403 protein-coding genes, 2 tRNA genes, 5 riboswitches and 5 other annotated features (2 of these 415 only partly in view) are annotated in these 461,373 nt (G+C 29.8%); of the genes, 88 read left to right on the forward strand and 317 right to left on the reverse strand.

The window, feature by feature from the left end; translation table 11 throughout:
• The 7 genes from CLFE_RS18315 to CLFE_RS18345 form a co-directional block, all read right to left on the reverse strand.
• Positions 1–986: the 5' portion of a UxaA family hydrolase gene (locus CLFE_RS18315; RefSeq protein ID WP_077893814.1), read on the reverse strand. Its footprint begins 493 nt before the window's first position; 986 of the gene's 1,479 nt are visible here — the first part of the coding sequence; its start codon is at positions 984–986; its stop codon lies beyond the left edge, outside the window.
• 22 nt (positions 987–1,008) lie between these two features.
• The gene (locus tag CLFE_RS18320) at positions 1,009–2,457 is read right to left on the reverse strand and encodes a tagaturonate reductase (protein WP_077835571.1); all 1,449 of its coding nucleotides are present in this window, start codon (positions 2,455–2,457) and stop codon (positions 1,009–1,011) included.
• 148 nt (positions 2,458–2,605) lie between these two features.
• A complete protein-coding gene (locus tag CLFE_RS18325) occupies positions 2,606–3,946 on the reverse strand; it encodes a glycoside-pentoside-hexuronide (GPH):cation symporter (protein WP_077893815.1) in 1,341 nt (446 codons plus the stop codon).
• A gap of 44 nt (positions 3,947–3,990) precedes the next feature.
• The gene (locus CLFE_RS18330; RefSeq protein WP_077835573.1) at positions 3,991–4,995 is read right to left on the reverse strand and encodes a LacI family DNA-binding transcriptional regulator; all 1,005 of its coding nucleotides are present in this window, start codon (positions 4,993–4,995) and stop codon (positions 3,991–3,993) included.
• A gap of 184 nt (positions 4,996–5,179) precedes the next feature.
• On the reverse strand, positions 5,180–6,586 hold the full coding sequence (uxaC, locus tag CLFE_RS18335; RefSeq protein WP_077893816.1) for a glucuronate isomerase: 1,407 nt from the start codon (positions 6,584–6,586) through the stop codon (positions 5,180–5,182).
• Positions 6,587–6,972: 386 nt separating this feature from the next.
• Positions 6,973–7,055: transfer RNA gene (locus tag CLFE_RS18340), tRNA-Leu, on the reverse strand.
• A gap of 65 nt (positions 7,056–7,120) precedes the next feature.
• Positions 7,121–8,350, reverse strand: coding sequence for a VanW family protein (locus CLFE_RS18345; protein WP_077893817.1), 1,230 nt, complete (start codon positions 8,348–8,350; stop codon positions 7,121–7,123).
• 141 nt (positions 8,351–8,491) lie between these two features.
• Here CLFE_RS18345 and CLFE_RS18350 point away from each other — a divergent pair, with 141 nt between their 5' ends.
• Positions 8,492–9,523 (forward strand): M42 family metallopeptidase, encoded by a 1,032-nt coding sequence (locus CLFE_RS18350; protein ID WP_077893818.1) that lies wholly within the window; start codon positions 8,492–8,494, stop codon positions 9,521–9,523.
• Between the two features lie 43 nt (positions 9,524–9,566).
• On the opposite strand, the gene nth is transcribed toward CLFE_RS18350, so the two are convergent.
• The 6 genes from nth to CLFE_RS18380 all read right to left on the reverse strand — a co-directional run bounded on the left by nth (position 9,567) and on the right by CLFE_RS18380 (position 15,457).
• Entirely contained in the window at positions 9,567–10,202 is a 636-nt protein-coding gene (gene nth, locus CLFE_RS18355) for an endonuclease III (RefSeq protein ID WP_077893819.1), read from the reverse strand.
• Complete coding sequence (locus CLFE_RS18360) at positions 10,203–10,922, reverse strand: lysophospholipid acyltransferase family protein (protein ID WP_077893820.1); 720 nt, start codon at positions 10,920–10,922, stop codon at positions 10,203–10,205.
• Between the two features lie 190 nt (positions 10,923–11,112).
• Positions 11,113–11,673, reverse strand: a complete 561-nt coding sequence (gene epsC / locus CLFE_RS18365) for a serine O-acetyltransferase EpsC (protein WP_077893821.1) — start codon at positions 11,671–11,673, stop codon at positions 11,113–11,115.
• 324 nt (positions 11,674–11,997) lie between these two features.
• Positions 11,998–12,699 (reverse strand): spore cortex-lytic enzyme, encoded by a 702-nt coding sequence (sleB, locus tag CLFE_RS18370; protein WP_077893822.1) that lies wholly within the window; start codon positions 12,697–12,699, stop codon positions 11,998–12,000.
• A gap of 247 nt (positions 12,700–12,946) precedes the next feature.
• Entirely contained in the window at positions 12,947–14,173 is a 1,227-nt protein-coding gene (locus CLFE_RS18375) for an Nramp family divalent metal transporter (protein ID WP_077893823.1), read from the reverse strand.
• Positions 14,174–14,185: 12 nt separating this feature from the next.
• Positions 14,186–15,457, reverse strand: a complete 1,272-nt coding sequence (locus tag CLFE_RS18380) for a magnesium transporter (RefSeq protein WP_077835120.1) — start codon at positions 15,455–15,457, stop codon at positions 14,186–14,188.
• 287 nt (positions 15,458–15,744) lie between these two features.
• A riboswitch (M-box (ykoK) riboswitch) is annotated at positions 15,745–15,916 on the reverse strand.
• A 399-nt stretch (positions 15,917–16,315) separates the two neighbouring features.
• Here CLFE_RS18380 and CLFE_RS18385 point away from each other — a divergent pair.
• Both CLFE_RS18385 and CLFE_RS18390 read left to right on the forward strand, forming a co-directional pair.
• On the forward strand, positions 16,316–17,533 hold the full coding sequence (locus CLFE_RS18385; protein WP_077835121.1) for an ammonium transporter: 1,218 nt from the start codon (positions 16,316–16,318) through the stop codon (positions 17,531–17,533).
• Positions 17,534–17,660: 127 nt separating this feature from the next.
• A complete protein-coding gene (locus CLFE_RS18390) occupies positions 17,661–18,026 on the forward strand; it encodes a P-II family nitrogen regulator (RefSeq protein WP_077835122.1) in 366 nt (121 codons plus the stop codon).
• 63 nt (positions 18,027–18,089) lie between these two features.
• Here the strand turns inward: CLFE_RS18390 and CLFE_RS18395 are convergent, their stop codons facing one another.
• The 4 genes from CLFE_RS18395 to CLFE_RS18410 all read right to left on the reverse strand — a co-directional run bounded on the left by CLFE_RS18395 (position 18,090) and on the right by CLFE_RS18410 (position 21,077).
• On the reverse strand, positions 18,090–18,740 hold the full coding sequence (locus CLFE_RS18395) for a hypothetical protein (RefSeq protein ID WP_077835123.1): 651 nt from the start codon (positions 18,738–18,740) through the stop codon (positions 18,090–18,092).
• A 129-nt stretch (positions 18,741–18,869) separates the two neighbouring features.
• On the reverse strand, positions 18,870–19,757 hold the full coding sequence (locus CLFE_RS18400) for a YegS/Rv2252/BmrU family lipid kinase (protein ID WP_077893824.1): 888 nt from the start codon (positions 19,755–19,757) through the stop codon (positions 18,870–18,872).
• Between the two features lie 159 nt (positions 19,758–19,916).
• Positions 19,917–20,345, reverse strand: a complete 429-nt coding sequence (locus CLFE_RS18405) for a CBS domain-containing protein (protein ID WP_077835125.1) — start codon at positions 20,343–20,345, stop codon at positions 19,917–19,919.
• A 48-nt stretch (positions 20,346–20,393) separates the two neighbouring features.
• The gene (locus CLFE_RS18410; protein WP_077835126.1) at positions 20,394–21,077 is read right to left on the reverse strand and encodes a TVP38/TMEM64 family protein; all 684 of its coding nucleotides are present in this window, start codon (positions 21,075–21,077) and stop codon (positions 20,394–20,396) included.
• Between the two features lie 185 nt (positions 21,078–21,262).
• On the opposite strand from CLFE_RS18410, the gene pssA reads away from it, so the two are divergent.
• On the forward strand, positions 21,263–21,802 hold the full coding sequence (gene pssA, locus CLFE_RS18415; RefSeq protein ID WP_077835127.1) for a CDP-diacylglycerol--serine O-phosphatidyltransferase: 540 nt from the start codon (positions 21,263–21,265) through the stop codon (positions 21,800–21,802).
• A 44-nt stretch (positions 21,803–21,846) separates the two neighbouring features.
• On the opposite strand, the gene CLFE_RS18420 is transcribed toward pssA, so the two are convergent.
• From CLFE_RS18420 to CLFE_RS18435, 4 genes are read right to left on the reverse strand one after another with little or no spacing between them, the layout of a single operon-like run.
• Positions 21,847–22,206: a hypothetical protein gene (locus CLFE_RS18420; protein ID WP_176091495.1), complete on the reverse strand. Its 360-nt coding sequence runs from the start codon at positions 22,204–22,206 to the stop codon at positions 21,847–21,849.
• A gap of 60 nt (positions 22,207–22,266) precedes the next feature.
• Positions 22,267–23,139 (reverse strand): L-serine ammonia-lyase, iron-sulfur-dependent, subunit alpha, encoded by an 873-nt coding sequence (gene sdaAA / locus CLFE_RS18425; RefSeq protein ID WP_077835128.1) that lies wholly within the window; start codon positions 23,137–23,139, stop codon positions 22,267–22,269.
• A 1-nt stretch (position 23,140) separates the two neighbouring features.
• Positions 23,141–23,824 (reverse strand): L-serine ammonia-lyase, iron-sulfur-dependent subunit beta, encoded by a 684-nt coding sequence (sdaAB, locus tag CLFE_RS18430; protein WP_077835140.1) that lies wholly within the window; start codon positions 23,822–23,824, stop codon positions 23,141–23,143.
• Positions 23,825–23,856: 32 nt separating this feature from the next.
• On the reverse strand, positions 23,857–25,518 hold the full coding sequence (locus CLFE_RS18435) for a nucleoside kinase (RefSeq protein ID WP_077893825.1): 1,662 nt from the start codon (positions 25,516–25,518) through the stop codon (positions 23,857–23,859).
• Positions 25,519–25,685: 167 nt separating this feature from the next.
• On the opposite strand from CLFE_RS18435, the gene CLFE_RS18440 reads away from it, so the two are divergent.
• The 3 genes from CLFE_RS18440 to CLFE_RS18450 all read left to right on the forward strand — a co-directional run bounded on the left by CLFE_RS18440 (position 25,686) and on the right by CLFE_RS18450 (position 27,064).
• The gene (locus tag CLFE_RS18440) at positions 25,686–26,360 is read left to right on the forward strand and encodes a DUF421 domain-containing protein (protein WP_077893826.1); all 675 of its coding nucleotides are present in this window, start codon (positions 25,686–25,688) and stop codon (positions 26,358–26,360) included.
• 10 nt (positions 26,361–26,370) lie between these two features.
• Entirely contained in the window at positions 26,371–26,751 is a 381-nt protein-coding gene (locus CLFE_RS18445) for a DUF4363 family protein (RefSeq protein ID WP_077835131.1), read from the forward strand.
• A gap of 88 nt (positions 26,752–26,839) precedes the next feature.
• Positions 26,840–27,064 carry a (2Fe-2S)-binding protein gene (locus CLFE_RS18450; RefSeq protein WP_077835132.1) on the forward strand — a complete coding sequence of 75 codons (225 nt, stop codon included), beginning with the start codon at positions 26,840–26,842 and terminating at the stop codon, positions 27,062–27,064.
• Between the two features lie 109 nt (positions 27,065–27,173).
• On the opposite strand, the gene CLFE_RS18455 is transcribed toward CLFE_RS18450, so the two are convergent.
• The 17 genes from CLFE_RS18455 to CLFE_RS18535 form a co-directional block, all read right to left on the reverse strand.
• Complete coding sequence (locus CLFE_RS18455; protein WP_077893827.1) at positions 27,174–28,397, reverse strand: ABC transporter permease; 1,224 nt, start codon at positions 28,395–28,397, stop codon at positions 27,174–27,176.
• A gap of 4 nt (positions 28,398–28,401) precedes the next feature.
• Positions 28,402–29,538, reverse strand: a complete 1,137-nt coding sequence (locus CLFE_RS18460) for an efflux RND transporter periplasmic adaptor subunit (protein WP_077893828.1) — start codon at positions 29,536–29,538, stop codon at positions 28,402–28,404.
• Between the two features lie 11 nt (positions 29,539–29,549).
• A complete protein-coding gene (locus CLFE_RS18465) occupies positions 29,550–30,377 on the reverse strand; it encodes a carbohydrate ABC transporter permease (protein ID WP_077893829.1) in 828 nt (275 codons plus the stop codon).
• A 2-nt stretch (positions 30,378–30,379) separates the two neighbouring features.
• A complete protein-coding gene (locus CLFE_RS18470; protein WP_077893830.1) occupies positions 30,380–31,249 on the reverse strand; it encodes a carbohydrate ABC transporter permease in 870 nt (289 codons plus the stop codon).
• A 123-nt stretch (positions 31,250–31,372) separates the two neighbouring features.
• On the reverse strand, positions 31,373–32,731 hold the full coding sequence (locus CLFE_RS18475) for an ABC transporter substrate-binding protein (RefSeq protein WP_077893831.1): 1,359 nt from the start codon (positions 32,729–32,731) through the stop codon (positions 31,373–31,375).
• 186 nt (positions 32,732–32,917) lie between these two features.
• Complete coding sequence (locus CLFE_RS18480; protein ID WP_077893832.1) at positions 32,918–34,801, reverse strand: ABC transporter ATP-binding protein; 1,884 nt, start codon at positions 34,799–34,801, stop codon at positions 32,918–32,920.
• 204 nt (positions 34,802–35,005) lie between these two features.
• Positions 35,006–35,209 (reverse strand): CA_C0660 family putative sactipeptide bacteriocin, encoded by a 204-nt coding sequence (locus CLFE_RS18485; protein ID WP_077893833.1) that lies wholly within the window; start codon positions 35,207–35,209, stop codon positions 35,006–35,008.
• An 82-nt stretch (positions 35,210–35,291) separates the two neighbouring features.
• Complete coding sequence (locus CLFE_RS18490) at positions 35,292–36,611, reverse strand: insulinase family protein (RefSeq protein ID WP_077893834.1); 1,320 nt, start codon at positions 36,609–36,611, stop codon at positions 35,292–35,294.
• Positions 36,612–36,647: 36 nt separating this feature from the next.
• Complete coding sequence (locus CLFE_RS18495) at positions 36,648–38,204, reverse strand: radical SAM protein (RefSeq protein WP_077893835.1); 1,557 nt, start codon at positions 38,202–38,204, stop codon at positions 36,648–36,650.
• 600 nt (positions 38,205–38,804) lie between these two features.
• Positions 38,805–39,011: a CA_C0660 family putative sactipeptide bacteriocin gene (locus CLFE_RS18500; protein WP_077893836.1), complete on the reverse strand. Its 207-nt coding sequence runs from the start codon at positions 39,009–39,011 to the stop codon at positions 38,805–38,807.
• A 304-nt stretch (positions 39,012–39,315) separates the two neighbouring features.
• Positions 39,316–39,519, reverse strand: a complete 204-nt coding sequence (locus tag CLFE_RS18505) for a CA_C0660 family putative sactipeptide bacteriocin (RefSeq protein ID WP_077893837.1) — start codon at positions 39,517–39,519, stop codon at positions 39,316–39,318.
• 241 nt (positions 39,520–39,760) lie between these two features.
• Entirely contained in the window at positions 39,761–39,973 is a 213-nt protein-coding gene (locus tag CLFE_RS18510; RefSeq protein WP_077893838.1) for a CA_C0660 family putative sactipeptide bacteriocin, read from the reverse strand.
• 492 nt (positions 39,974–40,465) lie between these two features.
• Positions 40,466–40,669: a CA_C0660 family putative sactipeptide bacteriocin gene (locus tag CLFE_RS18515; RefSeq protein WP_077893839.1), complete on the reverse strand. Its 204-nt coding sequence runs from the start codon at positions 40,667–40,669 to the stop codon at positions 40,466–40,468.
• 250 nt (positions 40,670–40,919) lie between these two features.
• Positions 40,920–41,120: a CA_C0660 family putative sactipeptide bacteriocin gene (locus tag CLFE_RS18520; protein ID WP_077893840.1), complete on the reverse strand. Its 201-nt coding sequence runs from the start codon at positions 41,118–41,120 to the stop codon at positions 40,920–40,922.
• A 532-nt stretch (positions 41,121–41,652) separates the two neighbouring features.
• Entirely contained in the window at positions 41,653–43,239 is a 1,587-nt protein-coding gene (locus CLFE_RS18525; RefSeq protein ID WP_077893841.1) for a sensor histidine kinase, read from the reverse strand.
• On the reverse strand, positions 43,233–43,898 hold the full coding sequence (locus CLFE_RS18530) for a response regulator transcription factor (protein WP_077893842.1): 666 nt from the start codon (positions 43,896–43,898) through the stop codon (positions 43,233–43,235). The genes CLFE_RS18525 and CLFE_RS18530 overlap by 7 nt, the downstream gene beginning before the upstream one ends.
• 230 nt (positions 43,899–44,128) lie before the next feature.
• On the reverse strand, positions 44,129–45,166 hold the full coding sequence (locus tag CLFE_RS18535) for a nucleoid-associated protein (RefSeq protein WP_077893843.1): 1,038 nt from the start codon (positions 45,164–45,166) through the stop codon (positions 44,129–44,131).
• A gap of 160 nt (positions 45,167–45,326) precedes the next feature.
• On the opposite strand from CLFE_RS18535, the gene CLFE_RS18540 reads away from it, so the two are divergent.
• The 6 genes from CLFE_RS18540 (at position 45,327) to leuS (ending at position 50,814) form a co-directional block, all read left to right on the forward strand.
• Positions 45,327–45,869, forward strand: coding sequence for a class IV adenylate cyclase (locus tag CLFE_RS18540; RefSeq protein ID WP_077893844.1), 543 nt, complete (start codon positions 45,327–45,329; stop codon positions 45,867–45,869).
• The gene (locus tag CLFE_RS18545; RefSeq protein ID WP_077893845.1) at positions 45,869–46,720 is read left to right on the forward strand and encodes a DUF5685 family protein; all 852 of its coding nucleotides are present in this window, start codon (positions 45,869–45,871) and stop codon (positions 46,718–46,720) included. Before CLFE_RS18540 ends, CLFE_RS18545 begins: the two co-directional genes overlap by 1 nt.
• 31 nt (positions 46,721–46,751) lie before the next feature.
• On the forward strand, positions 46,752–47,348 hold the full coding sequence (locus tag CLFE_RS18550) for a J domain-containing protein (protein WP_077893846.1): 597 nt from the start codon (positions 46,752–46,754) through the stop codon (positions 47,346–47,348).
• A 14-nt stretch (positions 47,349–47,362) separates the two neighbouring features.
• Entirely contained in the window at positions 47,363–47,869 is a 507-nt protein-coding gene (locus tag CLFE_RS18555) for a hypothetical protein (RefSeq protein WP_077893847.1), read from the forward strand.
• A gap of 73 nt (positions 47,870–47,942) precedes the next feature.
• A tRNA-Gln gene (locus CLFE_RS18560) sits at positions 47,943–48,019 on the forward strand.
• An 89-nt stretch (positions 48,020–48,108) separates the two neighbouring features.
• Positions 48,109–48,307 (forward strand) — a binding site (T-box leader).
• 68 nt (positions 48,308–48,375) lie between these two features.
• Positions 48,376–50,814, forward strand: coding sequence for a leucine--tRNA ligase (gene leuS, locus CLFE_RS18565; protein WP_077893848.1), 2,439 nt, complete (start codon positions 48,376–48,378; stop codon positions 50,812–50,814).
• Between the two features lie 62 nt (positions 50,815–50,876).
• Here the strand turns inward: leuS and CLFE_RS18570 are convergent, their stop codons facing one another.
• Both CLFE_RS18570 and CLFE_RS18575 read right to left on the reverse strand, forming a co-directional pair.
• A complete protein-coding gene (locus CLFE_RS18570) occupies positions 50,877–51,989 on the reverse strand; it encodes a Ger(x)C family spore germination protein (RefSeq protein WP_077893849.1) in 1,113 nt (370 codons plus the stop codon).
• Positions 51,986–53,389 carry a spore germination protein gene (locus CLFE_RS18575; RefSeq protein ID WP_077893850.1) on the reverse strand — a complete coding sequence of 468 codons (1,404 nt, stop codon included), beginning with the start codon at positions 53,387–53,389 and terminating at the stop codon, positions 51,986–51,988. Before CLFE_RS18575 ends, CLFE_RS18570 begins: the two co-directional genes overlap by 4 nt.
• A gap of 98 nt (positions 53,390–53,487) precedes the next feature.
• Between CLFE_RS18575 and CLFE_RS18580 the strand changes: the two genes are divergently transcribed.
• Entirely contained in the window at positions 53,488–54,597 is a 1,110-nt protein-coding gene (locus CLFE_RS18580) for an endospore germination permease (protein WP_077893851.1), read from the forward strand.
• Between the two features lie 19 nt (positions 54,598–54,616).
• Here CLFE_RS18580 and yjbM read toward each other — a convergent pair whose 3' ends face one another.
• Positions 54,617–55,405, reverse strand: coding sequence for a GTP diphosphokinase (gene yjbM, locus CLFE_RS18585; protein ID WP_077832326.1), 789 nt, complete (start codon positions 55,403–55,405; stop codon positions 54,617–54,619).
• Positions 55,406–55,630: 225 nt separating this feature from the next.
• Here yjbM and CLFE_RS18590 point away from each other — a divergent pair, with 225 nt between their 5' ends.
• A complete protein-coding gene (locus CLFE_RS18590) occupies positions 55,631–56,521 on the forward strand; it encodes a DUF2225 domain-containing protein (protein ID WP_077832327.1) in 891 nt (296 codons plus the stop codon).
• Positions 56,522–56,596: 75 nt separating this feature from the next.
• On the opposite strand, the gene CLFE_RS18595 is transcribed toward CLFE_RS18590, so the two are convergent.
• The 5 genes from CLFE_RS18595 to CLFE_RS18615 form a co-directional block, all read right to left on the reverse strand.
• Positions 56,597–57,286, reverse strand: a complete 690-nt coding sequence (locus CLFE_RS18595) for a metallophosphoesterase (RefSeq protein WP_077850937.1) — start codon at positions 57,284–57,286, stop codon at positions 56,597–56,599.
• A 4-nt stretch (positions 57,287–57,290) separates the two neighbouring features.
• On the reverse strand, positions 57,291–57,563 hold the full coding sequence (locus CLFE_RS18600; protein ID WP_077832329.1) for an EscU/YscU/HrcU family type III secretion system export apparatus switch protein: 273 nt from the start codon (positions 57,561–57,563) through the stop codon (positions 57,291–57,293).
• Between the two features lie 39 nt (positions 57,564–57,602).
• Entirely contained in the window at positions 57,603–59,432 is a 1,830-nt protein-coding gene (locus CLFE_RS18605; RefSeq protein WP_077893852.1) for a hypothetical protein, read from the reverse strand.
• 200 nt (positions 59,433–59,632) lie between these two features.
• On the reverse strand, positions 59,633–60,853 hold the full coding sequence (gene tyrS, locus CLFE_RS18610; RefSeq protein ID WP_077893853.1) for a tyrosine--tRNA ligase: 1,221 nt from the start codon (positions 60,851–60,853) through the stop codon (positions 59,633–59,635).
• A gap of 29 nt (positions 60,854–60,882) precedes the next feature.
• Entirely contained in the window at positions 60,883–61,968 is a 1,086-nt protein-coding gene (locus tag CLFE_RS18615) for a sensor domain-containing diguanylate cyclase (RefSeq protein WP_077850934.1), read from the reverse strand.
• Between the two features lie 309 nt (positions 61,969–62,277).
• Here CLFE_RS18615 and CLFE_RS18620 point away from each other — a divergent pair, with 309 nt between their 5' ends.
• A complete protein-coding gene (locus CLFE_RS18620) occupies positions 62,278–62,442 on the forward strand; it encodes a zinc-ribbon domain-containing protein (protein ID WP_077832333.1) in 165 nt (54 codons plus the stop codon).
• Positions 62,443–62,529: 87 nt separating this feature from the next.
• Here CLFE_RS18620 and CLFE_RS18625 read toward each other — a convergent pair whose 3' ends face one another.
• On the reverse strand, positions 62,530–63,084 hold the full coding sequence (locus tag CLFE_RS18625; protein ID WP_077832334.1) for an ECF transporter S component: 555 nt from the start codon (positions 63,082–63,084) through the stop codon (positions 62,530–62,532).
• Positions 63,085–63,648: 564 nt separating this feature from the next.
• Here CLFE_RS18625 and CLFE_RS18630 point away from each other — a divergent pair.
• Entirely contained in the window at positions 63,649–64,620 is a 972-nt protein-coding gene (locus tag CLFE_RS18630) for a phosphatase PAP2 family protein (protein WP_077832335.1), read from the forward strand.
• 70 nt (positions 64,621–64,690) lie between these two features.
• The gene (locus CLFE_RS18635) at positions 64,691–65,338 is read left to right on the forward strand and encodes an HAD family hydrolase (protein ID WP_077893854.1); all 648 of its coding nucleotides are present in this window, start codon (positions 64,691–64,693) and stop codon (positions 65,336–65,338) included.
• A gap of 89 nt (positions 65,339–65,427) precedes the next feature.
• On the opposite strand, the gene CLFE_RS18640 is transcribed toward CLFE_RS18635, so the two are convergent.
• Positions 65,428–67,761 carry an EAL domain-containing protein gene (locus tag CLFE_RS18640; RefSeq protein WP_077893855.1) on the reverse strand — a complete coding sequence of 778 codons (2,334 nt, stop codon included), beginning with the start codon at positions 67,759–67,761 and terminating at the stop codon, positions 65,428–65,430.
• Positions 67,762–67,992: 231 nt separating this feature from the next.
• Positions 67,993–69,573, reverse strand: coding sequence for a peptide chain release factor 3 (locus CLFE_RS18645; RefSeq protein ID WP_077832338.1), 1,581 nt, complete (start codon positions 69,571–69,573; stop codon positions 67,993–67,995).
• Between the two features lie 233 nt (positions 69,574–69,806).
• Here CLFE_RS18645 and CLFE_RS18650 point away from each other — a divergent pair, with 233 nt between their 5' ends.
• On the forward strand, positions 69,807–70,613 hold the full coding sequence (locus tag CLFE_RS18650; RefSeq protein WP_077893856.1) for a Cof-type HAD-IIB family hydrolase: 807 nt from the start codon (positions 69,807–69,809) through the stop codon (positions 70,611–70,613).
• A 67-nt stretch (positions 70,614–70,680) separates the two neighbouring features.
• Here the strand turns inward: CLFE_RS18650 and CLFE_RS18655 are convergent, their stop codons facing one another.
• From CLFE_RS18655 to CLFE_RS18670, 4 genes are all read right to left on the reverse strand, one after another.
• Entirely contained in the window at positions 70,681–71,934 is a 1,254-nt protein-coding gene (locus CLFE_RS18655) for an Nramp family divalent metal transporter (protein WP_077893857.1), read from the reverse strand.
• 124 nt (positions 71,935–72,058) lie between these two features.
• Positions 72,059–72,493, reverse strand: coding sequence for a MarR family winged helix-turn-helix transcriptional regulator (locus tag CLFE_RS18660; protein WP_077893858.1), 435 nt, complete (start codon positions 72,491–72,493; stop codon positions 72,059–72,061).
• Between the two features lie 144 nt (positions 72,494–72,637).
• Complete coding sequence (gene trpS / locus CLFE_RS18665; RefSeq protein WP_077850925.1) at positions 72,638–73,645, reverse strand: tryptophan--tRNA ligase; 1,008 nt, start codon at positions 73,643–73,645, stop codon at positions 72,638–72,640.
• A gap of 63 nt (positions 73,646–73,708) precedes the next feature.
• Positions 73,709–73,941: a binding site (T-box leader), on the reverse strand.
• A gap of 183 nt (positions 73,942–74,124) precedes the next feature.
• A complete protein-coding gene (locus CLFE_RS18670) occupies positions 74,125–76,002 on the reverse strand; it encodes a S53 family peptidase (protein WP_077893859.1) in 1,878 nt (625 codons plus the stop codon).
• Positions 76,003–76,300: 298 nt separating this feature from the next.
• Here CLFE_RS18670 and CLFE_RS18675 point away from each other — a divergent pair, with 298 nt between their 5' ends.
• The gene (locus CLFE_RS18675; protein WP_077850923.1) at positions 76,301–76,504 is read left to right on the forward strand and encodes a hypothetical protein; all 204 of its coding nucleotides are present in this window, start codon (positions 76,301–76,303) and stop codon (positions 76,502–76,504) included.
• Positions 76,505–76,663: 159 nt separating this feature from the next.
• Here CLFE_RS18675 and ppk1 read toward each other — a convergent pair whose 3' ends face one another.
• Positions 76,664–78,676, reverse strand: coding sequence for a polyphosphate kinase 1 (gene ppk1 / locus CLFE_RS18680; RefSeq protein WP_242951644.1), 2,013 nt, complete (start codon positions 78,674–78,676; stop codon positions 76,664–76,666).
• 128 nt (positions 78,677–78,804) lie between these two features.
• Between ppk1 and ppx the strand changes: the two genes are divergently transcribed.
• The 4 genes from ppx (at position 78,805) to CLFE_RS18700 (ending at position 82,963) form a co-directional block, all read left to right on the forward strand.
• A complete protein-coding gene (ppx, locus tag CLFE_RS18685; protein WP_242951645.1) occupies positions 78,805–80,313 on the forward strand; it encodes an exopolyphosphatase in 1,509 nt (502 codons plus the stop codon).
• A 68-nt stretch (positions 80,314–80,381) separates the two neighbouring features.
• On the forward strand, positions 80,382–81,398 hold the full coding sequence (locus tag CLFE_RS18690) for an ABC transporter substrate-binding protein (RefSeq protein WP_077893862.1): 1,017 nt from the start codon (positions 80,382–80,384) through the stop codon (positions 81,396–81,398).
• Between the two features lie 19 nt (positions 81,399–81,417).
• Positions 81,418–82,179 carry an ABC transporter ATP-binding protein gene (locus CLFE_RS18695; RefSeq protein ID WP_077832348.1) on the forward strand — a complete coding sequence of 254 codons (762 nt, stop codon included), beginning with the start codon at positions 81,418–81,420 and terminating at the stop codon, positions 82,177–82,179.
• Positions 82,169–82,963, forward strand: coding sequence for an ABC transporter permease (locus CLFE_RS18700; RefSeq protein ID WP_077832349.1), 795 nt, complete (start codon positions 82,169–82,171; stop codon positions 82,961–82,963). Before CLFE_RS18695 ends, CLFE_RS18700 begins: the two co-directional genes overlap by 11 nt.
• Before the next feature lie 23 nt (positions 82,964–82,986).
• Here the strand turns inward: CLFE_RS18700 and CLFE_RS18705 are convergent, their stop codons facing one another.
• Complete coding sequence (locus CLFE_RS18705) at positions 82,987–83,667, reverse strand: HEAT repeat domain-containing protein (protein ID WP_077893863.1); 681 nt, start codon at positions 83,665–83,667, stop codon at positions 82,987–82,989.
• Between the two features lie 157 nt (positions 83,668–83,824).
• Positions 83,825–84,268 (reverse strand): hypothetical protein, encoded by a 444-nt coding sequence (locus CLFE_RS18710; RefSeq protein ID WP_077893864.1) that lies wholly within the window; start codon positions 84,266–84,268, stop codon positions 83,825–83,827.
• A 293-nt stretch (positions 84,269–84,561) separates the two neighbouring features.
• Between CLFE_RS18710 and CLFE_RS18715 the strand changes: the two genes are divergently transcribed.
• Genes CLFE_RS18715 through CLFE_RS18725 form a run of 3 tightly spaced genes read left to right on the forward strand, consistent with a single transcriptional unit; the run spans position 84,562 to position 86,174 of the window.
• On the forward strand, positions 84,562–84,915 hold the full coding sequence (locus tag CLFE_RS18715; protein WP_077832355.1) for a CidA/LrgA family protein: 354 nt from the start codon (positions 84,562–84,564) through the stop codon (positions 84,913–84,915).
• A complete protein-coding gene (locus CLFE_RS18720; protein WP_077850916.1) occupies positions 84,908–85,612 on the forward strand; it encodes an LrgB family protein in 705 nt (234 codons plus the stop codon). Before CLFE_RS18715 ends, CLFE_RS18720 begins: the two co-directional genes overlap by 8 nt.
• Positions 85,613–85,625: 13 nt before the next feature.
• The gene (locus CLFE_RS18725) at positions 85,626–86,174 is read left to right on the forward strand and encodes a hypothetical protein (protein WP_077893865.1); all 549 of its coding nucleotides are present in this window, start codon (positions 85,626–85,628) and stop codon (positions 86,172–86,174) included.
• Positions 86,175–86,230: 56 nt separating this feature from the next.
• Here the strand turns inward: CLFE_RS18725 and CLFE_RS18730 are convergent, their stop codons facing one another.
• The 4 genes from CLFE_RS18730 to CLFE_RS18745 form a co-directional block, all read right to left on the reverse strand.
• Entirely contained in the window at positions 86,231–87,382 is a 1,152-nt protein-coding gene (locus tag CLFE_RS18730) for a pyridoxal phosphate-dependent aminotransferase (RefSeq protein ID WP_077850915.1), read from the reverse strand.
• Between the two features lie 175 nt (positions 87,383–87,557).
• Positions 87,558–96,158: a GH36-type glycosyl hydrolase domain-containing protein gene (locus CLFE_RS18735; RefSeq protein WP_077893866.1), complete on the reverse strand. Its 8,601-nt coding sequence runs from the start codon at positions 96,156–96,158 to the stop codon at positions 87,558–87,560.
• A 344-nt stretch (positions 96,159–96,502) separates the two neighbouring features.
• Positions 96,503–97,792, reverse strand: coding sequence for a diaminopimelate decarboxylase (gene lysA / locus CLFE_RS18740; protein ID WP_077893867.1), 1,290 nt, complete (start codon positions 97,790–97,792; stop codon positions 96,503–96,505).
• Between the two features lie 90 nt (positions 97,793–97,882).
• Positions 97,883–98,063, reverse strand: a riboswitch (Lysine riboswitch).
• A 56-nt stretch (positions 98,064–98,119) separates the two neighbouring features.
• Entirely contained in the window at positions 98,120–99,421 is a 1,302-nt protein-coding gene (locus CLFE_RS18745) for a M18 family aminopeptidase (RefSeq protein ID WP_077893868.1), read from the reverse strand.
• A gap of 211 nt (positions 99,422–99,632) precedes the next feature.
• On the opposite strand from CLFE_RS18745, the gene CLFE_RS18750 reads away from it, so the two are divergent.
• Positions 99,633–100,817 carry a cation diffusion facilitator family transporter gene (locus tag CLFE_RS18750; RefSeq protein ID WP_207651390.1) on the forward strand — a complete coding sequence of 395 codons (1,185 nt, stop codon included), beginning with the start codon at positions 99,633–99,635 and terminating at the stop codon, positions 100,815–100,817.
• A gap of 55 nt (positions 100,818–100,872) precedes the next feature.
• Here CLFE_RS18750 and CLFE_RS24310 read toward each other — a convergent pair whose 3' ends face one another.
• From CLFE_RS24310 to ribD, 16 genes are all read right to left on the reverse strand, one after another.
• Entirely contained in the window at positions 100,873–101,751 is an 879-nt protein-coding gene (locus CLFE_RS24310) for a phosphatase PAP2 family protein (protein WP_077893870.1), read from the reverse strand.
• A gap of 30 nt (positions 101,752–101,781) precedes the next feature.
• Complete coding sequence (locus CLFE_RS18760) at positions 101,782–102,447, reverse strand: FMN-dependent NADH-azoreductase (protein ID WP_077832364.1); 666 nt, start codon at positions 102,445–102,447, stop codon at positions 101,782–101,784.
• An 80-nt stretch (positions 102,448–102,527) separates the two neighbouring features.
• Positions 102,528–104,693, reverse strand: a complete 2,166-nt coding sequence (locus CLFE_RS18765) for a HelD family protein (RefSeq protein WP_077893871.1) — start codon at positions 104,691–104,693, stop codon at positions 102,528–102,530.
• Positions 104,648–106,513: an ATP-dependent zinc metalloprotease FtsH gene (gene ftsH, locus CLFE_RS18770; RefSeq protein WP_077832366.1), complete on the reverse strand. Its 1,866-nt coding sequence runs from the start codon at positions 106,511–106,513 to the stop codon at positions 104,648–104,650. Before ftsH ends, CLFE_RS18765 begins: the two co-directional genes overlap by 46 nt.
• Before the next feature lie 73 nt (positions 106,514–106,586).
• The gene (locus tag CLFE_RS18775) at positions 106,587–108,164 is read right to left on the reverse strand and encodes a WG repeat-containing protein (RefSeq protein WP_077893872.1); all 1,578 of its coding nucleotides are present in this window, start codon (positions 108,162–108,164) and stop codon (positions 106,587–106,589) included.
• Between the two features lie 636 nt (positions 108,165–108,800).
• The gene (locus CLFE_RS18780; RefSeq protein ID WP_077893873.1) at positions 108,801–109,913 is read right to left on the reverse strand and encodes a DUF1648 domain-containing protein; all 1,113 of its coding nucleotides are present in this window, start codon (positions 109,911–109,913) and stop codon (positions 108,801–108,803) included.
• A 15-nt stretch (positions 109,914–109,928) separates the two neighbouring features.
• Positions 109,929–110,306, reverse strand: coding sequence for a GntR family transcriptional regulator (locus tag CLFE_RS18785; protein ID WP_077832369.1), 378 nt, complete (start codon positions 110,304–110,306; stop codon positions 109,929–109,931).
• A 94-nt stretch (positions 110,307–110,400) separates the two neighbouring features.
• Positions 110,401–111,504: a Ger(x)C family spore germination protein gene (locus CLFE_RS18790; RefSeq protein ID WP_077893874.1), complete on the reverse strand. Its 1,104-nt coding sequence runs from the start codon at positions 111,502–111,504 to the stop codon at positions 110,401–110,403.
• Positions 111,491–112,585, reverse strand: coding sequence for a GerAB/ArcD/ProY family transporter (locus CLFE_RS18795; RefSeq protein ID WP_077893875.1), 1,095 nt, complete (start codon positions 112,583–112,585; stop codon positions 111,491–111,493). The genes CLFE_RS18790 and CLFE_RS18795 overlap by 14 nt, the downstream gene beginning before the upstream one ends.
• Positions 112,578–114,053, reverse strand: coding sequence for a spore germination protein (locus tag CLFE_RS18800; protein WP_169850960.1), 1,476 nt, complete (start codon positions 114,051–114,053; stop codon positions 112,578–112,580). Before CLFE_RS18800 ends, CLFE_RS18795 begins: the two co-directional genes overlap by 8 nt.
• Positions 114,054–114,213: 160 nt before the next feature.
• The gene (gene pdxT, locus CLFE_RS18805; protein ID WP_077893877.1) at positions 114,214–114,774 is read right to left on the reverse strand and encodes a pyridoxal 5'-phosphate synthase glutaminase subunit PdxT; all 561 of its coding nucleotides are present in this window, start codon (positions 114,772–114,774) and stop codon (positions 114,214–114,216) included.
• On the reverse strand, positions 114,774–115,649 hold the full coding sequence (gene pdxS, locus CLFE_RS18810) for a pyridoxal 5'-phosphate synthase lyase subunit PdxS (RefSeq protein ID WP_139356185.1): 876 nt from the start codon (positions 115,647–115,649) through the stop codon (positions 114,774–114,776). Before pdxS ends, pdxT begins: the two co-directional genes overlap by 1 nt.
• An 83-nt stretch (positions 115,650–115,732) precedes the next feature.
• Positions 115,733–116,200, reverse strand: coding sequence for a 6,7-dimethyl-8-ribityllumazine synthase (ribH, locus tag CLFE_RS18815; RefSeq protein ID WP_077852399.1), 468 nt, complete (start codon positions 116,198–116,200; stop codon positions 115,733–115,735).
• A gap of 20 nt (positions 116,201–116,220) precedes the next feature.
• On the reverse strand, positions 116,221–117,420 hold the full coding sequence (locus CLFE_RS18820) for a bifunctional 3,4-dihydroxy-2-butanone-4-phosphate synthase/GTP cyclohydrolase II (RefSeq protein ID WP_077893879.1): 1,200 nt from the start codon (positions 117,418–117,420) through the stop codon (positions 116,221–116,223).
• Positions 117,421–117,430: 10 nt separating this feature from the next.
• Entirely contained in the window at positions 117,431–118,072 is a 642-nt protein-coding gene (locus CLFE_RS18825; RefSeq protein ID WP_077893880.1) for a riboflavin synthase, read from the reverse strand.
• A 6-nt stretch (positions 118,073–118,078) separates the two neighbouring features.
• Entirely contained in the window at positions 118,079–119,185 is a 1,107-nt protein-coding gene (gene ribD, locus CLFE_RS18830; RefSeq protein WP_077893881.1) for a bifunctional diaminohydroxyphosphoribosylaminopyrimidine deaminase/5-amino-6-(5-phosphoribosylamino)uracil reductase RibD, read from the reverse strand.
• Between the two features lie 96 nt (positions 119,186–119,281).
• A riboswitch (FMN riboswitch) is annotated at positions 119,282–119,396 on the reverse strand.
• A 146-nt stretch (positions 119,397–119,542) separates the two neighbouring features.
• Between ribD and CLFE_RS18835 the strand changes: the two genes are divergently transcribed.
• Complete coding sequence (locus CLFE_RS18835; protein ID WP_077893882.1) at positions 119,543–120,355, forward strand: biotin--[acetyl-CoA-carboxylase] ligase; 813 nt, start codon at positions 119,543–119,545, stop codon at positions 120,353–120,355.
• A gap of 12 nt (positions 120,356–120,367) precedes the next feature.
• Here CLFE_RS18835 and CLFE_RS18840 read toward each other — a convergent pair whose 3' ends face one another.
• The 9 genes from CLFE_RS18840 to CLFE_RS18880 all read right to left on the reverse strand — a co-directional run bounded on the left by CLFE_RS18840 (position 120,368) and on the right by CLFE_RS18880 (position 129,733).
• Positions 120,368–120,982 carry a DUF3793 family protein gene (locus CLFE_RS18840; protein WP_077893883.1) on the reverse strand — a complete coding sequence of 205 codons (615 nt, stop codon included), beginning with the start codon at positions 120,980–120,982 and terminating at the stop codon, positions 120,368–120,370.
• 15 nt (positions 120,983–120,997) lie between these two features.
• A complete protein-coding gene (locus tag CLFE_RS18845) occupies positions 120,998–121,426 on the reverse strand; it encodes a flavodoxin (RefSeq protein ID WP_077893884.1) in 429 nt (142 codons plus the stop codon).
• A 157-nt stretch (positions 121,427–121,583) separates the two neighbouring features.
• Positions 121,584–122,051: a chemotaxis protein CheX gene (locus CLFE_RS18850; protein WP_077832382.1), complete on the reverse strand. Its 468-nt coding sequence runs from the start codon at positions 122,049–122,051 to the stop codon at positions 121,584–121,586.
• Entirely contained in the window at positions 122,033–122,914 is an 882-nt protein-coding gene (locus tag CLFE_RS18855) for a response regulator (protein WP_077893885.1), read from the reverse strand. Before CLFE_RS18855 ends, CLFE_RS18850 begins: the two co-directional genes overlap by 19 nt.
• Positions 122,915–123,027: 113 nt before the next feature.
• The gene (cbiE, locus tag CLFE_RS18860; protein ID WP_077893886.1) at positions 123,028–123,630 is read right to left on the reverse strand and encodes a precorrin-6y C5,15-methyltransferase (decarboxylating) subunit CbiE; all 603 of its coding nucleotides are present in this window, start codon (positions 123,628–123,630) and stop codon (positions 123,028–123,030) included.
• Between the two features lie 257 nt (positions 123,631–123,887).
• The gene (gene cbiB, locus CLFE_RS18865) at positions 123,888–124,856 is read right to left on the reverse strand and encodes an adenosylcobinamide-phosphate synthase CbiB (RefSeq protein WP_077832385.1); all 969 of its coding nucleotides are present in this window, start codon (positions 124,854–124,856) and stop codon (positions 123,888–123,890) included.
• A gap of 395 nt (positions 124,857–125,251) precedes the next feature.
• Positions 125,252–126,625: a SpoVR family protein gene (locus tag CLFE_RS18870; RefSeq protein ID WP_169850961.1), complete on the reverse strand. Its 1,374-nt coding sequence runs from the start codon at positions 126,623–126,625 to the stop codon at positions 125,252–125,254.
• Positions 126,626–126,630: 5 nt separating this feature from the next.
• Positions 126,631–127,806 carry a sporulation protein YhbH gene (yhbH, locus tag CLFE_RS18875; protein ID WP_077893888.1) on the reverse strand — a complete coding sequence of 392 codons (1,176 nt, stop codon included), beginning with the start codon at positions 127,804–127,806 and terminating at the stop codon, positions 126,631–126,633.
• Positions 127,807–127,810: 4 nt separating this feature from the next.
• Positions 127,811–129,733 (reverse strand): PrkA family serine protein kinase, encoded by a 1,923-nt coding sequence (locus CLFE_RS18880; protein ID WP_077832388.1) that lies wholly within the window; start codon positions 129,731–129,733, stop codon positions 127,811–127,813.
• Positions 129,734–130,018: 285 nt separating this feature from the next.
• A riboswitch (SAM riboswitch) is annotated at positions 130,019–130,119 on the forward strand.
• 72 nt (positions 130,120–130,191) lie between these two features.
• Here CLFE_RS18880 and metH point away from each other — a divergent pair.
• Entirely contained in the window at positions 130,192–133,830 is a 3,639-nt protein-coding gene (gene metH / locus CLFE_RS18885) for a methionine synthase (RefSeq protein ID WP_077893889.1), read from the forward strand.
• A gap of 59 nt (positions 133,831–133,889) precedes the next feature.
• Here the strand turns inward: metH and CLFE_RS18890 are convergent, their stop codons facing one another.
• From CLFE_RS18890 to CLFE_RS18905, 4 genes are all read right to left on the reverse strand, one after another.
• Positions 133,890–134,387 (reverse strand): PTS sugar transporter subunit IIA, encoded by a 498-nt coding sequence (locus tag CLFE_RS18890; RefSeq protein WP_077893890.1) that lies wholly within the window; start codon positions 134,385–134,387, stop codon positions 133,890–133,892.
• An 84-nt stretch (positions 134,388–134,471) separates the two neighbouring features.
• Positions 134,472–135,809, reverse strand: a complete 1,338-nt coding sequence (locus CLFE_RS18895) for a 6-phospho-alpha-glucosidase (RefSeq protein ID WP_077893891.1) — start codon at positions 135,807–135,809, stop codon at positions 134,472–134,474.
• A gap of 1 nt (position 135,810) precedes the next feature.
• Complete coding sequence (locus CLFE_RS18900; protein ID WP_077893892.1) at positions 135,811–137,367, reverse strand: PTS transporter subunit EIIC; 1,557 nt, start codon at positions 137,365–137,367, stop codon at positions 135,811–135,813.
• 165 nt (positions 137,368–137,532) lie between these two features.
• Positions 137,533–138,246, reverse strand: a complete 714-nt coding sequence (locus CLFE_RS18905; RefSeq protein ID WP_077893893.1) for a MurR/RpiR family transcriptional regulator — start codon at positions 138,244–138,246, stop codon at positions 137,533–137,535.
• 446 nt (positions 138,247–138,692) lie between these two features.
• Here CLFE_RS18905 and CLFE_RS18910 point away from each other — a divergent pair, with 446 nt between their 5' ends.
• On the forward strand, positions 138,693–140,726 hold the full coding sequence (locus CLFE_RS18910; protein WP_077893894.1) for an RICIN domain-containing protein: 2,034 nt from the start codon (positions 138,693–138,695) through the stop codon (positions 140,724–140,726).
• Positions 140,727–140,797: 71 nt separating this feature from the next.
• Here the strand turns inward: CLFE_RS18910 and CLFE_RS18915 are convergent, their stop codons facing one another.
• The 20 genes from CLFE_RS18915 to CLFE_RS19010 all read right to left on the reverse strand — a co-directional run bounded on the left by CLFE_RS18915 (position 140,798) and on the right by CLFE_RS19010 (position 163,166).
• A complete protein-coding gene (locus CLFE_RS18915; protein ID WP_077893895.1) occupies positions 140,798–141,964 on the reverse strand; it encodes an MFS transporter in 1,167 nt (388 codons plus the stop codon).
• 142 nt (positions 141,965–142,106) lie between these two features.
• A complete protein-coding gene (locus CLFE_RS18920; RefSeq protein WP_169850962.1) occupies positions 142,107–142,247 on the reverse strand; it encodes a hypothetical protein in 141 nt (46 codons plus the stop codon).
• A gap of 154 nt (positions 142,248–142,401) precedes the next feature.
• Complete coding sequence (locus CLFE_RS18925; protein ID WP_077893896.1) at positions 142,402–142,764, reverse strand: zinc-ribbon domain-containing protein; 363 nt, start codon at positions 142,762–142,764, stop codon at positions 142,402–142,404.
• A 125-nt stretch (positions 142,765–142,889) separates the two neighbouring features.
• Positions 142,890–143,750, reverse strand: a complete 861-nt coding sequence (locus CLFE_RS18930) for a cytochrome b family protein (RefSeq protein ID WP_077893897.1) — start codon at positions 143,748–143,750, stop codon at positions 142,890–142,892.
• 688 nt (positions 143,751–144,438) lie between these two features.
• The gene (locus CLFE_RS18935; RefSeq protein WP_077893898.1) at positions 144,439–144,936 is read right to left on the reverse strand and encodes a hypothetical protein; all 498 of its coding nucleotides are present in this window, start codon (positions 144,934–144,936) and stop codon (positions 144,439–144,441) included.
• 19 nt (positions 144,937–144,955) lie between these two features.
• Positions 144,956–145,207 (reverse strand): hypothetical protein, encoded by a 252-nt coding sequence (locus CLFE_RS18940; RefSeq protein WP_077893899.1) that lies wholly within the window; start codon positions 145,205–145,207, stop codon positions 144,956–144,958.
• A gap of 159 nt (positions 145,208–145,366) precedes the next feature.
• Positions 145,367–145,864 carry a hypothetical protein gene (locus CLFE_RS18945; RefSeq protein WP_077893900.1) on the reverse strand — a complete coding sequence of 166 codons (498 nt, stop codon included), beginning with the start codon at positions 145,862–145,864 and terminating at the stop codon, positions 145,367–145,369.
• 25 nt (positions 145,865–145,889) lie between these two features.
• Positions 145,890–146,156: a hypothetical protein gene (locus tag CLFE_RS18950; protein ID WP_077893901.1), complete on the reverse strand. Its 267-nt coding sequence runs from the start codon at positions 146,154–146,156 to the stop codon at positions 145,890–145,892.
• Positions 146,157–146,321: 165 nt separating this feature from the next.
• Positions 146,322–146,741, reverse strand: a complete 420-nt coding sequence (locus CLFE_RS18955) for a hypothetical protein (protein ID WP_077893902.1) — start codon at positions 146,739–146,741, stop codon at positions 146,322–146,324.
• A gap of 187 nt (positions 146,742–146,928) precedes the next feature.
• Positions 146,929–147,414: a hypothetical protein gene (locus CLFE_RS18960; RefSeq protein WP_077893903.1), complete on the reverse strand. Its 486-nt coding sequence runs from the start codon at positions 147,412–147,414 to the stop codon at positions 146,929–146,931.
• A 55-nt stretch (positions 147,415–147,469) separates the two neighbouring features.
• The gene (locus CLFE_RS18965; RefSeq protein WP_077893904.1) at positions 147,470–147,715 is read right to left on the reverse strand and encodes a hypothetical protein; all 246 of its coding nucleotides are present in this window, start codon (positions 147,713–147,715) and stop codon (positions 147,470–147,472) included.
• Positions 147,716–147,928: 213 nt separating this feature from the next.
• The gene (locus CLFE_RS18970; protein ID WP_077893905.1) at positions 147,929–148,300 is read right to left on the reverse strand and encodes a hypothetical protein; all 372 of its coding nucleotides are present in this window, start codon (positions 148,298–148,300) and stop codon (positions 147,929–147,931) included.
• A 153-nt stretch (positions 148,301–148,453) separates the two neighbouring features.
• Positions 148,454–148,954: a hypothetical protein gene (locus tag CLFE_RS18975; protein WP_077893906.1), complete on the reverse strand. Its 501-nt coding sequence runs from the start codon at positions 148,952–148,954 to the stop codon at positions 148,454–148,456.
• 14 nt (positions 148,955–148,968) lie between these two features.
• Positions 148,969–155,892, reverse strand: a complete 6,924-nt coding sequence (locus CLFE_RS18980; protein WP_169850963.1) for a DNRLRE domain-containing protein — start codon at positions 155,890–155,892, stop codon at positions 148,969–148,971.
• Between the two features lie 782 nt (positions 155,893–156,674).
• Positions 156,675–157,958 (reverse strand): right-handed parallel beta-helix repeat-containing protein, encoded by a 1,284-nt coding sequence (locus tag CLFE_RS18985; RefSeq protein ID WP_242951646.1) that lies wholly within the window; start codon positions 157,956–157,958, stop codon positions 156,675–156,677.
• 259 nt (positions 157,959–158,217) lie between these two features.
• Positions 158,218–159,138, reverse strand: a complete 921-nt coding sequence (locus tag CLFE_RS18990) for a DUF4097 family beta strand repeat-containing protein (RefSeq protein ID WP_077893920.1) — start codon at positions 159,136–159,138, stop codon at positions 158,218–158,220.
• A gap of 11 nt (positions 159,139–159,149) precedes the next feature.
• A complete protein-coding gene (locus CLFE_RS18995; protein ID WP_077893908.1) occupies positions 159,150–159,728 on the reverse strand; it encodes a DUF1700 domain-containing protein in 579 nt (192 codons plus the stop codon).
• Complete coding sequence (locus tag CLFE_RS19000) at positions 159,721–160,044, reverse strand: PadR family transcriptional regulator (RefSeq protein ID WP_077835068.1); 324 nt, start codon at positions 160,042–160,044, stop codon at positions 159,721–159,723. The genes CLFE_RS18995 and CLFE_RS19000 overlap by 8 nt, the downstream gene beginning before the upstream one ends.
• Positions 160,045–160,192: 148 nt before the next feature.
• Complete coding sequence (locus CLFE_RS19005; protein WP_077893909.1) at positions 160,193–162,190, reverse strand: glucose PTS transporter subunit IIA; 1,998 nt, start codon at positions 162,188–162,190, stop codon at positions 160,193–160,195.
• Positions 162,191–162,341: 151 nt separating this feature from the next.
• Positions 162,342–163,166 carry a PRD domain-containing protein gene (locus CLFE_RS19010; protein ID WP_077835070.1) on the reverse strand — a complete coding sequence of 275 codons (825 nt, stop codon included), beginning with the start codon at positions 163,164–163,166 and terminating at the stop codon, positions 162,342–162,344.
• A 236-nt stretch (positions 163,167–163,402) separates the two neighbouring features.
• Between CLFE_RS19010 and asd the strand changes: the two genes are divergently transcribed.
• Positions 163,403–164,482 carry an aspartate-semialdehyde dehydrogenase gene (asd, locus tag CLFE_RS19015; protein ID WP_077893910.1) on the forward strand — a complete coding sequence of 360 codons (1,080 nt, stop codon included), beginning with the start codon at positions 163,403–163,405 and terminating at the stop codon, positions 164,480–164,482.
• Positions 164,483–164,515: 33 nt separating this feature from the next.
• On the opposite strand, the gene CLFE_RS19020 is transcribed toward asd, so the two are convergent.
• From CLFE_RS19020 to CLFE_RS19030, 3 genes are all read right to left on the reverse strand, one after another.
• On the reverse strand, positions 164,516–165,145 hold the full coding sequence (locus CLFE_RS19020; RefSeq protein WP_077893911.1) for a class I SAM-dependent methyltransferase: 630 nt from the start codon (positions 165,143–165,145) through the stop codon (positions 164,516–164,518).
• 108 nt (positions 165,146–165,253) lie between these two features.
• Positions 165,254–166,756, reverse strand: coding sequence for a sensor histidine kinase (locus CLFE_RS19025; protein WP_077893912.1), 1,503 nt, complete (start codon positions 166,754–166,756; stop codon positions 165,254–165,256).
• Entirely contained in the window at positions 166,740–167,447 is a 708-nt protein-coding gene (locus CLFE_RS19030; RefSeq protein WP_077850948.1) for a response regulator transcription factor, read from the reverse strand. The genes CLFE_RS19025 and CLFE_RS19030 overlap by 17 nt, the downstream gene beginning before the upstream one ends.
• Before the next feature lie 188 nt (positions 167,448–167,635).
• Between CLFE_RS19030 and CLFE_RS19035 the strand changes: the two genes are divergently transcribed.
• Positions 167,636–168,142 (forward strand): hypothetical protein, encoded by a 507-nt coding sequence (locus CLFE_RS19035; protein ID WP_077835075.1) that lies wholly within the window; start codon positions 167,636–167,638, stop codon positions 168,140–168,142.
• 318 nt (positions 168,143–168,460) lie between these two features.
• Here CLFE_RS19035 and CLFE_RS19040 read toward each other — a convergent pair whose 3' ends face one another.
• The 12 genes from CLFE_RS19040 to CLFE_RS19095 form a co-directional block, all read right to left on the reverse strand.
• Complete coding sequence (locus CLFE_RS19040) at positions 168,461–171,109, reverse strand: glycoside hydrolase family 9 protein (RefSeq protein WP_077893913.1); 2,649 nt, start codon at positions 171,107–171,109, stop codon at positions 168,461–168,463.
• 584 nt (positions 171,110–171,693) lie between these two features.
• Positions 171,694–171,777: riboswitch (cyclic di-GMP riboswitch) on the reverse strand.
• A 135-nt stretch (positions 171,778–171,912) separates the two neighbouring features.
• Positions 171,913–173,103, reverse strand: a complete 1,191-nt coding sequence (locus tag CLFE_RS19045; protein ID WP_077893914.1) for an MFS transporter — start codon at positions 173,101–173,103, stop codon at positions 171,913–171,915.
• Between the two features lie 68 nt (positions 173,104–173,171).
• Positions 173,172–173,615, reverse strand: coding sequence for a MarR family winged helix-turn-helix transcriptional regulator (locus tag CLFE_RS19050; RefSeq protein WP_077893915.1), 444 nt, complete (start codon positions 173,613–173,615; stop codon positions 173,172–173,174).
• Positions 173,616–173,689: 74 nt separating this feature from the next.
• On the reverse strand, positions 173,690–174,184 hold the full coding sequence (locus CLFE_RS19055) for a hypothetical protein (protein ID WP_077835086.1): 495 nt from the start codon (positions 174,182–174,184) through the stop codon (positions 173,690–173,692).
• A gap of 261 nt (positions 174,185–174,445) precedes the next feature.
• Positions 174,446–175,708, reverse strand: a complete 1,263-nt coding sequence (locus tag CLFE_RS19060; protein WP_077850953.1) for a M48 family metallopeptidase — start codon at positions 175,706–175,708, stop codon at positions 174,446–174,448.
• A gap of 190 nt (positions 175,709–175,898) precedes the next feature.
• On the reverse strand, positions 175,899–176,867 hold the full coding sequence (locus CLFE_RS19065; RefSeq protein WP_077893916.1) for a GH25 family lysozyme: 969 nt from the start codon (positions 176,865–176,867) through the stop codon (positions 175,899–175,901).
• 20 nt (positions 176,868–176,887) lie between these two features.
• A complete protein-coding gene (locus CLFE_RS19070; protein WP_077835082.1) occupies positions 176,888–177,148 on the reverse strand; it encodes a hemolysin XhlA family protein in 261 nt (86 codons plus the stop codon).
• Between the two features lie 15 nt (positions 177,149–177,163).
• The gene (locus tag CLFE_RS19075; RefSeq protein WP_077835083.1) at positions 177,164–177,382 is read right to left on the reverse strand and encodes a hypothetical protein; all 219 of its coding nucleotides are present in this window, start codon (positions 177,380–177,382) and stop codon (positions 177,164–177,166) included.
• Between the two features lie 39 nt (positions 177,383–177,421).
• Positions 177,422–178,612: an Ig-like domain-containing protein gene (locus tag CLFE_RS19080; RefSeq protein ID WP_077893917.1), complete on the reverse strand. Its 1,191-nt coding sequence runs from the start codon at positions 178,610–178,612 to the stop codon at positions 177,422–177,424.
• 331 nt (positions 178,613–178,943) lie between these two features.
• Positions 178,944–180,554: an IS1182 family transposase gene (locus CLFE_RS19085; RefSeq protein ID WP_250944600.1), complete on the reverse strand. Its 1,611-nt coding sequence runs from the start codon at positions 180,552–180,554 to the stop codon at positions 178,944–178,946.
• A 117-nt stretch (positions 180,555–180,671) separates the two neighbouring features.
• Positions 180,672–181,907 carry an Ig-like domain-containing protein gene (locus CLFE_RS19090; protein ID WP_077894583.1) on the reverse strand — a complete coding sequence of 412 codons (1,236 nt, stop codon included), beginning with the start codon at positions 181,905–181,907 and terminating at the stop codon, positions 180,672–180,674.
• A 95-nt stretch (positions 181,908–182,002) separates the two neighbouring features.
• On the reverse strand, positions 182,003–182,431 hold the full coding sequence (locus CLFE_RS19095; protein ID WP_077894582.1) for a DUF722 domain-containing protein: 429 nt from the start codon (positions 182,429–182,431) through the stop codon (positions 182,003–182,005).
• Positions 182,432–182,683: 252 nt separating this feature from the next.
• Here CLFE_RS19095 and CLFE_RS19100 point away from each other — a divergent pair, with 252 nt between their 5' ends.
• Positions 182,684–183,109, forward strand: a complete 426-nt coding sequence (locus tag CLFE_RS19100) for a helix-turn-helix domain-containing protein (protein ID WP_077834294.1) — start codon at positions 182,684–182,686, stop codon at positions 183,107–183,109.
• A gap of 30 nt (positions 183,110–183,139) precedes the next feature.
• A complete protein-coding gene (locus tag CLFE_RS19105; protein WP_077834293.1) occupies positions 183,140–183,574 on the forward strand; it encodes an ImmA/IrrE family metallo-endopeptidase in 435 nt (144 codons plus the stop codon).
• Here CLFE_RS19105 and CLFE_RS19110 read toward each other — a convergent pair.
• The 11 genes from CLFE_RS19110 to azlC form a co-directional block, all read right to left on the reverse strand.
• Positions 183,554–184,033 carry a VOC family protein gene (locus CLFE_RS19110; RefSeq protein WP_077894581.1) on the reverse strand — a complete coding sequence of 160 codons (480 nt, stop codon included), beginning with the start codon at positions 184,031–184,033 and terminating at the stop codon, positions 183,554–183,556. The genes CLFE_RS19105 and CLFE_RS19110 overlap by 21 nt on opposite strands.
• A gap of 2 nt (positions 184,034–184,035) precedes the next feature.
• Positions 184,036–184,482, reverse strand: coding sequence for a GNAT family N-acetyltransferase (locus tag CLFE_RS19115; protein ID WP_077894586.1), 447 nt, complete (start codon positions 184,480–184,482; stop codon positions 184,036–184,038).
• 115 nt (positions 184,483–184,597) lie between these two features.
• Positions 184,598–184,948: a DUF4064 domain-containing protein gene (locus CLFE_RS19120; protein WP_077894580.1), complete on the reverse strand. Its 351-nt coding sequence runs from the start codon at positions 184,946–184,948 to the stop codon at positions 184,598–184,600.
• Between the two features lie 85 nt (positions 184,949–185,033).
• Positions 185,034–186,773, reverse strand: coding sequence for a methyl-accepting chemotaxis protein (locus CLFE_RS19125; RefSeq protein WP_077834290.1), 1,740 nt, complete (start codon positions 186,771–186,773; stop codon positions 185,034–185,036).
• 182 nt (positions 186,774–186,955) lie between these two features.
• Complete coding sequence (locus CLFE_RS19130; protein WP_077852065.1) at positions 186,956–187,705, reverse strand: MerR family transcriptional regulator; 750 nt, start codon at positions 187,703–187,705, stop codon at positions 186,956–186,958.
• Between the two features lie 103 nt (positions 187,706–187,808).
• Positions 187,809–188,465 carry a class I SAM-dependent methyltransferase gene (locus CLFE_RS19135; RefSeq protein ID WP_077834288.1) on the reverse strand — a complete coding sequence of 219 codons (657 nt, stop codon included), beginning with the start codon at positions 188,463–188,465 and terminating at the stop codon, positions 187,809–187,811.
• A 125-nt stretch (positions 188,466–188,590) separates the two neighbouring features.
• On the reverse strand, positions 188,591–188,866 hold the full coding sequence (locus CLFE_RS19140; protein WP_077894579.1) for a CD3324 family protein: 276 nt from the start codon (positions 188,864–188,866) through the stop codon (positions 188,591–188,593).
• A 223-nt stretch (positions 188,867–189,089) separates the two neighbouring features.
• Complete coding sequence (locus CLFE_RS19145) at positions 189,090–190,607, reverse strand: glycosyl hydrolase (RefSeq protein ID WP_077894578.1); 1,518 nt, start codon at positions 190,605–190,607, stop codon at positions 189,090–189,092.
• A gap of 266 nt (positions 190,608–190,873) precedes the next feature.
• Entirely contained in the window at positions 190,874–191,977 is a 1,104-nt protein-coding gene (locus CLFE_RS19150) for an SGNH/GDSL hydrolase family protein (protein WP_077894577.1), read from the reverse strand.
• 204 nt (positions 191,978–192,181) lie between these two features.
• Positions 192,182–192,514, reverse strand: coding sequence for a branched-chain amino acid transporter permease (locus tag CLFE_RS19155; protein ID WP_077894576.1), 333 nt, complete (start codon positions 192,512–192,514; stop codon positions 192,182–192,184).
• A complete protein-coding gene (gene azlC, locus CLFE_RS19160; protein WP_077894575.1) occupies positions 192,505–193,221 on the reverse strand; it encodes an azaleucine resistance protein AzlC in 717 nt (238 codons plus the stop codon). The genes CLFE_RS19155 and azlC overlap by 10 nt, the downstream gene beginning before the upstream one ends.
• Before the next feature lie 146 nt (positions 193,222–193,367).
• Between azlC and CLFE_RS19165 the strand changes: the two genes are divergently transcribed.
• Positions 193,368–194,750 (forward strand): aminotransferase-like domain-containing protein, encoded by a 1,383-nt coding sequence (locus CLFE_RS19165; RefSeq protein WP_077894574.1) that lies wholly within the window; start codon positions 193,368–193,370, stop codon positions 194,748–194,750.
• Positions 194,751–194,833: 83 nt separating this feature from the next.
• On the opposite strand, the gene CLFE_RS19170 is transcribed toward CLFE_RS19165, so the two are convergent.
• From CLFE_RS19170 to CLFE_RS19195, 6 genes are read right to left on the reverse strand one after another with little or no spacing between them, the layout of a single operon-like run.
• Positions 194,834–195,760 carry a sensor histidine kinase gene (locus CLFE_RS19170; RefSeq protein ID WP_077894573.1) on the reverse strand — a complete coding sequence of 309 codons (927 nt, stop codon included), beginning with the start codon at positions 195,758–195,760 and terminating at the stop codon, positions 194,834–194,836.
• Between the two features lie 3 nt (positions 195,761–195,763).
• Positions 195,764–196,474 carry a response regulator transcription factor gene (locus CLFE_RS19175; RefSeq protein WP_077894572.1) on the reverse strand — a complete coding sequence of 237 codons (711 nt, stop codon included), beginning with the start codon at positions 196,472–196,474 and terminating at the stop codon, positions 195,764–195,766.
• 20 nt (positions 196,475–196,494) lie between these two features.
• Entirely contained in the window at positions 196,495–197,217 is a 723-nt protein-coding gene (locus CLFE_RS19180; protein WP_077894571.1) for an ABC transporter permease, read from the reverse strand.
• Positions 197,210–198,127: an ABC transporter ATP-binding protein gene (locus tag CLFE_RS19185; protein ID WP_077894570.1), complete on the reverse strand. Its 918-nt coding sequence runs from the start codon at positions 198,125–198,127 to the stop codon at positions 197,210–197,212. Before CLFE_RS19185 ends, CLFE_RS19180 begins: the two co-directional genes overlap by 8 nt.
• An 11-nt stretch (positions 198,128–198,138) precedes the next feature.
• Positions 198,139–198,831 (reverse strand): ABC transporter ATP-binding protein, encoded by a 693-nt coding sequence (locus CLFE_RS19190; protein WP_139356204.1) that lies wholly within the window; start codon positions 198,829–198,831, stop codon positions 198,139–198,141.
• A 13-nt stretch (positions 198,832–198,844) separates the two neighbouring features.
• Positions 198,845–201,310: an ABC transporter permease gene (locus CLFE_RS19195; protein ID WP_139356203.1), complete on the reverse strand. Its 2,466-nt coding sequence runs from the start codon at positions 201,308–201,310 to the stop codon at positions 198,845–198,847.
• A 468-nt stretch (positions 201,311–201,778) separates the two neighbouring features.
• On the opposite strand from CLFE_RS19195, the gene CLFE_RS19200 reads away from it, so the two are divergent.
• Positions 201,779–202,804, forward strand: a complete 1,026-nt coding sequence (locus CLFE_RS19200; RefSeq protein ID WP_077894567.1) for a branched-chain amino acid aminotransferase — start codon at positions 201,779–201,781, stop codon at positions 202,802–202,804.
• Between the two features lie 85 nt (positions 202,805–202,889).
• Here the strand turns inward: CLFE_RS19200 and CLFE_RS19205 are convergent, their stop codons facing one another.
• Entirely contained in the window at positions 202,890–204,161 is a 1,272-nt protein-coding gene (locus CLFE_RS19205; protein WP_077894566.1) for an alkyl/aryl-sulfatase, read from the reverse strand.
• Positions 204,162–204,458: 297 nt separating this feature from the next.
• On the opposite strand from CLFE_RS19205, the gene CLFE_RS19210 reads away from it, so the two are divergent.
• Positions 204,459–205,058: a cysteine hydrolase family protein gene (locus tag CLFE_RS19210; RefSeq protein WP_077894565.1), complete on the forward strand. Its 600-nt coding sequence runs from the start codon at positions 204,459–204,461 to the stop codon at positions 205,056–205,058.
• A 30-nt stretch (positions 205,059–205,088) separates the two neighbouring features.
• The gene (locus CLFE_RS19215; protein ID WP_077894564.1) at positions 205,089–205,376 is read left to right on the forward strand and encodes a putative quinol monooxygenase; all 288 of its coding nucleotides are present in this window, start codon (positions 205,089–205,091) and stop codon (positions 205,374–205,376) included.
• A 72-nt stretch (positions 205,377–205,448) separates the two neighbouring features.
• On the opposite strand, the gene CLFE_RS19220 is transcribed toward CLFE_RS19215, so the two are convergent.
• On the reverse strand, positions 205,449–206,033 hold the full coding sequence (locus CLFE_RS19220; protein WP_077894563.1) for a TetR/AcrR family transcriptional regulator: 585 nt from the start codon (positions 206,031–206,033) through the stop codon (positions 205,449–205,451).
• A gap of 193 nt (positions 206,034–206,226) precedes the next feature.
• On the opposite strand from CLFE_RS19220, the gene CLFE_RS19225 reads away from it, so the two are divergent.
• Both CLFE_RS19225 and CLFE_RS19230 read left to right on the forward strand, forming a co-directional pair.
• Positions 206,227–206,709, forward strand: a complete 483-nt coding sequence (locus CLFE_RS19225) for an oxidoreductase (protein ID WP_242951681.1) — start codon at positions 206,227–206,229, stop codon at positions 206,707–206,709.
• On the forward strand, positions 206,669–208,144 hold the full coding sequence (locus CLFE_RS19230; RefSeq protein ID WP_250944660.1) for an oxidoreductase: 1,476 nt from the start codon (positions 206,669–206,671) through the stop codon (positions 208,142–208,144). The genes CLFE_RS19225 and CLFE_RS19230 overlap by 41 nt, the downstream gene beginning before the upstream one ends.
• A gap of 110 nt (positions 208,145–208,254) precedes the next feature.
• On the opposite strand, the gene CLFE_RS19235 is transcribed toward CLFE_RS19230, so the two are convergent.
• From CLFE_RS19235 to acgA, 24 genes are all read right to left on the reverse strand, one after another.
• On the reverse strand, positions 208,255–208,491 hold the full coding sequence (locus CLFE_RS19235; RefSeq protein ID WP_139356202.1) for a carboxylesterase family protein: 237 nt from the start codon (positions 208,489–208,491) through the stop codon (positions 208,255–208,257).
• Positions 208,492–208,571: 80 nt separating this feature from the next.
• A complete protein-coding gene (locus CLFE_RS19240; RefSeq protein WP_139356201.1) occupies positions 208,572–209,525 on the reverse strand; it encodes an IS3 family transposase in 954 nt (317 codons plus the stop codon).
• Positions 209,498–209,752, reverse strand: a complete 255-nt coding sequence (locus CLFE_RS19245) for a transposase (RefSeq protein WP_242951679.1) — start codon at positions 209,750–209,752, stop codon at positions 209,498–209,500. The genes CLFE_RS19240 and CLFE_RS19245 overlap by 28 nt, the downstream gene beginning before the upstream one ends.
• A 146-nt stretch (positions 209,753–209,898) precedes the next feature.
• The gene (locus CLFE_RS19250) at positions 209,899–210,528 is read right to left on the reverse strand and encodes a flavodoxin family protein (protein ID WP_077894559.1); all 630 of its coding nucleotides are present in this window, start codon (positions 210,526–210,528) and stop codon (positions 209,899–209,901) included.
• Between the two features lie 12 nt (positions 210,529–210,540).
• The gene (locus CLFE_RS19255) at positions 210,541–210,975 is read right to left on the reverse strand and encodes a PPC domain-containing DNA-binding protein (RefSeq protein ID WP_077894558.1); all 435 of its coding nucleotides are present in this window, start codon (positions 210,973–210,975) and stop codon (positions 210,541–210,543) included.
• Between the two features lie 70 nt (positions 210,976–211,045).
• Complete coding sequence (locus CLFE_RS19260; protein ID WP_077894557.1) at positions 211,046–211,360, reverse strand: ArsR/SmtB family transcription factor; 315 nt, start codon at positions 211,358–211,360, stop codon at positions 211,046–211,048.
• Between the two features lie 99 nt (positions 211,361–211,459).
• Positions 211,460–212,341, reverse strand: coding sequence for a radical SAM protein (locus tag CLFE_RS19265; RefSeq protein WP_077894556.1), 882 nt, complete (start codon positions 212,339–212,341; stop codon positions 211,460–211,462).
• Between the two features lie 414 nt (positions 212,342–212,755).
• The gene (locus tag CLFE_RS19270; protein WP_077894555.1) at positions 212,756–213,382 is read right to left on the reverse strand and encodes a flavodoxin family protein; all 627 of its coding nucleotides are present in this window, start codon (positions 213,380–213,382) and stop codon (positions 212,756–212,758) included.
• Positions 213,383–213,761: 379 nt separating this feature from the next.
• Entirely contained in the window at positions 213,762–215,051 is a 1,290-nt protein-coding gene (locus tag CLFE_RS19275) for a transposase (RefSeq protein WP_077894554.1), read from the reverse strand.
• Positions 215,052–215,259: 208 nt separating this feature from the next.
• A complete protein-coding gene (locus CLFE_RS19280; protein WP_077894553.1) occupies positions 215,260–216,075 on the reverse strand; it encodes a protein-ADP-ribose hydrolase in 816 nt (271 codons plus the stop codon).
• Between the two features lie 31 nt (positions 216,076–216,106).
• Positions 216,107–217,033 carry a DUF1848 domain-containing protein gene (locus CLFE_RS19285; RefSeq protein ID WP_077894552.1) on the reverse strand — a complete coding sequence of 309 codons (927 nt, stop codon included), beginning with the start codon at positions 217,031–217,033 and terminating at the stop codon, positions 216,107–216,109.
• Between the two features lie 40 nt (positions 217,034–217,073).
• Positions 217,074–218,036: a zinc-binding alcohol dehydrogenase family protein gene (locus CLFE_RS19290; protein WP_077894551.1), complete on the reverse strand. Its 963-nt coding sequence runs from the start codon at positions 218,034–218,036 to the stop codon at positions 217,074–217,076.
• Between the two features lie 31 nt (positions 218,037–218,067).
• Positions 218,068–218,682, reverse strand: coding sequence for an ABC transporter permease (locus CLFE_RS19295; protein ID WP_077894550.1), 615 nt, complete (start codon positions 218,680–218,682; stop codon positions 218,068–218,070).
• Positions 218,679–219,449: an ABC transporter ATP-binding protein gene (locus tag CLFE_RS19300; RefSeq protein WP_077894549.1), complete on the reverse strand. Its 771-nt coding sequence runs from the start codon at positions 219,447–219,449 to the stop codon at positions 218,679–218,681. The genes CLFE_RS19295 and CLFE_RS19300 overlap by 4 nt, the downstream gene beginning before the upstream one ends.
• Positions 219,450–219,469: 20 nt before the next feature.
• Complete coding sequence (locus tag CLFE_RS19305; protein ID WP_077894548.1) at positions 219,470–220,381, reverse strand: glycine betaine ABC transporter substrate-binding protein; 912 nt, start codon at positions 220,379–220,381, stop codon at positions 219,470–219,472.
• A 9-nt stretch (positions 220,382–220,390) separates the two neighbouring features.
• Entirely contained in the window at positions 220,391–221,047 is a 657-nt protein-coding gene (locus tag CLFE_RS19310) for an ABC transporter permease (RefSeq protein ID WP_077894547.1), read from the reverse strand.
• 465 nt (positions 221,048–221,512) lie between these two features.
• Complete coding sequence (gene folP, locus CLFE_RS19315) at positions 221,513–222,325, reverse strand: dihydropteroate synthase (protein WP_139356207.1); 813 nt, start codon at positions 222,323–222,325, stop codon at positions 221,513–221,515.
• A gap of 74 nt (positions 222,326–222,399) precedes the next feature.
• A complete protein-coding gene (locus tag CLFE_RS19320; protein ID WP_077894546.1) occupies positions 222,400–223,368 on the reverse strand; it encodes a zinc-binding dehydrogenase in 969 nt (322 codons plus the stop codon).
• Positions 223,369–223,384: 16 nt separating this feature from the next.
• Complete coding sequence (locus CLFE_RS19325) at positions 223,385–224,254, reverse strand: SIR2 family NAD-dependent protein deacylase (RefSeq protein ID WP_077894545.1); 870 nt, start codon at positions 224,252–224,254, stop codon at positions 223,385–223,387.
• Positions 224,255–224,287: 33 nt separating this feature from the next.
• On the reverse strand, positions 224,288–224,497 hold the full coding sequence (locus CLFE_RS19330; protein ID WP_139356200.1) for a nitroreductase family protein: 210 nt from the start codon (positions 224,495–224,497) through the stop codon (positions 224,288–224,290).
• A gap of 51 nt (positions 224,498–224,548) precedes the next feature.
• Positions 224,549–224,764, reverse strand: a complete 216-nt coding sequence (locus tag CLFE_RS19335; protein ID WP_139356199.1) for a nitroreductase family protein — start codon at positions 224,762–224,764, stop codon at positions 224,549–224,551.
• Complete coding sequence (locus tag CLFE_RS19340) at positions 224,728–224,865, reverse strand: nitroreductase family protein (protein WP_139356198.1); 138 nt, start codon at positions 224,863–224,865, stop codon at positions 224,728–224,730. The genes CLFE_RS19335 and CLFE_RS19340 overlap by 37 nt, the downstream gene beginning before the upstream one ends.
• A 3-nt stretch (positions 224,866–224,868) precedes the next feature.
• The gene (gene acgM / locus CLFE_RS19345) at positions 224,869–225,894 is read right to left on the reverse strand and encodes a radical SAM/SPASM domain protein, ACGX system (protein WP_077894544.1); all 1,026 of its coding nucleotides are present in this window, start codon (positions 225,892–225,894) and stop codon (positions 224,869–224,871) included.
• A 127-nt stretch (positions 225,895–226,021) separates the two neighbouring features.
• Complete coding sequence (gene acgA / locus CLFE_RS19350) at positions 226,022–226,219, reverse strand: ACGX-repeat peptide (RefSeq protein WP_077894543.1); 198 nt, start codon at positions 226,217–226,219, stop codon at positions 226,022–226,024.
• A gap of 238 nt (positions 226,220–226,457) precedes the next feature.
• Here acgA and CLFE_RS19355 point away from each other — a divergent pair, with 238 nt between their 5' ends.
• Entirely contained in the window at positions 226,458–226,808 is a 351-nt protein-coding gene (locus CLFE_RS19355) for a winged helix-turn-helix transcriptional regulator (RefSeq protein WP_077894542.1), read from the forward strand.
• A gap of 900 nt (positions 226,809–227,708) precedes the next feature.
• On the opposite strand, the gene CLFE_RS19360 is transcribed toward CLFE_RS19355, so the two are convergent.
• Entirely contained in the window at positions 227,709–228,566 is an 858-nt protein-coding gene (locus tag CLFE_RS19360) for a YdcF family protein (protein ID WP_250944670.1), read from the reverse strand.
• A gap of 319 nt (positions 228,567–228,885) precedes the next feature.
• Between CLFE_RS19360 and CLFE_RS19365 the strand changes: the two genes are divergently transcribed.
• Positions 228,886–229,239: a hypothetical protein gene (locus tag CLFE_RS19365; protein ID WP_077894540.1), complete on the forward strand. Its 354-nt coding sequence runs from the start codon at positions 228,886–228,888 to the stop codon at positions 229,237–229,239.
• 102 nt (positions 229,240–229,341) lie between these two features.
• Here the strand turns inward: CLFE_RS19365 and CLFE_RS19370 are convergent, their stop codons facing one another.
• Together CLFE_RS19370 and CLFE_RS19375 are read right to left on the reverse strand one after the other, a co-directional pair.
• Positions 229,342–230,580 carry an NAD(P)-dependent oxidoreductase gene (locus tag CLFE_RS19370; RefSeq protein ID WP_077894539.1) on the reverse strand — a complete coding sequence of 413 codons (1,239 nt, stop codon included), beginning with the start codon at positions 230,578–230,580 and terminating at the stop codon, positions 229,342–229,344.
• 215 nt (positions 230,581–230,795) lie between these two features.
• Positions 230,796–231,428 (reverse strand): GNAT family N-acetyltransferase, encoded by a 633-nt coding sequence (locus CLFE_RS19375; RefSeq protein WP_242951678.1) that lies wholly within the window; start codon positions 231,426–231,428, stop codon positions 230,796–230,798.
• Positions 231,429–231,588: 160 nt separating this feature from the next.
• Here CLFE_RS19375 and CLFE_RS19380 point away from each other — a divergent pair, with 160 nt between their 5' ends.
• The 3 genes from CLFE_RS19380 (at position 231,589) to CLFE_RS19390 (ending at position 234,066) form a co-directional block, all read left to right on the forward strand.
• Positions 231,589–232,143 (forward strand): TetR/AcrR family transcriptional regulator, encoded by a 555-nt coding sequence (locus CLFE_RS19380; protein ID WP_077894538.1) that lies wholly within the window; start codon positions 231,589–231,591, stop codon positions 232,141–232,143.
• A gap of 104 nt (positions 232,144–232,247) precedes the next feature.
• A complete protein-coding gene (locus CLFE_RS19385; RefSeq protein ID WP_077894537.1) occupies positions 232,248–232,664 on the forward strand; it encodes a GntR family transcriptional regulator in 417 nt (138 codons plus the stop codon).
• 31 nt (positions 232,665–232,695) lie between these two features.
• Positions 232,696–234,066: a DUF5808 domain-containing protein gene (locus tag CLFE_RS19390; protein WP_077894536.1), complete on the forward strand. Its 1,371-nt coding sequence runs from the start codon at positions 232,696–232,698 to the stop codon at positions 234,064–234,066.
• A gap of 43 nt (positions 234,067–234,109) precedes the next feature.
• Here the strand turns inward: CLFE_RS19390 and CLFE_RS19395 are convergent, their stop codons facing one another.
• Positions 234,110–237,040, reverse strand: coding sequence for an insulinase family protein (locus CLFE_RS19395; RefSeq protein WP_077894535.1), 2,931 nt, complete (start codon positions 237,038–237,040; stop codon positions 234,110–234,112).
• A 119-nt stretch (positions 237,041–237,159) separates the two neighbouring features.
• Positions 237,160–238,743: a ribosomal protection-like ABC-F family protein gene (abc-f, locus tag CLFE_RS19400; RefSeq protein WP_077894534.1), complete on the reverse strand. Its 1,584-nt coding sequence runs from the start codon at positions 238,741–238,743 to the stop codon at positions 237,160–237,162.
• 413 nt (positions 238,744–239,156) lie between these two features.
• Here abc-f and CLFE_RS19405 point away from each other — a divergent pair, with 413 nt between their 5' ends.
• Entirely contained in the window at positions 239,157–239,558 is a 402-nt protein-coding gene (locus CLFE_RS19405; protein WP_077894533.1) for a CBS domain-containing protein, read from the forward strand.
• Between the two features lie 271 nt (positions 239,559–239,829).
• Here the strand turns inward: CLFE_RS19405 and CLFE_RS19410 are convergent, their stop codons facing one another.
• The 4 genes from CLFE_RS19410 to CLFE_RS19425 form a co-directional block, all read right to left on the reverse strand.
• Positions 239,830–241,314 (reverse strand): DUF4179 domain-containing protein, encoded by a 1,485-nt coding sequence (locus CLFE_RS19410; RefSeq protein WP_077894532.1) that lies wholly within the window; start codon positions 241,312–241,314, stop codon positions 239,830–239,832.
• Positions 241,274–241,828 (reverse strand): RNA polymerase sigma factor, encoded by a 555-nt coding sequence (locus tag CLFE_RS19415; protein ID WP_077894531.1) that lies wholly within the window; start codon positions 241,826–241,828, stop codon positions 241,274–241,276. Before CLFE_RS19415 ends, CLFE_RS19410 begins: the two co-directional genes overlap by 41 nt.
• 148 nt (positions 241,829–241,976) lie before the next feature.
• Positions 241,977–242,858 carry a delta-lactam-biosynthetic de-N-acetylase gene (pdaA, locus tag CLFE_RS19420; protein WP_077834266.1) on the reverse strand — a complete coding sequence of 294 codons (882 nt, stop codon included), beginning with the start codon at positions 242,856–242,858 and terminating at the stop codon, positions 241,977–241,979.
• 105 nt (positions 242,859–242,963) lie between these two features.
• Positions 242,964–244,556, reverse strand: coding sequence for a DEAD/DEAH box helicase (locus CLFE_RS19425; RefSeq protein ID WP_077894530.1), 1,593 nt, complete (start codon positions 244,554–244,556; stop codon positions 242,964–242,966).
• A 346-nt stretch (positions 244,557–244,902) separates the two neighbouring features.
• Between CLFE_RS19425 and CLFE_RS19430 the strand changes: the two genes are divergently transcribed.
• On the forward strand, positions 244,903–246,804 hold the full coding sequence (locus CLFE_RS19430) for an ABC-F family ATP-binding cassette domain-containing protein (protein WP_077894529.1): 1,902 nt from the start codon (positions 244,903–244,905) through the stop codon (positions 246,802–246,804).
• Positions 246,805–246,948: 144 nt separating this feature from the next.
• The gene (locus CLFE_RS19435) at positions 246,949–249,132 is read left to right on the forward strand and encodes an Ig-like domain-containing protein (RefSeq protein WP_077894528.1); all 2,184 of its coding nucleotides are present in this window, start codon (positions 246,949–246,951) and stop codon (positions 249,130–249,132) included.
• A gap of 64 nt (positions 249,133–249,196) precedes the next feature.
• On the opposite strand, the gene CLFE_RS19440 is transcribed toward CLFE_RS19435, so the two are convergent.
• The 10 genes from CLFE_RS19440 to CLFE_RS19485 form a co-directional block, all read right to left on the reverse strand.
• Complete coding sequence (locus CLFE_RS19440; RefSeq protein ID WP_077894527.1) at positions 249,197–249,808, reverse strand: sugar O-acetyltransferase; 612 nt, start codon at positions 249,806–249,808, stop codon at positions 249,197–249,199.
• Between the two features lie 271 nt (positions 249,809–250,079).
• Positions 250,080–250,796 carry an acetolactate decarboxylase gene (gene budA / locus CLFE_RS19445; RefSeq protein WP_077894526.1) on the reverse strand — a complete coding sequence of 239 codons (717 nt, stop codon included), beginning with the start codon at positions 250,794–250,796 and terminating at the stop codon, positions 250,080–250,082.
• A gap of 190 nt (positions 250,797–250,986) precedes the next feature.
• Complete coding sequence (locus CLFE_RS19450; protein WP_077835677.1) at positions 250,987–252,057, reverse strand: mannose-1-phosphate guanylyltransferase; 1,071 nt, start codon at positions 252,055–252,057, stop codon at positions 250,987–250,989.
• Positions 252,058–252,147: 90 nt separating this feature from the next.
• Positions 252,148–252,813, reverse strand: coding sequence for a CatA-like O-acetyltransferase (locus CLFE_RS19455; RefSeq protein ID WP_077894525.1), 666 nt, complete (start codon positions 252,811–252,813; stop codon positions 252,148–252,150).
• A 47-nt stretch (positions 252,814–252,860) separates the two neighbouring features.
• Positions 252,861–253,223 carry a DUF6483 family protein gene (locus CLFE_RS19460; protein WP_077851376.1) on the reverse strand — a complete coding sequence of 121 codons (363 nt, stop codon included), beginning with the start codon at positions 253,221–253,223 and terminating at the stop codon, positions 252,861–252,863.
• 148 nt (positions 253,224–253,371) lie between these two features.
• Positions 253,372–253,980 carry a DNA-3-methyladenine glycosylase gene (locus tag CLFE_RS19465; RefSeq protein ID WP_077894524.1) on the reverse strand — a complete coding sequence of 203 codons (609 nt, stop codon included), beginning with the start codon at positions 253,978–253,980 and terminating at the stop codon, positions 253,372–253,374.
• Between the two features lie 5 nt (positions 253,981–253,985).
• Positions 253,986–255,140 (reverse strand): MalY/PatB family protein, encoded by a 1,155-nt coding sequence (locus tag CLFE_RS19470; protein WP_077894523.1) that lies wholly within the window; start codon positions 255,138–255,140, stop codon positions 253,986–253,988.
• 316 nt (positions 255,141–255,456) lie between these two features.
• Complete coding sequence (gene thiI, locus CLFE_RS19475; protein WP_077835682.1) at positions 255,457–256,611, reverse strand: tRNA uracil 4-sulfurtransferase ThiI; 1,155 nt, start codon at positions 256,609–256,611, stop codon at positions 255,457–255,459.
• Positions 256,608–257,747, reverse strand: coding sequence for a cysteine desulfurase family protein (locus CLFE_RS19480; RefSeq protein WP_077894522.1), 1,140 nt, complete (start codon positions 257,745–257,747; stop codon positions 256,608–256,610). Before CLFE_RS19480 ends, thiI begins: the two co-directional genes overlap by 4 nt.
• Before the next feature lie 163 nt (positions 257,748–257,910).
• Positions 257,911–258,180 carry a hypothetical protein gene (locus tag CLFE_RS19485; protein WP_242950917.1) on the reverse strand — a complete coding sequence of 90 codons (270 nt, stop codon included), beginning with the start codon at positions 258,178–258,180 and terminating at the stop codon, positions 257,911–257,913.
• 167 nt (positions 258,181–258,347) lie between these two features.
• Between CLFE_RS19485 and CLFE_RS19490 the strand changes: the two genes are divergently transcribed.
• Positions 258,348–258,494, forward strand: coding sequence for a hypothetical protein (locus tag CLFE_RS19490; protein ID WP_169850990.1), 147 nt, complete (start codon positions 258,348–258,350; stop codon positions 258,492–258,494).
• A gap of 113 nt (positions 258,495–258,607) precedes the next feature.
• Positions 258,608–260,218, forward strand: a complete 1,611-nt coding sequence (locus CLFE_RS19495; RefSeq protein WP_250944646.1) for an IS1182 family transposase — start codon at positions 258,608–258,610, stop codon at positions 260,216–260,218.
• 160 nt (positions 260,219–260,378) lie between these two features.
• On the opposite strand, the gene gatB is transcribed toward CLFE_RS19495, so the two are convergent.
• The 13 genes from gatB to CLFE_RS19560 form a co-directional block, all read right to left on the reverse strand.
• Positions 260,379–261,815, reverse strand: coding sequence for an Asp-tRNA(Asn)/Glu-tRNA(Gln) amidotransferase subunit GatB (gene gatB / locus CLFE_RS19500; protein ID WP_077835685.1), 1,437 nt, complete (start codon positions 261,813–261,815; stop codon positions 260,379–260,381).
• A 3-nt stretch (positions 261,816–261,818) separates the two neighbouring features.
• Positions 261,819–263,255, reverse strand: coding sequence for an Asp-tRNA(Asn)/Glu-tRNA(Gln) amidotransferase subunit GatA (gene gatA / locus CLFE_RS19505; protein ID WP_077835686.1), 1,437 nt, complete (start codon positions 263,253–263,255; stop codon positions 261,819–261,821).
• Between the two features lie 13 nt (positions 263,256–263,268).
• A complete protein-coding gene (gatC, locus tag CLFE_RS19510; RefSeq protein ID WP_077835687.1) occupies positions 263,269–263,562 on the reverse strand; it encodes an Asp-tRNA(Asn)/Glu-tRNA(Gln) amidotransferase subunit GatC in 294 nt (97 codons plus the stop codon).
• Positions 263,563–263,765: 203 nt separating this feature from the next.
• A complete protein-coding gene (gene aspS, locus CLFE_RS19515; protein WP_077895347.1) occupies positions 263,766–265,058 on the reverse strand; it encodes an aspartate--tRNA(Asn) ligase in 1,293 nt (430 codons plus the stop codon).
• A 54-nt stretch (positions 265,059–265,112) separates the two neighbouring features.
• Positions 265,113–265,363 (reverse strand) — a binding site (T-box leader).
• A 66-nt stretch (positions 265,364–265,429) separates the two neighbouring features.
• A complete protein-coding gene (locus tag CLFE_RS19520) occupies positions 265,430–267,871 on the reverse strand; it encodes a sugar phosphate nucleotidyltransferase (protein ID WP_077895348.1) in 2,442 nt (813 codons plus the stop codon).
• A gap of 265 nt (positions 267,872–268,136) precedes the next feature.
• The gene (locus CLFE_RS19525; protein WP_077895349.1) at positions 268,137–268,970 is read right to left on the reverse strand and encodes an Mrp/NBP35 family ATP-binding protein; all 834 of its coding nucleotides are present in this window, start codon (positions 268,968–268,970) and stop codon (positions 268,137–268,139) included.
• Between the two features lie 56 nt (positions 268,971–269,026).
• Complete coding sequence (locus tag CLFE_RS19530; protein ID WP_077852373.1) at positions 269,027–269,878, reverse strand: YhfM domain-containing protein; 852 nt, start codon at positions 269,876–269,878, stop codon at positions 269,027–269,029.
• A gap of 11 nt (positions 269,879–269,889) precedes the next feature.
• Entirely contained in the window at positions 269,890–270,591 is a 702-nt protein-coding gene (locus CLFE_RS19535) for a hypothetical protein (protein WP_242951725.1), read from the reverse strand.
• Between the two features lie 42 nt (positions 270,592–270,633).
• The gene (locus CLFE_RS19540; protein ID WP_077895350.1) at positions 270,634–272,022 is read right to left on the reverse strand and encodes a hypothetical protein; all 1,389 of its coding nucleotides are present in this window, start codon (positions 272,020–272,022) and stop codon (positions 270,634–270,636) included.
• A gap of 65 nt (positions 272,023–272,087) precedes the next feature.
• Entirely contained in the window at positions 272,088–272,918 is an 831-nt protein-coding gene (rsmA, locus tag CLFE_RS19545) for a 16S rRNA (adenine(1518)-N(6)/adenine(1519)-N(6))-dimethyltransferase RsmA (RefSeq protein ID WP_077836107.1), read from the reverse strand.
• Positions 272,911–273,462 carry a ribonuclease M5 gene (rnmV, locus tag CLFE_RS19550; protein WP_077836106.1) on the reverse strand — a complete coding sequence of 184 codons (552 nt, stop codon included), beginning with the start codon at positions 273,460–273,462 and terminating at the stop codon, positions 272,911–272,913. The genes rsmA and rnmV overlap by 8 nt, the downstream gene beginning before the upstream one ends.
• A gap of 163 nt (positions 273,463–273,625) precedes the next feature.
• Positions 273,626–274,693: a resuscitation-promoting factor gene (locus tag CLFE_RS19555; protein WP_242950946.1), complete on the reverse strand. Its 1,068-nt coding sequence runs from the start codon at positions 274,691–274,693 to the stop codon at positions 273,626–273,628.
• Positions 274,694–275,001: 308 nt separating this feature from the next.
• The gene (locus CLFE_RS19560; protein ID WP_077895351.1) at positions 275,002–275,763 is read right to left on the reverse strand and encodes a TatD family hydrolase; all 762 of its coding nucleotides are present in this window, start codon (positions 275,761–275,763) and stop codon (positions 275,002–275,004) included.
• 491 nt (positions 275,764–276,254) lie between these two features.
• Between CLFE_RS19560 and CLFE_RS19565 the strand changes: the two genes are divergently transcribed.
• Entirely contained in the window at positions 276,255–276,452 is a 198-nt protein-coding gene (locus CLFE_RS19565; RefSeq protein ID WP_010966272.1) for a cold-shock protein, read from the forward strand.
• Positions 276,453–276,510: 58 nt separating this feature from the next.
• Here CLFE_RS19565 and metG read toward each other — a convergent pair whose 3' ends face one another.
• The gene (gene metG / locus CLFE_RS19570; RefSeq protein ID WP_077895352.1) at positions 276,511–278,445 is read right to left on the reverse strand and encodes a methionine--tRNA ligase; all 1,935 of its coding nucleotides are present in this window, start codon (positions 278,443–278,445) and stop codon (positions 276,511–276,513) included.
• A 64-nt stretch (positions 278,446–278,509) separates the two neighbouring features.
• Positions 278,510–278,756, reverse strand: a binding site (T-box leader).
• 62 nt (positions 278,757–278,818) lie between these two features.
• Positions 278,819–279,613 carry an SDR family NAD(P)-dependent oxidoreductase gene (locus tag CLFE_RS19575; protein WP_077895353.1) on the reverse strand — a complete coding sequence of 265 codons (795 nt, stop codon included), beginning with the start codon at positions 279,611–279,613 and terminating at the stop codon, positions 278,819–278,821.
• A gap of 160 nt (positions 279,614–279,773) precedes the next feature.
• Between CLFE_RS19575 and CLFE_RS19580 the strand changes: the two genes are divergently transcribed.
• Positions 279,774–280,772, forward strand: a complete 999-nt coding sequence (locus CLFE_RS19580) for a YceG family protein (protein ID WP_077850765.1) — start codon at positions 279,774–279,776, stop codon at positions 280,770–280,772.
• Between the two features lie 19 nt (positions 280,773–280,791).
• Positions 280,792–281,919 carry a toxic anion resistance protein gene (locus CLFE_RS19585; protein WP_077895354.1) on the forward strand — a complete coding sequence of 376 codons (1,128 nt, stop codon included), beginning with the start codon at positions 280,792–280,794 and terminating at the stop codon, positions 281,917–281,919.
• A 44-nt stretch (positions 281,920–281,963) separates the two neighbouring features.
• On the opposite strand, the gene CLFE_RS19590 is transcribed toward CLFE_RS19585, so the two are convergent.
• Together CLFE_RS19590 and CLFE_RS19595 are read right to left on the reverse strand one after the other, a co-directional pair.
• On the reverse strand, positions 281,964–282,425 hold the full coding sequence (locus CLFE_RS19590) for a PTS sugar transporter subunit IIA (RefSeq protein WP_077895355.1): 462 nt from the start codon (positions 282,423–282,425) through the stop codon (positions 281,964–281,966).
• 199 nt (positions 282,426–282,624) lie between these two features.
• The gene (locus CLFE_RS19595; protein ID WP_077895356.1) at positions 282,625–283,245 is read right to left on the reverse strand and encodes a uracil-DNA glycosylase; all 621 of its coding nucleotides are present in this window, start codon (positions 283,243–283,245) and stop codon (positions 282,625–282,627) included.
• A gap of 170 nt (positions 283,246–283,415) precedes the next feature.
• Between CLFE_RS19595 and CLFE_RS19600 the strand changes: the two genes are divergently transcribed.
• Complete coding sequence (locus CLFE_RS19600; RefSeq protein WP_077895357.1) at positions 283,416–284,501, forward strand: tetratricopeptide repeat protein; 1,086 nt, start codon at positions 283,416–283,418, stop codon at positions 284,499–284,501.
• Positions 284,502–284,599: 98 nt separating this feature from the next.
• On the opposite strand, the gene CLFE_RS19605 is transcribed toward CLFE_RS19600, so the two are convergent.
• Genes CLFE_RS19605 through CLFE_RS19615 form a run of 3 tightly spaced genes read right to left on the reverse strand, consistent with a single transcriptional unit; the run spans position 284,600 to position 285,627 of the window.
• Positions 284,600–284,851: a hypothetical protein gene (locus CLFE_RS19605; RefSeq protein ID WP_077895358.1), complete on the reverse strand. Its 252-nt coding sequence runs from the start codon at positions 284,849–284,851 to the stop codon at positions 284,600–284,602.
• Between the two features lie 11 nt (positions 284,852–284,862).
• Positions 284,863–285,246, reverse strand: coding sequence for an SHOCT-like domain-containing protein (locus CLFE_RS19610; protein ID WP_077895359.1), 384 nt, complete (start codon positions 285,244–285,246; stop codon positions 284,863–284,865).
• Between the two features lie 15 nt (positions 285,247–285,261).
• Positions 285,262–285,627, reverse strand: a complete 366-nt coding sequence (locus tag CLFE_RS19615) for a DUF2089 domain-containing protein (protein WP_077895360.1) — start codon at positions 285,625–285,627, stop codon at positions 285,262–285,264.
• A gap of 214 nt (positions 285,628–285,841) precedes the next feature.
• On the opposite strand from CLFE_RS19615, the gene CLFE_RS19620 reads away from it, so the two are divergent.
• The 5 genes from CLFE_RS19620 to CLFE_RS19640 all read left to right on the forward strand — a co-directional run bounded on the left by CLFE_RS19620 (position 285,842) and on the right by CLFE_RS19640 (position 290,086).
• Positions 285,842–286,384: a ferritin-like domain-containing protein gene (locus CLFE_RS19620; RefSeq protein ID WP_077835233.1), complete on the forward strand. Its 543-nt coding sequence runs from the start codon at positions 285,842–285,844 to the stop codon at positions 286,382–286,384.
• 145 nt (positions 286,385–286,529) lie between these two features.
• Positions 286,530–287,321 carry a thymidylate synthase gene (locus tag CLFE_RS19625; RefSeq protein ID WP_077895361.1) on the forward strand — a complete coding sequence of 264 codons (792 nt, stop codon included), beginning with the start codon at positions 286,530–286,532 and terminating at the stop codon, positions 287,319–287,321.
• On the forward strand, positions 287,321–287,782 hold the full coding sequence (locus tag CLFE_RS19630; protein WP_077895362.1) for a dihydrofolate reductase: 462 nt from the start codon (positions 287,321–287,323) through the stop codon (positions 287,780–287,782). Before CLFE_RS19625 ends, CLFE_RS19630 begins: the two co-directional genes overlap by 1 nt.
• 3 nt (positions 287,783–287,785) lie before the next feature.
• Positions 287,786–288,790, forward strand: a complete 1,005-nt coding sequence (gene add, locus CLFE_RS19635) for an adenosine deaminase (RefSeq protein WP_077895363.1) — start codon at positions 287,786–287,788, stop codon at positions 288,788–288,790.
• Positions 288,791–288,880: 90 nt separating this feature from the next.
• Complete coding sequence (locus CLFE_RS19640; RefSeq protein WP_169851002.1) at positions 288,881–290,086, forward strand: IS256 family transposase; 1,206 nt, start codon at positions 288,881–288,883, stop codon at positions 290,084–290,086.
• A gap of 265 nt (positions 290,087–290,351) precedes the next feature.
• Here the strand turns inward: CLFE_RS19640 and nscfB are convergent, their stop codons facing one another.
• Together nscfB and CLFE_RS19650 are read right to left on the reverse strand one after the other, a co-directional pair.
• The gene (gene nscfB / locus CLFE_RS19645; protein WP_077894015.1) at positions 290,352–291,713 is read right to left on the reverse strand and encodes a ScfB-related radical SAM/SPASM orphan maturase; all 1,362 of its coding nucleotides are present in this window, start codon (positions 291,711–291,713) and stop codon (positions 290,352–290,354) included.
• 173 nt (positions 291,714–291,886) lie between these two features.
• Positions 291,887–293,953 carry a methyl-accepting chemotaxis protein gene (locus CLFE_RS19650; RefSeq protein WP_077894014.1) on the reverse strand — a complete coding sequence of 689 codons (2,067 nt, stop codon included), beginning with the start codon at positions 293,951–293,953 and terminating at the stop codon, positions 291,887–291,889.
• A gap of 456 nt (positions 293,954–294,409) precedes the next feature.
• On the opposite strand from CLFE_RS19650, the gene gloA2 reads away from it, so the two are divergent.
• From gloA2 to CLFE_RS19665, 3 genes are all read left to right on the forward strand, one after another.
• Entirely contained in the window at positions 294,410–294,790 is a 381-nt protein-coding gene (gene gloA2, locus CLFE_RS19655) for an SMU1112c/YaeR family gloxylase I-like metalloprotein (RefSeq protein ID WP_077853064.1), read from the forward strand.
• Positions 294,791–294,898: 108 nt separating this feature from the next.
• Complete coding sequence (locus CLFE_RS19660) at positions 294,899–295,804, forward strand: LysR family transcriptional regulator (protein WP_077894013.1); 906 nt, start codon at positions 294,899–294,901, stop codon at positions 295,802–295,804.
• Between the two features lie 180 nt (positions 295,805–295,984).
• Positions 295,985–296,758, forward strand: coding sequence for an MBL fold metallo-hydrolase (locus CLFE_RS19665; RefSeq protein WP_077894012.1), 774 nt, complete (start codon positions 295,985–295,987; stop codon positions 296,756–296,758).
• An 82-nt stretch (positions 296,759–296,840) separates the two neighbouring features.
• Here CLFE_RS19665 and CLFE_RS19670 read toward each other — a convergent pair whose 3' ends face one another.
• Positions 296,841–297,791 carry a DMT family transporter gene (locus CLFE_RS19670; RefSeq protein ID WP_077894011.1) on the reverse strand — a complete coding sequence of 317 codons (951 nt, stop codon included), beginning with the start codon at positions 297,789–297,791 and terminating at the stop codon, positions 296,841–296,843.
• A gap of 174 nt (positions 297,792–297,965) precedes the next feature.
• On the opposite strand from CLFE_RS19670, the gene CLFE_RS19675 reads away from it, so the two are divergent.
• Positions 297,966–298,859: an AraC family transcriptional regulator gene (locus tag CLFE_RS19675; protein ID WP_077894010.1), complete on the forward strand. Its 894-nt coding sequence runs from the start codon at positions 297,966–297,968 to the stop codon at positions 298,857–298,859.
• Positions 298,860–298,870: 11 nt separating this feature from the next.
• Here CLFE_RS19675 and CLFE_RS19680 read toward each other — a convergent pair whose 3' ends face one another.
• From CLFE_RS19680 to CLFE_RS19715, 8 genes are all read right to left on the reverse strand, one after another.
• Positions 298,871–300,289, reverse strand: a complete 1,419-nt coding sequence (locus tag CLFE_RS19680) for a sensor histidine kinase (protein WP_077894009.1) — start codon at positions 300,287–300,289, stop codon at positions 298,871–298,873.
• Between the two features lies 1 nt (position 300,290).
• Positions 300,291–301,004 carry a response regulator transcription factor gene (locus tag CLFE_RS19685; RefSeq protein ID WP_077894008.1) on the reverse strand — a complete coding sequence of 238 codons (714 nt, stop codon included), beginning with the start codon at positions 301,002–301,004 and terminating at the stop codon, positions 300,291–300,293.
• 76 nt (positions 301,005–301,080) lie between these two features.
• Positions 301,081–301,797 carry an ABC transporter permease gene (locus CLFE_RS19690; RefSeq protein ID WP_169850968.1) on the reverse strand — a complete coding sequence of 239 codons (717 nt, stop codon included), beginning with the start codon at positions 301,795–301,797 and terminating at the stop codon, positions 301,081–301,083.
• A gap of 21 nt (positions 301,798–301,818) precedes the next feature.
• Positions 301,819–302,565, reverse strand: coding sequence for an ABC transporter permease (locus CLFE_RS19695; RefSeq protein WP_077894007.1), 747 nt, complete (start codon positions 302,563–302,565; stop codon positions 301,819–301,821).
• Positions 302,559–303,470: an ABC transporter ATP-binding protein gene (locus tag CLFE_RS19700; protein ID WP_077894006.1), complete on the reverse strand. Its 912-nt coding sequence runs from the start codon at positions 303,468–303,470 to the stop codon at positions 302,559–302,561. The genes CLFE_RS19695 and CLFE_RS19700 overlap by 7 nt, the downstream gene beginning before the upstream one ends.
• A 146-nt stretch (positions 303,471–303,616) precedes the next feature.
• Positions 303,617–306,643 carry a beta-galactosidase, LacZ type gene (gene lacZ, locus CLFE_RS19705; RefSeq protein ID WP_077894005.1) on the reverse strand — a complete coding sequence of 1,009 codons (3,027 nt, stop codon included), beginning with the start codon at positions 306,641–306,643 and terminating at the stop codon, positions 303,617–303,619.
• Between the two features lie 94 nt (positions 306,644–306,737).
• A complete protein-coding gene (locus CLFE_RS19710; RefSeq protein WP_077894004.1) occupies positions 306,738–306,929 on the reverse strand; it encodes a GNAT family N-acetyltransferase in 192 nt (63 codons plus the stop codon).
• Entirely contained in the window at positions 306,916–307,377 is a 462-nt protein-coding gene (locus CLFE_RS19715; RefSeq protein ID WP_077894003.1) for a hypothetical protein, read from the reverse strand. The genes CLFE_RS19710 and CLFE_RS19715 overlap by 14 nt, the downstream gene beginning before the upstream one ends.
• A gap of 166 nt (positions 307,378–307,543) precedes the next feature.
• On the opposite strand from CLFE_RS19715, the gene cooS reads away from it, so the two are divergent.
• Entirely contained in the window at positions 307,544–309,463 is a 1,920-nt protein-coding gene (cooS, locus tag CLFE_RS19720) for an anaerobic carbon-monoxide dehydrogenase catalytic subunit (RefSeq protein WP_077853322.1), read from the forward strand.
• Between the two features lie 101 nt (positions 309,464–309,564).
• Here the strand turns inward: cooS and CLFE_RS19725 are convergent, their stop codons facing one another.
• The 3 genes from CLFE_RS19725 to CLFE_RS19735 all read right to left on the reverse strand — a co-directional run bounded on the left by CLFE_RS19725 (position 309,565) and on the right by CLFE_RS19735 (position 312,112).
• On the reverse strand, positions 309,565–310,137 hold the full coding sequence (locus CLFE_RS19725) for a DapH/DapD/GlmU-related protein (protein ID WP_077894002.1): 573 nt from the start codon (positions 310,135–310,137) through the stop codon (positions 309,565–309,567).
• Between the two features lie 274 nt (positions 310,138–310,411).
• Entirely contained in the window at positions 310,412–311,536 is a 1,125-nt protein-coding gene (locus CLFE_RS19730) for a radical SAM protein (protein ID WP_077894001.1), read from the reverse strand.
• Positions 311,537–311,752: 216 nt separating this feature from the next.
• A complete protein-coding gene (locus CLFE_RS19735) occupies positions 311,753–312,112 on the reverse strand; it encodes an SIR2 family NAD-dependent protein deacylase (RefSeq protein ID WP_250944672.1) in 360 nt (119 codons plus the stop codon).
• A gap of 456 nt (positions 312,113–312,568) precedes the next feature.
• On the opposite strand from CLFE_RS19735, the gene CLFE_RS19740 reads away from it, so the two are divergent.
• On the forward strand, positions 312,569–312,988 hold the full coding sequence (locus CLFE_RS19740) for a hypothetical protein (RefSeq protein WP_077853147.1): 420 nt from the start codon (positions 312,569–312,571) through the stop codon (positions 312,986–312,988).
• Between the two features lie 110 nt (positions 312,989–313,098).
• Here CLFE_RS19740 and CLFE_RS19745 read toward each other — a convergent pair whose 3' ends face one another.
• The 6 genes from CLFE_RS19745 to CLFE_RS19770 all read right to left on the reverse strand — a co-directional run bounded on the left by CLFE_RS19745 (position 313,099) and on the right by CLFE_RS19770 (position 319,351).
• Positions 313,099–315,678 carry an ABC transporter permease gene (locus tag CLFE_RS19745; RefSeq protein WP_077894000.1) on the reverse strand — a complete coding sequence of 860 codons (2,580 nt, stop codon included), beginning with the start codon at positions 315,676–315,678 and terminating at the stop codon, positions 313,099–313,101.
• Positions 315,675–316,358, reverse strand: a complete 684-nt coding sequence (locus tag CLFE_RS19750; RefSeq protein ID WP_077834566.1) for an ABC transporter ATP-binding protein — start codon at positions 316,356–316,358, stop codon at positions 315,675–315,677. The genes CLFE_RS19745 and CLFE_RS19750 overlap by 4 nt, the downstream gene beginning before the upstream one ends.
• 81 nt (positions 316,359–316,439) lie before the next feature.
• A complete protein-coding gene (locus tag CLFE_RS19755) occupies positions 316,440–317,429 on the reverse strand; it encodes a sensor histidine kinase (RefSeq protein WP_077893999.1) in 990 nt (329 codons plus the stop codon).
• Positions 317,416–318,102, reverse strand: coding sequence for a response regulator transcription factor (locus tag CLFE_RS19760; RefSeq protein ID WP_077893998.1), 687 nt, complete (start codon positions 318,100–318,102; stop codon positions 317,416–317,418). Before CLFE_RS19760 ends, CLFE_RS19755 begins: the two co-directional genes overlap by 14 nt.
• Positions 318,099–318,293, reverse strand: a complete 195-nt coding sequence (locus tag CLFE_RS19765) for a helix-turn-helix domain-containing protein (RefSeq protein ID WP_077893997.1) — start codon at positions 318,291–318,293, stop codon at positions 318,099–318,101. Before CLFE_RS19765 ends, CLFE_RS19760 begins: the two co-directional genes overlap by 4 nt.
• 494 nt (positions 318,294–318,787) lie before the next feature.
• Positions 318,788–319,351 (reverse strand): TetR/AcrR family transcriptional regulator, encoded by a 564-nt coding sequence (locus tag CLFE_RS19770; RefSeq protein WP_077893996.1) that lies wholly within the window; start codon positions 319,349–319,351, stop codon positions 318,788–318,790.
• A gap of 119 nt (positions 319,352–319,470) precedes the next feature.
• On the opposite strand from CLFE_RS19770, the gene CLFE_RS19775 reads away from it, so the two are divergent.
• Both CLFE_RS19775 and CLFE_RS19780 read left to right on the forward strand, forming a co-directional pair.
• Complete coding sequence (locus CLFE_RS19775) at positions 319,471–320,718, forward strand: glycosyltransferase (protein ID WP_077893995.1); 1,248 nt, start codon at positions 319,471–319,473, stop codon at positions 320,716–320,718.
• Between the two features lie 297 nt (positions 320,719–321,015).
• Positions 321,016–321,471 carry a staygreen family protein gene (locus CLFE_RS19780; RefSeq protein ID WP_077893994.1) on the forward strand — a complete coding sequence of 152 codons (456 nt, stop codon included), beginning with the start codon at positions 321,016–321,018 and terminating at the stop codon, positions 321,469–321,471.
• 169 nt (positions 321,472–321,640) lie between these two features.
• Here the strand turns inward: CLFE_RS19780 and CLFE_RS19785 are convergent, their stop codons facing one another.
• Both CLFE_RS19785 and mscL read right to left on the reverse strand, forming a co-directional pair.
• Positions 321,641–322,111, reverse strand: a complete 471-nt coding sequence (locus CLFE_RS19785; protein WP_077893993.1) for a GNAT family N-acetyltransferase — start codon at positions 322,109–322,111, stop codon at positions 321,641–321,643.
• 250 nt (positions 322,112–322,361) lie between these two features.
• The gene (gene mscL / locus CLFE_RS19790) at positions 322,362–322,766 is read right to left on the reverse strand and encodes a large-conductance mechanosensitive channel protein MscL (protein WP_077834574.1); all 405 of its coding nucleotides are present in this window, start codon (positions 322,764–322,766) and stop codon (positions 322,362–322,364) included.
• A gap of 299 nt (positions 322,767–323,065) precedes the next feature.
• On the opposite strand from mscL, the gene CLFE_RS19795 reads away from it, so the two are divergent.
• Complete coding sequence (locus tag CLFE_RS19795) at positions 323,066–323,509, forward strand: hypothetical protein (RefSeq protein WP_077893992.1); 444 nt, start codon at positions 323,066–323,068, stop codon at positions 323,507–323,509.
• Positions 323,510–323,715: 206 nt separating this feature from the next.
• Here the strand turns inward: CLFE_RS19795 and CLFE_RS19800 are convergent, their stop codons facing one another.
• The 6 genes from CLFE_RS19800 to rlmD form a co-directional block, all read right to left on the reverse strand.
• Positions 323,716–326,664, reverse strand: coding sequence for a right-handed parallel beta-helix repeat-containing protein (locus CLFE_RS19800; RefSeq protein WP_077893991.1), 2,949 nt, complete (start codon positions 326,662–326,664; stop codon positions 323,716–323,718).
• Between the two features lie 542 nt (positions 326,665–327,206).
• The gene (locus CLFE_RS19805; RefSeq protein WP_077893990.1) at positions 327,207–328,436 is read right to left on the reverse strand and encodes a pectinesterase family protein; all 1,230 of its coding nucleotides are present in this window, start codon (positions 328,434–328,436) and stop codon (positions 327,207–327,209) included.
• 792 nt (positions 328,437–329,228) lie between these two features.
• Positions 329,229–329,558: an SAVED domain-containing protein gene (locus CLFE_RS19810; RefSeq protein ID WP_139356186.1), complete on the reverse strand. Its 330-nt coding sequence runs from the start codon at positions 329,556–329,558 to the stop codon at positions 329,229–329,231.
• Positions 329,559–330,133: 575 nt separating this feature from the next.
• The gene (locus CLFE_RS19815) at positions 330,134–332,305 is read right to left on the reverse strand and encodes an SGNH/GDSL hydrolase family protein (RefSeq protein WP_077893988.1); all 2,172 of its coding nucleotides are present in this window, start codon (positions 332,303–332,305) and stop codon (positions 330,134–330,136) included.
• Between the two features lie 916 nt (positions 332,306–333,221).
• Entirely contained in the window at positions 333,222–333,377 is a 156-nt protein-coding gene (locus CLFE_RS19820; protein ID WP_250944674.1) for a hypothetical protein, read from the reverse strand.
• Positions 333,378–333,869: 492 nt separating this feature from the next.
• Positions 333,870–335,252 carry a 23S rRNA (uracil(1939)-C(5))-methyltransferase RlmD gene (gene rlmD, locus CLFE_RS19825; RefSeq protein WP_077893987.1) on the reverse strand — a complete coding sequence of 461 codons (1,383 nt, stop codon included), beginning with the start codon at positions 335,250–335,252 and terminating at the stop codon, positions 333,870–333,872.
• Between the two features lie 138 nt (positions 335,253–335,390).
• Here rlmD and CLFE_RS19830 point away from each other — a divergent pair, with 138 nt between their 5' ends.
• Entirely contained in the window at positions 335,391–336,188 is a 798-nt protein-coding gene (locus CLFE_RS19830) for a Cof-type HAD-IIB family hydrolase (RefSeq protein WP_077836088.1), read from the forward strand.
• 53 nt (positions 336,189–336,241) lie between these two features.
• Here the strand turns inward: CLFE_RS19830 and CLFE_RS19835 are convergent, their stop codons facing one another.
• A complete protein-coding gene (locus tag CLFE_RS19835) occupies positions 336,242–336,607 on the reverse strand; it encodes a DUF1540 domain-containing protein (protein WP_077836089.1) in 366 nt (121 codons plus the stop codon).
• A gap of 112 nt (positions 336,608–336,719) precedes the next feature.
• Here CLFE_RS19835 and CLFE_RS19840 point away from each other — a divergent pair, with 112 nt between their 5' ends.
• Positions 336,720–337,535, forward strand: a complete 816-nt coding sequence (locus tag CLFE_RS19840; RefSeq protein WP_077893986.1) for a sugar nucleotide-binding protein — start codon at positions 336,720–336,722, stop codon at positions 337,533–337,535.
• 17 nt (positions 337,536–337,552) lie between these two features.
• On the opposite strand, the gene CLFE_RS19845 is transcribed toward CLFE_RS19840, so the two are convergent.
• The 19 genes from CLFE_RS19845 to CLFE_RS19935 form a co-directional block, all read right to left on the reverse strand.
• A complete protein-coding gene (locus tag CLFE_RS19845; protein WP_077893985.1) occupies positions 337,553–338,827 on the reverse strand; it encodes a dihydroorotase in 1,275 nt (424 codons plus the stop codon).
• 271 nt (positions 338,828–339,098) lie between these two features.
• Positions 339,099–340,520 (reverse strand): pyruvate kinase, encoded by a 1,422-nt coding sequence (gene pyk, locus CLFE_RS19850; RefSeq protein ID WP_077834341.1) that lies wholly within the window; start codon positions 340,518–340,520, stop codon positions 339,099–339,101.
• Between the two features lie 91 nt (positions 340,521–340,611).
• Positions 340,612–341,571: a 6-phosphofructokinase gene (gene pfkA, locus CLFE_RS19855; RefSeq protein WP_077834340.1), complete on the reverse strand. Its 960-nt coding sequence runs from the start codon at positions 341,569–341,571 to the stop codon at positions 340,612–340,614.
• A gap of 225 nt (positions 341,572–341,796) precedes the next feature.
• On the reverse strand, positions 341,797–345,288 hold the full coding sequence (locus tag CLFE_RS19860) for a DNA polymerase III subunit alpha (RefSeq protein WP_077893984.1): 3,492 nt from the start codon (positions 345,286–345,288) through the stop codon (positions 341,797–341,799).
• Between the two features lie 17 nt (positions 345,289–345,305).
• Entirely contained in the window at positions 345,306–345,590 is a 285-nt protein-coding gene (locus CLFE_RS19865) for a Dabb family protein (RefSeq protein WP_077893983.1), read from the reverse strand.
• Positions 345,591–345,602: 12 nt separating this feature from the next.
• A complete protein-coding gene (locus tag CLFE_RS19870) occupies positions 345,603–346,907 on the reverse strand; it encodes a DRTGG domain-containing protein (protein WP_077893982.1) in 1,305 nt (434 codons plus the stop codon).
• A 3-nt stretch (positions 346,908–346,910) separates the two neighbouring features.
• Positions 346,911–347,864, reverse strand: a complete 954-nt coding sequence (gene whiA / locus CLFE_RS19875; RefSeq protein WP_077852811.1) for a DNA-binding protein WhiA — start codon at positions 347,862–347,864, stop codon at positions 346,911–346,913.
• Between the two features lies 1 nt (position 347,865).
• A complete protein-coding gene (locus tag CLFE_RS19880) occupies positions 347,866–349,221 on the reverse strand; it encodes a gluconeogenesis factor YvcK family protein (protein ID WP_077893981.1) in 1,356 nt (451 codons plus the stop codon).
• Positions 349,218–350,102 carry an RNase adapter RapZ gene (gene rapZ / locus CLFE_RS19885; RefSeq protein WP_077834334.1) on the reverse strand — a complete coding sequence of 295 codons (885 nt, stop codon included), beginning with the start codon at positions 350,100–350,102 and terminating at the stop codon, positions 349,218–349,220. Before rapZ ends, CLFE_RS19880 begins: the two co-directional genes overlap by 4 nt.
• Before the next feature lie 173 nt (positions 350,103–350,275).
• Complete coding sequence (gene murB / locus CLFE_RS19890) at positions 350,276–351,193, reverse strand: UDP-N-acetylmuramate dehydrogenase (RefSeq protein WP_077893980.1); 918 nt, start codon at positions 351,191–351,193, stop codon at positions 350,276–350,278.
• Between the two features lie 53 nt (positions 351,194–351,246).
• Complete coding sequence (locus CLFE_RS19895) at positions 351,247–351,981, reverse strand: phosphatase (RefSeq protein WP_077834332.1); 735 nt, start codon at positions 351,979–351,981, stop codon at positions 351,247–351,249.
• A 4-nt stretch (positions 351,982–351,985) separates the two neighbouring features.
• On the reverse strand, positions 351,986–353,857 hold the full coding sequence (gene uvrC / locus CLFE_RS19900) for an excinuclease ABC subunit UvrC (protein WP_077893979.1): 1,872 nt from the start codon (positions 353,855–353,857) through the stop codon (positions 351,986–351,988).
• 12 nt (positions 353,858–353,869) lie between these two features.
• Positions 353,870–354,478, reverse strand: a complete 609-nt coding sequence (locus CLFE_RS19905; protein WP_077834330.1) for a metal-dependent hydrolase — start codon at positions 354,476–354,478, stop codon at positions 353,870–353,872.
• Positions 354,479–354,488: 10 nt separating this feature from the next.
• Entirely contained in the window at positions 354,489–355,937 is a 1,449-nt protein-coding gene (locus tag CLFE_RS19910) for a peptidoglycan D,D-transpeptidase FtsI family protein (protein WP_077852813.1), read from the reverse strand.
• 1 nt (position 355,938) lies between these two features.
• Positions 355,939–357,144, reverse strand: coding sequence for an FtsW/RodA/SpoVE family cell cycle protein (locus CLFE_RS19915; RefSeq protein WP_077834328.1), 1,206 nt, complete (start codon positions 357,142–357,144; stop codon positions 355,939–355,941).
• A gap of 11 nt (positions 357,145–357,155) precedes the next feature.
• Entirely contained in the window at positions 357,156–357,581 is a 426-nt protein-coding gene (locus tag CLFE_RS19920) for an FHA domain-containing protein (RefSeq protein WP_176124759.1), read from the reverse strand.
• Between the two features lie 120 nt (positions 357,582–357,701).
• A complete protein-coding gene (gene uvrA / locus CLFE_RS19925) occupies positions 357,702–360,521 on the reverse strand; it encodes an excinuclease ABC subunit UvrA (protein ID WP_077893978.1) in 2,820 nt (939 codons plus the stop codon).
• Positions 360,521–362,521, reverse strand: a complete 2,001-nt coding sequence (gene uvrB / locus CLFE_RS19930; protein ID WP_077834325.1) for an excinuclease ABC subunit UvrB — start codon at positions 362,519–362,521, stop codon at positions 360,521–360,523. Before uvrB ends, uvrA begins: the two co-directional genes overlap by 1 nt.
• Before the next feature lie 169 nt (positions 362,522–362,690).
• Positions 362,691–363,554 (reverse strand): alpha/beta hydrolase, encoded by an 864-nt coding sequence (locus tag CLFE_RS19935; RefSeq protein ID WP_077893977.1) that lies wholly within the window; start codon positions 363,552–363,554, stop codon positions 362,691–362,693.
• A 180-nt stretch (positions 363,555–363,734) separates the two neighbouring features.
• Here CLFE_RS19935 and CLFE_RS19940 point away from each other — a divergent pair, with 180 nt between their 5' ends.
• Positions 363,735–364,559 (forward strand): undecaprenyl-diphosphate phosphatase, encoded by an 825-nt coding sequence (locus CLFE_RS19940; protein ID WP_077893976.1) that lies wholly within the window; start codon positions 363,735–363,737, stop codon positions 364,557–364,559.
• Between the two features lie 107 nt (positions 364,560–364,666).
• Positions 364,667–364,987 (forward strand): LiaF transmembrane domain-containing protein, encoded by a 321-nt coding sequence (locus tag CLFE_RS19945; RefSeq protein WP_077893975.1) that lies wholly within the window; start codon positions 364,667–364,669, stop codon positions 364,985–364,987.
• A gap of 16 nt (positions 364,988–365,003) precedes the next feature.
• Here the strand turns inward: CLFE_RS19945 and CLFE_RS19950 are convergent, their stop codons facing one another.
• The 13 genes from CLFE_RS19950 to CLFE_RS20010 form a co-directional block, all read right to left on the reverse strand.
• Complete coding sequence (locus CLFE_RS19950; protein ID WP_250944676.1) at positions 365,004–366,227, reverse strand: S1C family serine protease; 1,224 nt, start codon at positions 366,225–366,227, stop codon at positions 365,004–365,006.
• Between the two features lie 197 nt (positions 366,228–366,424).
• The gene (locus CLFE_RS19955; RefSeq protein WP_077834320.1) at positions 366,425–367,627 is read right to left on the reverse strand and encodes a S41 family peptidase; all 1,203 of its coding nucleotides are present in this window, start codon (positions 367,625–367,627) and stop codon (positions 366,425–366,427) included.
• Between the two features lie 288 nt (positions 367,628–367,915).
• On the reverse strand, positions 367,916–368,821 hold the full coding sequence (gene ftsX, locus CLFE_RS19960) for a permease-like cell division protein FtsX (protein ID WP_077834319.1): 906 nt from the start codon (positions 368,819–368,821) through the stop codon (positions 367,916–367,918).
• On the reverse strand, positions 368,811–369,497 hold the full coding sequence (gene ftsE, locus CLFE_RS19965; protein ID WP_077834318.1) for a cell division ATP-binding protein FtsE: 687 nt from the start codon (positions 369,495–369,497) through the stop codon (positions 368,811–368,813). The genes ftsX and ftsE overlap by 11 nt, the downstream gene beginning before the upstream one ends.
• Before the next feature lie 123 nt (positions 369,498–369,620).
• Positions 369,621–370,460: a YitT family protein gene (locus CLFE_RS19970; protein WP_077893973.1), complete on the reverse strand. Its 840-nt coding sequence runs from the start codon at positions 370,458–370,460 to the stop codon at positions 369,621–369,623.
• 192 nt (positions 370,461–370,652) lie between these two features.
• Positions 370,653–371,279 carry a thiamine phosphate synthase gene (thiE, locus tag CLFE_RS19975; RefSeq protein ID WP_077893972.1) on the reverse strand — a complete coding sequence of 209 codons (627 nt, stop codon included), beginning with the start codon at positions 371,277–371,279 and terminating at the stop codon, positions 370,653–370,655.
• 74 nt (positions 371,280–371,353) lie between these two features.
• Complete coding sequence (locus CLFE_RS19980; protein ID WP_077834315.1) at positions 371,354–371,722, reverse strand: type II toxin-antitoxin system PemK/MazF family toxin; 369 nt, start codon at positions 371,720–371,722, stop codon at positions 371,354–371,356.
• Positions 371,682–372,002: a CopG family ribbon-helix-helix protein gene (locus CLFE_RS19985; protein WP_077834314.1), complete on the reverse strand. Its 321-nt coding sequence runs from the start codon at positions 372,000–372,002 to the stop codon at positions 371,682–371,684. Before CLFE_RS19985 ends, CLFE_RS19980 begins: the two co-directional genes overlap by 41 nt.
• Before the next feature lie 118 nt (positions 372,003–372,120).
• Positions 372,121–373,281 carry an alanine racemase gene (gene alr / locus CLFE_RS19990; protein ID WP_077893971.1) on the reverse strand — a complete coding sequence of 387 codons (1,161 nt, stop codon included), beginning with the start codon at positions 373,279–373,281 and terminating at the stop codon, positions 372,121–372,123.
• Between the two features lie 124 nt (positions 373,282–373,405).
• A complete protein-coding gene (locus CLFE_RS19995) occupies positions 373,406–374,041 on the reverse strand; it encodes a germination lipoprotein GerS-related protein (RefSeq protein ID WP_077834312.1) in 636 nt (211 codons plus the stop codon).
• 30 nt (positions 374,042–374,071) lie between these two features.
• A complete protein-coding gene (locus CLFE_RS20000; RefSeq protein WP_077893970.1) occupies positions 374,072–375,589 on the reverse strand; it encodes an NAD(P)H-hydrate dehydratase in 1,518 nt (505 codons plus the stop codon).
• Between the two features lies 1 nt (position 375,590).
• Positions 375,591–375,965, reverse strand: a complete 375-nt coding sequence (gene acpS / locus CLFE_RS20005) for a holo-ACP synthase (protein WP_077834310.1) — start codon at positions 375,963–375,965, stop codon at positions 375,591–375,593.
• A gap of 205 nt (positions 375,966–376,170) precedes the next feature.
• Positions 376,171–376,506, reverse strand: coding sequence for a DUF6514 family protein (locus tag CLFE_RS20010; protein WP_077834309.1), 336 nt, complete (start codon positions 376,504–376,506; stop codon positions 376,171–376,173).
• Between the two features lie 412 nt (positions 376,507–376,918).
• On the opposite strand from CLFE_RS20010, the gene CLFE_RS20015 reads away from it, so the two are divergent.
• Positions 376,919–377,167: a TM1266 family iron-only hydrogenase system putative regulator gene (locus CLFE_RS20015; protein ID WP_077852823.1), complete on the forward strand. Its 249-nt coding sequence runs from the start codon at positions 376,919–376,921 to the stop codon at positions 377,165–377,167.
• Between the two features lie 83 nt (positions 377,168–377,250).
• Here CLFE_RS20015 and CLFE_RS20020 read toward each other — a convergent pair whose 3' ends face one another.
• The 4 genes from CLFE_RS20020 to CLFE_RS20035 form a co-directional block, all read right to left on the reverse strand.
• Positions 377,251–377,865 carry a hypothetical protein gene (locus CLFE_RS20020; RefSeq protein ID WP_077852824.1) on the reverse strand — a complete coding sequence of 205 codons (615 nt, stop codon included), beginning with the start codon at positions 377,863–377,865 and terminating at the stop codon, positions 377,251–377,253.
• An 86-nt stretch (positions 377,866–377,951) separates the two neighbouring features.
• Positions 377,952–378,803, reverse strand: coding sequence for a YihY/virulence factor BrkB family protein (locus CLFE_RS20025; protein WP_077893969.1), 852 nt, complete (start codon positions 378,801–378,803; stop codon positions 377,952–377,954).
• Between the two features lie 161 nt (positions 378,804–378,964).
• Positions 378,965–380,311 (reverse strand): phosphoglucosamine mutase, encoded by a 1,347-nt coding sequence (gene glmM / locus CLFE_RS20030; RefSeq protein WP_077852826.1) that lies wholly within the window; start codon positions 380,309–380,311, stop codon positions 378,965–378,967.
• A gap of 74 nt (positions 380,312–380,385) precedes the next feature.
• Positions 380,386–381,312, reverse strand: coding sequence for a CPBP family intramembrane glutamic endopeptidase (locus tag CLFE_RS20035; protein ID WP_077893968.1), 927 nt, complete (start codon positions 381,310–381,312; stop codon positions 380,386–380,388).
• 177 nt (positions 381,313–381,489) lie between these two features.
• Here CLFE_RS20035 and CLFE_RS20040 point away from each other — a divergent pair, with 177 nt between their 5' ends.
• Entirely contained in the window at positions 381,490–382,122 is a 633-nt protein-coding gene (locus CLFE_RS20040; protein WP_077893967.1) for an MBL fold metallo-hydrolase, read from the forward strand.
• Between the two features lie 2 nt (positions 382,123–382,124).
• Here the strand turns inward: CLFE_RS20040 and nrdG are convergent, their stop codons facing one another.
• From nrdG to grpE, 11 genes are all read right to left on the reverse strand, one after another.
• A complete protein-coding gene (gene nrdG, locus CLFE_RS20045; RefSeq protein WP_077852829.1) occupies positions 382,125–382,586 on the reverse strand; it encodes an anaerobic ribonucleoside-triphosphate reductase activating protein in 462 nt (153 codons plus the stop codon).
• A gap of 69 nt (positions 382,587–382,655) precedes the next feature.
• Entirely contained in the window at positions 382,656–384,764 is a 2,109-nt protein-coding gene (locus tag CLFE_RS20050) for an anaerobic ribonucleoside triphosphate reductase (protein ID WP_077893966.1), read from the reverse strand.
• 301 nt (positions 384,765–385,065) lie between these two features.
• Positions 385,066–386,421 carry a PFL family protein gene (locus CLFE_RS20055; protein WP_077852831.1) on the reverse strand — a complete coding sequence of 452 codons (1,356 nt, stop codon included), beginning with the start codon at positions 386,419–386,421 and terminating at the stop codon, positions 385,066–385,068.
• Positions 386,422–386,437: 16 nt separating this feature from the next.
• Complete coding sequence (locus CLFE_RS20060) at positions 386,438–386,707, reverse strand: ACT domain-containing protein (protein ID WP_077834299.1); 270 nt, start codon at positions 386,705–386,707, stop codon at positions 386,438–386,440.
• 528 nt (positions 386,708–387,235) lie between these two features.
• Positions 387,236–388,540 (reverse strand): alkaline phosphatase family protein, encoded by a 1,305-nt coding sequence (locus CLFE_RS20065; protein ID WP_077893965.1) that lies wholly within the window; start codon positions 388,538–388,540, stop codon positions 387,236–387,238.
• Positions 388,541–388,701: 161 nt separating this feature from the next.
• Complete coding sequence (pepT, locus tag CLFE_RS20070) at positions 388,702–389,925, reverse strand: peptidase T (protein WP_077893964.1); 1,224 nt, start codon at positions 389,923–389,925, stop codon at positions 388,702–388,704.
• Between the two features lie 25 nt (positions 389,926–389,950).
• The gene (locus tag CLFE_RS20075) at positions 389,951–391,006 is read right to left on the reverse strand and encodes an HD-GYP domain-containing protein (RefSeq protein WP_077835039.1); all 1,056 of its coding nucleotides are present in this window, start codon (positions 391,004–391,006) and stop codon (positions 389,951–389,953) included.
• A 31-nt stretch (positions 391,007–391,037) separates the two neighbouring features.
• Entirely contained in the window at positions 391,038–393,965 is a 2,928-nt protein-coding gene (locus CLFE_RS20080; RefSeq protein ID WP_077893963.1) for a zinc ribbon domain-containing protein, read from the reverse strand.
• A gap of 99 nt (positions 393,966–394,064) precedes the next feature.
• Positions 394,065–396,158, reverse strand: coding sequence for an Hsp70 family protein (locus CLFE_RS20085; protein ID WP_077893962.1), 2,094 nt, complete (start codon positions 396,156–396,158; stop codon positions 394,065–394,067).
• A 14-nt stretch (positions 396,159–396,172) separates the two neighbouring features.
• The gene (locus tag CLFE_RS20090; RefSeq protein WP_077893961.1) at positions 396,173–397,828 is read right to left on the reverse strand and encodes an Hsp70 family protein; all 1,656 of its coding nucleotides are present in this window, start codon (positions 397,826–397,828) and stop codon (positions 396,173–396,175) included.
• Positions 397,821–398,399: a nucleotide exchange factor GrpE gene (grpE, locus tag CLFE_RS20095; RefSeq protein ID WP_077893960.1), complete on the reverse strand. Its 579-nt coding sequence runs from the start codon at positions 398,397–398,399 to the stop codon at positions 397,821–397,823. The genes CLFE_RS20090 and grpE overlap by 8 nt, the downstream gene beginning before the upstream one ends.
• A gap of 472 nt (positions 398,400–398,871) precedes the next feature.
• Here grpE and CLFE_RS20100 point away from each other — a divergent pair, with 472 nt between their 5' ends.
• On the forward strand, positions 398,872–399,441 hold the full coding sequence (locus CLFE_RS20100; RefSeq protein WP_169850967.1) for a DUF3862 domain-containing protein: 570 nt from the start codon (positions 398,872–398,874) through the stop codon (positions 399,439–399,441).
• On the opposite strand, the gene CLFE_RS20105 is transcribed toward CLFE_RS20100, so the two are convergent.
• The 5 genes from CLFE_RS20105 to CLFE_RS20125 all read right to left on the reverse strand — a co-directional run bounded on the left by CLFE_RS20105 (position 399,438) and on the right by CLFE_RS20125 (position 406,683).
• Positions 399,438–400,379, reverse strand: a complete 942-nt coding sequence (locus tag CLFE_RS20105; RefSeq protein WP_077893958.1) for a hypothetical protein — start codon at positions 400,377–400,379, stop codon at positions 399,438–399,440. The two genes, CLFE_RS20100 and CLFE_RS20105, sit on opposite strands and share 4 nt — an antisense overlap.
• Positions 400,380–400,611: 232 nt before the next feature.
• The gene (locus tag CLFE_RS20110; protein WP_077893957.1) at positions 400,612–401,079 is read right to left on the reverse strand and encodes a DUF6985 domain-containing protein; all 468 of its coding nucleotides are present in this window, start codon (positions 401,077–401,079) and stop codon (positions 400,612–400,614) included.
• A 108-nt stretch (positions 401,080–401,187) separates the two neighbouring features.
• Entirely contained in the window at positions 401,188–401,670 is a 483-nt protein-coding gene (locus CLFE_RS20115) for a hypothetical protein (RefSeq protein ID WP_242951649.1), read from the reverse strand.
• A 21-nt stretch (positions 401,671–401,691) separates the two neighbouring features.
• Positions 401,692–403,098, reverse strand: a complete 1,407-nt coding sequence (locus CLFE_RS20120; RefSeq protein WP_242951648.1) for a hypothetical protein — start codon at positions 403,096–403,098, stop codon at positions 401,692–401,694.
• A 171-nt stretch (positions 403,099–403,269) separates the two neighbouring features.
• The gene (locus tag CLFE_RS20125; RefSeq protein WP_077893955.1) at positions 403,270–406,683 is read right to left on the reverse strand and encodes a hypothetical protein; all 3,414 of its coding nucleotides are present in this window, start codon (positions 406,681–406,683) and stop codon (positions 403,270–403,272) included.
• 173 nt (positions 406,684–406,856) lie between these two features.
• On the opposite strand from CLFE_RS20125, the gene CLFE_RS20130 reads away from it, so the two are divergent.
• Positions 406,857–414,935 carry a DUF7507 domain-containing protein gene (locus CLFE_RS20130; protein ID WP_077893954.1) on the forward strand — a complete coding sequence of 2,693 codons (8,079 nt, stop codon included), beginning with the start codon at positions 406,857–406,859 and terminating at the stop codon, positions 414,933–414,935.
• Positions 414,936–415,010: 75 nt separating this feature from the next.
• Here CLFE_RS20130 and CLFE_RS20135 read toward each other — a convergent pair whose 3' ends face one another.
• From CLFE_RS20135 to CLFE_RS20185, 11 genes are all read right to left on the reverse strand, one after another.
• Complete coding sequence (locus CLFE_RS20135) at positions 415,011–415,694, reverse strand: HNH endonuclease (protein ID WP_077893953.1); 684 nt, start codon at positions 415,692–415,694, stop codon at positions 415,011–415,013.
• Entirely contained in the window at positions 415,678–416,937 is a 1,260-nt protein-coding gene (locus tag CLFE_RS20140) for an AAA family ATPase (RefSeq protein WP_077893952.1), read from the reverse strand. Before CLFE_RS20140 ends, CLFE_RS20135 begins: the two co-directional genes overlap by 17 nt.
• Positions 416,938–417,165: 228 nt before the next feature.
• Entirely contained in the window at positions 417,166–418,071 is a 906-nt protein-coding gene (locus CLFE_RS20145; RefSeq protein WP_169850966.1) for a hypothetical protein, read from the reverse strand.
• 52 nt (positions 418,072–418,123) lie between these two features.
• Positions 418,124–418,591, reverse strand: coding sequence for a hypothetical protein (locus CLFE_RS20150; RefSeq protein WP_077893950.1), 468 nt, complete (start codon positions 418,589–418,591; stop codon positions 418,124–418,126).
• 125 nt (positions 418,592–418,716) lie between these two features.
• Positions 418,717–419,394: an HAD family hydrolase gene (locus tag CLFE_RS20155; RefSeq protein WP_077893949.1), complete on the reverse strand. Its 678-nt coding sequence runs from the start codon at positions 419,392–419,394 to the stop codon at positions 418,717–418,719.
• A gap of 352 nt (positions 419,395–419,746) precedes the next feature.
• Complete coding sequence (locus tag CLFE_RS20160) at positions 419,747–421,468, reverse strand: methyl-accepting chemotaxis protein (protein ID WP_077893948.1); 1,722 nt, start codon at positions 421,466–421,468, stop codon at positions 419,747–419,749.
• A gap of 144 nt (positions 421,469–421,612) precedes the next feature.
• Positions 421,613–422,134 carry a spore maturation protein gene (locus CLFE_RS20165; RefSeq protein WP_077850808.1) on the reverse strand — a complete coding sequence of 174 codons (522 nt, stop codon included), beginning with the start codon at positions 422,132–422,134 and terminating at the stop codon, positions 421,613–421,615.
• A 12-nt stretch (positions 422,135–422,146) separates the two neighbouring features.
• Complete coding sequence (locus CLFE_RS20170) at positions 422,147–422,722, reverse strand: nucleoside recognition domain-containing protein (protein ID WP_077834579.1); 576 nt, start codon at positions 422,720–422,722, stop codon at positions 422,147–422,149.
• Between the two features lie 136 nt (positions 422,723–422,858).
• Complete coding sequence (locus CLFE_RS20175; RefSeq protein WP_077893947.1) at positions 422,859–423,563, reverse strand: HAD-IA family hydrolase; 705 nt, start codon at positions 423,561–423,563, stop codon at positions 422,859–422,861.
• Positions 423,564–423,574: 11 nt separating this feature from the next.
• On the reverse strand, positions 423,575–424,384 hold the full coding sequence (locus CLFE_RS20180; protein WP_077893946.1) for a lipid II flippase Amj family protein: 810 nt from the start codon (positions 424,382–424,384) through the stop codon (positions 423,575–423,577).
• Between the two features lie 11 nt (positions 424,385–424,395).
• Entirely contained in the window at positions 424,396–424,839 is a 444-nt protein-coding gene (locus tag CLFE_RS20185; protein ID WP_242951647.1) for a hypothetical protein, read from the reverse strand.
• Positions 424,840–425,002: 163 nt separating this feature from the next.
• On the opposite strand from CLFE_RS20185, the gene CLFE_RS20190 reads away from it, so the two are divergent.
• The gene (locus tag CLFE_RS20190; protein ID WP_077893945.1) at positions 425,003–425,791 is read left to right on the forward strand and encodes a helix-turn-helix domain-containing protein; all 789 of its coding nucleotides are present in this window, start codon (positions 425,003–425,005) and stop codon (positions 425,789–425,791) included.
• Positions 425,792–425,969: 178 nt separating this feature from the next.
• Here the strand turns inward: CLFE_RS20190 and cutA are convergent, their stop codons facing one another.
• On the reverse strand, positions 425,970–426,302 hold the full coding sequence (gene cutA / locus CLFE_RS20195) for a divalent cation tolerance protein CutA (RefSeq protein WP_077834583.1): 333 nt from the start codon (positions 426,300–426,302) through the stop codon (positions 425,970–425,972).
• A gap of 124 nt (positions 426,303–426,426) precedes the next feature.
• Here cutA and CLFE_RS20200 point away from each other — a divergent pair, with 124 nt between their 5' ends.
• Positions 426,427–427,461 carry a S1C family serine protease gene (locus CLFE_RS20200; protein WP_077893944.1) on the forward strand — a complete coding sequence of 345 codons (1,035 nt, stop codon included), beginning with the start codon at positions 426,427–426,429 and terminating at the stop codon, positions 427,459–427,461.
• 62 nt (positions 427,462–427,523) lie between these two features.
• Here CLFE_RS20200 and CLFE_RS20205 read toward each other — a convergent pair whose 3' ends face one another.
• Positions 427,524–428,855 (reverse strand): hemolysin family protein, encoded by a 1,332-nt coding sequence (locus CLFE_RS20205; RefSeq protein ID WP_077834585.1) that lies wholly within the window; start codon positions 428,853–428,855, stop codon positions 427,524–427,526.
• A 237-nt stretch (positions 428,856–429,092) separates the two neighbouring features.
• On the opposite strand from CLFE_RS20205, the gene CLFE_RS20210 reads away from it, so the two are divergent.
• Complete coding sequence (locus tag CLFE_RS20210; RefSeq protein ID WP_077850814.1) at positions 429,093–429,563, forward strand: MarR family winged helix-turn-helix transcriptional regulator; 471 nt, start codon at positions 429,093–429,095, stop codon at positions 429,561–429,563.
• Positions 429,532–430,980 carry an MDR family MFS transporter gene (locus CLFE_RS20215; RefSeq protein WP_077893943.1) on the forward strand — a complete coding sequence of 483 codons (1,449 nt, stop codon included), beginning with the start codon at positions 429,532–429,534 and terminating at the stop codon, positions 430,978–430,980. Before CLFE_RS20210 ends, CLFE_RS20215 begins: the two co-directional genes overlap by 32 nt.
• A gap of 51 nt (positions 430,981–431,031) precedes the next feature.
• On the opposite strand, the gene CLFE_RS20220 is transcribed toward CLFE_RS20215, so the two are convergent.
• The 5 genes from CLFE_RS20220 to xylB all read right to left on the reverse strand — a co-directional run bounded on the left by CLFE_RS20220 (position 431,032) and on the right by xylB (position 438,412).
• Positions 431,032–432,675, reverse strand: coding sequence for a glycoside hydrolase family 28 protein (locus tag CLFE_RS20220; protein WP_077850816.1), 1,644 nt, complete (start codon positions 432,673–432,675; stop codon positions 431,032–431,034).
• Between the two features lie 85 nt (positions 432,676–432,760).
• Complete coding sequence (locus CLFE_RS20225) at positions 432,761–433,870, reverse strand: pectinesterase family protein (RefSeq protein WP_077893942.1); 1,110 nt, start codon at positions 433,868–433,870, stop codon at positions 432,761–432,763.
• A gap of 32 nt (positions 433,871–433,902) precedes the next feature.
• Positions 433,903–435,459: a glycoside hydrolase family 43 protein gene (locus tag CLFE_RS20230; RefSeq protein ID WP_077893941.1), complete on the reverse strand. Its 1,557-nt coding sequence runs from the start codon at positions 435,457–435,459 to the stop codon at positions 433,903–433,905.
• A 20-nt stretch (positions 435,460–435,479) separates the two neighbouring features.
• Positions 435,480–436,859, reverse strand: coding sequence for a glycoside-pentoside-hexuronide (GPH):cation symporter (locus tag CLFE_RS20235; RefSeq protein WP_077893940.1), 1,380 nt, complete (start codon positions 436,857–436,859; stop codon positions 435,480–435,482).
• Positions 436,860–436,915: 56 nt separating this feature from the next.
• Positions 436,916–438,412 (reverse strand): xylulokinase, encoded by a 1,497-nt coding sequence (gene xylB / locus CLFE_RS20240; RefSeq protein WP_077893939.1) that lies wholly within the window; start codon positions 438,410–438,412, stop codon positions 436,916–436,918.
• Positions 438,413–438,740: 328 nt separating this feature from the next.
• On the opposite strand from xylB, the gene CLFE_RS20245 reads away from it, so the two are divergent.
• Entirely contained in the window at positions 438,741–440,624 is a 1,884-nt protein-coding gene (locus CLFE_RS20245; RefSeq protein ID WP_077893938.1) for a sigma-54 interaction domain-containing protein, read from the forward strand.
• Positions 440,625–440,756: 132 nt separating this feature from the next.
• Positions 440,757–441,980, forward strand: a complete 1,224-nt coding sequence (locus CLFE_RS20250) for an MFS transporter (RefSeq protein ID WP_077834595.1) — start codon at positions 440,757–440,759, stop codon at positions 441,978–441,980.
• A 57-nt stretch (positions 441,981–442,037) separates the two neighbouring features.
• Here CLFE_RS20250 and CLFE_RS20255 read toward each other — a convergent pair whose 3' ends face one another.
• Positions 442,038–442,586, reverse strand: a complete 549-nt coding sequence (locus tag CLFE_RS20255; protein ID WP_077893937.1) for a dTDP-4-dehydrorhamnose 3,5-epimerase family protein — start codon at positions 442,584–442,586, stop codon at positions 442,038–442,040.
• 133 nt (positions 442,587–442,719) lie between these two features.
• On the opposite strand from CLFE_RS20255, the gene CLFE_RS20260 reads away from it, so the two are divergent.
• Together CLFE_RS20260 and lon are read left to right on the forward strand one after the other, a co-directional pair.
• Positions 442,720–443,283 (forward strand): TetR/AcrR family transcriptional regulator, encoded by a 564-nt coding sequence (locus CLFE_RS20260; protein ID WP_077834597.1) that lies wholly within the window; start codon positions 442,720–442,722, stop codon positions 443,281–443,283.
• A gap of 33 nt (positions 443,284–443,316) precedes the next feature.
• A complete protein-coding gene (gene lon, locus CLFE_RS20265; RefSeq protein WP_077893936.1) occupies positions 443,317–445,677 on the forward strand; it encodes an endopeptidase La in 2,361 nt (786 codons plus the stop codon).
• A gap of 37 nt (positions 445,678–445,714) precedes the next feature.
• Here lon and CLFE_RS20270 read toward each other — a convergent pair whose 3' ends face one another.
• The gene (locus CLFE_RS20270) at positions 445,715–446,629 is read right to left on the reverse strand and encodes an ROK family protein (protein ID WP_077893935.1); all 915 of its coding nucleotides are present in this window, start codon (positions 446,627–446,629) and stop codon (positions 445,715–445,717) included.
• A gap of 162 nt (positions 446,630–446,791) precedes the next feature.
• On the opposite strand from CLFE_RS20270, the gene CLFE_RS20275 reads away from it, so the two are divergent.
• Positions 446,792–447,991 carry a helix-turn-helix domain-containing protein gene (locus CLFE_RS20275; RefSeq protein WP_077893934.1) on the forward strand — a complete coding sequence of 400 codons (1,200 nt, stop codon included), beginning with the start codon at positions 446,792–446,794 and terminating at the stop codon, positions 447,989–447,991.
• A gap of 33 nt (positions 447,992–448,024) precedes the next feature.
• On the opposite strand, the gene CLFE_RS20280 is transcribed toward CLFE_RS20275, so the two are convergent.
• The 3 genes from CLFE_RS20280 to CLFE_RS20290 all read right to left on the reverse strand — a co-directional run bounded on the left by CLFE_RS20280 (position 448,025) and on the right by CLFE_RS20290 (position 451,764).
• The gene (locus CLFE_RS20280) at positions 448,025–448,459 is read right to left on the reverse strand and encodes an SRPBCC family protein (RefSeq protein ID WP_077893933.1); all 435 of its coding nucleotides are present in this window, start codon (positions 448,457–448,459) and stop codon (positions 448,025–448,027) included.
• Positions 448,460–448,591: 132 nt separating this feature from the next.
• Positions 448,592–451,084, reverse strand: coding sequence for an ABC transporter permease (locus tag CLFE_RS20285; RefSeq protein WP_077893932.1), 2,493 nt, complete (start codon positions 451,082–451,084; stop codon positions 448,592–448,594).
• Positions 451,081–451,764: an ABC transporter ATP-binding protein gene (locus CLFE_RS20290; RefSeq protein ID WP_077893931.1), complete on the reverse strand. Its 684-nt coding sequence runs from the start codon at positions 451,762–451,764 to the stop codon at positions 451,081–451,083. The genes CLFE_RS20285 and CLFE_RS20290 overlap by 4 nt, the downstream gene beginning before the upstream one ends.
• Before the next feature lie 411 nt (positions 451,765–452,175).
• Between CLFE_RS20290 and CLFE_RS20295 the strand changes: the two genes are divergently transcribed.
• Positions 452,176–453,339: an MFS transporter gene (locus tag CLFE_RS20295; protein WP_077893930.1), complete on the forward strand. Its 1,164-nt coding sequence runs from the start codon at positions 452,176–452,178 to the stop codon at positions 453,337–453,339.
• Between the two features lie 32 nt (positions 453,340–453,371).
• Here CLFE_RS20295 and CLFE_RS20300 read toward each other — a convergent pair whose 3' ends face one another.
• The 6 genes from CLFE_RS20300 to CLFE_RS20325 form a co-directional block, all read right to left on the reverse strand.
• A complete protein-coding gene (locus tag CLFE_RS20300; protein WP_077893929.1) occupies positions 453,372–454,625 on the reverse strand; it encodes a sensor histidine kinase in 1,254 nt (417 codons plus the stop codon).
• Complete coding sequence (locus CLFE_RS20305; protein ID WP_077834607.1) at positions 454,609–455,310, reverse strand: response regulator transcription factor; 702 nt, start codon at positions 455,308–455,310, stop codon at positions 454,609–454,611. Before CLFE_RS20305 ends, CLFE_RS20300 begins: the two co-directional genes overlap by 17 nt.
• A gap of 125 nt (positions 455,311–455,435) precedes the next feature.
• On the reverse strand, positions 455,436–455,909 hold the full coding sequence (locus tag CLFE_RS20310; protein ID WP_077836050.1) for a DUF3189 family protein: 474 nt from the start codon (positions 455,907–455,909) through the stop codon (positions 455,436–455,438).
• Positions 455,910–455,989: 80 nt separating this feature from the next.
• Positions 455,990–457,756, reverse strand: coding sequence for a ferrous iron transport protein B (feoB, locus tag CLFE_RS20315; RefSeq protein WP_077893928.1), 1,767 nt, complete (start codon positions 457,754–457,756; stop codon positions 455,990–455,992).
• Entirely contained in the window at positions 457,756–457,983 is a 228-nt protein-coding gene (locus CLFE_RS20320) for a FeoA family protein (protein ID WP_077836052.1), read from the reverse strand. The genes feoB and CLFE_RS20320 overlap by 1 nt, the downstream gene beginning before the upstream one ends.
• A gap of 142 nt (positions 457,984–458,125) precedes the next feature.
• Positions 458,126–458,878, reverse strand: a complete 753-nt coding sequence (locus tag CLFE_RS20325) for a DUF2087 domain-containing protein (RefSeq protein WP_077851010.1) — start codon at positions 458,876–458,878, stop codon at positions 458,126–458,128.
• Positions 458,879–459,028: 150 nt separating this feature from the next.
• Positions 459,029–459,085, forward strand: a sequence feature (sodium ion sensor (DUF1646 type); this cis-regulatory element may regulate processes involved in with the transportation of sodium ions).
• A 56-nt stretch (positions 459,086–459,141) separates the two neighbouring features.
• On the opposite strand from CLFE_RS20325, the gene CLFE_RS20330 reads away from it, so the two are divergent.
• Positions 459,142–460,320, forward strand: coding sequence for a cation:proton antiporter (locus CLFE_RS20330; RefSeq protein ID WP_077893927.1), 1,179 nt, complete (start codon positions 459,142–459,144; stop codon positions 460,318–460,320).
• Positions 460,321–460,376: 56 nt separating this feature from the next.
• Here CLFE_RS20330 and CLFE_RS20335 read toward each other — a convergent pair whose 3' ends face one another.
• On the reverse strand, positions 460,377–461,373 hold the 3' portion of the coding sequence (locus CLFE_RS20335) for a methyl-accepting chemotaxis protein (RefSeq protein ID WP_077893926.1). Its footprint extends 719 nt past the window's final position; 997 of the gene's 1,716 nt are visible here — the last part of the coding sequence; its start codon lies beyond the right edge, outside the window; the stop codon is at positions 460,377–460,379.

Below are 461,373 nucleotides of genomic sequence, written 5' to 3' on the forward strand. Positions count from 1 at the left end.
AAATATTTCTTAAAATCATTTATTAAACTTACCGTTTTTGCAAATACTTCCTCATCTTTTGCCCTATTCATGAGAATTGTTTCTGCTCCAAACATTTCAGGAACCTCTGTAAGTATAGTTGTTCCACCTTGAGCTATTAAAAAGTCGGATAGTTTTCCTAAAAGGGGATTTGCGGTTATCCCTGAAAAACCATCTGATGCTCCACACTTAAGTCCTATTTTAAGTTCTGAAAGAGGTATATCTTCTCTTTTATCATTTTGAACTTTACTATACAATTCTTTTAAAAGTTCACATCCTGAAGCTACTTCGTCTTCTACCTCTTGAGAAACTAAAAATCTTACTCTCTCTTTGTTGTAGCTGTGAAGTGATTCCTTAAAACTGTCCATAGTATTATTTTCACAACCAAGTCCAAGAACTAAAACTCCTCCTGCATTAGGATGTTTTACTATGTTACCTAAAATTGTTCTTGTGTTTTTGTGGTCTTCACCAAGCTGTGAACATCCAAAATTATGTTTGTATACATATACTTCTTTAAAATTAGTTTCACTTTTAAATCTATCAGCTATTAAATCAGCTATACCATTTACACAACCAACAGTTGGAACTATCCATATTTCATTTCTTATTCCTACTGTGTTATCTTCTCTTCTATAACCTTTAAAAGTTAAATTTTCATTTTTAAATGGATTTTCAAAGTTTTGTTTATTATACTCATAATCCTTTATTCCCTCTAAGTTGGTTTTAATATTATGAGTATGCACCCACTGACCTTCATTTATATCTTCTAATGCATGACCAATAGGAAATCCATATTTACATATGTTAGAATCTTTTTTTATATCTTTAATTGCAACTTTATGACCCTTTTTAATTGCCTCTTTAACTGCAACTACTCTTCCATCTACTTCAAGCGAATCACCTTTATTTAAATCATTTAAAGCAACTGCAACATTATCATTTTCATTTATCTTTATAAAATTTTTCATGAAGATATACCTCCATTTATAATTACATTACAGACTTTACAGCCTCTTTCATTCCTAATTTATCTATTTTGATTAAGTTTTCAGTAACAGCATCTGTTAAACCTTCAACATTATTTAAGTTCATTTTCCAGTTCTTTTCATATCCTAATACTGTTTCTACTATATTTCTGTATGAAGCATCGCTGCCGTCAAATTTTGACCATAATTCTTTATATAATGCTAAAACATCTTCTCCATCAGCTAATTTTATGTCTTCTTCTCCTCTTTTACCTTTATAGAATTCTATAAGAGCTGCAAGTGAGAATACAAGTTTCTTTGGAAGCTGACCCTTTCTCTTTGTATATTCGAGAAGAGAAGGTAAATCTCTAGTTTCAAATTTTGGCATTGAATTTAAAGCTATACTCATTAGATAATGATTTACAAAAGGATTTAAGAATCTTTCAAGTACAGCACCTGCAAAATATTTAAGTTCATCTACTGGAAGATCTAATGTTGGTATTATTTCATCATATACTAAATCTTTTAAGTATTTGCCAATAACTTCATCTTCAACTGAATGTCCAACTGTATCTAAGCCATAAAGATAAGCTACTGGAACTAATGCTGTATGTGCTCCGTTTAATATTCTAACTTTTCTTGTTCTATAAGGTGTAACATCTTTAACTACTTGGATGTTTACTCCTGCTTTTTCAAAAGGAAGAACATCTTTTATCCATTCTGGTCCTTCGATTACCCATAAGTGGAATTGTTCTCCTACATCAACTAAGCTATCTTCATAACCTAATTCTGCATGAACTTCATCAATTGTATCTCTAGGATATCCTGGAACTATTCTGTCAACAAGAGTACAGCAGAAAGTATTAGCTTCATTTATCCAATCAGCAAACTCTTTTTCTAAATTCCAAACTTCAGCAAACTTAAGGATAGTTGCTTTTAATTTTTCTCCGTTTCTATCTATAAGTTCACAAGGTATAATTAGCATACCTTTTGATTTATCACCATTAAATGTTTTAAATCTTCTATATAAAAATGCAGTTAATTTTCCTGGGTAACTATTTTGACAAGTATCTCCTAATTTATCATTTTCATCAAAAGCTATTCCTGCTTCTGTTGTATTTGATATAACAATTTCCATTTCTGGATTTTCTGCTAGTTTAAGATATTCTTCATATTCACTGTATGGATTTAATCCTCTAGTTACACAGTCTATTACTGAATGTTCTTTTACAGCTTTTCCTTCTTTTAAACCTTGTAAGTATAATGTATATAAGCCATCTTGTTCATTAAGCATATTAACTAAACCTTGCTCAAGAGGTTGTACAATAACTACTCCTGCATTAAAATCTGCTAGTTTATTCATTTTATCAACTTGCCAATCAACAAATGCTCTTAAAAAGTTTCCTTCACCGAACTGTACTATTTTTTCAGGATACTTTTTAAATTCACTAAAATTACTTCTATTTAATTTCATACTTGTTCCTCCCAATTTTTATTATGTTCACGTGTTCAAAAATGATACTGGCATTTTTTCTTTTTTTATTTTTTTATAGTAAAATTGTATTCATTTATATTATACCACATTTTGAACACGTGAACATTTAAATTATAAAAAATTATTTTTAAGCTTTTCTAGCCTCTAATTCTTTTATCATTTCATTGTATTTCTTGTCTGAAAGATTATATAAGAAAGCAACTATTATTGCTGCTACTAAAAGCGCTACTGCTGGATATGCCATTAACAATGATTTTATTCCTAATAAAGTTTCTGCAGATTGTTTTTTATTAGCCACATATCCTACAAATCCAAGTCCCCAACCTGATAGAAGTCCTGCAATTGATTGTGCAAGCTTTCTTGAGAAGTTAAATACAGAATAAGTTATACCTTCTCTTCTAGTTCCAGTTCTCCATTCACCATAGTCTATACTATCTGAAACAAAAGCCCAAGTTATTCCATTAGGAATACTTATACCTATAAAGCCAATTGCTAATAGTATTGTGAAAGTATATATATTTCCTGGAAGAAGAAAGTTAATACTATCTGCAACAACACTTACTAAAAATCCTATTATAGCTGTTCTCTTTTTACCAAACTTGCTAACTAGTTTTGGCATAGCTATAACACCTAAAACAGCACATCCTATAGTAAAGAAATTTATGTATGGTAGTAAACTAACATTTCCAAGATTGTATTGACAGTAATAAACAATTAATGAACTTCTTATATTATAAGCTGATATAGAGAATATTGTCATTAATATTAAAGTTAATAAAGCTCTATTTGTAAATACAGTAACTACAATTGATTTTGGTGTAATCTTTTCTCTTTTAACGTTTTCAGCTGGAGTCACTACCTCTCTAGTATTTTTGTATGTCATATAGAAAGATATTATTCCGATTACCCCCATTACTCCTGCAACTACTGGAAAACCTATTCTTGGATTTCCAAACATTAAAACAAGTGGCATAAATATAACACTAGTTATAAGAAGTGCTCCTGAAGAACCAACTTGTCTAAATGCAGCTAAAGAAGTTCTTTCTTGAACATCTTGAGTTATAACTGATCCAAGCGAACCATATGGAACATTTGTAAATGAGTATCCAAGTCCCCAAATCATATATGTTATGTATGCAAATAATAATTTTGAAGTAGCTGTTTTACCTGGATTCGTAAAAGTTATTACCGTAAGTATTGCAAGTATTATACTGGAAACAAACATAATCGGTCTAAACTTACCGTGTTTACCAGGTTTTCTCGAATCTACTACAGTTCCTGCTATAGGATCCATAAATGCGTCAAATATCTTTGTAAAGAAAAATATACCACCTGCTGCACCTGGAGCTATCTTAACAACGTCTGTATAAAACTTCAACAGGTATGATTGTCCTAAATCGAACATGAACCCATTTCCAAAATCGCCAAGTCCATAGGATATTTTCTCCTTCAAGGTTAACTTTTTCATGATTTAATCCTCCAATTATTATTAGAAAGTTAATTTTAGCCAAATTACTTATTTAATTTTTTAACAGAGTCTCTTACAATAAGCTCTGTACCTATATAAATCTTCTTTTTATCAAATTTTGCTTCATCAATTATATCAAGCATCTTATTTGCACCTACTATACCAATCTCTTTTGATGGCTTTCTTATTGTAGTTATTGCTGGAGTAACATACTCGCAGAATATACTACCATCAAATCCAACCAAAGAAATATCATCTGGCACTCGTAACCCTTCAAGTCTAATCGCTTTTATCGCTCCCACTGCCATATCATCATTAGAACAAAATACTGCAGTTGGTCTATCTTTCAATTTCAAAAATTCTTTCATGGCAGAAAAACCACTTTCAACATCGTAATTTCCAACTTGAAAATACTCATTTTTAATTTCAATTTTATTATCAATTAAAGCATTAATAAATCCTAATTTTCTATATACCGATGATTTAAAACCAGTTTTACCTTCTATAATAGCAATTTTGCCATGTCCATTTTTTATCAAATATTCGGCAGCTTTATATGCGCCATCCTTTTCTGCAGCAATTATATTTATAACGTTTTCCTCTTCTATCTCCCTATTTAAAACAACTATAGGTATTTCCTTATTAATAACGTCATATATAAAAGAATTATCACTTTCACTTTGACTTACTAATATTATTCCATCAAATCTCTTTTTAGATATATAATTAAAATCATTACAATTATCTATTCCCTTAATAACCAAATTATAGCTTTCTTCTATAATACTATTTACACCTTCTACAATTTCGTGAAAGAAGTTTGGAGAAGTACCCTTACTTATACTAGAAAAGAAAAGCCCTATATTATAAGATTTATTTAATACCAAGCTTTTAGCATTAAAATTAGGAACGTAATTAAGTTTTTTGGCTATCTCTAATATTTTCTTTTTTGTTTCTTCGTTTATCACGGGACTATTATTTAGTGCCCTTGAAACGGTAGTATGAGAAACATTTGCTATTTTAGCAATATCCTTAATAGTAACACTCATTTTACACAACACACCTTTCAAGTATAAGAAATCAAAAACAAAACTTAAGTTATATATGCTAAATAATTTTTTAACATATATAACTCAACTTTTTAATTAATTTCCTCTATAAACATATTAGCATATTCATAATATAACACAATAGTCCCTAAATAAACTATTTTTTTATTACTTTAAAATAAATTTATTGTAAACCCATTCCAAAGTAATTATTAGCATTATTAAAGCATATATCTTTTGTTATTCTTCCGAGTAATTCCATATCGTTTGGTACTTCACCATTTTCGACCCATTTTCCTATTAAGTCGCAAAGTATTCTTCTGAAGTATTCATGTCTAGTATATGATAAGAAACTTCTTGAATCAGTAAGCATTCCAATGAAAGTACTGAAAGCTCCTAAGTTTGCAAGTGTTTCCATTTGTTCTACCATACCATCTCTATGATCATTAAACCACCATGCAGCTCCAAATTGAATTTTTCCAAATGCTTCTGTTCCTTGGAAACATCCAAGTAAAGTTCCTATAACAAAGTTATCGTTAGGATTTAAGCTGTATATTATTGTTTTTGGAAGTGATCCTTCTTTTTCTAATGAATCTAAGAATCTTGAAAGTGGACCAGCAACTTCATTATCATTAACTGAATCAAATCCTGTATCAGGTCCTAATTTATTGTACATACGACCATTGTTATCTCTTTTAGCATTCATATGAAGTTCCATTGCCCAGCCTAAGCTTGCATATTTCTTTCCTAAGAATTTCATAGTAAATGTTCTAAATTTAGTTTCATCTTCGAAGCTAACCTTTTCTCCTTTTAAAGCTTTCTTAAATATAACGTCAACTTCTTCTTTTGATGCTTCTATATAAGGCACATAATCTAACGCATGATCTGAAACTCTTCCACCAACTGAATGGAAAAATTCTATTCTACTATCAAGTGCTTCTAAAAATGCACTATAATCCTTTATATCCTTCTTTGAAACTTCTGCTAATTTGCTAACCCAGTCAGTATATCCATCTTTATTTATTCCAAGAGCCTTGTCTGGTCTAAATGCTGGAAGAACTTTTACATCAAAGCTTGTATCCTCTTTAAGTTTCAAATGATATTCTAATGAATCTATTGGATCATCAGTTGTACAAATTGCTTTAACATTTGAATTTTTAATAATTTTTCTAACAGTAAGTCCATCATTTAAGGCTTTATTTGCTTTTTCCCATATTACAGGTGCATTTTTTTCATTTATAACTTCATATACACCAAAGTATCTCTGCAATTCTAAATGTGACCAATGATAAAGAGGATTTCCTATAGCAGTTTCTATAGCTTTAACATATGCTAAAAATTTATCATAGTCTGATGAATCACCTGTTATGTATTTTTCATCTACTCCTGAACTTCTCATAAGTCTCCACTTATAGTGATCACCATAAAGCCATACTTCTGTTATGTTTTTAAACTTTTTATTTTCACATATTTCCTGAGGACTTATGTGACAGTGATAATCTATTATAGGCATATCTTTAGCAAAATTATTATACAAATCTTCTGCTACCTTCGTTGAGAGCATGAAATTTTCATCCATAAATTTTTTCATAAAAATTCTCCTTCCTAAACTAACGGATAATAAGAGAAACCTGTTAACGTTACCAAGTTTCTTTACTTTAATTATATACCTTTAATTTTAAATATCAAGACTTTTTTGTGAACGTGAACATTTTTTTTGAAATTTAATATTGCAATTTGAGTAATAATGTTTATTTTTAAGTTTAATTGTATTTTTATGTATACTTTTGTAATGTTTTATGCTGTTTTATCTACATTTTTTTCATAATTACAAACCATTCTACCCATCTTCAATTTAATAATTAATTATATTGAAAATACCTTACATTTACATTGTATACCTTTTCTTGTTAACGTATGCATAATATATAAAAAAACATTCATGAAGAAATAAATCTTTAATGAATGTTTTAAATTTGGTGCGGATAACAGGATTTGAACCTGCACGATTTCTCACTAATACCTGAAACTAGCGCGTCTGCCAATTCCGCCATATCCGCACATACAGTAAAACTATGCAGTTTTTTCTATATTATACTACTTTAGATACAAAATTTCAAATTTTCTATTGACTATAAACATCATTTGCTATCATGTCCTTAGATTTTAACACTCCATTTTGATATGCTTCCAAATACACTTTAACTTTAGGAACAGAGTCTGAATAGTTTTCACTTGTAACTTTATATTTTTCGCTTAAAAGACTGGCATCGGAATAAATATTAAAAGTCACACATCCTCCATCTGTACTACCTTCTATATATAAAGGAAAACTTAGTGTATTTTTAAATTTATAATCCAATGTTCCATAATCTACAGTCGCATCATATCCAAGGGATACATAATGAGAAGGTAAAGTATGATGATGTCTTTCCGTTGCCTTTACTCCAGCGGTTAAGACAGCATTATATAAGGTAGTAGATACTTGACATATTCCCCCACCAAGTCCCATATCTGATTTATTTCCTACTAAAACAGGTGCCGACTCATAACCTTTTATAGCCGTTCTTTCTCCCACAACACCATTAAAACTAAATACATCTCCTGGCATAAGAATCATACCGTTTATTGCCTTTGTTGCAAGAAATATATTGTGAGCACGCTCTTCACTAGATAATGATGCATATTCTGTGTTAAAAGAACTTATGAGTGTATTGATACTTTTTAATCTATCTCCAGTAGTTTTTGCTTTAACAGCATCCATATTTATCTTTATATTATTATTATCATTATTTTGTATTGTATCTTCAACATCCTTTTTGAGCTTGTCTTCATTTACCTTTTTACCATCTTCATCTGGTATTATTCTAAATCCTTCACCTGCTCTGATTACCGTTGCATTCTTAGGTTCCTTATTCAAGGAATTACTTACATTTTTCACCCACTCATTAAGAGCTTTCTTATCACAAGTCATTTCTACTTTAACTTCAATTTTTTTAGGATTTTTTATTAGTCTATATCTATCATATATGCTTAAATCTTTACCATAATTAAATGCTGCATCAACAGCCTTATCAATATCATATTTCACATTTACATCACTGTATTTAAGCTGCATTGTTTTATTTTCATCAGCTATTAAATTAATGCTTTTATTTTGTACTATCTTATCAAATTCTTTTTTTACAATGTTTTCTGCCTGTTTTTTACTTTTGCCTGATACATCTATGTTTTCAATACTAATACCATTATATATAGATTTCTCCCACCTTTGAACTTTTATGTATATACCAATTAGTACTATAAAAATTATAATTATTGCACCTGAAACTGCACTTACTAATATTTTTTTCATAACTTTCACCTCTGATACTTAATACTACTTTCACTTTCCTTACAATTATACTATAAAATGGTTCAATAGTATTCTCTTAATTTATAAATATTTGAAAATTTCATTGTCTTTGTGTAAAATAATCAATAAGGAGTTGATACAATGTATAATTCTCAAAAATTAAAAGATTTTCTAAAGAATTTATTAGAAATACATAGCCCTTCTGGGTATACAAGTAATATAGTAGAGTACATGAAAAAAGAATTTACCAATCTCAAAATAAGCTTCAAAACAACAAACAAGGGCAATATAATTGCTACCCTTCCTGGAAAAAATGCAGATTTTGAAAGAACGATTTCTTCTCATCTTGATACTTTAGGTGCAATGGTTAAAGAAATAAAATCAAGTGGAACTCTCGCTCTTACGCCTGTAGGTGGCTATATGCTTAACTCAATAGAAGGTGAAAACTGTTTAATTTTCACAATTGATAATAAAAAATATACAGGTACAATACAAACAATAAAACCTTCCGTTCACATTCATAGCGATAGTTACGATTTAAAAAGAACACAAGAAAATATGGAAGTAATATTAGATGAAAAAGTTTTTTCTAAAGAGGATGTTGAAGCTCTTGGAATTAATGTAGGTGATTTTATATGCTTTGATGCAAGGACTAAATTTACTGATAGTGGTTTTGTTAAAAGTAGGCATCTTGACGATAAAGCCAGTGCTGCAATAATGCTATATACCTTAAAATATCTTTCAGAAAACAACATAGCTTTACCTTATACCACTAATTTTTATTTTAGTACATACGAAGAAGTTGGACATGGTGCTTCAAATCTTCCAGAAAAAACAAAGGAACTTCTTTGCATTGATATGGGAGCACCTGGTACAGGTCAAAACTCTTCAGAATTCACAACCTGTATATGTGCAAAGGACTCTTCAGGGCCTTATGATTACGATTTTAGAAGAAAGTTAATCATGCTATGTAAGGATAAAAATATTCCATATAGAATAGATACCTATCCTCATTATGGTTCTGATGCTTCTGCTGCCTTAAGAGGTGGTTATGATATCAAAACCGCTCTTATAGGTACCGGAGTATACGCTTCACATGGATATGAAAGAACTCATATGGACGGTATTATTGCAACTTTAGATCTTCTTATAAATTACTGTATAAATGAATAGAAAATATGCGTCAAAACTATTTTATATGTTTTGACGCATATTTTTATTCTCTATGTTCTTTAAAATATTTGCAATTCTCTTTTAATCCGCAGCTTTCACACTCAGGTTTTCTTGCTCTACAAAGTTGCCTACCATGCCATATTAAAGCATGATGCATTGTTGACCAATCTTCTTTTTTAATATTTTTCATAAGCTGTTTCTCTGTATCATATACATTTTTACTATCAGCAATTCCAATTCTATTTGAAACTCTAAATACATGAGTATCTACAGCTATAGCTGGTATACCAAAAGCATTTGACATAACTACATTAGCAGTCTTTCTACCAACACCTGCAAGACTCGTTAATTCTTCCAAGCTTCTAGGAACTTCTCCCTTAAATTTATCTATAAGACCTCTTGAAGCTTCAAGTATATTTTTGCTCTTATTCTTGTATAACCCGCAGCTTTTAATTTTTTGCTGCAGCTCCTCTTCTGTAAGAGTTAACATTTTTAGCGGTGTATTGTACTCTTTAAATAATTCTTTTGTCACCACATTTACTCGTTTATCTGTGCATTGTGCACTTAGTATTGTAGAAATCAAAAGTTCATATGGTGTATTAAAGTTAAGAGCACACTTAGCTTCTGGATACATCTTATAAAGTATCTCTACTATTTTTTGTACATCTTTACTTTCTATTTAAAGCACCTTCTTTATATCAGAATATACTCCCCTATAACTTTCTGGTAAGAGCTCTGCAATTTTATACATAGCATTATCAAGAACTCTTTTCTCGTAATCCTTCTTACTTTCATCTCTGCTTCTCTTATCAAAATAAAATGGTTTGCCTATACTAATTCTAACCTTTGCATGTTGAAATTTTTCATTATGCATATTGCCTTTCTTATCAATAGGCAAAAGTTTTTCACTTCCACACACACCTACTGGTACTATAATCGCCTTACTTAACTTGGCTATAAATAGCGGTCCTCTTTTAGCCTCTATCATAGTTCCTGTTCTACTTCTAGTACCTTCTGGGAACATTAATACATTATGCTTATTCTTCAATATATCTATAACCTTATAAATACCGTCTTTATCGGCAGTATTAGGTTTTATTCCAGTTGTTTTAACACAATAAGTACCTAGATTAGTAGTAGCATCTCCCTTTAATTTAACTCCTGCTACAAAAGTAACATCATAATCCTTCAATGCTCTATTTAAAACTAGTGCATCGGAATTACTAAGATGATTACATATAAACATCATAGGTTTATCTACTCCATCTAAATTTTCTATCCCGTTTACACTAATATCAGCATACTTATTTAAATACATATTTGAAATTTTTCTTCCTAAAAAACCAATGCAACGATCCGGTAGTAATTCAATAATTCTAGCTACTACAGGAGAAACCATATAAAATTCCACCTTTCAAAACATTCACTTAAAATTTAATTTTATAAATTTACACATATCAAACCCTATTATAATTTAAATTTTATCAAAAGTCTAATGATAACTATTCTCTCTATATTATCTAATCGAAAACAAAATCGAAACAGCCTAAACCATTTCGATCTGATTACATTTTCAATATATGACTTTTCTATTTATTACAATACTCATCAAAGTCTATCACTTTTTGTTTTTTGTTACTGGGTATTACTATTTTAGCTGGAATCCCAACAGCTGTACTATTAACCGGAACATCTTTAAGAACAACAGCATTTGCTCCAATCTTGCATCCATCTCCAAGATTTATAGGTCCTAACACCTTAGCTCCTGCACCTATGAAAACATTATTTCCAACAGTTGGATGCCTTTTCCCTGTTTCTTTTCCTGTTCCACCAAGTGTAGAACCATGATACATAACAACGTTGTCTCCTATTTCCGCTGTTTCTCCTATGACAACCCCCATACCATGGTCAATAAAAAGTCCCTTTCCGATTTTAGCTCCAGGATGAATTTCTATTCCCGTAAAACCTCTGACAATTTGAGATAATAGTCTTGCCATAAAAAACATTCTATGATTATAAAACACATGTGCAATTCGATACCACATAAGTGCATGTATTGACGGATATAATAAAAAAACTTCAAGCCCGCTTCTTGCTGCAGGATCATTCTCTAAAACTCTATTTATATCATATCTTACTGATTTAAACATCTTCGCACCCCTCATGATTATATAATAAAAGACTTTGCCTCAATAGAGACAAAGTCATATTTCCATTCCACTCTAAATCAAAAGCACACATTATGCTCCGATACTATAACGGGTATTACCGCACCATCCTACTGAACTTTTCAAATGATGTACTCCAAAGCGCACTTCATGAAGTTTCCATTTAGGAATATTCCAGCAAACAACTATTCCCTCTCTTAAAATTTCCACTACATTACTTTACTTTATCAAAGCATTTCTGACCATTTTAGTAAGAATTAACTCTAATTTCATTATACCCTTTATTGGATTTTTGTCAACTTAATTTTATCTACAAAATCTATGTTTACCAATAATAATTATAAGTGGTCTAGACCATATCCAATTACTTGTTGCTGTTGCTGGATTAAAATAATAAATTGCACCACCAGAAGGATCCCACCCATTAAGTGCATCTCTTGCTGCTCTAATAGAATTCGGCTCCATATTGGCATGAATTTGGCCATCTACTATTGCTGTAAAAGCTCCTGGTTGATATATGACACCCGCAATTGTTGATGGAAATTTAGGATTTTTAGTTCTATTTATTACTGTTGCACCAACAGCAACCTGCCCTGCATAAGGCTCACCTCTTGCCTCACCATTTATGAGTCTAGCTAAAAGATTTAAATTTTGATTATAACTTGAAGTACTACCTGATGCTACAGTAGGTGTTGAAGTCATTCCTAATGCTGCCGCTGTAGCATTACCTACTATACCATCTACAAGAATACCATTTTTAGTTTGAAATTTTTTTACCGCTAAATATGTTTGATATCCATACACTCCATCTATACTCCCCGTATAATATCCCCAATTTTTAAGTTTGGTTTGAATTTGAGTTACTGCACTTCCGCTTGATCCGTACTTATATGTAGTAGCATTTACTGCATTATTATAAGGTAAGAACCACACATAAACAATAAAATATGACATTAATACAGCCAAACTAAGCACTATGCTTCTCTTATACTTTAAAATCCCCTTCACAATTCTCCCTCCAGTAAATAAAATATAATCTTAATATCAGAAAGCCAAAATAAAATCCAACTTATATAACTTATTTATTGGATTGGTTTTCTTTATAAATTATTTCAAACATATTTTGTTCAAAAAATAAAATTTTAATACATACATATAAATTTAAATATTAAGATACTAATTTTATACGGTAGAAAAATAAGCAAAAATATATGCATAAATCTACTTATAAATAGATTTATGCATATATTTTTGCTTACATAAAATTGCCTACAAAAGCCAATACCGTTAATATAATTATTAAACCAACAGTAAATTTAGCTATAAAATTTTGAAATTTATTATTTGTATGCCTTCCCATAATTTCTTTGTCATTTACAAGCTTTATCATAAATATTAATACTACAGGACATAAAACTCCAGCCATTTGTTGAGTAAATAATATGATACTTATTAGAGATAAATTAGGTAGTAAAACTATAATCACACTTGTTATTATCATAAAAAAGAATAATCCGAAAAACACAGGTGCTTCTTTAATCTTATTGTCTAGTCCACTTTCAAAACCAAACGCTTCACATACCGCATATGAAGTAGATAACGGTATAATACAACAAGCTAAAAAGGAAGCTCCAAACAAACCAATTCCAAATAGAATAAATGAATACTGACCTGCAAGAGGTTTAAGTGCTGATGCTGCATCTTGTGCACTGGATATAGACATATGTGCCTTAAATAATGTTTCTGAAGTACATATTGTTATAAAAAGAGCTGTCGCTATTCCCCATATTGTTCCTAAATATACATCAAGCTTTTCGTATCCATACTCCTTTAAAGATATTCCTTTATCAACTATTGAGGATTGAAGGTAAAATTGCATATATGGAGTTATTGTAGTTCCAACCATGCCTATAAGATCAAGCCAATAACCTTTGTTTAGACTTCCCCTTGGATTAAATATATGCGAAGTCACATTAGACCAATTTGGTTTTACCATAAATGCTGTAATAACATATCCGAAGAACGTAAGTGTCAATAACAAAAATACCTTTTCAGCTTTTGAGTAATTACCTTTTGTCATTATAACCCAAATCATTATTGCAAGTATAGGAACAGATATATATTTATTTATATTAAACAATTGCAAACTAGCAGCAATCCCCGCAAAATCAGCTATGCAAACTCCTAAATTTGCTATTAACAGAACCGTCATGGCAAAGAAAGCTAACTTAACACCATATCTCTCTCTTATTAAATCCGATAATCCCTTTCCTGTAACTACCGCCATTCTAGCATTCATTTCTTGAACAACAGCAAGTCCTATACCTATTGCAAGTAATCCCCACAGCATTGAATAACCGTATTTAGAGCCTATTACAGAATAAGTAGTTACCCCCCCTGCATCGTTACCCGCGTTTGCAGTTATAAGACCTGGGCCAACAATACTAAAAATCAACAATAATCTACTAAACTTCTTTTTCATACGCTCACCCTCTTAGCCCACTTTTTTAAATTTCTTTTTCCATGTTGGCAATAGTACCTCATCTATTAAATCATTTACTAGTATAATTCCACATATTTTATTCTCATTGTCAACTACTGGGAGCGATATAAGATTGTATTTTGATGATATTTCTATAGCTTCATCAAGTTTATCCGAATCTTTAACAAATGCAAGTTTTTTATTCATAACATCTTTAAGCTTTTTTTCTGGAGGCATAAAAAGTAAATCCTTAAGTGATATATAACCTTCCAATTTCCCTTCATCATCCGTTATATAAATAAAATATATCACTTCATCATCAGGATTCATTTCACGTACTATTTCTAAAGTTTCATTTAAGGTTATGTTTACATTAAATGAAATAAAATCTTTATTCATTATACTTCCTACAGTTTCTTCTGCATATCCCATGAGAGCTCTTACTTCTTCAGCATCTTCTTTTTCCATATTAAGTAGTATTTTTTCAGCTGTCTCTTCATCGACCTCATCTAAGATATCCGCAATTTCATCATTTGGCATACTATCTAATACTTCACTTTTTTTATCATCACTTAAATTTTCAAGTATATCCGCTTGAATATCTGGATCTATTTCTTCCAAAATATCTGCTGCCAAATTTTCATCAAGACTTTCAAATACTTTTTTTCTATACTTAAAATCCATGTCTTCAAGTATATCTGCTAGATCTGCCGGATGCATAGTTGACAGCTTCTGGTATGGAACTGTTAATTTTAAATTATCATTAACCATTTCTAAGGATTCAACATCATTCCACATTATATAATTTTCCATAGGTTTTCTTTGCGCTAATTTATAAAATCTATATATAAGCCCTTCAATTCCAAGTCTCCTACTTAATGCCATAAACCCTGTATCAACTGCTATAACTTTAAGTTCACCAACCATCTTTGCCATTCTCAAATCATTAACCCGTACGAGTTTTTTTCCGTTTATATCAACTATTTGCTTATCCAAAAGATTTTTAGACAACAAATAGGAATATTTCCTCATCATTGTGTCTTTAACTGCTTTAACTTTTATATAAATTCTTCTGCCTTCATCTTCTTTGTAAAAATCTATTGTCTTAAATTCGTAGTTTATATATTCTCCACTTTTTTTCACTTTATACCCAATTGCTCTAGGATAAGCTTCATCAGCAACAACATATATATCCCACAATCTACCTACATATTCACCATATTCATCATACACTTTCTTATAAAGTATTTCGCTTAAAAAAAAGTTATTTAATAATTTTTGCATACCAATCATTCCTTTCAAAATTTACTGAAGTATTCCACTTAATGTAAATCGTTTTTTTGTATTACAGTAATAGAAAGTTATGTTCTATCTCTTAGTTTTGAAGAGGAAGATTGGAATTTAATATGTCTATTCTAATAAGTTATATGAAAAACATTCCTCAAATTCCTCTTCTGTTATAAAATTAAAATCGTCCTCGCTCAAATGAGGGCCACTTTCCATAAAAACTCACTCCTTCTTACATTTTGGCATAAAAAAAAGCCATCAAAGGCTCGCTCAAAAATTCTAATAATAAAATTAGACAGTAGAGCTTTAGCACTATATAGCTTAGATCAGAATACAATCCAGCTACGTTAGATAAAACCTTGATTCGGTAATATCTGTTGACCCAAGTTGGCATCTCTCGATGTTTCTGGGCAGTAGCGTATATCTATATAGGAGCCTCACCTAACAAAAACTTTTCTTACTATTATAGTATTATTAAAAGTCAGAAATATATACTGATATTTTAGAATTACAACAAATAAATAACATACCTTTAACAAGGTAAAGTAAAAGAATACATCCTATTACAATATATTCGTTTAAATTCGTACTATACTTTTAATTATAGTATAAAATGTGAATTTTTCAACCTAAAAATAAAAAACTTCTTTAACTTAGTATATTCTTCTCATAATTTATCAAATTATCTTACGTTACTCAAAAATATGATTTTTCTAATTTATAGGCATTAAATTATTTTTTTAACATTTAAACATATATTTAATTAATAAACTTGCAATTTTGTCTCACATTTGATATCATTATAAAATATCGAACTACTTAATTAATCAGAAATGAAAAAAGGAGGCTATTCTTATGAATTTTGCAGATACTACTTTCGTCTTTTTATCAACAGTTTTAGTAATGTTAATGACCCCTGGTCTTGCCATGTTTTATGGGGGAATGGTTAAGACTAAAAACACATTGAGTACTATGATGCACAGTTATGCCTGTATGATTATAATATCTCTTCAATGGGTTTTAATAGGCTATTCAATTGCATTTGGTCCAGATATTTCAGGTCTTATAGGAAATTTACAGTACGCACTTTTACATCATGTGGGTTTTAAACCTTTCGCTCCATATTCTAGTACTATTCCCCACAGCTTATTTATGATGTTTCAATTAATGTTCGCAATTATAACTCCTGGTTTAATAACAGGTGCTTTTGCAGAAAGAATAAAATTTCCAGCATTTATACTTTTCATACTTTTATGGGCAACCTTAATATATGACCCACTTGCACATTGGGTATGGGGTGATGGCGGTTGGATAAAAAAACTAGGAGCTATAGATTTCGCTGGTGGAACTGTAGTACACATAAGTTCTGGTGTTTCCGGTCTTGTAGCCGCTATAATGATTGGAAAAAGAAAAAATATAAAAACATCTCCAAACAACCTTACTTTAACTTTTATAGGTGGTGCCCTTTTATGGTTTGGTTGGTTTGGCTTTAACGCAGGAAGCGCTCTAGGTATAAATGCTGTAGCCATGAATGCCTTTATAACAACTAATACAGCAGCTGCTGCCGCTGCCGCTGCATGGATTGCTTGTGAATGGTTTATTACAAAACGTCCAACTGTTTTAGGTGCTTTAACTGGTACTCTTGCTGGTCTTGTTTCTATAACTCCAGCATGCGGATTTGTAACTGTAGGTTCTTCTCTAATAATAGGTATCCTGGGTGGAATCATATGCTTCTTCTCAGTAAGCTTTCTTAAGAAGAAATTTAAATATGATGATGCATTAGATGCTTTCGGATGCCATGGCGTTGGTGGTACATGGGGAGCTATAGCAACCGGAATATTTGCTACCAAAGCAGTTAACTCAGGTGGAGCAAATGGACTTCTTTATGGAGATCCTTCACTTGTTTTAAAACAGCTTATAGCAACTGGTGCAACTTATGCTTATTCTATAATCGGAACAATCATAATTATTAAATTAGTAACATTAGTATTTAAAATACGTTCAAGTGAAGATGAAGAACTTCAAGGTCTTGATATTTCTATTCATGGTGAAAGAGCTTATCATATAGATTAGAAATTTTAATATACTACTTTGGTCGTAATTTTTCAATTTTATATTTATGTATTATGGAAATTTTACTTTTAAAGTAGTATATTTATATATAAGCTATTATATTTTATTTTAAAGGAGATGAACTTTTATGGATTACAAAATGAGTAAAATTGACATAGTTACAAGACCAGAAAAATTCGATGAGCTGAAAGATGAGCTTAATAAAATTGGTGTTACAGGTATGACTGTTACAAATGTGCTCGGATGCGGTCTTCAAAAAGGTACACTTGAGTACTATAGAGGAAATCCTGTTGAAATAACTTTAAATCCTAAAATAAAAATTGAAATAGTTGTATGCTCAGTTCCTGTTGAAAAGGTTATAGATGCAGCTAAAAGAGTTCTAAATACAGGAAAAATTGGAGACGGAAAAATTTTTGTATATGATGTTACTAAGGTAGTTAAGATACGTACTGGTGAAGAAAATTACGACGCACTTCAGGACGATAAAGAATAACCTATTAAATATAAAAATAGGGTGAAGATCTTCAAAATTCTTCACCCTATTTTAAATTTCAAATTAATTTTTAAATAGCTTCTCCATATAACCTAAACAAAGCAGTAATACAATCTCTCCAAGCAAGTATTCCGGTATAACTTTAGGCATAACTATAATAGCTATATTTTCTACTATTATAACTAAAATTGCAATCATCAAAAATGAGAACCCTGTCCTTCTTATATTGTTCTTTGTAAAAAATAACCCACATAGAATAAGCATAAAAATAAGAACTATAATTCTGACTGCTGATATTATAACGCTATAATTATTAAAATTAATTAAGTATCCAAAACTATAACTATAAAATGGAATCGCCACTTGTAATGCCTTAAAGCTCAAAACAATATATAAACTTAAAAATGCAATTGAACTAACTAATGCATATACAAAGTTAAATTTAGTACTTCTTGTAAAAACAAAAATCATAAGTAATATAAGAAGCGGAATACTTAATATATCAAGTAGTACAATGGGTCTCATAAAGTATATGTACATTATACTTTTTTTCAAACACATAGTAATTAAAACTGCATACCTTGCCATCAAAACTAATAATAAACCTCTAAGAATTCTTCTTATTTTTATAGGACATTTAGAACTATCTATAAACAAATTTATGCATAGTAAAACAGCTAGTAATAACATTAAAATATAGGCATAAAAGAACACTTTATCCCTCCAAATAAAACTGCTATTTAGGGATTCCTCGTAACTTTCTTCAACTGCATGTACCAAGTTTAAGTATTGAAATTTAGTTTACGTAGGAAAACCTATATCTATTATTACTCTTAATTTTGTCTAAATATTCTTTACACCAAAAATTTTAAGCCCACCTTGTATACAAGAAATTTCTACTGGGAAATCCGGGCCTCTTTCTCCATCTATATCTGTTACTATATCAGGATTACAATTCACAGTAAGCTTATCCGTTTTAAAATATATTATTCCATTTACATCTTCAAGATGCTCACCTTTAAACATCTTAATAAGTATATTTACTATATCCTTAACCATTCCACCCTCTATAATAATTACATCAAGCATACCATCATCTACAGTAGCTTTATATGCAAACTTAAAATTACCAGCTGTTTGTCCGTTGAATACCAACATAAGTATCATTTCTCCATCAAAGTTATTTTGCTCCGACTCCACTTTTAATGATATTCTTCTGAAATTAGGTAATTGTTCTATGCCTTTAACATAATACGCAAGTTTACCCATAGTATTTTTCATATTTACATCAGTCTTTTGAGATACATTTGTAAATAATCCTGCACTTGCTACATTTATAAAGTATTTATCGTTTATTTTTCCGAGATCAATCTTTCTTACCTGACTATTCAAAATTTGCTCACATGCCATTTCAATATCTGCAGGCATGCCTATAAATTTAGCAAAATCATTAGCTGTACCTACTGGTAGTATAGCTATAGGTATATCTAAATTACACTTTTTTATAATATTAACTACATTATCTACTGTTCCATCTCCACCTGCTATAAGAACATATTTATATGTATCATCTATATCTTCAAATGCACTTTCTATACTACAGTTCAATTCTATTCTATGCGGAACTATTGTATATCCATATTTTTGATGCACTTGTATAACCTTATCTATATTATTTATTATTAAATTCTCCCCAGAGAAAGGATTATAAATAAATTTTACTTTGTTCATTCTTTCGTGCCCCCTAAATCAATAAAAGTTACTAATAATATATTATATCATTAATTGGAATAAAGCTACAAGATTAAAACTAGCCTTGTAGCTTTATTTCACTCAAGTTATACGATTACAGGACTGCACATTAGCTTACTCAGAATATATTAAACTTATCTATAAATCGTGGCAACAAGGGCTTGAAATTCCACTAAGAGCTTTTCCCGCTGAACTATTCGTACCATTTTCAACCGCAAAATCACCAAGTGAAATGATACCAACAATTTTCCCATCGCGTACAACTGGAAGTCTTCTTATTTGCTTATCACTCATTATCTTTGTTGCTTCGCTAACATCCATGTCCGGAGTAACAACTACTGGTGTAGATGTCATTATACTTCTTACATTTTCCTTTGAAGCATCTTTTTTATCTGCAACTATTCTTAAAATTATATCCCTATCTGTTATAACTCCTATAACTTTATCATTACTGCATACTGGAATAGCACCTATATCATGATCTCTCATAAGTTCAGCTGCTTTTTGAATGTTATCCTCACCACATATACTTACAACATTTTTTGTCATTACTTCACTTATCTTCACTATAAACACCTCCCAGGTTATTATTGTACCCAGAAAGATTTTTTATATTTATTGTTTACTTATTTTTTTGTGTATAATATATGCTGTTGGTGCTGCCACTGCCACAAATAAAATTGGTAATAAAAATTTTGTTGAAAAATGCCCTTCAAAGCTCTTACCAATAACTGAATAAGCTATCATTTCTGGCATTACTCCCACCAAACTTCCTAAAATAAAATCCCTATATTTTATTTTTGTAAGTCCTGCAGCATAACTTAATGGATCATATGGAAAAATAAATGCAAGTCGCATTAAAAGCATTATAATAAAACCATGTTTATCTAAATTATCATCTAAATTCATAGCTTTGCCCTTTAAGAGCTTATTTACAAAAGGTCTTCCAAGTTTTCTAGAAAGAAAAAAAGCAAAACTTGCAGAAAAAAAACATCCTAGCATACTCAAAAAGAATGCTTTTAATGATCCAAAAATTCCTCCTGCTATAACCGAAAGTGCTGATACTGGTATTATGAGAAGAACAGGCTTTAAAGAATATATAATCACAAAAGCAAAACTTGCATAAGGTCCATAACTTAGTATGTATTTTTTAATTTCACGAGGTTTTAAGTGAAAAATCTTCATAGCAAAATTACCGCCATGCCTAAAATGTCGTTGTTTAACAATTACAAATACTACAAATACTACAATTACCGTCAAAAAAGTATAAATTAGTATCTTTTTTGTTTTATCTTTCATTTTATTCACTCCAAATCACCTACTACACATTAATTAATCATAACATAATAATTAGTAAAATAATATGTTTTTCAAAACAATTTTTGCATTAATAAAAAATTTTATTATCAAAAAATTAATTTCTATGCTATAATATATCTTGTTTATATATACTATTTTTATTAACAATTTAGGAGTGATTTTATATGGCTAAAAGTTCAGTTGCAAATATTTTTACTTTTGGTAACTTATCATGCGGTTTGTTATCCTTAATTATGACTTTAGCTGCATCTTCAACTAATAATGAATATTATAAATTAGCATGTTTATTTATACTTATAGCTGGAATTATAGATAGATACGATGGTAGAGTTGCCAGAGCTTTAAATGTATCAAGTGAACTCGGTAAGGAACTTGACTCACTTGCAGATCTTGTTTCTTTTGGTGTGGCTCCTTCAATACTCGCATATCATCTATGCAATTTTAGTTCTAATTTCAATATTTTAGGATATATTTTTGTATTGATATTCCCTATAGCTGGAGCTTATAGATTAGCACGTTATAACTTATCTACTTTTGATGGAGTATTTAGGGGAATTCCTATAACTTTAGCTGGTATGTTTATGGCTATTTATTCCCTTGTTTATATTTTATTAAATGCACAGCCAAATGCCGTGTTAACTATAGTTATAATGTTTGTGCTTTCTTATTTAATGATAAGTAACATAAAATTAAAAAAATTATAAACATAATAAAAAAGTGAGAATTTATGCTAATGTTCTCACCTTTTTCATGTTAATTTTGGTGGTGGCTTTGGAGGCAGTCTTTTATCACCACAAATATCATTAATGTCTTCTTCGATACATCTTTTCTTAATTCTACATTTAATAACATCTGCTTTTATCTCACAATATTCTATATAATCACACTGACACCTATCAATTGCACAAAGAAGCTCATCTATTATATCCCCTAACTTATTGACTCTATCTAATGCATGCTTTACATCACTTCTTCTTGCTGGTGTAATTTGGTTAAGCTCACAAGCGCCTCCTATTAAAAGCCTATACGAACTAACATATTGTGATAAAAACTCAGATAACTTACTTAAATCACAGCAATATTCTTCAATAGCTTTTCTATTCGTCAAATCAATATACCTACACAAGGACTATCATTAGATTATATTGTATATAAATCATATATATTACTATTTCATTATTTTATTTTTTAGTTCTTGCCCTTTTTTAGTAACCGCCAAGCCTCCAAGTGCAGTTTCTCTAAGTTCACATGGAAGTTGTTTTCCAACTCTATACATAGCAGTAATTGTATCATCAAAAGGAATTATACTTGCAACACCAGCTAATACCATATCAGCTGTTGTAATTGCATTTACTGCCCCTGAAGCATTCCGTTTTGAACATGGTACTTCAACTAATCCTGCAACAGGATCACAGACAAGTCCTAAAACATTTTTTATTACAATAGCTGCTGCATCTAATGCCATCTTAGGTGTTCCTCCCATCATCTCAACTACAGCTCCTGCTGCCATTGCTGCTGCCGAACCACATTCCGCTTGACATCCGCCTTCTGCTCCTGAAAGAGTTGCATTCTTAGCTATAAGCATTCCTATTCCTGACGCTGTAAATAAAGCTTTTGTAAGTTCATCATCACTCTTATTGAACTTTTCTCCTACCGTTAAAATAACTGCTGGTAATATTCCACAAGAACCTGCTGTTGGTGCTGCCACTATTTTTCCCATAGAAGCATTGACCTCAGAGGTTCCAATTGCTCTCGCCATTACCTTTACCATTATACTTCCTGTTATTGTATTTTCCTCCTTTGAATAACTGTTAAGTTTAAATCCATCTCCTCCTATTAATCCACTCATAGATTTAACCTTATTATTAGTACCATACTGAGCCGATGTTTTCATAACCTCTAGACTCTTCTTCATTCTCGAAAATACAAATTCGTAACTTTTTTCACTTTTTAAAATTTCTTCTTCTATTGTATATTCTGCTATACTTAATTTTCTTCTTTCACACTCTTCTACAAGTTTTTCTCCACTATCTACAAACATTTTATTCTCCTTCTACTGATGGATTTATAACTACTACACTGTCTATATTTTTTATTTTTTGCATTTTATCAATAATCTTTTTATCAATTATTGAATCTGTTTCTATAATCATCTTTGCCGAAAGTCCTCTACTATTTCTATACACTTTTAAAAAGGCTATGTTTATATTATTTTCATAAATCATAGTTGTAATCTTAGATATCATTCCCGGAACATCTTTATGAGAAACTATAAGTGTAGGATAATTTCCTGTGAACTCAACTGCATTATCATTTATTTCAATTATTTTTATATTTCCTCCACCTGTTGAAGAACCCATAATTTTAACCATTTCACCATTAGATTTTGTTATTAAAAATTTTACTGTATTCGGATGTACATCTCCCAAATCTGCCTTCTTAAACTCGAACTCAATACCCATATTTTCTGCAATTTCAAATGATGTTTTTATTCTAACATCCCAGGGTTCCATTCCTAATATTCCTGCTACTAGTGCCTTATCCGTTCCATGACCCCTATAAGTTTCTGAAAACGAGCCATGCAAAAGAAAAACAACCTTCCTTGGTTTATTATCTTCTGCTATTATACCTGCAATCTTTCCAAGTCTAACTGCACCTGCTGTATGTGAGCTTGAAGGACCTATCATAACTGGTCCTAATATATCAAACACACTAAATTCTTTCATCTTTTGCCACACCTCACTATATGATTTAAGTTTTAATAATCGTAAAAGCAACTTCCTCCTATAAATTCTTTTAAAATTGAATTTTGGGGCACTAATTTTTCATCTATATCCTTAAAAAAGTTAAGAAAATTTCTAAGCTTTCTAGCTTCATAATATACACTACTAGATTGATCAATTTTCATTAGCTCTCCCATTGCATACTTTCTAAGTATTCCAAGTTCATATACTAATGTTGAATTAAACATAACATCTGCTTCCTCTTGAAAAACAAAGATATTTTTTTCTTCCCCTCTCCTTATAGATGGCCACATCTTAAGAGTTTCTTCTCCTCCATATCCACGTGAAAGATAATCTCTTACCATTCTTCTTATCTTCCTTACATCTGTTGTTGCTATTCTGTTGTGATTATCAAGATTCAATTGAGTAAGCGCACTTACATATATCTTAAATTTATTTTTTTTATTTATATGCAGTGTTAATTCTTCATTTAATCCATGTATTCCTTCAACTATTATTACACCATTCTCAGGCAATTTCATCTTCTCATTATTCTCTTTTCTCATGCCTGTTTTAAAATCAAATTTAGGTGGTAGTATCTCTTTATACTCCATTAAATCTTTCAAATTTTTATTAAACAACTCTACATCCAGTGCTTCTATTGCTTCAAAATCATAATTTCCATTTTCATCTCTTGGTGTTCTATTTCTATCTACAAAATAATCATCTAAAGAAATAGCTACAGGAATAAGACCATTTACCCTTAACTGTACTCCAAGCCTTTTAGAAAATGTAGTTTTTCCTGAAGATGACGGACCTGCTATCAAAACTAATTTTACATCTTTTCTTTCACATATCATATCAGCTATATAAGCTATTTTTTTCTCATGAAGTGCTTCTGAAATAAGTACTATATCTTTAATTTCGTTTTGCATAACCTTGTCATTTAAAGATCCAACATCCCCTACTCCTAAAATATTTCCCCATTTTTCAGTTTCATAGAATATGTTGTATAATTTATTTTGGTCACAATAGTATGGAAGTCTTGTCAAATCTTTTTCTGAAGGCACCCTAAGTAAAAATCCTGATTTATAACTTTTCAAATCAAACAATTTAATTATTCCCGTAGAATATGCCATAGTTCCATAAAAATAGTCATATCTCCCATCTAACTCATAAAGCTTAAGATATTTTATTTTTACATACTTTAAGAGCCTTACTTTATCCTCCATACCATAGTCTTTAAAAATTTTCATTGCCTTTTCTTTTTCTATTGTTACTTTTTTTATAGGAATATCTCCTTCTATTATTTGAAACATTCTATTTTTTATTTTTTCTATATCATCTTCTGTTATTTTTTTATCTTTTATATATATCTCTCCAAATATACCTTTACTTATAGAATGCTCAATAGTTACTTTTGCATCTTTAAATAAATCAGCAACCGCCTTTACTAATATAAATTGCAGCGTTCTCTCATAGACTTTAATTCCAATAGGATTTTTTAAGTCTACTATATCAAAAGTTCCCGAATAACTAAATTTATGTGTTAATTCATATATGTTTCCATTTACACTTCCAAGCATTATAGGATATTCACTCTTTACATCATTTTGCTTTATAAAATCGTAAAAGCTCATACCCTTGTTCACCTCAAAACTCCTGCCATCCTTTAGATCTATTTTAATAACATTCATCCCCTCTGTCCTCCTATACCTTTAACATTTATACACATAAAATTATTTTACTCATAATATTATACTTTAAATCAACATAAATGTATCATTTGTAATTATATTTTTTGCCCTTTTGAGAAATTATATATTGTAATGGGTAAAATATAAAAAAAAGGATTGATTATATTATGTACATTATTATGCTCAGAACTATAATACTTTATTTCTTAGTTGTATTAATAATGCGTATTATGGGAAAAAGGCAAATAGGTCAGCTCCAACCTTTTGAACTCGTAATCACTATTATGATATCAGAACTAGCCTCACTTCCAATGCAGGACCCAAGAATTCCTTTAATACATGGAATTATTCCTATAGTAACTTTATTATTTTTAGAAATCGTCTTGTCTCTACTTCAGTTAAAAAGTGAAAAGGCAAGAACTGTACTTTGCGGTGAGCCAACACTTTTGATAAATAAGGGTAAAATTGATATTAGCGCTTTAAAAAGTCAAAGAGTAAATATAAATGATTTAATGGAAGAACTACGATTAAAAGATTATTTTAATGTAGAAGATATAGAATACGCCATTCTTGAAACTAGCGGCCAAATTTCATTAATACCTAAAACACATTTAACAAATGCCACTAAACAAGATTTAAGTTTAAAAGTAAAGCAAGAAAGCGTTCCTGTAACCATTATACTTGATGGAAAAGTTAATATAGCTAATATAAAATATCTCAACAAAGATGCCGAGTGGCTTATGAAAGAACTAAAGAAAAATAACATAAACTCACCAAAAGATGTTTTTTTAGGTCTTATAGATTCAAAGGGACAATTTTACTATCAAAAATATACTAAATAGGAGGCTTTTTATGAAAAATATAATTATAGCTTTATCAATATTTGCAGCTGTTGTTTTGATGAGTTTCTTTTCTATACAATACCTGAATAAAACTTGTAATAAACTTTTAAGTGTCAGTAATAAAATTCAAAACTCCTTAGAAAAAGGCTCTTATTCCAAAGCTGATTATTACGAAAAAGAATTCGAGAAAGAATGGTATAAAGAATCAAGTATATTATCAGCCTTTATTCATCATATGGAAACTGATGATATAAGTCTTGAGATAGAAAGATTATCTCAGTCCATAAAATATAAAGAAAAGAAAGATGCTATGGAATCAGCTCATTCATTAACTTTTTTAATAAAACACTTATCTTTGCTTGAAAAAATCAACATAGAAAATATTCTTTGATACTTTTTCTCTATTGACAATAGTTATTAATTAATATACAATATAACTACACTCAATTAACAACTCATTTTAAAGGTGTGATAATATTATGGAAAATAACGCAAATAAAGAAATAATGGATAAATTAACAAAGGTATGTTTATGTAAGGCAATACCACGTTCAACCATAAAAAACGCTATAAGAAAAGGAGCAAGAACCGTTGAAGCTGTTCAAAAAGCTACAGGAGCTGGCTCTGGAGGCTGCGCTGGCAGAAGATGTACTCCTAAAATAGAAGAGCTCTTAGCTTCTTATAGTAAGAATAAATGGCATTAGATATTATTTAGAAGATTCGTTTTTTTGATATAAACACCTCCTTGATTGTTTTTATATGATGATAGCGTAGTTCCAACCAGAACTACGCTATTATTTTATAAGGGGCACTTTAACTTTTAAATTTACTTCTTAGTTTCCTAAAAACTTTAAAGTTCAAAATTATATTTATAATGCATATCAGTTGTGCTAAAAGCATAATACCTTCTACATGACTAATAACAGTTAAATATCTATTATACACATTACTAAACCCATTCTCATTTGCATTATTTAGTTGGATATTATGAACTATTACTTTTCTATAAAAACTTATATCAAATATATTTTCAGAAGGTAAGTACTTTTTCTCAATAACTATATTGAATTTCACCAAACAAAAAACAAACACAATCAATACTAAACATATAATTATTCTACCCAAATAAATAGTAATTTCCTTTATATTATTAGTTATTACGTCTTTTAAATAATTACTTCTCATCTTATTTATAAAAAAAGCTTTAGCTTCTTTTATAAAGGTTATCATAATTTTAATCAAATACACTATTATAAAAATCCCAATTATAAAATACAATATCTTAACATTTTGAAATACATGCTCCTTTAAACTAGCATAATCTACTGAATTATATTGTGATAATCTATCACCAAGTATAATAGTTAATTTATCACTTATGTTCTTAGCATCATATTTTTTTGTTTGTTTTGTTGTAAGTACATTTATGAAAAGTTTGTTATTATTATCTGTGTTTTCATATGCTGTGTATGGAATATATACTTTTTCATATCCATCATCTGACATACTATATAATAATGAATTATTTTCTTTGTAAACTCCTACTATTCTATACTTATCATTACCGATTTTCAGGGTACTTCCTATTACCTTATTACTTTTAAAAAGGGAATTTGCAAGAACATCGCTTATTACAACAACCTTATCCTTATTATTAACTGATAAAAAATCCAGTTTCCCACCACTTATCATTTGAAAAGGATACAAACCAAAATATTTTTCATCAGTTAAAATCACTTTTGTTTTTACTTTTTTATCAATATCATCACCATACTTAGTCGGTGAAACACCATACTTATTTGTTACATTTTCCTTTACTTCACTGTAACATGTAAAATCTATATCACTATACTGTTTTTTTATCTTATTAAATTGCTCAAAAGTAATTCCTTCTTTACTATTAGTATTTTTATATTCTATTATATTTGAAACACTATTATTAACCTTGAAGTTAAGGTAATTACTCATTATTATTAAAGCAATTAAAATGCCACATCCTATAATTAATCTAACTTTTGTAAGCTTAATTATACTCACACTATCACCTCGATACTTCTGTTGTAACTAACTTTACTTCAGAATTGTCATCAATTGACTTAGAGGAGCTACTTACAATTCCATAATTACTCTTATCTAAATGACCATCATTAACTGATTTAATAGCACAATTAAGCGTATCAGAATCTATAACTTTCACTTGAATTTTTTCAACATACTCTTCATTTTCCAATGCTCCATTTTTTGCTTTAACAGCATAAATATAATCTACTCCATTTTCATCGTATAGACAGCTTTTAGGAATAACAATATCATATTTTTTTTCATTTTCCTGTGTACTTACAGTAACCTTATCATTTTCCTTTAGATCCTTATTATTATTTAAAGTAGCTAAAAATTCATATTCATCTTTAGTTGAATCATATTTTTTTTCAGAAATTGTTGCTGTTTCAGCATTAGAATTTTCCCCATCTTTTGATGTAACATTAACATTATCCCCAATTGAAAATTTTTCAGCATCTTTATCCGAAGCTATCCACTTCACTGAAAGAGTTGTATCACTACTTATTATTTCAAACAGATCATTGCTTGCTGATTGTACATTATCTCCTGCTTGCGAACTTGATGAACTGTCGCTCTGAGTATCCGAAGCACTTTCTCCGTTTTGGAAATTTATGCTCACTATCTTACCATCTACATCCGAAAGTATACTGCCATCATTCGTTAATCCTTTTCTTATCGCTTTATACTTTATATTTTCAGTATCTAATTTATATTGATCTTCTTTAATCTTGTCCTGATCCGGAGGTTGTACCTTCTTTAAGCTATTTATTTCGTCCTGAAGCTGCATTATTATTTCCTGCTCTTCTTTTTCTTTTAATGATATTTCATCATTATCTACTTTTGCTAATACATCTCCTTTCTTAACCTCTTGATTTAGTTTTACACAAACCTGTTTAACCTGCCAATTTGACATTGGATATATTTTATGAGTATTTTCATATTGTATTGTTCCTGTAGATTCTAAACTTTCACCTATACTTCCAGGCTTCATGTAAGATATAGTAACCTCAGGAAGAAGCATATTTTTTATTGTTTTTGAAAAATATGTGCAGACTACAATAATACCTACAAATACTATAATACTTATAGTAATAATTTTATTTTTTTTATTTTTCATATATCTCACCTCTACTTCATATCTAAATGCTGTATTCCTTTAAGAAGTTCATCTTCCCCCTTTAAAAACATAAGTATAGAAGGTATCATAAATATTACCCCACATGCAAAGGCTATACCCAACTCACCAGTATTTATTTGTGATAAAAATGTTGAAAGGGGCTGTTTTTTATCTTGAAGTAATATAAGAGGCTGCTCTATCATGTTCCAATTATCTATAAAACTAAGTATCATAAGTGATACTAAAGCTCCTTTGCATTGAGGCAGTACAATTTTGAATAATATTTGTATATCATTAGCACCATCAATTTTTGCTGCTTGACATTGTTCATCTGGAATTGATTTCATAAATTGTGTCATAAGAAATACTCCAAAGGTTGAAAATATTCCAGGTAATATTACTGAAGCATAAGAACCTACTAAATTCAATTTTTTCATAATTATATATATTGGTACTAAAGTTACTTGGTATGGCATTATCATAAGTATTATGAACATAAAAAATATTTGAGTTTTATACTTGAATTTTATTTTAGCAAAAGAATAGGCTCCAAAAATGGATACTACTATTTGTCCAATAACTGTTGGCACTGTTAATATTACTGAATTCCAAAACTTCAATAAAAAATCTGGCTGCTTAAGCAAACTATTATAATATTGAATCAATGTAAACCCATCAGGTATAATATGAAACTTAAAGTTTTGAAGTGCACTTGTCACCTCACTTTCTCCCATAAGAGAATTAGAAACCATGTATATCACAGGAAATATTGCTCCTATAGCAAAAATACTTAATACTACATATTCAAAAAAAATTAGTGTTTTGTTTTTTTTATTCATATCTACACCTCAAATTTCTTCTGAATTTTAAACAAATAATAAATTACAATTACAACAAATACAAAAACTATTACTGAAGCTGTTGAAAGCCTTTGATAATTTAAGTTAACAAAATTATTATTCATAAAGTGCTGAAGCATATATATACTTGAATCAGGATACTGTCCTGAAAGTAAGTACGCTTCTCTATAAATTCTAAGCGAATTTATTATTGATATTATGAAAGCAAAAAATATTGTAGGCATTAACAGTGGTAATGTTATTTTAAAAAAGCTTTGAATTTTACTACATCCATCTATTTCTGCAGCTTCATAGTATTCTTTGGGTATATTATTTAAACCTGCAAGGAATATTATCATATCATATCCACAATTTTTCCAAACGTATAAAAGAACTAATATAAAAAATGACCATCCAGTCTTAAGATAATCTGGTCCATTTATACCGATTTTTACAAGTATCTGATTAATTACCCCTGACTCAGCAAAAAACACCTGCCAAACAAGTATTATTGACGCTATAGGAATAACTAGTGGTAAAGTTAACGCAGTCCTAAAAAATGATGCTTTTTTAATTTTATTGTTGAGAATAATAGTAACTCCAAGAGAAACAACCAAAAGCAATGGTACACTAATTATATTGAATAAAATTGTATTTTTAACAGCTAATTTAAAAGAAGCGTTTTGAAATAATTCTATAAAATTTTCAAATCCAACAAACTCCAAAGCCCCAACACCTTGAGTAAAGCAATATAATATACTTATAAAAAATGGTATTACGAAAAACATTAAAAATCCCACTATGGAGGGTCCTGCAAAAATATATCCTTTTATATTTTCTTTTTGCTTCGCATTTAAGTTTTGTATTTTCATCCACTCCTCTCCAAGTAAATTCAATATTATATTATCAAATTTACCATTAAGATAACGTTAATATATAGAAATAGAGTAATGTATTACCTATTTTAAATAGCTAACATATTACTCTGTTCTTATCTATTCATTTATATATAATTTAACTTTATTTTCTAAGGTTTTTAATGCACTATCATAGGATGATTTATTCTCAAAATATGGCGTCATGCATTCTTTTATAAGCTTATCTACATTTGTATCTAAAATTCTTACTTCATCTATATTATTTGTTACCCTATCATAATATTTGTTAAAATCATCTGATAGTTTATTTAATATTACCTTGTTCTCCTTATCATTTTTACCAACTTCTTCGTTTAAATATTTATTTTTAATATCTATTTGTGATTTTTTATTTATAGGGGGTGCATAACCTCTATTATCACATTGTATTTTTTCTGATAAAGCTATTTTTATAAAGTCATAAGCAGCCTTTTTATTTAGTGTTGTTTTACTCATTCCTATTAAATCTTCTGCAATTGCAATTGTTTTATTACCTCCGTCATAAGTCGGAAAGCTATTTATAACCTGAGTTTGTCCTGTTAATCCTTTTATTGTGGACTCAGATTCAAAAAAATCTACACCACATGTATAACTCTGATCTGTTGAAAAAAGAGTAGATCGATTTTTTATTCCTTGTAATCCTTCCTCACCACTTTCACTAGTTGCTGGCTTAGGTGTTGAATTATATATCTTTTTATAATTTTCCATTATATCTTTGAATTCTTTTGTATCAAAATACATTTTTTTATTCTCATAATCTACACATTCAAAACCACTACTTGCAATAAAATCACCTATATTTACTGATTTTGCAAAAAGTGTTTTGCCATTGCTACTTTTAGCATTTGAAATATATCCACTCAATGACTGCATAAAATCATTTTGAGATATATTTTCAGTAATTTTAATATTATTTTTATCAAGTAACTCTTTTGTTGTTATATAAGATGGAACACAGTAATCAGTAGGTATAAATGTCAATTTTCCTTTATACATCCCAGCATTTAAAAGTTTTGAATTATAATCTCCTTTATTAAAATCTTTATCCTTTTCTATATATGGCTTTAAATCTTCAAGCATACCAGACTTTTGAAAAGCTCTTGCATTAGTCTCCTCAGGATTAAAATATATTATATCTGGTCCTCCTCCTGCTAAAGTGTCACTTAAAATTTTCTCGTTATATTTTTCATATCCACCACCATCGAGATTAAATTTTACTATATTTAATTTTATATTAGGATACTTTTGCTTAAATCCATTTACAATAGGCTCTATATCATAATTAAGCTTTCCATTATAAGCTAAAGCATAAATAGTTAATGTATTTGAATCTCTTGACTTTAAAACTTTTTTACTAAGTACTGGATACATCCCTATTGCAGCAATAATAACTATGACAACACCAATAATTCCTAATCGTTTTTTTGACATTTTCATTTAACCTTACCCCCTTATATACTCTAAACTATAGTTAATAATTGAACTGATTTCCTCCTAATATTAACAAATCTAATATTAATTTAACGTTAAGATTACACTATTTTCTAAGTGCTAATTTTTAACTTTATTATAAATTCATAATTCAAAACACCAATAATTAAAAGACATAGTATGTCTTTTAACCTATACTATGTCTTTTAATTTACCTTTACTCCCATCAATATTCTTATCTTCATCCACTAGATAAGCATCGGCTTGCATATTATATAATTCAGCATACAAACCATCATTTTTTATAAGACTATCATGATTTCCTTGTTCAATTATTTCTCCATCCTTTAAAACAATAATTTTATCTGACATTTTTACAGTAGAAAACCTATGGGATATTAAAATACTAGTTCCTTTTCCCATTAACTTTTTAAAATCCTTAAACAATTCATATTCTGACTTTGCATCAATTGACGCCGTAGGCTCGTCTAATATCAGTAGACATGCATTACTCATAAAAGCCCTACTTATAGCAAGCTTTTGCCACTGACCTAGTGACAAATCCACTCCATTACTCCACATTTTCTGAAGCTTTGTATCAAATTTATTACTTAATCCCTGTATAAATGTATATGCATTTGCTTTTTTAGCTGCTGTTTTAATAAGTTCAAAATTGTCTAAATTATCAATATTCCCAAATCCAATATTCTTTTTCACATCAAATGGATACTTCATAAAATCCTGAAATACAATTCCTATACCTTTGTATAGAGATTCTATATTAAATTCTTTGATATTTATATCATCTATATATATTTCTCCTTCTGTAGGATCATACAATCTAGTTAATAATTTTATAAGTGTTGTTTTTCCACAACCATTAAGTCCTACTATAGCACAATTTTCATTTGCCTCTATTTTAAAACTAACATTTTTCAAAGCATAATTTTTAGAATTAGGGTATTTAAAAGATACATTTCTAAATTCTATTGAATCCCGTATATCATTTTTAAACTCTTTCTTACCACTATTGTTCTTTAATATTAATGGTTTTAAGTCAAGCACATAAAATAAGTTTTCTATATAAAGATTATTTGAATAAAGTGACGCAAAATTCTCCAAAGTATTTTTTACTGAATCCTCTAAATTTGTCAGTGCAGATATATACATATTCATAGAACCAATACTTAACCTTTGAGTTAACGTTATAAAAATCACATAAACTTTATATCCATACGAGATAATTGTATTAAAAATATCTACTATACTCATAATTAAAAGCTGTTTCTTTTCAATTTTTTTATCTTGATTTAGATTCTCCTTATATATAGAAAGTATAATTTTTTCCAACCAATTTCCAATACGATTTAGTTTTATTTCTTTTACTGGTACATAATCCATCATAACCATCTGTAAATAACGTGCTAATCTTGTCTTTTCTATCCTCTTGCTATAAATATTATATTTTTGTTTGTAAATTTTTACATTTATAATAAACATCGGTATAGATGTCATGATACAAAGCAAAAGTATAATAGGGCTTAATTGAAATACAATTACAATAGCTCCAACTAGTGTAGTAAAATTCTTTACAATTTGAGTTAATGCATTTACAATTTGAATAGTAGTTCCTACTGCTTGGCTATTAGCTTTTTCTATTTTATTATAAAATTCATCATTTTCAAAATATGATAAATCCAGCTCATTTGCCTTTTTTATAAGAAGTTCTGAAATACTGTTATTTAAACATTTAGATTGAATAGTTGAAAAATATGTATTTATCCTACTTATGATGTATGAAAATGTAATAACTCCAAATTCTACTATTAGCCAAAACAGAACTTTACTTAATGAATCAATGGGATTTTTATTTTTTAATGCATTTACAACACTATCAATTAAATATTTTGAAATTACCATATTGATTGGAACAATTATACCATTTAATACAGTAATAATCAGTGTTGCAATAAAGCTCAGCTTTGAACTTTCCCAAAGTAATTTAATTGTTTTAATTATATTTTTTGAAGAACTAAAAAAACCACCTAATTTCTTATTAAGATTACTAAATTTCATAATAAATACCTATCCTCTCAAGATTTGAAATAATTACCTGCTAAGCATATAGTGGATACTCCTCCCTTCTACTGAATAGTTAAATAACAGTTTCTCATATAAATAAATTTCATATAAGAAACTGTTATTTTTATGTTTATTAAGTACTACAATTTATAATAGTCCATTACAAATTGCAACAACACGAAGTATTACTCCTGCAACCTAGTTATGTCTACGAATTCCATATTCATCTGCTTCATTTGAGTTAGCATCATGATACCACCAATCGCATTCACAACCATCATAACCTCCGTTATGTCCATCAGTCTTTGCATTAACTTGACCTGAAGAACATATACAATGACAACTATAAGCCTCTGTTTCTAATTCTGTTAAATCTCTTCCTACTGGATTTACTAATTTCATAAAAATCCCTCCAATTATTATATTTTAATAAACTTTGCTTCTTAATTTAGTAACTATATAAAAAATTAGAAAGCAAAAATTATTAGCTTAAAAGGGTACTAATTTTGTTCATATACTCTGAATTAAATCTTTCTTGTTCATTAATTACTAATATTAAATTTTTATTATTGAATTCTTGAGATATTATTTTATTAAATTCTTTAAAATTTATATTATCAACAATCAAATTGCAAGCCTCATATTCATTAGACAATGTCATTAATTCTTCATCGTATAAAAAGTTATTTATACATTCTTTTATAATTTCTACATTTTGATAATACCTGTACACCTTATAAAAACTATTTAAATTCTTATAAAAAATCCTTTTATATTTCACGAAATCATTTTCATTAATTCCTTTTGCTTGAATTTTATTAATAACATCAATAATAAATTCAAGCCTTTTTACAAACTCACTTTGTGATTTAAACTCCAACACATTAAGCTTCAGATTATGAAGAAAAACTTTAGAGTAAAATTCCACTATTCCAAAACTTTCATTGGTAAATAAATCCAAAATGTAATTTTTAATTATGCTGAATAAAAAATATTCAATTGTGTCTGATTTTAAACTATATTTATAATTTCTTTTTAAATAATAAAATTGTGCCTTAACCTCATTTTTATTCACATTATTATTTACAACTACCTTTTCTCCATATGGACAATAATTTGTGCTGTATTTTTCAATTTTTTCATTATCATCTTTAAATTCAGAAAAATACTCACTGATTTTATTTTCTATATCAAAATTCGCTATATCTCCACAAATACAAATAGCACTATTTTGTGGCTTGTACCATTTATCATGAAAGCTTTTTACCGATTGAAATTCCATTTTTTCTATACACTTTATTTTGCCTAATGGAAATTTATCCTTAATATTTTTATCACCAATTATTACCGGTAGTATATTATTTTGCAAACCAAAATTTGTACATTTCATTCTATAATCAATTTCTACTATTAAATCCTGTTTAACTTTCTTCATTAACGTTCTATCTATAAAACAATCGGATAAAATGTTTTTAAATACACTAAAACCTTCTTCTATATTATCAATAGTACAATCAAAATAATACACGGTTTGTTCAAAATTTGTATACCCTTGTAATATATTGTTGTCTTCGTAATATTTACCCACATTTTTCAAATAAGCCACATTACTATCTATACACAGATGCTCAGTAAAATGTGCTGTGCCATTGGGTAAACCTTGTTCCATTAAAGAGCCTGCTTTTACTATTAAAGCCAACTTTACTTTTCCCTTAGACTTTTGGTTATTGCAAATATAATACGTAAATTTATTTTTTAAAGTATTCTTTTTTATATTACTTTTACCTTCATATTCTTTATTCATAAGAACATCCTTCACTAGTAAAAAATTTAATATTACCTAAGAAACCTCTATTTCATTTAAATACTTAAGTTTTTCTGGATTTATTTCAGCACATTTATGATAAAAAATCAAACTTCTTAATGCTGTCTTACGTGACCTAATACAATATCTTTTCTTCTGTTCCATATCAAGCTTTCCATCTGTGTAACACTGTGAATAACATATATTACATAAACGAGCTGCCCAACATTTAGAACAATCTTTAATTGCCTCATTAGTAAATTCCTCTACTATCTCTTTTTTTATCTTCGCTTTATTCATACCAGTAAATACATTTCCTATAATAGGTGAACCATCTATTCTTTCACAAAGTAGAAAATTACCATCTACGGTTACATATAATTTTCTACTTCCCGGAACACAACAACCATTTACTGGATACCCAGATTCTGATTTAGCACTTATTCTTCTACCATGTATTCTTAGAATAGGATGTACAACAAACTCCTCATTAAACATATCTATTTTCCCATCACTTTTAAGCTCACTTTTATACCTACTTTCAGACCACTGAATTAGCTCCATTCCATAATTTTTTTCACGTCCCTTTGGTGGAATATCATCTACACTTCCTGCTGAAGGATAAGTCATTGCTATACGTAAATCCTTTGGAAGCCAATCTAAGCTATTTATAAAAGCTTCTATTTTGTTTACTTTTTCTATAGAATATGGTGGTGTAAATACCATGTTTATCGAAACTGATTTATTAGCCCTATCCCCAAAGGCTTCTATTAAATATTTTAATCCTCTAATAGCTCTTTTAAATGTTCCATTACCATTTACATCTTTTCGATAACTATCATGAATTTCTTCTGGTCCGTCTATACTGCATAATATAGTTAAATTTTCAATAGAGGCTAAATAAGTAGCTATTTCAGATGTCATCAATGTTAAATTACTTGTTAGAGAAAAGGTTAATTTCTTATCATTTATAACTTTTCTTGAATATTCAATAGAATGTTTTAATAATTTAAAATTCATCAAAGGCTCTCCGCCATAAAAAGTTATCCCAACTCCTTTTTCCTTTCCACTATGTAAATTAGCATAATCAATAGCCTTTTCAGCTATCTCAATAGGCATATCTTTATTTCCAAAATTCCTCTTATGTTCGTATGATTCATTATATATGCAATATCTACATCGTAAATTACATTTTTCAGTAAGTTCAAGAGTAATCTGCTCTAATTCATGATCAATTTTTTCATCTAATTCTTCGAAATGGCCCTTCGATACAAATTTCCATTTATTTCCTCCTTTTAGTATATCCTCTTCTTCTATGGCTTGTCTTACATTTTCTAATGCTTCATAAAATCCACCTTTATCCACATCGCTTTTAATTCTTGATATTTCATCAACCTTACCATCAATAATTTTTCCTAATATATTATACTCATACTCCCCACAGGATAATACTTTATTGGTACCTGTATCATAAACATAATATGCAGAATCTGTTTTAAAAAGTTTTGCTAATATATTAGGTTGACTAGTATTTTTTTTAAAGTAATCTATATACTTATCTATCTCTATAGTACACTGATCTGAAATTGACATATCCACGACCTCCGAATCAATTATATTTTACATATTTGTAAGTTGTTTCAAAATCAACAACCTTTTAACAAAATAATACTGCTATTTGATAATAATGTAAATAAGTAAAATTGTTTAAAATAATCCAATAATATCCTTAAGTATTGCTTATATACTATTTTCATGTTATTTCTTTATTTTACATATTTTACATTTTAGTTACATGACAGTATTATTTTTTGTTATACAAAAATAATAGATTGTATATAATAAGAGTGTAGATTTCTTATAAGTTGATAGTGAATATATACCTGATGTTGGAATATTTAATTATAGAAATGATATAGCAACATTAACAAATTACATTGAAAAATCCAAAATAAAAGAACCAAAAAATATCTTCATGAATTAAAATCCATTTCCCAATTATGGAACAAAAATAGTTAGATTTATTTTAGTGAGCCAAAATCTTATGGAAATTCAAATAATTAATGTAGTATTTAAAATACTTGGCAATTTTATAGCTCAAATAAAAAAAGAGCATCGCTCATGATTAAATTTTGATTAATTTTAATCATTTTGAGACACTCCCGTAACAATAAGAAGTATTACTTCTGTAAACTACTTATTTTTGCGAATTCCATATATTATGCCTGCTTCATTTAAGTTATTATCATACTCTCGCCAATCACATTCACACCCTTCATCAGGATCACTAAACCCTCTCATCTTTGCATCAACTACACCTGAAGAACATACACAATGGCAACTATAAGCCTCTGTTTCTAGTTCAGTTAAATCTCTTCCTACTGGATTTACTAATTTCATAAAAATCCCTCCCTTTATTATATTTTAATAAACTTTGCTTCTTTATATAAAAAATCAAAAAACAAAAGTTACTAACTTAAAAACATACTCATTTTATTAGTGTTTAATTTAAAATTAAATTAATTTTATTTTACATAAATACAAGCTGTAGTCCCAATGGAATACTTAGAATTGAATAGTTAAATAACAGTTTCTTATATAAATAAATTTCATATAAGAAACTGCTATTTTTAGATCTATTAAGTACTACAATTTATAATAGTTCATTACAAATTGCAACAATAAGAAGTATTACTCCTATAAGCTAGTTATTTTTGCGAATTCCATATGAGTTTGATTCATCTAAGTTAGCATTATGATTCCACCAATCACATTCACAAGTATCCTCCACTCCACTAGACACACTCATCTTTGAATCAACTGAACCTGAAGAACATATACAATGACAACTATAAGCCTCTGTTTCTAGTTCAGTTAAATCTCTTCCTACTGGATTTACTAATTTCATAAGAATCCCTCCATTTATTATATTTTAATAAACTTTGCTTCTTAATTTAGTAACTATATAGAAAATTAGAAAGCAAAAATTATTAGCTTAAAAACATACTAATTTTATTGGCATATTTAAACAACTCTTTCTTCTATAAATAAATTTCATATAAGAAACTGCTATTTTTAAATCTATTAAGTACTATAATTTATAATAGTTCATTACAAATTGCAACAATAAGAAGTATTACTCCTATAAACTAGTTATTTTTGCGAATTCCATATGAGTTCGATTGATCTAAGTCAGACTCACGTTCCCCCCACGAATAACATTGACAACCATCAGTATCCCATTCACCACGCTGCTCACTCATCTTTGCATTAACTGAACCTGAAGAACATATACAATGACAACTATAAACCTCTGTTTCTAGTTCAGTTAAATCTCTTCCTACTGGATTTACTAATTTCATAAAAATCCCTCCACTTATTATATTTTAATAAACTCTAATTCCTAATTTGGTAATTATATTAAGAATCAAAAGTTATTAGCTTAAAAAACACCTTCAGTTTAATTATATTTTACATATTTATAATTTACTTCAAAAAATAAATTTTACCAAATAAAAACTTATATTTCATACATTAACTTGTGCAGGAAGAAATGACGTAAATCTACTTTTATTTATAATTCAAGGTACAGATAGTAACTTTGCTGGAAATGTAGATTTCTTATCAGTTGATGCTGATTTATCAAACGATACTTATAGTTCAGATATTACTACCCTTAATGGTCCAAAATCTCATTCATACTTTACTTAGAGTTATCTAGAAAATTCATTTAAGGATGAAGCATCAAGTACAAGCTGTAGTGCTGATGGAACTCTTGAAATCCTGTAGTTAAATGCTTGAACTTATAACAGTCATTTACAAATCACAACAATAAGGGGTATTACTCCTGTAAACTAGTTATTTCTACCAACTTCATATGAGTTTACATCCTCTAAGTTAAGCTCATGATTCCAAGAATCACATTCACAAGTCTCATACACTTCATGACGCCCACTATACTGTGCATTAGCTTCACCTGAAGAACATATACAATGACAACTATAAGCCTCTGTTTCTAGTTCAGTTAAATCTCTTCCTACTGGATTTACTAATTTCATAAAAATCCCTCCACATTATTATATCTTAATAGACTTTGCTTCTTAATTTAGTAACTATATAGAAAATTAGAAAGTAAAAGTTATTAGTTTAAAAACATACTAATTTTATTGGCATAGTTAAATAACAGTTTCTTCCATGAATAATTTTCATATAAGAAACTGCTATTTTTAGGTTTATTAAGTACTACAATTTATAATAGTTAATTACAAATTGTAACAATAACAAGTATTACTCCTGTAAACTAGTTATTTAGCTGACCATATATTTTGCTGCAGCTGAGTTATGATCATGATACCAAAAGTCACATTCACAAGCACAAGAAGCAGCATAATCTCCATAATATCCACTCATACGTGCACAAGTTAAGCCTGAAGAACACACACAATGACAACTATAAGCCTCTGTTTCTAGTTCAGTTAAATCTCTTCCTACTGGATTTACTAATTTCATAAAAATCACTCCATATTATTATATTTTAATAAACTTTGCTTCTTAATTTAGTAACTATATAGAAAATTAGAAAGCAAAAATTATTAGCTTAAAAGCGTACCTCTAAATTAATTATATTTTACACACTTGTAATTTATTTTAATATAAACAACTTTTACCAAAATAATACCTCTATTTAACTAAAATGTAAAACAGTAGAATTATTTAAAAAAGTTAAAAATATTTTTTTAATGTTGTTTATGTACTGTTCTCATCTCAATTACTTTATTTATAATTTTTTACAAAATAAATATATAACGGTATTATTTTTTATAATACAAAAAAATAAGGAGTGTGCATAATAAATTACTGCTTAATTTCAACTCTATCAATATTACAGTAATGCTCGTGCAATAGACTTTTCAATTTCTACTTAATAACAACATTAACTTCTTATAAAAAATATAGAACCATACATCCTAACTTTAATTAGAATATACGGTCCTACATTTATAATTTTATTTCAATATGATCCAGTTTTTATCAAATGCTATTATACATTATGTTCTTTAACTTTTTGAATACTTTTATAGAACACAAGCGAAATTTCACAATATTCTCCCTTTTCACTTTTCACTAATACCTTGCCATTATGCAAATTCATTATGTGCTTAACATAGGCAAGACCTATTCCTGTGCTTATGCGTCTATTTGTACCATAGTATGGTTTGAAAATTTCTCCCATTCTTTGTTCATCTATTCCAACCCCATTATCATACACTTTAATAGCAATATCATTAGCATTTTCTAATACCTCTACTAATATTTTATTATTTACTTTCCTTTCATCAATAAACTTAATTGAATTATCTATAAGATTTGTAACACACCTTTCTATCCATAGTTCTTTTCCTTTAATTAAATTTACTCCATCATCTGGTAATCTTAATTCTATATTTTTAAAAATACTTGTATACTCATCAACCACTTTTGCACAAATCAAAGCCAAATCCACATTTTCATTATTACATAATTTAGGTGTGGACATTGCCAAAATATCATTTGTTGTATTAGTAAGTTTGTCAATATACGCTTCTATCTCTTTTGTATTCTCTCCTAACTCAAGCTTTGCCTTTAAAACAGATAAAGAATTTCTAAGTTCATGAGAAGCATATGAATTTAATCTTTGCAGGTCATTATATGATTTTTTCACCTTTTTCATAGCTGAATTATAAGCAGAAGTCAAATCATATATTTCATCCTTCACTTCAGGCATTTCTATAAACTCTATTTCTTTAGATTCACTTTGTTTTTTTACCTTATATGTAAATTCCATTAGTGGTTTTAGTGCAAATGCCACATACCTTTTACTTAATATGAAATTAACTATAATGACCATTGAAATTATTGAAACAATTATATAAATAAATCTTTTATATAGAACATGCATAACTACATCTTGAAATTGTTTTGAGTTCATTTCAAAAGAATTACCATTTGAAATTCTGCCATATATTCTATTATAAACATCATTACTAAGAACTTGAGATCTTATTACATTATCATCCATATCAGTTATTACACAAAGCCTTCCTGCATTATGTCTATTCAATAATTCCTTAAGGGAAATTTCATTCTTAGAATATATTTTTAAGTCTTTAGTACCATACTGCTTATTTAAATTATCCTTTGAATAATCATCAGGAAGGATATTTGAAGTAATAATGTTGTTATTTTCATCAAATATGGTTTCTAAATAATTTTGAGTATATTTATGCTGTCCTTTTCCTTTTTTCGTTTTGTATACATCTAACATACTTCCATCTTTCTGATATACAAAACCCTCTACTGAATTTTTATTACTATCATCCACTTGTATATTACATTTTTCAATACCACCATTATTTGAATTATCATATATGAAATTTTTTGTTGCATTACCTTCTTTATTCTTTTTCTTCATTGCACGACTTTTATCTGAAGCTGTCTTACTTTTTATATTTTGATTTATACTTTCCAGTATAGGTTCTCTATTTATGTATATTTTTAGAGCAACACAAAACAAAATCACAGAAACTATAATAAAAAATATTGTAAGTGCACTATATAGCAGGGCTATTCTACTCTTTATCTTTAGCATAGCCTATACCCCTTACCCTTCAAAGTCTCTATTAAAGTTTGCCCACCACTGCATTTAATTTTTCTTCTTAAATTTGCAATATGTACTCTTATTACATTAGAAAATTGATTATCATCATCTCCCCATACATGTTCAATAATTTCCTCTGCCGAAACAATATTTGGGTAATTATAGCAAAGTAATTCTAATATATCGTATTCCCTTGCAGTTAATGTTATTAATTTTTCACTTACCTTTACAGACTTTGCCTTAGTATCAATATTAAGATCTTTTATTTTAATTTCATTTGAGGGTTTATTATAGTTACGTCTAATTAATGCATGAAGTCTTGCTCTTAATTCTTTGAATTCAAAAGGCTTTCCTAAATAGTCATCTGCTCCACTATCAAGTCCTAACACCCTATCATCTGTATCAGTTCTAGCTGTAAGCATTAATATTGGAGTATCTATACCTTTTTTTCTAGCTCTTTTACAAACTGTAATACCATCTATTTTAGGTAAGTTTATATCTAAAATTACTGCATCATAATTATTTATTTCCAAATTGTACAATCCATCTTCTCCATCATGAGAAAGATCACAAGTGTAATAATATTTTTTTAATCCTTTTTCTAGTAATGAACATAATTCCTCATCATCTTCCACTAACAATAAATGCATATCAATACCCCCACGCTACAAGTAATTTATTCATAATAAGTATATTTATGCCTTTAATTATATCAATAAATTATTCAACCATCAAACTATCCCAATATCTTAATCTAATTTTATTAATTCACAATTAAATTTAAAATACTATAAAAAAATAGCAAAGCTAACTTTTTAATATTAAAGCTAGTTTTGCTACACTATCATTTTCACAAATTATTTGGTACTCATTATTTTACCTACTTCTCCATATAATTTCTCACTTGTTTTATAATCATATTAATGGTTCCATCACCATTTCTCTTAATTTCAAATCTAGATGAATCGTTATAAGTTTCTTCATTTATATATAAATCTATGTCCTTATCTATTTTCAGTCTTGTTCTTTTAATTTTATTTTCTACCCATTGTTTATCTAAATCTATTTTTTCTTCTATACCCTGCTTTTTTATAAACTCAACAAAATCCTCTTTGGCTTCTTTATTCTCTCCAAAAATCTCCTCAGAGACTTCATTTATATCTATAGAATCATCCTCTTTAAGCCTTTTCTTAATAGATGTTCTCATTATTTCAGCTGCATCCGCATTATCCTTTAAATTTTTTTGAGTCCATTTTTCCGCTGATTTTACAAAAGTCTTTGTTAAATCTCTTTCATTATTTATTACTTTGCACCCAAGATAGTTGTTTATAAAATAATTGGAACCATACTCTTCTTCGTCTTTTTTACCGCTCTTTTTATCTATTACCATTAAATCAAAACTGTTTTCTTCCTTAATAGGTTTAATAAATGCACATTTTTGTATCTTCTGACCACTAGAAGGGAGCCCAATAAATTGTGGAATAATATTTATTTCAACTTTATTATCAACAACATCAATATTATGTGTATAATTTTTCACATAATCCATTTTAAGAATTCCAAGCATAGGTCCATACTCTGTAAATAGATCTACGGTTAAAAGATCACAAGATGGAATATTGCCATTTGACTTCATTATTACAAATAATTGATTAGCAAATTCTTTGGACACACTTACAAGGTCGCTTGTTCCATTTAAATATTCTTGTGAAAGCTCTTTTGTTAGATTTCTTTCAGTATTGAAAACTGCGTACTTAAGTTCTTCATCCTTAAAACACTTTTGTATATGCTTAAGTATATATTCATAAGTTTCATCGTTAAGTTCAAGTTTAACTTCATTAAATACCACTGTATCTGAGCTATTATCTAAAACATGAATAATAGCCTCATTTATAGTAACATCATTTATATATTCCATTCTATTCACCACTTTAACAATCTTTTTTCTATTATAAAAAACCTTCAGTGATATATTATATCACACTAATTAATTGATTTCTTTAACTAGAAATACTATTTATATATGATATAATACATAATATACAATAAAAACCTACTATACTCGTGAGGTGAATGTTTTGAAGGAAGCTGAAACAAGAATTATAGATATAGATGTTACAAAGATAAGAACTATATTAGAAAATTTTCATGCAGAAAACGTAAAAAAAGAAAATCAAATAAATGATATATATGACTTTCCAAATGGAAAGCTTTTAGAAAATAAAGGCTATGCAAGAATAAGAACCGTTGAAAATATGCTGGATAAAAAAAATCATTACTATATGACTGTAAAAAAAATGCTTAGTCAAGAAAAATTCAAGGTAATGGAAGAACATGAAATTGAAATAAGCGATGCTGAAGAAGGCGAAAATATTTTTAAAGCTCTAGGTCTTATAAAAAAGCAATCTATAAAAAAATATAGAGAAAGTTATAAATATAAAAATTCACTTATAGAAATAGATATAAATGATAAAGCCTTCTGTCCTTTTCCTTATATAGAAATAGAGACAGCTTTCGAAAATGAATTAGAAGAAATAGTTAAACTTCTTGGATACTCTATGAAGGATACTACCTCTAAAACTATTTATGAAATACTCAACGAAAAGAGTAGTGGTATATAATGTTTGGATATGTCCTTCCTTTAAAGGGAGAACTGAAAATAAAGGATTATGAAAAATTCAAATCTTATTATTGCGGACTGTGCCTATCTATAAAAAAGAATTACGGCAATTTACCAAGATGTGTATTAAATTACGATATGACTTTTTTAGCCGTTCTACTTGATGCTTTAGAAGATAAAAAATGTGAATTTTCTCTTAATCGCTGTATAGCTCATCCAACTAAGAAAAAGTATTCCGTTGTAAATAATGATGCTTTAGATTATGCGGCTTTTTTTAATATATGCCTTGTTTATTTTAAACTTATAGATGATGTTAATGACGACAAGAAATTAGTAAGTAAATTAAAGTCAATTTTACTAAAAGGTTATTTCAAGAAATTTCCAAAAACTTTCAGTACTTATACAACTTACATAAAAAATAGCCTTGCAAAATTGAGCAAATTAGAAAAAAGCAGCACAGCTTTAACCTTAGATAAGATTTCTCATCCATTTGCTGATTTAACAGCATTTATAATATCATCTTATGCTTATAATAAACCCTATAAAGACATACTATACAATATAGGCTATAATCTTGGTAAATGGATATATATAATAGATGCGTTTGATGATCTTAAAGAAGACCTTGAAAAGCAAAAATTCAATGCAATTAATGCGGCAATGAATTTAAACAATAAACCTTATGAAGAACTGATAAAAGATATATCTCCAAAAATCTCTTTTGTGCTGACAATGTGTGGAAGTAATTGTCTTCATAATTTAAACCTACTCCCACTTAAAACAAATCAAGATATACTTTTTAATATACTTCAATATGGTTTACTTGATAAAATGAATAATCTCAATTTATAAAAGATTTTTTCATACATAAGGAGTGGTAATAATGGATAATCCATATAAAATACTTGGTGTAAACGAAAATGCTTCACAAGACGAAATAAAAAAAGCTTATAGAGAACTTGCTAAAAAATATCATCCAGATCAATACGGAAATAATCCTTTAAAAACTTTGGCAGAAGAAAAAATGCGTGAGATTAATGAAGCTTACGACTTTTTAATGAAAAATTCTCAAAATAACTCATATACAAACTCAAGTAGTGGATACAATAACTACAGTGATGGAAATGTAGATTATGCCTCTATAAGAAATGACTTAAATCGTGGCGATATTAATTCTGCTGAAGCAAAGCTTAACAGAACAAACTTAAGAGATGCTGAATGGTTTTTTCTTATGGGAAATGTGTGTCTTAGACGAGGTTATTATGACAATGCTTACAATTATATACAAAAAGCTTGTAATCTAAATCCTTCTAATCCAGAATATACGAATGCTCTTCAAAGTTTAAGAATGCAGGGTAATTCTTATAGAAATCCTTATAATAATCGTGGATATGGGGATAGAGATTCTCAGTTATGTAATTTATGTATAAGTTTATGGTGTGCTGATACCTTATGTGACTGCATGGGCGGAGGCTGCTAAAAGGAGCTGATAATTTGAAAAAAACTCAAAGTTTAACACGTGGAAGTATTTATACAGCTATTGGGGTAGTATTAATTTATTTATCAAGCATAATACCAGCAGGCAAAATTTCTTTTTTAGTGGCAGCATCTTTAGTAATTCCTCTTTCAATTGTCACTATTGGAATAAGAAATTCTATTATGGTTTATATAACTACTTCAATATTAAGTTTAGTACTTCTAGGCTTCAGACAAAATATAATCATATATATTATATTATTTGGTAACTTTGGTTTTATAAAATTATATATAGAAAAACTTAGAAGACTACCTCTTGAATTTTTACTTAAACTCATTTATTTTAATGCAGCTATATTTATAATATATGCACTTTACAAAACTCTATTTTTAAGTATACCTTATAAAAATTTGCCTATTTATGCGATTATTGTAGTTCTTGAATTGGTTTTTCTACTTTATGATTACATTATTTCTCTTTTTGTGTTCTACATAAACAGACATCTTACAAAATTTTTGAGATGACCATTGACATATTATAAAAATTTGCTATAATATTAATTGTTGCTATTATTTAGCATAATTATAAGTGACTTAATGCCCTATAGCCAAATTGGTAAGGCACCTGATTCTGGTTCAGGCACTGTGTAGGTTCGAGTCCTGCTAGGGCAGCCAAAAGCTTCAATTTTTATTGGAGCTTTTTATTGTATATTTACAATAAATTTGGGCTATTTTATAATTATTTAAAAGATTATATTTGAATATTAAAGGCTTTGAACAAGAGTAGTAGTATTTTTTTATTTTTAAGAGAGCTGTTGTATGGTGTGAAACAGTAATAAATAATATGAACTCGCTTGGGAGCTTATTTGCAGAAAAGCAAGTACGGCTTATGTCGTTAATTTTTTAAGTGAGGTATTTTCCTAACTTGAGTGGTACCGCGGAAGTAAGGCTTTCGTCTCAATATTGAGATGAAAGCTTTTTTTGTATATATTCTTAAAAGCTTTATTGAAAAAATTATAGGAGGCAATAATATGAGTACTTACAGTACAAAAATTGATGAGAAATGGCAAAAAAAATGGGAAGAAACAGATATTTATAAATTTGATGAAAATGATCTAAAGAAAAAATTATATGTATTAGAGATGTTCTCTTACCCTTCTGGTGCAAAGCTTCATGCAGGTCACTGGTTTAACTATGCTCCAGTAGACTCCTGGGCAAGATTCAAAAAAATGACTGGTTTTAATGTATTTCAACCAATGGGTTTTGACGCATTTGGTCTTCCTGCAGAAAACTACGCTATAAAAACAGGAATTCACCCTAAAGATTCTACACTAAAAAATATTGAAACCATGGAAAAACAATTAAAATCTATGGGTGCAATGTTTAATTGGGATCACGAAGTAATAACTTGCATGCCTGATTATTATAAATGGACTCAATGGCTATTCTTAGAACTTTACAAGAATGGTCTTGCTTATAGAAAAAAAGCTCCAGCAAACTGGTGCCCTAGCTGTAATACAGTTTTAGCTAATGAACAAGTTGTAGACGGTACTTGTGAAAGATGCGGAACTGAGGTTATAAAAAAAGATTTAACTCAATGGTTCTTTAAAATAACTAATTATGCTGAAGAACTTCTACAAAAACTAGATGAACTTGATTGGCCTGAAAAAACAAAAGCAATGCAAAAGCACTGGATAGGAAAATCAAAAGGTGCTGAAGTAACCTTTAAGGTAGCTGACATTGACTTGAAATTTGATGTATTTACTACAAGAGTTGACACACTTTCAGGTGTAACTTACGTAGTACTTGCACCTGAAAGTCCTCTAGCAGATGAACTTACAAAGCCAGAATTTAAAGAAGAAGTTGAAGCATATAAACTTCAAGCTCAAAAACAATCTGAAATCGAAAGACAATCAATTACTAGAGAAAAAACAGGTGTATTCACAGGCTCTTATGCTATAAATCCTATAAATAATAAAAAAGTTCCTATTTGGATAGCTGATTATGTAATATACACTTATGGTACTGGTGCTGTTATGGCAGTTCCTTCACATGATGATAGAGATTTTGCTTTTGCAACTAAATATAAGCTTCCAATAATAAGAGTTGTTGAGGGTGGAGATACACTTCCATTTACAGGCTATGGTCCTCTTGTTAACAGCGGCGAATTTGATGGTCTTAAAGCTGCGGCTGCTAAGGAAGCTATTGTAAATAAACTTTCTAAAGATGAGCTTGGAAGATGGAAGGTAAATTACAGACTTCGTGACTGGCTTGTTTCAAGACAAAGATATTGGGGTGCTCCAATACCAGTAGTATACTGTGACAAATGTGGAATAGTACCAGTGCCAGAAAAAGATCTTCCAGTAGAATTGCCTTATAATGTAGAATTTAAACCTACTGGTAAATCTCCTTTGGACTCTTCTGAGGATTTCATTAATACAACATGTCCTCATTGCGGAGGTCCTGCGAAAAGAGAATCTGATACTTTAGATACTTTTGTATGTTCTTCTTGGTACTATTTAAGATATGCAGATAACAAAAATAGTGATAAACCCTTTGATCCAGAAAAAATAAATGAAATGCTTCCTGTAGATAAATACGTAGGTGGTCCTGAACACGCATGTATGCATCTACTTTATGCAAGATTTATAACAAAAGCCTTAAGAGATATTGGATACCTTAAATTTGATGAACCCTTCTTATCCTTACGCCACCAAGGATTAATTCTAGGTCCTGATGGTCAAAAAATGAGTAAATCAAAAGGAAATACAATTTCTCCTGATGATATTATAGAAGAGCATGGTTCTGATGTATTTAGAATGTATTTAATGTTTGGCTTCGACTACGCTGAAGGCGGTGCTTGGAGTGATGATGGCGTAAAAGCAATGGCTAAATTCGTAGATAGACTTTCAAGAGCAATTGAAACTGCAAAAGAAGAAATCAACAATAAATCCAACTCAAAAACAGACATGGGAAAAGAAGAAAAAGAGCTAAATTACGTTAGAAATCATTCAATAAAAGCTGTAACAGAGGATATGGATAAATTCCAATTTAACACTTGTATAGCTAGACTTATGGAATTTACAAACTCTTTGTCAAAATATCTAACTGTAGCTAATAAAAATGTTGAACTTCTTCGTGCTACTACAATTGATATAATAAAATTAATAGCACCATTTGCACCTCACTTTGCTGAAGAAGAGTGGAGTTTACTTGATGGTAACTATTCAGTTTTCAATGAAACATGGCCAAAATTTGATAAAAAAGCTCTTGTAAAAGATGAAGTTGAAATAGCCGTTCAAGTAAATGGTAAGATTAAAGCCAAAATAAACGTATCTACAAGCTTAGTAGATGATGAAATTAAAGCTGCTGCATTAGATGATGATAAAGTTAAGGCAGCAACTGATGGTAAAACTATAGTAAAAGTTATAGTTATAAAAGGACGTCTTGTAAATATAGTTGTTAAATAATAATACAAAAGAAAGTAGGTATTAGTCTAAAGCTTAGGCTAATACCTACTTTTTAAATTTTACTATTTAAAATTTGAAGCTTTACCACTCTGCTGTATTTCAACATGTGGTTCTATTTCAATAACTGTATCTTTTATTATATCTGGTTTACTTACTTTATACTCATTTTCATACACATCTCTTACATTAAATATATCTTCATTTTTATCTTTATACTTATTAAAAACTCTATTACAGTTATTTATAATATTTTTTTCTGCATTTTCTTCTAGCGTCTTTTGTATACCTGTATTATAATTCATAAAACTTTGACTTTCTACAAGCCTTGTTTTTACATTTATAATTTTCCTTACATGAAATTTTCCGTTATAATATTTTCCTTTTGTTTTAGTTTTACTGTTAAGTATCCAGAGCGAAACAAAATCATTTTTAGTTTCCGGGTCTAACACTTCCATTGATCCAGATTTAACTTTGCCTATCATAAAATTATAAGATTCAGCTTCTGACTTATCGATTTTATCCACTAGCTTATCATTTTTAAAAATAGCACCACCATTTAATTCTACAGAATTTTTATTTTGAGTTGCTTCAAGGTCTATTGCGGTCATTACAACATCACGATTAGGATCAATTCTCCTATTCAAAAAATCGTTATATTGAAGTTCTATCGCTCTGGAAGAAGTCCCTGTATTAATTATAAGCTCAGACAATAAGAAACCCACATATTCATTTTCTTTAAACCCACCCTTCATCAGTTCATTAGCATTTCCTATGAAGGTAGCTACATAAGGCCTTAAATAAAATTGAATTCTTCTTCTAGCTAAATCTATAAAAGGTTTTATTCCCTTTCTTGCAGCTTTTTCTGTAAATATATAAGCCTTAACTTGAGTAAAATTTAGTTCATAGCTACAATGTAGATTTATATCATTTAAAGATTCAAAAGCTGTCTTTCCTGTTCCCTTAAAGGTTAATCTTTTTTCTCCTTGCTGACTTTTTCCCAAATTTTTAATAGGTTGAAAAACCTCTAGATAAGTAACTATGTTTTTATCATCATCCACATCAAAAACAACAGTTGTAACAAATAAAATTTTATCTATATCCCTATAGTTAAAACATCCCGTAAGAATAATAGTACACATTAGTATTGAGCATAAAACAGTTATTTTTTTTCTCATAACAAATCATCTTCCTGTAAAATATTATCGGTGGTATCCTCAAGTTCCCCTCTTAGTATTCTATCCCTTTGATTTAGTATTTTAGCAGTACCAATAGGAAATGTGTATAAATAGCCAACACTTCTAAGTGATGCAATATGTGCCAACAGAACAAATACTCCTGTAAAAAAGCCTGGAAGACCACAAAATGCAGAGAAAAGTGCTATTATTATTGACCACATGGAAACCGGCCCATATAAATTTGGTGTTAAAAATGATGATATTGAACTTAACGCTACTATTATTATTGTTATTTCTGAAGTTAATCCAGCCTCAACTGCTGACTGCCCAAGTATAAGAGCTCCAACTATACTCATTGCCTGACCTACTGGTTGTGGAAGCCTTACTCCAGCCTCCCTTAAAATCTGGAAAAAGAACATCATTATAAGAAGTTCTATTATCGTAGGAAATGGTATTCCAGATCTTGATATAGCTAATCTAAAAACAAAAGAAGATGGAATTAATGATACATGGTAAGTAATAATAGATATATATAATCCTGGAAGAAAGGTTGAGATAATAAAACCTAGCCATCTAAGAACTCTAGTTGCATTTACAACTATGCTATTTAAATAATAGTCATCTGGCATATGAAAATTCTCGTAAAAAAAGTACGGTGCAATTGCAACAAAAGGTGTTCCGTCAACTATAACTGCAACTTTCCCCCTAAATAGATGATTGACTACTATATCTGCCTTTTCACTGTATCCAATAGTATCAAAAGCAGTTTTTTTACTTTTGAGCTTTTCTTCAATATAGTTAGAATCCAAAATGTAATCTGTAGTCATATCTTTAATTTGACCTTTAACATTATTAACCAACTTTTCTGGTGCGGTTCCCTTTAAATATGCTACAACCACTACCGTTCTAGATTTCTCTCCTAAAAATACACTTTCAAATTTCAAATCTGCATTTTTAGCCTTTCTTCTTATAAGTGATATATTATCTACAAATGCTTCAGTAAACCCTTCTCTAGGTCCCTTTATTACTGCTTCTGTTATAGGTATTGATACAGACCTTCTTACATATCCTTTAGCCTCGCAAAATATAATTTCATCATAAAAATTTGTAATTATAACAACATCTCCAGATAATATGTGTAAAAGCATATCTTCTTTATCTTTAACGTCTCCTATTGAATTTGCAAGAAGCGCATCACTTTCTAGGTCAGACACTGTCTTTATAACATGTTTTCTTCTTATTATAGGTCCAATTATGTACTCACTTATAAATTTTGAATCACATAAATTGTCTATAAATATTATATTGATTTGACCATTATCAGAGTTTATTGTTCTATACTTTACATCAACATTATCTTTAAGTTTTTCTTTTACATAATTTAAATTTTCTTCATTCATGTTTACCACCCATGCCTATTGTTTTCTTTAAATGTGAATAATATTCATAAAATTAGAAAATAATATTATTACAATTTTACATAAAGGAAGTATTTATAATGAGATATTTAAGCAAAAACTATTTAATTTTTATAATACTTGGAACAGCTGTTGTTAGTTTAAAGGCTTACCCTACACTATTAATAGAATATGGAGAAAGAGATACTTGGATAGCATTAATATTTTCATCACTTTTATTATTAATTTTTTCTCTTATTATAATAAAAGCTTTTTCAAGTAAAGCAGATGCAAAACTAAAAACTATATATTTTAGAGCTTTCGGCAAATATCTTGGCTCGTTTTTATTATGGCTCTTTATTCTTACATTAATATTAACCTTAATAGAATGTACTGCCTCCGAAAGCAGCATGATGAGTGTTAATATACTCGATAGAACACCAGCATGGTACTTAATATTATTTCTTGTAATTCCTACGACCTATGCAATTCTGCACGGTGAAAACGCTATGCTTATTTTAACTATTATTGGGATATTCTTTATTTTTATTTCAGGTACAAATCTTTCAATCTTGTTATTTGCATACAGGAAGGTTGAGTATATAATGCCTATTATGAGAAATGGATTTTCCAAAAACTTTATTATATGCATATTTAAAGGACTCGCCATGTTATCCGGTTTTGGAATTCTTCTGCCTTTTATTTATAAGGTAAAATCTAGAGATAAGATTAAAACTCCAATTATAATAGGCTGGGCTCTTTTGTGTCAAATACAAGTTGTAGCAATGAGTGGACTTTTAATGACAATTACCGCTCCTCGTGCTGTTGATAAATACTATCCTCGTTTACTTCAAACTCAGTTAGTAAATTACTTTAACTTTATAGAAAGTGGTGAGCTCTACGTACTTTTTCAAGTAATTGGCGGATGGTTTGTAAAATATATTTTGACCTTTTATGCACTTTTAATAATTTTAAAACAGCTAAACATAAATCGAAAATATACTTTTTACATTGTATCGTTTTGTGTAACTATTTTAGCCTATATACTAAATACCAATGTACTAAACTTATTTTCATTTATTGATTATTACACCTATATTTCTTTTGCTAACTTTATAATAATTCCATTTATTGCTTCATTAATAGTAATAATAAAGGATTACAAAAAATCCAAGCAAGACAAACAAGAAGAAGTAGAAACTATTAATTAAACTAAGTTTCTACTTCTTCTTATTTATTGATATCTAACGTTTTTTCTGTGTTCCTTAGAAGATTATTAAGTTCAAATACTTCCCCTTTATTAATTAATTGATTAAGTTTATTTTTATATATAGCTGCTTCTGACAACTTTCCCATAGATGTTATTGTGAATATATTTTTTATAATGTTTGATACAATACTAGACTTAACCTCAAAAAGTTTTTGTGCATCCTTAATTTCATCTTTAATTTCAAGCATGTGTTCATCCAGTTGAAATGCTGCATCGGCTGCTATTTTAAGCTTCGCCTTAATTCCATCTGGTATATCATGCTTATACTTATAATTTAAGGAATGTTCTATTGTTGCCCAAAAATTCATTGCCAGAGTTCTAATTTGAACTTCAGCTATTATTTCTCTCTCTCCTTCTGCCATACTTACTGGATATTTTATAATAATGTGATAACTTCTATAACCACTTACCTTTACATTAGTTACATAGTCCTTTTCGTACATTATTTTCATATCTTTTCTTGCACGAATTATATTCACAACCTTAGTTACATCGTCAACAAATTGACACATTATACGTATTCCACAGATATCCTCCATTTCAAACATTATTCTCTCATCTGGTATATTGAACTTATTAGCCTTTTCAAGTATACTTGATATTTCCTTAACCCTTCCAGTAACAAATTCTATTGGAGAGTATTCATTTCTTTTTCTATATTCTTTTCTTATACTTTTAAATTTAACCTTCAGTTCGTCTACTGCTTGCTCATAAGGTATTAAAAAAGATTTCCATTCAATTGTAGCCATACTCTATCTTCCTTTGCCGTAATTTTATAATCATTACAAAAATTAAGCCAACATATTAAATATATGTTTATAATATAATTATAATTACTTAACTCAATTTTTTCAATTGTATAAAATGAATAATACTAAGATAACACTTTAACATTAAATGAAACGTATACTTTATATTCATTCTTTGCTATAATATATTTGGTATCTATTTATGATTATGGTCGGGGTGATTCTATGGATGGCAACATTTTTTCTGAACTAAAAGATTTAGGATTTGATGATGTTAATAATATAGATATATATGGTAAAAATAAAAAGGAAGAGAAAAAAATGAGTAATGAGGAAAAAGAACAAAATATCAATGATCTTTTATATGATAAGACATTAACTTGCCCTGTTTGTAGTACTCCGTTTAAAGCACGAACTGTTAAAACTTCTGCCATAAGAATTTTAAAAAAAGACACAGATTTTTTTATTTACTATAAAAATATTAATCCATACTTTTATGATGTTTGGTTATGCCCTGTTTGTGGTTATGCTGCCATGAAATCTGATTTTGAAAAGATTAAATCTTATCAAAAGGAATTAGTTGAAAAAAATATTTCACTAAAGTGGCACAGTAAAAAATATCCTGAAGTTTATGATTTAAATATAGCTATAGAACGATTTAAACTTTCACTTCTAAATTATGTAGCAATAGAAGCACACTCAAGTAAAAAAGCTATGAATTGTTTAAAACTTGCTTGGATGTATAGGATTTCGAAAAATGATGAGATGGAAAAATTATTTTTAAAAAATGCCTTAGAGGGCTTTGATGATGCTTATTACAATGAATCTTTTCCTATATATGGAATGAATAAATTTTCTATGATGTATTTAATAGGTGAAATTCATAGACGAATAGATGATGATGATAAAGCAATGTTATGGTTTAGCAATTTAATTACTAATCCAATGGCTCCACAAAAGTTAAAGGATATGGCTCGAAATCAAAAAGATTTAATTCGTGAAAAAGAAAAAAAACTCGCAGAAGCTGATACAGATACTTCAACTGAAATTAATGATAAAGGTCAAGTTGACACGCCCAAGAAAAAAGGTTTTTTTTCAAAATTATTTAATAATTAATAAAAAACTAAGGTTTAACCTTATCTTATACTTATCAAAGCATATACAAAGGTAAAACCCTAGTATTTTTTGTTTCTAAATTATCTTTATTGGATTAAATTTTATATAGTCACAGGATGTTAAAATATACTCAATATTGTTTTTAGAAATGCGTCCCTGTACATTTTTTAGTGCTGGTCCATGTATGTGACCATATACAACTTTTTCAACATTATATTCTTCAAGTACCTCTGTGAATTCAGATAAACTACTCTCATCTTTGAATGGCGGATAATGAAACATTACAATTATCTTTGAATATCCTTTTTTTACAGCGGCATCAATAGATAGTCTTAATCTTATAATTTCTCTTTTATATATCTTCTTATCATGTTCATCAAAATTATCAAAGCTTTTATCTATCCACCCTCTTGTTCCACAAATAGCATAATCTTCATACTGAAAAAAATTATTTTGTAGAAAGCTTATAGTGCTATACATATTATTTAACTTAGTTATGCTTTTCCACCAATAATCGTGATTTCCCTTACAAATTATCTTTTTCCCTGGAAGAGAATCAATCCAATTTAGATCTTCCTCACCATTTTCCATATCCATGGACCAAGATATATCTCCTGCAATAAGTACTGTGTCCTCTTCTTTAATTTTATCAATCCAATTTTTTTTTATCTTTTCATCATGATTTGACCAATCTTCACCAAATATATTCATAGGTTTATTTAAATTAAAAGCCAAATGTAAATCCGAAATAGCATATAAACCCACTAATTCACCTTCCTTTTTTTAATCCACTGTCTACTTCCATAACGTATGCAATTACTTCAGCTACTACATCATATATTTCATAGGGTATACTTGAACCTACGTCTACATTAAGTAATAAATCTGTAAGTTCTTTGTTATAAACTACAGGGACTTCGCTTTCTGACGCTTTTTTCACTATGTTATCTGCAATTTTACCAACACCTACTGCTGTTACAACTGGCGCAGTATATCCCAGTTCATATTTTAAAGCGGCAGCTTTTTTTCTTTCTTTAGCCAAAAAATCACCCCTAGCACTATACTTATTTATTTATACTATCTAAACTCTTGTATCTAACTTAAAATATCCTTTGTCATTAAAAAAGTCCCTACACTCAACAATATCAATTTTCTCCTCTTTTTTCTTTTGGACATTTATATTTATATTATAACCCATATTCTCTATTTTTTTAACCAAATTTGTTTTTGTCTTATCCAGAACTTTAACCCACGGTTCATCACATTTCATATTAATGCCCATACTATTATTTAAAACAGTTATATATGCATCTACTTTTCCCATATTTACTGTTTTTATTGAGGTTACTATTTTAACATTTTTACTATCTACTACTTTTCCTGATTTTCTATCATCCTTTATTATTAATTTACACTGATAATCATCATTATTATTTCTAACAGGAATGTCCATATAATAGTATTCATTACTTATAGAGTTAAAAACTTTAAAATCATTTATATTATTTTTAATTAATTCTGATACTTTTTCTTGTAAATTCATGTTTCCTGAGCTATCGGATAGTAATCTACTTATGGTTTCCTGCATATTATTTATCTTTAAATTTATTTCCTGTTTAATATTATCTGCTGTAGTTTTTACATTTTCTCCTTTTAACAGCTTATTATCCACTAAATTAGTCAATACCTTCTCTTCTTTATCACTAATTTGATTTGATACATTTTCTTCATTTATAACTGTCATAGTTTTACTATTTTCTACTAGAGAACTATTTAAACTCTTTGCTAAATTATTAGTTTTTGTTTTATCTCCATCTGTAATATTTTTAAATATATCTGATAGCTGAGTTTTATCCATACCAGTTTCCTTAGAAATCTTGTCAATCATCTTTGAAACAAGTTCTGTTTCACTTTCATTAGTTATATCTTGCCAATTTTCAGATACATAGTTTTTTATTATATTATCTATATTTACTTTTTTACCAGCTACTGTTACCTCTTTAAGCCCATTTTGATTCAATGTTTCTTTCATAGAATCTAATAATTTAAGATTTCCCTGCAATTTATTTATATTGCTATCCTGAGTTTCTTTGTTTAAGTTACCAACTGTCCCATCATTATGCTGCTGTATAGCTTCTTTAATATTTATATCCTTCATACCATCTATATTCTTTTCATTTGATATCTGAGGCTTAATATTTTCATTTAGGCTTTGTTCTATATTCTTAAGTTCATTATAAATAGATCCTTCACCTTTAAATAATTTTATATAGCTTTCTATATTTTTAGATGTTATATCTATATGGTTTTCCATAAGTGTAAACATATCTTCTGTCGTCATACCTTGCAATGTAGTAGATAAGTTTTTTAATGTGCTAATTATATTTTTACCTTCTTCACTATTAGGCTCTATATTTCTATTTTGAAGATATTTCATTATAAATTCATCACTTTTTTCAGTTTTGCCTGATAACCTATTATTAAAATCTATCAAGTTCTCCATATTTACTATATTATCTTTTGTTAATGGCATATTATATTTAATCATAAGCTTTAAAACTTTTTCATTAACATCTGCCTTATTAAGTCCAAGTTCTTTAACCAAATCCTCAAAAATATTCTTGTTACTAATAGTACTTTCAGAACTATTTTCATTCTGTACAAATTTTAATTTAATCTTACCATCTTCAACACCTGTGACAACGAATTTTGCAGTCTGTCCATCATTAATATCCTCTGGATTCTCAACTTTAGCATTAAAATTCCATCCATCTAACGTTCTTAAAGTAACCTCTCCACTTTTTCCAGAAATAATTCTTGCTGAAAATGAATCTCCCACGTTAAAAGAAATTTTTTTAGATATAGGTGAGCTTCCATTGGAGGCATTATCGACCTTAGATACACCAGCCATAATCTATCACTCCTAAAAATTTCGATATAGATATATTATCGTTTATATTTAGCCCATTCTGAATAATTTTGCCTCTAATTAAAATCATACTATTTCAAACAAAAAATGACAGAATAGAAGAAAAAAACATACAAGCAAAAAAACACATTATTTCACTTGTACTTTTTTCTTTTATCCTGTCACTACAGACTTTAATATATCTATTCAACTACTAGCTTATAGTATTTTTTCTTTCCTCTTCTTATCAAAGCAAAACCATCATTAAAATCTTCTTTGGTTATTTTATAGTTAAAATCCTCAACCTTATTATCATTAAGACTTATTCCGCCTTGCTGTACTAATCTTCTTCCCTCTCCCTTTGATGGAAGCACTTTGGTACTAACTAATATATCTAAGATTGATAAATCTAGCATATCTTCCGTTATGGAAATTGTTGGAACATTATCCATATTATTTCCACCGCCAAACAGTGCTTTAGAAGAATTCAATGCCTTTTCTGCTTCTTCTTGACCATGTACAAGTTTTGTAACCTCATATGCTAATATTTCTTTTGCTTTGTTTATCTCTTGATCTTTTAATGATGAAAGTCTTCTAACTTCATCCATTGGTAAGAAAGTAAGCATAGAGAGACATTTTTCAACATCTGCATCACTAACATTTCTCCAATATTGGAAGAAATCATATGGAGATGTTTTCTCTGCATCTAACCATAAGGCTCCCTTTTCTGTCTTTCCCATTTTTTTGCCTTCACTATTAGTTAAAAGAGTTGAAGTCATAGCATATGCTCTTTTATTTGATTTTCTTCTTACAAGTTCAACTCCAGCTATCATATTAGCCCACTGATCGTCTCCACCAAGTTCCATTACGCAACCATACTTTTCATTTAGTTTGTAAAAATCAAACCCCTGCATAAGCATATAGTTGAATTCAAGAAATGATAAGCCCTTTTCCATTCTTTGCTTAAAACATTCTGCTGTAAGCATTTTATTTACAGTAAAATGTACTCCAACCTCTCTTAGGAACTCTATGTAATTTTGTCCCATAAGCCAATCTGCATTATTTACTATAATAGCCTTATCATCACTAAAATCAATAAATCTTGACATCTGCTTTTTAAGACATTCTACATTATGGTTTATTTCTTCTTTAGTTAGCATTTTTCTCATATCTGTCTTTCCTGTAGGATCACCAACCATAGCTGTTCCTCCACCAATAAGAACAATTGGTCTGTGTCCCGCCCTCTGCATACGCGCCATGAGCATTAGCGCTATAAAGTGACCTACATGCAAACTATCTCCTGTTGGATCAAATCCTATATAAAAGGTCACCTTTTTCTCTTTGAGCAGCTTTCTTGTTTCTTCTTCATGTGTAAATTGTTTTGCGTATCCACGCTCAATTAATTCATCTAAAACATTCGTCATAAATGTTCCTCCTTAAACGTCTTATAATCTTATAATGATGAAACCACTTTGTTCCTTCCTGTATCTTTAGCCTCATAAAGCATAGCATCAGCAACACTCATAACCTTCTCCACAGATTCTCCATTTTGAGGATAATAACTTATACCAAAGCTTGCTGTAACAGACTTTTCTATTCCACCATGTTTCACCAAATTATTACTTAATTTAAATCTAATTTCATCCACAAGCTTAAATACTTCTTCAGTATTTTCAGCATTGTCAAGATAAATTACAATTTCTTCTCCACCATACCTTGCAACTTCATCATTATTGCTAATATTATTTTCCAATACTTTAGCTGTTTGAATTAAAACCTCATCTCCAAATTGATGACCATAAGAATCATTAAAATTTTTGAAATGGTCTATATCTATCATAACTATAGCAAAGCTTTTACGTAAATCTTTTGCTACTTTTTCCTCTATCATATCGAAAAAATGTTTCCTGTTATAAATCCCCAAAAGCGGATCCTTAATTGAAGACTCCTTAACTTTGTTATATAGGAAACTATTTTCAATTGCAATTGCTATTTGATTTGCTATTGAAGATATAAATTTTATATGACCATGGCTAAAAAAATCATATAGTGTATGTTCAACTATTATATAACCTCTGAAGTTATCTCTTAAAGTTATTGGAACTCCAATAATGGAATGCACCTCTAATTTGTTTTTAAATTCTTTAAATAGTGGTTTCTTTGAGTTAATTACAACTGGTCTATTATCACTAAAAGTTGAAAATGCCGGATTTACTATAACATTATAATTTTCCATAACATTTGAAGCCTTTACTATTAATTTTTCATTGTCCTCAACCAAATATATTGTAGAATACGTAACACCTAATATACCTATAATCATATCATTTATCATAGGTATCAAATTATCAGCACTAATGTTGGAATTTATATACTTACTGACTTCTATGATATTCGTTAAAATATCCAATTTTTTTTCTAATTCAGTATTTTTTCCATTCATGCGCTGAATTTGTGCTTCTGCAAAGTTTTGATATGTGCTAAATTCATTCTTTAATTTTTCATATTTTTCATATAACATCTTATAATTAGTCTCCATATATACCCACTTTTCCTATAAATTAAATCCTCATTTTCTAGTAATAACATTTCCCTCTTATTATATAATTTTATCGTAATTTTGGCTACAATAATTTATACTATGTATTTAAATTAATACGATTACATAATGATTTTAAGCCGAATTTTTTTGTTGTTTTTTTTACTATTTATGCTATAATTACTTATAGAGTGTATGCTCAATATTTTATAAAATTAGGTTTAATTATCAAGGTCTTTTTTCCTCCTCAAGCATAGGAGCTAAAACTACCCAAGATAAATTAGTCCTATGTTTAAGGAGGTTTTTATCGTGGCAGATAAGACTATTGTATGTAAAGATTGTGGAAAAGAATTCGTATTTACTGAAGGGGAACAAGCTTTTTATAAAGAAAAAGGATTTGAAAATGATCCTGTAAGATGCCCTGAATGTAGAAAGGCTAGAAAAAACAAAAGAAACAATTTCGGCAGAGCATAAAATAGAAATTTTAAGGAGAGGTTTTACCCTCTCTTTTTATTATATCCTAAATTTATTAAATCAAACTATAATATTTAATTTCTTTAATTATACGATATTAGCTTTTTTTAAAATTTTACTTATTGGCAATGCCACTATAAGTCCTACAACCACCTGTGCTATATCCGCTGGCACGTGTGTAGCTTGAGCAATAAAGCTTTGATTCCAAGGATACTTCATTAAATAATGATTTATAATTGCTCCTGCAAAATAATATGCTCCAACCATCCAAATTCCACTCAAAATACATCCAATAAAATTAACTATTATATTATTCCCTTTATAATTTTTTGTGTAACTAATTTTAGACGCTATAAATGCCATTCCTCCCTTTATTACAAAAGTAAATGGAGTCCACATAGGTGTTGGTGACAAAACATCATACAGGCTCATTCCTATGGCAGAAGATAAAACTGCATTACGATTTGATAATAAAATAGCAGCTATAAATACCATACTATCACCAAGATGTACTACTCCCTTGTACCCAATTCCAACAGGGATTGCTGTAAGCTTAGTTGCTACAAATACTATAGCAGCCATCAATGATATTTGAACTATATCTCTAACATTATATCTAATATTCATAGTGTTTTTTTCCATAATAATATCTCCTTATTACTAATTATACTAATATTAATTCAGAAGCTTCTTAAATAAAATTATATATCACAATTTTTTTAATGCAAATGTATCCATACACTATTAGAATAATTTTTTAATATATAAATAATAATATAACTATAGTGTTTTAATATTTTTACATTATATATACTTTAATTGGAGGACGATTTATATGAATTTTTTAAGATGGCTAATTGGATTGATTATTTTAATATTCCTGTCATTTTTGATATTTAACTCTGTATTATTAGGAATATACTTCCTTGTAATCTTATCCTCTTTAGTTTTTAGCTTGGATATTCTTCTAAGAAGAAAAAAGCTTTTCTAAAACTAATATTATTAGAAATTAAATCTACCTTATAATATACAAAAACCACTCAAAACTCATGTTTCTTTTTTTATTATGATACATTATTAATTTTGAGTGGTCTTTTTATAAAAATTTTAATTTTTTCCAATATCTTTTATCATATTGATGTTAATTTTTCTTTAATTTTTGTTATAAAATGTGCTATAATGAGACTTGTTAATGGAGGTACGAAAATGAAGGAATTAAACACAGAAACATTACAATACTATTTTAAAAAATCTCTTGATTTTATTAACAGTTTTTATCCGTTTATAATCGGAGTTATAATTTTCATGTACAATTTTCACATATTTGTAGGAAATTATTCACCAGGGTACAAATTAATAACCTTAATTTATCCAGTTATATTTTTAACTGCTTATAAGGATGTAAGAAAAGATGTTCGATGGATATCCTTTATACTCCTAGTTATTCCATTATTCTTGTTTGTATCTTATATCAACAAACATGGATATGCATTTTGGGGTAGTGTTTTGCAGTGGGAAGCTAAAATGAAAATAGTATTTAATTTAAATCCTATTTTTGATGGTATACCTTTTAATGATGCTTCTTTCGCAAGAATATATCAAAGTGATAACCTAACTTGGTTTATGCGTCTTGTATATAATAATGGCTTTACACTTTGTACTATGATATGTATTTTCCGTTCTGCAATTTGTAAAGATATAAAGAAAATGCTTAAATATATGTGCAGTGCTCACGTATTTCAAATATTTTTAATAAGCCCTTTTTATGTTATTTTTCATCTTCAAGAAGTATGGTTTGTTCACGGACAACCTGATATGCTTTTAAGGCATTATTCATATAAACAAGCTTATGGTTCAACATTAAATTGTTTTCCATCCATGCATACTTCTATAGCCTTTGCAGCTTTTTTACTATTACTTAGAGAAAAAAATAAAATTTTTAAAACATTTTGGGGATTCTTTTGCTTAAGTGTTATTTACTCTACTATGTACCTTAAAATACACTGGACAATTGATGTTTTAGGCGGCTTAATTTTGGCATTTTGTTCTGTGAAATTAACAGATTTTGTGTTTGCCAAGCTTCAACCTAAGCTTCAGCCACTTATAGATAAATACTATTATAGAAATTCTAGTAAAGATATATCTAATAGCAAATCTGTTTCCAATTTAATTCAATAATCGAACATAAAGGGCTATGTATCAATTTACGGTACAAGCCCTTAATTTATTATTCAAAGGAGATAATTTTATGATAAAAGCAGTTATTTTTGATATGGATGGAGTTATTATAGATAGTGAACCCCTTCACCTTGAATATTTACTAAAATTATTTAAAACTCTTAATGTTAGTATGAGTACTTATGAATACTCTAAATTTATTGGAACCACCTCAACATACATGTGGGGTATTATAAAAAAACGTTTTAACTTGGATTACTCAGTAGAAACTCTTATCGAAATCGATAGAAATGGTTTTTTTGATTTTCTGTCTTCAAAACACAACATAGAGCCTATTTATTATATACCTGAACTTCTAAATACCCTAAAGAAGAATAATTTTAAAATTGCATTAGCCTCTTCATCTCCAATTAAGGTTATAAGCTATATATTAGATACTCTAAAATTAAAAGAATATTTTAATGAAATAGTTACTGGCGACTATGTTAAAAAGAGCAAACCAAACCCAGATATATTTCTATATGCTGCTGATAAACTGGACGTTTTACCTGAAGAATGTATTGTCATAGAAGATTCTCACAATGGAGTATTAGCTGCCAAAAATGCTGAAATGAAATGTATCGGTTTTAGAAATACAAACTCAGGCAATCAGGATTTATCTAAAGCTGATATAATAATCAATTCTTTTGACGAAATAGATGTTTCCAATTTAAGCTAAAAATCTTTAAATACATATAAATAAAAAAATTCTAACACTATATATTTTAAATTATTAATGTTAGAATTTTATTATATTTATAATATTTTTTAACTAAATTCATTATTTTTTCCAGAAAGGAATTTTTCTTCAAACATGTATGCTGTAATAGGTCTACTAAATACATATCCTTGAACCTGATCACATCCAAGTTCTTTTATTATTTTGAGTTGTTCTTTTGTTTCTACTCCCTCAGCTATTGTTAAAATATTAAGTCCTTCAGATAACATTTCTATTGCTTTTACAATATAACGCTTATTCAAATCATCCGTAATATTATCAATTAATTCTTTTGCAATCTTTAAACGTTCAAATGAAAATTGCTGTATATAACTTAAAGAAGAATATCCTGTTCCAAAATCATCTATTGAAATTGATACTCCCATATTGTTTAACATAGAGAATATCTCTTCTAAAACTATTTCACCCTTCATTGCAATATTTTCTGTGATTTCTATATCAATCCAACTAGGTTGAAGTCCATATTTTGTTATTATTTTATTTATCTTACTAGCAAACTTTACACTACTAAGTTGATTAGGCGAAATATTAATAGACATTTTTAACTCCATTCCAAATTTTTTATTCCATATTCCAATTTGTCTTGCTGCAGTATTCATAACCCAATCACTTATTTGTTCAATACAACCAATTTCTTCTGCTATTCTGATAAACTTGTTTGGTGGAATGTTTCCTTTTACAGGAGAATTCCATCTAATAAGTGCCTCCATACCAATCAACTTATTTTGTTTTATATCTACTTGTGGTTGATAGTATAGTTCAAATTCTTTATTGTAATTTGCATTTTTTAGAAGTATCTCAATTTCATTTTTTTCAACAATTGCATTACTCATATACGAATTAAAAAACGAGTAAGTATTTTTCCCTTTAGACTTTGCATCATACATTGCTATATCTGCATTTTTCAAAAGAACATTTCTAGATAATGCATCGTCTGGAAATACTGAAATTCCTATACTAAGCGTCATATTAAATTCATAGCTATCTACATAAACACTTTTATTACAAGTACTACTAATATCCTTGGCAAGTTTTTCGATATCAGGTCTACTAATCTCTCCCTCTAGTGCAATTACAAATTCATCTCCACCTAACCTCGCTAAAATACCCTTTTTATGAATTCCCTCTTCTAATCTTTTAGATATTTCAATTAATATATAATCACCTATATCATGACCATATATATCGTTTATGGTCTTAAATCTATCTACATCAATATAAAATATAGTTATTTGCTGATTTGTTTTTTTATCATTTATAATATAATCTAAATATTCATTTAAATATCTTCTATTATAAATATTTGTAACAAAATCATGGTTGGATATATATTCTAATTGTTCATTTTTTTGCAAAAGTTCCTTTGTGCGTTCCTCAATTTTTTCCTCTAAGATTAAATTCATGTTTTTCTCATCGGTAAAGAGCTTTTCATTATTTATAGCTTTTTGTACATAATTACTTAATACTTCATAAACTACATAAATAAAGATCAGCATTACTATTTTTTCAAAATTGAAGTCACCAAATATTATACTTATTGGAATAGTGAATAATAAAACTAAACCCTTTTTGGTACTTCCAACATTTTTAACTTCAGAATAAAACTTATCTGCCCATTCGGAGGTATTGTATTTTAAAACATTTAATCCACCAAATGAAATAATCATTAAGGACATGGCATACATAAAATCTGTTATAGAATTTGGAACATATGAATTATAAAAATACTGATACACGTAAATCAAATCAACAATAGCATACATTGCTGATCCTAAAATAGTAATATATATGCCTTTAATTAATCTACCTCTACGTAAAGAAAACAAACCGACTACAATACAATTAATAATTAAAAAATCTGTAATAATGTATATAAACTCAGTTATATTATCTATATTTTCTATAAATATAGATAGGCTTCTGTGTAAAAACAAAAACCAAAATATAACAAAACAACTTATCGTTATTGCAAAAACATCAATAATAAGCTGAACTAAATTTATACCCTTAACAAACTTCTTCATATATATAACTGCTGCAACTAATATACCTATATTAGTCCCTAAATAAAGAAAATTAAATAAACTAATATTTTCCGGATTGATTCCAAGTAATAATTCACAAACTCCCCATGCTATATCTGATAATGCCCAAATTAACGATGCTAAAGATAAAATAAACCAAACGTTCCTTGATCTTTCTGATTTTTTATAAACATATATTAATATAAAAAATGAAATTAAAGTTCCTATCGGAGATAATATATCACCAAATAAATTAGATTGAAAAATTGCCGAAATAAAATATACTATAATATAAACTACTAATAAAATATGTACAAATATCCTATGTCCTTTTTCCATTATTTTCACCCTATCAACATTCAAAATTATTTTTTATTACTAATTTAACTTCAAATTTTACATTTAATATATCGACTTATTTTTCAAAAAAAATAGTGTGAAATCCTTATTTTTATAGAATATTTTAATTTCAGTAAATTTTATTTCCTCATTAGCATATTTTTTACAAAAAACAAAAGAAATTAAGGATAATTATAAATTATCCTTAATTTCTTTATTAAATTTATATGCTTATTTACTTATATCCGAAAGAACAAGACCTTCATTGTGCTGAATTGCCCAGCTTATAGACCATTCGCTTTGGAATAACAATAAACTTCTTTCATTTACATCCTTAACTATTTTAGTATCAGATGTAATTGTAAGATTTTCAGCATCTCCTTCTTCTATCCATCTTATATATTTAAATGGTAATATATCCATCTTTATCTCAACATTGTATTCATTTTGAAGTCTATATTGAAGCACTTCAAACTGAAGAACACCAACTACTCCAACTATAAGCTCTTCTATTCCTATATTTACCTCTTTAAATACTTGAATAGCACCTTCTTGAGCTATTTGAGTTATTCCTTTAATAAACTGCTTTCTTTTCATTGTATCAACAGTTCTAACTCTTGCAAAATGTTCTGGAGCAAAAACGGGAATTCCCTCAAATTTAAACTTATCTGAACTCTTACATAAGGTATCACCTATATTAAAAATACCTGGATCAAAAACTCCTATGATATCTCCAGCGTAAGCTTCCTCAATTATTTCTCTATCTTGAGCTAAAAATTGTTGTGGTTGAGTAAGCTTTACAGTATTTCCCTTTTGAACATGATTTACTTCCATACCTTTTTCAAATTTACCTGAACATATTCTCATAAAGGCAATTCTATCTCTATGGGCCTTATTCATATTCGCTTGAATTTTAAACACAAAAGCTGAAAATTCATTATCAAATACATTTATTTCACCCTTATCGGAATTTCTAGGTGTTGGTGCTGTAGTAAGTTTTAAAAATTCCTCAAGAAATGGTTCTACACCAAAGTTTGTAAGTGCACTTCCAAAAAATACTGGTGTTATTTCTCCCTGTCTAACTCTTTCTATATCGAATTCATCTCCAGCTATATCAAGAAGCTCAATATCTTCTGAAAGCTTTTCTTGAAGCGCTTCACCTAAAAGTCCTGCTAAAGCCTCATCATTTACATCACCTTCAACATCTTCTACTTCTGTTTGACCATGATTTCCACCATTAAAAACATGAACTGCTTTTTTTCTTCTATCATAAACACCTTTAAAATCTTTACCTGCACCTATTGGCCAGTTTATAGGATATGATTTTATTCCAAGTTCTGTTTCTATTTCTTGAAGAAGTTCAAAAGGATCTCTACTTTCTCTATCCATCTTGTTTACAAATGTAAATATAGGTATTCCTCTAAGACTACAAACATGAAATAATTTTTTAGTTTGAGCCTCTATACCTTTAGCTGCATCGATTACCATAACAGCACTATCTGCTGCCATAAGTGTTCTATATGTATCCTCACTAAAATCCTGGTGACCAGGGGTATCAAGTATATTAATACAGTAGCCTTCATAATTAAATTGCATAACTGAAGACGTAACAGATATTCCTCTTTGTTTTTCTATTTCCATCCAATCTGATACTGCATGTTTTGAAGCTTTTCTTGCTTTAACAGAACCTGCAAGTCTTATTGCTCCTCCATATAACAAAAGTTTTTCAGTAAGTGTAGTTTTTCCAGCATCTGGATGGGATATTATAGCGAACGTACGCCTTTTTTCTATTTCACTAACCAACTCTGACATCTTAAATCTCCTCTACATAGGCATATTAATAACAACTATAAATTATATCAGTTTATATAGTTTTTTTCAACATAATCAAATCCTCCTTACTGCACGGTTCTATTAAATATATCGATGAACTATTTACAACAAACTATAAATAGAAAATATGATATAATTGTTTTGATATACATATTAAAGTAAATCACAATAATATGCTATAATTAAACTGAATCTAATATTGGAGGTTTCTAATGTATAAATTAATTGCACTTGATATGGATGGTACTCTTTTAAATGATGATAAAACAATATCTGAAGAAAACAAAGAAGCTATAAAAATGGCTAAAAGCTTAGGATATAAAGTTGTTTTGTCTACCGGTAGACCTTTGAAGGGAATTGAGCGCTACCTTGAAGAATTAAATTTAGTTGATGAAGATGATTATGCTATAGCTTTTAACGGTGGCTTGGTGCAGAACACAAAAACAGGTCAAATTCTAGGTAAAAAACTACTTAAATTCGAAGATCTAGATAGATTATATAAATTAAGCGAAAAATTCAATGTAAATATACATATGTTAAGTATAGATGAATGTATAACTCCTAAAAAGAATCCTTATACAGATGTAGAAGTTAATTTAAATCAAATAAAATTGATAGAAAAAAATTTCAGTGAGTTACCTAGGGATACTGTTGTCGTAAAAATAATGATGATAGATTCTAAAGATAATTTAGATAATGTAGAAAAACTTTTACCTAAAGATATATATGATGATTATTGTGTTACTAGAAGTTCTGAAATTTTCCTTGAATTCTCTCCCAAGGACATACACAAAGGAATGGGACTAAAAATTTTATCTGATCACCTCGGATTAAAAAAAGAAGAACTCATTGCCGTTGGTGATGCTGGAAATGATATATCCATGATAGAACATGCAGGTCTTGGGGTTGCAATGGGAAACGCATTTCCTTCTGTAAAAGAATGTGCCGATTATATAACAGATAGCAATGAAAATTCCGGTGTTGCAAAGGTTATTCACAAGTTCATGATAAATCAATAAAAAATATTTTTAATAAAAGCTTTCTACCGTCAAAGTGTGAAAGCTTTTTATTTAAATCCAATATATATCACAAATAGCTAATAAGTAATGCTAAATTAAGAAATGTAACTATAACCCCTATTATTACTAGTGAAATTTTATCTAGCACAGAATTAACAAACTTGCCCATAACCTTTTTTGAGGATGTAAGATAAATTTGTGTAAATATGGTAATTGGCAATTCAATACTTAAAAGCATCTGAGAATATATTAGACCCTTAAATGGATTACTTATAAAAAATATAACTACAGCTGCTGAAATTAGCGTTATAATAACTCCTACTTTAGTATGACTATCCTTTATATCATAAGGCTCCTTGTATATTCCAGCAAAAATACTTCCTCCTGCCATTCCTGCCGTAACTGTTGATGCTATTCCAGCAAATAAAAGTGCTATGGCAAATATGCCTGCTGAAAAACCTCCTAAAAGTGGCCTTAAAAGTGATTGTGCTTCTGAAAGCTCATTGACCCTAATATTCATTTTAAAAAATGTTGCTGCCGATAATAGTATCATTGCACTATTTATTGCAAATCCAATAAGCATAGAAATAATAGTATCCAAGAATTCATACCTAAGCTGCCTTTTTATAACCTCTTCCTTTTCAAGATTCCACTGCCTACTTTGTATTATTTCAGAATGAAGAAATAAATTATGTGGCATTACAACAGCTCCAAGAACACTCATTATTATGGGCATGGAATTTTTAGGAAATGTAGGCTTTACAAAACTTACCACTGCTGTGTTCCAATCTATTTTTATAAGTAATAGTTCAAATAGAAATGATAGACCTATTATTGAAACAAATCCAATCATCAATTTTTCAAGCTTTTTATAGGAATTAGAAAAAAGCATCCATATAACTAATGCCAGCATAATGAGTGTTCCAAGTTTTATGGGCAATTTAAATATCATGTTTAAAGCAATTGCTCCACCAAGAAGCTCTGCCATTGCTGTAGAAATTGAGGCTATAATAGCGCTATATAATATTATATTAGTAAGCCAGGGTTTAAACCGCTTACTAACTGCTTCTGAAAGACAGTCTCCTGTAACAATACCTAAATGTGCTGCATTGTGTTGAAGTACTACAAGCATTATAGTTGATAGTGTAACTATCCATAAAAGTGAGTATCCATAATCTGCACCTGCTGATACATTTGAAGCCCAATTTCCTGGATCTATAAATCCAACTGTAACTAATAATCCTGGTCCTATATATTTAATAAAATCTATCGCCGTACGTTGTGCATTATGCTTTCCTCTAAATACATTGATTTTTATCAACAGATCACCTCCTAAATATATAATTTCCATAACTAAGAGTATTATTGCAAAAAAATATAAGAAGAAAGATTTATTTTATTACCTATAAGATCCCAAAATAAATCTTTCTTCTCACAATGTTTTATTAATTATTATCTTCCATAGATTTCAGTAAAATTCTAAAGTCATTTGATATATCTTCCTTGTTATCTTCTGGAACATCCCCTAAAATTTTCTTGAAGTATAAATTAAAATCATCACGAATGCTCTCATATATCTTTTGTCCGTTTTCTGTAAGTTTTAAAATTACATGTCTCTTATTTTCAGGGTGTATATGTCTTAAAAGAAACTTTTCATCTACAAGATTATTAACCAATTTATTTACAGAATTTTTGTCAAGATACAATATTTTAGAAAACTCATTAATAGTAATTTCTCCTATTTTCCCTATTTCAAAAATACCATGAACTTCCATTACAGAGATCTCAAGTTCTTCTGCTTTTATATATTCTATTACTCTCAACTTATCTATAATTTTTTGTAAAACATCAACAATACAAAATTTACTCTGAGATATCATTTCACCCACCCCAATTCAGTATACTACTTTATTTACATAACTAAATCAGTTGATTATAAGTACACTCATAATAATATCATCAATTATACTGAATTTCTATAGAAAATTAATAAATGTTACATTTGATTTTCTAATAGCTAAAAATTATTTTTCTGGCAAAATAAATCCAACTTTTCTCATCATTTTAGACACAGTTTTATTGGCTACATAAGATGCCTTTTGTGCTCCTTTTTTGCATATATCCTGAAGATATGACTTATCCTTTAAAAGTTCATTTACCTTATTTTGAATTGGCTCTAATTCTTGGATAAGTGCCTCAGCAACATCTTCTTTAAATTTAGCATAGCCCTGACCTTCATATTTTTTCTCTATATCTGCTGTACTCATACCAGTGCAGCAGCTCATTATATTCATAAGATTTTTTACTCCTGGCTGATCATCGGTATATTTTACAACTCCAATATTATCAGTTACTGCTCTAGCAACTTTTCTTTTTATAACCTCTGGTGGATCCATTATTAAAATAAAGCTATTTGGGTTATCAGAAGACTTTGACATCTTTTTAATAGGCTCTTGAAGACTCATTATCTTTGCACCACCGGTTGGTATATATCCTTCAGGGATCTTAAAGGTTTCACTATAAGTTGAATTAAATCTTTGAGCTAAATCGCGAGTAAGCTCAATATGTTGAGTTTGATCTTTTCCAACAGGAACTAAATCAGCTTGATAAATTAATATATCTGCTGCCATTAAAACTGGATAATTTAAAAGTCCTGCTCCAATACCAGTATCCTCATATTTTTTTGATTTATCCTTAAATTGTGTCATTCTTGAAAGTTCTCCAACGTATGATGTACAATTAAGAATCCACTGAGCTTGAACATGTGCAGGAACATGTGATTGTATAAAAATAGTGTTTTTCTCAGGATCTATCCCTGATGCAATATATGTTGCAATAAGCTGAAGTGTTCTTCTTCTTAAATCTTTTGGCTCCTGTTTTACTGTTATTGCATGTAAATCAACTATACAATAATAGCAATCATATTCATCTTGAAGCTTAACCCAGTTTTTAATTGCTCCAAAATAATTTCCTATAGTAAGTTCACCTGATGGTTGAATTCCACTAAATATTACTTTTTTATTTTCACCCATAATAAATTTCCTCCTATTAATTTAAATTCACAAAAAAATAAAACGCCCCAAAGAACTAAAGTTCTATAGGGCGTAGATATTTCACGCGGTACCACCTATTTTCAGGAGCATAACTCCCCTCAAAATAATGTATATCCTTTAACGCAGGCTACGTTTGAAACTAATAATATAAATTATATACTTTCACTCCAAATCTCAAAGATCCATTCAATTTAATCATAAATACTGTACTTCCACCAAACAACAGTTCTCTTTAATTCTGTTTTTAAATTTACTCTTCTTTTCATCGATTTTCATATGCTATTTAATATAAATGATAATCTTTATATTTATATTTGTCAATATATTTTATTTACTGGAACAAAAACACTAAAAACTGTCAAAAAGTAAAGTTTAACAACCTTATCCTTTTAACAGTTTTTAAACATACTTAATGCATTAATTCTAAAATATTACATTAAATTTTATGACTGCTTGTCCTATTTTCCAAAATTTGTAGTTAACTTTGCAACATCTGGTATACCTAAACCAGTTGCCTGATTATATATTGTTCCTTTTGTACCTGTATAGAAGATGTTGTCATTATCTACACCTGCACTACTAAGTGGAGTTATAGGTGAATTTTTGCTTTGTGCAAATTTATATATTTGTGGATTCCAGAAACCAACCTGTGTATTATTATTATCGTTTATTAAAGCACATAAACCTGCTAGTTGTGGAGCTACTATGCTTGTACCACCAATAGAAGTCATTTCACCATCATAATATATATTATAACCTGTATAAGGATCTGCATTCATTGAGATATCAGGCACATTTCTTCCAGTACCTTTACCTGTAACAACCTTTGGAGCACTATCTCTAGTTACATTTAAAAGAAGTACACCATTAGGATTTGAAGCTGTCCACTGCTCAACGCCTGTATAAGTATTTACACCAGAAACACCTTTTTGATAATCAGGGGTATCGAAGTCTTTACTAAAACCTCCACCACCGCCAACAAAGTATTTCTCTAATTTTCCATTAGCATATAATCCAGCAGCATCAAATGCAGGATATAAATAATCCCATCCCCATGCACGTTCATTGTCTACTTTTACTGGTACACCTTTTACAGTTCCCTGCCAAGCTAATGTAGTACCGCCTGCTGCTGTAATATATGGACTATCAGCTGGATTATCTACAGAAAGCTCATATGAAGCTGGTGTGTCTCTTTGTGAATCATAAGCTCCTGAGTCACCTGCTGCTGCAAACATCGAAATTCCTTGTGCGGCTGCTTGCATATATAATTGATTAAATGCTTCTGCATATTCACGAGTTTCTTGACCTTGTGATGCTGTATACTCAATAAGATCTTCACTTTCTCCCCAACTTGCAGATACTTGATGACATTTATTTTCATTAATTACTTTAGCAAATGCATCTACAAAACCAGGATCTGTATTTGGTCCAACGTATACATTCATTTTGGCATTTGGAGCCAATGCACCTGATTGCTCTACATCAAGTGTAGTTTCATCTGCACCATCAGTGCCAGAACCACCGTCAACATTAGTAACTTTTATACGATTTGGTTTAGCTTTTATTCCTTCCTTCTGCCAGAAAGAATATGCATCATTTGTATTAAATTCTGCTAATGTAACAATACCTATACTCTCATTTTTACCACTAGCACCATTATCATATAGAGGTTGTACATCATAATGTTTTATTAAATCTGAAGGATTAAGAGAAAGTGGACCATTTGCACTTGAAGGTTTTAAATCATTTGGAACCTTTTCAGTTTTTGTTGTATAACTTGAATAGTTACTTAAACCTAAGATACATAGTATATTTTCTGCAACCTTTTTAGGAAGTTTAGGCTGCTTTTTAGTTGCACGGAATGTCTTTCCTTTATACGATGCATGTTGTAATTCAACACCAAAAGCTTTATTTATTTGGTCTACTGTTCCTGTAGCAGTAACAATTAAATTATCTGGATATACTTCGCTCTTAATACCAAAAGCTTTTAAGTACTCAGTTAATGTGTTCATTTGCTTCAAATTGGGTGCAAACGATTTTTTGAATTCAGCTACACTTAAGTATCTTCTATAATTAGAACTTTTAGGTGTGACTGTACTGTTAATATAATTTTGAAGTTCAGGTTTGTTTTGAATTTTCATTACAATATCAATTGTAACCTTAGTATTTGGGTCTACATCCCCAAAAAATGAAGCCTTATCTGTAATTGTATCCGCTATTCCCTCTGAAACTCCAACATTACCTTGAGTTTCTGCATGAGTAATACTTGTAAAACTTCCCATGCTTAAAAGTATTGCTGCACTTATTGACAGCATTGTTTTTGTACACTTATTCATAAAACGTTCCCCCTTTTTTATTAATTTCATAAAAATAGTGTATATTTTTTATTATATACCATATTAATAAATGTTTACAATACCTACATTGATTATTTTTTTGTTATTTGTTTATCAAGTTCGTTAAATTTACATAAAACAAATTTCTAATACAGCTATTTACAATGTATTCACTATAAGTAAACTTTTACATAAATTTCGCAAAATCAATATTTTATTTATTAATATTTTAATGTATTAATATATTATTTCTAGACATACTATAAATGTTCCATAGTATTTGTGAGGAGGGATTAATTTGAATAATAGTAGTAAAACTTACGCTCCTCATATGAGGGATTACTTTGATCAGGATCCTAAAGAGGTAAAATCATATTCAGAATATGATTCTACTATGCTTCCTGATCCAGTAGTTGATCCAATAGTATGCAACAATATAGCTACTTGGGAGTTTGATTATACCTACAATGGGAATGATGACATTTTTAAAACTTCCAATTAATACCTCAGCTGATTAAAGTAGCTCCTAATCCTATACCAAAAACTAAATTTATGTCTCTTTAAAACATCAAATTCAAAGTAACCTTTATTTTCATATAGTTATTTTGAATAAAAATGGGATTGCCTAAAAGCAATCCCATTTTCCTTTTTTAATATATCATTACTTTTGAAAATATTTCTGAGAATCTATAATAATATTATTACTATTTATTTTCTCATAAGTTCCATTACTCTTTAACCTTCTTGCATTTACATTATCCATTAAATATATTTTAAGTTGATTCTTTATAATTAACTTTATTTTCTTATCCTCTATAGGGAATAATATCTCAATTCTCCTATCTAAATTTCTCGTCATCCAATCTGCACTTGAAAGATATACTTTCTCCTTATTCCCATTATAAAAATAAAATATCCTACTGTGTTCCAAAAATCTTCCAACTATACTTATAACATTTATGTTCTTGCTTATTTTACCATAATTAGGTCTTAAACAGCATATACCTCTTACTATTAAATCTATTTTCACACCACTCACTGAAGCTTCATAAAGCTTTTCTATTATTTCCTTATCCTCAAGTGAATTTATTTTAACTATAATTCTAGCATTTTTACCTTCTTTAGCACTTATAATTTCCTCATTGATTAAATCTATAAATTTCTTTTTCATATTAATGGGTGCTAAAAATAGTTTATTTAAATTGACTATTTTAGAACATCCTGAAAGCATATTAAAAATTGATAAAACATCCTTTGTAATAGAATCCTTTGATGTAAATAGCCCTAAATCCGTATAAAAATTAGCTGTAGTCTCATTATAATTTCCTGTTGCCATATGAACATATCTTTTAATTCTACTTCCTTCTCGTCTTACCACAATTAAAAGCTTCCCATGAATTTTCAAACCCACAAGACCATATATAACATGACACCCAGCATTTTCAAGCCTTTTTGCACAAATTATATTGTTTCGTTCATCAAATCTTGCCTTTAATTCCATAATAACCAGTACTTCTTTGCCATTTTCTGCTGCTTCTATTAATGCTTCTATAATTGGTGACTTCTCACTTACTCTGTAAAGCGTTTGTTTTATAGTACATACCTTAGGATCATTTGCTGCCTCCTTTAGGAAATCTACTATATATTGAAATCTCTGATATGGATGAGATAAAAGCACATCCTTTTCTTGTATAACCTTAAAAATATTTTTACCTTCAAATTCTTTAACCTTTTTAGGCTCAAATTTAGGATATCTTAAATAACCATATCCTTTGATATTTGTAATGATATTCAAAAATGTCAAATCTATAGGTCCAGAGATTTTATATATATACTGCTTATCTATCTTTAAATACTCCTTTAATTTCTTAAGAAGCCTTTTATCCATATTTTCCTCTACTTCTATCCTTATAATTTCTCCCCTTTTTCTTCTTTTTATAGAATGTTCAATAGTTTCAAGTAAATCTTCACCTACCTCTTTATCCAGCTTTAAGTCTGCGTTTCTAGTTATTCTATAAGCACTTATACTTAAAATTTTATACCCCTTAAATAATTCAGAAGAAAACATCTTTATAACATCTTCTAAAAGAATAAATTTATTTTTATTAGGAAATTTTACAAGCCTCGATACTGACAAAGGAAGCTGTAATGTGGCAAATACTAAAGCTTTATTTTCTTTCTCAACTAAGAACGCTAAATTAAGAGCCTTATTATTTAAAAATGGAAAATGTTTATTATTTTCAATTGCTATTGGAGTTATTAATGATATTATTTTCCTATTATAATAACTACTTATGTATGTTTTTTCTTTATTATTTAAAGCTTCCGGCTTCACAATTAAAATCTTTTCCTTTTCCAGTTTTTCAGTAAGCTTATTAAAACATTTATATTCTTTATAAATTATAAGTTCAACTCTTCTTCTTATTACTTTAAGCAATTTTATTGTTTTATTTACATTAGCATTAAATCTATTATTTCTACCATTTAGTCTATTAATTAAAGCTGATACCCTTGTCATGAAAAATTCATCTAAATTAGAACTAGTTATTGATAGAAAATAAATCCTTTCTATTAGTGGATTATTTTTATCCTTCGACTCGTCAAACACTCTTTTATTAAACTCTAGCCAGCTAAGTTCCCTACTTATAAAATTTTTACTTTCAAAAGTTTTCATAGCTACCATCCTCATCTGCCTTAAAGTCCTTTATCCTTTAGTATAACTAGAAAACTCTATAATAAACGTATAAAATTCTTCTATTAATACTATGCTATAGTTATAAAAACTACTTAATTATATACGAGGTGATAATATTGAAGCATATTGGAATAATTGATATAGGATCAAATTCCGTACGACTTTTGTTTATAGAACTTACAAGCAAAAATTCCTTTAAAATTCTAACTGAACTTAAAGAATATGTACGACTTGGTGCAGGCTTTGATTCTAACGGAAATATTACTACTGAAAAAATAGCTGAACTACTTGAAATTTTAAATTTATATAAGAATTTTTGTGATAAATTTGAAAATAGTGAACTTATTATAACTGCTACTGAAGCCTTTAGAAAAGCCAAAAATAGAAACTCCATAGCAAAAAAAATTAAAGATACCCTATCTCTAAATATAAGAATTCTATCTGGCAAAGAAGAAGCATATTACGATTATTTCTCTGCAATAAATACCTTGGATATTAAGGATGCTCTTGTAATGGATATTGGAGGAGCAAGTACAGAACTTATATGGATAAAAGACAGAACTTTAAAAGAATGCGTAAGTCTTCATTTTGGAGCCTTGACTTTAACTGAAAAATTCAAACTTAAGAACTCTATAGATTCAAAGCAAGAAGAACTTCTAAAAAAGTTTTTATTAGAAAGCTTTAAAGATATTCCATGGATTAAAGATATTTCTACTTCTACATTAATAGGAATAGGTGGAAGCATTCGAAATCTAGGCAAAATTTCCAGAAGAAATGAAAACTATCCCTTCGATTTAATACATAATTACATCATGTCTTCAAAGTCAGCTGAAGATATTTATAATGAGGTAAAGGACAAATCCACTGAGCAGCGAAAAAAAATAAAGGGATTATCTAAAAACAGAGCTGATATTTTCACTGGTGCTGCTTGTGCAGTTTCATCACTAGTAAAGTTAACCAAAATCAAAAAAATCATAATTTGTAGAAATGGTTTAAGAGAAGGGCTATTATTGTCAAATTTATTTAATGACGAGCCAATAGAAAATATTCTTGATTTTTCAATAAACAACATACTGCTTAATAATAATGCCAATATTAAACACAGCTTACATGTATATAAGCTTACAAAGCTTCTTTTTTCAGCCTTAAAAACTATACATAGAATAGATGCTTCCTTTGATAAAGTCATAAAAACAGCTGCTATGCTTCATGATGTAGGAATTAATATCTCTTTCTACTATAATCATAGACATTCTTCATATATAATTCTAAACTCTTACCTCTTTGGAATCTCTCACAAGGAACGTATCATAAGTGCTTGTATTGCCATTTATCAAAGAAGTGAAAACTTAGACTCAATTTTAGAAGAATATAACAGTATACTTGAAAAAGAAGACATCTACGCAATAAAAATTATTGGAGTACTTTTAAGAATTGCTGCAAATCTAGATAAAGATTTATCTGGCTCTATTTATGATTTAAACTGCCAAATAGATAATGATATTGTTATAATAAAAACTATTTCCGACAGTTCATCAACCTTTTTAATTAAAGAAGCTATGGTAAGTTCATCTCTCTTTAAAGCTGCCTTTAATAAATCACTTTATATAGTGTAAAATTTAATAACTTATCCTCTATAAAATTCATAATATAAAGTAAACATTGTAATATGTGAGGAGGATTCATGAGAAAAACTTGTTTTAAATTTTTACTATTGTTTACTTTAATATTATGTATCACTTCTGTAGGTTGTTCAAAATCTACTGACACCTCATTAATTAATGTAAAACTAAATGAAGTTACTCGTTCAATTTTCTATGCTCCCATGTATGTTGCTATAAAAAATGGTTACTTTAAGCAAAACGGAATAAACCTTGATCTTTCTACTGGTCAGGGTGCTGATAAAACTATGCAAGATGTTTTAAGTAAAAGTGCCGATATAGGTTTTTGTGGTCCTGAACAAGTTATATATATTTACAACAAACATAGAAAAGATTATCCTATAATTTTCGCTAAACTTACGCAAAAGGATGGTTCATTTCTTGTTGGCAGACATAAAGAAAAATCATTTACTTGGAAATCCCTAAAAGGCAAAACAATAATAGGGGGTAGACCTGGGGGTGTTCCTGAAATGGCTTTTGAATATGCTCTTAAAAATAATGGACTTAAACCAGGTAAGGATGTAAATATAATAACTAATATAAGTCTTTCCTCTGTAGGTGGAGCATTTAAAGGTGGTACTGGTGACTATGCTACGTTATTTGAACCTACTGGAAGTCTTCTTGAACAAAATAAGTCAGGATATATAAATGCATCCGTCGGTATTGCATCAGGTTCACTACCATATACTTGCTTCTTCACCACAAAATCTTACATGGATAAAAATCCAAAAGTATTACAAGGCTTTACTAATGCTATTTACAAAGGACAGCTTTGGATGAACAAACATTCAGACAAAGAAACTGCTTCTCTTATAAAATCATTTTTTCCTGGAAGCGACATTAATGTAATAGAAAATTCCATAAAAAATTATAAAAGTATTGGTGCTTATGCATCAGATCCAATCTTAAAAAAAGAAGAAATGGATAGACTTATGACAATAATTCAAGGTTATGATAAAACTATCATAAAGACTAGACCTCCATTTAATACCATAACAAATGAAACTTTTGCAAAAGAAGCTGTAAAAAAAGTAAAGTAAGGTTTATGGAGATGATAAAATGGATAAAGTTTATGTAAAAAATGTATCTGTAAATTATCATTCAGTAAAAACAGAAACAAACGCTCTAAAAAATATAAGTTTTAAAATAAATGATGGTGATTTTGTAAGCATTGTAGGGCCTTCTGGTTGTGGAAAATCAACTCTTTTAAACATAATAGCAGGACTTTTCCCTCCATCAAGTGGTGAAGTTTTTATAGATAGTTCTCTTGTTAAAGGGGTGTCTCCAAAAATAGGCTACATGTTTCAAAAGGATAATTTATTTCAGTGGCTTAATGTATGGGATAATATATCTTTGGGGCTTAAAATAAAAAAAGAGTTGAATGCAAAAACCACAGATAAAATAGAACAACTTCTTGAAAAGTACGATCTTAAAGACTTTAAAAATCATCATCCAAATGAATTATCTGGTGGAATGCGTCAGAGGGTTGCACTTATAAGGACACTGGTTTTAGATCCTGAAGTTCTTCTTCTAGACGAGCCTTTTTCTGCTTTAGATTATCAAACACGCTTAAATGTTGGAAGTGAAATATGTGAAATAATCAAAACAGAGGGAAAAACAGCAATAATGGTAACTCATGATATTGCAGAAGCTGTTTCAATTTCTAAAAGAATACTAGTACTTTCAAAACGACCTGCAGAATTAAAAAAAGATATTTCCATAAATCTTCCTGATATTTCTCCTGTAAAGAGACGTGAATGTACTGATTTTCCACTTTACTTCAATAGCGTTTGGAAGGAGATGGATATCAATGAAGGTTAGTATAGAACATGAAAAATATATAAAAAGTTTAAATAGACAAAGACATAAAATTACTTTAACTAGAATTCTCATATTAATATTTATTTTTGTTTTATGGGAAATTGCTGGTGACTTAAATATAGTAGATCCTTTTCTAATAAGTACTCCTTCTAGAATGCTTGAAAGTTTTATAAAAATATATGCAGAAGGAACTTTATTTACTCATATAGGTATAACCTGTTTTGAAACTGTAATTGGATTTTTATTAAGTACAATTATCGGAACTTTTATAGCAATACTTTTATGGTGGTCAGATTTTGCTTCAAAGGTTCTTGATCCTTATCTTGTTGTTCTTAATTCATTACCTAAGGTTGCACTAGCTCCAATAATAATATTTTGGGTAGGTAATGGAATAAAAGCAATAATCTTAATTGCAGTTTTAATTTCTATAGTTGTAACCATAATAAGCGTTTTAAATAGCTTCAAGGAAGTTGATGAAGAAAAAATCAAACTTATGAAAACCTTTGGAGCTAGTAAATTTCAAATACTAAAAAATCTAATAATACCTTCTTCAATTCCTACCCTTATGTCAGCTTTAAAAATAAATGTTGGTCTATCATGGGTTGGGGTTATAATGGGAGAATTCTTAGTTGCAAAACAAGGTCTTGGTTTTCTAATTGTATATGGTGGACAAATTTCCGAATTAGATATGGTTATGATGAGTATAATACTTTTATCTATCTTAGCTTATTTAATGTATATAGCTGTAGCTATTTTAGAAAAAAAATTAAAAAGAAAATTCTAAATAAAAAACACCAATGAAGATATTTATTTTGTCTTCATTGGTGTTCTCTTATGATTTTTAACTGCACGTTCTAAAGCTATAAATTCTTCTATTTCTGTTCTAACTGAAATATTATCCTCAACCTTAAGCCTATTTTTTAAGGTTTCTATTATTATTTCAAAGTTTTCTTTTGATGCAAGTTCACTTAATATATTTACAACTGCACATCTAATTCCATAGTATTCGTCATCTAAATCCTTCATTAATAATTTTAAATATTCCTCTTCACCTATAACATATAGTGCTCTATAAAAATTAATTTTAACCCATTTAACTTTTTCATTTTCAAGTGCTTTTATAAGGAATTCCTTTATATCATAGCCTATTTTCACTGCAATCTCTGATATTGCCATTGCTGCATATCCTCTTACCAAGTAGCTTTTGTCTTCTACTACTTTATGCTTTAAAAATTCCACAACCTCTTTTGAAGTACTACTACATATAGACTCACATGCATTAGTTCTAACTAACTCATCTTTGTCCTCTAATAGCATAAGTAATATCTCTTCACTAGCTTTAATATTTTGATATGCCAAAACTTCAGCCACTCTACACCTTATTTCACTGTCAGGATTTCTTGAAAAATATCTTAAAATCTCAAAATCATATTCATTAAATTCTTCTTTTTCTTCAATTTCATCCAATTTATTAAAGTACTTTTCCATATAAATACCTCGTCTATTAATTCAATATAACTTATAAATTATAGCATACTACTTTAGTAAATTTCATTAATTATTTATTATTAAGTGAAATTATATAATAAATAAAATTAAAAAAATAATTTTCTCACCCTATTATAAAATTATATTATTTAAATCATTACTTTTCTCTATCTTCATTTTTAGCCACATACATTACTTTTTTATATATGCTACTTAATACTAAAGGTATAATATACACCAAAAATATTGCCAATGTAAAGCTTGTGCCGAAATATACCAATAAAAATCCAAAATTATCGTATGCATCATTAATTACACCTTCAATTGGAATCATAAATATTAATAAAATAACCATGCTAAAAAAATATATAACTGCTGAACATATTGTATATATAAGACTCCCCCCAAAATTCAATTTTGCATACATAAAAAAATTATAAATCATACCATATATAAATACCACCACTAAAAAAAACATCTCACTATATAAAGATATTAATTCTAATGATGTATTTTTAATAAGCATACTAAGTATACATCCAAAAATGTACGTTAAAACAAATACTATTGGTAAATTATATTTTTTTAAAATTTCTTTCATAATTGAGCTCCTAAAACTTATAAATTCAAATTTATACTACACATTGTAATTTAGAGAAAATTATATCATATTTTATTTTTATTTTTCAATATAATTTAATTCACTTAAAAAACTCAAATTTAAATTTTTTATTATTTTTTCTAATCTATAATTGATAATTTATGACAAAAATCTTGTAATCGTTATTATTTTTTTATAACGATTACAAGTTCTTTTATATTATTGTTCTTATTGACAATATATGATATATTAATGACGTTGTATAAAAATTCACTAACAAAAGAGGCGATATTGTGAAATACTTAAAACAGTTAACGATTATTCTAGGGGCATATTTTCTCGGGGTAATAATCCAATTATTGTTTAATCTTCCTATACCAGGAACTGTTTTAGGCCTTATTTTATTATTTTTTGCTCTATACACAAAAATAATAAAAGTAGAAATGATTGAAGATATATGTGATGTTCTAATATCTCATATGTCATTTTTCTTTGTTCCTGCTGGAGTAGGTCTTATAACATCCTTCGGAATATTGAAAGGAAAATGGCTCAAATTAATGACAATAGTTATTATGTCTACAATATTAGTTTGGGTAGTAACAGCTTATGTAGTAAATTTTTTAAGGAAGGTGCTTACGCGTGAATAGTATAGTTACTTCTCCTGTATTTGGAGTCCTAATCTCTTTAGTTGCTTATTTAATTGGAGAATTTTTAAAGAAAAAAACAAAGCTTTCAATTTTCAATCCACTTTTAATATCTATTATTATATTGATATGTTTTCTAATGAAATTTAATATAAAATATACTGATTACAACAAAGGTGGACAACTAATTTCCTTTTTTCTATCACCAGCAACTGTAGCACTTGCGCTGCCATTTTATAAAAAGTTTTCATTATTTAAAAAGAATGCTCTTCCTATAATTATTGGAATTTTATGTGGAGCTATATCCGGAATTATTTATATAATTTTATTTTCGAAATTATTTAATTTCTCAGATGCCTTAACAGAATCTTTACTTCCAAAATCAATAACAACACCTATAGGTATGGAACTATCTAAACAACTTGGTGGTATTCCTTCAATTACAGTTGTTGCTATAATAATAACTGGAATTCTCGGAACTATAGTAGGTCCATTTTTATATAAAATATTAAAATTTAAGGATAAGGTAGCTATTGGTATTGCTATGGGTGCCTGTTCTCATGCTATAGGTACGGCAAAGGCTATGGAACTAGGTGAAACTGAGGGTGCTATGAGCAGTTTAACTATGGCCCTTTCTGGAATCATTACTGTATTTTTAGCTCCTCTTATATGGCATTTGTTTTTAATTCTTACTAAATAGAAGGAGAAAAATTATGAAAGATAAAACAAATCCAATTAATAAATTATTTACGTCTATTGATAATTTATTTGCTGCTGAAAAAGAACAAAATCTTAGAAGTAAACTCGGTAAAGAGATTAAAAATTTAATTTTTACAGATGATATCATTACAAAACTTTATGAAACTGACTTTTCAGACCTAGTTGATGAATCTGAAAAGGCAAATTCAATTTTTTCAAATATTTTTCCTGTATATATAAGAAGAGAAACTGCTTCTTTTAGATTATACAAACACAAAATAGAAATAAATTTATTTCCAAAAAACACTAGATATATTTACATATTTGATGCTGGAAGATTAACTTCAGACTCTCTTAATTGCTTTAGGCTTTATGATAATGACTACGTGGATATACTCATTATGATAATAACTTTAATACCACTTTTTAAAGAAAATATAAACATAGCACTAGACAACTTTGAGAAAAATATAAATACCTACAACGAAAATATTTTAAATTCTAATCGAAAAGAACTTTTAGCTGAAGATAATTTCAAATTTTTAATGAGTAAACTTAAATAGTAATGATATGGCAAAAGCTACAATACAGAATTGTATTGTAGCTTTTGCCATATCATTCACTTTTTTAACTTTTCTAATCTTTTTACTGCTTCAATTAAAGTCTCATCTTTTTTGGCAAAATGAAACCTTATGTAATTACTAACCTTTTCTTTAAAAAAGCTTGAACCAGGAACGGCTGCAACTCCAATTTCCTTGGCTAACCATTCACAGAACTTATAATCGTCTTTTTCTCCAAACTCAGCTATATCAACCAGAACATAATATGCCCCTTGTGGTTCAAAGTATTTTAATCCTATTTCTCTAATTCCCTCTATAAATATACTCTTTTTCCTAGTATATATTTCATTAAGCTTATCATAGTATTCGTCTCCAAATTCTAGTCCAGGAAGTACAGCTCTTTGAAGTGGTGCCGCCGCACCTACTGTCAGAAAATCATGGACCTTCTTACAATTATCTATAATTTCATCACTTGCTATTATATATCCAAGACGCCATCCTGTTATAGAATAAGTCTTTGAAAGTGAACTACAAGATATAGTTCTTTCTTTCATTCCAGGAAGTGATGCCATATAAACATGCTTATTAGGTTTATAAACTATATGCTCGTAAACTTCATCAGTAATAATATATGTATCATGCTCTTTTGCTAATTTAGCTATATATAAAAGTTCATCTTTTGTAAAAACTTTCCCTGTTGGATTAGACGGATTGCATAGTACTAATGCTTTAGGATTTTGCTCAAAAGCTTTTTTTAAGGTAGCTTTATCAAAATTAAATCTTGGTGGCACTAAGGGAACATATATAGGCTCAGCACCAACTAAAATTGCATCTGCTCCATAATTTTCATAAAACGGAGAAAATACAATAACTTTATCACCTTGATTACATACTGACATCATTGAAACCATCATAGCTTCTGTACTTCCGCAAGTAACAACAATATTTTTTTCAGGATCTATATCTATTCCCATAAATCTTTTTTGTTTTTCAGCAAGTTTTTTTCTGAATTCTATAGATCCCCATGTTATTTCATATTGATGAGGACCTTTACTTGAAACCTCCCTAAGACCTTCTATTATAGCTTTAGGAGGATCAAAATCCGGAAAGCCTTGAGAAAGATTTATAGCTCCATATTTATTAGCTATTCTTGTCATTTTTCGTATTATTGACTCTGTAAATCCATCCAACCTATTACTCAATTTTTGCATTTTACCCTCTCCTTGTATTCTTTTTATCAAAGAACTTTATCCATTTACATACAAATCATATAGGAATAATTATTTATTACAATTATAGTATATTACTAAAACCTTAATGTCAATACTTAGAAAAGCAAATGGCAGAGCTCTCTAATATAAAGCTCTGCCATAAAAACAAAATCTATTAATTTTTCTCTATTGTAACATCAACTCTGTGATTACCTTCCTCTAAAAATGGAACCACATTATCTTCCATTAATCTACCATCTAATAAAATTTCCTTTTTTTCTCCTCTTCTTATATTTATATTGTAGACACTATTTTTATATCTGTATTCCATATTATAAGAATACCACTTATTAGGAACACATGGTTCTATTGTAAAACCTCTACCTTCTTTTAACTTCAATCCAAGTATTCCTTCAAGACCAACCCTATACATCCAACCTGCAGTACCTGTATACCAAGTCCAGCCACCTCTTCCTTCATGAGGTTCCTTTGCATAAACATCCGCTGCCATAACATATGGCTCAACTTTGTAATTTTGACAATCATAAAAAGATCTCGAATGATTTATAGGATTTATCATATTGAATAGTTTCCAAGCTTTTTTGCCATCGCCTAACTTTGTCATAGCTAATATTACCCAAGTTGCTGCATGAGTATACTGTCCTCCATTTTCTCTAACTCCAGGTACATATCCCTTTATATATCCAGGATTCAATTTAGACTCATCAAATGGAGGAGTTAAAAGAAGTATCATTCCTTTATCCTCTTTTACAAGATACTTTTCAATTGACTGCATAGCTACCTTAGCTCTATCAATTTTACCTCCACCTGATATAAGTGCCCAGGATTGTGATAGAGAATCTATTTGACACTCATCGTTTTGTGCTGACCCTAGTGGCGTTCCATCATCAAAATAAGCCCTTCTATACCAGTTTCCATCCCATGCATTTTTGTCTATACTTTCTTTTATAAAATCACTTAACTCTAGATATCTTCCACTTCTATAATTGTCACCTTTTACTCTAGCTATATCTTTGAAATTTATAAGTATGGAATATAAAAACCATCCAAGCCATACACTTTCACCTTTTCCCTTATTTCCAACGGTATTCATTCCATCATTCCAATCACCGCTTCCCATAAGAGGTATATTGTGGATCCCAAACTTAAGTGCTTTATCTATAGCTTTTATACAATGCTCATATATAGTTCCCTTCTTATCTGAAAGCTTAGTCATACTATATCTTTCATCTTCACCTTCTCTTAGAGGATCATCTTCTATATATGGTGCAATCTCATCTAAAATACCCGTATCACCAGTATTCTTTATATAGTCTATAGTAACATAAGGAAGCCATAATAAATCGTCAGAAAATCTAGTTCTTATACCACTATCTACAACTGGATGCCACCAATGCTGTACATCACCTTCTATAAATTGTCTTGATGCACTAATTAAAATTTGTTTTCTAGTCATTTCCGGTCTTACAAAGGTTAACGGCATAGTATCTTGAAGTTGATCTCTAAAACCATAAGCTCCACCTGATTGGTAAAATGCTGTTCTTGACCATAATCTACAAGATATAAGTTGATACATAAGCCATCCATTCATGATTATGTTCATACTTTCATCTGGTGTATTTACAACCACAGTATTTAAAATAGACTTCCAATATTCTTTTGTATTTTTTAATTCTCTTTCAGCATTTTCAATAATTGAATACTTACTTGTTATTATATTAATTTGTGACCTTGACTTCTCTTCTCCAAGCATTATAACTATTTCTTTTTCCTCATTAGGCTTTAAGTTTATCGTTACATTTTCTGCTATACAAGGCTCTAACCCACTTCCTACTGTATTAGATAATCTAACCTTTTTCATAGCAGACGGGTTATGAAGATTATTTCCTCTTCCAATAAATTCTCTTCTACTTCCTGTAAAGCTTTCATTTTCTCCACCAGCTATTTTAAGAAAAGCATTTAAATCACCAAAACTTGTGCTATATGGGTTTTTCGAATAAATTATCTTGCCATTTAAATCTAGCTCTGTTGAAATGTACTGTTCAGTATGCTCTGGTACTACTCCCAAAACCATACGGGCATAATACGATGCTGAAAGCTTCCTTTCTACTTCAGTATTATTTTTAAGCTTTACTAATAAAAGCTTCACATTATCATACATAGGTACAAACATTGTCATATTCCCTATTATTCCCTCTTTATAATGACTAAATCTGCTATATCCAAAACCATGTTCTATTATATAGTCATCATTATCTCTAACTGGTTCAGGACTCAAGCTCCAATATTTTCCTGTAACTTCATCCCTTATATAAAGTGCCTCTCCTAAGGTATCTGATACAGGATCATTATTCCAAGGAGTTATTTTATTTTCTCTACTATTAGCACACCATGTATATGCAGAACCTCTTTCAGATATATGAAATCCAAACTTTTCATTAGAAATAACATTTATCCAAGGTGCTGGTGTATTCTTACTGTCATTCAGTATAATTACATACTCATTATTCATTTCATCAAAGCCACCATAATCATTAAAAAATCTAAGAGAATTTATTTTAAACTTATAATCTTTTACATTATAATCAATGTTTTGTGTTTCAATTTTCTCAATTTCTTTAGGTGCTTTCATTTGCTTTTTAAGCTGATGTATTAGAAGTCCTTTTGCAGAATCTATGACAAGCTTAGCGACTCCTATTAAAAAATTCATATCTTCTACTGGCATTGTTGCTCTATTAAATGCAAATATTTTTCCTATTCTATCTTTTTTAAGCCTTATCATAGCTTTACTTATGGTACCATTTATTAAATCTTGAAAATCTTGAGTATATGAATTTTCCATAAGATTAATTATTATAAGATCAACATTTAATCCCTTCATCTCAAAATATTCGTGTGCCCTTACCATTTGCCTTACAATACCAATATCTCCATCTTCTCTTACAATTAAAAGCATTATTGGAATATCTCCTGAAATACCATATCCCCAAAGCGCTGGTTGAGCCTTACTTATATTTTTTATATAGTCTGACCTCATATATAAGTTTTCATTTAAATATAATATTTGAGCTGCCATCATTTCATATAAATTTGCTTCTGAAGACATCATATTTAGATATTTCATCCACAATTGCACCTCAGTAGTTGCAATTGCAAATATTCTTCTAATACTATTTTGCATTGAATACTTTTTAGCAATTTCTAGTGCACTTTCTCTTGATGGCGAAATTGCTGTTATATAAGATATATTTATACTTTTCCCTGGTTCTAACTTAATTCTTCCTCTAAGACTCATAACAGGATCCAAAACATCTCCCACTGTATTTTTAAGTGGAGAATTTAAAGCTTCGGGATTATGAATATCTTTTCCTCTTCCTATAAAATTAGTTCTACTAGTTTCATATTGAATATTGCCTTCAAGTTTTCCATCGTAAGCCATAGAGTGAACAACATAACTCTTCTTTTCCTTTTCACTTCTTATTCTTCTTCTAGCAATTAAACATCCATATTGAGGTTCAAATTCTGTTCTTACAAATAAATTGCTAAATGTAGGATGAACCAAATCTGAATCAAATGGAGCTGCTATAACCTCCATGTAACTTGTTATTTCTAAAAGTTTGGTGATACTGCCTTTGTTTTTTATAGATACTCTTCTTATTTCTGCATTTTCTTCACTTGATACAACTACAGTAGTACTTGTAACTACATCTTCATCTTCTCTTGTAATATTAGCCTTATCAATAGAAAAAGTAGCTTTATACCTATCTCCCTCTTTTTGACATGGCTCATATCCTGCACTCCACCACTTATTAGCATTTAAGTCTTTTATATAGAAGAACATTCCATGCCCTTCCTCTACAGAATCCTTTCTCCATCTATATATATACTCTCTATCACACTTACTATAGCCACTTCCGCTGTTTGAAAGCATAACAGAATAAGTACCATTTGATAAAATTTGAACTTCAGGAAATTCTGTTTTGGCTGTAAAATATTCCCTCTTGATTATTCTTTGTTTTTCTTCTTTAAATTCTGGAATTTCAAATGCTCTTTCATCATTGTATATTACCCTCTTAGGCATTCTTTCTTGAAGAAGAAGTTCAGCTGACTTTACTCTTGGAATACTATGAAATCTTTTCTGAAGAATGTTATCATTTATGACATTATCGAGAGACATTAAACTCATTCCTTCATGATGAACCATGAAACATTTTACTACAAGCTTATTATTTTTACCTTTTAATCTCTCTTTAGTATAGTCAATTGCTTCATAAAATCCATATTTTCCTCCTGCACCTTCTTTTAATAATCTTCTCATATTTTCTACTGAAGCCCTAGTATCTACTTGAAGTGCCATAAGGGAAGAATATGGCGATATTACAAATTCATCCGAAAGTCCCCTTTTAAGTCCTATTCCTGGTACTCCAAAAGCTTTATACATATAGTTATCCTGTGAATCAACTTCAGAATAAGCAGATTCAGAAATCCCCCAGCATGGTATTTTTCTCCTTCTACAGTATTTCTTTTGACTTTCCACAACTGATTTATAGGTTTCACTCAAAAGTGTATTAGGATAACTTCTCATTATTATGATCGGCATTAAATATTCGAACATAGTTCCACTCCAAGACACAAGGCACCTTTCTTTTTCAACATTGGTTAGCGATCTTCCAAGCTTGAACCAATGATTTTGGTTTATTTCTCCTTTTGCTATTGCTATAAAACTGGCCTGCCTTGCTTCTGATGCTAGGAGATCATAATAACTTTTTCCTAAGCTATCACTTTCAATATCATATCCAATTGAAAACAATTCACGTTTTTTATCAAATAGCATTTTAAAATTAGTGTTTTCAGCCATAATATTAATTCTATTTTGAATGTGTTGCAATTTCTTAAGAATTTCGTTAATTTCTTTTTCAGCGCTATCTAATGAAGCTATTATTCTTTTATATTCTTCTTTTATTTCACTTTTAATATTGTTTTTCTTATGCCTTATTTCTAATTTTATTTCTTCTAGTTTTTTAGGTACATCCTTAAAAGATACCCTTAATGCTGTTTCATTTAAACTTCCATAAATATATCCATCACCCACATTAGTTCTATTAAAAATATCTATCCAAGGCATTAATTTATCAAATTCTACTCTGATTTTATTAACGCTATTCTTTAATTTCATGTTCCAATATACATTTTCTTTTTTTATTTTTCCCCCAATATAACTTTCCTTTTCCAGTATTCTTGAAAATAATCTATAAATACCATCTAAATTAGAATCTTCATTTACTAATTCATCTTTTATATCTTTATAATAATCCTCTATTTTAATAGAATTATTTTTAATTTCTTCACTTGCTAAATTCAAATTATCTACTAAACCTTTTTTAAAATTAAAATTGAACATAGGTGCTTCTTTAAGTTCATCAATAGCTTTGCTTATAAGCCATAAATATGATACTAAATTTCCACTATCTACAGTAGATATATACCTCGGACTTAATGGATTTTTAGTCTTTGTGTCATACCAATTGTAAAAATGTCCTTTATACATCTCCAAGGATTCCATACTAGTAAGTATTTTATCCATTCGTTCTGTAAATTCTACAACTCCAATAAACCCCAAATCATAAGCTACCAAATTTGATGTTAAGCCCATTCCCATATTTGTTGGTGATGTTCTAAATGCAATACCCTTATTTTCATACTCTTGATAATTATCCGGTGCAAGAAAATTACCTTCTTCATTTATAAAATCTTCAAAATAAGCATATGTTTTTCTAGCATTTATCCTTAAAAATTCAGCGTCTGATTTACTTAAGCTTGTGACTTCAATATTTTCCTTACTTACAAAATAAGCTATGAAGGGGCTTACAAACCATAAACTGCTTAAAGGCATCATTATAGCACCAATTGTTACATTTCTATAGAATGCCATAATTCCAACTACAACAGCTATAAAGCTGCCAAACCACATTAAATTCACATAATCCTTTAAAGATCTTTTAGATGACATTTCTGAATCAGCTGAGGTTTGCCATTGGAGTAAATTTTTCTTACTTATAAATACTCTATATAGACTTCTTATAATAGCATCTACCATTAAATAAGCTTTATATGGCAAAAAACTGAATATCAAAAACATCTGCTCTATAACCACTTTACTTCCAACTATTTTTCCAGATAAATTCATTCCTCGTATTGGTGATACAACCATTTCTGAAACATCAAAAAGCCATGGACATATCATGGATAAAAAAGCTACTGCAAGCCATTTATCAGGATTATATGGCAAAATAGTTATAGAAAGTATTATTAAAATCATTATAGCTGGCGCTATTAGACTTCTTCTCAAATTATCAAAGATCTTCCACTTAGAAATTGTATTTATTGGTGATTTTATAAATATCCATTTTAATAATTGCCAATCACCTCTAACCCATCTGTGAAGCCTTTTACTACTTGAACTATAATATGCAGGATATCCATCTATCAATTCAACATCAGTTACTAAAGCCGATCTTACATATGCTCCTTCTAGCAAATCATGACTTAATACTGTATTTTCTGGTATCTGATTTTTTAACATAGTCTGAAATACATCTATATCATATATACCTTTTCCTGCAAAAATTCCTTCACCAAATAGGTCTTGATATACATCTGAAACAGCTGTACTATAGGTATCAATACCTGCTTCTCCAGAAAACACCTTAGAATAAATAGTTTTATTTGCACTTATAGAATTTATATTAATCCTTGGCTGCATAACTCCATATCCTCTAACTACTCTGCCATTATTTATTACAGCCTTATTTAAAACATGTATCATAGCTCCAATAAGTTTTTTTCCTGTATCTCTTGGCATTTTTGTATCCTCATCAAGAGTTATTATATATTTAGCCTTATATAATTCATTTAAATTTCCACTTATAACATTATAACTTGTATTTTTATCTCCTCTTAAAAGTGAGTTAAACTCCATGAGTTTTCCCCTTTTTCTTTCCCAACCAATCCATTTACCTTGACCTTTATTAAATTTTCTAGCTCTATTGAAAAAAAAGAAAATCTCACTTTCCCTATTATGGTACTTTCGATTCAAAGCATTTACTGCATTAAGAGCTATCTCATTTATTTTATGATCGGCTTCTTCTACTTCACTTCTACTATCCTTGAGATCTCCCAAAAGAGCAAAATAAAGATTTTTCTCTTTATTCGCTAAATAAAATACCTCCATTCTATCAATTAACTCTTTAGCTTTTTTTTCACTATTTAAAATTGCAGGAATTACAACAACAGTTTTTGCATAATCAGGTATTCCTTTAGGCAATTCTAACTTACATACAAACTTAGGTGTAGTTAAATGATTTATACTCCAATTAAACACTGCATTAACTATCTCTGAACATGGAACTAAAATAGCAAAAAATCCAAGTGCATACGGCCATATTCTATAATCATTTGTTCCTCTAAAAATCAGATAAATCAAAAAGTATGATAATGCTATAGTTCCAAGTATATTAACTCCTATATAAAAACCAACACTATGATTGTTCAATAAATTCAAAATTCCATTTTTTTTGCTTTTCAAACCTATCTTATATTTTAATTGATTTACCCCATTGTCTATTATGTAATATCCTATGTGCTTTTTTATATCGTACTTTGAATTGTCTTCTTTTGCACATTTAACTGCTGCTTTAGCAATAAATGATTCCGGCATTTTAAATCTATTAGCCATTTTTTCTATATTATGTCTATAATAATCCTTAGAAGAAAAATCCATATTAGAATAAATATTAGCAGCATCTTCTCTTAGTATACTTTCTACTATACTTAATTTTTCAAAGCAGCTCTTCCAATTTAGTGCTTCAATTTCCCTTATAGCATTTACACAATTACCCATAAGAACTTGAAACTCTGCCTGCCTTTTATGTTCTAAAACCACCATCTCACTAGTTGTGGTTTCTTGCATTTGAAGCCTTGTATCTATATATTCATAAATTTCCCCATCATCAACACCATTATCTCTCAAACTTTTAACAAATCTTTCAATAAAATGAGATGTCATTATTTCTTGATTCATAAGCACTTTTTTTACTCTATCAACATTTAATTGTTGTGAGTCTATTATTTCAAATCCAAGTTTATCAGCTTTTCTCTTCTCCCTTTGTGCAAATACTATACTCTCAATAATTCTACTTATATTTTGAATAACTGCCATTCTAAACATAAGTGGAAGTGCCCAAAGTTCTGAACTTGTAAGCATAGAACTTTTTTGATATTGCTGCACACATGAAATTATACTATCTTCACTTATTTTTCCACTTAATTTGTTTATTATTTTTACTCCAAGGTAATATGCTCTTGGTAAATCTTTAAATGCCCCTTCTCGCATAACAGGCATTTTTTTACAACATATTTCAGGCATATTATGTTTTATATCTTTATACTCTTTCTCTATAAGATATAAGTTATCAAGCAGCCACTCTGCTGCCGGCACTATTTCTTTACTATTTCTTATTTCTCTATCAAAATATTCGTAGCCTCTTATAATCATACTAAAGCTTCTATCTAGCTTTTTTATTAAAACCTTACTACTCTTTTTTTTAGGTAATCTACTATAGTTTTTTATAGCACTTAAATACTCATCTTGATTTAAATTTTCACTATAGTCATAACTTTTCTTTTTATTTATATCCCTCAATATGTATATAACAAAAATAATTAGACACAAAAGAAAAATATATACATAAAGCATAATAATCAATCCTTTCAGCAAATATACTCGTTAACCTAACTTCGATTATTATTCCCACATATATATTTTTTTAAACAGAAAGTAACAAACAATTTTTTTACTCCATAAAACATAAGAATCCGCTAATCATATAATTAACGGATTCTTATGTTTTAATTAAGAAGTCTAAGCCCCCACAAAGACTTCTTACAAATCTCTTATATTTAAGCCCCCTGCTTATTTATAAGTAACTATTCTAAACTTAAGCTGTACTTTATAATCACAGCCTAAAGATTAATCAATTTTTTACCTTATATTTATTTTTTACTATTTTAATAATTTTATTCTTTATTATAAATTTCAAATTATAATTCTCTTGAAAGCATATCTTCATAACTTTCTCTCTTACATATAAGCTTTTCTTTCCCGTCTCCAACTAATACTACTGCTGGTTTCGGTATTTTATTATAATTATTAGCCATGGAATATCCATAGGCTCCAGTGGTTGCTACTACCAAAACATCGCCACTCTTTACTTCCGATATGCAAATATCATTTATGAGTATATCTCCTGATTCGCAGCACTTACCTGCTACTGCAACTTTTTCCTTTGAATCATTAAACTTATTTATAATTTCACATTCATATTCAGCATTATAAAGTGCAGATCGTATATTATCTGACATACCTCCATCTACAGATACATACTTTCTTATGCCTGGTATTTCTTTTATAGAACCTACTGTATAAAGCGTTGATCCTGCATTTCCTATTATTGATCTACCAGGTTCTATAATTAATTTAGGTGTTTTTATATTAAACTCTTTTACTAAATTGCCTGCTTCATTTAATATAGCTGTGCAAAATTGTTTTGCAGTTTTAGGTTTATCCTTTTCTGTATAATAAATACCAAACCCTCCACCTAAATCAAGTTCTTTTATTTCATAGCCTGTTTCTTCTTTTATTTGTTTTATAAATTTAAACATAACCTTAGTTTCTTCTAAATAAGGTTCTATATCAAAAATTTGAGATCCAATATGACAATGTAATCCAGCTAATTCTATATTATCGAATTTCAAAACCTCTTTTACCGCTTTAATTGCATCCCCATTTATCAATGTAAAACCAAATTTTGAATCAATTTGTCCTGTTTTTATATATTCATGGGTATGTGCTTCTATCCCTGGCGTTATTCTTAAAAACACCTTCTGAATTTTATGCATTTTTTTAGCAATTTTATTCAAATTTTCTATTTCATAAAAATTATCAGCTACGAATCTTCCAACATTTAATCTTACACCCATTTCCATTTCATCTAAGGTCTTATTATTTCCATGAAAAAGCACATTATCCATATCAAAACCAGCTTTATAGGCTGTATAAAGTTCTCCGCCAGAAACCACGTCTAAACTGAGTCCCTCTTCTTTAACAATCTGGCACATAGCAATTGGTAAAAATGCCTTTCCTGCATATGCTACCCTGTTTCCATTTTCATTCACTTTAAAATTTTCATAATATTCTTTGCATTTTTGTCGAACTAACTTTTCGTCAACTACATAAAGAGGAGTACCATATTCTTTTGCTAATTTTTCTAAACTTATTCCTCCTATATATAATTGATTTTTTTCCACTTGCATACTGCCAAATAGCTTCACCTAAAACACCTCTCTATTTTTTCTTTGCGCTACAAATGTATAAAAATAAACGGCAAAGGAACACCTTTGCCGTTATAATTGCAATGTTGTGTACCTTGTAGCGCTCCACTTACCTAATAACTAATAAAGTGACAGCCCTTCATATATTATATAAAAAGCCAGTAAATAAATCCGCCAATTTATTTACTTCGGCTAAAAGTCCCTTTCACTGTTATCAACATTTGCCAACTCCAAACAGTTACTCTTAACTTAAAGCACCTCTACAAAAGGTTATTAATATTTTTTTCTAATTGTAACATACAAAGAATAAATATACAATATAATTCTCTATAAATTATAAAATTCTTCAAAGGATTTCTCTACATATACATGATCTAGAGTGCCACACAATTCTCTTATTGAATGCATAGCTAATAAAGCTGTGCCTATATCAACTGTTCTTATTGCAGTATGTGTAGCTGTTATAGGTCCTATCGTACTTCCACCTCTTTCATCAGATCTGTTCACGAACTTTTGATACGGAACACCCGAAAGCTTACATATTTCCTCATATACAGCTATAGAATTACTATCAGAAGTATACTTTTGAGCTGCACTTATTTTTATAACTGGACCTTCATTTATATGAGGTCTTGTTATTGGATCTGCCTTTTCTCCCTTATTAGGATGAACTGCATGTGCTGAGTCTGATGATATCATAAAAGAATTATGAAGAGCTCTAAAGAAATCTTCTCTATCCCCTCCGAAGGATAAAACTATTCTTTCAAGAATATCTGATAAAAATTGTGAATCTGCTCCTTGCTTTGTAGAGCTTCCTATTTCCTCATTATCAAAACAAGCTAAAACATTTGTAGCTTCAGAATTTTTAGAGTTAACTAATGCAGTTACTCCTGCGTGAACCATTTCAAGATCATCTAATCTACTGCTTGATATAAATTCATTATTTATTCCCATAATGCAGCCCTTATCATATTCATATAAGAACAAGTCAAAATCTAATATATTAGAAATATCTTCTCCAAGTTCACTAGCAATAACCTTAATAAGATAATTTTCTTTTTCGAACTTATCATTAATAAGCCCTAATACAGGCAAAGTATCAATTTGAGGATTAATTTTAATTCCACTATTTACATCTCTATTCATATGTATAGCTAAATTAGGTATAACTAGTATAGGTCTTTTTATATTTATGAGCTTTGTATCTGGACATAACACGTTTTTCCCTCTTACCGTAACCCTACCTGCTATAGAAAGTGGTCTATCAAACCAAGTATTTAATATTGGTCCTCCATATACCTCTGTGTTAAGCTTTATATATGAATTTTCCGAAACCATTTCTGGAATAGGTTTTATTCTAAAAGTAGGCGAATCTGTATGTCCCCCTATTATTTTAAAACCCTTTTTTGCCACAAATCCACTCCCTACATTAAATGCCACCAATGCTGAATCATTTCTTTCAACAAAATATTTACCATTCTTAGTGAGTTCCCATTTATTTTCTTCCTTCACTTCAGTAAAACCATTTTCAAGTAGTATATTTTTAATATTTTCCACCGAATGGAATGGTGATGGACTATCATATATGAAATCTATTAACTTTTTTGCAAATTCAAGTTCATTTTGCATTATCTATTCCTCCAAAATATAAGATTAGTATTTTATTTTAACATATAGGAAAACTACTTTAATAAATATATAAATAGTTTAAATTTCCTAAGTTATAGTATACAGAATGTATTTATTTTTTTCCAGTATATAGCCATTATATGTTATAATAAATATAATTTTAATTATGATGCACTAGATATTAATGTTTATACACACGGAGAGTGATAGAATGTTTATTAAACTCATTATTTCAAAGTTTATAAAAGACTTTGAAAATATAAATGATAAAAAAGTCAGGGAAAATTACGGTATTTTAAGTAGCATTATGGGACTTATAGTAAACATAATACTATTTATTATAGAACTAACCATCGGAATCTTTATAAATAGTATTGCGGTTATTGCTGATGCCTTTCATAATTTAGCAGATGTTAGCGCTTCAATTATAACCCTTATAGGTTTTAAGTTATCAAATAAACCTGCTGATAAAGAACATCCTTTTGGGCATGGGAGAATAGAATATTTATCTGCACTTCTTGTATCTGCAATAGTACTAATTGTAGGTTTAGAATTCATAAAGACTTCATTTTCAAGAATTCTATCACCACAGGCTGTGCATTTTAATCTTGTTTCTTTTATAATAATTTTAATTGCAATACCTCTTAAATTATGGTTAAGCTTTTTTAATAAAAATATTGGTAAAAAAATTGATTCTTCTGCATTAAAAGCATCTGGTGCTGATGCCTTAAATGATGTATATATACTTTCAAGTGTTATTTTATCTCTTTTAGTATCTGCATTTTCTACCATCTCTATAGATGGCTATGTTGGTATTTTTGTAGGTGGATTAATTGTATGGTCAGGAATTTCTTTAATGAAAGATACTATAGATCCACTTTTAGGTCAGGCACCTGATCCTAAGCTTGTAAAATCAATAAAAAAAATGGCTCTTAAATGCGATGTTATACTGGGAGTGCATGACCTTATAATACACAATTATGGGCCTGGAAGAACAATGATTTCTTTCCATGCTGAAGTCCCTTATAATATCTCAATTATGACCATACACACTAAAATAGATGAAACTGAAAAAATGATTTCTGAAGAATTGGGCTTATTTGTGGTAATTCATATGGATCCCCTTTTAATAGGTTCTCCAGAAGTAACTGAAGCCAAAAAATATGTTTCAAAAATCCTTAAAGACTTTCCGTATGTCCAATCCTTTCATGACTTTAGAATTGTCGGGGATGGTGATGATAAAAAATTAATATTTGATATAGTCGTTCCCTTTGACGAGAAAGTTTCTGAACAAACTCTGGAAAATTTAGGCGATACTATAAAGAATAAAATAAATGAAAAGCATCCTAATTATGATTGTGTAATTACAGTTGATAGAGATTATTCTGCAACTTAGCTTTTTAAAAAAGTACAGCGTGAAAAAATAGAATTTCACGCTGTACTTTTTTATACTATAAACTTGAAGTCTTACATATTTTCGTAATTAGATATAAATTACCAGTAGTAAACCATAATAAAATACAAAAATACTTTATAAAATAAAACACTAACATTTTAGGTAAAATAGCATCAAATAACACTTTTAAAATAATCATTCCTAAAATCGTTATTAAAATCTTTATTATATTATTTATAGCATTAGTTTTAGGATTAAACTTTATATATTTTTCTTGAATATCATGTCCAATTATAAAACCTAACACTGCACCTAATTCCTGATATAATTTAGCATCATTAATACATATTGTGATTGCCATCATTGGAAAAATAATCACTAGAAATATGACTAAGTTTTTTTTGTACTTTTTCAATTTATTTGTCCTATTTAGAACTTCAACACAAAAGCTTCCAAATATAAATCCACCTATAACATCTATAGGTCTATGGACTCCAAGATAAATTCTTGATATACCAACAAGAATTATCATTATAGCTGCAATAACATATATGTAAGTTTTTTTTATATGTTTGACCAATAAAAGCCAAAAAACAGTGGCCCCCTGAGTATGTCCACTTGGAAAAGAATATCCATCTGCTGTCTGTAACCTAAGTGATCTTATGCCAAAGGTTCCTATGGGTCTTTTTATTTTAAAAACACTTTTAACATAATAATTTATTATACTGCTATATAAAATTGTTACTGCCATTATGTATCCAAGTTTTTTATCTATACATAAATATATTATTGCAATGAATGCTATTATAAAATATTCTTCTGCTGTCATAGTAACCGCTTCAGCTATTTTATCTAAAAAGGGATTAGAAAATTGTTGTAAAAATTTTATTATTTCTATGTTATATTGCCCTGTTAAAATATTATTAGCAAACAATTTTTAATCCCCCATCCCTTAACTATAAAATTACTGTTTTACCAAATCTCTTACATTCATTTTAGGAATCAAATTATCAATTTCATTAAAAGCTTTTTCTATTGCTTTATCTCTACCTACATCTTCTGTATTTACACCTTCAACAAGAAGTTTTTCAAACTTTCTTATTCCTATTTGTCTAAGTACATCATGAAGATAATTTATTCCATGATTTATTTTCCAGGAAATTATTTTTGGATAAACCCCACCTGATGATTGTATACAAAGAACACTTCTTTCCCTATCATTCAAAAGTCCTTTAACTTCATCTTCTGAAATTTTTATAGTCTTATCATTTTGTATTATGCAATCAATGTATGACTTAAGTTTTGAAGGAAAAAGCGAACTCCACATAGGATAAGCAATTACATATACATCCGCACTTATAAATTCATCGCAAAGTTGATTTATTCTATCAACAGCTTTTCGGTCATTTTCACTTAATAATGCATAATCATTTCCTGATACAATTTCTCCATTATCATTAAGGAATCTAGCATCCAATTCAGGAATGTACTCGCTGCATAAATCATGCTCTATAAGATCATATTCCGAATACTGTTCAAGAAATTTATTTATAAATTCTCTTCCTACAGTTTTGCTTACTGATGCATTTTCAGGCTTTGTATTAACAGAAATATATAATAATTTTTTCATTTAAAACACCTCCAAAAGTATTTTCTCTTTTAAAGTCAAAAATTATTCTGAAAGCATTTTAAATATATAGTAAAAAACTATTACATAGAAATATTAATATGGCATAACTTATGAAGCGCCCTTGTAGCCATTACATACAAAACTCTATCTAAATTTTTCTTTTCATGCCTACTTACAATAATTACACCATCAAACTCTAATCCTTTAGCAAAGTAAGAAGGCATAACTGTTTCTCCACCAATATATATCTGATCTTCCTTCTCTATTATATTTATATGTGTTTTTGTCTTAAGTAATTTTCCGAAATACTTGGTATCCTCCATGTTTTCACATATAATTCCTATGGTTTCAATACCTTCTTTTTTCATATCTTTTATAGAATTTACTACAGTATCTGTAAACTCATCTTCACTAGCTAGCGTTATTTTTTCAACCTTTTCCCCATCTCTAACTAATGGTATTATACTAGTATCATTAATAAAATAATTAGCATATTCCATTATCTCTTTTGTTGATCTATAACTTTTATTAAGCCTAAACATTTCAAAATCCATATTCTCAAATATATCATCCATTTTTTCCATGGCAATATTTTCTTCAAATCTTGGAATTAATCTCTGATTTGAATCTCCAACGACAGTCATTCCAAGGCAATTTGTGAGCTTTTTTATTACCATAAATTGAAGTTTACTATAATCCTGTGCTTCATCTATAACCACATGTTTTATCTCACGCTGAAGTTTTATACCTTCAAGCTTTATCCTAATATATATAAGTGGTGCTGTATCATCTATTGTATACAATTTATCGTGATTAAGCCTATTATATATTCTAAGTATATCTGCATCTTGAAGCCAAGTTAGAGCTTTTTTAGCATCCATAACCTTTTTTATAGCTTTGCGTATTCCTAACTTTTTCTGAAATAAAAGTTTATTTCCTTGTTCATTAAGCTCTTCCTGACTACTACTTTTAATCGCTTCATCGTAATCCTTTTGTATTTTTCTTACTTCCTCATCTCTTATATCCTTAAGCTTACTAAAAATTATTCTCTTTATTTTTTGTGTTCTTCTAAAAAGAGGCATAGCTTTGTAGTATTCAGTAAACAGTTCCTCTATTTCATCTATAGCAACGGCTTTTCTATCACCATACCATACGTCCTTTATATTATCTCTATACTCTTTTTCTAGTTCATAAATTAGATTATCTAGTTCTTTTATATATTCATCAGAGGTTTTATGTTTTACTTCCTTTATAAATTCACTATCTCCCACAAGAATTTTTTCCATATAATCTTGAGTACTCATAATATCATAAGTATCAAGTGGAAGTATATCGAGAGCAAAATCAATAAACGTTTGCTGTCTTACATTTTCCTCTCCAAGACTTGGAAGTACATTTTTTATGTATTCCATAAAAACAGGATTAGGTCCCAAAATCAAAATTTTATCTTGAAGTATATTTCTGTAATTATATAAAAGAAAAGCAACTCTATGAAGTGCAATTGTTGTCTTACCACTTCCCGCAACTCCATTTACCACAGAAATTTTATTTCTTTCCTGCCTTATAATATTATCCTGTTCTGCCTGTATAGTCATTATAATATCACGGAGCTTATCCCCCGTGTTTTTACTTAGAACCATTTGAAGTATTTCATCCTTAACATCAACTTCAGAATCAAAAAAACCATCAAGTTTACCTTTTTTTATTATATATTGTCTCTTCTTCTTTATATCTACCTCTATATTACCAGCAGGCGCTTTATATGTTGCCTTGCCAAGCTGAGAAGTATAAAAAATTGATGCTATTGGTGCTCTCCAATCTACAATTAATGGTTCATAACTCCCAATAGGTGTAACTCCAAATCTTCCTATATATATTTTTTCTTCACCAAAATTTTCTTCCTCAAAATCAATTTTTCCAAAATAAGGTGATGATAATAATATATTAAGCTCCTTAAGCCTTTTGTATATTATATTGAAGGTTTCTTCTTTTACATAGCGCTCATGATCAAAGTATTCTATTACCTTATCTTCATCATCTGCGTAATCTTCAAGATTTTTCTCTCTTTCGTCTAGTATATATTGTGAAATTTCCTTTTTCTTATTTACATACTGGACTATTTCCTTATTTATAATTTCAATAACACCTTTTAACTTTAAGTATTCACTTTCAAATTCTTCAGCTTTATTTTTTTCTTCAATTAGTCTGTTAATGTCTCCAGTGCTGTTTCGTTCATCTCTTTCCATGCTGAACTCTCCTTTACAATTTTCATAAATTCACTACCTGTCAATGTTTCTTTCTGAAGAAGAATTTCTGCAATATTATCAAGAAGTTCCCTATTATTATTTAAAATATCTTTTGCCTTATTATGTGCTTCTTTTATAATTCTTAATACTTCTTTATCTGCTTCGTACTCAACTTCATTACTACAATTTTTAACAGGTGTTCCATCTAAATACCTGTTTTGTTGAGACTGAAGTGCCATCATATCAAATTTATCAGTCATTCCATATACCGTAACCATATTTCTAGCCGTTTGGGTTGCTTTTTCAATATCATTTGAAGCTCCTGTTGAAATAGCCTTAAAAACAACTTCTTCTGCTGATCTTCCTCCTAATAATACGGATATTTCATCCATCATTTCGTCTTTAGTTACAAGATACTTTTCTTCTTCTGGAAGCTGCATAGTGTATCCCAGTGCACCCATAGTTGTAGGCACTATTGTTATTTTATGTACTGGATTAGTATGTTTTAAAAGCGCCGCAACTAATGCATGACCAACTTCATGATATGCAACTGTCCTCTTATCTTTATCTGATAATATTTTATCCTTTTTCTCTTTTCCTGCTATTATAACTTCAACAGCTTTTTCTAAATCCTCTTGTTCAACTTTATTTCTTCCAAATTTTACAGCTAAAAGTGCAGCCTCATTTACTATATTTGCAAGATCAGCTCCAACAGCACCTGAAGTCGCTTTAGCTATTTCTTCAAGGGATATATCTTCTGACATTTTAACATCTTTTACATGTACTTTAAGTATAGACTCTCTACCTTTTAGATCTGGTCTATCCACAATAACTCTTCTGTCAAATCTACCTGGTCTTAAGAGTGCTTTGTCTAAAACTTCTGGTCTATTAGTGGCAGCCAAAATAACAACTCCCTTTGACGAATCAAATCCATCCATTTCCGCCAAAAGTTGATTTAGGGTCTGTTCTCTTTCATCATTAGAACCTCCCATTGCATTTTCTCTACTTTTACCAATAGCATCTATTTCATCTATAAAAATTATGCATGGTGCCTTTTCTTGAGCTTGCTCGAATAAATCTCTAACCCTTGCTGCTCCCATTCCTACAAACATTTCAACAAAATCAGAACCTGACATCGAAAAAAATGGTACTTTAGCTTCACCTGCTACTGCTTTCGCCAATAGAGTTTTACCAGTTCCTGGTGGACCTACTAAAAGAGCTCCTTTAGGAAGTTTAGCACCTATTTCTGCATATTTATTAGGATTATGTAAAAAATCCACAATTTCAACAAGTGATTCTTTTGCTTCTTCCTGTCCAGCAACATCTTCAAAGGTTTTTCCAGTTTCACTTTCTGCATAAAGTTTAGCATTATTTTTACCAAAAGACATAACTCCATTTCCAAACTTTTTATCAAGCTTTCCAAATATAATTCTACCAAAAAACGCAAGAAGTAATATTGGAAGAATCCAATTTATAAAAAAGTTTTTTATTGGATCATTATTTTTTATTTCTGGCTTTATTTGTGCACCTGACTTTTTAAGTTCATTTTTCAAATCAGGATCTTCTATTCTACCTGTATAGAGAATTTTTTTATGAAATCCAGCATTCTCTTTTGGCAATATCATTATTTTTTCATCTGAAATATTAACTTCTGAAATCTTCTTAGCATTTAATAAATCAAGAAATTTATTATATGTTATTTCTTCTGTTCTTATTGAGGATGCTACATAATTAACTATGAGAACAAAAATTATTGCTCCAAGTGTATAAAAAATAGCGTATTTATACTTGTTATCTTTGAAATTTTTATTATCAAACATCCCATCTCCTCCTTATCGTTATATTATAATACCACAATTTATCCTTAAAGTTATGAATAATTTTTTAATATACTTATTTTGCAGTAAGCATTTTTTTGTAATTAACCACCTTACCAGTTTTTGATATATAAATATTTTTCTTTGACATAAAAAATCCCTGCAGTTTAACGCTTGCAATTCCATTATAAAAGTCTCCTGCTTCTGAATATTTAGCCTCTATTACAATTTTACCACTTAAATTAACATAACCCCACTTTTTTACTCCAAATTTTTTTATGCTAAAAGCAGCAAGTCCTTCATGAAAATCCTTTACCATTGTAAAATTTGGTTCTATTACCATATCCCCATTTAGGTTTATAAATCCCCAGTCATCATTTATATTTATTCTAGCCACTCCTTCATAAAAGCTTCCTATATAATCATACTTAGGCTCAATTAATATTTTTCTTTTAGAACTATCCATGTAGCCATATTTACCTTTATCACTTATATATCTCATTAAGTTTAATCCCATGCCAAAATCAATATCATTCGAACTTCCGTTATCTATAATTGGTGAAACTACAACTTCACTACTTTGAATCTCATATTGAAGCTTTATACTTTTATTGAAGGTAATAGTTTCTATACTATCTACTGAAATTCCATCCTCGTTAACTTCAAAATTTATGTATACATCATAAACACAACCACCCTTATAAAGTATACTTGCATCATCCTTTGAAGCTTTAATAGAAAATGAACACAAATCACTGACAAATATTGATGCCCATTTTTTCCATATTACATCTACAGAAAAATTCAACTTTTCAAAGTCATATTTAGATGGACTTAATCTTACTTTACCTGCACTTATTGTTGATATACTTTTTATATTATCTTCAAATTTACTTTTACTATAGAAATCAATATCATTAAGACAAACTGAAAATATCTCCATAGGTTTATCCTCAAACATTATGAATAAACTTCCCATATCTATACTTATCATTTTGTCTATTATCATAAGCTTTCCATACAAAATATACTCAACATTTCTTTCGCATATTTCTTTAATAGTTACATTATTAATTATAGCAAACAATCCATAGGATTTAGGTACATTAACTTCTCTTATTGTACTCCACTCACTATTTAATATAATTGAAGAAGTTTTTATATCATAATTGTTCTTATTAAATTTTATTCTGCCAACAGGTATATGCTTTATTGTAGTTATTCTAGCTTTAAACTCCTCATTACTTTCAAATGCTTGTCTGTATAAATTAACACAGTATATTTTATAATTCTCTCCATTAATGCTTATATTTAAACTTTCATTATCTATATATACCTTTTCTCCTACAGCTATAAACTTACAGCTAATATCGTATTTTTCATTAAAATCCACATCACCATTTAAATTTTTTCTACTTATCATACAAAAAAAATATTCACTTTTTAATTTTTCTACTGAGTTTATTCCATACCACTCAATTTTTATATAACAAAAACCATAGTCATCATCATAATTTTCTTCTTCAAGTGTTCCTTTTGCAATATTTACAGCCTTTATATCTCTTATGCGTTTTTCATATTCATCATACTTTTCAAAGGGATCTCTTTTAAGCTGCTCTTGAAGTTTATTAATTTCAAATTTTCCATCCATCATTCTCTCATCCTCCATCCTTATAAATAATCATGGTATACGTATAGTAAAATTACTTCAAAGTTAAGATATATATATACTATTACTTTTTTTTGAATTTTATACATTTAGTTATAAATACGCCATTACATTCATCTAATACTTATGCATATAAAAAATCCTACTGGGCATTATAATAACATCGAAGGATTTAAAGTTGTTGAGCGAAGAGTAATGAGGGTTCATTAATGGGCTCAAAATTATTCGACCAAAGATGTATATAGGATTTTTCTACTTAAATGTAGTAAGTTTTATATATGTCGGAGGAAGACTATTATAAGTTTCTACATTGCTTTATATAGACTAAACTATATAAGGTTATGTACTGATTTACAATAGTTGAGCGAAGATTTATTAATTTTTCTTTAAGGGTTATAATGATTGGAATATTGTTATAGTTTTTAAAGATATGTTAATGAATCGAATGAAAATTTGCATCTGTAACGAAGTGCTCAAGTAATAAAAAAAGGGGTATTTGGGTGCGAAGTTATGAATGTAGGTCATAATTAAGATGACTTTAAGTTCTAAGATTGAAAGCTGTCCTTTATAATGTAACTTAAACTTACATTTACAGGACAGCTTTTATTATATTAAATGAAATTATTTTTTTCCTATTAATAAACTCACTATAATAAATATAATTATTATCGCATAAAAGATTTGTCCAACTCTGCTTCCCACATTCACAGTCCACCCAATTCCAAATCTTTTTTGAACAAAAATCGATGGATCATTTGTATTGTAATATATAAGATTACCCATTTTCCAATACTTATCATCATCTCTCATATTGATTGCAATTTCTCTTTTTCCCTCATTAGCTTTAAGCTTGCTTCCACCCTGTCCAACTTTAAATCCTATAACTAATGATACTAAAGTTACAAGCATTGTAATAACTATAATTATAATATTTATAAGACTTATATTTTCTTTAATAAGTTGAATTGTTTGAAAATCATCAATTAAAAGCACAATCTGCATAACAAAATTTAATATTATAATATATATTCCCCATACATTTCTAAACTTTATATTATTCTCTATAGAGACATTTGTATTTATTTCGTTTTTACTCCAAAAGGTTATCTTGTAAATAAAGAATGTTATTAAGATAAGAATCAGTTGATTTATAGGTGTAGAAAAAATGGCAAAATATGTTTTTATGGAGTATCCAGTAATATTTCCACTTATATTCCAATGACTTGGATATCTATGAGGAATATTAGGGTACTGAATTATATTAACTACCAAACATATTATTACAAAAACTAATGATATAACAAACCACTTATTTCCTGCTATCATCTTTTCCTTTTTTTGTTTATTAAAGGATGTATCTATAATAATCTCTTGCTTTTTGGTTTTTAACCATCCCTCTTTTTTCTTTAATTTATAAACTTTTCTGTTGTGATAGTAGTAAATTAAAAAGTCAAAAAATATAAATGCAAATATAGCCACTAAATAGGCAATACTGTTATCCGTTATATACACATAATAAGAAATTAATATAGCCAAAGGTATTCCAAAAATTATGTTGAATAAAACGTAACTTTTCCCAATATATTTAAGCTTAGAATTTTCTATTTCTTCATAAGGAATTCTAATGCCTAAATATATATCTTTTTGTCCTGCTTTAAATGCTACTATTTGGGATATTGTAGAAATAATTAATATGCCAAATGTAAATATACCTAATACTATTCCGTTATTCATATTACTTACCCCCATCTAAATATCATACCCATCATAAATTTTACTACATATATCTAAAAATTCTTCCTTTTCTACTCCTCTACACTTACAATCTGCTATAACATATTCCAGTTCATCTAATAATTTTTCCGAAAATTCCTCAGTTTTTTGAGGCATATTTTCATTAATTACAGCACCAATTCTCCTATCTATATTAAGATATCCCTCTCCTTTTAGTATGTTATAAACTTTATTAACCGTATGCAAATTTATTCCTATATCTTCCGCCATTTGTCTAACTGAAGGAAGGCTTTCCCCTCTTTTTAACTCTCCTCTAGCCATTCCCTTAACCAGTTGATTTTTCAGTTGTTCGTATATAGGTGTTTCTGATTCAAAATCTATTTTTATGAGCACAAAATCACCTTCCCTATAATATAACTAAGTATTATATATATAATATAACAAATATAATTTTTTAATGCAATATATCTTTATTTAGAAACACCTTTTAATAATTTCCTCTTCCTTCATTGATAACTCTTATTTTTACATTTACTTTTATATCTGAATTACTTACTGCCTTGTTCCAATCAACTCCAGTATGTCTTCCATATTTTGCAGCAGCAACTCTCCCCAAATCTAAAACATCTACTTTATATTCTTTCATTACATCTTTTATAGTATCATTACAATCCTTCTCTACCTTTCTCCCTAACTCTAATTTAAACCTTTCCATTTGATTCACATCAGAATTAAGATTTTTGTACAATGTGTTATTGATAACTTTACCACTTAATGAAATATTTATTACAAAGCTATATTTACCATCCTTTTTATAACATTTAACTTTATTCTTGGTTTTTCCATACAAGCTAGTATATTTAGAACCTTCCTGAATAGTAACAATCCCCCATACGTTATTTTCTTTAAGCATATTTATAACCCTAGCTTTTGCCATATCTACATTACCAACCATTTTATCTTTATTAAATATAGCAAGCCCTGTGGTTTGTATTTCACCATCTTTTATTTCTATATATGGTAATAAAGTTGCCCTGCCTTCAGTACAAACTCTTACGGCAATATCCATAAAGCTGTACTGCGATGAAAAGAAATTAAACTGTTTTAAATTTTTTATCATTCCATCAATATAATCAGAAGTATTTATGTTATCTTTTGCTTTATGATTAATTATATCCTCAGCTTTTCCCCTACACACCGTACACAGTGCTCTATCATTTAACTGCGGATTATTCAAATTCAAATCAATAAAGGGATTTAATCCATTTTGCGCTGCCCCTTCACTAAATATAAATACTCTATTCAATCCTAGCATAAATTTTTTATCCGATTTAAGCTGTCTCGTATCTCTAGTACTAGGTAAATTAAAACCTTCTCCACTTAATACATAGCTGCTAACCTTTTCTCCTCCCTCAAAAGAATATATTGAAACTGGAATCTTATAAATGGTTCCTACCGCATTTTTTTTTATATCTGCTCCTATAGCTATGGGAATTTGCAAGTTTTCTACTAGCTCTCCTTTATCACTAAAAAACGCTAAAACAAGAATTAAAATTATTGTAATTAATATTATTTTATTATTCCTTTGCATGTTTTCCTACCTCTTTAAATTTAGTTATAATAGTTATAATGGAAACATATATCAATATAAATATTACAAAGTACTCCGTTAAAATTCCCGAATAATATCTCCTTTTAGTTGTATTACCATATAACATTGAAAGTAAAAAAACTATTGGATACAAGAAAATTGTTACAGTTTCTGCTGATATTTTTTTCGTTATTCTACTAATTCCAGAGGAAACAGCAAAATAATAAACTGAAATACATCTTATAATTACAATAGACCACAAGGATATAAATATAAATCTAAAGCTATTTATAATTGGAATATGTATACTGTCACTTAAGCCAATAGTGGGCCATAATAATTTAGGCGAGGCATCTATTCCATAATAATAAATATTCAAAAAACATACCCAAGTATATATAAACATAGTAAGACCAAGCGCAATAAGACTGCTCTCTAACAGTTTTTTACTGCCTTTAGCGAAAGGATATATTAATAAAGCCGCCTCTGCTCCCGTATAGAAAAAAGCCGTCTCCTTCGATGCTTTAAGTACATTCGCTAAGCCAGCTTGACCAATTGGCATAATATTTAATATATTTCCTTCCTTTAATGTTTCTATCGGTAGCACAATTAAAATAATTGTCAAATAGAATGTAACCTCACATAATCTTCCTAGTGGCTTTATGCCCTTATATGCAGCAAAAGCAGTTACTACTAACGTAAGTGCTATAACCTGATATCCCTTTAAAAAATCGGAGGCATATACAGTAAATACATTATTAAATCCTTCTATTTCTGAAGTCAAAACAAATAAAAAGAAACCTATAAAAATAAAATTTAAAATATTTCCTATTATGCCTCCAAAATATTTTTTACTAAGCACTAATATATTTTCTTTGGGAGATTTTTTGCACATATAACTGGCACACAAAATTAAAAATAGTGGATAAACTGCACCCACAATACACGCAATCCAACCATCTTGATTTGCCTTTTCTATAACCGCATTAGGTAGATACGTAAAACCAACCCCAATTAAGGATGCAAACATATAAAAAGTAATTTGACTTCCTGATAAATATACATCATTACTTTTATTCATTTTTTCCACCTCTAAAATCCTTTTGCCTTATTGGATTTTTATTTGGAATAATACTAGGTCTTTTATTCATTTTCCATATTGGTACCCTTAATAACACATCCTTAATATCATCTATATTAAAAGAAAAATAAGGTACCCCAAAATTTTCCATAGCACAAAGGTAAGCTAACATAAAAAACCACCCTACTATTATTCCAAGCATTCCAAGCCAATTTGCCAATATTAACATTGGATAATTAATTAATCTTATTGATACAGACATTTGATAATTAGATATTACAAACGCAGCTACTGTAGTTATTCCCGCAACTAAAAGAGTTGTTGAACTAACAATTTTTGCTTTAAGCGCAGCATCACCAATAATAATACCTCCAACTACACTGAGAGTTTGCCCTATTTTGTTTGGTAGTCTATATCCACCCTCTCTTAATAATTCTATTGTAAAATTCATAGCTAGTAACGACATAAATGGTGTTAGCGCTATACCCTTTCTAGATTGAATAAGAGACTGAACAAATTCAATAGGTATAAGCTCTGCATTAAATTTTATAAAGCTTATATAAATAGCTGGAAGACTAGTAACTGCAAACACTGCAATCATTCTTACAATTCTTATAAAGTTAGCTTGAAGCATTCTTCCATAGTAATCCTCTATTGTTTGAAAAAAATCAAAAAACGTACTTGGATATACAGTTACATAAGAAGTTCCTTGCAATATAAATGCTATTCTACCCTCTAAAAGATTTGCTTGTATAACATCCGGTCTTTCAGAGCCACAAACTGGAGGAAATAAGCTATATGTATGTTCTTCTATACACTGCTCTATTATTGAGTTCCCATATACTGAATCAATATCTATACTTTTTACCTTTTCTTTTATTTTTTTTAAATATTCTTTATCTACTATGTCATCTATGTATACCATAGCAAGATCTGTCTGACTTCTTGTTCCAAGTGTAAACTTTTCAGTCCTTAAATTTCTATCCTTTATTCTTCTTTTAAGCATAGTCAAATTTGTCTCTAAATTTTCTATAAAGCCCTCTCTAGGTCCTCTTAAGGATACATCACTAGGTGGTTCTGTTATTGATCTGTAAGGTCCACCTGTTGTATCTGCTATAATAAACTTATTTAAACCTTCAATAATAACTGCGGTTTTTCCCCTTTTAATATCTTCAATTACATTATTTAAATCTGTCTCTATATTAGTATTGCTAACTGAAATATATTTTTTACATAAATAATCTGCAAGCTCTCTATTGTAATCAAATTCTTCATCTACCTGAAACATTAATGGACTCATAATATTCATATCTATCATATCTTTGTTAACTAAACCATTTATATATATTACTACTGCATCTAATTGCTGTCTTTTTCCTATTATAATTTCTTTAACTATTAAATTGCTATCATCACCAATAGCACTCTTTATATCACTAATAGTAGTAGCTTTATTGTTTGTATTCACATTTTTTCTCCTTCCCAAAAAAGCTTTAATTAAAGTATTTCTTTTTTAGTATTACCAAACAAAAAAGTATATACTCAAGTAATTTTTAGAAATAATCTACATTAATAGAAAGCTACCATATAAACAAGATATCCTATTTACATGGTAGCTTTCTATTATATTATATTTTTATAAAATATTCGTGAAATTCCAAATTATCTGTAAGCTCTGGATGAAAAGCTGTTACAATAACGTTTCTACTTTTAGCTGCAACTATATTTCCTTTAAGAGTACATAAAGACTTCACATTCTCACCAATATGCGTTATATATGGTGCTCTTATAAATACAAGCGGTATTTCATTTAAAGAAACTTCTTCTATACAAGCTCTTGTATTAAAACTATCAATTTGACTTCCGTATGCATTTCTTCTTACTGTTATATCTATAGCTTTAATATAACTAATGTTACTACCTTCTATCTCCTTTGCTAAAAGTATCATACCAGCACAGGTTCCCCAAACTGGCATACCTGAGTATATTTCTTCCTTTAAATAATCTATCATATTGGAAAGCATTAAAAATCTTCCAATTGTTGTACTTTCTCCTCCTGGTATTATTAATCTATCTATTCTTTTTAAATCCTCTACACTCTTTACTTTTACGGACTCAACTCCAAGTCTTTCTATATGACTTATATGCTCCGTAACTCCTCCTTGAAAAGCTAGAACCCCAACTCTCATTACCAGCCTCTTTCTTGATATCTATCTTTTATGCTGTTTATTTCAAGTCCATACATCGGTTCTCCAAGATCAAATGAAACCTCTTCAAGTACCTTAGGATCATCATAATAGGCAGCTGCCATAACAATAGCCCTTGCTCTCTTTTCTGGATTTTCGGATTTAAATATACCAGAACCAACAAATACACCTTCTGCTCCAAGTTTAATCATAAGAGCAGCATCTGCAGGAGTAGCAATACCACCCGCTGCAAAATTAACTACTGGAAGCCTTCCATTATGCCATACATATTCTACAAGTTCATAAGGAGCATTAAGTTCTTTTGCAATTGTCATAATTTGTTCTTTAGCTGCATTTTTAACTTTTCTTATATCATCCATAACTGTTCTCATATGTCTTACAGCCTCAACAACATTTCCAGTGCCGGCTTCTCCCTTTGTCCTTATCATTGAAGCACCTTCACCAATTCTTCTTAAAGCTTCTCCAAGATTTCTTGCTCCACAAACAAAAGGAACATTAAAATCTTTTTTATCAATATGGTAGGAATCGTCTGCTGGAGTTAAAACTTCACTTTCATCTATGAAATCAATCCCCATCTCCTGAAGAATTTCAGCTTCAACAAAATGTCCTATTCTAACCTTTGCCATAACTGGTATTGTTACTGCATCCTTGATTTCCTTTATCATTTTAGGATCAGACATTCTAGCTACTCCGCCTTGTTTTCTTATATCTGCTGGAACTCTTTCAAGTGCCATTACTGCACAAGCTCCAGCTTTTTCAGCTATTATGGCCTGCTCCTTGTTTACTACATCCATTATTACCCCACCCTTTAACATTTGAGCGAGATTTTTATTCATTTCACTTCTATCCATACTCATAACTCCTTTTCCAAAATATACTTCCATCATATTACATATATATATTTTTGAAAAGTGTATGGATACAAAGTATAGCTTGTATTTTATTTTTCGATATTCTTAATTAAATTTGCCATTTCAATTGCTGTGACTGCTGCATCAAAACCTTTATTACCTGACTTTGTTCCAGCTCTTTCTACTGCTTGTTCAATACTATCTGTTGTAAGAACTCCAAATATTACAGGACATCCTGTTTTAAGTGAAGTTTGTGCTACTCCCTTTGAAACCTCTGAAGATACATAATCAAAATGTGGAGTGGCTCCCCTTATAACTGCACCTAAGCAAATTACAGCATCATATTTGCCACTTTCAGCTAATTTTTGTGATATCAAAGGTATTTCAAAGGCTCCAGGTGCATATGCAAGTTCAATATCTTCTTCCTTAGCACCATGTCTTTTCAGTGCATCCATTGCTCCTGATACTAATTTTGACACTATAAATTCGTTAAATCTTCCTGCTACTATTGCAAACTTTAAATTTTCACTTACTAATTTACCTTCATATATTTTCATTTTTACACTCTCCTTAAAATTTAAATTAAATGTCCCATTTTTTCTTTTTTAGTATTCAAATAAAATTCATTCTCTTTAATAGGTCTTGTACTTATAGGAACTCTTTTAGTAACATCAATTCCATACTTCTTTAACTCATTTATTTTTTCTGGGTTATTAGTCATTAATTTTACACTTTTTATACCCAAATCCTTTAATATTTCTGCTGCCTCCCAATATTCTCTTAAATCAGGATTAAATCCTAGCTTTATATTTGCCTCTACTGTATCAAGTCCTTTTTCTTGAAGTTCATAAGCTTTTAATTTATTTAATAATCCTATATCTCTTCCCTCTTGATCTAAATAAAGTACAACTCCTACTCCCTGCTTTTCTATTGCTTTAAGCGATTTTGCTAGTTGCTCGCCACAATCACATCTTAAAGACCCAAATACATCCCCTGTAAGACATTTAGAATGTACTCGAACAAGTACCTCCTTCTCTAAAGTTACATCTCCCTTTATTATGGCTATATTTTCTTTATTATCTGTTAAATTTTTATATCCAATTATCTTAAATTCTCCATATTTCGTAGGAAGCTTTGCCTCTGCCTCTCTTTTTATAAGCACTTCATTTTTTTTTCTATACTCAATTAACTTTTCAATAGTTATTATTTTTATATTATTCTTCTTTGAAAACTCCATAAGCTGTGGTAATCTTGCCATAGTACCATCTTCATTCATAATTTCACAGCACACACCAACCGGAGGATTAAAGCCTGCAAGTTTAACCAAATCAACTGTTGCTTCTGTATGCCCATTTCTGTCTAAAACACCATTCTTTTTAGCTCTTAAAGGAAAAGTATGTCCTGGCTTTACAAAGTCCTCCTCTGTAGATTTCTTTTCTGCTAGCTTTCTTATTGTTTCTGCTCTTTCATAAGCTGAAATTCCTGTTCTAGTACTTGCTGCATCTACTGACACTCCAAAATCTGTACCAAAGTACTCTGTATTTTTATCTACCATAGTATTTATATTAAGCCTCTCCATACTTTCTGAGTCCATCGGTGTACAAATTAGTCCTCTTGCATATTTAGCCATATAATTTATTGTTTCTCCTGTTATATTGGCACCAGCTGCAACCAAATCTCCTTCATTTTCTCTATCCTCATCATCTACAACTATTACCATTTTCCCTTGCTTTATATCTAGAATAGCCTCTTCTATACTACTAAATTTAAAACTCATAATATCACTCCTAATAAAATCCATTTTCTTTTAAAAATTCTTTTGTCATACAATTATTTGTAGAAATATTTTTTATATTTATAATATTTCGAATATACTTTCCAACAATATCACACTCAATATTTACCTTATCCCCTATACTTTTTTCAGTTAATATTGTCTTCTCCTGAGTATGTGGAATAAGATAAAATTTAAAATATTTTTCTGTGACTTCTCCTAAGGTTAGACTAACTCCGTCTATAGCTACTGATCCTTTATATATAAGCTCGCTTAAGATTTCTTTGTCTGCTTTTATTTTGTACTCAATGGCTATTTCATCTTTTTTTATATTATCTATAATACCTATACCATCCACATGCCCTGTTACTATATGACCACCAAATCTATCTCCTAATGCTAATGCTCTCTCGAGATTAACCTTGCCTCCAACTGCTAAATCTTTTAAATTAGTCACCTTATACGTTTCTTTCATAACATCAAATTCTGCCCTAGTACAATCTGTAATTGTAAGACATACTCCATTTACTGCTATGCTGTCACCAATTTTAACCTCTTCCATTATGTTTGATGCCTTTATAGCAAAACGTATTGAATTCCCATATTTTTTTATACTTTTTATTTCTCCTACTTCTTCTACAAGACCAGTAAACAAGCTGCATCACCTCCTATTCACATATCCAGTTATTAAAATGTCTTGTCCTATCTTTTCTGAATGAAAATCAAATATCTTTATAGCATCAACCAAATGATCAATTCCATCTCCACCAACTGTTCCCTTGCTTTTTTCCCCTCCTACAATTATTGGAGCAACAAAATAATTTACTTTATCTACAATTCTTTCCTTTAAACAAGAAAAATTCAATTTACTGCCACCCTCAAGTAAAATACTATCCACTCCCATGTCACCTAACTCATTCATTAAATAAGTTAAATCTACACGCCCATTTTTATCAGGAGTTTTTATAATTGTAACCCCCATATCTTTAAATTTAGATACCTTATCATCCTCTGCTAGTTCGGTAGTTGCAAGGATAATCTTTCTTTCAGAGAGTGTACCAAAAATTTTAAGCTTAAATGGTACTCTAAGCTTAGAATCAACGATTATCGCTGTAGGACTCCTTAATTTTTTATTATCAACTCTTGTTGTAAGAAGTGGATTATCTAAAATAGCTGTATCTACTCCAACCATTATCCCCATATACTTACTTCTCAAATAATGCACATATCTCCTTGAAGCTTCTCCACTTATCCACCTGTTTTCTCCCGACACTGTGCATATTTTACCATCCAACGTGCAAGCTGTCTTCATAACTACAAATGGTTTCTTAGTCTTTATATACTTTATAAAAACTTCATTTAGCTTCTCAGCTTCTTCTTTCATAATTCCAGTAACAACATCTATGCCATTATCCCTTAATATTTTTATACCTCTTGAACTAACTAAAGGATTAGGATCTTCCATTGCTATTATAACTTTTTTTATACCTGCTTTGACAACTGCAAGCGCACAAGGTGGCGTTTTTCCGTAATGAGAGCAGGGTTCTAAAGTAACATACAGTTCAGCACCCTTAGCTTCGTCTCCTGCCATTTTTAAAGCATTTACTTCAGCATGATTTCCACCAAACTTCTCATGGTACCCTTCTCCAATTATTTTATTGTCCTTAACTATAACTGCCCCAACCATAGGATTAGGATTTACATATCCACTACCTTTTTTTGCAATATCTAAAGCTCTTTTCATAAAAGCTTCATTCAATTTAAACATCTCCCTTATTTAATAGGATTTGCCGGCAAACAAAAAAATCCCTAAAGAAAGATAATTCTCCAGGGATTTACATCCAAAATCTGCGTACTTAAAATACGCTTCCTTCTTTCATCCAGACTTTAACTGTCGGCTTCGGAATTTAACCGAATCTGCCAAATGGCTCGCGGGCTTTACCGCCGATTGGGAATTTCACCCATCCCTGAAGGATGTTCCTTATTTAATTTTCTTTAGTATACTACTTACAAATTTTTATGTCAATACCCTACAAATATGCTATAATTCATAGAAAGAGGTATATATAATCTCTTTTACACTTAAATTCAACTATAATATATCCTAATTCTAGGAGGCAAATTCATGAATAATACAGAAAATTTTCTAGATATAAATAAAATAAATTCAAGCCTTACAACAAAATATATTGGAAGAAACATACTACTTTTAGATACTGTAGATTCAACTAATTTAGAGGCAAAACGAATTATAAAAAACTCTGACTATAATGGAACTCTTGTAATTGCAGAAGAGCAAACTTTTGGGAAATGCAGATTTTCTGATAGAGTATGGAATTCACCAAAATATAAGGGGTTATGGATGTCTCTTATATTAAAACCAACTATAGAAAAAAAGTTATTTCCTTTGATAACACAATTAGCTGCAGCTTCTATAACATATTCTTTTAACAAAAATAATATAAATAGCCTTATTAAATGGCCAAATGACATACTTTTAAATGGTAAAAAACTCATTGGAATATTAGCTGAATTATCAGAAGACCTGTATAATGAACCAAACATAATTTTAGGCATTGGAATAAACATAAATCAAGCTCCTGAAGATTTTTCACCTGAAATAACAAAAAAGGCAACTTCCTTAAAAATAGAATTAAATAAAGAACTTTCTCGCGAAGCTATTCTTTCAAGTATTTTAAATGACTTTGAAACTATGTATAATAATTTTTTAAATACACAAAATCCTGATGCTTTTCTTAGCATATGTAAAAAAAATTCAGCTCTTATAGGAAGGGAAATTGCCGTTACCAAAAAAGATTCTACACAATCAGCTAAGGTAATTGATATAAGTAATGCTGGAGAATTAGTTGTAGCCTTCAAAGATGGGAGTTATGAAAATTTAATTTCGGGCGAAGTAACTCTCAACAAGTTTTACTAGTTTCTAAATAAACTATTGAGTGAAAATATTTTTAACTTGACTTAATTCAATGTTTTCACTTAATAATTTAATTGCCTTTATTCTTGATTCATCATATTTTTTAAATGTATCTAAAGCTCTTTCTTTATTTTTATAAACCTTCCAATATCCACAATATAAACAGTTTTCACCATTACATTTTATAAATCCCTCAACATCTTCAACTGGAATACCTAAAAATATCCCCAGTTCATGTGGACAAAGAGTCTGTTTATATCTTTCTTTTAAAAACTCAAGAATTTCATCTAAATTCATTTTGTAATTATAACCAAATCTAGTTAAAAACTTCATGTTTGTTTTATGATAAAGAGTTTTATTCAATAACTCTTTATCATAAAACAAAAGTATTAAAGAATCTTTTTCCCTTTTAATTTCAAAGGTATCTAAATCTATATATTTTAAATATTCTTCCCCATAAGCTTTCCATAAATCATACATCCCTTTATACTCATTAGATATAGTAATTATAGAAGATGGTTTTTGCTTAAACATAACTGGTGCTATAGAATATGTTATCAAATTCACCATATACTTTTTTCCTGTAACTCCTTTAATAAAATCTATAAAGCTATATGAAAGTTCTACCATCTTTCTACTCCTCACTTAATTTTCTAAAAGTTTTTTTCCAAATTCTATGCACTGATCTTTTGACTCTCCTTCAGGTGCATCTTGAATTATTAATCCATCATTTAATACTTTAGCGCCATATCCCTCCATACGCTCTACCCAATCTCGCATAAACTTTCCATCTCCCCAACCGTATGAACCAAATAACGCTACTTTCTTTCCTTTTATCTCTTCAGAAATAGACTCTATAAACGGATCCATTTCTGCTTCTTCTATTACTTCATCTCCCATTGCAGGTGAGCCAAGCACAACTATATCTGAAGCTTTAACCTTATCTATACTTGCATCACTTACAGAAAGTAACTCTACCTCTCCTCCTGCTGATTTAATACCGTCTGATATTAATTGGGCCATAATTTCAGTATTCCCAGTTCCAGACCAAAAAATTATATTTACATTTAACATTTTTATTCCTCCTATACAAATGATATTGATTTTCAATCTCATTTGTATCTTATACCAATTTTCCTCTTTTGTCAATACGTATTTCTTTGCAACTACAAAACACCCTTATGATTGGGCATACGGCTAATCATAAGGGTGTTCATCTATATTTATATTTTTACTTTTGCATAACATTTAAGGAAACATTTATTTCAAAAGGCATATCATCTATATACATCTCAATGCATATAACTTTATTATAATTTGCACTAGCAGTAAACTCTCCGTACATTAAAGCTGGAGTTGATATATCTATATTTAACCCCTCTTCTGCGAAATTTGTAGCTGCATTGGCTGTTAACATGTTGGTAAGTTCTGAAACCGCACTTTGAGAAATTTCATCTAGTTCAGTAACAGGCATTCCCATCATCATTGTAGACGCAATTTTTTTAGCTGCGTCTACGCTCGTTGAATACATGACATTACCTTTAATATCTCCTACAATACCAATTATAATAATTACACCTGAGCTTTCAATTGAACTATCCTTAAGAGTAACCTTTCCCCTCCTTAGATTAGTCAACCCCAGCTGCGGCATCACAGTCATAAATGATTTTAAAAAAGGATTTATATATTTGACATCCATTCTACTGCCCCCTTATTGAACCCAATATTAACATTTATTTCTCCAGCGGCAAATGTAACTGTAAAAAAACTCATTGCATCAAGACTATTTCTCGATATATTGATAGATTCTCCATATATTGTAGTAGGTGGTGCTATTCTCACTCCAAACAACTTATTCTCTCTATTTATCATAGAACAAGCATTACCACCAACTATATTACCAAACTCAGCTACAACATTTAATATTTCTTGTGAATCTTTAGCTGGTCTCTTTAATATTTTTTCAACAAACTTTCCAGCGGTCTCATTAGTTAAAGTTATAATTAACCTTCCACAATATTTTCCAATAATACCCATGACTATAGAAATACCATTCTCTACATGCTCAATTTTACGTTCTTCTTTTTCAATATCAGTAAATTTAGGAATTTCTTTTATAAAATTGTTAAAGGAAAAAGTAAATGCCTGCTTAAAAATATCGCAATATCTTTCTTTAAGTTCCTGATATAAATCATCATTTGCAGATATTCTATTTATTGCCAATACTAATTCTTCCTCATCAATTGGCTTTTGTATATATGCACTTATATTAGTTTTTTTAGCTTGAGCTATAATCTCATCATCCATCATAGAACTTACAGCTATTACTCTTATGTTTGGATCTATTTCATGTACAACCCTGGTACACTCCAAACCATCGGTATCTGCTAAAACCATATCCATAGTTACTAAATCTGGTTTTAATTCTGTTATAACCTCTTTAACCTCTTTTAGATTTGATGCGCTACCAACAACGTTGAACCCATTTTTTTCAAGCATACCAGATAAAACAGAAATTGAAAATGGCGAATCATCTACAATCACTATCCTTATGTTATTCATTACAAATCCCCTCCAATTGCCATAAATTCTTTAATAATTATAATATCCCTTAACCATGACTTATATGCTAAATTAACCATATAAGTTATATATTAAAATACTATTATAGTACTTCAATGTCTTTCTATAACTACTACACATAATTTACCAAATTCCATATTTAATATTTCTTCCACATTTCCTGCTGTTATCTTTTCATCCTCATAAGATAAATTTTCTCCAACATATATATTTGCTTTTACTTTATTTTGCTTTAATAATTTGCAAATATACTTAGGTGAATTTTGTTTATCAGTAAGCCAAACTGTGACATTATTTTCTCTTATCTTTTCAATCAAATCTTCATTTCTACCATGTATACTTGAAACATAAGCTTCGCTCCATGATTTTTTAAGCTTAGCCATAAGATATTGAAATGAGCTTATTCCTGGTACTACCTCGATTTTATGTTCATAATTTTTTTGTATGTAATTTAATATGCTATAAAAGCAAGGATCACCGGAAGCTAAAATTGAAATATTAATATCTAAATTTAAGTTTATGAAGGAAATTATATCCTTCATTGAATTAACTGTGATTTTTTTAGCACAAATGTATTCTATACTCTCAATTGCCCTTTGAAAACCAATAATTACATCACTTTTATTTATGATTTCCTCTGCAAAAGGAAGTATATATTTCCTATTTCCTGGACCTATTCCAACTATATAAACCATATTTATTTTCTCCCTTTATGTCTTTATTTATAATACTATATTGTCACTCTTTTCTGGTACATTAATCCAATAAATATATATTTTTTTATAATAATCTCCAGGTATCATATATATCGGTTGAATTCTCACTGTCTATATGCCCTATTTATAATTTTTTTCAAGCTTTTTTGAGAATATAAAACTTTTCGAGGTAAATTGTTACATACCTGGCTAAAATTTAACCCTAATGCCATTATATATATTAATTTTAGCATTTATTATAAAATATTAGTATTAATTTTAAAAATATATAGAACTATATAATACAGAACATATAGAATTATAAACAAAATCTCTGAAGCATACATAAGTATTATGGTTCTTTTTATATGTTTTTTTTCAAGTTCATATTTCACATCACCTATAGTAGGTTTTTTCATTATTTCGCCAAAATACACATTATTGCCACCAAGCATTATACCATTAGCTGCCGCTGCCGCCGCTTCAGGATAAGCACAATTAGGACTTTTATGATTTTTTCTATCTCTAAACATTATTTTAAAGCTATAAAATATATTTCCCCCGATTATAGGTGAAATTAAACACATAAAGAAACCTGTTATTCTAGCGGGTATAAAATTAAACACATCATCTACTTTTGCAGGGAAAAAACCTATATATTTATACTTTTCATTAATGTACCCAAGCATAGAATCCATTGTATTTACGCCTTTATACATCATTGCTAGCGGTGCTCCTCCTAGAATTCCAAAAAAAAGTGGTGCAATTATACCATCAGAGGAATTTTCAGCTATTGTCTCTATGTCTGCCCTTATTACTTCTTTTTCTGAAAGCGTTTCTGTTTCCCTTCCTACTATGTATGAAAGCTTCAACCGTGCATCTTTTATATCTCTATTTTTAAGTGCTGTGTATACCTTACCGCCTTCTTTATGCAAACTTCTTGCTGCAAGTGTGGTCCATAAAATTAAAATATTTATAATGTGATGTAATATATAGTATTTTTTAGTAAGCTCAAGTATTGTAAATGGAATAAGAAAACTGAAGCTGCATACTATTATTACAATAAAACCACCCCAAATTCGTAGTTTCTTATTCTGTTTAAAAAGCTTTCTCCCTAGTTTATCTAGCATTTTTATCAATTTTCCTATATATATAACTGGATGAGGAAACCAATAAGGATCTCCAATAATCCAATCAATTACAACTGCTATTACTATATCTAACATTAATAAACTCCCAACTTTAGTTATTTATAATTTCTTTATACCTTTAATTTTAACTTATAATGTTCTATAATAGCAATAGTATTGTAATATAAATACTTTATTGTAAAATATAATGCACTTATTATTTTCTTATTATGAAAAAAGCTGTTACAAATAAATATTATATTTGTAACAGCCAATATTTGAGAGAGTTAAAGTTTGTACTGATAATAACTTTCATTATCATATTAATATGATATAATTATTTAGATGCTATGTCAATAGTATTTTTATATATAAGTTATACAAGTTAAGGACTTACATTATATATAATTTCTCCTCTTCTTGATTTTTATACATAAAAAATAGGAAAAAACAGACTAAAAGGCGTCTACTTTTTCCATAAAACTATACCCCTACTTTACTTCACAAATTTTTTTATTTTCATCACAGACTATTTTGTATTCTTTATCTGCAATAATTGTCTTTAAAGTAACTTTTCCTCTCCACAAATTAGCTACATACTTTAAAGTTTCTTCAGCATACTGCATGTTTAGTTCTCTTCCATCATAGATTTGTTCAAGTACTAAATTATTATCTTTCTTAATCAATTCTACAACTCTTATTATAGGTATTCCATTCATTCCGCATCCATTGCATATAGAATTTCTTATATTTTTCCACCCTTCTTCATCTGCCACGTTATCTATTATATACTCTCCCCTCTTTTTGGAAAACTCAAATAAATTCAGTTCTTCACACAATTCACGAGTGAGATATTTTCTTATAAAAGATTCATCTCTTTCAACCGCTCTAACCTCAAAAATTTTATCTCTCCCATATCTCTTTTCTATATCCTTTAATATTTTAAAACCGAGATAATATGGATTTAGAGATCCCATACTTGGAGCTAATACATCATTATGCCTCTTTAAAAACTCTAAGTGAAGTCCACTTTCAAGATTAAGCTCATTAAGTATTGTATAGTGCCAAAAACTTGCCCAACCCTCGTTCATTATTTTACTTTCAATTTGAGGTATAAAATATGCTGTTTCTCTTCTTACAATATCTATAACATTCTTTTTCCAATCCTCAAGTCCACCATACTTTTCTATAAAATATAAAATATCTTCCTCTGGTTCTAAGGGTATTTTACTAAGATCTGGTTCCTTAGGTTTTTCATAAGGTTCAATTATACTTTTGGGTCTGTAGCTAGAATTAAACTCCTCTATTATTTTGTTTCTTATTTCCTCACTTGAAAGCCTTTTTTCTCCTATTACCCTCTTTGTTTGATACCTAATTGCATGAGCAGCATCAAGAATGTTTTCAACTTTTTCATTTCCTATGGCAGGATTATCTATATACCTTCTTATTGTATCTGCATCATTCTTAAACATGTTTACAGTTTCATTTGCATCAGTACCCTCTTTGAAAAGTCTGTTATTCTTAAAAAAATCATTATGACCATAAACATGTGCCATTGTTAAAATTTGAAGTAAGAGAGTATTATCTTTCATCAAATATGCTATACAAGGATTAGAATTTATAACCATCTCATATGGAAGTCCAACAAGATCATATCCATATAAAGTTTTTTGCTTTTCATATGCCTTTCCATAGCTCCAATGAGGATACCTGGAAGGCATTCCTGTATATGCTTCTGCCTCAAGCATTTCATTGTAGCTTATAATTTCAAATTCCTGCTCGTAGTAATTAAGTCCCACTTCATTGACCTTTGCTTCAATTTTTTCATTCCAATTTTCAAGTTCTTTTAATGTATAATCCCCCATATCTATCACTCCTTTAATTCCTTTATGAGCATTTTTTTAAGCACTGGCCATAAGTCTTCTTTATTTCTTATGGTCGAAGATATGAAGTTTTTATCATCTACATGATTATCAAATTTATATTTCATCGTTCCTGAATAAGAATATGGTAAAATCTCAGCATAACCAATCATATTGGCTATAGTACAGAACTTCTGCATTGATTTTATTGCCCTATCATCATCTTCAGTAAAATTATCGCCATCACTTACATAAAAACCATAAATATTCCAGGCTGCTGGATTAAATCTTTCTTTAATAATATCCATTGCCATATTTAATCCACTTGAAATATAGGTACCTCCCGATTCTACCTTGTGAAAAAACTCTGTTTCCGTAACCTCACGTCCTACTGTAGAATGTGATACAAAAGCTATTTCAACATTAACATACTTCATTCTTATAAACCTTGATAATATAAAAAAGAAAGAACGGGCAAGATATTTTTTAGTACTATCCATAGAACCAGAACAATCCATTATGCAGAGAATAGCTGCATTACATTCTTTTTTAGGTTTCTCTTTTATTCTGTGGTATCTTAAATCTTCTTCATTAAAAGGCAATCTTTCTACTATACCTTCTTTTCCTGCTTCCTTTATAGCCCTTTTTCTAGCCTGCTCTCTCTTTATTTTCTCTATAACAGTTCTTTTCTTAGCGAGCCTTGGTCTAATACCATATTTTTGATATCCTGCTTTTTTCTTTGAACTATCATTAACTATCTCAGAATACTTTTTCTTGTCTAAATTAGGTAAATTAAGATCCTCAAGAAGATAGCTAAAAACTTCTTCAATTGTCACTTCTGTCTCATAAACATCTTCCCCTTCACTATTTCCTGCTCCCTTTCCTTTACCTTTAGACGAACTTCCCATCTGCTCTTTCCCTATAACAGTTCCTTTTTTTTCATTACCATTTCCACTTCCAACGTAAGAACTATTGTTGCCATAAACAAATTTGTATTCCTTAAGTCCCCTTATTGGTATTTTAATTTTTTTATTATGACTTTCCCCAATTATGCTCTCTTCTGAAACTATATCCGCAAGATTATCTTTAATTGCTTTTTCAACTAACTCCTTATGCCTTCTTCTGTCTCCTATAGTTCTATCGTGTTCTGTAGGATTGATACTGTAATCTCTAAAAATAGCCATACTATCAATCCTTCCACAAATTGTTAGCAGCGTATTTTAATATAACATCGCAGCAATGATCGCAATAGCCATTCTTCTTCATTTCCTCAACCATAGCATTATACTTTTCGTCCTGCTCTTTATCCCTTACTCTTGATTTTGTTATTATTCTTGACAAATCCTTAACTGAAGAGGTAAGCTTCTTTTCGATGGCTTCTTTTAAGGGCTCATATGCATCATAAGCTATTTTCCCGCCATTTCTTACTACATAAAACATATACGATGTAACATCAGTTCTAAAACCTTTAGATGAGCTTTCAGATATACCTATTTGCTCTTCTATGGATCTCATAAACTTCTCATCTGGATTAAGCTCTTCACCTGTTGAGTTATCCTTAATTCTCGTTTTATTTACAAAGGCCTCTGCATTATCTAAATAATTATTAAATAAAGTTTCTGCTTGCTCTCTATAGCTATGAATAAATGCTTTCGTTATCTCTTTTTCCAAAACTTTATTATATTCTTTTCTTATTACGTTTTGTACAAAGCCTAAATACTTTTTCTTTTCATCATCAGCTATGTCAAGATCCTTAACTGATCTTATAATGTTTTCCATTATGCTCAAAGGATTTATGCAGTCATATTGTGAGCTTGAAAGAGCGTTATCTATAGTTTTCACTATGAATCTTGTAGATATTCCATTCATGCCTTCTGCCATTCCTGCTTCTTCCCTAAGTTCACTTATATCAACCTTCTTAGTAGTTCCATTTTCTACAATATCTTCTCCATTGTATATCTTAAGTTTTGTTGCTAAATCAACCTTTGAAGATGGTTTAAGTCTTGAAAGTACTGCAAACATAGCTGCAACACTTAAAGTATGTGGTGCTATATGCGCTGTAAAATTACTCTTCTTAAGAATTTTTTCATATATTTTTTTCTCTTCATTTAATTCCAAGCAATAAGGTACTTCAATCTTTACAATTCTATCTAGTATAGCTTCATTTGTATGGTCTGATTTAAACTTAGTCCATTCTGCCTCGTTAGAATGTGCTATTATAAGTCCATCAAAATATATCATTGCTCCTTTACCTGGTGATGGTATTGATTTCTCTTGAGTTGCTGTTATTATTGTATGCAAATATTCTACATCGTTTTTAAATACTTCTATAAACTCTACGAGTCCTCTGTTACCAACATTAAAAGCTCCATTTAATGAGAAAATCCTTGGATCATCCTCTGGGTATAAATCCATTTTAGATATATCTATACTACCAGTTAAAATTGATGTATCCTGATTATTAGGATCAACAGGTGGTACTACTCCAATTCCCTTTCTTGACCTTATAGAAAAGCCATTACTAACTATAGGGAATTTCTCATACTCACCATTGTATTCATGCATAAGTCTATATCTACAAACAGGGCATAAATCTCCTTCAATTTCAACTCCAAGCAAATCTTGAAACTCTTCTCTTAAATGTTTAGGAATAAGATGCAGTGGTTCTTCTCTCATAGGGCAACCTTTTAATGAATAAACTGGTTTTGCTTCCTCAAGTGCTCTTTTTATTGATTCAACTAAAGAAGATTTTCCTGCTCCTACAGGTCCTACAAGATAAAGTACCTGTCTTGCTTCCTCACCTTTCATTGATGCTGCGTTCAAATAATTCATAAGCTTCATTATGACCTTATCTATACCAAAAAAGTCATTCTTAAAAAAGTTGTATCTTTTTATTACTTCATTTCCATAAATTTTCCTTATCCTATGGTTTTCCTCTGGTCTTAAAATTTCAGAGCCTTTATTTTTTATGAGATCATATATTCTTTTGTGAGCTAGTTTAACAACTTCTGGATTCTTCTTAACTATATCAAGATATTCTATAAATGTACCTTCAAATTTCGTTTTTCTTGTGCTAATTCTATCATTCTCTATAATTTCTTTAAAATCCATGAATGCACCTCCAATCATTTTATAACATCCCTTTTGAAAGTAATTAAATTCTATATAAAATTGATATATAAGTTGTGAAAGTTCTAATACATTCTGACTTTTAAACATCTTAGAGTCTAAGCTATTAAGCAGTGATATTTTAGAAGCCATAAAATAAGAACTTTATTACAACATATATATTGGGAATGAAATATCTATAATAAATATATGTATTTATTATTGTAAAATTACTGTATTGACATTTTTTAATTTAACTAATATAATAAAATCAAATTTAATAATAGAATCTTATCAAGAGTGGTGGAGGGACTGGCCCTTTGAAACCCGGCAACCAGTATATTTTATACGCGGTGCCAAATCCTGCAGCAAATGCTGATAGATGAGAATAATCACGAATGTAAGCCCGAGGTTATTTCCAAGGGCTTTTTATTTTATCCTAATTCTAAGGGGGCAAACTCATGAATTTTTCAATACAAAAATTACTAGATAGAAAAATTTTAGTTTTGGATGGAGCTATGGGAACCTGCATTCAAGCTTTAAATTTAAACGAAAATGACTTTAGTGGAAAGGTATCCTGCTCTTGTCATTCAAACCAAAAAGGTAACAATGATATTTTAAATTTAACAAATCCAGACATAATAGAAAACATCCATAAAAGATATCTTGAGGCAGGTGCAGATATAATAGAAACAAACACCTTTAACTCAAATGAAATATCTCAAAAGGATTATAATATGCAGGAGAAGGTATATGAACTAAACTTTAAAGGTGCTTCTCTTGCGAAAAAAGCTTGTCAGCACTATACAAATTTAAATCCTGAAAAGCCTAGATTTGTAGCTGGCTCAATAGGACCAACTAATAGAACTGCTTCTCTATCACCAGATGTTGAAAATCCAGGCTTTAGAAATGTGAGCTTCGATGATTTATTAAATGCTTATAAAAATCAAATAGAAGGCTTAGTCGATGGAGGTGTTGACCTTCTATTAGTTGAAACTGTATTTGACAGCTTAAATGCTAGAGCCGCAATAGTTGCAGCTAAAAAGGTATTTGAAGAGAAAAAAATAAATCTTCCTATTATAATTTCGGGAACTATTGCGGACAAAAGTGGAAGAATACTCTCCGGGCAAACTCTGGATGCCTTTGCTGAAAGTTTAAAGGATGAAAATGTAATTGCCATAGGTCTTAATTGTTCCTTTGGCGCCAAAGAACTTGTACCTTTTATAAAAATACTTTCAGAAACTCAAAATAGATACATATCCTTTCATCCAAATGCAGGTCTTCCAAATTCTCTTGGTGAGTATGAAGAACTACCAGAGGAAACTGCTTCTCTTGTAAAAAGTCTTGCACTTTCTTCTCACCTAAACATAGTTGGAGGTTGCTGTGGTACTACACCAGAACATATAAAAGCAATAAGTGAAGCCGTGCGCGGCATCCCTCCAAGAAAATTACCCAATTTAAAACCAGAAACAATTTACAGCGGACTTGAAAATGTAAAAATAAATGATAATAGTAACTTTATTAACATTGGAGAAAGAACGAATGTAGCAGGCTCAAGAAAATTTGCAAGACTCATACGTGAAAAAAATTATGAAGAAGCTCTAACTATTGCAAGACATCAAGTTGAAAATGGTGCCCAAATTATAGATATCAACTTTGATGATGCACTTTTAGATGCCCCTTCTGAAATGGAAACTTTTTTAAGACTTATTGCCAGTGAACCAGAAATTTCAAAGGTTCCAGTGATGATAGATTCCTCCAATTTTGAAGTACTTAAGGTTGGTTTAGAATCCATACAAGGAAAAGCTATAGTAAACTCCATAAGTCTTAAGGTTGGAGAAGAAAAATTCATTGAAGAAGCAAAATTCATAAAAAACTTTGGAGCTGGCGTAGTTGTAATGGCATTTGATGAAAAAGGTCAGGCGGATACCTATGAAAGAAAAATTGAAATCTGTAAAAGAGTTTATGAAATTCTCACAGAAAAAGTTAAATTTCCAGCTGAAAATATAATATTTGATCCAAATATATTAGCTATAGCAACAGGAATTGAAGAACACGACAATTATGCAGTTAACTATATAAAAGCAGTTAAATGGATAAAAGCAAATCTTCCCTATGCTAAAGTTAGTGGAGGCGTTAGTAATCTTTCCTTCTCCTTTAGGGGTAACGACATTATAAGAAAAGCTATGCATTCTGTTTTTCTTTATCATGCAATAGACGCGGGAATGGACATGGGGATTGTTAACCCTGCAATGATTGATCTATATGACGATATGGATAAAGAACTTCTAGAAAAAGTAGAGGCTGTTGTACTTAATAAATCTAAAGACGCTTCAGATGCACTTTTGGAGGTTGCAGAAAATTATAAAAATCAAACAACTTTAGTTAAAAGCGATGTAGACCAATGGAGAAATAAAGCTCCAAACGAAAGATTGAGTTACGCTATAGTTAAGGGAAATGTTGAATTTATAGAAGAAGACGTGGAATTAACAAGGAAGAATTATTCTAAAGCACTTGAGGTTATAGAGGGTCCTTTAATGGATGGAATGAAAAAAGTAGGAAAACTCTTTGGAGAGGGAAAAATGTTCCTTCCTCAGGTTGTAAAAAGCGCTAGAGTTATGAAAAAGGCTGTTGAATGTCTTCTTCCTTATATAAATGAAGAAAAGTCTCAAAGCGAAAGCAAAAGTGCCGGTAAGGTAATATTTGCAACCGTTAAAGGTGATGTACATGATATAGGAAAAAACATTGTATCTGTAGTACTTTCCTGTAATAACTTTAAAGTTATCGATTTAGGTGTTATGGTTCCTTGTGAAACAATACTAGAAACAGCTAAAAATGAAAAAGCAGACATAATAGCTTTAAGCGGTCTTATAACACCCTCATTAAATGAAATGGCGCATGTAGCAGAGGAAATGAAGAAACTTAATCTAAATATTCCACTTATGGTTGGTGGTGCTGCTACCTCAAAAACCCATACAGCTTTAAAATTAGAACCAAAATATCCTTTTGTAGTTTATAGCAGTGATGCTTCTGATGCCGTAACTGTAGCAAAAAACTTGATGAGCAAAAACAGACCCGGATATTTAAAAGATTTAAAAGAAGAATATGCCAAAATACGAGAAACTTTTTCTATAAATAAAGCAGAGCTTACTTCCATTGAAAATGCTAGAAAAAATAGATTTTCTATTAACTGGACTAAAGCTGAAATAGCCGTACCTAAATTCCTAGGCACAAAAAAATTAGATTCTGTTCCATTAAAAACTTTAAGAGAATATATAGATTGGACTTTCTTCTTCACTTCCTGGGATATGAAAATGACTTATCCCGAAATACTTAAAGACAAAAAATACAGTGATGAAGCTAACAAACTTTTTAAAGATGCCAATAAAATGCTAGATAGATTGGAAAAGGAGAATATTATAACCTGCAATGGTGTTTTTGGTATATTCCCTGCAAATTCCGTTAATGACGATATAGAAGTTTACTCTGATAGTAAAACCATAACCTTTAACACTCTTCGTCAGCAGCAAATACTAAAAAATAAAGATTATAAAGCTCTTTCTGACTACATTGCCCCAAAAGCTAGTGGTATTAAAGACTATATAGGCGGCTTTATTGTAACAGCTTCAATAGGTGCAGTAGAATATTCTAACAAACTAAAAAAACAAGGCGACGAATATGGTGCTACTATGGTTAAGCTACTATGTGATAGACTTGCAGAAGCATTTTCAGAACTACTTCATCTAAAGGTTAGAAAAGAACATTGGGGATACTCTCCTAATGAAAACTTATCCTTAAAAGAATTACTTAAAGGGGGTTATAGAGGCATAAAACCTGCTATTGGCTACCCTGCTATTCCAGATCATTCGGAAAAAATAAAATTATTTGATTTACTTTTATCTAATGATTCTATCGGTGTAAGCTTAACTGAAAGCTATATGATGACACCTCCCTCAAGTGTATGTGGATTGTATTTTGCAAACAAAGAGGCAAAGTACTTTAATATAAACAAAATAGGTAAAGATCAATTAGAAGACTACACTTTGAGAAGCAATAAAGATATAAAAGAAACAAGAAAATTACTGGATACACTTTTATAAAAGAGATTTTCAATATTAATTAAAAATAGGATGCCCAAAATCATTTGAGCACCCTATTTTCATTTTAAACTTGCCTTAAATAACTTTGTTTCCCCTGCTTTCACCTCTTTAATATTTTCCCACTCAAAATTAAAGATATCTTCTTCACTATTTGTGATTACCATTGGTATTACTGTACTGCTTGCATTTTTTTCAATAAACTTCAAGTCAATATTGACAATATTTTGTCCCCTTACAACTTTATCTCCTAATCCTATGAGAACCTCAATGCCCTGTCCATTAAGTGCTACCGTCTCTAATCCAATATGAATAAGTATTTCTTGCCCAAGAGTTGTTTTTAATGCTAAAGCATGTTTTGTTGGAGAAATTAAAATAATCTCTCCATCTGCTGGTGCAACAATTCTTCCATCTGTAGGTAATATTGCAATTCCTTCTCCCATGGATTTTTCACTAAAAACAGGATCAGGAACATCTTCAATTTTTAAAAGCTCACCTGATGCATAGGCAAATATAGCTTCAACCTTATTACTATTTCTTGAAAATAATTTTCCAAACATATATCTCTCTCCTTAAAATATTCTTGATTACAGCTCCTTACTACAATCAAGAATATTTATTTATTACTATAGGTTGTCTAAAATTTATTGAAGTTCATTCCAGTAGCCTTTATTAGCTTCAATTAAATCTTGTAATAATTCCTTAGCAACATCGGTATTTACAACTGTACGATTTAAAACAAGTGCTTGTAATGCCTTTTGGTAACTTCCTTCTAAACATGCATCTACCGCTAACTTTTCATATGCATACTGATTTTCCATAAGTCCTTTATAAAAAGTTGGTATACTTCCCACAGCTAAAGGCTCAACTCCATTGCTTCCAACTCGACATGGAACTTCTACCATCATACCTTGAGAAACATTATTAATAGCTCCCTTATTTTCTGTAATTGTCAAGAAAATTTCATTTGTATTATTTGCAATTGCTGTTGCTAAATCTACTATATACTCAGCATGACATCCCACATCACTAGTAAGCTCATACTCAGTGCCGTGAATTTTTCCTAAGGATATAATCTTATGCATCCTTTCATAAGTTTCTTTTTCGTTTCCATCCATTACTTCATTAGCTCTTGTATATTCTGGATTTTCCTTATCCTTCATCTTCCTAGGATATAAATAATATTGTAAATATGTGTTTGGTAAATATTCATCATAATCTTTTATCATTTGGCTCATAAATTCAAAGGTGGATTTCCAAGATTTTTCTTGAAAAAGAGGCTCTGTTTGAACATCTACTGGTGTTTTCAAAATTTCTCTTAATTTAGGCAAATAATCTTCCCCTGTTTTTTTATCTAAAATGTGCGTAAACCACCCAAAATGATTTAATCCAAAATATTTTGGTTCCAAGTCTCTTCTTTTTAAACCAAGCACAGCAGCATAAATATCCATAATTGCAATTGGCATATCGCAAATATTAATTATACGATAATCACTTGGAAATACTCTTTTAGTTGCCTCTGCAACAATTGCAGCAGGATTAGAATAATTTAAAATCCAGCACTTAGAAGAGTACTTTCTAATACTTTTTATCAAATCAATAACCGCAGGAACACTTCTAAGTCCATATGCAAATCCTCCAGCTCCACATGTCTCCTGACCAAGGCATCCATACTTCAATGAAATTTTTTCATCCTTTTCACGCATCTTTAATCTTCCTGCACGAATTTGCATAAGAGCAAAATCTATATCTTCAAATGCTTCTTTTTCATCTGTTGTCCATATTACTTCTTCCAATTCAGGATAGTATTCTTTAAACAATATTTTTGCATATTCCCCTACTATCTCTTGACGCTCACTCTCATTATCATATAAAACAATTTTTCTCAATGGGAATCTTTCTTTTTGGTTACATAACATTGCAAGCATATCTGGTGTGTAACGGCTTCCCCCACCAACAATACAAATTGAATACTTTTTCATTTTAAATTACCCCTTTCTTTTTATCTAATAATTTAATAAGATTTTCCTTTGAATTTTCTACTGTCATTCCTATGATGATTTGTACATTATTACCTTTAACAACAATGCCCTTTTGCTGAGCTTTTCCTATTATATCTTTATTTACTTTGCTAACATCCTTTACATCAATTCTTAAACGTGTAAAACAGTTATTAACCTCTACTATGTTTTCAGCTCCGCCTAATCCTTCAATAATTAATTCAGAGTCTTCATCTCTACTATCACTTTTAGAAACGTTATCATTTACTTGTTTATTTAAAGAATTGTTAACTGAATCTTCTCTACCAGGTGTCTTAATATTAAATTTCTTAATTAGGAAAACAAATACGAAATACCATACTGCAGTCATTATGATACCAACTGCGAAGAAAATATATATTTTGGAAATTTTTGGGCTTATTACAGAATTACAAACCACTGTATCTAAAAGACCATAAATCGAATACGTTCTTGAACCCAAAATCCACAATAACATTTCTGAAAAGCCAGTAATTACGCCATGTACTAACCATAGTAGTGGAGATATGAAAAGATATGCGAAATCAAGAGGTTCTGTAATTCCTGCTACAACTGCAACGAAAAGCGATGGTATAAGTAAGCCTTTTACAGCTTTCTTATTTTCAGGTTTTGCAGTCCTTATCATAGCAAGAACAATACCTATACTTCCAAAAATCTTTGCAAATCCAAAGGTTGCAAATCTTATAGATGGATCAATTGCTGTAAGCTTAGCACTATTACTCATTTCAGAATAAAAAATGTTAACAGCTCCTTGTATAGACTTTCCATCAACATTCAAGGTTCCACCGATTCCTGTAAAACAAAATGGCATCCATAATAAATGATGTAATCCTGTTGGAATTAAAAATCTGTTGCCAAATGAATATACAAATACACCTAAAGCACCTGCACCTTTCATAAATCCTGATAAGCCATTAATACCGTAATTGATAACTGGCCATACGTAACTGAGCACAATTGCCAATATCAAAGTAATAGGTATCATAACTATAAATACAAATCTTGATCCTCCATAAATTCTGAACATATCGCCAAATTGTATATCTGAAAATTTGTTAAACACATATCCAGTAATACATCCTAATATTATTCCTAAGAACACATTCATATCTATTACTTGAAATCCTAATACAGTATTTTGACCAGTTCCAAATAATCCCATAGCACCTGACTTAGCCAGCATATTTTGAGATGTAAGCCAAGCATTATTAGCAGCTAAGAATATAATGTAAACGATTAATCCAATGATAGCCGCATCCACTTTTTTCTTTTTAGCAAATGCTGTGGTAAGTCCAACGCAAAAGATAATAGAAAGATTATTAAGCATAGCATCCATCATCTTCTTTAGCAGCATACCTATAAAAACTATAAATGATGGCATAAAACTAAGCTGCATAATAACAGCTATTGCAAGACCAATTCCCATAACTGTTAAAAACATAACTGGTTGTACTGCAGCCTGTGAAAATTTTTGACTTAATGACAATAATTTTTCTTTCATGAGATAATGCCTCCTTCTTTTATTTGTTTATAATATACCCCAGTTTGTTTTGCCTATCAATACAGTTTTCATAGTTGTGAAAATGTTTACCTAAAGTAAAAAAGTTTACTGCAATATAAGCGCAAAACAGACCAGCAATTTCCATTACTGGTCTGTTATATGTCATTAATCTTTTTCTCTGTTCAAGTATTTCTTAGAATATTCAACCAACACTAATTCTAATAAGATTATTAAATTAGCAGTAAAAAAATTAGGTAAGTAATGCTCCACATCAGACTTGATACCTCCAACTTCAACCGTTACATATGAAAGTTTTGCAAGCGGAGACTCTTTGTTAGAAGTAAAGGCTATAACCTTAAAATTATTACTAATGGCTTCATTAACTTTTTCAATAATTTCAGCCCTATATCCTGAATAAGAAAAGAAAAAATAAAGTCCAGACTTACTATTTCTAAATGCTTCATAGTGATAACTACTAGCTGCATCAAATCCAAATATCAACAACTTTTGCAAGTAATATTCCTTTGCACTATCACAAAGACCTAATGAATCCAAATAAATTTTTTTATCTTTAAATTCTCTTAGTACCTCTACAAGCATATCAATATTCTCTTTTAAATGATCATTTACACCTATAATACCACTAGTGTTAGAAAAATCTAACTTTTGTGCATTATTAGCGGTTGAAAGAATAGTGTAGTACATTTCACTATATCCACTATACCCAAGCTTCTTAGATAGTTTAATAATTGCTGACTTTGAAACAAAACATTCCTTTGCTATTATATCTATACCAACTTTTTCATTTTTATTAATATAATTTTGTATTTTATTTAACATTACTTTCTCAAGTTCTGTTAATATAGCATTATTCCCCAACTATAAACACCTTCTGTTCATAAAATGCATTTTCTTTTTAGTATATCATTACATACATAATTAAATCTATATAATTAATTTTAAAAAACTGAATTCAGTTAGTTTTATTTGTAACAGAACAAATCATGATTGTAAATATATTTAATTACATTTTTTCACTTTTATACTAATCGATTAAATTTTATTAATTAAGGTGTTTTTTTAAATTATTCTTTTATATTATAGAGTATTGACAATTATTTTTCTTACCTTTAACATTATAAATATAGCGGTAGTCAACGTATTTTAAAAAATAGTAAAAAATTTCTTTTAAAATACAAAAGGATAGTCAGTAATAATATTAGCTTTATTCAAAATTATTGTTAAAAGCTTTTGTAAAGGAGGGAAACTTTATACTACATTCCAAAATAAAAGGAGGGAAAGATATTTTTATATATCGAATAATAATGAAAAATAGATTTAAGAAAATCACGTCCATTATTTTAGGGTTATCTTTAACTCTAGTAGGTCAATTTGGAGTAATTTCATTTAACACCCCTGTTACAGCTTCTGCTGCTGCACTAAACACTTCGAGGGTTTCAGTACACGATCCGTCAATAGTACAAGCTAACGGAAAATATTATCTCTTTGGCTCACATAGAGCAGATGCAGTTTCTTCTGATTTAACTTCTTGGAGTTACTTCCAAACAAACATAAATAATGACTATGCAAATATTTTTTCTGTAGGTGGCAAATGGGCCGCTCACGGTAGCAAATCCTATGATATAACGGGAAATCTATGGGCACCTGATGTTATATATAATAAGCAAATGAAGAAATGGTGCATGTATATGAGTGTTAACGGTAACAATTTTTATTCTTCTATAGCTCTTGCAACCTCTGATAGTATAACTGGACCATACAAATACGCTGGAACAATTGTATATTCGGGCTTTACCAACTCTTCCGAAGCTAGCCAAACTGATTATGCAAAGGTTACTGGTACAAACAATGTAGACAAAAGATACTTATCAAATAATTCTTGGAATTCAGCTTATGGTACTAACGCTATTGATCCTTGCATAAAATACGATAAATCAGGTAACCTGTGGCTTTCTTACGGTTCATGGTTTGGTGGACTTTTTATATTAAAGCTAGATAATTCTACAGGTTTAAGGGATTATTCATATAAATATTCAACTAAAACCAATGCTTCTGATCAATATCTTGGCACAAAAATATCTGGTGGCTATGGAACCTCAGGTGAAGGTTCATATATTGAATACGACAAAGCCTCAGACTACTATTACCTGTATGAATCTTACTGTGGCCTTGATGCTACTGATAATTTCAGCGGATATCAAATCCGTATGTTTAGATCAAAAAATATAACTGGACCTTATACGGATTCACGAGGAAATTCAGCAATATGCACCAGTGCTAATGATGATAAATCAACTAAAGGTATAAAACTGTTCGGTAACTACTATTTTTCTTCTCTTGCAGGTGTAAATAGCTCTGAATTAAGCTCAAAAGGCTATATGTCAGGGGGGCATAATTCTGCACTGATTGATAATAATTCTGGACAAAGATACCTCATTTATCATACAAGATTTAATAATGGTACTGAAAACCATCAAATTAGAGTGCATCAACAATTCTTAAATGAAGATGGCTGGCCTGTAACCGCAGTATATGAATATTTAGGAAGTCAAATTTCTAACTCTGGTTACTCTAATAGTGATATTGTTGGAACTTACGAATTTGTTAACCATGGATTAAACGCAACCACAGCAAAAACTGGTATGCTAAAAACCTCTAAGGTTTCATTAAATGCTAATGGTACTATTTCTGGGGATTATACTGGAACCTGGAGCGAAAAGTCTGGAAGCTACTACTGCACTATGGTAATTGGCAGTGTTACTTACAAAGGAGTATTCTTCAAGCAATACGATGAATCAGCTTCACATAAAAACACTATGACTTTTTCTTTAATAGGTTCAAACGATGAATCAATTTGGGGTTCAAAGGTTTCTGACTCAACAATAAATCCCTCTACTAAACTGGATGGTACTTACTATATTAAAAGCTCTTTAAGCGGAATGTATTTAGATGTGGCTAACGGAGAGACTACCGATGGAACTAATATTAGACAATGGACACCTTTAAATAATAATGCTCAAAAATTTAAGATAGTATCCAATAATGATGGCACTTACAATATATTAACAGGTGCTTCTAACTACAAAAGTTCCCTTGATGTTACAAATAACTCCTCTACTGATGGGACTAATATTGAAGAATGGAATTATTGGGGTGGAGACATGCAGAAATTCAAATTGCAAAATGTTTCTGGCAATAAGTATGCTATTTTAACTAAAGCCTCAAACTTCAAATCTTGTCTAGATGTTTATAACATGAGTAAAGATTCTGGCGCTAATGTTTGCCAGTGGAACTATTGGGGTGGAGATGGACAACTTTGGGAGCTAATTCCTAATTAAAATATTATATATAAATCAATAAACCTGGAATTAAAATTTCTATAAGAAAACTTTTAATCCCAGGTTTTTAACTACCTATTTTCTTTTACTATACCAATACCTACAAAAATAACAGGAACAAGCATAAACATAATGAACAAAAATGCATTTGTAATTCCATACCTGTCACTAAAAAAACCTATAGTAGGAAAAACAACAATCATACAAATACTATAGCAGATACTTTGAAAGGAAAGTATAGTTGCCCTATTTTTTGATGGTATAAGACCATTAATATAATTACTAAATATAGGATAGGTTATCCCACAACTAAAGGAACATACAAGAAAAAATAAAATTGTAAGTTTTCCTTTAAAGAAAAATAGTCCAAAGAGTGATATTACATACAATAACGGTATTAATATTATAACTCCTTTTACTTTCAATTTTTGTTCTAGTTTATAGGAAACCTTTGAAGCAAAGGCTTGAACCACATTATCCAAAAGGAGAATTACAGCTATTATAACCTTCATGTAATTCATGTCTCCAAAATACTTTTGACTATAATAATATATTGTTGCCGCTATAGTAGCCGTAATTTCAGAAAATAATATTAGATAAAATACTTCCTTCTTCTTAAAGAAAATATGACCGCACTCTTTTATATGCTTGAAAAAACTATTTCTAGTGATTTTCTGTTTTTCCTTTGGTTCCACATAAAATAACGAAACTATAAAGGATAAAGCTTGAACTAGTAAAGATAAAATATATGCATACACAAATCTAATATCCGATAAAATTCCACCAACAAATACCGCAAGTCCATTTCCTATTTCCATCATTACCGCTATTTTTCCTGCAGTTTTATTATACTCTTCCTCTTTATTAAGCTTTTTTAAAGTATCATAAATAAGAGCTTCTTCTGCTCCTGAATTCAAATTATGGCCTAAAGCTGAAAATACAAAAGCTAGAGAAAACATAAAAAATCCATTTCCAAATATCATAATAATGCCAGAAATCAAGGACATTATTCTTCCAACTACAACACTTGTCTTTCTTCCAAGAAAATCTGCAACTATACCTGTAGGTACTTCTCCTAAAACACTGGACACGTGAAATATAGCTTCAATCACACCTATTTCTGTTAAGCTCAACCCTTTATAGCTCAAATACAGCACCCATATAGCCGATGTCATATCAAAATTCATCATAAGATTATATATATAACTTACTTTTATATTTCTATTTATACTTTTCACAATAACTCCTCCATTGTATGTGTTTTTACTTTTCTCAATGGAGAGTTTATCCAAATTAATATATCACTAATAAAACAAAAAATCCTATGGAATATATACAAACCATAGAATTAAATATCATCTTCTAATTACATAAAAGGCACTATGGAAATATACATATATTAGCAAAATCATTAAAAATGGACAGACTTCTCCTGTTAAAACGTCTGATTCCATTTTTTGTAACTGCACAACAATAATTAGGACTCTTATCGATTTTAACTTTGCTAATTAAATATGCCATACTCCAACCCTCCTTATTACTTTATATGATAATTATACCATACCATTTTACCTTCAATCAACAAAAACACCGAATAATATAGTACTTATCCGATGTTTTAATTTACATTATGTAAAGATAGAATTATTAAATTACCTTATGTATAATAAATTATTTAATTTTCTTGCTTTTTTCTGTAATCTTCCATTTGCTTTAAATAATTTATTTGAGTTTCTGTTTTTCCTGAATATTTAATTTCTTCCACAGCAGCTTCACTATTACCATTACCCGACGAAGCCTGCAATGACTTCTTTATTTCTTCAAACTGTTCACTTGTTAGCTGTATGTAACTTCCACAGTTAGGACAAGTAATACAGTACATTTTTTTATAAGGTATTACAGGTATAAAAAATAAAGTAAACCAGGTTCTAATAATGCATAAATTCCAAACTTCTGTACTGTTACAATAACTACATGTACGTTGAAAAACTTCTCCTATCTTCCTTTTGGTTACTCTACCCCAGCCCCAAATTATCAAGCTATCACTCCTTAATATTTTATCGAATTTAATTATATCATCATGCTATATTTTTTACAATATTTATATAACCGAAAGCTTATTGCTAGGGTTTCCTTTGTTTTCATGGAGGATATTGGATTATTTTACTCCAAATTAAACACTAAACATATAAGCATTACTAATTCAAGAATCGAACACATTTGAGCACAAAGATAAGTTCTATAAAAATCATCAAACTTTCGTTTTTCAAGTAAATATATAGAAAATATCATTAATGAACCCATGATTCCCATAATCAAACCAAATATGCTTTCATTTTCAATAGAAAACCAAATACCATTTTCCATTCCATATTTTATAAAATAGTAAGCAAAAATAGGAATAGCAATTATATTTGTTGGTATGAATAGTTTCAATTTAATAAATGGTGAAATAAATGCTAAAAAGAATGCCGCGCCCATTATAGCAATGAACAATAAAATATCTTTAAAAGGAAACCCTACAACCTTTCCTTCTTTTTTATTATTACTTCCCACAACAATTTTTTCACAATAAATCGCTTTATGCGTGTGGGTTAGATATCCTATTTTGCAAAAATCATATTGACTTACACCACATGAAAAGAAAAATTCAATCTCTTCTCCTGTAGACAGATAAACATAGTATGTTGGGTCTTTGCTATAATGTTTTATTTCTGCTACTTCCCCAGTGACATAATTTAGTTTTCCAGTTATTAATTGAGGAATATCAAGAAAATTCGGTTTAAGAAAGTAAATTGTTATACTCATAACGATTATGAACCAAATAACCTTCCATGGACTAACCTTACTTATATCCCATCTTTTTCTTTTAGGCAAACTTTGCAAATAATAATATTTATATTTTCCTTTCGTTGCATTTTTTTTAATGCCTAAAAACCAATTAGAACTTAGTGCTATTATAACTCCTATTATTAACCAGAATATAATTCCAATTATAAAAAAACATGTTTGAAATATTCTCATTCTTTTACCACCTTAAAATTCTCAATATCTATTAGGGTTTATTCAATGTATATCTATCTTATTTGATTGAATAATGTTCGTACTATTATACAAGTCCGAACTAATCTTATCATATAATAGAAAACAAAATGAGTAAAAAGTCATATAATACACTTATCATATATAATATTATTTTGATTTTTTATTCAAACTTTAAGAAAATCACATAACATTATATTTAGATTGCAAACTAAAAACACATGAAAATTTATTTCTAAACTAATCCCTCCACCAACTTTAGCTATTGTAGGTGTTGAAAAAAGATAATCAATCGGTTTAGTTAACTTCGCTACTCCCTTTCATATACCTACTCCTGCACCTGAATCTGCTGCTGATCCTACTCCTGTTATTATTTTACCCCCCTATATGAATCTACAAATCTTCCCCATTCTGGATTGTAATATCTACTTTGCAAATAGTATAATCCTGTTTCACTCTTATATCTATATGAATTTATTGGAGTGCTGTATCCTTTAAGCTTCCATCTACAGCTATTAGCTTGCCGAAGCTGTCATAAGTATAACTTACCATCCGTGTATCTTATTTGTCAATTAATTCTATATTATTCTCTTTATACAAAAACAGATTTCCATAATAATTTTTCTCTATTATGAAAATCTGCTTTTATATCTTCTAAATTAATTTATTTTCAAAAAAAATATCCTATTTTAAATTCAAAGAAAATCGTAGCTGCCATTGTCGCAGCTACAAAATATATAACAGCAATAACCACTATTATTTTTTTACTTTTCTTCATCTTATTACTTTTATCTCTTATCATATACATAGCTCTTATAATTGCAACTATAACTAAAACCCATAGCAAGAGTTCCACCAATCTATCACTTACAGCATCATTATTATAATATTTATTACCTAAATATATTATACTTGTTACAAACGCACCAAGAAGAGTTACAACCAAACACGTTTTAATTTTTTTCACATCTCTATCTTCTCTTAATATTTGAACTATTAAGCCTAATATTATTATAAAGGTAATTACAAGACACACCCAAAACTTTCCATCATGTCCTGTTCGCTTTGCCATAAGATATGACATTATGCTTACACCTACTAATGTGCCTTTTCCAACGTTATCTATATCATAAAATTCAACTAACTTCCTAAATATCTTATTTCTCATTACATTAACCCCTTATTTATTAATCAAGACCTTTTTTCAATTTTTCCTCAGCATATCCTATTCCATAAGATACAACCATACTTGCCGCTATTCCAAGTATTCCTTCCGGAAAAAAAACAGTTGCAATTACCCCTGCCGCAATTCCCGCACCATCTATAAGTAACCTCTGATATTTATGCTTATAATTCAAGCCATCATCTACCATCCCAAGTACTGATGCTGCTGCGGAAAGCGGTCCACAGAACTTTGACATTTTTGCTGAAGCATACATAGCTCCTACTCTACCTCTTCATTATTATAAATCCAATTTACCATTTTAGCTTCTTATTTGTCAATTAACTCCATTAAATTTTCTCACTTTATAAAAAAACAGATTTCCATAATATTTTTCTCTATTATGAAAATCCGCTTTAATATCTTCTAAATCAATTTAGTTTCTAAAAACATATGTTATGTCTTTCCAACATAAAATTGTAACTGCTATTGCTAAAACTATAAAATATATAACAGCTATAACCACCATTATCTTTTTACTTTTCTTCATGTTTTTTTGCGTTTTCATCATAAATATAGCCCTTATAATTACAACTATAGCAGCAACCCATATTATAGTTACAAATACTATAGACCCCATAACCTTATCATTCCAATATTTATTCAGAAAATATAGACCACTATTTATAAGTGACATAACTAAAGTTGCTAACACATAGTTCATTATCTTTTTTTTATCTCTATCTTCTCTTAATATCTGAACTATTAAACCTAATATCATTACAAATTCAAGAACAACCGGTAGCCAATCTTTACCTACTGGTGTATGTTTTGCAATAAAATATGCTACTGCACTTAAAGTTAGCATTAGTCCTTTGTCTACTTTATCTATATCATAAAATTTAACTAACTCCCCAAATATTTTATTTTTCATCCCCTATCACCCTCTTATTCTTCTATTAAATCATTATCTCCACCAGCAAACTTTTTTTTGCCCACTCTTCACCTGCTCCTATAATAAAAGAAGCTAACATACATGCCCCTGCTCCAAGTATTCCTTCCGGTAAAAGAACCGTTGCAATTACACCTAACGCTATTCCCACACCATCTATAAGTAACCTCTGAGTTTTATGTTTATAATTCAAACCATCATCTACCATTCCCAGTACTGATGCTGCTGCAGAAAGCGGTCCGCAAAACTTTGACATTTTTACTGAAGCATACATAGCTCCTACTCTACCTCTTCATTATCATGAATCCAATTTACCATTTTAGCTTCTTATTTGTCAATTAACTCCATTAAATTTTCTCACTTTATAAAAAAACAGATTTCCATAATAATTTTTCTCTATTATGAAAATCTGCTTATCATATAGGTTGTAATAAAGTTCTTACATTGTGATTTCTAAAGTGTCACAATTATTTAAAAATATATTACCTAATAATTTATTATGCTTAATTTTATATATGGCATTAAAAACTCCAACTGCCATTAATATAATTGATAAAATTGCTAATACCGTTAAAATTATAGGTTTATATATTACTGAAATTTGAGGATAGTTATCCTGGATTATAACAAATATTATAATTATAGCAATTATTAATGCCAAGAGTGAATCCATAACTATTAATAGTATTCTTTCTTCCCTACTTATTTTATATTTAAAACTCAAAATAAATAAACCTATTATAAGTAACGCTAGTGTTAATACTGTTACTGGAAATGGTATATTTTCTATACCTATACTTTTAATAATTGCCGTAATTATTAACACTATTCCAATTGCTTTACTTCTGCTCATCTTCATAATTTTATTTCCTCAACCTTCTACACACTCAAAATTATAAATCCAACTTACCATTTTAGTTTCTTATTTGTCAATTAACTCCATTGAATTTTCTCACTTTATAAAAAAACAGATTTCCATAATAATTTTTCTCTATTATGAAAATCTGCTTAGGACTTTCTAAAATAACTTATTTTTTAAAAATCTATCATCCTTTGCTCTTAAATAAAATCATGACTACTATTAATATCACTATACAATATATCGAAAAAACTACAAAGAATATTTTTTGACCTTTCTTAAATCTATTGTTTTTGTTCCTCAAAACAATAATTGTGCATATAATAATCACTATCGCTAAAGCACATAAAAATAGTTCAACTAAATATCCAACTATGACAATATTATTGTAATATTTATTCATCAAATATGATATAGAAGTTACAAATATACCAATCAAAGTTCCAAATAAATATGTTTTTATCCTTCTGGCTTCTCTATCTTTTCTCATTATCTGAACTATTAAGCCTAATATCATTGCAAGTGTAATCACACCGCATACCCAAATTTTTGCATCCCTTGCTGTCCTTTTCGCTACTATATACGATATTATAGATATACTCACTAATGTACCTGTTGCCAAACTACCTGCATCATAAATTTCAACTAACTTTCTAAATATTTTATTCCTCATCCTCTATCACCCTCTTATTAATCCTAATCTTTCTCTTCTTTCCAGAGAGCATCTTTCAAAGCACTTCCCCCCAAGATATTCCAAAGGATGCAAGCATACCTACTCCTACTGCAAATAATCCTGGTGCTAAAAAAGCTCCTATAGCTACAGACACCCCTGCCCCTATCACAAGTCCAGCAATATCTACAAGTACCCTCTGCGTTCCATACTTATAATTCAAGCCATCATCTACCATCCCAAGTACTGATGATGCTGCAGAAAGCGGTCCACAAAACTTTGACATTTTTGCTGAAGCATACATAGCTCCTACTCTACCTCTTCATTATCATGAATCCAATTTACCATTTTAGCTTCTTATTTGTCAATTAACTCCATTAAATTTTCTCACTTTATAAAAAAACAGATTTTCATAATAATTTTTCTCTATTATGAAAATCTGCTTATCATATACGTTGTAATAAAGTTCTTACATTGTGATTTCTAAAGTGTCACAATTATTTAAAAATATATTACCTTATAATTTATTATGCTTAATTTTATATATGGCATTAAAAACTCCAACTGCCATTAATATAATTGATAAAATTGCTAATACCGTTAAAATTAAAGGTTTATATATTACTGAAATTTGAGGATAGTTATCCTGAATTATAACAAATATTATAAGTATAGTGATTATTAATGCCAACAATGACGTCATAATTATTAATAGTATTCTTTCTTCCCTACTTATTTTATATTTAAAAGTCAAAACAAATGCACCTATTATAAGTGCCGCTAATGCTACTACTGTTACTGGAAATGGTATATTTTCTATACCTATACTTTTAATAATTGCCGTAATTATTAACACTATTCCAATTGCCTTAGTTTTGCTCATCTTCATAATTTTATTGCCTCAAAATTATAAATTCAATTTACCATTTTTATTTCTTATTTGTCAATTAACTCCATCCACTTTTTCTCTTTATACAAAAACAGATTCCCATAATAATTTTTCTATATTATGAAAATCTGCTTTAATATCTTCTAAATCAATTTAGTTTCTAAAAACATATGTTATGTCTTTCCAACATAAAATTGTAACTGCTATTGCTAAAACTATAATATATATAACCGCTATAACCACCATTATCTTTTTACTTTTCTTCATGTTTTTTTGCGTTTTCATCATAAATATAGCCCTTATAATTACAACTATAGCAGCAACCCATATTATAGTTACAAATACTATAGACCCCATAACCTTATCATTCCAATATTTATTCAGAAAATATATACCACTACTTATAAGTGACATAACTAAAGTTGCTAATATATAGTTTATTATCTTTTTTTTATCTCTATCTTCTCTTAATATCTGAACTATTAAACCTAATATCATTACCAATGTAAGTACAAAACTTGCCCAAAACTTTCCATCTCTGTCTATCCGCTTTGCCATAAGATATGACATCATGAATATACCTACTAATGTACCTCTTCCCAATTTATCTATATCATAAAATTTAACTACCTTCTTAAATATTTTATTCATCATCCTCTATCACCTTCTTATTCTTTTATTAAATCATTATCTCCACCAGCATACTTTTTTTTCGCCCACTCTTCACCTGCTCCTATAACATAAGAAGCTCCCATACATAACACTGCTCCAAGTATTCCTTCCGGTAAAAGAACCGTTGCAATTACACCTAACGCAATTCCCGCACCATCTATAAGTAACCTCTGATATTTATGCTTATAATTCAAGCCATCATCTACCATACCCAGCACTGATGCTGCTGCAGAAAGCGGTCCACAAAACTTTGACATTTTTGCTGAAGCATACATAGCTCCTACTCTACCTCTTATTGCTTCTGGAAAGGTTTCTGGCGGAAAGAGAACATATTTTTTACTAATTCCCCACTTAGATAACCCTGCTGTTACACTATCTAAACCTGATTCAACTGGTGCTGCTTTTTTATCTCCTGTGTAGCTATTAACTTTATGAATAACCTTTCTCGTTCCACTACTGTTGGATGGCCTACTTACAGGTCTGCTAGCTGGTCTACTGGCTGGCCTACTAGGTGTTTCATAAGCACTAGCTTTGCTTACTCCTCCAATGCCTGCTGGCACTACAAATACCGTTTGATCTCCATCCATTATTATTCCTATATTTCCATCTACATCAGCTTTATTTACAGGATTATTCTCACAGTATGCAAACATATTACCTGACAACAATTCTCCCTGATTTGCAGTAATTGAATCTGCATTTATAAATCTTCCCCATTCTGGATTGTAATATCTGCTTTGCAAATAGTATAATCCTGTTTCACTATCATATCTGTAACTCTTATATCTATATGGATTTATTTGTCCTACTGTATCCTTTAAGCTTCCATCTATAGCTATTAGCTTGCCGAAGCTGTCATAAGTATAACTTACCACCTGTGTACCTGATTTGTCAATTAATCCTATTATAATTCCTGTTGCGTCTTTAATGTAATAGTAGTCACTGCCATTTAAATTCATACTTATAAGCTGATCAGAACTATCGTAGGTGTAGTATATTTGATTAGTTCCATCTGTTTCATAGGTTACCTTGTCACCATCTAAATGATATTTTGTTGTAACTCCATTTACAGTTTTTTCAGTTCTAGCTCCATCTTCGTTATATTTATAGCTTATATTTTGTCCATTACCTAACATAGCTGCCAGTTGTTTTCCCTGTTCCCAGGTGTAACTGTACCTTCCATCATTTAATGGATTTCCTACAGCATCATAGCTTATGTTTACTCCATTGTAATTTGTAAGCTTATCCTTCCAACTTGAATCTCCATAGCCATAATTTATGGTACTGCCTGCTGCTGGTAAATCTCCTGTAGTATATGGGTATTCTGTTTTACTAAGCAAGTTTCCACCTGCATCATAGTTATAAACCTCTGTTTTATTTAGTACCCCGTTATCCTCTCTTTTTAATTCTTCTAATTCATTATAGGTATACTTTATTGTTTTTCCAGCTTCAGTTACTGTTTCAATATTTCCATTGCCATCATAGGTATAGCTTGTTTTATTTCCATTATTGTCTACTGTTCCTATTTTTGAAGAATCCTTTGAATCCACATCTGGTTTTACTATATATATTCTTAAAGCTTCAAGCCTTAGTCCTTGACCTTCTGTTCCTGCTGTTTGTCCATCGCTTACTACATCTGTCCATCCTTTATTTTGTACCTGTGCTTGATAGTATATGTGATATCCGCTTTTTGCACCTTCAAGCTCTATTTTAACTGCTTCCATTCTAAGGTTTTGCCCCTCTGTTCCTGCTTCATCTCCATCATACACCCAAGGCTGCCAACCTATGTTTTGCACTTGTGCTTGATACTTTATTCTCATTCCACTAGTTGGATTGGTAAGCTTCACCTTAAGAGCTTCCATTCTAAGTCCTTTACCTTCTGTTCCTGCCGTTTGTCCATCATTTACCCAAGGATTTTGCCAACCTGTATTTTCAACGTGAGCATCGTAGGTTACACCTGTATTTGAGGTTTGTGCCCCTGGCAGGTATTCATAACTAATATTATATTTTGAGGTTCCCGTATTTATAGTGCTTGCTGTTCTTCTAGACAAAGTGTCATAGCTGTTATCAAATTCATTACTACCATATTTTGAGGCTGTTAATTTATTGTCTTTATCATAAGTATAATCAGTTTCATGATTTACACCATTGACCTTATCCTTTAATGAGGCTAAATTATTATTTTTATCGTAATTGTAATTTATTTCATTTCCATTAGAGTCTGAGCTTTTAACTAGCTTGTCTTCTAAATCATAAGTATAGCTGTTAACTACATCATTGACATTATCGTTTTCCTGTGCAAGATTTCCAGCTGCATCATACTTATAGGTATATCTTGGCTTTTCTACTGATATTCTTATAGCTTCTATTCTTAAGCCCTTTCCTACAGTTCCTGCGGTTTCACCATCCTGTACTGGATCCATCCAACCTATACCTTCTACATGTACTTGATATCTTACAATATAACCTTTTGGTGCGCCTTCAAGCTCTATTTTTACTGCTTCCATTCTAAGCCCTTGGTTTTCTGTTCCTGCTTCCTGTCCATCATACACCCAATCCTGCCAGCCTACATTTTGTACATGTGCCTGATATTTTATTTTCATTCCCGGCAGTGCATTATTTAATTTAACCTTCATAGCTTCTAATCTCAAAGATTGTCCTTCTGTTCCTGCTTCACTGTAATCACTTACGGGATTTTGCCAGCCTATATTTTGAACTTGACCTGAATAGCTTACTCCAACTGAATTATCTCCACCAACCAAATCTGCTGTTTTTCTATCTAGATTATCATAGTCAGTACTAACTGATTGTCCATTTCCATAATTAGATTTTAAAAGCACACTGGTTCTAGGTTCATAGATATTTTGAGTTAAATTTTGATTTCCAACTGATACAGAAGTATTATTTCCTAATGGATCATATGCAAAATTATAGCTAAACCCATTATGATTGATTTTACTTATAGCATCATTAGTATATTCATAGCTATTGCTTACATTTTGTCCATCTGCTGTAGTACTAGTACTTGTTAGTTTGTCCATACCATCATAGCTGTTATTAGTAGTGTTTCCTTTTGGGTCTGTAGTGCTGTTTAAAAGTCCCTTTGTTTCATCATAATTATAAGTAGTGGTATTACCTAAACTATCTGTGAGGGATTTTATATAATTTCCACTGTCTGTGTACGTTGCTTTAGATTGAAGATAATCTGTTCCATCCCCTACTTTTGCAGTTGTGGGATTACCACTTGCATCATAGCCAAAGTTGTAACTTGTATTTTCTCCTGTTGTTGCTCTTGTAACGTTATGTTTACTGTCATATTCATACTTAAAGGAGCCTCCTTTTGGAGCAACAGACTGCTCTAAATCATTGTTTCCATTATACTGAAACTGAAAAGTTGAATCCTTCTTTGCAATCTCTGCTGTAGATAGTACGTTCCCTTTTGAGTCGTATTGATAACTTTGATCAAAATCTTCTTTATAAAGCTGTGCACCATCAAAATATGCTGTATTTGCATTATTCTCATAAAGATAGTATATATCTATTCTAGAATACTTTTGTTTTGCTATAGCCTTACCGCTAATATACTGCCACTTATCATAATTCTTATTAAACTCAAGTGTTACCCATTGGGCAGAATTGCCATCAACAAATGCCAATTGAATTTGAAAAGTACCACTTGGAACTGAGTAACCCTTTCCCCAAGCTCCAAAGGAATATATATCTCCAGAATCTCCACTTACATTAACAGATTGACACAACCTTTTTGAAGCTCCATAAGCTCCACTTACCGAATACACAGTATTGTTTAAATTATCCGGATGATCTGAATCGTTAATTGTGGTTAAGCTATCTGTTCCACTTGTACCTGTGGTCCCCCACTTATTTGGTACACTAATTGTACCTGAAAGATCACCGTTTTCTATTAGATTATATCTGTTACTAACACTTCCTGTTTCAAGCTGAAGACTGTCAAAATACGCAGTACCACTCTCCTCTAATACCCCTACTCTTGTAAGTACATTAGTATCCGAAGCATCGTTTGGAAGAGTAAAGGTTACATTAAGTCTTTGCCAATCATTAGTACCACTAATAGCCTTTGAATCAATGCTTTGATATACGCCATTTTTATCCTTATAGTAAAAGCTTATAACTGCACCCTTACCATTGGTATTTGATACATTATAGGTTTTTACATAGGCTGAAAAAGTATAAGTTTCGCCTTTAGTCAAGTTATTCCACTGATCTGCATATTGTCTTTGTACGTTATCTGTTTTATCTATCTTTATACTTTGATTTCCAAGATAATGATTTTCTGTACTAAAGGAGCTTGTTCCGCTGCCGCCATCACTATTAAAGCCCCAACCGTCTGTAGCTTCCAATTCATGATTGGTAAGTAAATTTTCCACTGTTTTTTGCAGCTTTGATTCAGAGGTTAATTTACTTACATTCGTAGTATCACCATATTGATAATACTCCGCACTGCCATCAATATCTTTAACTGAAAGAGTTTTTCCTCTGTCATCAAACATATATTCATTATTTCTTCCCTTTTCATCTGTAAAGGTAGTATTATTATTTCCATAGCTAATATCCAGTTTATCTCCAGCTGTACCATCTGTATTTCCTTCTGCTATACTGCTAACCCTATAAGGTAAGGCTCCATAATAGCTGTAGTCTACCTTATACCCATCATAATCGGTAACATTTATAAGATTATGATTTCCATCATAGCTATAAGAAGATGTCTTTCCATCTGGATAAGTTATACCAGTTAAATTTCCAGCTCCGTCATAGCTATAGGAGGTTGTCCTTCCAGAAGTATCTACAATTGAAGCTAGGTTCCCATTAGCTCCATAACTTAACTTTACTACTCTACCTGATGGATCTACTACTTCAGTAAGCACTCTTTTATTATTAACATTATCAGAAACAAATACAGTTACATTTCCATTCGCATCAGTAATTTGTTCCAAATCATTATTTCTCGAATTAAATTTTATTGTGTTATTCTTTTTATCTGATATTGAACAAGAACCATCTGGATTTTTCTTTAAGGTTAAACCTAAATTTAGTTCATCTTGAAGCTCTGCTCCTCCTGAATCCAGAAAGTAATGCTTTGTACCATCTTCATCTGTATATTTATACCAAGGCTGACCCTCTATGGTTTGCTGCTCAATTTTTTGACTTACATTAAGCCTCCAACCATTTCCATAGTTAATGTTATCTCCCCTATCATTGCTATTAAAAATATGATTTATAGCAATAGGTAATCTACTTCCACTCATACTAATATCGTCATGCTTTAAAACCAAATTACCATTATAGTCATTTAAATATGAGGTTCCTGCTCTTCCTATAGCTTGAGTATGGTAAGTCCAATAATTTTCTATACCACTGTTATTAATATAGGTAAAACTAACCTGTGGTCTTGCTTTTGAATAATCATCATCAATGTTGTCTGACCAAAAAGAAGTATAATTGCTGCTATTATCCTCTTCTAGCATGAGTCCATAATTGTTTCCACTTGTATACCATTGTTTTGCAATGCTCGTTATATCCCAGTAAATCCAATCCTGCTGTGTTGAATTTATTACACTCAAAGCTTCTACATGAGAATCATAGCTTGGTTGAGTTCCCCAAGATAAGTTATCTGGATTAAAATCTTGATTTACCTTGTGTACATTTACCTGATTATTTGAGCCTTTACTCACCTGAGGATTATATTCCAAATTAAGTCCAGCTGAAACAATCATATCTCCAGAGGAAAGCTGTGGCAAATCAAATTTAATGTATGTTCTTGTTGTTCCAATTTGAGGTACGCTTCCAACTCTGAGATATTGATTTTGAGCTTTATTAGCTGTATCATTTGAAGCAACAAAAGTATCATGTATACTATTTTTATCAAGAGATGTTCTAACAGATGGGTCAATAGTTACTGGGTATGCTCTTTTTTTGCTCTTTAGCCATTTTGTATCTGGTGTTAGTTTTAATACACAAGTATCCTTGTCTTGAGTTAAACTAACCTTTATATTTGAGCTTGTTTTTCCTTTACTATCATACATTACAGGTGCATTTATTTTAAATATTTCCTTTGATTTATCTGTTGAATCATAAAATATGATTGAATTATCCTTTTGAAGCTTAGGTATCATATTTTTTATATTTAAATTAAACTTGTACTCACAATTATCTGTATACTTATTTAATATAATATTTTCTTTTATATCGCTTCCTTTTAAAACATACTGTAAATCAGTATCTTGAAAGGCATCCTTAAAATTTATACCTGAAATTATATTTTTTAAGGTTTTTATTTTTTCATTATTTACTAAAATAGCTTTATCTTTTTGCTGTTCAGGGGCTGATTCTCTTGCCAATTCTTTATTAGCTTTAATCTCCCTATCTACACTTTCATTAACCTCAGAGGCTATTTTATTAGAAGCTTCTGAAGCCACTTCTCCTTCAACCTCTTTAATATCCTCTAAATTCCAAGAGAATTCATATTTATCTTTTTTCACATCAACAAGCTTCTTTTTATCCGACTCCTTAGATATTTTGATTTTAAAACCATTTTGCTTATTTTCTAAAAAGCCACTATCATCAGAAGTTTTTAAAGTATTGTCTATATCCTTCCACTTATTATTTTCTTTATAGTGAACTGCTGTACCATATTCTGCTATTTCATAGCTTCCATCTTCCTTTTGATATCGTTTTGTATTTTCGGTTCTTTGTTCCTCCAATTCTTTTGTGATTTTACTTACATTCTTCTTTTGCTTTTTTTCAGTTTGGTTATTTTGATTACTTTGTCCTTTAATAAGACTACTTATATCCACTGTCTGTCCATAAATTGTAATATGAAACATAGCTGTTATCAAAAATACAATTAACCCAAAAGAAATGTTCCTTTTAATTTTTCTCATACCTTCACCTCTTGTTAACATTCTGTTAATTTTGTTGATACATGCTATTATACTACCTAATTAATGTAAAAATCTCAAATTTATTGTCAATAGTATTAATTTTTTACATGCTTTTTCAGACAGATTAACACACTTTGCAGCTTTAAATATATTTAAAAGGTATAAATTGTATTTTTATTCATAATAAGTCTGCTAAAATTAAACAAAATTTAATATATTCTTTTAAAATTGATTTTTTATCGAAAACGAATTTCATCAAAAAAAAATCAGACTACATAAAAAATCACAATTTTTCATGTAGTCTGATTTTAATTTTCTAATATTTTTGGGGAAAATTTAGAAAAGTATTATTTACAAGTATCCGATATACTTACCCTATAATCTCTCATCTCAATTATAATTTTGCTAAACTTAAATGCTTGCTATAAGCCTAAAGGCATTTTATAGCAACATATATAATGTACTTTCTACATTATATATAAATTCTATTTACAGAAAGCTAGGCACCCTATTCCTCTCTTTCTGCACCGAATTCAATCTATATAAAACCCATAACTCTACCCTTTTATAAACATATATACTTTACTTCTCTTGTCAGTAAATAAACCAAAAACCCCATTTATTCTATTTGCCCTTGCCTACTCATACACATTGTTGAAAGCATGTACATATTACAATCCCTGACTTCTCTTATTTATGTTATTAAAATAATTATTTCAATAACATTACCCTTATGTCCAATTAATTACCCTTTAAATATAATTCGCTAAAAAATCATTTAATTATCTAGCACCTATGTTAGCTCCTCCTACCCCTGCTCCAACAAATTTGCTTGCAGAGCTAAGCTTTAGAAAATCTCCAAGATCAATTGTTCCATCAGCATTTCTTCCTACATATGGAGTTATGCTTACAAAATCCTTATCTGTACAAAGTACTTGGGTTGTCACTTTCTTGTGATCTATACTCCAAAATACATTTGATTTTATAGTTGCATTAGCACTTATTTTATCGTTGGCAGACGATTTATACGATAAGCAGTTTGTTAAAATTGCAGTACCGTTATCAAAAGAAAAGTTACTTCCTTTGCTTGATCCATTGTTGTATCCTGTACAATTAGTTAAGCTTATTGAACCAGGATTGCTATTGAAAGTAAATCCATGTTTCTTATTGTTGAAGGAAACACAATTTTTAACCACGTGACTAACTGCTATTTTATCTCCTCCTAATTTAAATCCGTTACCATCACTATCAGCAGTTGATGTACCATTAGAAGTTGCCCCATTGTTATATGCTACACAATCCTCAATTGTTACTGGAGCTATAGCACCTGTTGCTTTTTTAGCATATAAATCCCAACCATCATCTATGTTATGATGAGATATACATCCTTTAAACACATTTCCAGGTCCTACAGTAAGTTTACATGCAAATCCATCCGCATCCTCTCCGTTGTCAGGATCAGCATTATCATGTGAGGTACAATTTAATATTAAATTATTTGATGGCCAATTATTACTTGGAACATTTTTAGCGTATCTTCCAACCTGAAAACCAGCATCTCTGTTATAGTCAGTTTCACAAAGCTCAAATAAATTATTATTACCAGCAACATATATACCATTGTCAGCTGCGCCCTTTACTTCTATTCCCTTTACATGCCAATAATTTCCGTTAACCTGAAGTCCTCTAGCATTGCTAACTTTGCTTGGATTACCATAAGTTTCAGATGAAAAATCCAAAACTACCTTACCATCTTCATATGGCTGTATATTTTTTAATTTATCAGCTTGTCCGTCATTACCTCTTTGAATTGTTATTTGATTGTTGTAAGTGTAAGTTCCTCCCATAACATATATAGTTCCACCTGGTGCCACTTTAGTTAAAGCCGCCTCAAATGTTGTAGGATTATTTAAAGTACCATCAGCATTTGCATTTCCCGTAGTTGAAACATATACATCACCATTCACTGCATCAGCCTTAACTAAGTTACTAGAAAAGCTGCCAATTGATATAGTTGATGCAACGACACATAATGCAATTAATTTTGATAGTCTTTTTTTAGACATTACAAGACCTCCCTCTATATTCATTAGCTGCAAGTTATAACACACCTAACACTTAGAAATTATATTAAATTTTTACTCACTTGTAAAATTATATTTTTACCCATAAAACGTTTATAATCCTCATAATTACATAATTAAATTGCTTTTCCTTTTTATATTAAAGAAAATCTATTACCTGTTAACGTTAACGTTGTTTAATATAAATAAAAATGGAGTTTTGACAAAAAAACTCCATTTTCATAGTGTATAAGTGCATAATTTAGTTGTTTATATCTATATTTCCTGCTGAATTTTTTAATTGAATAATATTATTACTTTCTCCAACACTTCCTTTTACTTCTTTTTCCGCTCCACTTCCAGTACTACTTAAAGGAAAATCACAATCTACGCCTCCTGCACTTGCATACGCATCTAGCTTAAACTTAGAATCCTTAGGAATTGTTAACTTTATATTTCCTGCCGAACTTCTAAAATCGACATTATTATTAAATTTACTATAACTTATAGTAGTATTTCCTGCTGAATTTCTTCCTTGAATATCACCACTAAAATCTTCTAATTTTATATTTCCTGCTGAAGCATCTATTGCAGAAGTTTTACATACAATACTTTTACCATCTATACCTCCGGCACTATTATTTAAAGTTAATTTTTCTGCTATATTTAAATTTTCTAAATCCATCTTACCTGCACTTAATTTAGCATACATACTATTTAAACTTAAATCCTTTATACTTGTATCTCCTGCTGAAGAATATACTTCCAGATTATTTTTATAAGCTTCTGGAATAGTAATATTTAACTTAACATCAGATTTATTTGTAAAATCAAATATGTGTATTGATGGTCCTTTCCTTTTAAAGTTTATATACAAAGTATCTCCGTCTTTATAGCAATCCAATTTAGGAATATTATTAGATGTGGCGCTTACGTTTCCTAAAGCCTGGGCAGTTACATTCACTTTACTACCCTTCGAAACATACACATCAGCCGCTGAAGAATCCACATATATTCTTGAAATACTATTAGTGCTTAATTCTTTACTCTCATTAACTTTATAATCCTTATCAGAAACTTTTAACAAATTACCATGCCCAAAAGATAATGCCATTGCGATTCCATAACTAATTAAACAAATTCCAACTAGGTATAAAACTATTTTCTTTATATTAATCTTCAACTTTATCACCCCTACCCTCTAATCACTTTTATATTCCATTTAATATATCTAGCCGTAAGCACTATTGCAATTTTAACTACATAAAACATTGCTATGCACATTAAAAGTCCTAAAGCTAAGGTTCCAATACCTCCAAAGAAAACTGCAATTCGTGACACTATATCAGGTGTTTGTATATAAGTTATAAACCATCCTCCAAACACACTGGCCAAAATGACCGCTAGACCTGCTACTGTTACTGCAAAAGCAGCTGCGCAAACTCCAATTACAGCTCCAATTATTCCTATATAAATCCCAAGGACAAATATAACATTAAAGAAAAGTAATGCAATGGCAACGAAAACCGCGCCTACAGCTGACCTTCCTTCACTGTTATAAAAATTAGCTTTTCCCATTCCATTTGCTTCTCTATATTGATTTGCTATATCCATTGGACTTCCCAGTTCTTTTGCTATTTCTTGTTCTGTTTTTCCATTTTCTATTCCTATCCTAAAGTGCTCCTCATAGTCATATAATATTTCCTGTTTCTCATCTTCATTAAATCCTTCAAGATATGACCTAAGCAAACTGAGAAATTCTCTTTTATTCATTTTCTTGTACCCCTTTCAATATACTCCTTACACCTTCAACAAATTCTACCCATTCTTCTACTAATTTTTCTTTTTCTTCTCTTCCTAGTTCAGTTAATTTATAATATTTTCTAGGAGGTCCTTCCGTAGATTCCTGCAAATACGTAGTAAAAAATCCTTCTTTACTAAGTCTTCTTAAGAGGGGATATATAGTTCCTTCTGAAATTTCTATACTCTTGGAAATCTCATCCACAAGCTCATATCCATAGCAGTCTTTTCTATCTAATAACGAAAGAACACATAATTCCAAAATTCCTTTTTTTAATTGAGTATTCATCTCATTACCCCTTATCTTAACGAAACTAAGAAAATCTTAATTTCTATATATATTGTTTCCATAACTACAGTATAACATTTAGTACTGTTTAATACAAGATACCTTTTTAAGAATAAGTGTCTCTAAATAGTTTAGAGACACTTTATAATTATTTTACGCTAACATCCGCAGCTTTTTGTGAATTCTTAACGTTTCCTATTTTAACATTTATACTTTCTACAACATCCATATTTGTTACAATTACTGGAGTTATAAGATTTTTATCTTTACTTTTTATAAACTCAGTATCTAAAGTTAAAATCAAATCTCCTTTTTTAACTTTATCTCCTTGCTTAACATGTGCTGTAAAGCCTTCTCCATTTAATGCAACGGTATCAATACCAACATGAACTAACAGTTCTAATCCGCCTTCTGTTGTTATTGCAAAAGCATGCTTAGTTGGGAATAAAACAGATACCTCTCCAGCTGCTGGAGCATATATTTCATTTCCTGAAGGTATTACTGCAAAACCATCTCCAAGCATTTTGTCAGCAAAGGTTATGTCTGGAACCTTTTCAATTCCAACAACTTCTCCATCTACTGGACTTAAAAGCTCATGTGAACCTTTAGATATTTTCTTATCTTCCTGAATTTCTTCTACCTCTTCTGAATCATCTGCAACATATCCACCATTTTCGATAATTGCTTTTATATCATCTTTTATTCTTTCAGCTTCAGTTCCAAAAACTACTTGAACGCTATCTTCTGCTGTCATTATTCCTGCTGCTCCAAGAGCCTTAAGTGTAGCTTTATCAACTTTAGAAGAATCTTTTAAGTTAAGTCTTAATCTTGTTATACAAGCATCAAGTACCTTTATATTATCCTTTCCACCTATAGCTTCAAGTACCTTAGCTGCCTTGGCACTTCCTTTTAAATTTATCTTTTTAATGCCATCTTCATTCTCATCTTCTCTACCTGGTGTCTTTATATTTAACGCTTTAATTGTAAAATAGAATACAACAAAGTATAATGCAAAGAATCCTATACCAACGAACCATATAAGCCATGGATGGCCTGAATATTTAAATCCTAAAACATAGTCTATAAATGATGCCGAAAAAGTATAACCAAGTCTTATGTGCAGATAGCTTGTTATAAGTCCTGATGCAAATGCAGCAACTACATGGAATATAAACAATACTGGTGCAACAAATATGAAAGAGAACTCAATTGGTTCTGTTATACCTGTCACAAATGCTACAAATGCCGCTGAAATCATCATTCCAGCCATTTCTTTTCTCTTTTCCTTCTTAGCAGCTGCAATCATAGCTAATGCAGCACCTGGAAGACCAAACATTAATATTGGATACTCTGATGCCATAAAGTTTCCGGCATTAGGATCTCCGTGGAAGTATCTAGCTGTATCTCCTACATAAGTAACTCCATTTGAAACAAAGTGACCAAATTGATATAGGAATAAAGGATAGTAAATATGGTGAAGACCTAATGGAATTAAAAGTCTTTTTCCTCCAGCATACATTGCAGGTCCAAGTGGTGATGTACTAGCAAAGGCCGCTAATGAATTTATTCCTGCTTGTATTGGAAGCCATATATTTACACCAATAGACGCGATTATAAGAGCAGTAATTGATGTAATTATAGGAACAAAACGCTTTCCTCCAAAGAAACCTAAAACTTGAGGCATCTTAATATCATGGAACTTGTTATATAAAATGGCCGCTGTAAGACCAATTATTATTCCTCCAAAAACACCCATACTAATAGTTGTTTTAGTTACTATGTTACTGTACTCTTGAGTTTTTTGAAAAGCTGCAAGAGACATATGATGTGATGAAGCTGCTGCCTGAGCTAATGATGCTGCTGCACTATCGCCCGCTGTCTTTTCAACCGCTTCTAATATAAATTCTCCAATTACAGCTGCAAGCGCCGCAACACCCTCTCCACCTGAGAAACCTATAGCAACTCCGACTGCAAAAATCATAGGCAAATTGTTAAAAATAGAATTTCCAGCTGCTTGAACATATGGCATATTAAGTAAGTCCGGTTGTCCAAGTCTCAATAAGAGTCCAGCTGCTGGTAAAACTGATACTGGAAGCATCAAAGATTTACCAATTTTTTGAAGCACGGCAAATATCTTATTACCCATTAAATTATTCCTCCTACTGTTTTATCTTTAGCATTTTTTTCAGTGTCAATAAATGTATACAAACAAAATAGACACGAGCTACATAAAAGAATACTGCTTACCCAAGCAAAACTCTTTTAAAAGCTCGTGCCTAATTTAATAGTAACACTGCTTAAAGTTCCCTTAATCTTTTAAGATGCATAGCTATATAGCCTATTTCATCTTCAGGAACTGACACAGAAAATAAATTTTCAAGTTTTATAGCGACTTTAATCGCTAAACCGTACTCATTATATAATTGTTCTTTTATACTGTCAAGTAAAAGATTTTTTATAGTCTTTTTTTGTTTTATTCTTTCAAGTACAAAGTTTATGTGTGTAACAGTCCTCTCATAAGAAAGAGAACTTTTATCTATATCCTTTTTTAATATTACAGAAATAAACTTCATAACCTCACCAATTTTTCTCATGTATTCAACAGTGTCATTAACATTTTTTCTTTCAATTGCAGCGTTAATATGCATAGATATAAATCCAATTTCGTCCCTTGGCAATTTTGTAGAGAAATTTTCATTGATCATAATTAGTGCCTTTTCCGCAAGCCTGTATTCTTTCGGATATAAAACCATAATTTCATTTAAAAAAGGATTTTCTATTTTTATTCCTTTTTTAATTCTAGTAAAAGCAAAATCTATATGATCTGGAAGTGATGTATGAATGGCTTCATTTAGTTTTTTCCCCAATTCATTTTCACATAGAAAAATTATCTCTTCACAAATCCCAACTATTTTGCTATCAACTTTATTTAATACTGTATCAAATTTGCTTTCACCAAGCGACTGCTTAATAAAGACATTCTCAATTTTGTTTTCAGGAACATGACTTCCTGTTTTAGCATTGAATCCTATTCCTTTTCCAACAATTATAAATTCATACTTGTCTTTAACAGCAATAACCACGTTATTATTTAGAGATTTTTTGACAACGTAACTTACCATAAAATACTACCTCTCCTAAAGCTTTCAATCTTTTTGAACATATGATAAAAAATTTATTGCCTTTATTTATATTATCACTAATATGCTTTAAATACAATTTACTTTTAACACTTAACGTTGTATAATAACATAAAACCTTACATAATTATTATATCGTTTACATTACATGTATATGATGAATAAACTAATGTATTGTATATGTTTTAATATACCCATAATTTAACGGAGGGATTATAATGAATAAAAAGTTAAAGGTTGGTTTACTTGGTGGCACAGGTCTTGTGGGGCAAAGATTTGCTACTTTATTAGAAAATCATCCGTATTTTGAAGTGACATGTGTTGCAGCAAGCCCTCGCTCTTCTGGTCAAAAATATTCTGATGCCGTACGCGACAGATGGAAGCTTAATATACCAATGCCAGATTATATAAAAGATTTTGTGGTAAAGGACATCTATGATATTGATGAAATTTCAAAGGAAGTTGACTTTGTTTTTTGTGCTGTAAATATGGATAAAAGTGAAATAAAAAAAATAGAGGAAGACTATGCAAAGCATGAAATTCCGGTAGTATCCAATAATTCAGCTCACAGATTCACAGACGATGTTCCAGTGGTAATTCCTGAAATAAATCCGGAGCACCTTGACATAATTCCAAAACAAAAAGAAAGATTAGGTACAAAAAAAGGCTTTATTGTGGCAAAACCAAATTGTTCAATACAAAGTTATGTTCCTGCAATAAGTGCACTTTCTGAATTCAAACCTACTAAAATATTGGTATGCACTTATCAGGCAATATCTGGAAGTGGAAAAACCTTTGAACAATTTCCTGAAATAGTGGACAATACTATACCTTATATTCCTGGAGAAGAACAAAAAAGCGAAGATGAACCTTTAAAGGTTTGGGGCCATATAGAAGCCAATAAAATAGTTTCAGCTAAAGCTCCTCTAATAACTTCTCAATGTATTAGAGTTGCAGTTTCAGATGGACATCTAGCAGCAACTTTTGTTTCTTTTGAAAAGAAGCCAACGCGCGGACAAATAATTGAAAAATTCAAAAATTATAAAGGTAAACCTCAGCTTCTTAATCTTCCAACTGCACCAGAGCAGTTTATAACTTATTTTGAGGACGATTTTAGACCACAGCCAAAACTAGATAGAGATATCGAAAAGGGTATGGGAATAAGCATAGGAAGACTTAGAGAAGATTCCCTATTTGACTATAAATTTGTTGGTCTTTCACATAATGCATTAAGAGGTGCAGCAGGCGGAGCTGTTTTAACTGCTGAACTTTTATATAAAGAAGGTTATTTATATTAAAATATAGCGAGAGACTTTAAAATCTCTCGCTAATTACTTTTCTCCCACATAGCATATCCAGTTGTTTTCTTCTTTTACCTCCATGTGTATATTCAAATATCCAGCATCTTTGAGAAAATCCTTTAATTCATCTTTTGAATATATTTTCATATCACTATTTTTAATAAACTCTTCATTTCTTTCCTTAAATTTAACATCATCATATATTTCGTTTATTATAATAAATTTTCCGCCTTTTTTCAGAACTCTTCTTACTTCTTTTATATTTTCTTTTAGATGAGGCCAAAAATATATAGTCTCCACAGCTGTTACAAAATCAAATTTATTATCCTCAAAGGGAAGTTTTTCAACACTTGCTTCTTTTATAAGTACTCTTCCTTCTTCAATTAATTTTTTATTGTAGTCACTTGCCCACCTTACACAATCAGAAGAATAATCTATTCCACATACCTTTCCTTTATTAGCTAGGCTTACTAATCTATTTACAGTTCTTCCACCTCCACAGCCAATATCTAACACAGTACTATCCTCTAATATATTTACTTTATCAAGTCCCCAGCCTGTAAGCTTATAATGACTTTCATTCATATCTTCAACAACTAATTTTCCCTGATCTCCCACAGGTTTTTTACATTGATTTAATCTTCTAGCTAATTCACTCATACAAAAGCCTCCATTCTATAATATGAATCTATTGATAATGATTATCATATATATTAAGTTTAATTTATTTTCCCCAAATTTTCAAGTATTCATTTATATAATTACAGATTAACTCTTTGGCAACTCAACCAAAAATCTCACATTTTCCTCTTCACTTTCAGCCCATATTCTGCCTTTATGCAGTTCAACTATACTTTTAGCTATTGCAAGACCTAAACCACTTCCACCGGAAGCTTCAGACCTTGATTTTTCTCTTCTATAAAATCTATTAAATATCCTTTCAAGCTCGTCTTTATTTATATGTTCACATTTATTTTCTACAGTTATTAAAACAGAAGTTTTTTTATCTTGAAGTTTTAATTTTATTGTACCTGGTTTTGTACTGTACCTTACAGCATTCATAAGTAAGTTTTCAAATACTCTAACCATCTTGTCACCATCTAAATTTACATAAACATTTTGAGTCATAATTTCCTTTTCAATAACTGTATTACTTTCCTTACATATAACATATAGCTCTTCTGTCAATTGTTCCAAAAGCTCATCTAAACATAGCTTTGTTTTATTTAATTCTATGACCCTATTACTTAGCTTAGTATATTCAAAAAGATCATTTATAAGTTTTTCTAATTTTTCGGATTTATTATATGAGATTCCTACAAAATCTTCTAACTGATCATAAGACTTATACTTTTTCTCCTTTAAAAGAAGTAAATATCCTTTTATTGACGTAAGGGGTGTTCTTAAATCATGCGATACATTTGTTATAAGCTCACTCTTAGTTTTCTCTGCTGCTCTTTCTTTTTCAATTTTCTCTTCTAGTTCACTTGCCATAGAATTAATATTATCTGCTAATTTTTTAAGTTCATCTTCACCTATTAAGTTTATTTTATATTTTAAATCTCCCTTAGAAATCTTATTAAGCCCTTCCAATATACTTTCTATGTATTCCATCTTCTTATTTGTTAAAAAATAAAATATAAAAATAAAAACAGCAATACCAAGTAAACCCGAAAAAAACAAACTATGCGTAGGTCTTATGTAAGCAGCTCTAGATTTAGGATTTCCTGTGATTATCAAGTATGTACTTTTATTATCAAATGTTATAGCATCAATTTCATTATCCTCATACTGAACTTCAAAACTTATTATCTTTTGAACAATGCCATTTTCACTATCCATTATAGTGGCATTATCACATTGCCTTTTAAAATCCTCAGCTTTCATTATCACTTCATGTATATCTAATTTACTTTCCTTCGAATTATTGGATTTATACATAACTTTTCCACTATCATCTGTTATATAAATTTTGATATTGTCTTCTACATTATTATTTATTATTTCATTTATATTATCATCTGAAGTTTTATTGTTAAGCTGATCTTTTAGGCTATTCATGCGATTAGATATATCCTGTATTCCTTTATTGTAATCCGTTTTAACTATCATATGGCTTTCTTTATAATATCCATTATACCAACTTCCAATTATAAAGGCAGCTACAAGACATATACTAAATGTCCCCACTAATTCAAGCCTTATGCTCTTTACAACTCTCCTTTTGCAAAAATGGTATAAATTGAAAAACACTTTAAAGATTCTTTTCAATTTTGTATCCAACTCCCCAAACAGTTTTTATATACTCAGGCTTTCTAGGATCCTTTTCTATCTTCTCTCTTATTTTTCTTATATGTACCATAACTGTATTATGACAATCATAAAACTCTTCCCGCCAAACACTTTCATATATTTTTTCTGTACTAAATACCATACCCTTATTTTCAGCAAGTAATACTAAAATATCGAACTCTCTTTTAGTCAAATTTACAAGTTTTTCTCCAATTTTAACCTCATGTGTATTAGGATTTATATTAAGTTCTCCTACATCAAGGTTCCCATCTTCTTTAGCTTCTTCATAGGAAGTGTTGAGCTTAGTATATCTTCTAATTTGAGATTTAACTCTAGCAATAAGTTCAAGAGGGTTAAAGGGTTTAGCTATATAGTCGTCAGCACCTGTTGTTAATCCCAATATTTTGTCCATATCTTCCCCCTTAGCTGAAAGCATTATAATAGGCATATTTTTGTTTTCTCTTATTTTCATGCAAGTCTCTATTCCATCCATTTTAGGCATCATTATATCTAATACAACCAACTGAACATCTTCACTGCTAAGTATCTCTAGTGCCTCTATTCCATTTTCAGCTTTTAAAACTTTAAAGCCCTCATTACTTAAATATATATCTATAAGATTTCTTATTTCCTTCTCATCGTCAACAACTAGAACAGTTTCCTTTTCCATAAACTCTCCCCCAAAATTTAATTTTAACCTCATATAATATTATACATAATAAATATTTTTTTACTACGCTTTAAATCTTTATAATACTAAACTTAAGAAAGTTTTAAGATTTTTATAGATTTAATTTTAAGGTTACCCTTATATAATAAAAACATAAACTTACGACAGGTTTTTTAAGGAGGATTATTATGAATCATTCAAAATCAAACGCAACTTTTTTCGCTATAGTTCCTGGTGCTGGTCACATGTATTTAGGGCTTATGCGCCAAGGTATAGAAATTATGTTTTTATTCTTTTTAACCTTTGCAGTGAGTAACTCATTTCACTTAAGCTTTTTCGGAATATTACTTCCTATAATATGGTTTTATAGTATATTTGATGCACGAAAAAAAGCTTCTAGCCTAACTGAACTTGAAGATACAGACTTACCAATATTTAAATCTACAGATTTTAGTAAGCTTTTAAAAAGCAATAACACTGGTAAATATATAGCTTATGTTTTCATTTTATTAGGCTTTTTATCTTTAATGGATAATATAGTGTTACCCCTATTAAGTAGATATGTTAATTATGAAATACTTCGTTTATCAAAGGAATTATTTATTTCATTAATTTTCATAGCTGTAGGCTTACTCATAATAATAAAAGGTAGAAAATTAAAGACAGGTGATAATAAATGCAACAAAGAAGAGTAGGAACTTTAACCTTTGGTATTTTACTAATAGCCTCGGGTATAGCTTATTTATGTATCAATATCTTAGGACTTCCAATTTATAATATGCTTTTAAAATTATGGCCACTTGTTTTTATTTTGTTAGGCTTTGAAACTTTATTTTTAAATCATCTTTCCATTAAAAAAAATACAACTTTAAGGTATGATTTTATAAGTTTCATCTTAATTTTTATAACCCTTTTCTTCTGCTTTTTAATTAACGCACAGAAGTATGTTCATTTTTATATGTAAAAAACTGCTTTGAAGCCCTAGAGCTTTAAAGCAGTTTTCTCATACATTATTATTTATTTTCTGCTGGGAATGAAGTTATCTTTCCTGCTAAGTACTGTCTTATAAGCATCATGTCTCTTCCATTGACAGCTCCATCACCATTTACATCTGCAGCTTTTGTATCTATAGTTACAGATTTACCTGCTAAATATTGAGTTAATAACATAGCGTCACGACCATTTACAACTCCATCATCATTTACATCACCATATTTAACTGTAGTTGCATTTGCTTTTGAAGCATTATCATCTAAGTAAGATGAAATCCATGCCATAGGTGCATTCCAGTTGATTGTGATTTCATTTGTTGACCATGATTCTATATTATCCATGTAGCATTTTTCTGGTGCTTTCTCACCTGGATGCCAGCCTGAACCCTTAACCCATGGATCTTGAAGCGCACTATTTGGTCCTCCTACGAAGCAACCTGCTGGTGCACTAGGGAAAGTTGGGTCAGCTTGATGTGCCCAGAAACGATGATGTGGATTTTCTGCTCTATTTGTACCATAGCCTGTAACATAACTCTTAACATTAGGGTTACGTCCAAGTAAGTAATCCATATCCTCTTCCATACCATTCATGTACTTAGAATCTTTACTAAAGTCATAAGCATATGCCATTACAATAGCTTCATTAGCTACAAATGAGTTTGAACCCCAAGGATATCCTTTAACAACTGGTCCTGTTACACCGTGATAAGTTGTATCAACCTGTGACTCAGCAAGTGATGTACCATATCCTTCTTTAGATTGATGATCAATAAATGTATCTGCAGCTTTTTCTATATTTGTCTTAGCTGTATCTACATCTGCTTTTGGTAATCCATTTGGAACAGTAGCAAGAGTTATTGTTCCTAAACCTTGTACATTACCCCAATCAAATGCTCCTGCATTTCCGTTAGATTCTGCTCCGTCTAACTCAGTAGGCATTTGTAAATAATATGGAGACTTTTGTATATAATCCAAGTACTCTTGTTTTCCTGTTGTTGCATAAAGTTCAGCGGCAGCCCAGTAGAATTCATCTGTTACATGATTGTCACTGTAAGCTCCTCCACCTATATCACCAGTATCTGCATAAATGTCAGGATGTGCAAGTGCTGCTTTCCATGCAGTTTCTGCTGCTGTCACACATTTAGTTGAGAAGGCTTGATCTTTATCCTTCCATAAACGTGAACTTTGTGCTGCTACTGCTGCTAAATTTAAAGTTGCTGCAGTACTTGGTGGTTTTAAGTAACGTGGCTTAGTATCTTGGTCTGGACGAACTCCAAGTCCTGTCCAAGTATCATCATGTCCCTTATGATGTACCATACCAGCATATGTGTTTCCTGCTGGAACTTGCATTTTAAGAAGCATTTCCATTTCAAAACGAGTTTCATCAAGTATATCAGGAAGTCCATTACCACTTTCCGGAATATTCATTGTTTTATCTGCAAATGGAGCTTTTGTAAGATCTCCTCCATTATATAATGCACGCTCATATTGATTCATCATAGTCCATACGGATATACCACCGTTTACAACGTATTTACCATGGTCTCCTGCATCATACCAACCACCTGTTACATCTAAGCTATAGTTTGCTTTACTAGCATACCAAGAATTAGGATCTATTCCCATTATATCACTTGGATGTCCTGCTGGACGAGCTAGTGAAGGATCTCCACAATAAGGCATTTGTATTGGAATACCGCTTCTACTGTGATAGAAATATTTTATAGAATCTTGTTTAAGATTTGAATATAAATCAGTTCCAATATCAAAAGGTACACTGGAAGCTGGGTTTTCATCAGTATCTCCATTAACTACTAATTTATATCCCTTACCTGTTTTATTATAAGATGTGAAATCAATAATATGAACCTTATCTCCTGAAGCTTCATCAGCTTCATCATTATTAAAGACTTTTGTTTGACCTGATGCAACAACTGCTCCTGTGCTGTCTTGAAGCTGCCAAGGTATTGGACTTGTTGAATCAGAAGTTACTGTCGCTATTTTTTCAAGATTAGGATAGTATCCAACCTGATTTACTCTTACAGCATTATAGATGTTTTCATCTGGTATTGCTGGTTGTGTATATTGTGGATCTGTTAAATGTATATTATCAAATGTATATTTTATTGGAAGTTTCGAATTGTCACCTGTGTTTGAAATATGAAAAGCAAACTCAGCAGCCTTATCAGTTGAAGTCATAGTAAAATCGCCAGTTACAGTCTTAGGTTGATTTGCTGTTAAATGTACATTTTCCCAATTTCCAAAATGCCAATATTGAGTGTATGGATCTTTTGACATAGCTATCTGTGGATAAATATCACAATCTTTATCTGCTGTAACTGTAAATTCTACATGATATTTATGTCCAGCTTCAAGATCTAAATCCCTATGTCTAAACTGTACATCCCAAATATTACTTCCTGGTTTTGTAACAGTTATATTATAAGTACCTCCTGAAATGTCAAAATCCGCATGTGCTGGTGCTGTTTCAACCTCAGTCCATGGCAATCCAATTCCATCTGTAAAGGTACTATTTCTTATAAGATCATGTGTACCTACATTACTATTTGGATCTGGAGCTGGTGGTTTAGCATAACAAATATTAGAGAATCCTACTCCTACTACAAGAGAAGCAGCAACTATCATAGACAGTAATTTTCTCCTTAACATTACTTTTTCCCCCTTTAATTTACAATCGCTTATAGTGATACTCTATACAAAACAATGAATTTTATATTTTTTATTACTATTATGTATAAAATATCCTACAAAATTATAATACATTATTTACCTTAGTGTGTCAATATATATGTAAATTATATTTCTTACTAATAATTTTACAAACTATATGAAATTAAATAGTTTTTTATCAAATACGTTGAATTAATATAATCACAGCATGTATTTATATGTTTCAAGAACTTAATTTCTAATAATTATATGTTATCGGTCTTTTTTACTAATTTCAGTGCAAAATAGTGTTAAAATTTAATTTTTACTTTTACAAAAAATAAATATAGGGAAATCAAACTAAGTTTTTGATTTCCCTATAAATCTCCACAATTCTCAATTCTGCCATTATAGTTGAAAAACGAATTAGTAACTAAATTTTCCTCTAAAATATATAATTCAAAATACTAATATTTTCAATTATATATTTTAGCGATTTTATTATGTATCTAAATTTATACTACGTATGCACCTCCTGACGCAAGCAAAAACCAACAATTAATAGAACTCATAACAGAACTAAATTAATTGTTGGCCGGTTACACTACTAACTCCAAATCCCTCAAGTGTCCAGGTTAGAGGAATTTATCATTGTTTCCAAAACATAAAAGTCATTGTTTACACTAATAGTTATATTTTACCACATACTTATATTCAAAGCAAACTACCTCCAGCTTGCTTTTACGTATTTAAAATCTTAAAACTGTAATTTTACCATTTTATGTTTCACTAATACCGTTTATCTATTCTTTAATAGATAATTTAGCATTATATATAATAAAGTGAAATATAATTGCGATTATTTGAAAAAGCATACCAATAAGACATACACCATTCCATCCAAACATTTGCCAAAATACAGCTGAAATAAAGGATCCAATTGAACCTCCAGTAAAATACGAAACCATAAATACAGTATTTATACGACTTCTCTCTTGGTCACTTATAGCTTGAATTCTTGCTTGGTTTGAAACTTGTCCAGTTTGGTTTCCTAGATCAAGTAAAATAACTCCAATTATAAGTCCATATATTTTATATCCCATTGTCCAAAAGCAAATATATGCTATTGTAGAAAAAATTATAGCAAACCCCAAAGCAAATCTTGGAGTTTTTTTATCTGCAACTTTTCCAACTATAGGAGCTGCTAATGCACCAATTATACCAACCACTCCAAAAAATCCTGCTTCTTTTGATCCCATATTATACACCTTAGATTCTAATAAAAATACAAGTGCGGTCCAAAAAATACTAAAGGATCCAAACATAAGAGCACCATTAATAGAAGCTTCTCTAAGTACTTTTTCCCTTTTTATTAATCCCCACATGGAGAATATTAGATTCTTGTAACTTATTTTAGATATAGGAGTGCTTTTAGGAAATACGACTGCAATTATTAATAAAAAAGCAATCATCATTGCTGAAGCTATTAAATACACATTCCTCCATCCTAAAGCATCTCCTATTATTCCACTAAAAACTCTAGATAACAGAATACCTATTAAGAGCCCACTCATAACATTTCCTATTACTTGCCCACGCTCTTTTGGTCTTGAAAGATGGGCTGCAAACGGAACAATAAGCTGTGGTATTATTGTTGTAAATCCTATAAAAAAGACTGCAATCAATAACACATAGTAATTTTCAGAAAAAAAGGCTACAAGAAGAAATATAGACACCAATAAAAGCATTTCTAATATAAGCTTTTTTCTTTCTCTTATATCTCCAAGAGGCACAAGTAGAAACATTCCAAAAGCATACCCTATTTGAGTTAATGTAACAACAAATCCAGCACTGGCTTCTGTTACATTAAAGGCTTTAGCTATTTGTCCTAAAAGAGGCTGACAATAATATAAATTAGCAACTGTAAACGTACAAGTTACCGCCATAATAAATATAATAAATTTATTAAGTTCAAAAGATTTTTTGCTAGTCATTCTCCAACATCTCCATCTTGATCATATACATACTATACACTTGATTAACAACTGCTTTAAGTATAAATTTATATTTCCTTATTAAATTCCAGCAAGAAATTATATATAACCTCCTCACTTCCTCCCCTCATATTTCCTAAAATATTCTTAATTCTAATTTCATATTGCTTATGGTAATTTTCATGGTTTAAATATGCACTTTCACCCTTATGTGTTAATTTTAATACAAGCTTAGAATTGTTAACCTCGTTCATCTCCTTTGTTATAAGACCTTTTTTCTGAAGCCTATTTATAGTTTGAGAAACTGCCCCCCTTGTAATTCCTAGTTTTCTAGCTATAGCCGAAATATGCAAATTTGTATTTTCCTTTATAAATTTAATCATATGAATTTCAGAATGATGTATATTTACATCTGTACCAAAATTTCTTTCCTTAGAATCTCTTTCATCAAATTTACATATAGTATCTAATAAAAGTTCACTTATTTGTTTTTCATAATTTAAATTCATCATATTAATATTGTATATCTGCTATACACTTATGTCAAAAAAAGTTTCTACTGCATATCCAGTAGAAACCACTTACATTATTTTCTTTCAGCTAAAGATGTCATCTCATTTACAATATCAATGTATTTTTGAGAAACCTGCGGACATTTAAGTATTATATTATCAACAATATAATCTATATTATCTTCTTCTACCTTTTTAAAATTCTTTTCACCTTCACAAGTCATGTTATCATCACTTAAATGATTATATATTTTATCTACAACTGAAGATTTCATTACCTTTTCATTTTCCATACACTTCTCTGAAAAATAAAGTTCTCCGTCTATAACTGCAAACTCAGCATAACAGTATTCTTTAAGCTCGCTTCCAAGCTTATTTTCATCATCATATTTAGTATGTTCTACATGTTTTAAGTCTAATATATTGTAACTCTCCCTTGACCTTGTAAGCACACATCTCAAATCTAAGTCCATAAGTCTTTTCGTTACATTTTCTGAAAATTGATCACCAAATTCTGTTATGAACATCTTTAACGATATAGTATTCTTTCTTCTATTATTTACTCTCAATGTGACCGCTCCTTCTTTTTTTATATATTCAGCCAAAAAAAACACCTTATAAAGGTGGTGTCATATATAGTTAAATTTATTGTATAAACCTCTCTGTATTATTTATTATAACATAAATAATCAAAATGAACAAATTTAAATATTGATTTTTTTTTCCATATATGATATATTAAAATTTTTCATTATTTTGTCCACAAATTTAACGTTTACAAAAGGAGCTTATAATTTTAATTTTTTATAATAAAACCATTTTGCAGGGTTTTATTTGATGTATTTACTATATTTTAAAGGCTTATTCTGATTCCATGGTTTATAACTATTAACAAAATCAATCCTCTCCTTTAAGGATGGATGTGTATATTTCCAAATTTCATACCATTTATCCGGCTCAGTTATAGATAAATTTTTAACTGAAAGTTTTTTAAACAAACTTACACCCGCAGCATTATCACGAGTAAGTTCTATAGCAAAAGTATCTGCACTATATTCCATTTTTCTACTTGCCGCATTATAAACCGGATCTGATATAGCTGTACAAATAAATATAATAAGCATAATGAGAGGAAGAGATTTAACATCAGAAATACTGTCTATTCTAAGTAAGCTACTGCGCTTTTCAATTATATACGGAGTTATTTTATGTATAATATAAAGCATTATAAATAATCCACCTATAGTCCCAAAGCAATTTATTGTATTATGATGTAAAACATAATGTCCCATTTCATGAGAAACAACAAACTCTAATTCTCTTTCAGATAAATTCTTTATAGCCGTATCCCATATAACAATTCTTTTTGTATTTAAAGCACCCGTCATATATGCATTTATTTGCTTTGTATCCGCACTCTTATTAACCTGATAAAGTTGACAATTATATACTCCTGCTCTATGTGCAAGATTTTGTATTTTATTTTCAAGTTTTTTATCCTTTATAGGCTCAAACTTATTATACATAGGGTCTATCACTATAGGTGAAATTATATAAGAAAATATAATAATAGGAATAAATATTACCCAAGTATAGAGCCACCATCTTTTAGGAGACTTTTTAGCAAGTTTGTATGGAATCCATAAAACAAGTGCTAGAAAAAAAGCTGTAGTTAATACATTAATAGACCAATTAAGTGCCCATTTTCCCAAGCTTTGATTAGATAATGCAAAAATATGATCATTTATAAAACCAGAATAAATATCAAGTGGCAAATAAAAAATGTGGTCCACTATAACAAATAGAAACAAGTAAATGCAAATACCCGGAAGACATACCTTTCTATTTTTATAAGAAAATTTTTCAAGACTTACATGTATTCTTGAAAAAATAATTAGTAAAGGTACTACTATGCCCATAATCGTATAAATTATTTCAAGCATAACATTGATTTTATAATATCTCATTCTAATCGCATCATTAGTTAACATTACATGATAATAATTAGCCATTGGCCCACTTTTAAGTCTTACAAAAAAAATTACTACTGAAATACATATTAAAAATATAATATTAGTTTTTTTCTTACTCATATTTCCTCCAATACTTAAATAAGTATAATACATTTTATTATATGTATTTAATAATTTATAAATACCTCTGGTTAATCATAGCTATTAAATATATATTACCATATAATTCTGTAAATCTTTGATAAATAAAAAAAGGCTATATAAAGAACATTTTTTGTGCCCTTTTACATAGCCTAACCCAATAACAATTTTAATCTAAGAATTTTGACCAAGTATCTGCCCCTACAACACCATCTGCCGTAAGCCCATTGTTCTCCTGCCAAGTCTCAACCTTTTCTTCTGTTCCATTACCAAAAACTCCATCTATATCTGCTCCAACTCTATATTGAATATATCTTGTGGCATATTCATAGTGAGGATATTCTACTCCATCCAGTGGTCTTGAAAAAATTTGCTGTGCAGCACCTTCAGTGTTGGATCCCCAAATTCCATCTACCTCAAGACCCATTATTGACTGAAAATCTTTTATTGCCTGTTCTGTTTCGTTTCCCTCTATTCCATCTACTTCAAGTCCTCTTTTCAATAAGGTATTTAACTCCTGCTGAATAGTTTTCACACTGTCATCCCCACCTTGACTTGGATCTATAACAACTGTACCACCAACAAGTATACCATCTGCAAACTCATCTAAATCTACATCTCCACTTATACCATCTACACTCCCACTTTCTGAATATTGAAACCCAACATATGATTCATCTATATCAGGCGTACTTACTCCATATTCAGCTATCCATAGAGGTAAATCCTTAACAGTACTATTTAAATTATCATTATAGAAGCTAACATAAGTATACATACAAACCTCTATGCCTTGGGCTATTAAATAGTCTGCAAAGCTCCTAACATTAGAACTTATTTCATCAGTGCTTTGTCCCATTGTTACTTCTACATCTATAGCACATTTACAATCTACTGATAGCCCTGAAATAGCGTCTAAAAAATGCTTTGCTTCACTAACAGGATCATTTGCTCTTAAAAAATGATAAAATCCAACTTTTAATCCCGCTTCTTTAGCTCCATTATAAAAAGTTTGATAAGTTGAATCTGTATAAGTTACCCCTTCTGTGGCTTTAATATATACAATCTCAACTCCACTTTCTTTTACTGCATTAAAGTCTACACTTCCCTGTCCTGAATAAATATCAATACCTTTCATTTTATCAATTCCTTTCTTTTTTAAACAATAGTTTTTATTAAATACCCCAAAATAAAAAGGGTAATGGTAACTAATATACCAAAACCCCATTTAAGTGTATCCACTAAATTTTTAAGCTGCTCACATAAATTTTCCACTCTTTCATCTACCGCTGCTGATCTCTGTTCTAATTTTTTTATTCTGTCACTGTGATCATTTAATCTTATATTTTGTAGATTAAGTTTTTCATCAATAACTTTGTGCCATTCCTTACATAATTTTGCATCATAATCTTCACTCATTTTACATCTCCTTTTCTATTTTATTTGCCTCAAAGCCCCTTTAACCCTCTTATATACTCTTTGCTCCATACATTCTCTTAAATCACTTGTAGGTTTTCTTTTTAAAATTTTTTTACTCAAACAGTATGGGCATGATAACTTTCTATCCTTTAACATGTTTTCAATATCTTCTGTAAGAAGTACAAACTCTTTTTTGCACACCTTGCATTTATAAGTTGTATAAATTTCATACATATTTTTTCCTTTCTAAAATTGGTTTAACTTTTAAAATATTTATTTTGTATAATCATCAACTGTAAAAGATGATATCTTTTCGAATACAACATAATCATGTCTTAAAACATCTATTGAAGATGTCTGAGTTATATCAAATTCATAAAAAGGTGCTTCACTTCCTGATGATCTAAGCTTATACCAGGATATAAAATCATTTACTAGCTTCATGTCTACATAATATTGCTTTACTTGTCCATTAGTCATCGATATATTAAGGCAAGCTCTGTCTGGAACAGATACATCGACAACATTTACTATACAGGTTGCACTTAAATTACTTCCATCCTTTGTTGTTACTATTATACTTGCTTTCCCCTCTCTTAAAGCTGTTATTTTTCCGTTTTCATCCACTGACACCACAGAAGGATCACTTGTTGTCCATACTACCGATTTATCTGTAGTATCGTCCGGAGCGACCGTTGCTATTAAATTATCTGTTTGTCCTACAGTTAATTGATCTAAGGTTTTGTTCAAAGATATACCTGTACTTATGCTATTGAATTCAACCACATCATTATATATTTCAATTGACTTTATATACCCTGTGTAGCTTTCTCCAATTATGGTATTGTCTGCAGTATAATATTCTCCACCACTAAAATCAAAAGAAGACACAGGCACTTTTAAACTATCACAATACACATTATTAGTTTTATTATCATAATAATTAAATATTGCAGTATGTTTTTTGCCATCACACACATTAGTTGCAAGTGGATGTAAATTTAACATATCTGTTTTGCTATCATTACAAAAATACAAATTATTTAAACATCCGTCATTAAAAGCATCAAATCTTATGGACCACGAGGTAAATATTTGCTCCTTGCCTCCCTGCTTAATAACAAATTCATATTCACTACTTTTTTGTGTACCAGAATCCTTTTTTAAAGTTATAATTATTGTTTTATTACCTTTAGGTATAATTTGATTTTTAAAAGCAATACTTGCACTTCCATTGAAATATGCACATTCTCCTAACTCATCATCCTTTGTTATACTTACTCCTGTCATAGTTCCATCATAGCCATGACCACTTAAATCTTTAACTGTAGTTTTGTCAGTTGATACTCCATTTGAATCAAATACATACTTAGCAAACAAATTGCCAGCATAATCCTTCTTGGGTACATAATTTTCCCCTTCATCCTTGAAATCAATTCCCAAACTTTGTAAATCCATTAACACTTTTAAATTCCTCCTTAATTTTAAGCATAGCAAAATAAGGCCTTAAACAGAAAAACTACTATTTTAAAGCCTTAGCACTATTATTTTTTATTACAGTATAAATACTATCACTCATAACCTTATAATGGTATTATCAAAAACTTATGAGTTTGTTATATAATTTTCGTTCTAACAAAAGGGAGTGTCGCAAAATGATTAAAATTAATCATGAGCGATGCTCTTTTTTTGTTTAAGCTATAAAATTGCCTAATATTTTAAATACTATATTAATTATTTGAATTTCCATGAGATTTTGACGCACTAAAATAAACCTAACTATATTATTCCATAATTAGGAAATAGTTTTTAATTCGTGAAGATACTTTTGAGTTCTTTCATTTTGGATTTTTAAATGTAATTTGTTAATGTTATATCCAAAACAAAGCAAAATAAATTCAGTTTTTACACTATTTTTTCCACGTGTTAAAAATCTTTTGAATTCATAGTCGCTTTTTAAAATTCCAAACGCACCTTCAACTTGAATAGATCTGTTCATTCTCAATTTAGTTCCCAATTCAGTTTTGATATTGTTGTATGAAATTTGACGCTTTTTAATAAAAGTCTTTGAAACCTGCATTTTTCGGTTATTCTTTGCTTTTGTGCACTTTGATTTCAAAGTGCAGTTATCGCAATTTTCACATTCATAAACAGTAACCTCAGACGTATACCCACTTGCAGATTTTTTATGAATAATATATGATGGGAATAATTTTCTATTATTATGACAAATATATGTATCTGTTTTAACATCATATTTCATATTTTCACGCTTACTGATGTCGTTTTTAAAACTTCTTTTTTTCCATTTCTCATAAGTTTGAGGTTTTATATATGGTATTTGATTATTAGACTCTAAAAACAAATAGTTTTCTTCACTTTCGTAACCAGAATCTGCAATCACATTAGTATATTTATGACCAATTTTTTCTTGCATATTAGTAATCATTGGTATTAATGTTGCTATATCATTTCTATCATCAAATACTCCAACACCAGTTACATATTCACTATCAACTGCTATTTGTACATTATAGGCAGGTTTTAATTGACCATTTCTCATATGATCATCTTTCATATGCATGAAAGTTGCATCAGTATCAGTTTTAGAATAGCTATTTCTTTTTGAAAATATTTTCTTACTTAAATTATATTTTTCTTGTCTTTCTTTATATTGTGATAGTTGTTCTATCCACTTTTGAATTGCAGTTTTTCTTTTACCGATTCCATGAACAAACTCTATATTTCTTTTTTCTTTTTCAAATAAAAGCCATTGAAGAATTTTGTTTATATCATCAATCAAAGTTTCTCTCTCAATAGTGAATTTCATTAATCTTTCAAGATTAATGGTTTTAACAAGAGCAATAATTTTATCAAACATCTTACCTTCATTTTTATAAATAGCTTTCTTCCAAACAAAAGTATATCGGTTGGCATTTGCCTCAATTTTAGTACCATCGATAAATACATTTTCAAATAATAATTCTTTTTCTTTAGCTAAATAGTTAACTTGTTGATAAAATAAATCTTCAATCACTTCATTTGAAAGATATTTTTTTCGAAATCTACTTATAGTAGCGTGATCAGGTGCTTTAAAGCCTTGAAGTAGCCATTTGAAATTTATATCTCTTTTGCATGCTTTTTCTATCTTTCTACTTGAATAAATATTTTGAGAATAAGCATAAGATATTATTTTGAACATGATTTTGGGTTCAACTGCTGATTTTCTTCCTACGGAAGAATACGCCTTGTACAATTTTTTATAATTTAATCCCTCCAACAAATAGCTTAGCAAACGAACCGAATCATCTTCTGGTATTAAGTTTTCTAAATTTAATGGTAATATAAGTTGCAAATTATCATTAAATTGATTATAATTTTTTGTGTATAATTTAGTTACGTTCATAATTTAATTATACAATCAATGTGAGTTCTTCGGAACTCACATTTTTTATATACAACAAAGGAGCTATTGCAAAACTATTTTTTAGTTTTGCAACAGCCCCTTTAAAATTTCTATATATCATTGTTTTGTATATTGTTGAATTTCATATGAAACTATCTTATCAAAAAACACAGTATGTATATCTGTAGTATATGGATCAGTAGGTTTAACCGTAAACACATAATATGCCTTTCCTATTCCATCAGCTCTATTGTAAACCCAATTTACAAAATCATTTAATTCATCCTTAGATAAATCATATTTTTCTAAACTTCCATCCACCATTTTTATAGTTAAAAGTTCCCTTATCTCTCCCTGTGAAGTTACATTTATGGTACATGTAGCTGTTTGTCCATCCACGGTTGTTGCTGTTATTGTTGCTGCGCCTACTCCTACTGCCTTTACTTTTCCATTGCTATCAACTGTTGCAATTGCTGCATTACTTGAACTCCAGTTTACTGACTTGTCTGTTACATTATCTGGAGATATAGTTGCAGTTAACAAATCTTCTGATCCTACAGGAATAGAATCTGTACTTTTATTTAAAGTTATACCTGTTTTTACACTATCATATTTGACTACAGTATTATATATTTCTATATCCTTTAATGCTCCTTGAAAATAATATTTATAATTATCATTATTTGATCTCCCTATCATTAGAGAATTTGTTGCATTTCCTGACATAGTATATTTTGATGTAAAAGTACTATCCGGATTCACTAAATCATCAATATACCATTTAATTCCATCTTTGTTTGTAGTTCCGTCCCAAGTTAACACTACAGTATGCCATTTATTATCACATACCTTCTTATTAGATTCCATACACATAGTATCTGCCCAACTACTTTGTCCATTCAAAAAGTCTGCTTGGATTTTTCCATCTGTAGTTACATATATAGTTATGCCTTTATTTCCAAAACTATCTTCTGCATTGTCTAAAACAGCAGAATTATAATAAGGATTACCTGACATTTTTAATTTGAATTTAATAGTTTTCTCTCCCACTGGTACTATAGAATTGCTAAAACTAATATAATCGCTTGAACCATTGAAGCTTCTATAATTTTCATTACTATCATTTCCACCTGTAGTTCCATTGTAAGTACCATTATAATTTGCATTATTATGCACACTATCTATACAATTTGTTCCTGTCGTCTCATCTAACTTATAATTTGCCACCAGATTACTTGAGTAATTATTTTCAGGCACATAATTTCCACTAGTACTATCTGCAAAAACACTAGTAAAACAACCTAAAATAGAAACCAAAAACACTGCAAAGAATACTTTAATTTTTCCATTCATTATTTTTACCTCCAATTATGTATTTTTTATCCACACGTTTGATTTTCGTATTATAACTTTTTATCTTTATACTCTTGTACTACTTTAATGTATATCTACATAAACACAAGTCCTTCTAACTTGTGTAATATTTTGCCTTTAAACTGTATACAATAAGTTTCATTCATACACAATCTTTCAGCTATTTGCTTAAATTGAAGTTTATAAAAGTATCTTAATTCTATAATTCTTTTTTCTGTATCTGAAAGTGTCTCTAGTGCATTATCAATTTTTTGTATTAGTATTTCATTAATTCTCTTCTTTTTTTGAAGAACGTTAATCTTTTTTTCTCTATTAAGCACTTCATTTTCTACAACGGAATTAAATTTATTTGTAGGTGATGATTTTTCTTTATAGCTAATAGCCACACAACCTTCATAATCTTCCTTTAGTGCCTCAATCTCAAGCTCCACGTTTTTTATTTCTGCCTTCATATTTTTATAATCCCATAGTAAACCTTCTATTTTTTTATACTTATCTCTCATCTTATTCCCCTCCATATGAATACTTATATGTCATACATATATTTTTTCTTATAAATTTATATTACTTTTAAGCGAAATATATCGTGTCTACATAGTATCTTATCAGCGAAATAAAAACAAGGACTGATTCTTCCTATTTTTTCAACATTATACTTATTTTAAGCGAAATATATTGACATAGCGAAGTATTTCTTTTATTATTAACTTATAGCGAAATATCCATGGTACAATATTACAGCGGAGGTTTTTTATATGTTTAACAAAGATAGAATAGACTTCTATATGACTAGAAAGGGTTGGACTAAATACAGACTTGCAAAGGAAGCAGAAATAGGTCAATCGACATTATCTGAAATATTAAGTGGCAAGAAGAAAAATCCAAGCATAAATACATTACAAAAAATAGCTTCTGCTTTAGATATAACTGTAGATAAACTTACAAACGAAAAGAACACTTCTGAAACTTTATCTGATCCTGATAGAGTTTTTGAAGATGATTTAAACGAATTTGGGGAATTTAAAACGCCAGAGGCTGCAATGCAATTCATAGTAAAGCAACCTGCTTTAGCTGCTTACGGTGGTTACGATATAAACAAGATGACCCCTCATGAAATACTACAATTTGCTAATGAACTTTTAAATCAACTAAAATTATTAGGTTATAAATATAAAAAATAATCTTTTATAGTGAGTGGGGATGATATTTTAATGGAATGGATTGATAATATAATCTTAGGATTAATAGATAAGTTCAATACTAGAGATGTATATGAGCTTTGCGACTGCTTAAATATAAAAATAGTAAAGCTTCCATTTGATAGCATACTTCTTAGAAAAAAAGATGCTCTTTATTATAGAGATTACAAAGACAACGAAATTATTTTTATAAATAACACACTTCCTTTGTCCTTAGAAAAATTCATCTTAGCTCATGAACTAGGACATGCTCTTTGTAATCCAAATTTACTTTGCGCTGCATTTACATTTTCAAATAAAGGCAAATTTGAAAAACAAGCTAATTACTTTGCCTTTAAACTAAGTAATATTAAATTTGATGAGGTAGCACTTATGGGAATGTCTTTAGAACAAATTGCTGCCTACATAGAAATTCCTTATAAAGTTTTAAGACAGTTTATCCTTTAGAACCTTTTCAACAAATTCAATAGGATGTTGTGTACGTTTTGCCGTTTCATAAACAGACATTCCTTCCTTTAAAAAACGTTTCACAACACTCTTAATACTTTCTCCTACCTCAATTACATGCATATCCGGATCATAAAATCTAATAACTCTTTGTCCCCATGGATGCTCAATTAAATCATGAATATACTTTACATTTTTATTTTTATTTAACTTTTCAACGAATGCCTCTATATCTTCCTCTTCAAAATATAATTCAAAGGAATTAGAATTAAATTTTATTTCTTCTTCATCTATTTTCAGCATGTTTGAAAAGTGAGCTTTTAATTGTATAGAAAAATCACCTTCATAAACTACATTTTCTCCAAAATCATATTTTACTTTTTGACCTAAAATATCCTCATAAAACCTTCTTGATACCTCAATATCTGTAACTACTATAAGTGGACAGTTAAATTTCATTATTATATTTCCTTTCTAAAACATATTGCCTCAGTATTGCCTACGTATTTACCGTAATTCGCTGTAGCGACATATCCCATAGCCTTATAAAAATTTACAGCTCTTAAATTCACTTTTCGAGTCTCAAGTACTAAAGCTGAATATCCTCTTTTATGTGCCTCATTTTCTAAGTATATTAAAATTTTTTTACCTATTCCTTTAGCTTTAATCTTTGCATATACCCTCTTAACTTCTGCAATTTCTTTATTTATAGGTCTAAATGCACCACATCCAACGGCATTTTCATTTTCATCATATGCCACTATAAATAAAGAACGTGGTACCAATACATCTAAACTATTAAAAGAAGACTTCCCACTACTTCCTGTTATATCTTTAAGGCACTTTGATAGCTCTTCTAAAAGTACTAAAGAAGCTTCTTCATTAGGGCTTTGTTCAATAATTTTCATCTTATCACCTTCACAATTTATATTTTTTATATTATATTCCACTTATTCTCACATTTCAATAAATAAAAAAATTACACATAATCTAAAAAAGATTATGTGTAATTTTTAAACAACTTTATGCTTTCTTATCACTCTGGCTTTTCTTTATTAATCCCATAAGTCCTGGTATTATTAAAAGAACTCCTGGTAAAATATAAAAATAAGATATGCATATAAATCCACAAATTGCTGCAATAGTCATAAATATTCCGCCTAGCTTTCCCTTTGTTCTAACAACTACAGCACCAACTATACCTAATATAGAAAATAATATAGCTAATATTCCTAGTCCTCCAACCGTAGTTGAACCAGTAGCCCCAACTGCTGCTCCTAATCCACCAAGACCAATTGCTGCTACACCTGAAATTATTCCAAATATTCCTCCAATAAGTCCTAAAACAAATTCCACAGTTCTCTTGTCTTGCACAAGCTTTCCTCCATACAAAAAATCTATCTCTAAATTATACTTATATATATTTTTTATATGCAAGCTTTTTTATATTTTGCTTAATTTACTGAACCTTATATTTGTCCAAAAAATGTTTAAGTTTATCTGAAGACTTTGAAAGATCATCTATTAACATACTTATTTCATCAACCGAAGACACTTGCTCTTCAGTTGAAGCAGCAACTTCCTCACTTGCAGCAGCATTTTGTTCTACCACAACATATATATTGTGAATTGCTTTTTCAAGTAAAAGTGAATTTTCATCAATAGTTTGAGTATTATTGGATACATCTATAACTTGATTAGCTACTTTAGCTGTTGAATCTTTTATTTGCCAAAAAACACCTTCTGTATTTTTTATAGCATCAATTTGTTCTTCCATAGTTTTTTCAAACTTCTCCATTTTAGAAACTGTCTCATTTACACCGCTTTGAATTGCTTTAATCAGTTCTTCAATTTGAGTTGTAAAACTACTAGAAGATTCTGCTAGCTTCCTTATTTCTTCAGCAACAACTGCAAATCCTTTGCCGGCTTCACCCGCTCTAGCTGCCTCTATTGATGCATTTAAAGCTAATAAATTTGTCTGAGAAGTTATTCCATTAATAATCTCGACAAACTCTGCTATTTTAGAGGATTGAGAAGAAAGATTTAAAATCGCTTCTGAAACTTCTTTTGTAGTATCCTTACTGTCCTTCATTTTTTCATTTTGAATTTTTATACTTGAAATACCTTCTGTAAGTACATTATCAGTTTCCATAGCTAACTTTTTCATATATTTAGTGGCTTCTGTAACCTTATTCAAATCTTTTGTAACTCGAGTAACCATATCATTACCTTCATTAGCTAATACCGATTGCTTTGTAGCACCTTCTGCAACCTGAGAAATAGTTTCTGCTATTTGATGTGAAGTCTTAACTGTTTCATCTGAATTTTGAAGAATATCATTTGATGATGAAGCTAATAAATAGCTCATATCTTTTGTCTCCAAAATTAAAGTTCTTATATTTTTTATAAACTGATTAAATCTAATAGTCAATTCCCCTAATTCATTACCAGAAAATGCCTTTCCCTCAACAGTAAGATCACCATCCTCAGCTTTTTCCATAAGATCCTTAAATTGTTTTATAAACATTTCAATACTTTTATAAGTTCTTAATGTGATAAGTGTAAGTAAAGCAACTATTAAAATACTTATAATAATAATAGAAACTAAGTATATGTCCAATCTTCTGTTTCTAGCTTCGGCCTCTAAATTCATATTTTTTATTTGAGTAGCAGATTTATTTCTAATTGCTTCAATCAAACTATCCATGTCATTAGTTGGAGCTTTATCTTTTCCCTTAACTAAAGCATCAATAATTTTGTAACCTTCTTTATTACTTGGATCATAATTTTTCATTGCATTTATATAATCCTCTTCAAGCTGATTAATTTCAGCTGAAACCTTATCAACTGAACTAGTATCTATACCTAAGGCATTCATAGATTTTTTCAAACTATCTAGTTCATTTATTACCTCTTCATTATAGTTCTTAAATTGATTAAAATAGGTATTATGTTGTGTTTCATCCATTCCTCTTAATAACAAGTCCTTCCATGCTTGTACTTGCTTTTTAAATGTAACCTGTGCCTTCCTAGAATTATCAACTAAAATTATATACTCATTAATAGTATCTACATTTTCCTTTGCTTGCTGCTGAGTTTTATTTAATGCATAAAAAGAAAAACCTCCTAACCCTATTGCAAATATAATCATAAAAGTGACTAGTAGAAATAAGTTTCCTTTAATTCCTCCACTTTTCATAAATTCACCTCTTCACCTATCTATATTTTTTTATTCGTAATTTTATCGACTTATTTTTTAAATTCTAAAGCATATATTCGATTATTTATGACAATATTATCATTTATATTTTTATTAGATTATACTTTTTTCAATTATCAAATATAAATCAGGTGAACTAATGAATTATTTTAAGTGTTTTTTTAACTTTTATTTTTGCAATAATATTCTATTGCTGTATAAACATAATCTACTAGATTATCTCCAAAGCTGTTAATATACTTTTTAAATCTCTCATCCTCCTTGTACATTAAAGCTAGATTTTGAAGGGTTTCATCAGTACATTTATAAAAATTTTCTGTTATATAATTTTGCCATTCAGCAATAAGCTTTTGAGTTTTTTCACTACTTGGAGGTGTATCTTTACATCTTCCAATCTTTTGAAATATTTCATTTGCTTTTTTATTCATATCAATTACTTCACTTTCACTTTTAGGCTTCCTTGACTTGAATTCTTTGTATTCTTTTGTATTACCAAAACGATTTAAAACCTCTTTTTGATATTCCTTTTGCTTTTGTATAATATCTTCCTCATCAAACTCAGAAAAACTTAGATTTGTATTATCTTCTAAATTTGAATCTATAAGCTTTATTAATTTATCAATTCTTTTTTTCTTCATTTTTAGCACCTCTTTATGTTTTATTAATGCTTCTTTTTTATCAAAATTTGGACTCTTTATAATATCTTTTATCTTCTTTAATTCAAATCCAATTTCCTTAAGAAACATTATCTGCTGCAGCATTTCAATATCTTGACTACTATAAAACCTATAACCCGCCTCAGATGTATATGATGGCTTTAGTAAATCTATTTCATCATAGTAATGAAGTGCTCTAATAGTAACACCTGTTAATTTTGCTACATCCTTGACAGTTTTAAATTTATCTTTCATCCAAAACCCCTCCTCATAACAAATAATAATCCATGACGTAACGTTAGAGTCAATAGTTTTTTGCAATAAAAAAAGGCAAGTAATTTATACTCACCCAATATTTTTACTTTCTCCCTACTAAAATAACCGTATTATCATACTTAAAAACTTCTTTTACAGTATTAAATCCTGCCTTATAGAGCATTCTAATTTGATTTTCAACTGTACATGGAGTGTCATAATGATAAAATCCTTCGGTTATTCCTAACCTTGAACGAATTCTTTTATTTTCATTAAAATGATAGTCCTCAAATTCTTGATTTGGAGCCATATAATCAGTTTCAATATAAAAGCCTTCATTTTTTAGACTTCTTAAAATTTTTTTATACAATTTTATTTTTTCTTCATGCGTAAAATGATGAAGTGTTTCTACAGATACAGCAACATCAAATATTTCCTCTCCAAAATCATACTTAAAATAATCATCTACAATTAATTTTATTCTATCTAATTTATCCTTGTGTTTTTCTTTTATTTTTTCTAACATTTCCTTTGATATATCAATTCCTGTGACTTTAACCTTATTATTAATTTTAAAAATTTCATCTACCTCTAAACCTGTTCCACATCCTAAATCTAAGAGATTTATCTCTCTAAACTGTGGGATTAATTTTGCAGTCTCTATATAATATCTATCTGCTCCCCCAACATTTTTCATCATATGCTCTTCATATTCATTAACACGTTTATTAAAAAAACTGCTCATTTCCTCTAAATTCATTTAACCATCCCCTTTTCTACAATCCAATTATATTATTTAGAAATTTTGTACACAACCTTTAAAATATTTCATAAATAAAAATGCACCATATATCCTAAAATAATATGGTACATTTTTAACCAATTCTATAAACATTTTTTCTTCATTTCTGAAATAATTCTCTGAAGTCTCTTCTCCGACAAATAGTATTTTTGTGCAAGCTGTTTTACAGTAATTCCATTTTTATATTCATTATAAATCTCTATATTTCTAAGCTTAATTTCATCTCTAGTTTTTGTATTTTGTCCCCAACTTTTTTTATTCTCTTCTTTTCTTGGAATATATAAATATTCACCATCTACATAATCTTGAATTAATTCTAAAATTTCTTTTGGTAATACCTCATTAGCCTTAATGTACACCTTCTCAACTCCTAAACTTAATCTTTCTTTTAGGATTTAAGAGAGGCTATACCCTCTTTGTGCTATAAGCCTCTCTTATGCACAAAGAATAGAATATCTACCCATGAAAATTGCCCCTTTCATATTATAAATAAAACATTTTCACTATAAATTATACAGCTTGTTTATATATAATTCAAAAATATGGAGGTGAAGAAACTTTCATTCTTCACCTCCATATTTCTTATTTTCCGCTTTTAACTAAGTTTTCTAACACTTGAGCAGAACCTGTACCATTTTTTACAACATATACTTGCAGTCCTTCCATTCTTAATGACTGTCCTATAGTTCCTGATACATCTCCATTTTTCTTCCAAGATGTCCAGCCTATATTTTGTACATGAGTTCTATAGTATACAGAATAATTAGAAGCATTATTTCCTGCTGCATCCTTTAGAGATATTTTTATAGCTTCCATTCTCAATGCTTGTCCTGTTGTACCTGCTAGCTCACCATTTGTTACTTCTTGCATCCAACCTATATTTTGTACATGTGCTTGATATGCAAGATGTAATCCTACATTATTAGTATAATTAAGTTTTACAGCTTCCACACGTAAAGACTGTCCGATTGTTCCTGTAGTATCTCCATCGCTTACATTACCTTGCCAGCCTATGTTCTGTACATGCGCTTGGTCTGAAAGGTTTCCGTTCTCCCATTCATTACCATTAAAAAGCGATGCACCATGAATATTATTACGAGGATCATATGCACCATCAAATATTATTGAATAACTTGATTTATTATATTGATTTTGAATTGCATTATTCCACTTCTGATAATTGAAGGGTCTTATTTCATTGTTTCCTAAATCAACATAATCTCCTCCAACCTTTGGACCAACTTCAGTAAATCCAAAAGGTTTTCCCAATCCTCCATAATTTTGACCATTATAATTTCCACCTGCAAGCTCTGCATATGTCTTTTTTAATATATTATCATTTTCTGGATCATCACTGTAACCATCTAGCCCAACAGTATCTACATAATTATCTCCTGGGTAGTAATCTAATGCATCTTTAACTCTAGGATCATTTTCTAAGCTTTCATTAGCAGAATAACAGAACTTAAGCCAAGTTAAGCCGCGGTAATTTACTAAATATTCACGTATATTCATCCAAAGTTTTTTAAACTGACTGCTGTCATGATTTCCCCACCAAAACCAGGCTGCATTCATTTCGTGAAATGGTCTATAGTAAATAACAGCATTTGGGTTATATCCATTTAATTTTTGTCTATAATTATAAAGCTCATCAGCTACTCTCGAAATCATTGTCTTATAATTTTGAAGCAGCAAAGAACTTGATGAATTTATATCTTGAATTCTTACATTAGAAAGTGTTTCAAAATCTTCACTAGATATACTTGAATGTGTATCCCCACCAGCTGGATTTGGCATTTCTGCTGATATAATAGTATCCTTACCAAGTGGAGCTAACTTTGCAGCACTATCACCACTTATGGATGTTTCATAGCCTGTATTGCTGAAAGTAGCAAGATCGAAAGAAATTATATTCACTTTCCCTGAATAGGCAGAATCATTTGTAATAGAAGGTTTATCGAGATTATTTCCCCAACCAAGAAATGCACCAGTAGTACATGTTGTTGGCATGGCATGAACTTTGTTAGTAACTAGTGGCGATAATATTAGTGTCGTCGCTAAAAGAGCTATTATTGTCTTTTTTGTTTTGTTCAATGTCATAATGTTACTCCTTTTTATTATTTATACAAACATTATAGTTTTTTTATAAAAATTTTATAACTTTCCACCGATATATTATATTACATTATAAGTTACCACATGTAAACTTCCATTATTTTTATTTTTTTCTATATGTAAACGTATGTATTTCATTTTTCGCATAATTATGTCAAATTTCTCACAAAACAAACGTTATTTTTTAATATTATTAAAATTAAAAAATACCACTCATTATTGCCCGAGTGGTATTTACAAATATATAGTTTTTACTTATTCCAGCCTAAATCTGCTTTAATTTGATTAGCTAATTGATTCGCCATAATTTCATGAGTTTTTACAGTAGGATGCCAGTCTTCTCCATATCCATTTGCTGGATCCTGCATAGGAAACTCAATAAAATGAACTTTTTTATCTCCCAATGCCTCTTCTGAATCTACTGTACTCTTAACATAGTCTCTTGCTTGTGTAAGATTATCCCCATTCAGCATAGGTCCTACCGCACAATAAATATCGGCCTTAGGATATTGCCCACGAATTTTAGAAATAAATTTTAAATATGCTGAAGTAAATACTGTTTTATCTGGAGCGCCTATACTAAAATCGTTTGTTCCAAGATTAATAACTACAACTTGAGGAATCCACTTGCTAGAATCCCAAAGAAGTGTTGTATTGTAAGGTAATATTCTATCATACAGATCAGGCATCAAATCTGTAGTATTGCCTCCATAGTTACGAACTAATCCTTTTCCTGACCAACAGACAGTTTCTGAATCTGCACCTATAAGTCTACCAGTTACAGCACCGTAAGCAAGGTAAGCATTTTCATTTTTTGTTGTAAAGGATTGATATTGGCTTGTCCCTTCATTGCCATAACCACAAGTAATTGAATCTCCAACAAACATTATTCGCTTATCAGAAGGTTTTGGCGCAGATAGTAATTTTCCTTCAGTAACATTAAAGCCTAAGAACTGCACTTCTCCTACTGAAGCCTCTGTTCTTTTTACTAATTCTATACTATGTTTTCCTTGTGTAAGTCCTGATGCTAAAACAATAGGTGATAAAGTTGTAGTTGATACATTAATAGGTGTTTGAACCTTTCCATCAACTATTACATTAAACCAATTATCACCTGCTGATTTTAAATTCACACTTATTCCAGTTCCTTTAAAGTTTGCTTTTATCGTTGTGTCACTCCAAGCGAACTTTGGACCAGCTGGGTCGCTTGTATCCACCCTACCAATAAAAAGAACCTTAGAAAGGCTTTGTGATGTTTTTGAATTAATAGTTTTAACAGCAGAAGCACTAACTGTAAATTTTACATTTAACAACATCATAAAAACAATTAATAGCAATGCAAATCTTTTTTTCATTAAATTCTCCCCCTTATCTCACTTTTATACACATATTATACTATATACTTTAAATGTGATAAATATGGATAATTACAGTATTATATAATGTTATACCTCATTTTTACCTTTTTCACCACTTCTTCTATTAACTGCTTATAATTTAGTACTCTTGTCTGCTATTATTAATGCTATGCTTTAAATATATATAATTTATTGAACTAATTAAAACACAAACTGAATTAAAATCATGTATAAAATAGTTCCTCCAGCAATTGAAATTAACATTTGTCTTTTCCACATATGAAGCAAACCAACAAATATAATCGAAATAAATTCTGGAATACCATGATTGCCTCCAAATAAACTTACGTCCTTTAAACAGTAAACAACCAACATTCCTAATGCTGCTGATGGAAGTACCCTTCCCAGATATTGAACATATTTAGGAGTCTGCTTGTCCGAGCTAAAAATAACAAAAGGTAAAAAACGAGTTATCACAGTACCTAATATAACCATACAAATTATAATAATTTTTTGTATTAACGTCATTGACAATTACATTCACCTGCCTTATCTAAAGTTTTTCTAAATAAAGTAAGAATTGCAATTATCATTACCATTGATGGAATAATGAAACTTTTTCCTCCAAATATACTAAGACAAATAAGAGAAAATCCTAATCCCATTAATGAACTTTCATGTTTATCTTCCTTCCTCCACTGCTCAAGAAAAATCACTACAAAAAGCGCAGTCATTACAAAATCAAGTCCCTTTGTATTGAATTTAACTAAAGCTCCAAAAATTCCACCAATAGTAGCTCCCAAAAACCAATACAGATGATTAAGCATTGTCACAAAAAACATAAACCAACCATTGTCCACATCATCTGGAATATTAGCTGCATAATTTATAGAAAATGATTCATCACACATACCAAAAATTAGATAAAATTTTTTAATTCCTATTCCCTTAAATTTATTAAGCATTGAAATTCCATAAAATAAGTGGCGTGCATTTATCATTAAAGTCATAAAAAGTGCACCTAGTGGATTAAATGATCCCATTAAAAGATTAACTGCCACAAATTCTACAGATCCAGCAAAAATAGTTAAACTCATAATCATAGGATATATAGGACTAAACCCTGATACATTCATATAAATTCCATAAGCAATTCCTAAAAACAAAAAACCTGCAAATATAGGAATTGTATGTGGAAATGCCGTAACAAAAGCTTTTTTAATATAATTATTTTTTTTCATACTTTATGCATACACCTCATTTTAATATTCTATATCTAAACTATTTTTTAAACTTTTCTTCTTACCATTAAATAAAATTTTATCATCGCAAATACATACAATCAATGTTATAATTGTATGTATTACAATTATTCTGGAGGTTACTTATGCCTATTAATTCTTTTGAAAATTACCCCATGTCTTGGAAACCAAATAAATGCAATTTAAAACGACCTTTTTATTTATCTATTGCTGAAGCTTTAGAAAATGATATACATAATGGTTTTCTAGCTCCAGGTACAAAACTTCCACCACAAAGAGAACTTGCTGATTTTTTAGATATTAACTTTACAACAATAACACGCTCCTACAAAATATGCGAGTTAAAGGGATTAATCTATGCTGTTACTGGAAAAGGAACTTTTGTTTCTCCTAATGCCACTAAATGTATAACTATTTCCACTAATAGTTTTTCTGGTAGTATAAACCTTGGCTTCGTTGCCTCCTTTGAATGCTGTAATTCTATGATATTAGATACTACTAAAAAAATTATGGAAAAACATTATTTAGAGAAGCTTCTCAATTATGATAATCCAACTGGAATACCTCATCAAAAAAAAGCTGCCTTGAATTGGATGGAAAATTTCGGAATACATACTGACACGGAACATTTAGCTATTGTTTCAGGCGCTCAAAATGCATTAGCAATTACTTTATTTTCACTATTTGAACCTGGAAATCGTATTGCAGTTGACCTGTATACCTATTCAAATTTCATTGAGCTGTCAAAAATATTTCATTTACAGCTAGTTCCTATTAAGAATGATGAAAACGGTATGTTACCAGAGGAATTAGAAACTCAATGTCGTAAAAACTCTATACACGGTATATTCTTAATGCCATCTTGTTCTAATCCTACAACTATAATAATTTCAAATAGTCGTAAACTTGAATTAGCTAAGGTTATAAAAAAATTCAACCTCATTGTAATAGAAGATGACATTCACGCTTTTTTAACCGCTGGAACTATTGAGGATTATAAACAACCTATTTTTGAATTACTTCCTGAACAAACCATATATATCTGCAGCACTTCAAAAGCCATTTGTTCTGGACTTAGAATAGCTTATATAGTTTTTGCAGAGCGATTTAAAAAAAGGATATTACAAGCTATTTTCAATATAAACGTTAAAACTTCATCATTGGATAGTGAAATCGTAACAGAACTTATTTTATCAGGTAAAGCAAATGAAATAGTGAATAAAAAAAAGAAATTAGCAGAAGCTGCTAACAATATATTTTCAAAATATTTTCCCAGTGTTCCTATTATTGGTCACCCTCTTAGCTTTTATAGATGGCTCCCAATTTCAAATAATATTAATCAAAAAATTGAAGAAAACCTTTTAAAAAAAGGAGTTAATGTGTTCCATTCAAATCGATTTCTTAGCGCTTCAACTGCGAATGATAAATATCTACGTATTGCACTTTCTTCAACAAGTTCATTAAATGAATTAGAAATTGGTTTAAAAATTTTAAGCACACAAATATAAAAATTTATTAATGTTTTTGAATTAATAGTTTTAAATACAAAATCACTAACTATAAATTTTAAACTTAGCAACAATATATTTCCTCATAAATTAATTTTGGGAAGCGAAAATGTAAAAGCTGTTTTCTTGAAAGAAATACTTTTTACACTTATGCTTCCCTTGTTTCCCTTAACCAGTTCTTTAACTATACTAAGACCAATACCATTTCCACTTAACTTTGAATTCCTTGACTCTTCAGCCGTATATAATCTATTAAATACTAATGGCAAATCTTTTTTATCAATACCTTTTCCGTTATTCCAAACCTCAGTGTAAATATAATCTTTGTCCTCATATATATGTATCCCCACTTTATTCCCATCCCTCCCATACTTTAAGCTATTAGAAAGCAAGTTATTAAGTATTCTTCCCACAGATACCCTATCTGCCAAAACATAAACTTCTTCTTTGGTACATTCTAAGACAGGAGTTATTCCTATAGTTTTAAAATCATTATAAAAAAACAGAACCTGTTCTTGTATTACATCACTAAGATTTATTTTCTGTATATTAAATTTTTCATCATTGGCTTCTAATCTAGATAAATAAAAAAAGTTTTCTAAGGTTGAATTTAAATAACAGGCCTTATTATGTATAATATCTAAATATTCGTTTATTTCCCCTAAACTCAAGTTTTTGCTTTGCTTTATAAGTTCAACATACCCAATAAGTGAGGTAAGTGGAGTTTTAAAGTCATGAGATATATTTGAAACCATTTTTGACATTATGTCGGCTTTTTCTAAATTATCATTTTTAGCTTCTTGAAGTTTATCAGTAATTAAATTTATATTACTAACTAAATTAGCTATAAATTTAAAATTATTATTTATCATAATCTTTCTGCTAAAGTTTCCTGCTATCACATCTTCCAAAATTTTTTTAATATAATTTATTTTCGTAACTGTAGATATTATTAAAAGAATAAGTATTAAAATTATCCCTACAGAAATAAAAAATAATATTTTATACATACTTTATTCCCCCAACTTATATCCTATTCCCCAAACAGTTTCTATATATTTAGGACAACTTGTATCATTTTCTATTTTATCTCTAAGTCTTTTTATGTGAACCATAATTGTATTGTCATTTCTTATTGGATCTTTTCCCCAAATACTGTCGTATATTTGAGATTTGGTAAATACCTTTTTAGGATTTAACAGAAATAATTTTAGTATTTCAAATTCTATAGGAGTTATTTTTATTGCTTTGCCTTCCTTAGTAATAGAGTAATCCTGAATATTTACAGTGAGTTCTTTATAATTAACAATATTATCACTAGACATTTCCTCTCCACTAAAATACAAATACCTTCTTATAAGTGCCTTTACCCTTGCTACAAATTCATTTAGTGAAAATGGTTTTACAATATAATCATCTGCTCCCATGCTAATAGCAGAAACTTTATCCATCTCTTTACTTTTAGCTGATATAACAAGTATCGGTACTGTGCTTTTTTGTCTAATCCTTCTTATTATTTCAAAACCATCTATAAAAGGAACCATCAAATCTAATACAATTAATTTAATTTTGTCCTTATCATGCAAAAAATTATCCATAGCACTTTCTCCATCGTATGCCTTTACTACACAGAACCCTTCGTTCAATAAAATCTTATCAATAAGTCTACTTATTTCTTTATCATCCTCAACAACTAAAATTTCAACTCTATTTTTACTATCCATACCTTCCCACCTCACATTTATTATATAATTTTATTTTCGTTCATTTTCCAATACTGAACTGCACCTAGAATAAATGTACCTATAAAAGTCATTAAGATATAAATGCTATTAGCTTTACTTCCAATATTATTAACATTTAAAACAGGTATGTACTGAAAAATAAATGGCCAGTTTCTATATTTGTTTAATGAAAACAATACAATAGAAAAAAAATAAATAAAAATTGATATTAAGATTGAATAAGAATATCTTTTCAATGCATTTCCTATAATAACCATAATGGGTACAACACAAAATTGAAATAATATTGAAAGCATATACGCTTTAAAATGAGTGAATAATATGTTTTTTATATGAAACATAGCCATTGTAACTGTCAATCCAAGAAATACTATAAAAAAATGTACGATGTAAATAACTATTAATATTACATAAGTTACTAAAACTTTACTTACATATATATTGATTCTATTTACTGGATAAGCGTATTCTATTTCTTTAGTTCCATATGAATATTCTTTTACAAATACATAATTAGATAGTAGTATAAAAATAAGAGTCTCTAAAATTAGAAACATAAAATCCTCCACTTCTATGGAAGATGATATCCAACTAGAATGTGGATAGAAAAATAAAGATAAAAAAAACCATATTGCCGGTAAAATTACAGCAGTTAGTATCAAGCATAATATTACTTTTGATTTTTTTACTTTTAATATTTCTATATAAATAAAATCAAACATACTTTTCTCCTTTAATAAGTCTAAAAAAATAATCTTCAATATTTTCAGTATGAATTTTTAGTTCGCTAATTCCAATTCCATTATCAACTAACTGCTTGTTTATATCTTCTACATTATCTAATTTTTCAAAGATGAGAATGCTATTATTCTTAAAAATTTTGTAATTACTTATGCAGCAATTCTTTTCTAAAATTACACAAGCTTTTTCTAAATTACTTACCCTAAGTTTTAAATATACTCTATTTTTTTGGTTTAAATCCTTATATAAAACTTCCTTTACTAAATTCCCTCTATGGATTATTCCTACTTTGCTAACCCAATTCTCAACCTCATGAAATTTGTTACTACAAACAAGCACCGTAACATTTTTTCTTTTATTAAGTGTTATAATAATTTGTTTTATTTCATTTATAGCTGCTGTGTCTAGTCCTTTTGTGAGTTCATCTAAAATCAAAAGTTCAGGTTCATTAAGAAGGGCCCGTGCAAGCCCTAATCTCTGTTTCATCTCTGTTGAAAATTTATCTACACTTTTACTTATTCCATTTAATTTCACTAAACTTAAAACTTCATCTATTTTCTTTTTATTTTGTACTCCCAGATATCTTCTATGGATTTCAAGATTTTCTTTTGCTGTAAGCATAGGATAAAAAATTTGCTTTTCTGGTAAAATGCCTATTCTGTTTTTATGAATGTATGAATTTATATTTATTGTCTCTCCAAAAAGTTCTATAGTTCCTTCGTCTGATTTTTCTTGTCCCATTATCATTTTTATAGTAGCTGTTTTACCTGCTCCATTCTCACCTAAAAAGCCGTAAATATCCCCTCTATTAATTGTTATGTTTACCTTATTTACTGCAATTTTATCCTTATACTTTTTTAATAGATTATTGGTTTTTAATATATTCTCCATACTCATCTTCCTTATGCCAGCATTTCTTTTAATTCAATTTCCCCATCTCGAAGTTTAAGTATATCTGTTCCAAATGCTGCTGACTCTTCTGAATGAGTAACTTGAACTATCGTTTTATTAAATTCTCTATTAATGTTTTTAAATAACTTCATTATTTCATTTCCAGTTTTTGAATCCAAATTACCTATAGGCTCATCCGCTAATATTATCTCTGGATTAAATATAAGCGCTCTTGATATAGCTACCCTTTGCTGCTGACCTCCAGAAAGCTCTGCTGGCTTATGTTTTCTTCTATGGCTCATTTCAGTAATCTCAAGTATTTTATTCAACTCATTTTTAAGGTTTCTTGGTTTTTTACCATCTATAAGCATTGGAAGCATTATATTATCCTCAACAGACAAATTAGGAACCAAATTATAAAATTGAAAAACAAAACCCATTTTTCTTCTTCTCATAATACATTTTTCTTTTTCTTTCATTTGGTATATATCTTTTCCACCTATTATTATATTTCCCTTTGATGGAACATCAAGTCCTCCAAGTATGTATAACAGCGTAGATTTTCCTCCACCAGAAGGCCCCATTATTGATAAAAATTCTCCCTTCCTTACATTAAAACTTACACCTTTCAATATGTCAACTGTTTCTCTTTTTAGTTTAAAAGACTTATAAATATTTTTAACTTCTATAGAAAATTCACTCATTTTTATACCTCTCCTATTCATATTTTAATTCTTCTACAATTGATACTTTTTTGTTTTTAATTACTGCTGGAGTACTAGCTAAAAGCATAGTTACTAAAATTCCAATACAAACATAATAAAATGCTTTAAAATCATACGTCATAGCTATTGAAATTTCTACAAGCTTAGTAAGTTTACCTAATACCCCCACTGAATAATAGGATATTATACCACCTCCAATTATTGAAAATACAGCTGTAAATATACCTTCAATAACTATAGTTAATGCATTTTTACCTTTTGTAGCTCCAACAGAACTTAATACAGCTAACTCTCTTTTTCTTTGAATAAAACTTACAGAAATATTATTTATAATTGCAAATATTCCCATTGCTACAGTCATTATTGAAAAAAACATAAGCGCTGTTATTAAAAGTTGAAAATCTTCCCTATAGGCTGCCACTGTCTCCTTAAGCGTCTTAACTTTTGCTGAGGTTCCCATTAGTTCATTTTCTAAGTTACTTTTTTCTTTATCTACGTTTCCTTTTACCACAAGTGAATAATCATCTGGTACCTCTACTTTAAAGTCATTTATCATATTATCCTTATTAATTAAAATCTGACTTTCAGTAACCTTTGCATCAAAAATACCTGTTATTTTATATTTAGCTTCTCTATTATCAATCTTTAATACAACACTATCCCCTATGGATTTTTTTAGACTCTTGGCTGATTTACTATCGATTGCCATATTTCTTTCTTTTTTGCTTAGATCATTATAAAATTTATCTTTATCATTAATTGTATAGTAATTATTAAAGGCTCTATAAGTATTAGGTTCAATACCTACAATAGGAAGTTTTATATTACTACCTTTTATTTCGCCATTACCCACACCATAGGTTTTTATTATACTTTTTATATTTTTATCTTTACTTAAAACAAGTTCTATTTTATGAGGATCATTTCCTTGATTTACGTCAATATCATAACTATAGTTACTTGCCGCTCCTATCAAGGCATTAATATAAGAATGTGAAAAAGATAATATAATAAGTATAGATACCATACTTATTATGATTAGCCTTATATTGTTTAAAAGTGCTTTCAAGGATCTAATATTGTTCAAGGCTAGTTTAATCCAAATACTTATATTTTTAGACATATACATAAGAGGATAACTTATTATTCTTATAAATGATGGCAAGATAATAATTGAACCCACCATAAATAAAATAAAGCTTACTGGTGAAAACTCTATGGCTAATTCACTATTACTAGAATTAATAATAATCGATATAGCCACCAAAACAGATCCAATTATAAATATCTTGTATTTACTACTAGGCATATTGGCTTTATTTAAGATAATATCTTTTATTTGAAGCTTTTTTATAATTAAAACAGGCAAAACTGCTGACACACAAGTTATAATAACTGCAAAAGCAACCCCTGCAATAAACCAGCTATTCTTTAAATCCACACTAGTCTGAACTCCATAGGCTTTATAATTATTTTGCAAATCTGCAAGTAAATATAAAAGCCCTTTACCTAAAAATATTGATATTATTCCACTTATTAATCCATAAATAATACTTTCACTTAAAAGTAATTTTATTATCCCGAAGCTAGTTTCCCCTTGGCTCAAAAATGTTCCTATAACTGGTAACCTCTCTAAAACTATAAGCTTAAAACAGCTATAAATTATAAAAGCACTCATAAAAACTACTATTACCAACATAAAATAAAAAAGTATTTGTACTGTCTCCATATCACTTTCTGCTTTTGCCTTGTCAAATATAAGGTTAGCTGTACAATTATAACCTTTATTATTAAAGTGTTTAATAAATTTGGAGCTATTTACATTGCTTTTAAGGCTTGCAAACATGTAGTTATATAACTTGTTTATATTTAGTATTTTCCATATACTTTTTTCATTGACTACAATTGCAAATTTATCTTTTTCATCTGTACTAAATACACCAACACTTTCTGCAATAGCATTTACCTTATAAACCTGACTCTTATCTTCTGATTTTATAGTTATTTCACTTCCAACTTTAAAACTATGAGCTTTTGCCATTCTCTCTGAAATTATGGCACCATTTCCATCTAGTGGATTAGCTCCTGTCTTCTTTAATATTTTCATATTAGGAAGTTTTTCATAATTCCCTTCTTCAACCCCTTCTACAGCTACCTCTACCCTTTTATTTAAATATCCATCTAAATTTAGAATCGGTACAAACTCTATAAAATCTTCTTTAGGTATTCTACTTTCATCAAAAAATGGTTCATATGTTGTATTTTTAGCAGTTACAGCTATGTTGTAGACTCCATTTTGTTTATTCACTTGCTTTTCGGTAACTCTATTTGCAGAATCCGCAACTCCAAGTGATGTAATCAAAAGAGCTGCTGCAATTGTTATAGTAATTATCAAAAGCAGACTTCTTCCCTTTTTCTTAAAAATTGATTTAAGCAAATATTTAAGAAATATGTTCACAATTATCACCCCATATATGTGGTTAAACCAGTGAAATTATTAACTTAAAAATGCCATCTTGAAACATCTATAAGTTAGACTTTTCACTGATTTACCTATATTTAATTTACAATTATTAATTATAGGTTTAACTTCTTACAATGTATTTGAAAATTTGTTACGATTTTCTTACGAGGTTTAATTATTTTTACTACTTTTAAGCTACTAATAACGATTTCTATATCTAAATGAGACTTTTAATTAAAAATTTATTAAATTTATAGTTGATTGCTTTGATTTTTGTTATAAAATTAAATAAGGGGGTGTTCAAATACAAATAGCAATCATGAAAAAGCTGTCATTATATTTATCAACGACTAAGCTTTAAAATCGCTACATAATATTTATCTTGCTATTTATATGCAATTCATTAATACTCAAAGGGAAGTATTATAATTAATAATCAATATATGGAAGGATGTAGATAACATGGAAAAGAAAAATATAGATTGGGCTAATCTTGGCTTTGGATATGTTAAAACAGATAAAAGATTCGTTGCCAACTATACAGATGGAAAATGGGATGATGGTGCATTAGTTTCTGAGGCTACTATTGCAATTAGTGAATGTGCTGGAGTTCTTCAATATTCTCAATCTTGCTTTGAAGGTATGAAGGCTTACACAACTGAAGATGGACACATTGTTACCTTCCGACCTGATTTAAATGCTGAGCGTATGGAAGATACATGTAGAAGACTTGAAATGCCAGTATTTCCAAAAGAAAATTTTGTAGATGCTGTAGTAAAAACTATAGAAGCAAATGCTGAATGGGTACCTCCATATGGAAGCGGCGCTACTCTTTACCTTCGTCCATTTATGTTCGCTTCAGGACCAGTTATAGGTGTTAAACCCGCAGATGAATATCAATTTAGAGTATTCGCTACACCAGTTGGTCCATATTTTAAAGGTGGCGTTAAACCTCTAACTTTATGCGTTAGTGACTTTGATCGTGCTGCACCACATGGTACTGGACACATAAAAGCTGGACTTAACTACGCAATGAGTCTTCATGCAATTGTTACTGCTCACAAAGAAGGCTACGATGAAAACATGTATTTAGATGCAGCTACTAGAACAAAAGTTGAAGAAACAGGTGGAGCTAACTTTTTATTCGTAACTAAAGATAATAAAGTTGTTACCCCAAAATCAGATACTATTCTTCCTTCAATTACACGTCGTTCTTTAATGGCAGTTGCAAAAGATTATCTTGGTTTAGAAGTAGAGGAAAGAACTGTTTATTTTGATGAAGTAAAAGATTTTGCAGAGTGCGGACTTTGTGGAACTGCTGCTGTTATATCTCCAGTAGGAAAAATTGTAGATCATGGAAAAGAAATTTGCTTTCCTAGCGGTATGACAGAGATGGGTCCTATTACAAAAAAATTACTTGATACATTAACAGGTATTCAAATGGGACGTATCAAAGCACCTGAAGGTTGGTTAAAGGTTATTAAATAACTCTAATTTAATTTTAAAAGAACAACATACATATAATAAAAGATGTTGTTCTTTTAACTACTAAATTATATGATAAAATTTTCCATTATTCCATCAATTCTTTAGCACACGCAATATAGTAATGCCTTCCATTTGCACTTGTTTCAAGTTTTGATAATTTAATTAACCCTTCAGCTTTTAGTTGTTTTGCAATTTTAATTTCTTTTTCTGCTCCTATTAACAAATCACAAAGTTCAATTGCCCATTGCTGATTTCCATTATGTAAAGAATTTTTTATTTCCTTTATTAGCTTTAATTCACTCCCTATTAACTTTAACATTTTCAAAGAATATTCCTTCGTTGGTAGTTTATTTAGTTTTGTTGGGTTTCCATCAAACCAACCTAAATATCCATTATAAATACTTCTAACAGACCAAGCAACAGTACCATAGTATTCTCCCAAATATGGCAATCCAGCCAAATTGTCGGGTAACATTATAGTACTTGCTAATTCATCCGCTGTTAATCCCTTATTCATACCTTTAAGAGTTTCTTCTAATACATATTCTATAGCATTTCTGAAATTTGTTAATACCTCTTTTACCATATCTCTTCCTATTAATGGTTTTGTGTGCCCTGGTAATACGTATTCAGCTGGATACGACAGTATTAAATCAAGTGTGTCAATCCAAGCACTTACATCTCTATATTGACTACCACGAAGTGCATATAAATTAGGCCAACAACTATAATAGTTATCACCACAGCAAAGCACTTTGCTATCAGGCAACCAAACAAATATTTGATCGTCAGTTTCTCCTATTGCTGAAACTAGTTCCATATTAATACCATCTATATTAATATTAACTTTTTCTTCTTTATATATAGTAGTTGATGGAAGAAACGTATATTTACCTTCATTTACAGTAAAACCTTCTCTAATTCCTATTCCTTGAGTAACTACTTCTTTATCTAACAGCTTATAACCAAATTGGTAGGATGCACGCTTGTTGAGTATATCCTTCAGCTCATTCGTACGACCAAGCACTGGTTTCTTTGGCTCAAATTCTATAATTTCATTAACAGTGTCACTGAAAACCGCGGCTCCTCCTCTGTGATCAGGATGCCCATGAGTATAAATAATAGTTTTAACAGACTTATCGGTAATATTAGTAATTAGTTGTTTTAATTTTTCAGCTCTTACATCTGTATCAAGAGTATCAACTAAAATTACTGAATTATTTGCTTCTATGATTATTGAATTGCTATGACCGTATCCAACAACATGATAAATACCCTCTGCAATCTTTATGATTTCTTTAGGATATGCTGCAATAGAAAATTTTTTTAATAGTTCCTCTCCATTTTGTTTTAACAACTTTAGCACCCCACTTTATATTCAATTTATCAAATAATAACGTATACCTTTAATTATATGATAGCTTAATATATTATCTTAATAAATAAGGCACTTTAATATTACCTAGTTACCTTTTTGTAATTTATAAAGACCAACTTTTTCATTGAGGAAACAATAATATAAAGTAACCTTTTTATTACTAAGTTATATAAAAGTGCCTTATTGACCTATTGATTATACATATCTTATACTACTTACGTAATTTATAAATAAGCTTCACTTTAAAAATTTTTAGAATTAAAGAGGTGATATAAAATGAAATTTAACACTAGCAAAACAGCTTTATTAATTATTGATTTACAAAATGATAATATATCAAAAGGTGGTAAATTTGAAAACTCAGGAGCTGTAGAACATGCAAAACAGCAAAATGTAGTTGACAACATAAAGAAAATTTATAATAAAGCAAAAGTCTTAGGTATACCTGTTTTTCATAATTATTTTGTTGTAGAAAAAGAGGCAAAAGGAATTGATAATAATGCCCGAATATTTAAATCAATAGCTGAAACAGGAAGCATAGTTAGAGGAACTTGGGGTGCAGCACCAGTTCATGGACTAGAACCAAAGGATGGAGACTTTGTCTTAGAAAAAGCTCGAATGAGTGCATTCAATGGTACTCAATTAGATACATTGTTAAGAGGCTTAGGTATAGAAACAATTATAATAACTGGTGTCTGGACAAATATGGCTGTAGAACATACTTGCAGAGATGGTGCAGATTACGGATACAATGTTATAATTGCAACTGACGGAACTTCAACAATTAACGAAGAATGGCAAAATGCCGCTCTAAATTATGCCATGAATAATATAGCAACAAAAATGACTTCAGAAGAAATAATTGAAAATATATAATGTTTTTATTATCAAATAGGAGGGTTTTAAATGTTAAAAATAGTTGCAAAATTTGTTATTAATGAAGATAAAGTAAATGAATTTAAGGAATATGCCGCCAAATTAGCTGCTGAAACTCGAAAAGAAGATGGATGTATTTCATATCAATTACTTCAAAATAATGACAACAGCGAAATGCTCATATTTATTGAAGAATGGAAAGATCAAGATGCTATTAATAAGCATAATAATTCGAAACATTTTGTAGAAATACTGCCAAAATTAACAGAAAACTCAAAAAAAGAGCCTGCTATAACTGTTAACACTGTTGTTATATAATTAACAGCATTTTCTTTCTAATTTAAAAATCGGCTTTTAGTTAAATTAAAAGCTGATTTTTAAATTAATAAATTAAGCTTCAAATAAAGCAATTATAGAATCTAAATTGGGTTTATTTATTAACCTATCTGGATTTTGAATTATATCCATAAGATATCCTAATAAGCAATGCCAATAAATATTACCAAATTCATTAGCATCACCTTTTTTAAATTCTCCTACTTTCATACCTTTCTCAAATATTGGACCAAAAAAAGAACTTCCAAAGTTAAGATTAACTGGATTTTCATATTCACTATCATTAATTTCCCCTCTTACAAATACTGTAATATATACTTGTAATGGTGGTATGTATCCATTCTCATCTGAAGTTGAAAGAAAACGTAATCCAAATTCTTTAATAGCTTCTTTAGCGCTTGAAATATTATTAATTTCTTCCAAACATTCATTAAGCATATCACTGTATGAGAATAAAATTTCTGCTTTGCTTTTAAAATAACGGTATAATAAACCTTTACTAATATCTGCAGCTTCTGCTATATCTGTAATTTTTGTATTCTTATATCCTTTTTCGAAAAATAAACTTAGTGCAACTGATAAGATTTGTGTTCTTCTTTTTAACTCTATTTCCTTTTGTTTTTTTTCAGACATTGACATTTTATATCACCCTAATTTGTTTATATATTATTTATAGTACACTATTTACTTTAAAAAATAAAGATTGACAGTTATAACTATCGCTATAGCGCACAATTGACTCATAAGTCAATATTAACTTATGAGTCAATTGTGCGCTATAATTTAATTGTTAAGTTTTTAACATCAATAATTATTATGGAGGTATACTTTTATGTTAGATTATCTTTTCAGCCCATACACAATCAGAGGTAAAAGCATAAAAAATCGTCTTGTTGTTCCTGCTATGGTAACAAATTATTGCGAATCAGATGGTACTGCAACTGAGAGATTTATTGCTTATCATGAAGCAAAGGCAAAAGGCGGTTTTGGTCTTATTATCACTGAAGATTATGCCATTGATCCTCTTGGCCGTGGCTTTCAACATGTAGCAGGTCTTTGGAATGATGAACAAATTAAAAGTCATAGTGAATTACCAAAAAGAGTACATAAATATGGTGCTACTATACTTGCACAAATATATCATGCTGGAAGACAAACAGATCGTGGTGCAATTAATTCAGCTCCATATTCAGCTAGCACAATCCCATCACCTTTTGGTACTGACATTCCTAAAGAATTAACAACTGAAGAAGTCAAAGAAATGATAAGTAAATATGGTGATACTGCATTACGTGCTAAAAAAATGTGGTTTTGATGGTGTAGAAATTCATGGTGGTCATGGTTACCTTATTACTCAATTTCTTTCACCCTTCTCAAACAAACGTGTAGATGAATATGGTGGAAGTTTCTTTAATCGCGCACGTTTTGCACTTGAAATCATTAACGATATTAGAAAAAAATGCGGCAATGACTTTATTGTTGGTATACGTATTTCTGCTGATGAAATGGTTGAAGGTGGACTTACAATCGAAGATAGTAAATCAATCGTTCCTTACTTTGAAGAAGCAGGCGTAGACCTTATCAACGTTTCTGTGGGAAACTATTTATCTATAGATTTAAACGTAGCCTCTTCTTATGTGAATCACGGATGGTTTGTTAATATGGCAAAAGAAATTAAAGATGTTTGCAATATTCCTGTAATTGCTGTTTCTAGAATTAACGACCCAATATTAGCAAATAATATTATTCGTTCTGGTAAAGCTGATTTTACCGCTATGGGACGTGCTTCCTTAGCTGATCCAGATATGTCAAACAAAGCAAAGGAAGGTAAATTTGATAAAATTCGCCGCTGTATTGGCTGTAATCATGGATGTTTAGGAAGTTTGTTTAAAGATCAGGATGTTAAATGTGTTTTAAATCCTACATTAGGTAAAGAATTAACTTCTGTAATTGAACCTACAAAAATCCCCAAAAATGTTGCTATAATTGGTGCTGGTCCCGCTGGACTAGAGGCTGCTATGAGTGCAAAAAAAGCTGGTCATAACGTAACTGTATACGAAAAAGGAAATCATGCAGGCGGACAATTTTATTTAGCTGCTATGCCACCATGTAAAGGTGAAATTACTGATTTCATTGTATGGCAAACTAACCAATGTAAAAAATTAAATATTCCAATTAAATATAATACTGAAGTCACTATTGAATTTATGAAAAAAGAGAAACCAGATGTAATTATTTTAGCTACAGGTGCTTCTCCATTCAAACCACCTATTAAAGGAATTGAAAATAGTAACGTTGTACTTGCTAATGATATTCTTGATGGTAAGGTATTTCCTGGTTCAAAATGTGTAGTAATTGGTGGTGGTCAAGTTGGAGCTGAAACAGCAAACTTTCTAGGTCAACAACTTAGAGATGTTTCTGTACTTGAAATGGGTCCTAAAATTGCTCCTGAAGAAGCTATAGGACCTAGATGGCAATTAATCCATGATTTAGAAACCCGTGAGGTGAAATTATATACAAGTATAAAAGTAACAGAAATTACCAAAAATTCTGTTAAAGCTGTAGGAAACACTGAAATAAAATTTCCTGCCGACACAGTTGTTATTGCTACTGGTTCTAGACCTGTAAATGAATTAAAAGATAAATTAGTTAATGCTGGCTTTGATGTTAAAGTAATTGGTGATGCAAACAAAGTTGGGCTTGTTATGGATGCAACATCTCAAGGCTTTGAGGCTGGTAGATTTATTTAACTAAAAAAATATATCTTATATAAGACTTATGAGGCTGTTGCATAATATTTATTATTGGAACAGCCTCATATATTCTATTTCTTTATTATAAACAACTATTCTCAAGTAATTTATATTCCAAGTACACTTTTATAATATCCCTCCCAAAAATGCATCTTTTCTTTGCTAAATGTTATAGTAGATATTGAATCCCCAAAATTTATGAAAGACATACTTCCATCATACGATTCCCATTTATTAAGATTATTACTATTTGGATTTCCAATTTTAGCAAAATTAATTAAGTAATCTGACATTTTATTCCATAATTCATAATCGTCTTGTTTCCAATATGACTTCCTATATATTGAAAAATGATTTAAAAAATAAGGCGGATTAAACCCTTCATTTTGGACAAAGCCTAATAAATTCTTTAATTTTCTTAGATTTAGACCCTCATCTTAATATTAGTTTGTTTTTCTCCAAAATAAAGATTATAAAACTCATTTGGTGACATAAATTTCAAACTTGAATGAAGACGCCTATTGTTATAAAATTCCATGAATTCGTTTACTGTTTCATATGCTTCTGCATAAGTTTGAAATTCATTGATTTTCAAACATTCATCTTCAAGAATTCTATGAAATGATTCTACATGTGCATTTTTATTGGGTGTTTTTACAGGTATTCTTTCATGCTCTACCTTGATTTCATCACAGCATTTACTAAACTTATAGCTTACAAATTGTGGACCATTATCTGTTCGTATTATAGGTTTTTCTGCTTCTTCTTCAAATAAATTTCTTTTTATTAAACACTGTCTTAATAAGGCTGCTGCATCTTTAGCTTCACAGTGTAAGCCTATATAATAGCCAACAATACATCTGTCAAAAATATCAATTAAGTTTAGCAGATAAAAAAATTTATCCTCACCATGAATATACCCATATTTTATATCCATTTCCCAGAGCTGATTTGAAGCGGATATAATTCTATTAATTGCAATAGTTCTTTTTATTTTAGGCTTAATTACCCTTTGATTTTTAAGTATATTAAGTTCTTTACAGAGTCTATAAATCTTCTTATGATTAATTATAAGATTATAGTATTTTCTTAAATGATAGGTTATTTTTCTATAACCATAATTAATGGCATCGCCATTAATTGATTCCATTATAAATTCTTTAATTTGTCCATCACATATTATTTTATTTTCTTTATTTATGCTATATCCCTTAGGTTTTCCACCTTTAGGTTTTATCTTTTCTTTTCCTTCTACACTTAAATTATAATAATATGTTGATTTACCAAGCTTAACTATTTTTAGTACAAAGGATACACTATAGCCTTGATTAATATATTTTTTAGCTATTTCTACTTTATCTTTAATTGAGGGTTTGATTTTTTTATTAAGTCTTTAAGAATTGCAATTTCCAAATCTTTTTCACCTAAAAGTTTTTTTAGATGATCATTCTCTTTTGTTACTTCTGTAATTTCGCCTTCAAGTTCTTTTTTTCCCTCAACTAAAGTTTTTCTACCTGGTTTTAGTTTTATTTCATTTTTATTCTTAGATTCTTTTATCCATGTAAATATTGTTGATTTTGATATTCCATGTTTCCTTGATACCAACGAAACATTTCCTACTTCCTGTACTTCTCTTAATATTTCTTCCTTTTTTGCAATTTTTTTAGTTTAAACCATAAGCTTATTGAAAAAAATCCTATTGAAAAACAATGATTTTTTTCAATAGGATTTTAATTACACAATTTAATATTTTATTTAATAAAATTAGTACGAACTATCTTTTCACTTATAGGATAATCTATTCCATTCTTTTTGCCAGATTCAATTAGCTTTAATAACCATGCCATATTTGTTCCTAGTGTTCTCATTATTTGCATACCCTCTTCATCTTTCCTTACATCTTCTGGAGTAAAACCATGCACCATATTCCAGTATGTAGATGGTACCATAATCATTCTTGAATGTCCTATATATTTATTCAATTGATCATAAGCAGCAGTGGTACCTGCTCTTCTTGCAGATACAATGCTTGCTGCTGGTTTGTATGCAAAGTTAGAACTAGCTGCAAAATTCACTCTATCTAGAAGAGAAATCATAGAGCCAGCTGCTGAAGCAAAGTAAACAGGTGATCCAAAAATAAAACCATCTGCCTCTTTTGCCTTTTGTATTATTTCATTTACGGGATCATCATTAAAAATGCATAAATGCTTATTAGATTCTTGACACTTTCCACATCCAATACAACCTCTAATTGGTTTATTACCAATATAATATATTTCAGTATCTATTTTTTCATTTTCTAATTGTTTAGCCACCTCACTTAAAGCAGTATACGTACATCCGCTTTTATGTGGGCTACCATTAATCAACAATACTTTCATTATTCCATCTCCTCAAAATTTCCACACACCAATACCTGTTTTTTTATCTATCATTCTTCCTATCAATCCTCTAGCAGGCATTATTGAAATTTCACCAGTATAGCTAATTACTGCCTTTGTTAAATGCCCAGCTAGCACAACTGGCTTTCCGGCTTCATCAAGATATGAAAAGACTGCATGGCTATGCAAAAACGGTTGACCATTATCATCTAAAGTAATATTTCCCATCAATGACACCATTTCAAGCATTCCTGATATTGTATGGTCTGCAAAATCATCAACATCTGGCAAATACGTAGAAACTGTAGCTATACCACAAGCTCCTATTCCTTGAAACTGTCCTGTCATGATATTTTCTTTTTTGCAAACTTCAATTATATTACTAATTACATCTTCATCTTTATCAATTCTGACATAAATATTTTCACCTATTTTTCTATAATCCATTTTTATCGCATCCAAACATTTTTTTATTTATAAATAATATATAGAATTTAATTTTAGATATAAATCACTTCTAGTACAAATCACTATTTATCCAAAATGTAATTTCTTTTAGCATTTTTTCATTACGACGAAAATACGTATATTGATCAATTTTACGTGATTCTACTAATCCAGCATCCTCTAAGATTGACATAAACTTTGAAGTTGTTGATTGAGAGAGTCCCGTACGTTTCTTAATGCTACGTACACATACACCGCCTTGAAAATCCTTCATTACTCCAGCATGCAATTGCTGCTCAAAATTGGCTGCTGGATCCTTAAGCCAAAGTAAAATATTAAGACGTGTATCATTGCTAAGCGCTTTAAAAATCTTTACTTGATCCATTATTTACCTCACTATTATATTTTTTATTATATTTTAACTCATATCACTAAACGTCGCAAACAAGTTATATAATAAAGCGTGAAATAAATATAATTTACTCTATAAACTTGTTATGCTTTCTCTAAAACTTCTAAGTCTACTTTCAGGTGTATTATCAATTACACGTTGTAGTTTTGCAATCATTTCATCCTTATCTCTGGGGATTTTTCCCACAATAGGTACTGCTATTGAAACATGTACAGCTTCAAATATAGTTGGTATTGCAAGCGTATTTATAAATTCCATCATTTCTTGAAGTTTTTCTACTTCTGTAGCTTCCTCAAACTCTCCTGTTTGTGCTTGTTTATATAATGGAGTACCTGGCATAAGAGTCAATGATGAGGCATAAATCATTGTTGGTTTTAATCCGTTTAGAATTCTTGCTGAATCATGTGCATGTTTCATACCATATCCATGACCACCTAAACCATTTAGAAAATTAGCTACATATTTAAATCCTGCAGCATCCATCTTAAAGCACTGTTCTGTAATAAGTTCTGATGTGTAACCTTTATGCATCCTATTTAAGATCACATCATCACCAGATTCTATTCCAAAATAAGGATTACTATATCCTGCTTCACTTAAAGCACGAAGTTCCGTAATACTTTTATTTATAATATTATTTATTCTTGCATACCCTCCGATAGATTCCACTGTTGGTAGATATTCGTGAATAAGTTCCGCAATAGTCATAAGCTTATCATAACTTAATACAAACGGATCAGCTCCTTGCAAAAATATTCTTTTAGCATTAAGATTCATGCTTCTAAGTTCTTTTAAATCCTCTTTAATTTCATCTATTGGTGATACTTTAAAGCTACTCTCTTTATAAAAAGAACAAAATGCACATTGATTATGAGTACTACATCCTGATGTTACTTGCAAATATGCCGATTGTGCTTCGTATGGCGGTCTATTAATTCCACTAGAAAAATGCATAAAATTTTACCTCCTAAAAACAAAAATGTCAGTTTACTAATTAATTACTTATAAACTGCTGCTATAAAACATTATAATTTTAAAATTGCACCAAATATTAACTTTAATATTTTATGCAACCTTTATTAATCGATATTTATAGATTTTATTAATCTATAAATATCGATTAATAAAATAATAACAAACCTTTACTATGTTGTCAACTAAAAATCTATAAATCTGAAATTAATTCCTCTATTAAAAAATTTAGAAGCTTAAATCCTACAAGATTTATAATAAGAGCTTTCTTTAATTGAATTATGAATATCTTCTACTGTTTCAAGTCTAACAACTATAATATCTTCAAATTTTCTATATATTCCTATCTGTTATTTTATTTATACTTTAAAGCTAATAAGATTATTAACTTATATTTTATCTAATAAACCCAGTATATACTCTTCTTTCTTCTACAGGATAATTTATGCCATTCTCTTTAGAACATTTTAATGCTTTTAATAGCCATGCCATATTTCTACCTAATGTCCTCATTAATTGCATACCCATTTTATCTTGAATTACTTCTTCTGGAGTACTGCCATGAACCATGTTCCAATATGTGGATGGTACCATAATCATTCTTGAGTATCCTATATATTTATTCAATTGATCATAAGCGGCAGTTGTACCTGATCTCCATGCAGATACAACATTAGCTGCTGGTTTATAAGCAAATACAGAACTTCCTGCATAATTTACTCTATCTAAAATAGCAGTAAATGCCCCATTTGCTGATGCAAAATAAACAGGTGATCCAAAAATAAAACCATCTGATTCTTTTGCTTTTTCGATAATTTCATTTACAGGATCATCATTAAAAATACACTTATTATTATTGAATGCACACTTATTACATCCAATACACCCTCTAATTGGCTTATTACCAATATAATATATTTCAGTTTCTACTTCCTCATTTTCTAATTCCTTGGCCACTTCACTTAACGCAGTATATGTACATCCCTTTTTATTAGGACTGCCATTGATTAGTAACACTTTCATAATTATAACTTCCTCCTTATATAATCTTTATTAAGTATATATTTACAGCCACATTCACAAAAGATCATAACCCAAATATACCAGTTACGCTTTCCGTATCATGCTCCATAAACAGCACCAAGATGTCCCCATCATGCTGTCATGGTATTATTTTTTTCATTACCAGCTGTAATAAACAACCATCCATAAGATATATTGTCCATAATTTTATAAGTACTCACATTTTTATTAGTTACTTAAATTTCCTAACATTTTCATTTAATTTCCAATAACTCAGTTCAAAACTATTGGAATAATATACAAAATGCAAAAATGGCAACACTAAAAAAATCTAAATTGAAATTTACAATTTTGGATTAAATTTTATATTAGCACAGCCTCATATATCAAAAGTTATTTGTATATATTTGGGAGCACAAAGTGCATCAACAATTAATTTTGTTAACTTTGTTATTGGCGGAATATTTATTGTTATTCCATTCGAAGATCTTGTAACAAAACCTCTTATGTTTCCAATAGTCTTTACTAAACCTCTTACACTTATATTTTCTAGCTTTGTTCCATATAAAACTGTAGATTTGAACCAACTTACAAGATTATGAGTTATAAATACTAACCATAAAAATCCGTAAATACCATAAAATTTTGAAGTTCTAAGATTTTTTATATGATATACGTTTTTAGCCATCTTAAAAAATGCTTCTATAGTTTGACGTTTATTATAAAAATGAAAAATTTCTACTACATTCATGTCATTAACACTTATATTTGTTACAAGAAAGGAATATTTTAAATTTCCCTTTTTAGATAATGTCTGAACTAAAATATATCTAACACCATTAGTTTTAGGAAGTTCATATACCAAAGCTGACTCGTCAGCTTGAATATACTCTGAATAGTCTATATTTTTTGCAATATTGCTTGCTGTTTTTGGTGAGTATCCCTTTGTAACAAATTTTAAATTTGGTATTGAAATTAGTTTTTCAATATTATCAGTTGAACCATATCCACTATCAGTTCTTAATATTAATTTACCATTATAAAGCTGTTCCTTATATTTTGATATTATCGCATTCAATAAATCATCATAATGATCTGTACAATGGGTATTCCCTGAATCTAAAAACATTGCTACTGTTTCAGAATGTTCACCAGTAAAAGCTACAGAAAGTTGATATCCTCTTTGATTCTTTTTCTTTGAAAAATAACCTTTTTCAGCTAATTCAAAAGATTTACCGTTAGCAATAAGCCCTGTTTGGTCACAGTCTACCACTACTTTCGTACACGAATTAATGGAATTGCTGTGATTCATAAAAAGATTATGATGAATATCCTGTAGTTGGTTTATACTTTCAGAATCAAAACGTCTGATTAACTCGTTAATTTGTGATTGATCTGGTGCTTTATCCATATTAAACATATTTAGAGCAAGTTTTTCTACCGCAAGCTTTTCATTAATATCCTTGGTTGTTTCACAACCAATTATAATAGACATCATAGTCGTAATAAGTTTTTGGGATACAGAGTATTTTACTTTCTTCATATTAAGTTTGAAATTTTCAAATGCCTTGAAAACTTCAAGTTTAGATCCAAATTGCAGTACTGAAATTAACCAAGTGGAAGTAGTTTCTTCTTTACAGTTATCTTGAGTGAAGTTAAAATTATTCATAGGATAATACCTGCCTTTCTTAATTTTTTCTGTGGTAAGAAAATTATAACTTAAGGCTTGGTATTATCTATTATTTATTTTTTGGAAACTATAATTTGGCAAATGTATAAGTTTAGTTTGTACGAAACTTAGGTAGTTAGTTATATTTTTATAACCTTAGATTTTCCTATTAGGAACTCTACAACTTTCTCTAATTTCTTTTTCAATATTAATAATCACTTGAAAGCTTCCTATAAATTTTATAATCTAAATCTTTAAATACATTAAATATAACTCTATCAATCTTTGATTCATTTTCTTCTAAAAATTGTATCACTGTTTTTATTGCAATTTCAGCCGCCTTTTCATTTGGAAAGTGAAATTCACCTGTAGATATACAACAAAATGCTATGGTCCTAACCCCATTTTGTACCGCACACCCTAAACAAGATTTATAACAAGAATGTAGAGCATCTTCAAGTTCTCTAGTCAATTTTGAACCCACAATAGGTCCTACAGTGTGTATAACATGTCTACATGGCAAATTATACCCTTTGGTAATCTTAGCTATTCCCGTTTTCTCTTCATGACCTTGTTTTTTCATTATACTATAGCATTCATCACGAAGTTGTATTCCTGCTGCTGAATGTATTGCATTATCAATACACCCATGACATGGTGTAAAACATCCAAGCATTTGGGAATTGGCAGCATTTACAATTGCATCCACTTGTAACCTTGTTATATCTCCCTGCCATATTGATATTTTATCTTTGAACGGTATCGATGCTTTAGGAAATTCCTCCTCTAAACTTTGTATATCTGTAATCCTAACAATACCCTTTTCCTTAACCTGCTCATTTAAATATTCATTCTGAATACGTAAAAATTTTTCACTAACTTCTCCTGGCATTCTAACATTCATAAGCGAACGTAATAATCTAGTACGTTCTATATAAGAATCAGGTATTTCCAAACCTATATATCTATCATCTTCTTTTATTAATTCCTTTATCAAAAAAAACACTTTTTCTTGTTGTTTCATCCATTATCACCTACTTTCAAAAATTCAATACTTAAAGTAGTGTTACTTGCCTGTCTATAAAGCTTGCCTGCTTTGCATCTTTTATTATATCGCCATCCATATTTCCACCAAGTAGAAATGGTGATTTAGAATTATGCATTTTCATATTATTAACCACTGTTCTATGATTATAGTTTGCATAACAATATACGCAACCATGTCCACATGTGTTATATGCTCCAATATCGTTTTGAAGCAAGCAATTACATCCACCTCTAGAAGATTTCCTTTTATGTATTTTTAGTTTACTTCCCATTGCACGTTCAATTATTGGCTGTGTCATACAACCACTACAATCAACTCCATACTTTGCTAAATCATCACCTTCAAAACATGTTCTAATCTGGATATTATATTTTTTGCCTATACGTACAAATTCTTTTCCAATTGTTTCACGTTCCTCTTTTGTAACTGGTTTAACACCTGTGAAATTACGCTTTGTCTTTTCGTATAAATCAACAAAACTAATAACACAGTCATGTGTATATCCTTCCAAATTTTTCGCCATTTTTTCAAAGTTCTCTATGTGACTTTCCAGTGTGTATTTTTTTGTAATAAAAATAGGATCATATCTCCAACCAATGGCATTTACTCCAACAATAGCTGAAAGCTTTTTAAAATTTTCCATTACTTTCTCCTTATCTGGCACATTAGGTTCAATTTCCTTACCATAAGGCGTAATAGTTACAAACCAAAACTGTTTAAATTCATCAAGTTCATGAATTCTAGATAACATTGGTTCTGGATTTTTTGTACAAAAAGATAAACAGTCAACTACATCGGGTGTCAATTTATATTTTGTAACTTGCTCCTTATAATATGGATTTCTTACCAAAACATATCCTGCTTTAATTCTATTAAAAAACCATTCACTAAAATATGCAGGAATATCAGTCCTACTACCTGTATTTATTATCATTCTTTATCATACCTCCACTTGATTTTCATTAAACTATGTACTAATTAACAACCACAATTTTTCCATTAGCAACATTACGCTCCATTAACACATGTGCTTTATTAATCTCATCTAAAGAAAAGACCTTTGCTATAGGAACTTCAATTTTATGTTTTTCAATATGTTTAAATAGACTAACGATTATATCTTCTTTAATATTCTGACTATCAAACTGTGTAAAATACGCACCTGAAGGTATATCAACCATAGGCTCAAAATTCTTTACTACCCATTCACCACCTAATATACCTATCATACATAAAACACCTTTTTCTGAAAGTAATTTTAAAGAATTTTTTAATGTTACTGTACCTACTAATTCTAGGATTTTATTTACTCCCTTAGGGAAAATAGAATATAGCTGTTGTACTATACTTGAATCATCTATTAATACAAAGTCTGCACCATATTTTTTTAAAAGTTCTACTTTATCTTTGTTTCTTGTCGTTGAAATAACAGTAGCGCCTATACTCTTAGCTAGCTGAAGTGCCGCTAAACCAACAGAACTAGTTCCACCTCGTATTAATAAACTTTCTCCTTGATTAATACTTAAAACATCAAAAAGTGATGCATATGCAGTATAATACATTTCAGGAATTGCCGCCATTTTCATCCACGGCATATCGTTATTCACAGGATACACCTGATTAGTTGGAATAAGTGCATACTCTGCATAACTTCCATCAAAATCTCTCCCTAAACCTCCCATCATGGAAACAACACGCTGCCCTTTTTTATAAGAACTATCTGATGGATTTTCAATCTCTCCTACACATTCTATTCCTATAATTCTTGGAAGTCTTACTGATGGAGAATCTCCTTGTCTTGTATATATCTCTGATCTATTTATTCCAAAGCCCTTAATTTTCACAAGTACCCAACCCGACTTCACTTTAGGTATAGGTACTTCTCTTACGCTTAATTCCTCCGCTTTACATGGTTTTTCTAATACAACCGCCTTCATTTTACAATTTCTCCTTTTAAATAAACACTTTTTAAACTTTATATATTTTTTCTATCCGGCTTAATATACCATTAACACTTATTGCCAATGCTGCTGCTAATATGCTTCCCCATAATATCTCTGGACCATCTAAAGTTCTAAGACCATCAAATAGAATACTACCAAGACCACCCGCATTTATTGATGCAGCTATGGTTGCAATACCAATAGTAGAAACCACTGCTAAACGTACTCCTGTAAAAAGTGCTTTCTTAGCTAATGGCAGTCTTATTTTAAATAATATTTGCATATTGCTCATACCCATACCAGTTGCTGCTTCAATAATTGATGGTTGAATTTCATTTAATGCTTCAATAAAATTACGTAGTAGTAAATACTGATTATAAAAAACTAAAACTATTATAGCTGTCTCTTGACCTAATCCTGTAAGAGGAATCAATATAGCAAAAAGCGCTAAACTAGGTATAGAATAAATAACAGAAAATACATATATGAATATTTTAGATAATACTTTAGAGTACATTGATAATACAGTTAATACTGCTGCTATAAAAATAGAGATTATTAGAGTTATAATTGTTATCTCCAAATGTTCTAACAGTGCTGTACTTAATTCATCTAAATGATTTATTGCATATTCTATCACCCTAATTCCTCCCAAAACTGTTCCTGCTTTCGAGATGATGTAATTAATGATGCTACAAAATCATCTGAAGGATTCCTTACAATATTTCTTGGTGTATCAAATTGGCATATAACACCTTTATTCATAATAATTACTCTTGCTCCCATTTTAAAAGCTTCATTTATATCATGTGTAACAAATAAAAATGTCTGTTTTAATGCTTTATGAATACGTAGAAGTTCATCCTGAAGATTCATTCTATTAATTGCATCAATAGCACCAAAAGGTTCATCTAAAAGCATAATTTTAGGATTAATTGCTAGTGCTCTAGCAAGCCCAACCCTCTGCTGTTGCCCTCCTGACAATTGTGCTGGATATCTTTTTTTAAATTCATTGTAATCTAATCCTACTAGCTGCAACAATTCCTCAACTCTAGCTTCAATTTTTTCTTTTTTCCATTTTAAAAGCTTTGGTACTGTAGCAATATTATCTGCTATTGTCATATGAGGAAAAAGTCCTACCTGTTGAATTACATACCCTATACTTCTTCTTAAATTAACAACATCTATCTCTTTTATATCTTTGCCGAATATACTTATTTTGCCATTAGTTGGCTCATATAATCGATTAATCATTTTTAGCAATGTAGTTTTTCCACAACCTGAGGATCCAAGTACAGTAATAAATTCTCCTTCTTCAATAGTAAAACTCACATTATTCACTGCACTATATCCTGCATTATTAAATTTTTTACATACATCATTGAACTCTATTGCTGTATTGGACATATTATCCTCCTGTATCTTAATTATTTAATTGATTTATTATAAAAATCTTTTGCTACTTTTTTATAATCTTCTTTTTCAACATCAACTTTTGCATTTAATGCTGTGACTGTTTTTGTATCTAATTTTGAACTTACTTTATTTATAATATTTGCAATATCTGGATGTGATTTTAATACATTGTCACGTATAACCGGTGCTAGGTTATATGGTGGCCATACATGTTTATCATCTTCTAATAAAGTAAACTCTTTTGTATTAACTAATTGTCCTTCAGTTGTATATGCTGGTGCAACATCGGCCTCATTTTTTTTCAAGATTTCATATTTTAGACCGTTGTCGTATACTTTTGATGATTTCCAATTAAACTTTCCATATACTCTTTCCAATGCTGGAATTCCATCTTCTCTTTGATCAACTTCTCCCTGTGATGCAAATCTAATTTCACTTGCATGCTTCTGTAAATCTGAAATTTTAGTAATACCTAGTTTTTTTGATAAATCTGTACGTATAACAAGGCCTGCTCCATCATTAGCTTTCGAATAGTCTAGCCATGTAACCTTATATTTTTTTTCATAAGCTTCTTTTACTGTCTTATAAACTTCATTTGGATCTGTGATTAAGTTCATCTTAAGAACTGCTAATAATCCTGTTCCTGTATATTCTGGATACATATCAATTTGGTTGTTAACAAGTGATGCGTGAATTACTGAACTTGCAATATTAGGTACTCTTTTTACTTTATACCCATCATTTTCTAACGCTAATGAATATATTTCTGACACAACTAAATTTTCAGTAAAGTCTTTTGAAGCAACACGAATAGTAGCATTTTTACTATTGTCCACATTATTTTTACTACCACATGCTGTCATAGATACAACTACTCCTATAACCAAAAAACCTGCTATAAATCTTTTAATTCTAATTTTCATTTTCATATCCTACTTTCTTATATATTTATATTTAAGTAACAATCTACCTATAATATCAAGTAGTACTCCTGCCACAATGGATAATACTGCAACTGAAATACCACCAATCAAAAGCAAATCCATTCTGTTTAAACCTAATCCTGTAAAAATAATATCTCCAAGTCCGCCTCCACCTATTTTAGACGCTAAAGTAGCGCTTGCTATTATCTCTATCGCTGCAGTTTTTATTCCTGTCAAAATCAAAGGCATCGCTAAAGGTATTTTAACTTTTACTAACATTTGCTTTTCTGTCATACCTATGGCATAAGCAGTTTCTAACATAAAACTAGGTAACTGTTCTAAACCTGCAGCTGTATTCATGAGAATTGATGGAATTGCTAATATTACTAATGCTGTTATTGATGGCTTAATTCCTACGCCCATAATAGGAATTAATAAAAATAGAATGGCTAAACTAGGAACAATTCTCAATGCTTGAAATATAGATACAATAACACCACCATATTTTTTATATTTTGAACAAGCATACCCACAAGGTACTCCAATTAATATAGCAACCATTAATGCTAATAAACTAATCTCAATGTGTCCCTTTACAGAAATTAAATAAGCATTCATATTTTTAGCAAAGTATTCTAAAATTTGTGTTTTAATATTAATATCCAAAATTCTCTCCTCTTTGTTTCACATCATATTATGATATTTTATACTTAATATGAATTTATATTACAAAAATCCTTATTTTCATCAAAGCATTCAATTCTACAAACTCAATTCATCTTACTTATATAATAATTAAATATATTTTTATAGTAAATACGGCACTTTAATATAACCTTGTTACCTTTTGTAACCATTAATATAATTCATAACCTTTATATAAATGAAATTGTGGTTAAAAAAAGAGACTTGCTTAAGGGTTTGAAGCAAATCTCTTTTAATTTACTTAATAATTCTAATTATGTTTAATATAAAGCTTTTAATATAAAGTTAGCCAAGCTACACAGCTTACTATTACTATAAAAAAAATGCATTGCCCCCATTAAAACCACTTTATTTATAGCATCAGTTGAAATCAGCATCATTCCAATACTTCCAAAAATGTGAATATACATCCTAGCAACTATTCCATCATATATATTTTCTCACAATAGCATCAGTCATAAGCACAGCTCTTTTATTTTCTTTTACATTATGAACTCTTACGAAATCGCATCCCTTCATAATTCCAACAACCGTAGTAGCTACAGTACCTTCAACACGTTCATCTTTTTCAAGGTTTAAAGCCGTTCCTATCATTCGTTTTTTTGACGTTGCTAATAAAACAGGGTACCCTAATGCTGTAAAATCCTCTAAATGATTCATAACTTCCAAATTTTGTTCATATGTTTTAGCAAATCCTATTCCTGGATCTACAATAATACTTTCAGGTTTAATTCCAGCTTTTAAAGCTATCTTAACACTTTCCATTAAATCTTCTAATATGTCCTTCATAACATCGCAATAACTAGTATTGTCCCTGTTATGCATTAATAAACATGTTGCATTATATTGTTTTGCTACTTGTGCCATTTTAGAATCTTTTTTAAACCCCCAAATATCATTAATTATATCTGCACCAGCCTTTAATGATGCTTCTATCACTTCGCTTTTGTATGAATCTACAGATATTGGAATATCTGTTTCTTTTCTTATTGCTTCTATTACTGGCACTACTCTACTAATTTCTTCTTCATCACTTATCTTTGTATAACCTGGTCTTGTAGATTCTCCACCAATATCAATTATATCTGCACCTTGTTCTATCATTTCTCGTGTATGAAGAATAGCTTTTTCTACAGTATTATACTTTCCACCATCAGAAAAAGAATCTGGAGTAACATTAAGTATGCCCATAATGTAAGTTCTTTTTCCAATTTCAAAGTCTTTTTTTCCAATTTTCATTATTTTATTCATAAACTTTTGATTACTAACTGCCCAATTTACCAATCCATTTACAGTTATAATCATTTTCCTCCTTATCCTATAGTAACTACTATTTTTCCGTTAGCATTATTGTTTTCCATAAGAATATGTGCCTGTGCAATTTCTTCTATTTTAAATTTATGCCCTATCACTGGTTTTATTTTATTATCATCAATAATTTTAAATATATTATTCATAACTTCTTGTGACGGATAATTACTATAAAATGATGTGAAATAAACACTATTTGGTATTGCTTTAATCACATCAAAGTCTTGAGTTGTAGTCCCTCCGAGCTGACCTGTTGAACATACAATTCCATGCCTTTTAAGCAACTTAGCTGTTTTTTCTATTGCAGTAGCCCCCACTAATTCTAAAATTTTTGTAATTCCTTTAGGGAATGCTTTGAGAACTTCTTTTGTTAAATTTTCATCATCTAACATTGAAAAATCTGCTCCTACTTCTTTTAAAAATTTGAGTCTTTCTTCTTTTCTCGTTGTTCCAATTACCGTACAACCGATTGCTTTTGCTAATTGTATAGCTGCAAGTCCTAATGCACTAGTAGCTCCATGAATTAAAAGAACATCATCTGCTTGAAGTTGTAAACAATCAAACAGTGAACCATATGCTGTGAAAAAAGTTTCAGGTATTGCTGCCATTTCAATCCAATCTAACTTTGTATTTGCTGAAAATACATGATGAATTGGTAACAGTGCATATTCTGCATAACTACCATCAAAACTACGTCCCATTCCCCCCATAAGTGCTACAACCTTTTCTCCTACTTTAAATTCACTATCAGATGCATCTACTATTTCACCTACACATTCTATTCCAGGAATTACTGGCAATTTTATATAAGGAGCATTTGCTTCATACTTACGAACTATCAATTCAGAATGATTTAATCCGAATGCCTTGACTTTAACCAATACCCAACCTGACTTTATTTCTGGTATTTTTACATTACTTATTTTCAAATCTTTAGGTTCACATACTCCATTTAAAACAACTGCTTTCATGTTAATCACTCCATCTCTACACAAAACTCTCATTGCAATCTTTTTTGTCCAGCAAATATTGTATAACCTGCATAATATCTTCATCAAAAGAAATAGATTTTTCTTCATTTTCTTTCATTACTAAAGGATAGTCTCGATTAAATCGAATCAATGTTGCATTTTTATTGCTATATGTCATTTTTTCAAACGGATATCTAATAATTCCAGGTGTATTAAATCCAACCCCAAATTCCAACAACACTATATTTTTATTACCTACTTTATTGAGAAACTCATCATAATTTTTATCTGCTTTATACCATGCTTCATCTTGTACAAAATAATCATTATGCCTAAGATTTACATCCATCTTACCACCACAAACTGGACATTTTGGTATAAGCTCAAATGGTATTTTACAGTTTTTCGTCTTTAATACCATTTCCTTAATCAGTTTCTCATTATAATAGAGCTTATCGTGGCATGCTCTTGCACATTGTAAGTATGAATAATCTCCTTGAACTTCAAATACTTTTTCTTTAGGAAATCCAGACTTTACGAACTGACTTTCCACATTGGTTGATATTACAAAATACTTTTTATCCTTTACAAGCCTTAATATTTCCTTATATAAATCTGTTACAGGCATCTGATAGCGATTCACATCAATATGCCTTGCCCAATGCGCCCACAGCTCTTCATCAGTTTTAAACGGATAAAAAGTTCCAGCATACATATCAGTAATACCGTATTTTTCAATAAAATCAGAGAAGTTTTCTTCAAAACGCTTTCCAGTATACGTTAATCCGGCAGCAGAAGATAATCCTGATCCACCACCAATTAATATATATTCACTATTTTTGATTACTTCCTTTGCCTGTTTAACCCTTTGTTTAAAATTTTCCATTTTAAATCTAGCCTCTCTTTATATTAAACACTATTAAAATTTATACTTATTATAAAAAACTGTTTTTTCAACCGGATATCTTTTGCTTTTTGAATTTGGCTTAAAATCTTCTGCCGGATATCCTACATATATCATACATACTGGCACTACCTCATCTGGAAGCTGGAGCAGTTGTTTTGCCTTATCTGTATCAAAATAACTAATCCATACAGTACCCAGGTCTAAGCTTGCTGCCTCAAGCATTATATGTGTTGCTACAATTGTTGCATCTGTTTCACCACTACTTTTACCACTTTAAGGATGTTTCCAACAAACTGTATTGTCATAACAAACAAGTAAAACTAAAGGTGCTCCATAATAGTAAGTATTTTTATGCTGTTCTCTATTTTCACATTCATTAGCAAGGTCTATATATTTTTTATCATAATTGAATGTAGAAAACTTACTTACCTTTTCTAGATTTTCTTCTTTATCTAATGTGGTTGGGCGTTTACTGCTGTGGGAGCCCACCTACCTGCTTCTAATATCTTTTTAAGTTTCTCATCTTCAACTTTTCTTCCACTATATTTCCTAACACTCATTCTTTTCTTTGAAATATCCATAAAATCCATTATCTATTCGACCTCTTTCCAACACTGCGGATCTGCAGAATACATACTATGTGTATACCCATACGTAACCGCTGGACATCCTCTACAAAATCTTAATAATTCACACTTTGCACATTTTTCAAACTTATCATACTGACGATACTCACCCATTTTATTGCCTATAAATACATCAAATAAACTATCTTTCAATGCATTTCCAACTTTACTTTCCATTCTTCTACATGCATATATATCTCCTGTTGGCAAAATAGTTATATGACAATTTCCACAATTGCATCCATCATAAATAACTTTATCCTCTAGCCCTTCTGGTATTTTGTATAATCCTTTTTCGTATAAGAATAGTGTCCATAAGTGATCCTTCAAATTAAATGTAGTACCTGAATTCTTGTATTTTTCAAACTTTGCCCAAAGTCTTTCCAATAAATCTCTATACTCTTTTGGTTCTAAATGAGTTTCTTTTTCAAAACTTGTAGGACAGTATCTTGCAAAAGCAAAAATATCCACGTGATTTTCAACTACTAAATCTACTATATCCTCTATTTCATCTTTATTTGTTCCTGAAACAGTAGTCATAACAGCACAATCAATACCTGCATTTCTAATACATTGTATTTTTTCAATTGTTGCATCAAAAGAGCCTGACTTACGAATTGAATCGTGAGTTTCTCTCATCCCATCAATTGAGAGCTGATATTTTCGACATCCATAGCTTCTTAATTTTTTACAAACTTCATCACTTAAATGAAAAGGATTTCCTAATATTCCAAATGTTATATCTCTTTCTTTTAGCAATGTTAATATATCCCAAAAATTTTTGTGTAAAATAGGGTCGCCTCCTGTAATATAAAAATACGGAAGTCTGTTGAGTTTATCACACATTTCTATACAATTATTTAAAACAACTTTTATATCATCTAGACTCATTTCCTTTAAACATTTGTTATTATCTTCTGAAAAAATATAACAATGCTCACATCTTTGATCACATTGATCTGTTATATGCCATTGAAAAGCAAAATAATTCATTCATACCATCCCTTCAATTTATACTTTAATCTATATAAAAATTTCAACTTAATTTTTCGTAACAGCTTTAAAAAGTGCCTTCGGCTCATATTATAAACCGAAGACCTTTAACTAACTTATAGGTAAATTATTTGTCACCAGCTCCACATGCTGAACCACATGCTGATGGCTTGTGCTCTGGTTCTTTATCTCCAGCTCCACATGAACTTCCACAAGAAGAACTTGCCATTGCAAACGCTGGTTTCATATAACTTTGAGCATTTGTCTTTGAAAAGAATTCACTAATTCCTTCTTTCCATGAATTTAAAAAATTTAAGTTTCCCATTGCTGTTACCTCCTAAGGTTATTATAAATTTATTTACAAGATAATTTTATAATTTAATATTTAAGATTAAAAGTACGCACTTTTTTATTATATAGTCACTTTTTTGTAACTACTGTTTTTATATACATTACTTCTTGTGTTTCTCTAACTTATTGACCACTTTTCAATTTTGAATTATAATTTGTGTATGTAATATTCATTTTGAAACTAATATGTTTTAATCTTAGGAGGTTCATTTATGTTAACCAAAAACGAATTACCTGCTTGTCCTGTAGCAACTATGGTAGAATTAATAGGAAACAAATGGAAGTTGCTAATTATAAGAAATTTATTGGCAAGTACATCACGTTTTGGTGAGTTGAGAAAAGATATTCCTGGAATTAGCCAAAAAGTTTTAACTGATAATTTAAGAGCTTTAGAATCCGATGGATTAGTTACGAGAACAGTTTATGCTGAAGTCCCACCTAAAGTAGAATATTCATTAAGTGAATTAGGCAATACTTTACGTCCCTTATTTAAAGAAATGGAAGCATGGGGAAATAGTTACAAAGACTATATATCAAATCAAAAGCTTCCTGATATAAATTAATAATTTCACTTCTAATATTCACATGAATTGTGCCTTTTGTAAATTTTATTTAATCTTGCACATATTTTTCTTAGACTTATCAAAAATCTAATTTTTAATATAAATTTCAAAGCACTTCCCAATATTAATATTTGAACCATTAACAGGTACTGATTATATTCTACTATCGAAATTAGCTATAACTAATTAACAGGTACTGTGTTGTATTTTTATAGACATAATACCTGAATTGTGTATCCTAATTATGAAATTAGATGTTCAATAAAAACATAAAAGCTTTAGACAAGATAAAATCTAAAGCTTTTAGCCATTTAAACTACTATATTATAATTTTACATTAGGATTCATATATCGTTTTTTATTTTTAGTCTTATTTCCATAATTAATAGTTTCCTTGAGACAACTTTGAATACATGCAAAGCACTGTTCACATTTATGCTACCATACTGGCTTACCATTAACAATTTTAATATTATCAACAGGACAACGTTTTGCGTACAAACCACAACCAATACAGATAATTCTCTCTTTCTTAATATATCTTCACATTGTTCTAAAGCCTTTCCCAGATGTCACCATAATTTGCTATAGTGTAAATATAACTATCCTTTGATACTTGCAACTTCTTTAAAACGTCACATATTATAATTAGCGTTCCCCAGTTATATACAGAAAAACCTTTCCTACGCTAGTTTATTCCGGCATTTAATATAATTATACAATTTAATTGATAATTAAAATTAGCATTGTCATTCCATTTTTCCACCAATCGAAATATAATATGGATGCTAGATTTTTATGCTTCTCCGACTTCTTATAATCTGTAAACAATATAATATTATACTTAAAGTTATATATTTTAGACATTTTTTAATTTCCTAACTTTCCCCAAAATCATATTCAAGTTAAAATCAATAAAAGTAATGCTGATCCCAAAATAAAAATAGAATACCACTTCATACTAAGCATTATTGCTATATACTCTCTAATAAAAGCACTTGGCCAATAGTACATTGCCGTTGTACATCCTAAGCCTTCTGCCTTTATATTAAGTTTTTTAGCATAAAGCCCAGTTCTAAATACGTGATAATTATTAGTAACAAATATACATCTATAATCCTTTTTTTGTGAATCCATTATTTTTTTTGAATACATTAGGTTTTCAAAAGTAGTTGTGGATTTATCCTCACAAATAATATTTTCTTCACTAATATTGTTTTCTAAAATATATCTCTTCATTGCCTCTGCTTCAGATATTTTCTCGTCAGATCCCTTTCCTCCAGAAACAATTATTTTTGCTTTTCCTTCAAGCCTATTAAATGCCTGAATTCCCTTATCAATTCTTCTTTTTAATAATGGAGTGACTTTTTCTCCTTTTGAAAGCCCTGCTCCATGAACTATAATATAATCAAATTTCTTTCCTTTGGGGAATATACAATAAAGCACTGAATAAATAACTAATGCAGCAAAGGTAAACCCTATATATAAAGCCATAATTGTACTAAAATAAATAGCAATTTTAATCCACTTATACTCAAAGTAATTACTTATAGCTAAATAAAATAAAATGCAGATGATCCAAATTCCGCCACCAAAAGCTAAAGCCAATAAATTAGGAAGTCTAAAACCTTCTCTTTTAATTGTAATAACTCCTGCAATCATAAATAAAACTGAAATAGTAAGAACACCAATGGGTACGATTACAAGCACAGATGCTACAACAAATAAATTTAGTCCAATATTCCCAGTACTAATCATAAGTGCTGTACTATAAAAATATAAATTTAGAATAGCACACAATAAATATACTGCGTTTCTAAACCTTCTTTTCTCACTTACAAAAGAAACAAAAAATAAAACAAAAAATACTACTGATACATAACAAAAAATCATTACATCCTATATGTAGGGTTTACAATACAAAACACTACATTTTTCCTTTCAATTTCTTCAATTATACAAACTACAAAACTAATCTATAATATTCACTTACCAGGCTGTAACATATATTAATATATATTCATATAATATTATATGTTGTTAATCAACAAATTATCATTAAGGGTGATATAATAAAATGCCTTATCTTATAAAATTTCAAAATTCAGGTACCCATAACCAAGATTGGTTATTAGCACCTCATCCTTCAATCTGGTGCCTTCCTAATAATAACCAAAATGGCAATGCAAGCTTCAATTTAAATCCAAATAATGCAACTACGTTTTATAGCTTTAATAGAACTGAATCTTGGATAATTAATATAAGAGTTACAGTTAATAATGCTAATTTAGGTGCACTTGCTTACTTTGCAGCTCTTAATTATACACCACCAAATTGGAACCTAGTAAATATAACTACTCCAAATTTATTTATTCTTCAACAAGATAACACTTTTATTTTACCTCTTTTAACAATAAGCTGTTTAGCTTAATTTTAAAAAAGTTTCATATAAGAAATGAAATACTCCCCTTAAATCATCCTGGGGAATATTTCAATACTTAACATTATAAAAATACAACCAATATTAAATCATCTAATTATTTTTACAGTATTCATCAATAGTTTCTGCAACTTTCTTAGCATCTCTTACTGCTTCAACTACTGTTTTTGCTCCTGTAACTACATCTCCACAGGCAAAAGTTCCTTTTTTAGTTGTAGTTCCATTCTCGTCTGTCACTATACATCCCCATCTATTAGTATCCAATTCTGTTGTATTTGATACTATATTTGTTTTTGGATTTTGGCTTACTGCTACTATTACTGAATCGCACTCAAAGAACTCTTCTTTTCCTTCTATTATTTTTGTTCTTATTTTTCCATTTTCATCTGTAATATTTTCAGTTGGTGCTAATTTAACTCCTTCTTCTGTTACTTCAATTGGGGCTCTAAATATTTTAAATTCTACTCCATCTTTTTTTGTTTCCTCTATTTCCTGCTTAGATGCTGGCATTTCATTAAAGCTTTTTCTGTATAATATCGTTACATCTGCTCCATTTCTCTTTGCTGTTCTTGCTGCATCCATTGCTACATTTCCTGCTCCTATTACAGCTACTTTTTCACCCAATCTGTATGTTTTTGGTGATTTTAAGTAATCTATTGCGAAATGTACATTTCCTAAAGTTTCTCCTTTTACATCTAAGGTCTTTGGATTCCATACTCCTGTCCCTATAAATACTGCTTTATATGAATCTTCAAGTAACTTATCTAATGTAATAACTGGTCCTATAAGTGTATTAGGTCTTATTTTTACTCCGACCTCTACTAATCTTTCCTCTAGTGTATCTACTAATTTCTTTGGAAGTCTATATTCTGGAATACCATATCTAAGTACTCCTCCTATTCTATCGTGAGCTTCAAATATAGTTACATTATATCCTCTGTTTGCTAATATGAAAGCAACTGTTATTCCTGCTGGTCCCCCTCCTATTACTGCAACTCTGTCCTTATTTTTTTCTATATTTTTAAAGCTTGTCTCGTTTAAATACTTTTCTGATATTTCATGTTCTATATCATGAAATCTTATTGGTTCTCCTTTTATTCCTCTTACACAATTTCCTTTACATTGGTCTTCGTGTGTGCAAACCATTGAACATACTACTGAAAGTGGGTTATTGTTAAATAAAATTTCTCCTGCTTTTACAATTTCTCCATCTTTATAAAGACTTATAATTTCTGGTATTGGGGTATCTATCGGGCAATTTTTTCTACAGTTAGGTTTTTTACATAATAAACATCTATTTGCCTCTTCTATTAATAATTTAGTGTTGTCCATTTTTTAATATCTCTCCTTCGTTATAGATATATACGATTCAATTGCCATTTTTTAATAACAATTTCTTTACTTTAATGATACCATTATTAAATTACACTGTGCAAGCGGCTAAATATGAATTTATTAGAAAAAGATATTTACTATTAACTAAATTAATATTTAAAAGCCCTTGTAAATTTATATACAAGGGCTCTCACTATGTAATATTTTCTTTTCTATAACTTCTTAAAATAACTCCAATTATTAATATTAATATTTTTAAAATGTATAACATCATCATTAAATTCTGCAAATCCATTTTGATTATAAAATTTACGATTTATCTCAGAATTGGTAATTAAAAAAATTTCTTTGCCTCCATGATCAATTACACATGGTATAACACAATCATTTATCATTTTACTCCCAAGTTTTTTACCTTGATATAACTTATCAACTGCTAAGGCTTCTAGATACCATATAGGCCTTCTTATACTTTTAAATGCTTTCTGTGAATCGTCCATAAAATTTAAGAAAGATAAAATATTTAATAAGCTAATTTCCTTAAGTAATTTAATACCTCCTGAAAATATATACTCAAATAATCCAATTTCTGATCTATCAGGATTTTTTAATACCGCAGATGAAACAATTTTCCCATCTAAAATACCAACTAAACAAATATGCTTTTTCATGTAAGCCTTTATATTAATAAAAAAAAGCATCTCTAAAAAGTGTAAATATTTGTCATCATTGTTAAAATTATTTCCTATAGTACATTTTAAGTAACAATATTCTTTAAAAGCTTGTGCATATAACTTACTCACTTTTTTTAAGTCTTCTTTTTTTACTTTACGATAAAAAATCATGCTATTTTCTCCTCATAATATCTTTTCTTAACACATGTTGACTAATTAATACGTGTACATTATACTTTGATACATATATAAATACAATCGGCAATTACCCTAACTTTGTCCATTAATGAACACTTAATAAACATTTGTATTGTTTGAGGAGGAATTATGAATGAAAGATAGGAGATTTATAAAAACAGAGCAGGCTATTCGTGAAACCTTCTTGAATCTTTTAAAAGAAAAATCTCTTAATAAAATAACTGTGTCCCAAATTTCAATATCAGCAAATTTAGGACGAGGTACTTTTTACTTACATTATAAAGATATTTACGATTTATATAATACTATTGAAAATGAAATATATACTGAACTTGGTGAATTATTTGAAAAATCCAATCCCTACGCTAATGAAACAAATCTTATGGACTTAATTAATAATATTATTGACTACATATCAGAGCATAGCAATATATTCGAAATTTTCATTCGTCTTGAATTTAAAGGAAATCTGCTCTTTAAACTAAAAAATTATTTCTTCGATAAGATTTTGCATGAAAGTATAGTACTTTCTAGACCTATAAATAACAATATTGATTATGATTTAGTTGAAGCTAATTTTATTGTTTCCGGAGTTGTTGGAGTTATAGAACATTGGTTAAACAATGGAATGATAATACCAAAGGAAGATATCTCTATTATGCTTCAGAAAATACTAACCAAATTTTAGTTTAACCTAATCTCTTTTTGCAAAAAAATTTTCAATTTAAGGTAGTTTTATTGACATTTAGTATTATTTGTATTAATGTAAGTAATACAAAAGGGGGGTTTTTTATGATTTTCAAATTAAATTTTGATAGTTCTACTCCTATTTACGTTCAACTTAGGAATCAAATTGTAATGGGTATAGGTTTGGGTGACTTAGAACCAGATGAAAATTTACCAACCGTACGACAACTAGCAGAAGATATTGGTGTAAATGCTATGACCGTCAATAAAGCATATACAATATTAAAAAATGAAGGCTTTATATCTATAGATAGGAGACATGGTGCAAAAGTTAAGGTATTAACTACTAATAATACTGATTTTCGTGAAAAGCTAGAAGAAGAACTAGCACTAGTTATTTCAGAAGCTGGGCTTAAAGGTGTAAGTAAAACTGATTTCATAAACATCTGTAACAAATTATTCAATGAAATGAACGGTATCAAAGGGCTGATAAATCCAACCTTAAATATTGATACTATATAAACTTTCGCTTTATTAAGGAGAGGATTTTATAATGGAAACTATCATTATATTAATTGTAGGTGTTATAGTACTACTATGTGAAATTATTTCATTTGCAGCATGTTCACATGAAAATGGAAATATAATTTTTGGTGTAACACTTCCAAATAACCAATTAAAAAATAAATATATACAAAATTCAAAAAATGAATACAAGACTTTATATCATAAATACTTTTTAATAAGCATTTTAATTTTTCTTCCTATTTTATTTTTATTGAAGCTTCCCCCTTACAATATTATATATCTTTTAACATGGGCATTTATAGTAACATTTTATTGGGCATTAAAACCATATATTATTATTCATAAAAAGATAAAATCACTAAAAAAAGAAAATAGTTGGTTCTCTGGTACTACTCATGAAGTTACAATAGATACTAAGGCCTCAAGCTTAAAGAACAAAAAAGTTATATCAATATATTGGCTTATTGGTTCATTTTTAATAACCTTACCTTGTTTCTATATAGTGAGAACAACTTTTATTCTAATCCCTATAGTTGATTTAACTACAAAAGTAATACTTATTTTTATATATCTTTATACTAAAAAGCTGAAAACCAAAATATATAGTGAAAATAGCACCGTAAACGTAGCTTTAAATTGTGAACGCCAAAGAATTTTAACTGCCTCCATAATTATATTCTCCTATGTAGATAGTTTAAATGTTCTAGTGCTAAGTGTAATAATTTCTAATGTACAATTATATAATACAATCTTATTAGTTTCATGTTCTACAATTCCACCTATTTTAATTCTTCTGCTGTTCATATATTACTACAATAAATTTAGAAAACTTAAATTAGATCTTCTAAGTAAAGATGATAAACCTGTTATTGTAGACGATGATGAATATTGGAAATACGGTTTAATCTATTATAACCCTAATGATAATTCTCTTTTAGTTGAAAAAAGGGCTGGAATAGGTATGACCTTTAACTTTGCCAAAAGATCAGCAAGAGCCTTTATGTATTTTATAGCTGCCTTTTTAGTTGGAATTATTATTTTTATTTTTACCATAGGCTTCATTCAAGATTCATATAGTCCTACACTTAATGTTTATAAAAATGAAATAAAAATAAATTGTTCTATGTACTCTACAAGCTTTAACAAATCAAATATTCTTAAAATATCATTAATACAAGATAGTCCTCATGGCTTTAAAACCAATGGAATAGGTACAGATACATATTCCAGAGGACACTATGATATAAATGATTATGGTACATCCATGGTTTATGTATTTAATAACAAGCCTCCTTATATAGTTTTCAAATTAAAGGATGGAAGTTATGTATTTTTCAATTATAAAAGCAAATCTGATACTTTAAGATTATATAATAAATTAAAAAATAAAATGTAGATGAATAAACAAAATCCATCTACATTTTTTCTTTATTTATTTTCTATTCAAACACATTTATAAGCTTTCCAAATATCTGTTTGTTTTCTGCTATTTTAGCATCATTTCCAAGTACACATATATAGTTTTTACTCATAACCTCTTTCAGCATCTTAGCATAAGCCTTAATGTCTTCTTTCTTTGTACTTAAAATTTCGTCTCTTTCCTTTTGTATATCCTCATAAGTTAATTTGTTGAAATAATATGAATCTGACTTTGTTCCAATTTGACTAGGTAAAAGTGGTCTATCTATAGTTGATATTGTTCCTAGTATACTCTTAGTCATTTCGTAATCATCAACTTCAAAATTTTCAATATACTTATACACATCATCATATATTTTAAGAGTCTCAGCTAAATTTGGATCTCTGTAAGATACAAAGAATACATTTCCATTTCTTAGTATATAAGAAGAACACCCATAAGCTCCTCCCATTACTCTAACATTATTCCACAAATAGCTTAAGCTTATTATGCTATTAAGAACCTTCATTTTTCCTGAATACTCATATCCAAGTCTTCTAAAATTAAAACCTTTAGCAGCATATTGAACTTTGCTTGAAGTAATTAATCCTTCATTAATAGATTGAGCAAATTTATTGTACTCTTCTGGTTTTTCAGGAACTTCAAGACTTTTAAGTTCAAGTTTTGAAAGTTCTCCCTTAAACTTATCATAAATCTCATTGTTACCTGTTACACTTATTATAACTTTATCCTTATTAAATAGCACGTCACATATATCTTTTAATTTTTTCTTTACTTCATTGAATTTCTCACTAAAATTTTCATCTAAATTACATATAAATTTGTAAAAACTAATTCCATTAAGTCTTTCACTATATTCTCCTGATGGTGAGAAATAAGATTTAAGTCTTAAGGATGATATGGAATTTCCACTTTGATTTATAATCATTTCAAATCTGGATCTCATTTCTTGAATTATTTCTCTCAACCTATTTTCATCGTCAAATAAACTATGATGCATTATTTCATTTATTAAACTAATTGCATCTGGAACTTTATCTATTATAACTTTAGTTTTACAAACAAATTTTGTAGTATAATCCTTGTCATCATCCTTTGCTGTAAACAAAGCATTTTCAAAGCTTATATCTCCTGTTTTAATATTTATTTCATTTGCCAATTCCTCATATTTATACTTTTGTGTATCTACTCTTCCCAGTATATTTTCAACAAGTCCAAGGTATGGTAAATCATCATACTTAATTACTCGAGAATCAAAGTAAAATTTTAAATATAGTATTTTGTTTGTAAAAACATCATGATAAAGTACTTTTATTTTATCTTCTTCTCTCTCTTCAAGCGGAAGTTTCTCTACTTCTTTATTAATATCTTCTAAAGAAAGCATTGGAATTTTTCTCAAATTTTCTTCTGTATCACCAGTAGTCTGTCTTTCCTTTAATTTTTTAGTATCTGAAATTATTTTGCTTAAATCCTCTTCCTTCATAGACTCTTTTAATTTAATTAATTCTTCATTTATTTTTTTACCCTTCTCTACTTCTACAGTTTTTGAAGGCTTAACAATTACTAAGCTACTATGATTTGAATTTATTAAATACTCTTCAATAAGTTTTTCAAAATAATTTTCTGTAAGAGCCTTTTTTATATTTTTAAGTGCTTCCTCAAATTTTAGATTATTAGTCGGCTGTGCATCATAAAGCCAACTATCCATAACTTTTATTCCATATCCAAGTCCTCTAGGATAGCTATGGTAATCAGCTTCTCTGAGTTCAAATTCCCTTGTATTTATTGCAGCTTCTATAAGCTTTTTATCTATTCCGTTTTTCACTAAATCTTCTAATGTATCAAATACTAACTTTTTAAATTCTTCCTTTTGACTTTCATTGGAATTTTTAGCTATCACACTAAAGTACGTTTGCTTTATACCATTATCATAAAGTCCAAAAACATCTTTTCCAAGACCTGCTTTTATTATTGCTTTTTTAAGAGGTGCTGCTTCACTTTCAAGAAGAATATATTCAAGAATATCAAATGCTAGATACTTCTCATTATCAGTTGGTGTACTTACCACAAAATTAAGACTTAAATATGTCTTATCCTTTTCATTTTCATCTTGAAGTATTGGATATTCATATACTGACTCAACTAATTTACCAATGGGTTTTTGTACCTCTATTTTAGAATCAACGTCTATTCTATCATAATTTTTCAAATAATTTTCATCAATGTATTGTAATTTTTCATCTAAATTCATATCTCCATACAAATATATATAGCTGTTACTAGGGCTATAATATTTTTTATGTGAATTTATGAAATCTTCATATGTTAAATCAGGTATAACATCTGGATCTCCACCCGACTCAAAACCATAAGTTGTATCTGGGAAAAGTGAATTTTGAATTCTTCTCATAAGTACACCCTCTGGTGAAGAAAATGCACCTTTCATTTCATTATACACAACACCCTTATAACTAATATTTTCATCCTTATTGTTTAACTCATAATGCCAACCTTCTTGCTGAAATATTTCTTCATATTTATATATATTAGGATGAAAAACTGCATCAAGATATACATCCATTAAATTTAAAAAATCCTTATCATTTTTGCTTGCAACCGGATACATTGTTTTGTCACTAAAAGTCATGGCATTCAAAAATGTATTTAATGATCCTTTTAAAAGTTCAACAAAAGGCTCCTTAACAGGATATTTGTCTGATCCGCATAGAACAGAATGTTCTAATATATGAAAAACTCCTGTACTATCCTTAGGTGGTGTTCTAAAACTAATTGAAAAAACCTTATTTGTATCTTCATTTTGTAAATATAGAAGCTTTGCTCCACTTTTTATATGTTCAAAAATAAATGCTTTTGAATTTATTTCATTAACATCTTCTTCTCTTAAAAACTTAAAACCATGATATACGCTATCTTTTTTAAAACAATTCACTCAATATCACTCCTTAATTTAAATGCAAGAAACTTATGGCAATATATACATATTATAAAGTAACTCACCTTCACATTACAAGAATATTTACTATAATTAATAAAATATCCAAAAAAACTCTATAATTTTTTTATTTTTTCTAAAATACTATTATATTCTTTGTCTAACTCTTCTACATTATCCTTTTTAGAAGGTGCTGATATTCTGCCAACTATTTCTGCTAATTTATTTTCTAAAATTATTTTTTTATCCCTATTACTTATATCTTCTTTTTTATCATTTTTCTTTTTTATATACTCACTATATACTCCATTAAATTGCTCTAATTTATTATTTTTTATTACTATTATAGAGTCAGCAATTTTTTCAACGAATTTTCTATCATGAGATACAAAAAGTATTGTACCAGTATAATCTTTAAGTACTTCTTCTAATGCATTCATTGAATATATATCCAAATAATTTGTGGGTTCATCTAATATGAGCATATTACTTTCACTTAGTATTATCTTTGCAAATGAAGCCTTTACCCTCTCTCCTCCACTTAGTTCTGAAACTTTTTTGTATACATCTTCCTTTTTAAATAATAATCTTGCTAGTGTAAGTCTTACAAAGTTCTCATCGTAGACAGAACTCTCCATTATATTATTTAATATAGTTTTATCTTTTGAAAGCAAATCAAGTTCTTGGCTAAAATAGCCTATACGAGCATTTTCTGATACAACTATATCCGTTTGAGAATTAATTATCATTTTAATAAGTGTTGTTTTTCCTGATCCATTACTTCCCAAAAGCGCAACCTTTGATCCATTCAATATATTGAAATCTGCATTTTCTAATATTATTTTTTTACCAAACCTCTTATTTATATTGTTTCCTTTTATAATTATTTTAGAATATATTTTTTTAGAATACACAAAATCTATTTTTGATCTTTCTAATTTAATAGGTTTTTCCTTTACATTTAAATGCTTAATTCTTGTCTCTATAGATTTCCTTCTTCTATCTAGACTTGCCTTTTCCTTTTGCCCTCCCATTTTATGCAGTCTAGCTTCTGAATTTCCCATTCTTTTAGGTGCTCTATTTATAGACTTTGTTTTATTCTCTATATTCTGTATACTTTCCTCAAGTCTTTTCTTTTCCTTTAAGTAACTTATATACTCAATTTCTTTTCTTTTCATTTCAAGACTTTTTTGCTTATAAAACTCAGTAAAATTCCCCTTATATTCAGTCACCTTTCCATTTTCAATTTCAATTATTTTATTGCATACTCTGTCTAAAAGCTTTCTATCATGAGATACTAAAATTATTGCTCCATTAAAATTAATAAGCTGCTTTTCTAATTTCACTACAGCATTTATATCAAGATTAGCTGTTGGTTCATCTGCTATTAACATATTTGCTTTCTTTTTAAAAGAATTTTCTATTTTTAATTTTGTTTTTTCCCCACCACTTAATTTCTCTTCATCATCTGAGTACTCTTCATTAAGCTGTGTTATATATGAATAGCTAGTGCTTACTTTTAATATACCCTCTTCAGGTTTAATTTTTTCTGAAATTATATTCAAAAAAGTACTTTTTCCAGCACCATTAACACCTACTACTCCTATCTTATCTCCACTATAAATCTTCAAATTTTCAATATTTAATATTAACTTATCCTTAAACCATTTTTTCAAATTTCTAATTTCTAAATATAACAAAAAATCCCTCCTAAATAATATAAGAGAGAACTATCCAAACTAATATTTACTTAATTATATTACAAAATAGCTAAGCCATTAAAACTATACAGCTATAGTGCATGGGTAATTATTAAATTTATAATCCTCTCTAGAATTTTAAACACAACAAAAAAACATATCTGAATATATCCTTTTGTTTGATAACTTCTAAAAAAGATTACTTTCGCACTATTTTAATACCTTACCCTTTCATTAATACTTACTTTTATTTTACATTTTTATTTTTTTGTTGTCAACTCAAGTTTCTTTTAACAATTTATCAATTATCTTTACTTTTTTTATCAAATCATCAATTTTGCTATGGACTTTTTTCTAAATGTGCTATATAATAAATATTGTAATAGTAATTAATAGAAAAGAGGTTAATAAATATGAATATAGCGTTTTTTATAACACCAAAAACACAAGTTGTGTACGCAAAATTAACTTCTACATTAAGACAGGCATTTGAAAGAATGAAATATTATAATTGTCATGAACTTATAATCCTAAATGACAAAGGGGAATATGTTGGATTCATTAGCAAAGAAGATATTATTAGAAAAATAAAAAATTCGCCTCAACTTCATTTTAAGGATTTTAATAAAGTTGGTATTTTAGATATAATTAAATACTTGATAAATAATCCCATAAATATAAATTATAATGTGGAGGATATTCCTTTATCTATGAATGATACAGATTTTCTTCCAGTTGCAGATGACAGCAACAAATTTATAGGAATAGTTAAAAAAACTGACATACTAAATTATGAAAAATCTTATGCTGTTTAACTCATTTAAAATGTATCTATAATGTTCATTTTGAACCTTAAAAATCATCTTACTACACCTAAGTTGATTTCATTAAATTGTATAACATTGCGAAAATACATTTACATTATATATACATTTTACTTGTTGAATAAATTTTTATAGTTCCTCTAAAAAAGGGAGTACATTTAAAAAAATATACTCCCTTTTTTATTATTTTTTTATAAGCTCACCTTGCTGTGCACCTACACCACATTTTACAAATGCTTAAGTTTACTAAACACAAATTTTTTTAATTACCATAATTATTTATAATCAATTCATCTACATTATAAATTAGTTTTTTATTAGCCCCTGTAATTACAAATCTCATTGGCCCATTATTTCTTTTATGATGTAAAGTTATTTGAGCTGAAATAACAGCATTTTGAAAGCTATTAGTCTCTTTTTCACTAGTTGCTACATGCTTTTCAATTTCATTAAGATTAGGAACTTTTTTAACTAGCGAATTATACACGGCATCCCTAGAAATCTGATCTACAAATTTAACTTTATCACTTTTACATTGACTTTCAGAATAATTATTGAAAATATTTTTATTCGTAGTTTCTTCACAAATATTAGTTAAAACCTCATTATATATCCTATTATTTTTGCTGTATTCTATATTATATTGTATAGAATCTTTATTTTCTTTAATATGTGTTATTTTAAAGCTTTCACCATTATAACTAATTTCTATTGGAAGTTTATTTTTATCTATTTTATAGCTTTTATTAGAATCATTAGTTTTGTATTCTACATTTAAAGCAATTAATTTTATACCTATCTGACTTGGTTTTTTATAATATAATGATTTAAAACTCCTTGTCCCAAAAAAACCACTATTTTCTCCTACTCCATTTCTGACCTCTGAAAAAGACTTATTAGAACTAATCATTCCTTCAAAAGGGCCATAACTTTCCCCCATAGAACCATCCACATAATTTCTACCTAATCTTATAGAAAACATAGGATTTACCATTGATATATCTTTATCTTTAGGAATAAATGTATAATCAAAATTGGTTGTAAACAAACCTATTCTAAGTGAATTAATCTTTAAAGTACCTACATCTAAAGAGTACTCCTTATTTACTGGTACTATTTTAGTTTCTTTTAAAGAAACCTTTGTTTTTAATACCCATTCCAGCTTTGTTGCCTTATCTTTTCCATAGACAAAATCTTTAACTTTATCCACCATACCTTTAGAAGTATTTGTACCTTCATTTTTAATTGATTCAATGTCTATGCTAACTGGATTATTTTTCACATATTCTACCTCACTGCTATCTAGACCAATAAAAAAAGATCTTTGTTTACTATTAGGATTTGAGTCAGAATACGTATAGGCAAATGCATTAAATTTTTTATTGTCTTTATCTCCGAAACTAATCTTATTTATTGAATACTTTGAATCTGATACTTCATAAATAACTTCTATACCTGTTGTATCTGCAACAATCTCCTTAATATTAAAGGATACACCTTTATATTTAAAGATTTTATTCACTTTTGTAACATCATTATTTTTACGTGCCAAATCTATTGACTGTTTATATAAGACATTATCATTATAATTTGAATAAGCAAATGTTGCTGCTGGCAAAATCACCAAAAAACTAATTATCACTGATACAACCTTATACATATGCCTTTTTTTATCTTTGTTCTTAACATGATTTATTAAACTCTTTTCAACGTTGTCCATTAAATTTTCTGGTATAATAGTATTCATTTTTTACCCCTCCACTCTTACCTCTTAAAAAATTCAAAGTTCTATATATTCTAGTTTTAGCAGTACTTAAAGGTATGTCCATTATATCTGCCACTTCTTGTATTGAGTAATCTTTTAAATATCTTAGAACTAATATCTCCCTTTCATCCTTTTTCAATTTATTTAAAAGTCCCTCAATAATAATCTTATCTTCAATAGCATTATAGGAAAATACATCTCTTATTTCATTTAATTCCTCTTCTGTGGATGCATTTATCCTTCTCTTTAAGCTTTTTCTACAAGTATTTATAAGAATTGAAGTATACCAACTAAAAAATTTATTATCATCCTTAAGTTGTTTAATTTTATCAAAGGCCTTTATAGCAGCTTCTGATATACAATCCTCAGCATCATAAGAGTTCTCAGTATATGTAAAAGAAATCTTATAAATAAATTCTTCTCTTTCCCTTAAAAGCTTCATGAAAGAGGAAATATCTCCCTTTTTACTTTTTTTAACTAAAATCTTTACGTCCATTTCTTACCTTCTTTCAAATGCTGCAGCACATTCATTTTACATATGTTAGATAAATAAGTAATATAAAAAGTTTCAAATATATAAGTTGTAATAAAATAAAGCTGCGCCAAAATTATTTCAGCACAGCTTTACTTAAAGTTTAAAAATGCTATTGCTTAAACTTAACTAATTCATCTAATGTTCCTATTTTATATCCTTCTTTTTCCCACTGAGTCAGAAGCTCATCTAAAACATCAGCATTAGTTTTTGAAACAGCATGTAAGAGTAACACTGTTCCATTATGAGTTCTAGATAATATTTTTTTCTTTGCTTCTGTTTTTGAAGGTTGATTTCCTGTTTCCCAATCTCCATAAGCAAAGCTCCAAAATATAGTCTTATAACCTAATTTCTTAGTATAATAAAGCGATAATTCACTATACTTACCCATTGGTGGTCTAAAATATTTGGGCATTTCTTTTCCTGTAACTTTTTTATACTCCTTCTCGACTCCATCTAACTCACTTTTGAATTTTTGTTCATCATATATACTTGGCATAGATTTATGGTTTACTGTGTGATTACATACATAATGGCCTTCTCTTTCCATTCTCTTTACTATTTCAGGACTTGATTCTATATATGGTTTAACTACAAAAAAAGCTGCCTTTGCGTTATGCTTTTTCAAAACATCTAGTATTTTAGGCGTATATCCTTTTTCGTATCCTTCATCAAAAGTAAGATATATTATTTTTTTAGAACTATCCCCAATATAGTAGCAGTTATACTTAGGGACATAATCCGAAGTTTCTTTTGGTGGTCCTTGTTCTTCACTCTTTCCCTTATTCATATAGTACCACTCATGAGGCTGCGTATTAAACCCTTTATAGTTTCTATTTAAAACAGTGTTTCTTACTTTATCTAAGAACTTTTCTTTTTGTGGAGTTTCAAAGCTAGTATTCTCTTGCATAACAGGTGCGGCTATAACTCTATTAGGTAATACCACCATACTTACTAATATTACAATTAAAATCAAAATAACTTTTTTCTTCAACTGTAACACTCCCTTTTCAATTTTATTATGTTCTATTTTTTAAAATATATATTAAGTAAAAAAAAACACCTTAGGATTTACTATCCTAAAATGTTTTTTTCATTTTTATTTAGATTTCTTTTTTGACTTAGCTACTTCTATACTTATTTTTCTTCCACTCAATTTCTTGCCACTACAATTTTTTATTATAACGTCCTTCAATCTATCTGGAACATCAACAAAAGTGAATTTATCAAGTATATCTATATCACCTATTTCGTTTCCTTCAACACCTGATGATTTATCTATAAATTCAAGAAGTTTTTTAACTGATAATTTATCTTTTCTTCCTGCACTAAAGAATAATCTAACACTTTCATCATTTTTAAGTTTATCATTATCATTACCTGAATAATCAAAACCCATTTCTTTATCGAAGATCATTTTAACTAAAGCTGCTGATACATCTACTAAATTAAATTCATCATCAAGCTTTTGCACAAACGGAATATACTTATTAAAGTCATTTTTTTCAATATTAGTTCTTATTTTGTCTGTTAAGCTATTATATTTAGTTTCAAATATATCATCTATTGTAGGTATTTCTTTTCTTCTTATCTTACTCTTTGTAAACTTTTCAATTTGCTTAATCATAACATATTCTCTTGGTGTTACTAATGAATATGCTATTCCCTCTGCATTTGCTCTTCCAGTTCTTCCTATTCTATGAACATATGACTCCATATCTTGAGGTATATCATAATTTATTACATGTGATACATTATGTACATCTATACCTCTTGCAGCTACATCTGTTGCCACTAAAAAGTCAATATTATTTTCCTTGAACTTTTTAAGAGTATTTATTCTTTGATTTTGGCTCATATCACCATGCATTCCCTCAACATTATAGCCTCTAAATTGCATTGATTCAACTAACTCATCTACGCCTCTTTTTGTCCTACAAAATATAATAGTAATTCCTGGTTCTTCAACATCTATTACCCTACATAATGCTTCAAACTTATCTTTATTTTTTACTTCAAAATAGAATTGTTGTATTCTTTCAACTGTTAAAGAATTTTTTATTATTGCTATATGCTTAACTTCCTTTTTCATATAATTAGAAGCTAATTTTTTTATTGGAGCTGGCATTGTAGCTGAGAATAGCATTGTTTGCCTATCACCACTTATATTCTTTATTATTCCCTCTATATCATCTATAAATCCCATATCAAGCATTTCATCTGCTTCATCAAGGACTAAAAACTTAACTTTATCCAATCTTACTGTTTTTCTTTTTATGTGATCCATTATTCTTCCAGGAGTTGCAACTATAACATCTACTCCTCTTTTAATAGCTCTCATTTGTCTTTCTATTGATTGACCACCATATATTGGTAATATTCTAACTCTTGCATACTTTGATAATCTTGTTAATTCATCAGTTATTTGAATAGCGAGTTCTCTTGTAGGTGTTAATATTATTGCTTGAACTCCTTCTCTTTCATTGATATCTTTTATTTTACTTATTATTGGTGCTCCAAATGCAACTGTTTTTCCCGTTCCTGTTTGAGCCTGACCTATCATATCATATCCATCTATAACAACCGGAATAGCTTCCGCCTGTATATTAGATGGTTCCTCAAATCCCATATCATCTATTGCCTTCAAAACGCTGCTGTTTAACTTTAAATCGGTAAATTTTTTATTTTCCATTAAATCTTTCCTTCCTCATATCATACACTTTTCGCTCTAAAAAAAAGCTGTTGACGCATCAACAGCCACTAAAATCAAACTATAGTTTTAGTATTGCCCAAATTAATAATTTCATGCATCAGTAAAATCCCAAAGTAAATTACCATTAACAATCTTATCATACCGTACGTTAATAAGCAACCTAAGTATACGTTTAATCTTAAACTTATTTTTAAGTCTTACTTAAGTGGTACAATATCCTTATAGCTATTTTTTATTAAGCCATGTTATAATTTATAAATAATATAACATCTACTACTATATGTAAAACAAATTCTTACATATTAAATAAGAAAGGATTTTAATTATGAACTTAATAACTTTAGAAAATATATCAAAGAGTTATGGCGAAAAAACTCTTTTAAATAAAATCTCTTTTAGTATAAACGAAGGCGAAAAAATAGGTCTTATTGGTATTAATGGTACTGGAAAATCAACTTTACTCAAGGTTTTATGCAACCTAGAGGATTATGACAGCGGAAATATAATAACTTCAAATAATTTATCTATGAGCTATCTTTCTCAAAACGAGGATTTTCATGATGATGCTACTATATTAGAGCAAATTTTCAAAGGAAATTCTAAGGAAATGAAGCTCCTTCGAGATTATGAAACTTCTCTTGAAAGCTCTTCAAATCACCCTGAAGATAAAAATATACAAGAACAACTTCTAAAACTAACCATGCAAATGGACGCCTTAAATTTATGGAATATGGAGAGTAGTGCAAAAACCATACTTACTAAATTAGGTATAAAAAATTTTAATGCAAAAATAAAAACTTTATCAGGTGGTCAAAAAAAACGTGTTGCTCTTGCCGAAACACTTATAACTCCTTCAAATTTACTAGTTTTAGATGAACCGACAAATCATTTAGATAATGAAACTATAGAATGGCTTGAACAATACTTAAGTTCTACTAAAAGTGCTGTTTTTATGATTACTCATGATAGATATTTCCTTGATAGAATTTCAAACAAAATATTTGAAATACACGCAGGTGACCTCTATGCCTATATAGGTAACTACAGTTTATACCTTGAAAAAAAATTAGAAAGGGAACAAATTGCATTATCCTCCAAGCAAAAAAAAGATAACCTACTTAGACGAGAACTTGCTTGGATTAGACGAGGCGCAAAAGCTAGGTCAACAAAACAAAAAGCAAGAATTCAAAGGTTTGACAAACTAAGCAATGAGAAAGATGAAATAATTGAAGATAAAATAGATATTTCAACAGCTGGATCAAGACTTGGAAAAAAGGTAATCGAAATAAAAGATATCAATAAATCCTTTAATGACAGTAAAATCATAGACAATTTCAGCTTTATTTTTTCAAAAGGTGATAGGCTTGGTATTGTAGGTGCTAATGGTATTGGAAAATCCACACTTTTAAATATGATATCAGGTAAAACTTCTCCTGATAGTGGAACAATTGATTTAGGAGCAACGGTTAAACTTGGTTATTTCTCTCAAGAAATTTCAAATATGGACGAAAAACTTAGAGTAATTGAATACATCAAAGAAGGTGCAGAATTTATAAGAGATTCAAATGATGAACTTATAAGTGCCTCAAAAATGCTAGAAAAATTTTTATTTTCCCCTGAAATGCAGTGGACACCTATAGCAAAATTGTCTGGTGGTGAAAGAAAGCGTCTATACCTGCTTAGAATACTAATGGAAGCGCCAAACGTTCTTATTTTAGATGAGCCTACCAACGATCTTGATATACAAACTTTAACTATACTAGAAGACTATCTCCAAGATTTTGAAGGTACAATAATAACGGTATCCCATGATAGATATTTTCTTGATAAACTTGCAAATAAACTATTAATCTTCAAGGGAAATGGAATTATAGATTATAATACTGGAAATTATTCAGATTATCTAGATAAAATAAAATCAGAAGAAGTAGAAGTAAGATCTATTAATTCTACAAAAAACAAACAAACAAAACCTGAAAAAGCTAAATCATCAAAGTTAAAATTTTCATTCAAAGAAAAAATGGAATATGAAAAAATAGACTCATTGATAGAAGAAACTGAAAACAAATTAAATTCAATTGAAGATAAAATTAATTCTGCTGGAAGCGATTATATGCTTTTAGAAGACCTTATGGTTGAAAAAAAGAATGTAGAAGAAAATCTTCAACATTTATACGATAGATGGGAATATTTAAATGAATTAGCTGAAAAAATTAAAAATAACTAATTAAAAGCAACTTTTTTCTAAATAAGTAAATTATTTTAGAAAGTTGCTTTTTTTATTTATATTTTAAATATTTTATTTTTTATTTTAATTTTTTCCACTTTTTTATTAAATTTGGTATAATAGAGATGGGAAAGGGGGAATTAAATGAGAGAAAATAAAAATAAATGTATCCTTATAATATTGTTTGTTATAGGAACTTTATTTTTATTAGGAAATAATAAAGTTTATGCAAAAAATAATGATGTAAATGGTAGCAGCCGGCACATAATGGCATTGGATACTCCGGCAAACGGTTCTACTATAAATGATAATCTTGTTATACAAGGCTGGGCTTTAAATTCATCTGGAATAAAGGAAGTCAAAGTATTTGTAGATGGTAATTACATTGTTAATGCGCAGCTTGGGATATTGAGGAATGATGTAGCTAGAGTATATCCTGGTTATCCTAATAATAAAAATTCAGGATTTTTGAGTATACTAAGTAAAAATGCTTTTACTGTAGGAACACATACTGTAAAGGTACAAGCTACTGGTAATGATGGTCTTGTTGAAGAAAAGACTTCCAACTTCAACTTAAACTATAGAGCACCTATAATGGCTCTTGATACCCCTGCAAATAATTCAACTTTAACTGACAATCTTGTTATTCAAGGTTGGGCTTTAAATTCTTCTGGAATTAGAGAAGTTAAAGTATTTGTAGATGGTAATTATATTGTTAATGCGCAGCTTTCTATATCGCGAAATGATGTAACAAACGCATATCCCGGCTATCCACACAACGTGAATGCAGGATTTTTAAGTATACTGAGTAAGAATGCTTTTACTCAAGGAAATCATACAGTGAAAGTACAAGCTATCGGTAATGATGGTGATGTTACTGAAAAAACCTCTAATTTTAACTTAAACTATAGAGCACCTATAATGGCTCTTGATACTCCTGCAAATAATTCAACTTTAACTGATAATCTTGTTATTCAAGGTTGGGCTTTAAATTCTTCTGGAATTAGAGAAGTTAAAGTATTTGTAGATGGTAATTATATTGTTAATGCGCAGCTTTCTATATCGCGAAATGATGTGACAAACGCATATCCTGGCTATCCACACAACGTGAATGCAGGATTTTTAAGTATACTGAGTAAGAATGCTTTTACTCAAGGAAATCATACAGTAAAAGTACAAGCTATCGGTAATGATGGTGATGTTACTGAAAAAACTTCTAATTTTAACTTAAACTATAGAGCACCTATAATGGCTCTTGATACTCCTGCAAATAATTCAACTTTAACTGATAATCTTGTCATTCAAGGTTGGGCTTTAAATTCTTCTGGAATTAGAGAAGTTAAAGTATTTGTAGATAGCAATTATATTGTTAATGCACAGCTTTCTATATCACGAAATGATGTGACAAATGCTTATCCTAGTTATCCTCACAACGTAAACGCTGGATTTTTAAGCATACTGAGTAAGAACGCTTTTGCTGTGGGAAATCATACAGTAAAAATACAAGCTATTGGTAATGATGGTAATGTTGTTGAGAAAATTTCTAATATACAAATAGCTGGTAATAATAGTGGAAACAATATACCTTACTCAAGATTATTACAGTACACCAATCCTATGATGCATGGGGATGACGTAAAAGAAGTTCAAGAAAAATTGAATCAATTAGGTTATAGTTCAGGTAACGCCGATGGATGGTTTGGCCAAAATACCAAAAATGCTATAATTAAATTTCAATCAGCACATGGACTTTCTCCTGATGGAATTGTAGGCACAAATACCTGGAGTAAATTATTTTCTTCAGATAGCTTTTATGTTACTGCTGACCAGCTTAGAAGAATTGGTTGGTCTAATGTTACAAATAACATGCTATCAGATTTAAATAATTGTCTAAAAAAATTCAATATAACTACAACTCAAAGATTGAGGCATTTTATAAGTCAATGTAGTTATGAATCTGGGTGTGGAATCTACACTAAGGAACTTGCAAGCGGAACACAATACGAAGGAAGACGTGATCTTGGGAACATATATCCAGGCGATGGTCCTAAATATAAAGGTGCTGGATATATTCAATTAACCGGAAGAGCAAATTATCAAGCTTTTGCAAATTATATTGGTGATCAAAATGTTATGACTGGTTGTGATTATGTTGCTCAAAATTATCCTTGGTTAAGTGCAGGTTTTTGGTGGTATTCAAACAGGATGAATGATCTTTGCGATTCAGGAGCTTCTGTTGAAGTCATTACTCATAAGGTAAATGGTGGATATAATGGTTTAAGTGATAGACAAATATACTATAATCGCTGTGCTCAAATATTTAATTAAAGAGTAAAAATATAACTGGAAGCCTAGCTTTCAGTTATATTTTTAATACATTTCTATTTATATATTACTTGTAATCATCAACATCAAATTTTCTATTTTTATAATAATATTTGCGATCTTCTTCTGTAATTTCACGAATAACTTTACATGGATTTCCTACAGCTATAACATTGTCTGGAATATCTTTTGTTACAACGCTTCCTGAACCAATCACAACATTGTTTCCTATTTTAACACCTGGATTTATTACAACACTTCCTCCTACCCATACATTATCTCCAATTATCACATCAATACCATACTCATATCCAGAATTTCTTGACTCAGGATGAATTGGATGTCCAGCTGTATAAATTGACACATTAGGTGCAAACATTACATTCTCGCCTATTATCACTTTTCCCACATCCAATATTGTACAATTATAATTAGCAAAAAAATTATTACCTACTTCAATATTCTTACCATAGTCACAATGAAATGGTTGTTCTATAGAAATCTCTTCACCAGTTTTTCCTAAAATATCTTTAATTGATTCCTTAATTTTATTCAATTCATCGGGACGAAGTAAATTATACTCATATATTTTCACTTTATTTTTTACTCTTTCTTCACTAAGCCCATCTAAATACGCTTTATATGGTAAATTAGCTAACATTCTTTCTTTTTGATTCATGACACAACACTCCCCTTACTTTCTTGAACTTACCTGACGTTGCAAATGAAAACGGTTTATACTAATTATACCACTTTATATTGTCGTTTATAGCAACAATCCTTTATATGCTTAATCATATCAAAGACAAGTTTTTCATTATCATAAAGCTTTGTATGACATCCAACCCCACATTATATATGATCATGGGCACTTCTAAAAAATCAAAAATAAAAGTCTAACATAAAAGAAATTAAATTTCATGTTAGACTTGATATTGATTTTATATTATTTATCTTTCTACTTCACTTATTTCGTCATTTCTATTTTTGACCTTCATGCTATAAAAATCTTCACTTTGAGGTAATTCCATTCTAAAACACAAACAATTTTGAACAAGGACCTTTGCCTTTTTTACAGAAACCTCACTGACATGCCCACCCAATTTCTTATCCTTGCTTAAAAAGTGAAAGTGATATCCCGGAACATTAAGCCCCTCTACATAAGACGGACATCTAAAACCAATTATATATCCCTCAATATTTTCATAATTAAAGATGGGTTGATCACGTACAACCTCTGTCATAGGCCTATAGGGTCTACATTGCTTCACAACTGTTCTAGTCTTTACATAATTAAACTCTCCTTGTATGTAAAAGGCATAAAATATATTCTTACTATCTATAAAGCCATCTAAACTTTTCTTTAACTCATCATAGGAATTACAACTGTCAATTTCATATTCATTATAATTTTCAAGTTTAGTTACTACTGCAAAAGGAACTGATTCTCCTTCTAAACATTTGCAAATACTTCCATCAGGTCTAGTCCTATAGAATTCACCATTTAAAAGCGTAAGCTCTCCATCCAAATCTTCAAATGTACCCAATCCAAAATCCCCTTTTGTTAAAAGCTTTTTTAGTGATGCACACCCATCATAAAGACCTGAAACAAGAGCATTTATTGTAGACATTTGATATATATGATTAGGCACTCTATCTTCTATCATTTTTCTTCACCTCAACCAAGTTATGATAGCCCCCACAATTAAAAACAATAACACTTAATCAGTATTTTTGCAATTTTTAATATTTAACCTTTAGAGATTTTTAATTTAACAAAACTAAGAAAAGTAGAAAATAATAGAATACCTATACACTTTCTACTTTCATACTAAATTAAGTTTTTCTCTGTGCAATTTAAAGATAGTCTTCCACATCTTTTTTGTTTTTTAATTCTTCCACCAAATGTTTTAATTCTTGATCTCGATTTTTATCCATTATCAAAACCACATTTCCAGCATCTACCACTATCAAATCCTTAACACCAAAGCATATTATTAAATTTTTATCTCCAAATACTGAACAATTCTCCGTATCTTCTAAAAATACATTTTCACTTATATTATTACCACCATCATAGCTTCTAAGAAATTTTGATAGAGATGAAAAGTTTCCTAAATCATCCCAATCAAAATTAGCTTTCACAACATATGCTTTACGAGTTTTTTGCATTATTCCAAAATCTACAGATATACCTTCTATCATTTTATATTTTTCATTTATAGTTTCTTCTTCCTTATTTGTACCTATATCCTCATATATCTCCATCATAGCTTTATACATTTTAGGTAAATACTTATTCATTTCCCTAAGATAGGTATCTGCTCTCCATACAAACATGCCACTATTAAAAAGATAATTTCCTTTACTTAAAAGATCTTTTGCTACTTCTATATTAGGCTTCTCAAGAAAACGTTCTACTTTATATATTGATTCATAATTAGTTATTTTATCACCCATTTGAATATATCCATACCCTGTTTCCGGTCTATTAGGCACTATGCCCATTGTTACAAGACATCTTTTTCTTTCTACCACTTCAATTCCTTGTCTTAGGGTATCTATAAATTCCTTCTCATTTTCAATATAATGATCTGAAGGAAGAACTATCATAGTCGCATCACTATCTTTTTTTAAAAGCTTAACTGCCGAAAGTCCTATGCATGTGGCAGTCTCCTTGTTTTCAGGCTCTGTAAATATATTACTGCGGCTTATTTCAGGAAGCTCTTCTTGTATTTTTTTTATATATCTTTCATTGGTCACAACATATATATTATCTTTATCAACTAAATTCTTAATTCTATCTACGGTATTTCTTAAAAAGCTTTTATTATGAATAAACTTGATAAATTGCTTAGGTCTTTCCTTCCTTGAAAGTGGATACAATCTTGTTCCCTTGCCTCCTGCAAGTACAAGTGCATATAACAAAAAAAACACCACATTTACTTATTGCTTATCATTTTATAATATGATACGCAATTGTATGTGGTGATTAACATTTTACAGCGTATTGCTACTTTAATAACCAATCCATTCTTCTGGACAATTCATTTCTCTTTGCAACTCTTCGAAAAACACCTTCAAATGGTATCCATCCACTGTCGCATGATTAACTGTTATAGATAATGGCATAGTAATTATTCCTTCTCTTTCGGTAAATTTACCAGCTTCAACAATTGGAGAATAATAGTGTTTTGCATTTTCAACATGCATTGAGAAACTATTAAAAGTAAACCATGGGATACATGAAATTATATAATTATTCATTGGTGGTGCTCCCTTCGAGGTTAAGATTCCATGATCATTTTTATATTTTTCAAAATCCAACATATACCTTTCATAAAAAACTTTAAAATTCTCATCATACTCTGTCCAAAGAAAGGTCATGGTTTTATCATCTTCATGAAATATTGGATAAAAGGGTGTTCTACAATCCCAATATCCCAATACTCCATTTTGAATCCCCATGAGAAATTCTTTCTGTTTTCCTATAATTTTAGTTATTAAATAAAGGTATGCAGGATAGAATTTTAATTTTTTACTTTTTAAGTTCCTCATAAGTATTGTTATATCCATTGTTACATTAGTGGCATAGGTCACAGGTGATGTGTGTTCTGTAAAATAAATATATGACTCTCTCCTCGGCCATTTTTCCATATCAACAATATTAAAATCTGTATTCATACTAATTAATCTCCTTTTATGCTTATGCTAATTTAGTTTTTAAAAATTCATTCATATAATTTTTTCACATCTTCTATGCCTTCCAATATCTCCCTCTTTGAAAAGTTACATTCTTCAAGCTCTTTATCTGTCCAACTACTCAACTCTCTATAAAATGCTAATGCCCTTTCCAAATTATCTGCCGATTTACATTCCTCAATTTCTCTAAATATCATATCTTCAGCTTCATTGATTTTCTTTTCTTTTACATATTTACTTATCATAATTGATAAAAGCTCTCCTTCAGAAATAGTTATATTATTTTTCTCTTTCGGTGCTAAAGAATCCATAACATTTTTTCCTGAAAGAATACTAACTGTAAGTTGCGTACATGACTTTATCAATCTTAAAATATAATCTTTTTCATCCATTTTAATACCTCATTATTACCAAATATAACTATATAATAAACTTTTAAGGATGCATTTTCAACATTTTACTTTATATGTAGCATGATTTTAAACTTACACAATAAAAAATTGCTAGGACTAAGTGCCCTAGCAATTTTTTAGTTTATACCTATTTTACAGATACATTATTATTACCTTTTATATAAAATCTCCATAAATAATCCTTGGCTTCTTCTGCGTAGTCTATTCCAACTCTTTTAGCCTCTACTATCTCAAAGTCTTCGTTTTCTGCGTCTTCAATATAAAGCTCATTTCCCAGCAAATCCATTAAGTTTTGTGCGCGCGCTATATCCATTGCACTGCAGAGCTTCGAAGGACCATTAGTTAGATTTTTAAGCTGATACTTTGAAAGCTCATTAAGTGGCTTTTTAAATCTTCTTTCGCTCATAACTTCTATTCCTTCTACTGGCTCTATAGCCCTTATTAAAACTCCTTCTGGTATTCCTTCCTGCATTGCGACCACATTCATACAGTAATATAGACCATATATAAAATATACATAGGCATGCCCTGCTTCACCGTATAGAGCTTCAAGTCTAGCTGTTTTCCTACCCCCATAGGCATGAGCTCCCTTATCTTTGATTCCCCTATAGGCTTCTACTTCAACTATTTTTCCAGAAGTTTTTATTCCATCTACTTCATGTACTAATACCTTTCCTAAAAGTTCTTTTGCCAGAACTATTGTATCTCTACTATAAAATTCACGAGAAAATTTCAAATATATCACCTACTTTTTAATGCATTACTAATTCTATCTAAAGCTTCTTTTAAGGTACTTCTACTGCATGCTATATTTACTCTCTCAAACCCATTTCCTTCTTCTCCAAATATATATCCCTCATCAAGCCAAACCTTAGCCTTATTAAGCATAAAACTCTTAAGCTGTTTAACTGACATATTTAACTTTCTAAAATCAAGCCATACAAGATATGTTCCCTCTGGTCTTATTAATTCTACTTCCGGAATATTTAAATTTATATATTCCTCCATAAATTTAAGATTACTCTTTAAATAATCCATAAGCTCCTCTAACCAAGCTTCACTTTCATTATAAGCAGCTATAGATGCCTCCATCCCAAAAACATTAGGCCATACTGCTGTACTTCTTTCCATTGCTTTTATAACTTTTTTTCTTATATCTTTATCTGGTATTATAAGACTCGATACCTGAAGTCCTGCAAGATTAAAAGTCTTACTTGGAGATATACACATTATTGAATTATTTTTAAATTCATCATCTACATCTAAAAATGGAGTATGCTTATTAGGCTTATATACAAGATCCGAATGAATTTCATCTGATATTACTACAACATTGTTTTCTCTACATAATTCTCCTACAGCTTTAAGCTCTTTTTCTGTCCATACTCTTCCTGTAGGATTATGAGGACTACATAAAATCATTACTTTAACTCTTTCATCTTTAAGCTTTTCTTTTAAATCATCAAAATCCATTTCATATTTCCCATTTTTAAGTTTAAGTGGGTTTTTTAAAATACTACATTCATTATTAGTAATTGCACTATAGAAGGGATAATATACTGGTGTTTGAACTATAACTTTATCATTAGGTTCTGTAAGCGCATTTATCATAACATTTATTCCAGGAACAATACCTCCAGAAAAAACTATCCATTCTTTTTTTATATCAAGTCCATGTCTTCTCTTAACCCAATTTATTATGGAATTATAATATTCATCACTTGTTTTTACATACCCATAAACAGCATGCTCTGCTCTTTTTCTTATAGCCTTTGAAATTTCTGGTGCAACCTCAAAATCCATATCTGCAACCCAAAGTGGCAAAACATCCTGTCTTTCATCCCATTTTGCACAAGCTGTATTTCTTCTTTCAACTAATTTATCAAAATTATACAAAGAAACCCCTCCAATTTAAAATAAGGATGATTCCCCCTTAAGAAAATCATCCGTTAATTCCATAAATTTTTACAGGTTTTGTTTTATATAAGTGTTCTTTTCACACTTATATAAAACTTCCTTTTCTTACCTTTTAAGATTAAAATATATTGATATTATATGTTGGAATTTATGGATTCTTTGCTATGTGACTTATAATTTTGATCAGGATGATCAAAGCCATTTAAGCATCAGGACGATGCATTTAAATGGGTAGGAAATTGTAAACGAACATAGCTTAGAAGCCGTTAATTCCATAAATTTTTATCAATATATTTTAATCATTAACTATTTCTATCACTTCCGTATTTTCAACCGCATCATTTATAAGCTTTTCTTTATCTAAAACACTTTCAGCTTTTCTTATTTGTTCTAAAATAGGTTTTGTTTTAGGATGCTTAGGAACAAATATAGTACAACAATCTTCATATGGAAGAATTGATGTTTCATAAGTTCCAATTTTCCTTGATATATCCATTATGTCAATCTTGTCCATTGATATCAAAGGTCTAAATACAGGTCTATCTGCACAATCATTACTTACAACTAAGCCTTGCATTGTTTGACTTGCTACTTGTCCTATACTTTCTCCTGTAGCTACAGAGTGCATACCCTTGTCATCAGCTATTCTACAAGCTATACTCATCATGAATCTTCTCATTATTATAGTAAGCTCATCTTCTCTACATTTTTCAATTATTTGCATTTGAATATCAGTGAAAGGCACTACATACAAAGTCATTCTTCCTATATACTTTGTAAGTATTTTAGCCAAATCTTTAACCTTATCCTTAGCTCTTTCACTTGTATATGGTGCACTATGGAAATATACTCCACTTACTTCAACTCCACGTCTTGCCATCATATATCCTGCGACAGGAGAATCTATTCCCCCTGAGAGCATTAAAAGAGTTTGTCCGTTTGTCTTGTATGGCATTCCGTTTACTCCCCTAATTCTCTTTCCATATACATAAGTTTTATTTCTTATTTCTATATTTACAAGACATCCTGGGTTATGAACATCTACAGTAACGTCTTTATTATTGTTAAGTACATACGCTCCAACTTCACGATTTACATCCATTGAGTTAATTGGAAATGTCTTATTAGCTCTATTAGTTTCAATCTTAAAAGTACTTTTTGCACTTTCATTAACTTCTAAAAGTGCTAAGCTTTTTATAACTTCAAAATCATTTTCAATTTCTGTAACGATACAAACTTCAGCTACTCCAAAAACATTTTTTACTCTCTCTACAGCTTCCTCTAAATCTTCTGTTTTTATAAACCATCTTCCAGAATCAAATACAAAATCAAATTCTATTCCCTTAAGAGCTGCTTTTATATTATTTTTAAGTATTTTTTCAAATTTATTTTTATTTAATCCTTTTAAAAATATTTCAGAGGCGTATTTTACCATCAATAGTTTATTCATATCTTTAATCTCCTTAAGAATTTAAGTATCATTTCTATATTATATACTGTATAATCTATTTCTTCAAAGGTATTTTCAGGGCAAAAACTGAACCTTATGGCACCATCAATTTCAGCATCATCAAGTCCAAGCGCCATTAGCACATGACTCTTTTGGTTTTTCTTTGATGAACATGCAGAACCTGTTGATACATATATCTCTTTTTCTTCTAGTGCATGTACAAAAACCTCTCCTCTAACCCCTTTAAAGGATACATTTAATACATGTGGAAGATAGTCTTTTCCAATTTTGCTGTTTATTTTAACACCATCTATTTGTTCCAACTTACCAATAAAGTACTCTTTTAACTCTTCTACCTTTTTATAGTTGTCGTTCATCTTTTTAGCTATATCATCAGCTGCATAAGCAAAAGCTGCAATGGCTGGTACATTTTCAGTCCCTGATCTAAAATTAAACTCTTGTCCTCCTCCACATATAAGTGGATCTGGCATAAGACCTTTTCTCACATAAGCAAATCCTATTCCCCTTGGTCCATATATTTTATGTGCACTTGCAGATAGCAAATCTATTCCCATTTCCTTAGGATTTATTTTTATTTTTCCATAGCTTTGAACTGCATCTACATGGAATTTTACCCTTGTACTTTTTTCTTTTATAATTGATGATATCTTCTTTAAATCTTGAATTACACCAACTTCATTGTTTACATGCATTATACTTACAAGAACGGTATTTTTGTTAATACTTTCCTTAAGCTCTTCAATTTTTACTTTTCCTTCACTGTCTACATCTAAATACGTTACTTCAACTCCAAATCTTTCAAGCTGCTTAAAGGTATTCAGTACACTCTCATGCTCTATTTTAGATGTTATTATATGATTTCCTGGCTTAGCAAAACCCTTTATTAAAAAATTGTTACTCTCACTTCCACCAGAGGTAAATATTATTTCATTTTGAGAAACTCCAAGCGTTTTTGCTAAAGTTTTTCTACTTTCTATTAATTTATCTTCAGCCCTCTTACCAAACAAATGAAGAGAGGACGGATTTCCATAATATTCATAAAAAAGTTTCTTCATTATATTTGCAACTTCCAAAAGAGGCTTTGTAGTTGCACTGTTATCAAAGTAAACCACCATAGTCACCACTTTCTCTAAAGTATAAAAATTCACACTACTTCCCAGGATAAATATTAAAACATATATATAAGAATGTCAACATTATGTATAAGTCAAGAGGCACTGAAAATCAATAAACTTTCAGTGCCCCTATATTTTTTTATTATATATATAATGAAAAGATTTAGTGTTTAACTTCTGTATAATCAACATCAATTATAGTTTCCTTTTCATTGCTAAAACCAGTATTTTGAGTTTTAAAACTATCATTTTTAATCTTATAATCTTTATCTTTATTTGTTTTGTCCACTTTTTTAGTAAACTTTAATATTAACCATATAGCTAGTCCAGCTACTATTATATAAGGAACTAATTTTATAAATAGTATTGCTGCTAAAATTATTATAGCCAAAACTGCTATAGTCTTAAATATATTTTTATTTAAAAAACTCATTCTAATCACTCTCTTTCTCAATCTTTATACATGTATTATAGCACAACTTTTTATAAGTAGTATATAATATCACTTAAGAAAGTATTAATAATCTATTAATTATATTTTTTTGGATTTTGGGAACAATTATAGTGTAGTAAATTTTAATTATATAGGAGGCCTTTAAAATGGCAAAAAGAGATGGCAAGAAACAAAGAAACAATAACAACAACAATGGAAACAATGCAAAAAATGATTTAAACAAAATGAATGTAGAAGCTTCAAGCGAAATATCTTCTGATAGCAAAGATAGAAAAAGTAACAGAAACAAATAGTATTAAGAAAAAAGGGGCTGTTGCAAAACTAAAAAATAGTTTTGCAATAGCTCCTTTGTTGTATATAAAAAATGTGAGTTCCGAAGAACTCACATTGATTGTATAATTAAATTATGAACGTAACTAAATTATACACAAAAAATTATAATCAATTTAATGATAATTTGCAACTTATATTACCATTAAATTTAGAAAACTTAATACCAGAAGATGATTCGGTTCGTTTGCTAAGCTATTTGTTGGAGGGATTAAATTATAAAAAATTGTACAAGGCGTATTCTTCCATAGGAAGAAAATCAGCAGTTGAACCCAAAATCATGTTCAAAATAATATCTTATGCTTATTCTCAAAATATTTATTCAAGTAGAAAGATAGAAAAAGCATGCAAAAGAGATATAAATTTCAAATGGCTACTTCAAGGCTTTAAAGCACCTGATCACGCTACTATAAGTAGATTTCGAAAAAAATATCTTTCAAATGAAGTGATTGAAGATTTATTTTATCAACAAGTTAACTATTTAGCTAAAGAAAAAGAATTATTATTTGAAAATGTATTTATCGATGGTACTAAAATTGAGGCAAATGCCAACCGATATACTTTTGTTTGGAAGAAAGCTATTTATAAAAATGAAGGTAAGATGTTTGATAAAATTATTGCTCTTGTTAAAACCATTAATCTTGAAAGATTAATGAAATTCACTATTGAGAGAGAAACTTTGATTGATGATATAAACAAAATTCTTCAATGGCTTTTATTTGAAAAAGAAAAAAGAAATATAGAGTTTGTTCATGGAATCGGTAAAAGAAAAACTGCAATTCAAAAGTGGATAGAACAACTATCACAATATAAAGAAAGACAAGAAAAATATAATTTAAGTAAGAAAATATTTTCAAAAAGAAATAGCTATTCTAAAACTGATACTGATGCAACTTTCATGCATATGAAAGATGATCATATGAGAAATGGTCAATTAAAACCTGCCTATAATGTACAAATAGCAGTTGATAGTGAATATGTAACTGGTGTTGGAGTATTTGATGATAGAAATGATATAGCAACATTAATACCAATGATTACTAATATGCAAGAAAAAATTGGTCATAAATATACTAATGTGATTGCAGATTCTGGTTACGAAAGTGAAGAAAACTATTTGTTTTTAGAGTCTAATAATCAAATACCATATATAAAACCTCAAACTTATGAGAAATGGAAAAAAAGAAGTTTTAAAAACGACATCAGTAAGCGTGAAAATATGAAATATGATGTTAAAACAGATACATATATTTGTCATAATAATAGAAAATTATTCCCATCATATATTATTCATAAAAAATCTGCAAGTGGGTATACGTCTGAGGTTACTGTTTATGAATGTGAAAATTGCGATAACTGCACTTTGAAATCAAAGTGCACAAAAGCAAAGAATAACCGAAAAATGCAGGTTTCAAAGACTTTTATTAAAAAGCGTCAAATTTCATACAACAATATCAAAACTGAATTGGGAACTAAATTGAGAATGAACAGATCTATTCAAGTTGAAGGTGCGTTTGGAATTTTAAAAAGCGACTATGAATTCAAAAGATTTTTAACACGTGGAAAAAATAGTGTAAAAACTGAATTTATTTTGCTTTGTTTTGGATATAACATTAACAAATTACATTTAAAAATCCAAAATGAAAGAACTCAAAAGTATCTTCACGAATTAAAAACTATTTCCTAATTATGGAATAATATAGTTAGGTTTATTTTAGTGCGTCAAAATCTCATGGAAATTCAAATAATTAATATAGTATTTAAAATATTAGGCAATTTTATAGCTTAAACAAAAAAAGAGCATCGCTCATGATTAATTTTAATCATTTTGCGACACTCCCTTTTTCTTATGCATTTAATAATTTTTCAAGTAATTCTTTTACCATTGGTGGGTTTGCTTTTCCCTTGCTTTGCTTCATTACTTGACCTACAAGGTATCCTATTGCCTGCTTTTTACCTGCTTTATAATCTAGTACTGATTTTTCATTGCTATTTATAACATCCTCAGCCATTTTCTGAAGAGCACCTTCATCGCTAATTTGTGAAAGTCCTTTTTCTTTAACAATAGCTTTAGGTTCTTTTGATGTTTTAAACATTTCTTCAAATACTTCTTTTGCCGCAGTGTTACTTATCTCTTTCTTCTTTATCATTTCTATAAGTTCATTCATATCTTTAACATTTACAGGTATAGCCTTAGAATCTGTTTCAGTTTCTCTCATTAATCTAAGCATATCTCCAAGTATCCAGTTTGAAGCTGTTTTACTTTCACATCCCGCTTCTGTTAGCTTTTCAAAATAATCAGCCAATGCCTTATCTTCAACCAAAATTTCTATTTCCTTATCAGTAAGCTTATACTGCTGTTTAAATCTTGCCTTTCTTTGTACAGGAAGTTCTGGCATTTCACCCTTTACCGCATCTAAAAGCTCATCCTTTACAACTATAGGAATTATATCTGGCTCTGGAAAATATCTATAATCATTTGCATCCTCTTTAGTTCTCATTGTAACTGTTTTACCTTTACCTGCATCCCATCTTCTAGTTTCTTGTTTTATTCTAAAGCCCTCATTGAAGTCATAAAGCTCCTTTTGACGTTTTTCTTCTTTTTCAAGAGCTTTTTGAAGTTCTCTAAAGGAGTTTATATTTTTTATCTCAACCTTAGTGTTGTACTCCTTGCTTCCAACCTCTCTTAAAGATATATTAGCATCACACCTCATAGAACCTTGATCCATACGACAGTCAGATATGTTAGCGTATTGAAGCATTGCTCTTAGTGTTTTCATAAACTCAACCGCTTCCTCTGGTGAACGCATATCAGGTTCTGAAACTATTTCTATCAGTGGTACACCTACACGGTTATAATCTATAAGTGAATGTGGTTCGTACTCCAAATGTACAAGTTTTCCAGCATCTTCTTCTATATGAATCCTATTTAATCTAATTTTTTTTATACCGTCTTTTGTTTGGATCTCGACATATCCTCCACCACAAATAGGAAGATCAAACTGTGATATTTGATAAGCTTTAGGTAAATCAGGATAAAAGTAATTTTTTCTATCCATTTTATTTAACTGATTTATTTTACAGTTAAGTGCTTCTCCTGCTTTTACTGCAAGATGTACAACCTCTTCATTTAAAACAGGAAGAGTTCCTGGAAGTCCCATACATATTGGACATGTGTGTTCGTTTGGCTTTGCACCAAATTCAGTTGAACAGCTGCAAAATATTTTAGTTTTTGTACTTAATTCAGCATGTATTTCAAGACCAATTACGGTTTCATAACTCATTTTTTATCTCTCCTTTTCAAGTGCTCTCGCTGCTTTAAATATTTTCTTTTCTCCAAAATGAGGTCCTAGAAGTTGAAGACCTATTGGAACTCCATCTTTACTAGCGCCGCAAGGTAATGATATTGCAGGTATTCCAGCAAGATTTATATTTACTGTGTATATATCCGCAAGATACATTTCTAAAGGATCTGATTTTTTCTCACCTATTTTAAATGGAAGTACTGGTGAAACTGGACTTAAAATTAAATCATATTTTTCAAATGCAGCTTTAAATTGATTTTTTATCTTCTTTTTAAGTTTTAACGCTCTTTTGTAGTAAGCATCATAATATCCTGAAGAAAGTGCATAAGTTCCAAGCATTATTCTTCTCTTTACCTCATCTCCAAAAGCTTCTGATCTTGTAGTTTCCATTAAATCATATACATCTTCAAAATCATCTGGTCTATATCCATATCTTATTCCATCAAATCTAGCTAAATTTGAACTAGCTTCTGCTGATGATATTATATAATAAGCCGAAAGCCCTTCTTCTGTAATAGGAAGAGTCATGCTCTCTACCTCCGCTCCAAGACTTTTAAGCTTTTCAATTGTATTTTCTACGCATTCTTTTATTTCAGGATCTAATCCTTCACCTAAAAATTCTTTTGGCATTCCTATCTTCATGCCCTTAATACCATCATCTATTCCTTCAAGATAGTCTTCCTTTTTTTGACCCTTAGCACTTGTATTGTCTAATTCATCTTCTCCACAAATTATATCTAAAAGGCTAGCACAATCCTTTACTGTTTTTCCTAATGGTCCTATTTGATCAAGTGAGGATGCAAAAGCTATAAGCCCAAATCTTGATACTAATCCATATGTTGGCTTAAGTCCTACCACTCCACAAAAAGCCGCTGGTTGTCTTATTGATCCCCCAGTATCAGAACCTAAGGATATTGGTGCCATTTTAGCTGCTACTACAGCTGCTGATCCACCTGAAGAACCTCCTGGAACTCTTGTTATATCTCTAGGATTTTTAGTAACCTTGAAAGCTGAATTTTCAGTAGAGGAACCCATAGCAAATTCGTCCATGTTTACTTTTCCTATTATTATTGCATCTTCTGCTTTTAATTTTTTTATTACTGTGGCATCATATGGTGGAACAAAATCATATAACATTTTTGATGCACATGTAGTTTTTATTCCATCTGTACATATGTTGTCTTTTATTGCAATTGGGATTCCTGCAAGTTTTCCAACCTTATCCCCAGCTTCAATTTTTTTATCCACATTTCTAGCTTCTTTAAGTGCATAATCTTCACATAAAGTTATGTATGCATTTATTTCTGGATCTTTTTCTCTTATATTTTCAAAATAAGCCTTTACAATATCTTCTGATTTAAGCTTTTTATCTAAAATAGCAGCTCTCAATTCTTCTACTGTCATATCAAGTATATCCATGGTTAAATCCTCCCTACTCTATTATCTTAGGTACCTCTATTGCACCATCTCTTAAGCTTTTAACATTTTGCATTAATTTCTTTTTATCTTCAAAAACTTTAGGAATATCTTTTCTAAATTCTGTATTAACATCATCAAATTCATTTATATTAATATCTGATAAATCAACTTTATCTATTGTTTCAAAATGTCCAAGTATTGCTTCAAATTCCCCCGCAAGCTTAGTTGCTTCTTCTTCTGTAAATTTAAGCTTTGAAAGTTTAGCAATATAATTAACAGTATCTATATCAACATGTTTATTACTCAAAATTATCACTCCTATACTTTACTCTAACTAAATCAGTGTATTAATTTAGCTTTTTTATTAATATTTTACTTCAAGTGCTAAAACATGGGCTCCGCCCAAACCTCTATATTAGTTTTTTATTTTATTTGCTTTCCTCTTGTTTTCAAGAGAGTGATTTCTCTCAGTTCAAGAGTCTAATGGGCTCCGCCCAAACCTCTATAGGATTATGGTGTTATTCTTTTCATGTCTCTTGGTAGTAGGGATGCTTCTCTTATATTATCGAGTCCTAAAATTTGCATTGTTAATCTTTCAAGTCCTATGGCAAAACCTCCATGTGGTGGCATTCCGTATCTGAAATTTTCTGTGTAGAATTCGAATTCTTCAGGTTTAAATCCTTTATTTTTTATTGCTTCAACTAACATATCATGGTCATGAATTCTTTGTCCTCCAGTTGTTATTTCAAGTCCCTTATATATTAAATCGAAACTCTTTGATGCTCCTTCGATTGTATCATCTGGCATTGTGTACATAGGTCTTTTAGATAATGGATATTTCGTGAGATATACAAAATCACTATCATATTTTTCCTTTACATATTCAGAAAATAATCTTTCTCCTTCAGCATTCAAATCTCCTTTAGGTGATCTTTTACCGTATTTTTCATAAACTATTTTTTGTGCTTCAGCTAAAGGAATTCTTGGTATACTTACTTTTTCCGGTAAAGTTATATTATACATTTTAAGTTCACGAGCACACGTTTCACGTAGATTTTCAAATAAATAGTTCATGAAACCTTCTTCAAGATCCATTATTTCATTTTCATCTTCTATAAAACCCATTTCTGCATCCAAACTTACATATTCATTTAAATGTCTATAAGTGTTGTGAAGTTCTGCTCTATAAGCGTGACCTACCTCAAAAACTTTTTCAAAGCCAACACCAACCATCATCTGCTTGTAAAATTGGGGACTTTGTGCTAAAAATGCTCTATGATCAAAGTAATTTACTGTAAATAATTCACTTCCTCCTTCTGTTCCTGAAGCTAATATTTTAGGTGTATGAATTTCAGTGAAATTATTCAATTTTAAAAATTTTCTAAAACATTCGCCTATTTCTTCTTGAATTTTAAATACTGCCATTACACTTGGTTTTTTTAAGCTTACATTTCTGTGATCCAATTGTGTTTCAAGCGCCGCATTTATTTTCTGACCATTTATATCAAAAGGTAATTTATCATAGTAGACTTTACCTAAAACTTCTATTTCTTTAACTTGAACTTCCATTCCATTAATTGCTTTATCATTTTTACTTAAAGTTCCTTTTACCTTTATACATGCTTCATTTCTGAGACCTACTAATTGCTCTTTCTCGGCTACAAGCTGAACAATACCCGTTTTATCTCTAAGCCTTACAAAGTTAACATGACCTAAATCATAAATTTTATGAACCCAACCTTTAAGTATTATTTCTTCTCCTTCGTTCATAAGGAACACATCTTTAACGTAAAATTTTTTCATAACATAGCCCTCCATTTTTTTATAACATAAAAAATCGCCCCTATACCAAACTGGTATAGGGGCGATTATATAACGCGGTGCCACCCTATTTAGCAAAAATGCTAACTTTATCAGTACGAATGTCATATATATGGCATCGATACCTATTCCCTTTAACGGTGGACGTCCGTTTAAGCCTACTTTCAAAAAGATTTTGGTTAACTACTCCAGAATGTTCTTCAACTTAACCTCGCTACCGGTTCACAGCTTAAAGCCCGGCTCTCTGGGAACTCAATTAAATTTACTCTTTCCTTCACTGTAATTTTATAAAATTAATATTAAATGATGATTACATTATAAAACTAACTAAAAATAAAATCAATAGTTTTTTATTATTTTTTCATAAACAATTCTATTTCACTTTCAAATTTATTTATTATTTTATTAGTTTTTTCTTCATTGTTAGATTCAGCATAAATTTTACATGTAGGTTTACCTGAATCAGGTATAACAAGTCCCCAGGAATCTTCATAGTTTACTTTTATTCCCTCAATAAGCTCTATAGATTTTGATATATTCTCTTCTATCAAACTCCTCATTACTTTTCCTTTATTATCCCAAGAACATGCTATTTCTTTTTCTCTAAAAATATAGCTGGGTATTTTTTCTACTAATTCAGATATTTTTATACTGCATCTAACCATAATGTTAATTATATTTACCACTATGTTCAAGGCATCCATACTAGAAATATATGAAAATAGAATTTCCCTTATATTTTTATCCCTTTCATTAATAATATATTCATTAAAAATGCATCTTTCTGAGAGCTTTGATTTAACATATTTGCACTTATATCCTTTGGCAATCTCCTCCAATGCAATTGAAGAATTTACAGGTCCAACTATAGTCTTAAATTTATATACACTTATAAGTATTCTTGCCTTTATACTTTCATACATTTGAGAAGTTAAAATACTGCCATTTTCATCTATTAAAATAGCTTCCTCGCAATTATATCCTATATGCACTCCAAAATCCATTTTTCTAGAAACAACTTCTTTTTTTAACTTATCTAAATTATCAAAGTCTTCGTAGATATAATATTTTATTTTAAGATCAGAAAATATATCCTGAACAATACCCTTTAATAATTTATTAGACAGTGATATTATAACTTTTATATCACTATTCTTTACCTCCTTTAAGCCCAAGTTTTTCTTAATATGAGCATCATAATAGTATCTAAAATCCTCAAGTTCTTTTACACCTTTAAAATTATTAGGCTTTGTCCTTCTAAAGTCCTCTCTTATAAAGCTGTTTATTATTTTTTTTTCCATTGATTTTGATATCATTATTCCATCTTTATCTATGAATATTATATTTACTTTTTCCTTATCATATTCGCTGGAGCAAATATACACAGCAGCATCAGCCTTAAAGCAGGCTGTAGAAAATCTAAACATAGGAATAATCATTTCCTTGGCTGAAAACACCTCTATCCCCATTGATAAAAGTCCTGAAATAAATGAATACTTAAGCATTATAGAAGAAGCATTGCTATCCGAACATACTATAACTTTTGAATTTTGTTTTAAATTAGCTGCAAAAGCAGATGCTAATTTACAAACAAATTCCGGAGTAAATTCCACATTTATTTCACCGCTTATACCATTCTTACCAAAAAATATCTTACGTCTATTTTCTCCCCACACAACATTGGTTTTTACTATGCTCTTACTTCCAATAACCTTGTCCGTCCATATTTTAACTCCAGCTTTTATAACACTTCTTTCTCCGATCATACTTCCAGCGCCTATAACACATTCTTCAAAAGTCCATACTCCTCTTCCTAATTGAACATTGTTTCCAATTACGCTACCCCTAACCTCTGAATTATTTCCAATATAACAATTTTCAAATATTATGCTTCTTTTTATATTAGCACCCTCTGATATTATATTGTTTCTACTTATAATGGCAAATGGCCCTACCTCTGCCCCAAAACGGATTTCCGAATTATCACCAATATAAACCGGTGGAATTATTTTAGCGCCAGGACTTATTGTTACATCTTTTCCTAACCACACGTCATTTCGAGCTTCTGCAGCTTTTATCTGAAATTCATAGGTTTTATTAAATATATCAAAATTACACTTTACAAACTGCTCTATATTACCTATATCCCTCCAATATCCGTCCTCTATATATCCATAAATTTTCTGACCACTTTTTAGAAGATTAGGAAATACATCTTCACTAAAATCAGCTTCCCTCTCTTTATTATAAAAAGAAAAAATTTTCGGCTCCATTACATATATACCTGTATTAGCTTTATCACTGAATATCTCTCCCCAACCAGGCTTTTCTATAAAATTACTTATTCTTCCCTCCTCATCTGTTATTGCAACTCCATATTCAAGGGGTATATCAACTTTTTTTAAAGCAATAGTGACCATCGCATTTTTACTTTTATGACTTTCTAAAAGCTTTGTTAAATCTATATTGGTCAATGCATCTCCACTTATAACGATAAAGGTTTCATCAAGGAACTCCTCCGCATTTCTTACACTTCCAGCTGTCCCCAAAGGACTTTCCTCTATAAAATAATTTATGCTAACACCAAATTTTTTTCCGTCCTCAAAATAGTTCATTATTTCATCAGAAAGATATTGCAGTGTAATTCCGATTTCTTTTATTCCATGTTTTTTCAAAAGCTCTATAATATATAATAGTACAGGCTTTTCACCAATTGGCATCATAGGTTTGGGTAAATTACAAGTAAGTGGCCTAAGTCGTTTACCCTGACCTCCTGCCATGACAATGGCTTTCATTATAACATCCCCTCATTTTCACACATCTTACTTTTTTGAATATATCATCTACTGATTCTAGTTTTATTTAAATTAACAATTACTAAAGTAAAGAAAAGTTATTAACGTTTACATTTCTTTATTCATATACTAAACTGTACCCTTTTGTTAAACTTCCATATATAATCATTATATTTACTATATGCTTGCAAATTTCCAATTATTTAATTAAAATAAAAATAAGGATCAACCATAAATGGCTAATCCTTATTTTTAAAATTCATCCTTATTTAATTACATCATTTAAAATTTCATCGTATTCATTACTGTTATATATATATTGTTCTGCTGTACCATTTTCTAAATTGTCAACCAGCTCTAAATCTATAGGCATTTCACATATTAGTGGAAGTCCAAGATACTCAGACTGTTCTTTAGCAGATTTTTTACTAAATACACGCATTCTATCTCCACATTTATTACAAACTATGTATGACATATTTTCAACAACACCAAGCATATTTACCTTCATCTTTTGAGCCATTGTAACTACTTTTTTTACTATCATTGATACCATATCTTGAGGTGTTGATACTATTATCATTCCACTTAAAGGTATATTTTGCATTACAGTAAGCGCCACATCTCCTGTACCTGGAGGCATATCTATAATAAGATAATCTAAATCTCCCCATTCAGTATCAGTATACATTTGATTTAAAACATTATTTACTACTGGTCCTCTCCATATAACTGGCTGATCTTCACTTTCAATCATTAAATTAAGGGAAATAACCTTTATTCCATGTTCAGTTTCAACTGGAACAAACTTAACATCTTCGCTTCCTTTTTTTTGTACAATGAGACTTCTCTTATCATTTATACCTAATATTCTTGGCATAGATGGTCCTGTTATATCACCATCAAGAACACCAACTTTATATCCTTTTTTTCTCAACTTTACAGCAAGAATACCTGTAACAGTAGATTTTCCAACTCCACCTTTTCCACTTATAACACCTATTATATTTTTTATATTACCATACTTACATTCTATACTTGAACAGCTTTCCTTACTGCTGCAACTGCTCTTACTAGCACAACTATCACACTTACTCATATTGTTCCTCCTAATTTGGCTATGCTTTTTAATTCTCCCAAAGAAAATATCTAAGCCTAAAAATCTTTAGGCTTAGTTTCTTGTACGGATATGTTCCAATAACCATTATTATATTTTCCGATCATGTAGTACTTTTTTTGTTCCAGTGTCTTTTTATTGTTAAATGTAGCTATACACTTATAAATTTTTTGATCATAACCTTCAGTATTGAGATTTAAAGTAACATCTTTATTACTATCATCCTCAGTACTTTCTATAACAGAAACCCCTGAAGGAAGTTCTTTCTTGAAATCCTCTAAATCAGTAGATGAGATAAATTTCTCTGCCTCAACATCATTGTCAATTTCTATACCTATATTACTGTCTTTGCTATAAGTAATATATTTACTAATGGCATTTAAAGCCATTTTATAATAGACCTGATTAAAGTTTACAAGTGTTCTTGTTCCGTCTATTTCCCAGAAGTTTTTAATTATATCACTATCTATTCTATTTGAAACTATATAACTCTTATTTCCACTATAAAAGTTTCCTCCACCATATTTCTTGTCAACTCCAGCTACATAATTAAATACAGCATAAACTTTTTTATCATTTTTATATAACTGAAAAGTATAATCCGGTCTTAAAGTTGTCTTTTTAGGTACTGGCTTTGCAGTAGAAAGCATATCATATATTTCATTAATTACATTATTATCTGTAACAACAAATCTGAAACCATTATCTCTTGTGCTTTGTATGACTATTTTACTTATTTTTCCTTGTTTTATGTATTCAAAGTCTTGATTTTTAAAACCTAATTTAACCTGTGCTTTATTTATACTATTACTTATACTTTCACAACCAGTAAATGAAACTAAACTAAAAATCATAATTAAAAAAAAGCTAAAAAGCCTTCTATGCTTCAACTGAATACCCCCTAATTGAAGTTAGTATTGTATACTCCTCTTCTATAACCTGGACATAAAAAAAGAAGAAGTATTTGACTTCTCCTATTATAATACTTAAACTGACTTTTATCAATGAAATTTACACTCTTTTCATATTTTAATGTCTCTACTATTGCCTTAAAAACTGGCTGCATACTACTCTTATACTTATCTTGTTCTACATAAAAGGCAAACCTTACAAAGTTTTTACCACTTTTTATAAAATACTCATTAGCAACATAGCCTTTTTCGTACTTATCTTTTATAATATATTGAACAAAATATCCCTGCCCTACACTCATTGTAACGCTTTGTAATTTATAATTCTCAACTACATTTTGCTTAATGCTAGCATTCTTACTGTTATTTAGAAATGTTTTTAAATCTTGTTTAATATTCCATACCTCTACAAAACCATTTATTCCTGATGCTTTATCTGTAAAATTATTATGATACAATATCTCTCCACCACTAAATTTTTCTGTCTCAGTTTCCCACTTTTCAGGGAGCATATAACTTAAGCCGAGCTCATTTACTTTATATTCTTTTAATTGTCCTAAATTACTTTGTATATATGCTGTAGATCTTATTTTATCATTAAAATTATTCCCTATTCCAAATAACACAAGCATGAGCCCAACTACTACTATTATAGCCCCTAGTTTCCTACCATCTACTACTATAAACTTCATATTATCACCTACGAATTTAAAATATCGCTTTTTATATATTTTTTATCTTTTAGGTACAGCTATAATTGAGTTTTTGAAATCATAAAACATAAGCCAATATCCCAGTGAATCCTCTTCTTCTTCTCCATTTACAAGTGGAATCCATGAAACAAAGCCTGTTTTACCATCAAAAGGTTGCTCTCTTCTTCTACGTGTTCCTGGAACAGCATATACAATATACTTCATATCTCCTTTATGGTCATATTTGTATCCCATTAAATAGTGTCCATATTTTTGGATGTATGGATAATACATAAGCATTGGATAGTATATAACTGTATATCTATTGTAGCTTTGATAATCGAACATATTTTGCTGATATTCTGAGGAAATTTTATACCATCTACAATTTTTAACATCTGAAAAAGCTTCTCCTAAATCCTCAAGCCCATCAGTAAGTCCTCTAAAGAATTCCCCTACTTTACCACTAGGAAAATCTTCAAATTCCTCTTTATCGCCTTCATTTTCGCTTATTTGTTCTTCTAAGTTTTCTTCATTCTTTTCTTCTATATTTTTCTCATGAATATCATTTTCATTTCTTTGTTCCTCTATATTTTTTTCATTACTTTTATTTTCATTTTTTTGTTCTGTTATATTTTTTTCATTGCTTTCATTTTCATTTCTTTGATCTTCTATATTTTTTTCATTGCTTTCATTTTCATTTCTTTGATCTTCTATATTTTTTTCATCAACTTTTGTTTCTTCCTTCGAAACCTCTTCTTCGATATTTACAGCTTCTTTAACCTCAGGCTTCTCATCCGCATTTTTTTTAATATCTACTTTTTGTTCTTTATCTTTAGGTTTCTCTTCATTTTCATTTTTTTCTTTTTCTATTTTTTCTTCATATTTATCAAATATATTCCTCTTCAAATCTTGAGGATTATTAATTGATTTTCTTTCATTAGAATTAGTATTCTTTTCTTTATTCTCTTCCTTTTTATTTTTAGAACTTTCATTGTTCATTTGCACTAAAGGATATGTCTTCCAGGAATCAGATACATCTGAAGCATTAAAACCGCTCATTACCACAATAATATTATCTTCTATAAATTGAGAAATAGATGCACCTATTACTTTATCTATAGATATTTTACTACCAGCAACATCACTCTCTTCAAATTCTTTGCTTATTTCAGCCCTTCCATACTCATCTATGTTAATTTTACCTAGATTGATTATTTTTTTTGTGTCCTTTTTATTACACACCAAAAGCATGTTATATGGTTTAGATACCTTTTTTAAATTTTGAACATAAAAGGATATCTTACACTTACCATTTTTTATTTCAATTTTAGCATAACCTGTAGGAAGCTTATCAGAAGATAATCCATATCCCTTTTCATTTTCTTGAAGAATTATGAAACTTCTGCTATAATTCTTTTTCTGGCTCAAGTCAGTGTCCTCCCATAAAATTTATTTAATATAATATATGAGAGTTTTATTTAAAAAATGAATAATTACTTCAACATTTCATCTGCTAGTTTTGCAAATTCCTCTATTGAAAGCGTTTCTCCACGTCGTTTAGGATCAATTTCAGCCGCTTCAAATACTTTTTCTAATTTTTCTTTGGAAAGCTTAAAAGTTTTCATAGCATTCCATAATGTTTTTCTTCTCATATTAAAGGAACTTCTTATTACACTAAAAAACATTTTTTCGTCCTTAACCTTAACTCTAGGCTCATCAAGTTTATCTAATCTTATAACAAGAGAATCAACCTTTGGCTCAGGAATAAAACATGTTGGCTTAACTACTCTTATCACTTTAACATCACAATAATATTTAACAAGAAGCGTAAGAGCCCCATAATCCTTTTTACCAGGTTCTGCTGCAATTCTGTCTCCAACTTCTTTTTGAATCATTATTGTAAGAGATTTAAAATTATATCCTTTATTTAAAAGATTAGATATTATAGGTGTAGTTACATAGTATGGAAGATTTGCAACCAATTTAACGGATTTTTCATCACCTATTAATTCATTAAAATTAACCTTTAAAGCATCATTATGTATTAATGAAAAGTTATCATATTCCTTCATTTCATTGTTTATTATCGGTATTAAACTTTCATCAAGTTCTATAGCACAAACTCTTTTAGCAGCTTCTAAAAGCCTTCTTGTAAGAGTTCCTACTCCTGGTCCTATTTCAATAATAAAATCTTCTTTATCTATTTCTGCACCTTCAACTATATCCTCTAATACAGTATCATCAATTAAAAAGTTTTGACCTAACCTTTTAGAAAATTTAAAATTATATTTTTTTACTATTTGTTTTGTATTAAATTCATTCATTATCATATCTCCTATTAACAATATTAACAGCATTTATAAGTTCTTCTTTAGATATACCAAAATTATTTAACCTAGATAAAAATTGTGCTCCATTGGAATAACCTATTCCTAATTCATTACCAACTAAATCTCTTCTCTTTTTAGAATCTGGATCTCCTACTAGTTTAAAAAATATCATATCCTCAACTGTAAACTCATTAGTCTTTTTTTGAATTTCACATTTAGCATGCTTAAGTGCTCTTATTATTGATTCTGGTGATGCATTTTCTACTCCTATATCACCATCTTTTGTACCTTCACTTTGAGATATACGCGCATGCTTTATCCCTTTTACTCTTTTACTTATTATGCTCCTAATTTTCTCTCCCGCAAAATCAGGATCCGTAAAAACAATAACACCTTTACGTTTTTGTGCTTCTTTTATTTTACTTATAACTTTAGAATTTATACCAAAACCACCAACTGCAATTATTTCAGCTTCTACAGCTCTTTTAACTGCTGTTATATCATCTCTTCCTTCTACAACAATAACTTCTTTAATCATATATGTACAAGAATGCCTTAGAAAATATCTCTAAGTTCTTCTCTTTCTCCTTTCTAATTTAAAACCAATTATTATTTGAATTCTCAATAATTTATTCATACTTTAATTATTATACTATATTAATATATTTAGGCATACAAAAAAAATTAGGAGCCTAAGCTCCCTACTTAACTATATATACTGTAACGTTTTTTGCTCCCCAGTCATAGCACTCCTTTTCACTTGAAAAGAACAAGTCCAATCTATTGCCTTTTATAGCACCACCTGTGTCTTCTGCTATGCCATAACCATATCCAGGGACATACAATTTCGTGCCAAGCGGAATAACTGTCGGATCTACTGCAATAGAGCTATAACCATCAGAATTTCTTTTAACTCTCGTACCTGATGCCGTTATGCCAAAACCGAAATCATCAGTATATGCAGTAGCAAGCGCTGAAATGGACTTTTTATAAAGCACGCGTCCACCTCTATCTGGCTTTAAAACTCCTAGTGTTCCAACCTTAAATATCTGCTTTGTTGGTTCTTTTTTTACAATCTCTCTTACTACTTCTCTTGATACAGCTTTTCCATCCTCATAAACTACTTTTGTGAAAACTTCTTTTTGACCAGCTTGACCTTGCTGGATAACCTGTTTTTCATCATTTCCCATATTATCATCTGAGACAACCTCAGTAGGAAAATCCACCTGCTGATCTTCCTTAACAATTTGAGAATTAACCCTGGTTATTGAAATTTTCATATTACTTTTAATTTCTGAATTTCTTAGAACATTTAATTTGTCTATTTTACTAATTGCAATCTTCTCCGCTTTAAGCATTTTACTTACTGTTTTTTCCGAGGATTTAATCCTTCTTACTCTTCCATCTACTGCAACTTCAATGTTTACTGCTCGTTTTATATATATTTTGTCTCCATTTCTTAAGCTTGTGTCCAATGCTGGTTGAATCTTATCTTTTGGTCCTACCAGTATACTATTTTTACTCAAAATATTTTTTTCATTACTCCTATGGGTAACAATTTTTGATGTTCTTCCATCCACATTAACTGTGATTTCTTTCTTCATAGAACTAATTCCCATAACAGCTGCTATTGCTATTACTAACATAAGCAACATCAATTTGGCTAATACCTTAGGACCAGTTGAAAAGTAAGTTTTAACATCTGATTTGAAGTTGCTTTTGTTTAATTTAAACTTAAACTCAAACTTACTTTTCAGCATTTCTAACATAATAATACCTCCCCCCACAAGGCAAAAGTCTTTAACATTATAACAACAATTTTGGAATAATGTCAAATTTTAAGCCCATACAAACAAAAATCAGTAGTATGCTCTTTGAGCATATATTAAAAATAAGAATAATAGCGTTTAATTTCACTGATTTTTCATTTATGAGATTGATATTATATTATTAATATATGAAAAGTTATACTCTTTAGAAGTATAACTTTTTCATTCGCTTATAAGAATAAAAAACACCACTAGTATCATGTGGTATTTACTTTATTAATCAATTATGTATTTATTGTACACCAAAACTATATATTAAGCAAGTTTCTTACATTGCGAGCAGTCTGTTCTTTTACATTTATTGGCAAATCACTCTTTATCTCTGCTATTTTCTCTACTATATATTCAATATAATCTGACCTGTTTCTTTTTCCTCTATTTGGGGTTGGGGACATATATGGACAATCAGTTTCTACAAGCATTTTATCAAGTGGAACTTCCTTAACTACTTCTAAAACCTTCTTTGCATTTTTAAAAGTAACTACTCCTGTAAATCCAAGATAATATCCAAGTTTTAAGCACTCTCTAGCAAACTCTACACTTCCAGAAAAGCAGTGAATTTCTCCTTTAACTTCCGGAAACTTTTTAATTATTTCTAAAGTATCCTTGTGAGCATCCCTATCGTGAATTATTACTGGAAGCTTAAGCTTTTTAGCTAATTCCATCTGCTTTATAAACACTTCTTTTTGAACTTCTCTAGGCGGATTTTCCTCATAATAATAGTCAAGTCCTATTTCACCTATAGCTTTAACTTTGGACTTTTTTGCAAGTTCTTCTATTTCTTTTAAAGTATCTTCATTAAATTTATCAGCATATTCAGGATGTATTCCAACTGCAGCATAAAAGAAATCATATTTTTCTGCTAAATCACAAGACTTTAAACTTCCTTCCATAGAAGAACCACAATTTAGTACTCCTATTACTCCATTATTTTTAATTTCATTTATGACCTCATCTCTATCTTTATCAAATTCCTCATCATCATAATGTGCATGCGCATCAAATATCATTTAAAAATCTCCTTTCACAAAAATTATGAATATTAAATAACTATGTTCTAATAAAGTTCTTACATTGTAGCTTCTAAAATATCACTACTTAACAGGTTCGATTCTAGGATATTCTAAAAGTCAGAATATATTAAAAATTTCACAACTTATATACATAACTTTATAATATTTTGAAATACTATAAACTGTACAAATTATAATACTTTACTATTATATCACCAAGTATATTTATATTTAATAGATAACTAGTTATTATATATGTGAATATTTAATTCTATACTAAACATCATCATTTTTAGATAATTATGGGTGAAATTTGGTATTTATCTATAATAATACATTCTTCCTTTGTTTTTCTCTGTAATTCGTTATGTAATTATATTTCATAATAATTTACACAAAAACGCTGAATAATGCTAGCATTTAGTGATATACTATTAGGTGGATGAAGTAAAGTATTCATCTTATATTCAATTTACGGAGGTTTTTTTATGTTAGGAACAGTTAAATGGTTTAATTCTCAGAAAGGATATGGTTTCATAACTACCCAAGAAGGTAACGATGTATTCGTTCACTACTCAGGTATCAAAGATAATGGCTTTAAGACTTTAGAAGAAGGTCAAGAAGTTGAATTTGATTTAACTGAAGGTCAAAAGGGCGAGCAAGCAGTTAATGTTGTAAAACATTAAGCCTTTCACATAAATTAAATTATAAAAAAATAATCCTCATATGAGGATTATTTTTTATTTATCTAACAGTACTTCCAGTAGGAATATCTTCAGGTATATCTAATGTATATAATTTACTATCATCATCAGTAGAAACCGCAAGTATCATCCCTTCAGAAAGCTGCCCCATCAATTTTGCTGGTTTTAAATTTGCTACAAAAACAACTTTCTTTCCTATAAGATCTTCTGGTTTATAGAATTGAGAAATTCCAGACAATACCTGTCTTTCTTCTCCTCCTAATTCCACCTTAAGTTTTAAAAGTTTTTTAGATTTTTTTACTGGCTCACATTCTAAAACTTTAACAACTCTTAAATCTAATTTGTCAACATCATCAATGCTTATTTCTGGTTTCAAGGGCTGCATTTTTACGTTTTCCTTAAGTTGTTCTTCTTTTAATTTATTAAGCTCTTCTATTTTCTTTTCAACATCGATCCTAGGGAATATTACTTCTCCCTTTTGAACCTTTGTTCCTGCTCTAGTTCCATCAAAAGCAGAGAGGCTTTCCCATGTATCTAATTCTACATTAAGTTGTTTCTTTATTTTTTCTCCTGTTTCAGGTAAGAAAGGAGTTACAGCTGTAGCTACAAATCTTAGACTTTCAACTAGATTATATAGAACAGTTCCAAGTCTTTCTTTCTTATTTTCATCTTTAGCAAGAATCCATGGAGTTGTTTCATCTATATATTTATTTGCTCTTTTAATTACATTCCATATGTGATCAAGTGCTTCTGGTATTTTTAAATCTTTTATGTCTGCATCTAATACTTCTGGAAGCTTTATAGCTAAATCTATAAGTTCATTATCAATTTCTTCTTTATCCTTTGGAGCTTGAATTACACCATCAAAATACTTTTCAATCATTGCAACAGTTCTTGAAACTAGATTTCCGAGATCATTTGCAAGATCGGAATTTATTTTCTTTATAAATATTTCATTATTAAACAAACCATCAGAACCAAATGGTATTTCATGAAGAAGGTAATATCTAACAGGATCTGTTCCAAATTCATTTATTAAAACTACTGGATCTACAACGTTTCCCTTTGATTTTGACATCTTACCTCCATCAACTAAGAGCCATCCATGACCAAAAACTTGTTTTGGAAGTGGTAAACCTAAAGCCATTAACATAATTGGCCAATATATTGTATGAAATCTAATTATATCTTTTCCTACAAGATGTAAATCAGCTGGCCAAAATTTATTGTAAAGTTCATCATTATCGCTTCCATATCCCAAAGCTGTTATATAGTTTGAGAGTGCATCTATCCAAACATATATTACATGTTTTTCATCAAAAGTTATTGGAATTCCCCAATCAAAGGAAGATCTTGATATACATAAATCTTGAAGCCCTGGTTTTAAAAAGTTATTTAGCATTTCATTTTTTCTAGATTCAGGTTGAATAAAATCAGGATGTTCTTCTATATACTTTATAAGTCTATCAGCGTATTTTGACATTTTAAAGAAATATGCTTCCTCTTTTGTCTTTTCAACTGGTCTTCCACAATCAGGACATTTTCCATCAACAAGTTGAGTTTCTGTCCAAAAAGATTCGCAAGGTGTACAATACCATCCTTCATAAGCTGATTTGTATATATCACCATTATCATAGAATTTTTTTACTATCTCTTGAACAGCCTTAACATGCTCTTCGTCTGTAGTTCTTATAAATTTATCATAACTTATGTTCATCATCTTCCATAAGTCTTTTATTCCTGCAACAATTTCATCAACATAAGCTTTTGGAGTAATTCCTTTCTCCTCTGCTTTTCTTTGAATCTTTTGACCATGTTCATCTGTTCCTGTAAGCATAAAAGCATCATAACCTTGAAGCCTTTTAAATCTCACAAGCGCATCTGCTGCAACTGTTGTATATGTATTTCCTATATGAAGCTTAGCAGATGGGTAATAAATAGGTGTTGTAATATAAAACTTCTTCTTTTCTGGCATTTAATACACTCCTCTTTTAATTTGTATAAAAATAAAAGCCTCTAAATAAAGGATTAATCCCTTATTTAGAGGCGTGATTTCGCTTTACCACTCTAATTCACTTTCATCTCACAATGAAAATCTCACTAAGTGACTCTAACTTATAGTTATTTATCACCTTGCACTGTAACGTCTGCTCTACGTAATACCCTACTATAATTCAAGTATTAAGCTCAGGGTCCATGTTCATAAATCTAAGTAATGCTGAATCTCACCAAAATCAGCTCTCTTTAAAAACCTTAATTTACTACTCTTCCCATCAATGCTTTTGCTTATTATGTTAGTATATAACTTAAGAGTTGTCAAGCAAAAATTAAGTTATATTATTAGTATTCTATCCTATGTGGCTATTTTTAGTCATAAAGCCTTCATGTAACTTCTTTTGACTTTTTCCTATTATACTTCCAACTAACTTTCTTGGCATTATTTTAGAAAAAAATATTCCTACTCTATTAAAATATCCCGGAACAATTACTGCCTTCCCCTTCATAAACTTATTATAAGCAATATAGGCTACCTTCTCGGCTGTCATAGCCCCTTTAAGATCAAGTTTATGTGCTCCTTTAGAAAACTCAGTAATAGTAGCTCCTGGGCAAAGCACCGACACTTTGACATTAAAGTCTCTTAATTCTTCTCTTATAGCCTCACTAAATGACAAAACATATGCCTTTGTAGCATAATAAACTGCAATGAATGGTCCAGGCATATAAGAACCTGTAGATGCTACATTTAAAATCCCGCCATTTTTCCTGTGTGCCATTTCACTAGAAAACAGTCTAGTTAAAATAGTAAGATTTTTTATATTTAATTCGAGCATGTTTATTATTTTATCTATATTTGATTCAAAAAAGAATCCAGTATCCCCCACTCCTGCGTTATTTATCAATATATCAACAATAATGCCTTTTTCTTTAATTTTACAAAAAAGCTCTTTACCGGAGTTTATACATGAAAGATCCTTTTCTATTACTGTAACTTTAGAAGAAGAAAATTTTTCAATATCCTTGGATAATTCATCAAGTTTTTTCTTACTTCTAGCCGTAATTACAACATCATATCCATTTTTAGCGAATATCTTTGTAAGTTCACGTCCTATTCCCGTAGATGCTCCTGTTATAAGTACTGTCATAGGATAATCTCCTTATAATAAATTTATTATTTCCGCATTATATATATTATACCACTAAGATATAACACAAAATATATATCGAATTAGCCTATAAGTTATTTTTTTTGATATAATAATTAATAATACAAATTTTATCTATAACTTGGGAGGGGAGCTTACGGTGTCAGATTTAAATAACGAAAAAAATGAGTCTACATCATCAAGAACTGAAACTGATGCTTTTAGAGCAACTAAAGAATTTAAAGAAAAATTTCATGATAAAGATTCCTTTTTTTACGAACCTTGGCAATTTGCTGATTATGAAGTTTGTGCAGATACGCTAAAAACCACATATGATGAAATAAATATATGGAGTAAGGAAGAAGCCATAATACGCCCAGGTTGGAAAGTAGATGGAAATAAGGTTCATGTTCCAAATATTTTTTCAAAGATAAGTGGAGTTTATGATGATATTTTAAAATATCGTGACGAAGTTAATTCACTAGTAACAGAGGAAAATGTACTATTTTTCAAAAAGTTTCCTATGTTTCATGTTTTTCCACATAAAAATATATCAAAAATTTACTCATCCCTTTTAAATGGTGATGGAAAAATAGATAGACAGCGTTTATTAGGTTCAGAATATTGGAAATATGGTAATTTAAAATCAGGTATTCAAGAAAATATAGCTGAAAGAATTATCGAATTTTGTGAACTCCCTGAATTTTGGAAATTAAAATGTTTTTCTATAAATATAAAATTTTCCTTATTGGATAAATTTAACAATCTTATAACATATAAAAATGATAAAACCGCTAAAGAAAAATTGATGATGAAAATGTCATTGCTAAATATTATGCTTAATCTTGATAAACGACTTCTTAATTTACTTCAAAGTTTTGACTATCCTTTAACTGTTCCTAAAATAGTTCTCTATAATAGTGGGAAAAGTGGTGAATTTTCCTTTTGTGATGCTGCACAATTAATGTTTATGAACTCTATGGGAGTAGATATTATAATATTTAATCCAGCAGGTACAAATGATATTGAAAATTTTATAAATGAATCTTATTTTGATTTACATAGACTTCAGTTTATAAAAGAAAACCTTAAATACAAGAAAAATAACTTTTTTGTACGCCTTATAAGAAAAATAAAAATGCATTTTAAAAAATCTTAATAAAAGGAGATGGATTTTCATGAGATTTAATTTTGATGGTGAAAATAAATCAGTAATAAATACTTCTAACGAAATTAACTCTATTCCTGAAAATACAGATAAAGAAATTGAAGACAAAATCAAAAGAATAAATGAGGAATTAAAAAACTCGCCTGAAGTTATTGAAATTTCTAAAAGTCTTAATGTTTCAGATATGAATTCAATAATGAATTTTGGCAGTGCTCCTGCAGAAGAAATTTCCCAGTTTTCAGATAAAATTCTAAAAACTATGAAATTAGAAAGTGTAGAAAACTCAAGTGCACTTTTAAAAGAGCTCACTACCGTTATGAATAAATTTGATAAAGAGGAATTAGAGGAAAAACCTCAAGGCTTTTTATCTAAAATATTTAACTCTGGAAAAAAAACAATTCAAGGAATTTTAAGTAAATATCAAACCTTTGGAAGTGAAATTGATAGAATTTATTCCAGTATAAGTTCTTATAAATCAGAAATCCAAAAAACAAATAAAATGCTCGAAGAAATGTTTGCAGAGAACTTTAATTACTATGTAGAATTAGAAAAATATTCTGCTGCTTGCGAATTGACAATAACGGAAATAGAATCTGAAGATCTTCCCTATTGGAGAAATAAGTCACAAAATGGTTCCAATGAAGATTTACTTAAGCTTCAAGAAGTTGAATACTCCCTTGAAATGTTAAAACAAAGACGTTATGATCTTGAAATGGCAAAAATGGTATCACTTCAAACTGCACCACAAATTAGAACAATACAAAAGGGTAACTATAAACTAATTGGTAAAATTCATTCTGCCTTTATTATAACTATTCCTATATTTAAAAATGGATTAATTCAAGCTGTAACACTTAAAAGACAAAAGTTAGTGGCAAAATCCATGGAAGCTTTAGACAATGCTACAAACGAACTTCTTATAAAAAATGCAAACAACATAAAAAACCAAAGCGTTGATATAGCTAAAATAACAGGCTCCCCATCAATAAAAATAGAAACTCTTGAAGAAACCTGGAAAATAATAATGGATGGAATAAATGAAACAGAAAAAATAGAGGAAGAAAATAAAAGACTACGTGAAGAAGGTCTTACTAAACTAGGACAGTTAAAGATTGAATATATGAAAAAAATAAAATAATCCTGTGCATGTTAATCCTTGTTAACATGCACAGAATTATATTCTTAAATTACTATCTTAAATATAGTATCTTCTTTAGAAACATCTCCATCAATACTTTTTTCTATGCCCTTAACCATACTCATATTTGAAACTACAACACATGCTACAAGTTCTTCCTTTTCTAAAATTTTTTCATCGATTTTCAGTATATCATCACCAATTTTTACACTATCTCCTTCTTTTACTACTGGATGAAAGTGTTTAATATTATCCTGAAAATTTTCTGTATTTATATGCAGTAATATGTCTACACCCTCAATAGTTTCTATACCTATACCATGCTTATTTTGTAGTATAAGTTTAACTGTACCATTAACAGGTGATACAATTTCACCTGTTTTAATCTTTACAGCTACACCATCTCCTACAAGCTTTTTTGCAAATACCTCATCACTAACCTCTGAAATATCAATTACCTTTCCATCCATCGGTGACTTCACTACAATATTATTCTCACAACTCAATTTTACTCCTCCTTAAAATACCATAGAAAAAAATTCAAATTACAAAATTATGCTTTTACTTAAATATCCTCCTTACCTTTACTTATTAAAATTGGACAAAATATTTTGCACCTAGTATATTATCGACCATCATATTCTTTTTTGCTGTAATTTATATACTTTTTCCCTATAACATAACAATTTATTTTATAAGAAAGCATTATCTAAGCTCCTCATGCCTAGCTTTCACTCGTTTTAAATCCTTCCAAAATAATGCTTTCTTATTTTCATCTCTAAATAAAGCTGCAGGATGAAAGGTTGCCATCATATAAATTCCTTTTACTTTAAGCCATTTTCCTCTATCTCTAGTAATTCTCATATTGTGATCTTTCCACGCCTTATTTTCTTCTTCTACAAAATTTTCAGATAAAATTTTTTTTAAGGCTGGCTCCATTATAAATTTCATTGCAGTAGCCCCTAAACATACAAGTATTTTGGGTTTTATAAGTGCAAATTGATTTCTAAGATATGGCATACAAAACTCTGCCTCATCCTCATAAGGTGTTCTATTTTTTTCAGGTCTACATTTACATACATTTGCTATATAATAATCTCTTTCTCTTGATATGTTAAGCGCTGTTAATCCCTTAGTTAGAAGACTACCTGCCCTACCTACAAATGGTCTACCAAGCCTATCCTCATCTGCTCCTGGTGCTTCTCCTACAAACATCAATTTTGCTTCAGGATTTCCTTCACCAAAAACCATATTAATTCTATTTTCACCAAGTCTACATTTATGGCAATCTATACATTCACTATATAATTCTTTCCATTGAAGCATTTTTTATCACCTCAATTTTAGTATACCATATAAAAAATCCAAACAAAAAATATACTTTATTTTTACATATATAAACATTTCTCGGAAAATAACCTAAAAAAATTATATATCTCAACCAATTGTATAAATGGTATAATTGATTTATAAGGTTTACATTGGGGGTATTTTTTATGAGAAAGAATTTTATAAAAAGCATATTACTTATGCTAATTGCAATTTTTGTTTTATCTGGATGCTCTAGAAGTAAAGGATATTTAGACAAAGGAAACACTGCATTAAAAAATAAGCAGTATACTAAAGCTATTAATTTTTACTCTTCTGCTATAAATTCTGATAAAACTAATAAAGAAGCTATGGTACAAAAAGCATATGTCTTTATTGCGCTTAGTAGATATGATGAAGCTATTGCTGCTTCTGAAACTGCAATAAAAGTTGATAAAAATTTCGGAAAAGCTTACGCCTATATTGGTCTTGCACTATCAAAGGAAAATAATTATATTGAGGCATTAAAATATTTAGATAAGAGTATAGAATTAAAATTCAAAACTGCCGAAACCTTAAATGAAAGAGGTTTTGATTTAATACAAATAGGTAGAAGTGATCTTGCAGTTGAGCCTTTAACAGAAGCTATTAAAATGAATTCAAAATACTATGAAGCCTATTTAAATAAAGCATCAGCTTTAATTAATACGAAAAATTTCACAGATGCTAATACTTCTCTAGATGAGGCTCTGAAACTCAGTACAAATAAAATTGATTTTTATAATAAAAAAGGGTTACTTTATAAAAAAGCTTCCTTGTATGATGATTCTATAGCAGCATTTGATAAGGCTATTTCCTTGGATCCTAAAAATTCCGTATTATACTACAATAAGGGTATTACTTTAAGTAATAAGGGTTCTTATGAAGAAGCTATTACTGTATTTGATAAAGCTATTTCCTTGGATTCAAAATTTTCAAATGCATATGATGCAAAGGGTCTTGCTCTTCGATCACTAAACAGAGATAATGATGCCTTAAAAGAATTTGATAATTCCATAAAGCATGACAATTATAATGCGTCTGCTTATAACGATAAAGCCTGCACACTTTCAGATATGGGGAAATTAGATGAAGCTTTAAAAAATATTAATAACGCAATTAAACTTAATCCTCTTTCAAAAGATTTCTATACAAATAAAGCCTATATTCTAAAGAAAATGGGAAAAACAAAGGAATCTAACGATGCTCTTAAAAAAGCACAACAATTAACTTAATTCATCTATATTTGAAAAACTTATAAAATAAAAAAGCTAACCTTATTGTACTGCTTATAAATACAATAAAGTTAGCTTCTTTGTGCTATAAATCTCATTTATAAAGTTATTGAAACCTCGTTTCCATTTTTGTCCTTAACCTCTACAATTCTCAATCCTTTATACTCTTTTATTAAATCAATGCATTTATATAGTTCTTTAAAATCAATCATTTCAACATACTTTCTATTTTCTTTTGATATCTTTTCAATAATAAATGGCTTACTTAAAAAATTCATAGAAAATCTTATTAGAAAATTTGGCACAGGAATTATAAATCTTATGTTATTATTTTTAACATATACTCTCAAAAGATCACTTCCTACTCTATTACAACCTCAACTATATCACCATTAGCACTTTTTACATCAATTATTTTACCGACAAGTCCTTCATCAATTGCTTCTGAGATTACATTTAAATCTATATTCTCCATTCCTGGAGTTGAATCTTTTATAGGCAATTTTCCTAAAGTATTAAGAAGTGTTTTTATAAGTTTTATAGGCAATTTTATATCAACATTATCGCCGGATGCTGAATTAACCTTTATCTTAAGCATTTTATCCATTATATTGTCATTTTCTAATACCTTAATACTGTTATTGTTTTGTTCTTTACCAATAGCTTCAATTAATTCCTGAGCTTTATCCGCATTTATTTTTCCTTCTTCAACCATTTTTAATATTCTTGATACTTCTTCATTCATTTTAATTCCTCCATTTTAATTCAACATTTTAATTGCTTCATCGGGAGTTATCTCTCCCTTTTCTAGCATGTCTATAATTTTCTTTTTATCAACGTTTGCAGAATTTTCAGACTCAACACTATAGCCAAGTGACTTTATGACTTCATCAAGCTTTGTTCTAACTGTTGGATAAGATATATTTAATTCCTTTTCAACCTCCTTTATACTGCCTCTACATTTAAGAAAAATTTCTATAAACATAAGCTGTTCATTGGTTAAATATTCAAATTTTGACATTTTAAAATTATTTTCTATAGTTGTTTCACATCTACTGCATTTCAACTTAGTAATAAAAAGTTTTTGTCCGCATACAGGACACCTACTAATAACCTTATACGACAAATTTATCACCTCATTCATATAACTATTATGTATCTTGTAATTCATAATACTCTTTAATTTTATTAATGTCAATATTAATTTTATTCATTTATATATCATTATAATTTAATTTTATTAACTTCAATATTGATTTATTCTCTTTTACTATATTTTTGTAACACTTTACATAAAATTTTAATATAATATTTATGTATATATTTCATGGAGGTTCACAATGCAATATTATAATTGTCCGTTTAATTATATAAACGACTACAATGACTACGATAACTATGGCTATGATGACTTATACAGAACAGAATCCATGCCGAGTCAAATTACTAATATATATTCTTATCCTCAAAACTTACAAGCAGCGCTTGGATTGATACAAGATTCAGTTGCCGGTGAACGGGAAGATGAGCTATTTTATAATTATTTGCTAAATACTGCACCAAGTTCAGAAGCTAAACGTATAATTTCTGGAATACGTGATGATGAAAAAAAGCATAATGTCTTACTTAGAAGCATGTATACCCAACTTACGGGGAAAACACTACCTGCTTCACAAAATGAACAATTTAAAAAACCTTCCTCCTATTTAGATGGCATAAAAAACTCTATCATTGGAGAAACAGATGCAGTTAAACGCTATAGACGTATACTTTTTGCACTTCAAAATAGAACTAATATAAATATGCTTACAGAAATAATTTCTGATGAACTTAGGCATGCATCACTCTATAATATGTTATTTAGTATGGGTAAAACACGATAACTTAAAGGGGCTGATTAATAAATATCAGTCCCTTTGCTATTCTTAAAAACTTCATTTGATGTTCATATAAATGTATAATAAAATATTATTAAGTGCTAAATCAATTAACTTTTGCACCTATACCATTCATTTTGGAGGAATAATAATGAGCAAGGCTGATGAAAAATATTTAGATATAGTAGAAAATATTTTAAATAATGGTTATTACGATAATAATAGAACTGGAATTGAAACATATAAACTGCCTCACCAGATTATGCAATTTGATTTATCAAAAGAATTTCCAATACTCACAACAAAATTTGTCGCTTTTAAAACTGCTGTAAAAGAACTTTTATGGATATATAAAGATCAATCGAACGATGTAAGAAAACTTCAAGCTCAGAATGTCAAGATATGGGATGAATGGATGCTTGAAGATGGCACCATTGGGAAAGCTTATGGATATCAAGTAGCAAAATTCAAACAAATTGACAACTTAATTAACACTCTAAAAACTGATCCTCAAAGTAGACGTATGATAATATCCTTATGGAACATAGCTGATTTAAAAGATATGTCTCTTACTCCCTGCTGTTATGAAACCTTATGGGATGTAGAAAATGATAGATTAAATTGCATGCTAGTACAACGAAGTGGTGATATACCCTTAGGTGTTCCTTTTAATATGTGCCAATATGCTGTTTTAGTGCATCTTATAGCAAAAGTTACAGGCTTTAAACCAGGACTATTCACTCATGTAATAAATAACGCTCATATATACAAAAATCAAATTGAAGGAATGAAACTTCAGTTAAAAAGAAGAAAACAAGCTTACGAAGCACCAACGCTTTGGATAAATCCTGAAATTAAAAACTTTTATGATTTTACACCTAATGACATTAAATTAATAGACTACAAACATCATGAAAAAATAAAAATGGAGGTAGCTGTGTAATGCTTAGTATTATAGCTGCATTAAATGATAATTATGTAATAGGAAATGATAATAAGCTTTTATGGCATATATCTGAGGATTTAAAAAGATTCAAAAAAATAACTAATGGTAAAACAATAATAATGGGTAGAAAAACTTTTAACTCTCTACCTGGCATACTTCCTGGCAGAAAACACATTGTATTAACAAAAAACACTGGATATATTAATAAAAATGTATCTGTTGTTAATGATCTGAGTGAAATAATTAAACTTAAGGATACAGAAGAAGAAAACTTTGTAATTGGTGGAGGCGAAATATATAAAGCTCTTATACCATACTCAAGTATTCTATATTTAACCCGTGTTCATTCTAATCAAAATGGAGATACTTATTTCCCTAAATTTAACTATGAAGATTATTCTGTAATAGAAAATGAAAAACATGAAACATATGATTTTATTACACTGAAAAGGAGATAAAATATGAATATTCGTAATCAAATTATAAATTTACCTAAAGTTGAGCTTCACTGTCACCTTGATGGCAGTTTAAGACCAGAAACTGTTTTTGACTTATGTTTAAAAGAGAATATAGAAATTCCATATAAAAATATTGATGATATAAAGAAAGTACTAGAAATTTCTGATACCTGTAATTCACTAAAAGAGTACTTAGAAAAATTTTCCTTGCCGGTTAATGTGATGCAAAAAAAAGAGAACATATATAGAGTTACTTTAGAACTTCTTGAGGATGCAAAAAAAGATGGCATTGAACATATAGAAATAAGATTTGCACCTTTTCAACATATGAATAAGGGTTTGAGTGAAAATGATGTAGTTGAAGCTGCTTTAGAGGCATTAAAAGATGGTAATGAAAAATTCAATATACATTCTGGCTTAATTTTATGCTCACTTAGGCATGAACCTGTGGAAAGTTCCATAAATCTAGTAAAGCTGGGTTTAGAATACCAAAATCAAGGTGTTTGTGCAGTTGATTTAGCTGGAAATGAGAGTGATTTTCCTCCAGAAATCCATAAAAAAGCTTTTGATTTAGCCTATAATAAAAACCTTAAAATAACAATTCACGCCGGTGAAACAGGAATAGCTGAAAATATATTAAAATCTATACGTCTTCTTCATGCAAATAGAATTGGTCATGGAATTTTTGCATATAAGGATAAGAAAACTTTAGAATATCTTATAGAAAATGAGATTCCACTTGAAATGTGTCCTAAAAGTAATTTAGACACAAAAGCTATAAGCGATTACTCTAAACATCCATTTAAAGATTACTTTAATGCTGGAGTTAAAGTAACTTTAAATAGTGATAATAGAACTGTTTCAAATGTATCACTTGTAGATGAATATTTAAATTTAATAAATATATTAGGTTTTAATATGGACGAAATAAAAGTTGTAATAAAAAATGGAATAGAAGCAGCCTTTATATCAAATGAATTAAAAGAGCATGTGAAGAAAAGTCTGTAAATAAAAATAATAAGGCTTTCTATGGTAAAATAAAATCATAGGAGGCCTTTTATTATGGCAAGAAAAAAAGATATTTATAAGGTAAAACCAATGAATGAAGGAAAAAGAAATATTATATCAGCTCTTATAGACGAGTATGATATTCAGTCAGCTGAGGATATTCAGGAAGCTTTAAAAGATCTATTAGGTGGAACTATTCAATCTATGCTTGAAGGTGAAATGGACGAGCATTTAGGCTATGAACCATATGAACGAGCCGAAACTACAAACTCAAGAAATGGGAAAAAACAAAAAAGAATTCGAAGCAAATATGGTGAGATGAATATAGATGTACCACAGGATAGAGAAAGTTCTTTTGAACCTAAAATAGTACAAAAACACCAGAAAGATATTTCTGGTATAGAAGAAAAAATTATTTCTATGTATGCTAAAGGATTAAGTACCAGACAAATTTCAGAACAAATTGAAGATATATATGGGTTTGAAGTTAGTGAAGGAATGGTTTCAAATATAACCAATAAACTTCTTCCTGAAATAGAAGCATGGCAACATAGACCTTTATCTACAGTATATCCAATTGTTTTCATTGATGCAGTTCATTTTTCCGTAAGGGAAAATAACGTTATACGTAAGCTTGCAGCTTACATTATTCTTGGTATAAATAATGAAGGCAGAAAAGAAGTACTTTCTATAAATATTGGAGAAAATGAAAGCAGTAAATATTGGCTTAGTGCTCTCAATGAATTAAAAAATAGAGGTGTTCAAGATATCCTTATCCTTTGTGCAGATGGTCTTACAGGGATAAAGGAATCTATATCAGTAGCTTTTCCAAATACTGAATATCAACGTTGTATAGTTCATCAAGTAAGAAATACATTAAAGTATGTTTCTGATAAAGATAAAAAAGAATTTGCAAAAGATTTAAAAACTATATATCATGCACCTTCTGAGGAAATTGCATATAAGCAATTAGAAGAAATCACTGGAAAATGGGAAAAACATTATCCTAACTCAATGAAAAGCTGGAAATCAAATTGGGATGCTATTAGCCCTATTTTTAAGTTCTCTGCTGATGTAAGAAAAGTTATTTATACTACAAATGCAATCGAAAGTCTCAACAGCACATATCGTAGATTAAATAGACAAAGAACTGTATTTCCAAGCGATACATCACTTTTAAAAGCTTTATACCTTGCTACTTTTGAAGCTACAAAAAAATGGCGTTTGCCACTAAGAAATTGGGGTAAAGTGTACGGTGAATTATCCATTATGTATGAAGGACGACTTACTGAATAAAAAGCTTAATATGCCAAAAACGCCTGTTTTTAAAGGCGTTCTTGACATACATATTTTTAGAATGTATATTTAAAACAAGATAGAAAGTCACTTTTGACAATCTTGTCTTTTAAAACTTACCATAGAAAGTTATTTTACAGAAAGAATTTTACACTCTCAATTAAAAGCTAATCTCTTAAATAAATTGATTTAAAATTATAAGAATGTAGATAGATTTGATTCCCAAATTTATCTACATTCTTATTTAACTATTTATAAATGCCTACTATTTTTCTATAGCTTTTAATGCTATTGCACATTCAATTCTCTTTTTCTGCATTTTACATCCAATTTCATAAGGAATACTCATATCTCCATTAAAATTGAAGTTATTTGCCTGACATCCTCCACTGCAATAAAACCTTGCCCAACATTCTCTGCATTTTGGTTTATTGTAAATATGAGCCTTTTTAAACTTCTTAGATAATGCTTCATCAAAGGTATCATCATAAATGTTTCCTAATTTAAATTCTTCTCTTCCCACAAATTGGTGACACGGATATACCTCTCCTTGTGGTGTTATTGCTACATACTCAAATCCAGCTCCACAACCAGAGATTCTCTTATAAACACATGGTCCACCTTGTATATCTATGTTAAAATGATAAAAATTAAATTCATCCTTTGCTTCTATTTTTCTTTTTGCCATTTCTTCATATAGTTTATCATAATTAGAGAATATTGTATCAAGATCTTCCTCTCTAATTGCAAGTGGTTGTCCATCTTCTAATACAACTGGTTCTAAAGATAATTCTTTAAAGCCTTCATTAACTAGCGCCATTACATCTTGATAAAAATCAGTATTCTCTCTTGTAAATGTTCCTCTTACATAATAAGTTTTTCCTTCAGTTCTTCTTTTAATCATTTCTTTTATTTTAGGAACTATATCATCGTATGAACCAGTTTTATCTGGTTTTATTCTTGCCTTGTCATGAATTTCTTTTCTACCATCTAAGGATAAAATTATATTTCCCATCTCTTTATCCATATAATCCATCATTTCTGGAGTCAATAATGTAGCATTAGTAGTCATGGTAAATCTAATGTTTTTGCCCCATTTTTCTTCATTATCTCTTGCGTACTTTATTATTTCTTTATTGGTTTCCATTATTAAAGTTGGCTCTCCACCAAACAAATCAATTTCTATGTTCTTCCTAGGGCCACTTCTTTTTATAACATAGTCGATTGCCTTTTTAGCAGTTTCAACACTCATGGCACCTGCATGTCCATTATATTCTCCTTCATCTGCGAAACAATATTTACATCTCAAATTGCACGCATGTATTACATTTAAGCAAATAGCTTTTATATAATCTCTGTCATCCATGGAACTATTAGCTATTTCTTCATATTGATCTTCTGAATAGAGAACTTCCTCTTTTATTAATTGTTGCAATTCATCATATACTTCTACAATTTCTTTTTCGTCATACTTTTCTTTAAATTCAGCTATTATTTCTCCTTTACTCTTTAGCTTATCACTATCCAACACATCATAAACTATTTCATCTACTATATGAACTGCTCCTGTATTTACATCTAAAACAAAATAATTGTTTCCTTGCTTAAATTTATGTATTAAAGTCATTTTTTATCTTCCTCTCAAAATATAATAGAAAACTAAATTATATGCTTATAAAGCATATTAGTCAAACAAGTACAATAAAGTACATAACTATTTCATAATTAATTTTTAGCATCTAAAAAAGGGACATGAGTTTTTACTCATTATCCCTTTTTTAGATTTAAAGTTTTTTAAGTCTAAATTTTAAACTTGCTTATTACTACACTTAATTCTTCTGCGATTGAAGCTAGGCTTTCTCCTGATTTAGCAATTTCCTGAATTGTAGCAACCTGTTCTTCAATAGATGCAGCTGTCTCTTCCGTTCCAGCGGCATTTTCTTCAGAAATAGCAGATAAATTTTGCATTAACTCAATAATTTTATTTTTATTATTACCCATTAATCTTCCAGATTGATTAAGCTTATTAATTATAGTTTTTATAGAATCTATTTCTTCTGCTATACCTGAAAATTTTCCTTCAGTTGCTTCAACACTACCAGCTTGTTCCTTAACAATTTCCTTTGTTTCCTGCATTAAATTAACTGCACTTTCTGATTTTGTCTTTAATTCGCTTATTATAGTTTTAATATCATTTGTAAAACTGTTAGACTGCTCTGCAAGTTTTCTTATTTCATCCGCAACAACTGCGAAACCTTTACCTGCCTCTCCTGCTCTTGCCGCCTCTATTGCAGCGTTTAATGCTAGAAGATTAGTCTGATCCGCAATACTTTCAATCATAGTACTTGCAATTTCTATTTTTTCTGCACTTTCGCTGTTACTCATTATAATATTATAAATATTATTTGAAGCATCATTATTTTTCTTTGTTTTATCAATAAGATCTCTCAAAATTAAGAAACCCTCTTCTTTTTGCTTTTCAATCTGAACCGCTGCAATATTTAGTTCCTCTATATTATTTAAATCCTGTTCTAATAGATTACCTAAATCTTCTACATTATTTGTTGCTATTTGTGTATCTTTAGCTTGTTCACTAGCTCCCCTAGCAATTTCATCAATAGTTTTAGCAACTTCTTCTGAAGCAGTAGCTGTTTCGTTAGAGGTAGCAGTTAATTCCTCTGCTGATGCAGCAACTCTTTCAGTTGCATCTGAGGTCTTGCTAATAAATTCTGCAACATTATCTCTCATAACTCTAAAAGCCCTTACCATATTTCCCGTTTCATCTTTTTTATTGTAATATTTCGATTCTTCTGAATTTTCATCTATTGAAAAATCCAGATTAGCGAAATCCTGTACTTTCTTTGTAACAGCTAAAATAGGCTTTGTTATACTACCTGATACAAAATTAAATAAAATAGATGTTAATAATAATATGGTTATTGCTGAAATAATTACTATATTTATTATTTTTGTTGCTCCACTCATTAACTCCTTTTGTGTAATAAATGATGCTAATATCCAATCAGTACCCTCAACTTTATATGGATTAACAACATACTTTTCACCGTCTATAGTAACATTAAATGATTTTAAATCTTTAGCTAATAGCTGATCTAAACCAGTAATACCAACATCTTTAATTTCTTTAAAATTATTTTTAGGATTTTTTCCGTCTGCCATTATAAAACCTTTATTATGCACAATTATTGAGAATCCTGTTTTACCAACCTTGGTTTTATTCAACATATTACTAATATCAGATTGTTGTACATCAATGCCTATTGCACCTATAACTTTTCCATTTTGATCATTAAATGAAATTGCATTACTTGTAAGCATACTTGACTTATAAATATATGGTGCTGTTCTAATAACACTTCCCTTTTTATTCATAGCTGCAATAAACCAAGGTCTTTTTGAAGGATCATATCCTGCTGGTGCACTTTCCTTAGGCCATTGTACATATTCTCCATTTGGCATTCCCATATATACATAACTTGTACCTTCGTGACTTTTTCCGTACTGCTCCAAAACTTCATAAATTTCTTTTTCAATTCCTCCTTTAGCAGAGGCATCCATTTGAGTATCTTGAGTCGTATTTTTATAGGTTTCTATGCTACTATCAGCTTTCATTATTACAGGATTTGTAGCTAACATATTGATATTCTTATCTAATTGATCATAAAAAATATTAATTGCCTGAGAAACCGTCTTCAATTGTTGATTGGAGTTGTCCATGTAATCATTATAAGCTTTACTATTTACTTGATAAATTACAATACCGCTAATACTTACTAGTGTTAACAAAAGAACTAACATTGAAGATATTAAGATCTTCCCCTTTATTCCAATAACTCTCTTATTCATAGTATAAGCTCCCTTTTTTAGTAAAATTTTATATGGTATTATTTTTTCTTGTATCTATTAATTAGTTCAAGTTTTATTTATATACTTGAGCCGTTTTATCTATATTTTTCCACAACTTAAAGCCTATTTTTTCAAAAGCTACTTTGGAATATAATTAAGTAAAAGCAAAGTTATACATAGTTATTGCATTTTTATACATCACACCCTCACTAACTGAATATGCTGAATTAAATCACATTTTTAAAATTGAATTATCATATTTAATTCAACTATACTTAATATCTATATCGTTATTCATTACATTAATCTTTATTTTAATTTAATAATATCTTTTTTAAAAAATAAGTTTTTTAGACTATATAAAATATTTTATTGCTCCATATTTAAGTGAGTATGATATAATAAACTACGATTTTTACAAAACAGTTAAACTATATACAAGATAGGAGAATTATTATGAAATTAAATTCAATTCATCATATTGCTATTATCGCTTCCAATTATGAGGCCTCTAAAAATTTTTATGTAAACATATTAGGTTTTGAAATTATTCGTGAAAACTATAGATCAGATAAAGATTCTTATAAACTAGATTTAAAAATAGGAAATAGTGAAATAGAACTTTTTTCTATGCCTAAAGCTCCTAAAAGACTTTCATACCCTGAAGCATGTGGTTTAAGACATCTTGCTTTTCACGTTGAAAACATAGAAGATATTGTGAATGAATTAAATAAAAATGGAATTACTACTGAACCAATTAGATTAGACGAATATACTGGAAAAAAATTCACCTTTTTTAGTGATCCAGATGGCTTACCCTTAGAATTGCACGAATAAATTATATATTTTAATCTCAAATTTATAAAAAATGTGGTAATAAGAAATGTTACTATATTTCAGTTTTTATTCTTTGTACAACCTCATTTATAAAAAAGGAGAACTGTCATGAATAAAAGAGAATTAAATTACTTTTTAAAAGTGTACGAAAATAAAAGCATAAAAAGAGCAGCAGAAGCTTTATTTATTTCTTCTCAAGGCTTAAGTAAAACTATTAAAAATCTTGAAGCTGAACTCTCTGTTCAATTATTTAAACGTACATCTCACGGTGTTGAACCTACAATACACGCACATAACTTAAATCGAAGAGCTAAAATTATTATTGAGGAATTTGAAAATATAAAAAATGATATGCTTTTAGATAAAAAAGTTAACACAACTGTACTCCGTGTATTATCCACTTTTAATATGCTTAAATACTTAACACTTGATTTTATACAAGATTTTTATACCCAGTTTCCTAACATTCGTTTAGATATTGTAGAATATCCTGAAGAACCTATTGAAATTATGCTCAAGGATGAACAAGTTGAAATAGCATTTTTATCAAGCCCTATTGATACTAACAATTTTGAGGCAAAGTTTTGCACAACCCATAAAAATTGTCTTATTATTAACAAAAATAATCCATTATCCAAAAAAAATCATATTACCTTTGAGGATTTAAGAAATATACCCATAGCTGTCAATGGTAGAGAATTTAAGACCTATAAAACTAGTGTTAATTTGTGGCTTAAAAATGGAGTTACTCCTAATGTACTCTTAGAAACTTCAGAGGAAACTTTAATCCATGAAGTAGCAAAACGAAACCTAGGAATTGGAATATCTCTTGATTTTTTGGCACATGCTGATAAAAATGACCACATAGTGATACGTCCTGTACCAGATAAATCCTGTGCAAAAGATGTCTATATAGTAAAAAAATCAGGAAAAAAATTAAGCACAGAAGCCAAATGTTTTGAAAAATTCACATTAGAATGGTTGAAAAATAATCCCAGTCTTATTTTTAAATAGTCTATATAAAATGCTTAATTAGTGCTTTAATAGCCTTGAATTTTTTTAGTGAACTATCCTATTGAATCAACCATTTGGTTTACTGGCATCAACTATTATTTGTTTGAATTTCAAATATTAGTATTTTATAATTTACTCATGTGAAATTACTTAATTAACATAGAAAGAAGGAATTTATACATGAATATTAAACAAATTAGAAATGCAACAATAATAGTTAACTATGCAAATAAGAAATTTTTAATAGATCCTCTTTTAGCTGATAAAGGTGCTTTTCCAGCTTTTGGACTTGAACTTGGCTTCCCTGCTTCAGCAAGATCAGAGCGTAACCCTATAGTTGATTTACCTGTATCAATGGATGAAATTTTAAATGTAGATGCTGTAATTGCAACTCATTTACACTTAGATCATTTTGATGAAGCTGCTAAAAAAATTCTGCCAAAAGACATAAAAATGTTTGTACAAAATGAAGAAGATTTTAAAGAATTACAAAATGTTGGATTTAAAAACATAGAAATTTTAACTGAAAATACAACTTTTGAAGGTATTAAATTAATTAAAACAAAGGGACAACATGGAAGAGGAAAAATTTTAGAGCTTAGTGGAAATGTGTGTGGGGTTATTTTTAAACATTCAACTGAAAAAGCTTTATATGTAGCCGGAGATACTGTTTGGTATGATGGTGTTAAAAATGTACTTGAAACTTATACTCCTGAAGTTATCGCTGTAAATTCTGGTGCTAATCAATTTATAGGTTACGAGCCTCTAATAATGGGAAAAGAGGATGTTTATGAAGTATGTAAGGCTTCTCCTGATGCAAAAGTTATTGCTACTCACATGGAAGGCGTAAATCACTGGACATTATCAAGAAAAGAATTAAAGGAATTTGTTAAGGAAAAAGGAATTTCTTCTAATGTATTAATTCCTGATGACGGAGAAGATTATACATTCTAAAATATATACAAAAATAAAGAGGGAGGTAATTAGGATTTATAAAATTCCAATTACTTCTCTTTTTAAGCTTATCTCAAAGATTCTATTGGAACAATTGCTTCTTATCATGTACTATTTCCTCTGAAGCTACAATTGTTTTCTTACTTTTTGCATAAGCTAAAATTGTAATTGTAAATATAATACATACTGTTCCTATCCACTGCATTAATTCAAGCTTTTCGTGCAGCCATAATACAGATAATAAAGCTGCCGATAACGGTTCAGCTGATGATAGTATACTTGACTCCGTTGGTTTTATATACTTTAAACTTTCCAGAAAACAAGTAAAGGCAATTAGTGTTCCAAATATTACCACAAATGCTATAGCTAATATTGAAGTAATAGATAAGCTGCCCGTGCAATCCCATGGTCTATGAATAAAACTAAAAGTTATACCACCTATTAACATTCCCCAACCAACTACTAGAACAGAACCCCATTTTTTAATAAGTGATTGAGGTTGTACGGTATAAAATGCTGCTGCAAATGCTGAGGCAATCCCCCAAAATAATGCCAGTTTAGAAATCGATATACTGTGGATATTCCCCTTTGTAATTATAAAAAATGTTCCTAGCATTGCCAAGAAGATAGCAATGATTTCTTGTAAACTTGGAATTTTTTTAGAACGAATGGCTAAATAACAAGTTATTATTATTGGTGATGAATATTGGAGTATTGTTGCTGTAGCCGCATTTCCATTTTTTATGGCAGCAAAATATGTGTATTGAACACCTAGCATACCTAAAATACTAAAAAATATAAGACTCACATTATCCCGCTTATTCTTCCATATGCTCCATATGCTTTGTTTTCCCATAACAACAACAACTAATAACAAAATCACTCCTGATACTAATAAACGAATTACAACAAGCCACTCTGGACTAAATCCTTTTTTCTGAAATAAATACTGAGCAACAGTACCTGATATTCCCCATAACATAGCTCCTAGTATTACAAGTACTATTCCCTTTATCCTAGAATTAAATTTCATTATGCTTCACTCCTATTATCTAATTATCCCAATAAATTTATTAGTACTATACTCTAGCTAATTGCAACTATATTGATTTATTTAAATAAATATGTAATAATTTTATTACTATTATAAGCTATAAACAATTAATATATTATCAATAATTAAAACTATATTAGCGAGATGATAAATATGCAAGCAAAAAAAATAGAGGTAAATAGTAATTTACAGGAAACAGTTAAACACGGTTCTCTTGATTTTCCAATGGCAATTTATACAGATAAATTTAATCTATTTGAGGATGGATATATCAGATGGCATTGGCATAAGGAAATACAATTTTCATATTCACTTTATGATAGAATTGTTGTTTTTATTGGTGATGAAAAAATAATCTTATCTGAGGGTGAAGGAATCATGATAAATTCCAATGTACTTCATCAAATTAAGCCTTATAATAATAGTAATTGTATGATGTTTTCTATTGATTTTGATTCTACTCTGATTTGCGAGAGTAATTCCCTTATTGAAAAAAAGTATTTAACCCCAGTTATTGAAAATAGTAATTTAAAATATATAGTTTTAAAACCTAATATACCTTGGCAAAAAATAATATTAAACTATCTAGAAAAAACCTTCACACTATCCAATGAGAAGGTCTATGGTTATGAATTAGAAATGAAAAATTACTTAAGCATTATTTGGTTAAATTTAATTAGAGAAGTGAAAGAAGAACTTAAAAATGATATGCATCAAGTATCAAATGATGATGAACGTGTAAAATTAGCCATGCATTATATTGAAAAGCATTATAACGATGATATTAGTCTTTATAATATTTCTATAGCAGCAAATATTAGCAAGAGTGAATGTTGTAGAAGTTTTAAAAGAATTTTGAATATAACACCTTTTGAGTATTTAATGGAATATAGAGTTTCAAAAGCATCAGAACTACTTTTAAAAAGTAATAAAGCTATTTCTACCATAGCTCTTGATGTAGGCTTTAATGGAATAAGTTACTTTGGAAAAGTATTTAAAAAATATAGAAACTGCACTCCTTCTGAGTATAGAAATAAATACAAATAGTTAGAAATACGCTAACTACTACTTGTATTAAAGCTCATAACTATACTAGTTCCTTCTGAAAGTCTGCTAAAAGCCTCTATTCCTCCATTATGCATATTTATAATTTCCTTTCCAATAGCCATTCCAAGTCCTGAGCCTTTATGGCTTTCTCCAGTATTAGTGGCTCTATAATATCTATTAAATAAACTCTTCAATTCTTCTTCTCTTATTCCATTACCATTATCTCTAATTTCTATTATCACTTCAGACTTTACGCCTTCTTTTATATCTATAGTTATCTCTGTATCTTTGGGATTATGCACTATAGAATTCATTATAAAATTATTAAAAACTCTTTTTATATATTTTTTATCACAATTTAAATATATATCTTCCGAAGTATAATGAATATTTATGTTTCTATCGCCATAAAGAGGATTATTTAAAATATCTATTATTATTTCCCGTACTACCTCTACTATGTTCTCCCTCTTCTTCTTAAGCGGAACCACCTTATTTTTGAATTTATATATAAGTGAAAGATCCTCTATTAAAGCCTGAATATATTCTGTTTTATCCTTAACAATCTGCCCATATCTTTTTACATCTTTGTCCTGTAATTTATAATCTTCGCTTGTTAAAAACTGAGAATATCCATTGATAGATGACAGCGGTGTTTTTAAATCATGGGCTATATTTGCTATCCACTGTTCTTTCATTTTTTCTGTACTTTTTCTTTCCTCTTCATTCTCTTTTATTGTGCTGGCTAAGTTTTTCAAGTTTTCATTAACTTCTTCATAAATTCCAAACTTATTTATATTCTTAACTTTGTATTTCCCTTTAGAAATTATTTTAATATTATCTATAATATCAGCAACAGGAGAGGCAAGCCTTCTACTAAATAAATATCCTGCCAATATAATTAAAATAAAATTCAAAAATATAAGTGACATGTAAAATTTCATAGATTCAGCAGTAAATGAAAAAGTATATCTCCATATTTTTTGTGTTGGGAAGCCTAAAATCAAACTATATTTTTTTCCAGCTTTAATAAAGGTGTCAGCATGTATTGTTGATGCTTTTGGCATATCATAAGCATTATTTGCATATCTCATAGCATCTCCCGTAAGGTACTCTTTGGGAATCTCCTTTGGTTTGTTGATATTATTAATTTCCTTATTAGAATCATCTAAAATTTGAAGCCATATACCGTTATCCTTTAATACCTTTATATCTGATTTTGTTAACTGAAATCCTTTTTTAGAATTGATTATTTTGTTTTTGTATTTATCAGAAATTTCACTAGTATTAAAGTTAAAATTATAAAAGTTTTTTGAAAAAGCGAAACCTTTATAAAGGCCTAACAAATTTACCCCCATAAATACAAACTGTATAAAAAATATAATTATTACGTTCCAAAATAAAAACTGCAGTGTTAACTTTGTTTTCATATTACTTTGTCACCAGCTTATAGCCTAGTCCTTTCATAGTTTTTATATATTGTGGACTACTAGGATTATCTTCAACCTTCTCTCTTAAATGTCTAACATGTACCATTATAGTATTATCATATCCGTCATAGTCAAAGTCCCAAATATTGCTGCACAAGCTATTTTTACTAAAAATCTTATTAGGGTTTTTTGCTAAAAATAATAGTAGTTGATACTCTTTTGCTGTCAGTCTAATTACTTCATGATTTTTTAAAACTTCACCATTCTCTTCATTTATTGTAATGCTTCCAAATTCAATTTTTTCCTTTTTCGCTTCTACTGGTGAATAATTATTTCTTCTTAGCTGTGCCTTTATTCTTAAAATTACTTCCTTTATATTAAATGGCTTTGTTACATAGTCATCTCCGCCAGCCTCTAATCCATCGAGCTTATCTTCATCCTCTCCCTTAGCAGTTAAAAATATAATAGGGCAAAAGGAGAAGTTTCTTATCTTTTCACATACCATATATCCATCAATATCCGGCAAGTTTACATCTAATAATATTAAATCCGGATTATTTTCTTTTGCACTTAATATACCATCAATACCTGTAGGTGCTTTATAAATATTCTTGAAACCTGCTCTATCTAAAGCCTCTTCTAATAAATTCAAAAGCTGCTCTTCATCATCCACAAGTACTATTTTTTTATTTAATAATTCCTGTTCACTTATCATACTATCCTCCTAATTATTTCTTTATATTATAACTTTAACATATAAAAAATAACAAGCTGTTTAAACTTGTTTATTTTTATATTACATCCTTTTTATTAAAATTAATTATATCTAAAGAAAATATAAGAGCAAATATTAATATGCTTATAAATAGTATGGGTAAAGCCTGTATTATATTAAATCCCCCCTGAGACAAACTTAAGGAATAAGTCCAAGGTGCATATTTCCAATAACTTGATTGAACTATTATAAGAGAGGACAAAATAATTATAATACCCGCTCCAAGTGGTATTATTACAGAATTAAATTTATTTGATAGCAAAAATAGCAACGCTGTAAATGGCTGCATAGCTATAAAAACATAAATCATCTTAACAATCACCTCTATGGGAATCGTCCCTTTAGCCCCTAAAAAATACGCTCCTAGAATATATTCAATTAAATAAGCTATTAACGCTACTATAATTACTGAAAGCACTAAAAAATACTTTGTCAAATATACTTTACTTCTTTTAACTGGCATAGCTAAAAGCTGTTTCCATCCATTATTAGAGTTCTCCATTCGACCTATTGTCATTGTTACATATATTATTAATATCGGTAGAAGCATACCCACAAAGGTTATTGGTGCAATAGTATCCATAACCTGCCATGGATTAACCTTAGCTACTTTTGTTTTCATAAATCCATAGGATCTTGCACCTATTATAATTGATAATAATGGTGATAAAACTGCAAGCTGATAAACAGACATCCTTTTAATTTTTAGTAATTCTACTTTAAATAATTCCATAATATCTTGTCTCCCCATTATTTAGTAATATTGCTTTCTATTAAAATAATTTATCACAAAAACTAAACCTACAATAATAATCACCATCTCTATTATAATAATAGTATTTAGATTCACCGGCATAAGTCCATCAGAATATGATGCAAAAGAATATGGATTATACTTACTTATGATACTTTTATTAAAATACAGATTTGAAGAAACAATGCTAATTATTGCAGCTATTCCTATTGAAATTAGTGTGTTTTTATTCTTTAAAGTTATAAATAAATGAATAACCATTACAGCAGCAGCTGCCATAAATTGAATTCCAAACATTCTAGCAAAATACTCAACATTAACTGGCTCTGGAAATCCATTAACCTTACCTACTAAAATCAATCCTATAACATTTACGCTTAACATAACCACCATAAATAATAAACTTGTTATAAATTTTGATATAATAATATTTCTTCTTTTAACAGGATAAATTAACGATAGTGTCCAAGCGTTATTTTTATATTCATTATCAAATATAGATGAAATTATCATAGCTCCAAATATGGGAAGATACTGCTTAAAATATACTATGTTTTGTTCATGCAGCAGCATCTGCCAAGAAGTAAGTCCCTCTTTTATAGCCAATGGACGTAAATAACTTATATATCTTATTCTTAAGTCAGCAAACAGCAGAAATGATATAAATGTAGGTATAGCTACAACCATTAAAATCAGTTTTGTTCTCCTTTGCTTAAAAATATCATTTATTATTAATTCCTTTAGCATACCCTTTCCTCCACTGTTAATGATAAAAACATATCCTCTAAAGATTTTCCTTCGTCACATAAATAATTTACATCATAACCTGATAAAACAAGTTCTTTGCATAATTTTGCTGCTGTTAGACTTTCACCTTTAACCCATAGTTTTTCATTTTCTTCTTTTATTTTATAACCTCTTTTAATAAGTAAATCTATTGCCTCTTCTTTATTAGAAACTTGTACAAGAATTTTAGAGGTATTACCCTGTCTAAGCTCTTCTATAGTTCCTTGATATAAAAGTTCACCTTTTTTAATTATTCCAACCTCATCTGCCATTAGCTCTATCTCACTTAAAATATGACTAGAAACTATAACCGTACTGCCCTTTTCCTTTGGAAGTGCTTTTATTAAATCTCTAATTTCATGAATTCCTGATGGATCTAGACCATTAGTCGGCTCATCTAAAATTATCAGTTCAGGATCACCCATTAGTGCTTGAGCTATTCCTAATCTTTGCTTCATACCTAGTGAAAATTCTTTAACCTTTTTATTTCTTACCTCTGACAGCTTCACAAAATCCAATACTCTAGTAATTTCTGATTTCTGGAACTTTAAAATTTTTCTTGTTATTTCTAAATTTTCATAAGCAGTTAAGTGTGCATAGTAAGAAGGACTTTCAACTAATGCTCCAACATTTTTCAAAATTTCTTCTCTTTCAGTTTCAATATTTTCACCTAAAACTTTAATAGAACCTGAGGTTGGCTTTACAAGTCCTAACAGCATTCTTATGGTTGTAGACTTTCCTGCTCCATTTGGTCCTAAAAATCCATAAATAGTTCCCTTTTTTATTTTCAAATCTATACCTTTTACTGCTTTAAAACCTTTAAAATCTTTTACAAGTTCCTTAGTTTCAACTATATAATTATTCATATTCCTTTTCCTCTCAATCACTTTATGTTTTCATTATAGAAGGAGGAACTTAAGTTATCATTTAGGCTACCTTAATTCTAGCTTAATTTTAATAAAACAAAACTGCCAGTTTAGCATACTTTCCATGCTAAACTGGCAGCCTCAAATTATATATTCATTATTTTAAAACTATATTCCAAATCCTTTTCTGAATCAATTAAGAATTCTTCTAAAACTGGTGCTCCCCAGCTGTCGTCTCCTCCAACTCCCATTTGCTTTCCTATTATATTTACATTAGTAAAATTAACTCTCGGCAAATCTTCTCTATGAAGAGCATTTTCAAGCTCCATGTTATTATAAGGGAGTACGCTAAACTCAAAAGGCTTTTTATCATAGACAAATTTAAGTCCTTCACCCTTTTCATTTTTAATAGTTATCCACCTAGTGCCTGTTCTATTTCCACATTCTTGTGGCACTAAATATCTTGATAGATTATCCATTGGTGTACTTTCATATACTCCAAGCTTTGCACCTTCACATCTATCAATATAATTTTCTTCAGGTCCCATACCATACCAACTAAAATGATTAAATTCAGCTAACAATCTAAAATTCATACCTAGAACTGGAAGCTCTGGTAAACCCTTAACTCCATTGTATTTTACATTTACATTTATAATTCCGTCCTCCGAAACTTCATAATCTACATTAACCTTAGCCATTGGAACTGTTGGCAATTCATAAACATAATGTAATACAATTTTATTTTCACACTCTTCCATTGAAAAATCTGCACACTTTTGTCCCATGGTAGCTGCAAACCATTGACTGCATCTAAAGTCATGCTTGTTTCCTCTATCATTGTCTGTAGTTGCTCTCCAATAAAAAGTTTTTGGTGTTCTTGTTATGAATTCCTTATTGCTATATCTTAAAGAAACAATTCCACCTTCTTGTTTAGAGAATATAACTTTGAAATCTTCTCCGTGAACACCTATGTTTACATCTCCATGAACGACCTTTATATTCCTTTTGTTATTTTTTAATATTCTACTACAAGGGTTATTTAAAACAGTTTGACCAAAAGCAACTTCGTGTCCTTTATTTGCCCAAGGTGTATCCTCTGATAACAATAATGAAACCGTAACTGTAACTTCGCTTAAATCTTTAAAATCTTCAATTGGAAGTTTAATATATTTTTCTTCTTCTGGCTCTACAGCTACCTTTAACTTGCCTTCTTGTAATAACTTATTTTCATTTTTAATTACATAATATAAATCATATTTATTTATATTAACAAAAAGATTTTTATTTTTTATAGTTACTCCGCTTCTATCTGGAGTTAATTTCACGTTTTGATACAAATATTTAACTTCTTGAACCTTAGGAGATTTAGTTCTATCTGCATATAGTATTCCATTACCTGAAAAATTATAGTCTGTAGGTCTATCTGTAAAGTCTCCCCCATAAGCTAAAACCTCTTCTCCATTTGGAAGTGTTCTTGCTAAGGCTTGATCGCTATAATCCCAAATAAATCCACCTTGATACATTAAATATTTATCTTCAAGTTCTGTATATTTCATCATCCCACCAGTAGAATTTCCCATGGAATGCATATATTCACAGCTGATATATGGCTTCTTTGGATCATTATCTAAGTATTCCTCTATTTCCTTTGCCTTGGCATACATTCTACTTTCCATATCGCTGGTAGCCTCATATTCTCTGTTCCAAAATACTCCTTCATAATGAACTAAACGTGAAGAATCCCTTTTTCTAAAATACTCTGACATATTGTATATATCTTCACCTGCATAAGATTCATTACCACAGGACCATATAAGAATTGATGGATGATTTTTGTCACGTTCAAGCATTGAAGAAGCACGATCCAAAATAACCTTTTGCCACTCTTTAAGACTTCCTGGAATATTCCAAGACGGCTCACATTTCCCCATCTTTTGCCATGATCCATGACTTTCTAAATTAGTTTCATCTATTAAATAAATACCATATTCATCACAAAGTTTGTACCATAAGCTTTGATTTGGATAATGTGAAGTTCTAACAGCATTGATATTATGTTGTTTTAAAAATTTAATATCAAAGAGCATATCTGCTTTGGTAATTGAGCGACCACGTCTACAATTAAACTCATGTCTATTTACTCCTCTAAAGACAATTCTCTTTCCATTAAGCAACATTACTTTATCTTTCATTTCAAAATGTCTAAAGCCTATTTTTTGAGTTGTTACTTCAACTAAAGTTCCATCTTTTTTCTTTACCAAAATATAAAAATCATATAAATTAGGAACCTCAGCACTCCATAACTTAACATTTTGTACATCTAAAGTTAACGTTAATTCGTTTGAGCTTAATTCTTTTTTAGTAGTAGCTATTTTATTTCCCTTTTTATCTTCTAAATATGCTTCTATAACGTTTTCATTGCCTCCAAGTATTTTAATTTCTGCATTTAATTTTGCACTTCTGTAATCCTCAGATAAATCTGTCTTTACAAATATATCATTTATATGAGTTTCTGGAATTGCATATAAATACACCTCTCTAAATATACCTGAAAATCTCCAAAAATCCTGATCTTCTATCCAACTTGCGCTACTTCTTTTATAAACTTCAACTGCAAGCTTATTTTGTCCATCTTTTAAATAATCTGTAATATCAAATTCTGATGGAGTAAAGGTATCTTCACTATATCCTACAAATTCACCATTTACCCATACATAAAATGCGGTTTCAACACCTTGGAAGGAAATAAAAGTCTTTTTATTCTTTAATTCCTCTTTAACCTCAAAATATTTTACATAACTGCCTACAGGGTTATAAGTTTTTGAAATATGAGGTGGTCTTAATTCATCATGCCCCTCCCAAGGATACATTGTATTAATATATTGACGTTTATCATAACCTTGAAGTTGAATATGTCCTGGCACTTCAATATAATCAAAACCACTTATATCAAAATCGTTTTCATAAAAGTTCTCTATTCTTAAAGATGGGTTTTCACTATAGGAGAATCTCCATTTACCATTTAAACTTTGCTTAAGTGGCATATTATCTTCTAGTTTAGTTTCTTCCATACTTTCATAAAAGTAGTGATCTGAATGTGCATCTATTCTATTTACTCTAAATACTTCTGGATTTTCAAGCCAATCTAATGACGGTTTTATATTATTCATTTTGCTCCTCCATTTCATTACCAAAATTTATTAGTTAATATATCTTTAAAATTTATGAAAACTTCCTCTATTTAGCATATACATAAATATAAAATTAATCAATATCCATATATTCCATTCTTATAAATTCACCTTGTCCAAGTGGCGTATCCTTTTTATAAGTTTCCTTTAACTTAAATCCTGCTTTTTTGTAACATTTAACTGCTCTCTCATTGAAGGCTCTTACTTCCAAAACAATTAATTTATTGGGGTATACTTTTTTACACTGATTTTTAACTATTTTCATTGTTATTATATACTGTAACTCTAATCTTAATATCTGGTATATCTTCTTCTAACACTTCTATAAAGCCAATTGGTGTCTTATCAAATTTAATTAACTTTTTATTACCTTCTTCACTTTCAAGTACCATACCATATAATAAATTTTTTTCAATAACATTAAGCATTTGCTCTTTTTTACTTAATATTATATCAGACTTTATTTTTGATAATTCATTTAATATTAAATTTAAATTTTTTATTCTATCTTCCATTTCCATTTTCACAGGTCGTAATGCTTTTTCAATATCTTGCAATTTACCTTTTAAACTACTAATTTCATCAATAGTCTCTTTATTCTCTGTTCTACCTTTCTTAACCTCTTCAATCTCTATCTTTGCTTTGTTTATTAATCCTATGATGTCGCTCTGCCCAATGCTTACTAATTCTACACTTTTATTTTTATCTTTCAATAAAGCACCTCAAAATAATTGAATATATAATATCTATCTAAAAAATAGTACTATTTATAGTTAATCAACAAGCATTTATATAATTTATCGTGCATTAAATCTTTGCATAATAAAAGATTTATAAGGAAAAACTTATCATGTATAAAAACATGAGGAGTGATAAAGAATGTCTGAAAAAATACTAGAAAAGTTCAAGGGTAGAGTGAGCTATCACGATTCCGTTGAAGAAATGCTCAAAAGAATTCGTGAAGATGGCATGTCTAACGCATTTGACAGATATGTTTCTCAAGAGAAAATTCGCTGTAAATTCTGTCTGGAGGGTTTAAGCTGCCAACTTTGCTCTAACGGTCCTTGCAGAATTAGTGAAAAAACAGGTCAAGAAAAAGGAGTATGTGGAATTGGTCCTGATGCTATGGCAATGAGGAACTTTCTTCTTAAAAATATAATGGGTGCAGGTACATACAGTCATCATGCTTACGAAGCTTTTCGAACTTTAAAAGCTACTGCTGAAGGAAAAACACCATTTAAAATTACTGATGTAGATAAACTTAAATATATGTGCGAGAAGGTTAAAATAGACACAAATCAGGAAATAAATGACATGGCAATAGAGCTAGCAGTTCTACTTGAAGATCAACAGCATATTGGAAATAGCGAACAAAACCTTATGGTTGAAGCTTTTGCGCCAAAAAAGAGAAAAGAACTTTGGAAAAAGCTTGACATTTCTCCTGCTGGAACAATTCATGAGGAACAAAATTGTGTAGCTAGCTGTTTAACTAACGTAGATGGAAGTCATGTATCATTGGCTATGAAAGCTCTTAGACTAGGAATTGCTACAATATATAATACACAAATAGGTCTAGAAATGGTTCAAGATATTCTATTTGGAACACCAAAGCCTCACGAAGCAAATATGGATTTGGGAATTATGGATCCAGATTATATTAATATCGTATTTAATGGTCATCAACCTTGGCCTGGCGCTGCAACAATATTAAAGGCTAGAACAAAAGAAGTTCAAGATATGGCTAAAAAAGCTGGCGCTAAAGGACTTAGAATTGTAGGTTCAATAGAAACTGGTCAGGAATTATTACAAAGATTTGAAATGGACGATGTATTTGTAGGTCATATGGGAAATTGGCTTTCTATAGAACCACTATTAGCTACTGGTACTGTTGATGTCTTTGCCATGGAAGAAAACTGTTCTCCACCAGCTATAGATATGTACGCTGAAAAATATCAAATAACTCTAGTTGCTGTAAGCACTATTATTGATTTGCCTGGATGTAAATACAAAATCCCATATGATCCTGCTGAAGTAGATAAGATGGCAGATAAATTAATTGAACTTGGCATAGAGAACTTTAAACAAAGAAAAGCAAAAAATATAGTTGCAAAGGTTCCCGCAAAAACGCAAAAGGCTATTACAGGCTTTTCCACAGAAGCTGTATTAGGTGCACTTGGCAACAAGCTTGATCCATTAGTAGATGTACTATCAGCTGGAAAAATCAAAGGTGTTGTAGCCTTAGCCAACTGTTCAACTTTAAGAAATGGTCCACAGGATACAATGACTATAGGTCTCACTAAAGAACTAATAAAGAGAGACATTCTCGTTGTTGCTGGTGGCTGCGGAAATCATGCACTAGAAGTTGCAGGACTTTGTACACTTGAAGCCGCCAATGAAATGGCAGGTGAAGGCTTGAAGGAAGTTTGCAACCTACTAAAGATTCCACCAGTTTTAAGCTTTGGAACTTGTACCGACACCGGAAGAATATCAATGCTTGTAACTGCTCTTGCTGACCATTTAAATGTAGATGTATCAGATCTTCCAATTGCAGTAACCGCACCAGAGTGGATGGAACAAAAGGCAACAATAGACGGAATTTTTGCTTTAGCTTATGGTGCTTATACTCATTTATCACCTACACCTTTCATGACTGGTGCTCCTCAATTAGTAGAACTATTGACAAAAAAGGCAGAAGATTTAGTCGGTGGTAAGATTGCCCTTGGTGATGATCCTGAAGAAGTAGCTAAAAATATCGAAGCACATATTATTAATAAAAGAAAAGGCTTAGGCTTAAGCTAGTATTAATAACCACATTTTTCATTAAATCAAAAGCGATTGCAGAAGTGTCAATACTTACTGATACTTCTGCAATCGCTACCCTTATTTATAAGCTCTTATGATTACTTTTCCTCTATATTCTTGATTACTTTAGCCGGAACTCCTGCAACAATAACATTTTCCGGAACATCTTTTGTAACTACAGACCCAGCCGCAACAATTGATCCATTTCCAATGCAAACTCCAGGTACCACTGTGGCATTAGAGCCTATCCAAACATTTTTGCCAATCTTTATAGGCGCAGGAACCATACTTCCCCTATTATTGGGATTAAAATCATGATTCAAAGTTGCAAGCACTACATTATGCCCAACTAATACGTTATCATCTATGTAAATCCCACCTTGATCCTGAAATTTACATCCAGCATTTATAAACACATTTTTTCCAACTGTGATATTTTTTCCGCAGTCTGTATAAAAAGGCGGAAATAATCCAAAACTATTGTCTACAGGCCTACCTATAATTTTACAAAATATATTTCTTACCTCTTCTGGTGTATGGTACGTATTATTCAGTTCTACTGTTAATTTAAGCGCTTCTTGAGATAAAAAATGCATAAACCTATGAACTTCTGAATCATTCTTTATTTCTTTTCCAGTATTTAAGATTTTCAAACATTCTTTTAAATTCATTTATTCATACCTCTACTTTGATTGTATTTAATTAAACTTATATTTAAATCATACACCTTAAAGTTAACTTTAAATCAATAGTTCATAGATATAAAATCTATAGTAAATAAAATTTTTAAAATCAAAGTTATACCTTATAAATAGTAATAAAAATTCCCTCAAAACATAGTCTGAGGGAAAATACAAACATACTATATAGTTTTATAAAAACAAAAATCCTTCATGATACTCAACTTCCGTAACACCTTAACAAATCAAAAACTATAATAATTCCTTAAAAAAGCATCTTACCTGGTTTATATCCATCAGGTAATTCTTCTTCAGTCAAAAATTCAAAATTATCATCACGTAGTATTGGTAAAAATGCTTCATATGGAATTCTAGAAAACTCACAGCCATAATCACTAGCACCAAACCATTTTCCCTCTTTGTCACTTAAATTTAAGTTTCTCGCAAATTTTGTATGATTTGAACAATCATGAACTGCTAAATCCCAATTCTCTTCATCTGCTATTTTCATAAATTTCAAAGTTAATTCTCTGCTCCAAATAGGAGATATATAACCTTGTCTAGCAATATACATATTTTCTCCAGCATAATTACCTATGTTGTTCTCGTTTAAATGTAATTCTGCACAATTGATAAAATCAAGATTTGTAGCTAATATTGCTTTCTTTTTTTCGAAAAATCCTTTAAAAAGCTCTGGAGTCATTGGAGTTTCAATACCTACATTTTTAATATATTTTTTTGCTATTTTAATATTTTCAATAACTCTATCTGAACAATTAGAAGCACCTAAGTTGAAACGTATTTCATCAAGACCAGCTTCACCTAATGCTTTTAAAGTTTCTTCCGTAGCTAAAGTTCCATTAGTATATAGATGTTGATGAATACCTGCTTCACTGAATTTTTTCATAACAGAATAATATTTTTCTATCTCCATAAATGGCTCTAAATAAACGTAGGAAATACCTGTAGGCTTGTTATGTATAGAAAGAAGTAAATCTATATCCTTCTCGTAGAATTTTGTACCTCCAATTTCCCACATACCTTCACCAATTGGTGCAATATCATCTAGTTCTCCATAATTATAACAGAACTTACAGTTAAGATTACATTTATTTGTTTTTCTAATTGCACTCAGCCCAGTTCCTAAAAGGCATGAACGACATCCTTTTGCAAATTTTTCTTCGTTTCCCACAAAAAATGTTCTATTCTCTACAGTCTTTAATCCCTTAATTTCTGACATTAGCTTTTCATTTCTATGATCAATTGCTGCCTCAATTTGAGCAAAGGTAGCGTAGATGATTTCTTGTTGTTTTATCATAACTTGTTCATCTTCTGGTAGTATTGCAAAAAATTCAAACCATTTTAATGCATCTTTCTTTGAAATTTTCATTATTTATTATCCTCCACCTAATTAAGCTTCTTTAAATAATACTTTTTTTAAGCTTATATTGTTTTGAGCTACTTATGGCTAACTATTAGCTCACTAGAGAACAGTATATCACATATAACCAAAATTTTTAAATATTCTTTTGTTCCCATAACTATCCTCCAATTTAACATTCTATTTTTCCACATGAGTAATTTAAAATATCACCCAGTGCTTTTCCTATATCCTCTGATATACTGACTGATTTTTTTCAATTTCTGTAGGCACTTCTGAATCATTCATATTAATTCTTATTAAATTAGTAAAAGGATAATTATAAGTTATATTTTCAAATAGATATCTTATAATTCCAGGTGTATTATGTCCTATTCCTAGCTCTAACAGTACAAGCTTTTTATCTTTTGCTTTTCTAACAAATTCTTCATACTTAGCTACATTAAAAAAATGTGATTTTTGTACAAAAGTATCATCTACACGAAGGTTAGCAACTAAAAACTCACCACATTTAGGGCATCTTGGGATGTCTTCTTCCTTAATTTTCAAAGAGTTTCCCATATTATTAATCATTCTATCTATCATTGCTTTATTATTATAAACATCTTCAGTACAAGGTTTTGAACATGGAATATATACTTTATCAAACTAACTTCATCTAGTTATTTCTTTTTTGGCTGAACTTCCTTAACTTCATATCCAAGTTCATTTAATATTCCTAAATTCCTAGCCAAACCCTGCAAATAGATCTAATATGTTAAGTCTATATTAAAAGCCCGTATATTTTTCTTCATAGTTTTTCATTTTTAGTCTACATTTAAATTTTGTATGATCCCTAGTTTAGTGATATAATTACATATTGTCATTATATTAACCATTAGTATTTACAAATAGAAAAACTCCAGCATTAACCTATCATTAAAAGATCAACCAATCAACGATAGGAATACAGCAGTATGCTAGAGCTTAATAAAAATTTATCTTTTAGTATACCGTGTTAATTTAATGACCAAATAAAAAATGTAAAGTGAGAATCATAAAATGAGAAATGAAAATTTAGAAAGATCTATAATTAAACTTTCTAACGATATTGCTGCTATTAATATCGCTAAAAAATACTTATCCAATGTAGATGAAATAAATCAAGTAAGAGACAGCCTAAATAACAAAAAACAATTATTATCCAACAAATTGTATGCTGAAGATCATAAATGTTACGCACAATGTTGTGAAGTTATAAATGACAAATTATCTATAGAACTTGGGAAAGAAGAACAAGCGGTCCTGCTTGAAACAATAAGGGACATATTCGGAAGACAATATTCAAATGTAAATAAAAAAAGTGGCGGTCTTAATGCTTGGTTAAAAGAACTTAACCTCGAATATAATTGGATTGCTGATGAAGAAACTGGGTGGGACAAATTAATTATAACTGGATTCGGATTATACAAACAAAACTAGATTTAATTTTAATTAAGTAGACTGTTTAAAAACTCAAACAGTCTACTTAATTGTAAATATATAAAGTATAAATCCAAATCACACAAATATTTTTTTGATATGACTTTGAATCAAGTCATATCATCACGAAGTCCGTCAATAATATTTTCTTTTTTTATTTTGCTAATAGCATACAGCATTGTAATGAATACTATAAGGAACACGCTGAACACACTAATTGCCATACTTTGCCACGGAAACATAAAACTTATATCCGCTCCACCCTTAGTCATACCTTTATGAATTAACCAAGAAAGGATTCCTGCTATTGGAAGCCCAAAGATTAGTGCCTTCATGCCATAAAAAGCACACTCGAAATTCATCATCCTTTTGAAGTCACGATCAGACATTCCCACAGAACGCAGCATAGCAAGCTCACGTTTGCGCAACTTGATATTGGTAGAAATTGTGTTAAACACATTTGCAGTGGCAATCAGTGAAATCATAATAATAAAAACATATGTGAACACATCAACAACAAATACAGTATTACGATTTTGTTCAAGTATTTTACCCAAATTATAAATGGTATAGGCAGATGTAATTCTTTCACCCTTAATCATCCCTTCCATTTCAGCCACCGATTTTGATGGTGTCTTTGACTTAAAGGTCAATCCCATATTGGCATGGACACCAGGAGCTTCAAACTTTTCTTTTAGGCTATAAGGGGCAACCACCACAAAAACGTATGGCCTCACATCATAAGGGTTCTTTGGCAGCTGATCAATAGGATATGAATCCACAAACGTAATATTTACATTTTGGCTCTGTTCCATCTTAGGCCTATCATTTATTTGAGGAGCAATTGTAAAATTCATAGAGCGACTTGAAAATATATCCATCAATTTGATATTCTTGTCTTTAGTTTTATTTGCCTTTTTTGCTTTAGCAACAGCAATCATTTTTGCGTTGTTCCCTGTATATTCCTTTACAGGTAAGCCCAAGCTTTTAATAAAATTCAGATATTCGTTATCTTTAATAAATTGGATGTCCATTGGCATATTAACTGTTTGGTTAGGCAAATTGTAACTTGAGTATTTTCGATAGTTATCTGAAAAATTGTTTGAATTAAATACACATGAATAAGTCATAATGGCTTGGTATGAACTTCCATAAACTCCATTTGCAGTTTTCAGTTTGTCGTAAAGCCTAAACATTTTGGTTTTATCCATATCCTGTGTGAAAAAACAGATATCATAGTCACTATTCACTACTGACTGTTCTGTAAATCTTTTCAAATCATTTCCAAAAGCACTTGCAGATACAAATAGCACTACGCTTAAAGAAAGAGATAACACAATGCTGCGATAACGTCTCTTGTTTCTTTTAAAATTCTTTAACGCAAGAGTTCCCTCCAGGCCATAAATACGCTGTGAGAGTTTTGACGTTTTCACAACTTTAGATTCAATTTTAACCTCATTAGTCTGGCGGATACTCTCCATAACAGGAGTACTTGCAGCCTTTCGAGCCGGTATATATGCAGAAATAAGAATTGTAACTATACTAACTACCGCCGCAACGACAATAGCTGGGAAAGATACTGTCAAGGTTAAAGGTACGCCGCTGTACATAATGTTTCCAAATTTCTCGGCTACAACAGAAATAACAAGCCTTATACTGCCTATACCAACAATAACACCAATAGGTATACCTACTGCACCAATGCAAAGTCCTTCAAATAACACCGAATTTCGCAGTTGCTTTGCTGTGGCTCCTACGGACGAAAGAATGCCGAACTGTCTTGTTCGTTCGTTTAAGGATATATTGAAAGAATTATAAATGAGAAAAACCGAACTTATCATTATTAATACAACTAAAATTCCACCAACAGAATACAAAAATGCATTGAACTGATTATCACTGGAAATACCCATAAAACGTAATACATTATCGTTAAACTCATAGCTATGAGTTCCTGCTACGCTTCTTGCATAAGTATAAACTGAGTACGGCTTTTTAAGCGTAACAAATGTGCTAAAACTATCTACTTTGTCCGCTGAATCTGCTTTTGTTATCAACGTATATCCCGGTGCAGAAACTTCCTCAAAACTTGGTCTTTCACAGATACCAACAACTCTGTAGGTTTTCTGTACTTTAGGTGCAAGAGTTTCTTTTTCCTTGCCACCAGAAATATAGGCATCATGTTGATTAAGATTTTTATTTGCCTCCATGCGGTTTCCCACAGCAAGTGAAAGCGTATCACCCACTGCTAATTTAACGCCACCGTTTGAATCCACATGTGCTGGTACAAGAATCTCACTATTATTTTGTGGTAATCTGCCTGAAACCAAATTTATAGACAAGTTATCAAAGGCTTTCTTATTAAACCCTGTTATAAAAAGATATGGCTTATTAGGATTTTTTCCACCCTTAAGTTTTGCATAACCGATATTTTCAAATGTTACGGTGTTTTTAGCTTCTTTGTCAAGAGCTCGTTCCTTTACGAAGGAAGAATCAACATTCAAAAATCCAACGTGCCAACCTCCATATTTCTGTATTGAACCTTTTATCATGTAGTTTTGCAAAGAAACGGCAAAGGTAGCCACTGCCGTGATCATAGCGGCAGATAATACAACTCCTATAATAGTTACAATGGTTCGCGTACGGCTTTTTTTCATACTTTGCAGGGTGACTTTGTTAAAAATATTCATGGTCTCACCCTCTCGTCTCTCACTACTTTGCCGTCGGATATGCCTATAATACGGTCTGCTTGCAATGCAATATTTTCATCATGAGTGACCACAATAAGGGTCTGCTGATATTTTTTATGACTTAATTTCAGTAGTTTTATAATTTCATGTCCATTTCGACTGTCCAAGCTACCTGTTGGTTCGTCGGCAAGCATTACTGCTGGTGCATTCATCAAAGCACGTCCTATGGAAACACGCTGTTGCTGACCTCCCGAAAGCTGATTGGGTAAATGGTTTTTTCGATCTTTTAACCCAAGCAAATCCAACAAGTCATTTAGCCTCTCTTCATTAACCTTACGTTTATCCATAAGTATAGGCAAGGTGATGTTTTCCACCACATTCAAAGTGGGAATAAGGTTGTGAAACTGGTAAATTAGTCCAACCTGTCGTCTGCGAAAAATAGCGAGTTTCTCATTACTTTGACCATATACATCCTGCCCTTCCAAATACACCTTACCACTCGTTGGCACGTCCACACCGGCCATTATGTGAAGTAATGTGGATTTACCTGAGCCAGAGGAACCGATAATTGCAGTAAATTCTCCTTTTTCTATTGTAAGAGAAACATGGTCAAGAGCAGTAACCTTATTTTCACCTCTACCGTAAACCTTGCATAAATCTTCTATTTTTAAAAACTCCATTATGTGAGCCTCCTTTTCATGTTTTACCCATATAATAGAACATTGAACTTACATCCCTGTGACTTTCAGGTGAGAGATTCGTCACTTTGGAAAACTAATAGAAAACATAGCGCCACCCTGCGGATGATTTTTTGCAATAACTGTTCCTCCCTGGCGTGTTATAATCATTTTGCAAAGCGCCAATCCAATACCGTATCCCGAAGCGTTTGAGTTCTTCCCACGATAAAACCTATCGAACAGGAAGGGCAACTCTTCTTTTTTGAATCCTGTTCCGCTATCGTGAATGTGAATTTTGGTAAACAACGGGTTATCCCTACAGACAATCTCAATCTTACCCTTCTCACCTACACTTTCTATACAATTTTTCAGGATATTTTGAATTGCTTCTGAAAGCCAACCAGAATCTCCTTTAATAATCATCCCTTTTGGTGCCTCTATTTTAAGATCAATATTGTGTAGTTCCATTTGGATTAGTAATGAACGAGATGCGGTGCATATCAAGTTGTTTACATCTATCTGCTCGCTTTTGAACACCACAATACCTGCGTCTAAGCGAGATAACTTCAACAAAGAGGTAAGAAGCCAATCCATCTTTATAAATAATTCCTCCGTTTCACGCATCAATGCTTTCCTGTCATTTTCATCAGGGTTATTCTCTAACAATGACAGAATAAGATTAGCCGATGTTAGCGGAGTTCGCAGTTGGTGGGCTATGTCTGCTAAGGAATCAGCAAGATGTTCTTTTTCTTTTTTAAGTGCATCGTTTTGCTCTCGAATACGCAGCGTCATTTTTGTTATCTCACTTTGCAGAATTGAAAGTTCACCTTCATCCAATTCTGCAATATATAAATGGTCAGCGTTATGAAGCACAAGATCGATTTGATCTGAAATCTGTGCAATACTTTTATATCTAGCTTTTGTAAACACAAAAAACACTGTTCCAAAGGCAGTGGCAGAAGCAATGGCAAGTATTCCAGCTAATATACTGATTACAAATCCAAGTGTAATAGTCACCAGCGCTATTAACGAAAATAAAATAGCAAACTTCCGAATTTCTCTATTCCGAAACATATCCATCCCCCAGCCTATATCCTGTTCCACGAACGGTTAGAATTATTTCTGGATTTGCAGGTTCTTTTTCTATCTTCTCTCTCAAGCGTTTAATATAAACGGTTAATGTATTGTCATTAACAAATTCGCCCGCAGCATCCCACAATTCATCAAGCAGTCTGCCCCTTGTAATAATAGTTTTGGGGTTATTAATAAACAACAGCAACAATCGATATTCTAGTGCTGAAAGAAAAACCTCAATGCCGTTTTTTTTCACTATACCGCTTGTTATATCTACATGAAGCCCGCATATTTCAAAAGTGGATGAGGAATTTCCTCTTTTTCGCAGTGCTGTTCTGATTCTTGCGATTAGTTCACGAGGACGGAAAGGCTTTGTGATATAGTCATCTGCACCTATGTTCAGCCCAGTAACAACACTAGACTCATCACCAGAAGCCGTCAGAAAGATAACAGGAACCTCTTGCTTTTGTTTAATTTCTGTGCAAACTGTAAATCCATTTCCATCAGGCAAAGAAATATCTACAAGTGATAAGTCAAATTTATTTTCCTCAATACCTGCAAGAGCATCTTCCCTCGTAGACGCATGAATGACTATAAAGCCCTCCGAACGCAACAAAAGTGTAAGGTTCTTAGCAATTGTTTTATCATCCTCAACCAAAAATATCCGTTTCATTCCCTTTCACCATCCCTTACCTTACTACTCTTATATCGTCCATCAGCCGGTTTTTTAGCATTATTAGGAACAAGCCATGTATTTCCCATTTTTTTAGCTCCATTAATTCGACCAGCAGAGCAATAATAAACAACCATTCTGTCTGTGATTGCCCAATTTTTCGCTGCTTCTTTCGTAGTTATGTAATCCACACAAAACACCTCCATAATTTCATTATATTTCTTATTACGGAAATATACAAACTGCGGTATGAAAATATAGAATATAGCTTTAATTTATATGCAAGTACTTACATATAATTAATTAAATAGCTTGTACGTAACTAAAAAATAAAAATTATAAATAATATTATAGGAGAGGTAATCTAATATGAAAAAGAAGAAAAAAACTCTATTAGATATTATTGAATTTTTATCGAATATAATTTCAATAATAGTTACCTTAGCATTAATTATCTTAATATTAATCATTTTAATATTAATTTATATTAATTTTCATAAATAGTTTTTTAGGGGCAGACTTATCTGCTCTTTTTATTTCTTTACTTAATTAATATAGTCAATTCCATTTATTATTTAAAAATTAAGCCACATATGAATATCAGCCTTTACCCATATTTTCACCTTATATTCAATTTTGAATCTTTATAAAACTATTATTTTTAACACTAGAAGAACCATATAAATTATTTTGATAACTTTGACATAACACCATTTTCCATAAGTTCATGAATCAAAGTAATCAAATCCTCTGCTGGCAATACTTTATCCTGTCTAAACCAATAACTCATAATACCAATCATTGCTGAAAGCACATACTCCAAAATAAAATCAAATTCAATGGGATTTAAATCATGTTTTTCAGAGAACGCTTTTTTTAGTATAGGTTTTGTTGAATTTTTAAGTTTACTTACAAAGGCTGGATCACCATTATCACCAAGCAAAACAGAATAATATTTACTATTCTTTTCATATAACTTCATAAACATATCTATTGGCATACCAATATCATCTTCAGCTATAGTAATTGGAGGTAATTCATCCAATGAAGGTATTAAGGATTTTTCTATTTTATCAATGACATCATAGACATCTGTAAAATATTCATAAAAAGTTCCCCTGTTATAACCTGCTTTTTGAGTAATTTCCCTTATAGTTATTTTCTCTATTCTTTTTTCACAGTACAGATCCCAAAAGGCATCAATTAGGTTTTGCTTAGTCTGTGCAGTTACCTTTGGCTTTTTATTCATTTTTTCATCTCCTAAAATCCGACACATACTATTATATTGTCGGTTGATGATTAGTATTAACATGCGTATACTGTAATCATACAACAAGTTGTCGGAGTTAACAAGAGGAGGGTTTAAATATGATTACAATTCTTTGTTCTGGTTCACGTGGTGATTTTCAACCATATATTGCACTTGCACAGCAGCTTAAAAAACTAGGGAAGAATGTTCGTATAACAGCAAGTAAAAGCTTCGAAAAATTTATTAAAAGCTATGGAATTGATGTTTACCCTATATCTGCAGATATTGAAACTCTAAAGGTTGACCCTAAGCTATTAACGGATGCTGGCTCATCTGATAATCCTTTAAAGATGCTTTTAACCTTTAATAAAATGAAAGAATACGGAATTTATATGGTGAATGACTTCTACTCTGCCTGTGAGGGAAGCGAACTAATTATATATCATCCTGGCTGTACCATTGGATATTTTGCAACACAAAAATTTGGTATTCCTTCTGTTTTAGCTTCTCCTTTCCCAATGCACAAAACAAAAGAATATTTATCTATGGTAATGTACGGAAAATCCCCTTCCAATGCACTGACGAAAAAATTAAGTTATACTATGATTCAAGGTATGCTTTGGATGGCTTCTAAAAGTTCTGTTAAAGGTTATTGGAAAAAGAATTTTGGTGACAAACCTAACAATTTTTGCTCTCCCTTTGAAAGACATACAGATAAAAAACACCCTGCCATTGTATCTTGCAGCAACTTTGTTTTTAAAAGACCAGAGGATTGGAACGAAAACATTCATCAATATGGTTATTGGTTTGTTGAAGAACCTTACGAGTATACTCCGGATGATGAGCTTGAAGCTTTCTTAAATGCAGGTGATAAACCCATTTATATAGGCTTTGGAAGTATGACTTCTATAGGAAAACATGAGGGACTGGCAGAAATAGCTGTTGAAGCTATAGTCAAAAGTGGTAAACGAGGTATTATTTGCGGCATGGGAAAACCAAAAAATCTGCCTAAAAACATCATAGCAATTAATAATATTCCTCATTCATGGTTATTCGAAAGGGTTTCTGCTGTATGCCATCATGGAGGGGCTGGCACAACAGCGGCTGGCTTTAAAGCAGGAATTCCAAGTATAATTGTACCTTTTTCTAATGATCAATTCGCATGGGCACACAGAAGTTATGATTTAGGTGTAGGTTCAAAGCCTATATATAAAAAAGATTTATCTTCTGATAAACTTGCTGATGCAATGAAATTTGCTTTAACTAATGAAATCGCAGCTAACGCTAAAAAATTAGGCGAAAAAATAAAAACTGAAAATGGAGCTACAAAATGTGCAAAAATCATTGTAAGTTGCCTTGAGAAGTAATAATATCAAGTGTTGAGCTTATAGTGAATTTTTGAACAAGAGTACACACTGTTAAAACCAATAATAGCTATAGGAAAATCACTATCTTCAAATACTTGCCTTATATATACCCTATATAATAGATTGTTGTGTCTATTATATAGGGCTTTAATTATTTTATAACCTCAACAATATTTATAATATTCTCTTCACACCTCCCCCCATAATAAACTTCTACTTTTAAAAAGATACGCAGGTACACTATTCTTTTTTTATCATATAATACTTAATTGAAAAGTAACATAAAGGAGAAAAAAAATGAATAAGTTTAACCCTGATAAGCTTTCAGTTGAATTTAGAAAAGGTGTTACTAAAACAGAACCTATTATTCCTAGACGATATACTCTTACTCATTCTGATGTAACTGCTGAACTTTTTTTAACCATTGGATTAAGCTATGCTTATGATAAGATTGATAATTATATGAGAGATGAAGTAGTAGGAAAGTGGATAAATAAAGAAGGTTCTTATATTTATTGTGTGCATTTATATGTAGATGATCCAAATAGCTATAATTTTCCTACCATGAGAAATTTAATTTTTAGGCGAGAACTACCTCTTGCCTTAGAAGCAATTAGCTATGGTGATAGAGAGTTTTTTAAAGCACATCCTCAATTAAATAATGTTCCGATAATAGTTTTCTTTATGTCTGTATATCCTGAATTTAATAAAGTTGAAAACTGGGGCACCTTTGAGAATTATAAATATATTTGATAAATTATAATCTTTTTAATAAAAAAGCCACTAAAATTTCAATTTTAGTGGTTATATTATTAATTTATCTAATTAAACAGACACCATTGTACTCAAAATAATATTAGCAGTCAAGCATATAAAGGGATTGTATACCGGTTAATTATTGTAACTTGAGATTTCCTATTAGCTATAGATTTTTTAAGTACCATACATCACAAGCGTAATGTTCAGTTTTAATTAGTGGCTTATCTAGATTTATAAATCCATTCTTTTTATAAAACCTATTAGCCGCAACCATATTTTCAAAAGTTTCAAGATAGCATTTTTCATAATATTTGCTAGCAAACTCCAAAGCTATATGGAGTAATTTTTTTGCAATTCCACTGCCTCTTACTTCTTTTAAAGAATACATCTTTTGCAGTTCACATACATTTTCCATCCCAACTAAAGGTCCAATACCACAACCTGCTACTATTTTATTATCTTCTTCCACAACCCAATATTTATATTTTTCATCTTGATAAACCTCATAAAAACATCCTAAATTAGGATCAGTCCAAGCACAGCCTGGCTTATTAGCACCAAACTCTATTAAACACGATCTAATAAGTGCTTCAACTTTGGCGTTATCTTTTTTTTGTACTTCTCTTATTAACATCTTTATCCTCCTATAAATACAAAATCACTTGTTAAATTTATAAGTTTATATTTTATTATAACATTTAGAGAAAAAAATATCTGTTTCATTTATCTTCATCCTCCATTCTTTAATTTCACTCATAATTCCTCCATAATTTTATTATATTTATCTTAAAAAATATATAAATGAAGGTATAATGTACAAAATATTCGATAGTTGAATTGCTTTACAAAACTTTGCTTTCATGCGACACCCCTTGCTTATATAATTAAGCCCTCTTATTTTTTAATAAGTCTCTAATTTCTTGAAGCAATAAAACCTCTTCTGGTGGCTTAACCTCCTCTTTAACAGCTTCAACCTTCTTTTCTCGTTTAAGTTTATTTATTAACTTTACAAACATGAAAATAGAAAATGAAATAATTAAAAAATCAATAATATTTTGAATAAAGTTTCCATAATTGAGGGTAACTGCTGGAACCTTACCATGTGCTTCTTTAATTACAACCTTTAAATATGTAAAATTAATCCCACCTGTTAAAGCCCCTAATATTGGCATAATAATATCACTCACCATAGATGTAACTATTTTTCCAAAGGCACCACCTATAACAACACCGACAGCTAAATCTACTACATTTCCCTTTACTGCAAACTCTTTGAACTCCTTAAACATAGTTTTCTCCTTTTTTAATGAATTTAAATACTTCTAATCCTATATCTTTTCCTTTTCTAGTCTATTATATTTAGAGTAAACATAAAAATTTTAGTATCTATATATTAAAATATCCTAGTAAGACAATAGTAAGCTTTACTAAGATTAACTTTATTTCTTATTCCCTAAAATTTGACTACTAATATCTATTAGTGTATTATTTTAGTAACTAAGTAATATAAATCTATTATAAAAAGAGACATTGTTTTTTTATACAAAAATCTTTGTGCTTTTATATGTATACTGGGAGGATAATAAGAATGAAAAAAATAGTTACAATTAGTCTTTGTGTGATTCTACTCATAGCAACATTTACAGGATGCAGCTCTAAATCGGCAAGCACTTCCAATGGGGGTAAAACATCTGAAAAGAAAATACCTAACTTACAGGGTGAATGGAAACAACAAAATAACAAATCTAATGACTCTTATCAATCAGCAACAATAAGTGGTAATACAATTACAATTTACTGGATAACTGATAACGGAAAAACAAAGTCAATTTATTGGGTTGGTTCTTTTGCGGCTCCAACAACTACTAAGGAACCTTATTCATGGACTTCTAAAAATGACCATAGTAAAACTGATGGTTCTTTGCTTGCTTCAAGCGATGATACTAAGACTATAAAATATCAAAATGGAGTATTAAGCTATGAAGCTTCTGCTATGGGTACGACTACAACAGTTGAACTCAAAAAGCAATAATTGATACTTTATACATAGTAAAAACACTTCCTTTAAAATTAGAATTTTTCTATATTTTATTAAAGGAAGTGTTTTTATTCTATTTAATAATTTTTTTACGCTTACTATTAAAATACTTTTTGTCCGCCCCCAACTCTATTTTAGTTATTATTACCATTTAACAAATTTCCTTAAAATATAATATACTATGCTTAATATTTATAGTTCTATTTTGATAACCTAAAAAATTTAATATAAATTCCAGCCACAGAAGAAAAAACTATTAAGTTTACAATTATAATTTTAATTAAACCTATTTGCTGAATATAATTAATAATATTAAATTTTGTGTTATTTTCGCCATATTTATTATTTTTCACTTTGCCTTTTGTTGTTTTGTTTGTTTCTCCTGTTTTAACGTTTGGATTTTCAGCTATTTCTTTGCTTTCTGAAAAATCATCTACTATTGTGTTGCTATTTTGAGATGATGTTATTATTGGTGTTTCAGCTACTGTCACTAAAGGCTTTAGAATTGCTTGTGGTTGTGATGATATTACTGATGTTATTAGATTACTTGGGGCTAAAATTATTAATGGTGCTGGAACTAATGTTTCTACCACTATTAAATTGCTCCACTCTCCTCCTTTGACTCTCACTCTATAGTTATGACTTGTTCCACTAAGTAGCTCCGTGTTGTCATAGCTTGTACTCGTCCCATTATCTACTACTTTTCCATCTACTTCTACTTCATATTCCAATTCTTCCTCTTCTGCATCCCAGCTTAGTTTCACATCATTTTCTCCCGGAAAAGCTACTATATTGTCTGGTGCTAGTGGAATTATTACTGGTGGTGGAACTAATGTCTCTGCTGTTATTACATTACTCCACTCTCCTCCTTTGACTCTTACTCTATAGTTATGACTTGTTCCACTAAGTAGTCCTGTGTTGTCATAACTTGTACTTGTTCCATTATCTATTACGTTTCCATCCACTTCTACTTCATATCCTAATGCTTCCGCCTCTGCATCCCAGCTTAGTTTCACATCATTTTCTCCCAGAAGCGCTACTATATTGCTTGGAGCTAAAATTATTAATGGTGGTGGTGGAGTTAATGTCTCTGCTGTTATTACATTACTCCACTCTCCCCCTTTGGCTCTTACTCTATAATTATGGCTTGTTCCGCTAAGTAGCCCTGTGTTGTCATAACTTGTACTTGTTCCATTATCTACTACGTTTCCATCCACTTCTACTTCATATCCTAATGCTTCCGCCCCTGCATCCCAGCTTAGTTTCACATCATTTTCTCCTGGAAGCGCTACTATATTGCTTGGAGCTAAAATTATTACTGGTGGTGGTGGAGCTAATGTCTCTGCTGTTATTACATTACTCCACTCTCCTCCTTTGACTCTTACTCTATAATTATGAGTCGTTCCACTAAGTAGTCCTGTGTTGTCATAACTTGTACTTGTTCCATTATCTACTACGTTTCCATCCACTTCTACTTCATATCCCAATGCTTCCTCTTCTGCATCCCAGCTTAGTTTTACATCATTTTCTCCCGGAAGCACTACTATATTGCTTGGGGCTGGAACTAATGTCTCTACTACTATTAAATTGCTCCACTCTCCTCCTTTTGACCTTACTCTATAATTACGGTTTATTCCACTAAGCAAGCCTGTATCGTCATAACTTGTACTTGTTCCATTATCTATAATATTGCCACAAACTTCAATTTCGTAACCTAATGAATTTGGTACTGTATCCCAACTTACAGTTATTGAATTTTCTGTTGCTACGGTTTTTATATTTGGAGGAACTTCTAAATACTCTAATTGAATTATGCTTGTATTTATGATAGTACTCTCAGGGCCAACTTCATTAGCAACTATACCATTTAAAAATTTTCTTAACACAGAGTTATTAGTTATACTATTGTTAATATTATTATTTCCTGATTGTACTTTGATACCGTATAAGCTAGTAGTAATTTCATTGTCTATTTTGTTTGAATCTAAAATACAATTTGACACCATGTAATCAATGAAAATACCAGAGTTAAGACTTTCATTCCAACCCCACATGTTGCCATTTACAACAGATAAACCACTGTCGTTTATATCATTCTCTTTTACATTAAGATTATCAGCATATAATAAATATATCCCATCTAAATCAACTTTATTTATAGTATTATTACTTATATTGGAATCCCTTAAATTACTTATTTCTATTCCAAAATACCTCGAGGTAGTTATGCTATTATTAGTAATATTAATATTTGAAGCTCTATATGTAGATGGAGTAATTCCAGCATCATTTCTAACTAGACAAATTCCTGATCCCAAGGTGTTCTGGATTGTATTATTAGAGATTGTATTATCATAAGCTGGCACAGCACATCTAATTCCATTAGTTTCTGAATTTTCGATTATATTATAGCTTACCTCAGAATTTCTACTTAAATAAAATGCTATTCTACTTCCATTTAAATTGTTGTTTTTAACTAACCCATTTTTTTGCTTTGTAAATACGACTCCATCCTTTTCATTACTACTTAATTGAGAATAAATTATATTTCCCTCAATTACATTTCCATCTGATAGGTTACTAGTCTCAACATCGGTAACATCATCAATTCCACCCGCATTACCCCAAAATGCAACTGCCGGATTTGTACTAGAACCTTTAATTATACAATTTTCAAGCTTAACATTATTTGAATTTTTAGAAGCAACAGCTATTACTCCCTGACTGCTATCAATATTTAAACTCCAAATCTCAACGTTATCTGCAGTTATATTTATACAGCTATTATTAATGTTATTTTGTATGATTTTCGTATTTTCTTTTGATTGTCCCTGTATAATTATATTGGGTTGATTCAAATTTAAACTTCCATTTACCTCATAATTTCCATCTAAAATATAAAATTTAGCTTTTCCCCCAGATATATATTCGTTTACAACCTGATCTAAGGATTTTGAAGCTGTATCCGTCGTATCAATTACAGTCCAACTATCATCAATAGTATAATCATTTAATTCTTTAAGCATCAGTTTATTAGAACTAATAATATCACTAGCATATGCTATAGTTTTGCTGCTATATAGTGGATTATTCATACATACCACAATTAACAATATATAAATATACTGGTTTATCCTTTTTTTATTCAATTACAATTCCCCCAGTAATCCTAACTATCTCACTCTATAAATAAAATTTTATATTTCTACCTAAATACAAAAAAACTTACTACATAAACTAACTTAAAATATCATAGTTATTCATACTCTATTTAAAACTTTCATATATTCAAATGCAAAAAATGCCTAAATTCATAAATAAAGATACGTCATATATCGTATATATATTATTTTTTTTAATACCTTACACCTTTTATTGTTATAAAAAGTCAATGTTAATTGTGGTAAAGTTAACCTCTGAATTAAAAAATCCCTGGCACCGTAGTACAAGGGATAATAAAACACATTTAATATTCACTTAAAAGTTTTTGGTATGAACCTGCGTTGAATAGTGCTTAAATAAACCTCAGCATTATTTATGGTCTTCATCTCCATCTTTGTCAGTTTAACCTATAATAACTTTTTCTGCTATACTTTTAAAAGCATATATGTTAAATCACTCCAATGTATCATTTTGCAACACTCCATTGCCGATTCAGCTTTCTAACTTACCCTTTATTTAATAAAAATTGTTATTTAATCGTATAATATTTTGGAGTCCAATCTCCAAAATATTTAGTAGCACCTATTTTAGCAGCATTAGAACTGCTTAATACAAATCTTTTTCTTAAGGACGTACTTATACCTACTTCAGCATTATTATAGGTTGTCTTATATTCTGCAAAATGTGCATTTTCAGCTGCATTGGTGCTCATAGAAGCCCAACCATCAGGGTTTATTATTGTGCTATTTTGAAGTTTAGTATTTAAGAAGGTAACTCTTGCGCCTGTACCCCAAGGCCTCCCAAAGTAACCAGCTGTCTGCTTATTACTACTATTAGCCGTTATTGTACAATTTCTAAATAGGTATCCATAGGTTGCTGTATCTCTTGCTGCTGTTATATATCCCCCTACAGCCTGATCACTATAACCACAGAAATTTAATGTATTATTATCAAATACTGCATTTCCATCACCAAAAATATAATCAGTATTTCCTTCCATGGTACAGTTTTTAAAATAACTATTATTAGAACCATTAGAACCAGTATACAGTGTATCCTGACTTCCAATAAATTTGCATTTATAAAATTCCGCATTATCCGCCTCAATAATCATAGCTGCCGCTCTCTCAGTTTCCACTTTTGAGGTAACATTTGTAGATAAAGTTCTCTGTGTAAGAGTTTTAGATATGCTTTGAGGAAAATTTCTCGAAGGAGTAACACCATCTTCTACCTCTTCTTTAGTAACATATTTATTAAAAGAATTTTCAAATACTATGTTCTCTGCTTTAAATTCTTTTGCATTACTTGTAAGATAAACTGAACCTCCCCATTTACCACTACTGACATTGTTTTTTGTATTTTTAGCAGTGGCACTGCTTTGGTTATAGAAACCATCTGATCCAACACTATAATAATCATACCCAAAGCCATAGTACCAAGTAATTTTAACCTGTTTACTTGGATTAGAATTAAGAAGGGTAATGTATGGTGTAACTATTTTAAGCTGTGCTCTATATACTCCTGGAGCAATATGAATTGTGACTCTCTGCGATTCACTTTTGGGGTTAATCTTAGTTGCAGCATCAACAGCCGCTTTAACTGTGCTATAGTTTTTTTGCTTTGAACTGTCGCCGACATATAAGTCAGTTGTTGTAGCAGCTGATGCAATTTTACCAATAGTTGTACTTCCTAAACCTGCCGTTAAAGCCATCGTTAATACTAACAATTTACCAATAGTTTTCTTTGAAATTTTAATCATTTTTTTCCACCTTTCACTACGTTAATTTAATCTCTTGCAAAACGCTAAAACCATAGGTTTTATACATATTTGCAAATATATTTTTCGAATGATTTTCTCGACCAAAAGTCGAAATTTATATACCAAAAATAAAACCTAATTTTAGAGAGAAACTATTCTTGCTAAAAAATTTAAATTATCCATAACTGCTATATTAAAATCTTAATTAATATTCTCAATTACTGATACTTCTTTATTCATAATAATTTTAAATTTAAGTTCTGAATTACATAACTTTTGTGCTTTAAAAAACATCTTCAGCAACCAGTGAACTTAGAATAATTGGCGAGAAAGGAAAAGCTAATAGAACAAAATGGTAGTATCCAAAATCAAAAAAGCTTGAGTCAATAAGAAAACGTTTTACACCATATTTTGTGATGATCCACACTGCCTAGACTTATAGAGGAATGTGTCAAATTTCAATGGATAATGGTTAAAATCAAAATTATTTATATGCGAAATTACTCAACAAATCGTTTTATTAATTTTTTACTTATTGAAGCAGATGAAACATTTACTTTTAATCCAGAAAATTATTAAATGTTATTTTCATTAATTTTGCAATTGAATAACTAATCGCTCTTGTAATTGTTTACATAAGAACATAACTAGTCTGTGTTTCTACTCATTTGCTTTAACATTTTCCTCCTTACCGAAAAAAAGTATATTTGGGTATATTACAATATTATCATAATATACAGCAAAACGGAATAGATTGTATTAATTTATAAATAACCTTTTGATAGTGAAATATTACTGTATCCTTATTCTGAGTTTTACTGAATTTAGTTCCCAATGCAAAAATAATGCTCCTGATGCAGCAACACAAATCTTAATCTGTGTTATGTTGGGATTCTTATGAATTTCAGTTATATCAGATAAAATTTTATTTGTATAATCATTTATTTCATGCGATGAATCGACCACATCATAATTTATTGTCTGAAGGATCTCATATTTTAAAATATAATCATTATCCTGAAGAACATTCTGTAAGTCAGCTTTTTTAATTGGCTGTGTTAACTGTATCACTAAAAGTATTTTTCCACTCTTCGTTGTATAGTTTTTTGTTTTATTTACTATAAATTTTAACTACCTTGGCTCATTTTTTAGCAAATGAAAATTATCATCAGAATCATATCATCTTTTATGAAAAAACAATTTTTTATTTTTATCAACCAATTCATAACCCAGCATAAATGTAACAGGTTAGCATTCTTTTTCCCTAACCACAACATCATAAAAATTAAAATAATTATATCCATTATAAGGATAGTAATCTAATTTTAGTATTAAACTTAAATTCTAAAACTATAACTGGAAATAAAATTTCCAGTTATATAAGACTGCTATAATATTAAATTTACACAAAAATATTTATATTCTCGAAATCTCTAAATAATTAATGTGTAATTACACTAAATCAAACATTACTGACTATTTTCATGTGTAAATTTATGGTTAAATATGAAATTTTTTAATGGAGATTTTAATCAATGTTTAAACAGTAGTGATTATAATAAAAATTTATGTGAACTCAATAAAATAATCTGTTGACTAAAAATATTTTAAGCAGCCCTCTTAAATCTATCGGTTTGTAAATTTGAGCTTTACTATATTTATCCAGAATTTAATAGGTTTTTATAACATATTTTTATCTATCTAGCATGATTTATATGAGATAAATCATCTAAATCATTAACATCATTACTCATCACCCACATAAAATATAATGTTTTAGCAGCTTTTTCTCTTGTAACCTGAACTGCTGGTTCAAATAAATTTCCATCTTGCATTTTTCCTCTTGCAATTCCATTTTCAGAACGAATTAATCCTAAATTATATGCATCTTTTATCTTATCAACATATTGTGCTGATATAGAACTTGTATCCTTAAGTTGCTCATACGATATAATTGGATAATACATAACTTCTTTAGCTCCAGAGTCTAAGTTGGGATCATAATTTGGATCACCTGGCACTACCGTTTTCCCATTATAATCTGTCATATACTTAGGTTTCTCTGAAAATTTAGAATGATATGCATCATCTAATATAGCTCCCATTGCTTCCCTAGTCAAAATACTAGAACTATTATATTTTGATAATACATTTTTATTTAATTTCATAGTTTTATTGATTGCTGCTACATATTGTTTAACTGTTATCGTATTTTGGGGATTAAAGTTCCCATTGGCATCCTTACTTAATACACGAAGCTGTATAAGTTTTTCTATTTGATTTCTGTAGTATGCCCCTTCCCCTTTAACTGTGTCCTTAGCTATTTCAGGGAATACCTTATCCCAATTTCCTGATTTAATAGCATCTTTTACATTAGCTTTCATATATGAAACAACTCTAGTCGCATCATTATTTCCTTCCTTTGCCCGTTTTGAAAATTCTGTAGCAACTATTCGTGCAAATTGCTTAGCAAGTGCTTCCTTGTAGTGTGTTCCGTCAACTTTATTTGCAGGATGTCCATTAGCATAACTTCCTTCATTTGTCTTACCTGGAGTTTCTCCAGCTTCTATAGACATAAAAACTGCTGTTGTACCTTCTACTCCAAGTTCATTATAGTACTTAACACTTTCTGAGTTTAAATCAAGTACATTTACTCCCATATCTGCTCCTACTTTTTTCATAATATCAGGAAATTTTCTTTTTACAAATGAATTTACATAGGTATATCCTGGTTTTGCATCACTTTTAATTCTTGACATAGGTGTTACAAACACTGGAATCATACCTCTTGATTTTATAGCAGGTACAAATACATTTCTCAGGTACGCTTCATACTGTTCTTCTGTTGCACCTCTTCCCCATCTTACATTTTCATCTGTAACTTCATCATTATGACCTGATTGAACTAAAACATAATCTCCTTCTTTTCCAGTTAATAAAATATCGTTTAAACGACCTTCAAAATACATATTTTTTAAAGAGCGTCCTCCAGCAGAATAGTTAATTACGTTTACCTTTTTCAAATCAAACATATTGTTTAGTAATTCTCCCCAAGAACTCATTGGCGCTTGATCAAAATCATATGATGTTACTGTAGAATCACCTAACTCAAAGATGGTTGGAATACTCCTATCAGTATTTTTCTTTGGTGCTATTGGTTCTAAAGCAATTTCTTGAATACCAACTGGCACATTTACATTATTAGGTTCAACTTCAATATCCATATAGTTCTGACCATTAACATAGTTATACGTCCATTCATTTCCTTTAGCAGAAACAATATTTTTTATTGGAACTAACCCTGCCATATCCCAAGAGCCACCTTTTAACAATCTGCTTGTGTTCATTCCTGAAATTGCAACTGTTGTATCTTTAGTATCAGAAGTTGTCTTAACGTGCACTTTGTAAGCACCTGCTGGGGCTTTAATACGAAAATCCATCCCATAGTTATTATAGTTATTCTTTGGATCACTTGCATCTACTTGAAAGCTTGGTTCTGTAATTTGAAATCCATTTGATGTTGAAACAATCTGTGAAGTATGCACATCTCTTGCTGGAAATGCATTTGTTTTGTTAACGAAACCGTATCCAGTGGAATCATTATATATTGTTACTCCTGGTACTGATGTATATCCATTCTTACTTTTATTAGTAAAATTAAACTTATAAGAAGAATCACTTATCTTATTCTTTTTATCTACTTTAGATGTATTCCGCTTTTCTACAGTTACTGTTGTCTGTAGTTTGGTCTTAGTTATAGATGAACTTTGATTTGTTGCTTCTACTTTTTGTGAACATATAAAACTCCCGCCTGTTTGAACTGCTAATGTAATAGCTAAAATTAAAGCTAATTTCTTATTTATTAACATATTTTTATTATCCCCCTTACAATATTGATATAAGCATGTTTAATTAATTTTCATTAATACTAAATCACCCCCACTTGCTAGTTTTTTAATAAGGTTAATCATCCTTATTAACCCTTATATATCAAGGCCTTTATGACCTAGATTTTTTATATCACTTAAATTTTCCAATATCTTTTATACTCCTTTGGATAAGACTGACTATAAATGCATAAACTAATTGATTACATTAACGGAGGTATTAACAAATAACACAAAGAAAAGGGTTTTTTACATAGTTAATTTATTTACATCACAACTAATAATTAATTTTGTTGGCTATTTTTTGATTGTATTGATCTGACATTGATTCCTTAATTTCTTGAATTTAAATATGGAGATATAGGTTACTCACGTCATACTCTAACAAGAACATTTATTATAATAAATTGTGAACATTTAAGTTTTAAATAAAATCCCATCTTTTATTTATTTGGCTGCGCTTATATAATAAAATATTTTCATGTGATTTTTATCCCTTAAATTTTTCCATAAAACTCATTTTAATTAACGATAATACTCATTGTTAACGTTAACATTTAATCTTTTAAATATATGTTTACGATATAAAATGTTAAGTTATTCGTTTACATAAATCATTTTATCCCAATATGGGCGTTTTGTAAACATTTTCTTTAAGATACATTTCTAACTTATCTATACTAAAATTATGTAAGGCTAGGGAAATCAATGTATTTTAAGCTGTTTATATATATGCTATGTATACCACTATTTAATGTACTCAGAATATATAAATTTAATGAAGGTTAAAATGAACGTTGAAAAGCACATCCTTGACAAAATTTATAATTCAAAAATGAAGTTACTTAGAACCGAAAAAAAGAAATATTACTTTTATGCAATATCTCCTTTTTCTAATTCAATATTTGATTTTATACTTATCTTCTATAGTTCTCTGTAAATTAAACAAATACACTTGAAGTTTTAATTTTTTCTTATTAATTTCACTAAAATAGACTTCTTTATCAATATTAATTATCTCATGTTTTATAGTAGCAGGGTTTTCCAAACTCACTCATATATACTAAAGGTGATAATAGCTCTTTATATCACTTGCACTGAAAAACATCAAATTTTTGCAAATTATCATCAAGATAAACAACTTTTTTTATATTTTTGCTAAATAAGAGAAGTTTTCTTCATAGAAATTATTCCATTCTTTGCTGTCTTAATAGGGTTATGAAACAGTTAACCTAATAAAAATATATGACAACTCAAAATGGAATAGTTATATAAATAAAATATCGCCTTAATTGTATAACCTCTGCTGATGCTTTACAACATAAAATGGCTATTTTAGACACATATTTAGACTAATAAATCTAACAATAAAAAAGGTACTACTTTTCAAAATAGTACCTTCTCAATCACTATTATTTTGTGTTCCCACACTTCATGTCAATACCTACAGAAACATTAATATATTTTTAAAACCGTTTATTACGGATTTTATCTCCTTCACTCGTAAACACAAAATGCTTGAAGAAATGCCTAAAATTAAGGATTTCTACATAACTTTTCTTTGTAGCAACACAACCGTCTCCACATGCCCAGTCTCCGGGAACATATCCACCGGCTGAACTTCTTTAACCTCATATCCAAGTTCATTTAATATTCCTAAATCCCTTGATAAAGTTGCTGGATCACAAGAAACATAAACTATAGTTCTAGGCTCTCCACCAGCTATAGATTCAAGTAATGCCTTCTCACAGCCTTTTCTTGGCGGATCTACCACTACTATTTCTGGCTTTATGCCCTTCTCTATAAGCTTTGGTATTTCCTCTTCCGCTTTTCCAACTATAAATTCTGCGTTACCCACACCATTTTGCTGTGCGTTTATCTTAGCATTTTCTATTGCTTCCGGCACCATTTCTACTCCATAAACCTTATTTGCCTTTTGTGATAAAAATAATGAAATCGTACCTGTTCCGCAGTAGGCATCAAATACTACTTCATTACCTGTAAGTCCTGCAAATCTTAAAACAGTTTCATAAAGCTTTTCAGTTTGAACTGGATTTACTTGAAAAAATGATTTAGATGAAACATTGAACTTAAACTCTCCTATGTAATCCTCTATAATATTTTCACCCCAAAGAGTTATTTCCCTTTGTCCTAATACCACATTAGTTTTCTTATTATTAATATTTTGAATTATCCCCTTTATACCCTTAATTTCAGTAGTTATTCTGTGGATAAGTTCTTTCTTTTGTGGAAGCTTTTCAGTATTTGTTACTAAAACTAACATTATTTGTCCTGTTTTAAAGGCTTTTCTTATCATTATGTGCCTCAAAACACCTTTACCCAAAGCTTCATTATATGCTTCTATGTTAAAATCTTTAATCCACTTCTTTACTACAAGCATTATTTCATTTGCAGTATCATCCTGTATAAAACATTTGTCAACTTCTATTATGTCATGACTTCTTTCTCTATAAAAACCAATTTTCACTTCTCCATTAACCTCTCCCACAGGAAGTTGAACCTTGTTCCTGTAATAGTTTGGAGTTTCCATACCAATTGTCTCATTTATTTTTACAGTGCTTAAATCCACTTTTGCTATTCTTCTAAGACATTCTGTTACTTTGTTTTTCTTAAATTCAAGTTGCTTTTCATATTTTAGATGTTGAAGTTGACATCCACCACATTTATTATAAATCGAACACACTGGCTCAGCCCTATCTTCTGATTTTTCAATTACATCTATTAACTTTCCTATTGCAAAGTTTTTATTAACCTTTATTATTTTTGCCTTTACTTTTTCCCCTTTAACTGCACCTTTTACAAATACAGTAAAATTATCAACCTTACCAATACCCTCTCCCATATTTCCAAAATCATCTATGTAAATTTCATAATCATTATTTTTTTTAACTGGTACAACTTTATCCATAAACTCACCTTTCAAACTTTCATTTCATTGATTTTTTTGCGTTCTATATATTATAACATATCCATAAACTTCATACATTAATCTTAGTACAAGTATGCTATAATAATAATGATATTTATAAATACTGGGGGTAAACATATGATTAAATTAATAGCTACAGATATGGATGGAACATTGCTTAAAAGTAATGGTGAATTTCCTAATGAATTCCCCTTCATATTAAACAGCTTACTAAATAAAAACATTATGTTTAGCGTAGCAAGTGGAAGACAATACTTTACGTTAAGAGATAACATGGACGCTTTTAAGGATAAAATAACTTTTATAGCCGAAAATGGCGCCTTCATAGTAAAAAACGGAGAAGAACTATTTGCTAAAACTTTAGATAGAAATATAGTAGCTAAAGTAATAGATGATGTACACAAAATTCCTGACTGTAAGTTGGTTTTGTGCGGAAAAAGAAGTGCCTATACTTTAGATAACTCCTCTGAATTTGTAGGAGAAGTTGAAAAATACTACCATAAAAATACTGTAGTTGACAGCTTAGATGATATTGATGATGAATTTTTTAAAATAGCTGTTTGTGACTATAAAGGTTCTGAGAACCACTCAAATCTTATTTTAACTCCAAAGTGGGGAGAAACACTTCAATGTACTGTATCTGGTGAAGTATGGCTTGATCTTGGACGAAAAGATGTAAATAAAGGCACTGCCATAAAATTTCTTCAAGATAAATTTAACATAAAAGAAAATGAAACAATGGCATTTGGTGACTATTACAATGATGTATCAATGCTTGAAAGTGTATATCATAGTTATGTCATGGAAAATGCTCCTGATGAAATGAAAAAGCATGGAAGATTTTTAGCTAAAAGTAATGATGAATCTGGTGTAATACACGTAATTAAAGATAAAATTTTAAAATTGGATGCTTAAATAAAAACAGAACTAGTAATTTTATATATAAAAAATACTAGTTCTGTTTTTTGCTAAATTTTTGATGCAAAAGTTTCACATTCAGTACCTTCACTTGTAGCAGCTCCTGGACCGTATATTTGAACATTTCTTGCTGCACATATTTTACTATGATTGTAAGAACAATTTATTGCCTCACATTGTATTTCAGGACTCATCTCTATTGAATTTTTACTAAATACTTGACGTATTTCCCCTGGAATATTCATATTTACTAGATTTGAAAGTGCATTTTTAATTCCTTTTTCTGCAAAAGTCTCACATTCAGTATCAACAGATGCCCTAGCTTTTATACCATGTACATTAATAGTTTTAGCTGTACATAAGCCGTTTATATTGTTAACACACGTACCAGCACTACACATTAATTTTGTTGACATATTATATCACCTTCCATTGTCAAATATTATAATACCTATTCTATTTTTTACCCTTTCAAGGATTTTTATTCACTATCATATGCTTTATAATTAACTTAAGGGATGTGATTTTATGTTAAAAGTTTTAATATTAGGTGGAAGTGGACTTGTAGGGTCTTCTATAATAAAGGAATTAACAAAATATAATAACTTTAAAGTTTACGCAACTTACTTTAAAAATAAAATATACTCAAATCTAGTATCTAGCTTTAATTTAGATATTAAAAATTTAGAAGGTATAAATAATTTATTAAATAAAGTACAGCCTGATATTGTAATTTCATGCTTGAGGGGAGATTTTAAAGCGCAATTAATTTTACACACAAAGACTGCTGAATTTCTAAAAAAACATAATGGTAAATTTTATTTTTTCTCTACTACCAACGTATTTGATGGCAATTTAAATACTCCTCATTATGAAAATGATATTCCAAATTCTCAAACTGAATATGGGAAATATAAAATAGAATGTGAAAAAATGCTCATAAATTTACTAGGCAGTAAATCATGTATATTAAGAATTCCAGCGGTATGGGCAAAAAATTCAAAAAGAATGGATAAGCTCATATCTACATTGAAAGACAATAAAGAAATTATTCTATATCCAAAACTATTCATTAATACAAATACAGATGTAATAATAGCAAAACAGCTTTGTCATATAATTCGTAATGACTTAAAAGGAATTTTTCACCTAACCTCAAGCGCTAGCGTAAACTACAAAGATTTTTATATTAAATTAATAGAACAATTAGGTTTTAAAAATGCTAGAATTTTAGAAAGTTTTGAGGAGAAAGGTTATTTTTCAATATTATCAACACGCAGTAATGAATTTCCTTCTGATTTGATTATAACTAATGATTATGTAATAAGTTATTTAACTAAATAAAGAAGCCAAAGGGCTTCCTATTTATCTTCATATACTATTTTACCATTACATATAGTTGTCTTTATTCTTCCTGAAAGTTTTTTTCCTATGAAAGGAGAATTTGATGCCTTAGACTGAAATTCTTCTTCTTTTACCGTATACTTTTCATCAGGATCAAATATTACAATATCAGCTCTATGTCTTTCTTTTATATATCCCCTGTCTAAATTGTAAAATCTAGCTGGATTTATTGTTAATTTTGATATTACTTCTTTATAAGTCAAATCTCCTGTTTTAACAAGATTAGTTACTGCAAGGGAAAGTGCTGTTTCAAGTCCTATCATTCCACTTGGAGCTTTTTTAAATTCTTTTTCTTTTTCACTTTTTGTATGTGGTGCATGATCTGTTGCTATTACTGAAATTGTATTTTCCTTAAGTGCTTTTATTATTGCTATTCTATCTTCTTCAGTTCTGAGTGGTGGATTAACTTTTGCATTAGTTCCACATGTTAATATTTCTTCTTCTGTTATACTGAAATGCTGTGGTGTGGCTTCTGCAATTATGTTTGCTCCCATTTCCTTAGCCCATTTTACAATGCCAACTGATACTTTCGAACTTATATGCTGTATATCAATTTTTGCTTTGCTAGATACTGCTAGTGCTGAATCTCTAGCAGTTAAAACTGTTTCTGCTTCTTCCATTGCGCCTTTCATATTAAGCTTTTCTGCTATTTTTCCACTGTTTATTCCGCTTTCATATATAAGTTTAGGATCTTCCTCATGAAAGCTTAATGGCACATCTAATTCTTTAGCCATATCCATTGCTTTAAGTACAAGACTAGCATCTTCTATAGGTTTTCCATCATCTGAAAATCCAACTGCTCCTGCCTCCTTTAAAGCTTTCATGTCTACTAATTCTTTTCCTTGCATTCCCTTTGTTATTGTGCCTACTTGAAGTACTTCTATTTTTGCTTCTTTTGCTTTATTAACTATGTATTTTAAAGTTTCCACATTATCCACAACTGGATTAGTATTTGCCATACATATTACTGTTGTATATCCGCCCCTAGCTGCTGCATTTGCACCTGTTATTATATCCTCTTTTTCAGTAAAACCAGGATCTCTAAAATGACTATGAATATCAATGAATCCAGGACAAACTATGCAATCTTCAGCATCAATTATCTCTAAATCATCTTCTATTTCTAGACTTTCTGATATTCTAACTACGTTGCCTTCATCAATTAAAATATCAAACTTCCCCTCTCTTTTAGTAAAAGGATCAATTACATATCCATTTCTTATAATTTTCATGTTAAACCTCTTCCATTATATTAATTTTTTAGAACATACCTATTTAATTATACAAAAAAGCACCCGAAGGTGCAAAAAGAGAATAGTTGCCATTTTATTAATATTTCTTATATTTTACCATCTTATTATTATAACCACAATAACAATTTATACACACTTTTTCAAATAAAAAAAGAGATTGCAAGCCCCTACGTCAAACAATCCCTTCTTTATAAATGGGTTTAGTTAATTTATAATATAAAGTTACTTATATTATCGAAAAAATTTGTTACTACTCAACAACATGAACTTTAAGCATGTTTGTAGTACCTGATACGTTTGTTGGTACTCCTGCAGCTACAACTACAAGATCTCCCTTTTTAACATAATCAGCTTCTTTTGCTTTTTCTACTGAAGTAGCTATAAGCTCATCTGTTGAACCAAATTTATCAGATATTATTGGATGTACTCCCCAGCTCATAGCAAGCTTTCTTGCTACTTTTTCAGATGGAGTAACAGCTATTACAGGTGCTTGTGGTCTATATTTTGAAACTGTTCTTGCTGTATTTCCTGTTTGAGTTGCAGTTATTATTGCTGCTGCATTTAAATCTGTTGCTGCTGTGCAAGTTCCAAAGCTTATTACATCTGCAGTATTTTTCTTTTCGTTTGCTTTTCTATCAGCTAAGAATTTATCATAATCAATTTCTTTTTCTGCTTCTTGAGCAATTTTTGCCATTGTAGTTACAGCTTCTATTGGGTATGTTCCATTAGCGCTTTCACCACTTAACATTATTGCATCTGTTCCATCAAATATAGCATTTGCTATGTCTGAAGCTTCTGCTCTTGTAGGTCTTGGGTTTCTCATCATTGAGTCAAGCATTTGTGTTGCTGTTATAACAGGTTTTCCTGCTGCATTACATTTTTTGATTATCATTTTTTGGATTAATGGAACTCTTTGTATAGGAATTTCAACTCCCATATCTCCTCTAGCTACCATTATTCCATCAGAAACTTCTATAATAGCATCTATGTTATCAACGCCTTCTTGGTTTTCAATCTTAGAGAATATTTGAATATGGTCGCCACCATTTTCATCCAATACTTTTCTTATTGCAATTACATCTTCTGGTTTTCTTATGAATGATGCACTTACCATATCTATTTCTTCTTGGCATCCAAATATTAAATCGCCCTTATCTTTGTCTGTCATTGCTGGAAGTTGTATTGAAACGTTTGGTACATTTACTCCTTTATGGCTTCCAACTAATCCAGTGTTAGCTACAGTACAAACAACGTTTGTTCCTTCTATAGCTTCTACTGTAAGTCCAACTAAACCGTCATCTATTAATATTGTGTTTCCTTTTTTTACATCTTTATATAAATCTTTATATGATATTGAACATTTTGTAGCATCTCCAACTATCTCTTCTCCACAGTGTATAGTGAATTTTGAACCTTTTTGAAGCTCAAGCTTTGAAGGATTGAAGTCTCCAGTTCTGATTTCTGGTCCTTTAGTATCAAGGCATATAGCTACTGGTTTGTTAAGTTTTTCTCTAACTTTCTTAACTAATGCTATTCTTCCACCGTGTTCTGCATGATCACCATGTGAAAAGTTATGTCTTGATGCATTCATTCCAGCCTTAACAAAAGCTGTTACAATCTCCTCTGTCTCACTTGCTGGTCCAACTGTAAAAATCATTTTAGTTTTTTGCATTCTATATTCTCTCCTCATCTTTTATATAAATTGTGATTTGAAATAAAAAAATCATTTATATATGTTAATTAATCATTTGACTAATAACTATCTATTTTGAAAGCATATTTGCTATATCATACAATTTTTTATTGAAACTTCTTGGTACTGCTAAAGCCTCATCAATATCTTGATCCATTATTTCTCCTTGCTTAATTCCTATTACTCTAGAGGTCTTTCCTTCCATTAAAACTTCAACTGCCTTTACTCCCATTCTAGAAGCAAGCATTCTGTCAAAGGCTGATGGACTTCCTCCTCTTTGAATATGACCAAGTATTGTTGACCTAGTTTCAAGTCCTGTAACTTCTTCAACTTTTTTTGCAAGTTCAGCTGCTCCTCCAACACCTTCTGCAAGGATTATAAGATTATGCATTTTTCCTCTTAACTTTCCTTCTAGTATGTTTTTACACAGCTCATTAAAATCATACCCTATTTCAGGTATTATTACACTTTCTGCTCCTCCTGCTATTCCAGAAAATAGAGCAATATCACCACAATCTCTTCCCATAACTTCTATTATGCTTACTCTTTCATGTGAAGTAGATGTATCTCTCAACTTATTGATTGCATCTAATACAGTGTTAAGTGTTGTATCAAAGCCTATTGTATAATCTGTATATGGAAGATCATTATCAATTGTACCTGGAAGTCCAACTGTCTTTACTCCTAACTTAGAAAGCTTTTGAGCTCCCATAAAGGAACCATTTCCACCTATTACAACAAGACCATCAATACCAAAAACCTTTAAAACCTCTGCTGCCTTTTTTCTAACTTCTTCTTTTAAAAATTCAGGACAGCGAGCTGTTCTAAGCATAGTTCCACCTCTTTGGATTATATCTGATACACTATGTCTATCCATATCAAATATTTCACCATTTATAAGTCCACTATATCCTCTTTGAATGCCTTTAACTTTAATACCCTTTTCAATGGCAGTCCTTACGACTGCTCTTATGGCAGCATTCATTCCTGGTGCATCTCCACCACTTGTCAAAACAGCTATTGTTTTCATATTATACCTCCCATGACCATAGGGACTGAATTTGTCCCGGGTTGTTTATAGAAACAATTACTCATAGATATTTTCAAACAACAACTTCTGAATTTCTTCGTATATAATTTTAATCGAAAAAGTAAAAATATTCAATGGTTTTATAAAAAATATGCATATTTCCATTTTATAAGTAATCTCATAGTAATATTTTGTATATATTATGTGCAAAATATACCTTTCTAATTATAACACTTTTACATTACTTTCGCCAAATTTATCTGTTAAAAATTTAATTAAATCAACTTCCTTTTGAACCCAAAGAGCTCTATCTATAAGAAACTTTTTTCTTTCTTTCCTTGTGCACATATATATTGGGGTATCTCCAGTATATAAAGCAAGCATTTTTTTTATTTCTTTTATTGAATTTTTAACAGCAGCATCATCTTCAACAAGTATATATATTTTTTCTGTACTTTTAACAATTGGCATTATTTCTTCACATATTACTTTAGGCTGCTCATCTTCTCTTTTGTTTATTCTACCTTTTATTATCACCATTTCGTCTTCCTTTATGTAGGTAGAATTTTTTTCTAGTATTTTAGGAAATATAACAACCTCTATTGAAGCATACATGTCTTCTACTCTTATGAATGCCATCATTGTATTACTTTTAGTAATTTTTTTAGTTACAGAACTTATTATTCCACCGATTATAACTCTTGTTCCATCTTCAATTCCTGAAGTTTCATCTACCTTTATCTCATCATCTTCTAAGGATTGTTCTGCCACTATATCTGATATTTTTATGCTGGTCATATTTTTCAAAGTTTCCTCATAATCTTCAAGGGGATGACCTGAAAGATATAATCCTGTCATTTCCTTCTCCATTGCAAGTAAATACTTTTTATCAAATTCTTTTATATCTGGATACTGAATTTCAACTTCTTCGTACTCATCTTGTGCAAAGTCCGTAAATAAATTCATCTGACCTTTTATATTTTTCTTTCTCTGCCCTGAAATTCCATCCATTATTTTTTCAAACACAGCAAGAAGTTGTGACCTATAAATTTCAAGTGTATCGAACCCTCCTGCTTTTATTATACTCTCAACTGCTCTTTTGTTTACCTCTGAGGTATCAATTTTATTACAAAAATCCGTAAAGGAATTAAAACTACCCTTTTTCTGTCTTGATCTTACTATGCTCTCTATTACATTAACTCCTACATTTTTAATAGCAGCAAGACCAAACCTTATGGTATCCCCCTTTACTGTAAATCTTGAATAACTTTCATTTATGTCTGGAGGTAAAACCTGTATTTTTAATTCCTCTGCACACCTTATATAAAAAGCTACTTTTTCATTGTTACCCATAACACTGTTAAGCATAGCTGCTAAATATTCTGCTGGATAATAATGAATTAAATACGCTGTTTCATAGGCAACCACTGCATAGGCAGCCGCATGTGATTTGTTGAAAGCATAACTTGCAAAATCCATCATGGAATCAAATATCTCATTAGCTATTTTTTCAGAAATTCCATTTTTTATACATCCTGGTACTTCTACTTTACCATTTTCATCAACAACTCCATGTATAAAGTTATGTCTTTCTTCTTCCATAACATGATGCTTTTTCTTAGACATAGCACGTCTTACAAGGTCACTTCTTCCCATTGAGTACCCTGCTAAGTCCCTTACTATCTGCATTACCTGTTCTTGATATATTATACATCCATAAGTTACATCTAAAATATGTTTAAGCTCTGGAGTAACATATTTTATTTCTTCAGGATTATTTTTGTTTCTTATATATCTTGGTATTTCATTCATAGGACCTGGTCTATAAAGACTTATTCCCGCTATTATATCCTCTAAACTATCTGGCTTAAGTTCTTTCATAAAACTAGTCATACCTGCAGATTCAAGCTGAAATACTCCTACAGTTTTACCTTCACCGATCATCTTATATACGCCAGCATCATCAAAATCTATGCTATCGATGTCTATATCTATATTTCTATTTTGTTTAACCATTTTTATTGTGTCATTGATAACTGTAAGAGTTCTTAAACCTAAGAAGTCCATCTTTAAAAGTCCAAGTTCTTCAAGTATGCCCATAGTAAATTGAGCTACTATAGATTCCTCATTTTTCAAAAGCGGAACATAATTTACAAGTGGCTGGGAAGCTATTACAACTCCAGCAGCATGAGTTGAGGTATGCCTTGGAAGCCCTTCTAGCTTTCTTGATATATCTATTAAATCCTTTATTCTCTCATCATCATCATATACAGCTTTAAGCTCTGGGTTCATCTCTAGAGCCTTATCAATAGTTATATTTAGAACATTAGGAATCATTTTAGCTATTCTATCAACCTCACCATAAGAATAATTCATAGCTCTTCCAACGTCTCTTATACAAAGTCTTGCTGCCATTGTTCCAAAGGTTACAATTTGAGAAACAGAATCTTTACCATACTTTTCAACCACATAATCTATTACCTTTTGGCGATTTTCATAGCAAAAATCACTATCAATATCAGGCATAGAAACTCTGTCTGGGTTTAAAAATCTTTCAAAAATAAGACTATACTTAATTGGGTCGATCTTGGTTATTCCAAGAGTATATGCAACAATTGATCCCGCAGCAGACCCTCTACCTGGTCCAGTTGGCACTCCATTTTCTCTTGCAAACTTAATAAAATCCCAAACTATTAAAAAGTAATCTACATATCCCATTTCTTTTATTATGCCAAGCTCATATTCTAGTCTTTCTATAATGGTATCTGTAATATCCTTATATCTTTCTCTTAAGCCTTCATAACATAAGTCCTTTAGGTACTCATAGTGATCTATTCCTTCTTTAAGAGGAAAATTTGGAAGCTTTGATTCATGAAATTTATATTCAAAATTACATTGATCAGCTATTTTAGAAGTATTGAGTAATGCATCTTTTACATAAGAAAACTGTTCGTACATTTCCTCTTGACTTTTAAGATAAAATTGCTCAGGAGCATACCTCATTCTATTTTCTTCATCAACAGTCTTACCTGTTTGTATACATAAAAGTACATCATGTGCTATAGAATCTTCTTTATTTATGTAATGAACATCATTAGTAGCTATCAGTGGTATATCAAGCTCTTTTGACATTTCTACTAAAGCATCATTAACCTTCATATCATTCTTAAGTGCATGATATTGAAGTTCTAAGTAAAAGCCTTCTTTGAAAGTTTCCTTATAAAAAAGTGCTGCCTTTTTTGCACGTTCAAGATTATCTTTTAATATATAAGATTGAACCTCTCCTCCAAAACACGCACTTGAAGCTATCAGTCCTTCACTATGACTCATTAAATAATCATGATCTACTCTTGGTTTGTAATAAAAACCGTCAATAGATGCCTTAGATACTATCTCCATTAAATTTTTGTAGCCAACTTCATTCTTAACAAGCAAAACCAAATGATAGGTTTCATTTTCAGCATCAGGATGCTTTATATGCATAGACTTACCTGCCACATAAATTTCACACCCTATTATAGGTTTTATGCCTACTTCTTTTGCGGCCTTATAAAACTCCACACATCCATACATTGCACCATGGTCCGTTATTGCAATACTTTTCATGCCGAGCTCTTTTGCACGCTTAACTAGTTTTTTAACCTTACCGGAACCATCAAGGAGACTGTATTCGGTATGGACATGAAGATGAACAAAATCTTTAAATTCAGCCTCCATTAATACTCATCCCTTCTTTAGTCTTCAAAATCTACCGAAGCAGAACTTTGTATAAACTCTTTTGTTTTTTTCATAACTACATCTACATGATATGGATGTACCTGATAAGTCTCCATATCCTTCAAAGAGTCAAATTTAATTATAAGTGCTATATCATATGCTCTTTGAGAATGAACTACATCTACTCCAACCTTAACTTTTCTTGCAAAATCTATATTTCCTTCAATAGATTGAAAAATCTTTTTTACTTCATTAACATTTTTTCTATCGTTCAGCTTAAAAAACACAATATGTGTAAACATACAAATTCCTCCCTATACCTTTAATAATTTTACAGAAAGTATTGATTTTGCTATACTTTCTCCATTATCGCTTACCATATCAACCTCTAGTTTACCAAAATATCTCCCAATACTTAAAACTCTAGTATGTATATTTATAATGTTATCCATTTGAACGGGTTTTAAAAAATAAGTAGAGATACTATCTATTGAAATATTAGTATTATTTTGCTGTTTAAGTGTCATAACTCCGGCTGTGGAAAGAAGCATATTTAAAGAATTCCAAGATACGGTTCCTATTGGTTCAAGCATCTCTGTCACTATCTTACCTGAAAACTCCATACCATCTTCTACATATGAATAATCGAAATTTTTTAATATAAGATCTTCTAATTTTTCTCCTATTTGTGGTTGTCTTAATATGTACTGCAGAGCCTTTATAACTTCCACACTGGTAACAGTACCCAATAATTTATCATTATTATCCACTACAGGGCACATAGATATCTTTTCCCAACCCATAACATGCGCAATATATGCAACAGTAGTCTTATAATTTACAGTCAAAGGCTTTCTGTTTATATACTTCTCTATAGCCTCACTGCCTTTAACCTCTACAACATCTTTTACAGAAATTATTCCTATAAGCTTTTTATTCTTGTCTACTACTGAATATACACTCATATTAAATTCTTTACTATAGGATCTCAGTTTTTCAACACTATCAGAACTTCTAAGATATTTAGGTGCTTCTTCCATTATATCTTCCACAAGAATTATATCTTTTTTAATAAGATTTTCAGATATAGCTTTATTTATTATACTTGCTATAGTAAAAGTATCGTAATTAGATGATATTACTGGAAGACATCTTTCGTTAGCCAATCTTTTTATCTCATTACTACAATCAAAGCCGCCTGTTATAAGAACTGCCATGTTATTAAGTATTGCAAGCTTTTGAACATCTTCTCTATTTCCAACAATCATAAGACTTCCCGGATCTATGTACTTACCTATTACATCCGTTGTCATAGCTCCAATAACAAATTTTTTAAGAACCTTATCTATTCCGTTTGCCCCACCTATTACAGAACCCTCTATTATGCTTACAATTTCTCTATAAGTAAGAGCCTCTATATTTTTTTTCTCAACCTTTTTTATTCTTACCGTTCCTACTCTTGGTATCGTAGTTACTAAACCTAAATTATCACATTCCTTAATAGCTCTATAGGCTGTTCCTTCACTAACACTTAAATTACTTGCTATCCCTCTTACAGATATTTTAGTACCAGCTTTTAAAGACATAATATGATTTATTATCTCTTCGTGCTTAGACATTTACTATCTCCCCTCTTTTTTTAGTTCTTCTGCTATTTTTTCTATTTTTCTTAATCTATGGTTTACTCCTGATTTTCCAACAGGAGGCTCTAGCATTTTGCCTAGTTCTTTTAATGATTCATCAGGATAGTTAACTCTAAGTGTTGCTATTTCTCTAAGATTCTCAGGTAATCTTGAAAGTCCAATTTGTTTTTCTATAAGCTTTATGCTTTCTATTTGCCTTACAGAAGCATTTACCGTTTTACTAAGATTAGCAGTTTCACAGTTAACAAGTCTATTTATATTGTTTCTCATTTCTTTTAGTATTCTTATATTCTCTAGTTCAAGTAAACTTGTGTGTGCTCCAATAATATTAAGTAAATCTACTACCTGCTCTCCTTCTTTTATATAAACCACGTAACTATTCTTTCTTTGTATAACCTTTGAATTAAGGCCATAACTATTTATTAGTTCTTTAAGGTTACTAGCATAATCTTCATTATGAGTTACAAATTCAAGATGGTACATTTTTTCAGGATTACTTACACTTCCGCCTCCTAAAAAAGCACCTCTTATATACATCCTTTTGCTTTCATCATCTTTGACTATTTCCTTCGGTATATCATAATTCAAGGTTATAATACCATCTTCATTTTTCATAACTCCAACATTCTTTAATAATTCTCTTACACCCATTTCTTCCGTTATTGAAATAACATATACATTATTTTTTTTAAGAGAATTACTCTTTTTCACCATTATTTCAGTATGTATATCAAAACTTTTTTTTAATAATTTAAAGACAAGCCTTGCTATTGCAGGGTTTTCTGTAATAATCTTAAAACTTATCTTTCTATTTCCTTCCAGCGCTAAGGTTCCACTAGCTTTCATTATCGCTGATAAAACTGCTATAGTTTCACTTTTACTATAATCATCGTATCTGCAAACCTCGCTTTTAACTTTAGATGAAAATGACATCTTAATTACCCCTGTTTTCTTTTTCTAATTTTCTATTTTCTTTAAGTCTTTGTGATAAATAGAAGTATTCTATTATCTTCTTTCTATCATAGAATAATTTCTTATCCATTATGGTTTCCACTAAAATTTTTGCAATTTCATCTGAGTCATGTCTAACAAATCCATCTTTTATTTTAATAAAGTTTCCCTCTACTATTCCAACACCAATTTTATCTAGTTCATCTTTATCTATTTTTACAAGCTCAGAAGTTTTTTCAAAATACTTTTTCTTTAATTCCTCACTAACAGTACCGTTGTTTACAAGTGTATAGTCCACCACTCTGCCTCCGACATGTTTTGTTATAGCATTTATATGATCTGCTACCGAAAAATTATCTGTTTCTCCTGGCTGAGTCATGATATTGGAAACATAAAGCTTTAATGCTTTTGTCTTTAATAGAGCGTTGCCTATATCCCTTACCAAAAGATTAGGTATAACACTAGTGAATAAACTACCAGGTCCTAGTACTATAGCATCTGCCTCTTTGATTGCCTGAACTGTTTCATGAAGTGCTCTTGCATTTTCAGGATCTATAAATATTTTTTCTATTGGACTTTCATACATAATAGCCTGTTCTGGTATATTGGATTCTCCCTCTACAACAACACCATTTTTAAGCTTTGCTTTTAAAATCACATTATCTAATGTTACAGGAAGTACTTTACCTGTAACTGCAAGAACTGAACTCATCTTATGAACTGCTTCCTCAAAGTTAGTTGATATTCCATCCATTGCAGCAAGAAATAAGTTTCCAAAACTTTGATTCTTAAGTCTTCCATCTTTAAACCTATACTGAAGTAAATCTTCCATTAACGGCTCAGTATCTGATAATGCCAAAATACAGTTTCTTATATCTCCGGGAGGTAGTATTCCTAGATCTTCTCTAAGTGCTCCTGAACCACCTCCATCATCCGCTACTGTAACCACTGCTGTTATATTGGAGGTATAGTATTTAAGACCTCTTAAAAGAGTTGATAAACCTGTTCCTCCTCCAATTGCAACTATTTTAGGACCTTTAACAAGAAGTCTTTTTTCATATATAAGATTTCCAAGCTTCCTTGAATCCAAGGATACATTTAAATACCCCTTATTTATCAAGGATATAACTGATTTCATACCTTGTGTTAGAGAAATATAAAGGATAAATGCCCCAACCATTATTAAAAATATATAAAAGGCTTTATAGTATAAATTGTAGTAACTTCCCTTAGTAATCAATTCTGCTAGGGCAAAGGAAATAAATAATACTCCCATTCCTCCTAGCATAATCCACCTTTTAAGCTTAATACCAGGCTTTATCCAATCAATAAACTTCATAGTTTTTTACCACCTTTATTAATATCCTCATCGATATCTCTATGATCTATATTCACTGTTTCACCATCATTTTTAAGTCTTTCATAGATTTCATTTGCAATGGTAACAGAACGATGTCTTCCACCTGTACATCCTATAGAAACTATGAGTTGTCTTTTACCTTCCTTCAAATAGTTAGGAATTAAAAATTTCAATAATTCTTCTATTCTATTAACGAATTCTTTAGTTTGATCAAAAGACATAACATAATCTCTAACTGGCTCTTCTATTCCAGAAAAGCGTTTTAGTTCTGGTATATAGAATGGATTTGGTAAAAATCTAACATCAAATACTAAATCTGAATCTACTGGAATTCCATATTTAAAGCCAAAGGATACCACAGTTACAATAAGTTTGCTTTCGATTTGACCTTCTTCTTGATAAATTGAGTTTATTTTTTCTCTCAATTCCCTTGTCGCTAATTTGGAAGTATCTATAACATTACTTGCCATACCATATATAGCTTTAAGTTTTCTACGTTCAAGCTGTATTCCATTTAATATTCTTCCATTTGGTGCTAGTGGATGCTTTCTTCTTGATTCTTTAAATCTTTTTATTAAAACCTCATTATCTGCGTCTAAAAATAAAATTTCATATTTATATCCTGATTCCTTAAGGTATTTTAAACTTTCAGAAAGATTATCAAAAAATTCTCCTCCTCTTATATCAATAACAAGCGCTATCTTGTTAATTTTGCTTTCAGTTTCATAACATATCTGTGCAAACTTAGGTATTAACGCTGGAGGTAAATTATCAATGCAAAAATATCCAAGATCCTCAAGGCTTCTTATTGCCTGTGTTTTCCCTGCACCTGACAAGCCTGTAACAATAACAAATCTCATAAAACTCGGCCTCCTTATTTGTCTATTTATAGAATTTTTCTATATATCTTTATTAATTAATTATAGCATAAAAGTGACTGTAGGTGTTTATTCTAATCACAGTCACTTTCAAATAATTAATGTGATTTCTCACTATATTTTTTACATATATAATTCAATAATACTACTATATTTTATTTATCTTCTCCTATAATTCTAACTTCTGTATCTAGTTCAACATTAAATTTTGTTTTTACTGTACGCTGTACAAAACTTATTAGTTCTAATATATCTTTTGCTGTTGCATTATTTTTATTTATAATAAATCCAGAATGTTTATCAGATACTTGTGCTCCTCCTATACCTTTACCCTTAAGTCCACTGTCTTCTATAAGTTTAGCTGCAAAATGTCCAACAGGTCTTTTAAAAGTACTTCCAGCAGAAGGGTACTCCAAAGGTTGTTTTTCAATTCTTCTCCTCATTAAATCATCAATTCTACTACCTATCTTTTCTTTATCTCCACTATCTAAGTTAAAAGAAACCTCTAAAGCTATATATTTATGCTTTAATATAGCACTTGTTCTATATCCAAATTCAAGCTCATTCTTGCTAATTCTTCTCATTTTACCTTTGTTATCTATAACAAGAACGCTTTCAACTACATTCGAAATTTCTCCATTGTATGCCCCAGCATTCATTGCAACTGCTCCTCCAACGCTACCTGGTATGCCACATGCAAATTCAAGTCCTGTAAGCGATTTATCTCTAGCCTTCCTGCTTAGGTATCCAAGTGGTACTCCACAGCCTGCAATAATTTTATTATTACCAATTTGTAATTTATTTAATTTTAATAATTTTATAGCTACTCCTCTTATGCCTCCATCTTTAACAAGAAGATTAGAGCCATTTCCAAGTATATAATAGTTAACATCATATTTTTCACAAAGTTCTATTGTTTTACTTATTTCTTCATATTTTTCTGGCATCACTAAAACATCTACAGGTCCACCAACCTTGAAAGAAGTGTGATTTTTCATTGGAACATCAATCTGAAGATTATCCTTTTTTATAATACCTTTTAATGCTGCTATAAAATCTTGAAAGTAATCCATAGTACATCTCCTCAAATTATTAATATAAAGTTAGTATAATTTAAAATATAGGCTTATTCAAGATTAAAATTCTCAAGTTTACCTTTACCTTTTAAATATTCAACTATTTTTTTCTCATTTGTATTCATAATAAGTTCTTCTGGCATTTTTGCACTATCCACTAGCTCTTTTACTTTATCAAAGTTTCCTATAGTAAAACTTATATGAGAATCCGTCCCAAGAATTACTCTTACTCCTTTTTCTTTGCAAGCTTGTGCTATTTTTATGCAGTTATCATAGCTTCCTTCTCTAGAGCCACTTAACGAACCATTATTTATTTCTATAAGTATATTTTTTTCTTTAGCTTTATCAACTATAGCGTCTATGTCTATAGGGTAAACTGGATTACCTAGATGTCCTAAAATATCTATATTAGGATTATCCATAGCATTTAATACTGCTGTTGTATTATATTCTTTATCACCTGGTTCAATACAAACATCATGTAAGCTTGCAATAATGTAATCAAGTTTATTCTGTATAATTTCAGGAATATCTAGCTCCCCATTAATATTTAAAATATTAGCCTCACAGCCTTTTAATACTGTAACACCATAAACTTCTCTTGGTATCTTATCCATGTTTCCAAAATACCATATATGGGGTGCTCCCGGCATTTTAGGTCCATGTTCTGAAGTTCCCATTATTTTTATTCCTACTTCAGATGCTTGTTTTATATTTTCAAGTAAAGTGGTATATGCATGCCCACTTACTATAGTATGCGTATGTAAATCAATAAGGTATTTCAATTTTTCACTCTCCCTTTCTTCCCCTAAAATAACTAACAATACTTTCTGCAGCTTTTTTGTCTATAGAAGGTGTCTTGATGAGTTCTTCATATGTTGCCTTTTTAATATTGTCTATACTTCCAAAGGTCTTTAATAATGCCTTTCTTCTTTTATCCCCTACATAAGGGATATCGTCAAGTACAGAATGAAGAACTCTCTTATCTCTAAGACTTCGATGATATGTAATTGCAAATCTATGTACCTCATCCTGAACTCTAGTAACAAAATTAATTATTTTTCTATTGGATTTTATGTTTATTTCATTGTTGTTATATATAATACCTCTAGTATTATGCCTATCGTCCTTAACCATACCACATACAGGAATATCTATATTAAACTCTTTAAGTACCTCAAGCGCTATATTTACTTGACCTTTTCCTCCATCCATAAGTATAAGATCAGGAAAGACACAAAACTTACCCGCACTAAGTGGGAGGTTTTTATCAACTATAGAATTAACCTCCTCTAACCCATGTTTAAATCTTCGTGTCAAAATTTCTCGCATACTGTCATAATCATTGGCACCTTTTACTGTTTTAATTTTAAAACGTCTATAGTCACTATTCTTAGGTTTTCCGTCTTCAAACACAATCATAGAACCAACGGAATCCACTCCTTGAATATTTGAAATATCGTAAGCCTCTATTCTATGTGGAACCTCTTCAAGTCCAATAACCTCTGTCATTTCTATAAGTATGTTTTCATTTAACCTTTTATCACTCAAAAGCTTTATTTTAAATTTTTCTAGGGTGATTTTAGAATTTCTTCTAACCATCTCAATTATATCTTTCTTTTCTCCCTTTTGCGGAATTTTAACTTCAACCTTTGAACCTCTTTTCATTGTAAGCCAATTCTCTAAAAGTTTCAAATCCTCTACAGCAGAAACATATATACTCTTAGGAACATATGCCGTTCCACTATAAAATTCTTTTATAAATTCCCCTATTATGTCACCCTCTGTTTCTCCTTGAGTATTTTCAAACATAAAATGTTCTCTTCCAACAATTTTTCCTGATCTTAAAAAGAATACTTGAACACATGTATCCTTTTCATCGCTATACGCACTTATATAATCCTCGTTTTCAAAATTTCCTATTATTATTTTTTGTTTTTCTGTTACCTTTTGCGCAGCTAGCATCTTATCTCTGATTTCCGCTGCTTTTTCAAATTCTAGTTCTATAGAAGCCTTTTCCATCTCATCTTTTAATTCTCTTATTATATTATTATCTCTTCCTGTTATAAGTCCAATAGCTTTTTTTATTATTTTACCATACTCTTCTTTACTTATATAGCCTGCACATGGAGCTTTACATCTTTTTATATGGTAATTAAGGCAAGGTCTTACTTTTTCTCCATCTTCTTTTATATACTTTTTGCAGGTTCTTATAGGAAAAATTTTTCTCATTAGCTCTACTGTTTCATGTACTGCTGAAACATCTGGATAAGGTCCAAAATATTTAGCACCATCCTTAACCATATTTCTAGTAACAATAATTCTAGGAAAATCTTCATTCGTAGTTACCTTTATGAATGGATAATGCTTATCATCCTTTAACAAAATATTATAACGGGGTTTATACTTTTTTATTAGATTACATTCTAAAATCAGAGCTTCAATTTCAGAATCTGTAACTATATATTCAAATTCAGAAATATTCTTAACCATTGCTTTTACTTTTTCAGAATGATTTTTAGAACTTCTAAAATATTGCCTAACCCTATTTTTTAGTATTTTTGCTTTTCCAACATATATTACTTCTCCAAGAGAATTTTTCATTATGTAAACTCCAGGTTTATCCGGAAGAGTTTTTAACTGATACTCAAAATCAAACATAGCCATGCCTCCTTAGGTTCCAAAGATAGCTGGAAGTCTATATATTATGTATAGTAAACTTAGTATTGTCAAAAGCGTTTCAATTAATTTACCCTTTGTTGAACCAACACTAAAAGTACATGAAAATTTATAATTTTTTTTCTTAAAAGGATATAAAAGCGGTATACCTCTTGAGGTACTCATATCGCATAAGAGATGTAGTGTATAACCGGCCATAAAATAGTATATGATAACATGCATGTTATATTTATTTGCAACATATCCAACCAAAACAGTACAAACTATCATTCCTGCTAAACTATGCATAAGACCGTTTCTATGTGAGGAAAGAGCAATCAAAAAAAGAAGAGCGCCGAGAATATAAAGCATAAATATATGTAATCTACGGTAGTTTAAAAATATGATAAGAGCTCCAAAAGAACTGTAAACGAGAGTCTTTATAAATTTGCTTCTTATAGGCAATATGTATTTATTTAATATACTTTTAGGATGATCAATGTCAGGAAGTAATGAGGCTGTAATAATAAGCCCCATACCTACTGCATTAAATCCTCCTGGCAACTTTGTAGCTAACGCTACTCCCACTGCCGCACCAATTCCAGCATGAGTTTTTCCTGTCATTTACTCACCTTTATTTAGGAAGAGCCGTTTGGATTACTTTAGATGCAATTGTTGCCGCTGCTTTTCCTCCCTGGCCTCCATCCTCTACTATTACTGCTATTGCAACTTGAGGATTATCATAAGGAGCAAAACCTATGAACCATGAATGTGGTGGTGCATCTTTTCCATTTTCCTTATGATCAGCTGTACCTGTTTTTCCTGAAACCTGCACTCCATCAATAGCGGCATTTATACCTGTACCATCTTCTACAACTGTTTTCATTAAATCCTTCATTGTAGCGGCATTATCCTTAGACATTACAGTTCCTATGCTTTCCGGATCAAAAGTTTTTATTTTATCACCATTTGGAGATATTATCTCATTTACAACATGAGGCTTCATCATTACTCCATTATTAGCAACCGTACTAGCTACAAGCGCCATTTGCATTGGTGTAGCTAATACGCTTGCTTGACCTATAGCACTCTGAGCCATATTACCTTTTTCATAGCTTTTCAATGTTGGAAATTTACTTTTATCAATTACAATTCCATCACAAGGAATGTCTTTGTTAAAATAAAAGGCTTCTGCTGTTTGCCTCAACTTATCATTTCCAAGTTGAAGTCCAATTTTACCAAAAACTACGTTACTTGATAAAACATATGCTCTTTTAAATCCTATTTCTCCAAAGGACTCTCCTTCAAAATCTCTTAAAGACTCTCTTGAGTTAAATGTAAGTACACCCGGATCATCAAAAGTCATACTTTGAATTCCTGGTATATTCTGAAGAGCACTTGTAGCAGTTATTGTTTTAAATGTAGATCCTGGTGGATATAAACCAGATACTGCTCTATTTAAAAGAGGTCTATTAGGATCACTATTAAGTGTAGACCAATTTGCTTTAAGTGCATCAGCATTTGGGTCATAGGATGGCTTAGAAACGGATGCCAATATTTCACCAGTCTTTGGATTAAGTACTACAACTGCGCCTTTGTTATCTCCTAAAAGATTGTAAGCTGTTTGCTGTACATTATAATCAAGGGTTGTAACAAGATCCTCACCCCGTTTATCTTCCTCAGAAACCTTACCCTTATTCTTTATAAGCTTTGTAAGATACTGTCCTATCGTTTCGTCCTCAGCTCCCATTAGATACTGGTCATATTTATTTTCAAGTCCTGTTATTCCGTATTGTGGATTAACATATCCAAGTATATGAGAAAATACTTCTCCTCCTGTGTATTCTCTTTTTTGCGTCAACGTATTTACTCTTTCACTTTTTGTTAATGGTTTTTTATTTCTATCATATATAGTTCCTCTTAGAACTTCATTTCTTTTTGCCCACAATCTTTTATTATCTGTATTATTAACTATTTTAGGTGAAACTATTAATTCAAAATAAGTTATATAAGATATAGTAACAAAAAATATAACAAGAAAAATAAAAAGTACTTTTTTTATACTACTAGAAATATTATTCACGTTATCTTCCACCCTCCGATATCTTTTGCAAAATACCAAGCGCAACAAATATCATTATCATTGAACTTCCTCCTGCACTTATAAGTGGGAGCGTAATTCCTGTAAGCGGAATCATTCCTGTAACTCCTCCAACTATTATTATTACCTCTGAACCTATCATAGCACTATATCCAACAGCAAGGAGTCTAGAGAAATTATCCTCTGCTCTAACTGCCGCTCTCATACATCTGTAGAAAAGTAAAAAGTACAAAATCATTATGGCGTATCCCATAAGTGCTCCCATTTCTTCGCATACAGCTGAGAATATAAAATCCGATTCAGAAACTGGTACAAATTGAGGATATCCAAGTCCAAGTCCTGTTCCAAACAATCCTCCCCAGGCTATAGCATACATGGATTGCACTAATTGATAGCTTTTATTACTTTTATATATCCACGGATGTTGCCATATTTCAACTCTAAGTCTAACATGTGCAAAAAGCTTATAGCTTATAACTGCTCCTATTGCAAATAAAATAAAGCATACAACTATATATTTCTTCTTACCTGTTGCTATATAAAGCATAGTAATTGATATTACAAAGAATAATAGTGCCGAACCTAAATCGTTTTGAAGCACCATAAAACCTAACGAAACCATTACTACAAAAGCTGGCTCTATAAGCTGTTTAAAATTTTTATATTTCTTTAGTGCTGCTGCAAGATATGCTACAAAAAATATCTTACCAAATTCCGATGGTTGAAATCCTAACGAACCTATGTATACCCAGTTTCTAGAACCATTTTTTTCTGTTCCCTTAAAAGTAGCCATAGCCATAAATATAAGACATATTACCATGTATACATATTTATACTTATCATACTTTTTAAGTTCTGGTAAAAGCACAACAATTAATATAAAAACAGCAATACCTGCAATAAACCATACTATTTGCTTAACTGCATAAGTTGGATTTAGTCTATACAATATTACAATACCTATGGAGGAAAGAATACATGCAAATATCAGTAAATACTTATCTCCATCAGGGAAAAACTTTCTTAGTATAAAATGCGAATATCCCATCAAAAAACATATTACACCAAACATCACTAATGAGCCTACATCAAATGGATCTTTAAGCAATGATATATTAAGAAAACATATTAAACAGAAGAAATAAGTATATCTTAAAAGTTTTTTTTCGTCCTTCAAACTACTATTCATTAAATTCTCACCTATCCTATTACCTTAAAAACACTGCTTCCGATTTTTATCTCATCACCGGCTTTTATATATGCTTTACTTTTTATTTTTTGCCCATTAAGCACTGTACCGTTAGTACTATTTAGGTCTTCAAGAATATACTGATTATTTCTAAGATAAACCCTAGCATGATGACCGGAAACATAGCCTTCATTAAGCATAATGGAATTATCATCTTTTCTTCCTATTGTTATTTCACGACTCACCGGAACAACCGAACCATTTCTTATTGATTCATTCATTCCTGAATCCACTACTTCAAGTCCAAAGGTCTTTCTTTTCCTACTACTTGTAGGTCTTTTATCTCCATTTTTCATATCCTTATACATTATTTTAAAAGCAGTGAATATTATTAAATATACAATAGCTATTATTACAAACTTTAAAATTGTACTCATATTACTTAGGCTTGCACCAATCACTGCTAAAGAATTAATGTTGTATACAGAAAACAATATTTAACACCTTCTTACGTTATAATTTCAAGCATAATACGTGCATTTTAATATACTTTTTCATTATAACATTTTTTTTAGATATTGTCCTGTATATGACAAAGTATTTTCCGCCACCTTCTCAGGAGTTCCTGTACAAACTATAGTACCTCCTTTTTCTCCTCCTTCAGGTCCTAAATCCACAATGTAATCCGAACATTTTATAACATCTAAATTATGTTCTATAACTACAACTGTGTTTCCCATGTCTGTAAGCCTTTGAAGTATACTTATAAGTCTTTTAACATCAGCTGTGTGAAGGCCCGTTGTAGGTTCATCAAGTATATATAGAGTTTTTCCTGTACTTCTTTTAGACAATTCATAAGCCAACTTTATTCTTTGAGCTTCTCCACCGGAAAGCTGAGTAGAAGGCTGACCTAATCTTACATATCCAAGTCCTACATCCATTAAGGTTTGAAGCTTATTTTTTATTCTAGGAAGATTTTCAAAGAACTTTAACGCTTCTCCTACTGTCATATTTAACAAATCATCTATATTCTTTTCCTTATATTTTATTTCCAATGTTTCTCTGTTATATCTTTTTCCTTTACATACATCACAAGGTACATATACATCTGATAGGAACTGCATTTCAATTCTTACTATTCCATCACCCTTGCAAGCCTCGCATCTTCCACCTTTTACATTAAAGCTAAATCTACCTGGTTTATATCCTCTTACCTTTGCTTCCTTTGTAGATGCGTATAATTCCCTTATTATATCAAATACTCCTGTATAGGTTGCAGGATTTGATCTAGGAGTCCTTCCTATAGGACTTTGGTCTATATCAATTATTTTATCTATATTTTCTATACCAGCTATACTTTTATATTTACCTGGATTTATCTTTGAACGATTTATCTTTTTATTTAAGGCTTTATATAGTATTTCATTTACAAGCGTACTTTTTCCAGATCCAGATACTCCTGTAACACATGTAAACAAACCTACTGGAAATTTCACATTTACATTTTTAAGATTATTTTCTTTAGCTCCAATAACCTCTATAAACTTATCTCCTGATTTTCTTCTTTCATTTGGAACCTCTATTTTTTTTGCTCCTGTTAAATATTGTCCAGTTATAGATTCCTTACAATTTTCTATATCCTCTAGAGTTCCAGCTGCAATTATTTCTCCCCCATGTTCACCTGCACCCGGTCCTATGTCTACAATATAATCTGCTGCTTTGATCGTATCTTCATCGTGCTCAACTACAATTAAAGTATTTCCTATATCTTTTAAGTTTTTCATAGTTGCAATAAGCCTATCATTATCTCTTTGATGCAAACCTATGCTAGGTTCATCTAATATATATAGTACTCCAACTAAACTTGAACCTATTTGTGTAGCAAGCCTTATTCTCTGAGATTCACCACCAGATAGTGTTCTAGCTTCTCTAGTAAGGTTTAAATAATCCAATCCTACATTTATCAAAAATTGAAGTCTACTTTTTATTTCTTTAACTATTTGTGCACTTATAAGCTTATGTTTTTCTGAGAGTTCTAGTGAATCTATAAAGGTAACCTCTTCTCTTATTGGCATAGAACAAAATTCAAATATGTTTTTATCTCCAACTGTAATAGCAAGAACTTCTTTTTTTAATCTTGCACCTTTACATTTTGGGCATGGATTATTACTCATATAGTTTTCTATTTCCGTTTTTATGTAATCAGAATTACTTTCCATATATCTTCTCTTCATCTGGTTTATAACACCTTCATAATGATGATTAAATACCATTTCCTGCGAATCCTTCACATAGTTAACCTTAAGCACATCTGGTGCTCCATATAATAATATATTTAAAGTATCCTTTTCAAATTCTTCAATTGGTTTGTTTATATCTAATTTATATTTCTTAGATAAAGCTTTAAGTACTCCAAATGTCCAAGATTCTTCCTTCAATCTTCCTTCACCCCAAGGAGCTATAGCACCTTCCATTATACTTTTTGATTTGTCTGGAATAACTAAATCCTCATCAATTTCAAGTAATGTACCTATTCCATCACAAACATCACATTTCCCAAAGGGTGCATTAAATGAAAACATACTAGGTGTAATTTCTCCTATACTTATACCGCAATCTGGACATGCAAAATTTTCACTAAATAGCATATCCTCCTTATCTACTACATTAATTACAACTAATCCTTCTGCCAGTTTAAGGGCTGTTTCAATGGATTCTGAAAGCCTGCTTTCAATCCCTTCTTTTATAACTATTCTATCTACTATTGCCTCAATATGATGTTTTTTATTTTTATCAATTTTTATTTCATCTTCATCTATTTCATAAGTTTCTCCATCTATTCTAATTCTAACATACCCACTCTTTTTTATGTTTGCTATTAGCTTTGTATGCTCTCCTTTTCTTCCTCTAACAACTGGTGCAAGAATTTGAACCTTGGTTCTTTCTTCAAGCTGCATAACCTTATCAACCATCTGATCCACAGTTTGCTGAGTAATCTCTTTTCCGCAATTAGGACAATGTGGAACTCCTATTTTAGCATATAAAAGTCTTAAATAATCGTATATTTCAGTTACTGTTCCAACTGTAGATCTTGGATTCCTTCCAGTAGTTTTCTGATCTATGGAAATCGCCGGTGACAAGCCTTCTATGTATTCTACGTTTGGTTTATCCATTTGCCCCAAGAACTGCCTTGCATAAGAAGATAGTGACTCCATATATCTTCTTTGTCCTTCTGCATAAAGTGTATCAAAAGCAAGTGATGATTTACCAGAACCTGAAAGCCCTGTAAAAACAACAAATTCATTTCTTGGTATTGTTAAATCAACGTTTTTTAAATTATGAACCTTGGCCCCTTTAATTACTATTTTCTCTTTCATTATTTCATTACCTCTTTGTTTTCATTTAATTTTTTCTTAAGCTCATTTACTTTATCTCTAAAGTATGCTGCTTTCTCGAATTGAAGTTCTTTTGCTGCTTCTTTCATTTCCTTCTCAAATTCTTTTATTAACTTATCTAAATTTTTACTATCAGCCTTTACAGCTTCATCCATAGTTTTATATTCTGCTTTTCCTTCTGCTACCTCACTTATACCTATAACATCTCTAACTGCTTTCTTTATCGTAGTAGGTGTTATACCATTCTTTTCATTGTAATCCATCTGAATTTTTCTTCTTCTTTTCGTTTCACTTATTGCCTTGCCCATAGCATCCGTTATTTTGTCACCATACATTACTACTCTACTTGCAGCATTTCTTGCAGCTCTTCCTATAGTCTGAATAAGTGATCTTTCTGATCTTAAAAAACCTTCTTTATCAGCATCAAGTATAGAAACTAATGCAACCTCTGGTATATCTAGACCTTCTCTTAAAAGATTTATTCCTACTAAAACATCAAATTCTCCTGTTCTTATATCTTTTATTATTTTCATTCTCTCTAAAGTATCTATATCTGAATGCATATAAGTAGTTTTTATGCCTAAATCTTTAAGATAATCTGTTAAATCCTCTGCCATTTTTTTCGTAAGTGTTGTGACTAAAATCCTGTATCCCTTTTCTATTGTCTTCTTTATTTCAGCATACAAATCATCTATTTGACCTTTTGTAGGTCTCACTTCTATTTCTGGATCAAGTAGTCCTGTCGGTCTTATAACCTGCTCTGCTATATTCTCTGAATGTTCCAGTTCATAATCAGCTGGGGTAGCACTTACAAAAACTACCTGATTTATTTTTTTCTCAAACTCATCAAACTTTAGAGGTCTATTGTCATAAGCACTTGGTAATCTAAAACCGTAATCAACTAAAGAATTTTTCCTTGATCTATCTCCTCCATACATGGCTTTTACTTGTGGAAGCGTAACATGGCTTTCATCTATAAACATAAGAAAATCATCTGGGAAATAATCTATCAATGTCTTAGGAGGCTCTCCCTTTTGCCTTCCGTCCATAATTCTAGAGTAATTTTCTATTCCTGTACAATAACCAACTTCTCTCATCATTTCAATATCAAAATTTGTTCTCTGCTTTAATCTCTGAGCTTCAAGAAGTTTGTCATCAGAATTTAATTCTTTAAGCCTTTCTTCTAATTCAACTTCTATCTGACCTATCGCAGCCTCCATCTTATCACTTGAGGTTGCAAAGTGAGATGCTGGAAAAATAACCGCATGCTTCAATGATGATATTGTATTTCCTGTAAGAACATCGAATTCTTTTATTTTATCTATTTCATCTCCAAAAAACTCTACTCTTATTGCCTTATTCGTAGAACCCGCTGGAAAAATGTCTATGGTATCACCTTTTACTTTAAAGGTACCTCTTACAAAATTTATTTCATTTCTTTCATATTGCATTTCAACTAGCTTCTTTAACACTTCATCCCTGTCCTTATTCATTCCTGTTCTTAAAGATATGGATAACTTTTTATACTCTTCTGGGTTACCTAAGCCGTATATACATGAAACTGAAGCAACAACAATAACGTCCCTTCTTTCAAAAAGAGCAGAAGTAGCTGAATGCCTAAGTTTATCTATTTCATCATTTATAGACGCATCCTTCTCTATATATGTATCTGTCTGTGCTACGTATGCCTCTGGTTGATAATAATCATAATAAGATACAAAATACTCAACTGCACTATCAGGGAAAAAATCTCTAAATTCACCGCATAACTGAGCTGCCAAAGTCTTATTGTGTGCAATAACCAATGTAGGTTTTTGAACTTTTTCTATTATATTTGCCATTGTAAAAGTTTTTCCTGAACCAGTAACTCCTAAAAGAGTTTGCCATTTATCAGCATTATTTATTCCTTTAACTATGCTATTTATAGCCTGTGGCTGATCTCCTGTAGGCTTAAAATCCGAATTTATTTTAAATGTACCCATTGCACCATCTCCATCAAACATTTGTTCGTATCATAATATATAATTTTAATATTAGTTATATCTATTGTCAATTAGAAATATAAATATACACTGTTAACTTAATACATAAATTTATAAAATAAAAAATCACCATAATATTTGTTTATGGTAATCTTTATTAAAATTTTTCCTAATTATTATTCTTAATTACTTTGTTATATAAGAATTTTGTTATTATGTTTTCTATTTTAGAGGTACTATCAGGCTTAAGATTATAAAAATGATTTTCTCCTTCTATAGCATTAAGTTCACAATATATATCACTTGAATTTAATTGTCCTTGAAGTTCTTCACTAGCTGAAAAAGGATTTATAGTATCATCCGTGCCATGAATAATTGTACATGGTGGAGTATTCCTTAGAGCATCTCCCCAAACCAATCTATTTCCTGACATGTCAACAACTCCTGAAACACCACTTCTATCCCAGCCATCCACATAAGTACCGTAAATTAAATTAGTAACCACCTCAGCTCCTGCGGAATAACCCGCAACAATTATATTATTTTTATCCATACCATATTTAAAATAATTAGATTTTACCCATCCTATTGCTGATGCTACATCTGTCATAGCATTTTTCATACTTAAGTTCCATTCCTTATCAACATTTGGATCTAATCTGTAATTGATATTAACTGTCACATATCCTTTTTTAGCGAATTCTTTTGAATATATAGTCTGAAAACTATCTTGATCATCTTTACTTCCTTCGGCTAAATACCCTCCATGAACCCAAATTATTACAGGCCTATTCTTTTCAACATCACCACTAGGCATGTACACATCTAATAATAGTTTCTCTAGCTGTCCTGAATAATTTACTGCATCACTATATTCAATATCTTTATATAATTGAATGTTACGAAATACACTATCAACATATCTTACATCCTCGGCCTTCATTTTAGAATTTGGTAACGCATATACAATATCAAAAGCAATAAATAAGCATATAACAAAACTGATAATAAGGCATAAATTTTTCTTCCTCATACTTTCATCCCCCTTTAATTTTATCAAAGCTCTTATAATTATTTTTACATAAATTACATTTTATTTCAATATGGTGTTTTAATACAATGTTTTTTTATACAAAATGTAATAAACTATTTATTTAAAAATAAAATTAAACAAGGCATTTACAATAAAAAAACTATAAGCTAGGAGGATTCTATGGAACATATAGAAATATTAAAAGCGATTTTTCTTGGAGTTGTTGAGGGCATTACAGAATGGTTACCTATAAGCAGTACAGGTCATATGATACTTGTCAATGAGTTTATAAAATTAAATGTAACTGAAGCCTTCAAACAAGTGTTTTTAGTTGTAATTCAATTAGGTGCTATTTTATCAGTTATAGTTCTTTACTTTAAAAAACTTATTCCCTTTTCTTTTGATAATGGTTTTTCTCTTAGAAGCGATGTTTTATCTATGTGGTTTAAAATAATTCTTTCTTGTATCCCCGCTTCCGTTATTGGTATACCCTTTGATGATAAAATAGACAAACTTTTTTATAATTATCAAACTGTATCTATTATGTTAATTACCTTTGGTATACTATTTATTATGATTGAAAACAGCAATAAGGGTAAATATCCCAGAATAAATTCTATTTCTGAAATTACATATACCACAGCTATTCTTATCGGAATTTTTCAGCTTATAGCTGCCGTATTTCCCGGGACATCTCGCTCTGGTGCTACTATTGTAGGGGCTCTCTTAATTGGAGTATCAAGAACTGTAGCTGCCGAATATACTTTTTTTCTTGCAATTCCCGTTATGTTTGGAGCAAGTTTGTTAAAGCTATTTAAATTTGGCTTAAATTTTACTGGGGCAGAATTATATATACTATTTATTGGAATGTTATCTGCTTTTATAGTTTCAATACTAGCTATAAAGTTTCTTATTGTATATATTAAAAAGCATGATTTCAAAGCCTTTGGTTGGTATAGAATTATATTAGGCTGTGCTGTATTAATATATTTTCTTATATTTTAAAATAAATATATGACTAATGTCACATATAACATATTACTGAACTCACTTAAAAAGTTTATCTCCTCGTTGTATAATTACATCATGAAATACGTTAAGGAGTGATTTAAATGAAAACAAAATTATTTGTAGGAGTTATATTTATATTATTAGGAGCATCAATATTTTGTACACAATTAGGAATTATGAATTTAAAAGATGTATACTCATTTTTATGGCCTTTGATACTTATTGCTGCAGGTGTTCAGCGTTTATATAAAAACAATACCTTTAGAACATCCAGTGCTATAGTAATATTGTTGGGAGTTTTATTTGAACTAGATGCATTCCATCTTCTACCTTACAATGCAGCTGCACTTATTGCACCTTGTATACTTATAATTATTGGTATTTCAAAAATATTTTCTGCAAACAAAGTAATGCATAATTAAAAAAGATGATAAAGACTTACTTTTTTAAGTCTTTATCATCTTTTTCTGTTTCATCTTCTTTTTTATCAACATTATCTAAAATATCATCGAAAGATTTATGTTCAAATTTCACGACCTTATCTTCCTTTGGCATTCCTTTAGGTACAAAAATTGCTCCAAGTCTTTTATTTCTATCAAATTTACTGTACTTTATCTCACTTAATTTGCCTTGTACATCTTTTATTTTAAGCCATATATGTTTACTCATATTCTGAATTGATTTTGAAACATCTTCCTCTGAAAATATTTTCATATCATTTATTTCTAAAAGTAAATCTCCACTCTTTATGCCCATTTCATAAGCTTGAGAATTTGGAGCAACCTCTAAAACCATGACACCATCTTCACTATTTATAAATTTAGGTTTACCTTTCACTTCAGAATAAGATTCAAATCTTAGCATAGTCTCGTGCATTACGGGTGCTAATATAGCCAAAACTAGTTGTTCCACTAAATTATATTTTAATATTTGAGCCAAAGCTAGTAGTATAATTCCATAAAGTGCTATACCTATTCCCGATGTAAGTGCCTTACTCTTTTTACTTTTTGTAAAAGTAACGCTTTTATATCCTATAATTCCATAGAACATAGCAAAAGAAATCACTGCACTTGGTCCAATTATTGTAAGCGCTGTTTTAATTAAAGGCCAATAACTTGGAGTAGCTACATTAACACTCCCATTTAAATCGGCATTATTAATTAAAAATAATAGCGTTATCGGTAATGCCCAATATCTTTTAAAAGCAAAACCTCCTATTATTTTGTCTTCTCTCTTAGTAAATACTGGGATAGCACCTGATTTTCCATCAAACATTACAAGTAAACCCTCTATAATGTGCAGCACCCCAACAAGAGACATAAGCATTACAACATCTATTTCAAGAAATTTCATTGAAGTCATATCTGCTATTTTGTTCACTGAAATAAATTGAATTACTACACTTATAACTCCAAGTACTGCTCCAGAATAGGAAAAACATATAAATCTTCCACCAAGAAACATTAGAATTACAGAAATTAAAAATAGCAAAACTATTGCGCTGTTATCCTTAAAAGCAACTCCAAGATATGCGAGAATAACACTCCCTAAAGCTCCAGCAATTATACTAAGTGTTATCTGTGACAATGTAAGTTCAAAAGGCGATTCTATATTCTGCCCTATTATCATCTTCTGCATAAAAGAAATCTTTCTATTTTTCATATAAAACAATGTCATTATAATAATTATTGTAGCCAAATATGACGGCGTAACTATCATCTGCGCCAGAGCTCGTAGTGTCTGAACCGCAATATTCATGTAAACGAAATTCCCCTCTCCATTTCAATAATTTATGTCTATTATAGGGAATCCAAAATCAAATATTCATTTTTGATCTGGACTCCCTATAATCATAAAATTTATTTTATTTTTGTTTGTATTTGTTCTAAAGCTTTTTGGAATTGTGGATCTACATTTCTATCATAAGGTTTATCCTTTAGGGTATCAGGATATTTAACTTCTATATCAGGCTTTATACCTTTATGCTGTATGTTTTCACCATTTGGAGTATAGTATTTTGATATAGTTATTTTAAGTTGAGTATTGTCATTTAAATCGAATGGAGCCTGAACAACGCCTTTACCAAATGTCTTTACACCGATTAGTGTGCCCAATTTATAATCTCTTATAGCACCCGAAAAAATTTCTGATGCACTTGCTGTATTTCCATCTACTAATACAACAAGTGGTAAACCTATATAATTTCCACCCTTTGACTTATATTCTTCCTTAGAATTATATTTATCAATAGTTGAAACTATAACTTTATCTTTCTCAACAAAATTTGAAGTTACCTGAATACAAGAATTAAGCAGTCCACCTGGATTTGATCTTAAATCAAGAATAAGTCCCTTCATTCCTTGACTTTTTAATTCATCAATTTTTTTATTAAAATTATTTCCAGTATTTTCATCAAACATACTTATTTGAATGTATGCTATTTTATTATTTAACATTTCTCCAGTTACAGTATCAATTGCAACCTTTGCTCTTTTGGCCGTTATATCAAAATTTCCTTTAGTTGATCTGTATAAAGTAAGTGTAACATCTGTACCTTCTTTACCTTTTATCATAGAAACTGTTTTATTAAGATCTGTTGTTACTACATCATTACCATTTACCTTTAAAATTACATCTCCTGATTTCATTCCTGCTTTTTCAGCTGGAGAGTTATCAAATACAGTAGATACTATAACTTTATTGTCTTTCGCCTGTACTTCCATTCCAAGACCTACATACTGTTCTCCCTGCAATTCTGAATTAAAAGATTTAGTTTCACTCTTATCCATATAAACAGTATACGGATCTTTTAAAGATGCTGTCATTCCCTTTAACGCACCGTCTAAAAGCACATCATCACTAATTTTTCCATCATAATATTTATAAAGCTGATCCCTTACAGAAAATATTTTAGAAAATTTATTGTATGTATCTTTATCTACAACAACCTTATTGTTTCCTTGAAACACCAAAAATCTTCCGCCTAAAAATAATGATGCTGCATTAGTAACAACTAAAATAGCCACCACAATGGCAATCCACTTTTTTTTCTTGTTATCCAAAGTTTTCACCGTCCCACAAATTTTTTTGAACTATCTCGAGAAATTCCATCGATACTATTTAATCTATATAATTATAGTGTCTTCATATATAACAAATATTATTTATTATAACACTATTAAATACTCTTTGGCAAAATCTTTATATATATTCACTATAAACCAAAGAAAATATACAAAAACCACTTCACACTAAAATATACCTTAGAAATTTATACATTTCCAAGTAATATTAAAGTTTGAAGTGGTCTTAAACTAGTTCTTAAAAACTAAACTTATCACAAACTCAATTTATACATCAAGGAACTTTCTTATAACTACAATACTTCCTAATGCCCCAATAAACATTCCTGCCAATACAAATTCCCATGACATAACTGTTAATACATATGACGGATCTATTATGTTCATTGTTAAAAAACTACTTCTTATTCTATTAAAGAACACTCTATATAAGTTATATACAACTACTATTGTCACAATAGCTCCAGCTAAGCCTATAAGCATTCCCTCTATTACAAATGGAAGCCTTATAAACCAATCAGTAGCACCTATATATTTCATTATTCCTATTTCTCTACGCCTTGAATATACTGTAAGCTTTATAGTATTTCCAATTAGGAATAATGATACTCCCGCTAGTATTATAAATATAACTATTCCAACCCATTGGACTGTATTAGTTATAGTTGATATTTTATTAATTAATTCTCTTCCATCCTGTACTTTTTCAATTCCGTCTATTGAAGAACCATTTTTATTTTTAAGGGCTTTAACCACACCTGAAGCATAATCTGAATCTGTAACACTTACAACGTATGAGTTTGGCATAGGATTTCTAGTATCCATACCCTCAACCAAAGTTTTATTATCATTTCCTAATTGATTTTTAAACTTAGATAAAGCATCACTTTTGCTCTCATATTTTATAGATTTTATTCCTGGTACATCTGTTAACTTGTTTAAAGCATTTTTCTGCTGATCTATTGTTATGTCATCTTTAAAGTAAACTTGTACTTGAACTTTGGATCTTACATCGCTTATTCCTGTTCTTACGTTAAGAAGCACCAATAAACATACTCCTAATATAAAAAGAGTTGCTGCTACAGTTGCTGCTGCTGCAGTACTTATAGTTTTATTTCTTTTTAAACTTTTAAGAGCATCAATAAAAAATAACTTTAATGTACTAACTCTCATAATCGTATCTTCCCCTTCGTTCATCTCTAGCAACTGTACCATCTTCAATAGCTATAACTCTCTTTTTCATATCATTTACTATTTCTTTAGCATGTGTTGCCATTATTACTGTTGTTCCTGCTTTATTTATATCACTCATTATACTAACGATTTCATTTGCTGTTTCTGGATCGAGATTTCCTGTAGGCTCGTCTGCAATTAACACCGCCGGATTATTTACTATAGCTCTGGCAAGAGCAACTCTTTGCTGTTCTCCTCCAGAAAGTTGATTTGGAAAGTCATTTGCTTTACTTGAAAGCCCCACAAGTGCTAAAACCATAGGTACTCTCTTTCTTATTTCCTTATGACCCGCTTGTACTATTCTCATTGCAAATGCTACATTTTCATAAACACTTAAAGTAGGTATAAGCCTAAAATCTTGAAATACCATACCTATTTTTCTTCTATAATAAGGTATTTGTTTTCTTTTCAAACTACAGATATCCACATCATTTACTACTATAGTTCCTGATGTTGGTTCTATTTCCTTCATAAGCAATTTTATAAAAGTTGATTTACCTGCACCACTTGGACCAACGACAAATACGAACTCTCCCCTATCGATTGAGATATCTATATCAGAAAGAGCTTTTACATCATTTCCGTAAGTTTTATTAACATTCTTAAATTCTATCATATATCTCTCCCACTTATCTTTTTTTTCTACAAAACTATTATCATAAATCAACAAAACTATTATTATTATAACACACTCTGCTAAATATACAAAATGCCATTTATTAATATACTATTAAGTTTTCTAAATTTCTTTAAAGCCTTCCCCAAGAACTTCCTTTGCATCACTTATTGTTATAAATGCATTTGGATCAGTTTCCTTTATAAAAATTCTAAGCTTTATAAATTCTTTTCTATTAAGTACTGTATACAATATATAAGTATCTTTTCCTGTGTAACCACCTTTACCATCTACAATAGTACATCCTCTTTCTAATTCCTTTATTATAAAATCACTTATAACCTTGTTTTTATCGCTTATAATCATTACCTTTTTACATATATTCAAGCCTTCTATAACACTATCTATAACAAAACCACTTATTATAACTGAAAGTAGTGAATACATACCAATATCTGCTCCTAATGCAAATCCAGCAAAAAGCGTTATTACAAAATCCACTAAGAGAAGTGATTTTCCTATATCCATATGTAAAAATTTATTCATCATCTTAGCAAGTATGTCAGTTCCACCTGTAGATGCATTTTGGTTAAAGCAAATTCCCATACCAACGCCTGATATAAGTGTTCCAAATAAAGTAGCTAATAATAAGTTTTTAGTTATGGGCTCGCACACTATATATTTATCCATAATCCATAAAGAAATAGAGAGTCCAAAACTAGAATATAAAGTTTTAATTCCAAAGTTCCCATCTATAAATATCATTGCAACTGCAAATAAAATAGCGTTCAATACAAAAGTAATTAATCCTACAGAAAGTGACCCAAAAAACTTATTTATAACTATTGCAAAACCAGTCACCCCTCCTCCTGCTATATTATTGGGTTCAAAAAAGAATCTAACTGAAGCAGCTACTATTAAGAAACCTAATGTTATATAAAAATATTCTTTAAACTTTTTCATATATTATCCCCCTAATCGGTAGTTACGTAAATTTATTTATCAGATTGTATATGGTTAATAACTGTTGTTTTTATATATCTATAATATTTTCCTATAGTTTGTGCATTTTTTCATATTTTAATTTAAAATTTATTATTTATTATATATAACGCACTAAAGCTCTTACATTGTAGATTATAAAATATTAAAGTTTTATTTCAAATTTACTATCTTAAACATAAGCTCGGACTTTTTCTTTATATCTTTTGCTCCAAGTATAGCCGATACAACACTTATTCCGTCTACTCCTGCCAGAATAACTTCTCTTGCATTTTCTTCATCTATTCCACCTATACCAACCATAGGTATTTTAACGCTCTTCTTTATTTGTTGGAGTTTTTCAAGACTAACAGCTTTAGCATCACTTTTAGTAGAGGTATTAAAAATAGCTCCAACTCCTAAGTAAGTTGCTCCATTTTTTTCTGCCTCTACTGCTTCCTCTATACTGTGAGCCGAAACTCCTATTATCTTATCTTTTCCTAACAATTCACGTGCTTTTATGAGCGGCATATCACTTTGTCCTATATGTACACCATCTGCATTTACCGCAAGTGCTATATCGATTCTATCATTTATTATCAGTGGTACATCAAAAGTATCTGTGATACTTTTCACTTTAAGAGCTGACTTATAAAAGTCGAGAGTATCCATTTCTTTCTCTCTTAATTGAACTAATGTAACGCCCCCTTCTATTGCTTCTTCTACTGCTTTGTAGAGATCTTTGTCCTTTAATACTTTTCTGTCTGTAACAAGGTATAACCTATAATCCACCTTTTTCATGTTAACTCCTCCTAACCTCACAAAAATAAGCACCATTCCATGAGAATAGTGCTTATTAATTTTATAATCTCGTGCTATACACTTTCAAACATACTTTGAAGACCTATACTAATCAAAAGTGCTTCATCCACTTTTTTCATATCCATATCCGTCATATGACCTATTTTCTCTTTAAGTCTTCTTTTATCTAAAGTTCTTATCTGTTCAAGCAAAACAACAGAATCTTTGTTTAAACCATAATCTTCTGAAGAAATTTCCACATGCGTTGGAAGCTTTGCTTTATTTATCTGCGATGTTATTGCCGCAACAATCACCGTAGGACTGTACTTGTTACCCATGTCATTTTGAATAATTATGACAGGTCGTATTCCTCCTTGTTCAGAGCCAACTACTGGACTCAAATCAGCATAGAATATATCTCCTCGTTTCACCACTATTGTCATCAAGCAAATCACTCTCCGATAGCATAACTTCATATTGATTCAAATCTTCTAAATCAGAGGAAAAACCACATTCACAAATTTCCATATTTATTTCAGCCATTTCACTATATCCACTTTTTATTAATTCTATTTGTTGAAGTTTTTTTCTCTCCTCTATATATAATATTATAGCTTCCCTAATAAATTCACTTCTTTTTTTACAATCTTCCTTAAGTGCCTTATCAAACTCGTCATACAGTTTTTCTGAGAGGCTAACCACTAATCTCTTTGAACTTGACATACAAAAATTAATACCTCCTATCAACTATAACGAATATATGTATATACTGATTATAATTCATCAAGTGTCAATATGTCAAAGGATTTGATAAAACTTAAGTTTTTTCTATAATTCTTATCTACACATAGTTTCTTATTTTTACAACTTCTCCGTTCTCTATATAAACTCGTGGTACACGCTTACCAATCATGCAAATAACTTCGTAATTTATTGTTCCTATAATTTCAGCAATATCATCAGCTGTAAACTTTTTTCCATCTCTTTCGCCCATGATTATAACTTCATCTCCAACTTTAACTCCTGAAATATCAGTAATATCAATCATACATTGATCCATACATATCCTTCCAACAACTGGAGCATACTTACCATTTATTATTACCTTGGCCTTGCCTGAAAGCATTCTTGTATAACCATCTGCATACCCAACAGGAAGTGTAGCTATAACACACTCTCTTTCACATTTAAACTTTCTACCATAACTAACGTACTGTCCAGGCATCATTTTTTTTATATGAACCACATTGGTCTTAAGTGTCATAATTGGTTTTAAATGAAGGTTACTTTTGTCAACTTCATTTGATGGATAATATCCATATAGTATAATCCCAGGCCTTGTTGCTTCAAAATGAGTTTCTGGCAATTCCATTATTGCCGCGCTGTTCCCTATATGTCTCACATTTATTTCTATATCTTTTTTCTTTAATTCATCATAAAACCATTCAAACTTTTTAAGTTGAGCGTATGTGTAATCTTTGTTCTCCTCATCTGATGTAGAAAAATGCGAAAACATTCCTTCTATTTTTATGTTTGGAAGCTTACTGATTTTACAAACTTCTTCTACATTTTCTTCACTAGGTATAAATCCTATCCTGCCCATTCCTGTATCTAAGGCTATATGAATTCTAATGGTTACATTATTTTTCTTAGCCATTCTAGATAATTCCTTGGCATACTCATATGAAAAAACAGTTTGCTCTATATGATATTTTTCAATGCTGTCCACTAAACTTAGTGGTGTGTATCCCAAAATCATTATTGGACATTCAATTCCTGACTTTCTAAGCTCAACAGCTTCACTTGCAACAGCAACCGCAAAACGATTTGCCCCATTTTTCAAAAGAATAGGTGCTACATCAACTGCTCCATGTCCATAAGCATCAGCTTTAACCACAGCTATTATTTCATCACTTTTTGAACACTTTCTAATTTGCTGCATGTTATATGCAATATTATCTAAATCTATTTCAGCCCATACAGGTCTTATATGTCTAAACATTTGTACACCATCCTTATTAACTATCGTAAATTTTATAACATATTAAACTTAAAAATTAAAACCTACACTTCTACAAATGATACAGAAAAACCATTTTAATATCAAGAACCACTCATAAATATAATTACATACTAACTGGCTCAAATAATTTATCTTCCAGATTAACATTAGGCTGAAAATCTCTATATTCTATATTTAGCCTTTCTTCATTGTTTACATCATATACTTTAAGCTGTGTTGGAAATTTATTCTTCAAATCTACATAGAGCACACCATAGCTCATATTATTATTCTGAGATGGTATAGTTATTTTAATTAAAGCGTATTGAATTCCACCTATACTCTTTATAGAATATTTTATATTTTCATTGGTATAAAGCATACCAATATATTCACATATGAAGCTTAAATTGTACACATCATCAAATTTTAATGGAAGTGTATATGTTTTATTATTTTCTACATCTTGAACATAAACCATATTCTCTTTGTATATCATAATCCTTTTTTTGTCATTTAATTCCATTCTATATCCTGATTTAAGTCTATACATTTGTTTTCCATTATACTCAATGTGCTGCTTTTCATTTTTAACTTCCATGCTTATACTGCAACTATAGCTTTTTAAGTCTTTTAAGTATTCAACTACATCTTTTTCATGTTCCCTGTTTATAAAGTAGTAAATCATAACACTCCCTAAAACTAACATTACAAAAACAACAACACCTATAGGTATGAATACTTTTTTACTTTTCTTCATGCAATTCCCCTTAAAATTTCTATTACTTAATTAATATTCATAATTAGTTTTTTTTATAACTAATTTTTTTATTGCATATGGAATTTCATGAAGCACATCAGAAGCCGTTACATTTTCCATTTTATGAGATAGATTATCTCCACAATATCCATGAATGAAGCTTCCGATTACTGCTGCTATAATAGGAGCATATCCTTGACCAACTAATGAAACTATTATTCCTGTTAAACAATCTCCCATTCCCCCTGATGCCATATAACTGCTACCTGTTGAATTTATGAAGACACTTTTTCCGTCTGTTATTATAGTATTATATCCTTTGAGTACTAATATAATGTTATGGTCAAATGCAAATTTTTTTGCAACATCTATTCTATTTTCTTCAATTTTTTCAACTGAAATACCTGAAATTCTAGACATTTCACCTGGATGAGGTGTAAGTATTATTTTATTTTTTTTCAACTTCAATATCCCTATTTTATCTTTAAGTACATTTATAGCATCTGCATCAAGTACTACAGGACAAGATGCTTTTGATATAATCTCCTTAACTATTTCAAAAGTTTCTTTACTGTTTCCCATTCCTGGACCTACTCCTATAGCATTACATGAGCTAATAAGCTTTTGTACCCTTTCTTTTTCCTCAAAGTTTACAGTCATGGCTTCTACAAGCTTACTACTTAATACCTCTTGAAGTTCATTTGCTGTACACAATGTAGTTAATCCAGACCCGCACCTTACAGCGGCCTCTGTTGCTATATATGCCGCTCCTGAATACCCTTTAGATCCTGCAAATATGCATACTTTACCAAAGTCACCTTTATGAGCATACTTATCTCTTTTAAGAATACTATTAGTTATCATATTTTCATCTACTATGTACATATACTCATGAAATTTCTCTATGACAAATTCAGGAACACCTATATTTTCTATTATAACTTCACCTGTGTAAACCTCATTTTTATAATTGAAAAAACCTTTTTTTTGCATTACAAATGAAATAGTTTTATTTGCCTTAATTGCATTTCCCATTACAAAGCCGTTGTCACTATTAAGTCCTGTTGGTACATCAACTGACATAATATAATTTGCATTTTCATTAATAATTGAAATTACTACACTGTATATTCCTTTAACTTCTCTGTTAAGTCCCGTACCAAATATACAATCTAAAATTAAATCTGCATTTTTTATTTTTTCCTCAAACTTTGTTATATATTCATCATCTGTAATATTTTGAACCTTTATCCCCATATTTATGAGAATATCATAGTTAAATTTACAGTCCTTACTCATTTTTTCCATATTACCTATACAAAATACCTCTATATTTTTTTCCATAGCTTTAAAGTGCCTTGCACATGCCATTCCATCTCCGCCATTATTACCAACTCCACATACTATAACTATATTTTTGTATTTTTCTTCAACATTTTTGACTACTTTTAATGCAGCATTCTCCATAAGAATAGTTCCTGGTATTCCTAAATTGATTGTACAAAATTGATCTATATAGTTCATAACTTTTGAATTACCTATTCTCATTTCAAATCACCTCCATAACAGCATAAGCTATAGCCTTATCTCTATCATGAGAAATACTTAATTCAATTTGATAATCTCCAATATCTTCAGCTATAGCTTTTGCTCTTCCATTTAAGATAACTATTGGTTTTCCTAATTTATCCTTATGAATTTCTATATCTTTAAAACCAAATCCTCTAAATCCAGTTCCTAGAGCCTTTGATACCGCTTCTTTTGCTGAAAATCTTCCTGCTATGTATTGTGCCATTATTTTTTTGTCCGTTATATATTCTTTTTCTTTATCGCTAAATAGTTTTTCAATAAAATTGTTATTTCTATCTATAGCTCGCTTTATTCTTTCTATTTCAATAATATCAACACCTACACCCTTGATCATAAATGCACCTCTTATTCTAAAATAACTCATAAAATAATTATACTATAAACGCTAAACTTCTGCAGTACTGCAATATATGAGTAATTTTAAATAGAAAGCTTATAATTTATGACATAAAAATAGTGAAAGAACAGGGATATATTATATTAATAAAAACCCCTGATTTTTCACCTAATCATATGACTATATTAAGTTATCTTGTCCACTATCTAATAATATCAAAATCACTTACACATTCATCAACTTGTAACCCCAAAACCTCTATGAAATGTATTGGTGAAACTATATTATTGTATAAAATCTCCATGAGTTTATGTACTTTATCTTTGTTGTTACTAATATTTTTTATATTATCTCTCTCAATATTAATAACCTTATTATCCTCAACATCTTTTCTCTCAACCTCTATACCGTAAGATTGTATCTTTATATTTTCACATTCATGATATACTATGAATTCACCTCTTATAAGCCTGTACTCGTATTCATAAACTTTATCTGGCATCTCAACTTTTTTCTTCAAAATTTCAACTACTTCCATAACAAAACCTCCAATCAACCTTCTGAATACATGTTATCATAATTTTCAGAAATATTGTGTCATTATATGAAATGCTCAAGAAAAAATCATTATTTAAATTCCGACACATAATTAAAATAAATAATCCATTATTGCTATTTTCTTCTTTTTTTTAATTTATCATAATTCGGAAATCTCCATGTGGAATTTTATTCCTGCTAAACTTCAATAAACATTGTATTTTCATGTCGTAATATGCAACATAATAACTATAGTTAAATTCCAGCTTACATTTCTAACATATTTATCTCATTTATTTACAATAGTGTGCTTTATTGTTTAAAGATATTTTAAAGTTATTCATACTTTTATACTTTTTAATGATATAATTATAACTACAAAAGTTAATATTTTCATGAGGATGTGTTTTATTATGGATAAAAGAATTGCTGTTGTAGGTATAATTTTAGATGATATAAATATGGCTCAGGAAGTAAATAAGATACTTCATATTCACAGCTCAATAATTGTTGGTAGAATGGGCCTTCCCTATAGAGAAAGAGGCATATCTGTTATATCTCTTATTGTTGATGGCTCTATGGATGATTTAAGTGCTCTTACTGGTCAGCTTGGTAAAATACCTGGAGTAAGTGTGAAATCAGCCGTTTCTAAAAAAACTTAATAAAAAAACATACACATATAACGCCAAAATACCTTTACATTATATATGTATGAGTTGTAATTTTTATGTTAACTTTTTACTAATTAATTTGCATCACTTAAAAATTTTTGCTGGCAATTTTTCATATAATTACGGTTTTCAATATCAAAGGAATTATTTAATTTAAATATATTCTGTATATTGCTGCTGGTAACTATAAATTTTCTTTCCTTTTCTCTTTTACTGTCTAGCCATTTTTTCTCATCTGCATTGAGAACACTCTCATCATTTAAAAAATACCACGAATTATTTTTATTAATAAGTGTTATTATTTCTATATCGGGTCTTGGTTTATTTATTCCTTTAAAATATACATTAAAGGCTGATACCATAACCTTCAACCTACTTTTAGAATTAACATTATAAAGGTCTATAAGACTCATTTTTGTTATTCCAAAATCATTAAGCTTCTTTTTTATATATGATATATTTGAACTTTGTGGATTACTATAAAATTTACTTAAGTATTTTTCATCTTTGCTCACTTCATCATTATAGTATATACTGATAAATTTTTTTTCTTCTGGTTTAATAGAATTTTCTTTATCCATTTTATTATTATTACTTTGATTTTTATCTTTACTTCCACACCCAAACAACATAAAAACTCCAAAAACTACAACCCCAATTAATACTATTTTAAACCAAAAGTTTTTCACCACTTTACCTCTATTCTAAAATTATTATTATTTTCTGCAATTCTAAATTTTACACTAATTTGATTGTCATGTAAATACATATATTTTTATAACTTTGCTAATTTGTTAAGATTTTTCAATTTAAAATAAATCGCATTTATTTCTCCTCCGCAAATCGTTATAAATGATATCATGAAAAGCCAGGTCATCAAAACTATAACCGTACCTATACTTCCATATATTTTAGAGTAATTACCAAAGTTATTAACATAAAATGTAAAACCTATAGATGATATTATCCAACCTACAGTACTTGTTATTGCACCTGGCATTACCATTTTCCATTTATGTTTTTTTGAAGGGGTATATCTATACAATGCTGCAAAAGCAAAGATCATTCCAAATGCTAAAATTACATATTTTGCAAAATCCCAAATTTTAAGACCAAAAAATTCAGAAATACCGAATCTTTTAATTATTATTGCCTCATTTATATCTCCAAATACAATTAAAAGCATAACAAAAAATATAGTTATTATAAGACCAAAAGTAAATAATATTGATATAAGTTGTACTTTCCAAAAGCTTCTTCTTTCATTATATTTATAAGAATTATTTATTCCTCTTATTACTGCATTGAATCCAGAAATACAAGACCAAATACTTGTTATTAAACTAAAGGAAAGAAGTCCACCATTTTTGGTATCTACAACTTCTCTTACAGTATTTTTTATAAGTCCATAAACTTGGTATGGTACAACTTTTCTCATAGCTTCTAGTACATCGCTGCTTTTAATACTACTAAAACCAACAAGAGTCATAAGAAATATTAGGAATGGAAAAAAGGCAAATATTAGACTATACGCAAGTTGAGATGATAATGCAAATATACCATCATCAATAAGCTTTTTTATAAAAATAGAACTGCATTTCTTTATTTTCAACCATTTTTTAACCATAGTTTAATTCCCCTCTAGTATAAATTTCACAAAAATATAAAGTAACTATATTCCATATATATTATCCACATTTATTATTTTTTTATTAACTTTTGGGTTCATAATAAAAAAAGATTATGTAGAACTTTAATATAGTTTTACATAATCTTTTTCTCTAATTTCTAATTTGCTTTTTTTTCGATTAATTCAGCCAAACCATGAGCTAAAGTATTAAGCCTTGCTTGATCTTCTCCCTCAAGCATAACTCTAACTAGCGGCTCTGTACCAGAAGGTCTTATTAATACTCTACCATTACCATGTAATTCTTCTTCGATCTTTTTAATCTCTTCAGATATCTGTTGATCCGTAATATATATATCCTTCTTATCGTTTGGTACTTTTGCATTTGCAAGAACTTGTGGAAGTTTATGCATTATACCTGCAAGCTCTGATAATGTTTTTCCACTTTCTTTTACTATTGAAGATAACTTAAGTGCTGTTACGAGTCCATCTCCTGTTGTATTATAATCTAAAAATATTATATGTCCTGACTGTTCTCCACCAAGCTTGTATCCTTCTTTTTTCATTTCTTCGAGAACGTATCTATCTCCAACTTTAGTTTTTACTGTTTTAATATTTTCTTTATCTAAGCCAAGAAATAATCCCATATTGCTCATAACAGTAACAACTACCACATCTTTATGTAACTCATTTTTTTCTTTTAAATATTTACCACAAATGGCCATTATAAAATCACCATCTATTAAGTTTCCTTTTTCATCTACAGCAAGACATCTGTCAGCATCGCCATCAAATGCTAGACCTAAATCGCAGTTCTTTTTAACAACATAATCCATCAATTCTTCTGGATGTGTAGAACCACAGTTACAATTTATATTTATTCCATCTGGATCATTATTTATAACTGCTACCTGTGCTCCAAGTTCCCTAAAGGTTTTTAATGCTGTCTTATATGCTGCTCCATTTGCGCAATCAAGAGCTATTTTCATTCCTTTTAAATCAACATTTATTGTACTCTTTGCAAATTCAATATAATCTTCCTCAGCTGATTCTTCTACTACTTTTCTTCCAACATCTTCTCCTGTAGGAAGTGGTACTCCTTTGAAATCATTTTCTATAACTCTTTGAATTTCATCTTCAAGTTCATCTGAAAGTTTATAACCTTTTCCATCGAAAAACTTTATACCATTATATTCCACTGGATTATGTGATGCCGATATTACTACTCCAGCATCTGCATTATATTTTCTAGTTAAATATGCAACTGCAGGGGTAGGTACTATACCAACACAGACAGCTTCAGCTCCAACAGAAAGTATACCTGAAACAAGTGCTGCCTCAAGCATATCACCTGAAATTCTAGTATCCATACCAACCAAAATTTTAGGCTTGTGAGTTTCGTTTGTCAAAACATAAGCTCCAGCTCTTCCAAGTTTGTATGCAAGATCTGCTGTAAGTTCCTTATTAGCTATTCCTCTTACTCCATCAGTTCCAAACATTCTACCCATAGTTATATTATCCTACCTTTCTAAGCCACTATTATAAAAATATTATATTCTACCTTTTTATATTATTCTACTCTTTATAATATCTTATATAGATTAGCATATATATAAGTTAAAAACAATATTACCGAAAACAAAATAGGCATACTTGCATTAACTTTATCTCTTAAAGTATAACCTTCTTTACTAGCTATACTGCTCTCCTGAATCTCAACCTTATCTCTATTTATATCCATTAGTTCTCTTACTAACATGATAACAATACCAACTGCTATTGCTGCTAAAATTGCTCCAAAAACTAAATTTGTAATCTTTCCACTTAAGGTTAAATTTCTAATTGAAGCTGAGGCATTTGTATTTTTCCTCATAGAGAACCATGAGCTTACCGCTGTAAAAGTATTAAAAATAAAATGTGAGGTCATAGATGCAAATATAGAATCACATGAATATACAAGATAGGAGAGAATTGTACCAAGTGCAAAAGTATATAGAAATTGCGGTGGATTAAGATGAAGAAGAGCAAATAAAAATCCATTTATTACTGCTGCCTTTTTAATAGACACTTCTCTATATCCAGATAAAATAGAACCTCTAACTAGCAGTTCCTCACAAAAAGCTGGTACTATTCCAAGCACAAAAACCATTTCTATAAGTGGTGTACCTTTCATATTTCTTATTACAGTTTCAACATTATTACGAAAAAATAGTCCTGTTAAATTAGCTAAGAAGCTTGCAATAGGTATAAAAAATAACGTTATCAATATAATAAGAACAATGCTTTTCAAATTTATTGGATTAATTCTTAAAACTTTTTTAAAAGACTGTTTAGTTACCAAAATATAAATTATATTAGGAATTATTAAAAGAATTATTTGAACAATAACCATTGCAACAGGGAAATTAAGCTTATATTTCGAATTCACTATTTCTATTATTGTACCAACTATTACTTGAAGGATTATTAAAGAAAGAAAAAACAAATTGACTTTTATAATTTTTTTCAACTCATTGCCTCCTTTTTCTAAGTTTTTTATTCGTACTGAAAATCTCTCAATATGTAAAATAGATACAAATACCTATATAATTATACCATTATTGTATTTTTTTTAAACAGCATAATCTATATATATTGAAAAATTTGTACATTCATACTATAATACTCAAGAAAGTTGGTGATTAAATTGAAATTTACTTGGTACGGTCAAGCATGTTTTCTTATCGAGTCAAAAAATAATAAAAAGATATTATTAGATCCTTTTGATAACTCTATAGGTTATTCTACTTTTAAAGGAGAAGCTGATATCGTTACTATAAGTCATCATCATTTTGATCATGATTACACTGATGATATTACTAACTCTCCAAAAATACTAGATAAACCTGGTGAATATAGGATTGATGATATCACAATAAAAGGAATACCTTCCTTTCATGATAATGTTAAAGGTGCTGCTAGAGGCAAAAATACTATATTTTTATTTAATATTGATGGACTTAAGATATGCCATCTTGGAGATCTTGGATACATCTTATCAGACTCTGAAATAAAAGAACTTGGAACTATAGACGTGTTAATGATTCCTGTAGGAGGAAACTTTACAATCGATGGGAAAGAGGCTGCTCTTTTATGTAAAAAAATAAACAGCAGCATAGTTTTACCTATGCACTACAAAACCTCCTTCACTGTTATGCCTATTGAAGGAGCAGAAAAATTTATAATGAATATGAAAAATGCTGAAAAATTAAGCAGCAATGTATTAACCGTAAATGAAAAAAATAACCAAAAAAATCAGGTTAAAATCTTTTCAATATAAATTTATTTTAACCTAATAATTCTTTGATTGCTTGAACCTGCGTACTTAGGTGAATTATCCATTAATTCTTCTTTAAATTCTCCGTCTACTAAAACATCTATGTATTTAAGCAGTTCAAGCTTATTTTTATCCTTTTCTTCTAAAAGCTCTTCATAAGTATACCCTGTATAACACCATATATTAAGGCCTTCAGCCTTTATATCTTTTGCAAGTTTACTCAAAGCTTCTGCCTGTTCCATGGGATCTCCACCTGAAAATGTAACTCCTTTTATTATGGGCATATTACTTTTTATTCTATTTAAAATTTCTTCTACTGTAGCTTCTTCTCCATATTTAAAATCTTGCATAGCTACATTTTGACACCCTTTGCATCTTCTTTTGCAGCCTGATAAAAATAATACGGATCTCATTCCTTCACCATTTACCATGGAATTGTCTAAAAATCCAGCAACTGTGAGTTTCATAAAATTCTCCTTTACAAAAATAATCTTCTTCATCTTACCCTTTTCAGTAAGATGAAGAAGTTTTTTATTTTATTTATAACAGTGTATTCCGGTTCCTTGTGATACTCTATCAGCTCTTTCTGCTGCTTTTCCAGCACCAAATCTTTCATCTAAACTTAAATATCCTGTAACTCTTGATATACCTTGAATATCGTGACTACTGCACTTTGGACATTTCATATCAGAGGCATCCAAATATTCTCCACAATCTCTGCAGTATCTTATGTGGAAGTTTATACCGATATAATTTATATTAGTGCTTTCATAAGCATATTTAACTATATTCATTATAGTTTCTTCATCACCATAATCATCAAGTTCTATATATGATATATGTCCACCGTTACATAACTTATGATAAGGTGCTTCTATATTTATTTTTTCCTTTATTGATATATCAAAACCAACTGGTATGTGATAACTATTAGTATAATAATCTTTATCTGTAACACCTGGTATTTCTCCGAAAATAGCTTTATCCTTAACTATGAACTTTCCAGATAAACCTTCAGCCGGTGTAGCATAACAACTCCAATTAAGTTTTATATGCTTCTTTAAGTCATCAAGATAATCTCTTATATATGAAATTATCTTAAATCCAAGCTCCTTTGATTCCTCTGTTTCTCCATGATGATGTCCTGTAAGTGCTACAAGTGTTTCTGCAAGTCCTATAAAACCGACACCCCAAGTACCTTGCTTAAGAACTGGTTCTATTGAATCATCTGGCTTTAAATTCTCAGAACCTTTCATAAGATTTTGACCTACAACAAATGGTAAATCCTTAACCTTTAATTTTTTCAGTACATTATATCTATGAAGTAAACTTTCCTTTGCAATCTCTAATCTTGAATGTAGAAGCTCAAAGAATTTATCTACATCACCTTTAGCAAGTATACCTATTCTAGGTAAATTAACAGTTGTAGGTGCTATATTTCCTCTTCCCTTTACTCCTGGTTCTCCATTTATGTTGGACATTATATAGGTTCTACATCCCATAGTTGCAGGAATATATCCCTTATCATAATATTCTTTATTAAAATCAGCATCTATATTCATAAATGTTGGATTCATTCTTTTAGCTGCAACTCTACAAGCTAATTTGAATAAATAATAATATGGATCATTTTCATTTCTATTTACGCCTTCCTTAACTCTAAAAATTATGTTAGGGAAAATCGGCTGTTCACCATTTCCAAGTCCTTTTTCATATTCCTTTAAGAATATTTCACACACAAGTGCAGCATCTTTAGACTTAGGTATTCCTATATTTATAGATGAGAATGGAACCTGTGAACCGGCTCTGCTGTGCATTGTATTTAAATTGTATACTATACCCTGCATTGATTGTCCGACTATTTTCACTAACTTCTTTTCTACATTTTCATCTAATTTATCTGAAGTAACACCTATTTCCTCATACTCATGTCTTATCTGTTGTCTTGTTGGTTCAATAAATTCAGCCATATCATTATCAAAATCAGGATGTGCTTGGCCTCCAAACATATCATTTTGTGTAGATTGTAACAATATGCATGAAAGTTCTGCTGCTGATTCTATTCTTTTTGGTGGTCTTATATATCCATAACCTGTATTAAACCCACTCTGCAAAACTTCCTTTGTTGGAATGTGAAGACAGTTTATACTCAAGTTATAACTATCTAAATCATGTAAATATATGTCACCATTCTCGTGTGCTCTAGATATTTTTTTAGGCATAGCAGAAAGATTGTGCCACTTATTGGATTCACTAGCTATTCTCAAAAGCTTTGAACTATAGTTATTTCCAACATTAGCATTATCCCTATCTGTTTCTATTCCAATCTTTTCTATGACCTTCATTAAATCAGATTTTATTTCTCTTACTTTTGTTCTTTCTTTTCTATATGTACAATATGCCATACCGATTTCTCGGTTTCCATTTTCTAAAAGTACTTCTTCCACTACATTTTGTACTTCTTCAACCGAAATTTCTTTTATCTTTACGTTTTCAACTCTTTCTATAACCTTTTGTGTTAATTCAAGTATATCACTTTGTTTAATATCATAGCCAATTTCATCAGCTGCTCCCTTTATGGCATTAAATATTTTATTAGAATCGAATACTACTTGCCTACCATCTCTTTTTACTACATTTAGCATATAAACGTCCTCCAATACACTATATCTTGTACTTTGATATTATACATTAGGATTTTTTTTATATCAAAATCTAAAATATACGTATTACATTATAATCTAGTTTTTAGTCTCCATGGACTTTATTTCTTATCTTTTTCTCAGCCATACTGTGTTTGATATTTTTAACATCATGATTGGTACTTTGATTTCACTCTCATAACTGGGTGTAAACCTAAATTGCAAGAATATTTATTCTTTTAATAACTTTTTATGAAAAAAAAGCGTTATGAAGAAATAAAATATTCTCATAACGCTTAATATATTAGTTTTTAAAACTGTGTATTGGTGATGGTATTCTTCCACCTCTATTAATAAAATCCGCCGAAGAAAATTTACTTACAGGCATTACAGGAGCTGTTCCAAAAAGTCCTCCGAACTCAACACTATCACCTACACCCATTCCTATTGCAGGAATTATACGTACTGCTGTTGTCTTATTATTTACAACACCTATTGCAGCTTCATCCGCAATTATTCCTGAAATTGTTTCAGCTGGTGTATCTCCTGGTACTGCAATCATATCAAGTCCTACTGAACATACACAAGTCATTGCTTCTAGTTTTTCTAGGTTAAGTGCTCCACTTCTAACTGCAGCTATCATTCCTTCATCTTCACTTACAGGTATAAAAGCACCACTAAGTCCTCCAACATGTGAAGCAGCCATTATTCCGCCTTTTTTAACAGCATCATTTAACATTGCTAGTGCTGCTGTTGTTCCTGGTGCACCACATGCTTCTACACCTATTTCTTCTATTATTCTTGCTACACTATCTCCAACTGCTGGAGTTGGCGCAAGAGATAGATCTATTATTCCAAATGGAACCTCAAGTTTTCTAGATGCTTCTCTAGCTACAAGTTGACCTGCTCTCGTAATTCTAAAAGCAGTCTTTTTTATAGTTTCAGCAACCACATCAAAAGTCTCTCCCTTAACTTTTTCAAGTGACGCTTTAACAACTCCAGGTCCACTTATTCCAACGTTAATTACACATTCAGCTTCTCCAACACCATGAAATGCTCCTGCCATAAAAGGATTATCCTCAATTGCATTTGCAAATACCACAAGCTTCATACAATCCATTCCATTAGTTGAGGCACTTAAATTGGCAACATCCTTTATTATATGTCCCATTTGCTTAACAGCATTCATATTTATTCCAGTTTTGCTACTTCCAACATTTACAGAAGAACAAACAATATCTGTATTATGTAATGCTTCTGGAATAGACGCTAGTAAAATCTTATCACCTTTAGTGCATCCTTTGTGTACAAGTGCTGAAAATCCACCTATGAGGTTGACTCCAACTGCTTTAGCTGCCCTATCTAATGTTTTAGCATATTCAACATAATCTTTGTCATCAGAAGATTCTGCAATTATTGAAATTGGAGTTACTGAAATTCTTTTATTGATTATAGGAATACCATAATCTCTTTCTATTTCCTCTCCCACTTTAACTAAATTTTCTGCATATTTAGTTATTTTGTCATAAATTCTTTTTCTAGATTCTTCTCCATTAAAGCTGCAGCAATCCCTTAAAGATATTCCCATAGTTATTGTACGTATATCAAGGTTTTGCTCTTCAATCATTTTTATTGTACTCATGATTTCATTAGTATTCATTGACTTTTAATCTCCTTTACACTCTGTTCATTGAGTTGAATATGCCTTCATCCTGTATTTTTATTGATACCCCAAGTTTTTTACCTTTTTCATCAAGTTCTGTCTTTACCTTATCAAAGGAAACAGAAGCACTGGATAAATCTGTAAGCATTATCATTGTAAAGTATTCTTGCATTATAGTTTGACTTATATCAAGAATATTAATCTTCATTTCTGCAAGAATGGAACTCACCCCAGAGATTATACCAACCTTGTCTTTTCCAATAACCGTAATAATAGCTTTCATAAAAAATAGCCCTCCTTGTATTAATATACATTAGAATATATATAATGCTAGAATTCTTCTGCCTTCTGCCTCACAAAAGATTCTGTGGTCGAGCCTCTTGTGCAGGAATATTTTATGAGGCACAACGCTAGGATTCTATTGCATTATCGTATTATATAATGCTAGAATTCTTCTGCCTTCTACCTCACAAAAGATTCTGTGGTCGAGCCTCTTATGCAGGAATATTTTATGAGGCACAACGCTAGGATTCTATTGCATTATCGTATTATATAATGCTAGAATTCTTCTGCCTTCTACCTCACAAAAGATTCTGTGGTCGAGCCTCTTATGCAGGAATATTTTATGAGGCACAACGCTAGGATTCTATTGCATTATATACAATTATAATACAAAATTCTTGTTGTGAATATAGAAAAAACATTAAACACATGGAATTTAAGGTGTCCTTAATATATACGCATGCTAAAATGTCAATTAAATATTTTTTTATTACATATATATTATTATTCTCCAATATTTTCTTATATACTACAGCAAAATATCTTTTAGCACATTTCCATCTACATTTTTCATTTCTAATCCAAGTATTGCTGCCATGGTAGGGCCCTCATCTACAAGCCTAGCTGTATCTAACTTAACGCCTTTTTTTATGCCACATCCGAAGGCAGAAAAAAACGTTCTATACCCTTCTTTTAACGGATCATATCCATGAGTTGCTGCAAAGTATCCTTCTTCACTTGCTCTATCACGTGATTTTTCTATTTTGACAATAACATCCTTTTCTCTCCAATCATTATCAAAATAATATCCATCTTCAGCTTCAAGCATGAAATCAAAATCTCCTCTGATATTTTTTTTAGCGGCCTCTTTTTTTGTATATATTTCTTGTATTCCGTATTTTCCACTATCCTTCATATCTTTTAAAAGATTAAAAACCTCTTCTTTATTTTTATCATCTACTACCTTTATTTGATTAGAGCCATCACAATAATTGGCGTATGCCTTCCAATTTACTATTTTTCCTTTCTTATCTATATGTATAAAACCTTTTTTTACAAAAGCAGTATTTATGCAAATTTTGTAATCAACATCAGAAAAGCCGTGATCTCCTAAAACTATAAAAGCAGTTTCTTCATATATACCTGCCCTTTTAACAGCCTCAAATATTTCTCCGAGTCTTCTATCTTCCCTTCTTAAACCTTCATATACATCATCAGCTGCAAAACCAAACTTATGTCTAGCATGATCTATTTCATTTAAATGTAATAATGTTAGATTTGGTTTCTTTTTCTCTAACATATAGCATACTGACTTACATAAAAAATCGTCTAAATTAGGTTGCTCTGCTCTATTTAGTGTCTTTCCAAACTTTAATATTAATTTAAGTAAAAATAGTGGTGTCCCATTTGTAAGCGATGCTATAACTTGATTACTATAAGGCTTTACACTCCAAACTTCTGGGCAATTATAATGTATTTTAGCTCCTCCCATAACTGGCCAAAATACATTTCCAACCTTCATACCATGCTCAAGAGCAATATCAACTAAGGTAGGTACTTTAATATATTTTTTCTGCCAGTACCATTCTTGCATCTTTACTCCTATTTGCATTTTTTCATTATTAAATATTCCATGTTTTTCTGGATATGTTCCAGTTATTATAGAGGTATGCGATGGATATGTTACTGATGGATACACTCCTACAACCTCTCTTACATATGAACCTTCATTAATAATATGTGCAAAATTAGGAAGCTTTTTTATAAAATCAAAATCCTTTGCATTTAGAGCATCGATTGATATAACCACTAGATGCTTCGCTTTTCCGTTCATAGTTTGTTTTTCCCTCCAAATTAGTATTTGTTTTTATTATCATATTATCATTATGTACTTGGACTTTTTCGTTAAAGTATAGTTAAATTTAATAAAAATGTTTAAGGTCTCTAAGTTAAAAAACCTAGAAACCTTATTATAGATTCTTTTTTCATATTATATTACTTTTCTTTGTAAAGCTCAACTATATTAATTATTACCTCTACAGCTTTTTCCATAGCAAATGTAGGTATGTATTCAAATTTACCGTGAAAATTAACCCCACCAGTAAATAAATTAGGAGTTGGGAGACCCATGAAAGATAACCTTGCTCCATCTGTACCGCCTCTTATAGGTCTTACAAGTGGTTTAATTTGAGCTTTTTCCATAGCCTTATATGCTATATCTACCACATACTTAGCTTCATCAATTTTTTCTTTCATATTATAGTATTGATCTTTAATATCTATATCAATTACATTTATTCCGTATTTCTCATTTATAAACTTAACAGCATTAAGCATTAATTTTTTCTTATTTTCAAATTCAATTTTTGAAAAATCTCTTATTATATATTGAAGTTTAGTTTCTTCTACACTTCCTTCAAAAGCAACTATATGATAAAAGCCTTCATATCCTTCAGTATGTTCTGGAACCTGATTTTTTGGTAAAAGACTCATGAATTCCTCTGCTACAGAAATTGAGTTTATCATTTTATCTTTTGCTGAACCTGGATGAACATTTCTCCCGTGAATAACTAATTTAGCACCTGCTGCATTAAAGTTTTCACATTCAAGTTCACCGAACTCTCCGCCATCTACTGTATAAGCTACATCAGCCCCAAACTTCTTAACATCAAAGTAGTCAGCTCCTCGTCCTATTTCCTCATCTGGAGTGAATCCAATACAAATTTTGCCATGCTTTATTTCTGGATGCTTTACTATATAGCTTATGGCTGTCATTATTTCCGCAATACCAGCCTTATCATCTGCACCTAAAAGAGTAGTTCCGTCTGTTGTTATAAGTGTCTTCCCAGTATAGGATAACATCTCCGGAAAATCCTTTGGTGAAAGAACTATATTCTTTTCTTTACTTAAAACTATATCTTCTCCATCATAATTTTCTACAAATTGAGGATTAACATTTTCTCCGCTCATATCTGGACTAGTATCCATATGTGCTATAAAACCTACTGCTTTAACTTTTTCTTCTGTATTTGCTGGTAGATAACCCATCACATATCCCTTATCATCAATATCAGCTGAAATTCCCATACCCTTTAATTCTTGCACAAGCCTTTCTCCAAGCTTAAGTTGTTTTCTTGTGCTTGGAACAGTATTTGAATTTTCATCAGATTGAGTATCAAACTTTACATATTTTAAAAATCTCTCTATTACTTCCTCCATAAAAAACACTCTCTTTCTATAATTACTAAATGACTTCATCTATAATTATATCATTATGTTGTAATAAATCTATTTCATATGGAGTAATTTCTTCTTCTTTAGTTTTTCCATATATAACTCTTATAATTGGTCTATCTGGAAAACCCTTATTTTGCTTCACAACATATCCTTCAATTCCATTAGAAAGCCTTACACATGAACCAAGCGGATAAATAAAAAATGTATTTTTGAAATCAACAACCAGTTTAGGATCAAACATAGTTCCTGCACTTGCAAGTATCAGTTCATATGCTTCATTAGGCTTAAATCTATTTCTATAGGATCTATTTGCACTTACAGCAGTAAACACATCACATATACTTATTAATTTTCCAAACAGCGATATTTCATCACCCTTTATACCTTCAGGATATCCATTTCCATCATAGCGTTCATGATGCTGATAGACTCCAGCTACTACTTTTTCGCTTAATATTCCTATATTTTTTAATATATCACGTCCAAAACCAGGATGCTTTTTCATTTCTTCATATTCGTTATCACTTAATTTTGATTTTTTATTTATTATAGCATTTGAAATTTTAGTTTTTCCAATATCATGAAGCATTGCTGAAATACTTAACTCTTTTACTTCTGCTGTAGTGAGCCCCATAGACATACCTAAAAAAGCTGCCATTATTCCTGTATCTAAACAATGTACATAGGTATAATCATCATAAAGCTTAACCTCGTAAAGGTTAGTATTTATAGTTCCTTTTTCAACTACATAATCCACAAGTTCATCCACAGTTTCCATTGCTTCCTTAGTATTTTCGTACTCACCTGTGAGTATATTATTAAATATTAAAGGCATTTTGTTAAGTGTTTTTGCTTTGAGCTTTTGCATCTTTCTATCTACTTTAATATCACTTAGTTTTTCATCCTCCACATGAACTAAGAAAACATTATTCTTCTTTAAAAAACTTATGGTTCCCTTACTAACCTTTGTACCTGTAGCAATTAAAAGCCTACCTTCTTCATCATATATATCTTTTGCAATTGTTTCATTAGTTTCAAGATCTTTAAGAAAAACTATTTTCATCAGTAGACACATCCTTATTAAAATTTAATATCTAAATTCTTACAAACTTGTATCTGTCACTAGCAATTGTAAAAAAAGGTCTTAAAAAAGTATCAACATTTTCAATATCTATAAAAACTTTATCCTCGTTACCTTCATAAACTATTCTTCCATCCTCACTTCCTAAAGGCTCCCTCTCTTCATTAACTACTAAAACATAATTCGGTATTCCATTTTTATCAGGATTTTTTATTACAAAATTAATTCCTTTATTTAATCCAAATATCCCTTTTGATCTTTTTATTTCATAGTGAAGTTCTTCAATACCTAAATTACCTAATTTGCATTTTCTGCCGTAAGAATATTTCTTTGAATGCGATGTTTCCTTCATTACAAAAACAGTAAAAAAATACTCTTTATATTCTGGATTCTCTATTACAAACGCAGAATTCTCATTATATTCCATTATTGAAATTTCTTTATAAAATGCATCTTTATCATTTATAGAGTGACAATAATCATTAAATTTTAAACCTACTAGAACTTTTTCTACTGCTTTAGGCCATCTCCATTGCAGATAAAGCTTTTTATCAAATATATATCCTGTAACTTTTTCCACTTCATTTAAGATAGATATATGCTGCTGTTTTCCTATACATGCTGAATTTCCTTCTGTTACTACTGGAAGAACGAAAATAGTTCCTTCCTCAACATTTTTTATTTCACATTCACTGCTATTTTTTATAAGCGCTCTATTATCAAAATTGTTAAGTTTATTTTTTGATATAATTTGTCCTTCTTCAAATTTAAAAGGATTATTTGAGTAAAATATATGCACTCTTCCTTTATAACTTTTTCTTTTCCAAACAACCTTTATATTATTATCTTCCAAAAATGATAATTTTATATCACTTATTGTTTCTGGGGGGGTTATAGTTTTTCCAAAACAAGTTATTCCCTTAGTTGATATTTCTTTGCCTTTATCGTCTCTATATTTGGTAATTATCAAATATCCATAATTTTTTCCACTAACAAGTCCTGTATCCTCCACACCAAATAATGATACATTATCTAACCTAACACCATCACCTTTATCACTTGGTGCAACCCCTTCTTTTCTCCATACTTCTATAGCTTTTGCCTTAACTGGGGTACTCCAGGACAATATTATTTCTGTACTACTATTTTCTACTTCAATGTTATCTACTTCAGCCACAGGAATAATAGGACCAATGTAAGAAAATACTTTTGAATTAATGCTTGATCTGTAGGAAAATACTGCATAGTAATAACTTTGGCCAGCCTCTACACTGAAATCTGTAATTTCCTTTTCTGAAGTCTCTCCTATGAGCTTGCCATCATCAATAGAACCAGGTTCACTTCTTAATTTTCTTATAATCCTATATTTTACTTTCTCTATTTCAGTACTATCCCACTTTAAAACCACACTATTATTTAATATTTCGTATCTTAAATTATATGGTGGCTTAGGTGGATATTTAGAAAGATATTTTAATGCATAAGCACAATCACTACAAACATTAAGTGCCTCACTGCAAAACTCCGTTATCTCTTTCTCATTATTTATATCCTTAATTCTTCCTATAAAATTTTCAGCTTCAGCTATTTTTATGCTTGCTATTTTTTCATAAGTATCTATAAATTCTGACATATTTATTTTTTTCAAGGCTATTATTTCCTTCATTGCACTGTAATATGCTCTTTGTTCCATAAACTCAATAATCTTGTTTTGCCTATCAGTAATTATATTTGTTTGAATTTCAATTTTTTTAAGCATACTATCTATACTATTGTTATCTTGCCATAATTCTTTAGCCTTTTTAAGTAAAAAATATGCTTCCTCTGTATTGTTACATTGAAGTTTGTTTTCTGCTTCTCTTAAGAGTGCTGCCGCTGTTGTCATATCCTCTACATGAAATCCACAGCTAGTACATACTTTATTATTAGCACTTATTACTCTATGGCACTTTGGACATGTTACTTTCAAAGGGAAACCACATTTATAACAAAATCTCGAAATTTTATGGTTTAAACATCCACATACATTACATCTCTCCATAGTTTCTACTGATACCTGCCTTGGAATTTCAATTGATGTTTTCCTTTTAAAACAGAAGTTTTTAATATACTCCTTTGCTTCCTCTAATTCCATTCCACGCTCTACAAGTAACTTTACTATATAATCAAATTCTTCATAAGCTATGTAACCTTTTGTTATGGTAACTTCTATTAGCTCTGATAAATCTTTTGAACTTACTTTCTTAATTGCCTCATCATATTTTTTTCTATTTTCCTCATCCTTAAATATATCATCACACATACCTTGAAGTATGGAACTAGCTGTTACAAACGCATTTTTTGAAGAAGCTTTTTTTATCTCTTCATATTTTCTTTTTGAAGCTAGTTTTATAATACTTAAACTAGACAATTTTGGTACTCCTAGAAAATCATATAAAGATTTTTTATCCACTATTTCAAGATTTAATTTTATTTTATTAATTCTAGTAATATCAAAAGTATCTTCACTATTTCTTTCTTTTTTATTTTTTTCGTACAATTTTATTGGGACTTTAATTCTACTATTTATTTCATTTTCATTAAACTCTTTAAATTTTTTCTTTAATTCCTTTTTTTCAATATCAAAAATATATCCCTTTGTACATAAAAGTTTTATAGTTTCATCTAAAAGTTCGTATTTTAGCTTTTCCTTTTGCCTTTTTTCTTTAATTGCCTGTTTCCACTCTTCATTCCTAGCGTATTCACTTTTTAGCATTACATTTTCTATTTCTTTTATCATACCTAAATAAAGCTTTGCTTTTACTGCCTTAGTAGGATGGTTTCTAAGCTTTGACCACTCACTTCTTTTTTTATTTATGGCATTCTTTATAACTTCTTCATCCTGCTGTTTTGGCTCTATTGATAATCCTAAAAGAGTATAGAAATTTTCTCTTTTTCGCATTTGCTTCACCTCATAATTACTGTGAAAATTATTATTTATTTGCATAATATTTTAGCAGCGAAGCTAATATGGTATGCACTCGCTGCTAAAATCTAGTTTTTATTGGAGTTTTATAGAATTGCTTTTTTGAAACATTTTTATTCCACTCTCTGATTTTAAAATAACCTTCGCTATCCTTGAAAAGGACTGTTTCAAATTAGATACTTCAGTAAAAATAGAATTTTCTTCACAGGTTGCTATTTTATCTAAAAAGTCCTTTCTGGCATTTCCAAATCCAATTGCTGCAATTTCTATTCCATCTTCCTTACATTTGTTAACCTCTGCCATTATATCTTTTTTTCCGTACCATTGCCCGTCAGTTAACACTACAATAAAACAATCTCCATAGGCATCTTTCAAAATATCATAGGCTTCGCTAAAGGGCTCAGACATAGTTGAAGTTCCAACATCTGCTTTTCTTAACCCTTCCACTGCACTTATTATGTCGTCCCTTTTTTCTGTTAATGGCATTAAAGTTTGAACTCTATCTGCAAATATTATTAATCCAACTGAAGAATTCTCCTCATCTAGGGCTTCTATAAAAGTTTTTGAAGCTTCCATGGCTTTTTCAAGTGGTTTTCCGCGCATACTTCCAGATAAATCCATAGCTATAACTATATTTTTATGAACTACTTCTTCTGTTTTGCCAAAACCTTCTTCAAAGCTAAAATTTTCTGGTATTTTTTCTATCTTTAATGGAAGCTTTTTACCTGTTTCCCTTTGAGTTGCAAAAACATCTACCACTCCATTTTTATTATAGGAATATTCAATATCTATAACCGCAGGCTTTCTTCCTACATAACTTATATCATGAAAAACATACTTACCTAAAACAGTGCAGTTCTCTATTTCTTCACTTTCTCCTTGAAGCATATAAACCTCAAGAACATTATCTCTATTCTTTCCTGTTCTAATTTCATAGGGTCTTTTTTCGATGCATGGAATTTTCTTATTCTTTTCTATTATTATACTGTTTATATACCCTTTGCCCAAAGAATCCAATGCCACCATTCCAAGACTATGGCTCATTACATCCTCTGTTTTTTTATATCCTCCAAGTGTGAAAAGGCTTTTTTCTTCCTTATTTATGGTAACTTTTGGACCCGTTTCCATTGTTGCCTTTATTGCTGCCCCTATTGAAACTACTTCATCAACGTTTATTCCAACAATAGGTTCCTTTTTACTAACCTCACGTATAAAATCTAGAACCATAGGCATTCTAGTGGAGCCTCCTACTGGAAGTACACCATCTATATTATCCCAAGTAAGCCCTGCACTTTTCAAAACATCCTCACTTAAACTCTTTGTTCTCTGAAGTAAATCCCCTGTAAGTCCCACAAATATACCCTTTGTTATGGTGAACTTTTCACTTAAATCACAATAATATATGCTTATTTCTGTGCTTTCCCTTTTAGACAAATGTTTTTTTACATTTTCGCATTTTACGAGTATATCATTATAATACTCAATATCATCCATTGGATTTACTCCGAACTTTTCAAAGAATTTTTCTCCAATATACATAGCAATTCTATCGTCCCAGTCTTTTCCACCAAGCTCATGGTCACCATCTGTACTCAAAACCTTTATAATATCATCTTCTATATGAACCAAAGTAACATCAAAGGTTCCTCCTCCAAGATCATACACAAGTATATTTTTATTTTGTCCTTCTTTTTTCATTCCATAAGCCATTGCTGCAGCTGTAGGTTCATTTAATATACTTAAAACATTAAAGCCTGCTCTTGTCCCAGCATTTATAGTAGATTGCCTTTGCAAATTATTAAAATAAGCTGGAACTGTTATAACTGCATCTTTAACCTCGGCTTTAAGAATATTTTCTACATCTTTCTTAAGCTTTTTTAATACTATAACAGACAAATCTTCTGCATTATAATACTTGCCATTGAATTCCAACACAAAATTTTCGTCACCCATATTTCTTTTAAAAAAACAGGCTATGTTGTTATCTCCCATTGCCTGCATTTCTTTTGCATCATCACCTACAATGATTTCGTCATTACCAAAATATATAACTGAAGGCGTTAACGTATTTCCTTCTTTGTTATTTAAAACCTTAGGAGTTCCATTTTCATCAATGATAGATACTACAGAAAATGTAGTTCCTAAATCTATACCTAAACTGTATTTCATATATTTATCAATCCTTACGACACTTCAATATTTTTGTTTCTTTCTTTAGCTTCCTCAAGATCTTTGCCTTTAATTACAGAACTTGTTTCTATAGATGTGCTAATTTCTCTTTTTTCAACTGCTTCAACTGCTTTAATTTGAAGTCTTCCCTCTTCGTTTAATTTAAAAGTTATATCTACTGGAGAATTCTTAGGCAAATTTTCCGGAAGCGTAAGCTCAGCCTCTCCTATTTCATTTCCATAAGTTATATCTACTATTTTATCTGTAAGCTCATCTTCAACTATTTTTATCATGACGTTTTCTTGATTTTCTTCCCTAGTTCCAAATCTTTCTGTAAATTCATATGGAACCTCGGAGTTTTTAACTATTAAATTATATATAACTTCCTTTTCTTCATTATTATATGTTACAACTCCAAAGCTTTTACTTACTACATTAACCACCTTAACATTTGAAGCTTTAACTGCTGAAAGCGTATAACCTGTATCATCTGCAACTTTTTTTGCCGCCGTTTCAATAATCTTTTCGTCAATGCTTTTTTCATCAATACTTTTCTTTATATCCTCAATATCTTTTCCTGTATCCTCTGATATTCTTCTTACAAGTTCATCATTTACAGATAGCTTCCAACCATACAAGGCTGCTCCCTTTGAGACTGCTTCATCCGGATCAAATATTTTAGGTTCTATACTGTATTTACTTTTTATTATTTCTTCAACTTGAGGCATACGTGAAGAACCACCAACAAGAAGTATTTCATCAAAAGCAGTATAATTTTTCTTCGCTGCCTCTTTAAGCATATCATCTGTAAGACTTATAGTTCTTTGAAGAAGGTCATAAGTTAATTCATTAAATTTTTCTCGTGTTATTTCTATTTTTGCCCTTTCTCCTTCGTAATTAATGGATATAGGTGCCTTTTCTCTTTGTGATAAAGTTTTCTTAACTCTCTCTGCTAAAAGCTGAAGCTCTTGGCAAGTCTCAGGATCTTCCAATATATCTTTATCGTTACCTGTTATCTCTTTATACTGCTCTGCCATATATGCAATCAGCGCATCATCCCAATCTTTTCCACCAAGATTATGGTCTCCACCTGTACATATAACCTTTATAGAATCCTTTTTAACATCAATCATTGTTATGTCAAAGGTTCCTCCTCCAAGATCATACACCAAAACAACCTTGTCCTTATCATAATCAACACCATAGGCAACTGCAGCTGCTGTAGGTTCATTTATTATTGCTTTTACATTTAGGCCAGCTATTTCTCCCGCAAGCTTTGTAGCTTCTCTCTCATTTATTCCAAAATAAGCTGGACATGTTATTACAACATCACTTATCTTTTGTCCCAAATTATTTTCCGCATCACTTATAAGTTTTCTTAATATGAAGCTGGAAATTTCCTCTGCATGATAGCTTTTTCCTCCATGCTCAAAATAAAAGTTTTCATCACCCATAGATCTCTTGACAAAAGATACTACCTCTTCCGGATACATTTTTGAATTTTCTTTTGCTACATCTCCAACTATAACGTTATCTCCGTCAAAAAATACCACCGATGGAGTTATCCTTTCATTCTCAGCATTAGGAACAACTACAGGTCTTCCATATTCATCTACATAAGATATACATGAATAGGTAGTACCTAAATCTATTCCAAAAATCTCATTCATGTTCTTCCTCCTTGTTAACTAAACAACTATTATAAACATATACTTCTACAAGTTCATGTCGTATTACTTTACCCTCTAGAAGGTAACCCTTTTTTATACTTCTAGCAACAGTTCTATCCTTGTCCTTGTCTTCAGTTTCAACTGTTTTAACTATTTTCTGTCTTTTAGGATCAAATTCAGGAAAATCAAAAGTAAAGTCCTCTACTCCCTGCCTATAAAGCATATCCTCTAAATCCTCTGATAAACCACTTACTACTTTAAGTACTTTTTCTTTAGTAAACTCAGCTGCATCTTTTTCTTTTAAAGCTTCACAAGTCTTATTATTATTATCGATGGTATAAATTATATCTGTAAGAAGTGGTTTTATCATTTTCCCGATTATGTCATTTTTGTAATCTTGAAGCTGTTCATGAAGACTATCTATTATATCGTCTTTATGTTTGTCATATTTTACCTTACTCTCAAATTCTTCTTTTAAATTCTCAATCTGTGCTGTAAACTGTTCTGCTTTTTCATCAATCTTTTTTATTAAATCTTTTACTACTGAATTTTCTAAAGTTTCGTTTTCCACGATACATACCCCATTTACGCATTATATGGAAATGAATAAAGCTTATACCTTTTATATAATTTTTATTTACATTTTCCATTTAGATTTGAATTTTCAAAATTATATTTTTATTATAACTTTTATTTTAACTTTTGTTAATATATATAGCATTATATATAACTTGTAAAATGTACCTTATGAATATCCTTTCCCCTTATAATGTTTTTCGATACAAAACATACTTTTTTTTACACCACCTCGAGAATTATAGTGTTTCCTTCACACTAAGCATAGCTAAATAACCTATTGACATCCATATGTATCATTGTTAATCTAACCCTATATAGTAAATATTAACTTTATATCTGCACACATATTTTAAGAGGAGTTTAATGGAGATAAATTATAAAATTTCAAAAGAAAAACTGATAAGTGATTACTCTACTGATTTTAAATACCAATAAAATATTTATTGTGAAAGAGGATGGCCATTATGAAAAGGAAAATAATTATCATTTTATTTCTTATATGCATTATTTTATGTGGATTTTTATATTTTATATTTAAACCTCATCATCCTATAACATATACTCATAAAAAACATAAAATAACACATGTTAAGGCTAAAACTCAAAAGTATACTTTAGATCAATTTATGAAAATAAAAGAAGGCATGAATTACAATGAAGTAAAAGCTATTCTAGGGAATAATGACGGAAAAGATCTCGGAGCACATTTTCCTTCACAATCTTATGAATGGTCAAATGACACACAAAATAGTATTTGGGTGGACTTCTATAATGATAAAATACTAAGAAAATATCACAGTTTTATAGACACTTCCATGAACGCAAAAGTAACACAAGATGATTTTAACAAAATCTCCATTGGTATGTCCTATGATGAGGTAGTAAAAATTTTAGGACCTGGTAGGCTTTATACAGAACACTATGGTAAGAATCATGGACAAGCATATGCATGGATTAATAGTGATGGCAGTACTATTAGCATACAATTTCAAAACGGAAGAATTACAGGAAAGGGTAATAAAGATTTAAATTAACTACAGGACTTACAATTATTTATATCTTCATTAAGTTTATAAAAATCATTTATTATTTTAAATTTATTTTCTTTTATGCTAAATACTTTATCTGTATTATCAAACTTAACCTTATCACCTATGAACTCTATACTGTATGGTATAATATCCATCTTATCTTCTCTAAATAAACTAGGTTTTAAACTAGGCTCTAAAGCTGTTATATAGCCGTCTTCTTTATCATATATCTCTATCCTATCTGTAGAACTAACTAAAGATTTAATTTCTCCATTTTCATAAAAGCAAAGAGAATTTACATCTCCACTAAGTCCAATTGCAGTTATATCATATGCCCTAATAACTCCAATAGGTGTATTGACCGATATTTTATTTATCGGTTCTAAGGATTTTATTTCTCCACTCTCATAAAAAGCTATACCCATCCTAACTTTTACCTTGCCTATAGGCGAAGCTACTGATATTTGATCTCTTGTCCAAAATGTAAGACTTTTTAATTTCTTTGAATCATAAAAGCTGATAGCTACAAGCTTACTTGCAATATTCCCGATTTTAAGCGTCAGGTTTAACTCCTCTGCTAAATTATATTCCTTTTGTTCAGGCCAAAAAGCAGTTATTTTACCATTTACGGGAAAAAGTTTTTTTATATTACCACTTTCATAAAAGGTTAATAGTTCTGCCTTTATATCACCAATAGATGTTTTTATTATTGAGCTTGTATTTAAAGAAATGCTTTTTAATTTTCCGCTTCTATAAAAGGATAATGACCTTGTATTTTTAGTTCTTACACCGTCCTCTTGAAACTTTGGAACTAAAATTCCTAAATCAGTTACAAGTTCACAATATTCTGTTAATTTACATTCACTTATTTGTCCACTTTCATAATATTCTGCATTGCTTATTCCTTTTAATTTACCATAACTTACATTAGTTTCATTCATACTTACTCACCCTCATATAATTTTATCTTTCAGAATATTATATCATATTATCATGATAAAGTGTATTTTTTTATTAAATTAATAGTTTTTAAGTTACAATATTAATCTTTTATCAAATATTGTAACTTAAATTTATTTAATATACTTATCAAAGCAAAAAAGATGTTTCCTCCACCATATCAAATGAAACATCTCTATACCTAATCTCACTTTTAAAATTTCCCCTTTTTATTTATAAAACATCGCTTTGAATCCCTATCTTTGTAACTTTTTCATTTATAATTCGTACTCCCATACCCAGATCAAAATCCCATGTACATTCAAATAATATATCTATTTCTCTATTTTCATCATCATCTAAATATGGTATACACAATGTTATAGGTTTAATTAACTTTTTTATATCCAAATAATTTGTAACATCAGGTGCTTTTTTCAATATATTAACATCATTTCTTTCTCTTATATATTTATATATGGATTTATAATAATTATAAATTTCCTCTTCTATTTGTTTAGCTATATTATTTTCATATTTTTTATAAAATATAAAAGATTCCTTCTGAATTTGTTTTATTTCCTCATCTTCTTCTCCATCAACATTTAAATTTAATTCATACTCAGTTTCATATAATCTAATTTGGGTTTTTCCTTCCCAAAGATAGTCATAATTTAATTGTCCAAATAATTCATCTTTCATTATTTTATTCACTTTTCAATAATAATATTTATTTCACCTACACCTCATATAACCTATTTAGTATTAATTTATTATTAACATTAATTGTTACGTCTTATGAATAAACAACTATAGATTATCTATATTAATATGTTCTTTTTCAACAAACCTTTCATACCATCTATCTAATGGGAAATGTGCAACATTAACTATATCTAACGTATTTATTTTAAGAATAAACATACCCCCTTCTTCAAATATCCTAATCAATGGTTCGTATACACTTAGATATTTAATAGCCTCTAAATTTTTATCAGCATACCTAGCCAATTGTATATAGTATTGCATCACATTTTTCATATATAAATTTTCGCCCAAAAATTCTATAACTTCAGAAGTACAATAATCAGAAATAACTATTTCTTCCTCAGTATCACCAAGTAATTTGGCTATATTAGTAACTAGTGGCTTCATTGGTTTTATTGATTCATCTTTAAAGAAGTTAGCTAACCTTCTTAAAAATTCATATCCTAAATTACTTTCTTTTTCTGATACATTTGTACCTACTATATCCCATTTTATATTGTTAATCCTAGCAATTGCTTCTTTCATATACATTTTATCACCTCAAAATTAATAATTAATATCTTTATCCATATTTTTAATAAAATCTGATGCTGAATCATATCCTGGAAATGGATTTGTTGGATTGGGAGATGTTAAATTTGCTTTATCGTGTGCATTTTTTAAAGGATTAGTAGTAAATTGCTCTGTTCCTGAATTCCATGTAGATGGATCTCTTAAAAGCATCCCTTTATCCATAGATTTTTTTTCTGTTATCTCATGATTTTTCAGTTCCTTAAACCAATTTTTTTGTAATTGTGTAAGTTCTCCATTTTGTGCTTTTTGCCAAGCATAAGCAATATCCGGATCTGCTTGAAAATATAATCTTTTAGGAGAATTACCTCTTATAGATAAATCATGAGTATCTAAAAACAAATGTTTTTTCATTTCTATAATATCTTGTTCTGGTAACCCTGTATTTTTTGAAACTGTTTTAACATCACTAAACCCTAATTTTCTAATTTCAATATACTTTCTTTCAATCAACGCTTGAAAACCGTCCTCTGGAACTATAATATATTTTCTCATGTTCTCAGTATATTTTTCAGTTTGACCTACTACCTTAGACTTAGCATCACTACTAACCTTCTCTTTACCACCACTTTCCCCATCATACACTATTTTATAAAGATCATCTAATTTTCGTTTTGCTGACTCTAAAGCTGTCTTTATTATTCCTTCTTCTTTTTTTAAATTTTGGGCTGTTTCTTCTATTTGTTCAAATCCCTTTGCACCTGCAAATGCCAACGCTACGCTTGCTACTGTTAATTTTGATAGAGCCTCTTTTGCTCCAGTTATGCCTACTTTAAGTAGCTTGTATCCTTTTGAACCTAACTTAAATAGCGTTTGAAACCCCTCAATTGCTGCTCCTGCTTCCCCCATAGTTAGGGCATTTAGCACATTTTCTACATCCATACCAGTAAGCTCTATTGAGGCCCCATCAAAGTCTCCCACCTTTAGCTTACTTTTTACTATATCACTTTCAATTTTACTTTTAATAGCTTGTTCAAATACCCACCTTAATATATCTTTCTCCAACTTAGCATTTGGCAATAAATTTGCTTTTCCTGTATTTTCTTTTGAAGGCTCCTCCCCTCTGTAAATTCTTTTAATATGAAGTGCTTTTAACTCAAAGCTGTTTTTATCTGCATTTATAAATTCCGTTTTTGCAGTGTTTAGGTTTATTGACATCCTCACCATTATATCTAAAATACTTTTTGAAGAACTTATAAGTTTAGTTACATCACCTTGAACTGCCTTAATTATATCTGAACTTAATCCATTATTTAATCTTCTCTGCTCTCTTTTTATATCATTTTTAACTGCTTCTGTTTTGTCTATTCCTTTTCTTAATTCCTTTATAAATGAGTCCATTTTTGAAATTACTACTAATATTTCATCTGCTATTTGTATCACCACTTTATGTCATAAATTTTATCTTTAGTAAAATATGTTCCTTACTTATCTTTTTATTTTATTGTTTTCTTTATTGTATGTCAATAATAGCCTTTTTTATTGATTACTTTTTAATATTTAAAAGTAAAAAAGATGTTTCATCAATTATCTCAATGAAACATCTCTATTTTTCTAAACAGGATCTATATTCACCACTGTTTTTTCATTATAGGGTGCTGTTTTAGATTTTGCCGTTATAACAAAATTATATTTGCAACCTAAGGTTGAAGACTTGGGTACAAGGGCCTTTATCTGTATTATTCTCACTACATTTGGAGGCATATTATTTAAATAACTAGAAGTATAGTTAAAAGGTTTATTAGCCGTAACTGATGCTATTTTAACATTATCTATATAAATATCATAAGGAATACCTACTTCCTTAAAAGCTAGGCTATAATCATCATAACCTCCTCCTATATTCTTTAAATAGTTAAAGATTGTAACCACATTACCTGGTGCTGTAACTCTATAAGAAGTATTGTCATCAATTTTATCACTATCATCTGGAAGCATTGATACCTTTGCTGGAAGATTGGAAGTGCATGTGTTACTTTGCTCGCCACTGTAAACCTCTTTCATTGTAATATCATTATAATAACTAATCGCTTTTGCTATGGTATTAATTATAGTCCCTGACCTTAACGCTCCCTGACATACCACTGTAAAATTTAAAGTTCTATTTATATTAGGTTGAAGTCTATCTATATTAATCACTATATTTTTATTAACGTTATCATAGCTTGCATTAAAACCATAAGCTGAATTTATAGAACTAAAAATATAATTGCTATCTATTGGTATTTGAATTATTCCATTAACCAAGTCAATAATACTATTGTTCACAAATTTAAGTTTAAAATCCAAAGTTGATCCAGCCATTATATCGTTAGTAATATTATAGCCACTCCCTACTTCTCTACAATTTGCACTTAAATTCATAACAATATTAGGATAATTTATTGTAATCCCTAAAGTCTTGCTAACAGAAATCCAAGTTGTACTATCGCTTTTTTGTTTAAAATAAGCTTGAACTGTATTGTTTTGAATACTTAAAATAGCACCTATAATTTTTGAACCCTTTATAATTTTACAGCTTATAGTATAGGTAATAATTTTATCTTCATTTCTAGCATCAATATAGCCTTCACTCTTAAAAGTCACTAAATTATTGGTTACTGTTGGACTCACTACCGTTCCATTCCTAGTTGCCTCTCCATTATAAGCTTGGTAGCCATTTAAAAGAGTATCTTTAACATACAAATCAAAAACCACAGTACCAATTGGAACCGTTACTGTAATTGTATAATTAATTGATGAACCTACTTTAAAGACATCTGTATTACTAGCTTTAGTAACAGAAATATTTTGAGAAGATATTGTTGTATAAGTTGATTTTACTCCATTTGTATACTGATAATTATCAAGAGACGTATCATAAAGTTGTGAATAAGGATTGGTATTAGTTGCAGTGGTTTTAATGGATATTCCTGGTGGTAACAAATCATTTATAATTACATTATAAGTTAAGGTTATATATGCTCCTGGAGCAAGTTTAGTAATAGGAATTTGTATTTTAGAGCTATCATAGTTTGGTGCAGAAAAGGTTCCTGTTCCTGATATAGATATACTTTGGACATCTACTGTAAACCAGCTAGAAAATTCATCTGAAAGCACAAAACTAAAAGCATCCGTTTCTGTACCTAGTGTATTTGTATTAGAAATTCTGACAATATAAGAGTAAACCTCATTACTTCTAATTGCTGTTTTATTTGGACCTGTAACTGTTTTTGTGAGTTGAATATTAGGAGTTCCTATTTTCACAGCTACTTGAGTCCTATTGCTATAGGAAACGCCTACTGTATTAGTGCCCTTCATTTTCAATAAATTAATATTTTCTCCTATACTACCTAAATATTTTATAGGTCCTTTGAAGTTTATAATTGATTTTTGTAGACCTGAAATATGACCATAATTAAATTCCACTCCATGAGGATCAATATCATAATTGCTGTTTGGATTATAACCTGATATACTGTAATTTATATTATTTATAGGCTCTACTGATAAAGGAAAAAAATCATCCATATATACAGCTTTTTGTACTGCTTTTAAATTACTGGCATCGTAGGTAAGTTTATATTCTGCAAAGTCGTAAGGTGCTAGTGTACTTATAGTTTTAATAGTTCCATCTCTATAATATCCATTCAAAAAATCTTTATAAATATTAGGAAACTTAATATAAAAAGTTATATTAGATGAATCTATAACCACTTCTAAACTTTCTACCTTCGTACCTGATATTGTTGTATCTGCTTTAAAATTATCATACACCACTATAGGCAAACCATTTCCCGAAGTATCCAAATTATATTTGTAATTTTTATTTATTTTAGCACTTATATTTACAGTTTTTAATGAATTCATGGCTGCTAATGGAAACTTATATATAAGTTCAATCCCTTTAAGTGTAGAATTTTCTGTAGCGGAATATGGTGAAGCTGTACTAGATACATATGATGTTCCATCAGGCATAATATAACCTACAACTATATCTTTAACATTATAATATCCTCCTACCTCATAAGTATAGCTTAAAGTTGCACTATCATCCACATCTACTGACTGGCTATTTATGCTATCAGTAATTATCAAATCCATAGCTGAAAAAGAACAGCTGCTATCCACAGAATCATCTCTTGACATTATATTACAACTCATATTCATTTTTGTACCATGGACTATAAAATCCCCTATGTTATCATCATATCTGTTCCATACTGAATACTTAAAATTTACAGTGGTACTGGAACCTTTAGACAATGTAACACTACCATAATATAAACTAGTAAAAATCTTTCCACCTATATTTATGCTTGAAACTGTAGGATATAAAAAGTTCTGTTTGTCCGTTCCAGAAGTTGTAATTGAGCCTATATATCTAATACCATTTTGCAATAATATTGTTATATTTACATTAGAAGTTCCCACACTATTGTTATAGAATTTACAAGTTGATGTATAAACCTTAGTGTAATCAGTAGAAATTCTACTAGTACCAGCCCCCTTTAAAACCTTTCCTGAGGTTGTAATTGTACTATAAAATCTAACAGCCTTAAAAGTCATATTAACTTCTGCATTTTCCTTTTCATTCCCTACATCATAATTTCCTCTTGGCATAGTATCCATTTCACAGCTTACTTTTATTCCATTAAAACTATAGCCAAATGGAATCGTAGTTCCACTTTTAAAAATAGTTGAACCTTTTACTGTAATATCCACTGAATATGCATCTTCTGTAGGAACTAAGTCTTTTAAATTTATCCATGAAATTTTAGAAGTCCCATCACTATTATATATTTTTGAGGTTTCATAAATTGAAGCTGAAGAGTAAGTCATTCCATCCGGAAGTATTAAATATATATTTAAATTGTAAAGTTTTTTGTTTGTACTTACATTTTTTATTTTCAAGGTAAAAGTTGCTGTACCTCCCAAAAGAATCGCTACATCAGAGGCTTTATCTATTGTAAGCATTAAATTTGCCATGAAATTTTCCTCCTAAAAATATACTTTTCTAAATTTAATATATTCTTAGGTGTAAAATAGTTTCTCACAATAAAACCTTCACCTAACACATTTTTTTTTCATAGTATATACTGCGTTTAGTATATAAAAAACTAAATTAACTTATAAAATTGTTTACAATGGAGGAGATAATAATGGCATTAATAGGGAGATTTTCTACTATTGATAAAGCTATAATCACAACCACTGGTAACTCTTTAGTTATATGCGGAGATACCACTGCCCCAACAATAAATACGTCTTATATGATAACACCTGATGGTGGTGTTACAAGAGATTACAGCTTAAGTGGCAGTAGTGCAAAAATCAATATATTAAGTGGAAGCACTATTTTATATGCAGAGTTAACTTGGTTTTCTACTGTAAAGAGCTCAGCTAATGGTGCTATTGATGTTAGAAGTATTCAAGATAATCCTATAACTCTTGTAACTCCAACTGGAAGTGTTTCTGTAAATCCTGATTTTTCTAGCAGCTACACTAATCCAACTTCTGACACTGATAGACTTAGATCCGCTGATATAACCTCTATAGTTAAAACTTCTCTTGGTGGCACATACACTGTAAAAAATATTCCAACAAGTATTCCACCTACTGGATTAAGTGAAGTTAAAGCCGGTTGGACTCTTACTTTAATATATAGACATGATTCTTTTAAACCAAAGAGAATAGTTTATGCCTTAGGAATTGAAGCTGCAACTCAAGCTATTCCAATTCAAGCTTCCTTTACAGGCTTTACAACAGAAGCCAATGAAGAAACTTTAAAGGGTGATTTAATTATAGTAACAGCAAACGGTAATCCTTTAGATGGCAATGATATACTAAAAATAGGTCCTTCCTTTGCAAAGCTAACAACTATTGGAAATCCTATAGGAACACCTAATCCTAATCCAGGTACTGCCCCTAATAATCCATGGAATTCCTTTAGCTCTGGTCAAATAAATATTGCAGATACTTTAAATAGTAATAAAGGTCTTATAGATATTAGTGGTACTAAAGGTACTTCAAATCATGATGCCTTCGTTCCAACTCAAGTACTCGGTGCAAGAAATAAGTGGGATATAACCTGCGTTGATATCTCAAATACTTTAGTTGCTAATCAAACACAATTAGCTGGTCAATACACCTTAAGTAATTCTACCAGTGCTTTAGAGCTTATAGGAATTGCATCACAAATAGATTCTTCTGCACCTAATATAGTAGCCACTTTAAATGCTTATGATGTAGATGGAGATAATGAATATAGTATAAACGTAAATGAACGTGCAGTCTATATTGTAAAAATAACTAATAGTGGCAAAACAACTGCTCAAAATGTAACTTTATCTACTAATTTAGACTCATCCCTTCAATTTGTTCCTAATTCAATAACTATAAATGGAGTAACTCAAACCGGTGCAAACATTACAACTGGTATAAACATTGGTAATATCGAACCTTCTGGCGTAACCAATGTAGCCTTTACAATCAAAGCTGTATCACTTACTCAAAATGGGTCTACTGCAAATACTACTGTTAACTACAATTACGCCTTTACCTCTGGTGCTAGTTCTCCAACTTATATTAATTACGCAAATACAAATTCTCTAAGCTTAATAATTCAAGATGGAAGCCTTAATGTAGTAAAATCAGTTTCTTCACCTACTGCGAAGCTTGGTGACACTTTAGTTTATACTAATACCATTACTAATACAGGTTCTGAAAAGGCTTTTAATATATTATTTCAGGATAAAATAAATAAATATTGTTCATTTATCCCTAATTCAGTTAAAATTGATGGTGTTTCCTATTCAGATTATAACCCAAATACTGGCTTTTCTATTAGTGATTTAGCCTCAAAAGCACAAACTATAATAACCTTTTCTGTAAAAGTAAATAGCTTGTCTCCAAATACAGTTATAGACAACGGCTCTCTTGTAAGCTTTTCCTATATTTTTAATCAGTATGCCGTTCCTGTAACTAAAACAATACTAAGTAATTCTACAAGTATTCAAACTCAATTCTATAACGTTGTAGCAAAAAGAACCGCTGATAACTACTATCCTAATGTTGGTGATACTGTAACCTATACCTTATCCTTAGTTAACATTGGTAATATTTCAGCTACAAATTTTCAAGTTATAGAACCTCCTGTTAATGGTACCTCTTTTGTAGATGGCAGCGTTTATGTCAACAAAGTACGAAAACTTGGTGCTAATCCGTTTACAGGTTTTTCTATAGATGATATAAGCGCTCAAGACACAACTACAGTGACTTATCAAGTAATTATAAATGAAATACAACCAAATCAAATAATCGAAAATATAGCTAAAATTCCTTTTAACTATCAAATTTCATCTTCAACACCTGTAATATCTTCAGAGAAGGATTCTAACAAAGTAACTACAAGAACTAATTTTGTAACTATGGCTATAAGCGAAACTGTAGATAAACCTTATGCAACTCTTAATGATATACTTTATTACTCAGTTAATATAACAAACACAGGTAATATAGATGCCATAAATACGACATTTTTATCTTCTATACAAAGTGAAAGTACTTTTATTCCAAATACCGTAGCAATAAATGGTTTAATACAAACTGGTTTTAATCCTAATTTAGGCTTTAGTTTAGGTACTATTTCACCTGGAAACACTATCAATGTAACTTTTCAGACTAAAGTAGATTCTGTTCCAAATCCTAATATTATTTATAACAGTTCAAATTTAGTTTACAGCTATAAACCAGATCCAAATGGTAATCCACTTACTAACACCATTACTAGCAACCAAGTTCAAACAGTTATCAACACAGCAAGTTTCACTTTTACAAAAACTGTGGATAAAAAGTATGCTGTATTAGGAGACTTTTTGGTTTATAAATGTACTCTTTTAAATACTGGAACTGTGGATTTAAATAACGTTAAATTTAACGATGAAATATCAGCTTATTTAAGTTTTTTAACTGGTTCTGTTTATGTAGATGGTATTAACTATTTAGATTACAATCCTAATACTAGCTTTAACATTGGAACCGTAAAACCAAACCAAAGTGTAGAAATACTTTTCGGTACTCAAGTTAAAACTGCCCCACCTTTTGGATATGTTGTTAACATGGGTGATATTTCTTATAACTATAAGGTAAATCCTGATTCACCTACTATTTCCGAAAGTAAAAAGTCCAATGCAGTACAAACCAAAATTATTGATGGAAGGCTATCTTTAACAAAGGTTGCTAGTCTTTCTTATGCTGCTGTTGGTGATACCATAACTTATTCCTTAGAAATTTCTAACACTGGAAATGTTCCTGTTAACAATGTATTCTTCTTTGATTCACTTCAAAGTGAAGCTGCTTTTGTATCTGGTTCAGTAACAGTTAATGGTATTAACAAATCAGACTATAATCCAGTTACTGGCTTTAGCTTAGGTTCTTTAAATGTAGGTCAGGTAATTGATATAAACTTTAACGTAACTGTAAGTAAACTGCCATCCCCTAACACAATTATAAATTCTGGTTCTGCAAGTTACTCGTATACTATTGATCCTGCTAATCAACCTGTTAGCAAAACTTCAAATAGTAATTCTGTAACAACAGTTATAAACAAAGGCTCTGCAACTTTAACAAAAACTGTGGATAAAAAATATGCTACTGTAGATGATACTTTAACTTATACTATTACTGCAAATAACACTGGAACGGTACCTCTAACTAAAATACTTTTTAAAGATTTAATTGGATCTAGTGCTTCATTTGTTACTGGTTCTGTGGTTATTGATAATGTAAATTATCCTAGCTATGATCCTAATACTGGCTTTAATATACCTGATATAATTAGTGCTGGAACTTCAGTAATAAGCTTTAAAGTAATTGTAACTACTATACCAAATCCTAACCAGTTAAATAATACCGCTAGCATGACTTACACTTATAAAATAAATCCTTCTGGCTATGAGTATTCTGATTCTTCTACTAGTAATACCGTAACAACCTATTTAAATCAAGTAGTTATTACAAACACTAAATCTGTAGATAAATTATATGCAGAGGTTTCAAATACCTTAACCTATACTTCTGTTATAAAAAACACAGGAAACGTGGATGCCACAAACACTAATTTTATTGATTCTTTAGCTTCTGAATTAAGCTTTACTAGTGGTTCTGTAACTATAAACGGTACTCCTTTCACTAATTATGATCCAACTACTGGCTTTACTTTAGGAACTATTACTCCTAATAGTACTATAACAGTAGTATTCAAAGTTACTGTAGATTCTTTGCCTTATCAAGGTCATGTTCATAACTCCTCTACCATTTACTATAACTATAAAATCGATCCAACAAGCCCTGACATTTTAGCTTATTCTAACAGTAATACTGTAGATACAACTATAACCTCTGGAACCTTAACAGTTAATAAAACTGCTAATAGAGAATATGCAAGACTTACAGATACCATAACCTACAATTTTGTAGTAACAAATACAGGAAATACTACTTTAAGTAATCTATTATTCCAGGATGCCATTCAAGTAGAATCCAGCTTTAATGCAGGAAGTGTATATGTAAATGGTACGAATAAAAGTAATTACAATCCTAACACTGGTTTCTCATTAGATAATCTACCAGTGGGCTCTTTTGCTACAATTAGCTTTACAGTAACAGTAAATTCCCTTCCTGGTGACGGCAAGTTATACAATACCGGTAATGTAAATTACTCTTACTTTGTAGATCCCAGTAAGGCTGCATTAACAAAGAATATAACCTCAAATAAAACAACTGTAAATATCAACAACGCTATTGTTTCTAGTAATAAAACTGTGGATAAAAGTATCGCAAAAATAGGAGACACCTTAAATTACTCTGTAACTATTACTAATGCTGGTAATGTTCCTGCTAAATTCGTTCAATTTACAGATCCAATAGATACAAATACAACCTTCAATGAAGGAACAGTTTCAATTAATGGTCAAAGTAAACCAACCTTTAACCCTAATGATGGTTTTTCTTTAGACGATATAGGTGCAAACTCTAGCACTACTGTAAACTTTTCTGTAACAATAGCAAAACGTCCAAGTGATAATCTAGTTAAAAACTACGCAACTATTGAATACAGCTATAGAGTAAATCCAGCTGATCCTTATATTAATGTTAGTATAAACACTAACCGCACAACAACTTATGTTGCTTATGGTGAATTAACTCTTACTAAAGCTGTAAATAAATCTTACGCATCTGTTTTAGACACCTTAACTTATACGATTAATATAACAAACTCTGGTTCTGTAAATGCAACAAACCTTATATTTAAGGATCCTAATCCAACTAGTGCTGCATTTGTACCAGGAACTATTGTTGTAGATGGTGTAAAACAAAGCAATTTTGATCCTAATACTGGCTTTAGTTTAAGTGATTTAATACCAAATGGAACACACACTGTCTCCTTTGATGTACTTGTAAATTCACTTCCAGCATCAGGCAAAGTAGATAATATCGCAAATACTTCTTTTAGCTATAAACTTACAGTAACAGATCCTACAGCAACTTCTACAGCTTATTCCAATACTGTTACAACCTATATAAATCTAGGTAAATTAACTCTTACTAAAGCTGTAGATAAAGCTTATGCTACAATTAACGATACTTTACTTTACACTATAGTAGTTAAAAATGAAGGTAATGTAACCTGCTCCAATATTTCACTTCAGGATATAATTCAAAGTGATGCTGCTTTTGTAGCTGGTTCTGTAACTATAAATGATACTGCTAAACCAAATTTAAATCCTAATACCGGTTTTAATTTGGGTGATATAGCAAAAGGTGCTTCAACAACCGTAACCTTTAATGTTACTGTAAAATCACTTCCAACTAACTATTATATAAGAAATAATGCATCTACAAATTACAGTTATCTAGTTGATCCAACTAAAACTGCACTTTCTTCATCATCTACAAGTAATACTGTTACAACTCAAATAAATGTTGGAATGCTTTCTGTAACTAAACAAACTAGTAAAACCTACGCTACACTTGATGATATAATAACCTATACTACAACTATAATTAATACGGGTAATACCAATACAGAATATATAAACTTTAGAGATGTAATACCAAGCGGTTTAACCTTTGTTACGGATTCTGTTCAAATAAACGGAATTATTAAACCTGGACTTAATCCTTATCAAAGTTTCACTTTGGGAACTATACTTCCTGGTGATACTGTAATAGTTAAGTTTAATACCAAAATAACCTCTCTACCTTCTCCTAATATTGTAAAAAATATAGCTAATATAGTTTTCTCTTATAAAATTGACCCAACTAAGGACTATATAGTTACAGAAAAAGATAGTAACTCTGTTACAACTCAAATAAATGTTGGAAATTTAACCCTTACTAAAACCGTAGACAAAGCTTATGCACAAATAAATGACACTCTGGTCTATACAATAAAAGTTGCTAATACTGGTAATGTGGATGTCCAAAATGTATTGTTCACAGATCCATTACCTAGTGCTGCTTCATTTGTAACTGGCTCTGTAACTATAGATGGTACTACTCAACCTGACTATGATCCTACTTCTGGTTTCAATTTAGGAACTATAGCAACCTTAAGCTCAATTACAATAAGCTTTAAGGTAACTGTAAACTCGCTTCCAGAAGAATACACTATAATCAATTTAGCAACCTCAACCTACTCATATAAGATAGATCCTAACGATGGACTCTACACTAAATCCACTAATTCTAACTCCGTTTCAACTATAATCGTATATGCAAATTTAAGTTCCTTAGCTGTAGTTAATCTAGCTTACGCTACTATAGGCGATACTTTAAGCTACACTATAAACTTAAAAAATACCGGAAACACAACTGTAAGTTCTTTATACTTCTTAAACAATTTATCACAAGGGGCAACCTTTACTCCTGGAACTGTGGCTATTGATGGTGTTATTAATACAAATTTAAATCCAATAACAGGCTTCAGTCTTCCAGATATAATATCAGGACACACTACAGTTATAACCTTTAATACCAAAGCAACAACTCTTACAACACCACCTATAGTAACTGATTACGCAACCTTTAATGGTGTATACAAAGTAGATCCTAACGGCATCGATTATCAAGTAAGCACAACTTCAAATACTGTTTCAACTCAAATAAATGTTGGAAATCTTACTAATATAAAAGCTGTAGACACTATGTACGCTAAAGTTTATGATACTTTAACCTATACAAACACAATAACAAATGTAGGAAATATAACTGCTTTAAATACTTGGTTCTTTGATAATCTTCAAGCAGAAGCTCAATTTATTGCTGGAACTGTAAGTATTAATAATGTAGTTTATCCTGCTTTAAATCCTGTTAATGGTTTTACTCTTGGAGACTTGACTGTAGGTACTGTTGTGACGGTTTCCTTTGAGGTTAAAATAACAGCTCTCCCTGTTACCGCACAAATAGTTAATAACTCTAATACAACCTTTAACTATAAGATAGATCCTTCTGGTAATTCCACAACAAAAACAATTTCATCAAATAATGTTATTACAAATGTGGTTAAAGGTGAAATTACTTCTACAAAAACTGTTGACAAATCTATTGCTACCATAGGTGATATTTTAACCTACACTATCAATTTAACTAATACTGGAAATGTTATCGCAAGTAATCTTTTATTTCAAGATACACCTTCAAATGGTGCTTCCTTTAATACTGGAAGCGTAATTGTAAATGGAACGCAAGAACCAACCTTTGATCCTACTAAAGGTTTCACGCTTAGTAGTTTAGGTATTGGTAATGTAACTACAATACAATTTACAGCTACAGTTAACGCTGTACCTGATAGTAATAAGATTACAAACCAAGCCATAACAACCTTTAAGTTTCTAGTTGATCCAAAAGGAAGTCCTGTTAATGGTTCATCCTATTCCAATACTACAACCACAAACGTAGCTCTAGGAAACTTAACTGTAACAAAAGCTGTTGACAAAAACTTTGCAACAATTGGTGATACTTTAACCTATACAATCGTAATTAAAAATACAGGAAACATTGACACAAGTAATGTTGAGTTCTTGGATTATACGCCTAAAAATACAACCTTTATTATAAATTCTGTAACTGTAAATGGAGTAAGTAAACCTGGTCTTAATCCATCTGTTGGTTTCGATCTAGGTACTATGAATCCTGGGCAAATAATAACTGTAATATACAAAGTTACAGTTGATTAGAAATTAAAAAGTGCGAGTTGATTTTTTTCAGCTCGCATTACATAAGTATATTGCTATTGGATATTTACTAACCCCTTATAATAAACTTAATTTAATACTGTCTTCTTGTAAAAATTCGCTTAAATTATCCCTATTGTCTCTTACTATCCATCTTTTAAATGCTGAAAAAGGTGAGTTCGATTTTAAATATTTTTTTATTAATTCTTTGGCATCCTTCTTATCTTCACCATCTGATTCTTTATAGTTATTTATAGCATCAATAAATCGTCCTATTTCATCTCTCAATTCTTTTTTTATTGCGAAACATTCTAATTTTTTCATTTCGGTTGTCCCATTATAAACATTTCTCAATAATTCCACGGTTTCATCTATTTCAGTGGTATGTTTTAAAGCGGTTACTTCTATTCTTTCTTCCCAAGAAAAATTACCGATTTTCCTAAAAGCAATTAATTCATCTACCTCAACTTTTGTACAATCTAATATATTTTCATAATTATCTGATTTAATATTGTTACAATGTGCACATGCTAAAAATAGGTTTTGCCAATCAAACTTCAAATCTTTATTTACATTTTTGTGAGGTCTTAGATGCTCTATATTATATGAAGTAATATTTTTATTCTCGCATATATAACATTTGTTATTAAATACTATTTTTAAAGCATCTAAAACTTCCTTTTTATTATAGCTTCCATTTAGTTTGTTTTTTTCTTCTTCTAAGACTTTGGGTGCTTCTATTGTCCTATCTATTCTGATCATTTAACTTCTTCCTTTTCTCTTCTATTTCGTTAAATTCAGATTTTAGTTCTTTTGCTAAATCATTTGATGCGTTTTTTAATTCTATTCTTAATTCCGCTCTATGTGCACGTTCTTCTTCATTTAAATCATTTCTAAAAGCAAGCTTTTTGTATTCAGCTATTTTATCTTTTAATTCTTGTGAATAACTATCAACTTCAAAGTATCCTTCCACTATACCATCATAGGAGTAATTTGATAGATTTTCCAACCTAATTTTCTTTTCTAAATCATATATTACTGCATTATCTACAGAGTTTAATACAAATGGAGAATGAGTTGTAACTATAAATTGTATATTAGAGAAAAACTCAGTTAAGAACGGAAGTATCTTCTTTTGAAGTTCTATATGAAGATGTGTTTCCAACTCATCAATCATTACAATTCCTTCAGTATCAAATACATAATTTCTCTTTTCACTTGCTCTATTTTTATCCATTCTTAATATTAAATCTGATACTATATTTAAAATTGATGAATATCCATCTGATAATTCATTTAACCCGTAAGGTTCTCTTCCCTCTTGAAGTATCTTAAAATTATAATTTCTATAATCAAATTTCAACTTAATACTGTTATCTCCTAATATGACCTTTAATGCATTTTCTAGTCTGTTAAACCATGCCTCTATATTAGCGACAACTTCTAAATCATTTTCATTTCTTGCAAAAGACTGTTGAGTTTTTAAATCCACAAGATATTTCACAAAAATATTACTTGGATTTTCATTTAAAGAATAGGTTTCTTTTAATTTTAATTTTTCAACTCCATTAGGTATTTCAACGGTTGTTTTCCTGTTAGCACCATAGTACGCTAAAATAAATTTCCCTTGATCATAAAATGTACAGTATTCATTTTCATCGCCAAAAAAACTTAAATCCACTTGACTATTTCCAATATTATTTAATAAATAATAACATTGTTTTAATTCATTTTGTATTTTAAGCTTTTTATCTTCACTGATCTCACCTTTTAATTTAAATGATAAGTTTTTAATTTGGTTTTGATATATTCTTAGAGTTTTAACAGAACCCCCTTGTATACATATCATCCAACTTTTAATAGCAGCTAATGTGCTTGTTTTTCCAACTCCATTTTTACCTGTTAATAACAGATGCTTACGTTCACTTTGACTCAACTCTATATCAATATTTTCTAAATGTCTTAATTTATCTATCCTGATTTTAGTAATGTAATGATTTTTCAAATTAACACCACCTTAATAATTTTAATTTAACTATTATCAATTGTTGCTTTATATACTGCCAATTACATAAAATAAATTATATCATAAATTAGTCTACTATTCTTATTTACATTAAAATAGGGAAATATCATTTATGTCCCTTATCTCCTTGATCTTAAACATATTCTAACAATAACGAATTTATAAACTAAAAAAAGCATATAACCTTCATTTTAAGCTTACATGCCTTCAATTTCCAATCTTTATAATTAAGCAGTTGGAAATAACTATATTAAGTTTGTCTAAAACAAAGTAATCAATATTCTCATTTAACATTTCAATATTAATTTCTCTAAAATAATTCACACCTTTAGGAACTTCCATTATTGTTGAAAACCCCTTTACACAGCTATAACAAATTAATTTACATTTATGAATGTACTTTATTTTATATTCTACAACTCCTAAAAATAGCACCTTCTCTGCCTTTAGATTAAGACATTCATCTAAAACTTTTTTATTCTTTGTATTTATAACTTTTGCATCTACAGCTTTAATATTGGTTTCAACTTTCACAATACTATCTATTGATCCTTTACATCTAGGTATATTAATTTTATTTTTCACTATAAATTCTTTAAATAAATTACGTTTTAATATAGTATCAACAACATTACTGTAAATTGAGATTCTTATTGGTTTTTCTTCTATATTATATATACACTCAAAAGTAACCTCTGCCATATTTTTAATTATATCTAGTTTACACTTTTCATTTATTACTACTTTATATGAAATCTCAACCTTTTCATCTTCTTCAATTTCCCCTATAAATATTAAGCCCTCAACATTAGTACAGCGATAAAGTTCATGATTAATATGCAAAGAATTATAAATAAAGTTTATACCTTCAGGTAAAAAATCTCTTAACAATAACTTCTCTATTTTTCCGCCACTAACATTATGAATTTCTATCTTATAAGATAAAATATCATAAAATAAACTACAGCTTTTGTTAACCCACATCTTTATTATAAGCGGTTTTTCTACTATAGTAGTTACAACTTTATTTGAGAATGTAGTTTTAGTTATTACAGAAGTATCTTTTGATAACCTATATTTAAAATCCACTTGAACAATATTAACTATTCTCAAATAACTCATCACCTCTATTATAAGCTATCAAAGTATTTTATTGATTTTCCGCTTATTTTTCTTCTAATATATATTCATCTATATACTGTAATAAAATAACTGAACTTATTAAAATATCATGTTTAGTAATGGGTCTTACTATAACTTCTTCTATTAAATATCTTAAATTTACTTCTTTATCTTCACAAATTTCTCTTGGTACCACAATAAATTCACTAAAAGGTATTTTTATATTTTTCATAGCTTTATCTTCATATTTACATTTTCCATGTAACAATAAATTCACATTTAAAATTCCTAATATTACAAGCTTTTTACCTGTTAAATGTTGTCCTTCAATAGATATACCTATTGGTGTATTAATAAGCTTTGCAGATACAATGTCGATTCTTGAAGTATAATTAATTTCCTCCTTTAAATTTATATTACTATTAGGAAAATGTACTGTTTTATAGATATTGAATTGTTTAAAATAATTTATATTATCTATGTCTATAATTTCAGCGGCATTTAACTTCATATCTTTTCACCCTATCTTTAATCTTTATACTATATTTTATGTTGAAACTAAATTTTGTGATGAATACTTTAAAAGCACTTAATAAAAAATCGACTGACTTTGATACTTATCAGTCGATTTTATCATTATAAATTTATTACTAAATCCTCTAATTTATTAATCACTTTCACCTTATTTTCCACTAATACTTCTTGTGTTCTATTTAACCAAATACCCTTGAATCCTGCATTTTCACAAGATATTATATCCGTATTAAAATTATCACCTATATAATAACATTGTTGTGGTTTTTCATTAACTTTTTCACAAGCACTAATAAATATTTTTATATCAGGCTTTGAAATTCCCAGTTCTCCTGATGTAATAATATTTGAAAAATACTTTTTAATTTTCATTCTTTCTAACTTTAATAATTGTTGATTAAAATCACCATTACTTATAATGCCGAGTTTATAACTTCTTGATAACTCTTTTAAACATGGTATTACATCATCAAATGGTCTCCAATTATTTTCATAATTACTCAAATAAATTTTAAACTTTTCTTCTGCTTCTTCATCTGTAAGCTTTATGTTTGAATAGGAAAATATACCTTTTATTCTGTTAATACGCTGCTCCTTAAATGTAATTTTACCTTTTAAATAAATATTGAAGTATTCATCTGATATTTCGCACCAAATTTTATAGAATTCTTCTCTTCCAATTTTAAAATTTTCTTTATAAATCTCATAGAATTCTTTAACACCTAATAATTCAGCCTGCTTATGATCTAATAGTGTTCCATCTATATCGAAAAATATCATTTTACACCTCTTAACATTTTTGAGAAAGTAATTTTTCTGGGTTATAATAATAACTTTTGTTTTCTTTTTGAGAAAGTTCTTTTCTTAGTTAAAGAAGGATAATGGACTTCGTCCAAACCTCATGTATGTTTAGAATCATAATGGGCTTTCGTCCAAACCCCTTATATTAGATTTTGTCTTTTCTTACTTTCTATTATTTTTTGAGAAAGTGATTTTTCTGGGTTATAGAAGGATAATGGGCTTTCGCCCAAACCCCTTATATTAGATTTTGTCTTTTCTTACTTTCTATTATTTTTTTGAGAAAGTGATTTTTCTGGGTTATAGAAGGATAATGGGCTTTCGCCCAAACCCCTTATGGGTTTACTTTGAATCTTTGTACTACGTTGTTTAGCTTTAGGGCAAGTTCTGCTTGGGTTTGTGATGTTATTGCTACTTGTTCTATTGCTTTTGAGGTTTCGTTTATGCTTTCTCTTATAAATTGTGATTTTTCGGAGGATTTTTTGCTGGTTTCTGACATTCCTTTAACTGCTCCATTTACCTGATTTATTGTTACCCTAAGATTCTCTGACATAAGTGCTACCTGTTCAGACATAGAGCTTACAAACTGAGAGTCAGAGTAATAATCTTTTCCCATATCCTTAAAGCTTGTTAATTCTTCTCGTATATCCTTATCAATAAACTGAAGTATTTCTTTACTATCAATTTGCATACTTTTAAATGCCTCTTGAACCTTTGAAATGGTGTTATATATTTCTTCAACTGCCTTTGATGATTCCTCCGATAATTTTCTTATTTCATCTGCTACAACCGAAAAGCCTTTCCCCATTTCTCCTGCTCTCGCCGATTCTATAGCTGCATTAAGTGCTAACAAATTTGTTTGCTCTGATATATTTCCAATGGTATCTGCCATTACTCTTATATTTTCAACTACTTTTCCCTTTTCAATTGATTCTAGTATTTTTTTCTCTTTCTTTTCATATACATCTTGTATTCTTTTTATTGATATGTCACTTTGATCTTGAGCCCTCTCAGCTCTTTTTTTAGCTTCTGTTGAATTAGAATTTCCGTCTCCAGCTTTACTTGATAATTTACTTACACTCATATCTACTGCTTGTACAGATGAACTTATTTCTTCTGACGTCATACTATTGCTTTGTATTTCATTTACAATACTCTCAACTTCATCATTCATCGCTTGAATTTTTGAGGATATTTCCTGGGTTGTAGCGGATAGTTCTTCACTTGAAACTCCCATTTCATCTGCATTCTTATATATTACCTTTACTAGTTCCTGCATGGCTTCTACCGCTTTATTTAAAGATTCACCTAACATTCCTATTTCATCCTTGCTATCTACTTTAAAAGTTTTGGTAAGATCTCCATTACCAAAACTTTCTACAAATTTACTAATTCTTTTAAGTCTTTTAGAAATAAATATTGCAAGCATGGATCCCATGGCTATTGCTACAACAGCATCTAAAACTATTATCCCTATAAAAATATAAAATGAGCTGTAATATGTTGACTTATTCTGATTATTAGCTTTATCTGTTTGATTTGTTTTTACTGATATATTTTTATTGATATCATTACTTAGCTTATCCCTGAGTTGTGATAACTGACCAAATTCATTTTTAGCTTCATCCGTACTACTTAAATTCATGTAATCTAACACTCTTGAATATGTATTTCTGTACTCTAGCAAGTCCTCATTTACAGCATTAAATATTTGTTTTTCATCGTTTGATAATAAATTTTGATTATAATAATTCATATCCGCATCAATTTTTGTAGACTTTTCTGAAATTTCTCTTTCTAAATTATTAGTTTCATCACTGGAATTATTATCATATGTAATCTTTAATATGTCATATCTAATATCAGCAACATTTTGCTTTATATCATCTAATTTCTTTATAGCTGCAAAACTATAATCATGCATTTGCAGACCATTTTTGTACATCTGATTTGCATTTTTTATACCTATACCTCCAACCACAAGTATAAATATTATCATAACAAAATATGTAGACATTAACTTAGGTGCCATTTTGAGATTTTTAAACCACTTCAATAAAACTACCTCCTACTATATTCTTTGATTATTAGTAATAGTAAGCCCCTTATATGTAATAAATATGCATTTATAATTATAACATACAATTTTATAATATTAAATCCATCATTCTCCCAATAGCACCATTTTTATTGAGATATTTCAAATTCCTAAAAATCTAACTACTAATATTGCTACAATAATTGACGTCATATCTGCCATAACTGCTGCCCATAATGTGTGTCTTATCTTTTTTATCTTTATGGCTCCGTAATAAACTGTTATAGTATAAAATATTGTTTCTGTAGATCCCATTATTATTGATGCAATTATTCCTATATATGTATCCGCTCCATATTTTTTTAGTAGTTCTGCGAAAACTCCAATTGCTCCACTTCCAGATAAAGGTTTTACTATTATAAGTGGAACTAGTTCTGATGGAAATCCTATGATTTTAAATATTGGTTTTAATATATTTATTAAATACTGCATTGCACCTGATTCTCTAAATATAGTAACTGATAGAAGCATTGCAAGAATATAAGGAAATATATTAACACATATTCTAATTCCATCTTTAGCTCCTTCTACAAAACACTCATATACTTTTACCCTTTTTATCATACCGTATAAAACTATTGAAAATATTATAATTGGTATTAATGCTCTTGAAATATAATTCAACTTGCATTCCTCCTAAAAGTGTTTTTCAAGAATTTTGCAATAAATTATTCCCATAATAGCCGTAATTACTGATGTTATTATAGTAGGAATAACTATAACTGCTGGATTTGACGAATTTGACGCAGCCCTAATTGATATTATTGTTGTAGGTAAAAGTTGTATACATGCAGCATTTATAACAAGAAATTTTGCCATATCATTAGTTGCAGTATTCTTGTCCTTATTTACTTTTTGCATTTCTTCCATAGTTTTTATTCCAAAAGGAGTTGCAGCGTTTCCAAGTCCAAGCATATTTGAAGTTATGTTCATAACCATTGGTCCCATTACATTATTGTTTTTATTTACATCTCTAAATATTATTTTTAATATAGGTCTTAATATTATGGAAAGCTTGTCCGTAAGACCACTTTTCTCTGCAATTTTCATTACCCCACACCAAAGACACATAATTCCTAAAAGTGATATCATTAACTTAACGGAACTTTCAGTACATTGCACTATTGAGGTTGAAAGAGTTTCTCCTTTTCCTGAAAAAATTCCTACAATAGTTCCTACAAATATAAATATAAACCATATATAATTTATCAATTTTAACCTCCACTTTTTAATTACTGTATAATAGTATATGATTTATATATAATGTAATAGAATACCAAAAAATGTTTTTATAAAAACACAAAAGCCATAATTAGATTGACTAGCTAATTATGGCTTTTTACTTCTTTTAAATAATCTTATTCAATTGTTTTAAATTTCTTATAACCTTAAATTTTCTATTAAATATTTTATTATAAAAGTATGATCTTTTATCTCTGCTTAACGCAACACTTTTTATACCAAGCTCTTCTGCTCCTTTACAATTTTTAATATTATCATCGATAAATACAGCTTCCTCTGGCAAAACCCCAAGTTCAGACAGTGCTGTTTTATACATTATTTCATTTGGTTTTGTTGTACCTTTTGTTGATGATATTACAAAAGACGAAAAATATCTTCCAAACCCTGCTTTTTTAAAAACACCCTTTAGTGAAGGCCATGCATCTGAAACCACGGCCAATTTATATTTTTCACTTAACTTTGGTATTTCTGAATTAACATCACCATAGAAATCATATTTTCTATAGTTATAAACTAAATCTTTTGCAATAGCCTCAACGTCTCTATCGTTTAATTTAAGACACAAAAGTTCTTCTGAAAATACTCTATAATACTGAACAAAATACTCATATTCCTCTTTCTCTGTAACAATTAAATTTTGATTTTTCATAGCCTCATTTGCTTTTTTAAATGCTTCTTTTCTTTTTAATATTGGTATGGCCTCAAACCTTTCCCAATCTACATAATAAAAAAACTTAGGAGGAATAAACCAATTTCCTGTAACAGGCTTATTTAATACTTTTCCAGAATCCATTAAAATAGCTTTAATCATTTTTCACCCACCTAAATTCTTGATATAAAATCTACACCTTTTGCTGCATATACAATAATAAAGCTCGCTGGAATTAAGAGAATTATCGCTGCAAATGTACCTGCAACCTTACTTAAAGCCATTGCAGTAACACAATTTTTAAAATCTTCTTCTCTACACTTTTTTTCTATCACTTCCTCTGTCATAATAGACATGGCAGGATCAATAAAAATAGTCATAAGTATCTGCGCAATGCCATTTACAACTGAAGATAAAGTAACGCAGGTAGCTCTTAGATTAGGTACCATTTTAAAAGCATATATAGGCGCTAAAGCTCCAACCGTCAGAACGGCAACGGATATAAAATTATAAAGTACTATCTTTCGCGGCAACCTCCTATAATCAATTTTTTTAACACTCTCTTTAGAAGGTAGAACAGCACACTGTTTCATAGATCTAATACCCCTTCTAGTGATGCTATGTACTATAAGTTTAGGAATAGATTTCTCTACTGAAAAAAATAATACTCCCTTTGAAAACATTCTTTGAAAAGTTGGTATTAAAATTACCCCTAAAACCGAAGCTATACCTGATACCAAAATTATAATATTAAAAACATTAAGTAAATTACTAGAATATAGATTTTTTTCAGCATAGTTAGTTAAAAGTGGCTCTTGAAAAGTAACTGCTGTTCTTGATATCAATGTTAATATATTAAATACAGTAAATGAAATAGCTATTTTCCCTGTTCTAACTCCTACTAATCTAGTTGAATATGCAAGTGTTCCTATAAGTGTTATTATAAAATTAAATATCAAGATCAATAAAATCTGTATACTCAAAGCATCACTTCCTAACCTATTTCGCTGCTTAATTTATTTATCGCTGGACTTCTTACCCCTATACCTTTGTTCTTAAAAAGCCACCACGTAAAATAGTCTATATTTGTATATTCTTTTTTTAATTCATTATTTTCTAAACAATTATAAGTCTCCATTTTTAAGTCCGTTTTACCTATATCCTCTAGCCTCACATATCTTCCCTTTATTTTTTTATTAAACTTAAGCTTATTGTGTATCATTTTCAGTAAATTAACTTCACTTTCTGTAAAATCATCCTTTATAATAGTCATAAATTCTATATACTTATTTCCTTTCGAATCTCTATTTTTATATACATAAACTCCGCAGATTTTATCTTCAAAATATATTTTAAGTTGAAATTCGTATTCATAAAGTTTTGATTTAACATAATATATTTTCTTCATAATACCAAAACAAGGGTAATTAAATTTCACCTCGCTTTACACCTCCAGCTAAAACTTATTTATAAATATAGTTCACGCATAACATAAACTCAATAGTTATATAAAATCTAAACATAATCTTGCACAATATGGTATATTATATATAACGTTAGAATATAATCTTGAATAAAAATCAAGTTTAAGGAGGCTATATATGAAAAACGGCAACCTTGAAATAAAAATATTAAAAAATAAAATATACGATGAAACTTCTATTGTATTTATTCATAATTTAAAAAAATTAATACAGCTTGAAGGTACTCAAAAAAAGCTTGCTTCAAAAATAGGAGTATCTGAGGATCTGTTATCAAAATATAAATCTGGTGACACTTTTCCTTCTATAGAAACAATTTTGTATATTTGCAAACTATATCACATAACTGTAGATGAATTTCTGACTACTCCTTTAAACTCTTCATATTTTGAAGAACCAATAGAGAATAGTAATGCTCTACATGAAATTTTCAAGCTTAATTATTTTTGTTATTTTTTCGTTACAAATTCAGGAAAAAAGGCTGGAATTCATGAAGCTAAATTAAGTATAAATAAAAATAATTGTACTTTTGAGATATGTATTAAAGATAAAGTTATAAAAGAATTTAAAGGAAAATATAAAATATCAGATAATCTTATATTCTTTAATCTTTATAGTAAAGAAAATGGCTATGCTTATATAACAATGATTAAACCAAGTTTAAATAAAAGCAAATACATAGGTGGACTTGCCATGTTATCTCTTCCTTCTGACGCTAACAGCAAACCCTGCTGTCAAAAGATAATAATTAGCAGTTTTCAAATTGATAGAGCGCTTAATTATGATATTCTAAATGATTTTTTGAATTTTAATTGTGAAAAAAGTAATTTTGGAAATATAAAAATCTCAAGATATGAGGATGAGAATGTATATAATTTCATAACCAATTTAAGTGAACAAACAGTTTAAAAAATAAAACTACCCAAAACCATAGTTTAAACTAGCCATGGTTTTGGGATTAATACACTTTAATATTAAATAATCTTATAGAAGTTGATTTTATTTGACTTTCCTATCTTTTATTAAACTATTTTATTCTATCAACCTTCCATATATAAATACTAACCGCACATACATTTATATATTTTTACTCAAATAATTCATTTAAAATAGGTATAACATTTATTACTGGCTCTTCATAAGGGTGCACTTTTCTTATAATTTTTAGAGCATTTTCTACATATTCACGTTTGCATCTCATTTCTATTTTACATTCCTCACCTTTACATAGTTCTCCTATATTACCTTCATGAGGCTCTGCTCCTTTAAGCGGTCTCCAATATCCTTTTACTTCATTTATAGACATGCAGTGATCATAATTACCTATTTTGCCCACATTTGCTTCGCTAAGTTTGTCACCTAACTGTTCAACAAACTCCTTTGGAATAAAAATTTCAATTTTGAATTGATTTATTTGCATTTCAATCAGCTCCTATAAATATCTTTTTAAATCATTTTATAACATTAATTTTTGTATGTAAATATTTAAGAATAATATATGCATTTTTGTGTCAAAATATTAGAAAAACAATGGTGGCGATATTATGAAAACTCATAAAATATTATCCATAATTTTAATAAACACTATTTTGATTTCTTCATTTACTAGCTGCAAATTTAATAGTAAAAAAAGCATAACTCCTAATACCGCAAATGCTTCTGCCAGCGTAGAATCTCCTATTACAAAGGCTTCTAAAAAAGTTCTTCCCTCAGTAGTTGGCGTTACTACAACCTATATTGATAGAGACTACACAAAAAAAGAAGGTGTAGGCTCAGGAATGATAATCGACAGCGATGGGTATATTTTAACAAATAATCATGTTGCTGGCGCAGGTAGTAAGGACATAAAAATATCACTTTATGATGGAAGCTCCGTTCCTGCAAAAACACTATGGGCAAATGAAAGCTTAGATTTATCCATATTAAAAATTGATAAAAAAAATCTTACGCCTGTAGCTTTCGGAGATTCTTCAAATGTTGAGATAGGAGAAACCGCAATCGCTATAGGTAATCCTCTAGGATTAAACTTTCAAAGGACTGTAACTTCTGGAATAGTAAGTGCTGTTAATAGAACCGTTGAAGCAGGTGAAGGTACTTTCATGGAAGATTTGCTTCAAACAGATGCCTCCATCAATCCTGGTAATAGTGGTGGTCCTCTAATAAATTCAGACGGAAAAGTTATAGGAGTAAACTCAGCCAAAATAACTAGTGCCGAAGGAATAGGTTTTGCCATACCTATCAATATAGTTAAGCCTGTTCTTAAAAGTTTAACCACCACAGGTCAATTTAAAACACCAATAATAGGAATTATAGGTCTTGATAAATCAATGAACGGCTATCTTAATTTAAATATTCAAAAAGGAATTTATGTATATGACGTTTCACCTAATAGTGGTGCATCAGCTGCTGGAATACACAAGGGAGATATTATTTTATCTCTTAATGGAAAAGATATAAACTCAATGAATGAACTTAGAGAAGCGGTTTATACAATTGGTGCTAACAATAAAGTAAGTTTAAAACTTCATACTAAGTCAGGCGAAAAAACTGTCAGTGTTGTGATCCAAAGTTCAACTTAAAATATATAAAACAAAAACACTAAAAAAGTATGCTGTATAATTTAAGCATACTTTCTATTTAACTAATCTAAAGAACTTTTTTGTAAATGAACTTTAACAGTTTCTATTCTTTTTTCCTTAACTTCTTCTATAGTAAAAATCATATCTTTATACTCAACACTTTGTCTTTCATCATCTTCTGGAATATGTCCAATAAGTTTGATAATAAGTCCTCCAAGTGTATCATAATCATCTGTTTCCTCATCCAAATCTAAATCCAATTGCTCATTTAATTCCCTTATAGGCATAATTCCTTTAATTATGAAGATATCCTCATCAATTTTTCGAATATAATTCTCATCCTCATCATATTCATCATTAATGTTTCCCATTATTTCTTCAATTAAATCCTCTATTGTAACTATACCAGAAAATCCACCATATTCATCAATTAATACTGCCATATGCTTTCTGGATACTTGAAGCTCCTTAAATAATTCATTTATATTTTTTCTTTCAGGAACAAAATACGCTGTTTGTAATATGTTTTTTATATTAACATTGTCAAAGCCAACTTTACGTGCTTCCACTATGAAATCCTTCATATACAAAATACCTATTATATTATCACTGTCACCTTCAAATACTGGTATACGTGAATATTTAACTTCTAAAAGTTCGTCAATATACTCTTTTAAAGGCTTATCTATATTAATTAAATACACCTCTGTTCTCGGTGTCATTACCTCTTCTGCTGCTTTATCATCAAACTCAAAAATACTATTAATCATTTCTTTTTCAGCTTCATTAATTACACCATATTCTTGTCCTGCTTCAACTATTGATTTAATTTCTTCTATAGATACTTTCTCCTCCAATTTAACCATATTCATACCTGTTAATTTTAATAAAATATTGGTAGAAGCGGAAAGTAACTTAACAAATGGTACTGTAATTTTAGATACATATAATATGGGTCTTGCTGAAAACATTGCAATTTTTTGTGATTTTTGAAGTGCTATCCTTTTTGGAAATAACTCACCAAAAACAAGTGTAAAATAAGATAACACAAGTGTAACCAATACAAATGCTATTTGACTTCCATATGGAATATTCATTTTTTGTAAGTAACTACCAAACCTGTCTGAAAGGCCTGTAGCCGCTGATGCACTTGAAAAAAAGCTTGCCAATGTTATTCCAACCTGAACTGTTGATAAGAACTTAGTTGGTTCTTTAATTAACCTCTGTAAGATTTGAGCCTTTTTGTTTCCTTCCTCTGCTAAGACCTTTAGCTTAGTCTTATTAAGGGATACTATAGACATCTCTGCTGAAGAAAAAAAGGCATTTACTAATGTAAGTATCGCTATCAAAATGAATTGAAAAATTATGTTAGCTGGGTCGGGATCTGATTCCATTTAATTGTTTCCTCCTAAAAATAAATTAGCTTAATTTTATCACATTTATATATATATATCAAATTATAACACTATATCACCTTTTAATTCTACCCCTTATTATCCCATTACATAATTTATATATTATTTATGTATTACATTACATTTACTTGACTTTTTTTCTTAAATTGGTTAATATAGGTATGAATATAATATGTATATCAATTATATGTGTACATGTGTTTTAGGAGGTAAATTATGAAATCTTTGGACAAATCCCTTGGTATGTATATAAACTACATCAACAGAAAAATGCTTAGACTCTTATCTTCAAAATTAAAAAGTTATAATATAACGACAGAACAATGGTCTGTATTAATAAATCTAGTTGAAAAAGATGGTATCAATCAAAAACATTTAGCTGCAACAGTTGATAAGGATCAAGCAACTCTAGTTAGAATATTAGATATCCTTGAGAAAAAGAATTTAGCCACACGAAAAAAGTGCAGCGAAGACAGGCGTTCATTTTTAATATATTCCACTGAGGAAGGGAGGGCATTAGAAGCAAAGGTATATCCTATTATTGAAGATTTATTTAAAAATATTATAAATGGTATTTCCAAAGATCAATTGATTTTATTTTTAAACACTTTAAGTACACTTGAAAAAAATATTTCTATTGAGGAGGAAAAAATACATGGAAGAAACTCTAGAGGACCTGAATCTTAATAAAAAAAATTATAATGTGCTACCTATAAGCATTGCTCTAATACTTGCAGGTTTTTGCTGTATGTTAAGTGAAACTTTATTAAATATGGCACTTAAAAATTTGATGGCTCAATTTTCTGTATCTGCAACTACTGTTCAATGGCTTAGTACAGGTTATATGCTTATTATGGGAATTTTAATTCCTGTTTCTGCCCTACTTATTCAAACTTTTACAACTAGACAATTATTTTTAACTTCTGTAATCATATTTTTAGCAGGTACTATTGTAAGCAGCTTAGCTCTAAACTTTCCAATACTACTTATTGGAAGATTAATTCAAGCTGTTGGTACTGGAATTTTAATACCTAACATAGTAAATACTTTATTAATTATTAATCCAATTGAGAAACGTGGAAAAGCTCTTGGTATCTTCAATCTTGTAATGTTTTGTGCTCCTGCCATTGGCCCTACTATCTCTGGTTTAATTATTCAAAACCTTAATTGGAGATGGTTATTCTTTGCAACAATGCCTTTTTCAATTATAGCCCTAATTTTAGGTTTAAAATATATTGAAAATGTAACCTCCCTTTCAAAACCATCTATAGATTTTCTATCTATTGTACTTTCTACAATAGGCTTTGGTGGCTTCATATATGGTGTTAGCAATATAGGAACTACAACTGCAGTTTTAATAGCAGCACCTATAATTATCGGGTGCATATCACTAGCTGCCTTTGTGCTTCGTCAATTGCATATGAAAGAACCTATGCTAGACATGCATCCATTTAAAAAGTCTATGTTTAGCCTTGGCTGTATACTACTTATGGTTATGCATATGATTAATTTTGCGACAATGCTGATACTTCCTATGTTTCTTGAAGGAGCTTTAGGCTTAGCAGCATTTACTGCCGGTCTTCTTATGTTACCTGGTGGCTTCCTTAACGGCCTTATTTCACCATTTGCAGGACATTTATATGATAAATTTGGTCCTAAAGCATTGATTTTACCTGGATATATAATATCGGCTATTTCATTCTTATTACTTTCATATTTAGTATCTACTGGCATTAGTATTCCTGTTCTTGTTGTTTTACATTGCTTATCCTTAATTGCTGTAGGCCTTATAAATACGCCTGTGCAAACTAATAGTTTAAATCAGCTATCACCAAAACAATATCCTCATGGAACTGCCATATTAAATACTCTTCAACAAATAGCAGGTGCCTTTGGAACCTCTTTATTTGTAGCTATTATGACTTCTTATCAAAAGAATTATCTATCAGGTGTTAGTAGCCCATCAAGTTCAAAAAATCAAGCTTTAAGTTTAGTATTTGGTGTGCACAATACTTTCTTAATTGAAACTGTAGTTCTTATTGTTGCCGTAATCTTATCCTTATTCATATCAAATAAAAATAGCATAAAAAATACAGCTATATAATTTCTAAAAAAAAGCTGGCTCCTAATAATCAGGGAACCAACTTTTCATTAACTACTTAATTTCTTCAATATTTACACTATTTGTTTTTGTTATACCCTTATCAAAATTACAGTTATTAAATATTACATCTTTACAAGAATCAAGCCTTGCTGAGTAGAAATTACAATCGTTAAATTTAAGATTGCTTAAATAAGATATGTCTTGTCCAAAATTCGAGCCATTCAGATCCAATATATATTGAGAATTTCCTTTTGGTGCATTCACATTTGTAAATTCAAATTGTGAAATATCAGGCAGTGGAACTCCAGGTGTTGCGGCTTTTTGCTTATCATAGTTAGTAATTACAGAAATTTTATTACAAATAGAATCTCTTACTTTTAAATTATGAATATATCCACCCCTTGATGGACTTACCTTAACACGAACACCACTATTAACAGCCTTTGTTTTTAAATCAATTGGCATAAGTGTGCAATCTTCTCCAAAAACATCACTAATTCCACCAGACATTTCACTTCCCAAAGTAATTCCTCCATGTCCTGCTGTAAATGTACAATCTCTATAATAAATATCAGTAGATGGAATTCCTATTTTTCTTCCTTCTTCATCTTTGCCTGATTTAATAGCTGAACAGTCATCTCCTGTAGAAAATGTATCCTTCAAAAGATATACGTTAGATGAAGAGTTTGGATCGAAGCCATCTCCATTATGAACTGTTGTATTTATATCAAGTTCATAAGAGGTAATATCTTTACTGTAAACAGGAACTATTGTCCACATCATTCCATTTCTGATATGAATTCCGTCCATATATACATTGTCACAATTTTTAAGACTTATGAGACTTCCGCCACCATAATGTGTAGCTGTATTCTTTGCGCCAAAAGCATCATAGGCTGATCTAAGAGTTAATCCATTGCTATCATCACCAATAGTTCCCTCTCCCATTATTTTTATATTATGTGTAGTTGGCTTTTGGTTGTGGTCCATTGTCCCTGCATTTATTAGGCTTGAAAATGCAGGATTACCTTTTGTTGGACTATTAGGATCATAAATATCTTCAATATCATGTCTTGCTGAAGTCCATGGATAATCCTTTAGGTCTGTACTTGGAACAAGCTGTGCCCCTTTGTCCACATAAAAAGTCATATTATCATGTAAATACAGTGCTCCACTTAAATATTTTCCTTGTGGTAAGAGTACAGTTTCCCCATCTTTGCAAGCATCTATTGCCTTTTGAATGGCTACCGTATCCTTTGCTGTGCCATTACCAACTGCACCATAATCTTTAACATTTATTACTTGTTTTGTTGCATCAGTTTTAATTGTAACTTCATTGCTTATTTGAGATTCTACAAGTTTGGCATCATGTGCTTTTACATAATAACTATAACTTGTATTTTGCTTTAAATTTTGCACCTTAAAATATGTTTTATTTGTATCTCCAATTTTTTTACCGCTATCATCATAAATTGTATACCCTGTTACATTCGAATAATTTTGAGGTTTTTCCCAAACAAGTACAACTGACGTATCTGTAACTGCTGCTGGTGCTTCCCTCAAATTTGTAGGATTCGCTATTACCATATCCTTAATCTTTACATTTCTAGCTTTAGCAGAAAACTGTCCAAATGCAATTGGCTGTATACATATTAAAGTTCCGATTATAAATAATTTAAGTTTATTACTTTTCATAATAACCTACCCCCTATTTTTATCTTTTTGCTTTAATCACATGTATTGATTGATATTAATAATATCCTTCCTTATTGATTAAAAACTAATTATTTACAGGCTTCCATCCATCTGTCCCCTTTAACAAATTATATGCATTGTAGTCCACTGCTTCTTTATCACTAAGTTGTCTTGATGCGTTTCTATGACTTGTATTTAATAATTTACCATTTCCATCTATATTTTTGTATTCTAATAATTGACATGAAGGATCTATAGCATCACTCTTCATGTTAGTCCATGCCTTAGGTAAAAGTGGTGATGTAACTACTGAATTTTTAATACAGACTTCTAAACTTGGATACCACGTTCTTCCGAATAATACACCTGTAACTTTTGAATATCTTCTTGAATCTCCACCAACCTTTGTAATCGCTTGAACTACTTGTTTATTAATATTTGAGGTAAACTTACATTTATCAAGCAATACTTTGCAGCCTTTATCACCAAATGCAGTATATGCTGCTCCATCTTTTATTTCATTGAGTGTACAATTTTCAAATACTGCTATACTTCTGAGTCCCCAAACAGAATCCACAGCACCTTCAATATAACAATTTTTAAAGTATGATCTATTATAATTTAAATTAAGAACATCCTGACCACTATAGAACTTACAATTTTGAAAGGCTGCACGATCTCCCTGCACTTGCACACATGCTGCTTGTGTATCAATTCCATTGTCCTTTAAATAACTATTTTCAAAAGTCATATTATTTGCTTTAAAATCTTTTCCTTCAACAATAAGTGCTGCACAATTACCCGAACCATATGTGCCTTTATTTGGATCTTGGGGATTAACAGTTTTATTACTAGCATTAAAGGTTAATTTTGTTATTCCCTTTGAATCTCCATTAAAAGTTACATATGGTACCTTTAAATCAATTTTTTCTTTGTAAGTGCCTGCTTTTATGTTAATTACTGCTCTTGTGCTTTCACTAGTAGGCTTATGAATATTTAGATAATTAATTGCGCTCGTAATATTTTTAAACGTAGAAACCCCATTTGGTTTATTATTGTTTATATCAACTGTTAAATTTGTTGCTGCCTTAACTGTTTTACCCATTTGGCTAATACCTATACAATTGATAACTAAACCTATGCATCCACATAAAGTTAATGTTTTTATAATTCTACTATTAAATTTAGCTCCCATGTTACATCCTCCTTAAAATATAAATAAAAAATTCATTTCGGCTTATAACTAAAGTAATCAAAATCTGCAAAGCATCTATTTTTCTTTTCTAAATCATTTACTGTTAGTCCAACAAAATTCCCTGTAAAGCCTCCAGATAAAAATCCTATATCTTCACTTGTAATGTAAGTCTCTTTTCCTTCACTCTCTACACTAAATTTGGCTTCAATACCGTCTACATTTATTTTTAATTTCACATTTTTGGAACTAACTGAAACCTGTACTTGTTCTATGCTAAACTCATCTTTTACTGCTTTCATTACTCCTGCTGAAATTCCTTTTCCCTCATCATAGGAAATGTATAGATAAACATAATTCATTATATCTAGGTACAATATTATTCCTGCCATATTTAAATAATTAGCTGGTTTAAAATTAATAGAAGTCTCTGCTTTAAATTTAAAATCTCTTTGTCTTATTCCTATTATGTGTTGATCAAAGGTGCTTTGAGGCGATTCCCCTCCATATATACGTACATAGCTTTCCTTAGAGTTTACCTTTATCCAATCTTCACTTTTAAATAATCTAAGAGTACTCCATTCATCTTTAATATCCTCATTACTAAAATCATCAAAGAACTCATTACTTTTTTCATTAATAGTCCCTTCAAAAGACTTAGGTACTGGCACCTCCACATATGGTGAATGACCACCTTTACTTAATCTTAGCCATCCATCTTCTGTAAAATTAACCTTTTGAAGTGCAGTTTCCCTACCTAAAATGGGGTATTTACCTAAAACTGGCCTAGTACATAAGTGTGCCATATACCACTCCTCATTTTCAGTTTCAACCAAACTTGCATGTCCTGCACAATGTAAAACTAAATCAGAATTATCTCTTGAAGTTAACATAGGGTTTTTAGGATCAACTTCATATGGACCTGTTACATTTTTAGAACGTGCAATTGTTACCATATGCCCTTCCTCAGTCCCTCCCTCTGCTGTTAATAAGTAATAGTATTCTCCATGCTTATAAATTTGAGGTGCCTCAGTTTTTTTGTACTCTGTTCCATTAAAAATTTTATATGTGTCACCGATAAGTTCTTTTTTTTCATCATCAAACTCCTGTAGAACTATTCCGCAGGATCTATTTCTTTCATTTATGCGATAATCCCATATTTCATTTACTAGCCACTTTCTTCCATCATCATCATGAAATAATGCTGGATCAAAGCCTGAACTATTTAAATAAACTGGATCACTCCAAGGTCCTTTTATATCCTTCGCTGTTATTAAATAGTTGTTTACATCTTTAAATGGTACCTTTGTACTTTTAACATCTGTATAAACAAGGTAAAACGTACCCTTAGAGTAAGTTAAATGTGGAGCCCAAATACTACAGCCCTTTGGATTTCCCTTTAAATTAGTTAACCTTTCATTTGTCAAAACCGAAGTTAAATATCTCCAATTAACTAAATCATAGGACTCATATACTCTTATTCCTGGCAACCATTCAAAGGTTGAAACAACTATATAATATTTCCCTTCTGCTTTTACTATACAAGGATCTGGGTTAAAGCCTTCAAGAATTGGATTATGAATAAATTGCATAAAATTCACCTCTTATAAAATTAAATTCCTTCCTTTTGTAATTCTAAAGCATTTCTTTTTTGTAATTCTGCTGAAATTTTAGAATATGTGTCTTTATCTAGATTATAGAATCTCATACAGAAAATAGCTACTGCATATAGACAAATAGGTATTATAGCAGTTGTAATTAAAATACCGTGAAGAGCTGATGGAGTCTGTGATTTATGTGCAACATATCCACTAGCAGCTAGAACAATGCCTGGAATCATACCTCCTAGTGCATTACCACATTTAAAGAAGAAACCTATAACTGCATAAATCATACCTCCTAAACGCTTATTTGTTTTCCATTCACCATACTCAACAGTTTCAGGAATAAGTGCCCACATATACGCACTAATCATTCCATTTCCAACAGATGCTATTCCTCTTGAAATAAATATAGGGACAATCCAAGTTTTTGGTAAAATAAAAAGTCCTACCATCCCCACAATATCTGTAATTATTGAAATTGTCATAAGCTGTTTCTTACTCAATTTTCTACTTAACCAAGGTATAAAAGGAATTATAATCAGTGCAGGAAAGGTACCTATTGCTGAATACCATTTAACTAAATTAGCTTTTCCAACATAATAAGTTACATAATAAACTCCAGTTGCACTAACAATAGATTTTACTCCATAAATAACAAGAAAAAATATAGCTAAAACCACTAAAGGTCTGTTTACTCTAAATTGTTCAAAAATATCACTAAATTTTATCTTTTGATGTGAAGAAGGAACTTTAACTCTTTCTTTTGTTGACTTAAAACATATAAGTAATAAAATTCCTCCAGTACTTCCAATAATAAGCATAGTTAATTGCCAACTTTTTGAGAGGCTCATTGATTTCGAAAAGGTATCTGCAAGTAATGGTACACAAAAGGCAACAATAACTTGACCAATATTAGCTAAAAATGTTCTAAAGGTTGTTATACTTACGGATTCATGTTGATCCTGTGTCATTGCAGAAGTTAAAGCACCATAAGGAACATTTACCAAAGTATAACAAACTGATAAAGCAATATAAGTAGCATATGCATAAAGTAATTTTGCACCACCATGAAGTGAAGGAGTAGTAAAACATAATATTGCTAAAATTGCAAAGGGAATTGCTCCATAAAGTAGAAATGGTCTGAACTTACCATACTTTGTATTAGTTTTATCAATAATAATTCCTACAATAGGATCTGAAACAGCATCAATAATACGAACTATAAAAAACATAAATGCAGCTGCACTTGAAGCTATTCCAAAAACATCTGTATAAAAAAACAATAAATAACTTGAAATACTAGCATAAACAAGATTACAAGCAAAATCTCCAAAACCATATCCTATCTTTTCTCTTACAGAAATACTATTAGCTGCGTTCTTTTTCATAAAATCACCCCACTATTTACTTTGATGTTAACGTTAACACTCACCTTTAAAAAAAATTATAAATTATCTATTTCTTTAAATTTATCTTTTAAACAAGCATAAAGGGATGAATACACTTTATAATGTTTATTGTATTTGATTACATTTTGCTCTATAGGCTCTGTTTGATCTGTAGTTCTTATAAGTGTTTTGCAGGCTTCATCTACGGATTTAAAAAGTCCAACTCCAACAGCTGCTAGTATGCCTGCTCCGTATGCTGGTCCTTCCTTTGAATTTATAATACTTACTCTAAGATTAAATACGTCAGCAATTATTTGTCTCCAAAGTGCACTTTTTGAACCTCCACCACTAATCCTTATTTCCTTCATATCAACCTTTAAACTTTTTAAAATTTCTAAAGAGTCTCTAAGTGCAAATGCTACCCCCTCTAAAATGGCACGGGTCATGTCTCCCTTTTTATGTGTCATATTAAGCCCAATAAAACTTCCTTTTGCATATGGATCATTATATGGTGTCCTTTCTCCCATAAGGTAAGGAAGAAAAAATACTCCTCTGCTACCTGCAGGTGATTTTTCTGCCTCCAAAAGGAGTTTTTCAAAACTATCTTGTGTTCCATCTTCATTTATATTATCTACCCACCACTTTAAACTTGATGCTGCTGCTAATATAACTCCCATTTGATGCCATTTACCATTAGCATGACAAAACGAATGAAGTCTGTTATCTTTATCTACATAAAACTTCTCACTAGATGCAAATACAACTCCAGAAGTTCCAAGTGCTACCGATAAAACACCAGAATTAACTGTTCCAGTTCCTACAGCACCTGCTGCTTGATCTCCTGCTCCAGCTATAACTTTGGTTTTTATTGATAATCCAGTTTCCCTTGATGCTTCTTCTGAAACATTTCCTATTACCTCATAAGATTCATATACCTTAGGCAATACCTCTTCTTTAATATTAAGCAGCTTCATTATATCCTCTGACCATTTTCTATTTTCTACGTCAAACATTAATGTTCCTGATGCATCTGATACGTCTGAAGCAAATTTTCCTGTAAGCTTATAGCTTATATAATCCTTTGGAAGCATTATATGTGCTATTTTTTTATAAATCTCTGGTTTATTTTCTTTAACCCATAAAACCTTAGGCAGTGTAAAGCCTGTTAAAGCCATATTACCTGTGTATTTAGATAATTTATCCTGTCCAAATTCTTTATTTAAATAATCACATTGTTTGCCTGTTCTCTGGTCACACCAAAGTATTGCTGGAATTAAAACCTTTCCATTTTCATCTAAAGCAACTAAACCATGCATTTGTCCACTAAAACTTATCCCTGCAATATCTAGTAGATTTATACCTTTCTCATTTATAAGCTTATTAATTCCAATTTTCGTACCCTTCCACCAATCATCAGGGTTTTGTTCTGCAAAGCCAGGCTTTGGATAACTTATGCCATACTCCTCAGATACACTTGTTGTAATCTCTCCTTCTTCATTCATAACAACAAGCTTTACAGAAGAAGTTCCCAAATCAATTCCTAAGAAATTCATAATTAATTCTCCTTTCAATAAACCGTTTACATATATATAATAACTTAATACAATTAAAATACCTTTAGTAAATAACTTTGTTCTTAGTTATATTTTATATTTTTTTATTTATTTTCCTCCTAGTATTTTAAATATATCACGTTACTTACACTTTTTCAAGTAGCTTTATAAAGATACTTGAAAAATAAAAAGTACCACTTATATGCAAAATGAAAACATTTACTTAGAAGTGTGTAGTTTGTTTATTGTTTAAAGCTACTCCACCTTATGCTAAAATTATTAAAGATAATTAATTATATATATTTTAAATTTAATGGAAGGTGTTTTTATGTCTCTAAAAATTGCTCTTATAAGTACAAACGAAAATTTATTAAAATTATTTCCTAAGCTAGCCAAAGAAAAAGGTTTTATACCAATTACAAAAACAGCCTCTCTTACCCATGCCAGTAAAATAGCTTTCAAATTGCAGGATAAAGTTGATGCCATCATAAGTAGAGGTGCAACTAGCGATTACATAAAAGAAACTGTAAATATACCTTCTGTATCAATTAAGGTTACTCGCTTTGATACCTTACGTGCCATTTTTACCGCAAAAAAACTTGGTAATAAAATAGCACTAATAACTTATAAGCGGAGTATTTTAAACAAAGCTGAAATTGAAAATATGTTAGATGTACAGATTGAAGAATTTATGTTTTCTTCTGAACAAGAAATCAGTTCATTAATTTCAAAAGTTAAAAATAAAAATATAAAAATTGTTGTTAGTGGCAAAAGTGTTACTGATGAAGCAATATCCAGAGGACTTTATGGTGAAACTATAAATTCTGGAGAAGAAGCTTTAAGACAAGCTATTGAAGAAGCTTTAAATTTAATAGAGGTTCGAAACATAGAGCTTAGACGTGCTGCTCGTTTTAAAGCAATACTTGATGCTATAGGTGAAGGAATTATAGTAACTGATCAATTTAAAAAAATAACTACTTATAATAATTCAATAAATAAAATTTTCATTAAAGCAAAGGGGAAACTGCTTGGAAAGCCAATTGAATCTGTTATACCAAATTATAAAATAGATAATATATTAAAAACTGGAGAACCCGAAACAAAAATAATAAAAAATTTACATGGACTTATTATTGCTGCCAATCAATTTCCTGTTAAAGTAGAAGATAAGCTTATAGGTGTTGTGAATACCTTTGAGGATGTAACTAAAATACAGACTTTGGAAAAAATTATAAGAAAAAAAATACATGAAAAAGGCTTTGTAGCTAAATACAATTTTAGTGATATTTTAACTGAAAATAAGAACATGCTGGAACTAAAAAAGCTTGCAGTCTTATATTCAAAAACAGACTCCTCAGTACTTATACAGGGAGAATCCGGTACTGGAAAAGAACTATTTGCACAAAGTATACATAACAGTAGCCCTAGAAAAAATGGTCCTTTTGTTGCAATTAACTGTGCTGCTCTTCCTGAACATCTTCTTGAAAGTGAACTATTTGGTTACGAAGGTGGCTCCTTTACTGGTGCGAAAAAAGAAGGGAAACCAGGACTTTTTGAATTGGCTCACACCGGAACCATCTTCCTTGACGAAATAGGTGAGCTTTCAAAACCACTTCAAGCTCAGCTTTTAAGAGTTCTTGAAGAAAAAGAAATTATGCACATAGGTGGAGATAAAATCATTCCTGTAGATATAAGAATAATAAGCTCTACAAACAGAAATTTACTTAATTCCATAGAAAATGGTACCTTTAGAGAGGATCTATATTACAGACTTAATGTATTTAACCTGACTCTTCCACCTTTAAGGTCACGAGGACATGATGTGGAAATACTAGCAGCACATTTTTTGGAGAACACCCCTAAGTTCTCCTTAAATCGTACTACTATATTAAAAAGAATATCTCCTACTTTAATGTCCTATAATTGGCCTGGAAACACGCGTGAACTTAGTAATGTAATGGAAAGAATAGCTCTCTTTATTGACAATGATCAAGAAATAAACTGGTCTCAGGTTTTAAATAGTGTAATACATGGAAATCAAAACAACAATACGTTAACTTTAAAGGTTCCTTGTAATCTAACACTAAAAGAAATAACAGCTTTCACTGAAAAAAACATTATAAATAATTTACTAGAAAAATATAATAACGATCACAATAAAGTAGCTGAAATATTAAATATAGCTAGGACCACTCTATGGAGAAAAAAATAATTTTCATTTTTGAAAAGGTATGTTTTATTTTTGAAACAGGCCTTTTATTTTTTATATAAAAATCACCATTTTAAAGTTGGCATGATTCTTGCTTAAAATAATAGTAACATATCTTAACAGGGAGGCTTTAAAATGCTTTTAGTAAACAAACAGACATTTTCTTCACTAACACATAGAGATTTTAAATGTTTTATAGTCGGACAATCTATATCTTTAATGGGAACTTGGCTTCAAAGAACAGCTCAAGTTTGGCTTTTATATACCCTAACAAAATCCCCTTTGCTTTTAGGCGCACTTAGTATATTCCAATTCGGTCCTACCCTACTTTTTTCAGTTTTTTGCGGGGCCATTGTAGATAGATTTCCAAAAAAGAAATTACTTTACTTAACGCAAAGTGTTGGAATGCTGCAAGCCTTAGTATTATTTCTACTAGTGTATACAAATCACATAACTGCACTTTTAATATTTTTTCTTGCAACAATTGAAGGTTTCACAACAACGCTTGATATGCCTACAAGACAATCCTATTTCATTGAATTAGTTGGAAAAAAAGATCTTCCAAACGCTGTATCCTTAAATTCTTCTATTTTTAATATAGCTAAAATTATAGGTCCCTCAATTGCAGGTATAATCATGACAACCTTTAGTATGAGCTTTTGCTTTTTTATTAATTTTTTAAGTTATGCTGCTGTTCTAACAGGCTTATTTCTTATAAAGCAAAAAAGTCTAGCAGCAAATACCTCTAACGGCAATCTTTTAAAGGAAATAAAAGAAGGACTTAAATATGTTTATTCTAACAAAATACTTCTAAAAGCATTTATTTTTATGGCTATAGTATGTACTTTTGCTATGAATGTTGATGTAATTGTTCCTGTATTCTCAAAAACAGTTTTAAACAAAGGTTCACATGGTTACACTTTTCTTTTATCTGCTATGGGAATTGGTTCTCTATTTGGCACGATGAAAATGGCTAGCTTAAGAAGAAACAATTTGAATTTTAAACTCCTAAAAATTGTTGGTCTTTCAAGTGGACTTCTTCAAGTAATAGCTGCTTTTTCAGGAAATTTATATTTTACCGCAATTTTAGTACTAGGTTCTGGCTTTTCAAATCTTTGTTTTTTGAATGGAAGTAATTCTATACTACAATTAAATACTTCAGATAAATATCGCGGACGTGTAATGAGCATATATACCTTATTCAACGCGGGCACAACCCCTATAGGAAATTTAGTAGTAGGCTCTTTTATGAATAATTTTGGTGGGAGATATGGTTTTCTTTCTGCTGGACTTATAACTGCTATTCTAGCCGCTGTTTTTTCTATGATTTATAGAAATAATTCTGCAAACACAATTTAGATTTCACCCCCATCCAAAAATAAACCACTTTTTCTATAATTGTGGTTTATTTTTATCTTATAAGTTACAATTACTATTAGCTAAAGTAGGTGCATTTTTATCGTTTTCTGAAAGTATAGGATTTAAAATATTGAATTTGATATTAAGCTCAGTATCCTTATATGTAATAGCTTTTGATAAATCAGAATCAAAATATTTATCAATTTTCATAACAAGGTGTGTATCATCCTCAAGCGCTAAAAAAGCATGTCCAAAACCTGCTGGTATATATATTTGTTTTTTATTTTCAGGATTTAATTCCGCGCAAACCCATTTTTTATATGTAATTGAATCACTTCTTAAATCCACAGCAAAATCAATACCTTTTCCTTTTGTACAATATAATAATTTTGATTGAGCTTTTGGATTATTTTGAAAATGAATTCCATATAATGTGCTTTTCTTCATGATGTGATAAGAAATTTCTTCAACAAACTCTGTAAAAATTCCAATGCTTTGTAATTCTTTTTTAGAAAAATTCCTAAAAGAAACCGCTCTATTATCTTTTTTCGACTCATATTCTAATATCAAAACTTCATTTAAATCTAAATGCTCTATCTTTATCATTTTACGATCCTCATTTCTCATATTACATTTATTTACAACTATATCACAATTTAAAATACATGTACATCCTTTAAATTTCCATTGACAATAAGTGAATGTTCATTTATTATATATTTTACTAGGAGGTGATGATGTGAGAAAAAAAGATGACAAAAAGCAGGAAAATATTAAAAATGCAGTAGTAAAACTTATACTAGATGAAGGTTTTCACGGCACCTCCATATCTAAAATAGCAAAAGCAGCCGAGGTTTCCCCTGCTACCGTGTATATATATTATGAAAATAAGGATGTAATGCTTCGTGAAATTTATTTCGAATACTCCAAAGAAATTTTAAATCATCTACTTAGGGGGATTTCCAAAAACATAACAGGAAAAGAACTTATAGAAAGTTTAATAAGAAATTATTATCTTTATATAAAGCAAAATAAAGAAATATTTTTATTTGTAGAACAGTTCTCTAGCTGTCCCTCACTATCTAATACTTGTGAAAAACTAAAGGAATTAGATTATATATATACTCTATTAGATAAAATGAAGAATTCTAGCATCCTTAAAAATTATCATAACGATACAATTCTAAGTGTTATTTTTTCACCTGTTAAAGATATAGCTACGAATCACTGTTTAAGCCCAAATGAAAGACAAGCTTTACTTATGGAAATAATACAAATTCTTCAGGATGCTTTAGTTATATAATGCTCTTAATATATTTTTGAAAGGATAATTAATATGGAAAGTAAAAATAAAGCAGTTATACTCCCTATCTTGGATGTAAATTTACTACCTGATATGGATTATACAATTAAACTTAATAATATAGATAATGAAATGTTAAATTATTTAAATGATGAAAATACAGTTAACATAGCACTTCCTCTAAATAAAAAAGTAAAATTAAACGAAATTTCAGAAGAGGATTTTTATGAAATCGGAGTAACTTTTGATATAAATGAAGTAGAAAGACTATCTGATGGCTACAAAATTAAAATTAAAGCTGTAGATAGAGTTGAAGTACTTTCTAAAACTTTTAACAATACTACTATATTGGCAGATTACAATATAGCTCCAGATATAGTTGATTTAACTGATGCTGATATTAACAAGGCGTTACTTGACATGAAAGAAATAATTCATGATTTGAGCAGAAACTTTACAGAAGCAGATATATATATAAAGAAAATAGACAAGTTTTCAAATTTGAATAAATTAATTGGATATCTAACACAATTTATGCCTCTTTCAATAGATGAAAAGTATGAACTTATAAAACTTCAATCCATTAAGGATAGAAGTCTTAGATTTTTAGATTATTTAATTAAGAGAAGAGAATCTATAAAATTTCAACTTGAAATATCACAGAAATTATCAGAGAAATCAGGTAAAAATTATAGAGAAACTGTTCTTAGAGAACAATTAAAAACTATAAATGATGAATTAAAATCAGATTCTAAAAACAAAAATGACTATAGAAGTTTAATAGAAAAATCAGACATGCCTGCCGAAGTGAAAGAAGCTGCTCTTTATGAGGTAGATAAATTTGAAACACAAAATCCAAGCAGTTCAGATTATAATATAATAAGAAATTATCTTGAACTACTTATAAAATTACCTTGGAAGACAAAAGAAACTGAAGATATAGATTTAAAAAATGCGAAAGAAATTTTAGATGCTAGACATTATGGCTTAGATAAAGTAAAGAAAAGAATAATACAACATTTAGCTGTTATGAAATTAAAAAAGGACAAAAAAGGATCTATTTTACTCCTAGTTGGTCCTCCTGGAACAGGTAAAACAAGTCTTGGTAAAAGTATAGCTGAAGTTTTAAAAAGGAAATATGTACGCTTAAGTTTAGGTGGAGTAAAAGATGAATCTGAAATACGTGGTCATAGAAGAACTTACGTTGGAGCTCTTCCTGGAAGAATAATTGATGGAATAAAAAAAGCTGGAGAAAAAAATCCAGTTATGGTCTTAGATGAAGTTGATAAGCTTTCTTCAAGCTACAATGGTGATCCTGCAAGTGCTCTTCTTGAGGTTTTAGATCCTGAGCAGAACAATACCTTTACAGATCACTATCTTGATTTACCTTATGATTTATCAGATGTATTTTTCATCGCTACAGCTAATTCTTTAGACACAATACCTAGACCTCTACTTGATAGAATGGAGGTAATACAAATATCAAGCTACACTGCCACTGAAAAGTTCCATATAGCTAAAGATCACCTCCTACCTGAAGTTATTAGTGAACATGGTCTTACAGCTGATCAACTAAAAATTAATGATTCTATGCTAGAAAAAATAATAAGTGATTACACCTTAGAAGCCGGTGTAAGAGGGCTAAAAAAGCAACTATCAAAGCTAGCTAGAACAGCATCCGAAAAAATAGTTATAGATGAGCTTACATCTTTCGATGTATCTTTAGAAGATATTAAAAAAGCTTTAGGTAGACACGTTTCAAGCCACGACAAAGCTCAAGATTACAATCCACCTGGTGTTGTAACAGGATTAGCTTGGACGCAAGTTGGTGGAGAAATCTTGTTTATAGAAGCTGCTGCAATGCCTGGAAGCGGCCAAATAATATTAACAGGTCAATTAGGTGATGTAATGAAAGAATCTGCTAGAATTGCTCTAAGCCTAGTAAAATCTCGCTTACCTTTAACTGGATTCGACTTTAAAGAAAAGGATATACACATTCACGTACCTTCAGGTTCAGTTCCAAAAGATGGCCCATCTGCTGGTATAACAATGTTTACAGCTTTATCCTCACTTGTTACAGGAAAAAGCATAGATTCAAAGCTTGCAATGACTGGTGAAATAAGTTTAAGAGGTGCTGTACTTCCAATTGGCGGTCTTAAGGAAAAATTAATAGCAGCTGAAAGAGCTGGAATTAAAAAGATATTAATTCCTAATGATAATATAGAAGATTTAAACGAAGTGCCGGATGAAGTAAAAGAAAACCTCAAAATTATTCCTGTTAAAACTATAGAAGATGTTTTAAGAGAAGGCTCTGATATCTCAGTTCCAAAGGCAGAATACCTTTTTAATACTGACACACTTTTAAGCGAAAGTTTTAGCCTAAATTCTCGTTAAAATATTAGTAGAACTAGAAAACTCTAGTTCTACTTTTTTATTTATCATTAATATTATACTTAAGCATATAATTATAAAGTGCTCCAATTAAATTTGAATCATTATAAAACTTACAAGCAATAATATCTGGTTTAAACAAAACCATAGGTGCCATATTTTCCGCATACTTTTCAATATTCTTTCTTATATATTCAATTAAAACCTTCTGCTGACTTATCCCTCCACCTATTGCTATTTTCTCAGGATCATAAATATATTGTAGATTGTATAATTGCACAGCCATCTTATAACAATAGTCATCTAATACCTTAATAGCCTCTTCATCGCCTTCATTAACATATTTAAACACTGTAAATCCGTCAATTTCTTTTTTAAATTTTTTAACCTCAGCTAGTTTCTTACATAACGAAGGTGTTCCTCCTGTTACAGCCCATGCTGCTGCAAAATTATTCTTTGGATCTGGCATTTCATCATTTGTCAAAATAAAACTAAACTCACCTGCTATAAAATGCTTTCCCTTATGTAATTTCTTATCCTTTATAATTCCTCCACCAATTCCAGTACCTATAATAACCACAATTCCATCTTCATATTCCTTTAGATTTCCCTTCCAAGCTTCAGCTAAAGCCGCACACTTTCCATCATTCTCTATTGCTATAGGCATAGGACATCTTTTTTTAAGTATTTCTGCTATTTGTTTATCATTATTATATTCTAACGAACCTCCTGAATATAAATAGCCTCTTTCACTATCTATACGTCCAGGCATACTCATGGCTATTCCTTTAACTCTACTTTTATATTTATCAAAAATAGTACCTATAGTTTCAATAAAATTTTCTATATTGTCTCTAGGTGTTTTTGTTTTTTCTTTTTCAATTATTTCTGCTTTTTCATTCATAATAGCATATTTTATATCAGTTCCGCCAACATCTAATACCAAAAATTCCATATATAACACTCCTCGTCTTTAATATAACGTTTACAATATTTGCAATTGTACAACTTCATTTAAAACTTCATTTTGATATTATCATATTTTGTGCTATTATTTTTGTATAATTTCTTGTTTTATATAACAAAATCCGTTTTAAAATTATTATGGAGGTTCTTTATGTTTCTTGAAGCTAATGATATTGACTTTATATGTAAAACCATGTTTGATGTTTTAAAAATACCTGTATACTTTATATCTAACAATAAAGCTATATCTTCTGCATACTATCACAAGGATAACTTAAATCCATTTATTAAAGATCAAGATAATTTATTTGAAAATTTATTTAGCGAAGACACCTTATCAAACTACCCTATAATAAAATCCACCAAATATAAAGAAAATTACTTTGCGGTAAATCTCAAACTCAACAATTCCTTTATAGGAAAATTTATAGTTGGTCCTTCTTTGTATTTAAAAATGAACGATAAAGCTATAAATATAGTAATTTCAGAAAATAATCTACCCATAAGTTCTAAGCTTAAATTAGTAGATTTCTACAATAATTTAACTATAATGAACTACCCTCATCTTGTTAATACTAGCATATTGTTTTATTACTGTATTTATAGAAAAAAGCTTAAAAGTTCAACTGTAATAAAAAAAAATAGTAATATTATAATTAAAAACATTACTAATAATTTATCATCAAGAAAACATCATAGCTTTACTTATGAAAGAAATATTTTTAAAAATATAGAAGAAGGTAACGTAAAAAAACTTCTTGAGTATATAGATATACCTCCAGAAGGTGACTATGGTTTACTTGCAGATAATTATTTAAGAAATGAGAAGAATTTAGTTATTTGTAGTATTACTTTGGCTACAAGATCTGCTATAGCTGGAGGTCTATCTTCTGAACTTGCCTATTCCTTAAGTGATAGTTACATACAAAGAGTAGAACAACTAAATGATATAAATACCTTATTGAATTTGAAAAATAGCATGTTTATTGATTTTTCCAAAAAAGTATATACAATAAAACAACTTAAGTATCCAAAGCCAATAGTTTTTTGTAAATACTATATTTCAAATCATATATACGATAATATTTCTCTTAAACTTCTTTCTACTAAAGCTAACTTAAGCCCAAAATACTTATCTGAATTATTTAGTAAAAATGTAGGTATGACTTTAACCGATTATATTCATCAAGAAAAAATTAAAGAAGCAAAATTCTTACTTACCTCAACAAATTATAATATATTGGATATTTCTAATCTTCTAAACTTTCATGATCAAAGCCATTTTACTAGGATATTCAAAAAATTCACTGGCATAACACCTAAACATTATCGTGATACAAAAAACAGCTAATGCACTTAACCCTATCCATTAGCTGTTTTGATTTTAAGATATATTATTTTTCTCAACATACTTTTTAAAATTATTTAAAATTGCTTGCCATCCACTTCTTTGGTGTTCAATTGGATTAGATTTTTCCACATCAAAACTCTCTAGTATTTCAGTTTCATCTCCTTTAGGATTAAATTTAATTTCAACCTTCCTCCCATCACCAAGAGTATATTCAATGCTTTCATGCAATTTCACTTCATCATAAATTCCACCAAAATCGAATCCCATACTTCCATTCTTGGCTTCCATTCTTGAAATAAATTTTCCTCCCACTTTTAAATCATTTTGACAAATCGTTGTATGCCAATCATCTGAAGCAGTATTCCACTTTTTTATGTGATCTGGTTTTGTCCAATACTCCCATGTTTTTTTTACTGGTGCATTAACAACAGTTTCTATTGTTATTTTTTCACTATTATTTTTATCCATTTTATCCCTCTTATTATCATCCATAATATACTGTGTTTTATATCTTATATATTCCCTTTTATTTTTCTTTTACTCAAACTTTAATATAAAACTAATCTATAAGAAAAATGACAAGTCAAATTTTTCAACTTGTCATTCTTCTCCTCGCATATTTTCTATTATATTCATTTTTTCTATTCTCTTTAAAGGAAAAATCATAGAAACAAATATTATTATAATAACGCTAATTACAGATATAATAACTTCTTTAGCATACATATACCATATAACAGTTTCTGTCTTAAGTATTGATTTATAAATTATATAATATAATCCACTACTGAAAATCATGCCATATATAGTTCCATATATTCCGTAAAGTATTCCTTCTTTTAATAACATTTTTTTCAAATCACTTATACTCATTCCAACTGCTATAAGACATGCAAACTCCTTTAACCTTAAAATCAAATTTGTATTTACAGTATTCACTATATTTAAAATACCAATTAAAGATATAACACCTATAAATCCATAAATTAATATAAACACCTCTATTTTAGACTCTTCATATTCTTTTTGAATCTCCTCTGAATCTTGTAGTGTGTATTTATAATTAACTCCAAGCTTACTTTTTATTTTTTGTTTAACCTTTTTTTTGTCTGCATTTTTAAAAAGTTCAACCTCAAAATCACTAAAATTATTGTGTCCAACTATATTTTTATATCCTTCCAACGAAGATATAAAAAGCATACTTGAACCTCCATAAGCTTGAAAAATACTTTTACTTATTACTGCTCCCACTTTAACCTTTTTTAATTTCTGGAAATCAATTTTAGGGTAATCTTCAGGTTTTTTATAGATATTATTATTATCAATGTAAATCTCATCACCAATTTGTAAGTTTGTTTCATTAACTTCCCCTGTTGTTCTACTGTTTACTTTTTCAAATACTAAAACTTCTTCACCTTTATTAAGCTTATCAATATCTATTTTTCCTTTAATAACATAGTCTTTAATCTCATCAAGTTCATTTGAATCATAGCCAGAAAAATATATGTTATATGTATCCCAAAAATATCCCTGCTTATAGTGTATAGTCCTACTTGTTTTTTTAAAATTTTCTGATAGTCTATTTAAAGGACAAAATATTAGAATACTACTTTCTTCTAAAGGATATATTTCTTTTACTCCTTTAATATTTTTCATATCGTATATATCTTCTTTTTTAAATGTAATATCCGTTGTACTTATATGCATATCTTTTTTATATCCTACTTTACCTATGTTTCTAAATATAAGCATTACAAAACTGTAAAATGAAATAAAAATTGTTATACTAACTGCAATAGACAATACAACTAACCTAAATCTGCCTTTATTTCTTTTAATATTCCTAAAAATTAAAATAGTTTCAAATTTTATACCTTTTATAAATTTAAAATGTTTTCTTTTATGTTTTAATAGCTTTATTTTTTTAAAGCCTTTTATTGCCTCAATAGGATTAATCCTACCACTTTTAATAACAGGAACTATTGATGAAAAAAGAATACATAAAACACCAAAACCTGCGCCTGATATAATAACACTAAGAGATATATGTATATTAATATCACGGAACATATTAAACTTATTTAAATTCACTATAAAAACAAGAATTTTTATGGCAGCTATACCACATAAAATACCAATAGGAATACCAACTATTATCATTATACATGATTCTATAAATATAATACTTTTTATTTGATATCGTGAAGTTCCTACTGCTCTTAGTACTCCAAATTCTTTTATTCTCTCAAATATAGATATATTAAAGGCACTATATATAACAAGCGCCGACGCTATTAATATAACAACTCCAAGCAAGCATATAACAAATAGATTTGAATAGTCTGAATAATTTTCCATGTACTTTCCTTTGTTCGCCATACCAGTATAATTATAGCTTACATTATTACATTTAATTTGTTTCTGTATAATTCTAAAGCTTTTCTTATAATCAGCTTCATTTTTTAAGCTTACAAATACCCTATAATTTTTATTGCCAGCAAGAAATTCTTCCGAAAAGTCTTTAGACAAATATATAATATTCTCATCATTATCTAAGAAACCAGAGATAACAAATTCTTTTTCCTGACTCTTTTTCATTCCACTTCCTGCTATACACAATTTTATTTTACTATTAACTCTGTAACCTTTATTCATTAAAATTTTAGGTACTAACACCTGATTTTCTTGCTTAGGGAAAATACCTTCCTTTAATTTTACACTTGTCATTTTTACAGTTTCATTATCAAAATAAACCGCAGTATATGCCCTTACTGAACTATCTCCTAAAGCATACTTATCTGCTTCCTCCTTACTTATAAAACCATTGCCTAAATCTAATGCAGTTCCAACCTTATCCACACTATAATTATTCTTAAGATACTCTACACTATCTGAATTAACTCCTTCATATATAACATCATAACTCCCATTCAAACTTGATTGGTATGAGCTCTGATAATTTTGTATGCTATAAAGCATTACTCCAATGGATGTAAAAAGTGCTACCGAAAGAATTACTCCAAGTATTGTTACAATGGTTCTTCTTTTTTGACGTTTAATATATCTTAAAGCAAGAAGTTTAGATATATTCATCCACGTATCACCTCGTCACTTTCAATAGTACCATCCTCCATTTTTATTATTCTATCTGCAGAGGAAGCTATATTCATATCATGAGTTATCATCACAAGTGTTTGATTATACTTTTCAACCGAAAATCTCAAGAGTTCAACGACAGCTCTACTATTCTTTGTATCAAGATTTCCTGTAGGTTCATCAGCAAGAATTATAGCTGGCTTATATGCAAGAGCTCTGCCTACTGCCACTCTCTGCTGTTGTCCACCTGAAAGTTCTTCTGGAAAACTATTTTTTTTATTTTTTAAGTCTAATACTTCAATAAGTTCATCAATGTATTTTTCATCAGGATCTATATTATCTAGAGAAAGTGATAATTTTATATTTTCTTCTACTGTTAATACTGGAATTAGATTATAGTATTGAAAAACTATTCCTATCTTTCTTCTTCTAAATACCGAAAGTTTTTTTTCTTTAAATGAGTAAATGTCACTTCCATCTATAATAACCTTACCATTTGTGGGTTTATCCAATCCTCCTATCATATGTAGAAGAGTACTTTTTCCTGATCCACTAGGTCCTACTATAGCTGTAAATTCACCTTTATTTATACTTAAATTTATATCTTTTAAAGCCTCAACTCTTGAATCTCCCTTTCCATAAATCTTAGAAAGACCTTCTATAAATGCTATCTCCATAAATATTCTCCTTCAAATTAAGATTATAAAACCTATAACTTAAATTTTAATAGTTCAATCTTACTTTTGTATGTAATTTATTCTTACTTTTTATTAATTTTTATCATTTATTCTTTGTTTAAGCATACTTATATGATAAAATAAAAAAGCCATATAGTTAAACGTGAGCAACTATAAAATTGTACATATTTAAAGATCTATAAACCCTATAATATTTAACATGTATGACTTAGTTTCCCCTAGTTTAACTGTAGTAAATACCTATCCTTTTGTAAACTACTTAATCTGGCTTGAACCCCTAGATTATTAAATGTACTACAAATGGTTAGAATAAAAAACCGAGAGGAGGATATGTGTAAAATACCCACAATGATAAAGTAATTTCACTTTACTATTTTACACATTGAAAACATGAACAAAAACTTTAGAAACATGCTTATTGCCTTTATTGGCGCGTTCTTTTTATCACTATTTTCAAACACTTTGTCCCCCTTTATAACTACCATAAAAAATACTTATGGTGTTTCAAGTACTATGATTGCAGTGCTTCCCCCTACAGTTTACTTAGCTTCTTTTGCTATGAGCATAATCGGTGCTAAATTAATGGCAAAGCTTGATTTAAAAAAAGGCCTTTATTTTGGTTTTTCTTTTATAATAATAGCTAGTACCATAATTATATTTGCGAAATCCTTTTATGTATTACTTATAGGATACTTTTTCTCTGGATTTGCAGTTGGAATGGGGTCTCTTATAGCTACTACCATAATATCCTTATTACCAAAACAATATCAAAAATTTGGTCTTTATAATGCCTTTTTTGGTCTTGGAGGAATTTTAATTTTACCAATTAGTAAGTTCTTTTTAAAGAATGGTATAAGCTTTCACTATGTATATATAATACATATTGTAACAATAATTGTGTTTTTCCTTATAGCTACAGGCTTAAAAGATGTATCGATACACAATCAAAATTCTTCAGAAAACTCTCATGTATCACTTTCAGTACTAAAAAATCCTTTAGTTTTAACTATGTGTTTGGCTATATTCTTTTATGTTGGTGCTGAAATTTCAACCACAAATTGGACTGGTACTTTTTTAGAGAAATATTATAGTATAAGTAAGGCAAACGTACCAAATATTTTGCTAGCCTTTTGGATTTTATTTACTCTTGGAAGAGCTTTTGGAGATAAAATAATTGATAAAATCGGTGCCCTTAGATTTTTATGTATTTCACCAATAATATCTATACTAGGAATATTTATAATATTATCTAAATCTAATAGCTATTTTGCACTAGTAGGTGTAGGAATTATAGGTATTACTATATCTGTTATATATCCTGCAATTCAAGGCTATATTATACAACATGTTCCGTCTAAGGATATTCCATCAGCTTCAGCTGTTATAAATATATTTAATAACTGTGGCGCTACATTCTTAACTTATATTATAGGTTTTGCAGCTGGAATAAAGATTACTTCTGTGTTTATAATACAAATTATATTTTATTTATATATAATTCTTGCTTCTGCAAAATATCTTAAAAAAACAAAAACTAACAAAAAAGCAGCATAAAATAATGCACCTTTGGAGCCTTAAATGGCTCCTTATTTTTGTTCATCGTATAAAAAAACTATACTAAATTTTGTTCCCTGTCCAATAATACTTTTAACAGTTATAAATCCACCTTGGTTTTCTATTATACTTTTTGCCATAGATAGACCTATTCCCGTACTGTTTTTATTGTATACTCCCTTTCCTTTATAAAATCGTTCAAATATATGAGGTAAATCCTCTTTTGATATACCTCCTCCGTTATCTTCAATCGTTACTTTAACCATTATGGGTGATTTATATATTTCAATTTTTATTTGTCCATACTCTTCTGTGTGTTCTATACAATTTTTTATTATATTACTGAAAGCTTCTATAAGCCACTTTTTATCATGCTTAAAATAAGACTTATCAGTACTATTAACTGATACCTCTTGATTTTTAAGAACATACATTGGTTTTAAAAGCCTTATACTTTCATCTATTGTCTCTTCTATAGATTTATTTTCATTTTTAAAATCTATAGCTCCTGCATCTAATCTTGCCATTTTTAAAAGATTAATTATAAGCCATTCCATCTTATCTAACTGTTTTTCACTTTCATATAAAAACTCATTTACTGTTTTTTCATCTTTAACACTTTGATTTAAGAGCAATTCATTAAAAATTTTAAGAGATGAAAGAGGTGTTTTTAATTGATGTGATATATCCTGCATCATATTTTTAAGAAAAATTTTTTCTCCCTTTAGCGTATTCAAAGTATTTTCTATTATTGAACTCATTCTATTAAATGAGGCGCTTAACTTTCCTAGTTCACCTTCTGTATAATCATTTAATCTCAGAGAATAATTCCCATTCATTATTTTTTCTGCACCCTTGTAGACTTCATTTATCTTAAAAAATACCTTTCTAAATTGGGTTATAATAAGAGCAACACTAAATATGAAATAAAATGCAAAAATTATTAAAGTTATATATATTAGCTTACTATGGAATACATTCAATGTCTCATTTAAGTTGTATTTACTATCATCAAATCCATATTGTTTTGATAATTCTATTCCTTTTTTTACGTTAACTGTGCTTGTATTCTCTCTAGTAAATGCGCTTATTATATCATTCTTAATTTCCGGATGAGCTTCTATTAGTGTCTCCATTATTGCTCCATCATTCTTTATAAGTTCACTATTTGCATTAACAGATACTTTATTTACAAAAATATATAATGCAAGCATAAATATTAATCCAAATATAAAATTAAGCTGTAGTACCTTCATAATTTCTGGGTTTTTAAGAGCGTCCTTCACTTAAATCTCCCCCTTTATTCCATCTGTAGCCTATACCTCTTACTGTTATTATATAAGGATTTTCTGAATTATCCTTAAGCTTTTCTCTAAGACGCTTTATATAAACAGAAAGTGTATTATCATCTACAAATTCTTCCGAAACATCCCACAGCTTTTGAAGTATTAAATTTCTTTTGAGAGTTTGTCCTGAATTTTCTATAAAAAGCATTAGGAGTTTTAGTTCCATATGGGTAAGTATTATCTCATCATCATTTTTATATGCCTTGAGTGTTTTTTTATCAATAGAAACATCCCTAGATTTTAATTCTAGTACCTCTCCGTTACTTGTACATCTTCTTAAGACAGCTTTAATTCGAGATATAAGTTCTTTTATTTTAAATGGCTTTGTTATGTAATCATCTGCTCCCAAATCAAATCCCATTACTACATTTACTTCCTCATCACAGGCAGTTAAAAATATTATTGGGATATCTGAGTTTTTTCTTATCTCACTACATAAATCATATCCACTTCCATCTGGTAGCATTAAATCCATAAGTACAAGTGAAAATTTCTCCTTGTTAAAAACTTCTTTAGCATCTTTTATACAATTTGCAGCAGTAACTTCAAATTTTTCACTCAAAAGAGTGTATCTAATTCCCATTGAAAGTGCTTCATCATCCTCAACAAGAAGTATTTTTGCCATAATTACTCCTCCTCTTATCTAACTATGTATACTACTAATAATACTAATATAATTTGTTATCAGTATCAAGCAATGATAAATAAATTATATTTAGAAGTCTTTCGCCATTTTAAGGCGAAAGACTTCTAACTTATCTTTAATACCTTTCTAAGGTTATTCTTCACACCTTTAACTATATTTGCTATCTCCATATAAGCTTTAAGACTTCCATATGTAACAATAGGTCTTCCTATACTAACCATATGTAATCTTCTAGATGTAAATCCCCCTATTTTCATAAGTGTGTTAACCGTTGGTTTTGTATCAACTATCATAAGATCTTCATTATTTCCATTTAGAATTGAATACATATCTTCAATAGCTGGTATAACAAGATTAGCCGCATATTGTCTACCAATAGTATACACTTTATCTTTAAATTCATCTTCTCCTATATAAACAAGATGCCCCATATCTCCTTTATCAATTTTATCAAAGGTTTTTAACTTCAATAGTTCTTCTTTTTTAGGGACTTTATCCATTGGTAACTTATTTATGTGTATATTAGCAGCTACTGCAGTAGAATGTGTTCCTCCAACATCATGGTAAATAACTATCATTATTTTTCACCCACCAAAAAAACTATAATATAGGCTTTTTAAAACCTTATATTATAGTTCTCTTTATATTAAGAATATATTCATCTTATTAGTAAAATTCCTATATTATAAATCACAAAACATACTATCCAAGCTGTACAAATTTGAAAAACAATAGAAAATAAAGTCATCTTCATTCCATACTCTTTCTTCATTGTTCCAAGTGCCGAAATACATGGTGGATACAAAAGTACAAAAACTAAGAATACATATGCCGTAAGCGGTGAAAATAAAGTTGGTAAAACTTTTACCAGGTTAGCTCCATAAATTACTCCCATTGTACTTAACACAACTTCCTTTGCTGCAAGTCCACTTAAAAGAGCTACTGAATTCTGCCAAGTTCCAATACCAAGTGGGGTAAAAAATGGGACCAAAACTCTTCCTATATATGACAAAAAACTGTATTTAATATCTACCATACCGCCAAATCCAAAATGAGATAATGCCCATATTATAACAGATATGGAGAATATTATAGTTCCTGCTTTCTTTAAAAATCCTTTTCCCTTATCCCAAGTATGTAAAAATAAGTTTCTAGGTGCTGGAAATTTATATTCTGGAAGCTCTATTACAAGAGGTTCCTCTCCTTTTTTAAACAGAGTATTTTTCAAACTTTTGCCTATTATAAATGCAATTATAATTCCTAATAAATATAGCGAACCTATTACTAACCCTTTATTTTTAGGGAAAAATGCTGCTGTCATAAGTGCATATATCGGTAATCTAGCATTACATGACATAAACGGAATTAAGAGTGCTGTTAACTTCCTGTCTTTCTCACTTTCAAGTGTTCTAGCAGACATTATAGCAGGAACATTACACCCAAACCCCATTACTAGTGGAATAAATGCTTTCCCTGAAAGTCCCATTTTTCTCATTAACTTGTCCATTAAAAATGCTGCTCTTGCCATATATCCACTGTCTTCTAGTATAGAAATGCAAAAAAATAGAGTTAGTATTATCGGTAAAAATACAACTACTGAAATAACTCCACCAAAAATACCATCTATTAAAAAAGAATTAAACCATGGACTTGTAAAGCTTAGTATCTTGTGTAAATATGGGATTATATTATCATCTACTAAACTACTACAAAAATCTTGCAGCGGTGCTCCAACCCACGAAAATGTTATTTTAAATATTATAAATATTATAAATGCAAAAGCTGGATATGCCATAAATCTATTAAGGAGCACTTTATCCAGCATTTCTGTAATTGAGTTTTTAACTTCGTAAATTTGCTTTACAGATTTTTTCAAAATACCTTCTATATAATCATAAGTTTCTTTTTCTGTGGAAAAATTATATTCATTATCATCCTTAAACTTGGAAAAGTCTTCGTTTTCTAATATAGCCTTAACCTCATCTATATTCTTGTTCTTTGATGCCACTATGGGTATAACCTTAACCTTTAGTTCACTTGATAATTTATCGAAATCAAATTTCAGACCTTTTTTTTCTGCAACATCTATCATATTTAAAAGCAGTATAATTGGTTTTTTAAACTCCTTGAGCTGCATTGTAAGATAAAGATTTCTGTCAAGATTTGCAGCATCTACTATGTTTATTATTATATCAACATTACCATTCTCTAGAAAATTCTTTGATACTTTTTCCTCGTTTGAATAAGTATCCATTGCATATATTCCAGGTAAGTCCACAATCTTAATATCTTTATTTAAGTATCCCTCTTTTTTTTCAACCGTAACACCTGCCCAGTTTCCGACATATTGGTTTGAACCTGTAAGTACATTAAACAAAGAAGTCTTACCAACATTAGGATTACCAATAAGTGCAGCTGTAACCATTACTTATCCTCCTTAAGAAAAATATTTTTAGCGTCCTTTTTTCTAATAGCTATATTGAATCCTCTTACATTTACAAGTATAGGATCACCTAATGGCGCTACCATTTTAACCTCTACTTCAGTACCTTCTATAAAACCTAAAGCACTTAACCTCTTCGAAAGTTTTTCGTCTCCGACTATACTTTTTATACTTCTTTTACTATTAGCTTTTAAATCACATAAACTCATATATAAAATACCTCCGCAATAGTTTTGTGCTTCTAATAATCTCTACTTATATGATATTATAAATGATAGTGATTGTCAATATCATTTTTAGTCACTTACTTTACTGCTACTTTATATCATGAGTTTTATAGGAAATAAATTTTTAATCTTTAACCCAATAACTACTGCAGTCATTTTTCCTATCCATAAAACCATACTCTATTAATGCTCTCCTTATTGTAGCATAATCATCATATATTCTCTTAATTATCAAATTAACTTGCTTTTCAGTATACTGTTCTCCGCGTTTAAAATTAATTAATATATGTTTTAGTACAACTACCTTCTTCTTTTCTTTTGCTGGAAAATCTTTAAGATGATTATTTTTATCAAAACAATTTTTAATTATATTTTTTTCCTCTTTTTCTGTTATTAAAAATCTATCATCTGTCATTGTTACGCTTTTGTGAACGCCTATAAGCTCATCTTCATTACTTTTGTTTTCATTTATTATTTCCATTATGGCCATAAACACTTTAGCTTGTTTTTCTTTTTCCTTAAGCTTAAATCTATAATTTCTAACAGTCGAATTACTTGTCATCATTTTTTCAGCTATTTCCTTGTCTGAAAGTCCACTTTTATAAAGCATTAAAAATTGTTTTTGCATATCAGTTATGCCTGTATACACTTTACTCATATTTATTAAATAATCAAACACCGATTTGTGACTATTTTTAATATGAACTTGCATGTATTTTTTAGCATCATAAAAATTTTCTTCTTCTTTATATATTACTCCACTTTCATAAACTTTACCACATATAAGACATATATATTCTTCCTTTTTATCATCATACATGTATCCCCTTTTTATATCTTCAACACTTGAACTAAAAAACAATTCAGAAATATCCATTCTATCCCTCTTTTCATATTATGCAAACATTATACGATATTGTTTGCTCATTTGTCAACTAAACAATATATTGTTTGTATTTCGTTAATTAACCTTGCTACGATATATATAATGTGCTATTATAATAATCAAATGATTATATTGATTTTCGGTTGAACAAATATTAATTTGTTTTCAAGAGCATTTGAATTTCTGGGGTGGGAAATTCCTTAAGGGGATTTCCTGCCCTTTTTGCGTGCATAATATTATAGGAGGTGTAAGCTTTGAAAATTTTACTAGACATTGCTTTAATTTTAGTTTTTACAAAGATAGGTGCTTTAATTAGTACACATTTTAAAATGCCTGGAGTTCTTGGTGAACTCTTAGCTGGTGTGCTCCTTGGCCCTTTTGTTTTAAATCTTATTCACGAAAGTTCAGACATAAAACTTTTATCTGATTTAGGTGTCATATTCCTAATGTTTTTAGCAGGAGTCGAAACAAATTTTGAAGAATTAAAAAAAGCTGGTAAAAGTTCACTTTTAATTGCATTTGGCGGAGTTATCATACCCTTAATACTTGGAACATTTTCGGCTTATATGTTTTTTGACAATTTTTACGAGAACTTATTTATAGGGGTAATTTTAACTGCAACTAGTGTCAGCATCTCTGTTCAAACACTAACAGAACTAGGAAAATTAAATACACGTTCTGGAATAAATATATTAGGATCAGCTGTAATTGATGATATTTTAGGTCTTATTTTAATCGCAACTGTACTTGCAACCTCAGGAGGTGCTAAAAGTGGAAGTTCTTCACTAATAATCACCTTTATTCACATAGGTATATTTTGTATAGTGTCAATTTTAGCGCTTTATTTCTTGCCAAAACATATTGATAAATTAATAAATAAATTTAAACCTCAAGCAGGACTTACCCTTTTCTCTATAGCAGCTGCACTTCTTTGTGCTTTTGCAGCCGAAGAACTTGGAATCGCCTCAATAACTGGTGCTTACATATGTGGATTAATCCTATCTACTACAAGCCATAAGGAATATCTAGAAAAAAGAATAAAAATTATATCGAGTTCTTTTTTATCTCCTATTTTCTTTGCTTCAGTTGGAATATCTGCCAGTGTCAATGGCTTGAATTTTGAAGTGATTTTAATAACCTTAGTTATGTTTTCAATTGCTGTAATTGGTAAGATTGTTGGTTGTGGTTTGCCTGCTATCGCACTTAAATTCAAAAAAAGCGAGGCACTTCAAATTGGAGTTGGTATGGTTTCAAGAGGAGAAGTTGCTATAATAACTGCAAATATGGGGCTTCAGGCAAAAATTATATCTGAAGAAGTATTTTTACCTACTTTAATTGTAGTTATACTAACAACTATAATAACACCTTTACTTCTTAAAATAGTATTTTCACACAAGATAGAAAAACATATTGATAAAAACATCACAGTATGATGTTCTTATAAAAAAAAGTTATCCTAGACTATATATAGGATAGCTTTTTTAATATATTACAATTTAAATTCTTCTATTGATTCTACCATAACATTGGCACTTTGAGATAACTTTTCGGCGGCATTTGCCACTTCAACAGATGATGCCGCCATTTGCTCTGTTGATGCATTTATCTCTTCAGATGAAGCTGAATTTTCTTCAGCTACCGAGGAAGCTCCCTCAGTCTTTTCTATAATAAATCCTTTATCTTTAGTAACGCTTTCCATAGATTTACTAACTTCGCTTATTTGAGGTATTATACTTCCAATTTCATTAATTATTTCCTTAAACGAAGATATTGAATTGTCTATTATACTAACTTGAGAATTCAAATTTTTATTTACATCTTGTGTTGTAGTTAACACAATTTTTGTTTCTTTTCTTATATCTTCAACCAATGTTGATATTTCAGTAGAAGAGTTTTTACTTTGTTCTGCTAATTCTCTTATCTCATCCGCAACTACAGCAAAGCCTTTACCAGCTTCCCCAGCTCTTGAAGCCTCAATGGCGGCATTTAATGCTAACAAATTAGTTTGGTCTGCTATGCCATTAATTAATGATGTTATAGTATTTATTTGATCTACACTTAATACAAGATTATTAATTTTAGGTACAACATCTTCAAAAGATTTATTGATATTTTGAACTGATGAAATCAATTCTTGTAATTGCTCATTACTTAAACTTGCCTTATAACTAATTTGCTTGGCTGTAGAATTAACACCATCTACTGTTTCTACTACTCCATCAATTTTACTTCCAAATCTATTAAGTACATTTGTCATATCAACAAGTTCACCTGCTTGACTTACAGATCCGCTAGCTACTTCACTAATTGCATTAGTTACCTCCTGTGTAGTTGCTGACATTTCTTCTGATACAGCTGAAAGTGAAACCGATTGATTGTTTATTTCTTTTGCATTATCTTTTATTTTTACCATTATTTTTGAAATTGATTCAATTGTTTTATGTAATGCCTTATTTAAAATTGCAAATTCACTATTCCCTTCAGTG

It is taken from the genome of Clostridium felsineum DSM 794 (assembly GCF_002006355.2).
GTDB lineage: Bacteria > Bacillota > Clostridia > Clostridiales > Clostridiaceae > Clostridium_S > Clostridium_S felsineum.

What these genes read in the sequence shown, in the direction of transcription:
- CLFE_RS18320 (WP_077835571.1), bottom strand. Translation starts at nt 2,457, where the DNA reads ATGAAATTAAATAGAAGTAATTTTAGTGAATTTAAAAAGTATCCTGAA.
- CLFE_RS18325 (WP_077893815.1), bottom strand. Translation starts at nt 3,946, where the DNA reads ATGAAAAAGTTAACCTTGAAGGAGAAAATATCCTATGGACTTGGCGAT.
- CLFE_RS18330 (WP_077835573.1), bottom strand. Translation starts at nt 4,995, where the DNA reads ATGAGTGTTACTATTAAGGATATTGCTAAAATAGCAAATGTTTCTCAT.
- uxaC (WP_077893816.1), bottom strand. Translation starts at nt 6,586, where the DNA reads ATGAAAAAATTTATGGATGAAAATTTCATGCTCTCAACGAAGGTAGCA.
- CLFE_RS18345 (WP_077893817.1), bottom strand. Translation starts at nt 8,350, where the DNA reads ATGAAAAAAATATTAGTAAGTGCAGTTTCAGGTGCAATAATTATAATT.
- CLFE_RS18350 (WP_077893818.1), top strand. Translation starts at nt 8,492, where the DNA reads ATGTATAATTCTCAAAAATTAAAAGATTTTCTAAAGAATTTATTAGAA.
- CLFE_RS18360 (WP_077893820.1), bottom strand. Translation starts at nt 10,922, where the DNA reads ATGGTTTCTCCTGTAGTAGCTAGAATTATTGAATTACTACCGGATCGT.
- epsC (WP_077893821.1), bottom strand. Translation starts at nt 11,673, where the DNA reads ATGTTTAAATCAGTAAGATATGATATAAATAGAGTTTTAGAGAATGAT.
- CLFE_RS18375 (WP_077893823.1), bottom strand. Translation starts at nt 14,173, where the DNA reads ATGAAAAAGAAGTTTAGTAGATTATTGTTGATTTTTAGTATTGTTGGC.
- CLFE_RS18380 (WP_077835120.1), bottom strand. Translation starts at nt 15,457, where the DNA reads ATGCAAAAATTATTAAATAACTTTTTTTTAAGCGAAATACTTTATAAG.
- CLFE_RS18385 (WP_077835121.1), top strand. Translation starts at nt 16,316, where the DNA reads ATGAATTTTGCAGATACTACTTTCGTCTTTTTATCAACAGTTTTAGTA.
- CLFE_RS18390 (WP_077835122.1), top strand. Translation starts at nt 17,661, where the DNA reads ATGGATTACAAAATGAGTAAAATTGACATAGTTACAAGACCAGAAAAA.
- CLFE_RS18400 (WP_077893824.1), bottom strand. Translation starts at nt 19,757, where the DNA reads ATGAACAAAGTAAAATTTATTTATAATCCTTTCTCTGGGGAGAATTTA.
- CLFE_RS18410 (WP_077835126.1), bottom strand. Translation starts at nt 21,077, where the DNA reads ATGAAAGATAAAACAAAAAAGATACTAATTTATACTTTTTTGACGGTA.
- pssA (WP_077835127.1), top strand. Translation starts at nt 21,263, where the DNA reads ATGGCTAAAAGTTCAGTTGCAAATATTTTTACTTTTGGTAACTTATCA.
- sdaAA (WP_077835128.1), bottom strand. Translation starts at nt 23,139, where the DNA reads ATGTTTGTAGATAGTGGAGAAAAACTTGTAGAAGAGTGTGAAAGAAGA.
- sdaAB (WP_077835140.1), bottom strand. Translation starts at nt 23,824, where the DNA reads ATGAAAGAATTTAGTGTGTTTGATATATTAGGACCAGTTATGATAGGT.
- CLFE_RS18435 (WP_077893825.1), bottom strand. Translation starts at nt 25,518, where the DNA reads ATGAATGTTATTAAAATAGATCTAAAGGATGGCAGGAGTTTTGAGGTG.
- CLFE_RS18440 (WP_077893826.1), top strand. Translation starts at nt 25,686, where the DNA reads ATGTACATTATTATGCTCAGAACTATAATACTTTATTTCTTAGTTGTA.
- CLFE_RS18445 (WP_077835131.1), top strand. Translation starts at nt 26,371, where the DNA reads ATGAAAAATATAATTATAGCTTTATCAATATTTGCAGCTGTTGTTTTG.
- CLFE_RS18450 (WP_077835132.1), top strand. Translation starts at nt 26,840, where the DNA reads ATGGAAAATAACGCAAATAAAGAAATAATGGATAAATTAACAAAGGTA.
- CLFE_RS18460 (WP_077893828.1), bottom strand. Translation starts at nt 29,538, where the DNA reads ATGAAAAATAAAAAAAATAAAATTATTACTATAAGTATTATAGTATTT.
- CLFE_RS18465 (WP_077893829.1), bottom strand. Translation starts at nt 30,377, where the DNA reads ATGAATAAAAAAAACAAAACACTAATTTTTTTTGAATATGTAGTATTA.
- CLFE_RS18470 (WP_077893830.1), bottom strand. Translation starts at nt 31,249, where the DNA reads ATGAAAATACAAAACTTAAATGCGAAGCAAAAAGAAAATATAAAAGGA.
- CLFE_RS18475 (WP_077893831.1), bottom strand. Translation starts at nt 32,731, where the DNA reads ATGAAAATGTCAAAAAAACGATTAGGAATTATTGGTGTTGTCATAGTT.
- CLFE_RS18480 (WP_077893832.1), bottom strand. Translation starts at nt 34,801, where the DNA reads ATGAAATTTAGTAATCTTAATAAGAAATTAGGTGGTTTTTTTAGTTCT.
- CLFE_RS18485 (WP_077893833.1), bottom strand. Translation starts at nt 35,209, where the DNA reads ATGAAATTAGTAAATCCAGTAGGAAGAGATTTAACAGAATTAGAAACA.
- CLFE_RS18490 (WP_077893834.1), bottom strand. Translation starts at nt 36,611, where the DNA reads ATGAATAAAGAATATGAAGGTAAAAGTAATATAAAAAAGAATACTTTA.
- CLFE_RS18495 (WP_077893835.1), bottom strand. Translation starts at nt 38,204, where the DNA reads ATGTCAATTTCAGATCAGTGTACTATAGAGATAGATAAGTATATAGAT.
- CLFE_RS18500 (WP_077893836.1), bottom strand. Translation starts at nt 39,011, where the DNA reads ATGAAATTAGTAAATCCAGTAGGAAGAGATTTAACTGAACTAGAAACA.
- CLFE_RS18505 (WP_077893837.1), bottom strand. Translation starts at nt 39,519, where the DNA reads ATGAAATTAGTAAATCCAGTAGGAAGAGATTTAACTGAACTAGAAACA.
- CLFE_RS18510 (WP_077893838.1), bottom strand. Translation starts at nt 39,973, where the DNA reads ATGAAATTAGTAAATCCAGTAGGAAGAGATTTAACTGAACTAGAAACA.
- CLFE_RS18515 (WP_077893839.1), bottom strand. Translation starts at nt 40,669, where the DNA reads ATGAAATTAGTAAATCCAGTAGGAAGAGATTTAACTGAACTAGAAACA.
- CLFE_RS18520 (WP_077893840.1), bottom strand. Translation starts at nt 41,120, where the DNA reads ATGAAATTAGTAAATCCAGTAGGAAGAGATTTAACTGAACTAGAAACA.
- CLFE_RS18525 (WP_077893841.1), bottom strand. Translation starts at nt 43,239, where the DNA reads ATGCTAAAGATAAAGAGTAGAATAGCCCTGCTATATAGTGCACTTACA.
- CLFE_RS18530 (WP_077893842.1), bottom strand. Translation starts at nt 43,898, where the DNA reads ATGCATTTATTGTTAGTGGAAGATGATGAGGAATTATGTTCATTACTA.
- CLFE_RS18535 (WP_077893843.1), bottom strand. Translation starts at nt 45,166, where the DNA reads ATGGAATATATAAATGATGTTACTATAAATGAGGCTATTATTCATGTT.
- CLFE_RS18545 (WP_077893845.1), top strand. Translation starts at nt 45,869, where the DNA reads ATGTTTGGATATGTCCTTCCTTTAAAGGGAGAACTGAAAATAAAGGAT.
- CLFE_RS18550 (WP_077893846.1), top strand. Translation starts at nt 46,752, where the DNA reads ATGGATAATCCATATAAAATACTTGGTGTAAACGAAAATGCTTCACAA.
- leuS (WP_077893848.1), top strand. Translation starts at nt 48,376, where the DNA reads ATGAGTACTTACAGTACAAAAATTGATGAGAAATGGCAAAAAAAATGG.
- CLFE_RS18570 (WP_077893849.1), bottom strand. Translation starts at nt 51,989, where the DNA reads ATGAGAAAAAAAATAACTGTTTTATGCTCAATACTAATGTGTACTATT.
- CLFE_RS18575 (WP_077893850.1), bottom strand. Translation starts at nt 53,389, where the DNA reads ATGAATGAAGAAAATTTAAATTATGTAAAAGAAAAACTTAAAGATAAT.
- CLFE_RS18580 (WP_077893851.1), top strand. Translation starts at nt 53,488, where the DNA reads ATGAGATATTTAAGCAAAAACTATTTAATTTTTATAATACTTGGAACA.
- yjbM (WP_077832326.1), bottom strand. Translation starts at nt 55,405, where the DNA reads ATGGCTACAATTGAATGGAAATCTTTTTTAATACCTTATGAGCAAGCA.
- CLFE_RS18590 (WP_077832327.1), top strand. Translation starts at nt 55,631, where the DNA reads ATGGATGGCAACATTTTTTCTGAACTAAAAGATTTAGGATTTGATGAT.
- CLFE_RS18605 (WP_077893852.1), bottom strand. Translation starts at nt 59,432, where the DNA reads ATGGCTGGTGTATCTAAGGTCGATAATGCCTCCAATGGAAGCTCACCT.
- tyrS (WP_077893853.1), bottom strand. Translation starts at nt 60,853, where the DNA reads ATGACGAATGTTTTAGATGAATTAATTGAGCGTGGATACGCAAAACAA.
- CLFE_RS18615 (WP_077850934.1), bottom strand. Translation starts at nt 61,968, where the DNA reads ATGGAGACTAATTATAAGATGTTATATGAAAAATATGAAAAATTAAAG.
- CLFE_RS18625 (WP_077832334.1), bottom strand. Translation starts at nt 63,084, where the DNA reads ATGGAAAAAAACACTATGAATATTAGATATAATGTTAGAGATATAGTT.
- CLFE_RS18630 (WP_077832335.1), top strand. Translation starts at nt 63,649, where the DNA reads ATGAAGGAATTAAACACAGAAACATTACAATACTATTTTAAAAAATCT.
- CLFE_RS18635 (WP_077893854.1), top strand. Translation starts at nt 64,691, where the DNA reads ATGATAAAAGCAGTTATTTTTGATATGGATGGAGTTATTATAGATAGT.
- CLFE_RS18640 (WP_077893855.1), bottom strand. Translation starts at nt 67,761, where the DNA reads ATGGAAAAAGGACATAGGATATTTGTACATATTTTATTAGTAGTTTAT.
- CLFE_RS18645 (WP_077832338.1), bottom strand. Translation starts at nt 69,573, where the DNA reads ATGTCAGAGTTGGTTAGTGAAATAGAAAAAAGGCGTACGTTCGCTATA.
- CLFE_RS18650 (WP_077893856.1), top strand. Translation starts at nt 69,807, where the DNA reads ATGTATAAATTAATTGCACTTGATATGGATGGTACTCTTTTAAATGAT.
- CLFE_RS18660 (WP_077893858.1), bottom strand. Translation starts at nt 72,493, where the DNA reads ATGATATCTCAGAGTAAATTTTGTATTGTTGATGTTTTACAAAAAATT.
- trpS (WP_077850925.1), bottom strand. Translation starts at nt 73,645, where the DNA reads ATGGGTGAAAATAAAAAAGTAATATTTAGTGGAATTCAACCATCAGGT.
- CLFE_RS18670 (WP_077893859.1), bottom strand. Translation starts at nt 76,002, where the DNA reads ATGAATAAGTGTACAAAAACAATGCTGTCAATAAGTGCAGCAATACTT.
- ppk1 (WP_242951644.1), bottom strand. Translation starts at nt 78,676, where the DNA reads ATGAAAACTTTTGAAAGTAAAAATTTTATAAGTAGGGAACTTAGCTGG.
- CLFE_RS18690 (WP_077893862.1), top strand. Translation starts at nt 80,382, where the DNA reads ATGAGAAAAACTTGTTTTAAATTTTTACTATTGTTTACTTTAATATTA.
- CLFE_RS18695 (WP_077832348.1), top strand. Translation starts at nt 81,418, where the DNA reads ATGGATAAAGTTTATGTAAAAAATGTATCTGTAAATTATCATTCAGTA.
- CLFE_RS18700 (WP_077832349.1), top strand. Translation starts at nt 82,169, where the DNA reads ATGAAGGTTAGTATAGAACATGAAAAATATATAAAAAGTTTAAATAGA.
- CLFE_RS18705 (WP_077893863.1), bottom strand. Translation starts at nt 83,667, where the DNA reads ATGGAAAAGTACTTTAATAAATTGGATGAAATTGAAGAAAAAGAAGAA.
- CLFE_RS18710 (WP_077893864.1), bottom strand. Translation starts at nt 84,268, where the DNA reads ATGAAAGAAATTTTAAAAAAATATAATTTACCAATAGTATTTGTTTTA.
- CLFE_RS18725 (WP_077893865.1), top strand. Translation starts at nt 85,626, where the DNA reads ATGAAAGATAAAACAAATCCAATTAATAAATTATTTACGTCTATTGAT.
- CLFE_RS18730 (WP_077850915.1), bottom strand. Translation starts at nt 87,382, where the DNA reads ATGCAAAAATTGAGTAATAGGTTGGATGGATTTACAGAGTCAATAATA.
- CLFE_RS18735 (WP_077893866.1), bottom strand. Translation starts at nt 96,158, where the DNA reads ATGCTTTATGTATATATTTTTCTTTTGTGTCTAATTATTTTTGTTATA.
- CLFE_RS18745 (WP_077893868.1), bottom strand. Translation starts at nt 99,421, where the DNA reads ATGCAAAATGAACTTGAATTTGCAAAAAAGTTAATAGATTTCATATAT.
- CLFE_RS18750 (WP_207651390.1), top strand. Translation starts at nt 99,633, where the DNA reads ATGTTTATTAAACTCATTATTTCAAAGTTTATAAAAGACTTTGAAAAT.
- CLFE_RS18760 (WP_077832364.1), bottom strand. Translation starts at nt 102,447, where the DNA reads ATGAAAAAATTATTATATATTTCTGTTAATACAAAGCCTGAAAATGCA.
- CLFE_RS18765 (WP_077893871.1), bottom strand. Translation starts at nt 104,693, where the DNA reads ATGGAAAGAGATGAACGAAACAGCACTGGAGACATTAACAGACTAATT.
- ftsH (WP_077832366.1), bottom strand. Translation starts at nt 106,513, where the DNA reads ATGTTTGATAATAAAAATTTCAAAGATAACAAGTATAAATACGCTATT.
- CLFE_RS18775 (WP_077893872.1), bottom strand. Translation starts at nt 108,164, where the DNA reads ATGATGGATGGAAAATTTGAAATTAATAAACTTCAAGAGCAGCTTAAA.
- CLFE_RS18780 (WP_077893873.1), bottom strand. Translation starts at nt 109,913, where the DNA reads ATGAATAACGGAATAGTATTAGGTATATTTACATTTGGCATATTAATT.
- CLFE_RS18790 (WP_077893874.1), bottom strand. Translation starts at nt 111,504, where the DNA reads ATGCAAAGGAATAATAAAATAATATTAATTACAATAATTTTAATTCTT.
- CLFE_RS18795 (WP_077893875.1), bottom strand. Translation starts at nt 112,585, where the DNA reads ATGAATAAAAGTAATGATGTATATTTATCAGGAAGTCAAATTACTTTT.
- pdxT (WP_077893877.1), bottom strand. Translation starts at nt 114,774, where the DNA reads ATGAGAGTTGGGGTTCTAGCTTTTCAAGGAGGAGTTACGGAGCATATA.
- pdxS (WP_139356185.1), bottom strand. Translation starts at nt 115,649, where the DNA reads ATGAGTATGGATAGAAGTGAAATGAATAAAAATCTCGCTCAAATGTTA.
- ribH (WP_077852399.1), bottom strand. Translation starts at nt 116,200, where the DNA reads ATGAAAATATATGAAGGTAAATTAGTAAGTGAAAATTTAAAGTTTGCA.
- CLFE_RS18820 (WP_077893879.1), bottom strand. Translation starts at nt 117,420, where the DNA reads ATGAGTTTTAAATTTAGTAGTATAGAAGAGGCTATTCTAGATATAAAG.
- ribD (WP_077893881.1), bottom strand. Translation starts at nt 119,185, where the DNA reads ATGTTTAAATTGAATGAAGCTTTTATGAAAAGAGCTTTAGATATTGCA.
- CLFE_RS18835 (WP_077893882.1), top strand. Translation starts at nt 119,543, where the DNA reads ATGAATAATACAGAAAATTTTCTAGATATAAATAAAATAAATTCAAGC.
- CLFE_RS18840 (WP_077893883.1), bottom strand. Translation starts at nt 120,982, where the DNA reads ATGGTAGAACTTTCATATAGCTTTATAGATTTTATTAAAGGAGTTACA.
- CLFE_RS18845 (WP_077893884.1), bottom strand. Translation starts at nt 121,426, where the DNA reads ATGTTAAATGTAAATATAATTTTTTGGTCTGGAACTGGGAATACTGAA.
- CLFE_RS18850 (WP_077832382.1), bottom strand. Translation starts at nt 122,051, where the DNA reads ATGGATGTCAAATATATAAATCCTTTTTTAAAATCATTTATGACTGTG.
- CLFE_RS18855 (WP_077893885.1), bottom strand. Translation starts at nt 122,914, where the DNA reads ATGAATAACATAAGGATAGTGATTGTAGATGATTCGCCATTTTCAATT.
- cbiE (WP_077893886.1), bottom strand. Translation starts at nt 123,630, where the DNA reads ATGGTTTATATAGTTGGAATAGGTCCAGGAAATAGGAAATATATACTT.
- cbiB (WP_077832385.1), bottom strand. Translation starts at nt 124,856, where the DNA reads ATGTTAGATATAGTAATAGCAGTTGTAATTGATTGGATTATTGGAGAT.
- CLFE_RS18870 (WP_169850961.1), bottom strand. Translation starts at nt 126,625, where the DNA reads ATGGGGGATTATACATTAAAAGAACTTGAAAATTGGAATGAAAAAATT.
- yhbH (WP_077893888.1), bottom strand. Translation starts at nt 127,806, where the DNA reads ATGGCTATTTTTAGAGATTACAGTATCAATCCTACAGAACACGATAGA.
- CLFE_RS18880 (WP_077832388.1), bottom strand. Translation starts at nt 129,733, where the DNA reads ATGGATTTTAAAGAAATTATAGAGAATGATAGAATTAGCACAAGAAAA.
- metH (WP_077893889.1), top strand. Translation starts at nt 130,192, where the DNA reads ATGAATTTTTCAATACAAAAATTACTAGATAGAAAAATTTTAGTTTTG.
- CLFE_RS18890 (WP_077893890.1), bottom strand. Translation starts at nt 134,387, where the DNA reads ATGTTTGGAAAATTATTTTCAAGAAATAGTAATAAGGTTGAAGCTATA.
- CLFE_RS18895 (WP_077893891.1), bottom strand. Translation starts at nt 135,809, where the DNA reads ATGAAAAAGTATTCAATTTGTATTGTTGGTGGGGGAAGCCGTTACACA.
- CLFE_RS18900 (WP_077893892.1), bottom strand. Translation starts at nt 137,367, where the DNA reads ATGAAAGAAAAATTATTGTCATTAAGTCAAAAATTTTCACAGGCTGCA.
- CLFE_RS18910 (WP_077893894.1), top strand. Translation starts at nt 138,693, where the DNA reads ATGAAAAATAGATTTAAGAAAATCACGTCCATTATTTTAGGGTTATCT.
- CLFE_RS18920 (WP_169850962.1), bottom strand. Translation starts at nt 142,247, where the DNA reads ATGGCATATTTAATTAGCAAAGTTAAAATCGATAAGAGTCCTAATTAT.
- CLFE_RS18930 (WP_077893897.1), bottom strand. Translation starts at nt 143,750, where the DNA reads ATGAGAATATTTCAAACATGTTTTTTTATAATTGGAATTATATTCTGG.
- CLFE_RS18935 (WP_077893898.1), bottom strand. Translation starts at nt 144,936, where the DNA reads ATGAGAAATAAGATATTTAGGAAGTTAGTTGAATTTTATGATATAGAT.
- CLFE_RS18940 (WP_077893899.1), bottom strand. Translation starts at nt 145,207, where the DNA reads ATGTATGCTTCAGCAAAAATGTCAAAGTTCTGTGGACCGCTTTCCGCA.
- CLFE_RS18945 (WP_077893900.1), bottom strand. Translation starts at nt 145,864, where the DNA reads ATGAAAAATAAAATATTTGGGGAGTTAGTTAAATTTTATGATATAGAT.
- CLFE_RS18950 (WP_077893901.1), bottom strand. Translation starts at nt 146,156, where the DNA reads ATGTATGCTTCAGTAAAAATGTCAAAGTTTTGCGGACCGCTTTCTGCA.
- CLFE_RS18955 (WP_077893902.1), bottom strand. Translation starts at nt 146,741, where the DNA reads ATGAAGATGAGCAGAAGTAAAGCAATTGGAATAGTGTTAATAATTACG.
- CLFE_RS18960 (WP_077893903.1), bottom strand. Translation starts at nt 147,414, where the DNA reads ATGAGGAATAAAATATTTAGAAAGTTAGTTGAAATTTATGATGCAGGT.
- CLFE_RS18965 (WP_077893904.1), bottom strand. Translation starts at nt 147,715, where the DNA reads ATGTATGCTTCAGCAAAAATGTCAAAGTTTTGTGGACCGCTTTCTGCA.
- CLFE_RS18970 (WP_077893905.1), bottom strand. Translation starts at nt 148,300, where the DNA reads ATGAAGATGAGCAAAACTAAGGCAATTGGAATAGTGTTAATAATTACG.
- CLFE_RS18975 (WP_077893906.1), bottom strand. Translation starts at nt 148,954, where the DNA reads ATGATGAATAAAATATTTAAGAAGGTAGTTAAATTTTATGATATAGAT.
- CLFE_RS18980 (WP_169850963.1), bottom strand. Translation starts at nt 155,892, where the DNA reads ATGAGAAAAATTAAAAGGAACATTTCTTTTGGGTTAATTGTATTTTTG.
- CLFE_RS18985 (WP_242951646.1), bottom strand. Translation starts at nt 157,958, where the DNA reads ATGTCTAAAAAAAGACTATCAAAATTAATTGCATTATGTGTCGTTGCA.
- CLFE_RS18995 (WP_077893908.1), bottom strand. Translation starts at nt 159,728, where the DNA reads ATGAATAAAAGAGAATTTCTCAGTTTGCTTAGGTCATATCTTGAAGGA.
- CLFE_RS19000 (WP_077835068.1), bottom strand. Translation starts at nt 160,044, where the DNA reads ATGAATACTCAATTAAAAAAAGGAATTTTGGAATTATGTGTTCTTTCG.
- CLFE_RS19005 (WP_077893909.1), bottom strand. Translation starts at nt 162,190, where the DNA reads ATGGGTAATAAGATATTTGCCGTGCTTCAAAAAATTGGTAAATCTTTG.
- CLFE_RS19010 (WP_077835070.1), bottom strand. Translation starts at nt 163,166, where the DNA reads ATGGTAAGTTACGTTGTCAAAAAATCTCTAAATAATAACGTGGTTATT.
- asd (WP_077893910.1), top strand. Translation starts at nt 163,403, where the DNA reads ATGAATAAAAAGTTAAAGGTTGGTTTACTTGGTGGCACAGGTCTTGTG.
- CLFE_RS19020 (WP_077893911.1), bottom strand. Translation starts at nt 165,145, where the DNA reads ATGAGTGAATTAGCTAGAAGATTAAATCAATGTAAAAAACCTGTGGGA.
- CLFE_RS19030 (WP_077850948.1), bottom strand. Translation starts at nt 167,447, where the DNA reads ATGGAAAAGGAAACTGTTCTAGTTGTTGACGATGAGAAGGAAATAAGA.
- CLFE_RS19035 (WP_077835075.1), top strand. Translation starts at nt 167,636, where the DNA reads ATGAATCATTCAAAATCAAACGCAACTTTTTTCGCTATAGTTCCTGGT.
- CLFE_RS19040 (WP_077893913.1), bottom strand. Translation starts at nt 171,109, where the DNA reads ATGTTAAGGAGAAAATTACTGTCTATGATAGTTGCTGCTTCTCTTGTA.
- CLFE_RS19045 (WP_077893914.1), bottom strand. Translation starts at nt 173,103, where the DNA reads ATGACTAGCAAAAAATCTTTTGAACTTAATAAATTTATTATATTTATT.
- CLFE_RS19050 (WP_077893915.1), bottom strand. Translation starts at nt 173,615, where the DNA reads ATGATGAATTTAAATTATGAAAAACAAATAAGTGAACTTTTATTAGAT.
- CLFE_RS19060 (WP_077850953.1), bottom strand. Translation starts at nt 175,708, where the DNA reads ATGAGTAAGAAAAAAACTAATATTATATTTTTAATATGTATTTCAGTA.
- CLFE_RS19065 (WP_077893916.1), bottom strand. Translation starts at nt 176,867, where the DNA reads ATGAAAGGTATTGATATTTATTCAGGACAGGGAAGTGTAGACTTTAAT.
- CLFE_RS19070 (WP_077835082.1), bottom strand. Translation starts at nt 177,148, where the DNA reads ATGAGTGAAGATTATGATGCAAAATTATGTAAGGAATGGCACAAAGTT.
- CLFE_RS19075 (WP_077835083.1), bottom strand. Translation starts at nt 177,382, where the DNA reads ATGTATGAAATTTATACAACTTATAAATGCAAGGTGTGCAAAAAAGAG.
- CLFE_RS19085 (WP_250944600.1), bottom strand. Translation starts at nt 180,554, where the DNA reads ATGAACGTAACTAAATTATACACAAAAAATTATAATCAATTTAATGAT.
- CLFE_RS19090 (WP_077894583.1), bottom strand. Translation starts at nt 181,907, where the DNA reads ATGAATGGAAAAATTAAAGTATTCTTTGCAGTGTTTTTGGTTTCTATT.
- CLFE_RS19095 (WP_077894582.1), bottom strand. Translation starts at nt 182,431, where the DNA reads ATGAGAGATAAGTATAAAAAAATAGAAGGTTTACTATGGGATTATAAA.
- CLFE_RS19100 (WP_077834294.1), top strand. Translation starts at nt 182,684, where the DNA reads ATGTTTAACAAAGATAGAATAGACTTCTATATGACTAGAAAGGGTTGG.
- CLFE_RS19105 (WP_077834293.1), top strand. Translation starts at nt 183,140, where the DNA reads ATGGAATGGATTGATAATATAATCTTAGGATTAATAGATAAGTTCAAT.
- CLFE_RS19110 (WP_077894581.1), bottom strand. Translation starts at nt 184,033, where the DNA reads ATGAAATTTAACTGTCCACTTATAGTAGTTACAGATATTGAGGTATCA.
- CLFE_RS19115 (WP_077894586.1), bottom strand. Translation starts at nt 184,482, where the DNA reads ATGAAAATTATTGAACAAAGCCCTAATGAAGAAGCTTCTTTAGTACTT.
- CLFE_RS19125 (WP_077834290.1), bottom strand. Translation starts at nt 186,773, where the DNA reads ATGAAAAGTGGAGGAATTAAAGGAAACTTATTTCTACTAGTCACTTTT.
- CLFE_RS19130 (WP_077852065.1), bottom strand. Translation starts at nt 187,705, where the DNA reads ATGAAAGATAAATTTAAAACTGTCAAGGATGTAGCAAAATTAACAGGT.
- CLFE_RS19135 (WP_077834288.1), bottom strand. Translation starts at nt 188,465, where the DNA reads ATGAATTTAGAGGAAATGAGCAGTTTTTTTAATAAACGTGTTAATGAA.
- CLFE_RS19145 (WP_077894578.1), bottom strand. Translation starts at nt 190,607, where the DNA reads ATGACATTGAACAAAACAAAAAAGACAATAATAGCTCTTTTAGCGACG.
- CLFE_RS19150 (WP_077894577.1), bottom strand. Translation starts at nt 191,977, where the DNA reads ATGAAAAAAAGATTTGCATTGCTATTAATTGTTTTTATGATGTTGTTA.
- azlC (WP_077894575.1), bottom strand. Translation starts at nt 193,221, where the DNA reads ATGAAAAAAAATAATTATATTAAAAAAGCTTTTGTTACGGCATTTCCA.
- CLFE_RS19165 (WP_077894574.1), top strand. Translation starts at nt 193,368, where the DNA reads ATGCCTATTAATTCTTTTGAAAATTACCCCATGTCTTGGAAACCAAAT.
- CLFE_RS19170 (WP_077894573.1), bottom strand. Translation starts at nt 195,760, where the DNA reads ATGTATAAAATATTATTTTTTATTTCTGTAGGGATAATTTTAATACTT.
- CLFE_RS19175 (WP_077894572.1), bottom strand. Translation starts at nt 196,474, where the DNA reads ATGGATAGTAAAAATAGAGTTGAAATTTTAGTTGTTGAGGATGATAAA.
- CLFE_RS19180 (WP_077894571.1), bottom strand. Translation starts at nt 197,217, where the DNA reads ATGTTTGATTTTATTTATATAGAAATATTAAAAGTAAAAAAATCAAAA.
- CLFE_RS19185 (WP_077894570.1), bottom strand. Translation starts at nt 198,127, where the DNA reads ATGGAGAATATATTAAAAACCAATAATCTATTAAAAAAGTATAAGGAT.
- CLFE_RS19190 (WP_139356204.1), bottom strand. Translation starts at nt 198,831, where the DNA reads ATGAGTGAATTTTCTATAGAAGTTAAAAATATTTATAAGTCTTTTAAA.
- CLFE_RS19200 (WP_077894567.1), top strand. Translation starts at nt 201,779, where the DNA reads ATGGAAAAGAAAAATATAGATTGGGCTAATCTTGGCTTTGGATATGTT.
- CLFE_RS19210 (WP_077894565.1), top strand. Translation starts at nt 204,459, where the DNA reads ATGAAATTTAACACTAGCAAAACAGCTTTATTAATTATTGATTTACAA.
- CLFE_RS19215 (WP_077894564.1), top strand. Translation starts at nt 205,089, where the DNA reads ATGTTAAAAATAGTTGCAAAATTTGTTATTAATGAAGATAAAGTAAAT.
- CLFE_RS19220 (WP_077894563.1), bottom strand. Translation starts at nt 206,033, where the DNA reads ATGTCAATGTCTGAAAAAAAACAAAAGGAAATAGAGTTAAAAAGAAGA.
- CLFE_RS19225 (WP_242951681.1), top strand. Translation starts at nt 206,227, where the DNA reads ATGTTAGATTATCTTTTCAGCCCATACACAATCAGAGGTAAAAGCATA.
- CLFE_RS19230 (WP_250944660.1), top strand. Translation starts at nt 206,669, where the DNA reads ATGGTGATACTGCATTACGTGCTAAAAAAATGTGGTTTTGATGGTGTA.
- CLFE_RS19250 (WP_077894559.1), bottom strand. Translation starts at nt 210,528, where the DNA reads ATGAAAGTATTGTTGATTAATGGTAGCCCACATAAAAGCGGATGTACG.
- CLFE_RS19255 (WP_077894558.1), bottom strand. Translation starts at nt 210,975, where the DNA reads ATGGATTATAGAAAAATAGGTGAAAATATTTATGTCAGAATTGATAAA.
- CLFE_RS19260 (WP_077894557.1), bottom strand. Translation starts at nt 211,360, where the DNA reads ATGGATCAAGTAAAGATTTTTAAAGCGCTTAGCAATGATACACGTCTT.
- CLFE_RS19265 (WP_077894556.1), bottom strand. Translation starts at nt 212,341, where the DNA reads ATGCATTTTTCTAGTGGAATTAATAGACCGCCATACGAAGCACAATCG.
- CLFE_RS19270 (WP_077894555.1), bottom strand. Translation starts at nt 213,382, where the DNA reads ATGAAAGTGTTACTAATCAATGGCAGTCCTAATAAAAAGGGATGTACA.
- CLFE_RS19275 (WP_077894554.1), bottom strand. Translation starts at nt 215,051, where the DNA reads ATGAATAATTTTAACTTCACTCAAGATAACTGTAAAGAAGAAACTACT.
- CLFE_RS19280 (WP_077894553.1), bottom strand. Translation starts at nt 216,075, where the DNA reads ATGAAACAACAAGAAAAAGTGTTTTTTTTGATAAAGGAATTAATAAAA.
- CLFE_RS19285 (WP_077894552.1), bottom strand. Translation starts at nt 217,033, where the DNA reads ATGATAATAAATACAGGTAGTAGGACTGATATTCCTGCATATTTTAGT.
- CLFE_RS19290 (WP_077894551.1), bottom strand. Translation starts at nt 218,036, where the DNA reads ATGAAGGCGGTTGTATTAGAAAAACCATGTAAAGCGGAGGAATTAAGC.
- CLFE_RS19300 (WP_077894549.1), bottom strand. Translation starts at nt 219,449, where the DNA reads ATGTCCAATACAGCAATAGAGTTCAATGATGTATGTAAAAAATTTAAT.
- CLFE_RS19305 (WP_077894548.1), bottom strand. Translation starts at nt 220,381, where the DNA reads ATGAAAATTAGAATTAAAAGATTTATAGCAGGTTTTTTGGTTATAGGA.
- folP (WP_139356207.1), bottom strand. Translation starts at nt 222,325, where the DNA reads ATGAAAATTGGAAAAAAAGACTTTGAAATTGGAAAAAGAACTTACATT.
- CLFE_RS19320 (WP_077894546.1), bottom strand. Translation starts at nt 223,368, where the DNA reads ATGAAAGCAGTTGTTTTAAATGGAGTATGTGAACCTAAAGATTTGAAA.
- CLFE_RS19325 (WP_077894545.1), bottom strand. Translation starts at nt 224,254, where the DNA reads ATGGAAAATTTTAAACAAAGGGTTAAACAGGCAAAGGAAGTAATCAAA.
- CLFE_RS19330 (WP_139356200.1), bottom strand. Translation starts at nt 224,497, where the DNA reads ATGCTTGAGGCAGCAAGCTTAGACCTGGGTACTGTATGGATTAGTTAT.
- CLFE_RS19340 (WP_139356198.1), bottom strand. Translation starts at nt 224,865, where the DNA reads ATGGATTTTATGGATATTTCAAAGAAAAGAATGAGTGTTAGGAAATAT.
- acgM (WP_077894544.1), bottom strand. Translation starts at nt 225,894, where the DNA reads ATGAATTATTTTGCTTTTCAATGGCATATAACAGATCAATGTGATCAA.
- acgA (WP_077894543.1), bottom strand. Translation starts at nt 226,219, where the DNA reads ATGGGAAACTTAAATTTTTTAAATTCATGGAAAGAAGGAATTAGTGAA.
- CLFE_RS19355 (WP_077894542.1), top strand. Translation starts at nt 226,458, where the DNA reads ATGTTAACCAAAAACGAATTACCTGCTTGTCCTGTAGCAACTATGGTA.
- CLFE_RS19360 (WP_250944670.1), bottom strand. Translation starts at nt 228,566, where the DNA reads ATGATTAGTACTGGGAATATTGGACTAAATTTATTTGTTGTAGCATCT.
- CLFE_RS19365 (WP_077894540.1), top strand. Translation starts at nt 228,886, where the DNA reads ATGCCTTATCTTATAAAATTTCAAAATTCAGGTACCCATAACCAAGAT.
- CLFE_RS19370 (WP_077894539.1), bottom strand. Translation starts at nt 230,580, where the DNA reads ATGGACAACACTAAATTATTAATAGAAGAGGCAAATAGATGTTTATTA.
- CLFE_RS19375 (WP_242951678.1), bottom strand. Translation starts at nt 231,428, where the DNA reads ATGATTTTTTATCGTAAAGTAAAAAAAGAAGACTTAAAAAAAGTGAGT.
- CLFE_RS19380 (WP_077894538.1), top strand. Translation starts at nt 231,589, where the DNA reads ATGAAAGATAGGAGATTTATAAAAACAGAGCAGGCTATTCGTGAAACC.
- CLFE_RS19385 (WP_077894537.1), top strand. Translation starts at nt 232,248, where the DNA reads ATGATTTTCAAATTAAATTTTGATAGTTCTACTCCTATTTACGTTCAA.
- CLFE_RS19390 (WP_077894536.1), top strand. Translation starts at nt 232,696, where the DNA reads ATGGAAACTATCATTATATTAATTGTAGGTGTTATAGTACTACTATGT.
- CLFE_RS19405 (WP_077894533.1), top strand. Translation starts at nt 239,157, where the DNA reads ATGAATATAGCGTTTTTTATAACACCAAAAACACAAGTTGTGTACGCA.
- CLFE_RS19410 (WP_077894532.1), bottom strand. Translation starts at nt 241,314, where the DNA reads ATGAATACTATTATACCAGAAAATTTAATGGACAACGTTGAAAAGAGT.
- CLFE_RS19415 (WP_077894531.1), bottom strand. Translation starts at nt 241,828, where the DNA reads ATGGACGTAAAGATTTTAGTTAAAAAAAGTAAAAAGGGAGATATTTCC.
- CLFE_RS19425 (WP_077894530.1), bottom strand. Translation starts at nt 244,556, where the DNA reads ATGGAAAATAAAAAATTTACCGATTTAAAGTTAAACAGCAGCGTTTTG.
- CLFE_RS19430 (WP_077894529.1), top strand. Translation starts at nt 244,903, where the DNA reads ATGAACTTAATAACTTTAGAAAATATATCAAAGAGTTATGGCGAAAAA.
- CLFE_RS19435 (WP_077894528.1), top strand. Translation starts at nt 246,949, where the DNA reads ATGAGAGAAAATAAAAATAAATGTATCCTTATAATATTGTTTGTTATA.
- CLFE_RS19440 (WP_077894527.1), bottom strand. Translation starts at nt 249,808, where the DNA reads ATGAATCAAAAAGAAAGAATGTTAGCTAATTTACCATATAAAGCGTAT.
- budA (WP_077894526.1), bottom strand. Translation starts at nt 250,796, where the DNA reads ATGATAGAAGATAGAGTGCCTAATCATATATATCAAATGTCTACAATA.
- CLFE_RS19455 (WP_077894525.1), bottom strand. Translation starts at nt 252,813, where the DNA reads ATGAATACAGATTTTAATATTGTTGATATGGAAAAATGGCCGAGGAGA.
- CLFE_RS19460 (WP_077851376.1), bottom strand. Translation starts at nt 253,223, where the DNA reads ATGGATGAAAAAGATTATATTTTAAGATTGATAAAGTCATGTACGCAA.
- thiI (WP_077835682.1), bottom strand. Translation starts at nt 256,611, where the DNA reads ATGAATAAACTATTGATGGTAAAATACGCCTCTGAAATATTTTTAAAA.
- CLFE_RS19480 (WP_077894522.1), bottom strand. Translation starts at nt 257,747, where the DNA reads ATGGTGGTTTACTTTGATAACAGTGCAACTACAAAGCCTCTTTTGGAA.
- CLFE_RS19485 (WP_242950917.1), bottom strand. Translation starts at nt 258,180, where the DNA reads ATGAGTTTTTTAAATAAAAATATATTTAAGACTATAGCAGTTTTGGCT.
- CLFE_RS19490 (WP_169850990.1), top strand. Translation starts at nt 258,348, where the DNA reads ATGGCAAAAAGAGATGGCAAGAAACAAAGAAACAATAACAACAACAAT.
- CLFE_RS19495 (WP_250944646.1), top strand. Translation starts at nt 258,608, where the DNA reads ATGAACGTAACTAAATTATACACAAAAAATTATAATCAATTTAATGAT.
- gatB (WP_077835685.1), bottom strand. Translation starts at nt 261,815, where the DNA reads ATGAGTTATGAAACCGTAATTGGTCTTGAAATACATGCTGAATTAAGT.
- gatA (WP_077835686.1), bottom strand. Translation starts at nt 263,255, where the DNA reads ATGGATATACTTGATATGACAGTAGAAGAATTGAGAGCTGCTATTTTA.
- aspS (WP_077895347.1), bottom strand. Translation starts at nt 265,058, where the DNA reads ATGAAAAAATTTTACGTTAAAGATGTGTTCCTTATGAACGAAGGAGAA.
- CLFE_RS19520 (WP_077895348.1), bottom strand. Translation starts at nt 267,871, where the DNA reads ATGAAAGCCATTGTCATGGCAGGAGGTCAGGGTAAACGACTTAGGCCA.
- CLFE_RS19525 (WP_077895349.1), bottom strand. Translation starts at nt 268,970, where the DNA reads ATGAGTAAGTGTGATAGTTGTGCTAGTAAGAGCAGTTGCAGCAGTAAG.
- CLFE_RS19535 (WP_242951725.1), bottom strand. Translation starts at nt 270,591, where the DNA reads ATGAAGTTTATAGTAGTAGATGGTAGGAAACTAGGGGCTATAATAGTA.
- rsmA (WP_077836107.1), bottom strand. Translation starts at nt 272,918, where the DNA reads ATGAATGAATTTAATACAAAACAAATAGTAAAAAAATATAATTTTAAA.
- rnmV (WP_077836106.1), bottom strand. Translation starts at nt 273,462, where the DNA reads ATGATTAAAGAAGTTATTGTTGTAGAAGGAAGAGATGATATAACAGCA.
- CLFE_RS19555 (WP_242950946.1), bottom strand. Translation starts at nt 274,693, where the DNA reads ATGTTAGAAATGCTGAAAAGTAAGTTTGAGTTTAAGTTTAAATTAAAC.
- CLFE_RS19560 (WP_077895351.1), bottom strand. Translation starts at nt 275,763, where the DNA reads ATGATATTTGATGCGCATGCACATTATGATGATGAGGAATTTGATAAA.
- CLFE_RS19565 (WP_010966272.1), top strand. Translation starts at nt 276,255, where the DNA reads ATGTTAGGAACAGTTAAATGGTTTAATTCTCAGAAAGGATATGGTTTC.
- metG (WP_077895352.1), bottom strand. Translation starts at nt 278,445, where the DNA reads ATGCCAGAAAAGAAGAAGTTTTATATTACAACACCTATTTATTACCCA.
- CLFE_RS19575 (WP_077895353.1), bottom strand. Translation starts at nt 279,613, where the DNA reads ATGACAGTACTTATAACAGGAGCATCTACGGGAATAGGACGTGAACTT.
- CLFE_RS19585 (WP_077895354.1), top strand. Translation starts at nt 280,792, where the DNA reads ATGAGATTTAATTTTGATGGTGAAAATAAATCAGTAATAAATACTTCT.
- CLFE_RS19595 (WP_077895356.1), bottom strand. Translation starts at nt 283,245, where the DNA reads ATGCTTCAATGGAAAGAATTATATAGTGAATGTATAGATTGCCATAAA.
- CLFE_RS19600 (WP_077895357.1), top strand. Translation starts at nt 283,416, where the DNA reads ATGAGAAAGAATTTTATAAAAAGCATATTACTTATGCTAATTGCAATT.
- CLFE_RS19610 (WP_077895359.1), bottom strand. Translation starts at nt 285,246, where the DNA reads ATGAATGAAGAAGTATCAAGAATATTAAAAATGGTTGAAGAAGGAAAA.
- CLFE_RS19620 (WP_077835233.1), top strand. Translation starts at nt 285,842, where the DNA reads ATGCAATATTATAATTGTCCGTTTAATTATATAAACGACTACAATGAC.
- CLFE_RS19625 (WP_077895361.1), top strand. Translation starts at nt 286,530, where the DNA reads ATGAGCAAGGCTGATGAAAAATATTTAGATATAGTAGAAAATATTTTA.
- CLFE_RS19630 (WP_077895362.1), top strand. Translation starts at nt 287,321, where the DNA reads ATGCTTAGTATTATAGCTGCATTAAATGATAATTATGTAATAGGAAAT.
- add (WP_077895363.1), top strand. Translation starts at nt 287,786, where the DNA reads ATGAATATTCGTAATCAAATTATAAATTTACCTAAAGTTGAGCTTCAC.
- CLFE_RS19640 (WP_169851002.1), top strand. Translation starts at nt 288,881, where the DNA reads ATGAATGAAGGAAAAAGAAATATTATATCAGCTCTTATAGACGAGTAT.
- nscfB (WP_077894015.1), bottom strand. Translation starts at nt 291,713, where the DNA reads ATGACTTTAATACATAAATTTAAGCAAGGAAACAATTATTTTGTTTTA.
- CLFE_RS19650 (WP_077894014.1), bottom strand. Translation starts at nt 293,953, where the DNA reads ATGAATAAGAGAGTTATTGGAATAAAGGGGAAGATCTTAATATCTTCA.
- gloA2 (WP_077853064.1), top strand. Translation starts at nt 294,410, where the DNA reads ATGAAATTAAATTCAATTCATCATATTGCTATTATCGCTTCCAATTAT.
- CLFE_RS19660 (WP_077894013.1), top strand. Translation starts at nt 294,899, where the DNA reads ATGAATAAAAGAGAATTAAATTACTTTTTAAAAGTGTACGAAAATAAA.
- CLFE_RS19665 (WP_077894012.1), top strand. Translation starts at nt 295,985, where the DNA reads ATGAATATTAAACAAATTAGAAATGCAACAATAATAGTTAACTATGCA.
- CLFE_RS19670 (WP_077894011.1), bottom strand. Translation starts at nt 297,791, where the DNA reads ATGAAATTTAATTCTAGGATAAAGGGAATAGTACTTGTAATACTAGGA.
- CLFE_RS19675 (WP_077894010.1), top strand. Translation starts at nt 297,966, where the DNA reads ATGCAAGCAAAAAAAATAGAGGTAAATAGTAATTTACAGGAAACAGTT.
- CLFE_RS19680 (WP_077894009.1), bottom strand. Translation starts at nt 300,289, where the DNA reads ATGAAAACAAAGTTAACACTGCAGTTTTTATTTTGGAACGTAATAATT.
- CLFE_RS19685 (WP_077894008.1), bottom strand. Translation starts at nt 301,004, where the DNA reads ATGATAAGTGAACAGGAATTATTAAATAAAAAAATAGTACTTGTGGAT.
- CLFE_RS19690 (WP_169850968.1), bottom strand. Translation starts at nt 301,797, where the DNA reads ATGGAATTATTTAAAGTAGAATTACTAAAAATTAAAAGGATGTCTGTT.
- CLFE_RS19695 (WP_077894007.1), bottom strand. Translation starts at nt 302,565, where the DNA reads ATGCTAAAGGAATTAATAATAAATGATATTTTTAAGCAAAGGAGAACA.
- CLFE_RS19700 (WP_077894006.1), bottom strand. Translation starts at nt 303,470, where the DNA reads ATGAATAATTATATAGTTGAAACTAAGGAACTTGTAAAAGATTTTAAA.
- lacZ (WP_077894005.1), bottom strand. Translation starts at nt 306,643, where the DNA reads ATGAATAATATAAAACCGTCATTAGATTGGCTTGAAAATCCAGAAGTA.
- CLFE_RS19710 (WP_077894004.1), bottom strand. Translation starts at nt 306,929, where the DNA reads ATGAAAATAGTTAAAAATCAGTGTAAAAAAGTATACCCCAATAAATTA.
- cooS (WP_077853322.1), top strand. Translation starts at nt 307,544, where the DNA reads ATGTCTGAAAAAATACTAGAAAAGTTCAAGGGTAGAGTGAGCTATCAC.
- CLFE_RS19725 (WP_077894002.1), bottom strand. Translation starts at nt 310,137, where the DNA reads ATGAATTTAAAAGAATGTTTGAAAATCTTAAATACTGGAAAAGAAATA.
- CLFE_RS19730 (WP_077894001.1), bottom strand. Translation starts at nt 311,536, where the DNA reads ATGAAAATTTCAAAGAAAGATGCATTAAAATGGTTTGAATTTTTTGCA.
- CLFE_RS19735 (WP_250944672.1), bottom strand. Translation starts at nt 312,112, where the DNA reads ATGATAGATAGAATGATTAATAATATGGGAAACTCTTTGAAAATTAAG.
- CLFE_RS19740 (WP_077853147.1), top strand. Translation starts at nt 312,569, where the DNA reads ATGAGAAATGAAAATTTAGAAAGATCTATAATTAAACTTTCTAACGAT.
- CLFE_RS19745 (WP_077894000.1), bottom strand. Translation starts at nt 315,678, where the DNA reads ATGAATATTTTTAACAAAGTCACCCTGCAAAGTATGAAAAAAAGCCGT.
- CLFE_RS19750 (WP_077834566.1), bottom strand. Translation starts at nt 316,358, where the DNA reads ATGGAGTTTTTAAAAATAGAAGATTTATGCAAGGTTTACGGTAGAGGT.
- CLFE_RS19755 (WP_077893999.1), bottom strand. Translation starts at nt 317,429, where the DNA reads ATGTTTCGGAATAGAGAAATTCGGAAGTTTGCTATTTTATTTTCGTTA.
- CLFE_RS19760 (WP_077893998.1), bottom strand. Translation starts at nt 318,102, where the DNA reads ATGAAACGGATATTTTTGGTTGAGGATGATAAAACAATTGCTAAGAAC.
- CLFE_RS19770 (WP_077893996.1), bottom strand. Translation starts at nt 319,351, where the DNA reads ATGAATAAAAAGCCAAAGGTAACTGCACAGACTAAGCAAAACCTAATT.
- CLFE_RS19775 (WP_077893995.1), top strand. Translation starts at nt 319,471, where the DNA reads ATGATTACAATTCTTTGTTCTGGTTCACGTGGTGATTTTCAACCATAT.
- CLFE_RS19780 (WP_077893994.1), top strand. Translation starts at nt 321,016, where the DNA reads ATGAATAAGTTTAACCCTGATAAGCTTTCAGTTGAATTTAGAAAAGGT.
- CLFE_RS19785 (WP_077893993.1), bottom strand. Translation starts at nt 322,111, where the DNA reads ATGTTAATAAGAGAAGTACAAAAAAAAGATAACGCCAAAGTTGAAGCA.
- mscL (WP_077834574.1), bottom strand. Translation starts at nt 322,766, where the DNA reads ATGTTTAAGGAGTTCAAAGAGTTTGCAGTAAAGGGAAATGTAGTAGAT.
- CLFE_RS19795 (WP_077893992.1), top strand. Translation starts at nt 323,066, where the DNA reads ATGAAAAAAATAGTTACAATTAGTCTTTGTGTGATTCTACTCATAGCA.
- CLFE_RS19805 (WP_077893990.1), bottom strand. Translation starts at nt 328,436, where the DNA reads ATGATTAAAATTTCAAAGAAAACTATTGGTAAATTGTTAGTATTAACG.
- CLFE_RS19815 (WP_077893988.1), bottom strand. Translation starts at nt 332,305, where the DNA reads ATGTTAATAAATAAGAAATTAGCTTTAATTTTAGCTATTACATTAGCA.
- rlmD (WP_077893987.1), bottom strand. Translation starts at nt 335,252, where the DNA reads ATGGATAAAGTTGTACCAGTTAAAAAAAATAATGATTATGAAATTTAC.
- CLFE_RS19830 (WP_077836088.1), top strand. Translation starts at nt 335,391, where the DNA reads ATGATTAAATTAATAGCTACAGATATGGATGGAACATTGCTTAAAAGT.
- CLFE_RS19835 (WP_077836089.1), bottom strand. Translation starts at nt 336,607, where the DNA reads ATGTCAACAAAATTAATGTGTAGTGCTGGTACGTGTGTTAACAATATA.
- CLFE_RS19840 (WP_077893986.1), top strand. Translation starts at nt 336,720, where the DNA reads ATGTTAAAAGTTTTAATATTAGGTGGAAGTGGACTTGTAGGGTCTTCT.
- CLFE_RS19845 (WP_077893985.1), bottom strand. Translation starts at nt 338,827, where the DNA reads ATGAAAATTATAAGAAATGGATATGTAATTGATCCTTTTACTAAAAGA.
- pyk (WP_077834341.1), bottom strand. Translation starts at nt 340,520, where the DNA reads ATGCAAAAAACTAAAATGATTTTTACAGTTGGACCAGCAAGTGAGACA.
- pfkA (WP_077834340.1), bottom strand. Translation starts at nt 341,571, where the DNA reads ATGAAAACAATAGCTGTTTTGACAAGTGGTGGAGATGCACCAGGAATG.
- CLFE_RS19860 (WP_077893984.1), bottom strand. Translation starts at nt 345,288, where the DNA reads ATGGAGGCTGAATTTAAAGATTTTGTTCATCTTCATGTCCATACCGAA.
- CLFE_RS19865 (WP_077893983.1), bottom strand. Translation starts at nt 345,590, where the DNA reads ATGTTTACACATATTGTGTTTTTTAAGCTGAACGATAGAAAAAATGTT.
- CLFE_RS19870 (WP_077893982.1), bottom strand. Translation starts at nt 346,907, where the DNA reads ATGTCTAAGCACGAAGAGATAATAAATCATATTATGTCTTTAAAAGCT.
- whiA (WP_077852811.1), bottom strand. Translation starts at nt 347,864, where the DNA reads ATGTCATTTTCATCTAAAGTTAAAAGCGAGGTTTGCAGATACGATGAT.
- CLFE_RS19880 (WP_077893981.1), bottom strand. Translation starts at nt 349,221, where the DNA reads ATGAAGTTTATTGATTGGATAAAGCCTGGTATTAAGCTTAAAAGGTGG.
- rapZ (WP_077834334.1), bottom strand. Translation starts at nt 350,102, where the DNA reads ATGAGATTTGTTATTGTTACAGGCTTGTCAGGTGCAGGGAAAACACAG.
- murB (WP_077893980.1), bottom strand. Translation starts at nt 351,193, where the DNA reads ATGGATTACTTTCAAGATTTTATAGCAGCATTAAAAGGTATTATAAAA.
- uvrC (WP_077893979.1), bottom strand. Translation starts at nt 353,857, where the DNA reads ATGTTTGATTTTGAGTATCAGTTAAAAACTCTTCCGGATAAACCTGGA.
- CLFE_RS19905 (WP_077834330.1), bottom strand. Translation starts at nt 354,478, where the DNA reads ATGACAGGAAAAACTCATGCTGGAATTGGTGCGGCAGTGGGAGTAGCG.
- CLFE_RS19915 (WP_077834328.1), bottom strand. Translation starts at nt 357,144, where the DNA reads ATGAATAGTAGTTTGAAGGACGAAAAAAAACTTTTAAGATATACTTAT.
- CLFE_RS19920 (WP_176124759.1), bottom strand. Translation starts at nt 357,581, where the DNA reads ATGAGTACAATTTTAAAGTTTGTAATAATAGCTATTGTATATTTAATA.
- uvrA (WP_077893978.1), bottom strand. Translation starts at nt 360,521, where the DNA reads ATGAAAGAGAAAATAGTAATTAAAGGGGCCAAGGTTCATAATTTAAAA.
- uvrB (WP_077834325.1), bottom strand. Translation starts at nt 362,521, where the DNA reads ATGGGTACATTTAAAATAAATTCGGATTTTAAGCCTACAGGAGATCAG.
- CLFE_RS19935 (WP_077893977.1), bottom strand. Translation starts at nt 363,554, where the DNA reads ATGAGGAAGAAAAATTTATGCCTTATTATCAGTTTTGTTATATGCTTA.
- CLFE_RS19940 (WP_077893976.1), top strand. Translation starts at nt 363,735, where the DNA reads ATGGAACATATAGAAATATTAAAAGCGATTTTTCTTGGAGTTGTTGAG.
- CLFE_RS19945 (WP_077893975.1), top strand. Translation starts at nt 364,667, where the DNA reads ATGAAAACAAAATTATTTGTAGGAGTTATATTTATATTATTAGGAGCA.
- CLFE_RS19950 (WP_250944676.1), bottom strand. Translation starts at nt 366,227, where the DNA reads ATGAAAAATAGAAAGATTTCTTTTATGCAGAAGATGATAATAGGGCAG.
- ftsX (WP_077834319.1), bottom strand. Translation starts at nt 368,821, where the DNA reads ATGAGAGTTAGTACATTAAAGTTATTTTTTATTGATGCTCTTAAAAGT.
- ftsE (WP_077834318.1), bottom strand. Translation starts at nt 369,497, where the DNA reads ATGATAGAATTTAAGAATGTTAATAAAACTTACGGAAATGATGTAAAA.
- CLFE_RS19970 (WP_077893973.1), bottom strand. Translation starts at nt 370,460, where the DNA reads ATGAAAAAGTTTAAAGAATATTTTTATATAACATTAGGTTTCTTAATA.
- thiE (WP_077893972.1), bottom strand. Translation starts at nt 371,279, where the DNA reads ATGAAAAAGGTGGATTATAGGTTATACCTTGTTACAGACAGAAAAGTA.
- CLFE_RS19980 (WP_077834315.1), bottom strand. Translation starts at nt 371,722, where the DNA reads ATGACAATAGTGGTGAAACGAGGAGATATATTCTATGCTGATTTGAGT.
- CLFE_RS19985 (WP_077834314.1), bottom strand. Translation starts at nt 372,002, where the DNA reads ATGTCAAGTTCAAAGAGATTAGTGGTTAGCCTCTCAGAAAAACTGTAT.
- alr (WP_077893971.1), bottom strand. Translation starts at nt 373,281, where the DNA reads ATGTTTAGACATATAAGACCTGTATGGGCTGAAATAGATTTAGATAAT.
- CLFE_RS19995 (WP_077834312.1), bottom strand. Translation starts at nt 374,041, where the DNA reads ATGAAGAAAAGTAAAAAAGTATTCATACCTATAGGTGTTGTTGTTTTT.
- CLFE_RS20000 (WP_077893970.1), bottom strand. Translation starts at nt 375,589, where the DNA reads ATGAGAATAGGTAATTCAAAAGTTATGAACTATATAGATCAATTTTGT.
- acpS (WP_077834310.1), bottom strand. Translation starts at nt 375,965, where the DNA reads ATGATCAAGGGTGTAGGTGTTGATATTATTGAAATAGAAAGAATAAAG.
- CLFE_RS20010 (WP_077834309.1), bottom strand. Translation starts at nt 376,506, where the DNA reads ATGGAAGTAGTTGAAATTTTGAAGAAAAAAGTTGAGATGCCAGATAAA.
- CLFE_RS20015 (WP_077852823.1), top strand. Translation starts at nt 376,919, where the DNA reads ATGGATAAAAGAATTGCTGTTGTAGGTATAATTTTAGATGATATAAAT.
- CLFE_RS20025 (WP_077893969.1), bottom strand. Translation starts at nt 378,803, where the DNA reads ATGGTTAAAAAATGGTTGAAAATAAAGAAATGCAGTTCTATTTTTATA.
- glmM (WP_077852826.1), bottom strand. Translation starts at nt 380,311, where the DNA reads ATGGGTAGAATGTTTGGAACTGATGGAGTAAGAGGAATAGCTAATAAG.
- nrdG (WP_077852829.1), bottom strand. Translation starts at nt 382,586, where the DNA reads ATGAAACTCACAGTTGCTGGATTTTTAGACAATTCCATGGTAAATGGT.
- CLFE_RS20050 (WP_077893966.1), bottom strand. Translation starts at nt 384,764, where the DNA reads ATGCTAAATGTAGTAAAAAGAGATGGTAGGCAAGTAGTATTCGATTCT.
- CLFE_RS20055 (WP_077852831.1), bottom strand. Translation starts at nt 386,421, where the DNA reads ATGAATACTAATGAAATCATGAGTACAATAAAAATGATTGAAGAGCAA.
- CLFE_RS20060 (WP_077834299.1), bottom strand. Translation starts at nt 386,707, where the DNA reads ATGAAAGCTATTATTACGGTTATTGGAAAAGACAAGGTTGGTATAATC.
- CLFE_RS20065 (WP_077893965.1), bottom strand. Translation starts at nt 388,540, where the DNA reads ATGAACGGAAAAGCGAAGCATCTAGTGGTTATATCAATCGATGCTCTA.
- pepT (WP_077893964.1), bottom strand. Translation starts at nt 389,925, where the DNA reads ATGGAGGAAGTAATAGAGAGATTTTTAAAATATGTAAAGTTTGATACT.
- CLFE_RS20075 (WP_077835039.1), bottom strand. Translation starts at nt 391,006, where the DNA reads ATGAAAATAGTTTTTCTTAAAGATCTTGAAACTAATGAAACAATTGCA.
- CLFE_RS20080 (WP_077893963.1), bottom strand. Translation starts at nt 393,965, where the DNA reads ATGCGAAAAAGAGAAAATTTCTATACTCTTTTAGGATTATCAATAGAG.
- CLFE_RS20085 (WP_077893962.1), bottom strand. Translation starts at nt 396,158, where the DNA reads ATGAAATACAGTTTAGGTATAGATTTAGGAACTACATTTTCTGTAGTA.
- CLFE_RS20090 (WP_077893961.1), bottom strand. Translation starts at nt 397,828, where the DNA reads ATGAATGAGATTTTTGGAATAGATTTAGGTACTACCTATTCATGTATA.
- CLFE_RS20100 (WP_169850967.1), top strand. Translation starts at nt 398,872, where the DNA reads ATGAAAAGGAAAATAATTATCATTTTATTTCTTATATGCATTATTTTA.
- CLFE_RS20105 (WP_077893958.1), bottom strand. Translation starts at nt 400,379, where the DNA reads ATGAATGAAACTAATGTAAGTTATGGTAAATTAAAAGGAATAAGCAAT.
- CLFE_RS20110 (WP_077893957.1), bottom strand. Translation starts at nt 401,079, where the DNA reads ATGAAAGATGAATTATTTGGACAATTAAATTATGACTATCTTTGGGAA.
- CLFE_RS20115 (WP_242951649.1), bottom strand. Translation starts at nt 401,670, where the DNA reads ATGAAAGAAGCAATTGCTAGGATTAACAATATAAAATGGGATATAGTA.
- CLFE_RS20125 (WP_077893955.1), bottom strand. Translation starts at nt 406,683, where the DNA reads ATGGCAAATTTAATGCTTACAATAGATAAAGCCTCTGATGTAGCGATT.
- CLFE_RS20130 (WP_077893954.1), top strand. Translation starts at nt 406,857, where the DNA reads ATGGCATTAATAGGGAGATTTTCTACTATTGATAAAGCTATAATCACA.
- CLFE_RS20135 (WP_077893953.1), bottom strand. Translation starts at nt 415,694, where the DNA reads ATGATCAGAATAGATAGGACAATAGAAGCACCCAAAGTCTTAGAAGAA.
- CLFE_RS20150 (WP_077893950.1), bottom strand. Translation starts at nt 418,591, where the DNA reads ATGAAGTTAAATGCCGCTGAAATTATAGACATAGATAATATAAATTAT.
- CLFE_RS20155 (WP_077893949.1), bottom strand. Translation starts at nt 419,394, where the DNA reads ATGATATTTTTCGATATAGATGGAACACTATTAGATCATAAGCAGGCT.
- CLFE_RS20175 (WP_077893947.1), bottom strand. Translation starts at nt 423,563, where the DNA reads ATGATTAAAGCTATTTTAATGGATTCTGGAAAAGTATTAAATAAGCCT.
- CLFE_RS20190 (WP_077893945.1), top strand. Translation starts at nt 425,003, where the DNA reads ATGAAAAACGGCAACCTTGAAATAAAAATATTAAAAAATAAAATATAC.
- cutA (WP_077834583.1), bottom strand. Translation starts at nt 426,302, where the DNA reads ATGCAAATAAATCAATTCAAAATTGAAATTTTTATTCCAAAGGAGTTT.
- CLFE_RS20200 (WP_077893944.1), top strand. Translation starts at nt 426,427, where the DNA reads ATGAAAACTCATAAAATATTATCCATAATTTTAATAAACACTATTTTG.
- CLFE_RS20205 (WP_077834585.1), bottom strand. Translation starts at nt 428,855, where the DNA reads ATGGAATCAGATCCCGACCCAGCTAACATAATTTTTCAATTCATTTTG.
- CLFE_RS20210 (WP_077850814.1), top strand. Translation starts at nt 429,093, where the DNA reads ATGAAATCTTTGGACAAATCCCTTGGTATGTATATAAACTACATCAAC.
- CLFE_RS20215 (WP_077893943.1), top strand. Translation starts at nt 429,532, where the DNA reads ATGGAAGAAACTCTAGAGGACCTGAATCTTAATAAAAAAAATTATAAT.
- CLFE_RS20220 (WP_077850816.1), bottom strand. Translation starts at nt 432,675, where the DNA reads ATGAAAAGTAATAAACTTAAATTATTTATAATCGGAACTTTAATATGT.
- CLFE_RS20225 (WP_077893942.1), bottom strand. Translation starts at nt 433,870, where the DNA reads ATGGGAGCTAAATTTAATAGTAGAATTATAAAAACATTAACTTTATGT.
- CLFE_RS20230 (WP_077893941.1), bottom strand. Translation starts at nt 435,459, where the DNA reads ATGCAATTTATTCATAATCCAATTCTTGAAGGCTTTAACCCAGATCCT.
- CLFE_RS20235 (WP_077893940.1), bottom strand. Translation starts at nt 436,859, where the DNA reads ATGAAAAAGAACGCAGCTAATAGTATTTCTGTAAGAGAAAAGATAGGA.
- xylB (WP_077893939.1), bottom strand. Translation starts at nt 438,412, where the DNA reads ATGAATTTCTTAGGAATTGATTTGGGAACTTCTTCTGTAAAGCTTGTT.
- CLFE_RS20245 (WP_077893938.1), top strand. Translation starts at nt 438,741, where the DNA reads ATGTCTCTAAAAATTGCTCTTATAAGTACAAACGAAAATTTATTAAAA.
- CLFE_RS20250 (WP_077834595.1), top strand. Translation starts at nt 440,757, where the DNA reads ATGCTTTTAGTAAACAAACAGACATTTTCTTCACTAACACATAGAGAT.
- CLFE_RS20255 (WP_077893937.1), bottom strand. Translation starts at nt 442,586, where the DNA reads ATGATAAAGATAGAGCATTTAGATTTAAATGAAGTTTTGATATTAGAA.
- lon (WP_077893936.1), top strand. Translation starts at nt 443,317, where the DNA reads ATGGAAAGTAAAAATAAAGCAGTTATACTCCCTATCTTGGATGTAAAT.
- CLFE_RS20270 (WP_077893935.1), bottom strand. Translation starts at nt 446,629, where the DNA reads ATGGAATTTTTGGTATTAGATGTTGGCGGAACTGATATAAAATATGCT.
- CLFE_RS20275 (WP_077893934.1), top strand. Translation starts at nt 446,792, where the DNA reads ATGTTTCTTGAAGCTAATGATATTGACTTTATATGTAAAACCATGTTT.
- CLFE_RS20280 (WP_077893933.1), bottom strand. Translation starts at nt 448,459, where the DNA reads ATGGATAAAAATAATAGTGAAAAAATAACAATAGAAACTGTTGTTAAT.
- CLFE_RS20285 (WP_077893932.1), bottom strand. Translation starts at nt 451,084, where the DNA reads ATGAATATATCTAAACTTCTTGCTTTAAGATATATTAAACGTCAAAAA.
- CLFE_RS20290 (WP_077893931.1), bottom strand. Translation starts at nt 451,764, where the DNA reads ATGGAGATAGCATTTATAGAAGGTCTTTCTAAGATTTATGGAAAGGGA.
- CLFE_RS20295 (WP_077893930.1), top strand. Translation starts at nt 452,176, where the DNA reads ATGAACAAAAACTTTAGAAACATGCTTATTGCCTTTATTGGCGCGTTC.
- CLFE_RS20305 (WP_077834607.1), bottom strand. Translation starts at nt 455,310, where the DNA reads ATGGCAAAAATACTTCTTGTTGAGGATGATGAAGCACTTTCAATGGGA.
- CLFE_RS20310 (WP_077836050.1), bottom strand. Translation starts at nt 455,909, where the DNA reads ATGATAGTTATTTACCATGATGTTGGAGGAACACATTCTACTGCAGTA.
- feoB (WP_077893928.1), bottom strand. Translation starts at nt 457,756, where the DNA reads ATGGTTACAGCTGCACTTATTGGTAATCCTAATGTTGGTAAGACTTCT.
- CLFE_RS20320 (WP_077836052.1), bottom strand. Translation starts at nt 457,983, where the DNA reads ATGAGTTTATGTGATTTAAAAGCTAATAGTAAAAGAAGTATAAAAAGT.
- CLFE_RS20325 (WP_077851010.1), bottom strand. Translation starts at nt 458,878, where the DNA reads ATGGATATTTCTGAATTGTTTTTTAGTTCAAGTGTTGAAGATATAAAA.